The sequence below is a fragment of the Georgenia sunbinii genome (assembly GCF_036421875.1).
GTDB lineage: Bacteria > Actinomycetota > Actinomycetes > Actinomycetales > Actinomycetaceae > Georgenia_B > Georgenia_B sunbinii.
In genome coordinates, this window is sequence record NZ_JAZGOL010000001.1 from 339,729 (window position 1) to 797,064 (window position 457,336).

Annotated in this window: 421 protein-coding genes, 7 tRNA genes, 1 other RNA gene, 3 pseudogenes and 2 riboswitches (2 of these 434 only partly in view); of the genes and pseudogenes, 180 read left to right on the plus strand and 252 right to left on the minus strand. The window is 72.3% G+C overall.

The window, feature by feature from the left end; translation table 11 throughout:
- Window positions 1–1,145, plus strand: partial view of a zinc metallochaperone AztD gene (gene aztD, locus V2J52_RS01635; RefSeq protein ID WP_331225913.1) — the 3' portion only. The gene continues 259 nt to the left of window position 1, outside the view; 1,145 of the gene's 1,404 nt are visible here — the last part of the coding sequence; its start codon lies beyond the left edge, outside the window; it ends in the stop codon at window positions 1,143–1,145.
- On the plus strand, window positions 1,135–2,025 hold the full coding sequence (locus V2J52_RS01640) for a metal ABC transporter substrate-binding protein (RefSeq protein ID WP_331225914.1): 891 nt from the start codon (window positions 1,135–1,137) through the stop codon (window positions 2,023–2,025). The genes aztD and V2J52_RS01640 overlap by 11 nt, the downstream gene beginning before the upstream one ends.
- A gap of 70 nt (window positions 2,026–2,095) precedes the next feature.
- On the opposite strand, the gene V2J52_RS01645 is transcribed toward V2J52_RS01640, so the two are convergent.
- The 3 genes from V2J52_RS01645 to V2J52_RS01655 are packed head-to-tail and all read right to left on the minus strand — an operon-like array spanning window position 2,096 to window position 4,306.
- Window positions 2,096–2,773, minus strand: coding sequence for a GntR family transcriptional regulator (locus tag V2J52_RS01645; protein WP_331225915.1), 678 nt, complete (start codon window positions 2,771–2,773; stop codon window positions 2,096–2,098).
- Entirely contained in the window at window positions 2,760–3,500 is a 741-nt protein-coding gene (locus V2J52_RS01650) for a maleate cis-trans isomerase family protein (protein WP_331225916.1), read from the minus strand. The genes V2J52_RS01645 and V2J52_RS01650 overlap by 14 nt, the downstream gene beginning before the upstream one ends.
- Complete coding sequence (locus tag V2J52_RS01655; RefSeq protein WP_331225917.1) at window positions 3,497–4,306, minus strand: maleate cis-trans isomerase family protein; 810 nt, start codon at window positions 4,304–4,306, stop codon at window positions 3,497–3,499. Before V2J52_RS01655 ends, V2J52_RS01650 begins: the two co-directional genes overlap by 4 nt.
- Before the next feature lie 139 nt (window positions 4,307–4,445).
- Between V2J52_RS01655 and V2J52_RS01660 the strand changes: the two genes are divergently transcribed.
- Entirely contained in the window at window positions 4,446–5,366 is a 921-nt protein-coding gene (locus V2J52_RS01660; protein ID WP_491062159.1) for a D-2-hydroxyacid dehydrogenase, read from the plus strand.
- Between the two features lie 2 nt (window positions 5,367–5,368).
- On the plus strand, window positions 5,369–6,736 hold the full coding sequence (locus V2J52_RS01665; RefSeq protein ID WP_331225919.1) for an amidase: 1,368 nt from the start codon (window positions 5,369–5,371) through the stop codon (window positions 6,734–6,736).
- A gap of 47 nt (window positions 6,737–6,783) precedes the next feature.
- On the opposite strand, the gene V2J52_RS01670 is transcribed toward V2J52_RS01665, so the two are convergent.
- Window positions 6,784–7,278, minus strand: a complete 495-nt coding sequence (locus V2J52_RS01670; protein WP_331225920.1) for a DUF3830 family protein — start codon at window positions 7,276–7,278, stop codon at window positions 6,784–6,786.
- Window positions 7,279–7,296: 18 nt separating this feature from the next.
- A complete protein-coding gene (locus tag V2J52_RS01675; protein ID WP_331225921.1) occupies window positions 7,297–8,538 on the minus strand; it encodes an aspartate aminotransferase family protein in 1,242 nt (413 codons plus the stop codon).
- A gap of 73 nt (window positions 8,539–8,611) precedes the next feature.
- Between V2J52_RS01675 and V2J52_RS01680 the strand changes: the two genes are divergently transcribed.
- On the plus strand, window positions 8,612–10,060 hold the full coding sequence (locus V2J52_RS01680) for an NAD-dependent succinate-semialdehyde dehydrogenase (protein WP_331225922.1): 1,449 nt from the start codon (window positions 8,612–8,614) through the stop codon (window positions 10,058–10,060).
- A gap of 119 nt (window positions 10,061–10,179) precedes the next feature.
- On the opposite strand, the gene V2J52_RS01685 is transcribed toward V2J52_RS01680, so the two are convergent.
- The gene (locus V2J52_RS01685; RefSeq protein WP_331225923.1) at window positions 10,180–11,013 is read right to left on the minus strand and encodes a LysR family transcriptional regulator; all 834 of its coding nucleotides are present in this window, start codon (window positions 11,011–11,013) and stop codon (window positions 10,180–10,182) included.
- A gap of 70 nt (window positions 11,014–11,083) precedes the next feature.
- Between V2J52_RS01685 and V2J52_RS01690 the strand changes: the two genes are divergently transcribed.
- On the plus strand, window positions 11,084–12,409 hold the full coding sequence (locus V2J52_RS01690; RefSeq protein WP_331225924.1) for an FAD-binding oxidoreductase: 1,326 nt from the start codon (window positions 11,084–11,086) through the stop codon (window positions 12,407–12,409).
- Window positions 12,410–12,483: 74 nt separating this feature from the next.
- On the opposite strand, the gene V2J52_RS01695 is transcribed toward V2J52_RS01690, so the two are convergent.
- On the minus strand, window positions 12,484–13,485 hold the full coding sequence (locus V2J52_RS01695) for a helix-turn-helix transcriptional regulator (protein WP_331225925.1): 1,002 nt from the start codon (window positions 13,483–13,485) through the stop codon (window positions 12,484–12,486).
- A gap of 92 nt (window positions 13,486–13,577) precedes the next feature.
- On the opposite strand from V2J52_RS01695, the gene V2J52_RS01700 reads away from it, so the two are divergent.
- The 9 genes from V2J52_RS01700 to V2J52_RS01740 all read left to right on the plus strand — a co-directional run bounded on the left by V2J52_RS01700 (window position 13,578) and on the right by V2J52_RS01740 (window position 20,866).
- A complete protein-coding gene (locus V2J52_RS01700; protein ID WP_331225926.1) occupies window positions 13,578–14,318 on the plus strand; it encodes an alpha/beta fold hydrolase in 741 nt (246 codons plus the stop codon).
- A 356-nt stretch (window positions 14,319–14,674) separates the two neighbouring features.
- Window positions 14,675–14,962: a type II toxin-antitoxin system ParD family antitoxin gene (locus V2J52_RS01705; RefSeq protein WP_331225927.1), complete on the plus strand. Its 288-nt coding sequence runs from the start codon at window positions 14,675–14,677 to the stop codon at window positions 14,960–14,962.
- A gap of 719 nt (window positions 14,963–15,681) precedes the next feature.
- Window positions 15,682–16,008 (plus strand): thiamine-binding protein, encoded by a 327-nt coding sequence (locus V2J52_RS01710; RefSeq protein ID WP_331225928.1) that lies wholly within the window; start codon window positions 15,682–15,684, stop codon window positions 16,006–16,008.
- A gap of 64 nt (window positions 16,009–16,072) precedes the next feature.
- Window positions 16,073–16,591 (plus strand): nucleoside deaminase, encoded by a 519-nt coding sequence (locus V2J52_RS01715; RefSeq protein WP_331225929.1) that lies wholly within the window; start codon window positions 16,073–16,075, stop codon window positions 16,589–16,591.
- 76 nt (window positions 16,592–16,667) lie between these two features.
- Window positions 16,668–18,239, plus strand: coding sequence for a sodium-dependent transporter (locus V2J52_RS01720; protein WP_331225930.1), 1,572 nt, complete (start codon window positions 16,668–16,670; stop codon window positions 18,237–18,239).
- Complete coding sequence (locus tag V2J52_RS01725; protein WP_331225931.1) at window positions 18,236–18,397, plus strand: methionine/alanine import family NSS transporter small subunit; 162 nt, start codon at window positions 18,236–18,238, stop codon at window positions 18,395–18,397. Before V2J52_RS01720 ends, V2J52_RS01725 begins: the two co-directional genes overlap by 4 nt.
- A gap of 21 nt (window positions 18,398–18,418) precedes the next feature.
- Complete coding sequence (locus V2J52_RS01730) at window positions 18,419–19,156, plus strand: alpha/beta fold hydrolase (RefSeq protein ID WP_331225932.1); 738 nt, start codon at window positions 18,419–18,421, stop codon at window positions 19,154–19,156.
- Entirely contained in the window at window positions 19,153–19,854 is a 702-nt protein-coding gene (locus V2J52_RS01735) for an esterase/lipase family protein (RefSeq protein WP_331225933.1), read from the plus strand. The genes V2J52_RS01730 and V2J52_RS01735 overlap by 4 nt, the downstream gene beginning before the upstream one ends.
- 88 nt (window positions 19,855–19,942) lie before the next feature.
- The gene (locus V2J52_RS01740) at window positions 19,943–20,866 is read left to right on the plus strand and encodes a DUF368 domain-containing protein (RefSeq protein WP_331225934.1); all 924 of its coding nucleotides are present in this window, start codon (window positions 19,943–19,945) and stop codon (window positions 20,864–20,866) included.
- 11 nt (window positions 20,867–20,877) lie between these two features.
- Here the strand turns inward: V2J52_RS01740 and V2J52_RS01745 are convergent, their stop codons facing one another.
- Both V2J52_RS01745 and V2J52_RS01750 read right to left on the minus strand, forming a co-directional pair.
- Window positions 20,878–21,609 (minus strand): ABC transporter permease, encoded by a 732-nt coding sequence (locus V2J52_RS01745; RefSeq protein WP_331225935.1) that lies wholly within the window; start codon window positions 21,607–21,609, stop codon window positions 20,878–20,880.
- Window positions 21,606–22,373, minus strand: a complete 768-nt coding sequence (locus V2J52_RS01750; protein ID WP_331225936.1) for an ABC transporter ATP-binding protein — start codon at window positions 22,371–22,373, stop codon at window positions 21,606–21,608. Before V2J52_RS01750 ends, V2J52_RS01745 begins: the two co-directional genes overlap by 4 nt.
- A gap of 309 nt (window positions 22,374–22,682) precedes the next feature.
- Between V2J52_RS01750 and mgtE the strand changes: the two genes are divergently transcribed.
- Both mgtE and V2J52_RS01760 read left to right on the plus strand, forming a co-directional pair.
- Window positions 22,683–24,020: a magnesium transporter gene (mgtE, locus tag V2J52_RS01755; RefSeq protein ID WP_331225937.1), complete on the plus strand. Its 1,338-nt coding sequence runs from the start codon at window positions 22,683–22,685 to the stop codon at window positions 24,018–24,020.
- A gap of 135 nt (window positions 24,021–24,155) precedes the next feature.
- Complete coding sequence (locus V2J52_RS01760) at window positions 24,156–24,995, plus strand: aldo/keto reductase (RefSeq protein ID WP_491062160.1); 840 nt, start codon at window positions 24,156–24,158, stop codon at window positions 24,993–24,995.
- 49 nt (window positions 24,996–25,044) lie between these two features.
- Here V2J52_RS01760 and V2J52_RS01765 read toward each other — a convergent pair whose 3' ends face one another.
- The 4 genes from V2J52_RS01765 to V2J52_RS01780 all read right to left on the minus strand — a co-directional run bounded on the left by V2J52_RS01765 (window position 25,045) and on the right by V2J52_RS01780 (window position 29,697).
- On the minus strand, window positions 25,045–25,329 hold the full coding sequence (locus V2J52_RS01765) for a zinc-ribbon domain-containing protein (RefSeq protein ID WP_331225938.1): 285 nt from the start codon (window positions 25,327–25,329) through the stop codon (window positions 25,045–25,047).
- Window positions 25,326–26,972 (minus strand): glucose-6-phosphate isomerase, encoded by a 1,647-nt coding sequence (pgi, locus tag V2J52_RS01770; RefSeq protein WP_491062161.1) that lies wholly within the window; start codon window positions 26,970–26,972, stop codon window positions 25,326–25,328. The genes V2J52_RS01765 and pgi overlap by 4 nt, the downstream gene beginning before the upstream one ends.
- Before the next feature lie 74 nt (window positions 26,973–27,046).
- Window positions 27,047–28,165 (minus strand): aromatic acid exporter family protein, encoded by a 1,119-nt coding sequence (locus tag V2J52_RS01775; RefSeq protein WP_331225940.1) that lies wholly within the window; start codon window positions 28,163–28,165, stop codon window positions 27,047–27,049.
- Window positions 28,162–29,697 (minus strand): FAD-dependent oxidoreductase, encoded by a 1,536-nt coding sequence (locus V2J52_RS01780; protein ID WP_331225941.1) that lies wholly within the window; start codon window positions 29,695–29,697, stop codon window positions 28,162–28,164. The genes V2J52_RS01775 and V2J52_RS01780 overlap by 4 nt, the downstream gene beginning before the upstream one ends.
- A gap of 169 nt (window positions 29,698–29,866) precedes the next feature.
- Here V2J52_RS01780 and V2J52_RS01785 point away from each other — a divergent pair, with 169 nt between their 5' ends.
- Both V2J52_RS01785 and V2J52_RS01790 read left to right on the plus strand, forming a co-directional pair.
- Window positions 29,867–30,856 (plus strand): TIGR03557 family F420-dependent LLM class oxidoreductase, encoded by a 990-nt coding sequence (locus V2J52_RS01785; protein WP_331225942.1) that lies wholly within the window; start codon window positions 29,867–29,869, stop codon window positions 30,854–30,856.
- Between the two features lie 31 nt (window positions 30,857–30,887).
- Window positions 30,888–31,370 carry a nucleoside deaminase gene (locus tag V2J52_RS01790; RefSeq protein WP_331225943.1) on the plus strand — a complete coding sequence of 161 codons (483 nt, stop codon included), beginning with the start codon at window positions 30,888–30,890 and terminating at the stop codon, window positions 31,368–31,370.
- A 142-nt stretch (window positions 31,371–31,512) separates the two neighbouring features.
- Here V2J52_RS01790 and V2J52_RS01795 read toward each other — a convergent pair whose 3' ends face one another.
- Window positions 31,513–32,712 carry a glutamate--cysteine ligase gene (locus tag V2J52_RS01795; RefSeq protein WP_331225944.1) on the minus strand — a complete coding sequence of 400 codons (1,200 nt, stop codon included), beginning with the start codon at window positions 32,710–32,712 and terminating at the stop codon, window positions 31,513–31,515.
- Between the two features lie 161 nt (window positions 32,713–32,873).
- On the opposite strand from V2J52_RS01795, the gene V2J52_RS01800 reads away from it, so the two are divergent.
- Window positions 32,874–33,524, plus strand: a complete 651-nt coding sequence (locus V2J52_RS01800; RefSeq protein ID WP_331225945.1) for an SGNH/GDSL hydrolase family protein — start codon at window positions 32,874–32,876, stop codon at window positions 33,522–33,524.
- A gap of 89 nt (window positions 33,525–33,613) precedes the next feature.
- The gene (gene hrpB, locus V2J52_RS01805; RefSeq protein WP_331225946.1) at window positions 33,614–36,163 is read left to right on the plus strand and encodes an ATP-dependent helicase HrpB; all 2,550 of its coding nucleotides are present in this window, start codon (window positions 33,614–33,616) and stop codon (window positions 36,161–36,163) included.
- Between the two features lie 62 nt (window positions 36,164–36,225).
- Here hrpB and V2J52_RS01810 read toward each other — a convergent pair whose 3' ends face one another.
- From V2J52_RS01810 to V2J52_RS01820, 3 genes are all read right to left on the minus strand, one after another.
- Window positions 36,226–36,573: a DUF488 domain-containing protein gene (locus V2J52_RS01810; RefSeq protein WP_331225947.1), complete on the minus strand. Its 348-nt coding sequence runs from the start codon at window positions 36,571–36,573 to the stop codon at window positions 36,226–36,228.
- Window positions 36,574–36,638: 65 nt separating this feature from the next.
- On the minus strand, window positions 36,639–37,724 hold the full coding sequence (locus tag V2J52_RS01815) for a mechanosensitive ion channel family protein (RefSeq protein ID WP_331225948.1): 1,086 nt from the start codon (window positions 37,722–37,724) through the stop codon (window positions 36,639–36,641).
- A 21-nt stretch (window positions 37,725–37,745) separates the two neighbouring features.
- Window positions 37,746–38,048, minus strand: coding sequence for a YciI family protein (locus V2J52_RS01820; protein ID WP_331225949.1), 303 nt, complete (start codon window positions 38,046–38,048; stop codon window positions 37,746–37,748).
- 91 nt (window positions 38,049–38,139) lie between these two features.
- On the opposite strand from V2J52_RS01820, the gene V2J52_RS01825 reads away from it, so the two are divergent.
- From V2J52_RS01825 to V2J52_RS01850, 6 genes are all read left to right on the plus strand, one after another.
- Complete coding sequence (locus V2J52_RS01825; RefSeq protein ID WP_331225950.1) at window positions 38,140–39,300, plus strand: ROK family transcriptional regulator; 1,161 nt, start codon at window positions 38,140–38,142, stop codon at window positions 39,298–39,300.
- 37 nt (window positions 39,301–39,337) lie between these two features.
- The gene (locus V2J52_RS01830; protein ID WP_331225951.1) at window positions 39,338–40,657 is read left to right on the plus strand and encodes an extracellular solute-binding protein; all 1,320 of its coding nucleotides are present in this window, start codon (window positions 39,338–39,340) and stop codon (window positions 40,655–40,657) included.
- Window positions 40,658–40,748: 91 nt separating this feature from the next.
- Entirely contained in the window at window positions 40,749–41,669 is a 921-nt protein-coding gene (locus tag V2J52_RS01835) for a carbohydrate ABC transporter permease (protein WP_331225952.1), read from the plus strand.
- Entirely contained in the window at window positions 41,666–42,580 is a 915-nt protein-coding gene (locus V2J52_RS01840) for a carbohydrate ABC transporter permease (RefSeq protein ID WP_434056363.1), read from the plus strand. The genes V2J52_RS01835 and V2J52_RS01840 overlap by 4 nt, the downstream gene beginning before the upstream one ends.
- Complete coding sequence (locus tag V2J52_RS01845; protein WP_331225953.1) at window positions 42,577–44,058, plus strand: glycoside hydrolase family 3 protein; 1,482 nt, start codon at window positions 42,577–42,579, stop codon at window positions 44,056–44,058. Before V2J52_RS01840 ends, V2J52_RS01845 begins: the two co-directional genes overlap by 4 nt.
- Window positions 44,055–44,984 carry an ROK family protein gene (locus V2J52_RS01850; RefSeq protein WP_331225954.1) on the plus strand — a complete coding sequence of 310 codons (930 nt, stop codon included), beginning with the start codon at window positions 44,055–44,057 and terminating at the stop codon, window positions 44,982–44,984. Before V2J52_RS01845 ends, V2J52_RS01850 begins: the two co-directional genes overlap by 4 nt.
- An 88-nt stretch (window positions 44,985–45,072) precedes the next feature.
- Here V2J52_RS01850 and V2J52_RS01855 read toward each other — a convergent pair whose 3' ends face one another.
- Together V2J52_RS01855 and exaC are read right to left on the minus strand one after the other, a co-directional pair.
- On the minus strand, window positions 45,073–45,633 hold the full coding sequence (locus V2J52_RS01855) for a DUF779 domain-containing protein (RefSeq protein WP_331225955.1): 561 nt from the start codon (window positions 45,631–45,633) through the stop codon (window positions 45,073–45,075).
- Window positions 45,634–45,753: 120 nt separating this feature from the next.
- The gene (exaC, locus tag V2J52_RS01860) at window positions 45,754–47,319 is read right to left on the minus strand and encodes an acetaldehyde dehydrogenase ExaC (protein ID WP_331225956.1); all 1,566 of its coding nucleotides are present in this window, start codon (window positions 47,317–47,319) and stop codon (window positions 45,754–45,756) included.
- 198 nt (window positions 47,320–47,517) lie between these two features.
- Here exaC and V2J52_RS01865 point away from each other — a divergent pair, with 198 nt between their 5' ends.
- Window positions 47,518–48,237, plus strand: coding sequence for a DUF5701 family protein (locus V2J52_RS01865; protein WP_331225957.1), 720 nt, complete (start codon window positions 47,518–47,520; stop codon window positions 48,235–48,237).
- Window positions 48,238–48,349: 112 nt separating this feature from the next.
- Window positions 48,350–49,648 carry a TrpB-like pyridoxal phosphate-dependent enzyme gene (locus V2J52_RS01870; protein ID WP_331225958.1) on the plus strand — a complete coding sequence of 433 codons (1,299 nt, stop codon included), beginning with the start codon at window positions 48,350–48,352 and terminating at the stop codon, window positions 49,646–49,648.
- 99 nt (window positions 49,649–49,747) lie between these two features.
- On the opposite strand, the gene arfB is transcribed toward V2J52_RS01870, so the two are convergent.
- Window positions 49,748–50,176: an alternative ribosome rescue aminoacyl-tRNA hydrolase ArfB gene (arfB, locus tag V2J52_RS01875; protein WP_331225959.1), complete on the minus strand. Its 429-nt coding sequence runs from the start codon at window positions 50,174–50,176 to the stop codon at window positions 49,748–49,750.
- 204 nt (window positions 50,177–50,380) lie between these two features.
- On the opposite strand from arfB, the gene pepN reads away from it, so the two are divergent.
- Both pepN and V2J52_RS01885 read left to right on the plus strand, forming a co-directional pair.
- Window positions 50,381–53,035, plus strand: a complete 2,655-nt coding sequence (pepN, locus tag V2J52_RS01880; protein ID WP_331225960.1) for an aminopeptidase N — start codon at window positions 50,381–50,383, stop codon at window positions 53,033–53,035.
- A 237-nt stretch (window positions 53,036–53,272) separates the two neighbouring features.
- Window positions 53,273–53,731: a GNAT family N-acetyltransferase gene (locus V2J52_RS01885; protein WP_331225961.1), complete on the plus strand. Its 459-nt coding sequence runs from the start codon at window positions 53,273–53,275 to the stop codon at window positions 53,729–53,731.
- A 222-nt stretch (window positions 53,732–53,953) separates the two neighbouring features.
- Here the strand turns inward: V2J52_RS01885 and V2J52_RS01890 are convergent, their stop codons facing one another.
- From V2J52_RS01890 to V2J52_RS01930, 9 genes are all read right to left on the minus strand, one after another.
- Complete coding sequence (locus V2J52_RS01890; protein WP_331226476.1) at window positions 53,954–54,691, minus strand: SCO1664 family protein; 738 nt, start codon at window positions 54,689–54,691, stop codon at window positions 53,954–53,956.
- Between the two features lie 23 nt (window positions 54,692–54,714).
- Window positions 54,715–55,266: a DUF3090 domain-containing protein gene (locus tag V2J52_RS01895; RefSeq protein WP_331225962.1), complete on the minus strand. Its 552-nt coding sequence runs from the start codon at window positions 55,264–55,266 to the stop codon at window positions 54,715–54,717.
- 10 nt (window positions 55,267–55,276) lie between these two features.
- Window positions 55,277–55,978 (minus strand): histidine phosphatase family protein, encoded by a 702-nt coding sequence (locus V2J52_RS01900; RefSeq protein ID WP_331225963.1) that lies wholly within the window; start codon window positions 55,976–55,978, stop codon window positions 55,277–55,279.
- A gap of 80 nt (window positions 55,979–56,058) precedes the next feature.
- The gene (locus V2J52_RS01905) at window positions 56,059–62,910 is read right to left on the minus strand and encodes a PKD domain-containing protein (protein WP_331225964.1); all 6,852 of its coding nucleotides are present in this window, start codon (window positions 62,908–62,910) and stop codon (window positions 56,059–56,061) included.
- A gap of 147 nt (window positions 62,911–63,057) precedes the next feature.
- Window positions 63,058–63,837 (minus strand): ectoine/hydroxyectoine ABC transporter ATP-binding protein EhuA, encoded by a 780-nt coding sequence (gene ehuA, locus V2J52_RS01910; protein WP_331225965.1) that lies wholly within the window; start codon window positions 63,835–63,837, stop codon window positions 63,058–63,060.
- A complete protein-coding gene (ehuD, locus tag V2J52_RS01915; RefSeq protein ID WP_331225966.1) occupies window positions 63,824–64,474 on the minus strand; it encodes an ectoine/hydroxyectoine ABC transporter permease subunit EhuD in 651 nt (216 codons plus the stop codon). Before ehuD ends, ehuA begins: the two co-directional genes overlap by 14 nt.
- A gap of 1 nt (window position 64,475) precedes the next feature.
- On the minus strand, window positions 64,476–65,213 hold the full coding sequence (locus tag V2J52_RS01920) for an amino acid ABC transporter permease (RefSeq protein WP_331225967.1): 738 nt from the start codon (window positions 65,211–65,213) through the stop codon (window positions 64,476–64,478).
- A gap of 12 nt (window positions 65,214–65,225) precedes the next feature.
- Window positions 65,226–66,149, minus strand: coding sequence for an ectoine/hydroxyectoine ABC transporter substrate-binding protein EhuB (gene ehuB / locus V2J52_RS01925; RefSeq protein WP_331225968.1), 924 nt, complete (start codon window positions 66,147–66,149; stop codon window positions 65,226–65,228).
- Window positions 66,150–66,513: 364 nt separating this feature from the next.
- Window positions 66,514–67,506: an LLM class F420-dependent oxidoreductase gene (locus V2J52_RS01930; protein ID WP_331226477.1), complete on the minus strand. Its 993-nt coding sequence runs from the start codon at window positions 67,504–67,506 to the stop codon at window positions 66,514–66,516.
- 88 nt (window positions 67,507–67,594) lie between these two features.
- Between V2J52_RS01930 and clsA the strand changes: the two genes are divergently transcribed.
- The 10 genes from clsA (at window position 67,595) to V2J52_RS01980 (ending at window position 75,294) form a co-directional block, all read left to right on the plus strand.
- On the plus strand, window positions 67,595–68,197 hold the full coding sequence (gene clsA / locus V2J52_RS01935; protein ID WP_331225969.1) for a cardiolipin synthase ClsA: 603 nt from the start codon (window positions 67,595–67,597) through the stop codon (window positions 68,195–68,197).
- Complete coding sequence (locus V2J52_RS01940) at window positions 68,194–69,045, plus strand: DUF881 domain-containing protein (RefSeq protein WP_331225970.1); 852 nt, start codon at window positions 68,194–68,196, stop codon at window positions 69,043–69,045. Before clsA ends, V2J52_RS01940 begins: the two co-directional genes overlap by 4 nt.
- A gap of 59 nt (window positions 69,046–69,104) precedes the next feature.
- Complete coding sequence (locus V2J52_RS01945; RefSeq protein WP_331225971.1) at window positions 69,105–69,437, plus strand: small basic family protein; 333 nt, start codon at window positions 69,105–69,107, stop codon at window positions 69,435–69,437.
- Window positions 69,434–70,243: a DUF881 domain-containing protein gene (locus V2J52_RS01950; protein WP_331225972.1), complete on the plus strand. Its 810-nt coding sequence runs from the start codon at window positions 69,434–69,436 to the stop codon at window positions 70,241–70,243. Before V2J52_RS01945 ends, V2J52_RS01950 begins: the two co-directional genes overlap by 4 nt.
- A 72-nt stretch (window positions 70,244–70,315) precedes the next feature.
- Window positions 70,316–70,780 (plus strand): FHA domain-containing protein, encoded by a 465-nt coding sequence (locus V2J52_RS01955; protein ID WP_491062095.1) that lies wholly within the window; start codon window positions 70,316–70,318, stop codon window positions 70,778–70,780.
- 104 nt (window positions 70,781–70,884) lie between these two features.
- A complete protein-coding gene (gene ftsR / locus V2J52_RS01960; protein ID WP_331225974.1) occupies window positions 70,885–71,553 on the plus strand; it encodes a transcriptional regulator FtsR in 669 nt (222 codons plus the stop codon).
- A gap of 104 nt (window positions 71,554–71,657) precedes the next feature.
- Window positions 71,658–72,143 (plus strand): bifunctional nuclease family protein, encoded by a 486-nt coding sequence (locus V2J52_RS01965; RefSeq protein WP_331225975.1) that lies wholly within the window; start codon window positions 71,658–71,660, stop codon window positions 72,141–72,143.
- A 234-nt stretch (window positions 72,144–72,377) separates the two neighbouring features.
- Entirely contained in the window at window positions 72,378–72,896 is a 519-nt protein-coding gene (locus V2J52_RS01970; protein ID WP_331226478.1) for a MerR family transcriptional regulator, read from the plus strand.
- 172 nt (window positions 72,897–73,068) lie between these two features.
- Complete coding sequence (locus V2J52_RS01975; RefSeq protein WP_331225976.1) at window positions 73,069–74,607, plus strand: DUF2510 domain-containing protein; 1,539 nt, start codon at window positions 73,069–73,071, stop codon at window positions 74,605–74,607.
- A gap of 96 nt (window positions 74,608–74,703) precedes the next feature.
- Window positions 74,704–75,294 (plus strand): GNAT family N-acetyltransferase, encoded by a 591-nt coding sequence (locus V2J52_RS01980; RefSeq protein WP_331225977.1) that lies wholly within the window; start codon window positions 74,704–74,706, stop codon window positions 75,292–75,294.
- Between the two features lie 16 nt (window positions 75,295–75,310).
- Here V2J52_RS01980 and V2J52_RS01985 read toward each other — a convergent pair whose 3' ends face one another.
- Together V2J52_RS01985 and V2J52_RS01990 are read right to left on the minus strand one after the other, a co-directional pair.
- Window positions 75,311–75,910, minus strand: coding sequence for a class I SAM-dependent methyltransferase (locus tag V2J52_RS01985; protein WP_331225978.1), 600 nt, complete (start codon window positions 75,908–75,910; stop codon window positions 75,311–75,313).
- Window positions 75,911–75,957: 47 nt separating this feature from the next.
- The gene (locus tag V2J52_RS01990; RefSeq protein WP_331225979.1) at window positions 75,958–76,482 is read right to left on the minus strand and encodes a GNAT family N-acetyltransferase; all 525 of its coding nucleotides are present in this window, start codon (window positions 76,480–76,482) and stop codon (window positions 75,958–75,960) included.
- Window positions 76,483–77,375: 893 nt separating this feature from the next.
- On the opposite strand from V2J52_RS01990, the gene V2J52_RS01995 reads away from it, so the two are divergent.
- Together V2J52_RS01995 and V2J52_RS02000 are read left to right on the plus strand one after the other, a co-directional pair.
- On the plus strand, window positions 77,376–77,918 hold the full coding sequence (locus V2J52_RS01995; RefSeq protein WP_331225980.1) for a hypothetical protein: 543 nt from the start codon (window positions 77,376–77,378) through the stop codon (window positions 77,916–77,918).
- 545 nt (window positions 77,919–78,463) lie between these two features.
- Entirely contained in the window at window positions 78,464–79,027 is a 564-nt protein-coding gene (locus tag V2J52_RS02000; RefSeq protein WP_331225981.1) for a dihydrofolate reductase family protein, read from the plus strand.
- Between the two features lie 62 nt (window positions 79,028–79,089).
- Here V2J52_RS02000 and V2J52_RS02005 read toward each other — a convergent pair whose 3' ends face one another.
- The 13 genes from V2J52_RS02005 to V2J52_RS02065 all read right to left on the minus strand — a co-directional run bounded on the left by V2J52_RS02005 (window position 79,090) and on the right by V2J52_RS02065 (window position 88,380).
- A complete protein-coding gene (locus V2J52_RS02005; RefSeq protein ID WP_331225982.1) occupies window positions 79,090–79,419 on the minus strand; it encodes a type II toxin-antitoxin system PemK/MazF family toxin in 330 nt (109 codons plus the stop codon).
- A complete protein-coding gene (locus V2J52_RS02010; protein WP_331225983.1) occupies window positions 79,416–79,640 on the minus strand; it encodes an antitoxin MazE family protein in 225 nt (74 codons plus the stop codon). The genes V2J52_RS02005 and V2J52_RS02010 overlap by 4 nt, the downstream gene beginning before the upstream one ends.
- Window positions 79,641–79,820: 180 nt before the next feature.
- Window positions 79,821–80,687 (minus strand): GNAT family N-acetyltransferase, encoded by an 867-nt coding sequence (locus V2J52_RS02015; protein WP_491062162.1) that lies wholly within the window; start codon window positions 80,685–80,687, stop codon window positions 79,821–79,823.
- Between the two features lie 123 nt (window positions 80,688–80,810).
- Window positions 80,811–81,824, minus strand: coding sequence for a ferric reductase-like transmembrane domain-containing protein (locus tag V2J52_RS02020; RefSeq protein WP_331225985.1), 1,014 nt, complete (start codon window positions 81,822–81,824; stop codon window positions 80,811–80,813).
- Between the two features lie 191 nt (window positions 81,825–82,015).
- Window positions 82,016–82,414 carry a GntR family transcriptional regulator gene (locus V2J52_RS02025; RefSeq protein WP_331225986.1) on the minus strand — a complete coding sequence of 133 codons (399 nt, stop codon included), beginning with the start codon at window positions 82,412–82,414 and terminating at the stop codon, window positions 82,016–82,018.
- Window positions 82,393–83,316, minus strand: a complete 924-nt coding sequence (locus V2J52_RS02030) for a hypothetical protein (RefSeq protein WP_331225987.1) — start codon at window positions 83,314–83,316, stop codon at window positions 82,393–82,395. Before V2J52_RS02030 ends, V2J52_RS02025 begins: the two co-directional genes overlap by 22 nt.
- Window positions 83,317–83,548: 232 nt before the next feature.
- Window positions 83,549–83,818, minus strand: a complete 270-nt coding sequence (locus V2J52_RS02035; protein ID WP_331225988.1) for an SHOCT domain-containing protein — start codon at window positions 83,816–83,818, stop codon at window positions 83,549–83,551.
- 23 nt (window positions 83,819–83,841) lie between these two features.
- Window positions 83,842–84,267, minus strand: a complete 426-nt coding sequence (locus V2J52_RS02040; RefSeq protein WP_331225989.1) for a type II toxin-antitoxin system VapC family toxin — start codon at window positions 84,265–84,267, stop codon at window positions 83,842–83,844.
- Complete coding sequence (locus tag V2J52_RS02045; RefSeq protein WP_331225990.1) at window positions 84,264–84,533, minus strand: type II toxin-antitoxin system Phd/YefM family antitoxin; 270 nt, start codon at window positions 84,531–84,533, stop codon at window positions 84,264–84,266. The genes V2J52_RS02040 and V2J52_RS02045 overlap by 4 nt, the downstream gene beginning before the upstream one ends.
- Window positions 84,534–84,639: 106 nt before the next feature.
- On the minus strand, window positions 84,640–87,021 hold the full coding sequence (locus V2J52_RS02050) for an excinuclease ABC subunit UvrA (protein WP_331225991.1): 2,382 nt from the start codon (window positions 87,019–87,021) through the stop codon (window positions 84,640–84,642).
- 71 nt (window positions 87,022–87,092) lie between these two features.
- Window positions 87,093–87,509, minus strand: coding sequence for a VOC family protein (locus tag V2J52_RS02055; protein WP_331225992.1), 417 nt, complete (start codon window positions 87,507–87,509; stop codon window positions 87,093–87,095).
- 5 nt (window positions 87,510–87,514) lie between these two features.
- Window positions 87,515–87,961 (minus strand): helix-turn-helix transcriptional regulator, encoded by a 447-nt coding sequence (locus tag V2J52_RS02060; protein ID WP_331225993.1) that lies wholly within the window; start codon window positions 87,959–87,961, stop codon window positions 87,515–87,517.
- 80 nt (window positions 87,962–88,041) lie between these two features.
- On the minus strand, window positions 88,042–88,380 hold the full coding sequence (locus tag V2J52_RS02065) for a single-stranded DNA-binding protein (RefSeq protein WP_331225994.1): 339 nt from the start codon (window positions 88,378–88,380) through the stop codon (window positions 88,042–88,044).
- A 217-nt stretch (window positions 88,381–88,597) separates the two neighbouring features.
- Between V2J52_RS02065 and V2J52_RS02070 the strand changes: the two genes are divergently transcribed.
- Complete coding sequence (locus V2J52_RS02070; protein ID WP_331225995.1) at window positions 88,598–89,188, plus strand: hypothetical protein; 591 nt, start codon at window positions 88,598–88,600, stop codon at window positions 89,186–89,188.
- A gap of 78 nt (window positions 89,189–89,266) precedes the next feature.
- Here the strand turns inward: V2J52_RS02070 and V2J52_RS02075 are convergent, their stop codons facing one another.
- Window positions 89,267–90,226 carry an aldo/keto reductase gene (locus V2J52_RS02075; protein ID WP_491062153.1) on the minus strand — a complete coding sequence of 320 codons (960 nt, stop codon included), beginning with the start codon at window positions 90,224–90,226 and terminating at the stop codon, window positions 89,267–89,269.
- 144 nt (window positions 90,227–90,370) lie between these two features.
- Between V2J52_RS02075 and V2J52_RS02080 the strand changes: the two genes are divergently transcribed.
- Window positions 90,371–90,721, plus strand: a complete 351-nt coding sequence (locus V2J52_RS02080; RefSeq protein WP_331225996.1) for an RNA polymerase-binding protein RbpA — start codon at window positions 90,371–90,373, stop codon at window positions 90,719–90,721.
- A gap of 54 nt (window positions 90,722–90,775) precedes the next feature.
- On the opposite strand, the gene V2J52_RS02085 is transcribed toward V2J52_RS02080, so the two are convergent.
- From V2J52_RS02085 to V2J52_RS02125, 9 genes are all read right to left on the minus strand, one after another.
- Window positions 90,776–91,522: a polyprenol monophosphomannose synthase gene (locus tag V2J52_RS02085; protein ID WP_331225997.1), complete on the minus strand. Its 747-nt coding sequence runs from the start codon at window positions 91,520–91,522 to the stop codon at window positions 90,776–90,778.
- Window positions 91,519–93,078, minus strand: a complete 1,560-nt coding sequence (gene lnt, locus V2J52_RS02090; RefSeq protein WP_331225998.1) for an apolipoprotein N-acyltransferase — start codon at window positions 93,076–93,078, stop codon at window positions 91,519–91,521. The genes V2J52_RS02085 and lnt overlap by 4 nt, the downstream gene beginning before the upstream one ends.
- Before the next feature lie 343 nt (window positions 93,079–93,421).
- Window positions 93,422–96,286 carry a DEAD/DEAH box helicase gene (locus V2J52_RS02095; protein WP_331225999.1) on the minus strand — a complete coding sequence of 955 codons (2,865 nt, stop codon included), beginning with the start codon at window positions 96,284–96,286 and terminating at the stop codon, window positions 93,422–93,424.
- A 9-nt stretch (window positions 96,287–96,295) separates the two neighbouring features.
- Window positions 96,296–97,216, minus strand: a complete 921-nt coding sequence (locus tag V2J52_RS02100) for a diacylglycerol/lipid kinase family protein (protein WP_331226000.1) — start codon at window positions 97,214–97,216, stop codon at window positions 96,296–96,298.
- Window positions 97,213–98,025, minus strand: coding sequence for a twin-arginine translocase subunit TatC (gene tatC / locus V2J52_RS02105; protein ID WP_331226001.1), 813 nt, complete (start codon window positions 98,023–98,025; stop codon window positions 97,213–97,215). Before tatC ends, V2J52_RS02100 begins: the two co-directional genes overlap by 4 nt.
- A 28-nt stretch (window positions 98,026–98,053) precedes the next feature.
- Window positions 98,054–98,335: a Sec-independent protein translocase subunit TatA gene (gene tatA / locus V2J52_RS02110; protein WP_331226002.1), complete on the minus strand. Its 282-nt coding sequence runs from the start codon at window positions 98,333–98,335 to the stop codon at window positions 98,054–98,056.
- A 41-nt stretch (window positions 98,336–98,376) separates the two neighbouring features.
- Window positions 98,377–98,691: a hypothetical protein gene (locus tag V2J52_RS02115; protein ID WP_331226003.1), complete on the minus strand. Its 315-nt coding sequence runs from the start codon at window positions 98,689–98,691 to the stop codon at window positions 98,377–98,379.
- The gene (locus V2J52_RS02120) at window positions 98,688–99,659 is read right to left on the minus strand and encodes a helix-turn-helix transcriptional regulator (RefSeq protein WP_331226004.1); all 972 of its coding nucleotides are present in this window, start codon (window positions 99,657–99,659) and stop codon (window positions 98,688–98,690) included. Before V2J52_RS02120 ends, V2J52_RS02115 begins: the two co-directional genes overlap by 4 nt.
- Window positions 99,652–100,638: a helix-turn-helix transcriptional regulator gene (locus V2J52_RS02125; protein ID WP_331226005.1), complete on the minus strand. Its 987-nt coding sequence runs from the start codon at window positions 100,636–100,638 to the stop codon at window positions 99,652–99,654. Before V2J52_RS02125 ends, V2J52_RS02120 begins: the two co-directional genes overlap by 8 nt.
- Window positions 100,639–100,706: 68 nt before the next feature.
- Between V2J52_RS02125 and V2J52_RS02130 the strand changes: the two genes are divergently transcribed.
- Complete coding sequence (locus tag V2J52_RS02130; protein WP_331226006.1) at window positions 100,707–101,864, plus strand: DUF3866 family protein; 1,158 nt, start codon at window positions 100,707–100,709, stop codon at window positions 101,862–101,864.
- Window positions 101,865–101,886: 22 nt separating this feature from the next.
- Here V2J52_RS02130 and V2J52_RS02135 read toward each other — a convergent pair whose 3' ends face one another.
- The 10 genes from V2J52_RS02135 to V2J52_RS02180 form a co-directional block, all read right to left on the minus strand.
- Window positions 101,887–102,339, minus strand: coding sequence for a PH domain-containing protein (locus tag V2J52_RS02135; protein ID WP_331226007.1), 453 nt, complete (start codon window positions 102,337–102,339; stop codon window positions 101,887–101,889).
- A complete protein-coding gene (gene hisG / locus V2J52_RS02140; RefSeq protein WP_331226008.1) occupies window positions 102,336–103,178 on the minus strand; it encodes an ATP phosphoribosyltransferase in 843 nt (280 codons plus the stop codon). Before hisG ends, V2J52_RS02135 begins: the two co-directional genes overlap by 4 nt.
- 32 nt (window positions 103,179–103,210) lie before the next feature.
- Window positions 103,211–103,474 (minus strand): phosphoribosyl-ATP diphosphatase, encoded by a 264-nt coding sequence (locus V2J52_RS02145; RefSeq protein ID WP_331226009.1) that lies wholly within the window; start codon window positions 103,472–103,474, stop codon window positions 103,211–103,213.
- 60 nt (window positions 103,475–103,534) lie between these two features.
- Window positions 103,535–104,554, minus strand: a complete 1,020-nt coding sequence (locus tag V2J52_RS02150; protein WP_331226010.1) for an ABC transporter substrate-binding protein — start codon at window positions 104,552–104,554, stop codon at window positions 103,535–103,537.
- Window positions 104,551–105,468, minus strand: coding sequence for an ABC transporter permease (locus tag V2J52_RS02155; RefSeq protein ID WP_331226011.1), 918 nt, complete (start codon window positions 105,466–105,468; stop codon window positions 104,551–104,553). Before V2J52_RS02155 ends, V2J52_RS02150 begins: the two co-directional genes overlap by 4 nt.
- A gap of 92 nt (window positions 105,469–105,560) precedes the next feature.
- A riboswitch (FMN riboswitch) is annotated at window positions 105,561–105,690 on the minus strand.
- A 169-nt stretch (window positions 105,691–105,859) separates the two neighbouring features.
- Window positions 105,860–106,516, minus strand: coding sequence for a ribulose-phosphate 3-epimerase (rpe, locus tag V2J52_RS02160; RefSeq protein WP_331226012.1), 657 nt, complete (start codon window positions 106,514–106,516; stop codon window positions 105,860–105,862).
- A 42-nt stretch (window positions 106,517–106,558) separates the two neighbouring features.
- Window positions 106,559–108,154, minus strand: a complete 1,596-nt coding sequence (locus V2J52_RS02165; protein WP_331226013.1) for an RsmB/NOP family class I SAM-dependent RNA methyltransferase — start codon at window positions 108,152–108,154, stop codon at window positions 106,559–106,561.
- Window positions 108,151–109,092 carry a methionyl-tRNA formyltransferase gene (gene fmt, locus V2J52_RS02170; protein ID WP_331226014.1) on the minus strand — a complete coding sequence of 314 codons (942 nt, stop codon included), beginning with the start codon at window positions 109,090–109,092 and terminating at the stop codon, window positions 108,151–108,153. Before fmt ends, V2J52_RS02165 begins: the two co-directional genes overlap by 4 nt.
- Window positions 109,093–109,136: 44 nt before the next feature.
- Window positions 109,137–109,565, minus strand: coding sequence for a hypothetical protein (locus V2J52_RS02175; protein WP_331226015.1), 429 nt, complete (start codon window positions 109,563–109,565; stop codon window positions 109,137–109,139).
- An 88-nt stretch (window positions 109,566–109,653) separates the two neighbouring features.
- Window positions 109,654–110,298, minus strand: coding sequence for an HAD family hydrolase (locus V2J52_RS02180; RefSeq protein WP_331226016.1), 645 nt, complete (start codon window positions 110,296–110,298; stop codon window positions 109,654–109,656).
- Window positions 110,299–110,395: 97 nt separating this feature from the next.
- Here V2J52_RS02180 and V2J52_RS02185 point away from each other — a divergent pair, with 97 nt between their 5' ends.
- Entirely contained in the window at window positions 110,396–111,469 is a 1,074-nt protein-coding gene (locus V2J52_RS02185) for a YeiH family protein (protein ID WP_331226017.1), read from the plus strand.
- A 37-nt stretch (window positions 111,470–111,506) separates the two neighbouring features.
- On the opposite strand, the gene V2J52_RS02190 is transcribed toward V2J52_RS02185, so the two are convergent.
- A complete protein-coding gene (locus V2J52_RS02190) occupies window positions 111,507–113,543 on the minus strand; it encodes a primosomal protein N' (protein WP_331226018.1) in 2,037 nt (678 codons plus the stop codon).
- Window positions 113,544–113,772: 229 nt separating this feature from the next.
- On the minus strand, window positions 113,773–114,975 hold the full coding sequence (gene metK / locus V2J52_RS02195; RefSeq protein WP_331226019.1) for a methionine adenosyltransferase: 1,203 nt from the start codon (window positions 114,973–114,975) through the stop codon (window positions 113,773–113,775).
- 96 nt (window positions 114,976–115,071) lie between these two features.
- Between metK and V2J52_RS17005 the strand changes: the two are divergent.
- A pseudogene (locus tag V2J52_RS17005) lies at window positions 115,072–115,704 on the plus strand (aminoglycoside phosphotransferase family protein); the annotation flags it as partial.
- Window positions 115,705–115,722: 18 nt separating this feature from the next.
- Here the strand turns inward: V2J52_RS17005 and coaBC are convergent.
- From coaBC to pyrR, 10 genes are all read right to left on the minus strand, one after another.
- The gene (gene coaBC, locus V2J52_RS02200) at window positions 115,723–116,937 is read right to left on the minus strand and encodes a bifunctional phosphopantothenoylcysteine decarboxylase/phosphopantothenate--cysteine ligase CoaBC (RefSeq protein ID WP_331226020.1); all 1,215 of its coding nucleotides are present in this window, start codon (window positions 116,935–116,937) and stop codon (window positions 115,723–115,725) included.
- 7 nt (window positions 116,938–116,944) lie between these two features.
- Complete coding sequence (gene rpoZ, locus V2J52_RS02205) at window positions 116,945–117,208, minus strand: DNA-directed RNA polymerase subunit omega (RefSeq protein WP_331226021.1); 264 nt, start codon at window positions 117,206–117,208, stop codon at window positions 116,945–116,947.
- Window positions 117,209–117,281: 73 nt separating this feature from the next.
- Entirely contained in the window at window positions 117,282–117,863 is a 582-nt protein-coding gene (gmk, locus tag V2J52_RS02210) for a guanylate kinase (RefSeq protein WP_331226481.1), read from the minus strand.
- A gap of 5 nt (window positions 117,864–117,868) precedes the next feature.
- Entirely contained in the window at window positions 117,869–118,180 is a 312-nt protein-coding gene (mihF, locus tag V2J52_RS02215) for an integration host factor, actinobacterial type (RefSeq protein ID WP_331226022.1), read from the minus strand.
- 144 nt (window positions 118,181–118,324) lie between these two features.
- Window positions 118,325–119,206 (minus strand): orotidine-5'-phosphate decarboxylase, encoded by an 882-nt coding sequence (gene pyrF, locus V2J52_RS02220; RefSeq protein ID WP_331226023.1) that lies wholly within the window; start codon window positions 119,204–119,206, stop codon window positions 118,325–118,327.
- Entirely contained in the window at window positions 119,203–122,499 is a 3,297-nt protein-coding gene (gene carB, locus V2J52_RS02225; RefSeq protein ID WP_331226024.1) for a carbamoyl-phosphate synthase large subunit, read from the minus strand. The genes pyrF and carB overlap by 4 nt, the downstream gene beginning before the upstream one ends.
- Window positions 122,499–123,698 (minus strand): glutamine-hydrolyzing carbamoyl-phosphate synthase small subunit, encoded by a 1,200-nt coding sequence (gene carA / locus V2J52_RS02230; RefSeq protein WP_331226025.1) that lies wholly within the window; start codon window positions 123,696–123,698, stop codon window positions 122,499–122,501. The genes carB and carA overlap by 1 nt, the downstream gene beginning before the upstream one ends.
- Window positions 123,695–125,014 carry a dihydroorotase gene (locus tag V2J52_RS02235; protein WP_331226027.1) on the minus strand — a complete coding sequence of 440 codons (1,320 nt, stop codon included), beginning with the start codon at window positions 125,012–125,014 and terminating at the stop codon, window positions 123,695–123,697. Before V2J52_RS02235 ends, carA begins: the two co-directional genes overlap by 4 nt.
- Window positions 125,011–126,006, minus strand: coding sequence for an aspartate carbamoyltransferase catalytic subunit (locus V2J52_RS02240; RefSeq protein WP_331226028.1), 996 nt, complete (start codon window positions 126,004–126,006; stop codon window positions 125,011–125,013). The genes V2J52_RS02235 and V2J52_RS02240 overlap by 4 nt, the downstream gene beginning before the upstream one ends.
- On the minus strand, window positions 126,003–126,584 hold the full coding sequence (gene pyrR, locus V2J52_RS02245; protein ID WP_331226029.1) for a bifunctional pyr operon transcriptional regulator/uracil phosphoribosyltransferase PyrR: 582 nt from the start codon (window positions 126,582–126,584) through the stop codon (window positions 126,003–126,005). Before pyrR ends, V2J52_RS02240 begins: the two co-directional genes overlap by 4 nt.
- A gap of 220 nt (window positions 126,585–126,804) precedes the next feature.
- Between pyrR and V2J52_RS02250 the strand changes: the two genes are divergently transcribed.
- A complete protein-coding gene (locus tag V2J52_RS02250; protein ID WP_331226030.1) occupies window positions 126,805–127,671 on the plus strand; it encodes a universal stress protein in 867 nt (288 codons plus the stop codon).
- Between the two features lie 15 nt (window positions 127,672–127,686).
- Here the strand turns inward: V2J52_RS02250 and V2J52_RS02255 are convergent, their stop codons facing one another.
- The 18 genes from V2J52_RS02255 to V2J52_RS02340 all read right to left on the minus strand — a co-directional run bounded on the left by V2J52_RS02255 (window position 127,687) and on the right by V2J52_RS02340 (window position 144,533).
- Window positions 127,687–128,439, minus strand: a complete 753-nt coding sequence (locus V2J52_RS02255; protein ID WP_331226031.1) for an MBL fold metallo-hydrolase — start codon at window positions 128,437–128,439, stop codon at window positions 127,687–127,689.
- A 131-nt stretch (window positions 128,440–128,570) separates the two neighbouring features.
- Window positions 128,571–129,002 carry a transcription antitermination factor NusB gene (gene nusB / locus V2J52_RS02260; RefSeq protein ID WP_331226032.1) on the minus strand — a complete coding sequence of 144 codons (432 nt, stop codon included), beginning with the start codon at window positions 129,000–129,002 and terminating at the stop codon, window positions 128,571–128,573.
- Between the two features lies 1 nt (window position 129,003).
- Entirely contained in the window at window positions 129,004–129,567 is a 564-nt protein-coding gene (efp, locus tag V2J52_RS02265; protein ID WP_331226033.1) for an elongation factor P, read from the minus strand.
- 33 nt (window positions 129,568–129,600) lie between these two features.
- Complete coding sequence (locus tag V2J52_RS02270; protein ID WP_331226034.1) at window positions 129,601–129,972, minus strand: hypothetical protein; 372 nt, start codon at window positions 129,970–129,972, stop codon at window positions 129,601–129,603.
- Window positions 129,969–130,601 (minus strand): hypothetical protein, encoded by a 633-nt coding sequence (locus V2J52_RS02275; protein ID WP_331226035.1) that lies wholly within the window; start codon window positions 130,599–130,601, stop codon window positions 129,969–129,971. Before V2J52_RS02275 ends, V2J52_RS02270 begins: the two co-directional genes overlap by 4 nt.
- Window positions 130,602–130,878: 277 nt before the next feature.
- Entirely contained in the window at window positions 130,879–131,958 is a 1,080-nt protein-coding gene (aroB, locus tag V2J52_RS02280) for a 3-dehydroquinate synthase (protein ID WP_331226036.1), read from the minus strand.
- On the minus strand, window positions 131,955–132,494 hold the full coding sequence (locus V2J52_RS02285) for a shikimate kinase (RefSeq protein WP_331226037.1): 540 nt from the start codon (window positions 132,492–132,494) through the stop codon (window positions 131,955–131,957). The genes aroB and V2J52_RS02285 overlap by 4 nt, the downstream gene beginning before the upstream one ends.
- Entirely contained in the window at window positions 132,491–133,702 is a 1,212-nt protein-coding gene (gene aroC / locus V2J52_RS02290; RefSeq protein WP_331226038.1) for a chorismate synthase, read from the minus strand. Before aroC ends, V2J52_RS02285 begins: the two co-directional genes overlap by 4 nt.
- A 111-nt stretch (window positions 133,703–133,813) precedes the next feature.
- Window positions 133,814–134,395 (minus strand): prepilin peptidase, encoded by a 582-nt coding sequence (locus V2J52_RS02295; protein WP_331226039.1) that lies wholly within the window; start codon window positions 134,393–134,395, stop codon window positions 133,814–133,816.
- A complete protein-coding gene (locus tag V2J52_RS02300) occupies window positions 134,385–135,323 on the minus strand; it encodes a shikimate dehydrogenase (RefSeq protein WP_331226040.1) in 939 nt (312 codons plus the stop codon). The genes V2J52_RS02295 and V2J52_RS02300 overlap by 11 nt, the downstream gene beginning before the upstream one ends.
- A 4-nt stretch (window positions 135,324–135,327) precedes the next feature.
- Complete coding sequence (gene mltG, locus V2J52_RS02305; RefSeq protein WP_331226041.1) at window positions 135,328–136,497, minus strand: endolytic transglycosylase MltG; 1,170 nt, start codon at window positions 136,495–136,497, stop codon at window positions 135,328–135,330.
- Complete coding sequence (ruvX, locus tag V2J52_RS02310; RefSeq protein ID WP_331226042.1) at window positions 136,494–137,000, minus strand: Holliday junction resolvase RuvX; 507 nt, start codon at window positions 136,998–137,000, stop codon at window positions 136,494–136,496. The genes mltG and ruvX overlap by 4 nt, the downstream gene beginning before the upstream one ends.
- Window positions 136,997–139,693, minus strand: a complete 2,697-nt coding sequence (alaS, locus tag V2J52_RS02315; RefSeq protein ID WP_331226043.1) for an alanine--tRNA ligase — start codon at window positions 139,691–139,693, stop codon at window positions 136,997–136,999. The genes ruvX and alaS overlap by 4 nt, the downstream gene beginning before the upstream one ends.
- Window positions 139,694–139,737: 44 nt before the next feature.
- A complete protein-coding gene (locus V2J52_RS02320; protein ID WP_331226044.1) occupies window positions 139,738–139,992 on the minus strand; it encodes a hypothetical protein in 255 nt (84 codons plus the stop codon).
- Window positions 139,992–140,339 (minus strand): DUF948 domain-containing protein, encoded by a 348-nt coding sequence (locus V2J52_RS02325; RefSeq protein ID WP_331226045.1) that lies wholly within the window; start codon window positions 140,337–140,339, stop codon window positions 139,992–139,994. Before V2J52_RS02325 ends, V2J52_RS02320 begins: the two co-directional genes overlap by 1 nt.
- Window positions 140,340–140,450: 111 nt before the next feature.
- Window positions 140,451–141,083 carry a 30S ribosomal protein S4 gene (rpsD, locus tag V2J52_RS02330; RefSeq protein WP_331226046.1) on the minus strand — a complete coding sequence of 211 codons (633 nt, stop codon included), beginning with the start codon at window positions 141,081–141,083 and terminating at the stop codon, window positions 140,451–140,453.
- A gap of 568 nt (window positions 141,084–141,651) precedes the next feature.
- Window positions 141,652–142,992 (minus strand): replication-associated recombination protein A, encoded by a 1,341-nt coding sequence (locus tag V2J52_RS02335; RefSeq protein WP_331226047.1) that lies wholly within the window; start codon window positions 142,990–142,992, stop codon window positions 141,652–141,654.
- Between the two features lie 62 nt (window positions 142,993–143,054).
- Window positions 143,055–144,533 carry a threonine/serine exporter family protein gene (locus V2J52_RS02340; RefSeq protein ID WP_331226048.1) on the minus strand — a complete coding sequence of 493 codons (1,479 nt, stop codon included), beginning with the start codon at window positions 144,531–144,533 and terminating at the stop codon, window positions 143,055–143,057.
- Between the two features lie 88 nt (window positions 144,534–144,621).
- On the opposite strand from V2J52_RS02340, the gene V2J52_RS02345 reads away from it, so the two are divergent.
- Window positions 144,622–146,886, plus strand: a complete 2,265-nt coding sequence (locus tag V2J52_RS02345) for an MMPL family transporter (protein WP_331226049.1) — start codon at window positions 144,622–144,624, stop codon at window positions 146,884–146,886.
- A 47-nt stretch (window positions 146,887–146,933) separates the two neighbouring features.
- On the opposite strand, the gene V2J52_RS02350 is transcribed toward V2J52_RS02345, so the two are convergent.
- A complete protein-coding gene (locus V2J52_RS02350) occupies window positions 146,934–147,326 on the minus strand; it encodes a GNAT family N-acetyltransferase (RefSeq protein ID WP_331226050.1) in 393 nt (130 codons plus the stop codon).
- Complete coding sequence (gene aspS, locus V2J52_RS02355; RefSeq protein ID WP_331226051.1) at window positions 147,327–149,123, minus strand: aspartate--tRNA ligase; 1,797 nt, start codon at window positions 149,121–149,123, stop codon at window positions 147,327–147,329.
- 166 nt (window positions 149,124–149,289) lie between these two features.
- Between aspS and V2J52_RS02360 the strand changes: the two genes are divergently transcribed.
- The 3 genes from V2J52_RS02360 to V2J52_RS02370 all read left to right on the plus strand — a co-directional run bounded on the left by V2J52_RS02360 (window position 149,290) and on the right by V2J52_RS02370 (window position 152,767).
- Window positions 149,290–150,522, plus strand: coding sequence for an MFS transporter (locus V2J52_RS02360; RefSeq protein ID WP_331226052.1), 1,233 nt, complete (start codon window positions 149,290–149,292; stop codon window positions 150,520–150,522).
- 208 nt (window positions 150,523–150,730) lie between these two features.
- On the plus strand, window positions 150,731–152,506 hold the full coding sequence (locus V2J52_RS02365) for a DEAD/DEAH box helicase (RefSeq protein ID WP_434056364.1): 1,776 nt from the start codon (window positions 150,731–150,733) through the stop codon (window positions 152,504–152,506).
- A gap of 72 nt (window positions 152,507–152,578) precedes the next feature.
- Window positions 152,579–152,767, plus strand: coding sequence for a hypothetical protein (locus V2J52_RS02370; RefSeq protein ID WP_331226053.1), 189 nt, complete (start codon window positions 152,579–152,581; stop codon window positions 152,765–152,767).
- Here V2J52_RS02370 and V2J52_RS02375 read toward each other — a convergent pair.
- The 4 genes from V2J52_RS02375 to V2J52_RS02390 are packed head-to-tail and all read right to left on the minus strand — an operon-like array spanning window position 152,731 to window position 158,218.
- The gene (locus V2J52_RS02375) at window positions 152,731–154,317 is read right to left on the minus strand and encodes a GTPase (RefSeq protein WP_331226054.1); all 1,587 of its coding nucleotides are present in this window, start codon (window positions 154,315–154,317) and stop codon (window positions 152,731–152,733) included. The two genes, V2J52_RS02370 and V2J52_RS02375, sit on opposite strands and share 37 nt — an antisense overlap.
- Complete coding sequence (locus V2J52_RS02380) at window positions 154,314–156,104, minus strand: dynamin family protein (protein WP_331226055.1); 1,791 nt, start codon at window positions 156,102–156,104, stop codon at window positions 154,314–154,316. The genes V2J52_RS02375 and V2J52_RS02380 overlap by 4 nt, the downstream gene beginning before the upstream one ends.
- Window positions 156,105–156,107: 3 nt before the next feature.
- Window positions 156,108–157,457 (minus strand): histidine--tRNA ligase, encoded by a 1,350-nt coding sequence (gene hisS, locus V2J52_RS02385; protein WP_331226056.1) that lies wholly within the window; start codon window positions 157,455–157,457, stop codon window positions 156,108–156,110.
- 53 nt (window positions 157,458–157,510) lie between these two features.
- Window positions 157,511–158,218, minus strand: coding sequence for an MBL fold metallo-hydrolase (locus V2J52_RS02390; RefSeq protein ID WP_331226057.1), 708 nt, complete (start codon window positions 158,216–158,218; stop codon window positions 157,511–157,513).
- A gap of 137 nt (window positions 158,219–158,355) precedes the next feature.
- On the opposite strand from V2J52_RS02390, the gene V2J52_RS02395 reads away from it, so the two are divergent.
- From V2J52_RS02395 to V2J52_RS02405, 3 genes are all read left to right on the plus strand, one after another.
- Window positions 158,356–159,144, plus strand: a complete 789-nt coding sequence (locus V2J52_RS02395; protein ID WP_331226058.1) for a peptidylprolyl isomerase — start codon at window positions 158,356–158,358, stop codon at window positions 159,142–159,144.
- Window positions 159,141–161,225, plus strand: a complete 2,085-nt coding sequence (locus V2J52_RS02400) for a DUF349 domain-containing protein (RefSeq protein WP_331226059.1) — start codon at window positions 159,141–159,143, stop codon at window positions 161,223–161,225. The genes V2J52_RS02395 and V2J52_RS02400 overlap by 4 nt, the downstream gene beginning before the upstream one ends.
- Window positions 161,226–161,372: 147 nt before the next feature.
- Complete coding sequence (locus tag V2J52_RS02405; RefSeq protein ID WP_331226060.1) at window positions 161,373–161,924, plus strand: hypothetical protein; 552 nt, start codon at window positions 161,373–161,375, stop codon at window positions 161,922–161,924.
- On the opposite strand, the gene V2J52_RS02410 is transcribed toward V2J52_RS02405, so the two are convergent.
- From V2J52_RS02410 to V2J52_RS02520, 23 genes and pseudogenes are all read right to left on the minus strand, one after another.
- Window positions 161,921–164,239 carry a RelA/SpoT family protein gene (locus tag V2J52_RS02410; RefSeq protein WP_434056365.1) on the minus strand — a complete coding sequence of 773 codons (2,319 nt, stop codon included), beginning with the start codon at window positions 164,237–164,239 and terminating at the stop codon, window positions 161,921–161,923. The two genes, V2J52_RS02405 and V2J52_RS02410, sit on opposite strands and share 4 nt — an antisense overlap.
- Window positions 164,240–164,310: 71 nt before the next feature.
- Window positions 164,311–164,850, minus strand: a complete 540-nt coding sequence (locus tag V2J52_RS02415) for an adenine phosphoribosyltransferase (protein ID WP_331226061.1) — start codon at window positions 164,848–164,850, stop codon at window positions 164,311–164,313.
- Window positions 164,847–165,929 (minus strand): protein translocase subunit SecF, encoded by a 1,083-nt coding sequence (gene secF / locus V2J52_RS02420; RefSeq protein ID WP_331226062.1) that lies wholly within the window; start codon window positions 165,927–165,929, stop codon window positions 164,847–164,849. Before secF ends, V2J52_RS02415 begins: the two co-directional genes overlap by 4 nt.
- A complete protein-coding gene (gene secD, locus V2J52_RS02425) occupies window positions 165,926–167,791 on the minus strand; it encodes a protein translocase subunit SecD (RefSeq protein ID WP_331226063.1) in 1,866 nt (621 codons plus the stop codon). The genes secF and secD overlap by 4 nt, the downstream gene beginning before the upstream one ends.
- Window positions 167,792–167,834: 43 nt before the next feature.
- Window positions 167,835–168,251 (minus strand): preprotein translocase subunit YajC, encoded by a 417-nt coding sequence (gene yajC / locus V2J52_RS02430; RefSeq protein WP_331226064.1) that lies wholly within the window; start codon window positions 168,249–168,251, stop codon window positions 167,835–167,837.
- A gap of 77 nt (window positions 168,252–168,328) precedes the next feature.
- The gene (ruvB, locus tag V2J52_RS02435) at window positions 168,329–169,348 is read right to left on the minus strand and encodes a Holliday junction branch migration DNA helicase RuvB (RefSeq protein WP_331226065.1); all 1,020 of its coding nucleotides are present in this window, start codon (window positions 169,346–169,348) and stop codon (window positions 168,329–168,331) included.
- The gene (ruvA, locus tag V2J52_RS02440; protein ID WP_331226066.1) at window positions 169,341–169,940 is read right to left on the minus strand and encodes a Holliday junction branch migration protein RuvA; all 600 of its coding nucleotides are present in this window, start codon (window positions 169,938–169,940) and stop codon (window positions 169,341–169,343) included. Before ruvA ends, ruvB begins: the two co-directional genes overlap by 8 nt.
- A 52-nt stretch (window positions 169,941–169,992) precedes the next feature.
- Window positions 169,993–170,577, minus strand: coding sequence for a crossover junction endodeoxyribonuclease RuvC (gene ruvC / locus V2J52_RS02445; RefSeq protein ID WP_331226067.1), 585 nt, complete (start codon window positions 170,575–170,577; stop codon window positions 169,993–169,995).
- A gap of 53 nt (window positions 170,578–170,630) precedes the next feature.
- Window positions 170,631–171,332, minus strand: a pseudogene (locus tag V2J52_RS02450) (YebC/PmpR family DNA-binding transcriptional regulator); the annotation flags it as partial.
- Window positions 171,333–171,382: 50 nt separating this feature from the next.
- Window positions 171,383–171,994: a pyridoxal 5'-phosphate synthase glutaminase subunit PdxT gene (gene pdxT / locus V2J52_RS02455; RefSeq protein WP_331226068.1), complete on the minus strand. Its 612-nt coding sequence runs from the start codon at window positions 171,992–171,994 to the stop codon at window positions 171,383–171,385.
- A gap of 40 nt (window positions 171,995–172,034) precedes the next feature.
- Window positions 172,035–172,607, minus strand: a complete 573-nt coding sequence (locus V2J52_RS02460) for an NUDIX hydrolase (protein ID WP_331226069.1) — start codon at window positions 172,605–172,607, stop codon at window positions 172,035–172,037.
- Entirely contained in the window at window positions 172,597–173,523 is a 927-nt protein-coding gene (gene pdxS, locus V2J52_RS02465; protein WP_331226070.1) for a pyridoxal 5'-phosphate synthase lyase subunit PdxS, read from the minus strand. The genes V2J52_RS02460 and pdxS overlap by 11 nt, the downstream gene beginning before the upstream one ends.
- Window positions 173,524–173,616: 93 nt before the next feature.
- Window positions 173,617–174,885, minus strand: coding sequence for a PrsW family intramembrane metalloprotease (locus V2J52_RS02470; RefSeq protein WP_331226071.1), 1,269 nt, complete (start codon window positions 174,883–174,885; stop codon window positions 173,617–173,619).
- A gap of 97 nt (window positions 174,886–174,982) precedes the next feature.
- Window positions 174,983–175,570, minus strand: a complete 588-nt coding sequence (locus tag V2J52_RS02475; RefSeq protein WP_331226072.1) for a hypothetical protein — start codon at window positions 175,568–175,570, stop codon at window positions 174,983–174,985.
- Window positions 175,567–176,766: a glycosyltransferase family 4 protein gene (locus V2J52_RS02480; RefSeq protein ID WP_331226073.1), complete on the minus strand. Its 1,200-nt coding sequence runs from the start codon at window positions 176,764–176,766 to the stop codon at window positions 175,567–175,569. The genes V2J52_RS02475 and V2J52_RS02480 overlap by 4 nt, the downstream gene beginning before the upstream one ends.
- The gene (locus V2J52_RS02485) at window positions 176,766–177,719 is read right to left on the minus strand and encodes a phosphatidylinositol mannoside acyltransferase (RefSeq protein ID WP_331226074.1); all 954 of its coding nucleotides are present in this window, start codon (window positions 177,717–177,719) and stop codon (window positions 176,766–176,768) included. Before V2J52_RS02485 ends, V2J52_RS02480 begins: the two co-directional genes overlap by 1 nt.
- Complete coding sequence (gene pgsA / locus V2J52_RS02490) at window positions 177,716–178,336, minus strand: phosphatidylinositol phosphate synthase (RefSeq protein ID WP_434056366.1); 621 nt, start codon at window positions 178,334–178,336, stop codon at window positions 177,716–177,718. Before pgsA ends, V2J52_RS02485 begins: the two co-directional genes overlap by 4 nt.
- Window positions 178,330–178,917, minus strand: a complete 588-nt coding sequence (locus V2J52_RS02495) for an HIT family protein (RefSeq protein WP_331226075.1) — start codon at window positions 178,915–178,917, stop codon at window positions 178,330–178,332. Before V2J52_RS02495 ends, pgsA begins: the two co-directional genes overlap by 7 nt.
- On the minus strand, window positions 178,914–180,935 hold the full coding sequence (thrS, locus tag V2J52_RS02500; RefSeq protein WP_331226076.1) for a threonine--tRNA ligase: 2,022 nt from the start codon (window positions 180,933–180,935) through the stop codon (window positions 178,914–178,916). The genes V2J52_RS02495 and thrS overlap by 4 nt, the downstream gene beginning before the upstream one ends.
- 125 nt (window positions 180,936–181,060) lie before the next feature.
- Window positions 181,061–181,690, minus strand: coding sequence for a class I SAM-dependent methyltransferase (locus tag V2J52_RS02505; protein WP_491062154.1), 630 nt, complete (start codon window positions 181,688–181,690; stop codon window positions 181,061–181,063).
- 282 nt (window positions 181,691–181,972) lie between these two features.
- Window positions 181,973–182,047, minus strand: a tRNA-Val gene (locus tag V2J52_RS02510).
- Window positions 182,048–182,064: 17 nt separating this feature from the next.
- Window positions 182,065–182,135, minus strand: a tRNA-Cys gene (locus V2J52_RS02515).
- Between the two features lie 37 nt (window positions 182,136–182,172).
- Window positions 182,173–182,245 (minus strand) — tRNA-Gly (locus tag V2J52_RS02520).
- 210 nt (window positions 182,246–182,455) lie between these two features.
- On the opposite strand from V2J52_RS02520, the gene V2J52_RS02525 reads away from it, so the two are divergent.
- From V2J52_RS02525 to V2J52_RS02555, 7 genes are all read left to right on the plus strand, one after another.
- Window positions 182,456–183,496 carry an anthranilate synthase component I family protein gene (locus V2J52_RS02525; protein WP_331226078.1) on the plus strand — a complete coding sequence of 347 codons (1,041 nt, stop codon included), beginning with the start codon at window positions 182,456–182,458 and terminating at the stop codon, window positions 183,494–183,496.
- Entirely contained in the window at window positions 183,493–184,344 is an 852-nt protein-coding gene (locus tag V2J52_RS02530; RefSeq protein ID WP_331226079.1) for an aminotransferase class IV, read from the plus strand. Before V2J52_RS02525 ends, V2J52_RS02530 begins: the two co-directional genes overlap by 4 nt.
- An 85-nt stretch (window positions 184,345–184,429) precedes the next feature.
- A tRNA-Val gene (locus V2J52_RS02535) sits at window positions 184,430–184,501 on the plus strand.
- Window positions 184,502–184,601: 100 nt separating this feature from the next.
- Window positions 184,602–186,731 (plus strand): glycogen debranching protein GlgX, encoded by a 2,130-nt coding sequence (gene glgX, locus V2J52_RS02540; protein ID WP_331226080.1) that lies wholly within the window; start codon window positions 184,602–184,604, stop codon window positions 186,729–186,731.
- Window positions 186,728–189,262 (plus strand): malto-oligosyltrehalose synthase, encoded by a 2,535-nt coding sequence (treY, locus tag V2J52_RS02545; protein WP_331226081.1) that lies wholly within the window; start codon window positions 186,728–186,730, stop codon window positions 189,260–189,262. Before glgX ends, treY begins: the two co-directional genes overlap by 4 nt.
- Window positions 189,259–191,013 carry a malto-oligosyltrehalose trehalohydrolase gene (gene treZ, locus V2J52_RS02550; RefSeq protein ID WP_331226082.1) on the plus strand — a complete coding sequence of 585 codons (1,755 nt, stop codon included), beginning with the start codon at window positions 189,259–189,261 and terminating at the stop codon, window positions 191,011–191,013. The genes treY and treZ overlap by 4 nt, the downstream gene beginning before the upstream one ends.
- A gap of 54 nt (window positions 191,014–191,067) precedes the next feature.
- A complete protein-coding gene (locus V2J52_RS02555; protein ID WP_331226083.1) occupies window positions 191,068–191,550 on the plus strand; it encodes a hypothetical protein in 483 nt (160 codons plus the stop codon).
- 75 nt (window positions 191,551–191,625) lie between these two features.
- On the opposite strand, the gene V2J52_RS02560 is transcribed toward V2J52_RS02555, so the two are convergent.
- The 4 genes from V2J52_RS02560 to V2J52_RS02575 all read right to left on the minus strand — a co-directional run bounded on the left by V2J52_RS02560 (window position 191,626) and on the right by V2J52_RS02575 (window position 195,667).
- Window positions 191,626–192,669 (minus strand): lipid II:glycine glycyltransferase FemX, encoded by a 1,044-nt coding sequence (locus tag V2J52_RS02560; RefSeq protein WP_331226084.1) that lies wholly within the window; start codon window positions 192,667–192,669, stop codon window positions 191,626–191,628.
- The gene (locus V2J52_RS02565) at window positions 192,666–193,715 is read right to left on the minus strand and encodes a lipid II:glycine glycyltransferase FemX (RefSeq protein ID WP_331226085.1); all 1,050 of its coding nucleotides are present in this window, start codon (window positions 193,713–193,715) and stop codon (window positions 192,666–192,668) included. Before V2J52_RS02565 ends, V2J52_RS02560 begins: the two co-directional genes overlap by 4 nt.
- A 115-nt stretch (window positions 193,716–193,830) precedes the next feature.
- Entirely contained in the window at window positions 193,831–194,811 is a 981-nt protein-coding gene (locus tag V2J52_RS02570; protein ID WP_331226086.1) for an LLM class flavin-dependent oxidoreductase, read from the minus strand.
- A 79-nt stretch (window positions 194,812–194,890) separates the two neighbouring features.
- Window positions 194,891–195,667: a YaaA family protein gene (locus tag V2J52_RS02575; RefSeq protein ID WP_331226087.1), complete on the minus strand. Its 777-nt coding sequence runs from the start codon at window positions 195,665–195,667 to the stop codon at window positions 194,891–194,893.
- 51 nt (window positions 195,668–195,718) lie between these two features.
- On the opposite strand from V2J52_RS02575, the gene V2J52_RS02580 reads away from it, so the two are divergent.
- A complete protein-coding gene (locus V2J52_RS02580; RefSeq protein WP_331226088.1) occupies window positions 195,719–196,576 on the plus strand; it encodes a putative RNA methyltransferase in 858 nt (285 codons plus the stop codon).
- Window positions 196,577–196,579: 3 nt separating this feature from the next.
- Here the strand turns inward: V2J52_RS02580 and V2J52_RS02585 are convergent, their stop codons facing one another.
- Window positions 196,580–197,836 carry a carboxylate--amine ligase gene (locus V2J52_RS02585; protein ID WP_331226089.1) on the minus strand — a complete coding sequence of 419 codons (1,257 nt, stop codon included), beginning with the start codon at window positions 197,834–197,836 and terminating at the stop codon, window positions 196,580–196,582.
- Window positions 197,837–197,933: 97 nt separating this feature from the next.
- On the opposite strand from V2J52_RS02585, the gene V2J52_RS02590 reads away from it, so the two are divergent.
- From V2J52_RS02590 to V2J52_RS02600, 3 genes are all read left to right on the plus strand, one after another.
- Window positions 197,934–198,509, plus strand: coding sequence for a DUF3000 domain-containing protein (locus V2J52_RS02590; RefSeq protein WP_331226090.1), 576 nt, complete (start codon window positions 197,934–197,936; stop codon window positions 198,507–198,509).
- A 72-nt stretch (window positions 198,510–198,581) separates the two neighbouring features.
- A complete protein-coding gene (locus V2J52_RS02595) occupies window positions 198,582–199,814 on the plus strand; it encodes an HRDC domain-containing protein (protein WP_331226091.1) in 1,233 nt (410 codons plus the stop codon).
- Between the two features lie 85 nt (window positions 199,815–199,899).
- Window positions 199,900–201,984, plus strand: a complete 2,085-nt coding sequence (locus tag V2J52_RS02600; RefSeq protein ID WP_331226092.1) for a 3-hydroxyacyl-CoA dehydrogenase NAD-binding domain-containing protein — start codon at window positions 199,900–199,902, stop codon at window positions 201,982–201,984.
- Between the two features lie 54 nt (window positions 201,985–202,038).
- On the opposite strand, the gene pflA is transcribed toward V2J52_RS02600, so the two are convergent.
- From pflA to V2J52_RS02635, 7 genes are all read right to left on the minus strand, one after another.
- Entirely contained in the window at window positions 202,039–202,875 is an 837-nt protein-coding gene (gene pflA / locus V2J52_RS02605) for a pyruvate formate-lyase-activating protein (protein ID WP_331226093.1), read from the minus strand.
- 3 nt (window positions 202,876–202,878) lie between these two features.
- Window positions 202,879–205,149, minus strand: a complete 2,271-nt coding sequence (gene pflB / locus V2J52_RS02610; RefSeq protein WP_331226094.1) for a formate C-acetyltransferase — start codon at window positions 205,147–205,149, stop codon at window positions 202,879–202,881.
- A gap of 142 nt (window positions 205,150–205,291) precedes the next feature.
- A complete protein-coding gene (gene dxs, locus V2J52_RS02615) occupies window positions 205,292–207,217 on the minus strand; it encodes a 1-deoxy-D-xylulose-5-phosphate synthase (RefSeq protein WP_331226095.1) in 1,926 nt (641 codons plus the stop codon).
- Window positions 207,218–207,286: 69 nt separating this feature from the next.
- A complete protein-coding gene (locus V2J52_RS02620; RefSeq protein WP_331226096.1) occupies window positions 207,287–207,898 on the minus strand; it encodes a DinB family protein in 612 nt (203 codons plus the stop codon).
- 193 nt (window positions 207,899–208,091) lie between these two features.
- Window positions 208,092–210,908, minus strand: coding sequence for an aconitate hydratase AcnA (acnA, locus tag V2J52_RS02625; protein ID WP_331226097.1), 2,817 nt, complete (start codon window positions 210,906–210,908; stop codon window positions 208,092–208,094).
- A gap of 408 nt (window positions 210,909–211,316) precedes the next feature.
- A complete protein-coding gene (locus tag V2J52_RS02630; protein WP_331226098.1) occupies window positions 211,317–212,699 on the minus strand; it encodes a class I SAM-dependent RNA methyltransferase in 1,383 nt (460 codons plus the stop codon).
- Window positions 212,692–214,599 (minus strand): hypothetical protein, encoded by a 1,908-nt coding sequence (locus tag V2J52_RS02635; RefSeq protein WP_331226099.1) that lies wholly within the window; start codon window positions 214,597–214,599, stop codon window positions 212,692–212,694. Before V2J52_RS02635 ends, V2J52_RS02630 begins: the two co-directional genes overlap by 8 nt.
- Before the next feature lie 74 nt (window positions 214,600–214,673).
- Between V2J52_RS02635 and V2J52_RS02640 the strand changes: the two genes are divergently transcribed.
- Window positions 214,674–215,321, plus strand: coding sequence for a potassium channel family protein (locus tag V2J52_RS02640; protein WP_331226485.1), 648 nt, complete (start codon window positions 214,674–214,676; stop codon window positions 215,319–215,321).
- Complete coding sequence (locus V2J52_RS02645) at window positions 215,321–216,031, plus strand: potassium channel family protein (protein WP_331226100.1); 711 nt, start codon at window positions 215,321–215,323, stop codon at window positions 216,029–216,031. The genes V2J52_RS02640 and V2J52_RS02645 overlap by 1 nt, the downstream gene beginning before the upstream one ends.
- On the opposite strand, the gene V2J52_RS02650 is transcribed toward V2J52_RS02645, so the two are convergent.
- From V2J52_RS02650 to dut, 4 genes are read right to left on the minus strand one after another with little or no spacing between them, the layout of a single operon-like run.
- On the minus strand, window positions 215,931–216,683 hold the full coding sequence (locus V2J52_RS02650) for a DUF3159 domain-containing protein (protein ID WP_331226101.1): 753 nt from the start codon (window positions 216,681–216,683) through the stop codon (window positions 215,931–215,933). The two genes, V2J52_RS02645 and V2J52_RS02650, sit on opposite strands and share 101 nt — an antisense overlap.
- On the minus strand, window positions 216,680–216,964 hold the full coding sequence (locus V2J52_RS02655; protein WP_331226102.1) for an OB-fold nucleic acid binding domain-containing protein: 285 nt from the start codon (window positions 216,962–216,964) through the stop codon (window positions 216,680–216,682). The genes V2J52_RS02650 and V2J52_RS02655 overlap by 4 nt, the downstream gene beginning before the upstream one ends.
- 6 nt (window positions 216,965–216,970) lie before the next feature.
- Window positions 216,971–217,696, minus strand: coding sequence for a DUF3710 domain-containing protein (locus V2J52_RS02660; RefSeq protein ID WP_331226103.1), 726 nt, complete (start codon window positions 217,694–217,696; stop codon window positions 216,971–216,973).
- Window positions 217,696–218,211 carry a dUTP diphosphatase gene (gene dut / locus V2J52_RS02665; protein ID WP_491062155.1) on the minus strand — a complete coding sequence of 172 codons (516 nt, stop codon included), beginning with the start codon at window positions 218,209–218,211 and terminating at the stop codon, window positions 217,696–217,698. Before dut ends, V2J52_RS02660 begins: the two co-directional genes overlap by 1 nt.
- Window positions 218,212–218,260: 49 nt before the next feature.
- On the opposite strand from dut, the gene V2J52_RS02670 reads away from it, so the two are divergent.
- Window positions 218,261–218,791, plus strand: a complete 531-nt coding sequence (locus V2J52_RS02670; protein ID WP_331226105.1) for a DUF3093 domain-containing protein — start codon at window positions 218,261–218,263, stop codon at window positions 218,789–218,791.
- Here V2J52_RS02670 and V2J52_RS02675 read toward each other — a convergent pair.
- On the minus strand, window positions 218,746–219,045 hold the full coding sequence (locus V2J52_RS02675; RefSeq protein WP_331226486.1) for a DUF4193 domain-containing protein: 300 nt from the start codon (window positions 219,043–219,045) through the stop codon (window positions 218,746–218,748). The two genes, V2J52_RS02670 and V2J52_RS02675, sit on opposite strands and share 46 nt — an antisense overlap.
- A gap of 214 nt (window positions 219,046–219,259) precedes the next feature.
- A complete protein-coding gene (locus V2J52_RS02680) occupies window positions 219,260–220,099 on the minus strand; it encodes an inositol monophosphatase family protein (protein WP_331226106.1) in 840 nt (279 codons plus the stop codon).
- A gap of 130 nt (window positions 220,100–220,229) precedes the next feature.
- Here V2J52_RS02680 and sepH point away from each other — a divergent pair, with 130 nt between their 5' ends.
- Window positions 220,230–221,327 carry a septation protein SepH gene (gene sepH, locus V2J52_RS02685; protein WP_331226107.1) on the plus strand — a complete coding sequence of 366 codons (1,098 nt, stop codon included), beginning with the start codon at window positions 220,230–220,232 and terminating at the stop codon, window positions 221,325–221,327.
- Window positions 221,328–221,342: 15 nt separating this feature from the next.
- Here the strand turns inward: sepH and V2J52_RS02690 are convergent, their stop codons facing one another.
- From V2J52_RS02690 to V2J52_RS02705, 4 genes are read right to left on the minus strand one after another with little or no spacing between them, the layout of a single operon-like run.
- Window positions 221,343–221,999 carry a thymidine kinase gene (locus V2J52_RS02690; RefSeq protein ID WP_331226108.1) on the minus strand — a complete coding sequence of 219 codons (657 nt, stop codon included), beginning with the start codon at window positions 221,997–221,999 and terminating at the stop codon, window positions 221,343–221,345.
- A gap of 1 nt (window position 222,000) precedes the next feature.
- Window positions 222,001–223,173: an alkaline phosphatase family protein gene (locus V2J52_RS02695; protein ID WP_331226109.1), complete on the minus strand. Its 1,173-nt coding sequence runs from the start codon at window positions 223,171–223,173 to the stop codon at window positions 222,001–222,003.
- The gene (locus V2J52_RS02700) at window positions 223,170–223,739 is read right to left on the minus strand and encodes a DUF5998 family protein (RefSeq protein ID WP_331226488.1); all 570 of its coding nucleotides are present in this window, start codon (window positions 223,737–223,739) and stop codon (window positions 223,170–223,172) included. The genes V2J52_RS02695 and V2J52_RS02700 overlap by 4 nt, the downstream gene beginning before the upstream one ends.
- Window positions 223,736–226,450, minus strand: a complete 2,715-nt coding sequence (locus V2J52_RS02705; protein WP_331226110.1) for a bifunctional acetate--CoA ligase family protein/GNAT family N-acetyltransferase — start codon at window positions 226,448–226,450, stop codon at window positions 223,736–223,738. Before V2J52_RS02705 ends, V2J52_RS02700 begins: the two co-directional genes overlap by 4 nt.
- A gap of 132 nt (window positions 226,451–226,582) precedes the next feature.
- Here V2J52_RS02705 and V2J52_RS02710 point away from each other — a divergent pair, with 132 nt between their 5' ends.
- Complete coding sequence (locus tag V2J52_RS02710) at window positions 226,583–228,949, plus strand: DNA gyrase/topoisomerase IV subunit A (RefSeq protein ID WP_331226111.1); 2,367 nt, start codon at window positions 226,583–226,585, stop codon at window positions 228,947–228,949.
- A 228-nt stretch (window positions 228,950–229,177) separates the two neighbouring features.
- Here the strand turns inward: V2J52_RS02710 and V2J52_RS02715 are convergent, their stop codons facing one another.
- The 3 genes from V2J52_RS02715 to V2J52_RS02725 are packed head-to-tail and all read right to left on the minus strand — an operon-like array spanning window position 229,178 to window position 233,404.
- Window positions 229,178–230,167 (minus strand): GNAT family N-acetyltransferase, encoded by a 990-nt coding sequence (locus V2J52_RS02715; protein ID WP_331226112.1) that lies wholly within the window; start codon window positions 230,165–230,167, stop codon window positions 229,178–229,180.
- Between the two features lie 54 nt (window positions 230,168–230,221).
- Window positions 230,222–231,241, minus strand: a complete 1,020-nt coding sequence (locus V2J52_RS02720; RefSeq protein ID WP_331226113.1) for a GNAT family N-acetyltransferase — start codon at window positions 231,239–231,241, stop codon at window positions 230,222–230,224.
- A gap of 27 nt (window positions 231,242–231,268) precedes the next feature.
- Window positions 231,269–233,404 carry a DNA gyrase/topoisomerase IV subunit B gene (locus V2J52_RS02725; protein ID WP_331226114.1) on the minus strand — a complete coding sequence of 712 codons (2,136 nt, stop codon included), beginning with the start codon at window positions 233,402–233,404 and terminating at the stop codon, window positions 231,269–231,271.
- 185 nt (window positions 233,405–233,589) lie between these two features.
- Here V2J52_RS02725 and V2J52_RS02730 point away from each other — a divergent pair, with 185 nt between their 5' ends.
- Together V2J52_RS02730 and V2J52_RS02735 are read left to right on the plus strand one after the other, a co-directional pair.
- The gene (locus V2J52_RS02730) at window positions 233,590–233,784 is read left to right on the plus strand and encodes a DUF7455 domain-containing protein (RefSeq protein WP_331226116.1); all 195 of its coding nucleotides are present in this window, start codon (window positions 233,590–233,592) and stop codon (window positions 233,782–233,784) included.
- Between the two features lie 236 nt (window positions 233,785–234,020).
- Entirely contained in the window at window positions 234,021–235,013 is a 993-nt protein-coding gene (locus V2J52_RS02735; RefSeq protein WP_331226117.1) for a GNAT family N-acetyltransferase, read from the plus strand.
- A 7-nt stretch (window positions 235,014–235,020) separates the two neighbouring features.
- Here V2J52_RS02735 and V2J52_RS02740 read toward each other — a convergent pair whose 3' ends face one another.
- The gene (locus tag V2J52_RS02740; RefSeq protein WP_331226118.1) at window positions 235,021–235,905 is read right to left on the minus strand and encodes a hypothetical protein; all 885 of its coding nucleotides are present in this window, start codon (window positions 235,903–235,905) and stop codon (window positions 235,021–235,023) included.
- A 337-nt stretch (window positions 235,906–236,242) separates the two neighbouring features.
- On the opposite strand from V2J52_RS02740, the gene V2J52_RS02745 reads away from it, so the two are divergent.
- The 17 genes from V2J52_RS02745 to V2J52_RS02825 all read left to right on the plus strand — a co-directional run bounded on the left by V2J52_RS02745 (window position 236,243) and on the right by V2J52_RS02825 (window position 248,388).
- The gene (locus V2J52_RS02745) at window positions 236,243–236,428 is read left to right on the plus strand and encodes a hypothetical protein (RefSeq protein WP_331226119.1); all 186 of its coding nucleotides are present in this window, start codon (window positions 236,243–236,245) and stop codon (window positions 236,426–236,428) included.
- Complete coding sequence (locus V2J52_RS02750; protein ID WP_331226120.1) at window positions 236,425–236,709, plus strand: hypothetical protein; 285 nt, start codon at window positions 236,425–236,427, stop codon at window positions 236,707–236,709. Before V2J52_RS02745 ends, V2J52_RS02750 begins: the two co-directional genes overlap by 4 nt.
- Window positions 236,706–236,942, plus strand: coding sequence for a hypothetical protein (locus V2J52_RS02755; RefSeq protein WP_331226122.1), 237 nt, complete (start codon window positions 236,706–236,708; stop codon window positions 236,940–236,942). The genes V2J52_RS02750 and V2J52_RS02755 overlap by 4 nt, the downstream gene beginning before the upstream one ends.
- The gene (locus V2J52_RS02760) at window positions 236,939–239,095 is read left to right on the plus strand and encodes a DNA translocase FtsK (protein WP_331226123.1); all 2,157 of its coding nucleotides are present in this window, start codon (window positions 236,939–236,941) and stop codon (window positions 239,093–239,095) included. Before V2J52_RS02755 ends, V2J52_RS02760 begins: the two co-directional genes overlap by 4 nt.
- On the plus strand, window positions 239,092–240,003 hold the full coding sequence (locus V2J52_RS02765; protein WP_331226124.1) for a tyrosine-type recombinase/integrase: 912 nt from the start codon (window positions 239,092–239,094) through the stop codon (window positions 240,001–240,003). Before V2J52_RS02760 ends, V2J52_RS02765 begins: the two co-directional genes overlap by 4 nt.
- Window positions 240,003–240,455 carry a hypothetical protein gene (locus tag V2J52_RS02770; RefSeq protein WP_331226125.1) on the plus strand — a complete coding sequence of 151 codons (453 nt, stop codon included), beginning with the start codon at window positions 240,003–240,005 and terminating at the stop codon, window positions 240,453–240,455. Before V2J52_RS02765 ends, V2J52_RS02770 begins: the two co-directional genes overlap by 1 nt.
- A 118-nt stretch (window positions 240,456–240,573) precedes the next feature.
- Window positions 240,574–240,807 (plus strand): hypothetical protein, encoded by a 234-nt coding sequence (locus V2J52_RS02775; RefSeq protein WP_331226126.1) that lies wholly within the window; start codon window positions 240,574–240,576, stop codon window positions 240,805–240,807.
- On the plus strand, window positions 240,804–241,115 hold the full coding sequence (locus tag V2J52_RS02780; RefSeq protein WP_331226127.1) for a hypothetical protein: 312 nt from the start codon (window positions 240,804–240,806) through the stop codon (window positions 241,113–241,115). Before V2J52_RS02775 ends, V2J52_RS02780 begins: the two co-directional genes overlap by 4 nt.
- On the plus strand, window positions 241,112–243,856 hold the full coding sequence (locus V2J52_RS02785) for a DNA primase family protein (RefSeq protein WP_331226128.1): 2,745 nt from the start codon (window positions 241,112–241,114) through the stop codon (window positions 243,854–243,856). Before V2J52_RS02780 ends, V2J52_RS02785 begins: the two co-directional genes overlap by 4 nt.
- Window positions 243,857–243,999: 143 nt before the next feature.
- On the plus strand, window positions 244,000–244,251 hold the full coding sequence (locus V2J52_RS02790) for a hypothetical protein (RefSeq protein WP_331226129.1): 252 nt from the start codon (window positions 244,000–244,002) through the stop codon (window positions 244,249–244,251).
- A complete protein-coding gene (locus tag V2J52_RS02795; RefSeq protein WP_331226130.1) occupies window positions 244,248–244,664 on the plus strand; it encodes a hypothetical protein in 417 nt (138 codons plus the stop codon). Before V2J52_RS02790 ends, V2J52_RS02795 begins: the two co-directional genes overlap by 4 nt.
- Before the next feature lie 10 nt (window positions 244,665–244,674).
- A complete protein-coding gene (locus tag V2J52_RS02800) occupies window positions 244,675–245,466 on the plus strand; it encodes a hypothetical protein (RefSeq protein ID WP_331226131.1) in 792 nt (263 codons plus the stop codon).
- 58 nt (window positions 245,467–245,524) lie between these two features.
- Window positions 245,525–245,707, plus strand: coding sequence for a hypothetical protein (locus V2J52_RS02805; protein WP_331226132.1), 183 nt, complete (start codon window positions 245,525–245,527; stop codon window positions 245,705–245,707).
- Between the two features lie 69 nt (window positions 245,708–245,776).
- The gene (locus V2J52_RS02810; RefSeq protein WP_331226133.1) at window positions 245,777–246,136 is read left to right on the plus strand and encodes a terminase; all 360 of its coding nucleotides are present in this window, start codon (window positions 245,777–245,779) and stop codon (window positions 246,134–246,136) included.
- A 34-nt stretch (window positions 246,137–246,170) separates the two neighbouring features.
- Window positions 246,171–246,374 carry a hypothetical protein gene (locus V2J52_RS02815; RefSeq protein ID WP_331226134.1) on the plus strand — a complete coding sequence of 68 codons (204 nt, stop codon included), beginning with the start codon at window positions 246,171–246,173 and terminating at the stop codon, window positions 246,372–246,374.
- 405 nt (window positions 246,375–246,779) lie between these two features.
- Window positions 246,780–247,646: a hypothetical protein gene (locus tag V2J52_RS02820; protein ID WP_331226135.1), complete on the plus strand. Its 867-nt coding sequence runs from the start codon at window positions 246,780–246,782 to the stop codon at window positions 247,644–247,646.
- Window positions 247,647–247,755: 109 nt separating this feature from the next.
- Entirely contained in the window at window positions 247,756–248,388 is a 633-nt protein-coding gene (locus V2J52_RS02825) for a hypothetical protein (RefSeq protein WP_331226136.1), read from the plus strand.
- A 51-nt stretch (window positions 248,389–248,439) separates the two neighbouring features.
- On the opposite strand, the gene V2J52_RS02830 is transcribed toward V2J52_RS02825, so the two are convergent.
- From V2J52_RS02830 to V2J52_RS02845, 4 genes are all read right to left on the minus strand, one after another.
- Window positions 248,440–248,733, minus strand: coding sequence for a hypothetical protein (locus V2J52_RS02830; RefSeq protein ID WP_331226137.1), 294 nt, complete (start codon window positions 248,731–248,733; stop codon window positions 248,440–248,442).
- Window positions 248,734–249,009: 276 nt separating this feature from the next.
- Window positions 249,010–250,455 carry an RNA polymerase sigma factor gene (locus V2J52_RS02835; RefSeq protein WP_331226138.1) on the minus strand — a complete coding sequence of 482 codons (1,446 nt, stop codon included), beginning with the start codon at window positions 250,453–250,455 and terminating at the stop codon, window positions 249,010–249,012.
- A 206-nt stretch (window positions 250,456–250,661) separates the two neighbouring features.
- A complete protein-coding gene (locus V2J52_RS02840; protein WP_331226139.1) occupies window positions 250,662–251,078 on the minus strand; it encodes a universal stress protein in 417 nt (138 codons plus the stop codon).
- Between the two features lie 86 nt (window positions 251,079–251,164).
- On the minus strand, window positions 251,165–252,298 hold the full coding sequence (locus tag V2J52_RS02845; RefSeq protein WP_331226140.1) for a DUF4192 domain-containing protein: 1,134 nt from the start codon (window positions 252,296–252,298) through the stop codon (window positions 251,165–251,167).
- Between the two features lie 105 nt (window positions 252,299–252,403).
- Between V2J52_RS02845 and V2J52_RS02850 the strand changes: the two genes are divergently transcribed.
- Window positions 252,404–253,483 carry a polyprenyl synthetase family protein gene (locus tag V2J52_RS02850; protein WP_331226141.1) on the plus strand — a complete coding sequence of 360 codons (1,080 nt, stop codon included), beginning with the start codon at window positions 252,404–252,406 and terminating at the stop codon, window positions 253,481–253,483.
- Window positions 253,484–253,614: 131 nt separating this feature from the next.
- On the opposite strand, the gene V2J52_RS02855 is transcribed toward V2J52_RS02850, so the two are convergent.
- Window positions 253,615–253,989, minus strand: a complete 375-nt coding sequence (locus V2J52_RS02855; protein WP_331226142.1) for an Rv2175c family DNA-binding protein — start codon at window positions 253,987–253,989, stop codon at window positions 253,615–253,617.
- 153 nt (window positions 253,990–254,142) lie between these two features.
- Between V2J52_RS02855 and V2J52_RS02860 the strand changes: the two genes are divergently transcribed.
- From V2J52_RS02860 to V2J52_RS02895, 8 genes are all read left to right on the plus strand, one after another.
- Window positions 254,143–255,690, plus strand: a complete 1,548-nt coding sequence (locus V2J52_RS02860) for a LysM peptidoglycan-binding domain-containing protein (protein WP_331226143.1) — start codon at window positions 254,143–254,145, stop codon at window positions 255,688–255,690.
- 57 nt (window positions 255,691–255,747) lie between these two features.
- Complete coding sequence (gene pknB / locus V2J52_RS02865; RefSeq protein WP_331226144.1) at window positions 255,748–257,664, plus strand: Stk1 family PASTA domain-containing Ser/Thr kinase; 1,917 nt, start codon at window positions 255,748–255,750, stop codon at window positions 257,662–257,664.
- A 181-nt stretch (window positions 257,665–257,845) separates the two neighbouring features.
- Entirely contained in the window at window positions 257,846–259,708 is a 1,863-nt protein-coding gene (locus tag V2J52_RS02870; protein ID WP_331226145.1) for a ribonucleoside triphosphate reductase, read from the plus strand.
- Window positions 259,705–260,481 carry an anaerobic ribonucleoside-triphosphate reductase activating protein gene (locus V2J52_RS02875; protein WP_331226146.1) on the plus strand — a complete coding sequence of 259 codons (777 nt, stop codon included), beginning with the start codon at window positions 259,705–259,707 and terminating at the stop codon, window positions 260,479–260,481. Before V2J52_RS02870 ends, V2J52_RS02875 begins: the two co-directional genes overlap by 4 nt.
- A 74-nt stretch (window positions 260,482–260,555) precedes the next feature.
- Window positions 260,556–262,823: an HAD-IB family hydrolase gene (locus V2J52_RS02880; RefSeq protein WP_331226147.1), complete on the plus strand. Its 2,268-nt coding sequence runs from the start codon at window positions 260,556–260,558 to the stop codon at window positions 262,821–262,823.
- A complete protein-coding gene (locus tag V2J52_RS02885; protein ID WP_331226148.1) occupies window positions 262,820–263,599 on the plus strand; it encodes an SDR family NAD(P)-dependent oxidoreductase in 780 nt (259 codons plus the stop codon). Before V2J52_RS02880 ends, V2J52_RS02885 begins: the two co-directional genes overlap by 4 nt.
- Window positions 263,596–264,378: a lysophospholipid acyltransferase family protein gene (locus V2J52_RS02890; RefSeq protein WP_331226149.1), complete on the plus strand. Its 783-nt coding sequence runs from the start codon at window positions 263,596–263,598 to the stop codon at window positions 264,376–264,378. Before V2J52_RS02885 ends, V2J52_RS02890 begins: the two co-directional genes overlap by 4 nt.
- The gene (locus V2J52_RS02895) at window positions 264,375–266,063 is read left to right on the plus strand and encodes an FAD-binding oxidoreductase (RefSeq protein WP_331226150.1); all 1,689 of its coding nucleotides are present in this window, start codon (window positions 264,375–264,377) and stop codon (window positions 266,061–266,063) included. The genes V2J52_RS02890 and V2J52_RS02895 overlap by 4 nt, the downstream gene beginning before the upstream one ends.
- Before the next feature lie 54 nt (window positions 266,064–266,117).
- Here V2J52_RS02895 and V2J52_RS02900 read toward each other — a convergent pair whose 3' ends face one another.
- A complete protein-coding gene (locus V2J52_RS02900) occupies window positions 266,118–267,386 on the minus strand; it encodes an MFS transporter (RefSeq protein ID WP_331226151.1) in 1,269 nt (422 codons plus the stop codon).
- Between the two features lie 58 nt (window positions 267,387–267,444).
- Here V2J52_RS02900 and V2J52_RS02905 point away from each other — a divergent pair, with 58 nt between their 5' ends.
- On the plus strand, window positions 267,445–267,825 hold the full coding sequence (locus tag V2J52_RS02905; RefSeq protein WP_331226152.1) for a MerR family transcriptional regulator: 381 nt from the start codon (window positions 267,445–267,447) through the stop codon (window positions 267,823–267,825).
- Between the two features lie 7 nt (window positions 267,826–267,832).
- Here V2J52_RS02905 and V2J52_RS02910 read toward each other — a convergent pair whose 3' ends face one another.
- The 5 genes from V2J52_RS02910 to V2J52_RS02930 all read right to left on the minus strand — a co-directional run bounded on the left by V2J52_RS02910 (window position 267,833) and on the right by V2J52_RS02930 (window position 273,032).
- On the minus strand, window positions 267,833–268,744 hold the full coding sequence (locus tag V2J52_RS02910) for a GNAT family N-acetyltransferase (protein ID WP_331226153.1): 912 nt from the start codon (window positions 268,742–268,744) through the stop codon (window positions 267,833–267,835).
- 77 nt (window positions 268,745–268,821) lie between these two features.
- Window positions 268,822–269,430, minus strand: a complete 609-nt coding sequence (locus V2J52_RS02915; protein WP_331226154.1) for a molybdopterin-dependent oxidoreductase — start codon at window positions 269,428–269,430, stop codon at window positions 268,822–268,824.
- Complete coding sequence (locus V2J52_RS02920; RefSeq protein WP_331226155.1) at window positions 269,430–270,782, minus strand: class II 3-deoxy-7-phosphoheptulonate synthase; 1,353 nt, start codon at window positions 270,780–270,782, stop codon at window positions 269,430–269,432. The genes V2J52_RS02915 and V2J52_RS02920 overlap by 1 nt, the downstream gene beginning before the upstream one ends.
- A gap of 111 nt (window positions 270,783–270,893) precedes the next feature.
- Window positions 270,894–272,123 (minus strand): pyrophosphate--fructose-6-phosphate 1-phosphotransferase, encoded by a 1,230-nt coding sequence (locus V2J52_RS02925; RefSeq protein WP_331226156.1) that lies wholly within the window; start codon window positions 272,121–272,123, stop codon window positions 270,894–270,896.
- Between the two features lie 75 nt (window positions 272,124–272,198).
- On the minus strand, window positions 272,199–273,032 hold the full coding sequence (locus tag V2J52_RS02930) for a lysophospholipid acyltransferase family protein (RefSeq protein ID WP_491062163.1): 834 nt from the start codon (window positions 273,030–273,032) through the stop codon (window positions 272,199–272,201).
- An 81-nt stretch (window positions 273,033–273,113) separates the two neighbouring features.
- Between V2J52_RS02930 and V2J52_RS02935 the strand changes: the two genes are divergently transcribed.
- Complete coding sequence (locus V2J52_RS02935) at window positions 273,114–273,590, plus strand: hypothetical protein (RefSeq protein ID WP_331226157.1); 477 nt, start codon at window positions 273,114–273,116, stop codon at window positions 273,588–273,590.
- A gap of 16 nt (window positions 273,591–273,606) precedes the next feature.
- Here V2J52_RS02935 and V2J52_RS02940 read toward each other — a convergent pair whose 3' ends face one another.
- The gene (locus V2J52_RS02940) at window positions 273,607–274,542 is read right to left on the minus strand and encodes an ROK family glucokinase (protein ID WP_331226158.1); all 936 of its coding nucleotides are present in this window, start codon (window positions 274,540–274,542) and stop codon (window positions 273,607–273,609) included.
- 122 nt (window positions 274,543–274,664) lie between these two features.
- On the opposite strand from V2J52_RS02940, the gene V2J52_RS02945 reads away from it, so the two are divergent.
- The gene (locus V2J52_RS02945; RefSeq protein WP_331226159.1) at window positions 274,665–276,503 is read left to right on the plus strand and encodes an AMP-dependent synthetase/ligase; all 1,839 of its coding nucleotides are present in this window, start codon (window positions 274,665–274,667) and stop codon (window positions 276,501–276,503) included.
- Window positions 276,504–276,688: 185 nt separating this feature from the next.
- Window positions 276,689–278,470 carry a DEDD exonuclease domain-containing protein gene (locus V2J52_RS02950; RefSeq protein ID WP_331226160.1) on the plus strand — a complete coding sequence of 594 codons (1,782 nt, stop codon included), beginning with the start codon at window positions 276,689–276,691 and terminating at the stop codon, window positions 278,468–278,470.
- A 190-nt stretch (window positions 278,471–278,660) separates the two neighbouring features.
- On the opposite strand, the gene V2J52_RS02955 is transcribed toward V2J52_RS02950, so the two are convergent.
- The 3 genes from V2J52_RS02955 to V2J52_RS02965 are packed head-to-tail and all read right to left on the minus strand — an operon-like array spanning window position 278,661 to window position 280,492.
- Complete coding sequence (locus V2J52_RS02955) at window positions 278,661–278,942, minus strand: Lrp/AsnC family transcriptional regulator (protein WP_331226161.1); 282 nt, start codon at window positions 278,940–278,942, stop codon at window positions 278,661–278,663.
- Window positions 278,943–278,989: 47 nt separating this feature from the next.
- Window positions 278,990–280,063, minus strand: a complete 1,074-nt coding sequence (gene trpD, locus V2J52_RS02960; RefSeq protein WP_331226162.1) for an anthranilate phosphoribosyltransferase — start codon at window positions 280,061–280,063, stop codon at window positions 278,990–278,992.
- Window positions 280,064–280,492 carry a response regulator gene (locus tag V2J52_RS02965; protein ID WP_331226163.1) on the minus strand — a complete coding sequence of 143 codons (429 nt, stop codon included), beginning with the start codon at window positions 280,490–280,492 and terminating at the stop codon, window positions 280,064–280,066.
- Window positions 280,493–280,729: 237 nt separating this feature from the next.
- On the opposite strand from V2J52_RS02965, the gene ctaE reads away from it, so the two are divergent.
- The 5 genes from ctaE (at window position 280,730) to V2J52_RS02990 (ending at window position 285,681) form a co-directional block, all read left to right on the plus strand.
- Complete coding sequence (gene ctaE / locus V2J52_RS02970; protein WP_331226164.1) at window positions 280,730–281,374, plus strand: aa3-type cytochrome oxidase subunit III; 645 nt, start codon at window positions 280,730–280,732, stop codon at window positions 281,372–281,374.
- Window positions 281,375–281,424: 50 nt separating this feature from the next.
- The gene (gene qcrC / locus V2J52_RS02975; protein WP_331226165.1) at window positions 281,425–282,204 is read left to right on the plus strand and encodes a cytochrome bc1 complex diheme cytochrome c subunit; all 780 of its coding nucleotides are present in this window, start codon (window positions 281,425–281,427) and stop codon (window positions 282,202–282,204) included.
- Window positions 282,201–283,253 (plus strand): cytochrome bc1 complex Rieske iron-sulfur subunit, encoded by a 1,053-nt coding sequence (gene qcrA, locus V2J52_RS02980; protein WP_331226166.1) that lies wholly within the window; start codon window positions 282,201–282,203, stop codon window positions 283,251–283,253. Before qcrC ends, qcrA begins: the two co-directional genes overlap by 4 nt.
- The gene (gene qcrB, locus V2J52_RS02985) at window positions 283,250–284,995 is read left to right on the plus strand and encodes a cytochrome bc1 complex cytochrome b subunit (protein WP_331226167.1); all 1,746 of its coding nucleotides are present in this window, start codon (window positions 283,250–283,252) and stop codon (window positions 284,993–284,995) included. The genes qcrA and qcrB overlap by 4 nt, the downstream gene beginning before the upstream one ends.
- 62 nt (window positions 284,996–285,057) lie before the next feature.
- Window positions 285,058–285,681, plus strand: a complete 624-nt coding sequence (locus V2J52_RS02990) for a superoxide dismutase (protein WP_331226168.1) — start codon at window positions 285,058–285,060, stop codon at window positions 285,679–285,681.
- Window positions 285,682–285,746: 65 nt separating this feature from the next.
- On the opposite strand, the gene V2J52_RS02995 is transcribed toward V2J52_RS02990, so the two are convergent.
- The 7 genes from V2J52_RS02995 to V2J52_RS03025 all read right to left on the minus strand — a co-directional run bounded on the left by V2J52_RS02995 (window position 285,747) and on the right by V2J52_RS03025 (window position 293,565).
- Window positions 285,747–287,180 (minus strand): RNB domain-containing ribonuclease, encoded by a 1,434-nt coding sequence (locus V2J52_RS02995; protein WP_331226169.1) that lies wholly within the window; start codon window positions 287,178–287,180, stop codon window positions 285,747–285,749.
- 83 nt (window positions 287,181–287,263) lie between these two features.
- Window positions 287,264–287,716: a cytochrome c oxidase subunit 4 gene (locus tag V2J52_RS03000; protein WP_331226170.1), complete on the minus strand. Its 453-nt coding sequence runs from the start codon at window positions 287,714–287,716 to the stop codon at window positions 287,264–287,266.
- On the minus strand, window positions 287,713–289,542 hold the full coding sequence (gene ctaD, locus V2J52_RS03005) for an aa3-type cytochrome oxidase subunit I (protein ID WP_331226171.1): 1,830 nt from the start codon (window positions 289,540–289,542) through the stop codon (window positions 287,713–287,715). Before ctaD ends, V2J52_RS03000 begins: the two co-directional genes overlap by 4 nt.
- The gene (gene ctaC, locus V2J52_RS03010) at window positions 289,542–290,420 is read right to left on the minus strand and encodes an aa3-type cytochrome oxidase subunit II (protein WP_331226172.1); all 879 of its coding nucleotides are present in this window, start codon (window positions 290,418–290,420) and stop codon (window positions 289,542–289,544) included. The genes ctaD and ctaC overlap by 1 nt, the downstream gene beginning before the upstream one ends.
- 164 nt (window positions 290,421–290,584) lie before the next feature.
- Window positions 290,585–290,950, minus strand: coding sequence for an iron-sulfur cluster insertion protein ErpA (gene erpA, locus V2J52_RS03015; protein WP_331226173.1), 366 nt, complete (start codon window positions 290,948–290,950; stop codon window positions 290,585–290,587).
- Window positions 290,951–291,029: 79 nt separating this feature from the next.
- On the minus strand, window positions 291,030–292,178 hold the full coding sequence (locus tag V2J52_RS03020) for a glycerate kinase (RefSeq protein WP_331226174.1): 1,149 nt from the start codon (window positions 292,176–292,178) through the stop codon (window positions 291,030–291,032).
- 4 nt (window positions 292,179–292,182) lie between these two features.
- Entirely contained in the window at window positions 292,183–293,565 is a 1,383-nt protein-coding gene (locus V2J52_RS03025) for a dipeptidase (RefSeq protein WP_434056369.1), read from the minus strand.
- Window positions 293,566–293,620: 55 nt separating this feature from the next.
- Here V2J52_RS03025 and V2J52_RS03030 point away from each other — a divergent pair, with 55 nt between their 5' ends.
- Both V2J52_RS03030 and V2J52_RS03035 read left to right on the plus strand, forming a co-directional pair.
- The gene (locus V2J52_RS03030) at window positions 293,621–294,211 is read left to right on the plus strand and encodes a DUF3043 domain-containing protein (RefSeq protein ID WP_331226176.1); all 591 of its coding nucleotides are present in this window, start codon (window positions 293,621–293,623) and stop codon (window positions 294,209–294,211) included.
- Entirely contained in the window at window positions 294,211–295,227 is a 1,017-nt protein-coding gene (locus V2J52_RS03035; RefSeq protein WP_331226177.1) for a quinone-dependent dihydroorotate dehydrogenase, read from the plus strand. Before V2J52_RS03030 ends, V2J52_RS03035 begins: the two co-directional genes overlap by 1 nt.
- Window positions 295,228–295,234: 7 nt before the next feature.
- On the opposite strand, the gene V2J52_RS03040 is transcribed toward V2J52_RS03035, so the two are convergent.
- Both V2J52_RS03040 and V2J52_RS03045 read right to left on the minus strand, forming a co-directional pair.
- The gene (locus tag V2J52_RS03040) at window positions 295,235–295,696 is read right to left on the minus strand and encodes a hypothetical protein (RefSeq protein ID WP_331226178.1); all 462 of its coding nucleotides are present in this window, start codon (window positions 295,694–295,696) and stop codon (window positions 295,235–295,237) included.
- Complete coding sequence (locus V2J52_RS03045; RefSeq protein WP_331226179.1) at window positions 295,693–296,046, minus strand: hypothetical protein; 354 nt, start codon at window positions 296,044–296,046, stop codon at window positions 295,693–295,695. The genes V2J52_RS03040 and V2J52_RS03045 overlap by 4 nt, the downstream gene beginning before the upstream one ends.
- Before the next feature lie 57 nt (window positions 296,047–296,103).
- Here V2J52_RS03045 and V2J52_RS03050 point away from each other — a divergent pair, with 57 nt between their 5' ends.
- On the plus strand, window positions 296,104–297,579 hold the full coding sequence (locus V2J52_RS03050) for a leucyl aminopeptidase (protein ID WP_331226180.1): 1,476 nt from the start codon (window positions 296,104–296,106) through the stop codon (window positions 297,577–297,579).
- A gap of 83 nt (window positions 297,580–297,662) precedes the next feature.
- On the opposite strand, the gene V2J52_RS03055 is transcribed toward V2J52_RS03050, so the two are convergent.
- Window positions 297,663–297,983, minus strand: a complete 321-nt coding sequence (locus V2J52_RS03055; RefSeq protein WP_331226181.1) for an oxidoreductase — start codon at window positions 297,981–297,983, stop codon at window positions 297,663–297,665.
- Window positions 297,984–298,124: 141 nt separating this feature from the next.
- Here V2J52_RS03055 and lpdA point away from each other — a divergent pair, with 141 nt between their 5' ends.
- Together lpdA and sucB are read left to right on the plus strand one after the other, a co-directional pair.
- Entirely contained in the window at window positions 298,125–299,513 is a 1,389-nt protein-coding gene (gene lpdA / locus V2J52_RS03060; RefSeq protein ID WP_331226182.1) for a dihydrolipoyl dehydrogenase, read from the plus strand.
- 27 nt (window positions 299,514–299,540) lie between these two features.
- A complete protein-coding gene (sucB, locus tag V2J52_RS03065; RefSeq protein ID WP_331226183.1) occupies window positions 299,541–301,346 on the plus strand; it encodes a 2-oxoglutarate dehydrogenase, E2 component, dihydrolipoamide succinyltransferase in 1,806 nt (601 codons plus the stop codon).
- Window positions 301,347–301,413: 67 nt separating this feature from the next.
- On the opposite strand, the gene V2J52_RS03070 is transcribed toward sucB, so the two are convergent.
- Window positions 301,414–302,943 (minus strand): protein kinase domain-containing protein, encoded by a 1,530-nt coding sequence (locus V2J52_RS03070; protein ID WP_331226184.1) that lies wholly within the window; start codon window positions 302,941–302,943, stop codon window positions 301,414–301,416.
- Between the two features lie 121 nt (window positions 302,944–303,064).
- Here V2J52_RS03070 and lipB point away from each other — a divergent pair, with 121 nt between their 5' ends.
- The 7 genes from lipB to V2J52_RS03105 all read left to right on the plus strand — a co-directional run bounded on the left by lipB (window position 303,065) and on the right by V2J52_RS03105 (window position 309,720).
- Entirely contained in the window at window positions 303,065–303,799 is a 735-nt protein-coding gene (gene lipB, locus V2J52_RS03075; RefSeq protein ID WP_331226185.1) for a lipoyl(octanoyl) transferase LipB, read from the plus strand.
- The gene (lipA, locus tag V2J52_RS03080; protein ID WP_331226186.1) at window positions 303,796–304,794 is read left to right on the plus strand and encodes a lipoyl synthase; all 999 of its coding nucleotides are present in this window, start codon (window positions 303,796–303,798) and stop codon (window positions 304,792–304,794) included. The genes lipB and lipA overlap by 4 nt, the downstream gene beginning before the upstream one ends.
- A 71-nt stretch (window positions 304,795–304,865) precedes the next feature.
- Complete coding sequence (locus V2J52_RS03085; protein ID WP_331226187.1) at window positions 304,866–305,588, plus strand: DUF4191 domain-containing protein; 723 nt, start codon at window positions 304,866–304,868, stop codon at window positions 305,586–305,588.
- Window positions 305,589–305,652: 64 nt separating this feature from the next.
- Window positions 305,653–306,003 (plus strand): RDD family protein, encoded by a 351-nt coding sequence (locus tag V2J52_RS03090; RefSeq protein WP_331226188.1) that lies wholly within the window; start codon window positions 305,653–305,655, stop codon window positions 306,001–306,003.
- A gap of 118 nt (window positions 306,004–306,121) precedes the next feature.
- Window positions 306,122–307,546 (plus strand): type I glutamate--ammonia ligase, encoded by a 1,425-nt coding sequence (gene glnA / locus V2J52_RS03095; RefSeq protein WP_331226189.1) that lies wholly within the window; start codon window positions 306,122–306,124, stop codon window positions 307,544–307,546.
- A gap of 218 nt (window positions 307,547–307,764) precedes the next feature.
- Window positions 307,765–309,216: a mycothione reductase gene (gene mtr / locus V2J52_RS03100; protein WP_331226190.1), complete on the plus strand. Its 1,452-nt coding sequence runs from the start codon at window positions 307,765–307,767 to the stop codon at window positions 309,214–309,216.
- Window positions 309,217–309,279: 63 nt separating this feature from the next.
- Complete coding sequence (locus V2J52_RS03105) at window positions 309,280–309,720, plus strand: hypothetical protein (RefSeq protein ID WP_331226191.1); 441 nt, start codon at window positions 309,280–309,282, stop codon at window positions 309,718–309,720.
- On the opposite strand, the gene V2J52_RS03110 is transcribed toward V2J52_RS03105, so the two are convergent.
- The 7 genes from V2J52_RS03110 to V2J52_RS03140 form a co-directional block, all read right to left on the minus strand.
- Window positions 309,704–310,378, minus strand: coding sequence for a histidine phosphatase family protein (locus tag V2J52_RS03110; RefSeq protein WP_331226192.1), 675 nt, complete (start codon window positions 310,376–310,378; stop codon window positions 309,704–309,706). The two genes, V2J52_RS03105 and V2J52_RS03110, sit on opposite strands and share 17 nt — an antisense overlap.
- A gap of 225 nt (window positions 310,379–310,603) precedes the next feature.
- Window positions 310,604–313,648 carry a bifunctional [glutamine synthetase] adenylyltransferase/[glutamine synthetase]-adenylyl-L-tyrosine phosphorylase gene (locus tag V2J52_RS03115; protein ID WP_331226193.1) on the minus strand — a complete coding sequence of 1,015 codons (3,045 nt, stop codon included), beginning with the start codon at window positions 313,646–313,648 and terminating at the stop codon, window positions 310,604–310,606.
- Between the two features lie 9 nt (window positions 313,649–313,657).
- A complete protein-coding gene (gene glnA / locus V2J52_RS03120; RefSeq protein WP_331226194.1) occupies window positions 313,658–314,995 on the minus strand; it encodes a type I glutamate--ammonia ligase in 1,338 nt (445 codons plus the stop codon).
- 88 nt (window positions 314,996–315,083) lie between these two features.
- The gene (locus V2J52_RS03125) at window positions 315,084–316,028 is read right to left on the minus strand and encodes a 5'-3' exonuclease (RefSeq protein WP_491062156.1); all 945 of its coding nucleotides are present in this window, start codon (window positions 316,026–316,028) and stop codon (window positions 315,084–315,086) included.
- 45 nt (window positions 316,029–316,073) lie between these two features.
- Window positions 316,074–317,087, minus strand: a complete 1,014-nt coding sequence (locus tag V2J52_RS03130; RefSeq protein WP_331226196.1) for a PHP domain-containing protein — start codon at window positions 317,085–317,087, stop codon at window positions 316,074–316,076.
- A gap of 29 nt (window positions 317,088–317,116) precedes the next feature.
- Window positions 317,117–318,097, minus strand: coding sequence for a PPK2 family polyphosphate kinase (locus tag V2J52_RS03135; RefSeq protein WP_331226197.1), 981 nt, complete (start codon window positions 318,095–318,097; stop codon window positions 317,117–317,119).
- Window positions 318,098–318,236: 139 nt separating this feature from the next.
- Window positions 318,237–318,821 (minus strand): CueP family metal-binding protein, encoded by a 585-nt coding sequence (locus V2J52_RS03140; RefSeq protein WP_331226198.1) that lies wholly within the window; start codon window positions 318,819–318,821, stop codon window positions 318,237–318,239.
- A 70-nt stretch (window positions 318,822–318,891) separates the two neighbouring features.
- Here V2J52_RS03140 and V2J52_RS03145 point away from each other — a divergent pair, with 70 nt between their 5' ends.
- The gene (locus tag V2J52_RS03145; RefSeq protein ID WP_331226199.1) at window positions 318,892–319,776 is read left to right on the plus strand and encodes an oxygenase MpaB family protein; all 885 of its coding nucleotides are present in this window, start codon (window positions 318,892–318,894) and stop codon (window positions 319,774–319,776) included.
- A gap of 15 nt (window positions 319,777–319,791) precedes the next feature.
- On the opposite strand, the gene V2J52_RS03150 is transcribed toward V2J52_RS03145, so the two are convergent.
- Both V2J52_RS03150 and V2J52_RS03155 read right to left on the minus strand, forming a co-directional pair.
- Window positions 319,792–320,787 (minus strand): asparaginase domain-containing protein, encoded by a 996-nt coding sequence (locus tag V2J52_RS03150; protein WP_331226200.1) that lies wholly within the window; start codon window positions 320,785–320,787, stop codon window positions 319,792–319,794.
- A gap of 23 nt (window positions 320,788–320,810) precedes the next feature.
- Window positions 320,811–321,872, minus strand: a complete 1,062-nt coding sequence (locus tag V2J52_RS03155) for a DUF932 domain-containing protein (RefSeq protein ID WP_331226201.1) — start codon at window positions 321,870–321,872, stop codon at window positions 320,811–320,813.
- 85 nt (window positions 321,873–321,957) lie between these two features.
- On the opposite strand from V2J52_RS03155, the gene V2J52_RS03160 reads away from it, so the two are divergent.
- The 3 genes from V2J52_RS03160 (at window position 321,958) to V2J52_RS03170 (ending at window position 323,917) form a co-directional block, all read left to right on the plus strand.
- Window positions 321,958–322,647: an alpha/beta fold hydrolase gene (locus tag V2J52_RS03160; protein ID WP_331226202.1), complete on the plus strand. Its 690-nt coding sequence runs from the start codon at window positions 321,958–321,960 to the stop codon at window positions 322,645–322,647.
- A 102-nt stretch (window positions 322,648–322,749) separates the two neighbouring features.
- Entirely contained in the window at window positions 322,750–323,508 is a 759-nt protein-coding gene (locus V2J52_RS03165) for a DUF6308 family protein (RefSeq protein WP_331226203.1), read from the plus strand.
- Between the two features lie 169 nt (window positions 323,509–323,677).
- A complete protein-coding gene (locus tag V2J52_RS03170; protein WP_331226204.1) occupies window positions 323,678–323,917 on the plus strand; it encodes a PspC domain-containing protein in 240 nt (79 codons plus the stop codon).
- Here the strand turns inward: V2J52_RS03170 and V2J52_RS03175 are convergent.
- On the minus strand, window positions 323,907–324,230 hold the full coding sequence (locus V2J52_RS03175; RefSeq protein ID WP_331226205.1) for a hypothetical protein: 324 nt from the start codon (window positions 324,228–324,230) through the stop codon (window positions 323,907–323,909). The two genes, V2J52_RS03170 and V2J52_RS03175, sit on opposite strands and share 11 nt — an antisense overlap.
- A 271-nt stretch (window positions 324,231–324,501) precedes the next feature.
- Here V2J52_RS03175 and V2J52_RS03180 point away from each other — a divergent pair, with 271 nt between their 5' ends.
- From V2J52_RS03180 to V2J52_RS03245, 14 genes are all read left to right on the plus strand, one after another.
- Complete coding sequence (locus V2J52_RS03180) at window positions 324,502–325,473, plus strand: FHA domain-containing protein (protein WP_331226206.1); 972 nt, start codon at window positions 324,502–324,504, stop codon at window positions 325,471–325,473.
- Complete coding sequence (locus tag V2J52_RS03185) at window positions 325,470–326,537, plus strand: DUF6177 family protein (RefSeq protein ID WP_331226207.1); 1,068 nt, start codon at window positions 325,470–325,472, stop codon at window positions 326,535–326,537. Before V2J52_RS03180 ends, V2J52_RS03185 begins: the two co-directional genes overlap by 4 nt.
- Window positions 326,527–326,772: a hypothetical protein gene (locus tag V2J52_RS03190; RefSeq protein WP_331226208.1), complete on the plus strand. Its 246-nt coding sequence runs from the start codon at window positions 326,527–326,529 to the stop codon at window positions 326,770–326,772. Before V2J52_RS03185 ends, V2J52_RS03190 begins: the two co-directional genes overlap by 11 nt.
- The gene (locus tag V2J52_RS03195; protein WP_331226209.1) at window positions 326,769–328,082 is read left to right on the plus strand and encodes an EsaB/YukD family protein; all 1,314 of its coding nucleotides are present in this window, start codon (window positions 326,769–326,771) and stop codon (window positions 328,080–328,082) included. The genes V2J52_RS03190 and V2J52_RS03195 overlap by 4 nt, the downstream gene beginning before the upstream one ends.
- 8 nt (window positions 328,083–328,090) lie before the next feature.
- A complete protein-coding gene (locus V2J52_RS03200) occupies window positions 328,091–328,891 on the plus strand; it encodes a hypothetical protein (protein ID WP_331226210.1) in 801 nt (266 codons plus the stop codon).
- Entirely contained in the window at window positions 328,888–332,889 is a 4,002-nt protein-coding gene (eccCa, locus tag V2J52_RS03205; RefSeq protein ID WP_331226211.1) for a type VII secretion protein EccCa, read from the plus strand. Before V2J52_RS03200 ends, eccCa begins: the two co-directional genes overlap by 4 nt.
- Window positions 332,879–333,238 carry a hypothetical protein gene (locus V2J52_RS03210; RefSeq protein WP_331226212.1) on the plus strand — a complete coding sequence of 120 codons (360 nt, stop codon included), beginning with the start codon at window positions 332,879–332,881 and terminating at the stop codon, window positions 333,236–333,238. Before eccCa ends, V2J52_RS03210 begins: the two co-directional genes overlap by 11 nt.
- Window positions 333,235–333,876 (plus strand): hypothetical protein, encoded by a 642-nt coding sequence (locus tag V2J52_RS03215; RefSeq protein WP_331226213.1) that lies wholly within the window; start codon window positions 333,235–333,237, stop codon window positions 333,874–333,876. Before V2J52_RS03210 ends, V2J52_RS03215 begins: the two co-directional genes overlap by 4 nt.
- Window positions 333,877–333,964: 88 nt before the next feature.
- Window positions 333,965–334,303, plus strand: coding sequence for a hypothetical protein (locus V2J52_RS03220; protein ID WP_331226214.1), 339 nt, complete (start codon window positions 333,965–333,967; stop codon window positions 334,301–334,303).
- An 11-nt stretch (window positions 334,304–334,314) separates the two neighbouring features.
- Complete coding sequence (locus V2J52_RS03225) at window positions 334,315–334,635, plus strand: pore-forming ESAT-6 family protein (protein WP_331226215.1); 321 nt, start codon at window positions 334,315–334,317, stop codon at window positions 334,633–334,635.
- Window positions 334,636–334,639: 4 nt separating this feature from the next.
- On the plus strand, window positions 334,640–334,984 hold the full coding sequence (locus V2J52_RS03230; protein WP_331226216.1) for a DUF6507 family protein: 345 nt from the start codon (window positions 334,640–334,642) through the stop codon (window positions 334,982–334,984).
- Window positions 334,981–338,340, plus strand: coding sequence for an autotransporter outer membrane beta-barrel domain-containing protein (locus V2J52_RS03235; protein WP_331226217.1), 3,360 nt, complete (start codon window positions 334,981–334,983; stop codon window positions 338,338–338,340). The genes V2J52_RS03230 and V2J52_RS03235 overlap by 4 nt, the downstream gene beginning before the upstream one ends.
- Complete coding sequence (locus V2J52_RS03240; RefSeq protein ID WP_331226218.1) at window positions 338,337–338,717, plus strand: hypothetical protein; 381 nt, start codon at window positions 338,337–338,339, stop codon at window positions 338,715–338,717. The genes V2J52_RS03235 and V2J52_RS03240 overlap by 4 nt, the downstream gene beginning before the upstream one ends.
- A gap of 40 nt (window positions 338,718–338,757) precedes the next feature.
- A complete protein-coding gene (locus tag V2J52_RS03245) occupies window positions 338,758–339,681 on the plus strand; it encodes a hypothetical protein (RefSeq protein ID WP_331226219.1) in 924 nt (307 codons plus the stop codon).
- A 47-nt stretch (window positions 339,682–339,728) separates the two neighbouring features.
- On the opposite strand, the gene V2J52_RS03250 is transcribed toward V2J52_RS03245, so the two are convergent.
- The 3 genes from V2J52_RS03250 to V2J52_RS03260 form a co-directional block, all read right to left on the minus strand.
- Window positions 339,729–340,178: an RDD family protein gene (locus V2J52_RS03250; protein WP_331226220.1), complete on the minus strand. Its 450-nt coding sequence runs from the start codon at window positions 340,176–340,178 to the stop codon at window positions 339,729–339,731.
- Complete coding sequence (locus V2J52_RS03255; protein ID WP_331226221.1) at window positions 340,175–341,122, minus strand: cytochrome b/b6 domain-containing protein; 948 nt, start codon at window positions 341,120–341,122, stop codon at window positions 340,175–340,177. Before V2J52_RS03255 ends, V2J52_RS03250 begins: the two co-directional genes overlap by 4 nt.
- A 275-nt stretch (window positions 341,123–341,397) precedes the next feature.
- Window positions 341,398–342,417, minus strand: a complete 1,020-nt coding sequence (locus V2J52_RS03260) for a sigma-70 family RNA polymerase sigma factor (RefSeq protein WP_331226222.1) — start codon at window positions 342,415–342,417, stop codon at window positions 341,398–341,400.
- Between the two features lie 228 nt (window positions 342,418–342,645).
- Here V2J52_RS03260 and V2J52_RS03265 point away from each other — a divergent pair, with 228 nt between their 5' ends.
- The gene (locus V2J52_RS03265) at window positions 342,646–343,071 is read left to right on the plus strand and encodes a VOC family protein (RefSeq protein WP_331226223.1); all 426 of its coding nucleotides are present in this window, start codon (window positions 342,646–342,648) and stop codon (window positions 343,069–343,071) included.
- A 7-nt stretch (window positions 343,072–343,078) separates the two neighbouring features.
- Here the strand turns inward: V2J52_RS03265 and V2J52_RS03270 are convergent, their stop codons facing one another.
- From V2J52_RS03270 to V2J52_RS03280, 3 genes are all read right to left on the minus strand, one after another.
- Window positions 343,079–344,266, minus strand: a complete 1,188-nt coding sequence (locus V2J52_RS03270) for an amidohydrolase (RefSeq protein ID WP_331226490.1) — start codon at window positions 344,264–344,266, stop codon at window positions 343,079–343,081.
- 63 nt (window positions 344,267–344,329) lie between these two features.
- Window positions 344,330–347,830, minus strand: coding sequence for a TM0106 family RecB-like putative nuclease (locus tag V2J52_RS03275; protein ID WP_331226224.1), 3,501 nt, complete (start codon window positions 347,828–347,830; stop codon window positions 344,330–344,332).
- A gap of 34 nt (window positions 347,831–347,864) precedes the next feature.
- Window positions 347,865–348,416: a dihydrofolate reductase family protein gene (locus tag V2J52_RS03280; protein ID WP_331226225.1), complete on the minus strand. Its 552-nt coding sequence runs from the start codon at window positions 348,414–348,416 to the stop codon at window positions 347,865–347,867.
- A 61-nt stretch (window positions 348,417–348,477) separates the two neighbouring features.
- Between V2J52_RS03280 and V2J52_RS03285 the strand changes: the two genes are divergently transcribed.
- The 4 genes from V2J52_RS03285 (at window position 348,478) to V2J52_RS03300 (ending at window position 351,439) form a co-directional block, all read left to right on the plus strand.
- A complete protein-coding gene (locus V2J52_RS03285) occupies window positions 348,478–348,909 on the plus strand; it encodes a DUF1801 domain-containing protein (protein ID WP_331226226.1) in 432 nt (143 codons plus the stop codon).
- A 35-nt stretch (window positions 348,910–348,944) separates the two neighbouring features.
- Window positions 348,945–349,622, plus strand: a complete 678-nt coding sequence (locus V2J52_RS03290; RefSeq protein ID WP_491062099.1) for an NADPH-dependent F420 reductase — start codon at window positions 348,945–348,947, stop codon at window positions 349,620–349,622.
- 50 nt (window positions 349,623–349,672) lie between these two features.
- Window positions 349,673–350,710: an Rv2578c family radical SAM protein gene (locus V2J52_RS03295; RefSeq protein ID WP_331226227.1), complete on the plus strand. Its 1,038-nt coding sequence runs from the start codon at window positions 349,673–349,675 to the stop codon at window positions 350,708–350,710.
- Window positions 350,711–350,917: 207 nt separating this feature from the next.
- Window positions 350,918–351,439, plus strand: coding sequence for a flavin reductase family protein (locus tag V2J52_RS03300; protein WP_331226228.1), 522 nt, complete (start codon window positions 350,918–350,920; stop codon window positions 351,437–351,439).
- Between the two features lie 3 nt (window positions 351,440–351,442).
- Here V2J52_RS03300 and V2J52_RS03305 read toward each other — a convergent pair whose 3' ends face one another.
- Entirely contained in the window at window positions 351,443–353,080 is a 1,638-nt protein-coding gene (locus tag V2J52_RS03305; RefSeq protein WP_331226229.1) for a thiamine pyrophosphate-binding protein, read from the minus strand.
- Window positions 353,081–353,082: 2 nt separating this feature from the next.
- Window positions 353,083–353,853, minus strand: coding sequence for a cyclase family protein (locus tag V2J52_RS03310; RefSeq protein WP_331226230.1), 771 nt, complete (start codon window positions 353,851–353,853; stop codon window positions 353,083–353,085).
- A gap of 131 nt (window positions 353,854–353,984) precedes the next feature.
- Between V2J52_RS03310 and V2J52_RS03315 the strand changes: the two genes are divergently transcribed.
- From V2J52_RS03315 to map, 3 genes are read left to right on the plus strand one after another with little or no spacing between them, the layout of a single operon-like run.
- Window positions 353,985–355,631 (plus strand): NAD+ synthase, encoded by a 1,647-nt coding sequence (locus V2J52_RS03315; RefSeq protein ID WP_331226231.1) that lies wholly within the window; start codon window positions 353,985–353,987, stop codon window positions 355,629–355,631.
- 30 nt (window positions 355,632–355,661) lie between these two features.
- Window positions 355,662–356,507, plus strand: a complete 846-nt coding sequence (panB, locus tag V2J52_RS03320) for a 3-methyl-2-oxobutanoate hydroxymethyltransferase (protein WP_331226232.1) — start codon at window positions 355,662–355,664, stop codon at window positions 356,505–356,507.
- Between the two features lie 57 nt (window positions 356,508–356,564).
- A complete protein-coding gene (gene map, locus V2J52_RS03325) occupies window positions 356,565–357,437 on the plus strand; it encodes a type I methionyl aminopeptidase (protein WP_331226233.1) in 873 nt (290 codons plus the stop codon).
- 12 nt (window positions 357,438–357,449) lie between these two features.
- On the opposite strand, the gene V2J52_RS03330 is transcribed toward map, so the two are convergent.
- Window positions 357,450–357,689, minus strand: a complete 240-nt coding sequence (locus tag V2J52_RS03330; protein WP_331226234.1) for an SPOR domain-containing protein — start codon at window positions 357,687–357,689, stop codon at window positions 357,450–357,452.
- 107 nt (window positions 357,690–357,796) lie between these two features.
- Window positions 357,797–358,681 (minus strand): AraC family transcriptional regulator, encoded by an 885-nt coding sequence (locus V2J52_RS03335; RefSeq protein WP_331226235.1) that lies wholly within the window; start codon window positions 358,679–358,681, stop codon window positions 357,797–357,799.
- 28 nt (window positions 358,682–358,709) lie between these two features.
- Between V2J52_RS03335 and V2J52_RS03340 the strand changes: the two genes are divergently transcribed.
- Both V2J52_RS03340 and ppgK read left to right on the plus strand, forming a co-directional pair.
- Window positions 358,710–359,189 (plus strand): VOC family protein, encoded by a 480-nt coding sequence (locus V2J52_RS03340; RefSeq protein WP_331226236.1) that lies wholly within the window; start codon window positions 358,710–358,712, stop codon window positions 359,187–359,189.
- A 67-nt stretch (window positions 359,190–359,256) separates the two neighbouring features.
- Window positions 359,257–360,036, plus strand: coding sequence for a polyphosphate--glucose phosphotransferase (gene ppgK / locus V2J52_RS03345; protein WP_331226237.1), 780 nt, complete (start codon window positions 359,257–359,259; stop codon window positions 360,034–360,036).
- 1 nt (window position 360,037) lies between these two features.
- On the opposite strand, the gene V2J52_RS03350 is transcribed toward ppgK, so the two are convergent.
- Genes V2J52_RS03350 through V2J52_RS03365 form a run of 4 tightly spaced genes read right to left on the minus strand, consistent with a single transcriptional unit; the run spans window position 360,038 to window position 363,712 of the window.
- Window positions 360,038–360,403 carry an RNA-binding S4 domain-containing protein gene (locus V2J52_RS03350; protein ID WP_331226238.1) on the minus strand — a complete coding sequence of 122 codons (366 nt, stop codon included), beginning with the start codon at window positions 360,401–360,403 and terminating at the stop codon, window positions 360,038–360,040.
- Window positions 360,404–360,418: 15 nt separating this feature from the next.
- On the minus strand, window positions 360,419–361,582 hold the full coding sequence (locus V2J52_RS03355) for an ABC transporter permease (protein ID WP_331226239.1): 1,164 nt from the start codon (window positions 361,580–361,582) through the stop codon (window positions 360,419–360,421).
- Complete coding sequence (locus tag V2J52_RS03360; RefSeq protein WP_331226240.1) at window positions 361,579–362,745, minus strand: ABC transporter permease; 1,167 nt, start codon at window positions 362,743–362,745, stop codon at window positions 361,579–361,581. Before V2J52_RS03360 ends, V2J52_RS03355 begins: the two co-directional genes overlap by 4 nt.
- Window position 362,746: 1 nt before the next feature.
- Window positions 362,747–363,712, minus strand: a complete 966-nt coding sequence (locus V2J52_RS03365; protein ID WP_331226241.1) for an ABC transporter ATP-binding protein — start codon at window positions 363,710–363,712, stop codon at window positions 362,747–362,749.
- A 75-nt stretch (window positions 363,713–363,787) separates the two neighbouring features.
- Between V2J52_RS03365 and V2J52_RS03370 the strand changes: the two genes are divergently transcribed.
- Both V2J52_RS03370 and V2J52_RS03375 read left to right on the plus strand, forming a co-directional pair.
- Window positions 363,788–364,576 carry an MBL fold metallo-hydrolase gene (locus V2J52_RS03370; protein WP_331226242.1) on the plus strand — a complete coding sequence of 263 codons (789 nt, stop codon included), beginning with the start codon at window positions 363,788–363,790 and terminating at the stop codon, window positions 364,574–364,576.
- A gap of 32 nt (window positions 364,577–364,608) precedes the next feature.
- On the plus strand, window positions 364,609–365,160 hold the full coding sequence (locus V2J52_RS03375; protein WP_331226243.1) for a Uma2 family endonuclease: 552 nt from the start codon (window positions 364,609–364,611) through the stop codon (window positions 365,158–365,160).
- Between the two features lie 13 nt (window positions 365,161–365,173).
- On the opposite strand, the gene V2J52_RS03380 is transcribed toward V2J52_RS03375, so the two are convergent.
- The 9 genes from V2J52_RS03380 to V2J52_RS03420 form a co-directional block, all read right to left on the minus strand.
- Window positions 365,174–365,704, minus strand: a complete 531-nt coding sequence (locus V2J52_RS03380; RefSeq protein ID WP_331226244.1) for an acyl-CoA thioesterase — start codon at window positions 365,702–365,704, stop codon at window positions 365,174–365,176.
- Window positions 365,705–365,782: 78 nt separating this feature from the next.
- Window positions 365,783–366,448, minus strand: a complete 666-nt coding sequence (locus V2J52_RS03385) for a hypothetical protein (protein WP_331226245.1) — start codon at window positions 366,446–366,448, stop codon at window positions 365,783–365,785.
- A 200-nt stretch (window positions 366,449–366,648) separates the two neighbouring features.
- Window positions 366,649–369,189: an alpha/beta hydrolase-fold protein gene (locus V2J52_RS03390; RefSeq protein ID WP_331226246.1), complete on the minus strand. Its 2,541-nt coding sequence runs from the start codon at window positions 369,187–369,189 to the stop codon at window positions 366,649–366,651.
- 438 nt (window positions 369,190–369,627) lie between these two features.
- An RNA gene (rnpB, locus tag V2J52_RS03395) (RNase P RNA component class A) lies at window positions 369,628–370,010 on the minus strand.
- Window positions 370,011–370,024: 14 nt separating this feature from the next.
- Window positions 370,025–371,176: a reverse transcriptase-like protein gene (locus V2J52_RS03400; RefSeq protein ID WP_331226247.1), complete on the minus strand. Its 1,152-nt coding sequence runs from the start codon at window positions 371,174–371,176 to the stop codon at window positions 370,025–370,027.
- A complete protein-coding gene (locus V2J52_RS03405; RefSeq protein ID WP_331226248.1) occupies window positions 371,173–371,910 on the minus strand; it encodes a zinc ribbon domain-containing protein in 738 nt (245 codons plus the stop codon). The genes V2J52_RS03400 and V2J52_RS03405 overlap by 4 nt, the downstream gene beginning before the upstream one ends.
- Window positions 371,907–373,106, minus strand: coding sequence for a Nif3-like dinuclear metal center hexameric protein (locus V2J52_RS03410; RefSeq protein WP_331226249.1), 1,200 nt, complete (start codon window positions 373,104–373,106; stop codon window positions 371,907–371,909). Before V2J52_RS03410 ends, V2J52_RS03405 begins: the two co-directional genes overlap by 4 nt.
- 79 nt (window positions 373,107–373,185) lie before the next feature.
- Entirely contained in the window at window positions 373,186–373,623 is a 438-nt protein-coding gene (locus tag V2J52_RS03415; RefSeq protein ID WP_331226250.1) for an OsmC family peroxiredoxin, read from the minus strand.
- A gap of 120 nt (window positions 373,624–373,743) precedes the next feature.
- Window positions 373,744–374,907, minus strand: a complete 1,164-nt coding sequence (locus tag V2J52_RS03420; protein WP_331226251.1) for a glycerate kinase — start codon at window positions 374,905–374,907, stop codon at window positions 373,744–373,746.
- Window positions 374,908–374,983: 76 nt separating this feature from the next.
- Window positions 374,984–375,050: riboswitch (guanidine-III (ykkC-III) riboswitch) on the plus strand.
- Between the two features lie 15 nt (window positions 375,051–375,065).
- Between V2J52_RS03420 and V2J52_RS03425 the strand changes: the two genes are divergently transcribed.
- The 3 genes from V2J52_RS03425 to V2J52_RS03435 are packed head-to-tail and all read left to right on the plus strand — an operon-like array spanning window position 375,066 to window position 377,072.
- Window positions 375,066–375,380: a DMT family transporter gene (locus tag V2J52_RS03425; protein ID WP_331226252.1), complete on the plus strand. Its 315-nt coding sequence runs from the start codon at window positions 375,066–375,068 to the stop codon at window positions 375,378–375,380.
- A 1-nt stretch (window position 375,381) separates the two neighbouring features.
- Window positions 375,382–375,750: a DMT family transporter gene (locus V2J52_RS03430; RefSeq protein WP_331226253.1), complete on the plus strand. Its 369-nt coding sequence runs from the start codon at window positions 375,382–375,384 to the stop codon at window positions 375,748–375,750.
- A gap of 44 nt (window positions 375,751–375,794) precedes the next feature.
- Window positions 375,795–377,072: an MFS transporter gene (locus V2J52_RS03435; protein WP_331226254.1), complete on the plus strand. Its 1,278-nt coding sequence runs from the start codon at window positions 375,795–375,797 to the stop codon at window positions 377,070–377,072.
- An 80-nt stretch (window positions 377,073–377,152) separates the two neighbouring features.
- Here V2J52_RS03435 and V2J52_RS03440 read toward each other — a convergent pair.
- The 3 genes from V2J52_RS03440 to V2J52_RS03450 form a co-directional block, all read right to left on the minus strand.
- Window positions 377,153–377,226 (minus strand) — tRNA-Val (locus V2J52_RS03440).
- 69 nt (window positions 377,227–377,295) lie between these two features.
- Window positions 377,296–377,772 (minus strand): redoxin domain-containing protein, encoded by a 477-nt coding sequence (locus tag V2J52_RS03445; RefSeq protein ID WP_331226255.1) that lies wholly within the window; start codon window positions 377,770–377,772, stop codon window positions 377,296–377,298.
- A 3-nt stretch (window positions 377,773–377,775) separates the two neighbouring features.
- Window positions 377,776–378,198 carry a DUF3052 domain-containing protein gene (locus V2J52_RS03450; RefSeq protein WP_331226256.1) on the minus strand — a complete coding sequence of 141 codons (423 nt, stop codon included), beginning with the start codon at window positions 378,196–378,198 and terminating at the stop codon, window positions 377,776–377,778.
- A gap of 297 nt (window positions 378,199–378,495) precedes the next feature.
- Between V2J52_RS03450 and aceE the strand changes: the two genes are divergently transcribed.
- Window positions 378,496–381,237: a pyruvate dehydrogenase (acetyl-transferring), homodimeric type gene (gene aceE / locus V2J52_RS03455; protein WP_331226257.1), complete on the plus strand. Its 2,742-nt coding sequence runs from the start codon at window positions 378,496–378,498 to the stop codon at window positions 381,235–381,237.
- 103 nt (window positions 381,238–381,340) lie between these two features.
- Here aceE and V2J52_RS03460 read toward each other — a convergent pair whose 3' ends face one another.
- A complete protein-coding gene (locus V2J52_RS03460; RefSeq protein WP_331226258.1) occupies window positions 381,341–382,018 on the minus strand; it encodes a hypothetical protein in 678 nt (225 codons plus the stop codon).
- A 111-nt stretch (window positions 382,019–382,129) separates the two neighbouring features.
- Here V2J52_RS03460 and V2J52_RS03465 point away from each other — a divergent pair, with 111 nt between their 5' ends.
- The 5 genes from V2J52_RS03465 to V2J52_RS03485 all read left to right on the plus strand — a co-directional run bounded on the left by V2J52_RS03465 (window position 382,130) and on the right by V2J52_RS03485 (window position 387,066).
- Entirely contained in the window at window positions 382,130–383,326 is a 1,197-nt protein-coding gene (locus V2J52_RS03465) for a PucR family transcriptional regulator (protein ID WP_331226259.1), read from the plus strand.
- 138 nt (window positions 383,327–383,464) lie between these two features.
- Window positions 383,465–384,391, plus strand: coding sequence for an ACP S-malonyltransferase (locus V2J52_RS03470; RefSeq protein ID WP_331226260.1), 927 nt, complete (start codon window positions 383,465–383,467; stop codon window positions 384,389–384,391).
- Entirely contained in the window at window positions 384,388–385,395 is a 1,008-nt protein-coding gene (locus V2J52_RS03475; protein ID WP_331226261.1) for a beta-ketoacyl-ACP synthase III, read from the plus strand. The genes V2J52_RS03470 and V2J52_RS03475 overlap by 4 nt, the downstream gene beginning before the upstream one ends.
- An 81-nt stretch (window positions 385,396–385,476) precedes the next feature.
- A complete protein-coding gene (locus V2J52_RS03480) occupies window positions 385,477–385,728 on the plus strand; it encodes an acyl carrier protein (RefSeq protein WP_331226262.1) in 252 nt (83 codons plus the stop codon).
- Between the two features lie 96 nt (window positions 385,729–385,824).
- Window positions 385,825–387,066 (plus strand): beta-ketoacyl-[acyl-carrier-protein] synthase family protein, encoded by a 1,242-nt coding sequence (locus V2J52_RS03485; RefSeq protein ID WP_331226263.1) that lies wholly within the window; start codon window positions 385,825–385,827, stop codon window positions 387,064–387,066.
- 114 nt (window positions 387,067–387,180) lie between these two features.
- On the opposite strand, the gene V2J52_RS03490 is transcribed toward V2J52_RS03485, so the two are convergent.
- The 3 genes from V2J52_RS03490 to V2J52_RS03500 all read right to left on the minus strand — a co-directional run bounded on the left by V2J52_RS03490 (window position 387,181) and on the right by V2J52_RS03500 (window position 389,780).
- Window positions 387,181–387,681 carry a DUF3145 domain-containing protein gene (locus V2J52_RS03490; RefSeq protein WP_331226264.1) on the minus strand — a complete coding sequence of 167 codons (501 nt, stop codon included), beginning with the start codon at window positions 387,679–387,681 and terminating at the stop codon, window positions 387,181–387,183.
- A 150-nt stretch (window positions 387,682–387,831) separates the two neighbouring features.
- Window positions 387,832–388,500, minus strand: a complete 669-nt coding sequence (locus tag V2J52_RS03495; RefSeq protein WP_331226265.1) for a response regulator transcription factor — start codon at window positions 388,498–388,500, stop codon at window positions 387,832–387,834.
- Window positions 388,497–389,780, minus strand: coding sequence for a sensor histidine kinase (locus tag V2J52_RS03500; protein ID WP_331226266.1), 1,284 nt, complete (start codon window positions 389,778–389,780; stop codon window positions 388,497–388,499). Before V2J52_RS03500 ends, V2J52_RS03495 begins: the two co-directional genes overlap by 4 nt.
- Before the next feature lie 129 nt (window positions 389,781–389,909).
- On the opposite strand from V2J52_RS03500, the pseudogene V2J52_RS03505 reads away from it, so the two are divergent.
- Window positions 389,910–390,563: pseudogene (locus V2J52_RS03505) on the plus strand (ABC transporter ATP-binding protein); the annotation flags it as partial.
- 62 nt (window positions 390,564–390,625) lie between these two features.
- Window positions 390,626–391,429, plus strand: a complete 804-nt coding sequence (locus V2J52_RS03510) for an ABC transporter permease (protein WP_331226268.1) — start codon at window positions 390,626–390,628, stop codon at window positions 391,427–391,429.
- Between the two features lie 20 nt (window positions 391,430–391,449).
- Here V2J52_RS03510 and def read toward each other — a convergent pair whose 3' ends face one another.
- From def to V2J52_RS03530, 4 genes are all read right to left on the minus strand, one after another.
- The gene (gene def / locus V2J52_RS03515) at window positions 391,450–391,941 is read right to left on the minus strand and encodes a peptide deformylase (RefSeq protein ID WP_331226269.1); all 492 of its coding nucleotides are present in this window, start codon (window positions 391,939–391,941) and stop codon (window positions 391,450–391,452) included.
- Between the two features lie 55 nt (window positions 391,942–391,996).
- Window positions 391,997–392,620: a pyridoxine/pyridoxamine 5'-phosphate oxidase gene (locus tag V2J52_RS03520; RefSeq protein ID WP_331226270.1), complete on the minus strand. Its 624-nt coding sequence runs from the start codon at window positions 392,618–392,620 to the stop codon at window positions 391,997–391,999.
- Window positions 392,621–392,876: 256 nt separating this feature from the next.
- A complete protein-coding gene (locus V2J52_RS03525) occupies window positions 392,877–393,422 on the minus strand; it encodes a DUF1697 domain-containing protein (protein WP_331226271.1) in 546 nt (181 codons plus the stop codon).
- 56 nt (window positions 393,423–393,478) lie between these two features.
- Window positions 393,479–393,552 (minus strand) — tRNA-Ile (locus V2J52_RS03530).
- Between the two features lie 71 nt (window positions 393,553–393,623).
- Between V2J52_RS03530 and V2J52_RS03535 the strand changes: the two genes are divergently transcribed.
- The 3 genes from V2J52_RS03535 (at window position 393,624) to V2J52_RS03545 (ending at window position 394,666) form a co-directional block, all read left to right on the plus strand.
- Window positions 393,624–394,130 (plus strand): hypothetical protein, encoded by a 507-nt coding sequence (locus V2J52_RS03535; protein WP_331226272.1) that lies wholly within the window; start codon window positions 393,624–393,626, stop codon window positions 394,128–394,130.
- 85 nt (window positions 394,131–394,215) lie between these two features.
- Window positions 394,216–394,290 (plus strand) — tRNA-Asn (locus V2J52_RS03540).
- 211 nt (window positions 394,291–394,501) lie between these two features.
- Complete coding sequence (locus V2J52_RS03545; protein ID WP_331226273.1) at window positions 394,502–394,666, plus strand: hypothetical protein; 165 nt, start codon at window positions 394,502–394,504, stop codon at window positions 394,664–394,666.
- Window positions 394,667–394,722: 56 nt separating this feature from the next.
- Here V2J52_RS03545 and dnaG read toward each other — a convergent pair whose 3' ends face one another.
- A complete protein-coding gene (gene dnaG, locus V2J52_RS03550) occupies window positions 394,723–396,726 on the minus strand; it encodes a DNA primase (RefSeq protein WP_331226274.1) in 2,004 nt (667 codons plus the stop codon).
- Between the two features lie 9 nt (window positions 396,727–396,735).
- Window positions 396,736–398,028 (minus strand): deoxyguanosinetriphosphate triphosphohydrolase, encoded by a 1,293-nt coding sequence (locus V2J52_RS03555; RefSeq protein WP_491062131.1) that lies wholly within the window; start codon window positions 398,026–398,028, stop codon window positions 396,736–396,738.
- A 104-nt stretch (window positions 398,029–398,132) separates the two neighbouring features.
- Here V2J52_RS03555 and V2J52_RS03560 point away from each other — a divergent pair, with 104 nt between their 5' ends.
- From V2J52_RS03560 to V2J52_RS03580, 5 genes are all read left to right on the plus strand, one after another.
- On the plus strand, window positions 398,133–399,311 hold the full coding sequence (locus tag V2J52_RS03560; RefSeq protein ID WP_331226276.1) for an alpha-amylase family protein: 1,179 nt from the start codon (window positions 398,133–398,135) through the stop codon (window positions 399,309–399,311).
- A 192-nt stretch (window positions 399,312–399,503) separates the two neighbouring features.
- Window positions 399,504–400,520 (plus strand): LacI family DNA-binding transcriptional regulator, encoded by a 1,017-nt coding sequence (locus V2J52_RS03565; RefSeq protein ID WP_331226277.1) that lies wholly within the window; start codon window positions 399,504–399,506, stop codon window positions 400,518–400,520.
- 144 nt (window positions 400,521–400,664) lie between these two features.
- Entirely contained in the window at window positions 400,665–402,548 is a 1,884-nt protein-coding gene (locus V2J52_RS03570; protein WP_434056370.1) for a glycoside hydrolase family 13 protein, read from the plus strand.
- A 212-nt stretch (window positions 402,549–402,760) separates the two neighbouring features.
- A complete protein-coding gene (locus tag V2J52_RS03575) occupies window positions 402,761–403,756 on the plus strand; it encodes an ATP-binding cassette domain-containing protein (protein ID WP_331226278.1) in 996 nt (331 codons plus the stop codon).
- Entirely contained in the window at window positions 403,753–404,580 is an 828-nt protein-coding gene (locus tag V2J52_RS03580; protein ID WP_331226279.1) for an ABC transporter permease, read from the plus strand. Before V2J52_RS03575 ends, V2J52_RS03580 begins: the two co-directional genes overlap by 4 nt.
- A gap of 42 nt (window positions 404,581–404,622) precedes the next feature.
- On the opposite strand, the gene dusB is transcribed toward V2J52_RS03580, so the two are convergent.
- From dusB to V2J52_RS03610, 6 genes are all read right to left on the minus strand, one after another.
- Window positions 404,623–405,837 carry a tRNA dihydrouridine synthase DusB gene (gene dusB / locus V2J52_RS03585; RefSeq protein WP_331226280.1) on the minus strand — a complete coding sequence of 405 codons (1,215 nt, stop codon included), beginning with the start codon at window positions 405,835–405,837 and terminating at the stop codon, window positions 404,623–404,625.
- A gap of 179 nt (window positions 405,838–406,016) precedes the next feature.
- The gene (locus tag V2J52_RS03590; RefSeq protein ID WP_331226281.1) at window positions 406,017–407,216 is read right to left on the minus strand and encodes a YibE/F family protein; all 1,200 of its coding nucleotides are present in this window, start codon (window positions 407,214–407,216) and stop codon (window positions 406,017–406,019) included.
- Window positions 407,217–407,227: 11 nt separating this feature from the next.
- Window positions 407,228–408,616 carry a glycine--tRNA ligase gene (locus V2J52_RS03595; protein WP_331226493.1) on the minus strand — a complete coding sequence of 463 codons (1,389 nt, stop codon included), beginning with the start codon at window positions 408,614–408,616 and terminating at the stop codon, window positions 407,228–407,230.
- A 107-nt stretch (window positions 408,617–408,723) separates the two neighbouring features.
- Window positions 408,724–409,068 (minus strand): GNAT family N-acetyltransferase, encoded by a 345-nt coding sequence (locus tag V2J52_RS03600; protein WP_331226282.1) that lies wholly within the window; start codon window positions 409,066–409,068, stop codon window positions 408,724–408,726.
- Complete coding sequence (locus tag V2J52_RS03605) at window positions 408,969–409,343, minus strand: GNAT family N-acetyltransferase (RefSeq protein ID WP_331226283.1); 375 nt, start codon at window positions 409,341–409,343, stop codon at window positions 408,969–408,971. Before V2J52_RS03605 ends, V2J52_RS03600 begins: the two co-directional genes overlap by 100 nt.
- A 26-nt stretch (window positions 409,344–409,369) precedes the next feature.
- Window positions 409,370–409,978, minus strand: coding sequence for a TetR/AcrR family transcriptional regulator (locus V2J52_RS03610; protein ID WP_331226284.1), 609 nt, complete (start codon window positions 409,976–409,978; stop codon window positions 409,370–409,372).
- 66 nt (window positions 409,979–410,044) lie between these two features.
- On the opposite strand from V2J52_RS03610, the gene V2J52_RS03615 reads away from it, so the two are divergent.
- From V2J52_RS03615 to V2J52_RS03645, 7 genes are read left to right on the plus strand one after another with little or no spacing between them, the layout of a single operon-like run.
- Entirely contained in the window at window positions 410,045–410,602 is a 558-nt protein-coding gene (locus tag V2J52_RS03615; RefSeq protein WP_331226285.1) for an HXXEE domain-containing protein, read from the plus strand.
- Window positions 410,603–410,650: 48 nt separating this feature from the next.
- Window positions 410,651–411,454, plus strand: a complete 804-nt coding sequence (locus tag V2J52_RS03620; RefSeq protein ID WP_331226286.1) for a hypothetical protein — start codon at window positions 410,651–410,653, stop codon at window positions 411,452–411,454.
- Between the two features lie 57 nt (window positions 411,455–411,511).
- A complete protein-coding gene (locus V2J52_RS03625; RefSeq protein ID WP_331226287.1) occupies window positions 411,512–412,447 on the plus strand; it encodes a metal ABC transporter substrate-binding protein in 936 nt (311 codons plus the stop codon).
- The gene (locus V2J52_RS03630) at window positions 412,444–413,250 is read left to right on the plus strand and encodes a metal ABC transporter ATP-binding protein (protein ID WP_331226288.1); all 807 of its coding nucleotides are present in this window, start codon (window positions 412,444–412,446) and stop codon (window positions 413,248–413,250) included. Before V2J52_RS03625 ends, V2J52_RS03630 begins: the two co-directional genes overlap by 4 nt.
- A gap of 23 nt (window positions 413,251–413,273) precedes the next feature.
- On the plus strand, window positions 413,274–414,161 hold the full coding sequence (locus V2J52_RS03635; RefSeq protein ID WP_331226494.1) for a metal ABC transporter permease: 888 nt from the start codon (window positions 413,274–413,276) through the stop codon (window positions 414,159–414,161).
- Window positions 414,158–414,574 (plus strand): Fur family transcriptional regulator, encoded by a 417-nt coding sequence (locus V2J52_RS03640; protein ID WP_331226289.1) that lies wholly within the window; start codon window positions 414,158–414,160, stop codon window positions 414,572–414,574. The genes V2J52_RS03635 and V2J52_RS03640 overlap by 4 nt, the downstream gene beginning before the upstream one ends.
- Entirely contained in the window at window positions 414,567–415,070 is a 504-nt protein-coding gene (locus V2J52_RS03645; RefSeq protein WP_331226290.1) for a DedA family protein, read from the plus strand. The genes V2J52_RS03640 and V2J52_RS03645 overlap by 8 nt, the downstream gene beginning before the upstream one ends.
- Window positions 415,071–415,130: 60 nt before the next feature.
- Here V2J52_RS03645 and V2J52_RS03650 read toward each other — a convergent pair whose 3' ends face one another.
- The 23 genes from V2J52_RS03650 to hrcA all read right to left on the minus strand — a co-directional run bounded on the left by V2J52_RS03650 (window position 415,131) and on the right by hrcA (window position 451,502).
- Complete coding sequence (locus tag V2J52_RS03650; RefSeq protein WP_331226291.1) at window positions 415,131–415,913, minus strand: isoprenyl transferase; 783 nt, start codon at window positions 415,911–415,913, stop codon at window positions 415,131–415,133.
- Window positions 415,910–416,641 carry a DNA repair protein RecO gene (recO, locus tag V2J52_RS03655; protein WP_331226292.1) on the minus strand — a complete coding sequence of 244 codons (732 nt, stop codon included), beginning with the start codon at window positions 416,639–416,641 and terminating at the stop codon, window positions 415,910–415,912. Before recO ends, V2J52_RS03650 begins: the two co-directional genes overlap by 4 nt.
- A 152-nt stretch (window positions 416,642–416,793) precedes the next feature.
- Entirely contained in the window at window positions 416,794–417,465 is a 672-nt protein-coding gene (locus V2J52_RS03660) for a hypothetical protein (protein ID WP_331226293.1), read from the minus strand.
- A 12-nt stretch (window positions 417,466–417,477) separates the two neighbouring features.
- Window positions 417,478–419,235 carry a 2-isopropylmalate synthase gene (leuA, locus tag V2J52_RS03665; RefSeq protein ID WP_331226294.1) on the minus strand — a complete coding sequence of 586 codons (1,758 nt, stop codon included), beginning with the start codon at window positions 419,233–419,235 and terminating at the stop codon, window positions 417,478–417,480.
- Window positions 419,236–419,455: 220 nt separating this feature from the next.
- Complete coding sequence (locus V2J52_RS03670; RefSeq protein WP_331226295.1) at window positions 419,456–420,910, minus strand: FHA domain-containing protein; 1,455 nt, start codon at window positions 420,908–420,910, stop codon at window positions 419,456–419,458.
- Window positions 420,910–422,151, minus strand: a complete 1,242-nt coding sequence (locus tag V2J52_RS03675; protein WP_331226296.1) for an FHA domain-containing protein — start codon at window positions 422,149–422,151, stop codon at window positions 420,910–420,912. Before V2J52_RS03675 ends, V2J52_RS03670 begins: the two co-directional genes overlap by 1 nt.
- Window positions 422,152–422,252: 101 nt before the next feature.
- Complete coding sequence (locus V2J52_RS03680) at window positions 422,253–426,680, minus strand: type VII secretion EssC family protein (protein ID WP_331226297.1); 4,428 nt, start codon at window positions 426,678–426,680, stop codon at window positions 422,253–422,255.
- A gap of 3 nt (window positions 426,681–426,683) precedes the next feature.
- Window positions 426,684–428,951 carry a transglutaminaseTgpA domain-containing protein gene (locus V2J52_RS03685; RefSeq protein WP_331226298.1) on the minus strand — a complete coding sequence of 756 codons (2,268 nt, stop codon included), beginning with the start codon at window positions 428,949–428,951 and terminating at the stop codon, window positions 426,684–426,686.
- Complete coding sequence (locus V2J52_RS03690; RefSeq protein ID WP_331226299.1) at window positions 428,948–430,219, minus strand: DUF58 domain-containing protein; 1,272 nt, start codon at window positions 430,217–430,219, stop codon at window positions 428,948–428,950. Before V2J52_RS03690 ends, V2J52_RS03685 begins: the two co-directional genes overlap by 4 nt.
- A 3-nt stretch (window positions 430,220–430,222) precedes the next feature.
- The gene (locus V2J52_RS03695) at window positions 430,223–431,218 is read right to left on the minus strand and encodes an AAA family ATPase (RefSeq protein WP_331226300.1); all 996 of its coding nucleotides are present in this window, start codon (window positions 431,216–431,218) and stop codon (window positions 430,223–430,225) included.
- A gap of 58 nt (window positions 431,219–431,276) precedes the next feature.
- Window positions 431,277–437,462, minus strand: a complete 6,186-nt coding sequence (locus V2J52_RS03700) for an Ig-like domain-containing protein (RefSeq protein ID WP_331226301.1) — start codon at window positions 437,460–437,462, stop codon at window positions 431,277–431,279.
- A gap of 210 nt (window positions 437,463–437,672) precedes the next feature.
- On the minus strand, window positions 437,673–438,383 hold the full coding sequence (locus V2J52_RS03705) for a hypothetical protein (RefSeq protein WP_331226302.1): 711 nt from the start codon (window positions 438,381–438,383) through the stop codon (window positions 437,673–437,675).
- 20 nt (window positions 438,384–438,403) lie between these two features.
- Window positions 438,404–439,951, minus strand: a complete 1,548-nt coding sequence (locus tag V2J52_RS03710; RefSeq protein ID WP_331226303.1) for a serine/threonine-protein kinase — start codon at window positions 439,949–439,951, stop codon at window positions 438,404–438,406.
- Window positions 439,948–441,852: an FHA domain-containing protein gene (locus V2J52_RS03715; protein WP_331226304.1), complete on the minus strand. Its 1,905-nt coding sequence runs from the start codon at window positions 441,850–441,852 to the stop codon at window positions 439,948–439,950. The genes V2J52_RS03710 and V2J52_RS03715 overlap by 4 nt, the downstream gene beginning before the upstream one ends.
- Window positions 441,849–442,691 (minus strand): PP2C family protein-serine/threonine phosphatase, encoded by an 843-nt coding sequence (locus tag V2J52_RS03720; RefSeq protein WP_331226305.1) that lies wholly within the window; start codon window positions 442,689–442,691, stop codon window positions 441,849–441,851. Before V2J52_RS03720 ends, V2J52_RS03715 begins: the two co-directional genes overlap by 4 nt.
- Before the next feature lie 54 nt (window positions 442,692–442,745).
- Window positions 442,746–443,882: an alpha/beta hydrolase family protein gene (locus tag V2J52_RS03725; RefSeq protein ID WP_331226306.1), complete on the minus strand. Its 1,137-nt coding sequence runs from the start codon at window positions 443,880–443,882 to the stop codon at window positions 442,746–442,748.
- A gap of 438 nt (window positions 443,883–444,320) precedes the next feature.
- The gene (era, locus tag V2J52_RS03730) at window positions 444,321–445,241 is read right to left on the minus strand and encodes a GTPase Era (protein ID WP_331226307.1); all 921 of its coding nucleotides are present in this window, start codon (window positions 445,239–445,241) and stop codon (window positions 444,321–444,323) included.
- Window positions 445,238–446,536 carry a hemolysin family protein gene (locus tag V2J52_RS03735; RefSeq protein ID WP_331226308.1) on the minus strand — a complete coding sequence of 433 codons (1,299 nt, stop codon included), beginning with the start codon at window positions 446,534–446,536 and terminating at the stop codon, window positions 445,238–445,240. Before V2J52_RS03735 ends, era begins: the two co-directional genes overlap by 4 nt.
- A gap of 2 nt (window positions 446,537–446,538) precedes the next feature.
- Window positions 446,539–446,991 carry an rRNA maturation RNase YbeY gene (gene ybeY, locus V2J52_RS03740; RefSeq protein ID WP_331226309.1) on the minus strand — a complete coding sequence of 151 codons (453 nt, stop codon included), beginning with the start codon at window positions 446,989–446,991 and terminating at the stop codon, window positions 446,539–446,541.
- Entirely contained in the window at window positions 446,988–448,049 is a 1,062-nt protein-coding gene (locus tag V2J52_RS03745) for a PhoH family protein (protein ID WP_331226495.1), read from the minus strand. Before V2J52_RS03745 ends, ybeY begins: the two co-directional genes overlap by 4 nt.
- A 401-nt stretch (window positions 448,050–448,450) precedes the next feature.
- Complete coding sequence (locus V2J52_RS03750) at window positions 448,451–449,221, minus strand: 16S rRNA (uracil(1498)-N(3))-methyltransferase (protein WP_331226310.1); 771 nt, start codon at window positions 449,219–449,221, stop codon at window positions 448,451–448,453.
- Window positions 449,222–449,287: 66 nt separating this feature from the next.
- Window positions 449,288–450,418 (minus strand): molecular chaperone DnaJ, encoded by a 1,131-nt coding sequence (dnaJ, locus tag V2J52_RS03755; RefSeq protein WP_331226311.1) that lies wholly within the window; start codon window positions 450,416–450,418, stop codon window positions 449,288–449,290.
- Between the two features lie 61 nt (window positions 450,419–450,479).
- Window positions 450,480–451,502, minus strand: a complete 1,023-nt coding sequence (gene hrcA, locus V2J52_RS03760) for a heat-inducible transcriptional repressor HrcA (RefSeq protein WP_331226312.1) — start codon at window positions 451,500–451,502, stop codon at window positions 450,480–450,482.
- Between the two features lie 134 nt (window positions 451,503–451,636).
- Here hrcA and V2J52_RS03765 point away from each other — a divergent pair, with 134 nt between their 5' ends.
- The 3 genes from V2J52_RS03765 to V2J52_RS03775 all read left to right on the plus strand — a co-directional run bounded on the left by V2J52_RS03765 (window position 451,637) and on the right by V2J52_RS03775 (window position 456,186).
- Window positions 451,637–452,542 (plus strand): DUF3097 domain-containing protein, encoded by a 906-nt coding sequence (locus V2J52_RS03765; protein WP_331226313.1) that lies wholly within the window; start codon window positions 451,637–451,639, stop codon window positions 452,540–452,542.
- A gap of 279 nt (window positions 452,543–452,821) precedes the next feature.
- On the plus strand, window positions 452,822–454,993 hold the full coding sequence (locus tag V2J52_RS03770; RefSeq protein ID WP_331226314.1) for a DEAD/DEAH box helicase: 2,172 nt from the start codon (window positions 452,822–452,824) through the stop codon (window positions 454,991–454,993).
- Between the two features lie 83 nt (window positions 454,994–455,076).
- On the plus strand, window positions 455,077–456,186 hold the full coding sequence (locus V2J52_RS03775; protein WP_331226315.1) for a hypothetical protein: 1,110 nt from the start codon (window positions 455,077–455,079) through the stop codon (window positions 456,184–456,186).
- A gap of 49 nt (window positions 456,187–456,235) precedes the next feature.
- Here the strand turns inward: V2J52_RS03775 and V2J52_RS03780 are convergent, their stop codons facing one another.
- Entirely contained in the window at window positions 456,236–457,219 is a 984-nt protein-coding gene (locus V2J52_RS03780) for a hypothetical protein (protein WP_331226316.1), read from the minus strand.
- A 58-nt stretch (window positions 457,220–457,277) separates the two neighbouring features.
- Window positions 457,278–457,336, minus strand: the 3' portion of a protein-coding gene (locus tag V2J52_RS03785; RefSeq protein WP_331226317.1) for a hypothetical protein. Its footprint extends 163 nt past the window's final position; 59 of the gene's 222 nt are visible here — the last part of the coding sequence; its start codon lies off the right edge, out of view; its stop codon occupies window positions 457,278–457,280.

Genomic DNA, 457,336 nt, shown 5'->3' on the forward strand with positions numbered 1-457,336 from the left:
CCGGCTTCAACCGGCTCAGCGCCGCCGGCGACGGACGCCACCTCATGGTCTCGACGGCCGGCGGCTTCCAGGTGCTCGACGCCGGCGCCTGGGCCGAGCCGCACGGCGACCACTCGCACTACTACACCTCCGTCCCGGCCCTCACCGACACGGTGTTCGCCGCCGAGGCCCCCGGGCACGTTGTCGTCCACGAGGGGCGTACCGCACTGTTCGACGACGGGACCGGCGAGGTTGTCGTCCTCGACGCCGCGGACGTGGCCACCGCGGACGTGGCCACCGCGGGCGTGCCGGTTCGCGAGCACACCACGCCCTCGCCGCACCACGGGGTCGCCGTGGAGCTCACCGACGGCACGCTCGTCGTCTCCGAGGGGGACGAGGACGGCCGGACCGGTGTCCGTGCCATCGCCGAGTCCGGTGAGGAGACCGCCAGCAGCGACGAGTGCCCCGGGCTGCACGGCGAGGCAGTCGCCGCGGGGGAGTCGGTGCTCTTCGGCTGCGAGGACGGCGCGCTGCTCTACCAGGACGGCGTCATCACCAAGGTGAGCAGCCCGGACGACTACGGCCGGATCGGCAACCAGTCGGGTACCGAGGGCTCCACGGTGGTGCTTGGTGACTACAAAACGGACCCGGACGCCGAGCTCGAGCGGCCCACCCGCGTCTCGCTGGTCGACACCGCGACCGCCGAGCTCACGCTCGTCGACCTGCCGGCGAGCTACTCGTTCCGCTCCCTCGCCCGCGGTGAGTCCGGCGAAGCCCTCGTGCTCGGCACCGACGGCCAGGTCCACGTCATCGATCCGGCGACCGGCGAGCTGACGACCTCCATCCCGGTCATCGACGCGTGGGAGGAGCCGCTGGAGTGGCAGCGCCCCCGGCCGACGATCAGCATGCTCGCCGGCTCGGCGTACGTCACCGACCCGGCGACCCGGTCGATCCACGCGGTGGACATCGAGACCGGACAGGTCTGGAACTCCGCGCAGCTCGACGTCGAGCCGAACGAGCTCGCCGGGGTGACCGGCGACGTCCCGGCCGCCGGCCACGCCGCGGGGCAGGACGAGCACGCGCACGACGGCGAGCACGGGCATGACCACGACGACGCGCACGACGGCGAGCACGGGCATGACCACGAGGACGGCCATGGCCACTGAGACCACGAGGTCCGTGCGGTTCCTCGCACTGCTCGCACTGCCGGCGTTGGTCGCCTGCAGCGCCGGCGCCGTCGAGGAGTCCGGTGACACCGAGGTGCTCGCCTCGTTCTACCCGCTGCAGTACGTCGTCGAGCAGGTCGGTGGCGACCGGGTCAGCGTCACCAACCTGACGCCGCCCGGGGCGGACCCGCACTCCCTCGAGCTCTCGCCGCGGCAGGTCGACGACATCGGATCGGCCGATCTCGTCGTCTATCTCGCCGGCCTCCAGGCGGCGACCGACGACGCGGTGGCCACCGCCCCGCCCGAGTATCTCGTCGACACCGCGGCGGCCGCGGGTCTCACCGGCGACCCGGACGAGGCGCGGACCCTCGACCCGCACTTCTGGCTGGACCCGACGCGGTTGGCCGACGTCGGGCAGCAGGTCGCCGAGGCGCTCTCGGCGGCCGACGCCGAGCACGCACAGACCTACCGGCAGAACGCCGCCACGCTGGAGGCCGAGCTCGACGCGCTCGACCGGGAGTACGCCGACGGGCTGGCCCACTGCGCCGGTGCGACGCTCGTGGTGTCCCACGAGGCGTTCGGCTACCTGGCCGATCGGTACGACCTCGTCCAGGTGGGGATCTCCGGGCTCAACCCCGAGGCGGAGCCCTCGCCCGCCCGGCTGCGGGAAGTGGCGGAAGTCGTGGCGGCGGCAGACGTCCGGACACTGTTCTTCGAGGTCCTGACCAGCCCGAAGGTCACCCAGACGCTGGCCGACGACCTCGGCGTCGCCACCGCCGTCCTCGACCCCGTCGAGGGCCAGACCGACCCGGACGCCGACTACGTCGACGTCATGCGCGCCAACCTGGCAGCGCTCGGCGAGGGGCTCGTCTGCGGGTGACCGGCCGGTAGCCGGCGGCGTGCTGGATCCGCGGTGAGCCGGGGGTCCAGCGCGCCGCCGGGGTGCCGTGTCAGCCGGCCGCCACTGCCGAGCGCTTCGCGACGAGCCGCTCGACGGCGTCGTCGAGGTGGTCCTGCAGCAGCTTCTTCGCGCGGCCGGGCGGCTCGCGGCGGATCGCGTCGCGCAGCTCGTCGTGCTCCCGGACCTGGGCACCCAGGTCCGGGTAGGTGGTCTCCAGCTCGCCGAGGCACATCCGGGTCTCTACCAGCAGCGTGCGCATCGCGCGGATCAGCCGCGGGCTCTGCGAGCACTCGACGAGCACCTCGTGGAACTCCTGGTCGGCGTCGGAGACCGCCGGCCCGTCCCCTCGCTCGGCCGCCGCGCGCATCGCCCGCACGCTCGGCCCGAGGGCGTCGTAAGCATCCTCGCGGCCGTCGGCGACGACGATCTCCAGCGCGCCACGCTCGATCACCGACCGGGTGCGGTAGACATCGATCATGTCGCTGAGCGTCAGCTCGCTGACGAACACCCCGCGGTTGGCGATGGCGTGGAGGATCCCCTCGGAGACGAGCCGCTGCATCGCCTCGCGCAGCGGGCCGCGGGAGACCTCGAAACGCTCGGCGAGGTCCGCCTCGCCGAGCTGGGTCCCCGGCGCGAGGTGCCCGGCAAGGATCGCGGCACGCAGCTCGTCGGCGATGTGCTCGACCGTGGACTTGCGCTGGGTCGGCCTGAGGTCACTGGTGGGCATGGTTCGGCCTCCGCGAGAAGAGAGCCCCGAGCCGGGGCTCGGCGGGCTGCGCGCCGGCGAGGCGCAGGCCCTGCCAGACGGTCACCTGGTTGGCGGTGAGCACCGGCTTGCCGAGCCGGGCCTCGAGCCCGGGGATGACGTCCAAGGTCCGCATCGCGGTGTCCGGCACCAGCAGCGCCTCCGCGTCGCGGTGGTCGTGAGCGGAGGCGAGGTCGGTCACCTCGTCCGCGGTGAGCGTGCCGACCTCGGCGGCGGTGTCGATCCCGGCGCTGGCCATCGCGACCACCTCGACGCCGGCGGCAGCGAGGTAGTCGACGAACAGCGCGGCGACGTCGTCGGGGTAGCTCGCCGCGACGGCCACCCGGCGTGACCCGAGCTCGGCGAGCGCGGCGACGAACGCGAGGCTGGTGCTCGACGCCGGCACGCCGGCGACCGCCGACAGCTGGTCCACCTGGCGCTGCGCCCCCGCCGGGCCGTAGACGAAGCTGCCCGACGTGCACGCCCACATGACCGACTGCGGCCGGTGGGCGGCAAGCTCCGCGGCGCCGCCGGCGAGCCGCTCCGGGCTGCCGAGGTCGAGCAGCTCGGGCACCGCGTGCAGGTCGGTGCCGTAGACGTGGACGACCGGCAGCCGGACGCCGAGCAGCTCGGCGGCGGCCAGGTACTCGTCCTCGGCGGCGTGGTCGGGGTAGATCATCCCGGCCGTCACGGTGGGTGGGGTGGTCATGCGGTACGTGTCTCCTCGGAGCCGTTGTTGGGGATCTCGGGTATCGCCGGCGGGGTGACATCCTCCTGGAACACGCCCCGCAGCCAACGGCCGGGGCCGACCATCGGCAACCCCATCCGGCCCAGGCACGCCCAGACCGTCAGCTGGTTGGCGGTGAGCACCGGCTTGCCGAGCTGACGCTCCAGCGGGGCGATGATGTCGTACGTCGGCAGGTTGGTGCACGAGACGAAGATCGCCTCGGACCGGGGGTCGTCCGCGGCGACGATGAGCTCGGCGACCGTGCGGTAGTTGACCCGCCAGATGCCGCCGCCGAGACCGAGGTAGTGAGACCGCAGCACGGAGACGCCAAGCTCGTCGAGGAAGGCGACGAGCCGCTCGGTCAGCGGCGCGTCGTACGGGGTGATGACCGAGATCCGGCTCAGCCCCAGCTCGCGGACCGCCTCCACCAGCGCGCCCGAGGTGGTCACCGCGGCCGGCGCCCCGGCCCGCAGGATCTCGTCGCGCAGCTGCGCCTCGTAGGCCAGCCCGTGGATGAAGCTGCCCGAGGTGCACAGGTAGGCGACCACCTCCGGCTCGACGCCGAGCACGTCACGGGTCGCGGACCGCAGGTGCCGGGCCTCGGACACCAGCTCGGCCATCGCCAGGCTCACCGGCACCGGCTCGTACGGGGTGCGGGCGAGGTGGAAGCTCACCTCCAGCGGCGCCCAGCGCCACAGCTCACGCTCAAGGGCCAGGTCGAACGGCGCGATGATACCGATACCTCGCTGGGCGAGCGGGCCCTCGAACTCCACGCCAGTCAGCTCCACTCGCGGGCCTCACCTTCGCGCTGCCAGGCGGATTGCCAGATTGTTGACAATCTAAGGTTCTCGCTTCTACGTTGTCAACGTGCCCAACCAGCCGGTCGTCGTCGTGCTCCACGACGGACGTCTGCCGCCGGCCGGGCCGATGGCGCCGGTGGTCGCGCGCGCCGAGGTCCGGCCCACCGAGGCGGCCGGACTGGCAGCCGCGCTCGACGGCGCCGACGTGGTGTTCGCCTACGACTTCCTCAGCACCGCCGTCGCCGACAGCTGGCACGCCGCCGGCTCGGTGCGGTGGGTCCACGTCGCGGCGGCCGGGGTCGACGCGCTCCTGTCACCGGAGGTCCGGGGGAGCGACGTCGTCGTCACGAACTCCCGCGGGGTGTTCGACGGGGCGATCGCGGAGTACGTGCTCGCGCAGGTGCTGTCCTTCGCCAATGACCTGCCCGGCTCGCTGCGCCTGCAGCAGGAGCACCGGTGGGTGCACCGCGAGTCGCTGCGGGTGGCCGGCAGCCGGGCGCTGGTGGTCGGCACCGGACCGATCGGCCGCGCCGTCGCCCGGCTGCTGCGGGCGGTCGGCGTCGAGGTGCACGGCGCCGGGCGGCGGGCACGCACGGACGATCCGGACTTCGCCAGCGTCACCGACACCGCGGGGCTGCCCGCCGCGCTCGGCCTGGCGGACTGGGTGGTGTCCGTGCCGCCGCTCACCGACACCACTCGTGGCATGTTCGACGCCGCCGCGTTCGCCGCGATGGCACCGGGCGCCTACTTCGTCAACGTCGGCCGCGGCGAGCTCGTGCGCACCGACGACCTCGTCGCCGCGCTGCGCGGCGGGCAGATCGCCGGCGCCGCGGTGGACGTCGTCGACCCGGAGCCGCTGCCCGCCGGCCACCCGCTGTGGGACCTGCCGAACGCCGTGGTTACCCCGCACAGCTCGGGCGACTTCATCGGCTGGCGCGACGCGCTCGTCACGCTGTTCGCGGAGAACTTCCAGCGCTGGTGCGACGGCCAGGAGCTGCGCAACGTCGTCGACAAGTCCCTGGGATACGTGCCGAGCAACCGGAGCTGACCATGAACCCCACCGAGATGACCGCCGTCGAGCTGGTGTCCGCCTACCGCGCCGGGCAGCTGTCACCGGTCGAGGCGACCACCGCGGTTCTCGACCGCATCGAGGAGGCCGACGGCGAGCTCAACGCGTTCTGCCTCGTCGACCGGGAGAGCGCGCTGGCCCAGGCGGCGGAGTCCGAGGAGCGGTGGCGCAACGACCACCCCAAGGGGCTGCTCGACGGCGTGCCGGTGTCGATCAAGGACATCTTCCTCACACGGGGCTGGCCGACCCGGCGCGGGTCCCAAGCGGTCGACCCCGACCAGCCGTGGGAGGTCGACTCCCCGGTCGCCGCCCGGCTGCGCGCCGACGGGATGGTGTTCGTCGGCAAGACCACCACCCCGGAGCTCGCCTGGAAGGCGGTCACCGACAGCCCGCTCACCGGCGTCACCCGCAACCCAGTGGATCCGCGGAAGACCGCCGGTGGCTCGTCCGGGGGAGCCGCGGCGGCGGTGGCGGCAGGCATGGGTCCGTGCGCGGTCGGCACCGACGGTGGCGGCAGCGTGCGGATCCCCGCCTCGTTCTGCGGCATCGTCGGCTTCAAGCCCACCCACGGCCGGATCCCGATGTTCCCAGCGAGCCCGTTCGGGCCGCTCGCGCACGCCGGGCCGATGACCCGCACGGTCGAGGACGCCGCGCTGCTGATGGACATCCTCTCGCTGCCCGACCACCGCGACCCGACCCAGCTCGCCCCGCCGCGGCTGACCTTCCGCGGTGAGTTCAACCGGGAGGTCGCCGGGATGCCGGTGGCCTACTCCCGCGACCTCGGCTACGTCACGGTCGACGAGGAGGTCGGGCGGATCGTCGACGACGTCGTGGCGAAGATCGACGCCGCCGGGCTGCCGGTCACCGCGGTCGACCCCGGGTTCCACGACCCACGGGAGGCCTTCGAGCAGCTGTGGGCCGCCGGCGCGGCGACCCTGCTGCGGACCATGCCCGGCGCCCGGGAGACCATCGACCCCGGCCTGGGCCGGGTGTGGGACCACGGCGAGTCGCTCAGCGCGGTCGACTACCTCCAGGCCCGGGCGGTGGCCGCCGAGCTTGGCATCACCATGGGTGCCTTCCACGAGGTCCACAACGTGCTCATCACACCGGCGGTCCCGATCCCGGCGTTCGAGGCCGGTCACGACGTGCCACCGGGCAGCGGGATGGACAGCTGGGCGCAGTGGGCGTCCTTCTCCTACCCGTTCAACATGACCCAGCAGCCGGCGATCAGCGTGCCGGTCGGCACCACCGCCGCCGGGCTGCCGGTCGGCCTGCAGATCGTGGGCCCGCGCCACTCCGACGACCTCGTGCTCGCCGTGGCACGGTTCGTCGAGTGGCTGCTGGCGTGAGGCGGCAGCCCGATCGGCGCTGCTGACGCGGCGGCGTCGGTGGCCGGTCAGGCCCGGGCGAAGGCCAGCCGCTCGCCGGCGAAGCCGCGGCGCCACACGTCATTGCAGGCCTCGGCGATCTCCGCCAGCCCTTCCTCGATGGTGGCGAACACGCTGCCCGGCACCCAGCCGACGTCGCCGTTGATGAGCAGGTTGTTGCGGTCATAGAAGATCGCCAGGTCGGTAGCGCCGTGCTCGGCGTAGGCGGCGGAGCCGGGCTCGTAGCCGAAGGCCGGGTTGCCGATCTCCCACGCCTCGAAGTCGAACAGGCACACGTCGCCGGGGATCGGGGTCACCGTGGGGTTCTCCCGGCGGGGAGCGGCGGTGATCCGGGGCAGCAGCGTATACACCTCGTTGCGCGCGAACTTGGCGTGGAACGCGTCGCCGGCCAGCGGCAGCGCGTCCCACACCGCCTGGCTGGTCGCCGGCGCCTCCTGGTCGAGCAGCCGCGCGCGGCAGGACACCCCGCGGCTCTCGAGGGTGATGGTCAGGTAGCGGGCCACAGCGGTTCCCTTCGGGGTTCAGACCTCGGCGAGGACATCGGCCCAGATCGCCAGGCCCTCGTCGATCTCCTCGGCGGTGATGACCAGCGGCGGGATCATCCGCACGACGTTCATGTAGGCGCCGCAGGTGAGCATGAGCATCCCGCGGCGGGCAGCGGCTTGCTGGGCGGCCTGTGCGCGCGCGGTGTCCGGTGCGCCGTCGGCGGTGACGAACTCGCTGCCCACCATCAGCCCGAGCCCGCGGACGTCCCCGACGGCGTCGGTGGCCAGCTCGCGGGCGCCGGCGAGCAGCTGGGCACCCCGGTCGGCCGCGTTGTCCACGAGCCCCTCCTCGGCGATGACGTCGAGGGTGGCGACGGCGGCCGCGCAGGCCACCGCGTTGGCGCCGTAGGTGCCGCCCTGCGAGCCCGGCCAGGCCCGGCCCATGAGCTCAGCGGATGCCGCCAGGCCGGAGATCGGGAAGCCCGAGGCGATCCCCTTGGCGAAGGTGATGACGTCCGGCCGGACGTCGAAGTGCTCGTGGCCGAACCAGCGCCCGGTGCGGCCGAAGCCGGTCTGGATCTCGTCCATCACCAGCAGGATGCCGTGGGCGTCGGCCCGTTCGCGCAGGCCCCGGAAGAACTCGGCGTTGCCGGGGATGTAGCCGCCCTCGCCCAGCACCGGCTCGACGATGAACGCGGCGGTCTCCTGGGGCGACGTGACGGTGGCGAAGAGGTAGTCCAGCTCGCGCAGCGCGAAGGTCGTGGCCTCCTCCTCGCTCCAGCCGTAGCGATAGGCGGTGGGGAACGGCGCGATGTGGACGCCGCCCATGAGCGGGCTGAAGCCGGCCGAGAAGCGGGTGCCTGAGGTGGTCATCGACGCGGCCGCCACGGTCCGGCCGTGGAACCCGCCGTGGAATACGACGACGTTGGGCCGGCCGGTGGCCTGCCGGGTCAGTCGCAGCGCCGCCTCGACCGCCTCGCTGCCGGAGTTGGCGAAGAACAGCGAGTCCAGTCCCGGTGGCAGCACGGTGCCGAGCCGCTCGACGAGCTCGAGAAGGGGCCGGTGCATGACGGTCGTGTACTGGCCGTGGATGAGGGAGGCGACCTGCTCCTGCGCGGCGGCGACCACCCGCGGGTGGCAGTGGCCCGTGCTGGTGACGCCGATCCCGGCGGTGAAGTCGAGGTAGCTGCGGCCATCGGCGTCGAACAGGCGGCTTCCCCGGCCATGGTCGACGATGACCGGGGTGGCCTGGAGGAGTCTGGGGGACAGGGCGACCATGAGGACCTCCCACATTGGTTGTCGGATTGTTGACAATACTTCTACGATGGCGGAAACGGCAAGGAGGCACACCATGCAGGAGACCGACGCGATCAAGTCCGTCCCGAGCGGGCTGTTCATCGGTGGGCAGTGGCGCGCCACCCGGCGCACCATGCCGGTGGAGGACCCGTCGACCGGACAGGCGCTGTGCGAGGTGGCCGACGCCGACCCCGACGAGGCGGCCGCCGCGCTGGACGCCGCGGTGGCGGCGCAGCCGGCGTGGGCCGCGACCGCGCCGCGGGAGCGCAGCGAGATCCTCTCGCGGGCCTACGACCTCATACTTGAGCACGCCGACCGGCTCGCGCTCATCATGACCCTGGAGATGGGCAAGCCGCTGGCCGAGGCGCGCGGCGAGGTCACCTATGCGGCGGAGTTCTTCCGCTGGTTCGCCGAGGAGGCGGTGCGCATCGACGGCGGCTTCATGAGGGCGCCCGCTGGCAATGCCCGCTTCCTCGTCACCCGGCAGCCGGTGGGGCCGTGCATCCTCATCACGCCGTGGAACTTCCCGATGGCGATGGGCACCCGCAAGATCGGCCCGGCGCTGGCCGCCGGGTGCACCTCCGTCATCAAGCCGGCGTCGCAGACACCGCTGTCCACGCTGGCGCTGGTCGACATCCTCGTGCAGGCCGGCCTGCCCGACGGCGTCGTCAACGTCGTGACGACGAGCCGCACCGACGACGTCATGACCCCGCTCATCCTCGACCCCCGCTCACGCAAGCTGTCGTTCACCGGGTCCACGCCGGTGGGCAAGCACCTGCTCGAGCTGGCCGCGAAGACCGTCATGCGCACCTCGATGGAGCTCGGCGGCAACGCGCCGTTCCTCGTCTTCGACGACGCCGACCTCGACGCCGCGGTCGACGGCGCGATGCAGGCCAAGATGCGCAACATCGGGCAGGCGTGCACCGCCGCCAACCGCATCCTCGTCCACCGCTCCGTCGCGCGGGAGTTCGCCGAGCGGCTGACCCGGAGGATGGCGGAGCTGCCGATGGGTCGAGGGGTGGACGACGGCGTCGTCGTCGGCCCGCTCATCAACCAGGCCGCGGTGGACAAGGTCCGTGAGCTCGTCGGCGACGCCGTCGAGCGTGGGGCCTCGGTGCAGCTCGGAGGTCGGCCGGTTGACCGGCCCGGATACTTCTACCCAGCGACGGTGCTCACCGGGGTCTCGCCGGAGGCGGAGATGGGTAGCACGGAGATCTTCGGCCCCGTCGCGGCGATCACCGAGTTCGACACCGAGGAGGAGGCCGTGGCGCTGGCCAACGACACCCCGTTCGGGCTGGTCTCCTACGTGTTCACCCGTGATCTCGCGCGCGGGGTCCGGGTGTGCGAGGGGCTGGAGGCCGGCATGGTCGGCCTCAACCAGGGCGTGGTCTCCAACCCGGCGGCCCCCTTCGGCGGCATCAAGGAGTCCGGGCTCGGCCGGGAGGGCGGTTTCACCGGCATCGACGAGTTCCTCGAGGTCAAGTACGTGGGGATCAGCGTCTGAGCTGGCCGGGTCCGGTGAGGCGGGGGAGTCGTGAGTCCCGGTTGGCCCCCTTATGTCGGCGCAGACGCAGAGCGTCTCCCAACAGTCGTTGTACGCAGTTGGCTGAGCAACCCTGTATGTCAGCGTGCTGCCGCGGCGAGCGCGGCGACCCGCGCGGTGCGGTGACCGCGTCGCCAGCAGAGTACCCAGCGGACCGGCGGTGAGCCTGCGTCGAAGGGCACCATGGTCAAGGATGGGCGGGCGAAGTAGTCGGTGGCGTGCGCCGCCAGCGGACATACGCCATCGCCCGCAGCAATCAGCGCCAAGAGTTCGAGCAGCGTCGCGGCGGTGCGGTCGGGCTCACGGCGGTACGGAGCCGCCCGGCGCCCGGCCCGGTACACGGTTTCGCCGTCGAGATCAGCGAGGCTGACCGCGTCCGTCTTGGCCAAGCGGTGTTGGCGGCTCATCGCGAGCACCATCGGTTCGGTGTGCACGGTCGGGCCTTCCTCAAGACCCTCCTCATCGACCGGGGCGTTGGTGACTGTCACATCGACTTCGCCCGATCGGAGCAGGTCGAGAGGATCGGTGAAGCCGGTCTCGCGGAACGCCAGTTCCACGCCGGGAGTGCTTGCCCGAAAGCGCGCGAAGACCGTCGCTGCTAGCTCGGCTACTGCCGGCGCCTCAAGCCCGACGGTCAGTGTGCCCTCGATGCCGCGGCCCGCAGCAGTCGCGGTAGCAACCCCACGCTCAATCTGATCGTGGCCGGCGCGGACGTCCGCGTGCAACGCCGCGCCTACCGCGGAGAGTGTGACCCGGCGGCTGGTGCGGTCGAACAAGGTCACGCCGAAGCGGCGCTCGAGCTTGGCGATCGTCTGGCTCACGCGCGCCTGCGAGACGAGCAGACGCTCGGCGGTGCGGCCGAAGTGGAGCTCCTCGGCGAGCGTCAAGAAGATCTCGATCTCCCGTCTTTCCATAACCCTGAGGTTATCAGTCGATGCTCACATCGTCGTTGTTCCCTCGGGCTCTCCGGGGGAGGCTGGATACATGACTGATTACCTCTCCGCCACGGATGCCAGCTACGACATCGAGCGCTGGGGCTACAACCTCGCGGTCGAGCACAAGCCCGAGGTGGTCGTCCCGGCGGTGACCGTCGAGGATGTCGTCGCCGCGGTCCGCTACGCCCCCGGACGTGGCCTAGGCGTTGCTGTGATGGCTACCGGGCACGGGCCGTCCCGTCCCGCGGACGGCCAGCTGTTAGTCACTACTTCGCGGATGGACGGCATCACCATTGACCCTGCTACGCGCACCGCGCGAGTTGAGGCCGGCGTGCGCGGCTGGGCGCTGGTGCGAGCCGCCGCTGCGCACGGCCTGGCCCCGCTGACCGGTTCCTCACCCGAGGTGGGTGTGGTCTCCTACCACCTCGGGGGCGGCCTGGGCATCCTCGGCCGCAGCCTCGGCTGGGCCGTCGACCACGTGCACGCCATCGAGGTCGTCACCGCCGACGGTGTCGTGCGCCGCGCCACCACGACCGCGGAACCCGACCTGTTCTGGGCGCTGCGCGGTGGCGGCCGGGGCGCGCTGGGCGTGGTCGTCGCCCTTGAGATCGGACTGCACCCGATCACCCGGCTCTACGGCGGGGGCATGTACTTCGCGACCGACACCGTCAGTCGGGTGCTCAAGACCTGGGCGAAGTGGACCCGCACGGTTCCTGAGGAGATGGCCTCCTCGGTCCTGCTGATAAGGATGCCCGACCTCCCGGCACTGCCCGACGCGCTGCGTGGCCGGTACGTCGCGCACATCCGATTCGCGTTCACAGGATCGACTGCCGACGGCGAGCGACTAGTCGAACCCTTCCGGACACTGAGCCCCGTCACCGACACCGTCGCTGAGATGTCCTACGCCGAGGTCGGAACGATCCACGCCGAACCCACCACACCTGTGCCATTCCACGCCCGCAACCGCGTGCTGCACACGCTCGACGAGGCGGCCGTCCACGAGCTGCTCCGCCACGCCGGCCCAGACGCGGACGCGCCGTATCTGGTGGAGCTGCGACACACCGGCGGGGCGCTCGGTAGGCCCGGCGCAGAACCCAGCGCGCTCGGCCGACGCGACGGCGAGTTCGTGCTGTACGCCGGAGCGGCCGCCGAGCCCACTGAGCTGCCCGCCCTGCACGCCGCCTACGACCGGCTGTTCGACGCGATGGTTCCCTGGGCGACCGGTGGTGTCTGCGTCAGCTTCCTGTCCGGCCCCGACGTGACTGTCGACGAGCTAGCCAGCGGGTACCGGCGAAGCGATGTGAACAGGCTCGCCGAGATCAAGCGTGCTGTCGACCCAAACAACCTGTTCTGCGTCCACCACGGACAACCCTGAATCCCACATTGCCTCGTTCTGCATCGCATCTCCGCGACCGTCCCGTAGAGATCCCTTCTCGGGATGACCCACGGTCACCGCGGCGAGGGCGGATGGAACGGCGTGGTGCCGGCGACGGTGCCGCGCACTGCGCTGACCCGGAGGCGGTCGGACAGGGCGAGGACCTCGTCGCGCAGGGCGTCCGGGGTGATCACCTCGAAGTCCCAGCCGAGCCCGGCCAGCATGCAGGCCATGCCGTCGAGGCGCTCGGCGCGCGTCTCGAGGAGCACACCATCGACGTGCTCGCTCAGCCGTCCCGCGCTCCGGGGGAGGCGCTCGTCCGCTTGCGCAAGGGTGGTCCGCAGCACGACGGAGACCTCGTGCGACCACCCGACCGCTGCGATGCCGGACACGACCTGCGTCCTGGCGTCGAAGTCAGCGGGCACGACGTAGGAGCTGTCGCGCTGATCGACTGAGGCGATCCGGTCCAAGCGGAAGGTCCGCACGTCGTCACGGCCGTGGTCGTGTCCGGTGACGTACCACCGGCCGGAGTGGAAGACCAAGCCGTAGATGTCGAGCCCACGCTGCGACTCCCGGCCGTCCCAGGCGGTGTACGCGAACACGACGGTGCGCCGCGCTTGCGCGGCCGAGGCGAGACCGAGCAGCGTGTCGGCGCCGGCGGGAGCGGTGGCACGCACCGAGGTCGTGAACTGTGCGCTCGACAGCAGGCTGTCGAGCCGCTGGCCCAGGGTCTGCGGCAGTACACGCGACACCTTGGCCAGCGCGCTCGCCGTCGCTGCGTGGGCGGTGGTGGCGAGCCCCGCGCGTTCCGCGGCCTTGAGGCCCAGGACGACGGCGACGGCCTCGTCGTCGGTGAGCATGAGCGGCGGCAGCTTGTAGCCCGGAGAGAGCCGGTATCCGCCGTACCTGCCCCGCTGCGCCTGGACGGGGATACCGAGGTCGGCGAGGTGCTCGGCATAGCGCCGGACGGTGCGTTCGTCGACCCCAAGCCGATCAGCGAGGTCGCCAACCGTGCGCTGCCCGCCCGTCTGGAGCAGCTCCAGCATGGCTAGCACGCGAGCGGTCGGGCGGGTCACGACGCTCCTCGGCGCTGCTTGGAAAGAGAACTGGGATGCAGACTCGATATACCGGGCGGAGCCTGTCCGCAATCCAGTCTAGCGTCGTCGCCATGAACACCACCACCTACGTCCTCGTCCCCGGCTTCTGGCTCGGCGCCTGGGTCTGGCGCCCCGTCGCAGACGCGCTGAGAGAGCGCGGCCACATCGTGCACGCCGTCGATCTCTCAGGCATGGGCGAGCGCGCCCACCTCGCCTCGCCCGAAACCGACCTGACGACCCACATCGACGACGTCGTGCATCTGCTCGAGCAGCAGGACCTGCACGACGTCGTCCTCGTCGGCCACAGCTACGGCGCCCTCGTGACGACCGGTGCGGCGGACCGCGTGCCTGAGCGCGTGGCGCGCCTGGTCTACATCGACACCGGACCCCTGCCGGACGGCATGGCACAGGCCGACTTCGAGGGACCCGACGCGCGTGCGGCCAACGACAATCTGGTCATGACACACGGCCAGGGCTGGAAGCTCCCGCCGCCGGCCTGGGCCGCACTCGCCGCCGAGGTGCCCGACGTCGACGACACCGCCGTCGCCGCGCTGGTCGAAGGCTCGCAGCCGCAGCCCTGGCTTACCGCCACCCAGCCGGTCGCGCTCACCGGCGCCTGGGAGCGGCTGCCACGGACGGGCGTGCTGTGCAGCTTCAGCCGTGAACAACTGCGGCAGATGGCACCACACGCACCGGTGTTCGCGCACATGGTCGACGGCGACTGGACGTACGTCGAGCTTCCGACGTGGCACTGGCCGATGATTAGCCGACCGGCGGAACTCGCCACGGTGATGGAGTCGGTCAGCCGCTAGGCGCTCGCGCCCAGACGCGCGCTCATGCCGATCCGGGTCGCGGCAGGCGTGGCGATCGCCCCCATTCGCCGGCGCGGTCCGCGCTATTCCCGTCAGGGATCCGCTATCGGATGAGCCGTACACCATCCCGTTGCGGGCCGGACTGGCTGTTGCGGACCTGCTGGAGGAGCGTCTTGCTAGGTGACCCCGAGTCATTGACAGCAGTTCCCGTCGCCGGCTGTCCGCGCCGACGTCCCGGCGGGACGCTGGCGTCTCACCGCTTCTGCATGACTCTCAGCGGTCGCTTGAGGTTCGGCTGGCGACGATCCGCGCGAGTGACCAAGCGATGGCATAAACTGCCAACGGAGGTGGTCGCCATGGCGACGAGAAACGTTGTTCTGAGTCAGCATCAGCACGAGCTCGTTGAGTCGCTGGTCAAGTCTGGCCGCTATCAGAATGCCAGTGAGGTGCTGCGCGAGGGGCTCCGCCTCTTGGAGCGCGAGCAAGCCGAAGAGGCAGCCAAGGTTGCCGTCCTGCGCCAAGCCGCCGAGCAGGGCTGGTTGGATCTCGCGTCGGGGCGGTTCGATGACGTCGATGGCGAGTCCCTCGACGACTTCGTCGGGCAGCTTGGCCGCCGCGCGGCGGAGACTCAGTCAGCGGGCTGATGTGCGGTATCGCCTGACCCATTCCGCCCAGGCCGACATCGTCTCGATTCTCGCATGGTCGCACGACAGGTTCGGGGAGGAAGCGCGCAGGCGCTACGAGGCACTGATCGCCGCAGCCATTCGAGACGTGGCCACGTGCGGTGACAAGGTGGGGCGGGTGCTACGCCCTGAGCTGGGTGACGGAGTGTTCTCCTGGCATCTGGCGCAGAGTCGCACTCGCTCGCCCGGTGGAAACGTCCACCGTCCGCGGCACTTCCTGATCTGCCGATGTGACGGTGACGTCCTGGTCGTCGGTCGGGTCCTCCACGACGCAATCGAGCTACGACGGCACCTCGATCCCCAGCAGCCCTGGGAGTAGTCGCCGCACGCCGATCTCGCTACGGCGAACTCTGGAGGTTCGGGCCACGTAGATGCGAATAGGCGGTCGGTGCCCTTCGAGCGTACTCCAGTCCGCGAGCCGGTGGTTCACCGCTCGCCAGACGACCCGGTCGTTCAGCGTGATAGCGGGCCCCCGTCGGCAACGACGTCTACGCCGCGCACCATGCCGACGTGGCCGGCGATGGCACCGGCGTGCGGACTGATCCATGCGGCCGGGGCCGGTGGCCACCACGTGGGGCAGCGGTCGGCAGCTTGCACGGCGGACAAGGCCTGCACGCGAAGGCGCGGGGAGCGTCAACAGCCCCCGCCACATAACTGCTCAGCAGCCGTAGGCTGGCGGCATGCTCTTCGCGTTCTCCGTCGCCCCGACCACCTCCGACGCGCCCGACGGCTCGGTGTCCCGCGCGGTCGCCGACGCCGTGCGCGTCGTCCGCGACTCCGGCCTGTCCTACGAGACGACCTCGATGTTCACCACCGTGGAGGGGGAGTGGGACGAGGTCATGCCGGTGATCAAGGCCGCCTGCGACGCGGTGGCCGCCACCTCGCCGCGGGTGAGCCTCGTGCTCAAGGCCGACCTACGGCCGGGCTGGCAGCACCAGCTCGAGGCGAAGGCCGCCCGGGTGGCCGAACACCTCGACGTGCCACCAGGGTCGCTGCGCGGCGAGTAGCCCGCCCGCCCCCGGATCGGGCAAACCCATTGCCAGCGCTCCGGCAGCCAGCGACACTCGGACGATGACCCACCCGTCACCGCAACCAGCCGGCGCCGCCGGGCCGCCGCCGGCGGAGGAGGACATCCGCTGGCTCGAGATCGCCGTCGAGCGCGCCAGGCGCAACGTCGCCGAGGGCGGCGGGCCGTTCGCGGCCGTCGTCGTCGAGGACGGCCGGGTGCTGGGTGAGGGGACCAACCGCGTCACCCGGGACAACGACCCCACGGCGCACGGAGAGGTCTGTGCGATCCGCGCGGCCGCGACCGCCCGCGGTGACTTCCGGCTGCACGGCACGGTGCTGTACACCTCCTGCGAGCCGTGCCCGCTGTGCCTGGCCGCAGCGCTGTGGGCGCGGGTCGACCGGGTGGTGTTCGCCGCCGACCGGCACGCCGCGGCACGCGCCGGCTTCGACGACCGCGCCTTCCACGACCTGTTCGTCCCACGCGAGAGCGGCTGGCCGATGGCGGTCACCCGGCGTGAGGTGCCGGGGATGGACGCCCCGTTCGACGACTGGCTGGCACACGACAGCCGCGTGTCGTACTGAATCTGCCCTGGTGCTGCCGCGCGGTGTGAGTACAGTGTCCCAACTGTGACGTGCACCACGTGCGATTGGGGACAGCATGGCAACGGCGGCAGCGCAGCAGGTCCAGCCTCGTGAGCAGTGGACGGGGCAGCTCGGGTTCCTGCTCTCGGCGATCGGCTCGGCCATCGGGCTGGGCAACATCTGGCGGTTTCCTGCGGTGGCCTACGAGAACGGCGGTGGTGCCTTTCTCATCCCGTACCTGGTCGCGCTGCTGACCGCAGGGATCCCGATCCTGCTGCTCGACTACTCCCTCGGCCACCGGATGCGGGGATCCGCGCCTGCGGTGTTCCGCCGGCTGGGGAAGAAGTTCGAGCCGCTCGGCTGGTTCCAGGTCGCCATCGCGTTCGTCATCGCGACGTACTACACGGTCATCATCGTGTGGGCGGTCCGCTACGTCGGCTTCTCCATCACGCTGGCGTGGGGCGACGACCCCGGCGGATTCTTCACCGGCGACTTCCTGCAGGACGCCGGCCCCACGCTGACCACCGACATCGTCGGCGGCATCTTCTGGCCGATGCTCATCCTGTGGATCATCACGCTGGTGATCCTCGCCCTCGGCGTCGCCCGCGGCATCGAGCGGGCCAACAAGATCTTCCTGCCGCTGCTGGTCGTGCTGTTCATCATCCTCGTGGTCCGGGCGCTGTTCCTGCCCGGCGCGATGGACGGGCTCAACGAGTTCTTCACGCCGAACTGGGAGGCGCTGGGCGACCCCGGGGTGTGGATCGCGGCCTACAGCCAGATCTTCTTCTCGCTGTCCATCGCGTTCGGCATCATGCTCACCTACTCGAGCTACCTGCGCCGCCGCTCCAACCTCGTGCCGGTGTCCTACGTGGCCGCGTTCGCGAACTCCTCCTTCGAGATGCTCGCCGGTATTGGCGTGTTCGCCACCCTCGGCTTCATGGCCTTCCAGCAGGGGATCGGCGTCGGCGAGCTCGAGGGGATCTCCGGGGTGGTGCTGAGCTTCATCACGTTCCCGCAGATCATCTCGATGATGCCCGGCGGCGCGATCTTCGGGGTGCTGTTCTTCGGCTCGCTCACGCTGGCCGGGTTCACCTCGCTGCTGTCGATCCTGCAGGTGGTCTCCGCGGCGTTCCAGGAGAAGTTCGGCCTCACCCGGGTCCAGGTGTCGGTCCTCATCGGCGGGCTGTGTGCGGTCATCTCGCTGGCGCTGTTCTCCACCACCTCGTCACTGGCGATGCTCGACACCGTCGACAAGTACACCAACGAGGTCGGCGTCGTGACCTCGGCGATCCTCATGTGCCTCATCGTCGGCCTCGGGCTGCGCAAGCTGCCCGAGTTGCAGGCCCACCTCAACTCCGTCTCCACCGCCCACGTCGGCACCTGGTGGCGGGTGCTTGTCGGCGCCGTCGTCCCGATCGCGCTGATCTACATGCTCATCACCTCCGTGATGGGGCTGTTCGAGGAGCCCTACAGCGGCTACCCGTGGAACTTCGTCAACACCGTCGGCTGGGGGGTGGTCGGTGCGATGATCCTCGCCGCGCTGGTGTACACCGTCGTCCCGTGGCGCCGGCCGGTCGACGACTTCACCCCCGACCCCATCCCCGGCTTCGTCACCCGGTCACGACGTGAGAAGGCAGGCCCCCGATGACCCCCGTCGCCATCACCATGATGATCATCGCCATCGTCGTCGTCTGGGGCGGCCTGGCCGTCGCCGTCGTCTTCCTCATGAAGCACCAGGTCGACGACGACCCCGACGCCCAGACGCTCGGTGGCGGCAAGCCCGTCCGGGGTGCGCCCAAGCAGTGAGTCGCCCAGTACGCTCGCCGGGTGCAGCAGACCGGCGAGCTCCGTCTCGGTGACCACGTCCTCATCGTCACCGACCTCGCCACCGCGCCGCAGCCGGTGTTCCTTCTCGTTCACGGGATCGGGATGGGCCGCGAGGCCTACTCCGAGTTCGTCGAGGAGCTGGGCGGCCGCGGCCGAGTGCTTGCCGTCGACCTGCCCGGCTTCGGTGACTCGCCGACGCCCGACCGCTCGCTGTCCATCACCGGGATGGCGGACCTCGTCGCGGAGCTGCTCCAGCACCGCGGCACCGGGCCGGTCGTCGCCGTCGGGCACTCGATGGGCACCCAGGTGGTCGCCGAGCTCGCGGTGCGCCACCCTGACCTGGTCTCCCACCTCGTGCTCATCGGCCCGACGGTCAACGCCGGCGAGCGCACCGCCGGCTGGCAGGTACTCCGGTTGCTGCAGGACATGCTCGGCGAGCACCCGCGGGTCATCGGCCGGGGGCTGTGGCTCTACGCGAAGACCGGGCCGGCGTGGTTCGTGCGCAAGTTCCGCACCATGATGGACCACCGGATCGAGGACATCCTGCCCGACGTCGCGGTGCCCACCCTCGTCATGCGCGGCGCGCACGACCGGGTGTGCCCCGAGCCGTGGGTGCGCAGCGTGACCGACGCCGTCCCGGGCGCGCGAATGGTGCAGATCCCGGGCAAGACCCACGAGACGATGATCCGCTCGGCCGAGCCGGTGGCCGAGGTGGTCGCCCGGTTCGCGCACCCGTGACGGCGGCCGCGACGGCCTGGTGGTGGCTGCTCGACTACGCCTGGGCGGTCATCGGCCTGCTCCGCGGCGTCCTGCGCCGCACCCCGCCCGCGCGCTACGACGACGGCGACGACGCACTGCCGACCGCGGTACTCATCCCCGGCGTGTACGAGCGCTGGGCCTTCCTCGCGCCGCTGGCGGACGCGCTGAACGACCGCGGCCACCGGATCCTCACCGTGCCGGCGCTCGGTGCCAACCGGCTGCCGGTGCTCGGCGGCGCACGTCACGTCCGCGAGGCCGTCGACGCCGACCGCGCGCACCGGTACGTCCTCGTGGGGCACAGCAAGGGCGGACTCATCGGCAAGGCGGTGCTGACCGAGGACGACGACGGCGGTGAGGTCCTCGGCCTGGTGGCGCTGGCCACGCCGTTCTCCGGCTCCCGGTACGCGCGTTTCCTGCCCGGCCGGACGCTGCGGGGACTGTCCCCGCGCGACGCGACGATCCGGGCGCTCACCGACCGGGCCGACGTCAACGGCCGCGTGGTCTCGCTGCTACCGGACTTCGACCCGCACGTCCCGGGGGAGCGGGCGCTCGAGGGGGCCACGATCGTGCGGCTGCCCGACGCCGGACACTTCCGCACCGTCGGCCGGCCAGCGACCGCAGACGCGGTGGCCCGGGCGATCGCCGCGCTCAGCGCGCCGCCGTCGGCGTCCGGCTGAGCCGACCCGCGGCTGGGTCGTGTCCGCCGAGCCGCACGGCATGTAGCACGATGGGATCTCACGTCCCCGCCGAGAGGTCCCGCCCGTCGTGCTGCCTGCCCTGTTCAACGCCCTGCGGGGCGCCCTCATCGGTGTCGTCGAGGTCATCCCGGGGGTGAGCGGCGGGACGGTGGCACTCATCATCGGTATCTATGAGGACCTCATCGACTCCGCCGGTCACCTGGCTCGCGGCGTGGTGCGAGCGGTTCTCGACGTTCCGCGCGGCCGTGGTGCGGGCGCCGCGCTGGGCCACCTGCGGCAGGTGAAGTGGCGGGTGGTGCTCCCCGCCGGGATCGGCATGCTCGGCGCCGTCGTCGCCGCGGCGGCGGTGCTCAGCCCGCTCCTCGAGGAGCACCCGGTGGCGACCCGGGCGCTGTTCACCGGGCTCATCGCCGCCTCCATCGCGGTGCCGGTCCGGATGGTCGGACGCCGGTGGCGCGGCTCGGAGGTGGTGCTCGCGGTGGTCGCCGCGGTGGTGGCGTTCGTCCTCACCGGGCTGCCGCGGCTGGAGTCCGCGGATCCGGCACTGCCGCTCGTCGCGCTGGCGGCCGCCGTCGCGGTCTGCGCGCTCGTCGTCCCGGGCCTCTCCGGCTCGTTCCTGCTGCTCGTGCTCGGTCTCTACGCCCCGACGCTGGCGGCGGTCAACGACCGTGACCTCGTCTACCTCGGCGTGTTCGTCCTGGGCGCCGTCCTCGGCCTCGGCGCCTTCGTCTCCGCGCTGCAGTGGCTGCTCGCCGAGCGTCGCGGCCCGACCCTCGCGGTGATGACCGGCCTGATGGCCGGCTCGCTGCGGGCGCTGTGGCCGTGGCAGACCGAGGACGGCACCGCGCTGGCGCCGACGGGTGACCTGACGGTGCCCATCACCATGGTCGTCGTCGGGCTCGTCGTTGTCGTGGCGATGCTCGTCGCGGAGTCCGCCGTGGCGAGCCGGGCGACCCGGACGGCTGCCGAGCCGGACACCATCGGCGTCTGACGTGCCGGCAGTCAGGGCGTGCGCCGCCGCAGCGTCGCCGCGCCGAGGACCAGGGCGGCCACGATGAACGCGACGATCACCCCGACCGCCCCGCGGACCTCGGCCAGGCCGGCACCGGCCGCCAGGTCTTGCAGCGCCGACATGCCGTAGGTCAGCGGCAGCACCCGGGAGATGGCCTCGAGGACCGCCGGCATGTCCTCCCGCGGCATGATCAGGCCGCAGGTGATCAGCTGCGGGAAGATCACCAGCGGCATCATCTGCACCGCCTGGAACTCGCTGCGGGCGACGGCGGAGGCGGCCAGGCCCAGCGCCGCGCCGAGGATGGCGTCGAGCACTGCCACCAGCCCGACCACCCACAGCTCGCCGGCGACGTCCATCCCGAGCACGACGACGGCGAAGCCCACGAGCACGAGCGCCTGCAGGGTGGCGAGCACCCCGAAGGCCAGCGCGTACCCGATGACGAAGTCGCCCTTGCCGATCGGCGTGGTCATCAGCCGTTCGAGGGTGCCGGACTGCCGCTCGCGCAGCGTGGTCACGCTGGTGACGAGGAACATCACGATGAGCGGGAAGAGCCCGACGAGGAGCGGCCCGAACCGGTTGAGCACGGTGGTCCCGTCGAACATCCAGGCGATGAGCCACAGCAGCAGGCAGGGCAGGATCACGAGGATCGCGATCGTGCGCGGGTCGTGGCGCACCTGGCGCATCACCCGCCGGGTGGTGGCGAGGGTCAGCCCGGGGCTCATCGTGGCTCCCGACGTGCGTGGCGACCGGCCGGCCGGTCGTGGTCCTCGACGAGGACGAGGAAGGCCTGCTCGACGTCGCGGGTCCCGGTCCGTTCTAGCAGTTCGGCGGTGGTGGCATCGGCCAGCAGCCGGCCGCGGCGCATGAGCAGCAGCCGGTCGCACTGGACGGCTTCGTCCATGACGTGGCTGGAGACCAGCAGCGTGGTGCCGGTCGCCGCGATCGACCGGAACAGCCGCCACAGGTCCCGGCGCAGCACCGGGTCGAGGCCGACGGTCGGCTCGTCCAGGACGAGCAGCCGCGGCGAGCCGAGCAGCGCGACGGCCAGCGATGCCCGGGAGCGCTCCCCGCCGGAGAGCACCGCGACCCGCCGGCCGGCGATCGCGGTGAGGTCGACCGCGTCGAGCATCCGTTCGACGTCGCTGGCCGGGGCACCGAGCAGGCGTGCGAAGTACTCGAGGTTCTGCGCGACGGTGAGGTCGGCGTAGACGCTGGGTGCCTGGGTGACGTAACCGACCTCCCGACGCAGCGTCGGGTGCCCGGCCGGTCTTCCCAGCACCTCCACCGTGCCGCTCACCCGGTCCTGGACGCCGACGACGGCGCGCATCACGGTGGTCTTGCCGCTCCCGCTGGGGCCGAGCAGCCCGACGAGCTGGCCCGCCGGGACCTCGACGTCGAGCCCGTCGACGACGACGACGCCGCGCCGCCCGCCCCGCACGACCCGTAGGTCGCGGAGGCGCAGGGCCGGATCCGCCGTTGCCACCATGGCTGGATTGTCCTCCTGGTTGCCCTCGATGTCGCGAGGGCCACGTGCCGGCCCTACCGACGGGCCGATCGGGTGCGGGTACGATGGGCGTCGGCGCAGCTCGTCGGGGGCCGCCCGGATCCGGGGAGGTGGTTGTCGTGGACGAGTCCGCGAGTCGATCCCCCCACGTCCTTGGTGCTGCCCCTCGCGCCGGAGCTCACTGACACGGACGTCTCACAGGTGTGGCCCGCGTCCGGGCGGTCGGCCGGACGATCTTTTGAGCGGTGACGGTCCGGTGGACCGCGGTCGCGTGTTGTCCCGGAGCGTGTCATGAGCGAGTCAGTCCTCGAGGCCCTGCGCCTGTCCCTCGACGCCGATGATCTCGGCGCCGCCGCCGAGCTGCTTGCCGATGTGGCCCCGCAGGAGGTCGCGGCGATGCTCAACCACCTGCCGCACGAGCAACCGGCGGTCGCCTTCCGGCTGCTCGCCAAGAGCCAGGCGCTCGAGGCGTTCGAGAGTCTTGACAGGGCCGCGAAGCGCGAGCTCGTCACCCGGCTCGGCGAGCGCGAGGTGCGGGACGTGTTCGCCGCGCTCGACCCTGACGACCGCGTCGAGCTGCTGGACGAGCTGCCCGCCTCGGTCGCCTCCACCCTCCTGCGGGCAGTGCCCGAGAAAGCCCGCGGTGCGATGAACGTCGTCCTGGGCTACCCACGAGGCTCCATCGGACGCCGGATGAGCCCCGAGTTCGTCCACGTCCGCCCCGAGGACACCCTCGAAACCGCGCTCGCCCGCGTCAGGGCACGCGGCGAGGAGTCGGAGACGATCTACACGGTGCCGGTCGCCGACGAGTCGCGCCGCCTCGCGGGGGTCGTCAGCCTGCGCGACCTGTTCCTGCCGCCGGGGACCGACATCGTCGCCGACCACATGGTGCGCCCGATGTTCGCCTACGCCGACGACGACGCCGAGGAGGTCGCGCGGCGCTGCGTCGAGCGCGGGGTGCTCGCCTTCCCGATCCTCGACCGGGAGGACCGCCTCGTCGGTCTGCTGACCATCGACGACGCGAGCCGGATCGTCGCCGAGGCCCGCGACGAGGACGCCGCCCGGGCCGGCGCGGCCGAGCCGTTGCGCCGCCCCTACCTGCTGACGCCGGTGCGGACCATCACCCGGTCGCGGGTCGTCTGGCTGCTCGTCCTCGGGGTCTCCGCGATCCTCACCGTCAACGTGCTCGAGCTGTTCGAGGCGACCCTGGAGCAACGGGTCGCGCTGGCGCTGTTCATCCCGCTGCTCACCGGGATCGGCGGGAACACCGGCTCGCAGGCAGCGACCACGGTGACCCGGGCGCTGGCGATGGGCGAGACCCGGCCGCGCGACGTCGGCAAGGTGGCGTTCAAGGAGCTGCGCACCGGTCTGCTGCTCGGCGCGATCCTCGGCACGGTGGGCTGGGTGGTGGCGAGCCTGGTGTACGACCCGGGGATCGGCGTCGTCATCGGGGCCACCCTGGTGAGCGTGTGCACGCTCTCCGCGACGGTCGGCGGGACCATGCCGCTGCTCGCCAAGGCGGTACGGGTGGACCCGGCGGTGTTCTCCACCCCGTTCATCTCGACGTTCTGCGACGCGACCGGCCTCATCATCTACTTCTCGATCGCCCGCGCGGTGCTCGGTCTGTGAGCCGGCTCGGCGATGGACGCGACTGGAGCCACGCGACGGAACCGGAGACGATGTGAGGACCGACCGCACTACCGAAGGAGCCTCGTGACCCAGGTGAACGGCGTCCCGCTCGTGACGCTCAACAACGGCGTGACCATGCCGCAGCTCGGCCTGGGGGTGTTCCAGGTACCGCCTGAGGAGACCACCCGGGTGGTGAGCGACGCGCTCGCCGCCGGCTACCGGCACGTGGACACCGCCGCCCGGTACGACAACGAGGCCGCCGTCGGAGTCGCGGTGGCCGCCGCGACCGCCCCGGACGAGGTGTTCGTCGCCACCAAGCTCGCCAACCCCGACCAGGGCTACGAGTCCACGCTGGCGGCGTTCGACGCCTCGGCGGGCCGGCTCGGCCGCGACGTCGTCGACCTCTACCTCATCCACTGGCCGTGCCCCAAGCGCGGCGAGGCAGTCAACTCCTGGCGTGCGATGACCGAGCTGGTGGCGGCCGGCCGGATCCGCGCGATCGGCGTCTCGAACTTCCTGCCCCACCACCTCCAGCAGCTCCTCGACGCCAGCGACGTCGTCCCCGCGGTCAACCAGGTCGAGCTGCACCCTTACCTGCAGCAGCGCGAGCTGCGCGCCTTCCATGCCGAGCACGGCATCGTCACCGAGGCGTGGAGCCCCCTCGCCCAGGGCGCGGTGCTCGACGACCCGGTCATCACCGCGATCGCGCAGCGGCTCGGTCGTACCCCCGCCCAGGTGGTGCTGCGCTGGCACCTCCAGCTCGGCACCGTCGTCATCCCCAAGTCGGTCCAGCCGGCCCGGATGGCGCAGAACATCGACGTCTTCGACTTTGAGCTCACCGCGGCGGACATGGCCGCGATCGAGGGTCTCGACCGCGACGGCCGCACCGGGTTCCACCCCGACTCCTTCAACGGGTTCCCGGAGGACTTCGCCACCGCCACCCCGGCGAGCTGGACGCTGCCCGACCAGAAGTGACGCCTGCTGGCCCCACACCGGCGAGGGCGTGGGGCCGCAGGGCCGAGCCTCAGCCCGGGCCGGGCTGCGGCTCGACCGGCTGCCCGGGGAGAGCCGTGAGGTAGAGCCGCTCGACGCGGGCGCGCTGGGACTTGGGGAAGGTGTACTGCTGGGCGCAGGAGGTGCAGTCGAGGACGTAGCGCCGCGAGACCACGAACAACGGGATGAAGAACACCGTCAGCCGCCGCAGGTGGCGGTACAGGCGCTGGGCGGTCTCCTGCCGGCAGTGCGGGCAGACCCCGTGGGCCGTCGCCGCCAGCGTCCGGTAGTCCTTGAGCCCGAAGAGAACGATCACGCGCCGGTCCGGCCGCTCTCCCGGCGCTGCGCGCGGTAGCGGCGGATGAGGGCGTTGGTCGAGGAGTCGTGGGACAGCGCGGGCTCGTCGTCGGCGCTGAGCTCGGGCGCGATCTGGTTGGCGAGCACCTTGCCCAGCTCCACGCCCCACTGGTCGAAGGAGTTGATGCCCCACACCACGCCCTGGGTGAACACCTTGTGCTCGTACAGCGCGACCAGCTGACCGAGCACCGACGGCGTGAGCCGGGGCGCGAGGACGAGGTTGGTCGGGTGGTTGCCCGCGAAGGTCTTGTGGGGGACGAGCTCCTCGGCCACGCCCTCGGCGCGGACCTCGTCGGCGGACTTGCCGAACGCCAGCGCCTGCGTCTGAGCAAGCAGGTTGGCGGTGAGCAGGTCGTGGTGCCCCGGGATCTCGTCGGCGGGGTGGATGAAGCCGATGAAGTCCGCCGGCACCCGCTGGGTACCCTGGTGGATGAGCTGGTAGAACGCGTGCTGCCCGTTGGTGCCCGGCTCACCCCACACCACGGGCCCGGTCTGGCAGGACACCGGGTCGCCCGCCGCGGTCACCGACTTGCCGTTGGACTCCATGTCCAGCTGCTGCAGGTAGGCGGGGAAGCGCGACAGGTACTGGTTGTAGGGCAGTACCGCGTGCGTCGCGGCGCCGCGGAAGTTGCGCTGCCACACCCCGAGCAGCCCCAGCAGCACCGGCACGTTGCGCTCGAGAGGGGTGCGACGGACGTGCTCGTCGACGGCGTGGAAGCCGGCGAGCATGTCGCGGTAGTGGTCGGCGCCGATCGCGATCATCACCGACAGCCCCACCGCCGAGGTCATCGAGTAACGGCCACCCACCCAGTCCCAGAAGCCGAACATGTTCTGGGTGTCGATGCCGAACTCCGCGACCTTCTCGTCGTTGGTGGAGACCGCCACGAAGTGCTTGGCGACGGCGGCCGGGTCGCCGAGCGCGTCGACCAACCAGCCGCGCGCCGTCGTCGCGTTGGTGATCGTCTCGATCGTCGTGAACGTCTTGGAGGCGATGATGAACAGCGTCTCCTCGGGGTCCGCGGCGGCCAGCGCGGGCGCGATGTCGTCGCCGTCGATGTTCGAGACGAACACCGTGGTGATGCCGGGGTCGGCGTAGGGCGCCAGCGCGAGGGTGGCCATCTTCGGACCAAGGTCGGAGCCGCCGATGCCGATGTTGACGACCCGCCGGATGCGCTTGCCGGTGTGCCCGCGCCACTGCCCGCTGCGGACCTGATCGCTGAACGCCGCCATCCGGTCGAGCACCTCGTGCACGTCGGCGACGACGTCCTGGCCGTCGACGACGAGCGCGGTTCCGCGGGGGGCGCGCAGCGCGGTGTGCAGCACCGCGCGGTCCTCGGTGGTGTTGATGTGCTCGCCACCGAACATCGCCTCGATGCGTTCCGGCAGCCCGGCGGCGCGGGCGAGCGAGACGAGCAGCTCGAGCGTCTCGGCGGTGACGTCGTTCTTCGAGTAGTCGAGGTAGAGGTCGGCCACCTCGGCCACCAGCACCTCGCCGCGGCGAGGGTCGTTGTCGAACAGGTCGCGCAGCGCGAGCGACGAGGTCGCCTCCGCGTGGGCCGCCAGCGCCTGCCACTGCTCTGTGGTGGTGATGTCCTGCGGAATGGTCACGGTCGTTGCTCTCCTGTGTCGAGACGGGTCAGCGGTGCATCAGCCCATGATGGCCCACGGCCGCGAACTCAGCGCAGGGCGTCTGCGGCGCGGCGCAGCGAGAGGAGCAGGCCGTCGACGAAGATCTGGTCGTCTTCCCGGTTGCTGAACTGCCGGGCAGCGTGGACCGCGTCTCGCGCGTCGTCGGTTCCTGGCGCCCCGTCCGCGGCGCCTTCGGCCGGCGCCGGTCTGTCGTTGCGTAGCGTGTCCGCGATGGTCCGGATTGCCTGGATGACCGCCGGTGCCATCTCTTCGCCGAGCGTGACCACGCGTGACGCATCTTCGCCACGGACGCCGTCGTGCAGGAGCAAGTCGCTGAGGTCGCGGGTGGTCAGCACCAGGCGGTCGAGCACATGCGCCTCCCGGCGGATCTCGGCGATGGCGGTCTCGTAGTGGCGGGCGCGGCGGTTGCGACGGGTGGCGAGCTCCACCTCGCCCACCGCGGCGTTCAGCTGAGCGCGCTCCTGTGGCACGCGATGGTGCTGACGATCCCACTCGGCCATCGACGGGCGCTCCGGCGAGCCGACGACCTCGGCCAGGTCATCGAGCTCGTCGGCCAGCGACCGCCGCAGCAGCTGGCTGGCCCGCTCCGCCGGAGCCAGCGGCAGCGGCGGCAGCAGCGCGTTGACACCAATCCCGACGACGGCGCCCAGCAGGGTGAGGCCGGCGTAGGCACCGGCGTACCAGGCCTCGCCGCGACCGATGATGAGGGTGAAGATCGCCGCGGTGGGCGCCCACCCGCCCATCGGGCCTAGCCAGCGCCAACCGGCCACCACCACTCCCGCGGTGACCGCGAGGGCGACCGCGAGCGGGCTGTCGTCGGCGGGGATGAGCCCGACCAGCGCGCCAACGAGGCCGCCGGCGCCGATGCTCGCCACCGCTTGCACCGACTCTTTGACCGAGCCCGCCAGCGAGAACGTGGTCGCGACCACGGCGCCGAACGGCGCGTAGTACGGGTAGTCGGCCGCTGGCCCGGGCAGCACCCGGGCCAGCGCCCACGCGGCACTGGCGGCCAGGCCGGCGCGCAGGGCGAGCGCGAGCCGCGGATGGGCGTTCCACTGCGACCACCACCAGTCTCTCCCCGCCCGGAGGCGCCCCGAGCGGCGGGTGACAGGGCCGTCGGCCGGTGCGGCGGCGGCTCGGGTCACGCCGGATCCAGCCTGGTGGTGGCGGGGCCCTCGAGCACGGCGCCGTCGGCGGCGAAGCGCGATCCGTGGAGCGGGCAGTCCCAGGAGCGTTCCTCGTCATTCCACCGCACCACGCCACCGAGGTGGGTGCACATCGCCGAGACCGCGCAGGTGACGCCGTCGACGGTGGACACCGCGACCGGCCGGACGCCGTCGCGACGCACGTAGCCGCGGCCCTCCTGGGGGCGCCGCTCGACCGGCGCGGGGGCGTCGTCGCCGTCGGGCGCGCCGGTGGTCGCGGGCGTGCGGGAGGGAGAGGTGAGCGCACCGGCGTAGCCCAGGGCCAGGTGCCCGGCCACCTCGGCGTTGACCCGCACCCCACGGCCGAGGCCGCGCAGCTCGTGGCGGCTCCAGCTGTCGTAGGCCGGCGCCCAGTCCGGCAGCTGCCCGCCCAGCGTGCCGGCGACGACGTGCGCGGCGGCGACCGCGTTGGCCATGCCCCACTTCGCGAAACCGGTCGCCACCAGCGCCCGGGAGGCGTGCGGCAGCAGCCGGCCGGCGTAGGGCAGCTCGTCGATCGGGTGGTAGTCCTGCGCCGACCACCGGGCGACGATCTCGCCGTCGGGGAACGACGCATGCGCCCAGGACACCAGCTCCTCGACGATGGCCCGCGGCGACTTCGCCCGTCCGACGACGTGGGAACCGCCGCCGACGAGCAGCACCTCGCTGCCCCGCCACGGCGTGGTGCGCACCGACCGGCCGGCGCTGCCGGCGCCGAGGTACATGTCCAGCGGGCCGGTCCCGGCTCCCTCGAGGGCGAGGGCGTAGGAGCGCTCCGGCGTCATCCGGGCGAAGAACCCGCCCCGGTCGGCGAACGGCATGCCGGTGGCGATGACGACGTGCTCGGCGCGCACCGTGCCCCGCGAGGTGACCACCGCGCCGTCGGGCCCGTGCGCGTCGGTCACCCGTGCCCCGGTGCGTACGGTGACGTCAGCGCGGCGGGCTGCCTCGGTGAGGGCGTCGAGCACCGCGACCGGGTCCACCTGGGCCTGGTCGGCGAGCCGGACGCCACCGGCCTGTGGGAACGGCACGTCCAGGTCCTCGACCCACTCGACGTCGAGGCCGGCCCGTCGTGCGGCGTCGTGCTCCGCCCGAGCGGCCGGTACCTCGTCGGTGTTCGCGGCGTAGGTCACCGCCGCGCGACGCTGCACGGGCACGCCCTCGCGGTCGCACAGCTCGAGCAGCCACTGCTGTCCCGCGCGGTTGCCGGCGACGTACTGCCGCAGCAGCGCGTCGTCGTGCCGGCCGGCGATGGCCGAGAGCCGGGTGCCCTGCAGGAGGGACACCTTGGCGGTCGAGTGCCCCGTGGTGCCGGCGCCGACGTACCGCGCCTCGAGCACCACGACGCGCCGCCCCGCCTTGGCCAGCAGGACGGCGGTGGTGAGGCCGGTGAGGCCGGCGCCGACGACGGCGACGTCGAAGGTCCCGCTCACCGGCTCGTCGTCGGCGTCGTTGCCCTGCTCCCGGGCTCCGGACAGCCACAGTGACGTCATCTCGACCTTGCCCCTCCTCGGCGAACCACGGCCGGGCGGTTGCTTGCCGGCACGTGCGGACGTCTCAGTCTGGCCCGGCCGCCGGTGCTCGGCACGGCGAGGCGGCGGCTGCCCGCCAGGCGCGGCTGCTGCGGATGCCGCGGCCGGTCGACGGTGCCAGGCTCGTGGCATGACTCGACTCGGCTACACCCTGATGACCGAGCAGGCCGGCCCCAAGGACCTGGTCCGCTACGCCGTCGCCGCGGAGGAGCGCGGCTTCGACTTCGAGGTCGCCTCGGACCACTACTTCCCGTGGCTGGACTCGATGGGCCACGCGCCGTACGTCTGGTCGGTGCTGGGCGCGGTGGCCCACGCGACCCAGCGGGTGGAGCTGATGACCTACGTGACCTGCCCGACGATGCGCTACCACCCCGCCGTCGTCGCCCAGAAGGCCGCGACGCTCGGCCTGCTGAGCGACGACCGGTTCGTCCTCGGTCTCGGCTCGGGGGAGAACCTCAACGAGCACGTCGTCGGCGAGGGCTGGCCGGCAGTGGGGGAGCGGCACAGCATGCTTCAGGAGGCGATCGAGATCATCACCCGGCTCCTCGACGGCGAGCGGCTCACCTACGACGGCGAGTACTACCGGGTGGACCAGGCCGTCCTCTTCGACCGGCCGGCCGACGGCGTGCCGACCGGCGTGGCCGTCTCCGGCCCGGAGTCGGTCGCCCGGTTCGCGCCGCTGGCCGACCACCTCATCACCACCGAGCCCAGCGCTGACGTGCTCGACCGGTGGCGGGCGGCACGGAGCGACGCGGGGCTACCGGCAGGTCGTGCCATCGGCCAGGTGCCGATCTCGTGGGACCCCGACGCCGACGCCGCCCGGCGGCGCGCGCACGAGACCTTCCGCTGGTCCGGCCTGGGCTGGGCGGTCAACGCGGACCTGCCGACCACCGAGGCGTTCGACGCGGCGACGTCGTTCGTGCGCCCCGAGGACGTCGCCGAGCTCATTCCCTGCGGGCCGGACCTCGATGCCGTCGTCGCGGCCGTCGCCCCCTACTGGGAGGCCGGCTTCACCGACATCGCCGTCGTCCAGGTCGGCGGTGACACCCAGGACCGGTTCCTCGAGGAGGCCGCCGAGCCGCTGCTCGCCCGGTTGCGGGAAGCTGCGCCGGCGGCGTGACCCGATGCTCGCGCCTTGCCATACTGGCGCCATGGCCCTGACCGAGACCGACCTTCACCACCTGCGCCGCTGCGTCGAGCTCGCCCGGGAGGCGCTCGAGGACGGGGACGAGCCGTTCGGCTCGGTGCTCGTCGCCGCCTCCGGCGAGGTGCTCCTCGAGGACCGCAACCGGGTGAAGGACGGCGATCACACCCGGCACCCGGAGCTCGAGATCGCCCGCTGGGCCGCGCGCCACCTCGCGCCGGCCGAGCGGCGGACGGCGACCGTCTACACCTCCGGCGAGCACTGCCCGATGTGCGCCGCCGCGCACAGCTGGGCAGGGCTGGGCCGGATCGTCTACGCCGCCTCCACGGAGCAGCTCGTCGGCTGGCACACCGCGTGGGGGATCAGCCCCGGACCGGTCGCCCCGCTGCCGGTGACCGCGGTGGTGCCGGGCGCAGTCGTCGCCGGACCCGCACCGGAGCTGACCGACGAGATCCGCGAGCTGCACCGCAGGCTCCACGCGGTCGACTGACCGCTGGGCGGCGGGCGGGCCCGGGCGGGCCCGGGGGGTGCCGCCTGCCGGGTAGCTTTCGTCAGCCCCACGCTGACGGCTCCTCCCCGATCTGCGAGGGGGTGGAGGGCCCCCGCGCCGGTGGACAGCCGACGTCGGCTCATCAGCCGGCCACCCGCGCCTCGCTCTCCTGGCTGTGCGTCGTGCGCACGACCGCGGCGACGACGTCGCCCAGGCTGCCGGTGCGGGCCATCACCCGGCGCTGGTGGTCCGCCCCGTTGCCGACGTCGAGCACCCGGGCGACGCCAGCTGCCACGAGGTCGAGGTCGCCGTACTCCGTCAGCGCGGGCGTCACGTGCGCCAGCAGCGCCGCCAGCACGTCGGCGGCCGGCCGCGGCCGAGAGGTGATCGGATCGAGCAGGTTCTCGCCGACGCCGTGGCGGCTGGCCTGCCACATCGCCAGACGCAGCAGCGGGGTGGGGACGGCCGGCGCGGGGACGCCCTCCTGCCACTCCCGGGCGGCGGTCTCCACCAGCCCTCGGCACAGTGCCGCGAGGAGGACGGCGTCGGCGGGGTCCTGGCAGACGTCGGCCACCCGGATCTCGAGCGTCGGGTACCGGTGCGAGGGCCGGGCGTCGAAGTAGATCATCCCGTGGTCGAGGAGGACGCCGGACTCGACCATGTCGTCGACCAGCCGGTGGTACGCGGCAGCGGAGCCGAGCACGTCCGTCGGGCCCGCCGAGGGCCAGCGGTCCATCACCTGCGAGCGGAAGCTCGCGTACGAGGAGTCCGTGCCCTGCCAGTACGGTGAGTTCGCGCTGAGCGCGAGGAGCGCCGGCAGCCACACCCGGATCCGGTCGAGCACCGCGACGGCCTCCTCGTCCGAATCGACCTGCACGTGCACGTGGCAGCCGCAGCTCAGCTGCTCCCGCGCGGTGAGGCCGAAGCGCTCGATGAGCTGCTGGTAGCGGTCCGCGCGGTCGGCACGCGGCTCCACCGAGACCGGTGAGGTGCCGATCGCGGCGATACGCGCGCCGGCCCGCCGGGCGGCCACGTCGGCCCGGGCACGCCACAGCAGGATCTCCTCGTGGAGGTCGGCCATCGACTCGTGCGGGGCGGTGTCGGTCTCCACCTGCTGGCGCTGCAGCTCGCCGCCGAGGGTGGATCCCGGGTGCTCTGCCGGGGCCGGGTCGCCGGCGGCCGGCGGCTCCGGCGCGATCGGGGACCCGGACTTCGGGTCCTTCTCGGCGGCCTCCTGCGCGGCCAGGTCGGCCCGCCGCAGCACCTGGGGCGCCACCGACAGGGCCTGGCCCGAGCCGCTCCGGACGAGCAGCAGCTCTTCTTCCACTCCAACAGTTCGCATGGAGCCAGTCTCTCCGGGGCGCGCGCTTCCGTCGCGCGGGGAGGACCACCGCCCCGACGACAGCCGTCTCGGCCGGTGACAGATCGTTGCGCAGGCACCGGTGGGGATCCCTGCGCAACGAGTCACGAGATCGACGGCCCGACGTCGCTATCGTGGCGTGGGTGAGGGGTGTCCGCGCGTCGTTGCCGTTGGTGCTGGTGCTGGTGCTGGTGCTGGCCGGGCTTGCCGGCTGCTCGGCCGACGACGAGACCCGGTTGCCCGGCACCGGGCCCGAAGCAGTGCGGCTCGCTGTCGTGGGGGACTCGATCACCGCGGCGGACAGTCCGGACCTCGCGGGCGGTGAGCTCGGCCGGGGATCATGGGTGTGGCACGCGGTGGGCGAGGAGATCACGTTCGCGGGCGGCTGGGCGCAGTGGGGCGCGACCACCGAGCAGATGGCCGTCGCCGTCCCCGAGCTGGACGCCGATGTCCTCGTCATTCTTGCCGGCACCAACGACGCCGGTGCGGGTGTGCCGTTCGCGCAGACGGCGAGGAACATCGAGGCGATCGTCGCGAACGCCGGCGTCGACGAGGTCGCGCTCAGTGCGGTGCCGCCGATCGATGCCGCCCCGCAGAACGCCGTCGAGCTCAACGCGGACATCGAGGAGCTGGCCGCCGCGCATGACTGGACGTGGGTGCCGCACCCGTCGGCGCTCGCCGAGGACGGCGAGTTCGCACCGGGCATGGCGAACGACGGGCTCCACCCCACCGAGGCGGGAGCGCGCCTCATCGGCGAGGCGATCGCGACGGCGGTGCTCACCGCCGCGCGGTGACGGGGCCGTGGCCGGCGTCGTCGGCGCCGGAAGCATCGACGGAGCAACCGCCGATCGGTGCCCGTCCCCGGGTACGGCACACTGGCGGGGTGGTCCCCGATCCGTTCGCCGCGCTGCTGGCCGCGCCGCCAGACCTGCCGGTGCGGCACGGGCTGGCCGAGCTGCTCGCCGCCGTCACGGACCACGGCGCCGCGGTGCTGCAGTCCCCGCCGGGCAGCGGCAAGACCACGCTGGTGCCACCGGCGCTCGCGACGGGCGGCGGCGGCCGCGTGATTGTCACCCAGCCCCGTCGCATCGCCGCCCGCGCCGCCGCGCGCCGGCTCGCCCAGCTGCTCGGCGAGCCGGTGGGGGAGCACGTCGGGTTCGCGGTCCGGGGCGAGCGGCGCAGCGGGCCGCGGACCGTCGTCGAGGTGGTCACGGCGGGCATCCTGCTGCGCCGGCTGCAGCACGACCCGGAGCTGCCCGGCGTCGCCGCCGTCGTGCTCGACGAGGTCCACGAGCGTCAGCTGGACTCCGACCTCCTGCTCGCGATGCTCGTCGACGTACGTGCCAACCTGCGCGACGACCTGCGGATGGTCGCGATGTCGGCCACCGTGGAGGCTGACCGGGTGGCGGCCGTGCTCGGCGCCGGCACCCCGGTGGTGACCGTCCCGGGCGCGCTGCACCCGATCGAGACCGCCTGGTGCCCGCCGCCGGCCACCGCCCCGCGGCTCTCCCCGCGGGGCACCACCCCGGCGTTCCTCGACCACGTCGCCGCCACCGCACGCCGGGCGCTGGCAGAGCGGGACGGTGACGCCCTCGTCTTCCTGCCCGGCGCCCGCGAGGTCGACGACGTCGTGCGACGGCTGCACGGGGGCGCGCCGCTGCCCGGCGGCGCGGACGTCATGGCGCTGCACGGCCGGCTGCCGTCCCGGGAGCAGGACCGGGCGCTGAGCCCGGGGGAGCGGCGGCGGGTGGTCGTCGCCACCGCCGTCGCGGAGTCCTCGCTCACCGTGCCCGGCGTGCGGATCGTCGTCGACGCCGGTCTCTCCCGGGCGCCGCAGACCGACCACCACCGCGGCCTCGCCGGGCTGGTGACCCGCAGCGTGAGTCAGGCGGCCGCCGAGCAGCGCGCCGGCCGGTCCGGGCGGGAGGCGCCAGGGACGGTCTACCGGTGCTGGACACAGGCTGAGCACGCCCGCCTCGAGCGCCACCCCTTGCCGGAGATCCGTACCGCCGACCTCACCGGGACGATGCTCGAGCTCGCCCGGTGGGGTGCGCCGCGCGGCGAGGGGCTGGCGCTGCTCGACCCGCCACCGGCCACCGCCGCTGACGCCGCCGAGGCCGCCCTGACGGCGCTGGGCGCGATCGGCCCTGACGGCGCGATCACCGACCGGGGCCGTGCCATCGCGGACGTCGGGCTCGACCCTCGGCTGGCACGAGCGCTGCTCGACGGCGCCCGGCAGCTCGGGGCCGAGACCGCAGCCGACGTCGTCGCGATGCTGGGGGAGGACCTGCCCGCCCCGGGCGGCGACCTCACAGCGCTGCTGCGACAGCTCCGGCGAGGCGGGGCCGGCGCCGGTGGCGCGGGTGCGGCCTGGCAGCGGCAACGGCGCCGGCTGCGCGAGGATCTCGCCGGCCGCGGCGGGCGCGGGGGCAGTCAGCTGGGCACCGACCTTGCGGTCGGCCTCGTCACCGCACTCGCCCACCCGACCCGGGTAGCGCGACTACGGCCCGGCGGCGCGACCTACCTGATGGCCGGTGGTGCCGGTGGCCGGCTGGGGCCCGGCAGCGCCCTCGTCGGCAGCGAGTGGTTGGCCATCGCCGACGCCAGCAGGTCACCCGGGCAGGTGGACGCGACCATCAGGTCGGCGGCACCGATCGACGAGGCCACCGCGCTCGAGGCAGCCGGCAGTCTGCTGCGCGAGGAGGACGTCGTCGCCTGGCGCGACGGCCGGATCGTCGCCCGCCGGATCACCGCGCTCGGCGCGATCGAGCTGAGCAGCGACCGGATCACCCGCCCGGACGGCGCGCTGGTGGCGCGCGCCGTACGTGCCGGTCTGGCCGAGCAGGGGCTGGACCTCGTGCCGTGGCCCGCGGGCGCCGTCGGGCTCCGCCAGCGGCTCGCCTTCCTCCACGGCGCGGTCGGCGGTCCGTGGCCGGACGTCTCCGACGCTGCGCTGCTGGCGGACGTGTCCTCCTGGCTGGGACCGGACCTCGCCCGGGTCCGGGGCGCCGGTGACCTACGCCGGCTGGACACCACGGCGGCGCTGCGCCGGCTGCTGCCGTGGCCCGCCGCATCGGAGCTCGACCGGCTGGCACCGCCGCGGGTGACGGTGCCGAGCGGCTCCGCCGTGGCGGTCGACTACGGCGACCCGGGCCGCCCGGTGCTCGCGGTGCGGATCCAGGAGGTGTTCGGGTGGAAGGCCGCGCCCCGGCTCGCGGGCGGCCGGGTACCACTCGTTCTCGAGCTGCTCTCGCCGGCGCGGCGACCGGCGGCGGTCACCGCGGACCTCGCGACGTTCTGGCAGACCGGTTACCCGCAGGTCCGGGCCGAGCTGCGCGGCCGGTACGCCAAGCACCCGTGGCCCGAGGACCCGACGACGGCGCCGGCCACCACCCGCACCAAGCAGGCCGACCAGCGCCGCGCCGGCGGCTAGCGTCGCGACACCGGACGGAAAATTCTCACGCAACGACGAGGAGGATGGCGCGGCCTCCGCCCTCAGCCGTCGCCGAGCAGCTCGGCGAGCACGACCGCCTGGTTGTGCTCGGTGTCCTTCGCGCCGTACAGCAGGGTGACGTCGTCGTGCTCCGCGACGATGCGACGCAGCTCGTCGAAGGCCTCGTTCGACGCCAGCTCGGTGCGGTAGCGGCGGCGGAACTCGGCGTAGCGCTCGGGGTCGTGGCCGAACCAGGTGCGCAGCTCGCTGCTCGGCCCGACCTCCTTGAGCCAGTGGTCGAGGTGGGCGGCGTCCTTGGAGATACCGCGCGGCCAGACGCGGTCGACGAGGACGCGGACGCCGCGACTCTTCGCGTCGTCGTCGTAGATGCGGGCGATGGTCACGGCCATGACGCCATCGTCCGCCAGACCAGCGCGGCCCGCGACAGCAGACCGCCGGCGACTGGCCGCCGAGCTCAGCGCCCGGCGGGCGGCGCGGTCGGCTGGTCGGCGCTCTCGGCCGCCTGGTCGGGGTAGGGCGGCATGGTGACCCGGTGGATGGGCAGCGCCTCCGGGTTGTTCTCCCGCAGCCACACGATGAGCCGCTCGCGGACCTCGCAGCGCAGCACCCAGTCGTCGTCGGTGTCCGCGGTGGTCACCAGCGCGCGCACGGTGACACGGTCGCCGGTGGAGTCGGTGACCACGAGCGACCCGGAACGGCGGTCCCACAGCGGGTGCTCGTCGAGCATTGTCAGCAGCTCGGCGCGCATTCCCGCGAAGTCGGTGCGCCAGTCGAGCTCGAAGTACACCAGGCCGGTGACCGAGTCCCCGGTCCGGCTCCAGTTGATGAACGGGATGGTGGTGAAGTGCGTGGAGGGCAGCACCTTGTGCCGCTCGTCCCAGATGCTCACGACGACGTAGGACAGCGTGATGTCCTCGATCGTTCCCCAGGTGTCGTCGACCTCGACGATGTCGCCGATCCGGATCGCGTCGGTGAACGCCAGCTGCAGGCCGGCGAAGACGTTGCCGAGCGAGGACTGCGCCGCGATGCCGACGACGACGCTGATGAGCCCGGCCGAGGCCAGGATCGTGGCGCCCACCTGCTCCACGCCGGGGAAGGTGAGCAGCACGAGCGCCAGCCCGATGACGATGAACGCCGCGTTCACCAGCCGCCGGATGAGCTGCATCTGGGTCCGGGCGCGGCGCCGGTCGCGGTCGTCCTGCTTACGGGTGACGACCCGTTGCTGGGTGTGGGTCAGCCATGCGAGCACGATCGTCGCCGCCAGCCAGACGGCACAGATGAGAACGGCGATGAGCAGCACGTGCAGGCCGACGTCGCGGAAGGTCGACGGGTCGGCCGTGGCGGCGAAGGCGATCCGCAACGCGACGGCGAGCACCAGGCCCAGCAGCGGTCGTCGGACCAGCAGCCAGGCCGGCCACAACAGTGGGACACGGGCGCCGGTGCGCTTGACCACCGTGTTGATCGCCAGCATGACGATGAGGACGGCTGCCGCGGCGGCCGCGACCGCGATGATCCATTCCAGGACGGGCCACAGTTCCATGGCTGAGTCACCTGCTCCTGACTACGTGGTGGCGTGCTCGGACAGCTCGCCGATCACCGGGTTCCACGGCCGCAGGGTGCGGTGGGTGATGAGGTGCGCGCGGTGAAACGGGTCGTCGTCGAGCAGCCGCTGCGCGGCGTCGAGGTCCTCGGCGACGACGATCAGCAGCGCACCCGGCGCGGCGTTGTCCAGCCAGGGGCCCGACGCCAGCAACGAACCGGCCGCGACCAGACCGGCGAGGAACTCGCGGTGCTCGGGCCGGACGGTGGCCAGATCGTCGGTGCGGGCAGGGTCGTACACGTACTCGACTGCGAAAGCTGTCATGGCCCGAGCCTACGTCCCGAGCCCCGACCGTGACTCAACTGTGATCTGCGACACCTTGCCAGGCGATAGTACGTAGAGTTAACTAACAAACATGTCGAAGACGACACCACCGTTGCTGGTCCCCACCTGGGGGCGCGTGCTCGATCCCACCGTCAAGGTGCTGCCGAGCCACGCTCGCGGCCACAACCGGGCGCTCGTGCTGCAGACGCTCGCCAGCCATCGCGTGCTCAGCCGGGCGGACATCGCCCGGGAGACCGGCCTCACCCGGGTGACGGTCTCTGACCTCGTCGCGGACCTCATCGCGTCGTCGCTCGTCGTCGAGCTGGGGCAGCGTGCCGAGTCGCGCCCCGGCAAGCCGGCCACGCTGCTGCAGATCGACAAGGATGCCCGGCACACGGTCGGGGTCGACCTCTCCGACCTCACCACCTTCCGATCTGCGGTGATGGACCTCGACGGGACCGTGCTGGCCATCCACGAGCTCGCCACCGGCGGTGCGACCGGAGCCGCCGCCGCGGACGTCGCCGTCCAGGTCGCGGCGTCCGCCGTCGCCGGTGCGACTGCGCCGGTGCTCGGCGTCGGCGTCGGGACCCCCGGGATCGTGGACTCGTCGGGCGTCGTGCTGACCGCGCCGAACCTCGGCTGGTCCGACCTGCCTCTCCAGCGGCTGCTCAGCGACGAGCTCCGGCTGCCGGTCCACGTCGCGAACGACGCGAACGCCGCCGTCATGGCGGAGAGCCGGTTCGGCGGGGGCGGCGACGACCTCCTGCTCATCACGGTGGGCAGCGGCGTCGGAGCCGGGATCCTGGTCAACGGGGTGCCCAGGCTGGGCGCGCGGTCGGCCGCCGGTGAGATCGGCCACGTCGTCGTGGGGACCGACGGCGGCCCGCCGTGCGCCTGCGGCAAGGTCGGCTGCCTCGAGGCGTGGCTCTCGGTCCGCAGCCTGCGCCGTGCCCTCGCCGCCACCGCCGCCGCCGACGCCGCCCGCCGCGACGTGCTCGAGGAGGCCGGCCGGCGGCTGGGCATCGCGATGGCACCGGTCGTCGGCACCCTCGACATCACCGAGATCGCGCTCAGCGGCCCCGCCGACCTGCTCGCGGGCGCGCTGGTCGAGGCCGCGGACCGGACGCTGCGCGAACGGATGCTCGCCTCGGTCCACAACGACCTCGAGATTCGGCTGTCGAGCCTCTCGACAGACATCGTCCTGCGCGGCGCCGGCGCGATCGTGCTCGCGGCCGAGCTGGGCCTCTCCTGACCTCTCCACCCGCTCACCCACCACGAAAGGCAAGATGATGAAGAGAAGGTTCATCGGGACGGCGGCGATGCTCACCGCCGGTGCCCTCGTGCTCGTCGGCTGCGGCGGTAGCGCCGACGGTGACGCGACCAGCCCGGACGACGACGGCGACGGCGCCACGACCGGCGAGGACCAGACCCTCACCCTGTGGCTCATGGGCGGCGACACGCCCGACGAGCTGCGCGACTACCTCCGGGACACCTTCGCGACGGAGACGGGCGCCGAGCTCGTCATCGAGGAGCAGGACTGGGGCGACGCCGTCACCAAGCTCACCACCGCGCTGCCGGACGCCGGCGCGACGCCCGACGTCACCGAGATCGGCAACACCTGGGCCTCGACCTTCACCGGCGTCGGAGCGTTCAGCGACCTCAGCGACGTCTATGACGAGCTCGGCGGCGACGACCTGCTCCAGTCCTTCGTCGAGGCCGGCGACGTCGACGGCGCACACTTCGCGCTGCCCTACTACTTCGGCTCCCGCCTCATCTGGTTCCGCAAGGACGTGTGGCAGGAGGCCGGCCACGAGGTGCCGACCACCCTCGCCGAGTTCAACGAGACGGTCACCGAGCTGCGGACCGAGGACATGTCGGGCTTCTACCTCGGCGGCGAGGACTGGCGCAACGGCGTGTCGTGGATCTTCGCCAACGGCGGTGAGCTCGCCGTCCATGACGGCGACACCTGGGTCTCGGCGCTGTCCGACCCGGCCACCCAGGAAGGTCTCCAGCAGTTCCAGGACCTGTTCACCGACGCCTCCAACGCCCCTGCGACCGAGTCCGACTCCACCCCCTGGGTGAACATCAACGACAACGACGCCGGCGTGCCCGAGGCTGCCACGATCATCGCCCCCGGCTGGGCCTACTGGTCCATCGGCCTGCCGACCGAGGCCGACCCCGACGTGCTCGAGTGGGACGACGACACCTTCGGCGTCTTCGCGCTGCCGGGCGTCGAGGAGGGCAGTGTGGCGCCGGTGTTCGCCGGCGGCTCCAACATCGCGATCTCGGCGGCGAGCGAGAAGCAGGAGCTGGCGCGGGACCTGCTGCGGATCATCTTCTCCGACGAGTACCAGACCATGCTCGCGGCCAACGGGCTGGGTCCGGCCAACACCCAGTTCCTCGACGCCTTCGAGGAGCTCAACCCGACCGTCAACCCCGCGGCTGCGGCCGCTGCGGTGAGCTCCAAGCTCACGCCGGCCGCCCCCGGCTGGGCCGCCGTCGAGGGGTCGGCGCTGCTCGAGGAGTTCTTCGGCAAGGTCGCCCAGGGCGGCGACATCGCCGAGCTGGCCGCCGAGTACGACGAGCAGATCAACGCCCTGCTCAACTGACGCCGAGCCGTTGCGGGCGGGCGATCGTGCCCGCCCGCAACGGGGCGCGCCGCAACCCCACCCGCCGAGCGACGTCGCAAGGAGCGCCACGATGGTCGACACCAGCACCGTGCGCCCGCGGGCACGTCGGCGCCGCAGCCTGCCGTACGTCCTGCTCGTGCCCGCCGTCCTGCTCCTGCTCGTCGCCACCGGCTACCCGATCGGGTGGCAGATCGTCACGTCGTTCCGGGAGTACGGGATGGCGCAGCAGTTCGGCCAGCCGGCGCCGTTCATCGGGCTGGCGAACTACCTCGCGATCGTCAGCGACCCGGGCCTGTGGGGCGTCGTCGTCCGCTCGGTCGGGTTCGCGGTCGCCACCGCGTTCCTCACGCTCGTCGTCGGCGTGCTCGTCGCGCTGCTCATGCGGGTCACGTGGACGTGGGTGCGCCTCACGTTGCAGGTGTCGCTGCTGCTGGCGTGGGCGATGCCCGTGGTCGCCGCGATGACCGTCTGGATCTGGCTGTTCGACCGGCGGCGCGGCGTCGTCAACTGGCTCCTCGAACGGGTCGGCCTCGAGCAGTTCCACCGGTTCGACTGGCTGGCGCAGCCGGTGACGTTCTTCCTGGTGGCGAGCATCGTTGTCATCTGGATGTCGGTGCCCTTCGTCGCACTCTCGGTCTACGCCGGGCTCACCCAGATCTCCGAGGAGGTCATCGAGGCGAGCGAGCTCGACGGCGCGAGCGGCGTGCAGCGGCTGCGCTACATCCTGCTGCCGATGATCCGGCCCGTCGTGGCCATCGTGCTCCTGCTCCAGCTGGTGTGGGACCTGCGGGTCTTCACCCAGATCAAGCTGCTGCAGGACGCCGGTTCCGCCGCCGGCCGGTTCGACCTCATCGGCACCGCGATCTACAAGCTCGGGACCGGGTCGGGCGACTTCGGGATGGCCGCCGCGATGTCCGTCTTCGTCCTCCTCATCACCGTGGCGCTCAGTGCCTACTACGTCCGGATCCTGCTCATGGAGGAGGCGTCGTGACCGTGACCACCCGGCCGGCAGCCCGGCGCGGCACCCGGCCGGCGGGCCGCAACCGGGCCCGCACCCGCCCGCGGACCCGCACTCGCCGCGGCCGCACCGTCGCCAGCGTGGTCGGGCTGGTGGTGGCGGCGCTGTGGGCGTTCCCGGTCTACTGGATGTGGAGCTCGGCGCTGCTGCCCAACCGCCGGCTGCAGAGCTTCACCCCGAACTTCTTGCCCACCGGCGGCAGCCTCGACAACTTCCGGAGCGTGCTCGCGCAGGGGAGCTTCTTCCCGGCGCTGTGGATGAGCCTGTCGATCACCCTCATCGCGGTGACGGCGTGCCTGCTCTTCGCGTTCCTCGCGGCGCTGGCCATCTCCCGCTACCGGTTCCGCGGCCGGCGGAGCTTCGTGCTGGCGGTGCTGCTCATCCAGATGCTCCCGGCCGAGGGGCTGTTCATCGCCCAGTACAAGCTCATGCAGGGGCTGGGCGGCCTGGAGAGCGTGTGGGGCATGAGCCTGCTGTACGCCGCGCTCGTCGTGCCGTTCACGGTGTGGATGCTCCGCGGCTTCGTCGCCGGCATCCCGGTCGACCTCGAGGAGGCCGCGATGGTCGACGGCCTCAGCCGCACGAAGGCGTTCTTCCGGATCACCTTCCCGCTGCTCGCCCCCGGCCTGGTGGCCTCCGGCGTCTACGCCTTCCTGCAGTGCTGGAACGAGTTCACCATCGCGCTCGTCATCCTCCAGCGCGAGGAGAACAAGACGCTGCCGCTGTGGCTGCGCAGCTTCGTCCAGTCCAGCGCCACCCGCGAGATCGACTGGGGACAGGTGATGGCCGCGTCCTCGCTGGTCGCGGTCCCGGTGATCGTGTTCTTCCTCCTCGTCCAGGGCCGGATGACCTCCGGCCTCGTCAGCGGGGCGGTCAAGGGATGACGCTGAGCGCGACGGGGCTGCGTCAGGCGGCGCTGGCCACCCTCATGCCCGGGTTCACCGGCGGCATCCTCCCGGACTGGCTGGCCGCACTGCTGCGCGAGGGACTCGGTGCACTGTGCCTGTTCTCCACCAACATCACCTCACCGGGCGGGCTGCGCCGCCTCACCGACGAGGCGCGGCGCGCGAACCCCGGCGTGGTCATCGCGGTCGACGAGGAGGGTGGGGACGTCACCCGGCTGTGGCACCACGCCGGCGGCTCGCAGCAACCGGGCAACGCCGTCCTCGGCCGGCTCGACGACGACGCGGTCACCGCGCACGCGGCCGGCACCCTCGCCGCGGAGCTGCACGCCGCCGGCGTGACGATGACCCTCGGCCCGGTCGCGGACATCAACTCCGACCCCCGGAACCCGGTCATCGGCACCCGCAGCTTCGGCGCCGAGCCCGACCTCGTCGCCCGGCACGTGCGGACGTGGGTGCGGGAGCTGCAGGCCGGGCACGTCGCCGCCTGCGCGAAGCACTTCCCGGGGCACGGTGACACCGCCACGGACTCCCACCTCGCGCTGCCGGTGGTGGACCGCTCACCCGCGCAGCTGACGGCACGCGAGCTGGTGCCGTTCGTCGGCGCCGTCGCGGCCGGCACGCAGGCGGTGATGATCGCCCACCTCCTGCTGCCGCAGCTGGACCCGGCAGCGCCCGCGACGACGTCGGCCCCGGTGATCCAGGGGCTGCTGCGCGACCGGCTCGGCTTTGACGGCGTCGTCGTCACCGATGCGCTGGACATGGCCGGCGCCGGCGGCGTGCGCGGCATGGCGGCCAGTGCCGTGGCCTCGCTGCGGGCCGGCGCCGACCTGCTGTGCCTCGGGACCGGCACGACACCGCAGCAGGTGGCGCAGATCGTCGACGCGGTCGGCGCCGCCGTCGCCCGGGGACAGCTCGGCGAGGACCGCCTCCTCGAGGCGGGATCCCGTGCCCGTCGCCTCGCCGGGCGGTACCCGGCTCCGGCGTCGTCACTGCGGCCCCCGGCCCGTTCGGCAGCGGTCGTGCCCGCCGAGCGGATCGCGGCGTCCTTCGACGTCTCCGCGCGGGCACGGGCTCTGCTGGCCGAGCACCGGCGCGTCGTGCTGCTGCGCCTGGAGACGGCGGCGAACATCGCCGTCGGGCCGGGGGAGTGGGGCCCGTTCGGGCTGCTCGGCGGGCCGGGGAGCCCACGGCTCGTCGGCGTCGAGGACGTGCTGGACCGCCTCGACGGCGACGACACGCTCGGGGTCGACGACCTGCTCGTCGTCGTCGGCCGCGACAACCACCGGCACGTCACCTCGCGAGAGGTGATCGGCGCGCTGCGCGAGAGCCACCGGGCGACCCTCGTTGTGGACATGGGCTGGGCAGACCCCGCCGCCGGCGTTGCTGACATCGCGACCTACGGCGGCTCACCCGCCGTCGGGCGCGCGCTGCTGGACCTGCTCGAGGACGTCCGATGAGGGTCGGGATCGACATCGGCGGCACGACCACCGCCGCCGTCCTGCTGGCCGACGACGGCAGCACGGCGGCGAGCACCGTGCTGCCCTCCGGCCACGGGCCGGCAGCGGTGACCGACGTCGCCGTCGCGGCCGTTGCCGAGCTGTGCGCGGCGGCCGGGTGCGCGGCTGCCGCGGTGACGGCGGTGGGGGTCGGGATCCCCGGCACGGTCGACGTCGCCCGCGGCCGGGTGCGCAACGCGGTCAACCTCGGCATCGGCACGCTCGATCTGGCAGCGGTGCTGGCGGAGCGGCTCGGGGCGCCGGTCCACGTGGAGAACGACGTCAACGCCGCCGCGGTGGGCGCCTTCCACATCCTCAGCGCCGACGGGCGCTCGCCCGGCTCGGTGGTCTACCTCAATCTCGGTACCGGGCTGGCCTGCGGCGTGGTGCTCGAGGGTCGCCTCTGGCGGGGCACGGCCGGCGCCGCCGGCGAGATCGGCCATGTCCCGGTGGACCCGCAGGGGGTGCGGTGCACGTGCGGCCAGCGGGGCTGCCTGGAGACGTTGTGCTCCGGCTCGGCCGTCGCCAGGTTGTGGCCGACCACCGGCGGACCGGCCCCCGCGGCGCTGTTCTCAGCGGCAGCGGGCGGCGACCGTGCGGCGCAGGCGATCAAGGGCAGCGTCGTCGGGGGCGTCGCCTCGGCGGTGCGGGTCGCCGCGTTGTCGTGGGACGCGGAGGTCATCGTGCTCGGTGGCGGGATGAGCGAGCTCGGCGCCCCGCTGCTCACCGGCGTGCGCGAGGCGCTCGTCGCGATGGCGGCGGCCTCACCCTTCCTTCGCTCGCTCGACCTGCCCGGCCGCGTCGTCCTGCCCGAGGGGCGCAGGAACGTCGCCACGCTCGGCGCCGCGCTGCTCGCGGACCGGGAGCCGGTGCGGACGGCCGGCTGACCGGGGCAGCCGGTGCGGCCGCCAGGCCGGGGCAGCCGGTGCAGACGGGCGGCCGTGGCAGCCGGTGCGGCCGGCCGGCCGCCACGGTTCAGGAACGCTGCGGGAAGGCGCAGGCGTCGTCGACCTGGGCCACGACCTGTGGTTGGGTCGCCGGTGCCGGGCGCCGGCCGACGTCCCAGTCCGCGCCGGTGAGCGGGCGCTGAGCGGCGAGTGCCGCTGTCTCCTCCTCGTTGAAGACCCGGGACCGGGTGAGGAACCGCACTCCCTCGGGCCCCTCGACGCTGAACCCGGCACCGCGACCCGGGACGACGTCGAGCACCAGCTGGGTGTGCTCCCACGCAGCGAACTGCTGCGGGGAGATCCACACCGGTACGCCGTCGGCGTCCGACGGCGCGTCATCGCGGATCTGGCCGAGGAACAGCCGCAGGTCGAGGACACCGAGCAGCACCTCGCGGTCACCGACCATGAACTCGCCCTGCGGGTAGCACATCGGGGAGGAGCCGTCGCAGCAGCCGCCCGACTGGTGCATCATCAGCGGGCCGTGCTTGTCGCGGAGCTTGTCGAGCAGCTCGGCGGCGGCCGGCAGCGCGACGACGCGAGGCACGAGGACCCCCGCCGTCTCCTGCCGGCTGGGTGTGGTGGCGGTCATCGGTCCTCCATCTCGTCGGTCGGTGACCCGGTCGAGAACTCTGCTCTCGCGGACAAGTCTGCTGTGGCGGACAAGTCTGCTCTCGGCGAGAGCAGAGTTCTCGGCGACCGGGGCCGGTGTCTAGAAGAAGCCCTGCGCCCCGGGGGCGTAGGACACCAGCAGGCTCTTGGTCTGCTGGTAGTGGTCGAGCATCATCAGGTGGTTCTCCCGGCCGATGCCGGACTGCTTGTACCCGCCGAACGCCGCGTGCGCGGGGTACTGGTGGAAGGTGTTGGTCCACACCCGCCCCGCCTGGATCGCCCGCCCCGCGCGATACATGGTGTCCGCGCTGCGGCTCCACACGCCCGCGCCGAGGCCGTACAGCGTGTCGTTGGCGATCGCGATGGCGTCGTCGAAGTCCTTGAACGTCGTCACCGAGACCACCGGGCCGAAGATCTCCTCCTGGAAGACCCGCATCTTGTTGTGGCCCTTGAACACGGTCGGCTGGATGTAGAACCCGCCGTCGAGCCCGTCGACCTTGTCGACATCGCCGCCGATGAGGACCTCGGCGCCCTCCTGGCGGCCGATCTCCAGATAGCTCTTGATCTTCTCGAACTGGTCGGAGGACGCCTGGGCGCCGACCATCGTCGTCGGGTCGAGGGGGTGGCCGCGCTTGACGGCGGCGACGCGCGGCAGCGCCCGGGCCATGAACTCGTCGTAGATCGACTCGTGGATCAGCGCCCGCGACGGGCAGGTGCAGACCTCGCCCTGGTTGAGGGCGAACATCGTGAAGCCCTCGATCGCCTTGTCGAGGTAGCTGTCGTCGGCGTCCATGACGTCGGGGAAGAAGACGTTGGGGGACTTGCCGCCGAGCTCGAGGGTGACCGGGATGATGTTCTGCGTCGCGTACTGCATGATCAGCCGGCCGGTCGTGGTCTCCCCGGTGAACGCGATCTTGGCGATCCGCGGGTTGGACGCCAGCGGCTTGCCCGCCTCGAGGCCGAAGCCGTTGACGATGTTGATGACGCCGTCGGGCACGATGTCGGCGATGAGGGACATCAGGTAGAGGAGCGAGGCGGGAGTTTGCTCGGCCGGCTTGAGGACGACGGCGTTACCGGCCGCCAGCGCGGGCGCGAGCTTCCACGTGGCCATGAGGATGGGGAAGTTCCACGGGATGATCTGGCCGACCACGCCCAGCGACTCCTGGAAGTGGTAGGCCACGGTGTCGTCGTCGATCTGGGAGATCCCGCCCTGCTGGGCGCGGATCACCCCGGCGAAGTAGCGGAAGTGGTCGATCGCCAGCGGGATGTCGGCGGCGAGGGTCTCGCGGACCGGCTTGCCGTTCTCCCAGGTCTCGGCGACGGCGAGCTTCTCGAGGTTCTCCTCCATCCGGTCGGCGATGCGCAGGAGGACGAGGGACCGCTCGGCCAGCGAGGCCTTGCCCCAGGCCGGCGCGGCGGCGTGCGCGGCGTCCAGCGCCAGCTCGATGTCCTCGGCGGTGCTCCGCGCCACCGAGGTGAAGGTCTGGCCGGTCACCGGGCTGGGGTTCTCGAAGTAGTCACCCTTGACGGGCGGTACCCACTTCCCGCCGATGAAGTTGTCGTAGCGCTTCTCGTAGCTCATCACCGCACCATCGGTACCGGGTGCGGCGTAGGTGCCTGCGGACGTCTCGGCGGTGCCCGTGCTGACGTCGGTCTCGGTGGTCATGGAGGACTCTCCCTCGTGTCACGACGACCGGCTCGTCGGGGAGCCGGACACGGCTCGTCATCGTGCCGTGCTCTTCGACGATAAGCCGGATCGAGCCGCGATGGAAGGGCTTCGGGACGGGCTGCGGCCAACCAGGAATGCCGGCGCTCGGCGCGGCGTTGTACCGGTCCTCCGTCGTCGCCCGCGAGAGGACCCCGCATGCCCCAGGCAGTTGTCCAGCACCGCTCCGATCTGCCAACCCTGGCGGCGCCGTCGTCCGCCGCTGCGACCGCGTTCGACCCGGCGGCGAGCCTGTCCGCCGAGCTCGACCGGCAGGTCCAGGTGTACCTCGACCTCGGCCTCGCCGAGCTCACCGGGGCCACGCCCGAAGGGCTGCGCGAGCTCGCCGAACCGCTGCGCGCCTCGCTGCCGGTGCCCGACGCCGCAGCGGCGGATGCCGTCCCCGCGGAGGACCGGGTGCCGTTTGTCCTCGTGCTCGACGTGCTGCGCGAGCGACCCAACGACGCGGTGCCCGCGATGCGGCTCGGCGCCCGCACCGGGATGAGCGTCATCGACGACGACGAGATCGCCACCTACCGACCGGTCGCGAGACTCGACCTGCCGACTGGTGCCTACCTGCTCACCGGCATCGACACCGGCGGCCGCTTCCTCAACGTCGCCCCGGCCGACGCCCTGGCCGCGATCGACGCCGAGGGGCGCACGCCGCTGACCGTCGCCGAGGGCCTGGCGCTGGTGACCGTGCGGCCCGACATGCTCCGGCCCGGCCGCTGCTTCTCGCTGGCCGGCTCGCGCACCGGGACCAACCAGCGGGTGCCCGCGGTGTGGATCTCCCAGCGGCAGCCCAAGCTCGGCTGGTGCTGGGACCGCAACCCGCACACCTGGCTCGGCACCGCGTCGGCACAGGGACGTACGGCATGACCAGTGGTTCGCGGCGCCCGTGGCGGCCGGTGCCGCGAAGGCGGCTCGCCCGGCGCTAGGCTCGCCGCCAGACCCACCGTCGGGTCCCACTCACCGTCGAGAGAAGGACACCATGGCCGAAGCCGCTGCCCTGCCCCAGACCGAGCCGCTCGGCGTCGCGATCCCCGCGACGATCCCCACCCACTGGTACAACCTGCAGGCCGACCTGCCCCTGCCGGTGCCGCCCCACCTGCACCCGGCGACCCGCGAGCCGCTCGTCCCGGCCGACCTCGAGCCGCTGTTCCCGATGGCGCTCATCGAGCAGGAGGTGACCACCGAGCGGTTCGTCGAGATTCCGCAGACGGTCCGGGAGATCTACGCGATGTGGCGGCCGGCCCCGCTCATCCGGGCGTCGCGGCTCGAGCGGGTGCTGGGAACTCGGGCACGGATCTACTACAAGTACGAGGGCGTGAGCCCGGTCGGCTCGCACAAGCCGAACACCGCGATCGCGCAGGCGTACTACAACGCTGTCGAGGGCATCACGCGGCTGACCACCGAGACCGGCGCCGGCCAGTGGGGCGCCTCGCTGGCGATGGCCTGCTCGCTGCTCGGCCTCACCAGCGAGGTCTGGCAGGTGCGGACGTCCTACGACTCCAAGCCCTACCGCCGGTTCCAGATGGAGGCCTACGGCAGCATCTGCCACTCCTCGCCGTCGGAGCTGACCGAGGCCGGCCGGGCGATCCTCGCCACCGACCCGGACACGACCGGCTCGCTCGGGATGGCGATCAGCGAGGCGGTCGAGGCGGCCGTCAAGGATCCGCAGGCGCACTACGCGCTGGGCTCGGTGCTCAACCACGTCATGCTGCACCAGACCGTCATCGGGCTCGAGGCGCTGGGGCAGCTCGCGGAGCTCGGTGAGCAGGCCGACATCATCTTCGGCTGCGCCGGGGGCGGCTCGAACCTCGCCGGCCTCACCTTTCCGTTCATCGGCCGCAACCTCACCCAGGGCACCGAGACGCGGGTCGTCGCTTGCGAGCCGGCGGCCTGCCCGTCGCTCACGCAGGGGGAGTACCGCTACGACAACGGCGACGTCGCCGGCCTCACGCCGCTGCTGAAGATGCACACCCTCGGCCGGGAGTTCGTGCCGCCCGCGATCCACTCCGGCGGGCTGCGGTACCACGGCATGGCGCCGATGGTCTCCCACGCCTACGAGCTCGGGCTGCTCGAGGCGATCGCCGTCGAGCAGGACGACGCGTTCGCGGCCGGCCTGGTGTTCGCCCGGGCCGAAGGGATCGTCCCGGCCCCGGAGTCCACGCACGCGATCGCCGGTGCTCTCGACCACGCCCGCACCGCCGCCGACGGCGAGGTCATTCTCATCGGCCTCTCCGGCAACGGCGTGCTCGACCTGCCCGCGTACGAAAACTACGTCTGAGCGGGGGCTTCTTCTCGCCGAGATACCCGATCTCGGCGATACGGGGCGCCGAGACATCCGGTCTGGGGACCGGATGTCCGGTCTCGGGGAGTAGCCGGCTCAGTCGGTAGGTGGTCGGCGGCGCAGCGACTTCGTCTGGCTGCGCCGCTGCTTGGCCTCCGCGCTGCGCCGCTGGGCGCCGCGCGACGGCTTGGTCGGGCGGCGCGGCGGCGGTGGGGGAGCGAGCGCGTCGCGCAGCAGCGTGGTGAGCTGCTCGACGGCGAGGTCGCGGTTGCGCAGCTGGGAGCGGTGACGGCTGGCCGCGATCGTCAGGCGCCCGTCGACGAGCCGCCCGGCGAGAGCCTCCAGCACCCGGGCGCGCTGGGTCTCGGTGAAGGCAGGGGAGGCAGCGGCGTCGAAGGTCAGCTCGACGCGGGAGTCGGTGGTGTTGACGCTCTGCCCGCCCGGGCCCGAAGAGCGGGAGAACCGCCAGCCGAGCTCGTCGGCGCGTAGCACGACGCTCGACGTCACCCGCAGATCCCCGACCATGGCTCCTACCCTCTCATCGCGGCGCGTGCCAGCGGCCCCGCGGCCCGCCCGCTCGCCCCGCGCCACGGTGAACCGGGGGTTTCGATCAAGGACCGGGGTCACCAGCCGCGGCTGATGAGCCGAACCCCCGGTTCATCCGGGGCGGGCAGAGCAGGAACGCGCGGGTGGTTGGCCGGGGCCCGGCACATCTGGTGTGATCAGGCGGTGAGCAACCTGACCCGGACCGAGACCCGTGAGCGCCGAGCACAGCTGGCCGTGCACTCCTACCGGGTCGAGCTCGACCTGCGCGACGCGCCCGACCCGGCCGCCACCACCTTCGCCACGACGACGACGCTCCGGCTCACCAGCACCCGCCCGGAGACCTGGCTCGACTTTCTCGGCCCGGCCGTCCACCGGGTCGCCGTCGACGGCGTCGACCAGCCGGTGCGGCACACCGACGGGCGAGTGGCCATCACCGGGCTGCGGACCGACGGCGAGGAGTGCGTCGTCGTCGTCCACGGTGAGGGCGAGTACTCGCGTACAGGGGAGGGGCTGCACCGGTTCGTCGACCCGGTCGACGGCGAGACCTACCTGTACACGCAGTACGAGCCCGCCGACGCGCGCCGGGTGTTCGCCTGCTTCGAGCAGCCCGACCTCAAGGCGCCCTACACCTTCGTCGTCACCGCGCCGGCGCAGTGGCACGTGCTGTCCAACTCCGTCGTCAAGCAGGTGGCCGACGTCGACGGCGGTGCCTGCCGCTGGACCTTCGCCCCCACACCGCCGGTCTCCACCTACATCACCGCCGTCGTCGCAGGCCCGTACCACCGGGTCGAGGGCCACTGGAGCGGCGAGGCCTCCGACGGCCGGCCGATCGAGGTCCCGCTCGGGGTGTGGTGCCGAGCGTCGCTGGCCGAGCACCTGGACGCCGAGGAGGTCCTCACCGTCACCGGCCAGGGTCTCCAGCTGTTCCACGAGGCGTTCGACTACCCGTACCCGTGGGGCAAGTACGACCAGGTCTTCGTGCCGGAGTACAACCTCGGCGCGATGGAGAACCCAGGGCTGGTGACCTTCACCGAGCGCTACGTGTTCCGCTCGCGAGCCTCGGTCGCTCAGCACGAGGCCCGCGCCACGACGATCCTCCACGAGATGGCGCACATGTGGTTCGGCGACCTCACCACCATGCGGTGGTGGGACGACCTGTGGCTCAAGGAGTCCTTCGCCGACTTCATGGGCACCCATGCGACCGCGACCGCCACCCGCTTCACCGACGCGTGGACGAGCTTCGCGCTACGCCGCAAGGCGTGGGCCTACCGGCAGGACCAGCTACCCACGACCCACCCGATCGTCGCCGAGATCCCTGACCTCGAGGCCGCCAAGCAGAACTTCGACGGCATCACCTACGCCAAGGGTGCGGCCGTGCTCAAGCAGCTCGTCGCGTTCGTCGGGCAGGAGGCGTTCTTCGCCGGCGCCCGGGAGTACTTCCGCCGTCACGCCTACGGCAGCACGACCCTGCCGGACCTGCTCTCGGCGCTCGAGGAGGCCAGCGGCCGCGACCTCACCGAGTGGGCCGAGCAGTGGTTGCAGACCTCCGGGCCGTCGACCATCGCCGCCGAGGTCGCGGCGGACGACGCGGCTGGACCCGTGCTGCACCTCGAGCAGACCGGCGACGACGCACCGTCCGGCAACCAGGGCCCGGCCGACGGCGCACCGGACGCGTCCGTGCTGCGCGACCACCGGCTCGTCGTCGGGCTCTACCGCCTTGACGACGACGGCGTGCTCCGCCGCACCGACCGCCTCGACGTCGAGGTGAGCGGCGCGCTCACCACGGTCGCGCTGCCGGCAGGGGGCGAGGTTGACCTCGTGCTCCCCAACGACGACGACCTCACCTACGCCAAGGTGCGTCTCGACCCGCAGAGCACCGAGACCGCGCTGGCGGCGACGAGCACGATCGCGTCCTCGCTGTCCCGGGCGGTGACCTGGTCGGCGCTGTGGAACGCCACCCGCGACGCTGTGCTGCCCGCCGAGCGGTTCCTCGACGCGGTGTTGATCCAGGCGCCAGCCGAGCCGCACGTCGCGATCGTGCGCGACCTACTGTCGTACGCGACGACAGCCGTCGAGCACTACATCCCGATCGAGCGTCGCGACGTCGCTCGTGAGCGGCTCGCCACCGGCAGCTGGCTGGCGCTGGGTCGCGCGGAGCCGGGCTCGGACCTGCAGCTCCAGTGGGCGCGAGCGTTCGCCGCGGCTGCAGCCCACTGGCCTGCTGCGGCCGAGCAGGTGCGCGAGGCCCTCGACGGCGCGGTCCCCGGCCTGGTGCTCGACCCGGAGATGCGGTGGCTGCTGTGGCAGGCACTGGCCGCGACGGACGCGGCGGAGGTGCCGGAGCTCGACGCCGAGCTCGCCCGCGAGGACACCGCGACGACCCGCCTCGCTCACCGCGCCGCGGTGATCGGCCGTCCCGACGCACAGGTCAAGGCACAAGCCTGGGAGTCGTTGGGACTGCCGCTGCCAGGGAGCGCGCCAATGCTGGCGGCGAGCGACCTGTCCAACGACGAGGTCGACGCCGTCATCGCGGGCTACACCCGGCCGCTGCACGCGCACTTGGTCGCGGAGCATGCCGAGCAGTACTTCGCGCTGCTGCCGACCGTGTGGGCGCAGCGGTCGATCGAGATCGCCGAGCGGCTTGTCCGGGGTCTGTTCCCACGGTCGCTGGAATCTCTCGACGAGGACGGCAGCCCAACAGTGCTCCGCCTTGCCCGCGGCTGGCTCGCGGCGAACGCCGACGAGCCACCCGCGCTGCTGCGCTGCCTGCGCGAGGAGCTCGATGACGTCGAGCGTGCCACCCGAGCCCGCGCCCTCACCCCGCCCGCCACCGTCTGACCCGCGAGCCGTACCCCTTACTCGCGAGAGCGGGATTGTCCGCACGGTCCTCACTCGCGAGAGCGGGATTGTCCGCACGGTCCTCACTCGCGAGAGCGGGATTGTCCGCACGCTCTCCACTCGCGAGAGCGGGATTGTCCGCACCCGTCGGTACATTGCGGCAGTCGTGCTCTACCGGCCGTAGCGTCGACCGATAACGGCGTGCTCCTGTCTGGCGGCGTTCGCTACGGTGCCAGGATGGCCTCAGAGGAGTTCGTACCGGCCGGCTTCGAGCCGCCGACATCGCTGGTTGCGGATCGGTTCCGGCTCGAGCCGCTGGGACCGGAGCACAACGACGCCGACCTCGCGGCGTGGTCGTCGAGCATCGACCACATCCGAGCGACTCCTGGCTACCCGGACGGCCGCTGGCCGCCGCGCGCCGGGATGCGGCCCGAGGCCAATCTTGCCGACCTGCGCCGTCATGCCGCCGACTTTGCCGCCGGCACCGGATTCACCTTCACGGTTCTTGATCCGGCCGACGACGACGTCATCGGTTGCGTCTATCTGTACCCGACGCCGTCCCCAGATTCGGATGTCACGGTCCAGTCATGGGTGCGGGCCGATCACGCGGACCTGGACACACCGCTGGCCGACGCCGTCGACGCTTGGCTCGCCGCCGAGTGGCCATGGGAGCGTATCGACCGCTGTGGCCGCTGAGTACAGCATCTCGCGCATCGTCCACCCTCAACGCGATCGGCTAGCCACGGCAACGTCACCAGCGGCGCTCACGACCGACTGGACGCCGGGCCTGCTCGCCGCTATCGAGCTCGGTGCCTTCCGCGACGCTGATGTGGACAATCCCGCTGTCGATGACAAGTCGGCTGTGGGTGACAAGTGGGCTGTGGGTGACAAGTGGGCTGTGGGTGACAAGTGGGCTGGTCAGAACGGCGGCCAGGGGATGGCCGGGTGGCCGGGCAGCGGGGCGGGAAGGCGTCCGGCGGCGAGGAGCCCGTCGCACCGCGCAACCAGGGCCGCTAACTCCGACCCGGTGAGGAGCTCACCGAGTGCCGCCCCGAGGTCGCCGTCCAGACCGTCGCGGACCCGTTCGACGCCGACTACCTCGTCGGCGTCGAGCTCGCGGTCCACCCAGCCCCACAGCACGGTGCGCAGCTTGTGCTCCACGTGGAAGGTGAGCCCATGGTCCACGCCGTACCGGTGGCCGTCCGCCATCGCCAGGACGTGCCCGCCCTTGCGGTCTGCGTTGTTGGTGACGACGTCGAACACCGCCATGCGACGCAGCGCGGGAGAGTCCTCGTGGAGCAGCGCGACCTCGCGGTCGTGCGCGTCGACACCGTCGAGGACGTGGCACCAGCCCTCGGCGGGTACGTCGCCGGCGGGCACCAGCGTGACGGCTTCCTGCGCCGGGTCGGGCTGACGCCAGAGCTGGGCCATCCCGCGGCCGTGGGGCCCGTCGCGCAGCCAGGTTCGGGGCACGATGTCCCAGCCGAGCGCCTCGGAGACGAGGAACGCCGCCACCTCACGGTGCGCCAGCGTGCCGTCGGGAAAGTCCCACAGCGGACGCTCGCCGGCGACCGGCTTGTAGACGACCTTCGCCGATCCAATCTGCCCGATGAAGGTGGCGTTCGAGGCCGGCAAGATCCGAGCCTCCAGGACCATCTCGGCGCCGGTGAGCTCAGGGCTCACCGCAGCCCGTCGGTGAGGTCGCAGACGTGCCCGTCCGGGTCGACCGGCTCGCCGCACATGGGGCACGACGGCCGTCCGGCGCCCACGACCTCTCGGGTGCGCTGGGCGAAGGCGCGCGCCGCGCCCACCGGGATCCGCACGACGAGCGACTCGTCCTGCTCCGGCCCGACTGGCTCCAGCGTCTCGGGGTCGACCAGCTGGGCGGGCAGGGCCTCGATGACGAGCTGCGCGGTCGACCGGTCCCACGCCAGGCTCATGCCGCCGACGCGGAACTGCTCCTCGACGGGCTGGTCGAGGGCGTCGTTGTCGACCAGCCCCTCGGGTGCCTGGGCGGGGACACTGACGGGGTTGCCCTCGGTGGCCATGAGCTGGTCGAGGACGACGTCGACCTGCTCGGCGAGCGCGGCAGACTGCTCCTTCTCCAGCGCCACGCTCAAGACCCGCGCGCCGGTGCGGGCCTGGAGGTAGAAGGTGCGGGACCCGGGCTGCCCCACCGTCCCGACCACGAGGCGGTCGGGCCAGTCGAAGGTGTGGATGGTAGAAGGCACGGGGCCCATGCTACGAGGCTGCGGGCGCGGGGGCCGAGGGGCGCACCCCACCACCCACCTGCGGCGCATCAGGATTGGCTCGCAGCCACGACAGATCCCCGGCGTCGGTGTTCATCGCGAGCACCTGGGGATGGCTGGGCGCGTAGCGCACGATGGAGGCGGAGGCGGGATAGACGTGGAGGCGCTGGAAGAGGTCCAGGTGCAGTCCGAGCGCATCCGCCAGGATCGCCTTGATGAGGTCACCGTGGCTGACCGCCGCCCACACCGCGCCGGGGCCGTGCTCGGCCTCGACCAACGCGTCATGCCGGCGGATCGCGGAGACCGCCCGGGCGTGCATCGCCACGAGCGACTCGCCACCCGGGAACACCGCGGCCGACGGTTGCCGCTGCACTACCGGCCACAGCTCCTCGCGGGAAAGGTCGGAGAGCGCACGGCCCTGCCAGTCGCCGTAGTCACACTCGGTGAGCCCCTCGTCGACGCTGGGTGTCAGGCGGCCACCCTGCTGGTCGACGAGTGCCTGCGCGGTCTGCCGGCATCGCTCCAGCGGGCTGGAGACGATATCGACCAGGGGTACCTTCCCCAGCCGCGCACCGGTCCGCGCCGCCTGCTCCCGTCCGGTCTCATCGAGCTCGACGCCGGGGGTCCGCCCAGCGAGCACGCCGGCGGTGTTTGCGGTGCTCCGGGCATGCCGGACCAGGATGACGGTGGCCATGATGATCGATCCTAGAGGTCACGCCGCGCCCGGCTGCCGGGCGGACCGCTGCGGTCGCTGAGCACAGCGGTCCGCCCGGATCAGGCGAGCTGCCGACGGCGGACGAGGAGCCCGCCGACCAGGCTCAGCCCGGCGAGCGCCAGTAGGGCGGCCAGGCCGCCGGTGCCGGTCGTCGGTAGCGGCTGCCCGGTCCCGGGACCGGGGGTGCCACCGGGCACCGGCGTGGTCGGACCAGGGGAGCTCGGCGGGGTTGTCGTCGGTGGCTCGGTGGGATCCACCGTCGTCGGCTCCTCCGTCGGCTCGTCGGTCGGTTCCTCGGTGGGTTCCTCCGTGGGCTCCTCGGTGGGCTCCTCGGTGGGATCCACCGTCGTCGGCTCCTCCGTCGGCTCCTCCGTCGGTTCCTCGGTGGGTTCCTCGGTGGGTTCCTCGATCTCGGTGGCAACGGCCTCGCAGGTGAGGTGCTGGTCGAGGGCCAGCGTGACGGTGCCGTCGGTCGCACACGCCGGGCCGATGACGAGGGTGTACTCCGACGGCCCAGTGACCTCGACGGTGTGCGTGCCCGCGGGCAGCACGGTCGGCTCGCCGAAGGTCGCCGCAACCCCGTTGACCCGCAGCGTGAAGTCGGCCGGGGCGGCAGCCGCACGAAGCTGTTCGGCGGCCTCCTCGATGGTCAGCGTGACGCTGAGCGTGCCGGGGATGTCGTCGTGAGTGATGGTGCAGGCCAGCTCGTCGCCGTCGGCCAGCGTCACCGCGCCGTCACCCGGGGCGCAGTCCCCACCGATCGCCGTCGAGTATCCGGGCAGTGCCCCGCCGTCGACCAGGTAGGAACCGACCGGCAGCGTGTGCACAGTGCCGGCCGTGTTGCCCGGGGTGCTCGCGACCGTGCCGGTGCTGTCACCGATCGTGACGGTGGCATCGCCGGCGACCGCAGTCCCGCCGTCGTCGGTGATGACGACCGTCGTGACGGTCAGCGTCGCGACCGGGCCCGCGATGTCGTCGTGGGTGATGGTGCAGCTGCTGTCGGCGCCGGGCACGAGGGTGACTCGGCCGTCAACGGCACAGTCCCCGGTGATCGTCGTGGTGTAGCCGGCGAGGGTGCCGCCGTCGACCGTGTACGCCCCTGCGGCCAGCGTGTGCGACGTTCCGGCGGTGTCGCCCGGGTCGGTGGCGACGATGTCGGTGCCGGAGCGGATCTCGACGGCGAAGTCGCCGGCCTCGGCGCTGCCGCCGTCGTCGTTCATCACCTCGGTGATGACCGTCAGCTGTGCGGGGAGCTCGGCGACGTCGTTGTGGATGACGGTGCAGCTGAGGTCGTCACCGGCACCGAGCGTGATGGTGCCGTCGGCGGCGCAGTTGCCGGTGATCGTCGTCGTGTAGCCGGCCAAGGTCCCGCCGTCGACCACGTAGTCTCCCGGCTCGAGCGCGTGCTCGGTGCCGAGGGTGGAACCCGGGAAGGTTGCGACCGCCGAGCCACCACTGCTGATCGAGACGGTGAACTGGTCGGCGGTGGCCACCCCGCCGTCGTTGTTGCTCACCTGCGTGACCACGGTGAGCGTGGTGCTCACCGCAGCGACATCGTCGTGGGTGACGGTGCAGGTGAGGTCGTCGCCGGCGCCGAGCGTGATGGTGCCGTCGGGGCCGCAGTCGCCGGTGATCGTCGTGGTGTACTCGGCGAGAGTGCCGCCGTCGACGCCGTAGGCGCCGGCGGTGAGCGTGTGGGACGTTCCGGCGGTGCTGCCCGAGTCGGTGGCGACGACGTCGGTGCCGGAGCGGATCTCGACGGTGAAGTCGCCGGCCTCGGCGCTGCCGCCGTCGTCGTTGATCACCTGGGTGACGACGGTGAGGGTCGGCACCGCGACGATGGAGTCGGTGTCGGAGCTGACGTTGTTGGCTGGGGTGAGGTCGGTGCCGTGGGTGCCGTCGTCGAAGGCCTCGGCCGTAGCCGTGAGCTCCTGCCCGACGACGACGTCGGCGTCGATTGTCACGGTCACCGTGCGGGTCCCCTCCCCGGCGGAGTCGACGCCGAACAGCGGCCAGGTCACCGTGCCGGCGTCGTGCGTGCCGCCGTCGCCGGCGGAGACGAAGGTGACACCGTCAGGCAGCTCGACGCTCAGCTCGACGCCGGTGCCGTCGACCGCCCCGACGTTGTCGACCTCGACGGTGTAGGTGAGGCTCTCCCCAGCGCTGACGTCGGTGCGGCCGTCGTCGATCGAGACGGTGAGGTCCGGGCGCTGGACCAGCGCCGTTGCGCAGGAGTCGAGCAGTGCCGCGAGGACCGGCTCCGGGTCGTTGGCGAAGTCGTTGATCGGGAAGAACGCACCGCCGCTGCCCGTCGCGAGCTCCTGATAGGCGAGGGTGTTGTTGGCGACGGTGATGATCGAGAACAGGATGGCACCGTGGTCCTCGAGCGCCTGGGCCGCGTCGGCCGGGGTCGCCTGGTACTGCTGGGTCGGCTCGTCGCCGACGAGGACGACGCACTTGCCGGCCCCGGGCCGCAGCCCCACGTCCGGGCCCAGCGCGTCGATGACGGCGTTGATCCCGGGCTCGGTGCCGCCACCGGTGGTCAGCTGCGCGGCGGCCGCCGCGACGTCGTCGAGGTCGTCGGTGGCGGGCACGATGATCCGCGGCAGGTAGCCGGGGCGGCCCGGTTGGGCCGGGAAGCCGCCGCCGAAGCCCATGACGCTGATCTGGTAGTCGAGCTCTTCGGCGAGCTGATTGGCGATCCGGACGACGTTCTCCCGGATGCGGGCCTGCACGCCGCCCATGGAGCCGGACTCGTCGACGGTGAACACGATGTCGCCGGGCGGCAGCTGCGCCGTCGGGATCTCGACGGCGTCCGAGGACCCCAGGTAGTACGCGGTCTCCGCGAAGCTCGCGGTCAGCGCGCGGTCGGTGCCGAGCGGCAGGTTGAGCGCGACCTCACCGGCGGCGTCGGTGGTCACCGTGCGGGTCTCGCCGCCGAGGCTCACGGTCAGCTCGGCGCCGGCGATCGGCACGAAGCCGGCCGCGGAGTTCCACAGCTTGGCTCGCACGCTCACGCTGCCGTCCCCGGCCGTACCGGGAACCGGATAGACGTTGAGGTACGTCGGGGACTTCTCGACGACGATCTCGGCGGTGTCGACCAGCTCGCCGCCGTCCTTGTCGGTGATCGTCAGGGTCGCGGTGTACTCACCGACGGCGTAGGTGTGCGGGGCGCGCACGGTGGTGTTGTTGCACGGCTGGATCTCCACGACGTCGCTGCCGTCGCCGTAGTCCCAGGCGCAGTGCAGCGTGGCCCGGTCGACGGCGCTCGGGTCGCTCGCCGAGGCGTTGGGGGCCCAGACGGTTCCGACGACGCCGGGGGAGATCTCCGCGACGAACGCGCGGAAGTCCGAGCCCGCGTTGCCGGTGGGCGGCCGGTTGTCGACGGTGACGGTCTGCGTGGCGGAGGACGTCATGCCGTAGGAGTCGACGAGCGTGAGGGTGACCTCGAACTCGCCGTTGTCGGGGAAGCTCCGGCTCGGCGCCAGGGTGCCGTTCGTGGGCGAGCCCTCGCCCCACGTCCAGGTGCGCTGGACGACGGCGCGGTCGGCCAGCCCCTCGGGCGTGGTGTCGGTGAACCGGGCGCCCGTCGCCTCGTTGATGGTGTCAGGGAAGGTGAACGTCGGCTCGACCAGCTCGGGGACCACTCGCTGCAGCAGGCTGCGGGTGGACGTGTTGTCGTCGCCGTCGGTGACCGTGAGCGTCACGGTGTAGTCGCCGGGCGCTGCGTAGGTGTGGGTAGGGCTCTGCTCGGTGGAGGTCTCGCCGTCGCCGAAGTCCCACGCCCACGAGGCGATGTCGCCGTCGGCGTCGGTGGACCGGTCGGTGAAGGTCACTGTCGCGCCGCCGAGCTGGCCGGTAAGGGCCTGGAGCCGGTCGGTCCTGACCGACGAGGTGTTGCCGCGGTTGTTGAGGGCGTCATAGCGCAGCCAGCGGCCGTCCATCGGCGACGACAGCTCGAGCACCTGGAGCGTCGCGTCGTTGGCGAGCTCCTGCTCGACGACGGTGGTGTAGCCGCCCGGCCCCTGGCCCGTGCTCGACAGGCCGAGCCGGACGTCGCGGGGCCGTTGGCTCGTCGAGCTCGCCGGCTGCACCGCGACCGCCTCGACCTGCCAGTTCGCGCCGAGGTCGATGATCGCCCACTGGTTGGTCACCAGCCCGCTGCCGGTCTGCCAGCCGGCCTCGCTGCTGGGGTAGTCCGTGTCGATCATCTCCTGGGCGGAGGTGCTGGCGTTGGCCTGGCTGCTCCACAGCACCGCCTGCCCGCCGTGCTCGAGGCGTGCGACGTCCCCGAGCCCGGTGTCAGGCAGCGGGCTGAAGGCAGCGACGGGCGGCCCGGAGACCAGCACCTGCTGCGTGCTGACCTCCGAGACGACTCCCAGGGCGTCGGTCACCCGAAGCGCGACGGTCGACGTCGCGGCGAAGGCGTGCTGGGGGTGCTGCTCGGTGGAGTCGACGGTGAACGAGGCACCGTCGTGGTCGAAGTCCCACTCCCACCTACCGACGCCGTCGTCGTCGCTCGAGGTGTCGGTGAAGGTCACCGGGTTCCCGACGACGGCGGGGGACGGGGCATAGGTGAAGCTGGCGACCGGGCGGTCGGTGACCGTCACGGTGCGGGTGACGTCGTCCTCGAGCCCGTCGGAGTCGGTCACCGTGAGCCGGACGACGTGGTCACCGGCCGTGGCGAAGGTGTGCGTGGCCTCGGCGGTGGTGGCGTCGACGACGCCGTCCGCATCGACGTCCCACGCCCAGGCCAGGATGGGACCGTCGGGGTCGGTGGCGGTGCTGGTGAAGGTGACCTCCTCCCCGATGACGGCGGGGGAGGGGGAAGCGTCGAAGCTCGCCTCCGGCGGCCCGGTGTCCAGCGTGGCCGGGTTGCAGTCGTCGTCGACGCCGTTGCCGGGGATCTCCGGCTGGCCCGGGTGGACGGCGGAGTTCTCATCGGCGCAGTCGACGTTGGCGTGCCACCCGTCGCCGTCGGCGTCGGGGTGGACGGGGATCGCGGTCCACCGGGTGGTCGCGGCGCGCCCGCGGCCGTCGGTGGTGCGGGCGACGACGGCGTGCGCCTGGCCGGCATTGGCGGCGGTGGCGGCGAAGTCGTAGGCAGCGCCGGTGCCGACGACGTCGGTGCCGACTGTCCATTGCGTGGTGAGCTCGTCGCCGTCGGGGTCGGTCGGGGTGACGGTGAGCTCCTGCGTGCCGCCGATGGGTACCTCGAGGAGCGAGTCGAACGGTGGCGTGGGGGTCCCGTGCGTCGGCGGGCGGTTGGTCGTGGTGACGTTGGATCGGACGAAGCCGGCGGTCTGACGGCCGTCGGCGTCGGTCAGGCGCGCCCCGACGACGACGCGGCCGGGGCGGGTGAAAGCGTGGGTGATCGCGGCGCCGGTGGCGTCGTCGAACGCGCCGTCGTCGTCCAGGTCCCACTCGACGGTCAGATCACCGCAGCCACCGGCACAGTTGACCGAGAGGTTGCGGGGCTGGTCGACCGGCAGGCTCTGCACCGAGATGCTCGTGATGCGCGGGTAAGGTGTCGCGCCGCTGCCGGCGACGACGGCCTCGAGCTCGGAGATGATGGCGTTCATCGAGTTGCCGAGGTCGGTGTAGGCGGCGGACATCTGGTTGTTGACGCTGGCCAGCTGGTTGTACTGCGCGCTGAAGCTGGCGGGGACGTCCTCGCTGCCGAGCTCGTCGAGCAGGGCGTCGACGACGGCGTCGATCTCCGCCGGGCTCGCGCCGAGGTTGCGCAGCTCGCGCTCGTCCGCGTCGCTCGCCCCGTTCGTCTCGAGCTCGGTCAAGGCGTTGCCGAGGCGGGTGTAGGCGGTGTTGAGGTTGATCCCGCTGCTGCTGGCGGCGCTGCTAACCGAGCTGAGGGCGCTGGTCTCGTTGCCCAGTGCGGTGTTGAGCAGGCGGGCGTAGCTCTGGATGTCGCGGGCGTGCATGAGGGCGGCTGCGGCGTCGTCGACCAGGGCGGCGCCCTGGTACTTCTCCAGCGAGCCGAGGAAGGCGGCCGAGAGCTCGTTGATCTCGCTGGTGTGGTCGGCCCAGGTGCTCACCGCCGTCCACAGGGCGTTGTCCGACGGCGGGGTGAACCGTTCGCGAGGGCCGGGCAGGCTCGGCCCGGCGAAGTTCGGGTCCGGCGGGTCGGCGGCGATCCCGTTGTAGTAGGAGGCACGGTCGACGATCACCTTGACGACGTCGAGCTGCAGCCGGATCGTGTCCGCCGGGCTCACCGTGGGGCACCAGGGGTCCGGGACCGGCCCGCCGCTCGACGGGAGGACGCTGCACACGTAGGTGAGGTAGAAGCCCTGGAGGTTCGTCGCGTCGCTGATGAGGGAGTAGGCCATCGTCGCGGCGAAGAAGGCTGCGTAGGCCTGGGCGGCCTCGGTCCAGTGCTCGGCCTGGGCGGTGGCCCCGGACTTCATCTGCGCGATGCGCGGGTCGGGCAGGACCGGGACGTCGGTAGGGATGACCACCTCGAAGGCGTTCTCCAGGATGGAGTCCTCGCCGGCGTCGAAGGTGCCGTCCTGGCAGGTGTCCTCGACGATGTCGTAGGTGCCCGGCCCGACGGTGCCGCCGGGGGCGGTGATCGCTACGACCTCGCCGAAGACCCCGCTGCCGAGACTCGTGCCCTGGAGGGTGTTGGGGGTGCCCGAGACGTCGCTCAGCGCGCCGCCCGCGCCGACCGATCCGCTGGGGACCACGTAGATGTCTGAGGCGGTCCAGAAGACGTCACAGTTGCGGGTGAGGGTGCCGAAGTCGATGACGACGTAGGCGTTCGGCCCGAAGGTGTAGCCGTTGAGGCTGAAGCTCGACGCGTCGGCCCTCGCGGGCGCGGCGAGGATCGCCCCGGTCCCGAGCACCAGCACCGTGCTGAGCACTGCTGCCAGCCACACCCGAAACCGCCGTGTCATCCCAGCTCCTCAGTCCGCCCCACAGGAACATTGATCCTGGCGGAGCAGCACCAGATGTGGCGGAAGACGGAGGATGACTACCGGGTGATCAGCAGCCGGTCAGAGGATGATCTCTGCGCGCCGGGCGGTGGCCGGGATGGCGGAGGGTCAGAGCACCGCCTGGAGGAACGCCTTGGTGCGCTCCTGCTTCGGGTCGCTGAACATCACGGCGGGCTCGGCGTCCTCGATGATGTGGCCCTCGTCGAACATGAGCACGCGGTGGGAGACCTCCTGGGCGAACTGCATCTCGTGGGTGACGATGAGCATCGTGATGTCCGTGGTGTTGGCGATGTTCCGCAGCACGGTGAGCACCTCCCCGACGAGCTCCGGGTCGAGCGCCGAGGTGACCTCGTCCAGGAGGAGGATCTCCGGGTCCATCGCCAGGGCGCGGGCGATCGCTACCCGCTGCTGCTGACCACCGGAGAGCCGGGTGGGGTGGGCGTCGGCCTTGTCGGCCAGGCCGACGAGGTCGAGCAGCTCGTGCGCTCGTGCGGTGGCTTCGGCTTTCGACTTCCCGAGCACGTGGATGGGCGCCTCGATGATGTTTTCCAGCACCGTCATGTTCGGGAACAGGTTGAACTGCTGGAACACCATGCCGATCCGGGTGGCGATCTTGGCGACCTCCTTGGGCTTGCGTGCCACCCGCTTGCCGCCGCGCTCAAGGTAGGTGAACGGCTCGCCGTCGATGTAGATGTAGCCGCCGGTGAGGTCCTCGAGCGTCATGACCAGGCGCAGGATGGTGGTCTTCCCGGAGCCGCTCGGGCCGATGAGCGTCACGCGCTCGCCCTTGGCGACCGAGAAGTTGAGGTCGGACAGGACCGTGTTGTCACCGAACTTCTTGACGACGTTCTCGAAGCGGATGACCGGGTTGGTGTCAGTAGCGGGCAAGGCGCGCCTCCAGTTTTCGGACGAGGATCGAGGTGGGGTAGCTGGCAGCGAGGAAGATGAGGCCAGCCAGGGTGAAGGCCTCGACATATGTGAAGGTGCGCGAGCCGTAGTTCTCGGCGGCGCGGATCATCTCCGGGACCGTGATGACGAAGAGGAACGGCGTGTCCTTGAACATCGAGATCACCCACGTCCCCAGCGCCGGGACCGTGGTCCGAAGCGCCTGCGGGATGATGACCTTGGTCCAGGTCCGGCCCGCGGGCAAGGACAGCGCGGTGGCCGCCTCCCACTGCCCGGGCGGGACGTTGTCGATCCCCGAGCGGTACACCTCGGCCATGTACGTGGCGTAGTGGATTCCCAGCACACCGATCCCGATCCACAGCGGATCCCAGCTGGTGAAGGTGTAGTACACGAACAGCAGCTGAATGACGAGCGGCGTCATCCGGATGAACTCCATCACCCAGTGCACTGGCTTGGCGATGATCGCCGGTGCGGTGCGGCGGACGAAGGCGACCACGAGCCCGAGCAGCGCGGCGATGATCGAGCCGATCACGGTCGCGAGGAGCGTGACCCGAAAGAATGCCTCCAGCAGCTGGGGCAGGACCTCCGCGGCGCGTTCCCAGTTCCACAGGTCTGACATGTCAGCTCACCGCCGAGGGCTTGGCGGCGCGGGGGCGGAAGATGGTCTTGAGCGGCGGTCCGGCGCCCAGCCGGTTCTTGGCGTGGACCTCGGCGAAGTTGGCGATCAGGACCAGCACGTAGGCGATGAGGAAGTACATGAGCATGCCGACGCCGTAGGAGAAGAAGGTGTCATTGGTGCGTTGGCGCAGCACGCCGCTGACGAAGGTGATGTCGTGCATGAAGATAACGAAGGCCACCGCGCTGCCCTTGAGGAGCATGATCCCCAGGTTGCTCAGCGAGGGGATCATGATCGCCCATGCCTGCGGCCACACGATCCGGAACATACGCCGCCTGGGGGAGAGGCTCAGCGCGACGCTCGCTTCCCACTGCCCCGTGGGCACGGCGTTGATCGCGCCGCGAACCACCTCGGCGCCGTACGCGCCGTAGTTGAGGCCGAGGGCCGCGATGCCGCACACGAGTGACGCCACCTGACGGTTGTCGAACAGGCCGGGGAAGACGAGGGGCAGCACGTAGAACAGCCAGAAGAGCTGGACGAGTAGCGAGGTCCCGCGGAAGAACTCGATGAACATGCGGGCACCACCGCGCATCACGATGTTCTGGTGGCGCGCGGTGATGCCGAGTGTCGCCGCGAGGATGAACGCGAGGACCGATCCACCGATGGTGAGCTGCAGCGTCACGAGGATGCCGTCGACGAACTGCGGCCAGAGGTTGACCAGGGCGTCGAAGTTGTCAGCCATGAGACGAGGGCGTCAGCCGATTTCCCCGGAGCACAGCTGCTCGGTGGTGAAGTCACCAGTGGGGCGTTCCTCGGCGGTGAAACCCCAGTCGCCGACCACGGAGAGGTACTCGGCCTCGTCCTCGACGATCGGCGCGAGCTGCTCGTTGTACGCGTCGCGCATGTCGGTGTCCTCCGGACGGAACACGGTGCCACCCGCGCCGTACTGCATCACGCCGTTGATCTCGGCCACGAAGCTCTCGGTGACCTCGATGCCGGCATCCGGAGCGTTGTCAACCATCCAGTTGAGCGAGATCCCGGTAAGCGCGAACACGTCCGCGCGACCGCCGGTGACGAGGTCCATGCCATCCTGCGGGTTGCCGACCTCAGTGGCGTCGATGCCGAGGTCGGCGGCGTAGGTGGCCTCGATGGCGCCCGTCATGGCGGCCATCTGCACGTCGTCCGCGTCGGCGATGTCCTGCATCCCGTGCAGGTCGTGGGGGTTGCCTTCCTCGACCATGAGGGCGGTCGTGTACTGGAACTCCGGGTCGGAGAAGAGCGCCTGCTCGCAGCGCTCGGGCAGGATGGACATCCCGGCTGCGACGGCGTCGAAGTGGCCGGCGTTGAGGCCCTGGATGAGCTGGCCGAACTCCGCCTGGACACCCTCGACGTTCTCGATGCCGAGCTCGCCCCAGATGCGCTCCTGCAGGGCGACGGACGCACCGGCAAGCTCGCCGTTCTCGTCCATGAAGCTGTAGGGCGCCTCACCGGCGAAGCCGACCGTGATGGTGCCGGCCTCCTGCAGTTCGGCGAGCTTGCCGCTGGCGCCGGTGTCGCCGCCATCGGTGGTGGCGCCGGTGGCGTCGCCGGCCGGTGTCTCGTCGCCGTTGTCGCCGCTATCGCCACCGCACGCGGCGAGGCCGAGCGCCAGGACGGCGGCTGCGGCGGGAATGGTCATTCGCTTCTGGGTAGAACCCATGATGTTCATGGTCCCTTCGGTTTGCACGAGGCAGTGCTTCTCGGCCTGAACAGCGCTGTTGTGGAGGCGGCTACCAGGCCTGATGGCCCCGAGTGGTCATGGTGGAGCCACGGTAGGGGGAATGGGCAGGTGTCACAACCTTGTGACTCCGGCCGTGTCGCGCCGGGAACTGCGAGCCGCCGCGGAGAGGATCGGCGCGCATTGGCGACATGGCCACGTCTTGCGGCTCGACGCCGGATGCCACAGCGGGCGGCAGGTCGCCAAGATCATCGTTACGGGATTGAGATAAAGCGGACCTGAATGATGTCAAACATTGACGAGCGCTTGACCGTGAGGTGGGGCATCAGCCAGCGAGGTGGGGGAGGACCTCGGTCTCGAACAGCTCGATCCCGCTGGTGTCGTAGGCCGCCTCTGGGAAGTAGCAGATGGCGTAGCCCAGGCCGAGGTCGCCGAGCGCGGAGAGCTTCTCCGTCACCTGCTCCGGCGTCCCGCAGCCGGGCATGCCTCGCACCGAGCGGAGCTCGCGCTCGACGGCGTCGTCGTCGACCCCGGCGCGCCGTAGCCGGTCGGCGAGCTGTGCCAGCCGGTCCTCGACCTCGGCCTCGTCCCGGCCGATCGCGACGTTGTAGTTGGCCGAGCGGACGATCCGGTCGAAGCTGGTGCCGAGCGCGCGGCAGTGCTCGGCCAGCAGCTCGGACTTGCGGGCGAAGCCCTCAGGGGTGCCGTCGAAGTTCGTGTAGTCGGCGTGCTCGGCGGCGATCCGCAACGTCACCCGCTCGCCACCACCGGCGATCCACAGCGGCGGGCCGTCAGGTTGGCGCGGCAGCGGCCGGTTGAGGGCACCGTCGACCCGGTAGTGCGCGCCGTCGAGCGTGGCCGTCCCGGTGCGCCAGGACTGCTGCAGGATCTGGACGGTCTCCTCGAGCATCCCCAGCCGCTCACCGGCTCGCGGGAAGCCGTAGCCGTAGGCGCGCCACTCGTGCTCGTACCAGCCGGCGCCGATCCCCATCTCCAGCCGCCCGCCGCTGACGTGGTCGACGGTCGTTGCCACCTTGGCCAGGTAGGCGGGGGAACGGTAGGCCGCGCAGGTGCACATCTGGCCGAGCCGGACACGCTCGGTGCTCGCCGCCAGTGCCGCCATGAGGGTCCACGCCTCGTGGGTCGCCTCGTCGCTGGGCACCGGGGAGGTGTGGAAGTGGTCGTACACCCAGGCCGACTCCCAGGGGCCGCCATCCGCGCGCCGCGCGAGGTCGCGCATGAGAGGCCACTGCTCGGCGTCCTCGATCCCGAGGAGGTCGAATCGCCAGCCCTGCGGGATGAACATGCCGAACCGCATCTGCGTCATGGCAGGAGGGTAGGTCACGTCGTGGTCACAGACCGTTCGGCGCGCACGATAAAGCGGACATCCTGCGTAGGCTGCGACCATGAGGAGCGAGGAAGAAGTGCGGACGGCCGCCGCCGAGCGTGTCTGGACCGTGCCGAACGTCATCAGCCTGGTCCGGCTGATCCTCATCCCGGTCTTCGCGTGGCTGATCGTCGCCGAGCACGACGTCCTCGCGCTGGTCGTCCTCGCCGTCGCCGGGCTGACCGACTGGGCGGACGGCTTCATCGCCCGGCGGTTCAACCAGGCCAGCCGCCTCGGCCGGGTGCTCGACCCGGCCGCCGACCGCCTCTACATCTTTGCCGCGCTCATCGGGCTCGCCTACCGCGACCTCATCCCGTGGTGGCTGGTGATCATCATCGTCGCCCGGGAGCTCGTGCTCGCCGGCACCATCCCGTTCCTGCTCCGCTACGGCTACGGCACGCTGCCCGTTCACATGGCCGGCAAGACCGGCACGTTCTGCCTGATGTACGCCTTCCCGCTCCTGCTGCTCGGCGCCATGCCGGGCGCCGTCGGTGCGACCGCCTTCGTCATCGGCTGGGCGGTCGCGCTCTGGGGCGTCGGTCTCTACTGGTTCGCCTGCCTGCTCTACGTCGAGCAGGTCGCCCGGATCGTGCGTACCGAACGAGGTCGGGTGGCGAGGTGACGCGCCCGCACACCGATCCGGCCGCGTCGATGACCCTGCTGCGGGAGGTGCTCGACCGCCCGCTCGACCCTGGCTACGCCGCCGCGGCGCGTCGCCGGGACACCGCGCGGCCGCTGCCGTGGTGGCGTCGCATGACTGTTCTGCTGCTCGCAGCGGTGCTCGGGCTGGGCACGGTGTGGGCCGCGCGGGAGCTGCGTGCCCCGACCCCGGGCGCCAGTGCCGCTCGAGTCCTCCTCGTCGAGCAGATCGAGGACGGCACCGGCCGTGCGGAGCGGACCGCGGCGCGCAACGAGGAGGTCGTGGGTCGCATCCACGCGCTGGAGGCGCAGTCACTCACCGGCGCCAGCAGCGCGTACCTCGACCACGTACGGATGCTCGGGGTCAACGCGGGCTCCGTCCGGGTCGCCGGGCCCGGGATCGTCATCACCCTCGATGACTCCCGAGACGCGCAGGAAGGGGAGCCAGGGGCTGAGCTCGGCCTGGTCCAGGACCTCGACCTGCAGATCTTGGTCAACGCGCTGTGGGGCGCCGGCGCCGAGGCGATTGCCATCAACGGTCACCGGCTCACCAGCGTCAGCGCGATCCGCTCCGCCGGCCGGGCGATCCTCGTCGACCTGGCGCCGCTCACCCGGCCCTACGTGGTCGAGGCGGTCGGGCCCGCCCAGGACCTGCAGGCCCGGCTGGCACGGACCACCGGCGGGGAGCACCTCGCCACGCTCAGCGACGTCTTCGGGATCTCCGTCTCGATGTCCAGCGCGGACGAGCTCGAGCTGCCCGGCAGCTCGTTGCGTACCCTGCGGTACGCCGAGCCGCTGGCAGAACCGCCGTCCGTCGAGGGGGAGCTGTGAGCAATGATCGGCGGGCTGCGCGGTACCGTCGGGACCACGTCGTGCGGGAGGTGCGCTAGGTGTTCGCGATCATCGGGCTGGTGGTCGGCGTCGTCGTCGGGCTCGTGCTGGAGCCGACCGTGCCGGCCGCGCTCCAGCCGTACCTACCGATCGCCGTCGTCGCTGCGCTGGACGCGCTGTTCGGCGGGGTCCGGGCGTACCTCGAGGGACTCTTCGACGACCGTGTCTTCGTCACGTCCTTCCTCTTCAACGTCCTCATCGCGGCGTTCCTCGTCTTCCTCGGGGACCAGCTGGGAGTGGGCAGCCAGATGACGACGGCGATCGTCGTCGTGCTCGGTATCCGGATCTTCTCCAACGTGGCCTCCATCCGGCGGCAGATCTTCAAGGCATGACACCGGACCCGCAGGGCAGCCGGCCCGAGGACGCCTCGCGCCCACCGGCACCACCGGCCGGGACCGCTGGTGCCGGTGGGCAGTCACCGCTGGCCCGGCTGCGCCACCTCATCCTCGGCACCCGGCTCACCGGGATCCACGTCCTCATCGTGCTGCTCTGCGTCGGGTTCGGCTTCGCCGTCGTCGTCCAGGTGCGGCAGGGTGAGGAGGACGCCTACGCATCGATGCGGCAGGACGACCTCATCCGGCTGCTCGACGAGCTCACCCAGCGCAACGACGAGCTCGACGAGGAGGGTGCCCAGCTTCGGCAGGAGCTCGCGGAGCTGGAGTCCGGCTCCAGCACACGCGCGGCGGCACAGGAGGCCGCTGAGCAGCAGGCCCAGGTGCAGGGGATCCTCGCCGGCACCCTCGCCGTCGAGGGCCCTGGCATCGAGCTGGTCGTCATCGACCCGGACGCCGCGATCTCGGCGCCCACCTTCGTCAACGTGCTCGAGGAGCTGCGCGCCGCCGGCGCCGAGGCGATCGAGCTCGACGGGCAGCGGATCACCATGTCGAGCTGGATCACCACCGGCGCCGACGGGATCGTGGTCAGCGGGACCGAGCTCACCTCGCCCTACGTGTGGCGTGCCATCGGCGACCCTCACACACTCGCCGGCGCGCTAGGCATCCCCGGCGGTGCGCTGGCGTCGATCCGGGGGGCCGGAGGAGAGGCGGAGGTCACTCAGCACGAGGACCTGCGGATCACCGCGGTGCGGGAGCTGGAGTCGCCGGAGTCGGCGACGCCTGTCCCTGCTGACGAGTCCTGAAGACCACCGCGCCGCCGGGGAACTATGCTGGTAGCCAGGACGGGCGACAACCCTGGCCGAGACATGGGAGCGATGACTATGACGACCGAACCGGAACCGCAGGACAGCGCGAGCACGACCGCTCGGTTCGGGGCGATCACCGAGGGCGACGACGCCGCCACCCGCCTCGACAAGTCCCAGGAGGACCTCGCCGCGGTCAGCGGGCTGCCGCCCGGGCACGCGCTGCTCATCGTGCAGCGAGGCCCGACCGCGGGTGCCCGGTTCCTGCTCGACGCCGAGCGGACGCTCGCCGGCCGGCACCCGACCGCTGACATCTTCCTCGACGACGTCACCGTCTCGCGCAAGCACGCCGAGTTCATCGCCCACGAGGGCGGGTACATCGTGCGCGACGTCGGGTCGCTCAACGGCACCTACATCAACCGGGAACGGATCGACTCCGCGGTGCTCACCGCCGGCGACGAGGTGCAGATCGGCAAGTACCGGCTGACCTACCACCCGAGCCCCAACCAGGCGACGAACGGCGACGCCGCACTGTGAGTCCCCGCGCCCTACCCGCGTCGTCGGGCCCCGGCGACGACCCCTGGGACGACGGCGCCACGGCCCCTGGACCCTGGCCGCCAGGAGCGTCGCGGCGCGCCACGATGACCATCGGGGCGGTGCTCGGCGTCCTGCAGGCCGAGTTTCCCGCGGTACGGATCTCCAAGCTGCGCTTCCTCGAGGAGCAGGGGCTGGTGACTCCGTCACGCAGCGGGTCCGGGTACCGGATGTACAGCCAGGCCGACGTCGAGCGGCTGCGGTTCGCGCTCACCGCGCAGCGCGACTCGTTCCTGCCGCTGCGCGTCATCCGCGACCAGCTCGCCGACCTCGACGCCGGTCACCCGGTGGAGACCGCCCCCGGGACACGGGTCGTCACCCGTGACGGCGAGCTCGTCGCCCCGCGGCCCTCGGCGCGGGTACGCGCGCAGGAGATCGCCGACCTCACCGGCGCCAGCCTGAGCCAGGTGCAGGACGTGGCCGACGCCGGCCTCATCGTCGCCGACCCCCGGGGCCGGTACCCGGGACGCGCCGTCGCCGTGGTCCAGCACGCGCTGGCCCTCGCCCGCCAGGGGATCAGCCCGCGCAACCTGCGCACCGTCCGTAGCTCCGCCGAGCGTCAGGCCGACACCATCGACCAGGTTGTGGCACCGATGCGCGCCCAACGGTCGGGGGCCGGGCGGGAGCGGGGCGCGGCTCGCGCCCAGGAGCTCGGCGAGCTCTACTCCCAGCTGCACGCCGAGCTGCTGCGACAGGCGGTCGACGACCTCGCCTGAGGTCCGGTGCAGCGCTGGCGGTCCGCCGGTGTTATCGACACCCGCCGCAGGAGTCGGCTCCGATATGCCTCGCGAGCCCGACCCGTTGGCCGTACCGTGGTGCCATGCGTGAGATGGACGTGCTCGGCGTCCGCGTGAGCATCCCGGAGAACGAGGTCGTTGTCGTGCTCGCGGCACGAGGCGGCTCGGTCGTCCTGCCGATCGTCATCGGCCCTCGGGAGGGTGCGTCGATCGCGACGGCGCAGGCGGGGATCGTGCCGGAGCGTCCGCAGACCCACGACCTCATGATCACCCTGTTCACGGCCACCGGCCTCACTCTCACCGAGGTGAGGGTCACGCGGCTCGAAGCGGGCACGTTCCACGCCGAGCTCGTGCTCTCCTCCGGTCAGCGGCTGGACGCACGGCCGTCCGACGCGATTGCGCTCGCACTGCGTGCGCACTGCCCGGTGCTGTGCGAGGACACCGTGCTCAACGTTGCGGGCGTGATCATGGAGAAGGAGCACGAGGAGCACGAGGAGGACAGCGGCGAGGTCGTCCAGGAGTTCCGGGAGTTCCTCGAGACGGTCGAGCCCGAGGACTTCGAGCGCTGAAGTGTCATGGCCAGGCAAAGTCTCAACGTGAACTGAAGGGTCAGACTCGCCGCTCAGAACTGCGCTCGGCGCGCCGTTGCGGGTGTCGTTGACTGGGCCTGCCGAGCAACCTAGCGTGAGATCATCAAGGCCAGCGCACGGCAGGTGCGGGGCACGAACCGAACGGGAGCTCATGTGAGCGGCAGCGATGCAACGGCCGGGGCGACGCCCGGGGTGCCGCAGCGGGCGCAGGGGATGCTCTTCGGCGACGAGCTGCCCGACCTCGACACCGAGACCGGTTACCGCGGCCCGACGGCGTGCCGTGCGGCCGGCATCACCTACCGGCAGCTGGACTACTGGGCCCGTACCGGCCTCGTGGAGCCCACCGTCCGTAATGCCAGCGGCTCCGGCTCGCAGCGGCTCTACAGCTTCCGGGACATTCTCGTCCTCAAGGTCGTCAAGCGGCTGCTGGACACCGGGGTCTCCCTCCAGCAGATCCGCACCGCCGTGCATCACCTGCACGAGCGCGGCGTCGAGGACCTCGCGCAGATCACCCTCATGAGTGATGGTGCGAGCGTGTATGAGTGCACCAGCACCGACGAGGTGATTGACCTCGTCCAGGGAGGCCAGGGCGTCTTCGGCATCGCCGTCGGGCGGGTGTGGCGTGAGGTCGAGGGTGACCTTGCCGAGCTGCCCACCGAGCGGGCCACTGGTACTGACAGCTCCGTCGAGGATGAGCTCGCCAAGCGGCGCCGCGCCCGCGACGTCGGCTGAGCCGCCGGGCTGAGCAGTGCGGCGGGCCGGGTGAGGCTCGTCACCGGTGGGGGCGGATCCGGGCAGTATCGCGCGCTCGTGACGACGCGAGCAATCTGGCGGGGGAGTAGTCCCCACCGGCGAACCGTGGATGGCGTGGGGTGTTTGTCCAGGTGTCTCCTAGGATCGGAGCATGAGTAACCCCATCGCGGGCTGGTATCCAGACCCCTCAGGCGACACCACGAAACTCCGATACTGGGACGGCTCGAGCTGGACGGAGCATTTTGCTCCCACCCAGCCAGTAGCAGCACCGGACCAGGGCGTTGGCGGGCCGGGCGGCCAGCAGGCTCATGCCGGCAGCGCCGATCAGGCCGCTCCGACCGAAGCCTTCTCCGCCGGGGCGCTCGGCGGCGGGGTGCCGGCCGACCCGGCCGACCCGGCCGCCGAGCCGACGCAGGCGTTCGGCGGCGGCGACGCCACAGCTGCGGCAGCCGGGCAGGCATACGGGCAGGCTCCCGCTGAGCAGGGTTACGGGCAGCAGCCCGACTATGGCCAGCAGCCCGGTTACGGGCAGCAGCCCGGCTATGGGCAGCAGCCCGGTTACGGGCAGCAGGCTGGCTATGGCCAGCAGCCTGGCTATGGGCAGCAGCCTGGCTATGGGCAGCAGCCCGGCCAACCGGCTGGCTACGGCCAGCAGCCTGGGCAGCAGGCTGGCTACGGCCAGCAGCCCGGTTATGGACAGCAGCCTGGCTACGGCCAGCAGCCCGGTTACGGCCAGCAACCTGACCAGGGCGCGCAGTCCTACGGTGTGCCGGGTGCCGGGGCGCAGGACCTCTACGGCGCGCCGACCGGTTCAGGCCAGGACGGCGGTGGTTCCGGCAAGGGGCTCATCGTCGGAATCATCATTGCTGCGGTCGTGCTCATCGGCGCCGCGGTGACGGCCGTCATCCTGCTGCTCGGCGGCGATGACGACGCGCCGGCGCCGACGCCCACGTCACAACCGACGGCGGAGCAGACGACCGAGGCGGCGACTGAGGAAGAGACCGAGGACGAGACGGACACGACTGGCCCGGAGCCGACCACCGACGCACCAGCGGCGCAGTCCGGTGGTCCGATCGAGCTGGGTACCGAGGTTGCCGGCAGCGTCGACGCCGACGCCCCGTGGGTCGGCACGCTCACGATCACCGAGCCGACCGCCGTCGTGCTGGATGCGCGCAGCGAGGCCGTCGATCTGACGATCGCTGTCACCGGTGACGGCGTCGACGCCGAGAACGACGACCGCGGCCAGTTCGGACGTTTCGCCGACGCCCGCTCGCTCGACCCGGCGCTCGGCATCTTCCTCGAGGCCGGTGACTACGACGTGTCGGTCGCCGGCTGGAGCTCCAGCGCCTCCGGCGACTTCACGCTGACCGCTTCAGCGGTCGAGATGGTGGATCCGGGATCGGCCGTCCAGATCGAGCTTGAGGGGGACGAGGCATGGTACGGCGCCATCGAGGTTCCGGCGGACGCCAGTCAGCTCACGCTGGACACCGTGTCGTCCGAGGGGGACCCCCGGATGGGCATCATGAGCCCGAGCGGCGCCAACGACGGCAACGACGACAGCTCCGACAGCTCTGGCAGCTGGTCCGACCCGTACCTCAGCGTCACCGCTGAGCCGGGGGTGTACCTCGTGGTGATCAGCGAGTACTACGGCGACGCGACCGCGGTCGAGCTGACGGTCTCGCTCGACTGACGCCCGCAGCTCCTGGTGCCCCCGTGGTGAATCACGGGGGCACCAGCATCCCTGCCGGCGATGCGCCGGTCGGACCACTGGACCGAGAGAAGCTCGATGGACCAGCATCCCTACGCCACTCCGGTCCGCCTCGTCGGCGAGATCGTCACAGTCGAGCCTCTCGCGACCGAGCACCACGATGACCTCGTCGATGCCGTGCGCGACGGGGAGCTGTGGCGCCTCTGGTACACCCGCATCCCCGCGCCGGAGATGATGGCTGACGAGATCGCGGCTCGGCTGGCCAAGCAGGACGCCGGGCAGATCGCCGCCTTCACCCTGCGCGCCACGGCCACCGGCGAGGCGTTGGGCATGACCACCTATCTGCACCTCGACCCGGCGAACCGGCGCCTGGAGATCGGGTCGACCTGGCTGCGGCGCAGCGCCCAGGGCACCGGTGCGAACGCGGAGGCAAAGCTCCTGCTGCTGCGCCACGCCTTCGAGACCCTCGGCTGCGAGGGCGTCGAGCTCCGGACCCACCACCGGAACGCCCAGTCGCGCGCGGCGATCGAACGGCTCGGGGCTCACCTTGACGGGGTGCTGCGCCGGCACATGCTCCTGCCCGACGGGACCTGGCGCGACACCTGCGTCTACTCGGTGCTGGCCGCTGAGTGGCCGAGCGTGCGCGCCGGGCTCGAAGCGCGACTCTGACCCCGACCCGGGTCCGTCACGGCTGACTGACCCGCCGCGCAACGATCGCGCCGTGCGGCCGGTGGTCAGGCCCGGTCCGAGTGTGGGTCTCGAGGACCTGAAAGCCGGCCTCGTGGAGCTGGCGGGTCATCTCGTGCACCGGCCAGGTGTAGGCGGCGACGACGGCATGGTCGAACCTCGCGATCGTCGGCCCGTCGAAGAACCCGAGCAGCAGTCCTCCGCCTGGACGGATCACTCGCGCGAACTCGGTGAGCGTTGCTTGAACGGCTGCTGGCTCGTGGTGGATGAGTGAGTACCAGGCGAGGATGCCGCCGAGGGTGCCGGCATCGGCCTCGAGCGCGTCGATGCTACCGATCCGGTAGGAGACGCCGGGGTACCGCGAACGGGCCGAGGCGATGAACTCGCTCACCAGGTCGATGCCCGCGGCGGCAACGCCCTGCTCGACGAGGTAGTTCGTCCAGTGGCCCGGGCCGCACCCCGCGTCGAGCACCGGCCCTCCAACGCCCGTCGCCCAGGTGCGTATGAGCTCGTTGTCGGCGGGGTGCATGGCCGCCATCGAGCCCAGGCGCTCGGCGTACTCGGCTGCGCGACGTGCGTAGGAGCGCTGAACATCCACAGCCACCACCTTGGCCATCGCCACCCGATTTTCCTCGACGACCGGCGTCACGCCATGGGAAGGGTTGCCGTGGCGGGCCGCGGGTCGGAGCGGAGCCGGCCGTAGGTGAGGACGTCGACGCGGTCGTCGTCGATGAGAAACTTCTCGCGCTCCAGGCCTTCCCGGACGAATCCGGCGGCTCGCGCGACGGTGCCCGATGCCGGGTTGTCCACGCGGTGGCCGAGCTCGAGGCGATGCAGACCGGCGTCGGACAGCGACCAGTTCGCCACGGTCGCCGCCGCACGACTCGCACGGCCGCGGCCTCGGTGCGCGGCATGCAGCCAGTACCAGAACCAGCCGCTGAGGTTCCTGGCATCGACCGACACCGCCACCAGCCCGACGACGATGTCGGACTCGGTCACCGCCCACGCGCGATGGGGGCCATCTGGTGCCACGAGCCGGCGGACGTATGCGCCGGCATCGTCGAGTGTCTCGACGTCGCCCTGGCGCGCCATGTCTGCCGCGGACTGGAAGGCGGCCAGCACGTCCGGGGCATCGGCCGAGCGCAGCGGTCGTAACGTGGTGGTGGTCACCCCGTCATGTTCCCAGCCTGAGCTGCAGGCACCAAGCACGGGGGAGGGGCGCGGCGCACGTCGTATGGGGGAGTGGCCCCGGATCAGGGAGCTGCCTGGTGCCAGCGTTGCAGGCCGCTGAGATGCTCCTCGGTTACCGGTAGGTCGATGGTTTCTCCGTCGCGCTGGATGAGCACAAGATACCTTCTCCTCCCTTTGAGGATGCTCGGACGGATCTCGGAGATGTCCTCCCATCGGTACGTGGTCCTCCTGGGGGAATCACCAGATGAAGGCCGTCCAGGTCAGCCTCGAGTCGAGTTTTGCTCTGGCTCCAGGCAGCCAACGCAGCGACGACGGAGAAGCCGGCGTAGAGCACCGGGAGCGCAATTCGCATGACCACTTCCATTTCGTCAACGTTTAACCAAGCGATTCTGCGTCGCCTCGTTGAAGTAGGTGTGGCGCTACCAGTATGCCGCGCTGCCGGATGAGTCGGTGTAGCGCGTGTCGACCTGGTCCGGGTCGATCGAGCGGGTCGCCAGCACGGTGGAGGCGTCGAGTCGGGGCTCGGTGTCGTCCTCAGCAGGTGCATGGTAGACACGGATGCGATCACCAAGCACAGCTGTGACAGGCTCCGAGGCGTTGTGTGGTCGTTCAAGCGCATGAACCAGTACAGGGTCGTCTCGTCGAGAACCGCGCTCACAGCGGCTCTCTCGTAGCCGTCCTGGGTGAGCCGTCCGACGTAGAAGATGGTGCCGGTTTTGAAGCCCTGCGTGCTGCGGACGGTTAGGCTGGTGCCGCTTTCGTAAGCAGCCGCCAGTTCGGTCCTCTCCCGAACGTTGCTGTCTGCGAATGATCTGCATGAAAGCGTCGTTCCCATACACCCCTAACTAATCACGTTTGCGAGGAAGAATAAAGTGGACTTGAGTGGGCTGGCTGAGTTCCTGACGTCAGCCACTGCGCCGTGGTGGTCTGGGCTCCTGGGAATATTACTTGGTGGAGTCGGCACCTACCTCACCACTAAGAGGAGCGACGAACGAAGGCAGGCCGCCGAGCGACAAACTCGCCTTGATCAACAACAGTTTGATCAGCAAGCTCTGTCCGACCAACGGACCTATGACGTAGAGCAGCAACGCAGAGCGGACGTCCGTAAGGCCATCGCTGGCCTTGTGGCAGCTTCAGCGAAGTGCGAGCAAACCGCCTTCAGCCTGGCAGCCCACAGCACGCTCGAAAACCGTCGAGAGTCACTCGTCGCCATAGGTGACGCGACATACCACTTCTCGCAGGTGCAACTGCTCGCGGGCGGGCCGGTCTTAATGGCTGCACTCGAACTTCACAACGCCTCCCGGGTACTCAACCTCAAGCCCGGAGTCGACAACCTGGTCAACAACGTCGGGGATGTGACTCAGAAGCGGCTAGCGCTAATCTATACCGCAAAAGCGAATCCAGCCTTCACCTGAGCCAAAGCAAAGAGCGATTCAGCAGAAGGTCGTCGGGGCGGGTGGCCGCGCGGTCAGGTCGGGGCAGCGAGCTGTCGTAGTTGGGTGATGGCGTCGGCGGCGAGGTGGGCGCAGGGCGCTTTGTCGTTGAGGTGGAGCATGACGCGTCGGGCGCTGCGGGTGATGATGGCGGGATCGCGAACAGGCGCAATCGTAGTCGTTCGGGTTCCCAGCGGCGGGCGGCGTGGTCGCCGGAGGCAAGCATCTGCATCCAGGCGGTCGCCGTCGCCGACTCGGTGGAGGACTGGTCGAGGGGAGGGGCGCCTGTCCGGCCGGTGATGCGTCAGACGCGATACGGCGTGTGTTCTGACATAATGTACATTATCGGCGTTGCGACAGAAGTGCGATCGACCGCCGTCGGCGAGGCTGCCGGACTCACGTCGGAGCGCGACAACGCTGCAACGACCCGACGCTTGATCTGTCGGTCCTCAGTGTGGCCCGACCGATGACATTTCCGCGCCGTGCTGGTCTGTACAGCAAAGACCGTCTCACGGGAGGCTGACGCCATGCGCAAACTCACCTACGGCATGAACCTGAGCCTGGACGGCTACATCGCCGCCCCCGGCGACGACATCGGCTGGAGCGTACCGAGCGACGAGCTGTTCCAGTGGTGGTCCGACCGGGTGGGTATGACGGGCCTGACGCTGTACGGGCGCAAGCTGTGGGAGACGATGAGCTCCCACTGGCCCACTGCCGACCGGCAGCCTGGCGTCACACCGGCGGAGATCGAGTTCGCCCACCGCTGGCTGGACATGCCGAAGGTGGTGTTCTCCTCGACGACCAGCACGGTCGACTGGAACACCCGTCTGGTCACCGGCGACCCGGTCGCCGAGATCGCCCGGCTCAAGGCCGAGGACGGCGGCCCCATGGACATCGGCGGCGCCACGCTCGCGGCGGCCGCGATGCGGGCCGGGCTGATCGACGAGTATGTGCTGGCCACCGCGCCGGTCTTGGTGGGCAGCGGCACGCCGTTCTTCACGGCCCTGGACAGCTGGGTGAACCTGAACTTGGTGGAGACCCGGACGTTTCCCGACGGCGTGGTCCTCACCAGGTACGAGACCAGGCGCTGAGGTTCGGCGGGCGGCAGGCGAACCATCCGGCATGGTGCTGCGTTCCGTGAGGCCGAGCGGGTTCAGTCGGCGAGTCCGAGAAAGACGAGAAGCGCACGGTCAAGTCGGACAAGATCGGCATCGGAGACTCGGCCGAGGTGGTCGCGCACGTTCGCTCGCGGCATCGTCGCGACCTTGTCGACCATGATCTGACTCGACTTCTCGATGCCCGTGGTGCTGGTCGGCTCTACCGTGATCCGGACGAGGGGCGCCTGGATCGGGTTGGTCGTCAGTGGGCACACGGTCACCGATGCGGTCGAGTCGAACCGATCATCCTGGACGATGACGACGGGTCTCGGCTTGCCGGTGTAGTTGCCGCGTGCGGCAGCGATGTAGATGTCGCCCCGCCTCACCCGTCGGTCTCCCCCTCGGTGTCCCACTCGACCGAGATGGCATCAACGAACGCCTGGTCGTCGGCCTCATGCTCGCTGGCAGCGATGGCAGCAGACTGGCGGTGAGCTTCGGCGACGAACTCTGGAGCCCGCACGTCGGGCACCCAGATCTGAACAGGCCTCAGTCCTTGCTCTCGCAAGCGTCGACGGTGCTCGCGTACTCGCTCTTGTGTGCTCGCCATACCACCATGTTACATGTAACGATGTGGCTCGACAACGGGTCTGCTGCCCGATGAGTCCTTGGTGCAGGCGTCGCGCGCATCGCTCGCCCTCTCCCCCGGCGGGACCGCGGTATCCCCTGCTCCAACCGGATCCGATCGCCGGCCAGCGCAGTGCGCGGATCGGCAGCTCGATCACCGCGGCTACCCGTCCCGGCGCCGGTCGTACCGTTCCGGCAACGGACCGAAGCCGGCCGCCACGTAGGTGGCCACGGCTCCGACGTTCGAGGTCGGCGTGCACACGAGCACGCTGGACGCGCCGAGCTCCCGGAGTGTGGCCGCCGCGGCGACGGTGATCGCCGTGCCGAAGCCACGCCCGCGGTGCTCCGGGTGCACGCCCAAAGGCTCGATCAGACCGGGCCGTCCCGGGCCGGCCGACCAGACCGTGATGGCCGCGGCCGCCGCGGCGTCGTCGTCGCGGGCAACCAGGCACCGGCCATCGGCATACAGCGGGCCGGCGGCCATTGCGTGCCACCGCTCGTCGGTGAACGACGACGCGCCGAACGAGGCGCGCTGCACCATCGTGCGGTCGCGCACCTGGGCGTGCCCGACGACCTCGACGTGGGCCCCGGGGACCGGGAACGGCGCGGTGAGGTCGTGACGCAGCGGCGTCCAGGGTTCGTCGGCGGTCCAGCCGCGCTCGGTGAGCACGTCCTTGACCAACGCCCCGGTGGGGGCTTCGACGGTGACGGCTCCCCCGGGCAGGACGCCACGCTCGGGACGCGTCACGTCCTCGGCCAGGTGCCGAGCAAGCTCCTCGTCATCCTGCGCGACCGGCGCGATCCCGAGCCGCAGGAGCGTCGGCCCGTCCAGCAGCCCGACGGCGACGACCTCTCCCCCGCGACGCCAGGTCCGGACGGCGGCCGCTGTCGCCGCCGCGCCCCATCGCCAGTACCAGCCGACGTCCCCGGGATGGAGCTGAAGCGGTGCGGCGTCGTCCTGCCACGCCTGCAGCGCGTCCAGCGCCTCCCCCAGCCCGTCGACGGTCGGCGCGCCCAGCTCGATCACCATGGGCGCCATCAGACACCAGCATGCCGCGGGCCCGCGCCCTCATTTCCCGGCTCAGCTGTTTGCGGCGCAGACGGTGGCTACCGGTCCGTGCCCGCGTCACCGACGATCGGGCCTGCCGCGTCCTCAGACCCGGTCGGAGGCTCGGCGGCGGGTGGTGCGATGGGCGCGGATCACCAGCGTGGCCACCACAGCCGCGAACACCGCGAACCCGACCCAGATCATCGCTTGGCTGACGTTCAGGGGTACCCCGTCGACATCTGGGGTGCGTCCGCCGTCACGGCCGGTCGCCGCGACCAGCAGAAGCAGCAGGATCGTCGCGGTGGCGGCTGCGCGTCCCACGAGGCGGCCGACGCGGTCGGTCATTGTCGCCCCTGGCCGGTACGCCGGCCGCAGCAGCCGGACGAGGAGAAGTCCGGCGATCGGTAGCTGCAGCAGCCAGATGGTGGTTCGGAACGCGCCGTCGTACCAGACGTTCGTGCCGTACAGCAGGGTGTGCCACACGCTCAGGACGTACACGATGATGATCGAGGCGTGCAGGACCCGCCACACTCGCGGCCCCATCGCCCGGCGGGCGTAGAACGCCAGCCCGAGCGGGATGGCCAGGTACAGCGCGATGAGTCCGATGAGGATCGCGATAACGCCAGTGCCGCTGTCGTACCCGCCGGGGACGAAGGTGTCGGCGAACGCGCGCCACAGGCGACCGACCCATCCCGCCTCCGCACGGTTCTGCCGAGCCATCTCGACGAAGAACCAGAAGGCATGGACGAACATCAGGCCGATGGTGGTCAGGCTCGTCGTGCGGTGCCACTTCTCGATTCGGGCGACCGAGACCGGCACCCAGCTCGGGAGGCGGCTGGAGCGCATCAGGCCAAGCATGACGGTGATCCACGCCCAGAGGAGGCCCGACCAGCCGAAGGCCTGGCACATCCAGTACATCCAGTACATGGGCTCGGACAGGTGCGGCATGATCACGGTCGTCGCGGACGTGCCTGCTTCGATGCGCCAGTAGAGCAGCGCGAAGATCGCCAGCGTGACCACCAGTGCCACGGTCGCGTCAAGAACGACAGCCCGCAGGTCCTCCTTCAGCGCGCGGACATCGAACCATGCCCGCCGGCGCGTCGTAGTCGTGTCAGTCACCGTTGACCACCTATCCCCTGCCCCTGGGCAAGCTGCTCGACGTCGAACATTTCCGTGCTGTCGACGAGGAGCCTACGGTGACCTCCAGCTGGCGAGACGCGAGGTCCGCCATGCGGGCCGCGCAAGGCCGCTCCCCCACTGGTTCCTCGGCTTCGGCGGGTGGTCGGTCCGTTCCCGCGGGATGGCCACCGCTACGTCAGCAGCTCGTCCGAGGCGGACGTTGCGGGGGCGCTCGGAGCAGGCCAGACGGCCCGCAGGATCCGGATCGCATCGTCGAGGTCGACTCCGGCGCTGGCCCCCGCTCGAGCGAGGGCGCGGGCATGCTCGATGACGTCGGGTGGTGTGGTGCTGGCCTGGGGATGCACCCGGGTGCCGCCACCAACTCGCGTCTGGAGCAGTCCTTCTCCTTCGAGTAGCCGGTAGGCCTTGGCCACGGTCCCGGGCGCCACGCCGAGGTCCTTGGCCAGCTGTCGCACGGAGGGAAGCCGTTCTCCGGCAGGGAGCTGGTCGGTGGCGACCAGGCCTCGGATCTGGCCGCGAATCTGCTCGGCGGGCGATCCGTTGGCGGTCAGCGAGATACGGATTGCCATGGCGCCTTGGACTTCATGTGCGTGGCGGGAAGCACTGCTACGAGGAGGATGGCGAACCAGAGGAACCAGCCGCCCAGCTCGGCAACCGTCGCGGTGAGGCGCATAGGGGTCTCGAGGATGATGAGCGGTGGCCGGGCGGAGATCCACCCCTGGTCGGTGGGGAGTCCAGCGGTGAGGCGCGCAGTCCCCACCAGGTGCTGGAGGATCGAGGCGAGGTGGACCAGCATCGCACCGAGGCTCATGGCCAGGATGTTGCGGGTGCGCCACCGGCGGGTGGCGACGTCGGCCAGCTGCTCGTTCAGCGCGGGCCTCGCGACAGCCTTGACGGCTATGAGCGTGGCGACCAGGAGGAGCGCGAGGAGGACCATGCTCGGCAGTGAGTAGTACCAGCCGTAGATGTCTGCCCCCGCGACGACGCCGTTGCCGATCTCAATCTCGTAGCTCCGATAGCGACCCTGGTCGTCGGGAATCGAGGCTTGCCCGGCAAGCACGCTCACCACGAGCACGGTGATCGCCAACGCGGGCAGGGCGACCAGCAATCCGGGCGCTGTGAAGCTGGTCAGGGTCCGTGGCGACAGGTCCGCGGAGCCGGTTGCGTCGTGGCGAACCGCCGGCAGCACCAAGAGTACGACGGCGACGATTCCGGCGCCCAAGGGTGCCGCAAGACTCACGAGCGTCTGTGTCGTGGAATCCGCGAAAGGGGTCGGCAAGACCCACGAGAGCCGCTCGATCACGACGGCGACGACCGCGAGTAGGGCGGCGGTCAGCGTCCAGCCCCGCACCGAGCGACCGACCTCGGGTCGGCTTCGGTGGCGGACGAGGGCACCGAACAGCAGCACGGCGAGCAGGCTGATCAGCGGACCGTCGAACATGACCCGTAGTTGCAGCAGCGTCAGCGTCATCGTGAGTTCCCGGGGAAGTGTGTCAGGTGGTTAATACACTTTGTACCACGAGAGTGATGCAGTCTCCAGGCATGCTTCGTCGCGGCGCGCGCTACACCTCGCCTCGTCGTCCCACCCGTGCTCGTAGTGAAAATGTTCGTGGAAGCTCTCCGCCCATTCCTTGAGCCGCGTCGTCAGCTCCGACGAGAGTGACCACTCACTCGCGCTGGTCTCTCCGTCGCTCCACGTGCCACTAGACCGGCCCGAGAATCCGGTTCTTTCGCGCCTCGTACTCGTCCGCTGTGATGGCCCCAGCCTCACGGAGGTGGGCCAGCCGGCGCACGTGCTCGACGGCGTCGGCTGCGATGGGTGCCTCGTGATGTCGTTGCGAGCGACGGGTGAACCGCACGAGGAGGACGACGGCGGTGACGACGAGACCGACGATGATGACCGATACCACGCTCCACGCCATGTCGTAGGTCGCCGGCAGGAGCGGGCCCTGCGATGCCGCGCTTCGGATCATGTCGGCACGGTATCAGCGCGCCATCATGCGTTCGTGTCGCGAACGGCAAGACCCTCGGAGCGCCATGCCGCCAGGAGGCGGCCGTCGCCCGAGCTGGCGAGAAGCTCAGGATCCTCCACGGCAACCGCTGCAGCGCAATGGGTAGCGTCGTATCCCCGGAGGCCGTAGACCTTGGCGAGCCGCGCGGCTTCGGCCATGAGCCCCTGATCGAGCTCGATCACGTGCACGACCAGCCACAGGGCATCGAGGATGGCGGTGCCCTCGTGGGACTCGTGGCTCGAGACCCTGCCCAGCCGTTCGGCAAGGGCGAGTGCTGCTGCCGCTTCGATATAGGCGAGGGGTGTGGCCGTGATGGTGTCGGCGGCGTCCCACAGCTCGCCGCACGCGGCTGAGGTCGGCTCGTCGACTAACAACGGCACCAACGCCGAGGTGTCGACATAGAGGATCACCGGCGCTGCTGATCAACGAGGTCGCTCACCGTGCCGGAAGTCTTGATCGGCGCCGGCCGGCGGTCCTTCGGTCGGCTGGCGGGTGTGACCTTGCCCGCTGCGATCAGCTGCTCCAGCTTCGTCGGCGCGCCGACCGGGATGATCCGGGCAACTGGCCGGCCGTGGTCGGTGACGGTGATCGTGTGTCCGTCGCGCACCCGTGCGAGGTGGCGACTAAGTCCGTCTCGCAGTTCTCGAACACCGACGTCCATGACGGATTCTCCCATGGCCATAATTGGATTAATCTATATGGCTATATAGTCACCCAACTCAGTTCGGTTCAATACCCGAGACCTCGTCCCGGCAGGACGCGGTGCCGTCACCGGGACGGCGTTAGAGGTCAGCCCCCACGTACTCCGCGAGGTGCTCCCCCGTCAGCGTCGCCTGGCCGGCGACGAGATCGGCCGGCGTGCCCTCGAACACCACGCGACCGCCGTCGTGCCCGGCGCCGGGGCCGAGGTCGATGATCCAGTCGGCGTGCGCCATCACCGCCTGGTGGTGCTCGATGACGATGACTGACGTCCCGCCGTCGACCAGCCGGTCGAGCAGGCCGAGCAGCTGCTCGACGTCGGCGAGGTGCAGCCCGGTGGTCGGCTCGTCGAGGATGTAGACGTCGCCCTTCTCCCCCATCTGGGTGGCGAGCTTGAGCCGCTGCCGCTCGCCGCCGGAGAGGGTGGTCAGCGGCTGGCCGAGGGTGAGGTATCCGAGTCCGACGTCGACCAGCCGGGTGAGGATCTTGTGCGCCGCGGGGACCCGCGCCTCTCCCCCGGCGAAGAACTCCTGGGCCTGCTCGGCAGGCAGCGCGAGCACCTCGCTGATGTCCTTGCCGCCGAGGGTGTACTCCAGCACGTCGGCGCTGAACCGCTTACCGCCGCACTCCTCACAGCTGGTGGAGACGGTCTCCATGAACCCCAGCTCGGTGAAGATGACGCCGGCGCCCTTGCACACCGGGCAGGCGCCCTCGGAGTTCGCGCTGAACAGCGCCGGCTTGACGCCGTTGGCCTTGGCGAACGCCTTGCGGATCGGCTCGAGCAGCCCGGTGTAGGTCGCCGGGTTGCTGCGCCGCGAGCCGCGGATCGCCGTCTGGTCGATCTCGACGATGCCGTCGCGACCGGCCACCGACCCGTGGATCAGCGAGCTCTTGCCCGAGCCAGCCACCCCGGTGACGACGACGAGCACGCCGAGCGGGATGTCGACGTCGACGGACCGCAGGTTGTGCGTGCCGGCACCGCGCACCTCCAGCGCACCCGACGGCTCGCGCACAGCCTTCTTGACGGTCGCCCGGTCGTCGAGGTGCCGGCCGGTGAGCGTGCCGCTCGCCCGCAGCCCCGTGAGGCTCCCCTCGAAGACGATCTCGCCCCCGGCGGTGCCTGCGCGCGGACCCAGGTCGACGACGTGGTCGGCGATGGCGATGACCTCCGGCTTGTGCTCGACGACGAGCACCGTGTTGCCCTTGTCCCGCAACGCCAGCAGCAGCCGGTTCATCCGCTGGATGTCGTGCGGGTGCAGCCCGATGGTCGGCTCGTCGAAGACGTAGGTGATGTCGGTGAGCGACGACCCGAGGTGCCGGATCATCTTGGTGCGCTGGGCCTCACCGCCGGAGAGCGTGCCCGAGGGCCGGTCGAGCGACAGATACCCCAGCCCGATCTCCACGAAGGAGTCGAGGCTGTCCCCCAGGTTCTTCAGCAGCGGCGCCACCTCGGGTGCGTCCAGTCCGCGGACCCACGCGGCGAGGTCGCTGATCTGCATCCGGCAGGCGTCGGCGATGCTGACGCCGTCGATCCGGGACTCGCGGGCGTGCTCGGCGAGCCGGGTCCCGTCGCAGTCCGGGCAGGTCATGAAGACCACCGCGCGGTCGACGAACGCGCGGATGTGGGGCTGCATGGCGTCGCGGTCCTTGGCCAGCATCGACTTCTTGATCTTCGGGACCAGGCCCTCGTAGGTCATGTTCGCGCCGCCGACCGGTACCTTCGTCGCCTCCTTGTAGAGGAACGCCTCGCGCTCGCGCTTGGTGTAGTCGCGGATCGGCTTGTTCGGGTCGAGGAAGCCAGACTCGCTGAACAGCTTGACGTACCAGCCGTCGGCCACGTAGCCGGGCACCGTGATGGCACCCTCGGCGAGCGACTTCGAGTCGTCGAACAGCTGACCGAGGTCGATGTCGGTGACCGACCCGCGACCCTCGCAGCGAGGACACATGCCGCCGAGCTGGTTGAAGGTCGCCTTGACCGCCTTCTTGCCGCCGACCGAGATGGCGCCGGACGACGTCACCGACGGCACGTTGAACGAGTAGGCGTTGGGCGAGCCCACGTGGGGCTGCCCGAGCCGGCTGAACAGGATCCGCAGGAAGGCGTTGGCGTCGGTGACGGTCCCCAGCGTGGAGCGCGGGTTGGCACCGAGCTGCTCCTGGTCGACGATGATCGCCGTCGTCAGCCCGTCGAGGACGTCGACGTCGGGGCGGGCCAGCGTCGGCATGAACCCCTGGAGGAACGCGCTGTAGGTCTCGTTGATCATTCGCTGCGACTCGGAGGCGATGGTGCCGAACACCAACGAGCTCTTGCCCGAGCCGGAGACTCCGGTGAACACCGTCAGACGTCGTTTGGGGATCGCCAGCGAGATGTCCTTGAGGTTGTTCTCCCGGGCGCCCTCAACCCTGATGAGGTCGTGGCGGTCGGCCGCGTGCGCGGCGTCGTGACGGGTGTCCGGCTGCGTGGTCATCGGTGCCTCCATCGGTCGCGGGTACGTCGTCGCAGGCCCGCGGTGCGGGGCGATCGTCTCACGGCCGTTGGTCACGGTCGCGGCTGCTCCTGGATCCGGATGAGGTTGCCTGCGGGGTCCCGCACGGCACAGTCGCGGAGGCCGTAGGGCTGGTCCATCGGCTCCTGGACGACGTCGGCTCCGCTCGCCGTGAGCCGCTCGAAGGTGGCGTCGAGGTTCGGCGTCGCGAGGTTGACACCGGCGAAGGTGCCCTTGGCCATCATCTCGGCGATGGTGCGCCGTTCCTCGTCGGTGATGCCGGGGTCGCCGGCGGGCGGCTGCAGCACGATCGCGGTGTCGGGCTGTCCGACGGGCCCGACCGTGATCCACCGCATGCCTTCGTACCCGACGTCGAGGCGAACCTCGAAGCCGAGCGCGTCCCGGTAGAAGGCCAGCGAGGCCTCCGGGTCGTCGTGGGGCAGGAAGCTGGAGTGAATGGTGAGGTCCATGGCCGTCACGCTAGCTGCGCGGCCACCGCCGCTGCTTCTCGATTCCTGACCGGTCTGGTCACCTGCTTGACGACGCACGGCGGGATGCCGGCAGCGTCCTCCGCGGCCCGCTGCCGGTACTCGCTCGGCGGCATCCCGACGAGCTCGGAGAAGCGGCTGCTGAAGGTGCCGAGCGACGAGCAGCCGACCGCGAAGCACACCTCGGTGACGCTGAGGTCGCCGCGCCGCAGCAGTGCCATCGCCCGCTCGATCCGGCGCGTCATGAGGTAGGAGTACGGCGGCTCGCCGTAGGCGAGGCGGAACTGGCGGCTCAGGTGACCGGCCGAGACGTGCACGCCACGGGCCAACGACTCGACGTCGAGCGGTTGGGCGTACTCCCGGTCGATCCGGTCGCGCACCCGCCGCAGCAGCGCAAGGTCGCGTAGCCGCTGAGCCGTCGCGGTGTCATCCACGACGAGAATGATTTCACGTCGCGCGCCTGTTGCCCAGGCCCGTGGGCTCGTGGAGCCCGAGGTGCGAGCCTGCCGACATCTCAGCGGCGCGACCGCCGCAGCCGGACCGCCTCCACCTCGTACCGCGACGCCCGGCCGGCGGAGGTCGCGAAGAACCGGCGGCGCAGGCTGCCGTCGACGGCCACCACGGTCCCCTCGGTGAGCCGGGCGGCGGTGCGCCGGGTGCGGGCGCTCCAGCAGGCGACGTCGATGGTGTCCACCGTCGCGCGGCCGGCGGGCGAGCTCTCCGGCCGCGGCACGACGAGCCGGAAGTTCGCGACGTGGTCGCCGCTGGGCAGCTCGTGCTCGGTGACCTCCCCGCTCACCCGTCCAACCAGGCTCACCGTGTTGTGCCCGAGCTCGGGCGGGTGATCGGTCATGGTGCCTCCCATCGTGTGGGCCGAGCCTGCCCTCGCCGCGTCCGATCTCGCCAAGCCGGGCGCGTCTCCTGGGGACGACGGCGGCGGGTGGCGCAGCTGTGGGGCAGTGCGCTGCCACCTCCTCACCGCTGTCCACAGCTGTGCCGGGGTACCCGGTTGTCCACAGCGGGCCCGGTGCGGCCGACGCCGGTGCCGCCGCGGCTGGGACCGTGCCGCCATGGATGCCACCCCCGACCGCACCGTCGATGATGACGACGACCCCGCTGGCCACTGGGTCGACGACGACGACGATGACGATGACGACGACGACATCTGGCCTGACGACGACGGCTGGCCGTGGGAGCCGATCGACGCCGACGACGCGTTGGCGGCGGAAGCGCTGTGGCCCCGCTGCCCGATGCTCGTTCTACGGGACGAGGACCTCGTCTTCTGCGCGGCCGCGATGGTGCGGGGCGTTGTGGCGCCGGTGCCGACGCTCTGGCTGGTCGTGCTCGCCGGCGACGGGTGGACCCTGTCGGCACCGATCGAGCAGGCCGGTGTGCCGCTCGCTCCGGATCCGGAGCGCGCCACCGCGGCCCTCACGACGTTCCTCACCACCGTCACCCTCCCAGCCCGGCGCGTTGATCCCGACATCTCTCTGATCGCGGTGATCTACCGACCGGACGGGGGTGCCTGCGGTGCCCCGGAGCGGGTGTGGACCGAGTCCTTGCTCACCGCCGCGACCGCTGCCGGACTGCCGGTTCGAGCGGTGGTGGCCGCCGGTGACGACCGGGTGCGTGTGCTCACCGCCCGAGCGGTGACGCGGTGAGTGCCGGCCGGCCGGTTCCGTCGGGCCCGTCCAACGGCGGCAGCGCGGCCACCGCGCCGACCGATCTCTGGGGCGAGCTCAGGCCGCCGGGCCGGGCGCCGCCTCGTCGATCGCCACCAGCGCCGCGGCGTCCGGCTCCCAGGTCCCGGCGGCGACGTTCGCCCGCACCTGCTCTGGGGTCCGGCCGCCGGCGATCACCGACGCCACGGCTGGCTGGGCGGCGAGCCCGCCGAGCGCCAGCGTCAGCAGGGACACCCCGTGCTCGTCAGCGACGGCCTGCAACGCCTCGACCCGGTCGAAGTCCGCCGCGGCGAGCCGCTCCGGCCGGTTCACCAGCCGGCTGTCGGCGGGTGCCGGCTCGCCCCGGCGGTACTTGCCGGTGAGCAGCCCCGAGGCGAGCGGGAAGTACGGCAGGATCCCGGCGCCGACGTGCTCGGCGGCCGGCACCACCTCGGCCTCGATGGACCGTGACAGCAGCGAGTACTCGTTCTGTACCGAGATGAACGGGCTGAGACCCGCGGCACGGGCGGTCCAGTCGGCGTCGACCAGCTGCCAGCCGGTCACGTGCGAGCACCCGACGTAGAGCACCTTGCCCTCGCGGACCAGCTCGTCCAGCGCGCCGAGGGTCTCCTCCAACGGGGTGACCGGGTCGAGGCGGTGGAGCTGGTAGAGGTCGATCCGGTCGGTGCCGAGGCGCCGCAGCGAGCCTTCGACCGCCCGACGGATGTACCGCCGAGAACCGCGGACCCCGAAGTCGGGGCCGTTGAGCCCGCGGGTGTCCATCCCGAACTTGGTGGCCACGATGACGTCGTCGCGCCGCCCGCGCAGCGCCTCGCCCAGCAGCTCCTCCCCCTGGCCCGGCCGGCTGCCGTAGGTATCGGCGGTGTCGAAGAGGGTGATTCCGGCCTCAAACGCCGTCTTCACCACGCCAGCGACGTCGTCGGGCGGTAACGTAACTCCGAAGCTGTTGCATCCCAGACCAACGGTAGACACGACGAGGCCACTCGAACCGAGCTGGCGGTAGGTCATCTCGTTCATGGCCACAGGTTATCGGCCGATGTCTGCACCACCTTCACAGGACCATCACCTGGCGGACGGAACAAGCCGCCACAGTGATGCGTTGGTACTGGTAGAGCACTGAGGACTGGCGCGCCACTGCGCGCCCACGAAGGGAGACGCGTCATGGCAGATCGTTCACTGCGAGGGGTCGGAATCGGCGCCAAGAGCCTCGAGACCGACAGCGGGGTGGAGTTCGCCGAGCGAGCTGAGGCCCACTACGAGTGCCCCAACGGTCACACCGTGGTGCTGCCGTTCTCGGCCGAGGCGGACGTGCCGGCGGTGTGGGAGTGCCGCTGCGGCGCCGAGGCGCTGCTGCGCAACGCCACCAAGCCGGAGCCCACCAAGCCCGTGAAGAAGCCCCGTACCCACTGGGACATGCTGCTCGAGCGACGCACCATCGCCGACCTCGAGGTGCTGCTCGCTGAGCGCCTCGAGCTGCTTCGCAGCGGCCAGCTGCGCCGCCGCAGCGCCTGACCCTGACTTCAGGCCCGCGAGACCCCGGTCTCGCGGGCCTTTGTCATGCCCTCGTCAGCGGCGGCGGGTGACCAGCGCGGCCAGCTGGCCGGCGCGGTGGCGGAGCCCCCAGGCCGTGGTGCGGGTGAGAGCCTCCACAATGATGTGCCGACTCATCTTCGAGACCCCTTCAGCACGCTCGACGAAGCTGATCGGCACTTCGGCGATCACGCCGCCGGCCCGGTGCACCCGCAGCGTCATATCGACCTGGAAGCAGTACCCCTGGGACTCGATGTCGTCCAGCCGGAGCTGGCGCAGCGCGTCGGCGCGGAATACCCGAAAGCCTGCCGTGGCGTCCTTGACCGCCAGGCCGAGCATGACCCGCACGTAGGTGTTGGCGCCCCGGGACAGCACCTCACGGTGCCACGGCCAGTTGACGACCTCTCCCCCGGGAACCCACCGCGACCCGATGACCAGGTCTGGTGCGTCGTCCTCGCCGGCCCGAGCGAGGAGGGCGGGCAGCTGCTCCGGCCGGTGCGAGCCGTCGGCGTCCATCTCGATGATGCGGTCGTAGTCGCGATCGAGCGCCCACTGGAACCCCGCGAGGTAGGCCTGCCCCAGTCCCTGCTTGCCCGGTCTGTGCATGACGTGGATCCGGCTGTCAGCGGCGGCTGCCTGGTCGGCGATGGCGCCGGTGCCGTCGGGACTGTTGTCGTCCGCGACGAGGATGTCGGCGTCGGGCATCGCGGCACGGGTCCGGGCGAGCGCGGTCGGCAGCGACTCGCGTTCGTTGTAGGTCGGGATGATGACGAGAGTGTTCACGACTTGCTCCTGCTCACGCGCGCGCGTCGGCGCTGACTGATCGAGGTGGCCCCGCCGGCCACGACCGCGGCGGCTGCGATGACCACAGCCACGACCACCGGCAGCACCCCGAGCCGGTCGGCGACCGTCAACGAGGTGCGCAGCGGCAGGTCGGCGACGAACTGCTCGGCGGTGAAGTGGCCACCGGAGTCCATCACCACCCCGTTGGGGGCGATGACCGCGCTCACCCCCACGGTCGAGATGTGCACGGTGGCGCGGCTGTGCTCCACGGCGCGGAACACCGACATCGCCAGCTGCTGGCTGGACTCCTGGGTGAACCCGAACGACGAGTTGTTCGTCGGGATGACCAGCAGCTCACCGCCCTCGACGATCGCCTCCCGGATGAGCCCGTCGTAGGCGACCTCGAAGCAGATCCCCACCGCGAGGTCGACCACCCGGCCCAGCCGTGGGCTGTCGAGCTCGATGATGCCGACCTCGGTCCCCGGCAGCATGTCCACCGACACCAGGTCGACGGCGTCGGTCACCTTCCGGGCCAACGAGCGCAACGGGATGTACTCGGCGAACGGCGCCGGGTGCCGCTTGGCGTACACGTCGACCTGCCCCTCCCCCGCTTCCCAGAGGATCGCCTCGTTGTAGCGGTGGTCGTCCACGTAGCGCTGCCCGCCGACGAGGATGGGCGCGGGGACCGCGGTCGACGCCCGGTTGATGAGGTCGGCAGCCGGCTGGTCTCGTCGAGGGTCGATGTCGGTGGAGTTCTCCGGCCACAGCACGACGTCGAGCTCGCCGGGCTCCACCTGGTCGAGGAGCATCTCGGTGCCGACGACGTGGCGGTCGAGCACGTCGCGGCGTACCGCGAAGGCGTCGAGGCCAGGGCCGGGCACGTTGCCCTGCACCGCGCCGACGCGCAGCGTGCCGCTCTCCGCGCGGGTGTGAGTGGGGACGAACATGCCGACGACGACGATCCCGGCCGCGACGACGACGGCGGTGCTCGCGTGCCCGATGCGCGCCCGACGTAGCGAGGTGAGCACTAGCGCGAGCAACGCGCCGAGCACGACGACGGCGCCGCTGACCAGCGGGGTGCCGCCCCACGCGGCGAGCCGCAGCAGCGGGCCGGTGGTCTGCGAGAACGCCAACGTCCCCCACGGCATGCCGCCGAACGGGGCGACGCCACGCAGTGACTCGAGGGCCACCCACAGCGCGGCCACCACGACGGTCGCCAGCGCCTGCCGGCGGGCGACCGGCCCCCACCGGCCCACGAGCACCCACAGCGCCGCGAACAGACCGATGGCAAGGGCCTCGGCCAGCGCGAGGAGCACCCACGGCGCCCACCCGGCGGCCTCCTGGGCCCACCACAGGTGGACGAGGAAGAAGGCGGCGCCCCACACGTAGCCGTAGCCGAACGCCCTCGGCATGGTCGTGCCGCGCAGTGCCAGCAGCAGCAGGGCGATACCGACCGGTGCCATCGGCCACCAGGAGCGACCGGGGAACGCCGACTCCGTGGCCAGACCTCCGAGGAGGGCAAGCAGGATCGCGACGGCGGGAGCACGGGGAAGCACCCTGCCAGGATATGTCCCGTGGGGACCGGCGGTGACCGACCCGCGTGCCCTTCGGACCGTGACTGCGGAGCAGCCCCGTTATCTAGTGAGCACGCGGGTTCGATCACTGACCGCGCCGATTCGCGACCGCGAGGGCCGCTACCTCGACTGAGGTGATCGGCGGTAGGTGAACGAACCTACCGACCCGAGCCGAATCAGACAACCCACCAAAACCCCAGGTCAGAGGCATGGTCGCTGGTCAACGGCGTAGGCGCGGCCGCGATCGCACGCATCTCTCCGGCGTGTCGGCGCGGCGTGTCACGGCCGCCGTCCGCCAGTCGGGACAGTCGGGCGCGAGCACCGCTCAGACGCTGGACCAGGCGACGACGCCGCGACGCAGCAGCTGGATCGCGTCCCGCGCCTGGCGTCGTTCGGCCGGTCGGGGCGCAGCGGTCGCCAGCTGGTCGAGAACGTCCAGCACCTGCTTGCACCAGCGCACGAAGTCCCCGGCGCCGAGGTCGCTGCCGGCGAGCACCTCGTCCAGCGGCGCGCCCCCCGCCCAGCGGTGGATCGCCGCGACGATACCGATGTCGACCGGCTCGGTCGGCGGCACCCCGTGGGCCGACTCTCGCTCGGTGAGCTCGTCGGAGATCTCGACCGTGTCGGCGACCGCCGCGGCCAGCCCGGCGGTCAGCCGGCCGCCGGCACCCTGGGCGTTGTCGGTGCGCGCCGAGTACACGATGGTGGAGACCACGGCGGCAAGCTCGCCGGCGTCCAGGTGCTGCCAGACCCCGCGGCGCAGGCATTCGGCGAGCACGAGGTCCTTCTCGGCGTAGAGGCGCGCGAGCCAGTGGCCGTCGTCGGTGACGTCGATCCCCCGGGAGCCGTCCTCGGCCTCGGACGTCGTGAGGTAGCCGAGCTCGACGAGCAGCTCGCAGACCTTGTCGAAGTCACGGGCGATGGAGGACGTCCGCTGCGCGATCCGGCGCAGCAGCGCCTCGTGCTCGGCGTCGAGGGTGTTCCAACGGTTGGCCCAACGGGCGTGGTCCTCGCGCTCGCTGCAGCCGTGACAGGGGTGTGACCGCAGCTCGTTGCGCAGCGCGTCGACGTCCTCGACGACGTGCGGCTGGGCGGTGGTCGGCCGCTCCGGGCGGGCTCCGGCGCCACGGACCGCATTGCGCAGCGACGCGGCCAGGTCGGCCCGCTGGCGGGCGTCGCGCAGGTTGAGCTGACGTGGGATCCGCATCTGGGCGACCCGCGCGGCGCCGTGCGGCAGCTCGGTGAGGGTGAGCGTGCGCAGCTTCGGCTCCGGGGTGAGGACCTGGAGGCGTGGGCTGTCCAGCCGGTGCGCGTCGACCTCGAGCACGACGGCCCACAGCGTGCGGCGTCCCCTGCGGTACTCCAGGACGTCGCCGGGCGATGCGGCGCCGATCGACGACGCCGCCGCTCGCCGGGTCGCGTGGGACCGCTCCCGCGACAGGTCCTTCTCCGCCTCGGACAGCCGGCGCCGCAGCCGCGCGTACTCGGTGAAGTCGCCCAGGTGGCAGGACATCGCCTCGGCGTAGCCCGCCAGCGCCTCCTCGTTCCGGCGGGCCTGACGTGCCAGCCCGACGACGCCGCGGTCGGCCTGGAACTGGGCGAAGGACCGCTCGAGCGTCTCGCGGGCCTGTGCGAACGGGGTGGCGGCGAGCAGGTTGACCGCCATGTTGTACGTCGGCTGGAACCGTGACCGCAACGGGTAGGTGCGGCGCGACGCGAGGCCGGCGAGGGCGCCGGGGTCGACGTCGTCGCGGTAGAGCACGACGGCGTGGCCCTCGACATCGATCCCGCGCCGGCCCGCCCGGCCGGTGAGCTGGGTGTACTCCCCCGGGGTGAGCGGGGCGTGGGAGGTGCCGTTCCACTTGTCGAGCTGCTCGAGGACGACCGACCGGGCCGGCATGTTGATGCCCAGTGCGAGCGTCTCGGTGGCGTAGACGACCTTGACGAGCCCGGCGGCGAACAGCACCTCGACGGTCTCCTTGAACACCGGCAGCATCCCGGCGTGGTGCGACGCGATGCCCCGCTGCAGCGCGTGTGACCAGGCGTGGTAGCCGACCACCGCGAGATCCTCCGGCGGCAGCGACGCGCAGCGCTCCTCGATGACCGAGGCGATCGCCCGTGACTCGGCCTGGTCGGTCAGCCGCAGACCGGAGCGCACCGTCTGCTCGACGGCGGCCTCGCAGCCGGCCCGGGAGAAGATGAACACGATGGCGGGCAGCAGCCCGGCCTGATCGAGGTGCTCGACGACCACCGGCCGGGAGGGCGGTCGTACCGCGGCGCCGACCCGGTGCGGCGGTCGCCCGCCGCGGCCGCGAGGCGCGTCGCGCCGCCGACCGACGGCGGACGGCGCGGAACCGGTGCGCTGCGCGCGACGGATCGACTCGAGCAGGTCCGGGTTGATCGGCGGGTTGCTGCCAGGGGCGGTGGGGTCCACGCGTGCGCTGTACAGGTCGAGCAGCCGGTTGCGGACCATGACGTGCTGCCACAGCGGCACCGGCCGGTGCTCCGAGACGATGACGGCGGTATCGCCGCGCACCATGGTCAGCCAGTCGCCGAACTCCTCGGCGTTGGAGACCGTCGCGGACAGCGACACGAGCCGGACGTCCTCCGCGAGGTGGAGGATGACCTCCTCCCACACCGGACCGCGGAACCGGTCGGCGAGGTAGTGGACCTCGTCCATGACGACGTAGCCGAGATCGTCGAGCGTCGGCGAGCCGGCATAGAGCATGTTGCGCAGCACCTCGGTGGTCATGACCACGACCGGTGCCTCGCCGTTGACCGTGGTGTCGCCGGTGAGCAGGCCGACCGAGCCCTCGCCGTGGACGGCGACGAGGTCGAGGTACTTCTGGTTGCTCAGCGCCTTGATCGGCGTGGTGTAGAAGGTCTTGCGGTCGCGGCGCAGCCCGAGGTGGACGGCGAACTCCCCGACCACGGTCTTGCCGGCGCCGGTGGGGGCCGCCACGAGCACGCTGCGGCCCTCCTCGAGCTCGGCGCAGGCACGCTGCTGGAAGTCGTCGAGCGCGAAGCCGAGCCCTGCGGTGAAGGCGGCCAGCTCGGTGCGCTGCGCCGCGGCACGGCGCCGGTAGTCGGCGTAGCGCTCCGCCGGGCTGGGCTCGGCGTCGTGCGCCGGGGCGGCGGGACCGGCCGCCGGGGCGTCGGTGGGGCGGTGACGGCGTCGGCGGGGGCTCACCTGACGAGCCTAGGCCAGCACGCGCAGGGCGGCCGGGTGGACGTCGCACTGCAGCGGCAGCGCGGTGACCCGCTCGCCGTCGGCGATCGCTACCGGCGGGTTCGCGCCACGGCTCGTCAGCGCCTCGAGCCGGACGCTTCGGACCTGCTGGATGCTCACCGCCGGGTGTGCCACGTGCTGCCCGGAGTAGATCTTCGGGAACACCCGCAGCAACGTCGAGCGGCTGATGCCGTCGGCGACGACGAGGTCAAGGAGGCCGTCGTCGGGCCTGGCGTCGGGCGCGATCCGCATGCCACCGCCGAACATCGAGGTGTTAGCGACCGTCACCAGCGTGGCGGACTGCTCCCAGGTGCGGCCGTCGGCGGTGATGCGGTAGCCGTAGGGCGTGAAGGCGAACAGCTCGGCGAGTACCGCGCGCACGTACCTGCCCCCGCCCGGGGGCCAGCTGAGCCGGGTGGCGTGGTCGGCGACCGCGGCGTCGATGCCGGTGCACAGTGCGCTGACGTACCACCGGTGGGGCGCCTGGCCGGGCGTGCTCACCGCCACCGCGTCGATCGGCTGGGACCGGCCCACTCGCAGCGACTCCCCGATGACGGCGAGCGAGGCCGCGACGTCGTGCGTCGGTAGGTCGAGCGCCGCGGCGACGTCGTTGCCTGAGCCGACGGCGACGATCCCCATCGGCACCCCGGTCCCGGCAAGCACGTTGGCACCCAGGTGCACCATGCCGTCACCGCCGACGACGACGACGGCGTCCAGCCCGGCGGCGAGGCCCGCCCGCGACCGGGCCAGCGCCTCGTCGTAGCCGCCGCCGGAGAGATCGACGACGTCGCGGCCGGCAGCGGCCAGGCCGCGGCGGACGTCACCGATGAGCCGCTGCGCCCGGCCGTGCCCCGCGGTGGGGTTGCCGACGACGCCGACCCGCTGGGTCACGTGGTGGGGTCCGGCGGTGACTCACCGAGCAGCTCGGCCTCGTGCGCGGCACGCTTGGCGTCGACGCGCTTGTCGCGCCGGATGGCGATCGCCACCGCGCCGAAGTACAGCGCGCACATCGGCACCGCCAGCGCGATCATCGTCCACGGGTCCGGCGTGGGGCTGGCGAAGCCGGCGAAGATGAACACGATGAGGACGGCCCACCGCCAGCCGGCGAGCATCGACCGGCCGCGCACCAGCCCCATCGAGTTGATCATCACCATGACGAGCGGCATGAGGAAGGCGAGGGCGAACGCCATGATCACCCGCATGACGAACCGGAGGTAGTCCACCGCCGGCATGTAGTTCAGCGCACCCTCGGGGGTGAACTGGTTGAGGAGCCGGATCGCGTTGGGCAGCACCAGCCAGGCCAGCGTGCCGCCGAGGAGGAACAACGGCACGCCCGCGAGGGCGAACAGGAAGCTCTTGCGGCGCTCCGGCTTGGTCAGGCCGGGTGAGATGAAGTTCCACAGCTGGTAGATCCACCACGGGCTGGCGATGAACACCGCGAGCCACAGGGACACCTTGATCTTCATGTCGAAGGCGGCGGCAGGCGAGGTGAAGGTCAGCGCGGCGTCGAGCCCGGAGTCGCCGAGCGCGGTCACCGGCGCCTGGATGGCGTCGAACACCGGCAAGTAGATGAACCAGGCACCGATCGCGGCGACACCGATGCCGAGCACCGCGAGGAGGATGCGCTTGCGCAGCTCCCGCAGGTGGTCGATGAGCCGCATCCGGCCCTCGGGGTCGCTCTTGCGCCGGAACTTCCTCACCCGCGGCTTCTCAGTGCTGCGCGCCGGCTCAGTTGCTGCTGCCACTGCCGCCGGCGGGAGGGGTCGTGCCGGTGCGCGGCGCCTGCTGCGTGCCATCGACGGGCGTTGCGGAGGTGGGCGGCGGCACGTGGCCGGCGGTCGTCCCGCCCGGCGCGTAGGTGTCGTCGTCCTCGCGCAGCTCGTTGATCTCCTTCTTGAAGATCTTCAGCGACTTCCCGACGCTGCTGGCGACATCAGGCAGCCGGCGTGCGCCGAACAGGATGACGATGACGAGCACGATGATCAAGATGTGCCAGAACTGCAGTCTCATGGAGGCGCCTTCGATTCGGGGACCGTACTGGGATCTTACTCTCAACCAAGGCCGATGTGGCTCCAGCGGGCGTGCGCATTCTCAGCACGCCGGACCCTGCGGGCGCGACGTGCGGTGATGTTGTCGCGGCGCTGCTCGCGGATCGCGTCGAGGGCATCCTCGCCGGCGAGGTAGCCCGGTGTGAAGGCCAGCGGCTCGGTGCCGCCCGCACCGGCGGCGGCGAGCGGTGCGGTGAGCTGCTCGAGGTTGCGCAGCTCCGCCAGCAGGGTGCGGCCCCGGCGCCACAGGCTCACGCCGATGAGCGCGTACAGGAGGAGCGCGCCGAGCACGAGGACGAGCCACAGCCACCAGGTCATAGTGACGAGGATAGGCGCTCGTAGGCGGTGAGGGCGTCGCGGGCGCGCTCGGCCACCGCCCGGGACAGCTCGGCGGGGGCGATGGCGCGCACGTCCTCCCCCAGCCCCAGGACGAGGTTCATCAGCCACGCGGGGTCGGCGACCCGCAGCCGTACCCGTAGCCCGCCGTCGTCGAGGTCGGTGGTCCCCAGCACCGGGAAGCGCTCGGCCACCCAGCGCGCACGTGAGGCGATGTCGAGGTCGACGACGAGATCGTCCTCGGTGAGGTCGGGGGTGCTGTCGGCTCCGCCGGCGTCCGGCAGGTGCGCTGCCGGGACGTCGAGGATGTCGACGGCGAGGATCCGGTCGGTGCGGAAGTGGCGTTCGTCGGTCACCCGGTGGCACCACGCACGCAGGTACCAGGTGGCGCCGTCCCACACCAGCTCGAGCGGGTCGACGTCGCGCTCGGTGACGACGTCGGCGGCCGAGACGTACCGCAGCCGCAACCGGCGGCCGTCGGCCATCGCGGCCCGGACCGGGACGAGGGTCGCGGCCGCGTCGGGCGCCTCGACCTCGACGGCCTGCGCCCCGACGGCGGCCTGCCCGGCGGCGGCGGTGAGCTTGGCGGTGGTGCTGCGCAGCACCTCGTCGTCGATCGAGCCGTGGTCGGCCAGCGAGGTGAGCGTGCGCAGCGCCACGAGCAGCGCGAGGGCCTCCGCGGTCGCCAGCCGCAGCGGCCGGTCCATCCCCCGGGGGTTGGTGAGGGTGAGGACGTCGTTGTCGAGCTCGTCGGCGGCGAAGTCGATGAGGTCGTCGGGCAGGTAGCCCGGGGTGCCAGCCACCCACAGCAGGTTGACGTCGGAGAGCACCTGCGCCGGGCTGACCGCGAAGTGCGCGGCAACGTCCGAGACCGCCACCCCGGGGTTCTCCCCCAGGTACGTGATGAGTGCGAGCAGCCGGGTGAGCCGCTGGTCGGTCGGGTCAGCCACGGTCGGCCTCCGGGGCGAGGGCCGCCACCGCACGCAGCCGGCGCAGCACGCCGTCGCGCAGGGACTGCGGCTCGAGGACGAGGACGGCGTCGCCGTAGGTGGCGAGCTCGGCGGCGAGCGACTCGTCGTCGTCGGTCTCGAGGACGAGGACGTCGCGCCCGTCGGTTCGCGCCGGTGGCGGTCCCGGCCGTGCCACGGCGCGCGAGCGCAGCGCGGCGGCCCGCTCGGGCAGCACCGCCAGCACCGCCTGGACCTGACGCCCGCCGGCACCGGCGAGGATGGCGGCGGCGTCGTGCTCGGGCACGGTGAACGCTGCGGCCGGCCCGTTGGGTCGGACCCGCCCGCGGATCCGGGAGAGCCGGAACACCCGGGGCGCGTCACGGTCGACGTCGTGGCCCACGAGGTACCAGCCGCGGTCGCGGCCGCGCAGCCGCCACGGCTGGACGTGACGGGTGGCGACCTCCCCGGTGGAGGCGGCGCGGTAGGTGAAGCGCACCGCCTGCCGGTCACCGATCGCGGTGACGAGCGGGGAGAACGCGCTCTCCGGGCCCTGCACCCGCAGCGCCAGCCCCAGGTGCGCGTCCGGCTCCGCGCTCGAGCCGAGGGCGCGCAGCTTGGTGAGCCCGCGGTGCGCCGAGCCCTGCAGGTGCGCGTCCTGCCAGACCTCGGCGGCCAGCGACAGTACACCGATCTCGGCGGCGGTGAAGCGGACCTCGGGCATCGTGTAGCCCGCGGTGTCGAGCCGGTAGCCGACCGCGTCCTCGTGGACCGGGTCGACGTCGGTGACGATCGGCACGCCCATCTCGCGCAGCAGGTCCTTGTCCCGCTCGAACATCCGCTCGAAGGCGATCTCGGAGCCGCTGTCGGCATAGCCGTTGACCGAGGCCCGGACCTGCGCCTTGGTCAGCCGGCCCTCGGCGTGGGTGAGGGCGATGAGGAGGTCGAGCAGCCGCTCCGCCGGTTCCACTCGTGAGGCCACCCGTCCACCGTAGCGCGCCGCGGCACCGGCGCGGTGCCAGCGCGTCGGGTGGCGGTAGCGTGCTGCGGGTGATCATCTGGCGCGAGGGCATGGTGCGGTCCGTCGGCAGGACCTGGGACGGGGCACGTGAGGTCGAGGTCGAGCTGCGGGCACCCGCGGGAGACGACGACGCCCCGCCGGCGGGGCTCGTCGCCGGCGACGTCGTCCGGGCGCTCGCGTACACCGCCACCGTGGGCAGCCCCGAGCCCGGCGACCGGGTCCTCCTCAGCGCCGCCGCGCTGGCCCGTGGTCTCGGTACCGGCGGGTACGCGATGGTGGTGGCGCTGCCTGACCGGCTGCCGGGCGACCCGCCGGCAGGGCCCGGGCACGTGGTCAAGGCGCGCTACTCCCCCGCGCAGACGATGGTGCTCGGCGTCGACGAGCAGGAGTCGCCCTGGCACGAGGTGCTGCGCGACGCCGACGACCTCGCCGGCATGCCGGTCGTCGTCGCCGACCTCCACTCCGCGCTGCCCGCCGTCGTCGCCGGGGCTCGCGCGGAGGCCGCCCGTCGTGGCGCCGCCGTCCCGACGGTGGCGTACGTGATGACCGACGGCGGGGCGCTGCCGGCGGCGTTCTCGCGCAGCCTGGCGGCGCTGCGCGCCAGCGGCTGGGTGGCGGCCACGATCACCGCAGGCCAGTCCTACGGCGGGGACCTCGAGGCGGTCAACGTCCACACCGCCCTGCTCGCCGCGCGCCTGGTGCTCGGTGCGGACATCACCGTCGTGACCCAAGGGCCGGGCAACCTCGGCACCGGCACCCGGTGGGGGTTCTCCGGCGTGTCGGCAGGTGAGGCGGTCAATGCTGCCGGCGTGCTCGGTGGCCGACCGGTCGCGGCGCTGCGGGTGTCCGGCGCCGATCCCCGCGACCGGCACCGCGGCGTCTCCCACCACTCGCTCACCGCCTACGGGCGCGTCGCGCTCCGGCCCGCCGACGTCCCTGTCCCGACCGGACCGTCGGGCGAGGGGCCGCTGTGGCAGCGGGTACGGGAGCAGAGCGAGACCCTTGCCGCGCCGGTCGGCATCCACCGGCTGGTCGAGGTCGATGCCGTGGTGCCGGCCGAGGCGCTGGCGGCGACGCCGGTGAGGCTCTCGACGATGGGCCGGGGCCTGGCCGAGGACCCGGCGGCGTTCCTCGCCTCGGCGGTCGCCGGGGCCCACGCTGCGGCGCTGGTGCTCGACCGCGGGTAGCGGTGCTGACCAGCGAGCCCGTTCAGTTCGGGTTGCGGGCCTCGTGGATGGCGACCAGCGTCGCCAGGCGGCGTGCCTCTCGCTCGGCGAGGTCGCCGTCGGCGCGCTGGATCCCCATCACCGCGATGGTGTCGCCGTCGGCGAGGTCGAGCTGTGCCCACGACCGGCCGTCCCCGTACCGCACGGTGACGACCTCGGCCCAGCCGAGGCGCCGCACGACGATGAGGTTGCGCACCGTGACGCCGGCGGTGTCCGGCAGCGCTGCGACGGTCGCCTGCCGGTAGCAGAACCAGGCGATCAGCGCCCCGATGGCCACCGTGCCCATGCTGTCCGCCAGGGACATGCCGAGGTCGCTGACATTCATCACGACGACGAGCGCCACCGTGCCGATCGCCGTGGCGACCAGCAGCGCCAGGCTCACCCATCGTGCCGCCCGGGGGCGGAACGGTGCGTAGAGCTCGGCGGGGGTCGTCACAGTCGCGAGGCGTGGATCGAGGTCACGATGATGGCCCGGGCACCGACGCCGTAGAGCTCGTCCATCACCCGGTTGGTGTCCACCCGGCGCACCATGGCGCGTACCGCGACCCAGTCCCGGTCGTGCAGCGGCGACACGGTCGGCGACTCGAGGCCAGGAGTGACCGCGACCGCCTGCTCGACGTACTCCTTGGGAACGTCGTAGTCCATGAGGACGTAGCTGCGCGCCACGAGCACGCCCTGCAGCCGCCGGTCGAGCACGTCGATGCCGGCCTTCGCCGGGCGTGACGCCGGCCGGATGAGCACCGCCTCGGACTCCAGCAGCGGCTCGCCGAACACCTCGAGGCCGGCCGCCCGCAGCGTGGAGCCGGTCTCGACGACGTCGGCGACGACGTCGGCGATCCCGAGCTGGACCGAGGACTCGACCGCGCCGTCGAGGTGGACGACGCTCGCCTCGATGCCGCGCTCGCTGAGGTAGTCCGAGACGAGGACGTCATAGCTGGTGGCCACCCGCTTGCCGGCGAGCTGCTCGACCGAGCCCACCGAGCCGACCGGCGCCGCGAAGTGGAACGTCGACCGGGCGAAGCCCAGGGGCCGGTGCTCGACGGCGTCGACCCCGGAGTCCAGCAGCAGGTCACGGCCGGTGATGCCGGCGTCGACGGTGCCGGCACCGACGTAGACCGCGATGTCGCGGGGACGCAGGAAGAAGAACTCGACGTCGTTGTCCGGGTCCGGCAGCACGAGCTCCCGGTCCCGGCGACGCCGGTAGCCCGCCTCGCTGAGCATCGCGATGGCGGGTTCGGACAGCGATCCCTTGTTCGGGACGGCAATGCGCAGCACAGGCTTCTCCGGGACTCGATGGTGCTGGGGGCTCACAGGTTGCGGTAGACGTCCTCGAGGCTGATGCCGCGGGCGACCATGAGGACCTGGAGGTGGTACAGCAGCTGGGAGATTTCCAGCGCGGTCGCCTCCTCGCCCTCGTACTCGGCGGCCATCCATACCTCGGCGGCCTCCTCGACGATCTTCTTGCCGATGGCATGGACCCCGGCGTCGAGCTGGGCGACCGTCCCGGAGCCCTCCGGGCGGGTCGCTGCCTTGTGCCGAAGCTCGGCGAAGAGGTCCTCGAATGTCTTCACGCCCCCAGGATAAGGCCAGTGGCGGGGACGCCGTGCCGAGCGCCCGGGTGCTGGGCGGGCTCAGCGCACCGGCAGGTGGCGGGTGGTCATCGCATCGGTGATGTCGACGTCGCCGGCCAGCAGTCCCTGGGACGTCATGAAGTCGGCCATCGCCTGCCACTGCGCCTCGCTGCTGGCACCGACCTCCCCGGCCGGGCCGTAGAGCGGCACGGTGGCCTCGAGAGTCGCCAGCGCAGCCTCCTGCTGGGCCGTCCCGGAGAGGCCGGGGATGTAGTCCGCGGCGATGTCGACCGCGCCCGCGGGGTCGGCGATGACGTCGCGCACCCCGAGCAGCGTCGCCTCGACGACGGCGTCCAGCACGGCGTCGTCGGCGGCGGTCTCGCTGGCGCCGAGGCCGATGCCGAGCAGCGGGACGCCGCCGGCGGCGAGCTCGATGGTGCGCACCGGGAGCCCGGCGGCCTCGAACTGGACGGCGTCGTTGTTGGAGAAGCCGACGACGGCGTCGACGTGGCCGGCCGTCAGCGCCGCCTGCTGGGTGAAGCCGATGTGCTCGACCGTGACGTCGTCCTCGGTCAGGTCCGCGCCGGACAGCAGCGCGAGCAGGCCGAAGTATGTCTCACCGAACGGGCCGGGGATGCCGACGGTGCGCCCGGCAAGGTCGGCCGGCGCGGTGATGTCGGAGTCGGCGGGCACGATGAGCACCACCGGGTACTCCTGGTAGAGCGTCGCGACGCTGGTGACCCCCACGCCCTCGGAGCGCGCCTGGAGCATCTCGTCGCCGCCGGCGACGACGAGGTCCTCCTCCCCCGCGTCCAGCGCCCCGAACAGCGACTCGGACTGCCCGTGGTGGCGCAGCGTGACGTCGACGCCGGTGGCCGCGTAGTGGCCGTTCGCCTCGGCGACGTAGAACGGCGCGAACTGGATGTCCGGGGTGTACGTCAGACCGATCGTCAGCTCCCCGGCCGCCCCGGTGGTGGCGTCGCCGGACGGCGCCGGCTCCGGCGTGCTGGCGCAGGCGGCGGTGAGGAGGACGGCGGCGGACGCGAGCACTGCTGCGCAGCGGCGGACGGGCATGGTCATCGGTGGCTCCAGGGACTCGGGGCGGGTGTTGCTGCGGCGCCGGACGGGCGCGGCGTGAGGGGGGTCGTGGCCGGCGGTGCGGTGGTGGCGAATCGCCGGCGACGCACCGTGGGGCCGTCGTGGAGGACGAGCCGCTCCACCTCGCGCAGCAGGGCGTACATGAGCACCGCGAGCACGGCGAGGACCACGAGGGTGGCGAACAGGCCGGTGGTGTCGGCGGAGTTGGACTGCACGGCGAGCACCATGCCGAGGCCCTCCCCACCCATGACGAACTCACCGACGACCGCGCCGGTGACCGACAGTGTGAAGCCGTTGCGGAGCCCGGTGAGCAGGCTCGGCAGCGACATCGGCAGCTCGATGTACCGGAGCATCGACCAGCCGTGGGCACCGTCGAGCCGGGCGGCGTCGACGATCTCCGGGTCGAGGGTCCGCAGGCCGAGGACGGTCGCCAGCAGGATCGGGAAGAACACGAGGAGCGCGCAGAGCAGCACGATGGGCAGCAGCCCGTAGCCGATCCAGATGACCAGCAGCGGGGCGAGGGCAACGGCCGGCAGAGCCTGCGAGGCCGCGATGTAGGGCTGCAGCCCGGCGGCGGCCCAGCGGTTGCGGGCGACGAGGTAGCCCAGCGGCATCGCCACCGACGCGCCGAGCAGGCTGCCGAGCAGTGCCTCGAGGAGGGTGACCCAGGTGTAGCCGAGCAGGTTGCCGGTCGTCAGGTCGGCCCACAGCCGGGTGGCGACGGCGCTGGGTGCCGGCAGGAAGAACGCCGGCACCAGGCCGCTGCGCGAGGCGATCTCCCACAGCACGAGGACGACGGCCGCGATGACCAGTGGCGCGAGCACGACAGCACGGCGCGACCGACGGTGGCGTGACAACGTCTGCGCCAGCGCAGGCACCGGCTGCGAGGTGGTCATGCGTTGCCCTCCGGTCCGTCCTTGGACGTGACCCCGGGGCACGCAGACGCGGGTAGCGCTGCGCGGGTGCGTGCCGAGGGGACGGCGCGCACCCCGTGCATCCTCCCATCCGGACTTTCACCGTCGGTCCTGGAGTTTCACCAGATCAACCGCCCGCCTTGCGGCGTGCGGGTCGCGGACTATCACCGCCGGTTCGGAATCTCACCGACCCCGGAGCACGTTGTTGCGACAACCATGATGCCACACATCCACGGCGGACCGTCGGCGGGCGGCAGACGCACCCGCCGCCCCTCCCACAGCCCTCCCGCGGCCCTCGCGCGGCCCTCCCGATTGGGAAGGTTCCGTCAGTGCATGGCCGACGGAAGCTCCCCGCTGCGGCGGGGGGCGAGCGTCAGGCGGTGGCGGCGAGGTCGCGCAGCGCGACGATCTCGGCGTCGGGGTCCGGCGCGCCGTAGACGGCTGAGCCGGCGACGAAGGTGTCGGCGCCGGCCGCGGCGGCGCGCGCGATGGTGTCCCGGGAGATGCCGCCGTCGACCTGGAGCCAGACGTCCAGGCCGGCGGCGTCGATCGCGGCACGCGCGGTGCGGATCTTCGGCAGCGCGCCGTCGAGGAAGCTCTGCCCGCCGAAGCCCGGCTCCACGGTCATCACGAGGATCATGTCAAGGTCCTCGAGGTAGTCGAGGAACGGGGTCACGTCGGTGGCCGGCCGCAGCGCGATCGAGGCACGGGTGCCGAGCTTGCGCAGCTCGCGGGCCAGCCGGACGGGCGCGGCGCTGGCCTCGGCGTGGAACGTCACCGACGCGCACCCGGCCTCGGCGTACAACGGTGCCCAGCGGTCGACGTCGGCGATCATCAGGTGCGCGTCGACCGGCACCGGGCTCACCTGGACGATCCGCTCGACCACCGGCAGCCCGACGGTGAGGTTGGGCACGAAGTGGTTGTCCATGACATCGACGTGCACGAGGTCGGCGGAGCGGATGCGCCCCAGCTCAGCCTCGAGGTTGGCGAAGTCGGCGTTGAGGATGCTGGGAGTGATTCGTACGGGCACGCCCCGAGCCTACCGGGCGGGGCCGCGCACGACGCCCACCGGTCAGCTGCGGCGCCGGAGCAGCGCGAGGAACATCGCGTCGGTGCCGTGCACGTGCGGCCACAGCTGCACGAGCGGACCGTCGCCCAGCGCGGGCACCTGCTGCCCGGCCACCGCGGTCAGCGCGTCGCGGGCGTCGAGCAGCTCCACGTCGTGGCGCTTGAGCGCGTCGTCGACGACCGCCCGGGTCTCGGCCACGTGCGGGGAGCAGGTGACGTACCCCACCACTCCCCCGGGCCGGACGGCCGCCAGCGCGGCGTCCAGCAGCCCGCGCTGCAGCGCGGTGAGGTCGGGGACGTCGGCTGGCACCCGGCGCCAGCGCGACTCGGGACGACGCCGCAGCGCGCCGAGCCCGGTGCACGGCGCGTCGACGAGGACACGGTCGAAGGTGCCCGCCTCCGCCTCCGGCAGGTCCCGTCCGTCGCCGGTGCGGACGTCGACGACGCCGTCGGGCAGCGCGGAGACGCTCTGGCGCACGAGCCGCGCCCGGTGCGGCGCGACCTCGTTGGCGACCAGGTGCGCGTCACGGTCGGCGGCGAGGGCGCCCAGCAGCGCTGCCTTGCCGCCCGGCCCGGCGCACAGGTCCAGCCAGCGGGAGTCGGTGGGGGCACCGCCCGCCGGGAGTGACGGGTCCGCGCCGAGCGGCGCGGCGGCCAGCGCGAGCGCGACCAGCTGGCTGCCCTCGTCCTGGACGCCGGCGCGGTGCTCGCGCACCGCGGTGAGCGCGGCGGGGTCTCCCACGGGCAGCCGCAGCGCCGTCGGCGCCCACCGCCCGGGCTCCGGATGCTGCCCGGTGGCCTCCTCGACGTCCTCGGCGAGGTCCTCGGCCGAGACCAGACCCGGCCGGGCAACGAGCGTGACGGCGGGGGCCGCGTTGTGTGCCGCCAGCAGCTCCGGCAGCTCCGAGGCCGGACGGCCCGCCGCCGCCAGCGAGGCACGTAGCGCCCGGACGATCCAGGTCGGGTGCGACTCGGCGGCGGCCAGCCGCCCGACGTCGTCGGTGGCGCCCGCAGTGATCTCGGCGAGCCAGGCGTCCTGATCCCTGCGGCCCACGGCCCGCAGCACGGCGTTGGCAAAGCCGGCCGCCCCCTGCCCCAGCCGGGTGCGGACGAGGTCGACGGTCTGCGAGACGGCGGCGTGCGGGGGCACCCGGGTGGCGAGCAGCTGGTGGCAGCCCAGCCGCAGCAGGTCCAGCAGCGGCGGGTCGACCTCCGCGAGCGAACGGCCGCGGGTGCAGCGCTCGATGATGGCGTCGTAGCGCCCCCGCATCCGCAGCGTGCCGTAGGTCAGCTCGGTGGCGAACGCGGCGTCGCGCCCGACGAGGCCGCGTTCGCGCAGCAGACCGGGCAGCACGAGGTTGGCGTAGGCATCGGACTCGGTGACGGCCTGCAGCGTGTCCGCCGCGGCAAGCCGCGCCGGATCGATGCCGGCGCCACCGCGGTCGCTGCCGCCGCGCCGAGCGCCGCCACGACGCACGCCGGCATCCGGCTGGCCGCTGCGCGGTGCGCTGCTGCCGCCCCGCCCGCCGCTGCTGCGTGGTGCGCCGCCGCGGCTCGGACCGCCCGCGCCGGAGCGGTCGGGGCGCTGTTCCTGGTTCATCGGGTCACCTCGCCGAGGCTCGTACCGTCGGTGAGCCGGGCGCCGCGCGCCCAGTCCGGCGCGGGCATCCACGAGCGTCCCTCGGGCGCCACCTGACCGAGCTGCACGGCGACCGATCCGGTGCCGACGAGGACCTCCTGCTTGCCGACGAGCACGGCGCCCGGCGCGAGCGTAGTCACGTCGGGGCGCGGGGTGAGGGCACCGAGCTTGAGACGCTTCCCGTCATGTGCGGTGGTCCACGGGCCCGGGGCCGGGGTGGTGCCGCGCACCAGCCGGTCGATGGCAACGGCTGGCGCGTGCCAGTCGACGCGGGCGTCGGTGACCTCGAGCCGCGGCGCGAGACTGACGCCGTCGGCCGGCTGCGCGACCGGTGCGGCGCTGCCGTCGGCGAGCCGGTCCATGCTTGCGACGAGGAGCGGGGCACCGATGGCGGCGAGCCGCTCGAGCAGGTCACCGGCGGTGTCGGTCGGCCGGATCCGTTCGGTGACGGTGCCGAGCACCGGGCCGGTGTCGAGGCCCTCCTCGATGATGAAGGTAGTGGCACCGCCGAGGTCGTCACCGGCGATGAGCGCGTGCTGCACCGGCGCGGCCCCGCGCCAGGCCGGCAGCAGCGAGAAGTGCAGGTTGACCCAGCCGTGCCGGGGCACGCCGAGGAGGTCCGGCGGGACGAGGTTGCCGTAGGCGACGACGGCGACGGCGTCGACCTCGAGCGCGGCGATCTCGGCGGCCGCCTCGGGGTCACGCAGCGTCCGCGGCGTGAGCACCGGCAGGCCGGCGTCGCGGGCGGCGGCGGCGACCGGGCTCGGCTGCAGCGTCCGGCCGCGGCCCCGGCGGGCGTCGGGCCGGGTGAGGACGGCGACGACGTCGTGCGAGGACTCACGCAGCGCGTGAAGGGACGGCAGGGCGACCTCGGGGGTGCCGGCGAAGAGCAGACGCATGATGGTGCAGTCTAGGTGCCACCTGCGGGGCAGGTGGCCCGCCGCTACCTGTCGGTGCCCCCGGTCCGTAGCCACGGGCGGACTCGACTCCCGGTGGCGAGCAGGATCACAGCGACACCGGTGATCACTCCCTGGCCGACCCGGCCGGCCGTGACACCGGAGGCCGGGTCGAGCACATAGCTGGCATAGCCGTTGGCGAGCGCGTCCCCGCCCAGCACCGCGCACGCCAGCGTGTGCCCCACCCGGCGGCGCCGGACGAGCAGGACGACGACGAGCGGGTCCAGCACCGTCAGTGAGACGAAGAACGCAACCAGCCACCCCGGTGCGCCCGGATAGGGCTCGGCGGGGGCACGGACGAGCTGCACGAGGTGGACGACGGTCCCGTAGCCGAACACCAGGACCGTGCCCGCGACGATCCGCCTGACGTCGGTCGGCACGCCCGCCCAGCGAGCGGCCAGGTCGCCTCGTGCCACGGCGGCTCCTTCGTGTCGTCCGGTGCCGTGGAGCAGCCCGGTGCGCACGCGTGGTGCGGTGCGCTCGCGGCCGGGCACTCCCGGATGGTCACCCGGCCAGTGGCAGTCCCAGTGCCGTGAGGTCTGCCCGGAGGCCGGCCGCGCCGGTGAAGTGGAGGGCGACGATGCCCGTCTCAGCCGCGGCATCGACGTTGACGGTGGTGTCGTCGATGAAGACGGTCCGGGCGGGCTCAAGCCCGTACCGCTCGAGCAGCAGCCGGTAGATCGCCGGGTCAGGCTTGGCCAACCCGGCCTCGCCCGAGACGAGGATCGACTCCAGCCGGTCGATGACCGGGGCGGACCGCGCAGCCTCGTGGAAGGTCTCTGCGGACCAGTTCGTCAGCCCCAGCACCCGCACGCCGGCGTCGCGCAGCTCGTCGACGATCTCGGCGGTCCCGGGCACCGGCCCGGTGAGCGTGTCGGCGAACCGGGCGATGTACTGGTCGAAGTGCGCCACCCGGTGCGGATGGGTCCGGCCGAGGGCGTCGCGGGCGTCGGCGATCAGGCGGCCGGCGTCCTGCTCGTGGTTGAAGGCCGGGAAGTCGATCTCGGTGACGAACGCCTCGTAGTCGTGCCGCGACCAGGCCGGTGCGAACGCCAGGTAGGGGTCCCAGCCGACGAGGACCTGGCCGAGGTCGAACACGACCGTGGTGACCTGGGACGTCGGCCGGCTGACCGTGGTCGGGGACTGCATCTGAGCTCCTGCCTCTCGGTTGACTGCCGGCCCGACCATAGACGACGCCGGTGCCCGGATTGGCTCCGAGCGCCGCGACGGGCAGATCATGGGCGCCATGACTTTCCCGCCCGATACTCCGGCGCCGCGGCCCGCGACGACCGGCCCGGTGGCCGGCCAGGGGCGGCTGCCGGGGCTGGCGCTCGCCGTGGCGGTCGCGCTGGTGGCGACCGCCGTCGGGACCGCGCTGCCGGTGATCGGCAGCCCGGTGAGCGGCGTCGTCCTCGGTGTCGTCGTCGGGGTCGTGGTCCGCCGGCGCGCGCCGGCCACCGTCGCCTCGCTCGGCCCCGGCCTCAAGGTGGCGAGCAAGCTCGTGCTCCAGCTCGCCGTCGTCCTTCTCGGCGCCCGACTCTCGCTCGCCGAGGTCGCCCGCGTGGGCGTCGACTCGTTGCCGGTGATGCTCGGCACGGTGGCGGTCTGTCTCGTCGCTGCGGCAGAGATCGGGCGCCTGCTGGGGGTGGACGGCGAGCTGCGGGTGCTCATCGGTGCCGGCACCGCGATCTGTGGCGCCTCGGCGATCGCCGCCGTCACCCCGGTGGTCCGCGCCACCGGCAGCAACGTCGCGTACGCGATGTCGACGGTGTTCGCCTTCAACATCGCCGCGGTGCTCGTCTTCCCGCCCCTGGGCCAGCTCCTCGGGATGAGCCAGGAGGCGTTCGGGCTGTTCGCCGGGACCGCCGTCAACGACACGTCCTCGGTGGTGGCGGCGGCCGCGACCTTCGGCCCGGTGGCCGCCGACCAGGCGGTGGTCGTCAAGCTCGTCCGCACCCTGATGATCATCCCGATCGTCGTCGGCCTCGCGATGCTCGTCGCGCGCCGCGACCGCCGCGCCGCCGGTGCTGCTGCGGATGCCACGCGCCCCGGCGTCCTGCGGCTGGTGCCCTGGTTCCTCGTCGGGTTCCTCCTGCTGGCCGCGCTCAACAGCGTCGGACTGGTGCCCGAGGCCTGGCACAGCGCCCTCGCGACGGCGGCGACGTTCCTCATCACCGTCGCGCTCGCTGCCATCGGGCTGTCCACCGACGTGCCGGCGCTGCGCGCCGCCGGGCTGCGCCCGCTGCTGTTCGGCGGCATCCTCTGGCTGCTGGTCACCGGCAGCGCGCTGGGCCTGCAGGCGCTCACCGGCACCCTCTGAGCCGCGGCGCCTGCCCGGTCGGTTCGCTCCTGACTCGTCAGAGCTCGGTCGGGTCCAGCTGGATCCGTGGCGCGTCGGCATCCTTGTGCGCGCTGCGGACGGCCGACGCCTGGGCCAGCGCCCGGGCGAGCCGGGCGCCGTCCGCGCGCGGCGCGCGCACCAGGGCCTGGACCTCGTCCGCCGACCACGGCACCGGGCCGAGCACCTCGGCGCCGGCCGGCAGCTCGAGGTGGCGCAGCAGCGCGGCCACCGCCGAGGTGGCGCCCCGGACCGAGGCCATCCGGCTCGCCGGCGGCAGGTCGAGCTCGCTGCGCTCGGCGAGCTCACGTTCCGCGTAGCCGACCGGGTCCCACCGCACGAGCGCCTGCGCGGGCGCCGGGGCGGGGTCGCCCAGCAGCATCACACGGCCGCCGTCGGGGGCGGCCCGTACCAGCGCCGCGGCCGCCAGCCACCGGCGCAGCGCCTCGACGCCGGAGCCGAGCTCCTGGCGGCCGGTGAGCACCGCGCCGTCGAGCAGCAGCGCGCCGGCGTAGCCGTGCCGCGCGACCGGCTCGGCCCCCGGGGTGGCGACGACGACCCGCGGCCGCTCGTCGACCTCCCGGATGATGCCGTGGTCCGCCCGGGCACCGGAGAGCAGCACCGGGACCATCGGGAAGGCCCGGCCGAGCTCCTCGGCGGTGCGGCCCGAGCCGACCCGGACGGCGCGCAGCTCGGTGCCGTGGCAGGTGGGGCAGGACCAGGTGCGGTCCACCCGGCCGCACCAGCGGCAGGTGGGCACTGCCGCCCGGCCGGCCAGCTGGAGGGTGCCGTGGCAGCTGACGCAGCGAGCCATCTCCCGGCAGCGCTGGCAGGAGACGGTGGGCAGGTAGCCGGCGCGCGGCACCTGGACGAGCACCGGCCCGGCGGTCAGCGAGTCGTTGACCAGGCGCCACGCCGGGTGCGGGATCCGGGCGGCGGCGGCCGGTCCCTCCCGGGCGAGGTCGACATCACCTGGGGCCTCGATGCGCGCGGTGCGCTCGCGCACGGTGCGCCGGGCCGCGACCACGCTGTGCGCCCAGCCGGACGCGACGAGCACGTTCGACTCCACGGTGCGCGACCAGCCGCCGACGAGCAGCGCGGCACCGTCCTGCCCGGCACGGAGCGCGAGGACCTCTCGGGTGTGCGGGTAGGGCGCGCGCGGCTCGGCCAGCGTGTCGGCGCCGTCGTCCCAGCACACCGCCAGCCCGAGCCGCGGCACCGGTGCGAAGGCCGCGGCGCGGGTGCCGACCACCACCCGGGCCCGGCCGGTGAGCGCGAGCAGGAAGCTGCGGTAGCGGCGCGATACGCCGTCGTCGGCCTGCAGCCGGACGACCGGCTCGCCGGGCAGCGCGGCGGCGAGCGACTCGGCGACCGCCTCCACCTCCGCCGCCGCCGGCACGACGACGAGCACGCCGCGCCCCGAGGCCAGTGTCGCTCGGGTGGCCTCGGCGATGGCGTCCAGCCAGCCGTGGCCGGTGGCATCGGGCAGCGCGCTCCACACCGCCCGCGGCGACTGCCCCGCGGCCAGCCGGCGGACGTACGCCGGGCCACCGACGTAGTCGTCCCAGGCCTCCCCCGCGAGCCAGGCCGCGGTCTGCCCGGTGCGGTCCTCGGCGGTGCCCTGGAGCACGGACTTCTCGGTGGTCGCGTGGCGCGGCGGCACCGCGAGCCGGACGACGTCCATGAAGGTGCCGGCGTAGCGGTCAGCCACCGCCCGGCACAGCTCGCGGACCTCCGGGCTGAGCACCGGCAGCGCGGAGACCACCCGCCGGACCGGCGTCAGCGCGCCCTGGTGGTCGGTGGTGGCGGCTCGGTCGAGGACGTACCCGCTGCGCTCCTTGCCGGCGAACCGTACCGACACCCGCGCGCCCGGCTGGGCGGTGGCGTCCATCGCCGGCGGCACCAGGTAGTCGAACGGCCGGTCGAGGTGCGGCAGCGAGACGTCGACCGCGACCCGGGCCACCGGTAGCTCGACGCCGCCCGCCTCGGCACCAGCGACGGTGCGCTCGGCAGCGGGCGTGTGCGCGATCAGCTCGAGCTGTCGACCCTCGGCCACCTGTCACCTCCGTCCCAGGACCATCCCATCACGTCGCTGCGACGCGCCGCACCCACCCACCGGCACCTGTGGACGTCCCGGTCCCTCCGCGCTCCCGGCCCACTCGATGGCTCGCCCTTCTCGCTCAACACTCGTCTGCCCGCAGGGGCGAGCGATGATCGAATGGGACGAGCCGAGCGGGTGCGCGGCGGCGCAGGCGCGGGTGCGCAGGGGCGCGGGGGCGGGTGGGTCAGCCGATGGCGGTCTGCAGCGCGGTCACCTGGTCGGTGCGCTCCCAGGTGAAGCTCGGCAGCTCGCGGCCGAAGTGGCCGTAGGCGCTGGTCTCCCGGTAGATCGGGCGCAGCAGGTCGAGCGCCGCGACGATGGCCCCGGGTCGCAGGTCGAACACCTCGTGGATGGCGGCGACGATCCGGTCGCGCGGGACCGTCTCGGTGCCGAAGGTCTCGACGAACAGCCCCACCGGGTTGGCCTTGCCGATCGCGTAACCGATCTGCACCTCGCAGCGCCGCGCCAGGTCCGCGGCGACGACGTTCTTCGCCACCCACCGCATCGCGTAGGACGCCGAGCGGTCCACCTTGGACGGGTCCTTGCCGGAGAACGCACCGCCACCGTGGCGGGCCATCCCGCCGTAGGTGTCGACAATGATCTTGCGGCCGGTGAGGCCCGCGTCGCCCATCGGACCGCCGACGACGAACTGGCCGGTCGGGTTGACGTACAGGTCATGGCCCTCGGCCGACAGCTGCGGCGCGTGCTCGGCAAGCACCGGCGCGACCACCTCGGCGGCGATGGCGCTGCGCAGCCAGGCCTGGGTGACGTCGGCGTCGTGCTGGCTGGAGACCACTACCGAGTCGAGGCTGACCGCGCGGTCGCCGTCGTACCCGATGGTCACCTGGGTCTTGCCGTCGGGGCGCAGGCTGGGCACGATCCCGTTGCGGCGGACGAACGCCAGCCGCTCGGCGAGGCGGTGCGCGAGCCAGATCGGCAGCGGCATCAGCTGCGGGGTGTCGTCGTCGGCGTAGCCGAACATGAAGCCCTGGTCGCCGGCGCCCTGCAGCGCGAACGGGTCCTGCTCGCCGGTGCCGGTGCGGTTCTCCCAGGACTTGTCGACACCGCTGGCGATGTCCGGGGACTGCTGACCGATCGAGACCTGCACGCCGCAGGAGTCGCCGTCGAAGCCGATGGAGGACGATGTGTAGCCGATGGCGTTGACCTCCGCGCGGACGATCTGCGGGATCTCCACGTACGCGCTGGTGGTCACCTCGCCCACGACGGTCACCAGCCCGGTCGTGACGACGGTCTCCACCGCGACCCGGGCGTCGGGGTCCTCACGGAGGATGGCGTCGAGGATCGCGTCGGAGATCCGGTCACAGACCTTGTCGGGGTGCCCTTCGGTCACCGACTCGGAGGTGAACAGACGCAGCTTGGAAGTCACCGGACGATCCTAGGCCACCGTGCGCCTAGGCTAGGAAACGTGTGGCACGAAGCGGTGGCGTGGGCGGAGCTCCTCCTCGAGACCTCGGTCACACAGGTGGCCCGGTTGGAGGGCGGCCTCACGTCCACGATGCTCGAGCTGACCGGCAGCGACGGTCGTGGTTGTGTGCTGCGTCTCATGACCGAGGAGCCGTGGCGTACCCACGGTGCGGCGCTGACCGCGCGGGAAGCTGCCGCCCAGCGCGTCCTCGCACGCACGCCGGTCCCCGCCCCGCTGAGCATCGGCCTTGACGCCGATGGGCATCACACGGGGGTCGCGGCGCACCTGATGACTCGCCTGCCGGGCCGTTCCCTCCCCCGCGTCGACGGCGATGGGCTCGGCGCGATGGCCCGGATGCTGGCGACGATCCACGAGGTGTCCCCCGCCGAGCCGTTCCGCACTTATCAGTCGTGGGCGCCGTGGGCGAAGTGGACGGTCCCCGTCTGGTCTCGCTACCCGGCTTCCTGGCGGCGCGCCTTCGAGGTGCTCGAGGGCGGCCCGCCCCCGTACGAACCGACCTTCCTTCACCGTGACTACAGTCACCGCAACCTGCTGTGGGACGGGAGCGAGATCGTCGGCGTCGTCGACTGGGTGGAGACCTCGACCGGACCGGCGTGGCTCGACGCGGCCCACGCGGCGACCAACCTTGCGGTTGTCTCACGGGCAGCCGGAGCCGGACGAGGTCGGCTCAGGCGAGCCGCAGGGCGATCAGACCAGCCGCAGGGCGATGACGTCCCACAGCCCGCGGGCGACGTCGCGCTTCGAGCCCGCCACCTCGCCCACGGACTGCCCGCCGGCGTCGAGGACGGTCACTGCGTTCGCGACATCACCGAAACCGCGGCCCTCCCCGACCGCGTTGACCGCGAGCAGGTCGGCGCCCTTGCGGCGAGCCTTGGCACGGCCGAGCTCGAGCACCTCGGCGTCGGTGCCGGTCTCCGCGGCGAAGCCGACGACGACGAGACCCGGGTGGGGGCGGTCGGCGGCGACGGTCGCGAGAATGTCGGGGTTCTCGACCAGCTCGACGGCGGGCGGACCGTCGTCCTTCTTGAGCTTGCCGGCCGCGACGTCGGCGGGCCGGTAGTCGGCGACGGCGGCGGCCATGACGAGCACGTCGGCGGTGGCCGTCTCCCGCACGACCGCGTCGAGCAGCTCAGCGGTGGTCTCGACCTCGGCCACCGTGATCGCCGGATGCTTGATCAGGGCGCGGGCGGCCGGGTCCATCGCGGCGGCCAGCAGCGTGACGTCGGCGCCGCGGTGGGCGGCCTCGACGGCGAGCTGGGCGCCCTGGCGGCCCGATGAGCGGTTGCCGAGGAACCGCACCGGGTCCAGCGGCTCGCGGGTGCCGCCGGCGGAGACGACGACGCGGCGCCCGGAAAGGTCCTGCGTGATGAGCAGCGCCAGGGCCGCCTCGGCGATCCGGGCAGGGTCGGGCAGCCGCCCAGGACCGGTGTCGGAGCCGGTCAGCCGGCCGGAGCCCGGGTCGAGCACCCGGATGCCTCGCTCGCGCAGCGTGGCGACGTTGGCGACGGTGGCCGGGTGCTGCCACATCTCGGTGTGCATCGCCGGCGCCAGCAGCACCGGAGCAGTCACGGTGAGCAGCGTCGTCGTCAGCAGGTCGTCCGCGCGGCCGGTGGCGGCACGCGAGAGCAGGTCGGCCGTCGCGGGGGCGACGATGACGAGGTCCGCGCTGCGACCGAGCGCGACGTGGTCGACGTCGGTGGTGCCGGCGAAGACGCTCGTCGTCACCGGCTCACCCGAGAGCGCCTCCCAGGTGGCACGGCCGACGAACTCCAGCGCGCTCTCGGTGGGGATCACCCGCACCTGGTGGCCGTCCTCCCGCAGCAGACGCAGGAGGAGGACGGCCTTGTAGGCGGCGATCCCGCCACTGACCCCGAGCAGGATCCGTAGGCCTGGCGCCGCCACGAGTGCCTCAGCCCTCGGTCCTGGTGACCGTCAGGAGCCCCTCGTTGATCTCGCGCAGCGCGATCGAGAGCGGCTTGTCGTTCTGGGCGGCGGGCACGAGCGGCCCGACGAACTCGAGCAGCCCCTCCTGCAGCTGGGAGTTGTAGGCATTGATCTGCCGGGCGCGCTTGGCGCCGTAGATGACCAGCGCGTACTTGGAGTCGGCGGCCTCGAGGAGCTCGTCGATCGGCGGGTCGGTGATGCCCTCGGGCTGGGCGACGGTTCCGGACATGTCGGTAACCTCTCATGACGGTGACGTGGCGGAGGTCCACGGCGCGGGGCGCCGCAGACGCAGACAGTCCAGTCTACTCGGTCTGCAGTCCCATGAGGGCGACGAGCTCGTCGGTGGCGCGCGTCACGACGTCGTTGACGACGACGTCGTCGAACTCGTCGACGGCGGCCAGCTCCCGGCGTGCCGACGCCAGCCGGCGCTCACGCTCCTCCGGGCCCTCGGTCCCCCGGCCGACGAGGCGCCGCTCGAGCTCCTCCCAGGACGGCGGGGCGAGGAAGACGAAGTGCGCGCCTGGCATGGTCTGGCGTACCTGCCGGGCGCCCTGCAGGTCGATCTCCAGAAGTGCCGGCTCGCCGCGGCGCAGCCGCTCCTCGACCTGGGCCCGCGGCGTGCCGTACCAGTTACGGCCGTGGACCTGCGCCCACTCGAGCAGCTCGCCGTCGGCAATCATCCGGTCGAACTCCGCCGGGCCGACGAAGTGGTAGTGGACGCCGTCGATCTCCCCGGGCCGGGGGCTGCGGGTGGTGGCGGACACCGAGAGCCACACCTGCGGGTAGCGCCGGCGCAGGTCGGTGGAGACGGTGCCCTTGCCGACGGCGGTGGGGCCGGCGAGGACGAACAGCTGGGCCTCGGCCGCGGGGGACGTGTCAGCGATGAGGCTCACCCGAACATCTCGAGGAGGGCGTCGACCTGCTTGCGGCCCAGGCCCTGCACGCGCCGAGCCTCGGAGATGCCGACGTCGGCCATGATCGCGCGGCTCTTGACCTTGCCGACCCCGGGCATCGACTCCAGCAGCTCCACGACGCGCAGCTTGGCCAGCGCCTCGTCGTCCCTGGCGCCGGCGAGCACCTCCGACAGCCGGACCTGGTGGTGCTTGAGCTGGTGCTTCACCTCGGCGCGCCGGCTGCGGGCGGCGGCGGCCTTGGCGAGGGCGGCGGCTCGTTGTTCTGGGCTCAGCGGCGGAAGTGCCACGGGATCACCTCGGGGTCGGGGGCAGGGACGGGTGGGCGGGCCGGCGTCATGGGTCGGGCGACGCGACCTCGCCATGATGCCAGCAGCAGCAGGTTACCGAGCCGGCGCGGCGGGGACCATGGTCCCCGCCGCGCGGGATTCGCCTCAGCCGGCCAGCGCGGTGCGGACCTCGTCGGTGGCCGCGTCGGCTGCGGCCCGCAGCCCGGCCGCCGTCGGTCCCGCGGACAGGACGCCGCGGGAGGTGCTGGCGAGCACCGCCCGCCCGGCCCCGGCGAACACGCGTGACACCTCGGCCGCGCCGGCCCCCTGCGCGCCCACCCCGGGCGCGAGCAGCGGGGCCCGCGAGGCGGCGAGGTCGATGCCGAGGGCCTCGACCGCGTCCCCGATGGTGGCGCCGACGACGAGCCCCACCGAACCCAGTGGCTCGCCGCCGCCCGGTCCGGCCGCGTTGAGCGCGCCGACGCCGTCGACGATCGCCGCGGCCACTGCTCGGCCGTCGGCACCCGTGGCGTGCTGGACGCCGGCGCCCTCCGGGTTCGAGGTGAGCGCGAGCACGAACAGCCCCCGCCCGGTGCGGTGCGCCAGCTCGACGGCCGGCGCGAGCGAGCCGAGCCCGAGGTACGGCGAGAGCGTGATCGCGTCGGCCGCCAGCGGCGCGTCGTCGGTGAGGTAGGCCTGCGCGTAGCCGGCCATGGTCGAGCCGATGTCGCCGCGCTTGACGTCGAGCACGGTGAGCGTGCCGGCCGCCCGCGCGGCGGCCAGCACCTCCTCCAGGGCGGCGACGCCGGCCGAGCCGTGCCGCTCGAAGAACGCCGACTGCGGCTTGAGCGCCGCCACCCGGCCACCGAGGGCCTCGACCACCCGCAGCCCGAACTCCCGCACCCCCGCCGCGGTGTCCGCCAGCCCCCAGGCGGACAGTAGCGGCGGGTGCGGGTCGATGCCCACGCACAGCGGACCGTGCTCGGCCATCGCGTCGGCGAGCCGCCAGCCGAACGGCACCGGCGCGGCGCCGGCCGCCGCCGTCACCGGCGCGCCCGAGCGGCGTCGTACTCCTGCAGCGAGGTCACCGTCGGTGCGCCGTTGCGCGCGGCCTCGATCGCCTGGACCGCGGCGGCGAGCTCCTGCACGGTGGTGATGATCGGCTTGTCCGCCGTCGTCGTCGCGGTGCGGATCTCGTAGCCGTCGGCGCGGGCGCCCTGGCCGGAGGGGGTGTTGACGACCATGTCGACCTGGCCGGTGTCGATGAGGTCGATGATGGTCGGCTCCCCCTCGGGGCCGCGGCCGTCGCTCGCCTTGCGCACCACGGTGGCGGGGATGCCGCTGCGGCGCAGGACGCCGGCGGTGCCCTCGGTGGCGAGCAGCTCGAAGCCGAGGCTGACGAGCCGCGCCATCGGGATGGCCAGCGCCCGCTTGTCACGGTCCGCGACCGACACGAACACCCGGCCGCTGTCCGGCAGCCCGCCGTAGGCGGCCATCTGGGACTTGGCGAAGGCGCGCGGGAAGTCGACGTCGAAGCCCATGACCTCGCCGGTGGACCGCATCTCCGGGCCGAGCACCGCGTCGACGACCGAGCCCTCGCGGGTGGCGAACCGCTTGAACGGCAGCACCGCCTCCTTGACCGCGATCGGCGCGTGGCGGTCGGTCACCCGGGCGTCGTCCTGCGGCAGCATGCCGCGCTCCCGCAGCTCGGCGACGGTGGCGCCGGCCATCACCAGCGCCGCGGCCTTGGCCAGCGGCACACCGGTGGCCTTGGCGACGAACGGCACGGTCCGCGAGGCACGCGGGTTGGCCTCGATGACGTAGAGGATGTCCGACACCAGCGCGAACTGGATGTTGATCAGGCCCCGCACGCCGACCCCGTCGGCGATCGCCCGGGTGGAGGCGGCGATCCGCTCGAGCTCACGGTCGGAGATCGTCACCGGCGGCAGCACGCAGGCGGAGTCGCCGGAGTGGATGCCGGCCTCCTCGATGTGCTCCATGACGCCACCGAGGTACAGGTCGGTGCCGTCGAAGATCGCGTCGACGTCGATCTCGATCGCGTCGTCGAGGAACCGGTCGATGAGCAGCGGCCCGTCGGAGGTGTCCAGGCCGGTGCGCTCGGCGTAGTCCCGCAGCTGCTCGACGCCGTAGACGATCTCCATGCCTCGGCCGCCCAGCACGTACGACGGCCGGGCGAGCACCGGGTAGCCCACCTCCTCGGCGACCGCCTCGGCCTGCACGAGAGTGGTGGCGATGCCGAAGGCGGGGGCGGGCAGGCCGGCGCGCTCGAGCACGGCGCCGAACCGGCCACGGTCCTCCGCGGCGTCGATGGCGTCGGGCGGGGTGCCGAGGATCGGCACGCCCGCGTCCGCCAGCCGGCGCGCCAGCCCCAGCGGGGTCTGGCCACCGAGCTGGACGACGACGCCGGCGACCGGCCCGGCCGCCAGCTCCGCGTGGTAGATCTCGAGGACGTCCTCGAAGGTCAGCGGCTCGAAGTACAGCCGGTCGGAGATGTCGTAGTCGGTGGAGACCGTCTCCGGGTTGCAGTTGACCATGACGGTCTCGTACTTCTCCGCCAGCGCCATCGTCGCGTGCACGCAGGAGTAGTCGAACTCGATGCCCTGCCCGATCCGGTTGGGCCCGGAGCCGAGGATGATCACGGCCTCGCGCTCACGGGGCGCGACCTCGGTCTCCAGGTCGTAGCTGGAGTAGTGGTAGGGCGTGGACGCGGCGAACTCGGCGGCGCAGGTGTCGACCGTCTTGTAGACCGGCCGCAGCCCGTAGGCGTGACGCACCTCGCGGACGGTGTCCTCCCCCAGCCCACGCAGCTCGGCGACCTGCCGGTCGGCGAAGCCGTGGCGCTTGGCCAGTGCGAGGACCTCGACGGTCAGTGCCGGGGCCTGCGCCACGGTGGTGGCGACCTCGTCGATGAGCAGCATCTGGTCGAGGAACCACGGGTCGATCTTGGTGGCCTCGAAGAGCTGCTCGACCGTCGCGCCGCCGCGGATCGCCTGCTGGACCTCGACCAGCCGGTGGGCGGTCGGCACCTTGATGGTCTCCAGCAGCGCCGCGGTCTCCTCGGTGCCCGGGGCGGCGCCGCGCCAGTGGAACTGTGCGTCGGGGGTGTCGATGGAACGCAGCGCCTTCTGCAGCGCCTCGGTGTAGTTGCGGCCCAGCGCCATCGCCTCCCCCACCGACTTCATCGTGGTGGTGAGCACCGGGTCGGCCGCCGGGAACTTCTCGAAGGCGAACCGCGGCACCTTGACCGCGACGTAGTCGAGCGTCGGCTCGAAGGCCGCGGTGACGGTCCGGGTCGAGGACACGATGTCGCTGGGGATCTCGTCGAGCGTGTAGCCGATGGCCAGTCGCGCGGCGATCTTGGCGATCGGGAACCCGGTGGCCTTGGAGGCGAGCGCGGAGGACCGCGACACCCGCGGGTTCATCTCGATGACGATGACCCGGCCGGTGCTGGGCTCGATGGCGAACTGGACGTTGCAGCCACCGGTGTCGACACCGACCTCGCGGATGACCGCGATGCCGATGTCACGCATGTTCTGGAACTCGCGGTCGGTGAGGGTCAGGGCCGGCGCCACCGTGATCGCGTCGCCGGTGTGGACGCCGACCGGGTCGACGTTCTCGATCGAGCAGACGACGACGACGTTGTCCGCGTGGTCGCGCATGAGCTCGAGCTCGAACTCCTTCCAGCCGAGGATGGACTCCTCGAGGAGCACCTCGGTGGTCGGCGAGTAGTGCAGCCCGGCGCCGGCGATCCGCTCGAGGTCCTCCGGGTTGTAGGCCAGCCCGGACCCGAGGCCGCCCATGGTGAACGACGGCCGGACGACGAGCGGGTAGCCGAGCTCCTCGGCGGCGGCCTGGCACTCCGCCATGGTGTGGGCGATGACCGACTTGGCCACCTCGGCCCCGCAGCGCTCGACGACTCCCTTGAAGGCCTGGCGGTCCTCGGCCAGGTGGATCGCGGCGATCGACGCACCGATGAGCTCGACGCCGTACTCGGCGAGCACGCCCGCCTCGTCGAGCGCGATCGCGGTGTTGAGGGCGGTCTGCCCACCGAGGGTGGGCAGCAGCGCGTCGGGCCGCTCCTTGGCGATGATCGAGGCGACGATCTCCGGGGTGATCGGCTCGACGTAGGTGGCGTCGGCGATCTCCGGGTCGGTCATGATCGTGGCCGGGTTGGAGTTGACGAGGATGACCCGCAGGCCCTCCTCGCGCAGCACCCGGCAGGCCTGGGTGCCCGAGTAGTCGAACTCGGCGGCCTGGCCGATGACGATCGGCCCGGATCCGATGACGAGTACGGAACGCAGGTCCTCGCGACGCGGCATCAGGCGTCCTCTCCGGTGGTCTGGTGGGTGACGATGAGATCGACGAAGCGGTCGAACAGGTAGGAGGCGTCGTGCGGGCCGGCCGCCGCCTCCGGGTGGTACTGGACGGAGAACGCCGGCACGTCCAGGGCGCGCAGCCCCTCGACGACGCCGTCGTTGAGCGAGACGTGGGAGACCTCGACCCGCCCGTAGCGGCCGCCGTCGAACGGTGCGACGGCCGGCTCGCCGACCGGCGCGTCGACCGCGAACCCGTGGTTGTGCGCGGTGATCGCCACCTTGCCGGTGGCCCGGTCGATGACCGGCTGGTTGACGCCGCGGTGGCCGTAGTCGAGCTTGTAGGTGCCGAAGCCCAGTGCCCGGCCGAGCAGCTGGTTGCCCAGGCAGATCCCGAAGAACGGCACACCGGCTCCGAGCACGCCGCGCAGCAGCTCCACCTCGGCGTCGGCGGTGGCCGGGTCGCCCGGGCCGTTGGAGAAGAACACGCCGTCGGGCGCGAGCTCGAGCACCCCGGCGAGGCTGGTGTGCTGCGGCACGACGTGCACGCGCAGCCCGCGCTGGGCCAGCTCCTCGGGGGTGCGGGACTTGATGCCTAGGTCGACGGCGACGACGGTCGCCACCGGCTCCTTGCCGGTGTAGGCGCCCGAGGGCTCGACGACGTAGCTCTCCTGGGTGGACACCTCGGCCGCCAGCGCGGCACCGTTCATCCGCGGTGCCTGCCGGACCAGCTCGAGCAGCACGTCGAGCGCCGGCTGGCCCGGGTCGGTGCCGCCGGCCGGCAGTGCCGAGCCGGAGAAGATCCCGGCCCGCATGACGCCGCGGTCACGCAGGTGGCGGGTGAGCGCGCGGGTGTCGACCTCGCAGATCCCGACGACGTCGCGGGAGGCGAGGTCGGCCTCGAGCGCACCGGTCGACCGCCAGCTCGAGGCACGGCGGGCAGCGTCCCGGATGACGACGCCGGCTGCCCACACCTTGGGCGACTCCTGGTCCTCCTCGTTGACACCGGTGTTGCCGATGTGCGGCGCGGTGAAGGTGACGATCTGCCGGTGGTAGGACGGGTCGGTGAGGGTCTCCTGGTAGCCGGTCATCCCGGTGGCGAACACGATCTCACCGACGGTACGGCCGCTCGCGGCGTAGGCGCGGCCTCGCAGCACGTAGCCGTCCTCGAGGATGAGCAGGGCGTCGTCTCGACTGGTACTCACCGGTCTCCTTCTGGTTGCTGGGTCACGGGGCGGCCGTCGCGCACAGTGGCGCGACCGCGCAGGAAGGTGGCCACGACCCGCCCGGGCAGGGTACGGCCCTGGAACGGGGTGTTGCTGCTGGCGGTCACCTGCTGGGCGCCGTCGACGGTCAGCCGGGCGGCGGGGTCCACGAGGGTGAGGTTGGCCGGCTCGCCGACCGCGATCGGCCGGCCGTGGCCCTCGACCCGGCCGATCTGCGCCGGCCGCGCGGAGAGCACTCGGGCGACGTCGGCGTAGGTCATCAGGCCGGGCTCGACCATGGTCTCGAGCACGACCGGCAGCGCGGTCTCCAGCCCGGTCATCCCGAAGGCGGCCTGCGGCCACTCGCAGTCCTTGTCCTCCATCGGGTGGGGCGCGTGGTCGGTGGCGACGATGTCGATGGTGCCGTCGGCCAGCGCCGCCCGCAGCGCGCGGACGTCCTCGTCGGTGCGCAGCGGCGGGTTCACCTTGAAGGTGGGGTCGTAGCTGCGCGCCAGGTCGTCGGTGAGCAGCAGGTGGTGGGGAGTCACCTCGGCGGTGACATCGATCCCGCGGGCCTTGGCCCAGCGCACGATCTCCACCGAGCCGGCGGTCGACAAGTGGCAGATGTGCACCCGGGAGCCCACGTGCTCGGCGAGCAGGACGTCGCGGGCGATGATCGCCTCTTCGGCGACCGCCGGCCAGCCGGTGAGGCCGAGCTCGGCCGACACGACACCCTCGTTCATCTGGGCGTCCTCGGTGAGCCGCGGCTCCTGGGCGTGCTGGGCGATGACGCCGTCGAAGGCCTTGACGTACTCCAGCGCCCGGCGCATGAGGACCGGGTCCCACACGCACTTGCCGTCATCGGAGAACACCCGGACGCGGGCCTGGGAGGCGGCCATCGCGCCGAGCTCGGCGAGCTGTTCTCCCGCCAGGCCGACGGTCACCGCGCCGACCGGGAACACGTCGGTCCAGCCGGCCGCCCGGCCCAGGTGCCAGACCTGCTCGACGACGCCGGCGGTGTCGGCCACCGGGGAGGTGTTGGCCATCGCGTGCACAGCGGTGAAGCCGCCGGCCGCCGCTGCGCGGGTGCCGGACCACACGGTCTCGGCGTCCTCCCGGCCGGGCTCGCGCAGGTGGGTGTGGAGGTCGACGAGCCCGGGCAGCGCGACGAGACCCTCGGCGTCGATGGTCTGGGCGTCGGGCCCGGCCTGCCGGGCGGCGTCGGGGCCGATGGCGGCGATGACGCCGTCGGCGAGGAGAAGGTCCGTGGTGGGCCCGCCGAGCGGCGCGGCACCCCGCAGGAGATAGCTGGTCACGAGGCGGCTCCGAGGTCGCTGGAGGACGTCGCCGGGGCTCCGGCGAGCAGGTGGTAGAGGACGGCCATCCGCACCGAGACACCGTTGGCGACCTGCTCGACGACCGTCGAGCGGGGGCTGTCGGCGGCCTCGGCGGAGATCTCCAGGCCACGGTTCATCGGCCCGGGGTGCATGACGATGGCGTGGTCGGGCAGCGCGGCGAGCCGGCTGCGGGTGAGCCCGTACTGGCGGTGGTACTCCTGCGGCGAGGGGAAGAAGCCGCCCCCGGCGCTGGACATCCGCTCGCGCTGGACGCGCAGCATCATCACCGCGTCGGGGCCCTGCGCCAGGGTCCGGTCGAGGTCGTAGGAGACCGTGCAGGGCCACGCCTGCACCCCGACCGGCACGAGGGTGGGCGGCGCGACCAGGGTGACGTCGGCACCGAGCGTGGTCAGCAGCTCGACGTTGGAGCGCGCCACCCGGGAGTGCAGTACGTCCCCGACGACGACGACGGACAGGCCGCGCAGGTCCCCGCCGCGCGTGTCGCCGTCCGGGCCACCACCGGTGAGGCGGCGCCGGATGGTGTAGGCGTCCAGCAGGGCCTGCGTCGGGTGCTGGTGCGTGCCGTCCCCGGCGTTGACCACCGGGACGTCGATCCAGCCGGAGTACGCCAGCCGGTGCGGGGCCCCGGACGAGTGGTGCCGCACGACGACGGCGTCGGCGCCCATCGCCTGGAGCGTCTGGGCGGTGTCCTTGAGCGACTCCCCCTTGGAGACGCTGGAGCCCTTGGCAGCGAAGTTGATGACGTCGGCCGACAGCCGCTTAGCGGCGGCCTCGAAGGAGATCCGGGTCCGGGTGGAGTCCTCGAAGAACAGGTTGACGACCGTCAGCCCGCGCAGCGTCGGCAGCTTGCGCATCTGCCGGGACTGGGTGGCGGCCATCTCCTCGGCGGTGTCGAGCAGGGCGACGGCGGCGTCCCGGTCGAGGTCGCGGGCCGAGAGCAGGTGCCTCATCGGGCGTCCTCCCCCGCCGGCCGCGGCTTGACGATGCTCACGGCGTCCTCGCCGTCGATCTCGGCGAGCCGCACGCTCACGCGTTCGTGCCGTGACGTCGGCAGGTTCTTGCCGACGTAGTCGGCCCGGATCGGCAGCTCCCGGTGGCCGCGGTCGACGAGCACCGCGAGCTGCACCCGGGCCGGGCGGCCGAGGTCGGCCAGCGCGTCCAGCGCCGCGCGGATGGTGCGGCCGGAGAACAGCACGTCATCGACGAGGACGACGAGCTTGCCGTCGACGCCGCCGCTGGGCATCTCGGTGCGCAGCAGCGTGCGTGTGGGCTGGGAGCGCAGGTCGTCGCGGTACATCGTGACGTCGAGCGCGCCGAGCGAGGCGCGGCCACCGGCGTCGACGAGACGGCTGTGCAGCCGCTGCGCGAGCGGGACGCCGCGGGTGGGGATCCCGAGGAGGACGACGTCATCGGCGTCGGAACGTTCGAGGATCTCGTGGCTGATGCGGGTCAGTGACCGGGCGATCTCGGGCGGGCCGAGGACGGTCACCTCCGGCAACGCCGAGGGCACAGGTGTGTCGTAGTCCATCTGGCATGCTCCTTCCCCGCCTCACGGGACGGGTCTTAAAGGACGGGCAGATCGCCCTGATGCTACCCGGTGACCGGTGCGCTCCCGGTCCGCCGCACGGGCCGCAGCCACCGCTGTCGGCAATACCAGCGCGGCGCCCGACAGTTGGTGGGATGCTGGAAAGAGGTGGCCGGACGCCGGTATCCGCCGCATCTCCGGCCCCGAGGAGACGAGGTGTGAGATGAGTGACATTCCTGCGGGAGCCGTCGTCGTCGGGCACGACGGATCAGCGCTGGCGGACCAGGCCCTGCGATGGGCGGCGGCCGAGGCCGCGCTCCTCGGTACCGGCCTGCACGTGCTCCACGCGACCAAGCTCGCCGGGGGCAGCCAGGCCTGGGCCGCGTACCTCGAGGAGGACCTCAGCCGCTATGGCGACGCCGTCCTCGAGGACGCCGCGGAGACGTTGGCCGACGACGACCTCACGGTGACGACCGGGTCGATCTCGACGACCGCCGGTGAGGCGCTGGTGGAGGCGTCGCGGACGGCCGCCGTCGTCGTCATGGGCGCTCGCGGCCTGGGGCGGCTGTCCGGTCCGCTGCTGGGTTCCACCACGCAGCGGGTGTCGGCCCACGCGCACGGCCCGGTCGTCGTCGTGAGGGACGAGCCGACCGCGCCGCACGGTCCGGTCGTCGTCGGGCTGGACCCCACCGGCAACGCCGACGACGCCGTGCGGTTTGCCTTCGACCACGCCGCCCGGCGCGGCCTCGGCGTACTCCTCGTGCAGGCGATCCCGCCCGCACCACCGGTGCGTGACGCCTTCCGCGACAGCCGCACGATCGAGATCGTCGAGCGTGCCGCCCGTGCCGCGGCGGCCGATGCCCAACAGCAGGCGAACCGGTGGCGCGAGGAGTTCCCGGACGTGCCCGCCGACGTCGATATCGTCCATGACCACCCGGTGGAGGCGATCACCGACGCGTCGCGTCGTGGCAGCCTCACCGTGGTCGGCTCCCGCGGGCGAGGCGGTCTGGCCAGCACCCTGCTCGGCTCGGTGAGTCGAGGGGTGCTGCAGCACGCCGCCGTCGTCGCGGTGGTCCGGCCGCGGCAGTAGACCCGGGACGCTCCGTCAGGCAGGGCCGGCTTCCCGTGCCAGCGCGACCGCCGCGGCGGCGCCCTGCCGCCACGGCGCGCCGTGACCGGGCAGCACGGTGCCGGCACCGGTGCCCGCGACCGCGTCGAGGGTGCGCAGGTTGAGCGCGGAGTCCGCCGTCGCGGCGCCGGCGACGATCCGCGGGCCGGTCCGGCCGGTGTACGGGTCGAGCGTCACCAGCGCGTCACCGCTGAGCACGACGTCACGGTCGGGCAGGTGGAGCGCCACATGCCCATAGGTGTGGCCCGGCGTCGCCAGGACCTGTGGCCGCCCCGGCACCGGCAGCTCGCGGCCGGGCACGAGCGACCGCACCCGGTCGAGCTCGACCCCACGGACGCACAGCGCACCCGCGGCCGCCACCCGCAGGAGGATGGGCACCGCGGCCGGGTGCTTGACGGGGTAGGCGGCCCGCGGGTTCTCGTGGGCGTAGCGGTACGGGTGTGCCGCGAGGCGGTGGTCCTCCGGGTGGGCCCAGACCGGCAGGTCCAGCCGTTCCTGGAGGCGTCGGGCGAGCCCCACGTGGTCGAAGTGGGCGTGGGTGAGGGCCGGTGCTCGCAGGTCGCGGGGCCGGTGCCCGAGCGATCTGATCGCCTCGCCGAGCTGGCGCCACATCGCGGGCACGCCGGCATCGATGAGGGCGAGGCCGTCGTCGTCCTCGATGAGGTAGCAGTTGACGGCGGCCCGGCTGACGAGGTGGACCCCCGGAGCTACCTCGGTGACGGTCGTCATGCTCACTCCCCGCTTCGGCTCGTCCGGCACGCCGCGACCACAGTCGGCCGTGACGCGAGTCACGTGCCACTATCGCCGGGCGGGCGGGCGCGCGCACCCCGGGAGGCGGTTGCGCCCGCCGCGCACCGTGCTCAATCGCGGGGCGCGGCCTCGAGCGTGAGGATCCGGCCGAGAAGGCCGTTGACGAACCGCGGCGAGTCGTCGGTGGACAGCTTGGCGGCCAGCGCCACCGCCTCGTCGACGACGACGGCGCCCGGCACGTCGACGTTGTACAGCAGCTCCCAGGTGCCCAGGCGCAGGATCGCGCGGTCCACCGCCGGCATCCGCTCCAGGGTCCACTCCTGGGAGTAGGTGGTCAGCAGCTCGTCGATCTCTTCGCTGTGGGTCGCTACCCCCTCGACGATGTCGACGGCGTACTGCGGCAGGGCCGTCTGCGCAGTGGTGTGCTGCAGACGCTCGGCGAGGAGGTCGAGCAGCCCGATGGGCCGGCCGGACACTTCCCGCTGGTCGGCCTCGTAGAGGACGTCGATCGCGCGGGTACGGGCTTTGCTGCGTGCTCCCATGTCAGTCGTTCACGCGACCGAGGTAGTCCCCCGAGCGCGTGTCGACCTTGATCTTGGTGCCGGTCTCGAGGAACAGCGGGACCTGGACCTCGTAACCGGTCTGCACGGTCGCGGGCTTGGTGCCGGCCGAGGAACGGTCACCCTGCAGGCCGGGCTCGGTGTAGGTGATCTCCATGACCACCGAGGTCGGCATCTCGACGTAGAGGACCTGGCCGTCGTGCATCGCGACGGTGGCGACCTGCTCCTCGAGGAGGAAGTTCGCGACGTCGCCGATGGTGTCGGCCATCACCGTCAGCTGCTCGTAGGTGCTGCTGTCCATGAAGACGTAGTCGGCGCCGTCCTGGTACAGGTACTGCATGTCGCGACGGTCGACCGTGGCGGTCTCGACCTTCACGCCGGCATTGAAGGTCTTGTCGACCGACTTGCCCGACAGCACGTTCTTCAGCTTGGTGCGCACGAAGGCCGGGCCCTTGCCCGGCTTGACGTGCTGGAACTCCACGACGGACCACAGGTGCCCATCGATGACGAGCACCATGCCGTTCTTGAGGTCGTTGGTCGAAGCCACAGAAATATCCTTGCGTCGGGGGATGTGCGGCGCTCAGCCTAACGCGTGGCGCGCCCAGAGTCCCAGCACGGCACAGGCGCCGGCCCAGGTGTAGGAGACCAGCGTGCCGATGATGAACAGCTCGGCCGACGGCCCGCGTCGGTCCGGGTGCGGCTCGCGCAGCTCCGGGTAGCGGCCCAGGCCCTTGACCGCCAGGACGACGGCGACGGCCTCCGGGAAGCCGGCGAGCACCGCGCCGGTGATCGCCAGCCGCTCGAGCATCCCGATCCACGCGCCACCGCGGGCGATGCCGCCGTCGGGCGGGTCGGGCTGCCAGCGGCGCAGCACCCGGCCAGTCGCCAAGCGCCCGCCGAGGACGGAAAGCAGCAGCACCCCGGCGAAGGCCCCCGCGATCGCCCAGCTCATCGGTCCGCCTCGGCGTCTCGGTCCGCACCGGCGTCGTCCAGCAGGCGGGCGGCGAGCGGGTGGAGCCGCTGCTCCTCCTGCCACATCGCGGTGGCGAGCCGCTGGCTCACCGCCTGGGCGCTGATGTCCAGCTCCTCCGCAGCGCGTCGCTGAGTGGGCACGGTGTCCATGAGGTCGATGATCTCCCACCCCTCGGGGCTGCGCCGACGCACCACCAGGCCGAGCATCTGGAGCAGCGCCTCGGCGTCGTCGGCGGCCTGCGGGTCCTCCCCCTCGACGGCGAGCGGGATGCTCACCGCACGACCGCGGGCGCGCTCCACCGCCGCCCTCGCGTGCACGAACGCCGGCCCGGCACTGGCGGCGGCGGTGTCGGCGAGCGGCTCGCTCACCGGGCCGGCCCCGATCCCGACGCTCCAGCCGCCCAGCCGCTGCAGCCGCAGCGCGAGGTCGACGACGTCTGCGGCGGCGTCGAGCACCCCCTGCACCTCGTCCCCAACGGTGCGGACCATCGGCAGCACGAACGGGTCGCGGCCGAGGACCGCCTGCCAGCGGGCCACGTGGTCGAGCAGCGCGGGGACATCGTCCCCACGGGTCTGGCTCGACTTTTGGTCGATCGTCAGCACGAACATTCCTCAAGCCTAGCCCCTTGATCCCCCAAGATCAAGGCCCCACCCTTCAGGCATACCCCCTCCCCCCAAAAAATGCTGCCGAGAGCGGGATTGTCCACGCGACCGCGTTGCCGAGACGCCCCCGAATGTTGCCGAGAGCGGGATTGTCCACGCGACCCCCATGTTGCCGAGAGCGGTGGAGCTCGCTGACAATCCCGCTGTCGGTGACAAGTCGGCTGTCGCGGACAATCCCGCTGTCGGCGACAATCCCGCTGTCGGCGGCAGGGGGGGTAGGGGGTTAGGGGGCGATGGCGGCGTAGGCGTGCTCGAGCAGGTGTGGGTCGGGGTCCTCGAGACGGCTCGGGGTGCCGATCGCGTCGAGCACGACGAACCGCAGCCGGGAGCCGCGCGTCTTCTTGTCCCGTCCCATCGCCTCGAGCAGGCGGGGCCAGCGGTCCTGCCGGTAGGTCAGCGGCAGCCCGAGCGCGCCGAGGATCGTCCGGTGCCGGGCGACGTCGTCGGCGGTGAGCCGGCCCGCGGCCCGCGCCAGCTCGGCGGCGAACACCATCCCGACGGCCACGGCGTCGCCGTGGCGCCACCGGAAGTCCTCGCTGAGCTCGATGGCGTGCGCGAGGGTGTGCCCGTAGTTGAGGAACTCGCGGCGCCCGGCCTCACGCAGGTCGGCCGAGACCACCTCGGCCTTGACCGCGATGCTCCGGCGGACGAGCTCGTCGAGCACGTCCGAGCGGGGATCGCGTGCGGCGGCGCCGTCGTCGGCGGCAACGAGGTCGAGGATCACCGGGTCGGCGATGAAGCCGGCCTTGACCACCTCGGCCAAGCCGGCGGCGTGGTCTTCGGCGGGCAGCGTGGCGAGGGTGTCGAGGTCGCACACCACGCCGCGCGGGGAGTGGAAGGCACCGACGAGGTTCTTGCCCTCGGCGGTGTTGATGCCAGTCTTGCCGCCCACCGCGGCGTCGACCATGGCGAGCACCGTCGTCGGGACCTGGATGACGGCGACGCCGCGCAGCCAGGACGCGGCGACGAAGCCGGCGAGGTCGGTGGCGGCTCCCCCACCGAGACCGATGACGAGGTCCTGGCGCCCGAAGCCGGCACGGCCGAGCCGGCCCCAGAGGTCACCGAGCACGGCCTGGGTCTTGGCGGCCTCGCCGTCGGGCACCACCGCCGGCTCGACGGTGTGGCCGACGGCCCGCAGCCGCTCGGCCAGAGCAGCTGCGCGCTGCTGCTGCGGGGGCTGGTGGACGAGCAGGACCCGACGCGGCTCGCTACCCACGAGCACGGCGACCTCGTCGTCGAGCCCACGCCCGACGACGACCTCGTAGTCGTGCTCCGCGTGGACCGGGATCCGAGCAGCGGTCATACCGTCCTCCCGGCGGAGGCGACGAGCTCACCGTGCTCCAGCGCCGAGGCGATCACGGTGGCGAGCCGGTCCGGTGCCTCTTTGTCGGTGTCGAGCACGAGCCCGGCGACCTCCTCGTACAGCGGCCGGCGGGCGTCCGCGAGGATCTTCCACTGCGCCCGGGGGCTGCCGACGAGCAGCGGACGGGCGCCGGTCATACCGACGCGCGGCATCGCCTTGGCCATCGAGACGTCGAGGAAGACGACGGGCACGACGTCGAGGGACCGGCGGGTGCGCTCGTCGAGGATCGCGCCGCCGCCGAGCGCGAGGACGCCGTCGTGCCGGCCGAGGGTGTCGATCACGGCCTGGTGCTCCAGCGCCCGGAAGTGCTCCTCGCCGTCGTCGAGGAAGATCTCCGAGATGGTGCGGCCGGTGGTCCGCTCGACCTCGGCGTCGGTGTCGAGGAACGCGACGCCCAGCCGGACCGCGAGCTCGGAGCCGACGGTGGTCTTTCCGGCGCCGGGAGGACCGACGAGGACAACCTTTACCCGGCTCATCGCATGGTCCCGGGGATCGACTCGAGGTAGGCGCTGAGGTTGCGGGTGGCCTCGGCGACCGAGTCGCCGCCGGTCTTCTCCAGCAGCGCCTGCGCGAGCACGAGGGCGGTCATCGCCTCGACGATGACGGCGGCCGGTGCGGCGGCGCACACGTCGGACCGCTGGTGGATCGCCGTGGCGGCCTCGCCGGTGACGATGTCGATGGTGCGCAGCGCACGCGGGACGGTGGAGATCGGCTTGAGCGCGGCACGCACCCGCAGCACCTCGCCGTTGCTCATGCCGCCCTCGATGCCGCCGGCACGGTTGGTCACGCGCTGCAGCGTGCCGTCCTCCCGGACGATCTCGTCGTGGGCGGCCGAGCCGCGGCGTCGCGCGGTGCGGAAGCCGTCGCCGATCTCCACGCCCTTGATCGCCTGGATGCCCATGACGGCGCCGGCGAGGCGGCTGTCGAGCTTGCGGTCGCCGTGGACGAAGGAACCGAGGCCCGGCGGCAGGCCGTAGACGAGGACCTCGACGACGCCGCCGAGGGTGTCGCCGTCCTTGCGGCACGCATCGATCTCCTCGACCATCGCCGCGGACGTCTCGGGGTGGAAGCAGCGGATCGGGTCGGCGTCGAGCGCCGCGGCGTCGTCGGGGGTGGGCAGCGCCGCGTCGTCGGGCACCTCGATCTCGCCGACGGAGACCACGTGGGACACCAGCCGCGCCCCGGCGACCTGCTCGAGGAGGGCGGCGGCGACCGTGCCGAGCGCCACGCGGGTGGCGGTCTCCCGGGCGCTGGCGCGCTCGAGGACCGGGCGGGCGTCCTCGAGGTGGTACTTCGCCATCCCGACGAGGTCGGCGTGGCCGGGGCGGGGGCGGGTGAGCGGCTTGTTGCGTGCCTGCTCGCGGTGGTCACCGATGCCGGCGTCGACGTCGAGCGCCTCGGTGGGCACCTCGTCGGGTGACATCACGGTCTCCCACTTGGGCCACTCCGAGTTGCCGATCTCGATGGCGACCGGGCCACCCATCGTCTCGCCGTGACGGACGCCGCCGAGCAGCCGGACGGCGTCCTTCTCGAACTTCATCCGGGCGCCGCGGCCGTAGCCGAGGCGCCGTCGGGCGAGCACCTCCTGCACCTGCGACGTCGAGATCCTCACCCCGGCCGGCAGGCCTTCGATGATGCCGACGAGGGCTTGGCCGTGCGACTCTCCAGCTGTCAACCAACGCATGGTGGCCATCTTCCCACGACGACGACGTGAGTCCGGCAGCCGTCCACGCGGCGGCGGACGCCGTGGCGCGCCAGTGCGGACCAGGTGCGGCGCCAGGGACCGGGCGCGATGTCAGAGCGGCAGCACGGTGCCGGTCGGCACGGCGGTCGCGATGGCGGCGCCCAGCAGCATCCAGGGGCCGAAGGCGATGGCGCTGCGGCGATCGGCCCGCCGGACCGCGATGAGGGCCAGGCCCACGACGCCACCGACGACGAACCCCGCGAGGACGCCGACGACGACCGCCTGCCAGCCGAGCCAGCCGAGCCACAGCCCGAGCAGCGCGCCGAGCTTGACGTCCCCGAGGCCGAGGCCGGTGGGTCGGGCGAGAGCGAGCAGCAGGTAGAGCCCGCCGCACACCACCGCGGCGAGGATCCCGCGGAGCAGGCCGGACCATGCGCCGTCGAGCAGCGCGGCGACCGCGAGCAGCAGCACCAGCGCCACTGCCGTTGGCTGCATGACGGCGTTCGGCAGCCGGTGCCGCGCAAAGTCCTCGACGGCGAGCAGCACGCCGGCCACCGCGAGCACCACCGCTGCGAGGACGTCGGGCTGCGCGCCGCGTGCCCAGACGGCGAGAGCGGCAGCGAGGACGCACCACGCCGTCACCACCGCGGGACGACGCCACCAGCTCACGCCGGTGCCGGTCTCAGCCGGCACGGGCAGCGACGGCAGCGTCCAGCGCCGAACGCATCGCCGCCACCGGCGCCACCCGCCCGGTCATCAGGCGGACCTGCTCGGCGGCCTGGTGGAGGAGCATCGCCCAGCCCGGCGCGATCGCTCCCCCGCCGGTCGCGTAGCCTCGGGCGATCTCGCTCGGCCCCGAGGCATAGCTGACGTCGAGCAGGACGCCACCGGCGGTCTGGCCCGGGACGAGCGTCTCGGCCAGCGACCGACCCAGCTCGTCCGCCGCGCCGGCGGGCACGGAGGACACCACCACCTGGGCGCCGGCGACGAGGTCACGGGCCTGCTCGGTGCTGGTCCAGCGGCGGACGTTGATCGTCACGCCCATCCGGTGCGCCGCGAGCTGGGTGGCGGCTGCCCGCGCCGGGTTGCGCGCGAGGACGACCGAGGAGGTGATGCCAAGCTCTGCCAGCGCGGCGAGGCTCGAGGCGGCCGTGGCGCCGGCGCCGAGGATGACGGCGTTGCGCGGCTGCCAGCCCGCGTCGTCGGCGGCCTCGCGCAGCGCGGCCACGACGCCGTGAACGTCGGTGTTGGCGCCGACGAGCATGCCTGGCTGGACGATCACCGTGTTGACGGCGCCGACCACCTCGGCGAGGGGCTCGATGACGTCGAGGTGGGCGATGGCCGCGTGCTTGAGCGGCATGGTGAGCGACAGCCCGCCCCACTCCTCGTCGAGGGCCGCCACCGCGCTCCCGATCCCTGCCTCGTCGACCTCCGCGAGGCCGTACACCCAGTCGATCCCCAGTGCCTCGTAGGCGGCCCCGTGGAGCACCGGTGACAGCGAGTGAGCGATCGGCGACCCGAGGACGGCGGCGCGCTTGGCGCCGGCGGGCAGCGAGCCGCGGGCCGCGACGTCGTAGGTGGGCAGGGTGGTCGCCGGTGCGCCGGCGGGCGGGGTGGTCATCGGCTCAGCCCTCGTCGGTGCCCAGCGGGTTCTCCTCGAGCCACTGGTTGAGCTCGACGATGTTGCGCTGGTGCTCGGCGTAGTCGCCGCTGAAGCGGGTCTCACCGGTCTCGAGGTTGATGGTGACGAAGTACAGCCAGTCACCCTCGGGCGGGTTGAGCACCGCTTCGACAGCCGCGGCGCCGGGGGCACCGATCGGCGTCGGCGGCAGGCCCGGGTGCACGTAGGTGTTGTACGGGTTGTCGTCCTCGAGCTCGGCACGGGTGGGGATGCCCCCGACCCGCCCGGCGCCGTAGAGGACCGTGGAGTCCATCTGCAGCCGGCCGTTGACGTCGTCGACGTCGGTCAGCCGGTTCTCGATCACCCGGGCGACGCGGCCGTAGTCCTCGGCCACGAACACCTCGCGCTCGACGATCGACGCCTTGGTGAGCACCGCCTGCTGGTCCTCGGCCGGTACGCCCAGCCGGTCCAGGGTGCTCACCGTCTGCGCGACCATGGTGCTGAGGATCTCGGTGGCGTCGGCCTCGGGCTGGAAGGTGAAGGTCGCCGCGGCGAGCCAGCCCTCGGGGTTCCCGCCGGCCTGCTCGGGCAGGCCGATGGCATCGGTGTCGGCGGCAACCGCCTCGACCTCCTCCAACGGGATCTGCGCGATGCTCGCCACGCGTTCGTAGATCTGCGAGGCGCGCCACCCCTCGGGGACGGTCACCCGCAGCTCGGACTTGTTCGCCGGGTCGAGCAGTGCGGTGACGGCGTCGACGGCCCGCATCTCGAGCATCAGCTCGTAGGTCCCGGGCTGGATCTGCGGTGCCTGCGGGTTGGCGTTGAACGCCTGCACAAAAGCCTGGCGCGAGGCGACGACACCGCCCTCGGAGAGGATGTCCCCGATCTCGCCGCCGGAGGCTCCTTCATGCACGACGACGGTCGCGCTGCCAGAGCCCGGTCCGGCGAAGTCATCCGCCGCGGGGGACTCACGGTCGGTGAAGAGCGGGCGAAGCACGAGGATGGCGGTGGCGCCGAGGCCGACGACGAGGACGATGCTGAGCACGACCGCGATCGCGGTGCGCCGCCGTCGCTGGCGTCGGCGCTGGACGCGGTCGCGCCGGGCGGCGCGCCGCTCGGTCGCGGAGTCGTGCGGTTCGGTGACGACGAGACTCTCGTCGAACAGATCGCTCACGGTCGGGCCTCCTCGGTGTCGCCGCGGGTGACGATCTCCCCCGCCGGCTCCCCCGTGCTGCGTTCCTGGTCCAACGCCGACTGCAGGATCATCACTGCCGCCACCTGGTCCACGACGGCGCGGTGGCGCCGTCCCGGTCGCCCCGAGCTGTGCAGGGCCTGGTGCGCGGTGACAGTCGTCAGGCGCTCGTCGACAAGTCTGACCGGTACGTCCGGGCAGGCGGTGACGACGGCACCAGCGTACTCGCGCACGACAGCCGCCGCGGCCCCCTCCCCGCCCGACAGGTGCCTGGGCAGCCCGATGACGATCTCGATCGGCTCGTACTCGTCGACGATGCGACGCAGGTCGATGAGCTGCTGGGCGCGGTCGGTCGCGTTGAGCGTTGCCACCGGGGTGGCAAGGATCCCGTCACGATCGGAGCGCGCGACGCCGACGCGGACCGAGCCGACGTCGATCCCCAACCGGATCCCGCGGCGCATGCCGCCCGTGGCGGGTGCTGTCATGGGGCGAGCACCTCGGCGATCGACTCGCGGATAGCAGCCAGCGCGGCGGGCACCGCGGCAGGGTCGGTCCCGCCGCCCTGGGCGACGTCGTCCTTTCCACCGCCACCGCCACCGAGGGCGGTCGCGGCGGTGCGGACGAGCTGGCCGGCGCGCAGACCGGCCTCGCGGCCCGAGGCGTTGGTGGCCACGACGACGATGGGCCGCCCGCCGGCCACTCCGGCGATCGCGACGGCGGCGGGCCGGGAGTCCCCCAACCGGGCGCGGATGTCGAGGGCGAGCGTGCGCAGCCCGTCACCGCCGGCGACCTCCCCGGCGTCGTGCGTGACGACGGTGGAACCGGCGACGTCCTCGGCCGCTGCGGCGATCTCGCCGGCGGCGGCGAGGAGCTGCTGCTGGCGCAGGCCCGCGAGCTCCTTCTCCACCGACTTCAGCCGGGACATGAGGCCGGAGATTCGCTCGGGCAGCTCCTCGGGGCGGCCGCCCAGCAGGGTGGTGACCTGCCCGACGAGTGCGTGCTCCTTCGCCTGGAAGCCGTACGCCCGGTCCCCGACGAGAGCGTCGACGCGGCGGACGCCGGAGCCGATCGAGGACTCGCCCAGCAGCGCGACGCGTCCGATGCTGCCGGTGCGCGGCACGTGCGTGCCGGCGCACAGCTCGCGTGACCAGTCGCCACCGATGGACACGACCCGCACCCGCGAGCCGTACTTCTCGCCGAACAGCGCCATCGCGCCCGAGGCACGGGCGGCGTCGATGTCCATGATCTCGTCGGTGACCTCGAGGTCCTCGGCGAGCTGGGCGTTGACGCGCTCCTCGATCTCGCCGATCACGCCGCCCGGGATCTGGGCGCCGTGGCGGAAGTCGAGGCGCAGCCGGGACGGGGCGTTCTCCGAGCCTGCCTGGGTGGCCTGCTCACCGAGCGACTCGTGCAGCACCTTGTGGACCATGTGGGTGGCGCTGTGGGCGCGCGCGATGGCCTTGCGTCGGGCGGTGTCGATCGCCGCGACGCCGGTCTCGTCGAGGGTGACGGTGCCCTCGACGAGCCGGCCGCGGTGCACCGACATGCCCTTGACCGGGGACTGGACGTCCTCGACGTCGATCAGCCCGCCGCCCTGCAGGCTGATGGTGCCGTGGTCGGCGAGCTGGCCGCCGGCCTCGGCGTAGAACGGTGTGCGGTCGAGCACAACCTCGACCTCGGCGGGCGCCGTCGCGGCGGGGACGGGCTCGCCGTCGACGAGCAGGCCGACGAGACGGACGTCGGCGGTGGGGTCGGTGTAGCCGACGAACTCGGTACTGCCCCCGAGCTGGGTGTGCAGCTCGTGGTAGTGGGCCGGGTCGACATGCCCGGACTTCTTCGCCAGCGCGTCGGCGCGGGCACGCTCGCGCTGCTGCGCCATGAGGTCGCGGAAACCCTGCTCGTCGACGCTGACGCCGTGCTCGGCCGCCATCTCCAGGGTGAGGTCGATCGGGAAGCCGTAGGTGTCGTGCAGGGCGAAGGCGTCGGCGCCGCCGAGCCGCGGCTGGTCGCCGTCGGCGGTGGCGGTCCGGACGCGGCTCACCGCGGTGTCGAGGATGGTGGTGCCGGCCGCCAGGGTTCGGCGGAACGCGTCCTCCTCGCCGTAGGCGACCTCGGAGATCACCGGGAACTGCGTCGCCAGCTCCGGGTAGGACGCCACCATGGCGTCCTTGGCCACCGGCAGCAGCGCGGGCAGCACCGGCTCGTCCACGCCGAGCAGGCGCACCGAGCGCACCGCACGGCGCAGCAGCCGGCGCAGCACGTAGCCGCGCCCGTCGTTACCCGGGCGGACGCCGTCGCCGATGAGCATGAGGGAGGAACGGACGTGGTCGGCGACGATCCGCATCCGGACGTCGTCCTCCTCGTCGGCGCCGTACCGGCGGCCGGTCACCTGCTCGGTGGTCTGGATGAGCGGGAAGACCTCGTCGATCTCGTACATGTTGTTCTTGCCCTGGAGCAGGTAGGCGATGCGCTCCAGGCCCGCGCCGGTGTCGATGCTCTTCTGGTCGAGCTCGCGCAGCAGCGGGTAATCCTTGCCGGTGCCCTCGCCGCGGAGGAACTGGTCGAAGACCAGGTTCCACACCTCGAGGTACCGGTCGCCCCCGGGGTCCACGGTGCCGCCGACGGCGTCGGGGCCGAACTCCGGCCCGCGGTCGTAGTGGAACTCCGCGCAGGGGCCCGCCGGGCCCGGGCGTCCGGTGTCCCAGAAGTTCTCCTCGCGCGGCAGCCGCACGATCTGGCGCGGGTCCACGCCCACGCGGGTGAGCGCGTCGAGCGCCTCGGCGTCCTGGTCCCAGATGGTCACCCACATCCGGTCCCCCGCCAGGCCGTACCCGCCGTCGGCCTGGGCGCTGGTGAGCAGCTCCCAGGCGTAGTTGATCGCCCCCTCCTTGAAGTAGTCACCGAAGGAGAAGTTGCCGTTCATCTGGAAGAACGTGCCGTGGCGCGTCGTGCGCCCGACGTTCTCGATGTCGTTGGTGCGCAAGCACTTCTGCACCGAGGCGACCCGCGGCCACGGCGCCTGCTGGGTCCCGACGATGTACGGGATGAAGGGCACCATCCCCGCGATCGTGAAGAGGATCGACGGATCTGGCGACACCAGCGGCACGGACTCGGCGATGTGGTGGTCGTGCTTGGCGAAGTAGTCGATCCAGCGGGATCGGATCTCAGCGGTGCGCATGGGTCCTCGGGTCGGGGATGGAAGGCCGTCGGCGGCGGCCGCGGTCAGTACGGCTCGACGTCGTCGCGGGTGACGGCGGCACGCCGCCGCTCCGCGCTCTTGACGTCCTCTGGGCTGGGGAGCAGCTGGGCGCGCAGCTCTGCCTCACGGGTGTCGAAGTCCAGCCGGAAGTCTGCCACCCGGGTCCGGACACCGGCACCCAGGGCCGCCACCCGGCCGGCGATGCCGCGGCGGACCGCGGGCACGGCGAGCACTGCCATCGCGACCACGACGCCGACGACGATGACGGGGCGACGCATCAGTCGGCCCGCCGGAACAGCCGCCGCACCGCGAAGGAGAAGGCGGAGATCTTGATGAGCGGCCCACCGACGGTGGCCGAGACCAGCGTCGTCACGGCCGAGACGTTCTGCGAGACCTCGGCCGCCGACGTCGTGATGGTGTCGACCTTCGCCAGCTGTGCGTTGCCGGCGGTGATGGTGGCCGCGGCCTCGTCGATGATCGGCAGCGCGTGGCTGGTGACTTCACGGACCGAGTCGGTCGCGGCGTCGAGCACCTTGCCGACCTTGAGGAGCGGCACGGCAAGGAAGGCGACCAGCGCGACGAACGCGATGGCGGCCACGATGCCGGCGATGTCGCCGAGGTTCATGAAGGGCTCCTTGAGGCTGGGGCTGGCTCTGGGAAGGCTACCTGGACACGCACGCCCCGGGTACCGGTGGTGCCGGTACCCGGGGCGTGCGTGACGGTTGGCGCGGGTGCGTCAGCGCGAGTAGTACTCGACGACGAGCTGCACGTCGCAGGTGATCGGGACCTCGTCACGCTTGGGGCGGCGGGTCAGCTCGACCCGGAGCTTCTCGAGCTCGACGTCGAGGTAGCCCGGGACGTTCGGCAGCACGTCGCGGTGGGCGCCGGCAGCGGCGATCTGGAACGGGGTCATCGCCTGGCTCTTCGGCTTGACCTGGATGACCTGGCCGGGGGTGACCCGGAAGGACGGGCGGTCGACGAGCTTGCCGTCGACGAGGATGTGGCGGTGCACCACGGCCTGACGCGCCTGGGCGATGGTCCGGGCGAAGCCCGAGCGCAGCACGAGGGCGTCGAGACGCATCTCGAGCAGCTCGACCAGCGACTCACCGGTCATGCCGGGCTCGCGACGAGCCTCCTCGAACACCCGCGAGATCTGCACCTCGCGCAGGCCGTACTGGGCGCGCAGCCGCTGCTTCTCCTTGAGACGCACGGCGTAGTCGGACTCGGTACGACGGCGGGCACGGCCGTGCTCCCCGGGCGGGTAGGGACGCTTCTCGAAGTGCTTGACGGCCTTGGGCGTCAGGGCGAGGCCCAGCGCGCGCGAGAGGCGCACCTGGCGGCGCGAGCGCGCCTGGTTGTTCTTGCTCACGTGTATGAACTTCCTGTCTCTGATGTCACGCGGTCGGGTGATCTCCCGTCGCGCGGGGCCAACCATGTCGGCGAGGACCCCAGGGGTGCCCGAAGGCAACCGCATCACTCTACCAGCCCCCACCCACCCCTCACCGCCGAGAGCAGACTTGTCCCCGAGAGCAGACTTGTCCCCGAGAGCAGACTTGTCCCCGAGAGCAGACTTGTCGCCGACAGCAGCCTCGTCGCCGACAGCAGACTTGTCGCCGAGAGCAGGGTTGTCGCCGAGAGCAGGGTTGTCTGCAGGAGCAGGCGTCCAGCAAAGCAGTCCGGTGCGCGAACCTTGCCCGCCGGGCCAACGCAACTGTGGGCGAGACCTCTGCCACGTGGACAATCCCGCTGTCGGCGAGGGGAGGTTGCTGGGACGGAGCCTCGGCCACGTGGACAATCCCGCTGTCGGCGAAGGGGGTCTGGGACGGGAGCTCGACCGCGTGGACAATCCCGCTGTCGGCGATAATCCCGCTGTCGGGGACAAGTCTGCTGTCGGCGAGGATCCTGCTGTCGGCGGGGGCAGGGGCGGGGGCGGTGGGTCAGGTGTCGGTGAGGAGCTGGCGGATCCGGTCGAGGCGGGTGGTGATGTCGCGCTCGAAGCCGCGGGGGCGTGGCTCGTAGTAGGTGGTGCCGACGAGCTCGTCCGGGAGGTACTGCTGCGCGGCGACGCCGTGCGGCTCGTCGTGGGCGTACACGTACTCCTTGCCGTGCCCGAGGTCCTTGGCGCCGGAGTAGTGGGCGTCACGCAGGTGGAGCGGGACCGCACCAGCCTTGCCGGCCCGGACGTCCGCCATCGCCGCGCCGATCGCCTTGTAGGAGGCGTTGGACTTGGGCGCGGTGGCGACGTGCACGACCGCCTCGGAGAGGATGAGGCTCGCCTCCGGCATCCCGATCAGCTGCACCGCCTGCGCGGCGGCGACCGCGGTCTGCAGCGCGGACGGGTCCGCCATGCCCACCTCCTCGGCGGCCGCGATGACGACCCGCCGGGCGATGAACCGCGGGTCCTCGCCGGCGACGATCATCCGGGCCAGGTAGTGCAGCGCGGCGTCGACGTCGGAACCTCGCATCGACTTGATGAAGGCGCTCGTGACGTCGTAGTGCTGGTCACCGGTGCGGTCGTACCGCACCGCGGCGACGTCGATCGCCCGCTCGACGGTCTCGAGGTCGATGACGCCGGCCGTCGCCGAGCCGGCGGCGGCCTCGAGGATGGTCAGCGCCTTGCGTGCGTCGGCGCCGGCGAGCCGCACGAGGTGGTCGACGGCGTCGTCGTGCATCTCGTACCGGTCCGCCAGGCCGCGCTCGTCGGTGAGGGCGCGGTCGACGAGCTCGCGGATGTCGTCAGGCTCCAGCGGCTGCAGGGTGAGCAGCAGCGAACGCGAGAGCAGCGGCGAGATCACCGAGAAGCTGGGGTTCTCGGTGGTGGCCGCGACGAGCGTCACCCAGCCGTTCTCCACCGAGGGCAGCAGCGCGTCCTGCTGGGTCTTGGAGAAGCGGTGGACCTCGTCGATGAACAGCACGGTCTCGTCGCCGCTGGTGACCAGGCGCCGCCGGGCGTCCTCCACGACCACCCGGACGTCCTTGACTCCGGCGGTCACCGCGGAGAGCTCGACGAAGCGACGCTTAGAACCGTGGGCCACGAGGTAGGCGAGCGTGGTCTTGCCGGTACCGGGAGGCCCCCAGAGCACGACGGACGACGCCCCCACGCGCCGGTCGTCGCCGGGCTCCACCAGACGCCGCAGCGGTGATCCCGCGCGAAGCAGGTGCTGCTGACCGAGCACCTCCTCGAGGCTGGCCGGCCGCATCCGGACCGCGAGCGGTGCGTCGGCGCGCACGGTCGGCACGCCGGCGTTGTCCGCTCCAGCGGCGTCGAAGAGGTCCACTCCCCGAGCCTACGACGCCGTACCGACGTCCTCCCCTTCCCGCGGGGTCGGCCCCACGGCCGTCAGATGCGGGTGCCGCGGGCGCGCATGCTGACCCGCCGCTCCCACTTGTCCATCTCCGAGCGCAACGGGGAGGCGCAGAACTCCCCCAGGGTCACCCCGGCGGCCAGCGCCAGCCCGACCGACAGCGCGCGGATCGCCAGCTGCGACCCGCCGATGACGTCACCGGACTCGACGAACGCGAACATCGCGGCGTAGATCGACAGCCCGGGGAGCAGTGGCGTGACACCGCAGACCGACACGACGAGCGACGGCAGGTTCCCCCGGTCGCCGATCACCCCGGCGAGCAGGCCGACGACGAGGGCGGCGAAGAAGGCCGCGCCGGCGGGGCCGAGCCAGTAGGAGTCGACGACGAAGGCGACCCCGGCGGACGCCGCACCGACGCCAGAGACGAGCCACACCTTCTTCGCCCGGGTGTAGGACGCCACCGCCCACGAACCGGCGATGACGGCACCGCACACGAGCTGGATTCCCACCGACGGAGCGGTGCCGAACACGTCCCCGATCCGAAGTGGGATGCCCAGGCGCTGCCCGACGTCCAGCACGAACCCGATCCCGACCACCAGTCCGATGGTGTAGAGCGCCACCTCGAAGGCCTTGGCCGCGGCGGTGAGCGGGTAGCCGGAGATGGCGTCCTCGGCGGCGCTCACCAACGACATCCCGGCGAGGAGGACGACGATCCCGGAAGCCACGACGAGCGACGGCGGCAGCAGGGCGCGGTCCCAGCCGAACTGCTCCTGCCCCCACAGCAGCACGAGCGCCACGGTCGTGGCGATCCCGGCGCCCGCCGCCTGCTGGAAGATGTAGGGCAGGCCGATGCGCCGCAGCCCGCGCAGCACCCGGTCGATGACGGCGGTAGTGAGCGCGGCGAGCAGGGCCGCCTGCCAGCCGGCACCGAGCAGTCCGGCGATCGCGGCCGCCATGACCCCCAGCGCCACCGTGACCACCCACCGGCGGTAGGGGTGCGGCGCGGCGAGGATCCGCTCCAGGCGCCGGTGCGCGTCGTCGAGCGCCAGCGTGCCCTCGCCGATCGCGTTGACCATGTCGAACAGCGCAGCGAGCCGGCTGTAGTCGGACGTGCGGACGCTGATCACCCGGATCTTGGTCACCGGGTCGTCGTCGCGGTCGATCGACGCGGCGATCGAGATGAAGGTGATGTCCACGTGGCAGTTGCGAACGCCGTAGCCGTCCGCGAGCCGCAGCAGGGCGGCGGTGACGTCGGCAACCGGGGCGCCGGTGGCGATCATCGCCTCGCCGGTGCGCAGCACGAGGTCGAGCACCGAGCGCTCGACCGCGGCGGTGAGCTCGGTCTGCCGCCGCGCGGGGGCGAACGCCAACGTCGGCGGGCCGTACCCGGCGACCACCCGGCGGGCACGTTCTCGCAGCAGCGACTCACGCCGCACGTGCGCCTCGGCGCGCGGACTCTCGGACCCCGGCACGGCGGTCGGGTCCTCGTTCGGCGGTGGGTCAGCGCGGGCCACGGAGACGACGGTACGGGACCCGAGCGCGGACGACGACGCGGGACCGCCGGCCGCCGCGAGCCCGCGCAATGATGAGAGGATCCCCCCTGTGCTCGATGCCCTCGCCCGCGGCGTGATCCGCCGCCCGGTTGTCACCGTGATGAGCTGGCTGCTCATCGTCCTCGCCTGTCTCTCACTGGCGTTCGGGGTGGTCGGCGAGGGCCTCTTCGGTCAGCTGCACTCCGGGGAGCCGCGCGTCCCGGGAGCAGAGAGCCAGGAGGGACGCGAGCTGCTGTCGGACGACGACGTGAGCGGCGAGCAGGTGACGCTGCTCGTCCGCGGTACCGACCTCGCCGACGAGGCGGAGGTCGCCAGCCTCGCCGCGGCGATGTTCTCAGTCCGTGAGGACCTGCTCGAGCGCGACGGCGTCCAGGACGTGCTCGACCCGTTCCAGGCGCCGGAGGGCCCGGCCGACCCGCGCGTTGCGTCGCTGGTGTCCCAGCACCGCGACGGCTTCCTGCTCATCGTGGAGATGGCACCCGAGCTCGAGGACGACGCCGCGCGCGTCGCCGTGGAGGAGCAGCTGCGGACGGTGCCGGGCGTCCTCGCCGACGCCGCCCCCGCCGCTACCGGCATCGTGTCCAGCAACGCTCTCGTCACCGGCTCGGTCACCGAGCAGCTGGAAGCCGACCTCGTGCGCGGCGAGGCGATCGCGCTGCCGCTGTCGCTGCTCGTCATGGTCGTGGTGTTCGGTGGCTTCCTCGCGGCGGGCATCCCGCTCCTCGGCGCCCTCGCGTCGATCGCCGGCGGGATGGGCGTGCTGCTGGTCTTCTCCCGGATGATCGAGCTGGACTCCGTCGTCGTCAACGTGGTGACGGTCCTCGGGCTGGGGCTGTCGATCGACTACGGCCTGCTCATCGTGTCCCGCTTCCGCGAGGAGGTGCGGGCCATCACCGAGGCCGACGAGGCGCTTGCCACCGCGACCGCCGGCATCCCGGTGCGCCGCCGGCGCCGGCGCGTGTCCGTCGCCGACCGGGCGGTCCGTCGCACGATGACGACGGCGGGCCGCACCGTGGCCTTCTCCGCGGTGACCATCGCGATCGCCGTCAGCTCCCTCATGCTGCTCTCCCCGGACATCCTGCAGTCGCTCGGTGCCGCGGGCGTCGCCGTCGTCGTCATCGCGCTGGCCACCGCGCTCACCCTCGTGCCGGCGCTGCTCGTGCTCCTCGGTGACCGGATGGTACGACCGTCGGTCCTGCGCCGGGTGCCGGTGCTGCGCGGGCTCATCTCGCGGCTGGGCGACGTCCCGCCGGAGGACGGTGCGTTCTCCCGGCTGGCCCGCGGGGTGCACCGCCGGCCCTGGCTGGTGCTGACGGCGGTGCTCGTCGTCCTCGGCGTGCTCGCTTCGCCGGTGCTCGGCATGCAGCTGCGCAACTCCACCACAGACCTCATCCCGGCGGGCTCGGACCAGCGCGAGTTCATCACCCAGCTCAGCTCGGACTATCCCGGTGCGGCCTCGCCGACCGTGGTCGTCGTCGCGGACGGCGACCAGGCCGCGGTGACCGCCTGGGCCGCCGAGGTCGCCGCGCTCGACGGCGTCACCGGCACCACCGAGATCGGGCTGACGCCTGACGGCAACCACGCCGTGCTCGGCGTGGACGTCGACTCGGCCGACCCTGGCGGCGAGGTGGCCACCGACGTCGTCCGCGCGATCCGCGACCTCGAGCCCGGCTTCAGCACCTGGGTCGTCGGTCAGGCCGCCAACCAGCAGGACTTCGTGGCGGCGATCCTCGAGGGTCTGCCGCTCGCGGGGACGCTCGTGGTGCTGGCGACCTTCGCGCTGCTCTTCCTCATGACCGGCTCGCTCCTCATCCCGCTCAAGGCGCTGCTGGTCAACGCGCTGGGGATCGCCGCGGCGCTGGGGGTGACGGTGTGGATCTTCCAGGAGGGGCACCTGTCGGGCCTGCTCGGCTTCGAGCCGGTCGGCGGTCTGGAGTCCTACGTCGTCGCGGTCGTCGTCGCCTTCGGCTTCGGGCTGGCGATGGACTACGAGGTGTTCCTGCTCGCGCGGATCAAGGAGTACTGGGACGCCGGGCACGACAACGACGCCGCCGTCGAGCACGGCCTGCAGCACTCCGGCCGGATCATCACGTCTGCGGCGCTGATCATCGCGCTGGTGTTCCTTGGCTTCGTCGCCGGTGAGCTCATGATGATCAAGCAGGTCGGGGTCGCCCTGGCAGTGACCGTGCTGGTCGACGCCACGCTGGTCCGGATGCTGCTCGTGCCCGCGACGATGACTCTGCTCGGCCGGTGGAACTGGTGGGCACCCGCGCCGCTACGGGCGCTCCATGCCCGTGTCGGCATCTCTCACTGAAACAAGCCAGATCCCTTGACCAGCGCTGATCAAGGCGCGCATCTTGATCAGGCTGGTCGGCGGGTCTCCACCGGCTGGTGCAGCCGGAAGCCGAGCCGACGGTAGACCCGGTAGGCGACGGCGTTGTCGGCATAGAGGGCGAGGCTCGCTCGACCGGTGGCGGTGGTCCCTGCCCGGGCTGCGGCCGCCGTGACGGCGCTACCCAGCCCTCGGCCGCGACACCCCGGCGCGGTGGCGATGCCGCCGAGCTGGACCCCCACCCCGACGAGGGCGTGCCGCCCGCTGCCCGCGCGGACCGCGAAGAGCAGTGCATCCGCGCCGCCCCACACAACCGGCCCGAGCCACCGGTGGAAGTCGCCGACGACGAACGGGTCGGTCGGCCACCGGCCCGGCAGCTCGTCGAGAGCGGCCACCGGGCGCCCGGGCGGGGCGGCGCCCACTCAGCCGGCGGTCGGCGGCGCGGCCTCGTCGGCCGGCGCCTTGGGCTTGGCGTCGACACCGGCCTCGCGGCGCTGCTCCGGGGTGATCGGCGCGGGCGCCTGGGTCAGCGGGTCGTAGCCGCCACCGGACTTCGGGAACGCGATGACGTCGCGGATCGAGTCCGACGCCGTCAGCAGCGCGACGATCCGGTCCCAGCCGAACGCGATGCCACCGTGGGGCGGCGCGCCGTAGGCGAAGGCGTCGAGCAGGAAGCCGAACTTCTCCTGCGCCTCGGCCTCGTCGATGCCCATGACGGAGAACACTCGCTGCTGCACGTCGCGGCGGTGGATACGGATCGACCCGCCGCCGATCTCGTTGCCGTTGCACACGATGTCGTAGGCGTAGGCCAGCGCCTCGCCGGGGCTCTCCTCGAAGCGGTCGATCCAGTCCGGGGTGGGCGAGGTGAAGGCGTGGTGGACGGCCGTCCAGGCGCCGGTGCCGACCGCGACGTCGTCGTCCTCGCCGGTGGGCTTGAACAACGGTGCGTCGACGACCCACACGAACGACCAGGCGTCCTCGTCGATGAGGTCGGTGCGCTTGCCGATCTCCAGCCGGGCGGCGCCGAGCAGCGCGCGGGCCTCGGTCTGCTTGCCGGCGGCGAAGAAGATCGCGTCGCCCGGCTGGGCGCCGGTGGCCGCGGCCAGGCCGGCGCGCTCCTCGTCGGTGATGTTCTTGGCGACCGGGCCGCCGAGCGTGCCGTCCTCGCCGACGGTCACGTAGGCAAGCCCCTTGGCGCCGCGCTGCTTGGCCCAGTCCTGCCAGGCGTCGAACTGCCGGCGCGGCTGCGACGCCCCGCCCGGCATGACGACGGCGCCCACGTAGGGGGCCTGGAACACCCGGAACGGCGTGTCGGCGAAGTAGGTAGTGAGCTCGGTCAGCTCGAGGCCGAAGCGCAGGTCCGGCTTGTCGGTGCCGTACCGGGCCATGGCGTCGGCGAACGTGATGCGCTCGATCGGCCGCGGGATCTGGTGGTCGATGAGCCGCCACAGCTCGGCCAGGACGTCCTCCGCGACCGAGATGACGTCCTCCTGGTCGACGAAGCTCATCTCGACGTCGAGCTGGGTGAACTCCGGCTGGCGGTCGGCGCGGAAGTCCTCGTCGCGGTAGCAGCGGGCGATCTGGTAGTACCGCTCCATGCCGCCGACCATGAGTAGCTGCTTGAACAGCTGCGGGGACTGCGGCAGCGCGTACCAGGAGCCCGGGGCGAGCCGCGCCGGCACCAGGAAGTCACGGGCGCCCTCGGGCGTGGAACGGGTGAGCGTGGGGGTCTCGATCTCCACGAAGCCCTCGCCGTCGAGCACCCGGCGGGCAGCCTGGCTGACCTTGGCGCGCAGCCGGATCGCGTGCGCCGGGCCCTCGCGGCGCAGGTCGAGGTAGCGGTGCTTGAGCCGGATCTCCTCGCCGACCTGGCCGGCGTCCTCCGCGTGGGAGGAGACCTGGAAGGGCAGCGGTGCGGAAGTGTTGAGGACGACGACGTCGCTCGCGATGACCTCGATCTCGCCGGTGCCCAGCTGGGGGTTGGCGTTGCCCTCCGGGCGCTGGGCGACCTCGCCGGTCACCTGGATCACGTACTCGCTGCGCAGCTCGTGCGCCACGTCCTCGTCCCGGATGACGACCTGGGCGATCCCTGAGGCGTCGCGCAGGTCGATGAAGGCGACACCACCGTGGTCACGGCGGCGGTCGACCCAGCCGGCGACGGTGAAGGTGGTGCCGATGTCGGCGGGGCGCAGCGATCCTGCGTCGCGAGTGCGGAGCACGGGAGTCCTTCCATAGGTCGGGCGCACCGCGAGACGGGCGGGCGCAGCCGCCATCGTAAGGGTTCTGGTCACATCACCCGGACTGCTATCCGGTCGGCGGCTACGATGGACGCCGTCCAGGCTTCCAACGTCGGCGCCGCTCCACCCCGACCCGACCGGGAGACCCATGGTTCACGTGCCGCCTGCTGCGCCCGCCCCACCGACGAGCTCCACCACCCCGGTGCCGGCGCTGCGCCGGGCAGTGTTCGCGATGGCGCTGGGCGGCTTCGCGATCGGCACCACGGAGTTCGCCACGATGGGGCTGCTCCCCCAGATCGCCGACGACCTCGCGGTCACCGTGCCGGCAGCGGGCCACCTCATCTCCGCCTACGCCCTCGGCGTCGTCGTCGGCGCCCCACTGATCGTCGTCGTCGGCGCGCGGCTCGAGCGCAAGCGGCTGCTCGTGCTGCTCGTGGTGGCGATCGCGCTCGGCAACCTGCTGTCCGCCGTTGCGCCCGGGTACGGCTCGATGGTCGGCGCGAGGTTCATCGCCGGGCTGCCGCACGGCGCCTACTTCGGGATCGCCTCGCTCATCGCCGCCCGGCTCGCCCCGGCCGGCCAACGGGCAAGGGCGGTCTCGCAGGTGATGCTCGGCCTGACGATCGCGACGACGGTCGGCGTGCCGCTCTCGACGGCGCTGGGCCAGCTCGTCGGCTGGCGCTCGGCGTACGTCCTCGTCGTCCTCGTGGCGGCGGCCACCGTGGTGGCGACCTGGCGCTGGGTGCCGTCGCTGCCGCACCCCGGGACGGGGCGGGCCTCGGCGCGCCGCGAGCTGCGGGCGCTGCGCCACGGGCAGGTGTGGTTCGCGCTCGGCATCGGCTCGGTCGGCTTCGGCGGGATGTTCGCGGTCTACAGCTATGTCGGTGAGATCGTCCCGGAGGTCCTGGGGATGCCCACCGCCACCGTGCCGGTGGTGCTCGCCATCTTCGGTGTCGGCATGACCGTCGGTACCATCGTCGGCGGCCGGCTGGCGGACCGCAGCGTCATGGGCACCGTGATGGCGGGCATGGCCGGGATGGCCGTCATGCTCGCGGTCTTCGCGCTCACCGCGACCGTGCACCCCGTCGTCGGGCTGGTCGGCCTGCTGCTCGTCGCGACGGTCTCGCAGTTCCTCGGTCCGTCGCTGCAGATCCGGCTGCTCAACTCCTCACCGGACGCGCCGTCGCTGGCCGCCGCGCTGCACCACTCCGCGCTCAACATCGGCAACGCCACCGGCGCCTGGGTGGGCGGCCTGGTCATCGCCGCCGGGTACGGCTACCTGGCGCCGGCGTGGGCGGGCGTGGCACTGGCGGTCGCCGGGCTGGTCATCGCGATCGCATCGGTCGCGGTCGAACGCCGCACCGCCGCCGTCCAGGACTAGCAGCACCGGTGTGCGGGAGGTCACCGGCCCCCGCACTGCCGCGCGACGACCGGCCGCGATAGCCTGAGATCTCCTGGAGTGCGTTACGTGCCGCCCAGGTCCCGTGCGGAGTCTTCGCGTCATCGGGGCCCATCGTGCGGAGGGCGCGCCACCTACCTGGTGGCACCGGCCACACTCCGTTATCGATGGGTTTCTCATCTTGACCACCATGACCGCTGACCTTTCCATGCCTACGTACGAGGACGACCAGCCCGAGGAGCAGGAGCAGCTGTCGGGCTTCGCGGGCCTCGGCCTGCCGGCCGACCTGCTCGACGCCGTCGTCCAGCTCGGCTTCACGACGCCGACCGACATCCAGACCGAGGCGATCCCGCTGCTGCTGGCCGGCCGCGACGTCGTCGGCGTCGCCCAGACCGGTACCGGCAAGACCGCCGCCTTCGGGCTGCCGCTGCTGGCCGCCGTCGACGAGCACCAGAAGGGCGTCCAGGCCCTCGTGCTGGCCCCCACCCGCGAGCTCGCCATGCAGGTGAGCGACGCGATCGCCACCTTCGGCTCCAAGATGCCGCGCCTGCGCGTGCTGCCGATCTACGGCGGCGCGAGCTTCACCACCCAGCTGCGCGGCCTGCGTGACGGCGCCCAGGTCGTCGTCGGCACCCCCGGCCGGGTCATCGACCTCATGGAGCGCGGCGCCCTCGACCTCAGCAACCTGCGCTTCCTCGTCCTCGACGAGGCCGACGAGATGCTCCGGATGGGCTTCGCCGAAGAGGTGGAGAAGATCGCCCGGAACGTCCCGGCCAGCCGCCGCACGGCGCTGTTCTCCGCGACGATGCCCGCCGCGATCAAGCGGGTCGCCGCCACCCACCTCAACGACCCGGTGCGGGTCTCGGTCACCCGCGCCGCCTCCACCGTCGACACGGTCACGCAGAGCTACGCCATCGTGCCGTTCCGCCACAAGGCAGGTGCGCTGGCCCGCGTCATCCAGGTGAGCGACGCCGACGCCGCCATCGTCTTCGTGCGGACCAAGTCCGCCGCTGACGAGGTCGCCATCGAGCTCGCCGGTCGTGGGATCCAGGCCGCCGCCATCTCCGGCGACGTCGCGCAGCGCGACCGCGAGAAGCTCATCGAGCGGCTGCGCAACGGCACGCTCGACGTCCTCGTCGCGACCGACGTCGCGGCCCGTGGGCTGGACGTCGAGCGCATCGGCCTGGTCGTCAACTTCGACGTCCCCCGTGAGCCGGAGATCTACGTCCACCGCATCGGCCGTACCGGCCGCGCCGGTCGTAGCGGCGTCGCGCTGACCTTCCTCACGCCGCGGGAGCGCGGCAAGCTCGGCCAGATCGAGCGGATGACCGGCAGCCGGATGACCGAGATGGTCATCCCCTCCCCCGCCGATGTGTCCGCCCACCGGGCCGGCAGCGTGCTGGGCCAGGTCCCCGAGCGCTTCGAGGCGGGCCGCCTCCACCTGTACCTGGACGCCGTCGACGCGCACGTCGCCGAGCACGGCGCGGACCTGCGCGAGCTGGCCGCCACGTTGCTGGCGCTGACCGTCGGTGACTCCGGCCCGGCGCCCCGCGACGACGACGACGGCTCACGGCCGCGGCGCGAGGAGCAGTACGACTCCTCCGGCGACTTCGTCGGCGCGGTGTTCGAGGAGGGGCGCGACAACGTCCGCTCCGGGGGGCGCTCGCACACCGGCAGCCGGCCCCGCAACACCCGCAGCGGCGGGTCCGGCACCCGCTACCGGGTCGAGGTCGGCCACAAGGACGGCGTCCAGCCCGGCGCGATCGTCGGTGCCATCACCGGTGAGGGCGGGCTGCGCGGCTCCGACCTCGGCAAGATCGACATCTTCCCGAGCTTCTCGCTCGTGGAGATCAACAACGAGCTCAGCCCTGACGTCGCACGACGCATCGGCGCCGCGCGGGTCGCGGGCCGACCGCTGAAGATCCGGCCGGACTCGGGACCGAAGAACTCCCGCCCCCGCCGCTGACCCCAGCGCCACCAAAGCCACTAACGCCGAGAGCCGACTTGTCCACGGACAGGTCGGCTCTCGGCGTCTACGGTGCCGCTGTTCCCGCGGACAAGTCGGCTGTCGGGGACAAGTCGGCTGTCGGTGACCATCCCGCTGTCGGCGACAAGTCTGCTGTCGGGGACAAGTCGGCTGTCGGGGACAGGTCTGCTGTCGGGTGAGGGGGGCTCGGGGCTCGGGGGCGCTCAGGTGGCGGCGGCGCGGGCGGCGTCGGTGAAGTAGCGGTAGCGGGTGAGCTCGCTGTCCAGCGGGGCGACCGCGGACTGCCGCACGGTGGACCGGATCGCCGCCTCGAGCCGGTGCCGGGCACGGCGTGAGGCGCGCCTCGCCCCCACCCGGGCCAGCACACGGCCGAGCAGCGCGAGGACCAGCCCGAGGACGAGCCCGCCGATGAGCAGCGCGGTCGGCCACGGCAGCGCACCGAGCATCGGTGTCTCGGGTGCCGGCAGCTGCAGGTAGCCGAGCCCGGCGAGAACGCCGAGCCAGCCGGCACCGGCGACCGCGGTGAGGAAGATCAGCAGGCCCGTCACCTGCCAGGCTCGCCACCAGGCCGGCCGTCGCTGCGCCCCGAGATCGGTCCCGGCGACCGCGCCGTCGAGCGTGGCCACCAGCTCGGGCACGCGTTCCTGCGTCCCAGTGACGACCGCGCCGCGCCACGGCTCGGCGAAGCCGGTGGTCACCGTCCGGGCGAGGTCGTCGACGGCGGTGCGGACCGCTGCCGCCTGCGCCGGCGTCGGTCCGGGCAGGGAGGTGACTGCGTTCGTGGGCGCGTCGAGGTGCAGCCGGTGGAGCGGGTCGGGCCGCAGCCGGGACAACCACCGCAACGGCGGCCAGCCGACGTGACGGGCAGCGCGCTGCCGGTAGGAGCGGGCGACCGCGTCGACCACCGTGCCGGCGCCGGCGGCCGCGGCGCACGCGGTGACCAGGTCACCCTCGTCACCCGCCGGTACTTCTGCCGGTACCTCGCCGGTAGCGCTCCACGGGACGAGCTCGGCGGCTGCCGCGCGTGCGTCGGCCGCGAGCCGCCGCTCGGCGCTGACCCCGGCGGCGGCGAGGGCGGCCAGCCGCTGGCGGAGCTCGGTGACGCCCTGCCCGCTGGCCGCGGACGTGGTGAGCAGCTCGACGCCGGCCATGCCGTCCTGCTCGAGCAGCGTGCGCAGGTGGTCCGTGACGCCGGTGAGCTCGTCGGTGCTGAGCCGGTCCACCTGGTTGAGGACGATGAGACTGACGGCGGCGTGCTCGTGCATCGCCCGGAGGTAGTCCTCGTGGACCACGCCGTCGGCGTACTTCTGCGGGTCGAGCACCCACACAAGAGCATCGACGCGCTCCGCGAGCCGCGTCGCGACCTGCCGGTTGGCGGCGGTCGTCGAGTCGATGTCCGGCAGGTCGAGCAGCACCAGACCTGCGAGGCCGTCCGCGACCGCTTCCCGGCGCTCGCCCACCTGCAGCCAGTCGAGCAGCGGCCCGCTCCCGGGGGCGTCCCAGCTGACGGCGAGCGGCACCGTCGTCGTGGGGCGGCGCACGTGGACGGCTGCCAGTGGCGTGCCGGCCACCGCGTTGAACAGGCTGGACTTGCCTGATCCCGTCGCACCCAGGAGGGCGGCGACGGTGACCCCGGGCCCAAGGCCGCGCCGCTCACCCGCTCGGGCGAGGGTATCTCGCGCTGGGGCGAGCGCGGTCGCCCCGACCCTGCCCTCCCCGTGGCGCACCGCGGCGGCCAGCTGCTCAAGGCGGGCATCGAGGGTGGGCGCTGCGGCCCCGCGGCGCCTCACCGGGCCATCCCGGCGGCGTCGAGGACGGTCCGGACGTCGGCGACGGCGAGCTCGAGCTGAGCGTCGTCGGCCTCGTCGACGTCGAGCTCCGCCAGCCGGTCGAGCCACGGTCGGCGTCGTTCGTCGAGGAGCGCGGTGGCCCGCGCGGCGAGGTCCTCACGTGCGTGCCGGGCGAGGTCGCGCACCGCCTGGTCGCCGAACACCATCTCGAGCACCTTCTGGCCGACGACGGCGGTGCCGCCGGCGACGCCGACCTCGAGACCGGTGAGCCCGCCGGAGAACGCGAAGACGACGAGCATGAGCGTGATGCCGGACGCGTTGACACCGAGCGACAGCATCCGTGCCTTGGTGCGACGGTCCTCCCCCTCGGCACGCACCCGTGCGAGCAGGGCGTGCTGCCACTCGCGCACGAGACTGCTGACCGCCGCCGCCAGCTCGGGACGCTGCGCCGCCGGTGCGGCGTCCGGCATGCCCGCCAGCACGGTGGCGCCTCCGGGCAGCGTCTGCCAGCGTCGTCGCGTCAGCTCCCCGGCAGCCTCGACCTCGGCGACGACCAGCGTCACCAGGCTGCTCTCCAGCGCGGCCTCGGCGCGCGCCTGGGGTGCGGGCCTGCCCCGGAAGTAGCCGGCGACCCGGTCGCGGACCCGGCCGATGGCGGCCTCCATGCCGCGGAACCACTCCCCGGTGCCGACGAACTCCTGCCAGCGGGCCAGCACCTCGCCGCGCAGGAGGGTGCCGTCCTCGGTGGCGGCCATCACTGCGGCGTGGGCGCCGGCGTGGGCCTCGACGGCCGCGTCGTGCAGCGCTTGCACCGCGGTTGTCTGCTCGCGGGCGGCCGCGGCGACCAGCTCGCTGTGGCGGAGCACGCCCTCGACCGCGCCGAGCAGCGTCTGCCGGGCGACCGCGGCCCGGGAGGGAGCGTCGGCGGCGAGCCCGTGCAACCAGGCCCGCACCGGTGCGACGTCGGGCTCGGGCAGCAGGCCGCGCTCGTCGACGGGGCGTTCGGAGACGACGAACAGCGGAGCCCGCGCCAGCCCGTGGGTGTGGAGCTGGTCGGCAAGGTCGGCCCGCACCTCTCCGGCAGCGCCGGGCGGCACCCGGTCGAGCACGATGCCCACGACCACCCGGCGGGCGGCGGCCTCGTGGAGCAGCTCCCAGGGCACGGCGTCGGCGTACCGGGCGGCGGTGGTGACGAACAACCACAGGTCCGCTGCGGCGAGCAGCTGACCCGCGAGACGACGATTGGCGACGACGACGGAGTCGACGTCGGGGGCGTCGATGAGGGCGAGCCCGCGGGGCATCCGGGCGGAGGCCAGCACCGCCAGCTCGGCGACCGGCTCGCCACCGGCGGACGCGTGATCTGCGGGCGGACGGGGCGCGGTGGCCGGCGCCGCGGCCCGTACCCGGGCCAGCTCGGGCAGGATCCGGTCACCGTCGAACCAGCCGGCGTCGTCGGGGTGGTGGACGAGGACCGGGCGCCGGGTCGTCGGCCGGATCGCCGAGGACGGCGACACCTGCTCGCCGACGAGGGAGTTGACCAGCGTGGACTTGCCCGCGCCGGTGGAACCGCCGACGACGGCGAGCAGCGGGGCGTGCAGCGCCGCCATCCGAGGTACGACGTAGTCGTCGAGCTGTGCGACGGCGGTGCGCCGCAGCTCACGGGACGCCTCGACGCCCAGCAGGTCGAGCGGCAGCGGGGCTGCCCGCAGCCGCTCGCCGAGCCCACGCAGCCGTGCAGCCACCTCCGCGAGGGAGGCGCCGTCGGTCTCCGGGCCCGGTTGCGTCATGCCCTAGGCCCGCTCCGCCGGCGCCGCCGCGACGACGACCGGATGACGGTCGTCGTCGGGCGGCGTCCAGCTGGCCGGGTCGGCGGTGGTCTGGTCGCCGGAGCGGATGTCCTTGACCTCGCCGGTCCCGTCCGCACCAGGGAACCAGACGAACGGGATGCCGAGCCGGTCGGCATGGCGGATCTGACGGCCGAACTTCGCGGCGGTCGGCGCGACGTCGCACGGGATGCCGCGTGCGCGCAGCGCGGTGGCCACGGCGTCGCTCGCGGGCCGGTGCTCCTCGTCGGTCACCGCGACGAGGACGGCGGTGGGGACCGCGCGGGAGGCGGTCGCGAGGCCGGCGCCGAGCATCCGGGCGACGAGCCGGGAGACGCCGATCGACAGCCCGACCCCGGGGTAGGTGGTCGCGCCGTCGGAGGCAAGATCGTCGTAACGCCCGCCCGAGCAGATGGAGCCGAGGTCCTCGTGGCCTTCGACGGTGGTCTCGTAGACCGAACCGGTGTAGTAGTCCAGGCCACGGGCGATGGACAGGTCAGCCACGACCACTCCCGGGACGCGGCCGGCGGCCGCCTCGACGAGCGCGACGAGCTCGGTCAGCCCCTCCTCGAGGAGCGGGGTGCTCACGCCGAGGGCGCGCACGCGCTCGGCGACGGCGGCGTCGTCGCCGGTGATGGCAGCCAGCGCCAGCGCCTGGCGGGCCTGCTCCGGGGTGGCGCTGGCCTCGCGCTCCAACAGCTCGGCGACCGCGTCGGCACCGACCTTGGCCAGCTTGTCGATGCACCGCAGCGTGGCCTCGACGTCGGTCAGGCCGATGCCGGTGTAGAAGCCCTCGGCGATCTTGCGGTTGTTGACGGCGATGCGCACCGGCGGGATGGGCAGCGCGGCGAGGGCCTCCGCCATCACCAGCGGCAGCTCGACCTCGTAGTGGAAGGGCAGCGTCTCGCGCCCGATCACGTCGATGTCCGCCTGGTAGAACTCGCGGAACCGGCCGTCCTGGGGTCGTTCGCCGCGCCAGACCTTCTGGATCTGGTAGCGCTTGAACGGGAAGACGAGCTTGCCCTGGTTCTCCAGCACGTACCGGGCGAGCGGCACGGTGAGGTCGAAGTGCAGCCCGAGGCGGCGGTCGGAGCTGTCGGCGGCGTCGTCGTCCTGCAGCCGGCTGACGAGGTAGACCTCCTTGGAGGTCTCCCCCTTGCGCAGCAGCTCCTCGACCGGCTCGACGGCCCGTGTCTCGATCCCCGCGAAGCCATGGAGCTCGAAGGTGCGACGCAGGACGTCGATCACGTGTGCTTCGATCGCGCGGTCGGCAGGGAGCCACTCGGGGAATCCGGACAGGGGGGTAGGTCGGGCCATGGGCCAGATCCTGCCACGCCCCCGCGCTTCAGCGCTCCTGGCGCGGCCGTAGGTCAGCGCATCTGGGCGAGGAACGGGTTGGTGGCGAGCTCGCGCGCCATGGTCGTCGCCGGGCCGTGCCCCGGCACGAGCACCGCGTCTGTCGGAATGGTCGAGCTCAGCCGCCGGAGCGTGGCGGCCATCCGTTGCTCGTCGCCGCCCGGCAGGTCGCAGCGGCCGATCGACCCGGCGAACAGCACGTCGCCGGTGAGGACGAGCGGCCCCTGGTGGGCGGCGAGGCCGACCTCGGCGAACGCCGCCCCTACCAGCTCCAGGTCACCGTCGAGGCGCCACACCGTGCTGCCGGGCGTGTGGCCGGGCGCAGCCGTGGCGGTCAGTCGAAGGCTTCCGACCTCGAGCTCGTAGCCCTCCCCCACGGCGACGACGTTGCTCGGCTGCTGCCACGGCCCGACGTCGTCGGCGAAGGCGGCGATCAGTGCCGGTCCGAGGTGCCGGGCGGGGTCGGCGAGCCGGTCGGCGTCATCCGCGCCGATGTGGACGGGCGCCGGCCCGGCCAGCTCGGCGCAGTCCCAGAGATGGTCGGCGTGCCCGTGGGTGAGGACGACGGCCCCGATCGTCAGGTCGTGCTGCGCCAGCGTCTGCCGAACGGCGTCGGCGACGCCCGCTCCGGGGTCCACCAGCACGGCCGGCGCGCCGGGACCGGCTGCGAGGAGCAGGGTGTTGGTGGCGAAAACCGGCGCGCGGTGAGCGATGATCATCATGACCAGAGCCTACGAGCCGCTGCCCGTCCGAGGGTTTCGGTGGTCGAAGGCACACCTCGGCGCCCGATCCCTCTAGACTGTCCGCGATCGTCCGTCGCCGTGGCCGACGTCACGCCACCACCGACCCGGAGGGCTTGTTGACCCGCAGTAGCAGCCAGGAGCGCGAGTACCAGCGCCGGCGCCAAGAGAAATGGGATGAGCGGCAGCACCGGCGGCAGGCGCGACGCCGCCAGGTCGTGGTCGTTGTCGGGATACTTCTCGTCATCGCCGCGGTGGTCCTCGTCCTCGTCCTCAACCAGCCCGACGACGGTCCTGCCGAGCCCGCCGCGACGCCGACGCCCGACGTCGTCGCACCGACGGCCGAGCCTGACGAGGTCGCGCCGCTACCGACCACCGATCCCGAGCTCTACGACACCGTGCCCGACCCGGCCGGTGCCGAGGGCCGCACGTGGCAGCTGACCCTGGAGACCAACCAGGGCCCCATCGGTGTCGAGCTCGACGGCGTCAACGCGCCGCAGGCCACTGCCAGCTTCCTGCACCTGGCGCGCGAGGGCTTCTACGACGGCACCGGGTGCCACCGGCTGCTGCCGGACGCGCTGCTGCAGTGCGGCGACCCGACGGCGACCGGCACCGGCGGGCCTGGCTACAGCTACGGACCCGTAGAGAACGCCCCGGAGGACGACGTCTACCCCCCGGGCACCCTGGCGATGGCTCGCCAGGGCAATAACGGCGAGTCGATGGGGAGCCAGTTCTTCCTCGTCTTCGCCAGCGTCCCACTGCCGGCCGACCAGGCCGGCGGATACACCGTCTTCGGTCAAGTCACCGAAGGGCTGGACATCCTCCAGCAGGTCGGCAGCGCGGGCACCGTCCCGGGCAGCGAGCAGCCGACCCTCCCTGTCACCATCGAAGGAGTGACCATCTCGTGAGCGAGCACCCCACCCCCCGTCCCGAGGACCCCGAGCCGACGGACGGCGCCGATACGGCAGCCGGGGCTCCGCCGGCAGCGCCGGAGGCGACGTTGCCCCCGCCCGAGGAGGTCACCGCTCCGATGCCGGAGGACACCGCAGCGACACCGCCCGCTGAGCCGACCCCGGTGCCGGCCGAGGTTGCCGCGACCACCGAGCCGGCTGCTGACGCTGCACCAGCCGCCGCGGCTGAGCCAGCCGCTGCGGCTGAGCCGGCGACGGAGGCTGCGCCGGTGACCGAGCCGGCCGCTGAGGCAGCACCTGCTGGCGAGCCGGCCGCCGATGCCGCACCGGTCACCGAGCCCGCACCCGCTGTCGACGCTGCATCGGTGACCGAGCCGGCCACCGAGCCCGCACCCGCTGTCGATGCCGCACCGGTGACCGAACCCGTCGCCGAGGCCGCACCGGTGACCGAGCTGGCCGCTGAGGCAGCACCTGCTGGCGAGCCCGCACCGGTGACCGAGGCGGCCGCCGAGCCTGCACCCGCTGCCGAGCCCGCACCGGTCACCGAGCCGGCCGCCGAGCCCGCACCGGTCACCGAGCCGGCCGCCGAGCCTGCACCGGCCGCTGAGCTCGCACCGGTCACCGAGGCGGCCGCCGAACCCGCACCGGCCACCGAGCCGGCCGCAGAGCCCGCACCCGCTGTCGATGCCGAGCCGGCACCCGCACCTGCGCCGCGCCCGGTCCCCAAGCCGAGCGCGCTGCCCAAGCCGAGCGCCGTGCCGCAGCCGCCGGCCGCCGGGCCCACTGCCGTCGCGGCGCCGGCCGCGACCGTTGTCGCTCCGGTCGACGACGCCAAGGAGGCAGCCGAGGCTGCCGCCTGGGGCCGGGTCGACCCCGATGGCACCGTCTGGGTGCGTGAGGCCGCCGGCGAGCGGAGCGTCGGGCAGTACACCGGCGCCGACAGCGCCGAGGCGCTGGGCTTCTACGTCCGACGGTTCCTGGAGCTGCAGGCCCAGGTCGCCCTGCTCGAGGCACGGCTGCCTCAGCTGGCCGGCAAGGAGATCGACCAGACGCTCCAGACGCTCACGGAGAGCCTCGCCGAGCCGGCCGCCGTCGGCGACATCGACGGACTCCGGGCGCGCCTGGACACCGTTCGCGAGCAGGCGGCGCAGCGCAAGGCCGAGCTCACCGCGGAGCGGGAGGCGGCGCGCGCGGAGGCCCTGGCGCAGCGGACCGTGATCGTCGAGCGTGCCGAGGCCATCTCGGCGCTCGACCCGGCCAAGGTCCACTGGCGCTCGAGCGGGGAGGAGCTTCGTACCCTCCTCGAGCAGTGGAAGGCGGCGCAGCGCTCCGGGCCACGCCTGACCCGATCCACCGAGGACGCGCTGTGGAAGCGGTTCTCCCGCGCTCGCACCACCTTCGACCGCAACCGCGGGCACTACTTCTCCGAGCTGGACGCCCAGCAGGGCGAGGCCAAGCGGATCAAGGAAAAGCTGGTCGTGCGGGCCGAGGCGCTCTCGAGCTCCACCGAATGGGGACCGACGTCGGCCGCCTACCGCGGCCTCATGGACGAGTGGAAGGCCAGCCCGCGGGCCAGCCGCAAGGACGACGACGCTCTCTGGGCGCGGTTCCGCGCCGCGCAGCAGGTGTTCTTCGACGCCCGCAACGAGCAGAACGCTCGCACCGACGCCGAGTTCGCGGCCAACCTCGAGGTCAAGCTTGCCATCCTCGAGCAGGCGGAGCGACTGCTCCCGGTCAGCAACCCGGAGGCCGCCAAGGCCGCACTGCGCCCCCTGCAGGAGCAGTGGGAGGAGGCCGGCAAGGTCCCGCGCGCCGATGTGCAGCGCGTCGAGGGCCGGATGCGCGCCGTCGAGCAGGCGGTCCGTGACGCGGACGAGGAGCGCTGGCGCCGCTCCGACCCGGAGAAGCAGGCCCGAGCCGAGGGGATGGCAGCCCAGCTCCACGACTCGATCGCCGAGCTCGAGAGGGAGCTGGCGACCGCCGAGTCCAACGGCGACGCCCGCGCGATCAAGCGGGCCGGTGAGGCGCTGGACGCTCGCAAGGCGTGGCTCGCCCAGGTGCTGCGCGCCACCGACTGACCGGTACACCGAACGGGTGAGGCCCTCGCCGGGTGCGGGGGCCTCACCCGTTCGCGCTGGTCCACCCCTCGCCGGGCACGACGACGTGTCCACAGCAGACCGGTACCTGACCCCGGTCACCACCGGCGTTGTAGCAGACTCCTCGGCATGCCCGCCGCGTTGACCTGGTTGCGTCCCTCCCCCGTCAGCCCGCTCGCGGTGCACGCCACGGACGGGCCGTGGTTCGCGGGAGCGCGGTTCGACGGATTGCTGCAGCCCACGACGGACGGCGGCCTCGCCGCGGCAGACCTGCTCGCGTCCCCGGACGGCAGGGCCACGGCACTCTCCGGATCGATGCCACCGGGCACCGTCGTGGCGCGGCTGTCCGCGGTGTGGATCCACACCGGGCGCCACCGCCCGGAACGGCTCGCGCTCCTCGTCGCTCCGACCGAGCCCCGGGGCCGCCACCACGGCAGCATTCACCGGCAACGCTACGACCCGGCAGACGTCACGCACATCGGTACGGTGCCGGTGACGACCCCGCTGCGCACCGCCGTCGACCTGCTCTGCTTCGACTCGGCACCGCGCGCCGGGCCGGCGGTAGGGGCGCTCATCCGTGGCGGGCTCGACCCGGCAGCCATTCTTGCCCAGCTGGCAGACCCGCGCCGCCGGCTCCCGGTGGCACGTGCGCGCCGCCGGCTTGCCGCGGTGCGGGTCTAGCGGGCCTGCTCAGCGTCGCGTGCTGCGCGGGCACCGGTCGTGCGGTAGACGTCGAACACGCCGTCGATCCGGCGCACCGCGGACAGCACGTGGCCCAGGTGGGAGGGCTCGGCCATCTCGAAGACGAACTTCGACAGTGCCACCCGGTCGCGGCTGGTCTGCACCGTCGCCGAGAGAATGTTGACGTGGTTGTCCGACAGCACCCGGGTGACGTCGGACAGCAGCCCGGCCCGGTCCAGCGCCTCGACCTGGATCTGCACGAGGAACGAGCTCTGGGAGTGCGAGGCCCACGCGACGTCGACGATCCGCTCGGGCTCGTGGCGCAGGCTCTCGAGGTTGGCGCAGTCCGACCGGTGCACCGAGACTCCCGAGCCGCGGGTGATGAAGCCGACGATGTCGTCGCCGGGCACCGGCGTGCAGCACCGGGCGAGCTTGACCCACAGGTCGCCGGGCGCCATGCCGTTGACGGTGACGCCCGGGTCGCCGCCACGCGCGCGGGGTCGCTGCTCGCCGGGCATGGTCGCCTCGGCGAGGTCTTCCTCGGTGGCCGACTCGCCGCCCATCGACTGGACGAGCCGCTGGACGACCGTCGTCGCCGCCACGTTGCTCTCACCGACCGCCGCGTAGAGCGCGGAGACATCGGCGTAACGCATCTCGTGAGCGAGTGCGGTGAGCGTGCCGTGGGACATCAGCCGCTGGATGGGCAGGTTCTGCTTGCGCATCGCCTTGGCGATGAGCCCCTTGCCGGCCTCGACCGCCTCCTCGCGGCGCTCCTTGGTGAACCACGCCCGGATCTTGTTCCGTGCCCGGGGGCTGGTGACGAAGTCCAGCCAGTCCCGGCTCGGGCCGGCGCTCTCGGACTTGGAGGTGAAGACCTCCACCGTGTCGCCGTTCTCCAGCGGCGAGGACAACGGCACCAGTCGCCCGTTGACCCTGGCTCCCACGGTCCGGTGCCCGACCTCGGTATGGACGGCGTAGGCGAAGTCGACGGGCGTCGCGCCCGGCGCCAGCGCCATGACGTCGCCCTTCGGCGTGAACACGTAGACCTGCGAGCCGGAGATCTCGAACCTCAGCGAGTCGAGGAACTCGCCCGGGTCGGACGTCTCGCGCTGCCAGTCGACCAGCTGGCGCAGCCAGCTCATGTCCGAGCTGTCGATCGACTCGGTGTCCCGGCCGCTCCGGCTCTCGCGGGCAACCTCCTTGTACTTCCAGTGCGCCGCGACGCCGTACTCCGCCCGGCGGTGCATCTCGTGGGTGCGGATCTGGATCTCGACCGGCTTGCCACCCGGGCCGATGACAGTGGTGTGCAACGACTGGTAGAGGTTGAACTTCGGCATCGCGATGTAGTCCTTGAACCGCCCGGTGAGCGGGTTCCACCTCGCGTGCATGGTGCCGAGCACGGCGTAGCAGTCCTTGACCGAGTCAACGAGGATCCGTACCCCGACGAGGTCGAAGATGTCGTCGAAGTCGCGCCCTCGCACGATCATCTTCTGGTAGATCGAGTAGTAGTGCTTGGGCCGGCCGGTGACCCTCGCCCTGATCTTGCTCGTCCGCAGGTCGGTCTCGATCTGGCCGCGCACAGTGGCGAGGTACTCGTCGCGCAACGGCGCACGCTCGGTGACGAGGTGGACGATCTCGTCGTACACCTTGGGATAGAGCGTGGCGAAGGAGAGGTCCTCCAGCTCCCACTTGATGGTGTTCATCCCGAGGCGGTGCGCGAGCGGCGCGTAGATCTCCAGCGTCTCGCGGGCCTTGCGCTCGGCGGACTTCGCCGGCACATACTTCCAGGTGCGGGCGTTGTGCAGCCGGTCGGCGAGCTTGATCACCAGCACCCGGATGTCCCGTGCCATCGCGACGACCATCTTGCGGACCGTCTCGGCCTCGGCCGCCTCGCCGTAAGTCACCTTGTCGAGCTTGGTCACGCCGTCGACGAGCAGCGCGATCTCTTCGCCGAACTCCGACCGCAGCGTCTCCAGCGGGTAGCCGGTGTCCTCGACGACGTCGTGCAGGAGCGCGGCGGCCAGGGTCGACGGCGTCATCCCCAGCTCGGCGAGGATGGTCGTCACGGCCACGGGGTGGGTGATGTACGGGTCGCCGCTCTTGCGCAGCTGGCCGCGGTGGGCCTTCTCGGCCACCGTGAAGGCGCGCTCGATCAGCGCGGTGTCGGCGCGCGGGTGGTTGGAGCGCACCGCGTGCAGCACCGGCTCGATCGCGGGTGAGACCGCCGGTGTGCGGCTGGCGAGCAGCGAGAAGCGCGACCGCATCCGCGGTGCCCGGGCATCCGCCGCCGCGCCGGTCGTCGTCTCCTCAGCCATCCTGTGAGTCTAGGCCCATGCGGACCGCCACGCGGCCCGCTGGCTCTGCCCCACCCGGCAGCGGGCGGGCCTCAGTAGTGCAGCACGCTGTCGAGCCGGTAACCGGAGATCCGCTCCCGACCACCGAGCGCGTCGAGCTCGAGGAGCATCGTCAGTCCGGCCACCGTGGCGCCGGCCGCCTCGACCAGCTCGATCGCCGCGGCCGCCGTCCCGCCGGTGGCGAGGACGTCGTCGATGATGAGGACCCGCGCACCGGGCGCTACCGTCTGCGGCTGGACCTCGAGGCGCGCGGTGCCGTACTCGAGGGAGTAGTCGACGCTGAGGACCGGCCCAGGCAGCCGACCAGCCTTGCGCATGGTGATCATGCCGATCCCCAGGGCGTTCGCCAGCGGCGCCGCGAGGATGAAGCCTCGTGACTCCAGCCCGGCGACCGCATCGATGGCACCGCGGTAGCGGTCCGCCAGCGCGGTGGTCAGGGCGGCGAACGCCGGGCCGTCGGCCAGCAACGGGGTGATGTCGCGGAACTGGACACCGGGCTCGGGGAAGTCCGGCACCACCCGCATGTGGGAGTCGAGCAGGTCGACGAGCTCGGGCGTCGGGAAGGCCGTCATCGCCGGCCCTTCTTGCGCCGCGGCTGGGCGCCCTGACCGCGGTGCTGGCCCGCGACGACGTCGTGCGGGGCAGCGACGGTCACCTGGAGGTCCTCGCTGCCCGAGGCCTTGCGGCGTCGCGCGAGGACGTCCTCGGTGTGCTCCTTGATCTGCGCACCCCGTTCGCGCAGCACGACCTGGAGCGGGGCGGCGAGGAAGACCGAGGAGACCGTGGAGACGAACATCCCGACGAACAGCGCCAGCGCGATGTCACGCAACGTGCCGGCGCCGAGCAGCAGCGCACCGACGAACAGGATGGATCCCACCGGCAGCAGCGACGTCAGCGAGGTGTTGATGGAGCGGATGAGAGTCTGGTTGATCGCGAGGTTCGAGCCCTCGGCATACGTCCGGTCGTGCTGCTCGAGCAGGTCGAGGTTGTTCTCCCGCACCTTGTCGAACACCACGACGGTGTCGTAGAGCGAGTAGCCGAGGATGGTCAACAACCCGATGACGGTTGCCGGGGTGACCTCCCAGCCGATGAGCGCGTAGATACCGACAGTGAGCAAGAGGTCGTTGACCAGCGCCACGAGCGCCGCGGTCGCCATCTGCCAGGACCGGAAGTAGGCCGACAGCACGATCGCGACGAGCACGATGAAGATCACCAGACCCTGCAGCGCCTGCCGGGTGATGTCCTGCCCCCACGACGGACCGATGAAGGTCGAGGTGACATCGGTGACGGGGACCTCGTAGGCCTCGGCGAGTCCCTCGCGGATCTCGGTGGTCTGCTCGGTGGTGAGCTCCTGGGTCTGCACCCGGATCGCCCGCGAGCCGACGGTCGCCACCCGGGCCACCTCGCCGTTACCGAGGTCGGCGACGACGTCGTGGGCGGGCTGCTCCTCGACGTTCTCGGAACCGGTGATGGTGAACTGCGAGCCACCCCGGAACTCGATGCCGGCGTTGAGTCCCTTGACGAGCACGAGGAGCACCGAGATCACGCAGAGCACCAGCGCAATGGTGATCCAGGTCCGGCGACGCGAGACGAATGGGAAGGACCGTTGACCGGTGTGGAGGTCGTTGCCCAGCCCGGAGAGCTTGCTCATCGGCTTTCCTTCCGGTCGGTGCCTGCACTCGCGCCGGCGTCTGCGACGCCGTCGTCGGTGTCGTGCTGCTCATTCTCACGTCGTTCCGCGGCACGCCGCTCGGCGATGCTGCCGCGGCGCGGCTCGTCGGCCGGCGCAGGGTCCGGCACGGACTTCTTGCTCTTCTTCTTCGGACGGTCCGGCGTGGGGCGGCGCTCCACCCGGCCGCGGCCGAGGTACACGGTGCGCGACACCCCGAGGCTCTCGGGGTTGAGCCCGGAGAGCTTGTGCCCCTCACCGAAGAACTTGGTGCGGATGAGCAGCTGGAGCAGCGGGTGGGTGAAGAAGAAGACGACGAGGAGGTCGATGAGCGTGGTGAGCCCGAGCGTGAAGGCGAAGCCACGGACCCCGCCGACGGCCAGGAAGTACAGCACGACGGCCGCCAGCAGCGTCACGAGGTCGGAGATGACGATCGTGCGCTTGGCCCGGTCCCAGCCGTGCTTGACGGCATTCTCCAGGGTGCGCCCCTCCCGGACCTCGTCGCGGACGCGTTCGAAGTAGAGGATGAAGGAGTCGGCGGTGATGCCGACGGCGATGATCAGGCCCGCCACCCCGGCCAGCGAGAGCCGGTAGCCCTGCAACCACGACAGCACGAGGATCGCGCCGTAGACGATGACGGCGGCGAGCACCAGGCTGCTGACCGCGATGAACGCCAGCCCCCGGTACTGCCACACGAGGTAGCCGGCGACGAGCACCAGGCCGATGAGGCCGGCGATGAGCCCGTTGCGGAGCTGCTCCGAGCCGAGCGTGGCGGAGATCTGCTCCTCGCTCTGCACCTCGAAGTTCAGCGGCAGCGAGCCGAAGTTCAGCTGGTTGGCCAGCGTGTTGGCCGACTCACGGTTGAAGCTCCCGGAGATCTGTGCCTCACCGTTGGGGATCACCTGGTTCATCCGCGGCGCGGAGATGACGAGGCCGTCGAGCACGATCCCGAACTGGTTCTGCGGCGGCTGCTGCGCCACGAGACGCCGGCTGGTCTCGGCGAACTCCGTGGTGCCCTCGCTGCCGAACGCAATGCTGACGAGCCACTCGCTCGTGTTGGGATCGATGCCGGAGGTCGCGGACGAGACCTGGGTGCCCTCGACGTCTACCGGGCCGAGCACGAACTTGCCCTGCCCGTCGGAGGAGCAGGAGACGAGCGGCAGGTCCGCGTCGTCGTCCATGCCGCCGACAAGGTTGGCCGGGTCCGTGCAATCGAGGGTGTACATGTCGTAAGCCACCTGCTCGGTGACCCAGTTGATGTCGCTGTTGCTCGTCGGCTCGGTCGCCGGGGTGGTGGCGAGCTCTCCGTCCCCGTCCTCGTCGGCCGCCGCGAACGCCGGGTCGTCCGGCGCTGCGTCGGCGCCCTCGGACTCCTCGCCGGGCGCTGGCTGGGAGGTGTCGATCGGCTCGGGGCCGACCGCCATGAGCACCGGCCGGAACCGGAGCTGGGCGGACTGACGGACGAGGTCGAGGGTTGCCTCGTCGGGGCTACCGGGCAGGCCCACGACGATGTTCGCCGCGCCCTGCCGGGTGATCTCCGCCTCAGCGACACCGGAGGCGTCCACCCGCTGGCGGATGATCCCGATCGCCTGCGAGATGTCCTCGCTGGTGATCTCGAGGTCCTCGGTGGTCGCGTCCTCGTCGATCCGCGGGGTGAGGATGAGCTGGACACCGCCCTCGAGGTCCAGCGCCAGGCCGGGCGAGAAGCCGGGCTGGTCCTCCGGGTCGTCGATGAGCTGCTGGCCCAGGACGATGGAGCCGAACATGGCTACGAGGAGCACGACGAGCAGGACGATCCTGCGCGCGGGTCGGGCGGTGGTCGCCAACGCGGTCTTCTCTCTCATCGGTGGTCGCGACTGCGGTGGCGGTCGGGCCGTGCGGGGTAGGTCAGGCCTGGCGGCCGGCGTCGTCCGGGGTGTCGGTGCGCTCGACCGTGTCAGGGCGCTCGACGGGCTCCTCGGTGCTGGCGATCAGCGAGGACGCGTCGTCCGGCACCTCGATCTGGTCGGCGTCGTCCTCGACGTCGTCGTCCTCGGCCACGACCGCGAAAGGCGGCTCGGTGACCGCGTGGATCGCCTCGCGCTTCCACATCGTCTCGATACCCGGGCTGGACTCGAGGGTGATGACGTCCCCGTCGATGTCGACGACGGTGCCGAAGAAGCCGGAGGCGGTCATCACCTGCTGGCCGAGCTCGAGGTTCGATCGGAGATCAGCGGCGGCCTGCCGCTGCTTCTTTGCCCCACGGGACATCAGCCACATCATGAGTGCGAAGACTGCGATGAGGATGAGGAACTCTGGTCCCACGGTGAAACTCCCTTAACGACGGAACGGCAAGTAGCGAGTCTAGGTGACCCACGCCCCAGATCGAAACCGTGGGTCGGTCAGCCGAACAACGTGCCGTCGGCCGGGCGCGACAGCCCGAGGTGGTCATAGGCGGCCGGGGTGGCGACCCTGCCTCGGGGGGTCCGGCCCATGAGGCCCTCACGCACGAGGAACGGTTCGGCGACCGTCTCGACCGTCTCCGGCTCCTCCCCGACGGCGACCGCGAGGGTGGACAGCCCCACCGGTCCCCCACCGAACCGTTCGCACAGCGCCCGCAGCACAGACCGGTCGAGCCGGTCGAGGCCGAGCTCGTCGACCTCGAACAGGTCGAGGGCGGCGTGGGTGGCAGCGAGGTCGAGCACGCCGGTCCCCCTCACCTGGGCCCAGTCCTGCACCCGGCGCAGCAGCCGGTTGGTGATCCGTGGCGTGCCGCGCGAGCGGGTGGCCAGCTCGCGAGCGGCGTCGGCGTGGAGCTGGGCGCCGAGCAGCCGGGCGCTGCGGTGCAGCACCTGCTCGAGCTCGGCCGGTGAGTAGAACTCCAGGTGGCCGGTGAAGCCGAAGCGGTCGCGCAGCGGCGCGGGCAGCAGGCCGGCGCGGGTGGTGGCGCCGACGACGGTGAACCGGGGCAGCGTCAACGGGATCGCGGTGGCGCCCGGACCCTTGCCGACGATGACGTCCACCCGGAAGTCCTCCATCGCGAGGTAGAGCATCTCCTCCACCGGCCGCGCCAACCGGTGGATCTCGTCGATGAACAGGACGTCGTGCTCCTGCATCGAGGACAGGATCGCGGCGAGATCGCCGGCGTGCTGGACGGCCGGCCCGGACGTCAGCCGCAGGGCGCCGGAGACCTCCGCTGCGATGATCATCGCCAGCGTGGTCTTCCCGAGGCCGGGCGGTCCCGAGAGGAGCACGTGGTCCGGCGCCGAGCCGCGGGCCTGGGCCGCGTCGATGACCAGCGAGAGCTGGCTGCGCACCACTTCCTGCCCGACGAAGTCCGTCAGCCGCTTGGGACGCAGCGCGGCCTCGGCCGCCCGCTCGAGCTCGTCGGCCTCCGCGCTGAGGACGTCATCCTCAGCCACGGCGCGTGCCACCCAGCGTCTGCAGCGCGGCACGCAGGACGTCGGCGACGACCGGGGCGCCGTCGGTGTGGTCGTCGAGCACGGTGGCCACGGCGTCGTCGGCGGCCTTGGCCGACCAGCCGAGCTGGACGAGGGCGTCGACGACGGCGGGCATGGTGCCGGCGGGCTGCGGCGGTGCGGTGGTCCCGTGCGGCGGTCCGAGCCGGTCGCCGAGCTCGAGGAGGATCCGCTGGGCACCCTTGGTGCCGATGCCGGGCACCTGGGTCAGTGTCCTGACGTCCTCAGCGACCAGTGCGCGCCGCAGCGCGTCCGGCTCGTGCACCGCGAGCATCGCCAGCGCCAGGCGAGGGCCCACGCCGGAGACGGTCTGCAGGATCTCGAAGACGTCGCGCTCGTCGTCGTCGGCGAAGCCGAAGAGGGTGAGCGAGTCCTCCCGCACGACGAGCGACGTCGCGAGCCGGGCCGGTTGCCCGACCCGCAGCCTGGCGAGGGTGCCGGGGGTGGCACGCACGAGCATGCCGACGCCGCCGATCTCGACGACGGCGGAGTCGAGGCTCACCGAGGTCACGGTGCCGTGGACGGTGGCGATCACGCAGCTTCCTCTCTGCCGGTCCCGGACCGGGGTGTACAGGTGTACGAACAGCCTAACCGCGACGGCGAGGCGTGGCGGTACGACGCGCCGCCTGCTCCGCCGCCGCCCAGGCGCGCTGGGCGGCCGTAGCGGTCCCGGTGCCGCCGGCGGCGACGGCCGCCAGCCCGGCGCCCCGCCACAGCTGGCAGATGGCCAGCGCGAGGGCGTCCGCGGCATCGGCGGGCTGCGGTCGCTCGGCGAGCCCGAGGATGCGCCGGACCATCTCTTGCACCTGCGCCTTCTCCGCGCGCCCGGACCCGGTGACGGCGGCCTTGACCTCGCTCGGGGTGTGCAGCGCCAGCGGCAGCCCGGCACGGGCGGCGGCGACCATCGCGAGCCCGGCGACCTGGGCGGTGCCCATCACCGAGCTCACGTTGTGCTGGGCGAACACCCGCTCGACCGCGACGACCTCGACGCCGTGATCGGCGACCCACTCGTCGATGCCGGTGGCGATGGCCAGCAGCCGCTCCTCGGGGGGCTGGTCGGGTGCGGTGCGCAGCACCCCGACGGCGACGAGGCGGAGCTCACGGCCCGGCCCGCGCTCGACGACGCCGACGCCGCACCTGGTGAGGCCGGGGTCGACCCCGAGGACGCGCATGGCCACACTCTCTCAGCGACCTCGGACACCGCGCGGACGCCACACCGGCGTCCGTTCTGGACGTCGTCGCAGTCCTCGAGCGCGTCGATGAGCGTGATGACCTTGCGGGCGACGTCGACGTCGACCTCGACCACCATCGAGGGCACGAACTGTGCCTCGGCCGAGTCGTACTCCAGGCCGGCGTCCTGCAGCGCGGTGCGGACCGCGACGACGTCGGTGGCCTCGCTCAGCACCTCGAAGCTCTCCCCGAGGTCGGAGATCTCCTCAGCGCCGGCGTCCAGCACGGCGCCGAGGACGTCGTCCTCGGTGAGCCCCTCGGCCTTCGGCACGAGGACCACACCCCGCCGGTGGAACAGGTAGGACACCGAGCCCGGGTCGGCGAGGTTGCCGCCGTTACGGGTGAAGGCGACCCGGACGTCCGACGCGGCACGGTTACGGTTGTCGGTGAGGCACTCGACCAGAAGGGCGACCCCGCCGGGGCCGTAACCCTCGTACATGATCGTCTCGTAGTCGGCGCCGCCGGCCTCGTCCCCCGACCCGCGCTTGACCGCGCGGTCGATGTTGTCGGCCGGCACCGAGTTCCGCTTCGCCTTCTGCACGGCGTCGAACAGCGTCGGGTTGCCAGCGAGGTCACCACCACCCATGCGGGCCGCGACCTCGATGTTCTTCACGAGGTTGGCGAACAGCTTCCCCCGCTTCGCATCGATCGCGGCCTTCTTGTGCTTGGTCGTGGCCCACTTGGAGTGGCCGGCCATGGATGCTCCTTGCTCTGCGTTGCGCCCCGGAGGGCGACGGTGGACAGGTACTAGCGCGACCCACGCACAAGATCGACGAAACGTCCGTGCACGCGGTGGTCGCCGCCGACCTCTGGATGAAAGGCGGTGGCGAGCAGCGAGCCCTGCTGAACCGCCACGATCCTACCGGTGGCGCCGGCCGTGCTCACCCTCGCAAGCACGTCGACCTGAGGTCCGGCCTCCTCGACCCACGGCGCACGGATGAACACCGCGTGCAGCGGGCCCCCGTCGCCGGTGAGCGCCGGCGCGTCGAGGGCCGCCTCGAAGGAGTCGACCTGGCGGCCGAACGCGTTGCGCCGCACGGTGATGTCCAGACCGCCGAGGGTGCGCTGCTCCGGCCGGTCGGCGATCCGGTCGGCTAGCAGGATCATGCCGGCGCAGGAGCCGTAGACCGGCAGCCCGGCGGCGATCCGGTCCCGGACGGGCTCGTAGAGGTCGAAGGCGTCGAGCAGCCGGATGATGGTGGTCGACTCGCCGCCGGGCAGCACGAGGCCGTCGACCCGGGCCAGCTCGGCAGCGCGGCGCACCGTCACGCCGTGGGCGCCGGCGTGCTCGAGCGCGGCGAGGTGCTCGGGGACGTCACCCTGGAGGGCGAGGACACCGATCGTGGGTCGGCCGGTCACTGGCGGTCTCCCTCGTGGTGGGTGGCTGGGAGAGGCGCGGTCACTGGACGAGGTGCGGGACGGTGCCGTCCCAGCCGTCGAGCAGCCCGCGCACCACCGAGGGCAGCTCGGGCGGGTAGACGACCGTGCCAGCGGCGAGCTCGGTCTCGAGGTCGTCGAGCTGCCACCAGCGCAGCTCGTCGAGGACGTCCTTCTCGAGGCTCGTCCAGCCCGAGGTATCGAGCGCGGTGGAGGCGGTCCGGGCCACGAAGAACTCCTCGTCCTGGCGGCAGGTGACTGCCGCGAAGTCGAAGACCGCGCTGCGGGTGAGGACCGGGCCGACGAGCGCGTCGTCGGCCAGCTGCAGCCCGGTCTCCTCCCGCAGCTCGCGCAGCGCCCCGGCGCGGGCCGGCTCGTCGGGACCGATGCCGCCGCCGACCGTGAACCACCAGCTGCGGGAGGTCTCCCCCGCGTCGTGGCCCCGGACCAGGAGCAGCCGGTCGGCGTCGTCGAGCACGATGACGCGCGCCGCCCGGCGGAACGGCAGGCCGTCGGGGCCTGGGACCCACTCCGGGTCCAGGCCGTACGTCAGCGGCGGCGCCGGCTGGCGGGGAGCCGGCGGACTACCAGCCACGCTCCGCCAGCCGGTGCGGCACCGGGATGTCGTCGACGTTGATGCCGACCATCGCCTCGCCGAGGCCACGGGAGACATCGGCGATGACGCCGGGGTCGTCGTGGAAGGTGGTGGCCTTGACGATTGCGGCGGCGCGCTGCGCCGGGTTGCCGGCCTTGAAGATGCCCGAACCGACGAAGACTCCCTGGGCCCCCAGCTGCATCATCATCGCGGCGTCCGCCGGGGTCGCGATGCCGCCCGCGGTGAAGAGCACGACGGGCAGCTCACCGGTCTCGGCGACCTCCTTGACGAGGTCGTAAGGCGCCTGCAGCTCCTTGGCCGCGACGTAGAGCTCGTCCTCCGGCAGGTTGGCCAGGCGGCGGATCTCCTGACGGATCTGGCGCATGTGGGTGGTGGCGTTGGAGACGTCACCGGTCCCGGCCTCGCCCTTGGAGCGGATCATCGCCGCGCCCTCGGTGATCCGGCGCAGCGCCTCGCCGAGGTTGGTCGCGCCGCAGACGAAGGGCACGGTGAAGTTCCACTTGTCGATGTGGTTGGCGTAGTCCGCAGGCGTGAGGACCTCGGACTCGTCGACGTAGTCGACGCCGAGGCTCTCGAGCACCTGGGCCTCGACGAAGTGGCCGATGCGAGCCTTGGCCATCACCGGGATGGAGACGGTGGCGATGATGCTGTCGATCATGTCCGGGTCGCTCATCCGGGAGACGCCACCCTGGGCGCGGATGTCGGCCGGGACCCGCTCGAGCGCCATGACGGCGACGGCGCCGGCGTCCTCCGCGATCTTGGCCTGCTCGGCGGTGACAACGTCCATGATGACGCCGCCCTTGAGCATCTCGGCCATCCCGCGCTTGACCCGTGCCGTTCCGGCCTCAGGGGTGGCGGCCGATGCGGTGGCGGGGGCGGTGGGCTGCTGTGACACGTTGACCTCGGAGCGTAGGTGGATGAGTACCCCACAATCCTACCCGTCGCGGCGGCGCAGCCCACCGACCTCCCGACGGCCGGCCCGCCCGGGTTAGGCGCGCGCCCCGGCCACGGTCCGGAGGAACGCGGCACGGCTGCCGGTCACCCGCTCGAGCAGCGCGCGCTCCTCGTGCGGGAAGTCGTGCTGGGCGCGGCCGGTGGCGGCCCGCTGCCGGAGGAAGGCGAGATCGGTGGCGGCACGCTGGAAGACCTTCATGTCACGGACGGCTCCCGGCCCGCCGCGCCCGGCCCACCGGCGCGCGGTGCGCCGTGCCGGGAACGAGCTGAGCATTGCGACCTCGTGGGGCGCGAACCAGCCGGCCCGGGCGTAGTCCACCAGGCGGTGCTCGATGATCCGCCGTTCGCTGCGCCGCAACCACAGGATGATGACGATGCCGCAGGCGAACAGCGGCAGCTGGACGAGCAGGTACATTCCGAAGAAGGCGTCGGTGAAAGTGCTGCCGTTCCACAGCGCGTGCAGCGCGACCGCGACCAGCCAGCCGACCGGCAGCGCCAGCAACCAGGCGTTGCGGGACCGGCTGCGTGCGGCGATCCCCAGTGCGATCCCGATGGCCGCGGTGAACAGCACGTGGGCGAACGGCGACATGAGGCCGCGCATGATGAAGATCTGCGGCAGGACCTCGATGGAGCGGCCGAAGTAGAGGATGTTCTCCACGAACGCGAAGCCTGCCGCGACGGTAGCCGCGTAGACGAGGCCGTCGACCGGACCGTCGAAGTACCGGCGCCGGGCGAGGAACAGCACGAGGACGCCGACGCCCTTCGCGGTCTCCTCGACGAGCGGCGCGATGACCGAGGCGCCGACGAGCTCGGCGGTCTCCACGCTTCCCGTGCTGATGAAGACGGCTTCGGTGAACATGGTGTTGACGAGGAGCGAGACGAGCGTGGAGACGCCCGCTCCCCAGAGGAAGGCGAAGATCAGCGCGCCGCGCGGCTCCGGTTCCCAGCGGTCGATCCAGCGGATCCCGAGGAGCACACCGACGAGCGGCACGAGCGCGACGACGGCGCCGACGAACGCAGCACCGGGGCCGGTCATCACCGCGATGAGCGTGACGGAGACCAGCAGCGCGACGGCGGCGACGAGGATCCCGAGCACGGCCCACACCGTGCTCCCCCGGCGCTGCGGGCGAACCTGCCACGGCGCTGACGGCGCGCCGGGTGGCCCTCCGGCGCCCCACGGAGCGGTGTGCGGCGGCTGCTGGGTAGGCGGCACGTGGGTAGGCGGGTGCTGGGTAGGCGGCACGACGCCGGTCCCTGCCAGCGGGCGGCCGGCAGGCGGGTAGGGCTCGGGTGGAAAGGCCATGAGAACCAGCGTACGGCCGTCGTCGTGCGCTCAGCGCACCCCGGCGACCGCCCCGATGGGGAGTTCTCCCCTCGTGGGGGAGAACTTCCTGTCGGTGTCAGGCCGGGCGGGTGTCGTCCATGTCGAAGCCGCGGGGCATCGGGGCGCGCCCGGCGAGGCGGAGCAGCCGCACGACCGGGTTGGCGCGCAGCCGGCGGACCTCGACGACGTGCGCGTTGTGGAAGCGGCGCGCGAGCTCCAGGCGGTACCAAGCGGCGTCGAGCCGGTGCAGCGGATCGGCCGCGATGGCGTCGTCGGCGAGCGTCTGCTCACCACCACGGGCATCGATGACAGCCCGGAGCACGCGTGACAGCTCGCTCTCCACGAGGCCACGGTCGACGTCGCTGATCTCCTCGTCGACCTCAGTACTGCCGCCGAGCCCGTCCCGGACGACCGCCACCGGCGCGCTGGCCGTGGCACGCTGCGCGACGTCGGCGACGAGCACCGCCTCGACGGGATCGAGGGCGCCGCAGAGCGCGAGCTCGTGCGCGGCGACCGCGCGGAGCGCGAGCTGCAGGTCGAGCGTGCTGCGTGACCGCAGCACCTTGCGGTGCAGGCGGTCGACGCGCGAGGCGAGCAGCCACAGCACCCAGCCGAGGACGAGGAGCAGCAGCACGACCACCAGTGCCCAGGCTTCCCAGGTCATGACCTGCCCTCCGCTCGGTCGTCGCCGTCGATCGCGGCACGGAGCCGGCCGACGACCGTCCGGGAGCCGGCGTCCTCACGGACGTGCCCGGCGTCGGCGGTGACCATCTCGTAGACGGCGAGCACCTCGCGGGTGACGCGCGACCAGTCGTACCGCCGCACCGCCACGCGCGCGGCACGGTCGAGCGCCGCGGTCTCCTCGCGGTCGCGGACCGCGCGCAGCAGGACCGCGGCGAGGTCGGCGCTGTCGCCGTTACGGAACAGCCGACCGTAGCGACCGCCGTCGAGCACGGCCCGGAAGGCCGCGATGTCGCTGGCAATGACGTGGGCGCCGCCGCTCATCGCCTCCACGAGGACGATCCCGAAGCTCTCCCCGCCGGTCTGCGGTGCGACGTAGACGTCCACCGAGGCGAGCAACGACTCCTTCTCGGCCTCGGTGAGGGGGCCGAGGAACGTCACCGCGTCGCCGAAGCGTGCCAGCGCGGCCCGTTCCTCGACGGCGTCACCACGTCCGGCAATGAGGAAGCGGGCGCCGGGGACCTCTGCGAGCACCTGCGGGATGGCGGCCGCGAGAACCGGCAGGCCCTTGCGCGGCTCGTCGAGCCGGCCGAGAAAGGCGATCGTCGGCCGCTCCGGGGTGCCGCGCCAGGCCTCGGCGGCGGTCGCCTCGGTGAAGTGGTCGACGAACACCCCGTTCGGCACGACGACGGCATCACCGGCGAGGTGCTCGACGAGCGTGCGCCGCGCCTCCTCGGAGACGGCGATGCGCCCGCTGATCTTCTCCAGGAGCGGCCGCACCATCGGTGAGGCGACCTGCAGCGCGCGGGAGCGGTCCATCGCGGTGTGGAAGGTGCCGACGATCGGGCCGCGGGCGATCCACAGCGCGAGCATCGACAGGCTCGGGGTGATCGGCTCGTGCAGGTGGAGGACGTCGAAGTCGCCCTCGGCGAGCCAGCGCCGGGTGCGGGCCGCCGACACCGGCCCGAAGTTCAGCCGGGCGACCGAGCCGTTGTACGGGAGCGCTACTGTCCGGCCGGCGGGAACGACGTACGGCGGCACCGGGGTGGCGTCCTCCGCCGGCGCGAGCACGCTGACGTCGTGGCCGGAGGCGATGAGCTCCTCGGCGAGGTCACGGACGTGGAACTGGACCCCGCCGGGGACGTCGAAGGAGTAGGGGCAGACGATCCCGACGCGCATCAGGCCACCGCCTTGCGGACCGACGCCAGCCGGTCCGGGTCGGCGTCCGCGACGAAGACCGGCTGCAGCATGTGCCAGTCCTCCGGGTGCTCGGCGATCGCGGCGGCGAGCTCGTCGACCCACAGCTGGGTGAGGTGCACCACCGCGTCGGCGCGGTCCATCCCGGCCGGTGCCCGAAGCGGCCGGCCGAAGGCGATGTGGATGCCCCACGGGGTGCCGGCGGCTCGGCGGCGGACGCCGCGCAGCCGCTCGTAGGAGATCATCGTGGCGACGAGCGGGGCACCGGTGGCCGCCGCGAGGGCCGCCGGTCCGGGCGCGACCCGTGCTGGCTCACCGAACATCTGCACCTCGATGCCGCCCCGGGAGAGGTCACGGTCGGCGAGCAGGGGGGTGATCACCGGCTTGCCGAGGGTGGCGCGCAGGACCTCGCGGAACGTCGAGCCGCCCTTCTCCAGCGGGATGATCGTCATGCCGAGCGACCGGCGGAAGGAGAGGAATCCCTGGAACAGCTCCTCCGGCTCGAGGTGCTCGGCGACGGTGACGACCGGCGCGAGGAACTGGGTGGCCCAGGCGCCGGCGAGGTCCCAGTTGCCGTTGTGCCCGAGCGCGGCGACTACCGGGCGGCCGGCGGCGAACTCCTCGCGGAGCGGGCCGTCGTTGCTGCACCTCACCCGCTGCGCGAGCTGTGCGGGGGTCACGCCGGAGAGCCGGAGCGACTCCTCGTAGTACCGCAGGTAGGAGCGCATGCCGGCCCGGGTGAGCCGGCGCAGCCGCGCCGGTCCGGCGTCCGGCACCACCCGGGCGAGGTTCGCCCGGAGCTGGTGGACGCCGCCGATCCCGGCGAGCGTCGCGATGTCCGCGGCCGCCGCGAAGATCGCGCCGGTGAGGGCGCGGGGCAGCCGGGGAACCACACGTGCCGCCAGCAGGAGGAGGGCGGCGCCGTCGACCTTCATCGCGTGCCCGTCCCGTCCTCGAGGGTCTGCCGGCGCACCGCGGCGATCCGCTGGCCGACGGTGAACAGGCTGGCCGCGGCGAGCAGCCCGAGCGCGACCACGAGCACCCAGACCGGTGCACCGAGGCCAACGACCAGCACCGCGACGAGGACGACGACAAGCCGGTCGGCCCGCTCGGCGATGCCGCCCGAGGCGGTGAGGCCGAGCCCCTCGGCCCTTGCTCGCGCGTAGGACACCAGGTTGCCGAGCACGAGGCAGGCGAGCGCGCCGGCGACGATCCACGGCTGGTCCTCGCGCACGCCCCACACCAGCAGGCCGGCGAAGATCGCGGCGTCGGAGAGCCGGTCGAGGGTGGAGTCGAGGAACGCGCCCCACCGTGAAGAGCGGCCCAGCGCCCGCGCCATGAGGCCGTCGACGCTGTCGGCGAGCACGACGGCCGCGATCGCGAACGGGGCGATGATGAAGTGCCCCAGCGGCAGCAGCCACATGGCCAGGCCGACGGTGAGCACGGTGCCGACCACGGTGACGGCGTCGGGGCTGACCCCGGCACGCACCAGTGCCCGGGCGACCGGCCCGAAGACGGCGTCGGTGAACCGACGGCCGGAGGTGCTCAGCACGATGCCTCCTCGCGCCACGCGGCCGCGACGGCCTCGCGGGTGTCCCCCAGGACCTGCGGCAGCGCCTTGGTCTGCGCCACGATCGCCAGGAAGTTCGCGTCCCCGGCCCAGCGCGGCACGACGTGCTGGTGCACGTGGGCGGCGATCCCCGCACCGCCGACCTCGCCCTGGTTCATCCCGAGGTTGAACCCGGCGGGCGCGCTGACCCGGCGCAGCACCCGCATCGCGGTCGCGCTGAGGTCGGTGACCTCGTGACGCTCCGCGTCGGTGAGGTCGGTGAGGTCCGCGACGTGACGGTAGGGGCACACCAGAAGGTGTCCTGGGTTGTAGGGGTAGAGGTTGAGCACGACGTAGGCGTCGCGCCCCCGGTGGACGATGAGCGCTGTGGCGTCGTCCTGCTCCGGCGCCCGGCAGAACGGGCACTGCGCCGCGCCGTCGCCGGTGGGCTTGTTCTCCCCACCGATGTACGCCATCCGGTGCGGCGTCCAGAGCCGGCCGAACGCGTCGGGCGCGCCGGCCAGGGCGGCGGCGTCCTCCGCGCCCCCGGGCGCCCCCACGCCCGGCTGGTCAGGTCCCGTCACGCCGAGGACACCTGCTGGCGGCTGGCGATCGCCGAGACGATGAGGTCGACGGCCTCCGCGACGGGCACCGCGTTGCGCTGCGAGCCGTCCCGGAACCGGAACGACACCGCCCCGGCCTCGACGTCCTCACCGCCGGCGATGAGGACGAACGGCACCTTCTCCTTGGTGGCGTTGCGGATCTTCTTGTTGAAGCGGTCGTCACTGGTGTCGAGCTCGGCCCGCACGCCGTGGGCGCGCAGCTGGGCGACGACGTCGGCGAGGTAGTCGTCGAAGACGTCGGCCACCGGCACCGCGATGACCTGCACCGGAGCCAGCCACGCCGGGAAGGCTCCCGCGTAGTGCTCGAGGAGCACCGCGAAGAAGCGCTCGATCGAGCCGAAGAGCGCACGGTGGATCATCACCGGGCGCTGCCGGCTGCCGTCGGCGGCGGTGTACTCGAGCTCGAACAGCTCGGGCAGCGAGAAGTCCAGCTGGATGGTCGACATCTGCCAGGTGCGACCGATGGCGTCGCGTGCCTGCACGGAGATCTTCGGGCCGTAGAACGCGGCGCCGCCCGGGTCGGGGACGAGCTCCAGGCCGGAGGCCTCGGCGACCTCGCGCAGCGTGTTCGTGGCCACGTCCCACTCGACGTCGCTGCCGACCGACTTCTCCGGGTCCCGGGTGGACAGCTCGAGGTAGAAGTCGTCCAGGCCGTAGTCCTTGAGCAGGTCGAGCACGAAGGTGAGCGTCGTCGTCAGCTCGGTGTGCATGTCCTCGCGCGAGCAGTAGATGTGCGCGTCGTCCTGGGTGAAGCCACGTGCCCGGGTGAGGCCGTGGACCACGCCGGACTTCTCGTGCCGGTAGACGGTGCCGAACTCGAACAGCCGCAGCGGCAGCTCGCGGTAGGAGCGGCCGCGCGAGGCGAAGATGAGGTTGTGCATCGGGCAGTTCATCGGCTTGAGGTAGTAGTCCTGCCCCTGCCGGCGGATGTTGCCCTCCGCGTCGCGCTCCTCGTCCAGGTGCATCGGCGGGTACATGCCCTCGCGGTACCAGTCCAGGTGCTGGGAGGTCTCGAAGAGCTGTGCCTTGGTGATGTGCGGGGTGTTGACGAAGGAGTACCCCGCGGCGAGGTGCTGCTGGCGCGAGTAGTTCTCCATCTCCATCCGGATGATTCCGCCCCGGGGGTGGAACACCGGCAGGCCGGAGCCGATCTCCTCGGGGAAGGAGAACAGGTCCATCTCGTTGCCGAGGCGGCGGTGGTCGCGGCGCTCGGCCTCGGCGAGGCGCTCGGTGTAGGCACGCAGCTCGTCCTTGGTGGGCCACGCGGTGCCGTAGATCCGCTGCAGCTGCGGGTTCTTCTCGCTCCCCCGCCAGTAGGCGGCCGCCGAGCGCAGCAGCGAGAAGCCGTTGCCGATGAGCCGGGTCGAGGGCAGGTGCGGGCCGCGGCACAGGTCGGTCCAGACCACCTCTCCGCCGCGGCGGACGTTGTCGTACATGGTCAGATCGCCGGCGCCGACCTCGACGGAGGCGCCCTCGGCGTCGTCCTGCGCGCTGGTGCCCTTGAGCTCGATGAGCTCGAGCTTGTAGGGCTCGTGGGACAGCTCGGCGCTGGCCTCGTCGTCCGACACCACCCGGCGCACGAAGGTCTGGCCCTCCTTGACGATGCGGGCCATCGCCTTCTCGAGCGCCTTGAGGTCCTCGGGGGTGAACGGCGTCTCGACGTCGAAGTCGTAGTAGAAGCCGTCGGTGATGGGCGGGCCGATCCCGAGCCGGGCGTCGCCGTGGACGTCCTGCACCGCCTGGGCGAGCACGTGCGCGGTGGAGTGGCGCAGGATCGACAGGCCGTCGTCGCTCGCGATGTCGACCGGCTCGACGGTGGCGCCCGCCGGCAGCGTGCCGAGGTCGGTGGCCAGGTCCTTGAGCTCGCCGTCCACGCGGATCGCCACGATGCTGCGGTCGGTACCGAACACGTCGGTGCCGGTCGTGCCCTCGGTGACCGTGCGCTCAGCGCCGTCGATGACAAGGACTCGTTCTGGCACGGATGACACTCGAGGCTCCCGCCGTCGATCGGACATGACCGCTCGATGGTACTCAGTCGGTCCTTGCCTATTCGCTCCGGTACGCGTGGCGGACGCAATCGTCACCGATCTGTTGCCGGTGTTGCCTAGGTCACGTTCGAGACTTCCGGGGCGGTATGGGGCCCGGCCAGGCGCAGGCGGTACCAGTGCGGCGAGGTGCGGTTCATCGGGAACCCGAGACCCGTGGTCGGCGCCGGCTCGACCGCGACCAGGTCCCACCCCGGGAACGCCGCCTCGACCTGACGCTGGGAGACCCCGCCGATGAGGGAGCGCAACCGGGTCGGGCCGAAGGCGAGCATGAGGAGGGTGGCGCCCGGCTCGGCCAGTGCCGTCACTCCCCTGCCCTCGGCCCGCCGCTGGTCGGCGTCGAAGCCCTGGAAGCACCCGACGTCGAGGAAGAGGTCGAAGCGGCCGAGGCCGATCGGCTCCAGCTTCGTCGCGTCGCCGACGACGTAGGTGACGTCTGCTGGTCCGCGCCGCCGGGCAGCGTCGATCGCCAGCGGCACGTAGTCCAGGCCGACCGCCTGCCAGCCACGCTGGGCCAGCTCGGGCGTGTACTGGCCCCGCCCGCAGCCGATGTCCAGCGCACGGCCGAGCGGCGGCGTGCGCCCGGCCACCTCACGGTCGAGCAGCGCGTCGATGCTCGACCCCGCCGCGCTGCGGTACCCCTCCCACGGCGTCATGCCGAAGCGGTACATGCGGTGGTAGTTCATCATCTGGTCCCCCGACCGGTGCGCGTGGCTGCTGCTCGGGTGAGCGTAGCCAGGCGCGGCAAGCGATTTCTCCCGCGACGGATGGCGCGCCACGCGCCTTCTCGCGCGATGGTTCGGGGGGTTTCGCTCAGATCCGAGTGCTGGGACCCCCGAGCGATGATCGAAACCCCCGAACCATGCGCGGGGATCTCGCGGGGGCGGCGTGGGCCGCGCGGGAGCGGCGGGTGGCCCGGGGAACGCAAATGGCCCTCGCCGGCGTTTCCGCCGGCAAGGGCCATTCCGTGGTGGTGGGCGATACTGGGATCGAACCAGTGACCTCTTCCGTGTCAGGGAAGCGCGCTACCGCTGCGCCAATCGCCCATGTTGCACCCAAACCGAGGTGGCGACGGGATTCGAACCCGTGTATACGGCTTTGCAGGCCGCTGCCTCGCCTCTCGGCCACGCCACCCTGAGGCTTATGCGCCCACCGGGTGGTGGTGCCTCCGAGCGGATGACGGGATTCGAACCCGCGACCCTCACCTTGGCAAGGTGATGCTCTACCAGCTGAGCCACATCCGCACGCACCCTGCTTGGCTTGCGCCTCGCTTGGTGCGATCCAAACTCTAACCGAGGATGAACGCGGTCGTCCAACTCGCCACCCCGGGCAGTAGCGTGACAGGCGTGATTGCAGCCCCTTCAACGCCTCCGCCGTGCGTGGCCCAGGCCACATTCCCCGGCGTCACGGCCCGCCGTCCGGTGGCCTCGGTCGACCTCCGCAAGCACCCGGAAGTGTTGGAATCCGGCTGGTGGGCGGTCGTTGCGACCTTCGAGGGAGCGATCACGGGATGGCGGTTCGCCGAGGTTGAGAGTGATGCCCAGAACTACACCAGTGTGACGCTCGACACGACTGCCGAACCCGAGCGTGTCGCCCCCTGGCAGGGGCCCTCGGCCGGCAGCTGGCAGTCCTCGCTGGACGAGGACGCGTACGTCGCGGCCGTCGAGGCCACCCGGCGGGCGATCCGGGACGGGGACGTCTACCAGGCGAACATCTGCCGCATCCTCTCGGCGCCGCTGGACACCGGCGGCGACGAGCCCGATGCCGCTGCGCTCGCGTGCCTGCTGGCGGCCGGCAACCCGGCCCCGCACGCTGGCGCGATCCACGTGCCCGCCTCGACCGGGCTGACCCCGGCCTGGGTGGTGAGCGCCTCGCCCGAGCTGTTCCTCTCGGTCGCCGGGGACCGGGTACTCACCGGCCCGATCAAGGGCACCGGGGCGACGGCGGCGGACCTCCGGGAGAAGGACCGCGCGGAGAACGTGATGATCACCGACCTCATGCGCAACGACCTGCAGCGGGTCTCGCTGCCGGGGACCGTCGAGGTGATCGACCTCTGCGTCGTCGAGCACCATCCCGGGCTGGTCCACCTCGTCTCACGGGTGGGCGCGACGTTGCGAGAGTCGGGAACCGCCGCGGCCTGGCAGTCACTGCTGGCCGCGACCTTGCCCCCCGGCTCGGTCAGCGGTGCGCCGAAGTCCAGCGCGCTCCAGCTCATCGCGGAGCTCGAGACCGCGCCGCGCGGCCCGTACTGCGGGGCGGTCGGGTGGATCGACGCCGACGCCGGGCGCGCCGAGCTGGCCGTCGGCATCCGCACCTTCTGGTGGACACGTGACGCTCCGGGCACCGGCACGCTGCGCTTCGGCACCGGGGCCGGCATCACCTGGGGCAGCGAGCCGGCCGCGGAGTGGCGCGAGACCGAGCTCAAGGCCGCCCGCCTCGTCGCGCTCGCCTCGGGCGCCGCTCCCGTCCACCGCCGTGGCAGGCTCGTGCCATGAGCACCCTCGTGTGGTTCGACGGCGCCGTCGTCCCGGCCGGTCGCCACCTCCTGTCTCCCCTCGACCGCGGCTTCACCGTGGGGGACGGTGTGTTCGAGACCTGCGCCGTTGTCGACCGGCAGCCGTTCGCGCTCACCCGGCACCTGTCTCGGCTGCTGCGCTCGGCAGCGGCCGTCGGGCTGCCGGAGCCGTCGCTCGGCACGATCCGGGCCGCGGTGGACGACCTCATCCAGCACGCGGACGACGGTCCGGGCCGGCTGCGGGTCACCTGGACCGCCGGCACCGGCGCCGTCGGGTCAGCCCGGGCCGACGGCGAGCCGACGCTCGTCGTTACCCTCGTCCCCGAGGGTGGGGCCCGGCCCTCGGGCAGCCCGGCGGGCGCGGACGTCGTCGTCGTGCCGTGGGTGCGTAACGAGCGGTCCCCGCTCGTCGGGGTGAAGTCGACGTCCTACGCGGAGAACGTCCTCGCGCTCGAGCACGCACGCCGGCACGGCGGCACCGAGGCTGTGCTGGCCAACACCCGCGGCGAGCTGTGCGAGGGGGCGGCGACCAACGTCTTCGTCGAGAGCGACGGGGTGCTCCTCACTCCCCCGTTGAGCTCGGGCTGCCTTCCGGGGGTCACCCGTGAGCTGGTGCTCGAGTGGGGGCGCAACGCCGGCGTGCCGATCGAGGAGGTGCCGATCCCGCTCCGCGACTTCCAGACTGCCGGCCACGCCGCGGTCACGTCGAGCATGCGCGGGATCGTCGCGGTGCGCTCCATCGACGGTCGGCCGCTAGCCACCGGAGGGGCGACGCGGCAGATGGCGGACGTCTTCGCCGGCCGGTTCGCGCAGGACATGGATCCGTAGCGGATGTGGCCCTCGCCACAAACCGGCCGCGACGGCCGGTCGAGGTTCCTGCCGCCGGTCGCGGTGGGCTACGATCGGTCACTGCGGGCGATTGGCTCAGTGGTAGAGCGCCTCGTTCACACCGAGGAGGTCACTGGTTCGAACCCAGTATCGCCCACCGCGCAGCAAGGCCCCTGACCAAGCGTCGGGGGCCTTGCTCGTTGCCGCTCCGGGCGATGGAGCGGCAAAACCGGCGAAGCAATGAGAACCTAGCGCTCATGCAGATCTGGCCAGGAAAGCCCTACCCGCTCGGCGCCACCTTCGACGGCACCGGTACCAACTTCGCCCTCTACTCGAGCGTCGCGGACAAGGTTGAGCTGTGCCTGCTCGACGACGACGGCACCGAGAACCGCATCTCGCTCACCGAGGTCGACGGGCACGTGTGGCACGGCTACCTGCGCGAGGTGCAGCCCGGGCAGCGGTACGGCTACCGGGTGCACGGCCCCTACGAGCCGGCGGCCGGACACCGGTGCGACCCGAGCAAGCTGCTGCTGGACCCCTACGCCAAGGCCATCGACGGGAGCATCGACGCGGACCCGTCGCTGTACTCCTACAGCTTCGAGAACGCCGACGAGCGCAACGAGGACGACTCCGCCGCGCACACGATGACCTCGGTGGTCATCAACCCGTTCTTCGACTGGGGGCACGACCACCCGCCGCGGCACGAGTACCACCAGTCGGTGATCTACGAGGCGCACGTCAAGGGCCTCACGCAGCTGCACCCGGACGTCCCCGACGAGATCCGTGGCACGTACGCGGGGCTGGCGCACCCGGCGATCATCGAGCACCTCATCGCGCTGGGGATCACCGCCATCGAGCTGATGCCGGTGCACCAGTTCGTCAACGACCCCCACCTGCAGGAGCAGGGGCTGAACAACTACTGGGGCTACAACACCATCGGGTTCTTCTCCCCGCACAACGCCTACAGCTCCCTCACCGGCGCCGGTCAGCAGGTGCAGGAGTTCAAGACCATGGTCAAGGCGCTGCACGAGGCGAACATCGAGGTCATCCTCGACGTCGTCTACAACCACACCGCCGAGGGCAACCACCTGGGGCCCACGTTGTCCTTCCGGGGCATCGACAACGCGTCCTACTACCGCCTGGTCGAGGGCGACGAGGCGCACTACTTCGACACCACCGGCACCGGGAACTCGCTGCTCATGCGTTCCCCGCACACGCTGCAGATGATCATGGACTCGCTGCGGTACTGGATCACCGACATGCGGGTCGACGGCTTCCGCTTCGACCTCGCCTCCACGCTCGCCCGCGAGCTGCACGAGGTGGATCGGCTGTCCTCGTTCTTCGACATCATCCAGCAGGACCCGGTCATCTCCCAGGTCAAGCTCATCGCCGAGCCGTGGGACCTCGGCGAGGGCGGGTACCAGGTCGGTGGCTTCCCGCCGCTGTGGACCGAGTGGAACGGGCAGTACCGGGACACCGTGCGTGACTTCGGCCGTGGCGAACCCTCCACCCTCGCCGAGTTCGCCACCCGGATCACCGGCTCGGCAGACCTGTACGCGCACTCGGGGCGCCGCCCGGTGGCGTCGATCAACTTCGTCACGGCACACGACGGTTTCACCATGCGCGACCTTGTTTCCTACAACGAGAAGCGCAACGAGGCCAACGGCGAGGACAACAACGACGGCGAGAGCCACAACCGGTCCTGGAACAGCGGCGCCGAAGGCGAGACCGACGACCCGGAGATCAACGCGCTGCGGCTCCGCCGGCATCGCAACTTCCTCGCCACGCTGCTGTTCTCCCAGGGCGTGCCGATGATCTCCCACGGTGACGAGCTCGGTCGCACGCAGCGGGGCAACAACAACGTCTACTGCCAGGACAACGAGCTGTCCTGGGTGGATTGGGAGCTGACCGAGGACCAGGAGCACCTGCTGGACTTCACCCAGCGGATGGTCGCCCTCAGGGCTGCGCACCCGGTGCTGCGCCGCCGCCGGTTCTTCGCCGGTGACCCGTCGCACGGCGGGCAGTCGGAGAAGGGTGAGATCGCCTGGCTCACGCCGACGGCCACGGCCATGCAGGACGACGACTGGAACCTCTCGTTCGCCCGCTCGATCATGATCTTCTACAACGGGCAGGCGATCACCGAGCCGGACAGCCGCGGCGAGCGCATCACCGACGACTCCCTGCTGTTCCTGCTCAATGTCGACAGCGAGCCGGTCGACTTCACCATCCCCGACGCCAGCTTCGCGAGCGTCTGGCGGACCGCGATCGACACCGACCCGACCCGGGACGAGGACGACGACGAGAACGAGTACGTCCCCGGCGACACCGTCCAGGTGATGTCGCACCACATGATCATCCTGGTCTCCCCCTTCGAGGAGGACGCATGAGCACCGGCCACGACGCCGCTACCGACACCGCCGCCACCAGCCACCTGCCGGCCGCCGGCCGCCGGCTGCCGGTGAGCACCTACCGCCTGCAGCTCGGGCCGGACCTCGGCTTCGACGCCGCCGCGGCGCTGCTGCCCTACCTTGCCGACCTCGGCGTGACCGACCTCTACCTCTCCCCCGTCCTGCAGGCGGCGCCGGGGTCCACCCACGGCTACGACGTCGTCGACCACTCCCGCATCTCCGACGTCATGGGCGGCCGAGGGGCCCTCGAGCGGCTGTGCCGGCAGGCGCACGACGCCGGGCTCGGCGTCGTCGTCGACGTCGTGCCCAACCACATGGCGGTGCCGACCCCGGCGTGGCACAACCAGGCGCTGTGGTCGGTCCTCAAGGAGGGGCCGCAGTCCCCCTACGCGTCCTGGTTCGACGTCGGGCAGCTCGACGAGAGCGCCGGGATCCTCATGCCGGTGCTCGGCCGCCGGATCGGCGCCGTCCTCGCGTCGGGCGAGCTCACCGTCGACACCATGGTCGTGCCCACCGAGCCCGAGCTGGGCGAGCAGCACGTGCTGCGGTACTACGAGCACGTCTTCCCGGTCCGGCCGCAGACCGAGAACCTGCCGCTCACCGAGCTGCTCGACCGGCAGTTCTACCGGCTCTCGTACTGGCGGGTCGCCGACGAGGAGCTCAACTACCGGCGGTTCTTCGACGTCGACACGCTCGCCGCGCTGCGGGTCGAGGACCCCGAGGTGTTCGACGCGACGCACCGGGTCCTCCTCGAGCTGATGGCCGACGGTCACGTCGACGGCCTGCGGATCGACCACCCGGACGGCCTCGCCGATCCCCGTGGCTACTTCCAGCGGCTCCACGCCGTCACCGGGGGCGCGTGGGTGGTGGCCGAGAAGATCCTCGAGGGCGAGGAGACACTGCCGGCGGACTGGCAGGTTGCCGGCACCACCGGTTACGACGCCGCGTGGCGCATCCACGCGCTGCTGACCGATCCCAACGGCTCCGGGCCGTTGGGATCGGTGATGACCGAGGTCGCCGGGGACAGCCGTGGCGAGCTCACCGCGATGATCGACGAGGCCAAGCGCCAGATCATCGGTACGTCGCTGTACGCCGAGGTGCACCGGGTGGCGACCATCCTGCGCGAGCTGTGCGAGGAGGACGTCCGGCTGCGCGACCACACGCTGCGCTCCCTCGAGGACTGCGTCGTCGAGCTGCTCGTCGCCTTCGACCGCTACCGGGCCTACATCGTTCCCGGTGAGCCGGCGCCCGGCGCCAGCGAGCGGGCGCTGCGCGACGCGGCCGAGCTGGCCCGCGCCCGGCTCGACGCCGAGCGCCACGAGACCCTCGACGTCGTCATCGAGCTGCTGCTCGGCCACGAGGTCGGCACCGCCGGACGCATCCGCGAGGCCCGCCGCGAGGAGCTGATGGTCCGCTTCCAGCAGACCAGCGGCGCCGTCATGGCCAAGGGGGTGGAAGACACCGCCTACTACCGGTGGACCCACCTGGTGAGCCTGTGCGAGGTCGGCGGAGCGCCCAAGCGCTTCGGGATCAGCGAGGACGAGCTGCACGCCTGGGTGCGCGACACCATGCTCACCCACCCGGCCACGATGACGGCCGGCACCACCCACGACACCAAGCGCGGCGAGGACGTCCGCGCCCGCCTCGGGGTGCTGTCCCAGCTCGGCGAGGACTGGGAGACGCTGGTGCGTGAGCTGCGCGAGGCCACCGCCGAGCTGCGCCCCGCGGACATCGACGGCCGCGCCGAGAACCTGCTGTGGCAGACCCTCGCCGGGACATGGACCGACGACGGCCCGATCACCGCCCAGCGGCTGCGCGACTACCTCACCAAGGCGGTGCGCGAGCAGAAGTCGTGGACCACCTGGACCGACCCGGACGAACCGCGCGAGCAGGCACTGCTCGACTACGCCGAGGCGCTACTCGAGCACCCCGACGTCGTCGCCGGCTTCACCGACTGGGTGAGCCGCACGGCCTCGCCGGTCCGGGCCGCCGTCCTCGGCGCCAAGCTGCTGCAGCTGACGCTCATCGGGGTCGCCGACGTCTACCAGGGCAGCGAGATCACCCAGACCTCGCTCGTGGACCCCGACAACCGGCGCCCGGTCGACTTCACCGAGCTCGCCACCCGGCTCGCCCGGCTGGACTCCGGCGCCTCCCCCACCGACCTCGACGAGACCAAGCTCGCGCTCACCGCGGCCGCACTTCGGCTCCGGCGGCGCGAGCCGGCGGCGTTCGTCGGTGCCGAGGCCGGCTACCTGCCGCTGCCGACGAGCAGCGGGCACGTCGTGGCGTTCGCGCGGACCGACGCCACCGGCCCCCGTGCCGTCACCGTCGCCACCCGCCTCAGCGTCAGCCTCGAGGTGCACGGCGGCTTCGCCGAGCACACCCTCGTGCTGCCGGAGGGTGCCTGGCGCAACGTGCTCACCGGCAACACCTTCGACGCCGGCTCCTGCCGCCTCGCCGACGTCCTCGACCAGCTGCCGGTCGCCCTCCTCGAGCGGGTGGACCGATGACCGGCCACCGGCCCACGGTGTGGGTACCGGTCGCCGCGCAGGTCGAGCTCAGCCGCCGCGGCGAGGACGCGCGGACCGCGCTCGTCGCCGGTGGCGACGGCTGGTGGACCGCGCCCGAGGAGCTGGCCGGCGGCACCGACTACCTGCTCCACCTCGACGGCGGACCCGGCCGGCCCGACCCCCGCAGCGGCTGGCAGCCGCACGGCGTCCACGACGCCACCCGGGTCTACGACCCCACCGGGTTCCGCTGGACCGACGGCGACTGGCGCGGCCGCTCGAGCCTCGGCGCGGTCATCTACGAGCTGCACGTCGCCACCTTCACCGGTGCCGGCACCTTCGACGCCGCGATCGAGCGGCTCGACCATCTCGTCGACCTCGGCGTGGACATGGTCGAGCTCATGCCGGTGGCACCGTTCCCCGGCGAGCACGGCTGGGGCTACGACGGCGTCTCGCTCTACGCGGTCCACGACCCGTACGGCGGGCCTGCCGGGCTGCAGCGCTTCGTCGACGCCGCCCACGCCCGCGACCTGGCGGTCTGCCTCGACGTCGTCTACAACCACCTCGGGCCGGCCGGGAACTACCTCGCGGAGTTCGGGCCGTACTTCACCGACCGCCACCACACGCCGTGGGGCTGGGCGGTCAACCTCGACGGCCCCGACGCCGGACCGGTGCGCGACTACCTCATCGGCAACGCGCTGCGCTGGCTGCGGGACTTCCACATCGACGCGCTGCGGCTCGACGCCGTGCACGCGCTCATCGACGACTCGCCCCGCCATCTGCTGGCCGAGCTGTCGGACGCCGTCGCAGAGCTGTCCGAGCAGGTGGGGCGGCCGCTGTCGCTCATCGCCGAGTCCGACCTCAACGACGCCCGGATGGTCACCCCCACCGCCGACGGCGGCCTGGGCATGACCGCCCAGTGGGACGACGACGTCCACCACGCGCTGCATGCCCGGCTCACCGGGGAGCGGCACGGCTACTACGTGAGCTTCGGTCCCACCGAGGTGCTGCGCCAGGCGATCGACGAGGTGTTCGTCCACGCCGGCAGCTACTCCGAGTTCCGCGGGAAGGTGTGGGGCGCGCCGGTGCCGGCGGACGTCGACGCCCGCCGGTTCGTCGTCTTCGCGCAGAACCACGACCAGGTCGGCAACCGCGCCGTCGGGGACCGGCCCAGCCGGGTGCTCGACGACGGTCAGCTGGCGGTCTCTGCCGCGCTTGTCATCCTCGGCCCGTTCACCCCGATGCTCTTCATGGGCGAGGAGTGGGGGGCGCGCACCCCGTTCCAGTACTTCACCGACCACGACGCCGAGCTCGGCGAGGCGATCCGCCGGGGACGGACCGCGGAGTTCAGCTCCCACGGCTGGACCGAGATCTACGGCGGCGACGTCGAGGTGCCCGACCCACAGTCACCGGCCACCGTCGAGGCGAGCCGGCTGGACTGGTCGGAGCCGAGCCGCCCGCGCCACGCCCGGATGCTGCGCTTCTACCGCGACCTCATCGGGCTGCGCCGCGCCGAGCCGGAGGTCGCCTCCGGTGAGCGCTCCGCCACCCGGGTCGACACCGACCCGGCAGGTCGGTGGCTGGTGCTGCGGCGCGGGAGCGTCGCCGTCGTCGTCAATCTCGACGCCGCCACGGTCGAGGTGGACCTCGGCGCACCGGTGGGCGAGACGCTCCTCGGCTGGTCCGGCGACGCCGTGGTCAACGGCTCGACGGTCGGTCTGCCGGGGCACGACGTGCTCGTCGTGCGGTGCTGAGGGCAGCGCCGAGTTCACTAGGCTGGACGCGCACACCTACTCCGGAGGTTTTTTGTGACCGAGACCGTCGTCGTCCTCACCGAGGACGCCCTGCGTCCCAGTGACGCCCGCCAGATCGTGGAGTACTTCGGGGACCGGGACGTGACGTTCCAGGTGCTCGTACCGGCGGACACCGAGCGCAACGTCTTCGTCGACGTCATCGACGCCCTCGGGATGCTCGACCTGCGCGAGGCGTGGGAGGACCTCACCGAGGAGCCCGACGCCCCCGCCGCCCGGCTGGAGGCCAGCGAGTCGGTGTCGACCTCGCTGTCCCGGTTCGACGACGTCGGCGCGAACGCCGAGGGCGTCGTCGTCCAGGACGACCCGCTGCCCGCTCTGGTGCAGGCGGTGAACAACCACCGTGCGGCGGAGGTCGTCGTCGTCACGACGCCCAAGCTGCTGAGCGACACGCTGCGCCGGGACTGGGCCTCCCGGGCCCGGCGCGAGCTCGGTGTCCCGGTGCTCCACCTCTACACCGGGTCCAGCATCGTCGGCTGAGGCCGGCGGCCGCGGGCTGTGGTCAGCCCGCGGCGCTGTGGTCAGCCGGCGGGCAACGTCAGCCCGCGGGCAACGTCAGCCGGCGGCGCCCCGCAGCCGGGACCGGAGCTCGCCCGCCTTCACCGCGGCCCACCGCTTGGCGGCCAGCGCCCGCACGAGGGCGTCGTAGACCCGCGGCCGCACCGGCAGGTCCCACGCGGGGGCGACCTCGGTGATCTCCTTCTCGAACTTCGTCTTGAACTGGGTGAGCCCGTTGAGCCCGGGGAACCGTTCGGAGCCGGCGCCGGCGAGGTCGTAGCTCGTCACGCCCTCGTCGCGCAGGGTGCGGATGATGGTCCAGTGGAGCAAGTCGGCGGCGTAGGCCTGCCGTGCCTCGGCGCTGGACGCCCCCACCGAGTACAGCGCGGCGCGGTCGCTGACGACGACCAGTGCCCAGGCCAGCACCCGGCCCTCGCGGCGCACGACGAACACCCGCGCGTGCTCCGGCCCGAGGGTCTCGAGCATGTCCAGGTAGCGCTGCGCCGGGTGCGGCCCGAAGCCCTCACGCTCGCCGGTCTCGACGAAGACGTCGTAGAGCTCGGCGAACTCCGCCGGGCCCAGTCCGGTCTCCTCGGTCGCGACGAGGGACTCGTCCTTCATCGCCTTGCGGATCGCGCGGCGGCCCTGCTGCTTCATCGCGGCGAAGACGTCGTCCTCGCTGCGGTCGAGGTCGACGACGACGGTGCGGTCGTAGGTGATGCCCTGGAGGACGGGGCGCAGGTCGGTGGCCTCCGCCCGGGCGTGCAGCCGGACGTAGACGAGCCGCGGGTCGATCTCCTTGAGCGACGCGACGAGCCGGCGGCGCAGGTCCGCCTCACGCGCGGCGGTGGGCTCGACGAGCCACACCGGCCCGTTCTTCGCCCACAGGTAGTTCAGCCCACCCGGGCCGTGGACCTTGGTGAGGGAGACGACGGCGGCGGGACCGGCGTCGTCGGAGTAGGCCAGCCGTCCCCAGTGCTCCCGGCCGGCGACCCGGTCGTCGAACCGCGACCAGACCGGTGCCTGCTCGATCGGTAGCGGGGTTCCGCTGGCCAGCTGCCGGTAGGTGGCGTCGTCCACCGGACGCAGCCCGGCCGTCATGCCGACACCTCGCCGCGCACCGAGCTCAGCGCCCGGCGGGCGGTGTCCAGCGTGCGGCGCTTGGTACGCAGGGCGGTCTGCAGGGCCGCGTAGGTCCGGGGCCGCACGGCCACGTCCCACGCGGCGGGGACCTCGGTGATCTCCTCGGCGAACTTGGTCTTCATGGTGGTCAGTGCCTCCAGCGACGGGGCCAGCTCGGAGCCGATCCCCATGAGGTCGAAGGTCCGTACGCCCTCGTCGCGCAGCGTACGGATGATGTGCCAGTAGAGCTGGGTGGGCGCGTCGTGGGCGCGCCCAGCCGCCGTGCTGGCGGCGTAGTAGGCGGTCGCGGCGCCGTCGTGCACGGTGACGATCGTCCAGGCCTGCACGACGCCGTCGTGGCGGCCGACGAACAGCCGGGCGACGTCGGGGCCCAGCGCGTCGAGCATGGTGGTGTAGACCGAGGCCGGGTGCAGGCCGAAGCCGTCGCGCTCCGCGGTCTCCTGGAGGACGTCGTACATCTCGGCGAAGTCCGCCGCCGGCAGCCCGGTCTCCTCGGTGCACTCGACCGGCTGCTCGCGCAGCCCCTTGCGAAGGTCGCGCCGGCCGCGCTTCTTCATCGCGGCGAGGATCTCGTCGTCGTCGCGGCCGTCGATGTCGACGACGACGGTCCGGTCGTAGGTGACCGACTGCAGCAGCCGGTGGTGGTGCTCGGTCGGGTGCGCGGCGTGGAGGCGGACGAAGACCAGGCGCGGGTCGACCGCCCGCACCCCGGCGACGAGCCGGTCCTCGAGCAGTCGCTCGAGCTCCGGCGTCGGCTCGACGAACCAGACCGGTCCATTCTTGGCCCACAGGAAGCGGAAGCCGCGGGCGACGTACTCCGCCAGTGCGACGACCGCGGTGAGGTCCTGGTCGACGTAGAACGCGAACCGCTTCCACGGCCGCCGGCCGGGGACCGCGCGGTCGTAGTCGTCCCAGACGAGCGACTGCTCGACCGGTAGGTCGACGGTCGCCGTCAGCGCCTCGAACTCCTCGTTGCTCAGCGGTACGAGCCGGTTGCGCTCCACCACATCACCGTCCTTTCGGCCCCCAGCCTAGGTCGACCCTCCGCCTGGGGGCGCGAGGTGGCCCGGGCGCGGTGCCCGGAACCGCCGCCGCGCTGCGTGAGGTGCGTCTCCCGGCTCAGCCGAGGTAGGCGTCGGCGAGCAGCTCGACCGACCGCACCCGCTGCTCCACGGTGCCGCCCTGGTGGGCCACCATGAGCTCGTCGGCTCCCGAGCTCTGGACGAAGGCCTCGACCTGCTCGAGCACCCGGTCCGGGGTACCGACGGCGCTGTGCGTCATCATCTGGTGCAGGTGCTGCGCCTGGGGCGACCGGAGGAGCGAGTCGGCCTGCTCGTCGGTGTAGCTGGTCCCGGGCCGCAGCAGCAGTGCGACGCGGCTGCGCATGAGGTCCTCGACCTGGCGCTCGGCGTCGTCCTGGTTGTCGCTGGCGACGACGTTCATCGCGGCGATGACGTACGGCTCGGCGAGCTGCTCGGAGGGCTCGAAGTCGCGCCGGTAGCGCGCGATCGCGTCGTGCATCGCCGCCGGCGCAAAGTGCGAGGCGAACGAGTAGGGCAGCCCGAGGGCAGCGGCGAGCGAGGCGCCGAACAGCGACGATCCGAGGATGTAGATCGGCACGTCGGTGCCCGCGCCGGGGTAGGCGCTCACCCCGGGGATGAGGCTGTTGCCGGTGAGGTAGCCCTGCAGCTCCTGGACGTCCTGCGGGAAGGTCTCGGCCGAGTTCGCGTCGCGTCGCAGTGCTCGCAGGGTGTTCTGGTCGGTGCCCGGCGCGCGGCCCAGCCCCAGGTCGATCCGCCCCGGGTGCAGGCTGGCCAGCGTGCCGAACTGCTCGGCGATGAGGAGAGGTGCGTGGTTGGGCAGCATGATGCCGCCCGAGCCGAGCCGGATGGTCGAGGTGTGGGCCGCGACGTGGGCAATGAGCACCGACGTCGCCGAGGACGCGATGGTGGCCATGTTGTGGTGCTCGGCGTACCAGACCCGGCGATAACCGTGCTTCTCGGCGGCCTGGGCGAGCGCCACCGTGGCGGCGAGCCCGTCGGCGATGGACTCGGTCTTGCCGACCGACGCGAGATCGAGCATGGAGAGCGGAAGAGCCACGGCAGGAGCACCTTTCATCGGGACAGTCGTGTCGCCGGTCGGGCGACACCTGCCGACTGAACGTCCGGCGGCCCGGATTTCATCCCGTCGTGGCGGCCACGGCCGACGGCGGGACGGGCGTGACGGCCAGCTGCCAGGGTGCGCCGGCTCGGGCCGGCGCGCTGAGCCGGACGTCGAAGGCGGCGGCGAGGGTGGCTGCCAGCTGCTCGACGCTGCTCACCCGCGCGTCGGTGCGGCACAGGAAACCGGCGACGAGGCCCCGGGTGTACTTGGCGTGGTGGCTGGCGCCGGGCACCTGGACCTGGACCCAGCGCTCGGCGGCGGGTCCGGTGGGCCGGCCGGCAGCCGCGTAGCCCGACGAGCGGCAGTCGACGACGACGCCGCTGCCGGCCTCGCGGGTGAGCACCGGACCGAGGTGAGGGCGCCAGAACGCTGCCAGCGGTCCGACCTCGGGCAGCCGGGCACCGATCGACATCCGGTAGGGCGCGACGGCGTCGCCCAGGCGCAGCGCACCGTGCAGCGCGGACACCACGACGATCCGGCGGGTCGCCCGGCGTCGGGCACCGGTGTCCATACCGGCGAGGTCCATCGCGTCGAACAGCACACCGGTGTAGAGCCGGCGGACAGGGACGGCCGGCGCGGTCGACAGCCGGGTGTTGCGGGCGATCTCGGCCACGAGGTTCGGGCTCACCCCGAGCAGCTCGGCGGCGTCGGGCCGGGCACTGACCGCGGCCAGCGCCTCGCTCAGCTCCCGGCGCTGCGCAGCGAGCTCGGGGAAGCTCAACGACCCCGGGTCGGTCGCCGTGCCACGGGATCGGGCGGTCTTGGACTCCGACGGGGGTAGCAGGATGAGCACCACGGCAGCCTAGATGACCGGCGCCGTGAGGCTGCGCCGTAGGCTGGCGCGATGACCTCCTCCTCCCCCGCGTTCGCCGCCCTGCACGACGTCCTCGGCTGCCCGGTGTGCGCCCGCGAGCTGCCGTTGGTCGACGGCGTCCTGCGGTGCGGGGCCGGGCACGCCTTCGACATCGCCCGTCAGGGCTACGTCTCGCTGCTCGCCGGCAGCCGGCCCGCCGGCGCCGGGGACACCGCCGACATGGTCTCCGCCCGCGCGGCCCTGCTCGAGCGCGGCCACTTCGAGAAGGTCGCCTCGGCCCTCGCGGACGCCGTGCTCGCCCTCGACATGCCCGACGGCGCGGCCGTCGTCGACCTCGGCGGCGGCACCGGCTACTACCTCGCCACCGTGCTCGACCACGCGACGGCGCTGCGCGGCGTGAGCGTGGACATCTCGCCGTTCGCCGCCCGGCGGGCCGCCCGCTGCCACCCGCGCGCGGTCGCGGTGCGGGCCGACGTCTGGCAGCCGCTGCCGCTGCGGGCACGCAGCGTGGGCGCAGTGCTCAGCGTCTTCGGGCCGCGCAACCCCGAGGAGATCGCCCGGGTGCTGGACCCCGAGCACGGCCGGCTCGTGGTCGTCTCCCCCGGGCAGGACCACCTGCGCGAGCTCGTCGGTCCGCTCGGCCTGCTCACCGTGGACCCGGACAAGGAGGGCCGCCTCGCCCGGCAGCTCGAGGAGTTCGACGTCGTCGACCGCCGCGAGCTGAGCTACGAGGTGGAGATGACCCACGAGGACGTCGCCCACGAGGCCCTCATGGGCCCCACCGCGCACCACGTTGCCCCGACGGACCTCACCGCCCGGGTGGCCGAGCTGCCGGAGCCGGTCGTCGTCACGGTGTCGGTGACCGTCGGCACCTACCGCGTGCGCTGACGCCTACAGGCCCGTCGCCGTCGGCCGCGGGTAGTGCCGACGGAAGTCACGCACGAGGTTGATGGTCGAGGCGGCGCGGTACCACCAGCGCCGCGGGTCGCGGTCGAGCGGGTAGGCCAGCGGGTGGCTGAACCGCCGGGTCAGCTGCACCCGCCCCACCTGGCGGCGCAGCGCGCGGTCGGTCAGGTAGCGCTTGACGAGGAACCACGGGAGGTAGGAGTACACCCCGACCTCCTGGGCCGGCGGGTACAGCGGGCCGTCGGGCCGCGGCGGCAGACCGAGCTCGGTGCGGAAGTCGTCGACGACGGCGCGGGCCGGGTTCCGGCCGGCGACGTTGAGGTAGTAGTTCGGCCGCCCGATACGCGGGTTGAGGTCGAGGAACCTGGCAGTCCCGTCGCGCGGGTCGACCTTGAGGTCGAAGTTCGCGAAACCGGTGAAGCCCAGCTCGCGCAGGATCGCCGCGGCCTGCTCCTCCAGCTCCGGGTAGGGCTCGGTGAGGATCGTCGCGGAGTTGCCGATCATCGTGGGGGCGTGCAGGCCGAGCAGCAGCCGGCCGGAGGCCATCATGGTGACCTCGCCGGAGCGGTCGACGTAGCAGGTGACCGTGCGGCCCTGGGTGTCGTCACCCGGGACCAGCTCCTGCACCAGCACGGTGCCGCCCAGGCCGGCGCCCGCCAGCCGCCGCAGCACCGCCTCCGCCTCGGCCGGCGTGCCGGCCGCGTAGACCTTGCGCTTGCCCGGGAACGAGGCGAGCAGGTGCTCGGCGCTCACCGCGGGCTTGAGCACGACGGGGAAGGTCACCGTGAACGACGGCGGCTGCCAGCCGGCGTCGTCGTTGCCGGGCAGCTCGACCCGCTGGGTCACCGGCACCGGCAGGTCGAGCCGCGCGCAGACCTCCTCGAGGACGTTCTTGTCCGCGGCGGCGGCGAGCACCCCGCCGTCGGCGAACGGGACCACGAAGTGCTCGTCGAGCACCGCGCGGTGCCTGACGACGAACTCGACCTCGTGCTCCGCGTTGACGATGAGCAGCAGCGGCGTCCCCGGGTGCGCGGCGGCCACCCCGAGCAGCGCGTCGAGGGTCTGCTGGTCGCTCGCACCCGAACCGACGAGCACGTTGTCGATGATCCGGGAGTGGTCGACCGGTCCGCGCAGCTGGTTGGAGACGACGATCGAGCGCACGCCGTGGGCCTCGTGGAACGACCGGGCGATGGAGTAGACCCCCAGGTCGGTGCCCATGAGCACGGGACGGAACTCGGGCACTCGGCACACTCCTGTCGGTCGGGACGCCGGCGAGTCTAGCCGCGGGGCGTCGGCGCGCCCCCACCGGCAACGAGGGCCGCAGACCTAACCTGAGGTCGTGAACAGCGATGGTGCAGCGATCCCGCCGGACTTCGAAGAGGCGCTGCTCAGCCTGCGCGGCCACCGCCAGCGGCCCGAGATCCGCCTCGAGGAGGTCCCGGCACCGACCCGCATCTCACCGTTCGCGCTGGCGCTCACCGGCGAGGTCAACCCCAGCCCGGAGCCGGAGACCATGCTCGGCAACGGGCGGTTCGTCGTGCTCCACGACCCGGACGGCCAGCCGGCGTGGAAGGGCACCTTCCGCGTCGTCGTCATGGCCCGCGCCCAGCTCGAGGACGAGCTCGGCGGGGACCCGATGCTCGGCGAGGTCGGCTGGACCTGGCTCGTCGACGCGCTGCGGGACTGCGGCGTCGGCTACCACTCGCTGTCCGGGACGGTCACCCGGGTGCTGTCGGAGAGCTTCGGTGGCATCGCCCTGGAGGACCGCGACGTCGAGCTGGAGGTCCGCGCCTCCTGGTCGCCCAACACCACCGACCTCGGCCCGCACCTGGCCGCGTGGGTCGCGCTGCTCGGCTCCACGACGGGCCTCGAGCCGCTGCCGCAAGGTGTGACGGCGCTGGCCCCCCGCCGGTGAGGCAGCACACGATGGTGCCGGTACCCGCGCGCCGCCGCGATCCCCGCGGCGTGGCGGGCATAGCGTGATCCCATGACCGACTCACCCACGGGCGACGAGCCGACCCTCGTCCCGATCGTCGCGCCCCGGGAGGGGACGCCGCCGGTCATCAGCACTGCCGCCGATCTCGACGCCGCGGTCGCCGCGCTCGCCGCCGGCACCGGACCGGTGGCCGCCGACGCCGAGCGGGCCTCCGGCTACCGCTACGGCCAGCGCACCTACCTCGTCCAGCTGCGCCGCGAGGGCGCCGGGACGCTGCTCATCGACCCGATCGCGGTCGGCCAGCTGGACGCCGTCGCCGCCGCGACCGGCGACGCCGAGTGGGTGCTGCACGCGGCCGACCAGGACCTGCCCGGCTTCCACGACCTCGGGATGTTCCCCGCGGCACTGTTCGACACCGAGCTGGCCGGCCGGCTGCTCGGCCGGCCCAAGGTCGGCCTCGGCGCGCTGCTCGCCGGCGAGCTGGGCTACCAGCTGGCCAAGGAGCACTCGGCGGCGGACTGGTCCACCCGGCCGCTGCCCGAGGACTGGCTGCGCTACGCGGCGCTCGACGTGGAGTTCCTGCTCGACCTGCGCGACGTGCTCGCCGCGGACCTGGCCCGGGACGGCAAGCTCGAGTGGGCCCAGCAGGAGTTCGACGCCGTCCGCATCGCTCCCCCGTCACCGCCGCGGGAGGACCCGTGGCGGCGCACCTCCGGCCTGCACACCCTGCGCGACGCTCGCGGCATCGGTCTCGTGCGGGAGATGTGGCAGGCGCGCGACGAGCTCGCGCAGCGCCGGGACCGTGCCCCGGGGCGGGTGCTGCCGGACCGTGCCATCGTCGCTGCCGCGCACGCGCTGCCGCGCACGATGGCCGACCTCGGCGCGCTGCCGGAGTTCTCCGGCCGGGGCACCCACCGCAACCTCGCCTACTGGTGGCAGGCCGTGGAACGCGCGCTCGCGCTGCCGGCGGCCGACCTGCCGCCGCGCCGCCAGCTGGTCTCGCGCACGACACCACCGCCGCCGCGGGTGTGGGCCGAGAAGGACCCGGACGCGGCCCGCCGGCTCGAAGCGGTGCGCGGCTCGGTCCGCGAGCTCGCCGAGTCCCTCACCGTCCCGCAGGAGAACCTGCTGGCCCCCGCGATCCAGCGGCAGCTCGCCTGGGCACCGCCCGAGGGAACCGTCGACGCCACCGCGGTGCGGGAGGCACTGGAGGCGCAGGGCGCGCGGCCCTGGCAGGTCGAGCTGACCGCCCCGGTGCTGGCGGCGGCGCTGCGCGTCGACTGACGCCGGGCACCGCGCCGTACGCGCGCCAGGTGTGAACCGTCGTCGGCAACCGGTAACGTCCGGACCAGTCGACGAAGGAGTGACCATGCCCACCAGCGACCACACGACGATCTCGGTCGAGGACGTCTCCCTGGCCACCGGTACGATGACCGTCATCACCCTGCAGGGTCCCGGTGAGCGGCCCGCGACGCTAGGCCCGGCCTCTCTGCCCGCCCTCGCGGCGGCGGTGTCCGCGGTCAGCGAGCGGGCCGCCGCAGGTGAGATCACCGCCGTCGGGCTCACCGGGGTGCCCGGGTGCTTCGCCGCCGGCGCCGACCTGCGGGCGCTGGGCGGCATCGCGGACACCGACGACGCCCGGGCGGTCGCGCACGCCGGTCACCGCATCGTCGCGCTCCTGCAGGACCTGCCGGTGCCGAGCTTCGCGCTGCTCACCGGCCTCGCGCTCGGTGGCGGGCTCGAGCTCGCGCTCGCCTGCCGGTACCGGGTGGCCGCCGCGGACGCCGCGCCGTTGGGGCTGCCGGAGACGTCCCTCGGGCTGGTGCCCGGCTGGGGCGGCTGCTACCTGCTCCCCCGGCTCGTGGGGCCCGAGGCGGCGCTGGACGTCATCATCGACCGGCCGGCGCGGCGGCGGACCCTCGACGCGCAGAATGCGCTCGACCTCGGGCTGGTGGACAGCGTGCAGCGGGCCGGTGGTGACGCCGCCTTCCGTGACGGCGCCTACGCATGGATCACCGAGGTGGTCGCCGGGGCGATCACCCCCTCGCGTCCGGACCACACCGCCGACGCCGCCGCCTGGGCAGAGGCCGTCGAGGCGCGTCGCGACGCCGTCGAGCACCGGCACGCCGGTGGTGCCCCGGCCCCGCGGCGGGCGCTGGAGCTGGTAGCGGCCCGTACCGCGAGCCGCGACGAGGGCTTCGCGGCGGAGGACGAGGCACTCGTCGACCTCGTCATGTCCGACCAGCTGCGTGCCTCGCTGTACGCCTTCGACCTCACCATCCGGCGCGCCCGGCGCCCGGTGGGTGCGCCCGACCCATCGCTGGCCCGACCGGTGCGACGGGTGGGGATCCTCGGAGCCGGGCTGATGGCCGGCCAGCTCGCGCTGCTGCTCGCCCGCACGCTCCAGGTCCCGGTGACGATGCGCGACCTCGACGCCGACCGGGCGGCCGCCGGCCTGGCAGTGGTCCACGAGCAAATCAACTCCCAGCTCGCCGGCGGACGTCTCGACGAGGACGCCGCCGACCGGCTGCGTCACCTCATCACCGCCACCGGCACGCTGGCCGACCTCGCGGACGCCGACCTCGTCGTCGAGGCGGTGTTCGAGGAGCTGTCCGTCAAGCAGCGGGCGTTCGCCGAGCTCGAGGACGTCGTCGGCCCGGAGTGCGTGCTCGCGACCAACACCTCGGCGTTGTCCATCACCGAGATGGCCGCCGGCCTGCGCGACCCTGGCCGCGTCGTCGGCCTCCACTTCTTCAACCCGGTGGCACAGATGCCGCTCGTCGAGGTCAGCCGCACCCCGCACACTTCCGACGCCGCCTACGCGACCGCGTTCGCCGTCGCCGCCGGGGCCCGCAAGACCGCCATCGCCTGCGCCGACGCGCCGGGCTTCGTCGTCAACCGGCTGCTCGTGCGGATGCTGGGCGAGGTGCTCGGAAGCCTGGAGGACGGCACCCCGGTGGTCGAGGCCGACGCCGCACTGGTGCCGATGGGGCTGCCGATGGGGCCGTTCCAGCTGCTCCAGCTGGTGGGGCCGGCCGTCGCGCTGCACGTGCTGGACGAGCTGCGCGCAGGACTGGGCGAGCGCTACCCCGACTCACCCGGGCTGCGCCGGATGGTCGAGGAGGGCGCCCGGTTCACCGCCGACGCCCGGCCGAACGCCGCGTCCCGGCTGGTGCCGGGGCTGGACGAGTACTTCGGCTCCCGGCCGCTGGCGCTGCCGCTCGACGCCGACGGCGTCCTTGCGCGGGTGCAGCGGGCACTGGCCCAGGAGACCCATGCCCTGCTCGACGCCGGCGTCGTCAGTGACGTCCGCGACGTCGACCTCGCGATGATCCTCGGCGCCGGCTGGCCACTCCACAACGGCGGGCTGGCGCCCTACCTCGACCGGATGGGTGCCTCGGTGGCCGTCACCGGTGTCCGATTCCTCGACCCCGGCATCGCCGACCTCCCCTGACCGCCCGCCCCTGCTCTCGAGGACGAGCCTGCTCTCGGCGAGAGAGGGGGGCGGTCAGAAGGTGGTCAGGCCGCGGGCACGGAACTGGCTGCGGACCCGCTCGACCATCGCCGGGTCCGGCGGTTCGGTGTCGCCCAGCTGGTAGGGGATGGCGAGTCGCTCCCACTTGTCGCGCCCCATCTGGTGGAAGGGCAGGACCTCGACCCGGGTGACGGTGGACAAGGTCGCGACGTAGTCCGCGACGGCGGCAACGTTCTCGTGGGCGTCGGTGAGGCCGGGCACGAGAACGAACCGCGCCCAGATCTCCGCGCCGCGGTCGGCGAGGCGCCGGCCGAAGTTCAGGGTCGGCCCGAGCTCGCGGCCGGTCGTGCGCTGGTAGGTCTCCGGGATGCCGGACTTGACGTCGAGCAGCACGAGGTCGACGGCGTCGAGCAGCCGGTCCGAGGCGTGGGAGCCGAGGAAGCCGGAGGTGTCGATGGTGGTGTGCACCCCCAGCTGTCTCGCGCCCTCGAGCAGCCGGGTGAGGAAGGCCGGCTGCATGAGCGGCTCGCCGCCCGAGACGGTCAGGCCGCCGCCGGTGGCGCGGAACACCGGGACGTAGCGCCGGACCCGCGCGAGCAGCTCGTCGACGTGCACCGCCTGCCCGTCACGCATCCGCAGCGTGTCGGGGTTGTGGCAGTACAGGCAGCGCAGCGGGCAGCCGGCGAGGAAGACGGTCAGCCGGGTACCAGGACCGTCGACGGCGGTGACCAGCTCCCAGGAGTGCAGCGAGCCGATGTCCCCGGCGCGGACCGCGGCAAGGTGCTCGCCGTGGTCCATCGCCTCGACGGTCGCCAGACCCGACGTCCCCGCGGCCTGCCGCAGCCGTGGCACGACGTCGACGCCGGCCATCGCTCAGACGCTCCCGTGGAAGGTGCGGGAGATGACGTCCAGCTGCTGCTCGCGGGTGAGCCGCACGAAGTTCACCGCGTAGCCCGAGACCCGGATGGTCAGCTGCGGGTAGTTCTCCGGGTGCGCCATGGCGTCGTGAAGGGTGTCGCGGTTGAGCACGTTGACGTTCATGTGGAACCCGTCGGAGCCCATGTAGGCGTCGAGCAGGCCGACGAGGTTGGTGGTCTGCTCCGACGGCGTGCGCCCCAGGCCCGACGGCACCACGGTGTTGGTCAGCGAGATGCCGTCCTGCGCGTCGGCGTAGGGCAGCTTGGCCACCGACAGCGCCGAGGCGAGCATGCCGTGGCTGTCGCGGCCGTTCATCGGGTTGGCGCCCGGAGCGAACGGCTCGCCGGCCCGCCGGCCGTCCGGGGTGCTGCCGGTGTGCTTGCCGTAGACCACGTTGGAGGTGATTGTCAGCACCGACTGGGTGTGCCGGGCGTCGCGGTAGGTCGGCAGCCGACGGATCTTGGCCATGAACCGCTCGACGAGCATGATGGCGATGTCATCGACGCGGTCGTCGTCGTTGCCGAACATCGGGAAGTCGCCCTCGACGTCGTAGTCCACGACCAGACCGTCCTCGCCCCGCACCGGTCGCACCGTGGCGTACCTGATCGCGGACAGCGAGTCGGCCGCCACCGAGAGGCCGGCGACGCCGCAGGCCATGGTCCGCTGCACGTCGCCGTCGTGCAGCGCCATCTCCAGGCGCTCGTAGGCGTACTTGTCGTGCATGTAGTGGATGCAGTTGAGCGCGTCGACGTAGGTCGCGGCGAGCCAGTCCAGCAGGAGGTCGTACCGGGCGAGCACGTCGTCGTAGTCGAGGACGTCGCCGGTCACCGGCTCCGAGACCGGGGCGACCTGCCGGCCGGTGATCTCGTCCCTGCCGCCGTTGACGGCGTAGAGCATCGCCTTGGCGAGGTTCACCCGGGCGCCGAAGAACTGCATCTGCTTGCCGATCGCCATCGCCGAGACGCAGCAGGCGATGCCGCCGTCGTCGCCGCACTGGGAGTGGATGAGGGCGTCGGACTCGTACTGGATGGCCGAGGTGTCGATCGAGGCTTTCGCGCAGAACCGCTTGAAGCCGTCGGGCAGGTCGTCGCTCCACAGCACGGTGAGGTTCGGCTCGGGCGCCGGGCCCAGGTTGTACAGCGTCTGGAGGAACCGGAAGGAGCTCTTGGTCACCAGGTGGCGCCCATCGTCGCCGACGCCGCCGATGGACTCGGTCACCCAGGTGGGGTCGCCGGAGAACAGGTCGTCATACTCCGGGGTGCGCAGGAACCGGACGATCCGCAGCTTGATGACGAAGTCGTCGACGATCTCCTGGACCTGCGACTCCGTCAGCCGGCCCTCGTCGAGGTCACGCTGGAGGAAGATGTCGAGGAAGGTCGAGGTCCGGCCGAGCGACATCGCCGCACCGTTCTGCTCCTTCACCGCGGCGAGGTAGGCGAAATAGAGCCACTGCACCGCCTCACGGCCGGTCGTCGCCGGCCCGGAGATGTCGAAGCCGTAGCTCGCGGCCATCTCCTTGAGCTCGGCCAGCGCCCTCACCTGCTCGGCGTTCTCCTCACGGTCGCGGATGACGTCCTCGACCGACCGCTGCTGGTCGAGCGCTGCCCGCTCCCGCTGCTTGGCGGCGATGAGGGCGTCGACGCCGTAGAGCGCCACCCGGCGGTAGTCACCGATGATCCGGCCGCGGCCGTATGCATCGGGCAGCCCGGTGACGATGTGGGCGCTGCGGGCCCGTCGGACGTCGGGCGGGTAGACGTCGAAGACGCCGTCGTTGTGGGTCTTGCGGTAGGTGGTGAAGATGTGCTCGAGGGTCGGGTCGACCTCGTAGCCGTAGGTCGCCAGCGAGGTCGCCACCATCCGCCAGCCGCCGTAGGGCATGATCGCCCGCTTGAGGGGCGCGTCGGTCTGCAGCCCGACGATGATCTCCGACGCCTCGTCGATGTAGCCGGGGCGGTGGGCGGTGATGGTCGACGGCGTCGTCGCGTCGACGTCGTACACCCCCTTGGCCCGCTCTTCGGGGAACATTGCGCTGAGGATCTGCCACACCCGGGTGGTGCGGTCGGTGGGGCCGGTGAGGAACGCGTCGTCGCCGTCGTAGCCGGTGAAGTTGCGCTGGATGAAGTCACGGACGTCGATGGAGTGCTGCCACGGTCCGGGGGCGAAGCCGCGCCACGGCCCCTCGGCGGTGACGGTCCGCGGTGCCTCGTGCGTGGTGCTCGTCGTCATGGCTGCCTCCTTGATCGACGGGGATCTCCCCGGTCACCCCACCGTATGGAGGCCGCCGGCGGCAACCGTGGGACCTAGGACCGGATACCCACGTAACACCGCTCACAGCGCACTAGTGACCTGCGCCACCGACGACGGCGCGTCAGGCGTCGTCGTCGGCCAGCTGAGCGGGGGCGGAGGTGGTGGCGCTCGCGAGAGCGGCAACCGCGCCGGCCACCTGCCGCGCGATGTCCTGGGACCGCAGCTGGTGCTCCGCCACGATCTCGGCGCGGCTGGCGTGCCCGAGGAACTGCAGCGGCAGGCCGTGGCTCTGCACCGGAACCGTGAGCGTGACGGCGGCGAGGCTGTCGCGCACGGCGCTGCCGATGCCGCCGGTGGCCAGGCCGTCCTCGATGGTGACGACGAGGTCGTGCTTGGCGGCCGGCCCCAGGAGGTCCGGGCCCACCGGCAGCACCCATCGGGGGTCCACGACGGTCGAGCCGATCCCCTGCGCCCCCAGTGCCGTCCCCACCTCGACCGCGGTGGTGGCCATCGCGCCGACACCGACGACGAGCACCCGCGGGCCGCCGTCGCCGATGCTCCGGGCGAGCACGTCCACGGTGCCCTCGCGGCCGATCGCCGGCAGCGGCTGCGGCAGCGCGCCCTTGGGGTAGCGCACCACGGTGGGGGCGTCGGCGACGTCGACCGCCTCGCGCAGCTCGGCACGCAGCGTCGGCTCGTCCCGCGGGGCCGCCAGCCGCAGGCCCGGTACCGACCGCAGCAGCGCGAGGTCCCACATGCCGTTGTGGCTCGCGCCGTCGTCGCCGGTGATACCCGCCCGGTCGAGCACGATGGTCACGCCCGCGCGGTGCAGCGCAACATCCATGAGCAGCTGGTCGTAGCCGCGGTTGAGGAAGGTGGCGTAGAGCGCGACGACCGGGTGGAGCCCGGCGAAGGCCATGCCGGCGGCCGAGGTGATGGCGTGCTGCTCGGCGATGCCGACGTCGATGACACGGTCGGGGAACTCCTCGGCCAGCGGCACCAGACCGACCGGCGCGAGCATCGCCGCCGTCACGGCGACGACGTCGCTGCGCTGCCGGGCGATCGCGACGATCTCCTCGGCGAACACCGAGGTCCAGCCGAACCGGGACGGGGAGACCGGCAGGCCGGTCTCGGGATGGATGACCCCGACGGCGTGGAACCGGTCGGTGGCATCGGACTCGGCCGGGACGTAGCCGCGGCCCTTCTCGGTGATGGCGTGCACGATGACCGGGCCGCCGAATGCCTTGGCCCGGGCCAGCGCGAACTCCATCGCCGCCACGTCGTGGCCGTCGACCGGGCCGATGTACTTGATCCCGAGGTCCTCGAACAGGCCCTGCGGCGCGATGACGTCCTTGACGCCCTTCTTCAGCCCGTGGAGCGCGTCGTAGGTCATCCGGCCGGGCGGACCGCTGCGCTGCAGGGTGCGCTTGCCCCAGCCGAGCACCTTCTCGTAGCTGCGGGTGGTGCGCAGCGCGTCGAGGTGGTGGGCGAGCCCGCCGATCGTGGGGGCGTACGAGCGCCCATTGTCGTTGACGACGACGACCAGCCGGTGGTCCTGACCGTCAGCGATGTTGTTCAGCGCCTCCCAGGCCATCCCGCCGGTGAGGGCGCCGTCGCCGATGACGGCGACGACGTGGCGGTCGTGGTGCCCGGCGAGCCGGTTGGCCCGCGCGATCCCGTCCGCCCAGGACAGTGCGGTGGAGGCGTGAGAGTTCTCCACGACGTCGTGGTCGGACTCCGCCCGGCTCGGGTAGCCGGAGACGCCGCCGCGCTTGCGCAGCTGGGCGAAGTCCTGCCGGCCGGTGAGCAGCTTGTGGACGTAGGCCTGGTGGCCGGTGTCGAAGACGAGGCGGTCGCGCGGGGAATCGAACACCCGGTGGATCGCCATGGTCATCTCCACCACCCCGAGGTTCGGGCCGAGGTGCCCACCGGTGCGCGAGACGGAGTCGACGAGGTAGCTGCGCAGCTCCTTGGCGAGGACCTCGAGCTCTGCCACGGTCAGCCGCCGCAGGTCTGCCGGCTGGCGTATGCGTCCGAGCTGGCTCATCGGGTCACCTTCCGTCCTGCGCGACAGTGGCCCACTGTACGACGACGTCGTGCCGCGCGCGAGGGCCCGTCATCGGCGCGCGAGGTCGGTGAGGGTGAAGATCTCGGCACCGTGGTGGATCAGCTCACGGTTGAGGTGGAGCACGAGGTGGCCGAACGGCGCCGCGGCGTCGACCGGGGTCGCCTGGCTGAGCCCGACGGTGAAGAACTGGTCATCATCCAGGGCGGTGACGTCGCGCCGCCAGGCCTCGACCCAGTGCGCCAGCTCGGCCCGGGCGGCGGCAGCGTCACCGTGGAGCACGATGTCCTCGCGCCGCCGGTGCCGCTCGCCGAACGTCCACTCCCACCGCTCGAAGAACGTCTCGGTCAGGTGGGCGACGAGCCAGCCGATGGTCCGCGGACCGGGGTCGTCGGGGCCGTCGGGCCACTCCGCGACCCAGTCCCCGGTGCCGACCGTGCGCGCCGTGCGCTCGGTGCCTCGTCGTACCACCCGTAGCGCGCCCGGTGCAGGCAGCCACTCGAGCTCGGCCTGCGTCACCGTCGCCAGCCGGGCCTGCAGCTCGAGCCACGAGAAGCCCAGCTGGCCGATCCCCATCGCCCGCGCGGTCGGGATCTCGAGGATCGACCAGTCGAATGTGGGGTCGCCGTACTCCCCCACGATGTCGGCGTCGGGCTCGGTCATCGCTGACTCCTCTCGCGACGGTGCGTGAGGGACCACGGTACGCCGCGGACAACTCGGCTGTCGCGGACAAGTCGGCTGTCGCGGGCAAGTCCGCTGTCACGAGGGGGTGGGGAGGGGGTGGGGACGGGGGTGGGACGGGCAAGGCCCCGCCCGGGCGTGCCGGGCGGGGCCTTGGGGACCTGATGTGGTGAGGTCAGGCAGCGGGGATCAGCGACCGCAGCACGTACTGCAGGATGCCGCCGTGGCGGAAGTACTCCGCCTCCCCGGGGGTGTCGATCCGCACGGTGCCGTCGAACTCCACCGTGGAGCCGTCGGTCCGGGTGGCGACGACGGAGACGGTCCGCGGCGTCGGCCCGTCGTTGAGGGCGCTGATGCCGGAGATGTCGAAGGTCTCGGTGCCGTCGAGGCCCAGCGACTCGGCGTTCTGGCCGGCCGGGTACTCCAGCGGCAGCACACCCATACCGATGAGGTTGGAGCGGTGGATCCGCTCGAAGCTCTCGGTGATGACGGCGCGCACCCCGAGCAGCGAGGTGCCCTTGGCCGCCCAGTCACGCGACGAGCCGGAGCCGTACTCCGTGCCACCGAGCACCACCAGCGGCACGCCGGCCTCGGCGTAGGCCTGCGCAGCGTCGAAGATGGTGGTCTGCTCGCCGGTGAGGAGGTTCTTGGTGAACCCACCCTCGACGCCGTCGAGCAGCTGGTTGCGCAGCCGGATGTTGGCGAAGGTGCCGCGGATCATCACCTCGTGGTTCCCGCGGCGCGAGCCGTAGGAGTTGAAGTCACGGCGCGCGACGCCGTGCTCGGCCAGGTACTTGCCGGCCGGGCTGTCGTGCTTGATGGAGCCCGCCGGAGAGATGTGGTCGGTGGTGACGGAGTCGCCGAGCTTGGCAAGCACGCGGGCGCCGCTGATGTCGGTGACCGCCTCCGGCTCCAGGCCCATGCCCTCGAAGTACGGGGGCTTGCGCACGTAGGTGGAGTCCTCGACCCACTCGAAGGTGTCACCCTCGGGGGTGTCCAGCGAGGTCCACCGCTCGTCGCCGGCAAACACGTCGGCGTAGTCGTCGACGAACATCTCCTGGTTGATGGAGTTGTCCATCGTCGTCTGGACGTCGGCCGGGGTGGGCCAGATGTCGGTGAGGAACACGTCCGTGCCGTCCTGGTCCTGGCCCAGCGGCTGGCTGACGAAGTCGAAGTCCATCGTGCCGGCGAGGCCGTAGGCGATGACCAGCGGCGGCGACGCCAGGTAGTTCATCTTGATGTCCGGGTTGATCCGGCCCTCGAAGTTCCGGTTGCCCGACAGCACCGAGACGACGGCGAGGTCGTTGTGGTTGATGACCTCGGAGACCTCCTCGGGCAGCGGCCCGGAGTTACCGATGCAGGTGGTGCAGCCGTACCCGACGAGGTGGTAGCCCAGCGCCTCGAGGTAGGGCCACAGGCCCGCCTTCTCGTAGTAGTTGGTCACGACCTTGGACCCCGGCGCCATCGAGGTCTTCACCCAGGGCTTGACCTGCAGTCCCCGCTCGACGGCGTTCTTGGCCAGCAGCGCGGCGGCAAGCATCACCGAGGGGTTGGAGGTGTTGGTGCACGAGGTGATCGAGGAGATCACCACGGCGCCGTGGTCGAGCTCGGTGACGGTGCCATCGGCCATCGTCAGCGGGACCCGGTTGCTGGGCCGGTGGGAGATCTCCTCGGCGGTGGCGACCGTGGCGTGCTCGGGCTGGAGCTCGTCCTCGAGGCCGTCGAAGTTCACCGGGTCGGAGGCCGGGAAGGAGTCGGCGATGGCGTCGTCGAGCTGGTCACCCACGCCGTTGCCGTTGCTGACGTAGTCCGGCAGCGTCGAGGCGAACGAGCCCTTGGCGTCGCTCAGCGCGACCCGGTCCTGCGGCCGCTTCGGGCCGGCGATCGAGGGGACCACGGTGGACAGGTCGAGCTCGAGGTACTCCGAGAACACCGGCTCGGTGCTCGGGTCGTGCCACAGGCTCTGCTCCTTGGCGTAGGCCTCGACCAGGGCGAGCGACTCGTCGTCACGGCCGGTGAGGCGCAGGTAGCCCATGGTGACGTCGTCGATCGGGAAGATCGCGGCGGTGGAGCCGAACTCCGGGCTCATGTTGCCGATGGTGGCGCGGTTGGCCAGCGGCACCTGCGCGACGCCGTCGCCGTAGAACTCGACGAACTTGCCGACGACGCCGTGCTCGCGCAGCAGCTGGGTGATGGTGAGGACGACGTCGGTGGCGGTGGCGCCCGACGGGATCGCTCCGGAGAGCTTGAAGCCGACGACCTTGGGGATGAGCATCGACACCGGCTGGCCGAGCATCGCGGCCTCGGCCTCGATGCCGCCGACGCCCCAGCCCAGGACACCCAGGCCGTTGATCATCGTGGTGTGGGAGTCGGTGCCCACGCAGGTGTCGGGGTAGGCCTGCAGGGTGCCGTCGACCTCGCGGGTCATCACGGTGCGGGCGAGGTACTCGAGGTTGACCTGGTGGACGATCCCGGTGCCGGGGGGCACCACCTTGAAGTCGTCGAAGGCGGTCTGGCCCCAGCGCAGGAACTGGTAGCGCTCGTGGTTGCGCTCGTACTCGATCTCGACGTTGCGCTCGAAGGCGTCGGCGCGGCCGAACACGTCGATGACGACGGAGTGGTCGATGACCAGCTCGGCCGGGGCGAGCGGGTTGATCTTCGTCGGGTCGCCACCGAGGTCGGCCATCGCCTCACGCATGGTGGCAAGGTCGACGACGCAGGGCACGCCGGTGAAGTCCTGCATCACCACCCGGCCGGGGGTGAACTGGATCTCGGTCGCCGGCGCGGCGGCCGGGTCCCACGACGCGAAGGCACGGACGTGGTCGGCGGTGACGTTCTTGCCGTCCTCGGTGCGCAGCAGGTTCTCCGCGAGCACCTTGAGGCTGTAGGGCAGGCGGTCGAGACCCTCGACGGCGTCGAGCCGGAAGATCTCGTACTCCTTCTCCCCCACCGTCAACGTCGACCTCGCGCCGAAACTGTCGATACTGCTCATCATCTGCTCCTTGCTGCTGCGGTCCCTGGTGCCGGCGTCATCGTTCCATGCCGGCACCGCGGCGGCCCCGCGTCGCGATCTCGTGAACCAAAAGTATCTTGATGTCAAGATACTTTGTTCTCGGGCCGATGTCACGCGCTGCCGGGCGTGTCGTGGCTGGCCAGCGCCCCCCCTTCGCCGAGAGCAGGATTGTCCACGCCCTGCGCCCCCACCCCCCCCTCGCCGAGAGCGGGATTATCCACGCCCTCCGCGCCACCCCCTTCGCTGAGAGCGGGATTGTCCACGTGCGGCCTCGTGCGCCAGTCGCGCGCACCGCGGACAATCCCGCTCTCGGTGACAATCCCGCTCTCGGCGAGAATCCCGCTCTCGGCGAGAATCCTGCTCTCGGCGATGATCCCGCGGGGGTGGTCAGCCGGCGGTGCGCTCGAGGACGGCGACGCACTCGACGTGGTGGGTGTGCGGGAAGAGGTCGTACCCCTGCAGGGACGTGGCGCGGTAGCCGTGCGAGCCGAGCGCCCGCAGGTCGCGGGCGAGCGCGGCCGGGTCGCAGGCGACGTAGACGATCCGGGCCGGACGCAGCGCGGCCACCGCGGCCGCCACCGCCTCCCCGGCGCCCGAGCGCGGCGGGTCGAGCACGACGACGTCGACCGCCCGGCCGTCGGCGCCGAGCTCGCCGACGACGGCGGGCGTCACCGGTGCCACGTGCACCTCGGCCTGCGGCACGTCGCGCAGGTTGCGACGGGCGTGGCGCACCGCGCCGGGGTCGACCTCGATGGCGTCCACCTGGCCGCCGGTGCCCACGGCGACGGCGAGCGGGAGGGTGAACAGCCCCGCCCCGGAGTACATGTCGACGACCCGGCCACCGTCGACCGGCCCGACGGCGTCGAGCACCGCGCCGACGAGCGTCGCCGGCGCGTCGCGGTGCACCTGCCAGAAGCCCTGGGCCCCGACCTCGTAGCGCAGCTCACCGAAGGGCCCGGTCACCATCTCGCGCACCGTGAGGCCGGCGTCCGGCACCGGCGCCGGGCGGCGCTGGTCGCGGCGCCCGCCACGCCCGCGGGTGTCGCGTCGCGCGCCGCGGCGGCCGGGGCGCGGGCCCGCCGGGCGGTGCTCGGTCACCGGTCGCGGCGGGCTGCCGTCGGGCAGCAGCAGCTGGCCGGCGGCGATGACGAGCGGGGCGCCGTCCGCGGGGGCGACGACGTCGATCCGGGTGCCGGGCGGCAGGCCTGCCCAGCGGCCGTCGGCGAAGAGGTCGAGGTCGCCGATCGCCGAGACGGCCAGCGGCATCTCCTCCAGCGCGACCACGTCGTGGCTGCGGTGGCGGAACATCCCGGCGCGCCCGTGGGTGTCGAGCACGAGGTCGATCCGGCTGCGGGTGCCGAGACCGCCGGTCTCGTCGTCGGCGCCGAGCGCGGCCACCGTCAGGTCGCCGAAGGCGTCCGGGGCGAACCGCCCGATCCGGGTGAGCGCGTCACGCAGCACCTCGGCCTTCCACCGACGCTGGGCCGGCAGCGACAGGTGCGCGAGCTCCCCGCCACCGACGCCGCCGGGACCCGCCTCGGGCCACACGCTCGGCACCCGGTCGGGCGAGGCCTCGTGGACGGTCACCGCCTCGCCCCGCCAGAACCGGCGGCCGTCACCGGCGTCGGTCAGCCGGACGTCGACGACCTCACCCGGTGCCGTGTGGCGGACGAACACGACCCGGCCGTCGACGCGGGCGACGCAGTGGCCGCCGTGCGCCGGCGCACCGACACTGACCCCGGTGAGGATCTCGGGGGTGTGGTCACTCATCGCTGGTTGCTCCTTGGGTGGGGTGGCGGGGCCCGGGGCCGATCTGCCAGGGCACGGTGGTCACGGTGGTGCGCGGCAGCTGGAGGAGCCGGTGGCGCAGCCGTCGCTCGGCGCCGCCGAGCAGCAGGCGTCGCAGCCCGCCGCCGGCGAGGACCTCCGGTGCGTAGACGGCCACCAGGCAGGTGGGGTCGGCGGCATGGATCTCGCGGACGTACTCCGCCACCGCGGAGCCGCGGTCACCGAGAGGGGCGGCCAGCTCCACGAGGGGGACGTCGAGGTCGGCGGCCAGCCACTGGCGGCGCAGCTCGGCGGCCTCCGCCTCACCGAGCGGCACCGTCACGGCCTCGAGGGAGGTGCTGCGCGCCGATCGGGCGTAGGCGACCGCGCGCATCGTCGCCCGGTCGAACCGGGTGACGACGACGATCGAGCGGACCAGCGCGGGCAGCGGGCGGTCCTCGGGCAGGTGCGCGACGGCCAGCTCGGCCTCGATCCTGCGACGGTGTCGGCTCACGTGCCACATCATCGCGAACATCGCGCCGATCACCACCACCGCCACCCAGCTCCCCTCCCCCAGGCCGCTCAGCAGCGCGAGCAGCAGCACGACGACGGTCACCGCTGCGCCGGCGGCGGTGACGAGCCGCGCGCGGCGGGCTGCGGCGCGCGGCCGCGGCTCGTAGTGCCGCTCCATCGCCCGCCGCCAGCGCCGCGACCCGGCGACCTGGCCGAGGGTCAGCAGCGTGAACACCGCGACGACGTAGCCGGGCACGAGCACCGCGACCGAGGCATCTGCGGCGGTGACGACGACCGCGGCGCCGAGGACGGAGGCAAGGACGACGGGGCGGGGGGCGACGGCGTCGCCGGGCACGGCGTCGCGGCCGAGCAGCGCGGCCCGCACGTCGGGGACCCGCCGCAGCGCCACGGCGCCGGCGAGCAGCAGCGACAGCGCGATCACCGTGACCGCCACCGTGGCGACGACGTCCCCGAGGGCGGCGACCGCGACCTGGTGGACGACCGGCGGGTTGCCGTCCTGGCCCGAGACGTCCGGCGGCACGGCGCCGACCTCCCGGGCGAGCGCGAGGAGGCCGAGCAGGGTCGCGGCGGCCCCCACCGCCAGCAGCAGGAAGTTGCGTCCGACGTTCCCCGGTCGGCGCCGCCCGGTCCGTGGCCCGGCACCGGTGGTCGTGACCCCGGCCAGCACGACGCTGCCGGCGGTCACCGCGCGGGCGAGCACGAGGGCGACGGCGAGCCCGCCGGCAGCCCGCCCGGCCGAGCCGTCGGCGAGCAGCTCCGGGGCCGCCGGCGCGGCGGGCAGGCTGCCGGACGCCAGCCGGACGAGCCCGACGACGACGACGGCCAGCAGCGCGGCGACGAAGCACCACAGCGCCCGCCACGAGATCCGGTCGACGGTGTCCCGGGGCAGCCGCGGGCCGAGCTGGGCGGCCCCGAGCAGCACGAGGAGGCCGATGACCAGGAGAGTCTCGGCCCCGCGCAGCTGGGGCACGAGCCCGGTGAGGAGATGGCCGGCGGCGGTGACCGACAGGCTCAGCAGCAGGACGTGGTCGACGAGCAGCGCGGCGGCGGCCACCATCGCGGGCAGGGGCCCGAGCTCGGCGCGCACGAGGGCGACGTCCCCGCCCGGCCCGGCCACCCGGCGCACCTGCCGCAGCGCGACGAGCACGACGGCGAGCACCAGCGCGACCGGCAGCGCGACCCACACCGCGACGTCGTGCGCGGCGGCGGTGCCGGTCGCGAGCACCGCGAGAACCGCCTCCGGAGCGTAGGCGACCGGCGACGCCGCGTGCAGGGCGGCGCCACCCGGCGGCACCGGCCGCGTGGCGTCCCGCTCCCAGGGGTCGGGGCCACCGAGCAGGGCGCGCCGGTACCCCGTCGATTCACTCACCGCGCCATGCTAGGCCGCAGACCCGCCGCCGCGGCGCCCGGTACCGGTACGGTTCTGCTGTGCACTTCGTCATCATGGGCTGCGGCCGGGTCGGCGCCTCGCTGGCCACCCAGCTCGACGCCGCCGGTCACTCCGTCGCGGTCCTCGACCAGAACCCGGACGCGTTCCGCCGGCTGCCCGAGCAGTTCGACGGCCAGCGGGTCACCGGGCTGGGTTTCGACCGCGACGCGCTCTCGCAGACCGGGATCGAGGACGCCTACGGCTTCGCGGCCGTCTCCAGCGGTGACAACTCCAACATCCTCGCTGCCCGGGTGGTGCGCGAGACCTTCGGCGTCGAGAACGTCGTCGCCCGCATCTACGACCCGCGGCGCGCCGAGGTGTACCAGCGGCTGGGGATCACGACGGTCGCCACCGTGCGGTGGACGTCGGACCAGGTGCTGCGCCAGCTGCTGCCGATGGGGGCGGTCGCCGAGTTCCGCGACGCCTCCGGCCGGGTGGCGCTCGTGCGCGTCGACGTGCACCACGACTGGGTCGGGCGCCCGACGGCCGACCTCGAGCGGGCCTCCGGCGCCCGGCTGGCCTACCTCACCCGCCTCGGCGTGGGCACCGTCCCTGACGGCGCCACCGTCCTGCAGGAGAACGACGACGTCCACGTGCTCGTCCCGGTCGACCGGGTGGACGCCGTGCAGCGCGTCCTGGCCGACCCGCCGGGGGTGGACTGATGCAGGTCGTCATCGCCGGTGCCGGCAGCGTCGGGCGCTCCATCGCGCGCGAGCTGCTCGGGCACGGCCACACCGTGACCCTCATCGACCGGCAGCCGGCCGCGATGCGGATCGCCAGCGTCGCCGACGCCGAGTGGCAGCTCGCCGACGCCTGCGAGATCTCCAGCCTCGCCGAGGCCCGGGTGGACCAGGCCGACGTCGTCGTCGCAGCCACCGGGGACGACAAGGCGAACCTGGTGATCTCGTTGCTCGCCAAGACCGAGTTCGCGGTGCCGCGGGTCGTTGCGCGGGTGAACAACCCGAAGAACGAGTGGATGTTCGACGAGGCCTGGGGGGTCGACGTCCAGGTCTCCACACCGCGGATCATGGCGGCGCTGGTCGAGGAGGCCGTCTCGGTCGGCGACGTCGTCCCTATCTTCACCTTCCAGGGCTCGGGCACGAGCATGCACGAGGTGACGCTGGCGCTCGAGAGCCCCGGCGTCGGCAGCCTCGTCCGTGACCTGACGTGGCCGGCCGGCACCTTCCTCGCCGCGATCATCCGCGGCGAGGAGCCCATCGACCCGGTCGGTGACGACCAGCTCGTCGCCGGCGACCGGCTGCTCTTCGTGCTCAGCCGGTCGGCTGATCCCGCGGCGCTGCAACGGCAGCTGGTTCCCGCACCAGGACCCACGTCGCCCACAGCGCCAGGGCCCACAGCGGCACACCCATGACCAGCCGGGCGGTGCCCAGCCAGCCGACCGACGCGTCGAGGTAGAGCGGCAGCTGCACGGCCAGCCGCGCGCCGAACAGCCCCACCCACAGCCAGGTGCCCCAGTAGTAGCGCCGCCGCCGGACCTGCAGCGCCGGGTCGGTGCGCCAGCCGAAGCCCTCCTGGCGCAGCAGCGAGACGATGATGCCGATGACCGGCCACCGCACCGCGATCGAGACGAGCAGGACCACGGCGTAGGCGGCGTTGGTCAGCAGGCCGAAGACGTAGAAGTCCTGCGCCTCCCCCGACCGCCATGCCCAGAACACGCCGATCCCGACCCCGAGGATCCCGCCGAGGGCCTGGGTCACCGGCGTGCCGCCGACGAGGCGGACGACGACGAGCACGAGCGCCACCGCCAGCGACGCGACGAGCGGCGGCGCCAGCTCACGGGTGATGATGTAGACGACGACGAAGACGAGACCGGGCAGCACCGACTCGATGAGCCCGCGCACCCCGCCGATCGACTCGGCGAGCGAGAAGTCCTCACCGACGACCTGCCGGAGCCCACCGCCACCCGGCGCGGCGCCGGCGGTTGTCGGCTCAGCACCGGCGGCTGCCGGCTCGGCGCCCGCCACCACGCCGTCGTCCTGGGACGGTCCGGACGGTGCACTCATGGGGAGTCCTCACTGAAGAGCTGGTAGACGGGGTTGAAGATGACCGGGCGGTGCCGGCCGGCGGAGACCATGCCCTCGGCCCGCAGCCGCCGGCCCGGCGCGACGCCGGGAACCGTGCGCCGACCGAGCCAGACGAGGTCGATGCTGCCGGTGGCGTCGTACAGCCGGGCCACCAGCGACGGCGGACTACCGGCTGCCGGGTAGGTCACCGCGGCGACCGCGCCGCTGACCGTCACCCGGTGACGGGGCCGCGCGGTGGCGGCGGTCGTCAGGTCGGGCACGGCCGGTCAGCGGATCTCGGTGATCTCCGGGCCTCGACGCGTCGGGTCGAAGTCCGGCTCGTCCGTAGCTGCGGTCTCCTCGGTCGCCGCGTCGGACGTGGTCGGCAGCGTCAGGTGGAGGACGTCACGGGGCGCCCGCGGCTCGGTGCCGCGCACGACGACGACGTCGGCGAACAGCTCCTCGAGCCGGGCGGCGGCGTCCGGGTCGATCGCTGCGCGGCCGCTGATGACACCACGGAGGAACCACCTCGGCCCGTCGACGCCAAGGAACCGCGCCGGGCGGTGCCCGCTGCGCCCCTCGGGAGTGGTGACCGGCAGCCGGGCGAGGAGCTCGCGGCCGAACGGTCCGTCGACCTCGTCGGCGGTGCCGCCCTGCTTCTCCACGGAGGCAGCGATCTCCGGGCGGAGCTCGTCCCAGAGCCCCTGCGTGCGGGGTGCGGCGAAGGCCTGCACCTGGAGGGCGGAGCCGGCCACCGAGATGCTCGTGGCGACGACCTTGCCGGTCTTCTTCTCCACCTCCATCCGCAGCTTGAGGCCCGGGCGGGCGGGCACGCGCAGTGCACCGAGGTCGATCCGGGTGCCGAGCTCGGGGACGTGGGTGACGTCCCACGGCCCACGGTCGGGCGCCGGCTCGGCCGCCGGCTGCTCGTCAGCGGTGGTGCCGGGCGCATCGACCGCCGCGGGGGTGTCCGCGGGCTCGTCGCGCTTGCGCCGACGGGAGAACAGTGCCATCAGTTGCCTCCTGCATGGGCGGCTTCCCAGCCGCCGGTGGATCCGAGACCGCCAGCGCCGCGGGCGGAGTCCGGTAGCTCGTCGACCACCGTGAAGCGCGCCGTCGCGACCCGCTGGAAGACCAGCTGGGCGATGCGGTCGCCCCGCGCCAGCCGGACGGTGTGCTGCCGGTCGGTGTTGAGCAGGATCACCGCGATCTCGCCGCGGAACCCTGCGTCCACCGTACCCGGCGCGTTGACCACCGTCAGGCCGTGCCGGGCGGCGAGCCCGGACCGCGGGTGGACCAGCGCCACCCAGCCGGGGGGCAGCGCCAGCGCGACGCCGGTCGCCACCGCGGCCCGCTCGCCCGGTTCGAGGACGACGTCGTGGCGTGCGTAGAGGTCGGCGCCGGCGTCACCGGCGTGCGCGTAGTGCGGTACCGGCAGGTCCGGGTCGAGCAGCTGCAGGGGGATGTCAACGAGGCTGTGGTCGGTCACGGGTGCGACTGTAGTGATGTTCGGCGCGCCTGACCGCATCGGTCCGTCCGGATCGACCACGCCGCGTCGGGTGGGGCACAGTAGGCCGGTGACCAGGAACTCCGCGCCGTCGTCGGCGCCACTCTACCGTGAACGGCTGCTGCCCCGCGTGACCACCCTCGCGCTGGCGGTGCTCGGCGGCGCTGCCGTCGGTGCCATCCCGTGGGTCTTCAGCACGACGGCGGGCTACGTCGTCGGGGCGTTCGCCGCGGTCGTCTTCGTCGGCCTGCTCCTGGCGAGCTCGCCGCTGGTGGTGGTCGACGTCGGTGACGTCGCCGCTGGCCAGCCACCGAGCCTGCAAGCCGGCCCCGCCCACATCGAGCTCGAGCACCTCGGGGAGCCCGAGGTGCTCGATGCCGACGGCATGCGTCTGGCCATGGGCCCGCAGGCGCACCTGCGGGCGTACGTGTGCCAACGTCCCTGGATCAGTCGCGGCGTGAAGGTCGCCGTGACCGACCGGAGGGACCCGGCCCCGTACTGGTTGGTCGCCAGTCGGCGCCCGGCCGCGCTGGCGCAGGCGTTGCGGCAGGCTGGTCAGGCAGCGCACTCCGAGCAGACCAGCTGGCCGCCGTCCTCGTAGGCGAGCTGGCTGCGGTGGTGGACGAGGAAGCAGCGCGAGCAGGTGAACTCGTCAGCCTGTCGCGGCAGCACCCGCACGGAGAGCTCCTCGTTGCTGAGGTCGGCGCCGGGAAGCTCGAAGTCCTCTGCGGCGTCGCCCTCGTCCTCGTCCACGGCCGGAGAGTTCTTCTCGGCCCGACGGGCCTTGAGCTCCTCGATCGAGTCCTCGGAGAGGTCCTCTTCGTTCTTACGCGGTGCGTCGTAGTCGGTCGCCATGTAGACGTCACGCTCCACTGGTTGTGTGTCGATAGGGGGGTACGGCTCGTGCCGTACCTAGGAAACGTCCGGCCGCTGCCGATGTTCCCGAGGCACCCGGATTGTGCCTCATGGAACCTCTCGGCGTAACCCGTTGGGCTCGATCAGACGATGAGGTTCCGCGTACTTCCGCGACAAACCTCCACCACCCCCGTCAGTGCGTGTGACTGACCTCTCAGCCGGCGTCGCCGATGCCGTGGGAGTCGAGCAGGGCGAGGAACGCCTCGACCGTGACCGACGGACCACCGACGGTCAGCGCGGACTCCCCGTGGCCCCGGCGCCGGACGACGCCACCGGCCTCGGCGAGCACCAACGCGCCCCCGGCCATGTCCCACGGGTTGAGGTGCTGCTCGTAGAAGAAGTCGAGCCGACCCTCCGCCACGAGGCACAGGTCGATCGCCGCCGACCCCAGCCGGCGGATGTCACGGACCTCGGGCAGCACCACGGTGAGCAGCTGCGCCTGCGCGGCGCGCCGGTCGGCGGTGTACGCGAAACCGGTGCCGGCGAGCGACCGCCCGAGGGGCGCCGCCTCCCCCAGCCGCAGCGCCACGCCGTCGGCGAACGCTCCCCCGCCGCGCGCCGCGGTCCAGGTGCGGCCGGTGGCCGGGGCGTGGACGGCCGACGCGAGCAGCGTCCAGGTGTCCGGGTCCGGCTCACCGGAGACGACGGCGATGCTCACCGAGTAGTCGGCGAGGCCGTAGACGAAGTTCGTCGTGCCGTCGATCGGGTCGACCACCCAGGTGAGACCGGAGGTTCCCAGCTTCGCCTCCTCCTCCTCACCGAGCACGGCGTCGGCCGGTCGGGCCTCGGCGAGCCGGCGGCGGATGAGCGCCTCGGCGGCGCGGTCGACCTCGGTCACGAGGTCGACGCCGCTGCTCTTCGTGGCGGCCACCGAGACGGTGCCGTGGGTAGCCTCGCGGACGAGCTGCCCGGCCTCGCGGGCGATACGCTCCGCCAGGTCCATGAGGTCGGCGGGCGTGGCGTCCGCGCTGGCGGGGATCGGATCGTGGGACATCGGTTGCGGCCTCCTGGCGACGTGAGCGACCCACCATCCTTGCAGGGGTTGGCGAACACACCGAGTCCAATCCGGCATCTGACCCCGCGGCGGTGGCACCCTCGTGGGGACACCTCGAAGGGGGACGACCATGCTCGAGCTCGAACTCGTCGGGCTGCACGGCGACGGCGAGAGCCTCACGCTCGCCGGGCCCGACGGCCAGCGGTACCAGCTCCGCCTCGACGACGCCCTGCGGGCCGCGGTCCGCCGCGACCGTCCGCAGATGGAGCAGATCCGCGCCGGCCAGGCACCGCTGCGCCCCAAGGACATCCAGGCCCGCATCCGGGCCGGCGCCACCGCCGCGGAGGTGGCCCACGAGGCCGGCCTGCCGATCGAGCACGTCCAGCGCTACGAGGGCCCGGTCGTGGCCGAGCGGCAGTGGGTCACCGAGCAGGCACGCCGCTTCACCATCGGCCACGGCGGGGACGCCCCGCTGCTCGGGGACCTCGTCGTCGACCGGCTCGCCACCAGGGAGGTCGACCACCAGCGGATCGAGTGGGACGCCGTGCGTGGCAGCGACCGCACCTGGGTGCTCGTGCTGCGGTTCACCGCCGGCGATCGTGACCGCACCGCCCGGTGGCAGGTCGACCTCGGCTCGCGCAGCAGCGTCGCGCTCGACGACGAGAGCCGCTGGCTCTCCGAGACCGAGGTGGCCCCCGCCCGGCCGGCGGCCCGCCGCCACCTGTCCCCGGTCCGGCCCTACGACGTCGAGGCCGACGGTGACGTCGGCCCGGCCATCGCGGCGGTCGACGCCGACCTCGCCCACGACTCCGGCGACGACGACCACGCCTTCGGGGACCTGCCCGCGGCAAGCACCGACGACCTGCTCGCCGAGCTGCGCGCCAACCGCGGCACCCGCCACGACGTCGAGGATGCCCTGCCCGAGGACGACCCGCTGACGCTGTGGGACATGCCCCCCGCGGCGCACCCCCCGGCGTCGCGGAGCCACGAGGCCACCGATGCCCACGTCTTCCCGCTGCCCCGCGGGGCGCGTCCCATCACCGCGGAGACTCCCGCCGCCGAGCCGGCGAAGCCCACCGAGCCCGCAGCGCCGGCCGAACCGACGCCCCCGGCGGCCGAGCGCTCCGGGGCCGGTGAGGAGCCCAGCAAGCGCCGCCGCACCTCACGCTCGCGCCGCGCGAGCGTGCCGAGCTGGGACGAGATCGTCTTCGGGGCCAAGCCGGACTGACCGGCGCCGGGCCGTTCAGCCCAGCAGGGTCGGCGGGCTGAGGGCGGGAGCTGCGGTGCTGGCCGCCGTCATCTCACGACGGTGGTGGCGCCGGCACAGCACCTCGTACCCGGAAACGCCTGGGTCGGCGTCGGCGTCGGCGCCGACCGTGTCGCCGATGACGATCTGCTCACCGGTGGTCACCATCCGGCCGTCCTGCGTCCGCGCGTTGTGGGTCGCGCGCTGCCCGCACCAGCACAGCGCCTCCACCTGCAGCCGCTCGATCCGGTCAGCGAGCTCGACCAGCCGGGCGGAGCCGGGGAACAGCTGGGTGCGGAAGTCGGTGGCGATACCGAAGGCGTAGACGTCGATCGCCATGTCGTCGACGATCCGGGCGAGCTGCTCGACCTGTGCCGCCGAGTAGAACTGCGCCTCGTCGCACACGAGGTAGTCGACCCGTTCGCCGTGGGTGCGGCGCCGGACGACCTCCTGCCAGAAGTCGGTCTCCGCGGTCGCCTCGACCGCCGGCACCGCGAGCCCCAGCCGGGAGGACAGCCGGCCGCTGCCGGCACGGTCGTCGCGGCTGAAGATGATGCCGGCGAGGCTTCGACGGCGGTGGTTGTAGTCGGTCTGCAGCGCGAGCGTCGACTTCCCGGAGTCCATCGTGCCGAAGAAGAAGACGAGCTCGGCCACCTCAGACCACCAGCCGCAGCAGCGGGATCTCGAGCTCCTGCGGCGTCAGCGAGCCGTGCACCCCGACGAGTGCGATCGACGCCGCCGTCTGCGTCCGTGAGTCCACGACGGCACGGGAGCCGCGAGCCGCGACGACGACGTCGCCCACGGTGGCGCGGTGGCGCTCGTTCAGCGGGCCGAAGAGACCAAAGGCCTCGGCCTCCTCGCGCAGCAGCACCCAGGCGCTGTCCTCGAGGACGTCACGCCACCGGGCGGCGACCGCCTCGGCGCGCCCTGGCAGCGTGTGGACGTGAGACGCCCTGGGCTCGCCGGCGACGAGCGTGACGTCGCGGGCGAGCTCGGGCACCTCGGCAACGTCGACGCGCGAGTCGGCGGCGAGGTCGATCATGCCGTGGTCGGCGGTCACGAGCAGCAGCGTGCCGCGCGGCAGCCGGCTCGCCAGCCGGGAGAGCTCGGCGTCGACCAGCTCGACGGCCTCGCCCCACGCGGACGAGCCCCAGCCCTGCTGGTGGCCGACCTTGTCGACGTCGCCCCAGTACAGGTAGACGAGGTCGGTGTCGGCGCCGCGCAGCAGCTCGCAGGTCGCGTCGACGCGGTCGGCGAGCGAGTCCCCCGCGACGAACCGTGGGCCGCGCAGCGCCGCCTCGGTCAGGCCCGAGCCGATGAACCGGCTGGGCCCGACGCTGGTGACCCGCCGGCCCCACGACTCCACACCGAGCTGCTCGACGAGGGTGTCGGCCGGCTGCCAGTCCCGTGGCGCGACGGTGGCGTCCTCCCAGCTGACCAGGTTGAGCAGCCGGCCGTCGGCGGGGTTGCGCACGCTGTAGCCGAGCATCCCGGTCTGCCCGGGGACGCAGCCGGTGCCGAACATGGTGAGGCTGGCGGCCGTGGTCGACGGGTAGCCGCTGGTGAGGGTGAGCGAGTCGGGCCGCAGGCCGCGCAGGAACGGCGCGTGCCCACCGCGCTGGGCGAGCAGCTGGGCGCCGAGGCCGTCGATGAGCACCACGCAGGCCTTGCGGGCGCGCGGCAGCCCGAGCAGCTCACGGTCCGCGGCCGAGGACCGCCCGTGGCTGGTGGTCGGGGCACCGACGGCGTCGAGTGCGGCCGGCATGACGGCCCGCAGCGAGGCGCCGTCGTAGTCGGGCAGCCGAAAGTCGGCCGGCAGCTCGGTCACTGAGCCGACACCGTGGCGGCTGACAGCTCCCGGGCGAAGGCCAGCGCCTTGTCGAGGGCGTCGGCGCCCTCGGCCTGGGCACTGATCCGCATGACGACGTCCTCGGGGGTGAGGAAGCCGGTGTAGCCGTGGTCGGCGTCGCAGTCGGGGTCGCCGCAGCTGGCCGGCGCGATCTCGACCTGCTGGGCGCCGCCCCAGGTGACCGCGATGGTCAGCTCCTCGACCTGGATCCCGCCGTGCGTCTCGGCTGGGTCGCTGACGCCGTGGGTGAGCGCGACGGACGCGATGCGGTGCAGCGGCACCGCCTCGGTGGTCGCCGCCGCGGTGGGGATGTCGTCGGTCGGCACGTCGTCGACGTGCGCCATCACCAGCCGGGTGGGGGTGAGTGCGAGCGCGGTCAGGTGCCGGCGGACCTCGCGTGAGTCGAAGGTGGTCTCCGGGTGCACGAGGTAGGCGCGGACCTCCTCGCCGGCGAGTGCGACGTCGAGCACCCCGGAGACGAGCGTCGGGTAGTACCCGGCGCGATCGAGGTCGGCACGCAGCCGCTGTTGCAGGTCGGAGCTCATGTTGCGGTTCGCCACGGCTCCATCTTGGCACCACCGGCGACCATTCCCGGCAGCACGCGTCGGCCGGAGTCGGTCCGGCCCGGTGACGCGACGTCGACGGTGGCCGCGAGAACGGCGGCACCGCGCCGCCCGACGAGCACCGGGTTGAGCACGACCCGGCTCACCTCCGGCAGGTCGTCGGTGAGCACCGACACTCGCGCGACGACGTTCTCCAGCGCCCGGGTGTCGAGCACCGGCAGGCCGCGGTGGCCGAACAACCGTGGGGCGGCGCGCGGTGCGCGGATCATCTCGGCCACGTCGACGTCGGTCAGCGGCGGGATCCGGTAGGAGACGTCACCGAGCAGCTCGACGGCGTCTCCCCCGAGCCCGAAGGACACCACCGGGCCGTAGAGCTCGTCCTCGTTGCCGCGGACGACGCATGCGACGCCCGCTGGTGCCATCCGCTGCACCTCGAAGCCGGCCCCGGTCCGCGCGACCTGCTCGAGGTCGTGGGTCATGCCGGCGACCGCGGCCCGCACCTCGGCAGCGGTCCGCAGGTCGAGCCGCACCCCGCCGAGGTCCGCGCGGTGGCGCAGCACCTCGTCGCGGGTCTTGAGCGCGACCGGCCAGCCGAGCTGCTCGGCGGCAGCGACGGCCTCGTCGGCGTCGGCGACCGGGACAGCCGGCAGCACGCTGAGGCCGTAGCAGCCGAGGAGCTGCTCGGTGAGCTCGGCCGGCAGCCGGGTGTGCTCGCCGGCCGCGAGGCCACGGACGTACGGTGCCAGCAGCTCGCGGGCGCGCGCCGGCGCGATGCCGCTGGGATCGACGAGCGTGCCGCGGTCCGCCTCGCGCCACCGGACGTGACCGACCGCACCGGCGAGCGAGGCGACGGCGTCGGCCGGGGTCGCGTAGGCGGGCACCGTGCGCCCGTCGGCAGTGAGCTCGGCGGTGAGGCCGAGCAGGTCATCGACGGCGGCGAGCACCGGGCGGTCCAGGCCGGCAGCCTCCCCTGCCACGGTGTGCCACACGTCCGGTGCAGGGTCACCGAGCGGCGGGTGGTGCAGCACGATGAGCGCGTCCCACGCGTCGTCGCGCGCCAGCGACTGCAGCGCCCGGCGGTAGTCGTCGCCGGACGCGGTCGGTGCCAGCGCCGTCAGCCCGTCGACCGGCTGCAGCCCACGCGCGCGTGCCTCACCGCCGACGATCGCCACCAGCGCGGCAGAGTTCCCGGTGATCGCCACGCGCGGGCCGCGGGGCAGCGGCTGGGAGGCGAACAGCTGGGCGAGGTCGAGCATCTCCTGGCGGCCGGTCGCCCGGATGACGCCGGCCTGGTCGAACATCTGGGCCAGCGCGCGGTGCGGCTCGCGGGTCCGGCGCACCGAGTGCCCGGGGGGCGCGAGCTGGCCGGTCTGGCCGCTGACGACGGCGATGAGCGGGACCCTGGCGCTCAGCCGGCGCGCGATTCGGGAGAACTTGCGGGGGTTGCCGATCGACTCGAGATTGACGGCGGCGACCTTGACCTCCGGGTCGTCGCGCCAGGCCTGCATGGCGTCGTTGCCCGAGACGTCGGCGCGGTTGCCGGCGGAGATGAAGTTACGCAGCCCGATGCCGCGAGCCTGCACAGCGGCGAGCAGTCCGCTGCCCATGGCGGCGGACTGGCAGAACAGCCCGAGGCCGCCGTCGGCGACGCCGGGCCGCAGCGTCGCGTCGAGCCGGCCCTGGCTACCGTGCGCGATGAGCCCGTAGGACGCCGGACCGAGCAGCCGCATGCCGGCGGCCCGGGTGCGACGCACCAGCTCCTGCTGCCGTGCGAGGCCGTCGTCGCCGGCCTCGGCGAACCCGCCGGAGAGCACGATGACGGCGTGGACGTCGAGCCGCTCGAGGCGCCCGACGGCGTCGATGACGGCGTCAGGGTCACCGCCGAGCACGGCGAGGTCGGCGCTGCCCGGGACGATGTCCTCGAGCGAGTCGTGGACCTGGGCGCCCGGCAGCGTCGCGGGTGCCAGGCCCACCGCATGGACCTGCCCGTGGAACGTGCCGGCGGTGATCGTCTCGGCGGCGCGCTGCGCGTACACCTGCCAGTCACCGCCCAGGCCGACGACCACCACCGAGCCGGCGGCGAGCAGCGCCCGCATGCTCGAGGACTCGGCGTGCTGCTCGCGCTCGGCCATCACCGCCCAGGACCGGCCGGTCTCCTCGATGTCGAACTCGACCCGGAGCACGCCGTCGTCCATCTGCTGGGCCACGTCGTAGCCGGCGTCGCGGAACACGTTGATCATCCGGGCGTTCGCGGGCAGCACGTCGGCCGCGAAGCGCACCACGCCACGTTCCCGGCCGGCCGCGGCGAGGTGCTCGAGGAGCACCGAGCCCACGCCGCGCCCGTGCTCGGAGTCGGCGACGTAGAACGCCACCTCGGCGGTCTCCGGCTCGTACCGGTCGTAGCGGCCGACGGCGACGATGTCCTCGCCGTCGGTGAGCACCAGGCCCACCCGGTCGTCATGGTCGACGTGGGTGAAGCGGTGCAGGTCGCGCTCGCTCAACCGTGCCATCGGGGCGAAGAACCGGTAGTACTGCGACGTGGTGGACTGCCGCTGGTGCATCGCCTGCAGCGCGTCGGCGTCCGAGGGGAGGATGGGACGGATGTGCATGGTGAGCCCGTCGCGCAGCACGACGTCGGCCTCCCAGTGCCCTGGGTAGGCCGGTCCGGTCGAGCCCTCGCCCTCCACGCTCACTCCCCCAGCCTAGTTGCCCGTCGCTCCCGTGCTCCGGCGCGGCCCGCTCCACCGCGGCGTCCCGGACCGTGATGTCCGCCCGCATGGCGGGTTGGGCACGGCGACGGCGGCTCGCCGGGTGACAATGGCGCCATGGCCAGAGGCACCACCCCCGCACCGCAGACCGAGCACATCGTCGACATCGACGTCTCCACCGAGATGGAGGGCTCGTTCCTCGAGTACGCCTACTCGGTCATCTACTCCCGAGCGCTGCCCGACGCGCGTGACGGCCTCAAGCCGGTCCAGCGCCGGATCCTGTTCCAGATGGACCAGATGGGCCTGCGCCCCGACCGCGGCCACGTGAAGTCCGCGCGCGTCGTCGGCGACGTCATGGGCAAGCTCCACCCGCACGGCGACACCGCCATCTACGACGCGCTCGTGCGGATGGCACAGGACTTCTCGCTGCGGGTGCCGCTCGTCGACGGCCACGGCAACTTCGGCTCGCTCGACGACGGCCCCGCCGCGCCGCGGTACACCGAGGCCCGGCTGGCCGCGCCGGCGCTGCTGATGACGGCCGGGCTCGACGAGGACGTCGTCGACTTCGTGCCGAACTACGACAACCAGCTGCAGCAGCCCGACGTACTGCCGGCGGCGATGCCCAACCTGCTGGTCAACGGTGCCTCCGGGATCGCCGTCGGGATGGCCACGAACATGGCGCCGCACAACCTCGTCGAGGTCATCGCGGCGGCCCGCCACCTCATCGCCAACCCCGAGGCGGACCTCGCCGAGCTCATGCGGTTCGTGCCCGGCCCGGACCTGCCCACCGGCGGCAAGATCGTCGGCCTCGACGGCATCCGCGACGCCTACGCCACCGGCCGCGGCTCGTTCCGCACCCGGGCGACGACACACCTGGAGAACGTCACCGCGCGCCGCCGCGCGATCGTCGTCACCGAGCTGCCCTACCTCGTCGGCCCGGAGAAGGTCATCGAGAAGATCAAGGAGGCGGTCCAGGCCAAGAAGGTCCAGGGGATCACCCGGGTCGACGACTTCACCGACCGGTCGCACGGCCTGCGGCTCGTCATCGAGGTGAAGAACGCGTTCAACCCCGAGGCGGTGCTCGAGCAGCTCTTCCGGTACACCCCGATGGAGGACTCCTTCGGGATCAACAACGTCGCGCTCGTCGACGGCCAGCCCCGCACCCTCGGGCTGCGCGAGCTGCTCGTCGTCTACGTCGAGCACCGGATCAGCGTGGTGGGGGGGGGGGTCGCCGTCATCCGCAGCTCCGACGACGCCGACGCCGCCCGTGAGCGGCTCCGGGTGATCTTCGAGCTGTCCCAGCTGCAGGCGGACTACATCCTCGAGCTCCGGCTGCGCCGGCTGACGAAGTTCTCCCGGATCGAGCTCGAGGGCGAGCGCGACGAGCTGGCCCGTGAGATCGAGGCCCTCGCGGCGATGCTCGCCGACGAGACGCTGCTGCGCACCGCGGTCTCCGACGAGCTCGCCGCGGTGGCGGCCGAGCACGGCACCCCGCGCCGCACCGTGCTGCTCGAGCACGCCGGCGGACCGGCGACCAGCGCGGCCACCGGCCGCGCGGCGTCCACCGCGATGCCGCTCGAGGTACCGGACGAGCCGTGCTGGGTGCTGCTCTCGGGCACCGGGCTCGTCGCCCGCGCCGCCGACGAGCCCTCCCGGCACGGGCCGCGCACCGCCCACGACGCGATCGTCTCCGCCATCCCGGCGACCACCCGCAGCGCCGTCGGCGTGGTGCTCAGCAGCGGCCGCTGCGTGCGGCTCGACGTGCTCGACGTCCCTTCCCTGCCGCCCACCGACAGCGCACCCGGGCTCGCCGGCGGCGCCCCGCTCGCCGAGCTGGTGCCCCCGGAGCGCGGTGAGCGGGTCGTCGCCCTGGTCCGGCTCGACGACGACGCCCCGCCGGTGGCGCTGGCCACCGCCCGCGGCACGGTCAAGCGGGTCGGCCCGGGTGACCGCCCCGGCAACCGGGACAGCTGGGAACTCATCTCCCTCAAGGACGGCGACGCCGTCGTCGGTGCGGCCCACGCCACCGATGACCACCGTCTCGTGCTGGTGAGCAACGACACCTCGCTGCTGCACTTCGCCGCCGGGACCGTCCGGCCGCAGGGCCGCACCGCCGGCGGGATGGCCGGCATCAAGCTGTCGGCGGACGCCCAGGTGGTGGCCTTCAACGTCATCCACCCCGACGACGTCTCCCGCAGCTTCGTCGTCACCGTCGCCGGCTCCGCCGCGGCGCTGCCCGGCACCGTCCCCGGCAGCGCGAAGGTCACCCCCTTCGACCGCTACCCCGGCAAGGGACGCGCCACCGGCGGCGTGCGCTCCCACCGCCTGCTGCGCGGCGAGGACACGCTCACCTCCGCTTGGGTCGGTCTCGCCCCGATCCGGGCGACCGGTTCCGGCGGCCAGCCGGTCGACCTGCCGGAGGTCGACGAGCGCCGCGACGGCTCCGGCCGGCCCCTCGCCGCCCCCGTCGTAGCCATCGGCTGACCCCCAAACTCGTCTCCCCACACCGCCCTCCATCACCGACAGCGGGATTGTCCGCGACAGCCGACTTGTCACCGACAGCGGGATTGTCCCCGACAGCCGACTTGTCACCGACAGCCGACTTGTCACCGACGGCGGGATTGTCCGCAGCGGTGGACAATCCCGCTCTCGGCGCTGAGGGCTGGGCGGGGCAGGCGAGAGGGCTGGACAGGCGGGAGGGCTGGGCGGGGGTTAGAGCGTCAGGGTGTAGACGGCGGAGCCGCGGGTGGGCTCGTAGCCGAGGTGGCCGAAGAGCCCGAGGTCGGCGTGCGGGGAGGCCATCTCGACGCCCAGGCCGGCGTAGCCCATGCCGTCCGCGGCGTAGGCGCGCATCGCGGTGGCGAGCAGCCCGGTGGCGACCCGCATCCCGCGCCACTCGCGGCGGACGCCGAGGATCTCGGTGTAGCCCTCGGTCCAGCCCTGCGCCTCCCAGTCGCCCTCGTAGCGCCCGGAGATGAGATAGCCCGCCACTCGCGCCCGGTCGCTGGAGCGGTCGAGTGCGACGAAGCTCCACGTCGGTGCGAAGAACGTCCGGCCCTGGGACCACGTCTCGGTGGTGTGCTGCTCCCCGGCGCGGGCGTCGGCGAAGGCGTCGTTGTGGGCACGCCGGACGGCGTCGTCAAGCTCAGGGGTCCACGGCTCCACGGTGACCCTGCCGTGCGGGACGACGTCCGGGATCGGCACTGCCAGGTCGCGGCGCATCTCGGTGTACCAGCGCGTCTGGTGGAAGCCGGCCCGCACGAGCATGTCGTGGACGTCGTCGAGGCCTTCCTCGACGTGGATCACCGCTTCGGCGGCGTCGTGGCCGGCGGCCGCGACGATCTGCCGGGCGGCGCGCACCTCCCACTCGAGGAGTGCGGTGCCGATGCCGCGGCTGCGCCACGCCGGGTGCACGCCGCCGTCGCACTGCGCGCGGTCCTGCGGGCCGCCGGCGCGTACCCGCACGATGCCGTAGGCGCGAGGCACGCCGTCGGCGTCGACGCCGATCGTCATCGCCGACCCGATACCGCCGGAGACCGGGTCGAAGGTCTCGGCCGACTCCTCGGCGGTGGTCCGGTACGGCGGGTCGTCGTGCGCCTCGATCGCTGCGAGCAGCTCGACGAGGGCATCGTTGTCCGCGGGCAGCAGGGGGCGCCAGGACAGGCCGTCGCCGGCCGTGGGCGTCACCGTCTCCTCGAGCATGGCACGACGATACGGCCTCGACCCGCTACCACCCATATCGCCGCCGCAGCCACGCTAGATCTCGATCGTGTAGAGGATCCGGGCGCCGCCCGCCTCATAGCCCATCCGCTCGTAGAAGCGGTGCGCGCCGGACGGGTTGGCGTCGTCGACGTCGAGACCGGCGACGTCGACGCCGTCACGGTGCAGCGCGACAAGCACGGTGCCGAGCAGCGCCCTCGCGAGGCCGCCGCCCCGGTAGGGACGGCGCACACCGATGAGCTCGGTGAAACCCTCGCTGTGGCCCAGCGCCGGCCACTGGTAGTCGTGACGGGCGGTGAGCGCGTAGCCGGCGACCTCGCCGGACGAGGTGTCCACCGCCACCATGCTCCACCCCGGCTCGATGTCAGACAGCGAGGAGGACCAGGACTCCTCGCTCACCGGCTGCGAGCCCCAGTGGTCCTGGAACGCCTCGTTGTGGGCGACGCGGACGGCGTCGTCGATCTCCGGGTCCCAACCGCGGATCTCGATGCCCTCGGGCACCGGCGCGGGGACTGGCTCGGGGCCGCCGGACAGCGGCCGGCGCATCTGCCGGAAGGTCCGCTTGGGACTGAAGCCGGCGGCCGCGTAGAGGCGACGGCGGTCGTGCAGGTGTTCGTCGATGTAGGCGCCGATCCGGCCAGGCAGTGCCTGGTCGAGCGTGGCGAGGATCTGCCGCGCTCGGCCGTCCTGCCACTCGAGCAGCGCGCGACCGACGCCGCGCCCGCGCCAGGTCGGGTCGATCGACGCGCTGATGAACACCCGTGCGGTGGTCTCGTCACCGAGCGGCGAGTGGACGAAGGCGGCTGCCCGCAGCTGCCCGGCACCGTCGAAGCCACCGAGGCTGTCAGCGGTGGCCGCCGGCCTGGTCAGGATCTTCTCGGCGTCCAGCGGGCTGGTGCGCATGAGTGGCTCGTCAACGGCCTCGCAGCGCTGCGCGAGCGCGTGAAGGGCCGCGGCGTCGTCGGCGGCGAGCGGGCGCCAGGTGAGGCCGAGGTGCGGCCCCGGCACGGCGGCGGTGGTCGGGGGCGCAGCGCGCGTGGCGAGTGGCTCGGGCATGGCTTGGATCCTAGAGGTCGGCGCCGGTCAGGCGTCGATCCGCTCCCGGTCGACGTGCTCCGCGCCGGCGACGATGAACTCCTTGCGCGGGGCGACGTCGTTGCCCATGAGCAGCTCGAAGACCCGCTCCGCCTCGACGACCGCGGCGGCGTCGTCCATCGTCACCCGCCGCAACGTGCGGTGGGCGGGGTCCATCGTCGTCTCGGCGAGCTGATGGGCGTCCATCTCCCCCAGGCCCTTGTAGCGCTGGATCGGCTCCTTGTAGCGCTTGCCCTGCCGCTCGAGCTTGCGCAGCAGGGTGGTGAGCTCGGCCTCGGAGTAGGTGTAGAGCTTCTCGCCCTTCTTGCCGCCGGAACCGGCGAGCTCCACCCGGTGCAGCGGCGGGACCGCGGCGAACACCCGGCCGGCCTCCACCAGCGGGCGCATGTACCGGAAGAACAGCGTGAGCAGCAGGGTGCGGATGTGGGCGCCGTCGACGTCGGCGTCGGTCATGAGCACGACCTTGCCGTACCTGGCGGCGTCGAGGTCGAAGGTGCGACCCGAACCGGCGCCGATGACCTGGATGATCGAGGCGACCTCGGCGTTGCGCAGGATGTCCCCCGGGGACGCCTTCTGGACGTTGAGGATCTTGCCCCGGATGGGCAGCAGCGCCTGGAAGTCGCTGGACCGGGCGAGCTTGGCCGTGCCCAGCGCGCTGTCCCCCTCGACGATGAACAGCTCGGAACGCTCGACGTCGTCGGTGCGGCAGTCGGCGAGCTTGGCCGGCAGCGTGGATGTCTCGAGGGCGTTCTTGCGGCGCGAGATCTCCTTGGACAACCGGGCCTGTACCCGGGCGCGCATCTCGCCGACGACTTTCTCGAGGACGTCGGAGGACTGCTGCTTGACGCCACGCTTGGTCGAGGTGAGCAGCGCGCCGAGCTCCTTGTCGATGACCCGCCCGACGATGGCCCGGACCGGTGCGGTGCCGAGCACCTCCTTGGTCTGGCCCTCGAACTGCGGCTCCGGCAGCCGTACCGTGACGACGGAGGTCAGCCCGGCGAGGACGTCGTCCTTCTCGATCTTCGGGTCCTTGGCGGTCACCTTCAGCCGCCGGGCGTTCGCCTCGATCTGCTTGCGCACGGTGCGCAGCAGGCCCTGCTCGAAGCCGGCGAGGTGGCTGCCGCCCTTGGGGGTGGCGATGATGTTGACGAAGGTGCGCACCGTGGTCTCGTAGCCGGTCCCCCAGCGCAGCGCGATGTCGACGTCGCAGGTGCGCTCGACGTCCTTGGGCGCGAGGTGACCGTTGTCGTCGAGCTGCTGCACGGTCTCGGTGAAGGTGCCGCTGCCGGTGAGGTGCCACACGTCGGTCACCGGCGGGTCGATCGCGAGGAAGTCGGCGAAGTCGATGACGCCGCCGTCGTGCTGGAAGACCTCCTCGACCGGGCCGTCGGCTCCCGGGGTACCTGGCAGCCGCCGTTCGTCGCGCACCGTGATCCGCAGGCCCGGCACGAGGAAGGTGGTCTGCCGCGCGCGGATGACGAGCTCCTCGTAGGAGAACGCCGCCGAGGACGGGAAGATCTGCGGGTCGGCCCAGTACCGCACGCGGGTGCCGGTGCGGGTCTTGGGCACCTTGCCGGCGATGGACAGCTCGCTCTGCTCGATGAACGGCGTGAACGGCGAGTCGGGCCCGACGCCGGCGCGGTCGTCGAAGGTGCCCGGCTCACCCCGGTGGAAGGTCATCCGGTGGGTCTTGCTGCCACGGTCGACCTCGACGTCCAGGCGCGCGGACAGCGCGTTGACGACGGACGCGCCGACGCCGTGCAGCCCGCCGGAGGCGGCGTAGGAACCGCCGCCGAACTTCCCGCCGGCGTGCAGCTTGGTGAAGACCACCTCGACGCCGGACAGGCCGACTGAGGCCACGGTGTCGACCGGGATGCCACGACCGTTGTCCCGGACCTCCACGGAGGAGTCCTCGTGGAGGACGATCTCGATGGCGTCGCCGTGGCCCTCGAGCGACTCGTCGACGGCGTTGTCGATGACCTCCCACAGGCAGTGCATGAGGCCGCGGGAGTCGGTCGAGCCGATGTACATCCCGGGTCGCTTGCGGACCGCCTCGAGCCCTTCGAGGACGGACAGGTGGCGGGCGGTGTACTGCGCGGGGGACGCGGTTGACTTGGGTGGCACCCACAGATCATACGAACTCGCCGGCGCCAGCCCGGGAGGCTCCCCGCCGGCGGTGGACAAATCCGGCGGCGGGCGGGCCGGTGCGGAGACCTGGCGCACAGCGACAGTCCGCTGGCAGCGAACTGCTGCGCCCCCGGGGCATGCACCGAGCCCGACCGTGGTTACATGATGATGTGAACGCAACGATGACTGCCCCACTGACCGCCCTGGACCGCTGCGACCGTTGTGGCGCCCAGGCCTATGTGCGTGTGGCGCTGCCCGTCGGCGAGCTCCTCTTCTGCGCACACCACGCCCGCAAGCACGCCGACGCCCTCGAAGGTGTCGCCACCAGCATCCAGGACGAGACCCACAAGCTCACCGAGAGCCAGCCCGAGGACTGATCCTCCGCGATTGACGACGGCGCTGGTGACCTCTGAGGTCACCGGCGCCGTCGCTGTTCTGCGCCGTGGCCGCCGGACCGGTTCCCGCGCCCCGCCCCGGGCGCCGGGCCCCGGCCGCCGGGCCCCGGTGGAACGGTGGTTCCGATCATCGGCCGGGGTCTCCAGCAGCGGCTCGTGAGGCGAAGCCCCGAACAATCGGCGCGACGCCGACGGCGCCCGTTCTCTAGTCTCCTGCCATGACCACCGTCACTGCCCCGGCCCACGAGGCGCTGCGCTGGCGTCCGATCACCGCTGAGGACGTTCCGGCCTGGCACCGGCTCGTCGAGGCGATCGAGCTCGCCGACGACCCTGGCGAGCGGTACACCCCCGACGACCTGCGCGAGGAGCTGCTCGAGGGCTCGTGGAAGGACCCGGCCCGCGACAGCATCCTCGGCGTCGACGCCGACGGCGAGGCGCGGGCGTTCGGACAGGTCGAGGTGCTGCCTGGGGACGTCCGTACCGTCCGGGCGTTCTGCTGGGGCGGCGTCCACCCGCAGTGGCGGGAGCGCGGTATCGGGCGCGCGCTGCTGGCGTGGCAGGAGGAGCTCGGCCGGGCCAAGATCGCCGCCGCCGACCGAGAAGGTGCGCCGGGACGGTTGCTGGTGTCCGCCGAGGACCGGATGGTGTCGGTGTGCCGGCTGCTCGACCGGGCCGGTTTTCGCGAGATGAGGTACTTCGTCGAGCTCAGCCGGCCGCTCGACGAGCAGGTGGCACCCGCCCCGCTGCGCGACGGCCTGCGGCTGGTGCCGTTCGACCCGGCACTGAGCGAGCAGGTCAGGCTCGCCCACAACGAGGCCTTCGCGGGCCACTGGGGCAGCGAGCCGCGCACCAAGGAGAGCTGGGACCGAGGCGTCACCGGCAGCCGTCGCTTCCGCGCCGCGTGGAGCTTCGTCGTGCTCGACGGCGAGGAGGTGGCTGGCTACAGCCTGACGTCCGCCTACGAGCAGGACTGGGAGGCGCAGGGGTACACCTCGGGGTGGACCGACGTGCTGGGGGTGCGCAGTGCCTGGCGCCGGCAGGGCGTGGCGTCCGCGCTGCTCGCCGCCACGATGGCCGCGCTGCGGGCGGACGGTATCGAGCGGGCCGACCTGGACGTCGACACCGACAACTCGAGCCGGGCGCTGGACCTGTACACCGCGCTCGGCTACCGACCGACGCGCCGGACGGTCACCTACGGCAAGGACGTCTGAGCGGGCCTCACGGCCGGCCGGCGGTCTCCTGGACGAAGCGCAGCTCCTGGTGGGCGGGCCAGCCGTCGATGTCGCCGAGCGGGTCCGGGTCGCCACCGGCGTCGTCCCAATCGTCCGCGATCGCGTCCCACTCGTCCGAGGCGACGTCGATGACGACAGCGCTGAGCCGGCCACCGTCGACGAGCAGCTGGACGGCGCACGGCACGCCGCGCGAGGAGAGGAAGCGGCCGCTCACCGGGAAGGTGAAGGTGTGCGGCACGGCGAGCGGGACGTCGTCGGGCACCGCGAGCTCGAGCATCCGTCCGAACCCGTCGTCGTCGCCCCAGACCTCCTCGCCGGCGACGGCGAGCTGAGCGCGCAACCGCAGGGAGTCATGGTCCTCGGTCTGCTCGAGGATCGCGGCGACGATGTCCCGAACCTGCTGCGGCAGCTCGCGGACGATCGCCTCATCGGCGTCACCATCGTCGTCAGCGGCGGCGGTCCGGGCGTCGGCCCGGCGCTCGAGCAGCGACATCGTGAGCGCGAGTCCGACACCGGCGACGGCCATCGCCACCCGCGGACGGCGCACACCGCGGCGCCGCAGCTGGCGCACCACCGCCGCGTCGAACACCTCAGACAGCTCGGCGAACGCATAGGTGACCGCGACTACACCCGAGGTGACGGCGACCCGCAGCTCCGGCTGCCACTCCAGGTCCTTCGACTGCTTGAGGCCGAACCACGTCATCCCACCGACGACGGCGGCCTCGGAGCTGCGGAACGCGAACCGGCCCAGCGGTCCCAGCCGCGCCGGGTCGACGAGCGTCAGCGCACCGGTCGCGGCGGCGACACCGAGGTCGACGGTGAGCCGGTCGGGTGCGGGGCTGGGCGGGAAGGCGGTGTCGAGGTCGGTCACCGCACGATCGTACGGGCGCAGCCGCGACGATGCGTCCCGGGCAACGAACGACGTGTGCCCTCCGGCGGCCGAGGCTGCCGGAGGGCACACGTGCGTGGTGGGTCGGACCTATCAGTCCAGGTAGTCCCGCACTGTCGGCGACTATGCGCTGTGCATCACCGCAGATCAGCAGGTACGCGGCGAGCGCTGTGGGTGTGAATATCCCGGAATGAGGAGACGTCACCATGCGAGCACTGGACACCGTCGCGCAGATGACCAAGCGCGACCCAAAGAACACCGGCGGCGGGTGCATGGTTATCACGTACCCTCGCCGACCCGCGCGGGATACGTCGTCGACGTGAGCGAGTACGACGAGGAGCACGTCACCGTGGCGGCCCGCCACCTGGACGAGCACGGCGACATCTGGTGCGACGACGGCGCCGGGCTGTGGGTGTGGGAGCGCACCCGTCCCGAGCACGTCGAGCGCGCGCTCTTCGACGCGCAGATGTTCATCGTCAGCCACGTCTGCGAGGTGGCCCGATGAGCGCCACGCTGGCAGATGTCCGCGCCACCTTTGCCCACGCGAAGCGCACCGCCGAGTCGATAGGCGTCGACGGCGCCGATCGCTGGGTCCTCCAAGAGGGCAGCAAGACCTACGGCCGCGCGTGGCGGATCTACTGCCGCGACCCCGAGACCGGCGGCCTCTACGGCGCGAGCGACTACCTCGGCACCACGCGCACCGAAGCCGAGCGCACGCTACGCGGGATCGCGCACGGCATGATCGTTGCCGCCGAGACCGTCCGGGCGCGGGAGGCGGCCCAATGAGCGACGTCGACTCTCCCGCGATCCTCGCAGCCCGGTTGACGGGCACGCGCCGCGCGTTCCTCGCGTCCCTGTCCGACGGCGACGGCGCGGCCACCTTGACTTACCGGCGCGCCGACCGTGGCGGGGTGTTCCTCACGCCCGCTGGTCTCGTCGACTGGTCCACGTCTCCGCTGCCCGGTGACGCGACCGCGTGGCGCGGCGCCGAGCCCGCTGTGGGAGGTGCGGCCCGGTGACGGCGAAGATGAGCGGCCGTCGCGGCGGCCGAATCGAACTGTCGCAGCGCGCCTGGACGCTGCCCGACGGCTCCCCCGCGGGCTGGTGGTCGCTCGCCCCGGGCCGCGACCCTGGCGGCGACCGTGCTGCCCGCGAGGCGGCGCGCGAGATCCCCGTCGAGCACCGCGAGCACGCCTGGCTCCGAGATGAGCGCGGCCGGACGTGGTGGGCAGTGCTGGACACCCGCACCGGCCGCGCCGCCTACGCAAGCACCCGCGACGACCTACCCGCCGAGGACGTCGCCGCCGCCGAGCCGCTCGAGGACGCCCCGGCCGCCGAGGAGCCGACCACGGAGCCGCGCGCCAAGGGCGTCGAGCCCGCCGTCGCAGAGTCGACCACTGCGCCGCCCGTCAAGGACGTCGTCGACACACCGCCCGCCGCCACCGAGCCTCCCGACGACGACGCCGAGGAGCCCGCCGCCGGCACGCCACCCGCCGCCACCGAGCCCCCCAACGACGCTCCCAAGCAGCCCGAGCCTGTCGAGGACGTCACCGTGCCCGACGACGCCCCGGCCGCCGAGGACGTCGCCACACACACCACCACTACCGAGGAGCCACCCGTGCCCACCACCGACCATTCGCGCGCTCTCGTCTCCGCGCTGGCCAACTTCGATATCTCTGCGACCGTCGCCAGCGTCATCCGCGGGGCGACCGTCGATCGCTACATGCTCAGGCCCGGCCCCGGCGTGCGCGTGGCGCAGGTCGCCAAGCTCTACGACGATCTCGCGCTCGCGCTCGACGTGCCGCACGTCCGCGTGCTGGGAGCCAGTGGGCACGTCGCCGTCGAGGTGCCGGCCACCGAGCGGCGCACCGTGCCTCTCTCCGAGATCTCCGACCCCCTCGAGCAGGACCACCCGCTACGTGTCCCGGTCGGTCTCGACGTCGAGGGCCACGGCATCTCCGCTCGCCTCGACCGCCTGCCGCACCTGCTCGTGGCCGGCACGACGGGCTCGGGCAAGTCGACCTGGACGACGGCGATCCTCGCTCATCTCGTCACCCGCGCAGAGCCGGCCCGCGTCCAGCTCGCTCTGGTCGATCCCAAGCGCGTCGAGCTGGCGCCGTTCGCTGGCCTCGCTCATCTCTGGCGCCCCGTCGCTACCGACGTCGAGGCGGCCGTGACCGTGCTCGAGGAGATCGTCGTCGAGGTCGACGCTCGCTATGAGCGCTTGGAGAGCGCGGGAAAGCGCAGCGTCGAGGATCTCGACGACGCCCCGCCCTATCTCCTCCTCGTCGTCGACGAGCTGGCCGACCTCATGATGCAAGGCGGCAAGCGCGCCGAGCGGTCTCTGGTGCGGATCCTGCAGATCGGTCGCGCCGCAGGTGTCCACGCGATCCTTGCCACCCAGCGGCCCAGCGCCGACGTCGTCAACAGCTTGATCAAGACCAACGCGCCGTCGAGGCTCACGTTCGCCGTGCAGTCGCACGTCGACTCCGGCGTCGCGCTCGGGCAGTCCGGCGCCGAGGCTCTCCTGGGCCGCGGCGATGGCTTGTGGTGGCCCAGCGGCGCCAGCCAGCCCGAGCGCATCCAGTCGCCCTACCTGTCCACCGACGATCTCGACGAGATGCTCGCACCTCTCAAGCGCGCCCAGCCGGCCGAGCCCGAGGACCACCCCTTCAACAACATCGAGCGCCTCAAGGCAGCCAGCAGGGCCCGGATGGAAGCCAACCGCGAGGCCCGCGAGGCTGGCATCGCCGCGGCTACCGCGCCGACCGCCGAGCCGGCACCGACGGCAGAGACACCCGAGGAGCCGGCCACGTACCGGCCCGTGGTGCCGACGGCGGTTGCCGAGGAGCCGACGACGGAGCTGGCCGCGCTCGGCCACACCGCCCGCGAGTTAGCGATGCTGCGCGCGCACGCACGAGAGCTCGACGAGGGTATGGAACTGGCCTACGAGAAGGGCCGCCGCCACGGCGCGCTGGCGATGGAGCTTCCCAGCCACCGCGTGATGCTCGCCCGCGACTGGTGGGTCGCCGTGGCGGTGTTCCTCTCCGTCGCCCTCGCATCCGTCCTCGTACTCCCCGTGCTTGTGCCGGCTGCCGGCGCCTGGGCCGCCTGGACCGTCGCCCGCCGGCGGACGAGCATGGCGAAGTACCGTGGGACGATGTCCCGATGACCAGGAGCACACCGCAGGCGCCGGATCTCGGCGTTCTCCTGCCCTCCTGGGAGATCGCTCTACGGGCCGAGCGCAAGTCACCACAGACGATCAAGTCATACGGCGACGGCGTGCGGGCGTTCCTCACCTACTGCGAGGCGAGCGGCAAGCCGGCCGTGCTGGATCGGGCGACCGCCAACGCGTTCACTGCCCACCTCTTCGACGACCTCGGCCGCGAGGCTTCGACCGTGCGCGCCCGCCAGCTCGCCCTACGGCGGTTCTCCTCGTGGCTCGCTGACGAGGGCGAGCTGGACGTCGACCCACTGCTCGGGCTCAAGTCGCCCAAGCTGGATCAGAAGGTCATCGAGCCGCTGTCCGAGGACCAGATCAAGGCCCTCCTCAAGGCGTGCGCGGGCCGAGACCTACGTGACCGCCGGGACGAGGCTCTCGTGCGGCTCATGATCGAGACGGGCGCCCGCGCCGGTGAGGTGGTCTCCCTGGGAGTCGAGGACGTCGACCTCACTAAGGGGCTCGCTGTCGTGCGACGAGGCAAGGGCGGCAAGGGGCGCGTGATCCCCTTCGGGCCGCAGACCTCACGTGCGGTCGACCGCTATAAGCGTTTGCGGGCCGGCCACCGCCTCGCGGGCACCCCGGGCCTCTGGCTCGGGGACCGTGGAAAGGCGTTCTCCTACGATGCTCTGCACAAGTCGCTGGGCGAGCGCGCCCGAGCCGCGGGGATCACCGGCTTCCATCCCCACCTACTCCGACACACCGCCGCTCACCGGTGGCTGGCCGCAGGTGGCTCTGAGGGCGGGCTCATGGCTGTGGCCGGCTGGTCGAAGCCCGACATGCTCATGCGCTACACCCGCGCCCGCGCCTCCGAGCGCGCAGCCGCCGAGGCCCGCGCCCTGAATCTAGGAGACCTGTGATGGACGATCGACCCGTGTGGTGGTTCGACTGCGATGGCGGCCCAAGCCGCCCACATGATCCGACGCCGCTTGGCGGACTCATGAGCGCGCACAACGACCCCTGGCCGGCTCGGCAGGAGGCCCACCAGGAGCTCGCCGCCCGGGTGCTCGGGCACCGCTTCGAGGCCGAGGAGCCGATTGCGCCGTCTGGCGGACTGTGGGCCGTCAAGGTCTACGAGAACCGCCGCGCGTCCGATCCGAAGGCGCCCGCGGAAGACTGGCAAGCCCGAGACCACGTTAAGCGCGACGGAGGCCAGTTCGTCCTGCGGTGCCCCACGTGTAGGCGCCGCCAGCAGGTGCCCATCGCGGACCTACAGGTGAGCGAGCACGACGGCGTCGCCCACCTGCGGGTGCGCGACGGCTCCTCGATTCCCAGCGGCTCGACGCTAACCATTGGCCGTTTGGATCGCTAATCACACCCATGTAGTCTCAACGTGACACGGCCAGCCCGTCCGGGCGGTTGCTGTCAGGGTCGCGGATGCGATCAGACGCCCTATCGCAGGGTGTGGAACGACGAACAAGGCGATCACCGTGGCAACGGTGACCCGCGGCGCTCCCGGCGCCGAGACCTTCAAGACCCTTCGCGGTCGCCTGGCGTCCCTCTCCCACTGGCACCCTGAGCGCACCGAGGAGATTTGCGCGCTCAAGGCCGAGCTGGCCACGCTGGCAATCGAGCACGAGATCCGTCAAGCCCTCGACGCTCATGACCTCAATGCCAGCCAGCTTCACCGGATCGCCTCGACCGCTCTCGGCGGTGTGCGATGACTGCGACACCATCCGAGCGGCGCCTCGTCGCGCAGATCGCAGCCAACGAGTCATGGGCCAACACGCCCGACCGCGCAGCACGGACCGCACCTGCCCGGGCCGCCATGCTCGCTCGCTTCGAGCGTGAGGTCGATCCCGAGGGCGCCCTGACCATCGAGGAGCGCACCCGCCGTGCCGGGCACGCCCGCAAGGCGTACTTCCAGCGCCTCGCGCTCAAGTCCGCCAAGGCTCGCCGCAAGTCCCGCGAGTACACCGAGCAGGCCGAGACCGCCGAGGCCGAGCTCCAGGCCGCCGGAGGCGCATCATGAACGCGGCGACGCCCCAGCCGCTTGAAGCTGGGGCGCCGGAGAGGACCCTTCCCGAGGTCGAGATCACCGTAGCGCGGTCGACCGACAAGCCCAAGGACGTCCTCGATCCTGCCGAGGTGTTCGCCGCGCTCCTCAAGCCCGGTGAGCGGTCGGCGGTCGCTTGGCAGGGCTCCGGCCCGTTGATGGCGAAGGTCGGCCCCGCCGAGAAGCTCCACCTCGCCGTGCGCGATGACCTCGACATGTGGTTCACGCCGAACGCGACGGTGCTGCCCGTCGATGAGCGCCGCAAGGGCACCGCGGAGGAGATCTCGCGCCTGTCGGTCCTCCCCAGCGACATCGACCACCGCACGGAGCGCAAGGCGAGCGCGATCCCGGACCTCCCCGCCTGCTACCGGATCATCGGGGAGTTCGAACGGCGCACCGGCCTGTACGCGCCGATCTCCGTCGAGACCGGCGGCGGCCTGCAGTACATGGTCCAGATCGACCCCGAGGACGACGAGGCCACCCTGGACAACCCGGGCAAGCGTGAGCGTGCGCAGCGGCTGGCACGGCGCCACCTGGACGTCATGCGAGCGATTGCCGCCGAGCTCCACCCTGGCGCCGAGCTCGACAGCGTGGCGAACCTCGACCGTCTGCACCGGATGCCCGGCACGCGGAACCACAAGTACGCTCACCGCCCGCTCGTGCTCGCTCGCCGGCGCCCCGGGCGCCCCTACACGATGTCGGAGGTCGAGGAGGGGCTCGCCCGCGTGCCCGTCGTCGAGCGCCCAATGGCCCCGACGCCGGCCACCGCGCCGTCCTCCACTGTCACCGAGACCGACCTGGACGCCGGCGACCGCTACGTCGCATCGGTGCTCGACGGCGTCGCCGCCCGTCTGCGGGACATGCAAGCTCGCGCCAAGGCCGACCCGCGCGACTATGACGGCCCGCCGTGGGACGCCACGGTGTTCCGCGAGTGCTGCACCGTGCTTGAGCTGGCGAACTCGCCCTGGAACCGTCTGGACGGCGAGACGGCGCTGAACCTCATCCTCGACAACGCTCCGCGCGACGTCGGTTTTGGCGAGCAGCAGATCACCGACAAGTGGCGCTCTGCGGTGGGAAAGGTTGGCACGAAGGGCAGGCCCAAGCCGCAGTTCCACGACGGCTTCGGCATCTTCGACACCGAGCCGCAGGAGAATGCCGCGCCGGCCTCCGTCGGCGTCCCCACGGACGACGAACAGCGCGGCAGGGAGTTCGCGGAAGACATTCTCAGCGAGGCCGACGTGTTCCTGCGGGACACGGTCGTCGAGCACGTCCTGCGTAGCAGGTTCGTCTACTCCCCTGGTCTCGATTGGCAGAAGTGGACGAGCAAGCGCTGGGAGAACGCGGCGGCTGACGAAGTTATCGCGGCCGTGAGTGACTTCCTCCGCGAGTACGCCACCCAGCGGGCGGCCACGCTCATGCGGAAGATGGGGGAGTCGACGAGCGACAAGGTCCGTGAGGAGATCGGCGGCCAGATCAAGGCGCTCAAGACGCTCTTCTCTGCGCGGAAGATCGGCGCCGTCGTCGGCCTGACCCGCGGCAAGGTGCTGAAGCCTGCCGCCGAGTTCGACACCCACACTCACCTCGTCAACACCCAGAACGGCGTCGTTGACCTGCGCACGGGCGAGATAATGCCCCACGACCCCGAGCTGTACATGCGCCGGATCGCTGGCGCTGAGTACCGGCCCGGCTACGCCCATCCTGCGTGGACCGCCGCAATGGGCGCCCTGCCGTCCAGTGACCACGCCTGGATGCAGGAGCGGTTGGGGCAGGCCGCCACGGGCGAGATCCCGGACGATGACACGCTCGTGATCTTGCGCGGGGGCGGCTCGAACGGGAAGACCACCCTGCTGACGGGCGCGCAGGCGGCGCTCGGCGAGTACGCCACGCTGCTGTCCCGCCGGGCTCTGCTCACCAACCCCAACCAGCACCCGACCGAGCTCATGGACCTCATGGGAGCCCGTCTCGCGGTGATGGAGGAGCTCCCCGAGGATCACCGCCTCGACGTCACCCGGATCAAGGACACTGTCGGCGCACCGTCCATCAAGGCGCGGCGGATGCACAAGGACCCCGTCGAGTTCACCTCCACGCACACCCTCTTCGTCACCTCCAACTACCTCCCCCAGATCGACGAGGTCGACCTGGGGACGTGGCGGCGACTGGTGCTCGTCGAGTTCCCCTACACCTTCCGTCGGCCGGATGAAGTGACCGAGCCGAACGACCGCCCCGGCGACCCGCGGTTGCGCTCCAGGGTGAAGCACGACCCCGACGTTCACGCCGCCGCGCTGGCGTGGATCGTCGACGGGGCCCGCCGCTGGTACGCAGGCGGTCGGATCATGTCCCCCTTGCCGGCAAGGGTCCAGAAGGACACCGGAGCGTGGCGCCGGTCCAGCGACCTGCTGCTCGGCTTCCTCGATGACACCACGGTGCCGGACCCCGGCGCGCGGGTGCTGAGTGCCGAGTTGCTCGACGCCTTCAACCGCTGGCTCGCCCAGCACAATCTGCGCGCGTGGGGTGACAGGACCTTCGCCAGCCGGTTGAAGAACCACGACGAGATCGGCAAGCGCCTCACGAAGGCACGCAAGCGCGGCACCGACGGCCTCTCACGCGACCCGATCACCGGGGGCCAGCCACTGAACCAGGTCTACCCCGATGTGTGGGTCGGACTCCGCTTTCTTCGCATCGACGAGGAAGGAGAGGGGGCGTGGACGACGCTCTGACCTGCGCGAACGCGATGTGAACGCGGTGAACGGGGTCGCTACTAAATCTCTCTATGTAGATACGTCCTACAGCAATTTATAAACAAGCACGTTCACCGCGTTCAAGCCCTGCACAGCCCGAGATCCAACGAAGGGACAGATCGATGAGCACGACCACCGGACCGACCACGGACCAGCTGCGCGCCCGCCTGCTCAGCCACCTCGACGACATGGACGCCGCGCTTCGCGGGCACGGCAAGCACGACCTCGCCCGCACCTACGCAGCCGCCGCCCAGGCGATCGCAGCAGCACTCGCTGTCCTTCCTGCCGGGGAGAGCGGTGACGTGTGGACGGCCCCCGACAGCCGGCCGCCCTACTGGAACATGAGCGCCGAGGACGGGGAGGCAACCTCGTGAGCCAGCCACCGCTCGTCCCCGCTCACCTCCACGGCAAGGTCGCCATCGTCGCCCGCTGCCCGTACTGCGGCCTGTCCCACGAGCACGCCCGTCGCCCCTGCGACGACGCCTGCCAGTCGGTGGCCGGTAGCACGGTGTGTTCCTGCATCGCCGGCAGCCCCTCCGACGGCTTCTACCGGCCACCGTGCGACCCCTCGGCGCCGGGCTACAGCCTGGTCATCCTCCAGCCGACGACGCCGGAGACGTTCTTCCGCGCCGCGGCGGACCTGCTCAAGCTCGATTGGCTCCCTGAGTCCTACGAGGACGTCTACCGGGCCATCGACAACGTACCCACCGCAGACCGCGACGCGATCACCGAGCGCGCGCTGTCCAACACCTGTGCGGCCCTCCGTCGCGCAACCACCCAGAAGTAGGAGATCCACCATGAAGAAGATTCAGATCATCGCGCCCGACGAGGTCAGCTTCTATAGCCTGCACAGCGCCGCCTTCCGCGCGTTGCTGTTCACCGTGGCCATCCCCGAGACCGAGGAGTGCGCCGCCCTCGTCACGGCCCTTGAGGCTGCCGCCGACGCGCACGCCGAGGCCGCCGGCAAGGTCAAGGAGATCGACGCCGCCGAGGCCGAGTACAAGCGCCAGGTAGACCGCGAGGCCCAGGCTTCCGTCGATGAGGGTAGGGCGCCCAAGGCTCTCAAGAAGCCCGACTTCGACGAAGCTCGGGAAAAGGCTGAGGCAATGGTCAAGGCTCGGCTCGGCGCTGTCCTCGCGGCACGGCGCAGCCTGGACACCCAGGCTGCCGCCGACAGCGAGCTGCAGGCCGCCAAGGACGCCGCCCGGGTGCCTGAGCTGTACTCCGAGACGCTCGGAGCCGTCCAGGCCGCTCGGGCGAGCTTCGCGCGGTTGCTGGAGGCTCGGGACGCCTGGATCAGCCAGCTGGGCGGCAACCCCGACTACGTCGTTCGCTCCCTGCCGTGGCACGGACCGGTCAACGAGGCTCTCGACGCCGTCGAGAAGTGGCTGACCGCAGCGGCCGACCCGATCAACGAGCCGACGATTGACGTTCGCGATGTTGAGCCGTCGATGCAGATCCGCAAGCAGATGGCCCAGGCCGGCGACCTCGACGCGCTCTACAACGTCGAGTTCGCCGAGGGCTTCGCCGTCAGCGAGTTTACGCGCGGCCACCAGCCCGCGCTGATCGCTTCCTACGACCGCCACTGACCACAACGCCGGCGGCGAAACCTCGTCCGCCGGTCTCACTCCTAGAAAGGCCACGACCATGACCAACGCACTCACCACCGCACTCGTCGACGCATTCGCCAAGCACAGCTCGAGGTTGACCGGGGAGCAGAAGGCCGCGCTGATCGCCACGATCACCGCTCAGACCCGCGACGACGACGAGGACGACGGCATCCTCGACACCGCCGAGACCGACGACGACCTCGCCGGCATCTTCGACTGATCGCGACCCCCGCCGGGCGGGCGGGGTAGACCCCTCGCCCGCCCGGCACCACCCGAAGGAAGCAGGACGATGACCACCACCACCAGGACGCCGAAGGGTTTGGGCACCGCCGGGCGCAGGCTCTGGCGGTCGATCCTCGACGACTACGAGCTCGAGACCCACGAGCAGCTCACGCTGCTCGAGGCGTGCCGGATCGCCGACCGGCTCCAAGACCTCACCGATGCGCAGGCCGGCGCCGAGCTGACCACCACCAACTCCCGCGGCGACACCGTGGCGTCGCCGTACCTCGTCGAGGCCCGCCAGCAACAGGTCGTGTTCCTCCGAACGCTCGCCTCGCTCCGGTTGCCGCAGGGCGACGAGGGCGACGAGAAGCGCCCGCAGCGGCGCGGGGCAGCGCGCGGCGCCTACGGCCCTCGGGCGGTGAGCTGACATGCGCCGCCGCCGGCCACGCGGTGAGGTCGTCGTGCCCCTTCCGCGCCTCGCACCCGGCCTCACCCGCACCGAATGGTTGGCAGCGATGCGGGACTGGGCCGATGCCCACGTGGACGGCAGCGAGCGGTGGGCCGTGGCCCACGCGGCTATCAGCGAGATCGAGGCGTTCGAGCTGCCAGCTGACCGGGCAACCGAGATCATCCGGGCTGCAGCCTCGTGGGAGCCAGCCACGTGAGCCAGCGAGACGAGGAGGCGCTGGTCGCCGCGCGGGCCACCCACGCCACGGTGCCGGCCACCCGGGCACTCCTGCGGGGCGTGGGCGCCGAGCGGCCAGCGTGGGGCCCAGGCAAGGCCGACAGCCAGCTCACCGACGCCGTCCACCGCGGTGCGCGGTGCCACGGCGAGGACGAGCTCACCGAGGCTCGCTACCAGGACGATGCGCTGCCGTGGCGGGCCATGTGCATGCTCTGCCCCGTACGCGCCGCCTGCCTGGTCCTCGGGCGCAAGACTTGGGGCTGGGGCGTCCACGGCGGCGTCGCCCTCGTCAACGGGTACGTGGCCGCGGAGGCGGTCGAGGCCGTCAAAATCGCTGGATGGGGTTCAGCCACGGACATCAACATCCGATGCCATGCTTGGCCCCATGTCCTTCCAGCCCATCTCAGAGCGACTCGTGCGCGCCCTCTCCTACGTGAACATCGCGAACCGAGGTGGAAGCGGCCCTACCCCTGACGAGCTCATCGCGTTCGTGGACAATCCTCGATCATCACTCAGCCAGACGCTCCGTGGCTCCATGCAGAGAATGATCGCCGAACTCGCTGGAGAGGCTCCGGTCGACGATGTCCCGACGCGTATGTCCGGACTCGGCTGGGCACGTCAGGACGCTGGACAACGGCTCACTCTCACCGATCTCGGCCGAGCGGTCCTGCGCGGTCTGCGGCTCGAGGAGACCGAGCAAGTTGAGAGCGAGGCCGTCATCATTGGGCCGGATAACCCGCTCCAGTACGCAATGCTGACCCGGGTAGTCGCCGAGGCCGGTGCCGGCCTGTTGTGTGACCCCTACTTCAAGCCAGACATGCTCCAATGGCTCAGCTCTTCGACCTCGATCAGTCGAGTCCTCGTCACGAGGCCTCGCCCGAAGAAGGAGCGCGAGGAGCAGGATCAACTTTTCCCCATCTTCCTCGGCGCGTATTCCCAGGCAGGGCGTATCGAAATCCGCATCACCGAAGACAAATCCTTCCACGACCGCGGCTTGGTTCACGAGAATGGTGACGTTTCGCTCTTGGGCACCTCCTTGACCGGCATCGGCACTCACCTGACGGCGGTCGTCCCACTGCCCGACGTCGCTGGCCGGCCATGGCGCGAGCACGCCGAACGGGTCTGGGGCGAGGCAACGCCTGTTGTGCCGACCGTCAACCTACGGGCAGAGTTGCCGGCGACTCCTGGGGAGCCTGAGACGTCAGCGGAGGAGCCGGCGGACGAGCCAGCGGGGCCTGTTATCCCGGCGTAGGCCCTAGGGACGTTCTACGTCACCTGCATCACGAGCATTGCTACTTGCAACCGCCCTGGCACTCGACCATTTTGGCCCAACTGTGCGCAGCCCTCGATACGCTCCAAACATGGCAAAGACCACTGGGACGACATGGCGGACGCGCGAGTTCTGGGTGGGGCTCATCCTGCTGCTCGCACTGGTCGGAGCCTCTATCGCGTTCCTCTACTTCGTGATCCGCACGGTCGTAGGCTGGTTCACGGCTGCCGAGGGCCCGATCGCACAAGCTTCGATCGGTGCAGCGGCGACCATCGCGGCGGCATCCATCACAGTGATCGTCACCAGGACGCTCGAGGCCAGGCGCGAGGTGCGTCAGGAGCTGCGCTTGCTGTACCGGGAGTCGTACGAGCAGTTCACCGTGATGCTTTTCGGGATGTTAGTGAAGGTCAAGACCAGGCCCGGCCGCCAGGTTGACGGTGATGACCTCGCCCTCATGAACGAGTTCGGCCGTTCCGTCGTACTCAACGGCTCGGACAGAGTGGTTCGAGATTGGGCACGATGGCGCTCCAAAGACTGGATGGCGATCGAAGATCCCAAGGTGAGGGCCGCCGACCAAATGGCGTCGCTGATCTCCCTCATGCTGACGATGCGCGAGGACTTCGGGCACAAGAACAAGACCCTCGGACCGGAAGACATCGGCGCGATCTTCCTCCAGCAGGATGCCCTAGCGATGATCGAGGGGAACAGGTCGGATCACCGGTAGGTGGGCGCAGTCGGGCCGCCCCCCTAGGGACGTTTCAGCCCACCCGCATTCTCAGATGCTATGCGGAACGGTGAGTGGGGGGCCGCCGTGGGGGTCACCCCCGTGGGGGTCGACGACAACAGCGACAGCCACGACAACGACGGCGGCGACGAGCGCCGCGACACCGAGGGCAGCCACGACGACGAGCACGAAAGCCGAGCACGGCCACGACACCGACGACGAGCCACCACGACGGGCCGGCCACGACACCGAGAGCGGCGACAATGACGCGCGGGACGATGGCAGCACGGTGAGCGGGCGCACGACGTAGAGGTCGGCGGCGGCCAGGTGCGCGACGGCCAGCAAGGCCCGTGACGGCGACCCACGACAGCGGCGCGTCGAGGCGGCGAGCTGGTGCCCGCGATGGGTGGTCGGCGCAAAGCCGTGGCCGTCACGACGAGGCCGCCGGCCCCCGCGTCGAGGTGTGGCAGGCACCGACGACAACGGCGGCGACCCCCGATTGCTCGAGAATCGCCGCCGTTGATATCTGGACTAAGAGCGCTGTGCTCTGCTACGTTGACTAGGTCAGACACCCACAATCCGCGTAGTTGCAACGGAAGCGGGATGTCAGCCCCGGACTTCTCAGTCCAGGTAGTCCCGCAGCACCTGCGAGCGGCTCGGGTGGCGGAGCTTGGACATCGTCTTGCTCTCGATCTGCCGGATCCGCTCCCGGGTGACGCCGTAGACCTTCCCGATCTCGTCGAGGGTCTTGGGCTGGCCGTCGCTGAGGCCGAAGCGCATCGAGACGACGCCGGCCTCGCGCTCGGAGAGCGTGTCGAGGACCTGGTGGAGCTGCTCCTGGAGCAGCGTGAAGCTGACGGCGTCCGCGGGGACGACGGCCTCGGAGTCCTCGATGAGGTCACCGAACTCGCTGTCGCCGTCCTCACCGAGGGGGGTGTGCAGCGAGATGGGCTCGCGGCCGTACTTCTGGACCTCGACGACCTTCTCGGGCGTCATGTCCAGCTCCTTGGCGAGCTCCTCCGGCGTGGGCTCGCGGCCCAGGTCCTGGAGCATCTGGCGCTGCACGCGGGCGAGCTTGTTGATGACCTCGACCATGTGGACCGGGATCCGGATGGTGCGGGCCTGGTCGGCCATCGCCCGGGTGATCGCCTGGCGGATCCACCAGGTGGCGTACGTGGAGAACTTGTAGCCCTTGGTGTAGTCGAACTTCTCCACGGCCCGGATGAGGCCGAGGTTGCCCTCCTGGATGAGGTCGAGGAACAGCATCCCGCGACCGGTGTACCGCTTGGCGAGGGACACCACCAGGCGCAGGTTCGCCTCGAGCAGGTGGTTCTTGGCCAGCCGGCCGTCGTGCGCGATCCACTCGAGCTCGCGGCGCAGCTTGGCGGCGATCTTCTCCTCGCCGGCGAGGGTCTCCTCGGCGAACAGACCGGCCTCGATCCGCTTGGCGAGCTCGACCTCCTGCTCGGCGTTGAGGAGGGCGACCTTGCCGATCTGCTTGAGGTAGTCCTTGACCGGGTCCGCGGTGGCCCCGGCGGTGACGACCTGCTGGACCGGCGAGTCGTCGTCGTCGGCGTCCGAGACGATGAAGCCGGTGTCGGCCGCCGTGGGCGATGCCGCGGTCGTCTCCGGGGTCTCCTCGGCAGCTTCTTCGACGTCAGGGACCGCGGTGAGCGACGCGTTGCCGGTGGTGCGACGAGCAGCCGCCTTGGTGGCGGGCTTCTCGTCAGCAGCCTTGGCCGAAACGCTCTTGGCCGGCGCCTTGGCGGCAGCGGTCTTGGTGGCAGCAGGCTTGGCGGCGCTCTTCGCGGGGGCCTTGGTCGCGCTCTTCGCGGGGGCCTTCGCGGGCGCCTTGGCAGTGCTCTTCGCGGGGGTCTTGGCGGCGCTCTTCACCGGTGCCTTCACGGTCTTCGCGCCGGTGGCCTTGGTGGCGGCCGAGGTCGTCGTCTTCGCCGATCCCTGCTTCGCCGGGGACTCGTCGATGGCGACGGTGCTCTCGGTCCGTGCCGCAGCCGCGGCCTGGGTGCCGGGGGCACGACGAGGTGTGTTCTGGGCGTGCGAGGACACAGAGAACCTTTCGGAGGGGGATGGTGGACCAGGCCGCAGGGCCGGTGACGCTCCTACAATTGTACCCGTTAGGAGTCACACTGCCCTGCCAACCGCACCGGGACCGACGTGACAAGCGACGCGTTGTCCGGTACGCCTGTGATAACAGCACCCGGTCCCCTGGAATTCCGACCCGCCGTCCCTCGCCGGCGGGACCGAGCGCCGTCCTAGCCGAAGAACCGCCGGGCCTCAGGCTCGTTCGGCGGCTTGACGGCCAGCACCGGGCACGATGAGTCGAGCAGGATCCGCTGCGCGTTCGAGCCGAGGATGAGCTTGCCCACCGGGGACCGCCGCCGCAGCCCGATGACGATGAGCTCGGCGTCGAACTCCTCAGCAGCCTCGATGAGGTTCGACGCGACGTCGTTGCCGCGCCCGAGGAGCCGCACCTCGTACGGGACCTCGGCGTCGTCGAGGCGGTCGCGCAACGCGTCGAGCTCGGCGTCGACGTCGGCGTGCTCCTCCTGCCGGGACCGGCGCGAGATGACGACGACGACGCGCGCGTCGCGCCGTCGTGCCTCGGCAATACCTGCCTCGAGCGCGGCCTCTCCCTCAGGTGTGGCGACGAAACCGACGACGATCGCCATCCGATGCTCCATCCCGCGCGGCCGGTGCCGTGCCCTCGCTGCCTGTCCGAGTGACGCTACCGGATGGAACCGCGAGTGGTGTGACGTCAGGCACTCGCCGCGTCGTCGACCACCCACCCCGGTGGCAGGTGGTTGGCCACGGCCTGCTGGACCAGCCGGGCGAGCCGGTGGTCCGGGGCGACGGCGAGGCACTGGTCGCTGAGCACGTCCGCCCGGGCGCTGTCGCCGGACCACCACGCCAGCCAGCCGAGCATCCCGAGTGCCGGCGCGGCCGCGACGCCGCCGACTGACGCCGCGGCGTGACGCAGCACAGCGGCCACCGGATCGACCCGCTGCGCGTCCGGCGGACTGCCGCCCGGGCCCATGGCGCCGGCGAACGCGTGGTCGATCTCGCGCATCGTCGGCAGCCAGGCCGGCCCGGGCGCGAGCGCGACGCACATCGCCGCATCGCGCAGCTGGACGTCCTCGAGGCCGGCGAGCAGGCGGCCCAGCTCCCCGGCGCTGACCCCCTTGCCCTCACTGGTCCGGGCCACCATCCGCCGCCACAGGTGGTGCTGGCTGCGCCGCCACGCAGCCAGCTCGGCGACGGCCTCGATGACTGCCGCGGCGTCGTGCCCCGGGTCCCCCGCCACCCTCCCTTGCAGCATGAGCCGTTGACGACGGCCCTTGCGGTAGGCCCGGCCGGCGGCATCGCGGTGGACCGGGTCCGCCGCAGGCGCGACCCGCAGGCCGTCGCGGCCGGCCACCACGGTCAGCCCCTCGAGGACGAGCGTGGCCGCCATCGAGCCGTACTCCAGGTCACTCAGCGGCGAGACCAGCGGCTCGCACGACGGTCCGGAACCCCACACCCCGTACGCCTCTGCGCCCACCACCCAGGGCCCCGGGGCCTCGCACCAGGTGGTCTCCTCCCGGAGCCTGGCGACCGCGCGGCCGGGCGTCGAAGCGGCGCCGAGCTGGTGCCGCGGCAGGTCGGTGTAGATCACGACCAGGGCATCGGTGGAGCCGTCCACCCCCATCAGCTCCGCCGACTCCGCCAGCGCGGACCCGCCGTGCGTCTCGTCGCCCACGTGCGCGAGGTCCAGCCGCATGACAAGTCCGACCGCGGACCGTGGCGGTCGCATCCCCAGCAGCACGACCGACTCACGGGGCCGGAAGCCGAGCCGGTAGGGCGCGTAGGCGAGGAGATCGACGGGGTTCTTGGTCCGGATGACGGTGTTCATGGCGCCATGGCACACCCCGACCCGCTGGGTCCGCTGCGCCCGAGCAACAGATTGTGGATACGGACAGTGCGGCTGACCGATGTGGAGCACCCGTAGGCTGCCGTCATGCCCGTAGCCATCGACGTCGTCAGCGCTGTCTCCTCCCGCCTGGCGACCGCCTTCGTCACCCACACCGCCCCCTTCACCCACCTCGAGGGCATCACCGAGCTCTTTGGCGCCGGTGAGGCGCTGCTCTCCGGAGGCAAGCGGCTGCGAGCGCAGTTCTGCGTCGCCGGCTGGCGTGCGTTCGGTGGCGCTGCGGTCTCGGCGCAGAGCCCCGCGGTACTCGCCGGCAGCGCGCTCGAGCTCTTCCAGGGCGCCGCGCTCGCGCACGACGACCTCATGGACGGTTCACTCACCCGGCGCGGCCTGCCCGCGGCCCACCGCCGGTTCGCGGCCGAGCACGCCGAGCGGGGCTGGCTCGGCAGCTCGGAGAGCCACGGCGCCGCCGGCGCCATCCTCCTCGGCGACCTGCTGCTGTCGATCTCCTCCACCGAGATGGACGTCGCGCGCGCGGAGCTGCCCGCCGAGGCGTCGCACCGGGCGCGGACGGAGTGGGACCTCATGACGGCGGAGGTCGCCGTCGGTCAGTTCCTCGACGTGCGCTCCCAGGTCCTGCCGTGGCAGCACGACGACGAAGCGGTCGAGCGGGCACTCACCGTCGTACGCCACAAGTCCGCCCGGTACAGCGTCGAGCACCCGCTCGTCCTGGGGGCGGCCCTCGCCGGTGCCGACGACGCCGCCCTGGAGCGGCTGCGCGGCGTCGGGCTGCCGCTCGGGGTGGCATTCCAGCTGCGCGACGACGTGCTGGGCGTGTTCGGTGACCCGGCGGTCACCGGCAAGCCGGCCGGCGACGACCTCCGCGAGGGCAAGCGCACCGTGCTGCTCGCGCTCGCGCTGCGCCACGCCGACGACGCGCAGCGCACCGCCCTCGAGGGCGCCGTCGGCCGCGATGACCTCGGCGACGACGAGGTCGAGGAGATCCGGGCGATCCTGCACGAGACCGGTGCGGTGGACGCGCACGAGGACCTCATCGCCGCTCAGCGCGACGCCGGGCTCGCCGCGCTGGCGGCCATGGATCTCGCGGCCGAGAGCCGGGACGTGCTCACCGAGCTGGCCGTGGCACTGACGAGCCGCCAGGCCTGAGCGACGGCGGCACCGCCGCCGATGCGGGTCGGTTCCCGCGGCAGCGCAGGCAGGCCGGCACGGTGTCGGGCTCCTTTGCCCGCCGCGCGACAGCAGTCGGGCTACCTGGCCGTCGCGCGACAGCCGCCGGGCTACAGCGTCTGAGCGACCCGGCGCACCTCGTGGATCCGCTTGTCGCGCAGCGCCTGGATCGGCGTCGTCCCCAGCGCGGGTTCCTCCGACAGCAGCCAGTGCACGGCCTCGTCCACGGTGAAGCCGGAGTCCTGCAGCTGGATGACGGTGCCGCGCAACGACGCCAGCGCGCGCTTGTGGACCGACAGCGGATCGTCGCCGTCGACGAGGAAGGACGCCGGCACGAGGAACGGCCCGTCCGGCGGGGGCTGCCGCATCCCGGCGAGCACGTTGTCACGCAGGAGGTTGCGGACATCGCGGAGCTTGATGCCCATCGCCTCGGCGACCTCGGGGAGAGAGAGCCAGCCGGTCGAGGAGGTGTCGTCAGAAGTCACCCGAGCACCCTAGTCGTCCTGACCGCCGCTCCGCTTTACGCCACGCAAAGATAACGCTAGTGTCACAGCGATCACATCAGTCACATGCACACCAACTACCCCATTGACCTCAGGCGTCTCTACGCGTCTGCGGCTTGCGGGCGGAGGACAACGATGAAGGCACGCTCCTGGACCGCTGGCCGTACCGGCGTCGGCTTCGCACTGGCCGCCACCACCGTCGCCGCGATGACAGTCCCCGCCGCTGCCGCGCCGGTCACCGGCCACCAGCCCGCGACGCTCGGAGCGACGGCGCTCGCTATGCCGCGGGTGACCGCGCCGACCGCCCTCCCCCAAGCGCCCACCGCGATGAGCTACCGGGTCCAGGCTGGTGACACGGTCAGCCACATCTCCGCTCGCACCGGCACCTCGGTCAGTGCGATCGTGCGCGCCAACAACCTCAACTCCCGCGCGCTCATCAAGGCCGGCCAGCTGCTGCGCATCCCGGTACCGGGCGCCACCGCCGCCGCGCCGTCGAGCTCGCCGTCGAGATCCACCGCGGCCACGTCCCGCAGCCACACCGTGGCCGCCGGGGACACCGTCTCCGCGCTCGCCAAGCGCTACGGCGCCAGCATCTCGAGCATCGTCTCGGCCAACGAGCTCGACTCCCGCGCGCTCATTATCGTCGGGCAGCAGCTGACCATCCCGGGACGCTCGTCGGGCGGCGGCTCCGCCTCGGCGGTCTCGTCCGCAGGCTCCTCGTCGAGCGGCTCGTCGTCGAGCGGCTCGTCGTCGGCCGGCCGCAGCCACACCGTGGCCGCCGGGGACACCGTCTCCGCCCTCGCCAAGCGCTACGGCTCGAGCGTCTCGGCGATCACGTCCGCCAACGACCTCGGCCGCAGCGCCATGATCCGGGTCGGGCAGCGGCTGACCATCCCGAGCAGCTCGTCGGTCGTCCCCGTCTCGTCGATCGTCTCCACGGCGGGCGGCGGTTCGTCGAGCGGGTCCTCGTCGAGCGGCTCGTCGTCGGCCGCCCGCAGCCACACCGTGGCCGCCGGAGACACCGTCTCCGCGCTCGCTCAGCGCTACGGCTCGAGCGTCTCGGCGATCACGTCCGCCAACCGGCTCAGCTCTGGCGCAGTCATCTTCGTCGGCCAGCGGCTGACCATCCCCGCCGGCTCCTCCGGCGGCGGCTCGTCCAGCAGCAGCTCCTCCGCGAGCAGCTCGTCGAGCGGCGAGCAGCTCGTCGGCGACACCTTCCTCGGCCGGACCTACGCCAGCGCCGTCGTCGGCGCCGCGAACACCAACAAGGCCACCCTCAACTCGATGACGGTGCCGTCGCGCGACAGCATGCGCCAGATCGTGCGCGAGACCGCGGTCCAGATGGGCGTCGACCCGGCGCTGGCGCTGGCGGTCGCCCAGCAGGAGTCGGGCTTCGACGCACGGGCCGTCTCCCCGGCCAACGCGGTCGGCACCATGCAGGTCATCCCCAGCTCCGGCGTGTGGGCTTCCGACCTCGTCGGTCGCGAGCTCAACCTGCTCGACCCGCGCGACAACGTCGTGGCCGGCGTGGCCATCCTGCGTCAGCTGCGCCGCGCGGCACCCAGCCTCGACGTCGCGATCGCCGGCTACTACCAGGGCCTCGCAGGCGTCACCCGCAACGGGATGTACCCCGACACCCGCAACTACGTCGCCGGCATCCGCAACCTCATGGGGCAGTACTGAGGCTCGTCAGGGGTGTCCTGACCTCGGTTCGGCCTCCCTCGCCGTAGAATCCGGCACGTGCAGCGCACCGCGAGCGATCCGATGATCGGCCGTCACGTCGACGGCCGGTACGAGGTGACCGCCCGCATCGCGCGGGGCGGGATGGCCACCGTCTACCGCGCCCAGGACCGACGGCTCGACCGCACCGTCGCGCTCAAGGTGATGCACCCGCACCTGGCCGACAGTGCGGACTTCGTCGCCCGCTTCCGGCGGGAGGCACGCTCGGCCGCCCGGCTGACCCACCCGGGGATCGTGGCGATCTACGACCAGGGCTACGCCGACGACGCCAGCTACCTCACGATGCAGTACGTCGCCGGGCCGAACCTGCGCACCGTGCTGCGCGAGGCCGGTGCGCTTCCGCTGGGCAAGGCGCTCGAGCTCATCGCCGGCGTGCTCGACGCGCTCGGCTGCGCCCACCGCGCCGGGCTCGTCCACCGCGACGTCAAGCCGGAGAACGTGCTGCTCGGCCCCGGCGGCAAGCCGATGGTCACCGACTTCGGGCTCGCCCGCGCGGTCACCGAGGCGACCGCCGCCGCGACCGGCCAGGTGCTCGGCACGGTGGCGTACCTCGCCCCGGAGATCGTCACCTCCGGTGTTGCTGACATGCGCGCCGATGTCTACGCCACCGGGATCATGCTGTTCGAGCTCATCACCGGCTCGCAGCCGTTCGTCGGCGACGTGCCGATCCGGGTGGCCTTCCAGCACGTCAACGAGAGCGTGCCGCGCCCGTCAGCGCGCGAGCCGTGGCTGCCCGCCGAGGTCGACGAACTCGTCACCGCGATGACCCAGACCGACCCGGTCGACCGCCCGGCCGACGCCGACCACGCCCTCGAGCTGCTCCGCCGGGTCGAGGCCGCACTGGACCCGGCGACCCTCGCCCGGCGCGCGGACGTCGCACCGGCGCCGCCGCCCGTCGACCACGACGACGGCGATGTCACCACCGCCACACCGGTGAGCGGTACCGTCGCGCTGCCGATCGGTGCGATCCCGGTGCCCGACCCCGGGGCTGCGGAGCTCGCGACCGCTCGCACCCGCCGTCGACGACGACGCCGGATCTTTTCGATGACCGCGCTGCTGCTCATCATCGGTATCGGGGCCGGCGGGACGTGGTGGTGGTTCAACGAGGGGCCCGGCGCCTACACCCAGGTCCCGCAGCTGCTCGGGCTGCCCGAGGACCAGGCCGTCCAGCTGCTCGCTGCTGCCGGACTAGCGCCGGAGCTCGAGCGCGACCACCACGACACCGCGCCGCAGGGCGAGGTCTTCGCGTCCCGGCCGGCCCCCGGCGAGCCGGTGCGCACCGACGGCACCGTCGTCGTCCAGGTCTCACGCGGCATCCTCATGGTCGAGGTGCCGCCGCTGGCCGAGCTCACCGAGGACGAGGCACTGGCGGCACTGGAGGACGCCGGGCTCACCGTCGGCGAGATCTCACGGCCATGGGCCGACGACGTCGCCGAGGGTACCGTCATGTCCTCCGCGCCGGCCGCCGCCGAGACGGTTCCGCACAACGAGCCGGTCGACCTGGAGATCTCCGCCGGCCGCGAGCCCGTCGAGCTGGTCTCCGTCGTCGGCGCCGAGCAGGCCACCGCCGAGTCGGACCTCGAGGACGCCGGCCTCACGGCTGCGGTCAGCGAGGAGTACAGCGACTCGGTGGTCGCCGGCCGGGTCGTCCGGCAGGACCCTGCCCCCGGGGAGGACGTCCAGCTCTACCGCGGGGACAACGTCGACGTCGTCGTGTCCCTCGGCCCCGAGCCGATCGCGCTGCCCGACGTCGTCGGCGAGCAGATCGGCTCCGCACGCGAAGAGCTCGAGGCAGCCGGTTTCGTCGTCGACGACCAGCGCCTGCTCGGCGGCATCTTCGGCACCGTGCACAGCATGTCCCCCAGCGCCGGAGAGCTGGCGGTCCCCGGCTCGACCGTCACGCTGCGGTACGTCTGAGCCCCGGGCACCACCGCACCCCGGGCTGGGACCTAGGTCTCGCCCGCGGATTTCTTCCGGCTATTGCAACCCCACATCTTGTGGTCGACGCCGCGACACACCCCTACGGATAGTGGTTCGTCGAGGTCCCGGCGAGAAGGCTCGAAGTCGTCAGCTTCAGCCGATCGACCGAAGGACCACCATGACCAGTACCGAGGACACCCGCATCGCCGTCGACGTCGTCCCCACCATCGAGGAGTACCTCGACCGCTCCGACTGGCGGGTCAACGCCAACGCCAACCAGGGCTACTCGCTGGGCGGCATGATGCTCAACACGTCCGGCAAGGTGATCGCGAACTACTGGCTGAGCCGGGTCTACGCGCCCGCGGCCGGCACCGCCCACCGCGAGGGCGACATCCACATCCACGACCTCGACATGTTCGCCGGCTACTGCGCCGGATGGTCGCTGCGGCGCCTGCTCGAGGAGGGCTTCAACGGCGTGCCCGGCGCGCTCTCCGCCGGCCCGGCCAAACACTTCTCCTCCGCCGTCGGGCAGGTGGTCAACTTCCTCGGCACGCTGCAGAACGAGTGGGCCGGCGCCCAGGCGTTCAGCTCCTTCGACACCTACATGGCGCCGTTCGTGCGGCTCGACGCGATGTCCTACGAGGAGATCCACCAGTGCATGCAGGAGCTCATCTACAACCTCAATGTGCCCTCGCGGTGGGGCACCCAGACCCCGTTCACCAACCTCACCTTCGACTGGACCTGCCCGGAGGACCTGCGCGACCATGTGCCGCTCATCGGCGGTGAGCCGTGCGACTTCAGCTACGGCGAGCTCCAGCCCGAGATGGACCTCATCAACCGGGCCTACATGGAGGTGATGACCGCTGGCGACGCCAACGGCCAGGTGTTCACCTTCCCCATCCCCACCTACAACATCACCAAGGACTTCGACTGGGACGCGCCGAACACCGAGCGGCTGTTCGCGATGACGGCCAAGTACGGCCTGCCGTACTTCCAGAACTTCATCAGCTCCGACCTCGACCCGGGCATGATCCGCTCGATGTGCTGCCGGCTGCAGCTGGACCTGCGCGAGCTGCTCAAGCGCGGCAACGGCCTGTTCGGCTCGGCGGAGCAGACCGGCTCGCTCGGCGTGGTCACCGTGAACATGGCACGCCTGGGCTACCTGCACGCTGCAGACGAGGCCGGCCTCATCGCCCGGTTCGACGAGCTCATCGACATCGCCTCGGCGACCCTCGAGGTCAAGCGGGTCGTCATCCAGCAGCACATCGACGGCGGGCTGTTCCCGTGGACCAAGCGGTACCTGGGCAACCTCGACAACCACTTCGCCACCATCGGGGTCAACGGCCTCAACGAGATGGTCCGCAACTTCACCCTCGGCGAGCTCGACATCACCGCCCCCCGCGGGCACGACATGGCGGTGCGGGTGCTCGACCACGTGCGGGACCGGATGGTCGAGCTGCAGGAAGCCACCGGGCACATGTACAACCTCGAGGCCACCCCGGCAGAGGGGGCGACCTACCGCTTCGCCAAGGAGGACCGCCGCCGCTACCCCGGGATCCTCCAGGCCGGCACCGAGACCAACCCGTACTACACCAACTCCTCCCAGCTGCCGGTCGGCTTCACCGACGACCCGTTCGAGGCGCTCGAGCAGCAGGAGGAGCTGCAGTCGAAGTACACCGGTGGGACGGTGCTGCACCTGTACGTGAACGAGCGGATCTCCTCGGCGGCCGCCTGCAAGGAGATCGTGCGCCGCTCGCTGGAGAACTTCCGGCTGCCGTACATCACCATCACGCCGACGTTCTCGGTGTGCCCGAACCACGGCTACCTCACCGGTGAGCACCACGGCTGCCCGCGGTGCGCCGCCGAGAACCCCGGCGCCGAGCCGGTCGGCTGCGAGGTGTGGACCCGGGTGATGGGGTACTTCCGGCCGGTGAGCTCGTTCAACATCGGCAAGAAGGGCGAGTACGCGGAGCGCACGATGTTCACCGAGGACGCCGCGGCCGGCTCCGGCCACGCCCTACCGGTGGGCAGCGCGCGATGAGCGCCGTCGCGGCAGGCGCCGGGCCGCGCACCGGCAGCTCACCCCGCCGGCACCGGGCGGCCGAGCTGCAGATCGCGGGCCTCACCCCGATGTCCACGGTGGACTGGCCCGGGCGCCTCGCCGCGACGGTGTTCTGCCAGGGCTGCCCGTGGGACTGCTCCTACTGCCACAACCCCACGCTCATCCCGGCCCGCACCCCGGGCAGGGTGCCGTGGCAGCAGGTGCTCGACCTGCTGGGCCGACGACGGCGGCTGCTCGACGCCGTCGTCTTCTCCGGCGGCGAGGCCACCCGGCAGCTCTCGCTGGGCCCGGCGATGCGCCAGGTCCGCGCGCTCGGCTTCCAGGTGGGGCTGCACTCGGCCGGCCCGTACCCGCGCCGGCTGGCGGCGGTGCTCGACGACGTCGACTGGGTGGGCCTGGACCTCAAGGCGCTGCCGGCCGACTACGACGACGTCGTGCGCCGGCCGGGCGCCGAGAAGCTCGCCTGGGAGTCGCTGACCGCCGTCGTCGCCGCCGAGGTGGCCCACGAGGTACGCACGACCATCGCGCCCGGCTCCCCCGCCGCGCGCGACGCCGTCGCGATCGCCCGCCGGGCGCGCGACGCCGGGGCGCGGTCCTTCGTGCTGCAGGTGGTGCGGACCGCCGGCACCCGCGAGGAGTTTGTCGCCGACTACGAGCGCGCCGACCACCGCGCGTGGCGAGCCACCGTCGCACGCCTGGACGAGGAGATCCGCGCGCTCGGCCTCCCCCACTACACCCTCCGCGACGCCTGACCGGGCGCCAGTCCGGTGGCATCACCCGGGGCGAGCGTTCGGTCCGGGGCGCGGGCGACGCTAGAGTTCACCAAATGTCGTCACCGTTGGAGCACGCCCACGTCCTCATCACCGGGGCCACCGGATTCGTGGGGCAGGCCGTGCTGGAGCAGCTGCTGGCCGAGTACCCCACGACCCGGGTGAGCCTGCTCATCCGTCCTCGCAAGGAGCTCACCGCCGAGCGTCGTGCGCAGAAGCTGCTGCGCAAGCCGGTGTTCAAGAACTGGCGCCGGCACGTCGGTGAGGACGTCGCGGCTGCCCGGTTCGCCGAGCGCGTCAACGTCATCTCCGGCGACCTCGAGGACGTGCCGGAGCTGCCCACGGACCTCGACGTCGTCATCCACTCCGCCTCGACGGTCTCCTTCGACCCGCCGGTCGACGAGGCGTTCCAGGCCAACGTCGGCGGCGCCCTGTCGCTCTACGGTGCGCTGGCGCGGACCGGCTCCTCACCGCACGTCGTCCACGTCTCCACCAGCTACGTCGCCGGGCTGCGCAAGGGCGTGGCCGAGGAGCGTGCGCTGAGCCACACCGTGGACCGGGAAGCAGAGATGCGCTCCGCACTCGCGGCCCGCGCCCAGGCGGAGAAGGCCTCCCGCCGGCCTGACGTCCTCGGCCCGCTGCTGCGAGAGGCGCAGCGTGAGCACCGGCGCGCCGGGGCGAACGCCGTCGCCGCTGCCACCGAGGACGCCCGCAGCGGCTGGGTGCACGACCAGCTCGTCGAGCACGGCCTCACCCGTGCGCAGTCGCTCGGCTGGACCGACATCTACACCTTCACCAAGGCGATGGGCGAGCGGGTCGCCGAGGACCTCTGGCGGGGCGCCGGGCACCGGCTCTCGGTGGTCCGGCCGACCATCATCGAGTCCTCGCTGCGCACGCCGTACCCGGGCTGGATCGACGGGTTCAAGGTCGCCGACCCGCTCATCGCCGCCTATGGCCGCGGCCTGCTGCCGGAGTTCCCGGCACTCGCGGACAGCATCCTCGACGTCATCCCGGTCGACTTCGTCGTCAACGCGATCCTCGCGGCTGCAGCAGCACCGCCGGCCGCCGGGGAGGCGAGCTACTACCAGGTGTCCTCGGGCATCACGAACCCGCTGCGCTTCGGCCAGCTCTACCAGCTCGTCCGCGAGTACTTCTCCGCGCACCCGCTGCGCGACGCCACCGGCTCGCTGGTCTCCGTGCCGTCCTGGTCGTTCCCGCACCGCGGTGCGGTCGAGCGCGCCCTCGGCCGTCGCGAGCAGCTGGTGGACATCGCCGACCGCGCCGTCGGGCGGCTGCCGGCCAACCCGCGCACCCGGGAGTGGATCTCCTCGCTGTACAAGGCCCGGCGTGACCTGGGCACGCTGCGCAAGTTCACCTCGCTCTACCAGCCGTACACCCAGACCGAGGTGATCTTCGACGACGCCCGCACCCGGGAGCTGCACGCCTCGCTGCCGGCCGACCGGCAGGCAAAGTTCGGTTTCGACGTCAACGACATCGACTGGTCGCACTACCTGCAGCAGGTCCACATCCCGAACGTGCCCGGCCTCATGCGTGAGTCGCGCGGCAGCGCCACCACCGCGGCCCAGCAGCCGCTGCCGCAGCGCGACGACGTCGTGGCGGTCTTCGACCTGCAACGCACCGTTCTCGCCGCCACCCTCGTCGAGCAGTACCTCTGGGTGGAGCTCGCGACGCAGCCGCCCGCGTCCTGGCCGAAGTCGCTGGCCAACCTCGTGGCGCTGGGCCCGCGATACCTGCAGGCCGAGCAGCGCGACCGCGGTGACTTCATCCGCACCTTCATGCGCCGGTACGCGGGCATCGACGAGGCCGAGCTGCGTGCCGCGATCGCCGAGCACGTGCAGGACTCGTTGCGCCGTGACGTGCTCACCGAGGCCGTCGAGCGGATCCGTGCCCACCGTGCCGCCGGGCACCGCACCGTGCTGGTCACCGGGGAGATCGGCGTCTTCGTCGAGCCTCTCGCGGGACTGTTCGACGTCGTCGTCGCCGGCACGATGGAGACTGGGGACGACGGCCGCTGGACCGGTCACCTGGAGACCTCACCGCTCGTCGGGGAGGCCCGGGCCGCGTGGCTCACCCGGTACGGCCGCGACGAGGGGCTCGACCTCTCGGCGTCCTACGCCTACGGCGACGCCTACGCCGACCGGCCGTGGCTCGAGGTCGTCGGCCGGCCGAACGTGGTCAACCCCGATGCCCAGCTCTACCGCTACGCGCGCGCCCAGCGGTGGCCGGTCCACACCTGGACCACCACCCTCGAGGGCCGCCTCACCCCGGTGGTGCGCAGCCTGAGCCGGGCCCGGCAGTCATGACGGTGCTCACCGGGCGTGCGCTGGTCACCGGCGGCACGTCGGGCCTCGGCCTGGAGTTCGCTCGTGCGCTGGCGGCGCGGGGCTGCTCGCTGGTGATCGTCGCCCGAGACGCCGAGCGGCTCGCGAAGACGGCCGACCAGCTGCGGTGGCGCTACGGTGTCGAGGTGGAGACGCTGGTGGCGGACCTGGCCGCTCGCGACGACGTCGACGTGGTCGCGGCGCGGCTGACCGACGCCGGCTCCCCGGTGGACATCCTCGTCAACAACGCCGGCCACGGCCTGCACGTCCCGCTGCTCGCCGAGGACACCAGCCCCATCGAGCAGGCGCACGACGTCATGATCCGGGCGGTGCTCGTCCTCGGCGGCGCCGCCGGCCGGGCGATGGTCGCGCGTGGCCGCGGCGTCATCATCAACGTCGGATCGGTCGCCGGCCTCATCCCGATGGGTGCCTACTCCGCGCTCAAGGCCTGGGTGCGCACCTACTCCGAGTCGCTCTCGGTCGAGCTCGCCGGCACCGGGGTGCAGGCCACCGCGCTGCTGCCCGGCTGGGTCCGCACCGAGTTCCACGGCCGGGCCGGCATCCGCACCGGGTCCATCCCGAACGTCCTCTGGCTCGAGGCCGACCGGGTGGTAGCCGACGCGCTCACCGCCGTCGAGAAGGGCAAGATCCGCACGGTCCCCTCGACCCGCTTCGCCGTGCTCGCGTTCCTCGCCGAGCACGCCCCGCGGCCGCTCGTGCGCCGCGCGACGCAGCTGATCAAGGGAGGACGGGCGTGAGCAACGACGACGCCACCGACCCTCGGCGCGAGGACCCCAGCCCCGGGGAGACGCTGCGCCGCTACCACGCCGGGTGGCACCGGTCGCTGCGCTTCGTCGCGCAGCGGATGGTGCTGCGCCCGGTCGTCTCGGCCGTCACGAGCACCAAGGTGGAGGGCACCGACAACGTCGACGGCGTCGACGGACCGTTCGTGCTGGTCGCCAACCACAACAGCCACCTCGACACCGCCGTCATCGTCGCCCACCTGCCCTACCGGCTGGTCAAGCACCTCGCGGTGGGCGCCGCGGCGGACTATTTCTACGCGCGCTGGTGGATCAAGGCGACCACCTCGCTGTTCTTCAACACCTACCCCATCGCGCGCAGCGGCGGAGCGAAGCGGCGCGGCAAGGGCATGTCCTGGCGCCTGGTGAGCGAGGGGGTGCCGGTCATGCTGTTCCCGGAGGGCACCCGCTCCCGGGACGGGTCGATGCGGCCGTTCAAGCCTGGTGCTGCGGCGCTGGCGATCACGGCGACGATCCCCTGCGTGCCGGTCGCGCTGCTGGGCACGCACGAGGCGATGCCGGTGGGCAGGGCCTGGCCCGCACCGGGACGCCCCGACGTCCGGGTACTCGTCGGCCGACCGATGCGCCCCCGCCCCGGGGAGCGGCCACGGGAGTTCAGCGACCGGGTAGCTGCCCGGATCTCGACGATGATGACGATGCAGACGCCGTACGTCCTCGACGACGGTTCAACACCGCGGCCCGGGGAGACCGGGACCGCCCAGGAGGAGGCCTCGTGAAGGGTGTCGCGCACCAGAAGTGGTGGGGATGGGGAGTCGAGGGCGTTGCCTTCAACTACCGGGACAAGCCGAAGATGGCGCCGTTCGTCCTGGAGAAGATCGGCCTGGACCTCGGCAAGCCGGCCACCCCGCCACCGTCCTTCGAGGACCTGCAGGTGCCGGCCTCCCGACTTCCCGAGGACCTCGGTGCGGCGCTGGCCGACGCCGTGGGCGCCGACCGCGTCGTGGTGGACGACCTCGACCGGGTGGTGCACACCTACGGCAAGGGCCTGGCTGACCTCGTGAAGATCCGGGCCGGCGTGCTGCCCCGCGTGCCCGACGTCATCGTCTACCCCGCCGACGAGGACGAGGTCCGCGCGGTGGTGGACACGGTGGTCGCCGCCGGTGCGGTGCTCATCCCGTTCGGCGGTGGCTCGAACATCTCCGGGTCGCTCACGCCCCCGGTCGACGAGGAGCGCCCCGTCGTGTCCCTCGACCTCGGGCGCCTCAACCGGGTGCTGGAGATCGACGAGGACGCCGGGCTGGCCCGGATCCAGGCCGGTGCGCTCGGCCCCGACCTCGAGGAGCAGCTCAACAACCGCGGCTGGACGATGGGTCACCAGCCCGACAGCTTCCGCCACTCCACCCTCGGCGGCTGGATCGCGACGCGGTCCTCGGGCATGCAGTCCGACAAGTACGGCGACATCGCCGACATCACCCGCGGCCTGCGCGCGGTGCTGCCCGGCAAGGTCGTCGTGCTGCGGCCGCTGCCCAGCTACTCCTCCGGACCCAGCGTCCGCGAGATGATCCTCGGCTCCGAGGGGCGCCTGGGCGTCATCACCGAGGCATGGGTCAACGTGCACCGGATGCCGGAGAACCGCGACATCATCGCCTACCTCTTCCCCAACTGGGGCAACGCGATCAAGGCGATGCACGCGATCTCGGTCTCCGACGCGGCGCCCACCGTCACCCGGGTCTCGGACTCCAACGAGACGTCGTTCTCCCTCGCCACCCAGAAGGCGTCCAAGGGCGTCAAGGGCAAGGTGCAGGGCGCGCTGTTCGACGTCCTCGAGCGCCGTGGCTGGGACCTGACCAAGGCGTGCCTGTCCTACGTCGGCTACGAGGGCGGCACCGCGAAGACCAAGGCCGAGAAGGCGATCATCGGCAAGATCATCCGGCAGCACGGCGGCATCAAGCTCGGCCGCGGCCCCGGCGCGCTGTACGACCAGAAGAAGTTCGACACCCCGTACCTGCGTGACTTCCTGCTCGACATCGGCGCTCTCGGTGACGTGTCCGAGACCGCCATGCCGTGGTCTCGGATCATGAACCTCTACAGCCAGACCGTCCGGGCGGCGAAGGAGGCCTACGCGTCGCTGGGGGTGCAGGGGTACGTCATGTGCCACCTGTCGCACAGCTATCACTCCGGGGCCTGCCTCTACTTCACCTTCGCGTTCGCGCCGGGCCACGAGGGCGCCGAGGAGCAGCTCGAGCAGTACTGGGTGGTCAAGCGGGCGATCCAGCAGTCGTTCGTCGACCACGGCGGCACCATCTCCCACCACCACGGGGTCGGGACCGACCACGCGCCGTGGCTCGAGGAAGACATCTCCCCCGCCGGCGTCGACCTCCAGGTGGCGCTGATGCGCGGCGTCGACCCGGACCGTCAGCTCAACCCCGGAACGATCCTCCCGCCGCACCGCGAGTGGTGAGGCGGCCGTCGTCCGGCGCGGGCCGCGTGCCCGCGCCGGACGACGGCTGGGGAGTCACGCCGTCGACCGTGCGAGATCGGCGCGGTGACCCGCCTTGTGGCGCGACGGGACACCTCGGCCGAGCAGCACGGAGCCGATGACCGCGAGCAGCGCCGGAGCCAGAGCCAGCAGCGGGAGCGCAGCGGTCGACCACAGGGCGACCGCACCGCTGCCGGCGGCCGCCCCGAGGGCCAGTCCGAGGTTCATCGCGACCGGCATGAGCGTGCCCGCGGTCGCGCGGTGCTCGCTACCCGCCAGTGCCATCACCCTTGCCTGCACCGCCGGACCGACCGCGCCGACCGCAAGCCCCCATACCGCGATGACGAGCACGTCAACAGCGCCGTGGTGCCCGAGCGCCGGCAGCCCCGAGAGGCTGATGGCCATCGCCAGCGCGACCACGACCAGGACGCCAGTGGGGTACCGGTCACTGGTGACGCCGACGAACCCAACCCCACCGGCCCCGACCAGCCCGAAGAGCAGCAGTAGGACAGGCGTGGGTACGGCACTCGGCTCGAGCAGCTCCGCGACGAAGGTGAACGGCGCGAAGTGCGCGACGAGGAGCAGCCCACCCACTCCTGCGGTGGCGAGGACGGGCCACAGCGCTCGGCGCGACGACGTTGCCGCGACCTTGTCGTCGTCGTCACCCACCACGACCGGGTACCGCTGCAGCACCACGACGACGGCCACCGCGGCGATCAGGCCCAGCACACCGATCCCGGCGAACGGGGCCCGCCAGCCGGCGAGCTCGGCGACGGCGTTCCCAGCCGGGATGGCGGCGACGGTGCCGAGCATCCCGCCGAAGAGGACGATGGCCGTGGCGCGGGCGATCCGCTGCTCCGGCACGATCGAGGCGGCGTGGGCGTTGATCGTCGACCACAGCAGGCCGGTGGCCCCTGCTGCGACGAGGCGCGAGGCCATGGCCGAGCCGTATGTGTCCGCCGTCGCGGTCACCAGGGTGGCCACCCCGAAGACCGTGAGCGCACCGGCGATCACGGTGGGTCGGTCCAGCCGCGCCGTGAGCCGGGTCAGCGGGAAGCTCGCCACCACCACCGTCGCGGCCCAGGCCGAGACGAGGAGCCCGGCCCGAGCCAGCGACACGTCCAGGTCGGTGGCCATCGCCGGGAGCACGGCGGTCGGCATCATCTCGCCGCTGACCACGACGAGCACGGTCAGCGCCATGGTCACCAACGCTGCCCACGGCAGTCGCTCCACGGCGTCGACCGCGGGCCGGGTATCGGCGGCGGGCTGCGTGTAGCGCCGTCCGTCCTGCTGCTGTGCGTCCATGACCCAGATGCTAAAGTCTGACATTAATGTCAATGTCAAGCCCCGAGGACGTGCGGCGATGAAGATCGGCGAGCTGGCCCACCGGACCGGGGTAGCGCCCCGGCTGCTGCGCTACTACGAGCAGCAGTGCCTCATCACCGCGGCGCGTTCGGACAACGGCTACCGCGCCTATGCGGAGTCGGATGTCGAGCGGGTCGTGCGGGTCGCTGGCCTCGTCCGCTCCGGTGTTCCCACCAGGCTGGTCCGGGCGATCCTCGACCTCGAGAACGTCGGCTCCGCGGAGCTGGCCGCGACCTGCTCCCGCAACGTCGCAGAACAGCTCGCCGCGGAGCTGGCGGAGATCGAGAGCCGGATCGCCTGCCTGACCCAGAGCCGCGACACGATCCGCGGCTTCCTCGAACAGACCGAGCACAGCGCCGTGCTCAGCCCCACGCCCTGACCCGAGCCTAGCCAGCGACCTGGAGCACGAAGTCGGTCCGCGGTGAGCGGAGCGTGAACCCCACTCGCTCGAGAGTGACGCGGATCGGGTCGTTCGCCACCGCGACGCTCGCGGTCGCCTCGCCCACTCCGGCCGCCGACGTCGCCGCGAGCATCGCCCTGCTCAGGGCCACGCCCACGCCCCGGCGGCGGGCCACCGGCGCCACCCCGAGGTATCCGAGGCACCAGTCGTCGGGGTACGGCTGGATCGCGGCGATGCCGTCGAGCCCCTCGGGTCCGAGGTGGGCGAGCCACGGTACCGACAACGCGCCACCCGACATCATGTCGCGGTACGCGACGGCGGCGTCCCGGGCGCCCAGCGCGGCAACCTGGTCCCGGTCGTAGTCGTCGAGGCTCTCAGCCATCGCGGCGGCGATCACCGTCACCACCCGCGGGTCGGAAGGATCCACCTCGACGACGTCGTCCGGCCGGGCCGTGACGACCGGCTGCGCCGTCAGCTCGAGGCGGTCACCGTCCGGTGACCAGCCAGCAGCGACGAGCGCCGCACGCTTCTGCCGCGGTGCGGGCTCGTCGGCGTCGACCACCGTCGTCTCCACGGTCGCAAGGCCTGCCGACCGGGCTGCCTCTGCGACGCCGTCGAGCAGCACGCGGTAAACGCCTTCGATGTCGGATCGGTCGGGCGGGACCTGGAAGGCGTGGGCGAGGTTGGTACCGCCCGGCAGGCTGATGATCGTGACCCGGGCGACGTCTGTGCCGTCGATGTCGGCGACCATCAGATGCGCAGGACGGACCGAACCGCGGGCGAGGTGTCCCTGCAGCCGCGCCAGGTCCGCCGCCGGATCGGGCGCGAGCTCGCTGAAGCGCTCGGGTGTCGCCGTGGAGAGGTGGACCATGGAGAACTGCTCCTCGTCAGGTGTCACGGTGTGACGGTGCCACAGTGTGACGGCCCACGTTAACGAGCGGCAGTGCCTTCGACCAGCTGATATCTCGCCGCCGGCTACTCCTGGTGGGAGTACCGCTCCTCACGCCACGCGTCACCCCGCAGGTGGTAGCCGCGCGACTCCCAGAAGCCACGCTCCGCCTCCGGCTCGGTGACGTAGTTCCAGCCCCGGACCCACTTGGGTCCCTTCCAGCTGAACAGGTGCGGCAGGATCAGCCGGAGCGGCCCGCCGCGTTCGTCACTCAGCGGCGTGCCGTCGTGATGGGTGGCGAGCACCGCCCGCGCCGATGCGAGGTCCTCGATCCGGATGTTGGCGCTGTACCCGAACTCGGCGAACACGACGACGTCACCAGCACCGTCCGCCGGCGGCACCGCCGCGAGGACGTCGCGGGCCGCCACGCCCGACCACCGCTCGTCCAACGTGCTCCACCGGGTGGAGCAGTGCAGGTCGGCCACCACGTCGAGCGGCGACAGCGCCAGCAGCTCCGGCATCGTCAGGGTGTGCTCGACGCCGTCGTGGGTCGCACCACCGATGGTGAAGCGCCACCTCTCCGGCCGTGGTCGCGGCACCGGGCCGTAGTGCATGACCGGCGCCTGCGGCAGCAGGTGTTGTCCCGGCGGCAAGCTCCGTTCCGGTGGCAGCTCGATCGCACCGGGACCTGTCATCACGCGCCCCGGAGCATCTCCGACACGGCGAAGGCCATCTCCAGCGACTGCTGGTGGTTGAGCCGCGGGTCGACAAGAGTCTCGTACCGCCTGCTCAGCGCGCCCTCGTCGATCTCCTCGCTACCACCGAGCACCTCGGTCACGTCGTCGCCGGTGAGCTCGACGTGCAGGCCGCCGGGGACCGTCCCGGCCTCGTCGTGGGCCTCGAAGAAGCCCTTGACCTCGTCGAAGATGGTCGCGAACCTGCGGGTCTTGTACCCGCTGGGTGAGGCGAAGGTGTTGCCGTGCATCGGGTCGCACACCCAGGTGACCGGGCTGCCCTCCGCGTTGACCTTGGCCAGCAGCGGCGGCAGCTTCTCGCGGATCTTCTCCGCGCCCATCCGGGTGATGAAGGTGAGCCGGCCCGGCTCCCCCTCGGGGTTGAGCTTCTCCTGCAGCGCCAGCGCGACCTCCGGGGTGGTGGTCGGACCCAGCTTGACCCCGATCGGGTTGCGCACGCGGGACAGCAGGTCGACGTGGGCGCCGTCGAGGTCGCGGGTACGCTCGCCGATCCACAGGAAGTGCGCCGAGGTGTTGTACGGCAGCCCGGTGCGCGAGTCGATCCGCGTCATGGCGCGCTCGTAGTCGAGCAGCAGTGCCTCGTGGCTGGAGTAGAAGTCCACCGTGCGCAGTGCGTCGAAGTCGGCGCCGGCGGCGGCCATGAACCGCACTGCCCGGTCGATCTCCGCGGCGAGCTGCTCGTAGCGCTTGTAGGCCGGGTTGGACGTGAAGCCGCGGTTCCACTCATGCACCCGGCGCAGGTCGGCGAAGCCGCCGCCGGAGAACGCCCGGATGAGGTTGAGGGTGGTCGCGGAGCGGTGGTAGGCACCGAGCAGCCGGTTCGGGTCCGGCGTGCGGGACTCCGGGGTGAACGCGTGGCCGTTGACCGCGTCGCCGCGGTAGGCGGGCAGCTCGACGCCGTCGCGCAGCTCGTTGTCGCTGCTGCGCGGCTTGGCGTACTGCCCGGCCATCCGGCCCATCTTGATCACCGGCATGCTCGCGCCGTAGGTCAGCACGATCGCCATCTGCAGGATCGTCTGGATCTTGTTGCGGATGTTGTCGGCTGTGGACTCGGCGAAGGTCTCGGCGCAGTCACCTCCCTGCAGGAGGAACGCCTCGCCGCGAGAGGCGGCCGCGAGCTCTCCGCGCAGGCTGTCCGCCTCGCCGGCGAACACCAGCGGCGGAGACGCGGCGAGCTCATCGGTGACGGCGCGCAGCTCCTCGGTGCTGCGCCACGCCGGCTGCTGCTTGGCGTTCAGCTCACGCCAGTGGTCCAAACCGCTGAGAACAGCGGGATCTGCTTCTACGCTCACGCCGTCAGGATACGCGAGTCCCGAGACGTGGGACGCCCGCGGTCCGCAGGCTGAGCAGTTCGCCCGTGCCCGGGGTGCCGACGTGGCGTTCCCGGGCACGGGCGACGACGATCAGTGCTCGACCGGAGCGCCCGCAACGACGTCCTGGCCGATGCTCGCCATGAGCTCGCCGAACCACGGCTGGCTGATGTCGAAGGCCTTGCCACCGGCGATGCGCGGGAAGGCGATCGTCGTCAGCTCGTCGTTGTTCTCCTCGTCGTGGCCGATGACGCCGGAGACGTCGCCCAGCGCGCTGTCGACGGCGAGGTCGACCATCGAGCGGATGAGCTCGAGGTCCTGCGCGTTGGCCGGGGCCGACCGGGAGAAGTAGCCCGACTTCTGCACCATGACCTTCTCGGCCCCGATGAGCTCGGCGAACTGCTTGGCGAACCACTGCCCGGGGTTGATGGTGTCGAGCTTGACGTGACCGAACGGGTCGCGCTGCACCTCTTCGCCCTTGGCCTCGAGCTCGGCGATGATCTCCGGCACGCCGGCACCCTCGGAGAGGAAGATGTTGACGTTGCCGATCTCGTCCATGATGCCGCGGAGCCGGGTGGCCTCCGCCTCGAGGTCGAGCTTGAGCTCGGGCAGGAACACCGCGTGGACGTCCCAGCGCTGCTTGCTCAGCCCGGAGCTGGGGTTCCACTGGGGGCGCTGTGCGACCCAGTCGTGGTAGTCCTCGGCGGCCGCGGCGGTGAGCCAGCCGCAGTGGCGGCCCATGACCTCGTGGACGATGAGCATCCGCGGGTTGGAGCGGTGCTCGCCGATGATGTTCTGCGCGAAGCGGCTCGCCTGCTCGGCGGCGGTGAGCGCGCCGAGCGACTGCTTGATCGGGACGATGTCGTTGTCGATGGTCTTCGGCAGGCCCACGACCGTCATGTGGTAGCCGTTGTCCTCGAGGTACGCGGCGAGGTCTGCCGCGGTGATGTTGGTGTCGTCACCACCGATGGTGTGCAGGACGTCGACGCCGTCGGCGCGGAGCTGCTCGGCCGCCACCTGCAGCGGGTCCTGGCCCTCTTGGACCAGGCCGCGCTCGACGAGGTTCTTGGCGTTGGTCAGCTTGACCCGGCTGTTGCCGATCGGGCTGCCACCGAAGTCGTGGAGGACGCCGGCGTTGGCCCGGGCCTCGTCGTCGATGACGATCTTCGTACCCGTGAGCAGGCCGTGGTAGCCGTACTGGTAGGCGATGATCTCCACGTCAGGGGCGACCGCGGTGTAGCGCTCGATCAGGCCGCCGACGGCGGAGGACAGACAGGGGGCGAAGCCGCCTGCGGTGAGCAGTGCGACACGACGGACCGACATCAAGATCCCTTCTTGGTTCGATGGCCGCCGCTGGGCGGCCCGGCGAACGGGGATCCCGTTCGCGTCCCCGCCATCCTAGTTCGCGTCGGAGGGGCGGTCGGGGTCGGAGCCGTCGTCGGCGGCGTCGAGCAGCTCCTTGCCGCGGGCGATCTCCGCCTCGGTGGGCTCGGGCACCGTGGTGGCCGGCGCAGCACGTCCCCCGGGGGCGACCGGCCGGGGCGCGACCGGGCGGGTGGCGGCCCGCTCGGCAGCGCCCATCTTCGCCTTGACGGTCGCCGCGTAGCCGTCGACGTACTCCTGGCCGGAGATCCGCATGATCTCGTACATGATCTCGTCGGTGACCGAGCGCAGCACGAAGCGGTCGTTGCTGAGCCCCGCGTACCGGCTGAAGTCCAGCGGCTCACCGATGACGATGCCCACCGGCCGCAGCCGTGGGATGCGGGTGCCGATGGGTTGGGCGATGTTGGTGCCGATCATGGCGACCGGCAGCACCGGTGCCCCGGACTCCAGCGCCAGCCGGGCGACGCCGGTCTTTCCCCGGTAGAGCCGGCCGTCGGGGCTGCGGGTCCCCTCGGGGTAGATGCCGAACAGGTCGCCGCGCTGGAGCCGCGCCAGGCCGGTGCGCAGCGCCGCCTCGCCGGCCTTGCCGCCACTGCGGTCCACCGGGATGGTGCCCACGCCGCGCATGAACGTCGCGACGGCCTTGCCCTTGACGCCGCGGCCGGTGAAGTAGTCCTGCTTGCCGAGGAAGACCACCGGCCGGCGCATCATCAACGGCAGGAAGAAGGAGTCGATGACCGCGAGGTGGTTGCTCGCGAGGATCGCCGCCCCCTGCTCGGGCACGTTCTCCGCACCGCGGATCCACGGCTGGTAGAAGGCACGCAACGCCGTCCCGAGCGTCGCCTTCATCAAGCCGTAGAACACCTGCCACACCTCCGGTCGGGCCGCGATGCCCGGTCGGGCCGCTGCGAGCACTCTAGAGTGCTGACCATGGCTGGACCTATCCGCGACTCCGACGGCGACGAGTCGTCGCACGACGACTTCGAGGCGCGGTGGGCCGAGCTCACCGAACGTCTCGGCGAGCTCCGGCTGCCGCCGGAGGCCGACGTCCCCCCGGGCCCGCCGCCCGCGGAGCAGGCGCCTCGCGGGCCTGCTCCGGTCGGTCCCCGGGACTTCTCCCCGGCGCCGGAGTCCGAGGACGACGATCCCGACCGCGACGTCGTCGACGGCTTCGTGGCGCCCGAGCCAGAACCGCTGCGCGACGCCCAGCCGATCGTCGTCGTCGGCTGGCTGGCGGTGCTCGCCGGCCTGGCGGCCATGATGCTGTGCGTACTGGCGTGGCGCACCGCACCCGGGCTGGTCTGGCTGACCGCCGCCGGCTCGCTCGCCGTCGGGATCGGGATCCTGCTGTGGCGGCTGCCCAGCCACCGCGAGCCCGACGACTACGACGACGGCGCTGTCGTCTGAGCCGCTCACCTCGCGGTCAGTGGTCGACGAGGTCCGCCACGCCGACGATGCCGGCGTCGTTGCCCAGCTTGGCCAGCTCGATGCGCAGCTCGGGCCGGTAGCCGCGGGCGGACAGCTGCGCCCGGAACTCCGCGCGGGCCGACTCGAGCACGAGGTCCCCGGTGTCCGCGACGCCGCCGCCGATGACCACCATCTCGGGGTCCAGCACCGCGGCGAGGTCGGCGATGCCGGCGCCGAGCCAGCGTCCGAGGTCGGCGACGAGGTCGCGTGCCAGCGGGTCGCCGTCGGCCGCCGCCGCAGTCACGTGCTGGCCGCGGACCTTCCCACCGTCGGCTGCCGCCCGGGAGCGCAGCTCGTCCGCCCGGTCCTCGTCGGTGATGAGCGACTTCCGGGCGGCACGGGTCAGCGCCCCGCCGGACGCGTACATCTCCCAGCACCCCTCGTGGCCGCAGCCGCAGTAGTGGCCGTCGGGCACCACCCGCATGTGGCCGAGCTCCGCGGCGGCCCCGAACGACCCGCGCAGGAGGGCGCCGTCGATGACGATCGCACCGCCGAGACCGGTGCCGAGGGTGAGGCACACCATCGAGCGGACCTCCCGGGCGGCGCCGAACCGGAACTCCGCCCAGCCGGCCGCGTTGGCGTCGTTCTCGACGACGATCGGCAGGTCGATCCCACGGCTCAGCCGCTCCCGCAGCGGGTAGTCCCGCCAGGCGATGTTGGGGGCGAACACCATGCCGTCGCGCTCCGGGCTGACGAAGCCGGCCGCCGCGACGCCGACGCCGGTGGCGTCGTGCTGCTGCCGGAGCTCGACCACCGCGTCGATGACTGCGGCCTCGATCGCCTCCGGGTTCTGCGGATCGGTGGGTCGTCGGGTCTGTGCCAGCACCCGTCCGTCCTCGACCACCCCGGCGGCGATCTTGGTGCCGCCGATGTCGATGCCGATCGTCGTCATGCTCGGTTCCGCCTATTCGCTGAGTTCTGTCCGAAAAGCCTCCCGCCCGGCCTCATGATTCCCCGGGCGGGTGTGCCGTAGTGTGAGGGAGCAGCCCCCCGATCACTGCCACTGGAGTCAGTATGGACGAGTTCCGTGTCCCCCTCGCCGTCACCAGCGACGCCACGATGAGCATCAGCGACCTCCTCCTCGCCCAAGCCACCGAGGCTCCGAACCGGATCCTGCTCGAGAAGCAGGAGGACGGCGTGTGGCACCAGCACACCGCCGCGCAGGTGCTCGCCCTCGTCGAGGCCACCGCGAAGGGGCTGATGGCCTCCGGCGTCAAGACCGGTGACCACGTCGGCATCATGTCGCGCACCCGCTTCGAGTGGACCATTCTCGACTTCGCGCTCTGGCACGCCGGCGCCGTCCCGGTCCCGGTGTACGAGACGTCGTCGCCCGACCAGACGCAGTGGATCCTCTCCGACTCCGGCTGCGTCGCCGTGGCGGTGGAGACCGTTGAGCACGAGAAGGTCGTGGCGCAGGCGCGCACCGAGGGTGAAGGCCTCCCCCACCTGGGCGACGTCTTCGTCATCGACTCCGGGCTGCTCGACGAGCTCGCCGCCCGTGGCAAGGACGTCTCCGACGACGAGCTCAAGGCGCGCCATGACGGCGTCGGGCTCACCGACACCGCCACGGTCATCTACACCTCCGGGACCACCGGCAGGCCGAAGGGCGCCGAGCTCACCCACGGCAATTTCGTCGAGCTGTGCCGCAACGCGGTCGCCGACCTCTCCGAGGTGCTCGACTACCCCGGCGCCCGCACCCTGCTGTTCATGCCGCTGGCGCACATCTTCGCCCGCTTCATCGAGGTGCTCGTCATCACCGCCGGGGTGAGCCTGGGGCACACGCCGGACACCAAGGACCTCGTGGCCGACATGGGGACCTTCCAGCCGACCTTCATCCTCTCGGTCCCGCGGGTCTTCGAGAAGGTGTACAACGCCGCGGAGCAGAAGGCGGCCGCCGGCGGGAAGGTGAAGATCTTCCGCTGGGCGGCGAAGGTCAACATCGCCTACTCCCGGGCGCTGGACGAGCCGGGCGGCCCGGGACTGCGGCTCAAGACCTTCCACAAGGTCGCCGACGCTCTCGTGCTCAAGAAGATCCGCGCCGTGCTCGGCGGCCGTGCCGTCTACGCCATCTCCGGCGGCGCCCCGCTGGGCGAGCGGCTGGGGCACTTCTTCCGCGGTCTGGGGCTCGTCGTGCTCGAGGGCTACGGGCTGACCGAGACGACCGCGCCGGTCACCGTCAGCCGCCCCGCCAACGCCAAGATCGGTACCGTCGGGACGCCAATGCCCGGCACTGCGATCAAGATCGCCGACGACGGCGAGATCCTCACCGCCGGCATCCCGGTGTTCCGTGGCTACCACAACAATCCCGAGGCCACTGCCGAGGCGTTCAGCGGTGAGTGGTTCCACACCGGGGACCTCGGCTCGCTCGACGACGAGGGCTTCTTGTCGATCACCGGCCGCAAGAAGGAGATCCTCGTGACGGCGGCAGGCAAGAACGTCGCCCCCAGCCAGCTCGAGGACCCGACCCGGGCCCACGCACTCATCTCGCAGTGCCTGGCGCTCGGCGACCGCCGCCACTTCATCGCGATGCTCATCACGCTCGACGAGGAGATGCTGCCGAGCTGGCTGAAGAACCACGAGCTGCCGCCGATGACCGTGGCCGAGGCACGCGAGAACGAGGTCGTGCGCAAGCACATCCAGATGGCGATCGACCGGACGAACCAGAAGGTCTCGCGCGCGGAGTCGATCCGCAAGTTCCACATCCTCGATACCGACTTCACCGTCGACAACGGCTACCTCACGCCGTCGATGAAGGTCCGGCGCAACGCCGTGCAGCACGACTTCGCCGACGCCATCGAGCAGCTCTACGCCGACTCCGCCCCCCGCCCCGCCGACACCTCCCCCTCCCACTAGCCCTCTCCCCCGCGCGACAGCAGACTTGTCACCGACAGCAGGATTGTCACCGACAGCGGACTTGTCACCGACAGCAGGATTGTCACCGACAGCAGACTTGTTACCGACAGCAGGATTGTCCACGGAGGCGGGAGGGGACGGCGCGGCGCGACTGGATGTCAGTACCTCGACGTACCGTCGGAGCGATGACTGCCGAGCTCACCAGGACCCGACCGGGCGGCCGCCTGCCGCTCGTCGACCGCGCCCGGGCAGCCACCGGGACCCCGGTGCAGCTGGGGCTGGACGACGTCGGCACGCCGTTGTCGGAGGTGACGTTCGTCGTCGTCGACCTCGAGACCACCGGCGGTTCGCCCACGGGCAGCGAGATTACCGAGGTCGGCGCGGTCAAGGTCCGTGGCGGTGCGGTCCTCGGGGAGTTCCAGACGCTCGTTGACCCGGGTACATCTGTGCCGCCGATGATCACCGTGCTCACCGGGATCACCGACGCCATGCTTGTCGGCGCACCCCGCATCGGAGAGGTGCTGCCGAGCTTTCTCGAGTTCGCCGGCCTAGGTCCTGGCACGGTGCTGGTCGCGCACAACGCTCGGTTCGACGTCGGGTTCCTGCGCGCCGCCGCCGACCGCCTCGCCATCCCGTGGCCCGCGCCGCAAGTCCTCGACACCGTGGCACTGGCCCGCAGCGTCGTCACCCGGGACGAAGCTCCCAACCACAAGCTCGGCACGCTGGCAGCACTCTTCGGCGCGGTCACCAGCCCGGACCACCGCGCACTGCACGACGCTCGCGCCACTGTGGACGTCCTGCACGCGCTGCTCGCCAGGATCGCCCCGCTGGGTGCCACCCACCTGGAGGACCTCGCCACCGTCACTGACCCGGTGCCCCACCACCGCCGCCGCAAGTCCACCCTCGCGGACGGACTGCCACAGGTGCCGGGCGTGTACCAGTTCCTCGGCCCGGCGCGTGAGGTGCTCTACGTCGGCAAGGCAGTCAACCTGCGACGCCGGGTGCGCTCCTACTTCACCGCGGCCGAGAAGCGCCGCCGGATCGGGGAGATGCTCGACCTTAGCAGCGACGTCACCGTTGTCCCGTGCCCCACCGAGATCGAGGCCGGCGTCCGAGAGCTGCGGCTCATCGCCGAGCTCGCCCCGCCGTACAACCGGAGGTCACGCAGCCCCGAGCGCCGGCCGTGGTTGCGGCTCACCGAGGAGCCATACCCACGGCTGTCGATCGTTCGCACTCCCCCGGCGCCGGACGACACTGCCGTGCTCGGCCCCTTCGCCTCACGTGGGCAGGCACAGGCAAGCCTCGAGGCCATCGAGGAGGCGTACGCCCTGCGGCGATGCACGCCACGGCTCCCGCTGGTACCGAAGCCCGGTGCCGTCGCATGCGCACTCGCTGAGATGGGCCGCTGCGGAGCTCCGTGCACCGGCCGCCAGTCGGAGCCGGACTACGCCGAGATCACCGCAGCGGTACGGCACGGCCTGAGCACCGACGTCGGCCCCGTCGTGCGGCACATGCACGGCCGGATCACCGCGCTGGCCGCCGACGAGCGGTACGAGGACGCCGCCACCGAGCGTGACCGGCTTCGGGCCTTCCTTGTCGGCGCACGGCGCGCCCAGCGGCTACGGCCGCTGTGGCGCAGCCCCGAGCTGGTCGCCGCCCGACGGGGCGAGGCCGGGGGTTGGGAGGTGGTCGTCGTGCGCTTCGGCCGGCTGGCCGCGAGCGGGTCGGTGGCGCCGGGCACCGATCCGATGCCGCTGATCGACGCCCTCGTCGCCGCCGCCGAGGAGATCCCCGAGCCGACCGTCGCGATGGGAGCGGCATCTCCCGAGGAGACCGAGCTGCTCGCCGACTGGATCGAGCACCCGGCCACCCGGCTCGTGCAGCACCGGGCTGGTGTGGAGACGCTCAGTTGTCCTGTCCAGGGCGCGGCGAGCCACCCCCTGCCTCCCACCGGACACGACTCCTGACACAGCCGCCCTGCGGCAGACCGACGCGCTGGCCCGGCTCCGTCGGCGGCGACAATCCCGCTGTCGAGGACAAGTCTGCTGTCGAGGACAAGTCTGCTGTCGGCGACAAGTCTGCTGTCGGTGACAATCCCGCTGTCGGGGACAAGTCTGCTGTCGGGGACAAGTCTGCTGTCGGGGAGAGGGGTGGGGGTTAGTCGCCTAGGCCGATGGCGAAGGCGGACTCGAGGTCGTGCTTGGAGAATGCCTGGAACGCGATGTAGGTCTGCGTGCCGCGGATCCCCTCGACCTTGCCGAGCCGGTCGGCAACGACCCCGGCGAGGTCCTCGTGGCGGCGGACGCGGGCGATCGCGATGAGGTCGACGTCGCCGGTCACCGAGAACACCTCGGAGATCCCGTCGATCTCGGCGACCTCCCGGGCAGCCTCCGGGATGCGGTCGACGTCGGCCTCGATGAGCACGATGGCGGTGAGCATGTGATCTCCTTCGTCGCGGCGGTGGTCACCGGTCGGTGCCACGTCCATCATCCCTCAGCCCCTGCCGCGGCTGGCGTGGCATCGACCCACCGGTGCAGCAGCGCCGTGGCACGCCCGTCATCGATCGACGACGCCGCGGCAGCGAGGCCGGCACGCAGCCGGGTGACGAGGTCCCCGTCCTCCGGGCCGGTGCCCGGCAGGCGGCCGTAGGCGACCAGCCCGGCGGCGGCGTTGAGCAGCACGGCGTCGCGCACCGGTCCGCCGCTGCCGGCCAGCACCTCGCGGGCGACGCCGGCGTTGAAGGTCGCGTCCGCGCCGCGGAGGTCCTCGATGGTGCTCGGTGCCAGGCCGAACGCCTCGCGAGCGTCGACGACGAGCTCGGCGACCTCGCCCCCCTCGACGTGCCACACCCGTGCGGGCGCGGTCGTCGTGATCTCGTCGAGGCCGTCCTCGCTGCGGAAGACGAGCGCGCGGACCCCTCGTGCCGCGAGCACCCCCGCGACCAGCGGCGCGATCCGGCGGTCGGCGACGCCGATCGCCGAGGAGCTCGGTCGCGCCGGGTTGGTCAGCGGGCCGAGAACGTTGAACGCGGTGGCGACGGCGAGCTCGCGCCGGGCGATGGCCGCGTGGCGCATCGAGGGGTGGAAGGAGTTGGCGAAGCAGAACGTGATGCCCACCCGCTGGAACGTCTCCTCGACCTGCGCGACCGGCATGTCCAGCCGGACCCCGAGCGCCTCGAGGACGTCGGCTGAGCCGCTGGCCGAGCTGGACGCCCGGTTGCCGTGCTTGACGACCGGCACGCCGGCCCCGGCCACCACCAGCGACGCCATCGTCGAGATGTTCACCGTGCGGGCGCGGTCGCCGCCGGTGCCGACGATGTCGAGCACCCCGTGCGGCAGGTCGATCGGCACCGCGTGCTCGAGCATCGCGTCGGCGAGCCCGGTGAGCTCGGCCACCGTCTCGCCCTTGGCGCGCAGCGCGACGAGGAAGCCGGCGAGCTCGACCGGCGTGGCGACCCCCGACATCACCTGGTCCATCGCCCAGCCGGTCTGCGCCGAGGTCAGGTCCCGGCCGCCGATGAGGTCGGTGATGAGGTCAGGCCACGTGTCCTGCTCCGACACTCAGCTCGCCTGCCCGCGAAGGAGGGCGGCCACCGTGCGCTGCACCTCCACGGGTGACAACGGCGCCTGGATCGCGCCGTCGGCCTGCGACCACGTGGCCAGCCAGGCGTCCTGCGGTCGCGCGGTGATGATGAGGATGGGCGGGCACTGGTACATCTCGTTCTTCAGCTGGCGGCTCACCGCCATGCCGCCGACCTTGGCGGCCTCGCCGTCGAGGATGAGCAGGGCGAACGAGCCGGACATCGCCTTGTCGACGACACCGGCGTGGGTGGCCGCCTCCGTCCAGCGGATCTTCGGCAGATCGGCGGCCGCGCGCCGGCCGATCGCGCGCCGCACCTGCGTGCGCGTCTCGACGTCGTCGCTGTAGACGAGGACGTCCACCACGTCGGTGCCAGTGGTGGTCGCTGCGTCGATCTGCGCGGGCGTCATCGTCGTCCTCCAGGAGTATCGCGGTGTGGGGCCTGTCACGTACTGCCGTGGCGGCCTGCAGTCATCGTAGTCACGCCCGGCCTCGCCGGGGCCCACCCGTGCCGCGACGCGCCCTGGATCAACGTTTCGCGACCGTCGCCCCAGTCGCGCCATTCCGCCGAAGACGCGGCCTCGACATCCAGGTCCGACGAAACGCGCTGCCCCCGGTTGGCCCCCGCCACCGGTTTTCGGGCCATAATGGCCAACGTGTCGTCTACTACGGCTGCCCCGAGCGCCCCCCACGTGAGTGTCAACCGGCCCAACCCAACGTCGGTGGGCACCATCGTCTGGCTCGCCTCCGAGCTGATGTTCTTCGCCGGCCTGTTCGCGATGTACTTCACGCATCGCTCGGTCTCGGCGGACATCTGGCCGGAGAACACCAGCCTGCTCAACGTGCCCTGGGCGCTGACGATCACGATCATCCTCGTGGCCAGCTCGGTCACCGCACAGATGGGAGTGTTCGCCGCCGAGCGCTTCCAGCAGCGGCGCACCGGATCGCTCCTCGACATCCGCAAGTGGGGCATGGAGGAGTGGTTCATCCTCACCTTCATCATGGGCGCCCTGTTCGTCGCCGGGCAGACCTTCGAGTACGCCGAGCTAGTCGCGCACGGCATCACGGTCGGCTCGAGCCCGTACGGCTCGGCGTTCTACATCACCACCGGGTTCCACGCGCTGCACGTCATCGGCGGCCTCATCGCGTTCCTCTTCATCCTCGGCCGATCCTTCGGGGCGCACCGCTTCGGTCACCTCGAGGCCACCGGCGCGGTCGTCGTGTCCTACTACTGGCACTTCGTCGACGTCGTCTGGATCGCCCTCTTCTTCATCATCTACTTCATCCAGTAACCGCCCCGAGGCGTAAACTTCCCCACGATCGCGAGACGAGGAATCAACCCGTGAAGGCACTCGCCGCCCGCAGACGGCACCGGTCAGCCCCGGTGGTCCTGCTGCTCCTAGCCCTCCTCCTCACGGGGGTGGGATACGCCGTCGTCACTTCCGACGACGCGACGGCGCAGACGGCCACGGCCGAGGAGATCGAGATCGGCGAGCAGCTGTTCCGGGCGAACTGCTCGACCTGCCACGGCCTCGATGCTCAGGGCAACGACGTCGGTCCGTCGCTCGTCGGGGTCGGCGCCGCGTCGGTGCACTTCCAGGTGTCCACCGGTCGGATGCCGATGGCCAGCAACTCCCCGCAGGCGGAGCGCAAGCCCCCGGTGATGGACGAGGAGCAGACCGCGTATCTCGCTGCCTACGTCGCCTCGCTCGGCCCCGGCCCGGCGATCCCCTCCGAGGCACAGGTCGACCCCGAGGACGGCAATCCCGCTAACGGGATGGAGCTGTTCCGCACCAACTGCTCGATGTGCCACAACGCCGTCGGCGCCGGTGGTGCGTTGAGCGAGGGCAAGGTCGCCCCGCCGCTCGACGACGCCACCGCCACCCAGATCTGGGAGGCCATGCGCACCGGGCCGCAGTCCATGCCGGTGTTCAACGAGGCAATGGTCGACGACGAGGGCACCCGCGACGTCATCGCCTACATCATGGCGCAGCGCGACGTCAGCCCTGGCGGGATCACCCTGGGCAACCTCGGACCGGTGTCCGAGGGCCTGTGGGTGTGGATCATCGGTATCGGCGGGCTCATCGCAGCCGCAGTGTGGATCGGAGCAAGGTCGTCGTGAGCATCAACCGTCACTCGGAGGAGCTGGTCGTGCCGGACGACCGCTTCGAGAACCCGGGCCTGCCGCCGCACCACGTGCGGATGTCGGACCGCGACCCCAAGGCCGCCAAGCGCGCCGAGCGGCAGGTCACCGGCATCCTCCTCGTCTCGATCCTCGCCTCCATCGGCGGCATCGTCGGCTTCGCGATCATCCCGGTCGGCACCAACTTCATGGACGTGCGCCTCTCCACGCTCGCACTCGGGCTGGGACTGGGGATCGGCATGCTCGGCATCGGTGTCGCGGCCGTCCACTGGGCCAAGGCCCTGATGTCCGTCGAGGAGTCCATCGAGCAGCGCAAGCCGGTCGCCTCCCCGCCGGAGGTTCGCGAGGACGCCGTCACCATGCTCGAAGACGGTGCCGCGGAGGCGAACGTCGCCCGCCGCCCGGTCCTCAAGGGCGCCCTTGCCGGCGCCGTCGCGCTGGCACCGCTGCCGTTCGTCGTGCCGCTCGTCGGCGGGCTGTCCGACACCTGGGACGTCGGCCGGTTCAGGCAGACCGCGTGGGGCGACATCCCCACCGGCACCGGCGGCGCCATCGACGGTGGCGGCACCGGTCGCCGGCTGGCGACCGACCCGGACGACCGCCCGATCCGCGCCGCGGACGTCACGCTCGGCTCGGCGTTCCAGGTCATCCCCCACGGGCTGCCCGACCAGGAGCACTACCTCGAGGAGAAGGCCAAGGCCGTGGTCTTCATGACGCGGATCGACCCCGCCGTCCTCAACATCTCCCCCGAGCGCCGTGAGTGGTCCTACGACGGGATCGTGGCGTTCTCCAAGATCTGCACGCACGTCGGCTGCCCGGTGGCGCTCTACGAGCAGCAGACCCACCACCTGCTGTGCCCGTGCCACCAGTCGACCTTCGACCTCGCCGACGAGGCCAAGGTCGTCTTCGGCCCCGCCAAGCGGGCACTGCCGCAGCTGCCGATCACCGTCGACACCGAGGGTTACCTGGTCGCTCGTGAGGACTTCCACGAGCCGATCGGTGCGAGTTTCTGGGAGCGGGCACGATGAGCACCACGTCACTGAGCAAGAGCAAGGCGGCCCCGGTCGCCGACTACCTGGACCGCCGCACCGGGGTCGGTCGGGCCGTCAAGGAGTTCGCCCGCAAGGTGTTCCCGGACCACTGGTCCTTCCTGCTGGGTGAGATCGCGCTGTACAGCTTCATCGTTCTCATCCTCAGCGGGATCTTCCTCACGATGTACTTCGTGCCGAGCATGGGTCACATCACCTACCCGATGGACCAGCTGCCGGTCACCATGCAGGGCGTGGGGATGTCCGAGGCGTTCGCCTCGACCCTCTACACCTCCTTCGAGGTGCGCGGTGGCCTGCTCATGCGCCAGATCCACCACTGGGCGGCGCTGCTGTTCATGGCGGCGATCGTCGCGCACATGCTGCGGGTGTTCTTCACCGGCGCGTTCCGCAAGCCCCGTGAGCTCAACTACGTCATCGGTTTCACGCTGCTCATCCTTGGTCTGCTCGCCGGCTTCTCCGGCTACTCGCTGCCGGACGACGTGCTCTCCGGCAACGGGCTGCGGATCGCCGACGGCGTCGCGCGCTCGATCCCCATCATCGGCTCGTACCTCTCGCTGGGGCTGTTCGGCGGAGAGTTCCCCGGGATGGACATCGTGCCGCGGCTGTTCACCGTGCACATCCTCATCGTGCCGGCGCTCATCCTCGCGCTGGTGACCGTGCACCTCATCCTCGTGGTCGTGCACAAGCACACCCAGTACCCCGGCCCGGGCAAGACCGAGAAGAACGTCGTCGGCTACCCGGTGCTGCCGGTGTACGCGGCCAAGGCCGGTGGGTTCTTCTTCATCGTCTTCGGATTCCTCGCCCTCATGGGCGCGCTGATCTCGATCAACCCGGTATGGGCGCACGGCCCCTACGACCCGACCCCGGTCGGCGCCGGTGCCCAGCCCGACTGGTACATGCTCTTCCTCGAAGGCTCGCTGCGACTGATGCCCGGCTGGCCGGAGTTCGTCATCGGTGGCTTCACGCTGTCGCTGAACATCCTCATCCCGGGCGTGGTCATCCCCGGCATCCTCTTCGGGCTGCTCGCGACCTGGCCGTTCATCGAGAGCGCGGTGACCAAGGACCGCGGCGAGCACCACCTGCTCGACCGGCCGCGCAACGCCCCCACCCGTACCGGTGTCGGCGTCGCGATCATCACCGCGTTCATGATCCTCAACATCGCCGGGTCCAACGACATCGTCGCCACCCACTTCGAGCTGTCGATCAACGGCATCACGTGGGCGCTGCGGATCCTATTCCTCGTCGGGCCGTTCCTCGCCTTCATGCTCACCAAACGGATCTGCCTCAACCTGCAGCGCCGCGACCGTGAGCTGGCCCTGCACGGCCACGAGACCGGGCGGATCGTCCGGATGCCCACCGGTGAGTTCCTCGAGATCCACCAGCCGCTCACCGACGAGGAGCGCTGGATCCTCGTCCAGCACGACGCCGACCGTCTCCTGGAGATCGACGCGCCCGAGGACGAGAACGGTGTCCGTCGCCCCGGCTACGGTCTCGACCGCGCTCTGCAGCGGGTGTCGCGGTTCTTCTACGAGGACCGCGTCGAGCCGGCGAACCCGTCCGAGCTGGCGGCCGCCCAGGCGGCCCACCACGCGCACGACGGCGAGCTGGCAGCGGGCCCCGCCGATGACCCGGCCCTCAACCCCGCCGCGGGTGAGCCCGCGGCGCTCGGGGTCGGAGCCCACACCGCCGCCGAAGAGCGGAACAACCCCGACGCGTCGTAGGTTGGACTGGTTGCTGAACAATCCTTGGCGCACTACCGCGCCGAGCGGACAGAGGAGGCCCCATGGCTCAGTACACCCTTCCGGATCTTCCCTACGAGTACAGCGCCCTTGAGCCGCACATCAGCGGCAAGATCATGGAGCTGCACCACAGCAAGCACCACAAGGCCTACGTCGACGGCGCCAACACCGCCCTGGCGAAGCTCGCCGAGGCCCGCGAGTCCGGCGAGCACGGCAGCATCAACCTGCTCGAGAAGAACCTCGCGTTCAACCTCGGCGGCCACGTCAACCACTCGGTCTTCTGGAACAACCTCTCCCCCGACGGCGGTGGCGAGCCCGAGGGCGAGCTGGCCGAGGCGATCAAGGACCAGCTGGGTTCCTTCGACGGCTTCAAGGCTCAGTTCACCGCCAACGCCACGAGCATCCAGGGCTCGGGCTGGTCGGTGCTCGGCTGGGACTCGATCGGCCAGAAGCTCTCGGTCTTCCAGCTCTTCGACCAGCAGGGCAACGTGCCGCTGGGCCTGACCCCGGTCCTCATGCTCGACATGTGGGAGCACGCGTTCTACCTCGACTACCTCAACGTCAAGGCGGACTACGTCAAGGCGTTCTGGAACATCGTCAACTGGCAGGACGTGGCGGCGCGCCTCGACCGCGCACGTACCCAGACCTCGGGCCTCATCGTCCCGTGACCCGGTGATGCCGTGGCGAAGGGCCGCCACCCGTTCGGGTGGCGGCCCTCCGTCATGGCCGGTGGTCAGCGGACGAGACTGAAGCGGACGGACCGGGTGGTGACGTCGGCCGCGAGCAGCTTGACCCGTACCTGGGTGCCGGGCTCGGCGGACCCCTCGGCGATCGCGTTGATCGCCGGGTCGGTGATCTGGATGTCTACGCCGCGCTCCCCCGCGCCATCGACGACGACGGCGTCGAACACCTCGCCGACCCGGTGGCGCAGGACGGCCGCCTCGGTGGCATCGGTGCAGGCTCGTTCCACCGTGCCGGCGAGCCGCCCGGTGGTCGCAGCCACCGCCGGCAGGTCCGGGAGAGCCTCCCTCGCCCAGCGCGGCACCTCACGGCCCTGGCTCAGCGCCTCGCAGACGACGAGCGCGTACCGGTCGACCAGGCGCCGCAGCGGCGCCGTCACGTGGGCGTACGGCGCGCCGATCGCCGCCTGCACCGGTTGCTCCGGCACCGCGCCGTCGAACGCCTCGTAGCCCGCGCCACGGAACAACGCCGTCGCGGCGTGGATGATCGCCAGGTGCTGCGGGTCGGTCCGGTCCAAGGTCCGCAAGAAGTCGCCGTAGGGCAGGTCGGTGGGCCAGCTGGCGCCAAGCGCTCGCGCCTGGCGCCGGAACCGGTCGATGTCGCGGTCCTGCGCCGGGGGCATCGTGCGGAGCAGGCCGACGCCGCCGTCGAGCATCATCTGGGCAGCGACGATGCCGGTGAGCAGGGACACCTGCGCGTTCCACTCCTCCACCGCGAGGACCGGGCGGAACCGCAGTGAGTAGTGTCCGTCGGCGTCGACGTGGACCTCCTGCTCGGGCATCGGTAGGCTCGCGCCGCCCCGTTCGGACTCTCGTGCGATGCGCAGCGGACCGAGCTCGGCGAGCAGCTGGAGCGTCGCAGCCGCCCCGTCGCCGTCGATTGTCTGCTGCGCCTCGGTGTAGGTGTACCGGCGGATGGAGCGTACCCGCGCCCGGTACAGCTCAGCGCGGTCGCGGGCACCGTCGGGACCGAGCCCGATGTCCCAGACGAAGGCCGGACGGACGACGTCCGGCAGCAGGCTGGCGGCGTCCTCGCTCAGCTGTGTCGGGTGCAGCGGCACCCGGGTGTCGGGGCAGTACACGGTGGCACCGCGCAGCAGGGCCTCGGCGTCGAGGGCGCTGCCCGGAACGACGAAGGCGGGGACGTCCGCGATCGCGTAGCGCAGCCGGTACCCGTCGCCGTCACGCTCGATGTGCATCGCCTGGTCCAGGTCCATCGCACCGGGCGGGTCGATGGTGAGGAACGGCACCCCCGTCTCGTCCCGGTCGGGCAGCTCGGCTGCGGCGATCGCGGCGGCCGTCTCGGCGAGTACCGCTGGCGGGAACTCCTGCCGGACCTCGAGCTCGTCGCGGATGGCCTGGTACGCCTTGTCGAGCACGGCGCCGTTGCCGGGCTGGTGGCGGAAGCTGGTCGCTCGTTTCGGCATGGGGCCAACCCTAGACACCGCCGGTGCGCCGAGCACAGCGGGGCCGCACCGTCACCGGTGCGGCCCCGCTCATCCCTCAACCGTCAGTGCGCGTGCTGACCGCGGGAGAACTCGTAGGTGTGCCCGACCAGACCGATGATCGCGACGACGAACCCGATCCCGGTGAGCCACCAGCCGATGGCGACACCGGCGAACACCAGGGTGACGGCCACGCCGAGGACGAGCGGCCACCACGAGTGCGGGGAAAAGCTGCCCACCTCGCCGGCGTGCTCGTCGACGTCGGCCAGCGGGTCGTCCTCCGGCCGGCGGTCGATGCGCCGTCCGACGAGCATCAGGTAGAAGCCGACCATGGCGTAGAGGCCGACGAGCAGCAGCAGCCCCCACGTGCCGACCGGCTCGCCCCCGGTGACACTCGCGTAGGCGATCCCTACGACCAGGAAGAACAGCCCGAGCACGAGAAAGACCCACATCTCGACCCGCATCGGCTTGCCGGTGGCCGTCGTCTCCGCCGGGGTGTCCTCGCGCTGCGCGCTCATCGCTTGTCGTCCTTCTTCTCGTCGTCCTCGTCGTCCTCACGGTCGAGGACGACGTTCGCACTCCTGCTCGGCCGCTGGCCGGGCTGCGGCTGGTCGGTCTGCGTCCCGGCACCGGTGTGGTCCGCCCCGCCGAGCACCTGCTCCAGCACCGACTCGTCCGGCACCGCCTGGTCGAGCGCCGCGACCTCCGGGTAGTGCAGGTCGAAGGCAGGACGCTCGGAGCGCACCCGGGGCAGCGTGATGAAGTTGTGCCGCGGCGGCGGGGAGCTGGTGGCCCACTCGAGAGAGTTGGCGAAGCCCCACGGGTCGTCCGCCAGCTGCGTGCGCGGACCGCGGTGGGTGATGTAGATGTTCCACAGGAACGGCAGTGTCGACAGTGTCAGCAGCACGGCGCCGACGGTCGAGAACTGGTTCATGAACTGGAAGCCGTCCTCGACCATGTAGTCGGCGAACCGCCGGGGCATGCCCTGCGCGCCCAGCCAGTGCTGGATGAGGAAGGTGCCGTGGAAGCCGAAGAACAGCATCCAGAAGTGCACCTTGCCGAGCCGCTCGTTGAGCATCCGGCCGGTGAACTTGGGCCACCAGAAGTAGAAGCCGGCGAACATCGCGAACACCACGGTGCCGAACACCGTGTAGTGGAAGTGGGCAACGATGAAGTAGGTGTCGTGCACCTGGAAGTCCATCGCCGGGCTGGCGATGATGATCCCGGTGAGCCCGCCGAAGAGGAAAGTGACGAGGAAGCCGAGCGACCACAGCATCGGCGTCTCGAAGGTGAGCTTCCCTCGCCACAGGGTGCCGATCCAGTTGAAGAACTTCACCCCGGTGGGCACCGCGATGAGCATCGTCATCAACGCGAAGAAGTTGAGCATCACGCCACCGGTGGTGAACATGTGGTGCGCCCACACCGTCACCGACAGTGCGGCGATCGCGATGGTGGCGAACACCAGGCCCTTGTAGCCGAAGATCGGCTTGCGGGCGAACACCGGGAAGATCTCGGAGACGATGCCGAAGAACGGCAGCGCGATGACGTAGACCTCAGGGTGCCCGAAGAACCAGAACAGGTGCTGCCACAGCAGCGCTCCGCCGCTCTCCGGGTTGAATATCTGGCCACCGAGCACCCGGTCGAAGGCCAGCCCGAAGAGCGCCGACGCGAGGACCGGGAACGCCATGAGGACGAGGATCCCGGTGATGAGGATGTTCCAGGTGAAGATCGGCATCCGGAACATCGTCATGCCGGGCATACGCATGGTGATGACCGTCGCGATGAAGTTCACCGAGCCGAAGATCGTACCGAAGCCGGTCATCGCCAGACCCATCACCCACAGGTCACCGCCGAGCCCGGGCGAGAACGCCTCGAGGGACAGTGGCGTGTACGCGGTCCAGCCGAAGCTCGGCGCGCCCTTGGGGGTGAGGAAAGAGGAGAGCACGACGAGCCCACCGAAGGTGAACAGCCAGTAGCTGAGCATGTTCAGCCGCGGGAAGGCCACGTCCGGGGCGCCGATCTGCAGCGGCATGATGACGTTGGCGAAACCCGCGAACAGCGGTGTCGCGAACAGCAGCAGCATGATCGTGCCGTGCATCGTGAAGAGCTGGTTGTACTGCTCCTTCGACTGCATGAGCATCCCGGGCTCCCACAGCTCGATGCGCATGAGCATCGCGAGGACCCCGCCGATGAGGAAGAACGCGAAGGAGGTGACGAGGTACATGTAACCGATCGTCTTGTGATCGGTCGAGGTGATCCAGCCGACCACCTTGCGGCCCAGGCTCTGACGGTGGGGTGGCAGCCCTGGGACGATCTCGACCCGTGCCTCTTCGGTGGTCGCCATCAGTTACCCGTTCCTTCCTCGACCGCGATCTGGTCCTGGGCGTACACCCGGTTGTAGTCCTCACCGAGGACGCCGGTGTTGCCCGCCTCGCGGAGCTCACCCATCTCGGCGTCATAGGTGGCGCGGTCCACGACCTCGACGTTGAACAGCATCTCGGAGTGGAACTCCCCGCAGAGCTCGGCGCACTTGCCCTGGTAGGTCCCCTCCTCCATCGGAGTCACCTGGAAGCTGTTGGTGTGTCCGGGCAGCATGTCGATCTTGAACAAGAACGCCGGGATCCAGAAGGAGTGGTTGACGTCGCGGGAGTTGACGATGAACTCGACCGTCTCGCCGACCGGCAGGTAGAGGGTCGGCAGCGTCTCCTCGACACCCACCTCACCGGTGAGCTGGACGCGGTCGCCCTGAAAGTAGACGTCGTCGTCGATGTAGTTGAAGTCCCAGCTCCACTGCTTGCCGTAGGCCTCGATCGTGAGGTCCGGCTCGGGGCTGGTGTCAACGATCTCACCGGTGACCCGGGTGGTGTAGAAGAACAGCACGCCCACCATGAGGATCGGCACCACGGTGTACATGAGCTCGAGCGGCACGTGGTAGCGCAGCTGGACCGGGAGCGCGTTGTCGTTCTTGCGCTTGCGGTAGACCACGATGCACCAGATCGTCAGTGCCCAGACGATGACGCCGACCAGCAGAGCGGCGACCCAGGCGCCGTTCCAGTGATCGATGATCATCCCGGTCTTGTCGGTGACGCCCGGGCGAGACGGCAGGAAGCCGTTCTCGGGGGTACCGAGTGAGCAGCCCGAGAGGACGAGGCCGAGCACGAGTGCCAGCAGTACCAACCGGCTGGGGCGGCGTGACCTGTGACCGGTCGACGGTGATCGCAACGTTCTAGACCTTCCGACACAACGCTGAATGGGGCAAATCAGACGGGACCTATGTCCCTCGGCCAACACTACCGCTCTTATGGCACCAGGACCGCGAACGGGCCGGGCGAGGCGCCGGTGTCCGACGTCTCACCCGGCCCGTTCGGCCGGTCGTACTGGTGCACTTAGTTGAAGGAGTCACCGCAGGCGCAGGATCCGCCTGCGTTGGGGTTGTCGATCGTGAAGCCCTGCTTCTCGATGGTGTCCGCGAAGTCGATCGTCGCACCGGCGAGGTAGGGCACGCTCATCTTGTCCACGATCACCTCGACGCCGCTGAAGTCCCGCACGACGTCGCCGTCGAGGAGGCGCTCGTCGAAGTAGAGCTGGTAGATGAGGCCGGAGCAGCCGCCGGGCTGGACGGCGACCCGCAGCCGGAGGTCGTCACGGCCCTCCTGCTCCAGCAGGGTCCTGACCTTCGTGGCGGCGACGTCGGTGAGTTCGATCTCGTGGGTGCCGATGTCGGTCTGGCTCGCTGCCGTCGTCTCGCTCATGTTCATCTCCAGCTGGTCCTGGTGGTGGTCTTCTTCGGGGCCAACCGCGGCGGGCGCCGGGTTGTTCCCGATCGTCAGCCTACGCCGTCCGCGCCCATGTGCGAGCGACTCGCGCCGACCACGACTCCAGCGCCGCGAGGGCGCCGTCGGCGGGCCGGCCGATCTCGTAGGTCGAGCTCACCCCGACCCGGGCGACCTCGCGCCGGGAGGTGTGGACCTCCTCGGCGAGGACGACGACCGGCAGCCCCAGGCTCATGGCGGCCTCGCTGACGGCGGCGAGCACACCGCCGTCGAGCGCCGGCGCGTCCAGCACCGAGCGACCGGTGAGGACGAGGTCGACGTCCTCGACGGCGCCGGCAAGACCGATGCTGCCGGCGACGACCGGCGCACCCGGCAGCACCCGGGCGCCGAGGAGCGCGAGCAGGTAGCCGACACCGCCGCCGGCGCCCGAGCCCTCCGCCCCGCCCGGGCGGACCCGCCCCGCCGGCCGGTGGCTGTGCGCCGGGGACGCGGCGGTGCTGGCCATCGCCAGTGGCGGGCGGGTGACGGCGAGTGCCGCGGCGGACCGGTCGAGCTCGGCGACGTAGCCGGCGATCGCGGTGTCGAGCCGTTGCGCCTCCGCGGGGCCGATGCCGGGGCGCTCGGCGAGCATCGCGCCGGCACCGTGCAGCCCGAGCAGCGGGGCGGTGCTCCCAGCGGCGACGACGACATCGGTCCGGGCGAGTCGATCGCGCGCGGCGGCGAGGGCTGACCCGCTGGTGTCCCCGGTGAGCGCCTCGAGCACTCCCCTGCCGGCATCGTGACTTGCGGCGTCCCCCAGACCGACGACGATGCGGCTCGCCCCGAGCTCGAGCGCAGCGAGGAGCAGCTCACCCAGCCCCCGGCTGGTCCCGCGCTCCGCGGCGGGCAGGGCGTTCTCCGCAGCTGTCAGCTGCCGGCCGAGCACCTGTCCGGCATCGACGTAGACGGTCCCACCGGCAGCCCCGGCGACGTGGAGCAGGCTCGCCGGTACCGGCGAGCCCAGCGGACCGTGCCCGGTGAGGGAGACGAGCCGTCCTCCCCGCGCGGCGTGGACGACGTCGAGCAGCTCGGTGCCGCCGTCGCTCATCGCCCGCTCGACGACGGTCGTGGCCGGCGCCTGCGCCAACCAGCCCCGACGGATCGCGGCGGCTGCCTCGACGGCGCTCAGCGCGCCGGAGAACGGCCCGGGTGCGACGAGGACGCGCACCGGTTCAGAGCCGCCCGGCGAGGCGGGCGAGGAGCAGCGCCTCGGCGTGCACGACCTTGACCAGCTCCCCGAGGTGGACCGACTCGTCGACGCCGTGGGCGCGTGAGTCCGGGTCCTCGACGCCGGTGACGAGGATCGCCGCTTCCGGGTAGACCTCCGCGAGGTCGGCGATGAACGGGATCGAGCCACCGATGCCGAGGTCGACCGGCTCGACGCCCCAGGCCGTCGCGAACGCCCACCGCGCCGCGCGCATCGCGGCGGAGTCCTCGGGGGCGGCGAAGGACTGGCCGCGCTCCCCCGGCTCGACGGTGACCCGGGCACCGAACGGGGCATGGTCCCGCAGGTGACGGTGCAGCGCCTCCTCGGCGGCGGCGGGGTACTGCCCGGGCGCGATGCGCATCGACAGCTTCGCTCGGGCGGACGGGATGAGGGTGTTGGACGAGTGTGCGACGTCGGTGGCGTCGATGCCGATGACCGAGATCGCCGGCCGGGTCCAGAGCCGGGAGGTCAGCGCACCGGTCCCGGCGAGGCGGACGCCGTCGAGCACGCTGGCGTCAGAACGGAACTGATCCTCGGGGTAGTCGAGGTCGGCTGCCTCGGTCGCGACGAGGCCGGCGACCGCGACGTCGCCGGCGTCGTCGTGCAGGGTCGCGACCAGCCGGGAGAGCAGCGTGACGGCGTCGAGCACCGGCCCGCCGAACATGCCGGAGTGGACGCCGTGCTCGAGCGCCGCGACCTCGACGGTGCAGTCGACCAGGCCGCGCAGCGAGGTGGTCAGCCCGGGGACGCCGACCTGCCAGTTGGCCGAGTCGGCGACGACGATGACGTCGGCGGCGAGCCGGTCACGGTAGGTCTCGAGGAAGCGGCGGAAGGTCGGCGAGCCGATCTCCTCCTCCCCCTCGCTGAACACCGTGATGCCGACGCCGAGCTCGTCACCGAGCACGCGCAGGGCGCCGACGTGAGCCATGATGCCGGCCTTGTCGTCGGCGGCGCCGCGGCCGTACAGGCGGCCGTCACGCTCGGTCGGATCGAACGCCGGTGATGTCCACGCGGCAGGGTCCCCGGGGGGCTGGACGTCGTGGTGGGCGTAGAGCAGCACGGTGGGCGCGCCGGCCGGGGCGGGCCGGTGCGCGAGCACCGCCGGTGCGCCGGGGACGCCGTCGGGGCCCTCGACACGGACGATCTCCACCTCCGGCAGCCCCGCGCCGCGCAACAGCCCGGCGACGGCCTGCGCACTGGTCTCCAGGTGCGCGGCGTCGAACGCGGCGGCGGAGACGCTGGGGATGCGCACCAGCGCCTCGAGGTCGGTGCGGATCTGCGGGAACTCCGCGGCGGTCCGAGCGGCGAGCAGGTCGGGGGTCAACGGTTGTGCAGTCACGTGGCCCAGCCTAGGTGCTGGTCACGGTGCCGGGCCGCCCGCCCCCGTCGACTACCCTGGCAGGGTGATCGGTCGCAGCAAGAAGGACATTCCCACGCCCCCGGAGACCGCCCCCGAGCCGGTAGCCGCGGGCAAGGGTCGCCCCACGCCCAAGCGGAAGGTGGCCGAGGCGCGCAACCAGCGCCCCCTCGTGCCCGATGACCGCAAGCTCGCCAAGAAGCAGAACCGCGAGCAGCGCAACCAGGCCTACGCCCGGCAGCAGGAGGCGATGCGTACCGGTGACGAGCGGTACCTGCCGGTGCGTGACAAGGGCCAGCCGCGCCGCTGGGTGCGCAACTACGTCGACTCGCACTTCAGCCCGAGCGAGTACTTCCTCATCCTCGCGATGATCTCCATCGTGCTGCTGTTCTTCGCCGAGCAGTTCCCGCAGGCCGCCGTCTCCGCGATGCTCGTCATGTACGGCGCCTTCGCGATCTCGCTGGTGTTCGCGCTCGTCTACTCCTTCCTCATCGTCCGCAAGCTCAAGGTCCGCTTCGAGGAGACCGAGATCCCCCGGTGGACCGGGCTGTACGCCTTCACCCGGCTGTTCCAGCCGCGCTTCCTGCGCGCCCCCAAGCCGCAGGTGAAGCGCGGCGAGAAGTTCGACCAGCGCTGATGGGGCTCTACCGGCCACTGTTCGACACCGTCCTCACCCGGGTCGACCCGGAGGTCGCGCACCATCTCGCGATGCGCACGATCCGCGCTGCCGCGTCGGTGCCGGGCCTGTCCCACGTCGTTCGCGCCACCATCGGCCGGCGTCCCCCGACCACCCGGCCGACGCGGCTGGGCCGCGATGTCCCGGGGGCGCTCGGCCTCGCGGCCGGGATGGACAAGGACGCCACCACGATCCTGGGCATGGACATGCTCGGTTTCGGGCACGTCGAGGTCGGTACCGTCACCGCCCACCCGCAGCCGGGCAACGACCGGCCACGGTTGTGGCGCCACCCGCGGGACCGTGCGCTGGTCAACCGGATGGGCTTCAACAACGCCGGGGCGCAGGCCGCCGCTGACGCGCTGCGCCGGCTGCGCCGCAGTCGCCGCGGCCGGTCGATCGTCGTCGGCGCGAACATCGGCAAGTCCCGGGTGACCGAGCTCGAGGACGCCGTCGCCGACTACCAGACCAGTGCCCGGCTGCTCGCGCGGTGGAGCGACTACATCACGGTCAACGTCTCCTCGCCCAACACGCCCGGGCTGCGCGACCTCCAGGCGGTGGAGTCGCTGCGCCCGATCCTCGCCGCGGTGCAGGCCGCCGCGGACACCGCCGCCGGCCGCCAGGTGCCGGTGCTCGTCAAGGTCGCACCCGACCTCGACGACGCCGACGTCACCGCCGTCGCCGATCTCGTGCTCGAGCTGGGGCTGGCCGGCGTGGTCGCGACGAACACCACCATCCGCCACGACCACGGCCCCGGCGGGCTGTCAGGTCAGCCGGTGCACGCCCGTGCGCTCGAGGTGGTCGCCGGGCTGCGAGACCGGCTGGGGCCTGAGCCGGTGATCATCGGCGTCGGCGGGATCGGTGAGCCGGCCCAGGCGCGCGCCATGCTCGCCGCCGGCGCGGACCTGCTGCAGGCGTACACCGCCTTCATCTACGAGGGTCCCGGCTGGCCCGGCGCGATGAACCGGGCGCTGGCCTAGCTGAAGCTCAGCGGTCCTCGCTGGCCCGTGCCACCCGGCCCGGGCTCGACCGCCACAGCCAGATCATCCCGAGCACCGGCAGCACCAGCGGGACGAAGCCGTAGCCCTGACCGAAGTGCGACCACACCGTCGGCTGCGGGAAGAGCTCGGGCTCGACGAGGCTGAGGGCACCGACCGCCAGCACGCCGACCAGCTCGACGACGACGGCGGTCCACCCCAGACGCCGCATCCGCCGGCCGTTGTGCGCCAGTGCCACCGTCGCGACGACGTAGACCACCGCGGCGAACGCCGACAGCGTGTAGGCGAGCGGTGCCTCGGCGGCGTCGCGGATGAGCTGCACGCCCGCCCGGGCCATGGACGAGATGGCGAAGATGCCGTAGACGGCGATGATCACCCGTCCCCAGCCGCGCGCCGGCGGCCGGGTGTCGGTGGCGTCCGTCGTGCGGACCTGTCCCTCGGGGGCCGTCATAGAGACCACACCTGCCATATCCTCAGCTCCATCGCGATGATCGCCACCGCCGCCACCACGAGCACCACCGAGCTCCAGCGGGTGCGGTCCGCGAAGGCCCACACCGCCGCGATCGGCAGCAGCAGGATCGAGACGACCAGGTAGCCCCACAGGGTCAGCGGGTCGCTGACGCTGGTCCCGCCGGCCTGCAGCACTCCGGCGACGACCGCCTGGACCACCAGCGCCGCCACGACCACGCCGCCCCCGATGAGCTGGCGCAGCACCACGGCACGGTCGGCGATCGCGAACGCCAGCGCCCAGACCGCCAGGAGGCCGGCGAGGGCGCAGACGAGGATGACGGTGAACAGCACCGGCCGATCCTAACCGCCCCGGGCCGCCGCCCAGCGACGCGGGATAGCATCGACGACGTGACTGAACTGACACTGACCACCAAGAACGTTGCCCGCCTGCAGACCGAGGCGGTCGTCCTCGCCGTCGGTGACCGGGACGGCACCCCCGAGATCCTCGCCGGGGCCGAGCTGCCCGCCGCGCTGCTGTCCGCGCTGCAGCCGCTGCTGCCGGCGCTGGGCGTGAGCGGCAAGGCCGACGAGGTGGTGCGGGCCGCCGCCGGCAAGGAGCTGGCCGCGACCGTCGTCGTCCTCACCGGCGTGGGGCGGCTCACCACCGACGCCCCCAGCGCGGAGGCGCTGCGCCGCGCCGCCGGTGCCGCGGTGCGCTCGCTCGCCGGCACCGGCGACGTCGCGCTGGCGCTGCCGGCCGAGTCGCCCGAGCAGGTCGCCGCGGTCGCCGAGGGCGCGCTGCTCGGTGCCTACCGCTTCGACCGCTACCGCAGCGCCGACCCGGCGCCGGTGACCCGCCTCGAGCTGATCACCTCGCTCGCCCGGACCAAGGAGGCCAAGGCCGCGCTCGCTCGGGCGCAGGTCGTCGCCGACGGCGTCAACGCCACCCGCGACCTCGTCAACACCGCGCCCGCAGACCTCTACCCCGAGACCTTCGCGGACGACGCCAAGGCCGCTGCCAAGGGCACCAAGGTCAAGGTCACCGTCCTGGACGAGAAGGCGCTGCGCGCCGGCGGCTACGGCGGGCTCATCGGCGTCGGGCAGGGCTCGCAGCGCCCGCCGCGGCTGGTCAAGCTCTCCTACGCGCCCGCTCGCGCCAAGGCCCACTACGCGCTCGTCGGCAAGGGCATCACCTTCGACTCCGGCGGCCTGTCCCTCAAGCCCGCCAAGGGCATGGAGACGATGAAGATGGACATGGCCGGCGCCGCCACCGTGCTCCACACCGTGCTCGCCGCGGCCGCCCTCGAGCTGCCGGTGCAGGTGACCGGGTGGCTTGCCCTCGCGGAGAACATGCCGTCCGGGACCGCGCAGCGGCCTTCGGACGTCATTACCATCCGCGGCGGCAAGACCGTCGAGGTCCTCAACACCGACGCCGAGGGCCGCCTCGTGATGGCCGACGCCATCGTCGCCGCCCGTGAGGAGTCGCCCGACGCCGTCATCGACATCGCCACGCTCACCGGCGCCCAGCTGGTCGCGCTCGGCTCGCAGATCGGTGCCGTCATGGGCACCGAGGACATCCGCGACGCAGTCCTCGCCGCCGCCGACGTCGCCGGTGAGGAGTTCTGGCCGATGCCGCTGCCGACGGAGCTGGCCGCCTCGCTGAAGTCGCAGGTCGCCGACCTCTCCAACATGGGCGACCGCTTCGGCGGGATGCTCGTCGCCGGGCTCTTCCTCAAGGAGTTCGTCGAGGACACGCCGTGGGCGCACCTGGACATCGCCGGCCCCGCCTTCAACGAGGGCAAGGCCCGTGGCTACACCCTCGAAGGCGGCACCGGCACCGGCCTGCGCACCCTGCTAACGCTCCTAGAAAACGCCCCCCGGTAGCCCACCGCGGCACTGTGCGCCGAGATACGACATCTCGGCGGGGATGGGCGGGCGGGTGGCGGGTGGGGGCGCCGTGACGCTGGCTACTTGCGGCGCTGGGCGGCGCTCCAGCGCCGCATGCTCGACGGGTAGCCGGTGAGGTTGACCTCGTAGATCGGGATCGACAGCTCGCGCGCCAGCTGGCGGGCAGCCTTCTCGTCCGGCACCCGGCGGCGCGTCCACTCGCCCGTCTTGGCGACGAGCACGAGCGTCGTCGGGTCGTTCGGCGTCGCCGGCTCGATGTACGCCTCGACACCGGCGCGGGTGGCCACGAAGTCCCGGAAGTGGTCGGCGACCTCCGCCCGTCGCTGCCCGGTGGAGGGTGCGTCGGCGGGGGCCTTCTGACGTCGGGAGAACAACCGCATAACCCCCAACCCTAAGCGTCCTCGGCTGTGTGGTGTGACACGGCGGACACAACCAGCCGGTGGTGCCCATCGATGAGACGATGACAAGATGGTCCCTGAGCCGGCCTGGCCGGGGAGAACCGCGTGCTCGAGGAGAGGTTTGTGACCGACAGCCCTGAAGACAACGTGTATGACCTGGTCATCCTGGGAGCAGGGAGCGGCGGTTACGCGGCGGCACTGCGCGCCGTACAGCTGGGCCTGTCGGTCGCACTGATCGAGGCCGACAAGGTCGGTGGCACCTGCCTGCACCGCGGCTGCATCCCGACCAAGGCCCTCCTCCACAGCGCCGCCGTCGCCGACGAGATCCGCGAGAGCTCCGCCGTCGGCGTCAGCGCCACGCTCGAGGGCATCGACATGCCCACGGTCAACAAGTACAAGGACGGCGTCGTCGGCCGCCTGTACAAGGGCCTGCAGGGCCTGATCAAGGCCGGCAAGATCGACTACATCACCGGCTGGGGCCGGCTCGTGGCCAAGGACACCGTCGAGGTCGACGGCGTGCCCTACCGCGGCCGCAACGTCATCCTCGCCTCCGGCTCCTACCCGCGGTCGCTGCCCGGCCTGGACATCGGTGGCCGGGTCATCACCAGCGAGCAGGCCCTCGAGATGGACTACGTGCCCAAGAGCGCGATCGTGCTCGGCGGCGGCGTCATCGGCGTCGAGTTCGCCTCGGTGTGGAAGTCCTTCGGGGCCGACGTCACCATCATCGAAGCACTGCCGAACCTCGTCCCGAACGAGGACGTCTCGCTGTCCAAGGCGCTGGAGCGGGCATTCCGCAAGCGGAAGATCACCTTCGCCACCGGCACCCGGTTCTCCGGCGTCGAGCAGAACGAGAACGGCGTCGTCGTCAGCACCGAGGACGGCAAGACCTACGAGGCAGACCTCCTGCTCGTCGCTGTCGGGCGTGGCCCGGCGACCGACGGCCTCGGCTACGAGGAGCAGGGCGTCCCCATGGAGCGCGGCTTCGTGCTCACCAATGAGCGCCTCCACACCGGTGTCGGCAACATCTACGCCGTCGGCGACATCGTCCCGGGCCTCCAGCTCGCCCACCGTGGTTTCCAGCAGGGAATCTTCGTGGCCGAGGAGATCGCCGGCCTCGCACCGGCGGCGATCGAGGAGTCCGGCATCCCGCGGGTCACGTACTGCGAGCCCGAGGTCGCGTCCGTCGGCCTCACCGAGGCGCAGGCGAAGGCCGCGCACGGTGACGACGGCGTCGAGACGGTCGACTTCAACCTCGCCGGCAACGGCAAGAGCCAGATCCTGCAGACCACCGGCTTCGTCAAGCTGGTCCGGCAGAAGGACGGCCCGATCATCGGCGTCCACATGATCGGCTCTCGCGTCGGCGAGCTCATCGGCGAGGGGCAGCTCATCGTCAACTGGGAGGCCTACCCCGACGACGTCGCCTCCTTGGTCCACGCTCACCCGACGCAGAACGAGTCCCTGGGTGAGGCCGCTCTCGCCCTCGCGGGCAAGCCGCTGCACTCCCACAACTGACCCCTCGATCCAAGGAGACATTTGGTCATGTCCGACTCTGTGCAGATGCCCGCGCTGGGCGAGTCCGTCACCGAGGGCACCGTCACCCGATGGCTGAAGGCCGAGGGGGACCGCGTCGAGGTCGACGAGCCGTTGCTCGAGGTGTCGACCGACAAGGTCGACACCGAGGTGCCCTCGCCGTTCGCCGGTGTGCTCGAGAAGATCCTCGTCCAGGAGGACGACACCGTCGACGTCGGCACCGACCTCGCGGTCATCGGTTCCGGTGAGGGCGGCGGCGAGCCCGCCTCCGAGCCCGCCCAGGAGGAGGCACCGGCCGAGGAGGCTCCCGCTGAGGAGCCGGCGGCCGAGGAGCCGGCGGCTCCGGAGCCCGAGGAGGTCCAGCAGGAAGCCCAGCAGCAGGCAGCCGGCGGCTCCGGTGGTGGCGGCCAGGCCGTGACCATGCCCGCGCTCGGCGAGTCGGTCACCGAGGGCACCGTCACCCGCTGGCTCAAGGCCGAGGGCGACGACGTCGCCGTCGACGAGCCGCTGCTGGAGGTCTCGACCGACAAGGTCGACACCGAGGTCCCCTCACCGTTCGCCGGCAAGCTGACGACCATCCTCGTCCAGGAGGACGAGACGGTCGACGTCGGCGCCGAGCTTGCCTACATCGGTGGCGAGAGCGGCGGCGAGCAGGCCGCCGAGGCGGCACCGGCCCAGGATGCTCCCAAGGAGGCCCCGGCCGAGGAGACTCGCCAGGACACCCAGGAGGAGGCCAAGGAGGCCGAGCAGCCCTCCGAGGAGCGCGCTGAGCAGCACCACAGCGCTGCCACGGCCCCGGCCGAGGTCGCGGCGCCCAGCCCCGCCGAGACCAGCCAGGCCACGCCGGCCGCCGAGCCTGCGCCGTCGGGCAGCAACGCCACGACGACGAGCTATGTCACGCCGATCGTCCGGAAGCTCGCCAAGGAGCACGGCGTCGACCTCGGCGCCGTGCAGGGCACCGGCGTCGGCGGACGCATCCGCAAGGAGGACGTCCTCGCCGCAGCCAAGGCTGCCGAGGAGGCCGCCTCGACGGCTGCGAAGCCCGCGGCGGCCGCTTCACCGGCGACGCGCCAGCCGACCATCCCGGACGTCTCCCCGCTGCGGGGCACCACCGAGAAGATGTCGCGGCTGCGCAAGGTCATCGCCGCGCGGATGAAGGAGTCGCTCGACACCTCCGCGCAGCTGACCACGGTGATCGAGGTCGACGTCACCCGCATCGCCGCACTGCGGGCGCGGGCGAAGAACAGCTTCCTGGAGCGCGAGGGCGTCAAGCTCTCGTACCTGCCGTTCTTCATCAAGGCAGCGACCGATGCGCTCAAGGCGCACCCGGGCCTCAACGCGTCGATCGACGGTGACCAGATCGTCTACCACGCCGAGGAGAACATCGGCATCGCGGTGGACACCGAGCGGGGTCTCATGGTCCCGGTGATCAAGGAGGCCGGCGACCTCACCATCGCCGGCATCGCCAAGCGCGTGGCGGACCTCGCCGCCCGGACCCGTGACAGCAAGGTCAAGCCGGACGACCTGGCCGGCTCGACCTTCACCATCACCAACCTCGGCTCCAACGGCGCGCTGTTCGACACCCCGATTATCAACCAGCCGGAGGTCGCGATCCTCGGGCTGGGGGCGATCGTCAAGCGGCCTGTCGTCGTGGCCGACGCCGACGGCAACGAGACCATCGGGATCCGCTCGATGGTGTACCTGCCGCTCACCTACGACCACCGCTTGGTCGACGGCGCGGACGCCGGCCGCTTCATGCAGACGGTGAAGAAGCGTCTCGAAGAGGGCGCGTTCGAGGCCGAGCTCGGCCTGTAGCAAGAGCGTTCCCGCGGGGCCCGTGCCACTCGGCACGGGCCCCGCGGCCGTTCTCGTGCGGCGCGCGTCAGTCGCACGGTCCGCTGCTGAGGATCCGCGCGTCGGCTGCGGGAGCCGCCGTGGGCATCGGTGCATCGGCGGCAGCGGTGAGGACTATCCGTGCACAGCCGGGCGCCGGTGCCGCCACCGTCCGCGAGGCACCGCCGACCTCGCGCTCGTGCGCCGCCTGCGCGAGAACCGCGTCCACCACGATCCCGTCCGGCGTGACGGCGACGTGCCGGACCTCGATCACGTCGGTGTCCAGGCCGGTCAGCCGTGTGCCGCTGGCGCGCAACGCCGCGACCAGCGACGCGTCTGCCTGAGCGACCGGCCCGCCCGGCACGCTGAGCGCTGCCAGCGCTCCGCTGTCACGCGCCATGAGAGCGCCGTCTCGTCGTTCCAGCAGGCCTGCGAGGATGCCGGCCAGCCGAGCGTCGTCCAGCGCTGCCACCGATGGAGCCCGCGGCGGCGGCTCGGCCGCCCCGTCCGACGTCCGTGCCCCAGATCCCTCCGGCGCTGCTCGGGGCGCCGCGACCTCAGCGGGCGCGGTGGGCACGGGCGGTACCGGCGCAGGGCCGCTGGGCCACAGCCGCGGCCCGACGACGAGCCCGCCCACCGCCAGCCCGGCAGCAGCCACCACAGCGGCGGCGATGACGGTGCGCCTGGCCGTTCGCGTCCGGGTACCGGCCGCCCGTGCCCGCGCGCCGGTACGCGGTGCCAGCGCGCGGACCTCGCGCCGGCCCGACGGTCGACGCCGGGTGACGGCGTCCGGCGCGCGCATCCGCGCCTGGGCGAGCACGGCCGCCGGCGGCAGCGTGATCGGCCGGTACTCCCCCAGCGCGGCGGCGGCCCGCGCCAGCTCCGCGGCAGCTGGTCGCCGCTGAGGGGCCGCTCGCAGCGCCTCGCCGAGGGCGTCGATGAGGCGACGGGGTGGCGCCGGGCCGGCCGCCCACTGCACGAGCCTGGCCAGCGCCCACACGTCTCCGGCCGGCGTCGCCGGTTGCCCGTGGTGGCGCTCGGGTGCCACGAAGCCCTCGGTACCGGCCTCGTGGGTCAGCTGACCGGCGAGGTCGACGAGCACCGGGTCCCCGGCGCCGCTGAGGACGACGTTGCTCGGCGAGACGTCGCCGTGGATGACGCCTCGCGCGTGCAGGTGGGCGAGCGCGCCGGCCCCCGACTGCAGCAGCGCGTACAGCTCCGCCTCCGTCAGCTCCCCACGGGCGCGGACCACGGTGTCGAGGGCCGGTCCCGTGACCCGGTCGGTGATCACTGCGCACCGGCTAGCGTCGATCGCCTGCACCTCCCGGACCTGCGCGAGGTGCGGGTGCGAACCGTCGCGCAGTGCCGCGAGGCGACGAAGCCGGCTCCGGCCGGATGCTCCCGCCGATAACGGGAGCACGCTGACGACGACGTCGTCGCCGGTCTCGCTCCGTGCCGCCCACGCCGGGCCGTTCGCCCCGAAGCCGAGCGGCCCGACGACGCGGTGACCGGTGAGCTCCGGCGGCGCCGGGCGCCGTCGTGCCCGGGTCCGTGAACGCCCCGCGCCGCCGCGTGCCATACCGCTCAGCCAACCGCACCCGTGCAGTTCTCGCTGACGCTGTCCACAGGCTCAGGTTGGCGAGAATCGTGGTGGCCGGGTGATGTCCGGAACGACCGCCAACCATTGTTAGACTGCGTCTATGTATGTGCAGCGAGTGGGGCTGGGCGAGACCCACGTGGCATACGAGGACGCGTGGGCGCTGCAGCGCGAGGTCCATGCCGACGTCATCGCGGGCGACCGGCCGGACACGCTCCTGCTGCTCGAGCACCAGTCGGTCTACACCGCCGGCCGGCGCACCTCGCGCCACGAACGCCCGACCGATGGTCAGCAGGTCATTGACGTCGACCGTGGTGGCCGCCTCACCTGGCACGGCCCGGGGCAGCTCGTCGTCTACCCCATCGTCCGGCTGCGGACGCCGGTCGACGTCGTCGCCTACGTCCGCGCGCTGGAGCGGGCGGTCATCGCCGTCGCCGCCGAGTGGGACGTTGCGGCGGTGCAGGTCCCGGGCAGGTCGGGGGTCTGGGTCCACGGGGATCCTCGCTCGCCGGCCCGGAAGCTCGCGGCGATCGGGGTCCGAGTCGCGCAGGGGGTGACGATGCACGGCACCGCGATCAACGTCTGCCCGGACCTGTCGCAGTTCGACGCGATCGTGCCGTGCGGCATCGAGGACGCCGGCGTGACCTCGTTGAGCGTTGAGACCGGCACCGCGCTCACCCCGCTCGACGTGGCCGCGACGACGACTCGCCACATCCTCACCGAGCTGAGCGCGCTCACCGCGACCGCTCCCCCACCTCCGGCCGACGCACCCGCGCCGACCGCCCGCCGGACGACCAACGCCCCGGCACAGCTGACGACAGATGGAGTGCGCACGTGACGATCGCCCCCGAGGGACGAAGGATGCTCCGGGTCGAGGCCCGCAACGCCGAGACGCCCATCGAGCGCAAGCCGTCCTGGATCAAGACGAAGGCCACGATGGGGCCCGAGTACCAGGACCTCAAGCAGCTCGTGCGCGGCAACGGGCTGAACACCGTCTGCGAGGAGGCCGGTTGCCCCAACATCTTCGAGTGCTGGGAGGACCGCGAGGCCACCTTCCTCATCGGTGGCTCGCAGTGCACCCGGCGCTGTGACTTCTGCCAGATCGACACCGGCAAGCCCGCCGCCTTCGACCGGCTCGAGCCGGTCAAGGTCGCGCGCTCGGTCGCGACGATGGGGCTGAAGTACGCCACGGTCACCGGCGTCGCACGCGACGACCTCGACGACGGCGGCGCGTGGCTCTACGCCGAGACCGTGCGTCAGATCCACCAGCAGAACCCCGGCACCGGCGTCGAGCTGCTCATCCCCGACTTCGACGCGAAGCCCGACCAGCTGGCCGAGGTCTTCTCCTCCCGACCCGAGGTGCTGGCGCACAACCTCGAGACGGTGCCGCGGATCTTCCGGCGGATCCGTCCCGGCTTCCGCTACGAACGTTCCCTCAGCGTCATCCGGGCGGCCCGCGACGAGGGTTTCGTCACGAAGTCGAACTTCATGCTCGGCATGGGCGAGACCATCGACGAGGTGCTCGAGGCGATGGAGATGCTCCGCGAGGCCGGCTGCGACCTGCTCACCATCAACCAGTACCTACGTCCCTCGGTGCGCCACCACCCGATCGAGCGCTGGGTGCGGCCCGAGGAGTTCGTCGACCTGTCGGACGCCGCGGAGGAGATGGGCTTCCTCGGCGTGCTCGCCGGACCGCTCGTGCGCTCCTCCTACCGGGCGGGCAGGCTCTGGGGGCGGGCGATGGTCAAGCGGGGCGAGCAGGTGCCCGCAGCGCTCGCGCACCTGACCGAGCCGACGACGGCCCGCCAGGAGGCGATCTCGCTGGTGCGCTGAGCCCCGGCCGGCCGGCCTGGGTCGGGTCGGGTCGCCGAGGCATGGCGGTGCGGCCGGTAGGATGACTCATCATGGCCAGGATGAAGAAGAACGCCGACGTCGACGCGGGTGCCAAGAAGCCGAAGAAGAAGCGCTGGTACCACCAGCTGTGGGAAGTCTTCCAGATGACCCGCGAGGTGCAGCCCTCGATCACCTGGGTGCTCCTCGGGGTGTTCGTCGGCGTCATCGCCCTCGGGCTGCTCATCGGGCTGTTCATCGGGCATCCCGTCTACGTCCCGCTCCTCAGCCTGCCGGTGGCGCTCATCGGCGTCATGCTCATCCTCACCAGACGGGCAGAGCGTGCCGCCTACTCCCGCATCGAGGGCACGCCCGGCGCAGCCGGCTCGGCGCTGGGCACCATCCGGCGGGGCTGGAACATCGAGGAGCAGCCGGTCGCCATCGACCCGCGGCACCAGGACGTCGTCTTCCGTGCGATCGGTCGTCCCGGCGTCGTGCTCATCAGCGAAGGCCCGCCCCACCGCGCCAAGCGGATGCTCGAGGCGGAGCGTCGCCGCGTCTCCCGTGTCGCGCCGAACGTCAAGATCCACCTCGTCCAGGTCGGCAACGACGAGAACCAGGTCCCGCTGCCCAAGCTGGTCAAGGCCATCCAGAAGCTCAAGCCGTCGCTGACCAAGGCCGAGGTGGCCGCCGTCGCCAAGCGCCTGCGCGCGCTGGGGCACTCACGCCCGGCCGTGCCCAAGGGCATCGACCCGATGCGTGCCCGGCCCGACCGCAAGGGCATCCGCGGCCGCTGAGGCGACGTCGTCCAGCACCCGGCCGTCGGCGTGGCCCCGTCGACGATGGCCCTAAACTGACCGGGTGCCTCAGCAGACCTCCGTCTCGGCCGGCTTCGGACGCCGGGTGCTGGCCCTCGCCGTCGACTGGGTGCTGGCGATGGCCATCTCGGCCGGGTTCTTCGACTCCCACCCGATGGCGACGCTCGGCGTCTTCGCGGTCATGACATGGCTGCTGCTCGCTACCCGCGGCTCGACGATCGGGCACACCCTCACGTCACTGACGGTCCGGTCGGTCCACGGCGGCGCCGCCCGGCCCTCCCAGGTACTCATCCGCACGGTGAGCCTGTGCCTGGTCATCCCCGCGGTCGTGTGGGGGCTCGACGGGCGTGGCCTGCACGACGCGTGGGCCGGCACCACCATCGAGCGGCGGTAAGCGCGTAACACTCGCGAAACATTCGGGTGACACCTGCGAAGCATCGCCCGGCTAACGTCCCACACGCACCACCCCACCGACCCAGCAAGACGCCGCCACCGCCCCGAAGGAGCAGGTCATGTTCACCACTGCCGAGGAGGCCATCGCCTTCACCCAGGAGCAGGACGTCAAGTTCATCGACGTCCGCTTCTGCGACCTGCCGGGGGTGATGCAGCACTTCAACATCCCGATCGAGACCTTCGCCGCCGAGGCCTTCACCGAGGGCTTGATGTTCGACGGGTCCTCGATCCGCGGTTTCCAGGCGATCCACGAGTCGGACATGAAGCTCATCCCCGACGTGACGACGGCGTACATCGACCCGTTCCGCAAGGAGAAGACGCTCGTCGTCAACTTCTCCATCGTCGACCCCTTCACCGACGAGAGCTACTCCCGCGACCCTCGCAACGTCGCCGCCAAGGCAGAGGCATACCTCAAGAGCACCGGGATCGCCGACACGGTGTACTTCGGCGCCGAGGCCGAGTTCTACGTCTTCGACGACGTCCGCTTCGCCACCACCCAGCACTCGAGCTTCTACTACCTCGACTCCAACGAGGCGGCCTGGAACACCGGGCGTCAGGAGGAAGGCGGAAACCTCGGGTACAAGACGCGCTACAAGGGCGGCTACTTCCCCGTTGCGCCGAACGACCAGATGTCCGACCTGCGCGACGAGATGGTCACCGTGCTGCAGCAGTCCGGGCTCCTCGTGGAGCGGGCCCACCACGAGGTGGGCACCGCCGGCCAGCAGGAGATCAACTACCGCTTCGACACGCTGCTCGGCGCCGCCGACGACGTCATGAAGTTCAAGTACATCATCAAGAACACCGCGTGGGCCGCCGGCAAGACCGCCACCTTCATGCCCAAGCCGCTGTTCGGCGACAACGGCTCGGGCATGCACTCCCACCAGAGCCTGTGGAAGGACGGCAAGCCGCTGTTCTACGACGAGCACGGCTACGGCGGGCTCTCCGACCTCGCCCGCTGGTACGTCGGCGGGCTGCTCGCGCACGCCCCGGCGCTGCTCGCCTTCACCAACCCGACGATCAACTCCTTCCGCCGGCTGGTCCCCGGGTACGAGGCGCCGGTCAACCTCGTCTACTCGGCGCGCAACCGTTCCGCGTGCATCCGGATCCCGGTCACCGGCACGTCGCCCAAGGCCAAGCGGGTGGAGTTCCGGGTGCCCGACCCGTCGTCGAACCCGTACCTCGCGTTCGCCGCGATGCTCATGGCGGGCCTCGACGGGATCCGGAACCGGATCGAGCCGCCGGCGCCGATCGACAAGGACCTCTACGAGCTGCCGCCCGAGGAGCACGCGCAGATCGCGCAGCTGCCGGTGTCCCTCGACGACGCGCTCGTCGCGCTCGAGAACGACCACGACTTCCTCACCGAGGGTGACGTGTTCACCCCGGACCTCATCGCGACCTGGATCGACTACAAGCGCACCAACGAGATCGCGCCGATGCGGCTGCGGCCCCACCCGCACGAGTTCGAGCTGTACTTCGACCTGTAGGGCGGCGTCACGGAACGGCCCCTGATCTGCGCCACGGCGCAAGGTCAGGGGCCGTCCCGTTTGATCCTGCGGTGACCCCGGGGCAGGGACCGGTTTGCTGACTCGTCCACACGTCGCCGGCTCAGCCCACCGCCGACGGTCTCGTGCTAGACAATATGTAGGCCACGCCCACATACGCCCGGCCCCATCTCGTTGTGCCCAAGGAGACAGAAGCTGCCATGAAGACCCCTGCGAGCGACGTCGCGGTGGACGAGCACTCCCCCGCCGCTGACATCGCGGTCGACGCACACTACGACCTGATCATCATCGGTACCGGGTCGGGGAACTCGATCCCCGGACCGGAGCTCGACGACAGGTCGATCGCGATCATCGAGAAGGGGGAGTTCGGTGGCACCTGCCTCAACGTCGGCTGCATCCCCACGAAGATGTACGTCTACGCCGCTGACGTCGCGCTGGAGACGGCGCAGGCGGGCCGGCTGAGCCTGGACGCGCAGGTCAGCTCCGTGGACTGGCCAGGGCTCGTCAGCCGAGTCTTCGACGACCGGATCGACCCCATCGCGAGCGGCGGCGAGGCCTACCGCCGCGGCCCCGAGACCCCGAACATCGACGTCTACGACCAGCACGCCGTGTTCGTCGGGGAGCGCACGCTGCGCACCGGCCAGGGCACCGCGCAGAAGATCATCTCCGCAGACCAGGTCGTCATCGCCGCCGGCTCGCGGCCGTTCATCCCCGAGTCCATCGCCACCTCGGGCGTGCACTTCCACACCAACGAGGACATCATGCGGCTGCCGGAGCGGCCGGAGTCGCTCGTGATCGTCGGCGGCGGCTACATCGCTATGGAGTTCGCCCACGTCTTCGACGCGCTCGGCACCAAGGTCACGATCGTCTCGCGCTCTCCGCTGCTGCGTCACCTCGACGACGACCTGCGCGAGCGGTTCAACGCCCTCGCCACCGAGCGGTACGACGTCGTCGGCGGCACCGTCATCGGTGCCGAGCAGTCCGCGGACGGCGTGAGCGTCCGGCTGGACGACGGCTCCGAGGTCACCGGGCAGGTGCTGCTGGTGGCCACCGGCCGCGTCCCCAACGGCGACCAGCTGGACCTGGCTTCCGGCGGCGTCGAGATGACGCCTGCGGGCCAGGTCGCGGTGGACGAGTACGGCCGGTCGACCACCGCCGCGGGAGTCTGGGCGCTGGGAGACGTCTCCTCGCCGTACCTGCTCAAGCACGTCGCCAACGCGGAGATGCGAGCGGTGCGCCACAACCTGCTTCACCCCGACAACCTGCGCGCCATGCCGCACGACCACGTGCCGGCCGCCACGTTCACCCACCCTCAGATCGCCACGGTCGGGCTGACCGAGGAGCAGGCCCGGGCACGCGGCCACAACGTGACCGTCAAGGTGCAGAGCTACGGCGACGTCGCCTACGGCTGGGCCATGGCGGACACCACGAGCATCGCCAAGCTCGTCGCCGACCGGTCCACCGGCAAGCTCCTGGGCGCCCACTACATGGGCCCGCAGGCCGCCACCCTTATCCAGCAGATGATCACCGTCCTGGCCTTCGACCTCGATGTCCGCGACGTGGCCACCACGCAGTACTGGATCCACCCGGCACTGCCGGAGGTCACCGAGAACGCGCTGCTGGGCCTGGAGTTCGACCCACCGACCACCTGACACCGGGCCCGGAGCCGGAGCCGGAGCCGGACGACGAGGCGGACGTCGGCGTAGGTTGTGGCCATGGCTGACTCCACCGCGATGCGCCCGACCACCATGTCGGTCGACGAGTTCATTGCCGGAAACGATCCTGACGGCTCGCTCGCGGTGCTCGACGGCGTGATCACCGCCGCGCTGCCCGGCGCCACCCGTGTGCTGTGGCAGGGGGTGTTCTGGGGCGGCACCGAGCAGTCCATCATCGGCTACGGCGCCACGGTGCAGCCGCGGCCCAAGGGCGAGCGCGTCGAGTGGTTCCTCGTCGGACTGACGCGGCAGCAGAACTACCTCAGCCTGTACGTCAACGCCGCCGAGGACGGCGCCTACCTCTCGCGGGTCTACGGCAAGCGGCTGGGGAAGACCAAGGTGGGATCGGCCAGCATCTCGTTCGCCTCGGCGGAGGTCATCGACCTCAGCGTGCTCGACGAGATGGTCCGCCACGCCGGGCGCATCACGGAGTGGACGTAGCCGGCGGCGCCTTCTCCCCCGCGGGACCGTCGGAGCCGACGGCGTCGAGGCGGTCGCCGCCCAGCGGCTTGCCCTCCCACAGGTGGGCCCACCAGCCGTCGCGCGGACTGCCCTCGAGGACGACCGCACCGGTGTTGGTGATCGGGTTGTACGCAGCGTGCTCGCCGGTGACGTTCTCCACCCGCGCCGCGCACCAGGACCGGATGACGGCCCCGTGGCTGAACATCACCGCCGTCGACACTCCCGCGGCGTGTGCCTCGGCGACGACGTCGTCGTAGCGCCGCCACACCTCGGCACCGCTCTCGGCGCCGGGCACCCGAACCGCGGGGTCCTTGGCCCAGCCGAAGATCGCGCCGAGGTAAGCGCGGTGCGAGACCTCGTCACCGCGCATCTCCAGGTCGCCGGCGCTGACCTCGCGCAGGCCGGGCCGGACGCGCAGCTCGAGGCCGCGCTGCTCGATCAGCGGCGCCGCCGTCTGCTGCGTCCGGACGAGGTTCGAGGCGTAGATCAGGTCGATGTCCTCATCCCCCAGGCTGCGCGGCACGGCGGCCGCCTGCTCGCGCCCCAGGGCGGTGAGATCGGCGCCGGGCGCGCCGGTGTCGAGAAGATCGTGCACGTTCGAGCTGGTCTGTCCGTGTCGGATGAGGATCAATCGCATGTCCCCATCATCGCCCAGACCACCCCGAGAAGGCCCGTCCGACCCTCGGGCGTGCGCCTTGCACCCCGCACCCGCCGGTTGGCCCGTCGGGTGGCCCGCCCGCAACCGATCAGCGGGTGACTTCCGTCAGGCCCAGCCTGACGAAAGCTCCCCAGCAGTCACTGGAGCGTCGCGCAGCAGCGCAACGCGAGCGTCACTGCAGTCTTCACGGCAGCGCCGCGGCAGTCAGCCGAAGAACACCCGCTCGACGACGCCTCTGGCGCGGCGGGAGGTGCGCAGGTAGTCCTCCTCGAGGTCCTGCGCCTCCCCGGGGCCGTAGCCGAGCAGCCGCGATATGCCGGCGAGGTCGCGCGCGGCGCTGGGCAGCACGTCGAGCCGCCCCCCGGTGGTGCGCCCGGTCGACAGCGTGATGGCCGCCCGCAACCGTGACGCCAGCCGCCAGGCGTCGGCCAGCAGCTCGGTGTCCTCGGCCGTCAGCAGCCCGGCGTGCTCGGCTGCGGCCAGCGCCCCGAGGGTCTCGGTCGTGCGCAGCTCGGGGAGCTCCCCGGCGTGGCACAGCTGGAGCAGCTGGACCGTCCACTCGACATCGGTCAGCCCGCCGCGCCCAAGCTTGAGGTGACGGTTGGCCGGCACGCCGCGCGGCAGCCGCTCCGCCTCCATCCGGGCCTTGATCCGCCGGATCTCGCGCACCGCCCGCTCGTCGATGCCCGCCGAGGGATAGCGCAGGGGGTCGATGAGCGCGACGAACCGCTCCGCGAGCCCGTCGTCCCCGGCCACCGGCCGTGCCCGCAGCAGCGCCTGGTACTCCCACGGCTCCGCCCACCGCTCGTAGTACTGGGCGTACGACGCCAGCGACCGCACCAGCGGGCCGTTGCGACCCTCGGGCCGCAGCGCCGCGTCGACGAGCAGCGGCGGCTCGGACGAGGACTCCCCCAGCAGCGCCCGCAGCTTCCCGGCGACGGCGACGGCGAACTGCTGCGCGAGGTCCTCGCGCTGCCCGGGCAGCGGGTCGTGGACAAACACGACGTCCGCGTCGGAGCCGTAGGTCAGCTCCGACCCGCCCAGCCGGCCCATCGCGACGACGAGGAACCGGCTCGGTGCCGTGTCCAGCCCGAGCTCGGCGCCTGCCGCGCCGATCGCGATGTCGAGCCCGACGCGCAGCGCCTGGTCGGCGACCGCGCTGATCATCGTCCGGTCCCGCCGTGAGGTGACGCCGTCGAGCACGTCCCCGACGGCGGAGCGGACCAGCTCGCGCCGTCGCAGGTACCGCATCGCTTGCGCGGCCGCGTGCGGCTCGGGCCGCCGCTGGACCAGCGACCGTGCCTCCCGGTCGAGCTGCTCCGGTGTCCGGGCGCGCAGGTGGTCGTCGTCGCCGAGCCAGCGGGCCGCCTCGGGCAGCATCTCGAGCCCCTCGGCGACGTACCTGCTCGTCGCCAGCAGATAGGTGAGGCGCGGCGCGGCCGCGCCGGAGTCACGGAGCATGGTCAGGTACCACGGGGTGCTGCCGAGGGACTCCGACAACTTACGGAAGGCCAGCAGCCCGGCGTCGGGATCGGCGCCCTCCGCGAACAGCCCGAGCATCGCCGGCAGCAGCTGGCGCTGGATCGCGGCGGTCCGGCTCACGCCGGCGGTCAGCGACTCGAGGTGGCGCACCGCGCCGGCCGGGTCGACGTAGCCGATCGCAGCGAGCCGCGCGCGGACCGCCTCCGGGCTCAGCGTGGCATCCGCCGGGCCGAGGCTGGCGAGCAGCGGCAGCAGCGGTCGGTAGAAGATCTCCTCGTGCAGCCGGCGGACGTCGCGGCGTACCTCGCGCAACCGCTTCTCGAGGGTCTGCGCGCCCCGCACGCCGTCGACGCCGAGAGAGCGCCCCAGCCGGCGCAGGTCGCTCTCGCCGGCCGGGATGACGTGCGTGCGCCGCAGCCGGAACAGCTGCATCCGGTGCTCCAGCACCCGCAGCAGCCGGTAGCAGTGGTCGAGCTGGCCGGCGGGGTCGCGCCCGATGTAGCCGCTGTCGGCAAGCGCCTCGAGCGCGTCGAGGGTGCCGGGCGCCTTGATCGCGTCCTCGGTCCGGCCGTGGACGAGCTGGAGGAGCTGGACCGTGAACTCGACGTCGCGCAGGCCGCCGCGGCCGAGCTTGAGCTGCCGGTCGGCCTCGGCCGGTGGGATGTTCGCCTCGACGCGGCGGCGCATCGCCTGGGAGTCCTCGACGAAGTTCGCCCGTTCCACGGCCCGCCACACGAAGGGCTCGACGACCTCGACGTACTCCTGCCCCAGGGCGACGTCCCCGGCGATCGGCCGCGCCTTGAGGAGCGCCTGGAACTCCCAGGTGGCGGCCCACCGCTCGTAGTAGGCGCGGTGGGAGGCGACGGTGCGTACGAGCGGCCCGTCCTTGCCCTCGGGGCGCAGGTTGGCGTCGATCGGCCACAGCGGCAGCTCCTCGCCCTGGGGCGCGTCGATGAGCCGTGCCGCGGCGGTGGCGAGCCGGGTGGCAGCGTCGGTCACCGACTCCTCGGGCAGACCGTTCGCGCCGTCGGCGACGTAGATGACGTCGACGTCGGACACGTAGTTGAGCTCACGGCCACCGGTCTTGCCCATCCCGACGACCGCCAGCCGGACGCCGGCGCCGTGGTCGGGCAGCTCGGCCCGCGCGACCGCCAGCGCGGCGTCGATCGCCGCACCGGCAAGGTCGGACAGCGCGGCGGCGACCGGCGGGAACGCGTCCAGCGCATCGTCGCTGGTGAGGTCGATGGCAGTCACCTGGAGCAGCCGGCGGCGGTACCACCGGCGCAGCGCGTCGCTGCCCGCGACCCCGGTGACGGCAGCGGCCGGGGTGATCGCCGCGGGATCCGCGCCGACCGCCCGCAGCGCCGTCGCCCGCTCGTCGGCCGGTGTCGCTGACAGCACGCCGGCGGCGAGCACGTCGCTCAGCAGCTCCACCTCGCCGGGGTGCGCGACGAGCCGGTCGCCCAGCGCCCGCGACGCCCCGAGCACGGCGAGCAGCCGGCGCCGGTGCCCGCCGGCGGTGGCGAGCACCGCCGGCAGGTCGACGTCGTCGGGTGCCTGCTGCCAGGCCTCGACCAGGCGCAGCAGGGCGAGGAGAGCGAGGTCGGGGTCCGCCGTCGCGCCGATCGCCGGGGTCAGCGGGGCGCCGGCGTCCTCTGCGCGGCCGAGGACGCCGGCGAGCGTGGCGTCACCGAGTAGCTGAGCGGACCGCCGAACGTCACTGAAGCCGTGGCGCAGCAGCTCCTGGCTCGAGGTCGGGGCGCGCACGTCGGCGACTCAGACGCCCGGCAGGAGGCGCCGCAGCTCGTACGGCGTCACCTGCGAGCGGTACTCCGTCCACTCCTGCTGCTTGTTGCGCAGGACGAACTCGAAGACGTCCTCCCCGAGGGTCTCGGCGACGAGCTCCGATCCGCGCATGACGTCCACCGCCTGCTCGAGGCTGCCGGGCAGCGCCGAGATGCCCAGCGCACGCCGCTCGGCGTCGCTCAGCGCCCAGACGTCGTCCTCGGCGCCCTCGGGCAGCTCGTAGTCCTCCTCGATGCCCTTGAGCCCGGCCGCGATGAGCACCGCGAACGCGAGGTACGGGTTGGCGGCCGAGTCCAGCGCCCGGTACTCCACGCGGGTGGAGGGCCCCTTGTCCGGCTTGTGCATCGGCACCCGGACGAGCGCGGAACGGTTGTTGTGGCCCCAGCTGACGTAGCTGGGCGCCTCTCCCCCGCCCCACAGCCGCTTGTAGGAGTTGACGTACTGGTTGGTGACGGCGGAGATCTCCGCCGCGTGGTGCAGCAGGCCGGCGATGAACGACCGGCCGACCTTGGAGAGCTGGTACTGCCCGGACGGGTCGTAGAAGGCGTTGACGTCGCCCTCGAACAGCGAGAAATGGGTGTGCATCCCGGAGCCGGGCAACGAGATGAGCGGCTTGGGCATGAAGGTCGCCATGATGCCCTGCTGCAGCGCGACCTCCTTGACGACGGTGCGGAACGTCATGATGTTGTCCGCGGTGGACAGCGCGTCGGCGTAGCGCAGGTCGATCTCGTTCTGGCCCGGGCCGGCCTCATGGTGGGAGTACTCCACCGAGATGCCCATCGACTCCAGCAGCGTGATGGCCTCGCGGCGGAAGTCGTGGGCGGTGCCGCGGGCGACGTGGTCGAAGTACCCGGCGGTGTCGATCGGCACCAGCGGGTCGTCGGCCTTCTGCTGCTGCTCGAAGAGGTAGAACTCGATCTCCGGGTGCGTGTAGCAGGTGAAACCGGCCTCACCGGCCTTCTCCAGGGTGCGCTTGAGGACGTTGCGCGGGTCGGACCGGGCGGGCAGGCCGTCAGGGGTGCGGATGTCGCAGAACATCCGGGCGACGCCGTGCTCGTCGCCCCGCCAGGGCAGCACCTGGAAGGTCGCCGGGTCGGGGACGGCGAGCATGTCCGCCTCGTAGACACGGGCCAGGCCCTCGATGGCGCTGCCGTCGAACCCCATGCCTTCGGCGAAGGCGCTCTCCAGCTCGGCGGGCGCGATCGCCACGGACTTGAGCACGCCGAGCACGTCGGTGAACCACAGCCGGATGAACCGGATGTCCCGCTCCGCGACGGCCCGAAGGACGTACTCCTGCTGCCTGTCCATGTGCGGCTCCCTGGTGTCGTGCCTGCGTGGCGCGTGCTGCCCCCGTAGCCAATCATGGTGCAGCGTGCGCCGGTAGCGCGCCGCGCGCTCAGTCTCGGCTGACGGCGGCGCAGGCGTCGACGAGTCGCCGCAGCGGCGACTCCAGGCCCCAGCGCTCGGCCAGCTGCAGGACGGCGTCGCCGTCTGCGGGCACGTCGGCGAGCGTGGCGGTGAACTGGGGCAGCGGCACGTCGCGGGCGACCTGCACGACGCCGGGGGCGGCGGCGAGGTACTCGTCGGCCTCGGCCAGCCGCTTGCGCTGGGTGGCGGTCAGTCCGCCGCCGACGTGCGACGCCGCGTCGAGGATGCCGGCGAGGTCGCCGTGGCTGGCGAGCAACGCCGCAGCCGTCTTCTCACCGATGCCGGCCACGCCCGGCAGCCCGTCCGACGGGTCCCCCCGGAGGATCGCCATGTCGGCGTAGGTGCCGCCGGAGGTGACGCCGTACTTCTCCCGCAGCCAGGCCTGGTCGATCAGCGGCATCTCCTTCTCGCCGCGCACCGGGTACAGGACGCCGATCCCGGCGTCGTCGTCCACCAGCTGGAACAGGTCGCGGTCCCCGGTGACGACGAGCACCTGCGAGGCCCGCTGCTCACGCGGCCGCGCCACCTCGCGGGTGGCGAGCGTGCCGATGACGTCGTCGGCCTCGTAGCCGGCAGCGCCGGCGCGCGGGATGCCGAGCGCGGCGAGGACATCGACGATGATCGGCACCTGGGCCGCCAGCGACGCCGGGACCTCCTCTCCGCCGTCGGCCGCCACGCGGTGCGCCTTGTAGGACGGGATCGCCGCGACCCGGAACTCCGGGCGCCAGTCCTCGTCCCAGCAGGCGACGACGCGCGACGGCTCCCAGCGGGCGACCAGGCGGGAGATGGTGTCGACGAAGCCGCGCACGGCGTTGATCGGGGTGCCGTCCGGGGCGGTCATCTTCTCCGGCAGCGCGAAGAACGCCCGGAAATACATCGCGGCGGAGTCGAGGAGCAGCAGGGGACCGGTCACCCGCACAGCATGCCCGTCGCGCGCCGTCAGCTCAACGCGGCGGCGTCAGCGGTGAGTCCAGGCGAGCAGCTCGTCGAGCGGCAGCTCGTTGACGATCCGCTCGCGTGGGATGCCGAGGTGCTGAGCGCGGGCACAGCCGTGGTCGAGGAACTCCAGCTGGCCCGGCGCGTGGGCGTCGGTGTCGATCGCGACGCGGCACCCCGTCTCGATCGCCTGCACCAGGAGCCGGGTGGGCGGGTCGCGCCGCTCGGGCCGGGAGTTGATCTCGACGGCGACGTCGTTGTCCCGGCAGGCGCGGAAGACGACGTCGGCGTCGAACTGCGACTCCGGTCGCGTGCCCCGCCCGCCGGTCACCAGCCGCCCGGTGCAGTGGCCGAGGACGTCGACCCTCGGGTCGGCCACCGCAGCCACCATCCGCCGGGTCATCGCGCGCCGCTCCATCCGCAGCTTGGAGTGGACGCTGGCGACGACGACGTCGAGCTCCGTCAGCAGGTCCGGGTCCTGGTCAAGCGAGCCGTCCTCGAGGATGTCGACCTCTATCCCGGTGAGGATCCGGAACGGCGCGAGTTCCTCGTTGAGACCGGCGACGACGTCCAGCTGCTCCCGCAGCCGCTCGGCGCTCAGCCCGCGGGCGACGGTGAGCCGCGGCGAGTGGTCGGTCAGTGCCAGGTAGTCGTGCCCGAGGGCGACGGCGGCGTCGGCCATGTCCCGGATCGGCGTCCCGCCGTCGGACCACTCCGAGTGCGCGTGGAGGTCGCCGCGCAGCCAGCTGCGTACCTGCTGCCCGCCGTCGGCCAGCGGACCGGTCGCCCGCTCCTCGATGGTCGCCAGGTAGGCCGGGACGGTGCCGCCGGCGGCCTCGGTCGCGACCTGCGCCGTCCGGGGCCCGACGTCGCGCAACGACCCGAGAGTCCCTGCCGCGAGACGCGCGTCGAGCTCGCCCGGCGGCAGCTCCTCGAGCCGCCGCGCCGCGCGGCGGAAGGCGGTCGGGCGCCGCGGCTCGGCCTGCTCACGCTCGAGCAGGTAGGCCACCCGCTTGAGTGCGTCGATCGGGTTCATGGTCCGGTCACCGAGCCGAGGTCCCGACCTCAAGCCACCGGGCCAGGGACGTTGCCGGCCGCGGCAACCGCCTTGGCGAAGCGTTCCTCGCTCTGCCGGACCTTCTTCCTGATGCCCTTGGCAGCACCGGTGGCCTCGGCGAGGGTGGCGGCGTCCATGGTCTCCGCCAGCCGGCGCTGCTGGGTCGCCACCTTCCAGCGAGGCTTGGGCCACGGGAGGTCGAGGTCGATGAGCGCCTGGGTGAGCAGCTCGGTGACGGCGAGGCGCGGGTACCACTTGCGGTCGGCGGGGATGACGTACCACGGCGCGGCGTCGCTGCTCGTGCGCTCGAAGACGTCCGCGTAGGCCTGCTGGTAGTCGTCCCACTGCAGGCGGGTGTCGACGTCACCCGGGTTGAACTTCCAGTGCTTGTCGGTCCGTTGGAGCCGCTCCATGAGGCGCAGGCCCTGCTCCTCCCGGGACACCATGAGAGCGACCTTGATGATCGTGGTGCCGGCGTCGACGATCTCCTGCTCGAAGCGGTTGATCTCGTCGTACCGCTTCTGCCAGACCTTCGGCTCCACAAGGTTCTCGACGCGTGCGACGAGCACGTCCTCGTAGTGCGAGCGGTCGAAGACCCCGATCATGCCGCCCGCGGGAAGCGAGTTCCGTACTCGCCACAGGTAGTGGTGGCTCAGCTCCTCCTCGGTCGGCCGGCCGAAGGACCGCAGCGCGACACCCTGCGGGTCGACCATCCCGATGACGTGCCGCACGATGCCGCCCTTACCTGCGGTGTCGATGCCCTGAACGACCAGCAATACGGACTTGTTCCCACCGCTGCGGCCATGGGCGAACAGCCGCTCCTGCAGCTCGGAGAGCAACGTCCCCCGTCCCGAGCCGAACGCCTTGCCCTGCTCCTTGTCGCCCGACCATCCGGGCGTGGCGCGCCGGTCGAGGTCTGCGAGGGAGAAGTCGGCACCGGGGCGCAGCAGTGCGGCGGGATCACCGCGCCAGCGGTTCTTCGGCGACATGACGGTCCTCTCGTCGGGTGGATGACAGCGACGCTAGCGCGGTCAGGACCAGCCCGCTCCTCGGTCGACCGCCCGTGGTTGGCTGCGGTACCAGGCGGGGGGACGGTCAGGGTGAGGTGACGGTCGAGGAACGCGCCCGCTACGCCAGCTGCAGCGTCGTCAGGCAGGTGGGGCTGTCGGCGTCGGTGGCGATGTCCAGCTCGCCGGTGAGGCCCTCGTAGCCGACCTCGACGGTGGCGTCGATGTCTCGCGGCAGCCAGTAGCCGACGAAGCCGTTGTCGAACGTGGTGGCTACCTCGTGGACCAGCACCTCGCCGTCGTCCGCGACGATCCGGACCTCGATGTCCTGCCTGGTGAGCTCGCCCTGGCAGGTGGTGAGGCTGTGGAAGTAGCACTCGTGGGTGCTGTCCACGTACGGCGAGAACGACAGGTAGAACTCGTCGTCGGGCAGCGGGACGCCGACCTCGTCGACGCCGTCGGAGACGACGAGCTCGCCGACGCGGACCGACGCCATGAGATCGGTCGGGCGGTCGGGTCCGGCGAGCCGGTCGAGGTGGTCGACGATCTCCTTGCCGCTCAGATCGGACAGGCCGTGGTCTGCGAAGGCGGCCTCGATGCCGGCGGGCAGCTGATCGGCCGCCGGCGCAGCGGGTGCGGTGCCGGCGCCCCCGCAGCCGGCGAGGGCGAGCATCATGAGCGGAACGGCAGCGAAGATTCTCCTCATGGGGACAATTCTGCGGGTGATTCTCGTCCTCCTGTGAGCCGAAGGTCCCCGCACGACGTTTACTGGAGGTATGGAACCGGTTCTTACTGCCCGACGGCGCCTCGCCGACCTGCTGCTCGCCCGGGTGGCGGGACCCGATGCTCACACCGCGCGGGCGCGCATCCATGACACGCCCGGCGAGCGGTGGTTCGACGCCGACGACCCGATCCAACGCGTCCATGGCGATGCGTCGATGTACGTCGGCGGCCTGCGCGCCCTACTGCTGCAGTCGCTGCACCCGCTGGCGATGGCGGCGGTGGCCGACTTCTCCGACTACCGCAACGACCCGTGGGGCCGGTTGGCGCGAACCAGCACGTTCATCGCCGAGACCACGTTCGCAACGGTCGACGACGCCGAGCAGGCCGTCGCCGTCGTCCGGGCGGTCCACCGGCACATCGCCGGCACGACGCCGGACGGCCGCCCCTACCGGGCCGACGACCCGCACCTGCTCAGCTGGGTGCACGTCGCTGAGATCGACAGCTTCCTCACCGCCCATGAGCGGTTCGGCCGGCGGCCGCTGACCGCGGCGGAGGCGGACCGCTACGTCGCGCAGGCCGCCGGGGTCGCCCACCGGCTCGGCGCGGAGGTCGTGCCCACGACCCGGGGCGAGCTCACGGCGATGCTCGAGGACTACCGGTCCGAGCTGGCCGCCACGCCGGCAGCGCTCGAGGCGGCCGACTTCGTCCTGCACCGCCCGCCGGTGAAGGGCGCCGCACGTGCCGGCTACGCCCTCATCGGGCGCGGCGCGGTCGCCACGCTGCCGTCGTGGGCACGTGAGCCGCTGGGGCTGCCGAACCACCCGCGCCGGGACGCCACCGTCGGTCGGCTGGCCGGTGAGGTGGCCACTCGCGGGCTTCGCTGGGTGATGGGCGGGGCCAAGGCGACCGAGGCGCAGGACTCACCCACCGCCGCGTGACGAGGGTCCGGCGGGTCAGATCCGGCCGCGCTCGGCGAACACTCCGGACAGGCGCGAGCCGCGCAGGCCCACCTGGAGGAGCACGTGGAGCAGCAGCCGGGCCTTGCGCCCGGACAGCTCCCCCGCCATCACCGCACCGCGCGCGATGAGGTCCATCTCGGAGCCGGCGTAGCCGTAGGTCACCCGGCCCGTCCCGCCGCGCAGCGTGCGCGAGGCCACCACCACCGCGACGCCGTCGGCGATGGCCGACTCCAGGGCGTCGGCGGTGGCCGCGGACACGTGCCCCATGCCCGAGGCGTCGACCACCAGCCCGGCGAAACCGGCCGCTGCCAGCGCCCGCACGGCGGCCCCGTCGTCCGCGAGGGGCGCCTCGATGAGAGCCACGTCCACCGGTCCCCCGCCCGGTACCGGCAGCGCCTCCGCTCGGCGCGGAGCCGGCGCGCTATACCTCACCTCCCCCTCGACCACCCGGCCGGCGACGCCGAATCCGGGCGACTCGAACGCCTCCGGCCCGGTGGAGCTCGCCTTGGTCACCCGGGGCGCGAGGTGGATCTCCTCGTTGAGGACGACGAGCGCGCCGCGCTGCTGCGAGCCGGCGCTGAGGGCGACGCGGGCAGCGGCGAGCAGGTTCGCGGCGGCGTCGGTGCCGGGCTGGTCGAACGCGCGCATCGCTCCGGTGACGACGATCGGCGGGTCGCGGTCCCAGAGCATGTCGAGCAGGTAGGCGGTCTCCTCCAGGGTGTCGGTGCCGTGGGTGAGGACCAGACCGGTCACGCCGCGGTCCGCCTCGTCGCGTGCCCAGGTGAGGGCGGCGAGAACGTCGGCGACGTCGATGGACGCTGACGGCTTGTTGCGGATGCTGGTGGCGCGGACGGTGGCGAACGAGGCGAGCGCCGGAACCGCGGCCACGAGCGCGGCGGCGTCGTGCGACGGTGCCGCCCCGGCGCCCGGTGCGGCGTCGGACATGGCGATGGTGCCTCCGAGGGCACCGATGGCGAGCACCGGCAGCATCGGTCCAGCATGCCAGCCGGTCGCTACACCTGCCGCACCCGCGTCAGGACCTCCCACGCCCGGCGGTCGAGGCTCTCGAACTCCCCGGTGACCGCGCGGCGCATGTTGCGCTGCGGGCGGGAGTCACGGGTCGGTGGGCTCCAGTGGTGCTCGTAGGTGTTGACCGCCTGCAGCACCGCGTGCGCCGTGCCGGCCCACGGCGCGACCCGTCGATCATCGACGTAGGCCTGGGCGAGGGCGGCGCGCTTCGCCTCCGCGTTGCGCATCGCCTGCGGCCGCAGCCGGTCGCCGTCGTCGCCGGTGAGCGGCACCCAGGAGTCGAGGAACCGGTCCCAGGTCCGAGCGTCGATGTCGATCCGGCACAGTGCGGCCACCTCGGCGGCGAAGTCCTCGGCCGCGGTGTGGACGATGCTCAGCGCCGAGCGGGCCGAGGCGAGCTTGACCTGCGAGTGGCGCGAGTGCCTGATCCGCAGCTGCTGGCCGTCCTCCCGCAGCGCCGCCGCGCGAGTGTTGTCACACACCACGTCGGTGACCGTGCGCTTGTAGGTGGTCGACAGCGATCCGTCCAGCGTGGTGGTCGCCAGCAGGTTCGGCCGGAACTCGACGCCTTCGGGCGTGGTGATCGACTCCGGAACGCTCACCTCCACCCACGCGGCGGCGCCGTCGCGCAGCACGCCGGCCGAGCTGATCGAGAGCGAGTCGTCGAGGATGTTCTCGACGGTCGCCAGCAGGTAGTCGGTGTACTGGTGCGGCTCGTAGCGGTCGGTGAACACACCGAGGACGTGCCCGTTGTCGCTGCGGGTGATCGCCTGACGGCCGGCGACGCCCTCCCACCGCATCGGCATGCCGTCGGCGCCCCGATGAGTCATGGTGAGGATGTCGGCCGGTCGCTCCACGGCGATCGGCACAGACACCGCCCGCCAGGCGAAGAGCCGCCGCTCGACGTCGCCGGGTGGGATCGGGCCCGGGTAGTGGTTCGGCTCGGTGCCCTGGTGCTCGGCCCGATAGTGCCAGGCGGTGCCGCGGTACCGCGTGTTGCCGATGAGGATGTTGGTGTTGAGGGACTGCATCGTCTCGGTCGTCATGGGGATCGGCCTCCTTGACCACACCCCACCACCGACCACTGACATCGCCCGATGAGTTCACGGCGCCGGGCCGGTCCACCCCTGCATGTGCACCTTCGTCCTCATCCCTGGCGCCGGTGGATCGGCCTGGTTCTGGCACCTCGTCGCTGCCCACCTCGAGGCGCGCGGTCACCGTGCCGTCGCGGTCGAGCTGCCTGCCGACGACGACTCCGCCGGGCTGGCCGAGTACGTCCAGGTGGTCCGCGCTGCTGTGCCGGCGGACGACGACGTCGCGCTGGTGGCCCAGTCGATGGGGGGCCTCGTCGCACCCATCGTCTGCACGGAGGTTGCCGTCCGCCTGCTCGTCATGCTCAACGCGATGATCCCGGTCCCCGGCGAGACCGGGGGCGAGTGGTGGACGGCGACCGGACAGGCGGCAGCGATGGCCGACAACGCCAGGAACCTGGGGCTCGACCTCGCCGATCTTGAGGATCCCGAGGTGCTCTTCGGGCACGACGTCCCGTCGGAGCTGTTCATCGAGGCCGGGCGACGGACGAGGGACCAGTCCGGGACCCCGTTCACCGAGCCGTGGCCGTTGCGTGCCTGGCCGGACGTGCCGACCCGGGTGCTGGCAGGCCGCGAGGACCGGCTCTTCCCGGTCGGCCTGCAGCGACGGGCGGCCCAGCAGCGCCTCGGCCTACCGGTCGACGTGATCGGTGGCGGGCACCTGGTGGCCCTCAGCCGCCCCGCCGAGGTCGCCGCTCAGCTCGACTCCTACTGGCGCACGGTGGGCTGACCGAGGCCCGGAGCGCCATGGCTGCCTCGGCGCAGACCCGCGCCGGTGCAGCCAGCTGCCGGTCCACTACCGGCTCCCGCACAGGCATGGCATGGTCAAGACATGGATGTCGAGAGCACTCACCGAGCGGTCGAGCACGACGCCGTGCCGCCGTGGCTGGCGCTCCCCGCGGACTGGCCGTCGGTCGACGACGCGCTGCTGGACGCGGCGGTCGACCTGAGCCTCGCCGCGCTGAGCACGACGACGGCGAACCCGGCGCACCGGCGCCTCGCCCGCTACTACGACCGAGCCGGCGCCAACGCCGCTTCCACTTTCCTCGACCTGGAGCCGAAGGAGTGGCGAAACGTCACGGCGACCGATCTCGTCGCGACCTCGCTGCTGGACGTCACGTTCACTCCGCACGACGTGCGTCGGCTTCTTGAACCCGGCCCTTCACGCGACCGGGTCACCACCGCGCTCTGTGAGCTTCCGGACGCGCTGCTCGCGACCGCCGACACTGACGCACTGGCAGCGATGGGCGAGTTCTACCTGGCGGTGCTCGACGCCGTCAGCCCGCCCGAGAGGGAGCGACCGGACCGCTGGGTCGTCGCGAGCAAGCTGTGCGCTCGCAAGCGTCCCGACCTTTACCCGATCCGCGACGCCGGGGTCCGAGAGCTGTTCGGCACCACCGAGTACGACGACCACCGCGCCGACTGGCAGGTGTTCCGGCACGTCATCGCTCACCAGGACGTCATCCACGCGATTGACGCGGCGCACCAGGCCGCGGTGAGCGAGTCCGGGGGCAACCCGCTCGACGTCAGTCGGCTGCGTCTGCTCGACGTCGCATTGTTCACCTACCGCTCCAGCCCGACCGAGGGCTGAGTCCCGCGGACAAGGCTGCTGTCGCGGGTAAGGCTGCTCTCGCGGACAAGGCTGCTCTCGCGGACAACTCTGCTCTCGGGGACAACTCGGCTGTCGCGGCGGGGGTCAGGGGCGGGTCAGGGGGATACCTGATAGCCGTGCGGGCGGCCAGGCCCCTAGCGTGGTGAGCATGTCCTCATTCTTCGAGTCCATCCGCCGCCTCGGCTTCCGACGCGGGCCCCAGCGCATCCTCGGCGGCATCTGCGGCGCCATCGCCGATCGCCTCGGAGCCAGCCTGACCGTTGTCCGGGTGCTGACGCTCGTCCTGTTCCTACTGCCCGGCATCGGGTTCGGCCTCTACCTCGTGGTCTGGCTGCTGCTGCCGTGGCAGGACGGCACGATCCCGCTGGAGCGTCTGTTCAAGGGTTGAAGAACAGCGCCGCGGTGGTGAGCACCGCGAGCGCACCGAGCACCCAGGTCTCACGGGCGCGGGCACGGCCCGGCCGCGCGCCGGCGAACCCCGCCGCCAGCGCCAGGCTCAGCGGGATGAGCCACCAGCCAAGGACGCCGTACTCCTCCCACGGCCAGTGAGACACCTCGCCGATCCGCTGCAGCTGAGGCAGCAGCGCCAGCACGATGCCGATCGGGACCGGCACCGCGAACACCACCATCAGCAAGGTCAGGGTCCGTGGCCGGCGACCGACGCCGACAACCAACGACACGTCTCCACCGGGTGCAGCCACGAGCAAGCCCTTCGTGCTTCGCGCAACGTCCGTCGTTGCCGCGCACCCCCCGCGTCCCCGGACCATACCGCGGCCGGCGGCCAGCTGTGGAGCGCCGGCCGTGTCACCGCTGTCCGATTTCCGCCGGAGCACCACTCGTGTGCAACTATCGTCCCGACATGGGCGCGGGGGTTGTCACCTCGGTGCGCCCACGGCCAAGTCGTCGAGGGAAGGTCAGGACAAGTCCATGACGGTCGCTCCCGCGATCTCGTGCGGGGTTTGCGCGACGCCAGTGAGCCCATCCGCCGAGCGTTGCCCCTCGTGCGGTGCGGCCACCTCGACGGCCCCGGCCGCGGCGCCCAGCCCGCTGCCCACCCTCCTCGCCGGCTGCCGCAGAGCCGGCGCGCTGCCGCGTGCGCTGGCGGTCGGCGTCGACGTCGCGCTCGCGCTCGCGCTGGCAGTGACAGCACTTCTCGGGCCGGAGCGGCTGACCACGGCCGCCTGGGCGGCAACGGTGCTGTACGTCCTGCTCACGCTCACCGCGGTCGCACTCACCGGCCGCACGCTCGGCGGGCTGCTCGCCGGGGCCCGCACCGTCGACCTCTTCACCGGCCTGCCCCTCGGCCTCGGCCGCGTGATCGCCGCGTGGCGGGCCGACGGCATCACCCTCGACGTCCGCCGCGGGCGCGACCCTGTCCGCACCGTGGGCCACGCCCGTCCGGTGCCGCCGCGCAGGCCTGCCGCGACCGGCGGCGGGAGCTGGGGACCAGCGCCGGTTGCGCCCGCGCCGGCCCCACCCACGTCCTACGCCCCCCACCCGCCGGCCCCGGGCTCCCCGGGCTCCCGGGCACCCCGCGTCGAGCAGACCATGCTCCACGAGCCGCCCGTCCGAGAGCCGGCACGTCCGGCTCAGCCCATCGCCATGGTGGTCACCACGGCCGACGGCGGGCGCTTCACCACCACCGGCACCGCCCTGCTCGGCCGCAACCCCCAGCCGCGCGACGACGAGCACGTCGATGCCCTCGTTCCGGTCAACGACCTCCAGCGCACCGTCTCCAAGACGCACGCCACGCTGCGGTGGGACGGCCGCACGCTGTGGGTCACCGACCGAGGATCGACCAACGGCACCGCCGTCACGGACCTGGCCGGCACCTGGCGGCGCCTCGCGCCGCGGGTCGAGTCGCCGCTCGAGCCCGGCTCGACCGTCCACCTCGGCGACCAGCCGGTGACCGTGACCACCACCGCAGAAGGAGACCCCCGATGAGCGTTCGTCACCCGGCGCTGGACGGCCGCGCGGGTGGCGCGCTCGTCACCGAGACACGCGCCGAGATCGCCTACCTCAGCGAGTCGCGCGCCGGCCTGCTGGTGCAGGCAGCGGCCGAGGGGCGCCGGGTCGTCCTCGTCAGCGACGAGGTCACCAGGCTCACTTACCCGCTGCAGCAGCTGCTCCAGGACGTCCACGGCGGTTGGGTGGTGCGAGCGACCGACGGCACGCTGCGCAACGGCCTTAACGGCCGGCGGCTCGCCACGATCGCCGAGGTCCTCGACGCGACACCGCTGCAGACCAAGGACGACGTCGCGGTCAGGTATTTGCGGCCCGGCCAGGGCTCGGCCGAGGCGGTCCAGCTGGTGATCTCCCAGTCCGTGCGTCACAAGGCAACCGACACCACCCTGCTCGGCGGCACCGTGGAGATCCTCGCCGAGGAGCTCGCCGGCGCCGTCCCGACCGGCTGGGGCCCGTTCGAGCCCGCGCTGCGCCGCTGGGACCGCACCGCCCTCACCGGGGTGGCACGCTCACGGATGCCGCGCGAGACCACGCTGGTCGTCGCCGGCGCGGCCGACCGGCCGCTGAGCGGCACCATCCAGGTCATCCGCACCTCCGACGGCCTGGAGGAGACCACCCAGCTCATGCTTCCGATCGGTGCCCCCGGCAGCGACTCCGCCCGCCGCGCGCTGGAGGCGCTGCCCGGGGCGTTCGCCTCGTTGGCCGCCCACCACATGCCGCAGTTCGGGCTGGTGATGGCGCGCACCGGTCGCCACGACCTCACCCTGGACTCGACGCTCGCCGCGCCGCCGACGGTGGCCGGCATGCTCATCGGCCCGCCCGGGGTGCGCCAGCTCGGCCTGTACGTGCCGGCGCTGGCCGAACGGTTCGACGCCCGCGTCGTCGGACGTCCCCGCATCCCTGGGCTGTACTTCCCGCTCGGCGGGTTCAGCGACCCGGGCTGGGGCCGGCTGGATGCCATCATCGAGCACCTCGGCAGGGACCGCGTCCAGAGCATCGTCGACCTCGCGGGCACCTGGCTGGAGAGCAGCCGTGCCCGCTGACTCCGATGCCCTCATCCTCGAGTCCGCCAAGGTCCACCGGCAGCGGCTGCGCGGCGCCTTCCTCCACGGCGAGCTGGTCGACCGGCGGCCGACCAAGGACAACGTCCGCCGGTTCATCGGCAGCGTCGTGTTCGCCGCGCTCGCCTGCGCCGGCTGCGCCGGGTGGTCGTTCGTGCAGGCCAACACCGGCGACCAGGCAGCGACCGCGCACCAGACCGAGACGGATGCCCGATGAGTGACTACACCCGCCTGACGCTCGTGGGGACCAGCACCCGGGCCGACGTCGTCGTCCCCTCGACCGAGGCGCTGGGCGCGATGGTTCCAGACCTCCTCGCCCTGCTGCGCGAGGAGCCGCACGAGGTGCCGCAGTCGGTGTCCCTGGTGCGGGTGACCGGGGAGCAGGTCGACCTCGGCACCGACTGCCTCACCCAGAACCTGCCCGACGGCGAGGTGCTGCGGCTGGTCCGGACCTCCGACGCTCCCCCGCCGCCGCAGGTCGCCGACGTCACCGACTCCGCCGCCGACCACCTCGCGGAGCGCGACGACCGCTGGACGCTGCGGACCCGGCAGGCGGTGGCGACGATGGCCGTCGGGATCGCCACCGCGGTGGCCTCCCTCATCTTCGTGCTGACCGCGGCCGCCGACACCGACGGGCTGCCGCTGCTCGCCGGTGGCGTGCTGGTCGCTGCGGTCGTCGCTGCCGCGCTGGGCCGCGCCGGTCGCCACTACGCCGGCGGAGTCCTCACCGCGGTGGGCGTGGGCCTGGTTCCCGCCCTCGTGCTCGCCGGCCTGGCGACCCTCGACGGGGCCGACATGCTCCGGCTCGGGCTCGTGGCGATCTGGGCCGTGCTGGGCGCCGGGATCGGCATCGGCCGGGCGTCACGCGGCGCGCTCACCGGCGCGATCGCCGGCATCGCACTCACCCTGCTGGCGCTCGCGCTGGGCCACCTGTTGCCCACGGTCGAGGCGGACGCCATCGTCGCGGCGATCACCGCGATCGCCGCCGGGCTGCTGCCCTGGTACGCGATGACGTCCTCCGGGCTCACCGGCCTCGACGACCAGGCGCTCGACGGCGACCCGCCCGCCACCGCCGAGGTGCGCACCTCCATCGACGACGCCTACCGCGTCCTCACCTGGTCGACCGTCGCGGTAGCCATCACCGCCGCGTGGGCGACGGCGGGCCTGCTCACCTCGGACACCGGCGCCGCCGTCGTCCTCGGCCTGCTCACCGTCGTCGTGCTAGCACTGCGGACCCGGAGCCTGCCGTTGCGCGCCCAGGTCGTGGCGCTGTGGGCCGCGGTGCTCGTCCCGGTCACCGTGCTGCTGCTCGGCCCGGTCGCGGCGCAGAGCCCGACGCTCGCCACCGCCGTGGCAGCCGGCCTCGGCGTGGTCATCGCCATCGCTGCCGCGCTGACCCCGTCGGGCCGGCAGCGCGCCCGCTTCCGGCGCCTGGGCGACCTCGTCGAGACCATCGGCGTGCTCGGCATCTTGCCGGTGCTGCTCGGCGTGCTCGGTGTCTACGGCCGGCTCCTGGAGACGTTCTGATGGGGGCCGTGGCCGACCTGCTCCGTGTCACCACCGGCGCCCCGGGCCTGGTGCGGCAGCTGTCGGAGGCGGACGCCGGCCTCCGCCGCGCCGTTCCCACCAGCCGGCGCATCGCCTTCCTGCAGGCCGACGGCGGTGCCGGCGCGACGGTGACCGCCTCGCGCCTCGGCAGCGCGCTCGCCGGCCGCCGCACCGGCGAGGTCCTCGCCGTCGACGCGGCGCGCGGGCACGGCGCGCTGGCGGCCGCCGCGGGCGTCGACGCCCCGCCCGCCCTCGGGCACGTCGCGCTCAGCGCTGCCGGGATCACCCGCGCCTCGCAGGCGCGCGAGCTCGCCCCACGGTCTCGGACCGGGCTGATCGTCGTCGGTGACGGCGGGCCCGTGCCTGCCACCCCCGAGGAGTGGCACGCCGCGCTCGACCGGGTGGGTCGCTTCTTCGACGTCGTGCTCACCGACTGGGGGGTCCGCGGCGAGGATGACCTGCGCCGGGTCGCGGCCGCGTCGCACGTCGTCGCCGTCGTGGCCCGCGCCGACCGTGGTCCCGCCGAGCGAGCGGCCGCCCTCGCGGCGTCGGTGGCGGCCGAGGGCACCGTGCCCGTCGCGCTCGTGCTCGTCGACGTCGCAGGCAGCGCCGGGCCCACCGGGCCGATGCTCGCGCGGGCCACCGACCTGCCGGTGCTCACCGTGCCCCACGCACCCGGGCTCCGCGACGGCCGCCCAGTGACCGCGCGCCTCGGGCTGCGGTCGCGGGCTGCCTACGCCGCCGTCGCAGCGGAGCTCGTCCGCGTGACCGTGGGGGTGGCGGCATGACCGTCGAGCGGGTGCACCGCCCCGCCCGGGTCGTCACGCCGGTCCAGCCGGCGACCGCCGTCGACGTCGCCGCTCCCCCGCAGCTCGGTGAGGCCGCCGGCGGCCTGCCGCTCCAGTCGCTGCTGCCGGTCGCCGGTGCGCTTGCGTCGATGACCATGATGATGGTGCTGCGCAACAACCCACTGTTCGTGCTGCTCGGGATCGTCATCCTCGTCGTCGCGATCGTCGGCGGCGTGGGGATGGCCGTGAGCCAGCGCGGCCAGGCCGCCCGCAACCGGCGCACCCAGCGTGAGCGTTACCTCGACTACCTCGAGAAGCTGCGCAGCGAGCTGCGTGGCGGTGAGGACGAGGCCCGCGAGCGGGCCCGCAGCGTCCATCCCGACCCGGCCGCGCTGCCTGACGTCATCCGCAACCCGGCCCGCCGGTGGGAGCGACGCCGCGGCGACAGCGACTTCCTCGAGCTGCGGGTGGGCACCGGCGACCGGCCGTGGTTCCCGATCCAGGTCCCGGTCGACCAGAACCCCACCCAGCCGTTCGACCCGACCATGCAGGCCGAGGCCGAGGCCGTCGTCCGCCGTTACGCCACCGTCCGGCAGATGCCGGTGACCGTCCCGCTCGACCTCGCCGGAGAGGTCGCCGTCATCGGACCCCGCGACCAGACGCTCGCGGTGGCCCGGGCACTGATCGCCCAGGCGGTCGCCCTCCACGCCCCCGACGACCTCATGCTGGCGCTGACCTTCGCGCCGGACCGGGCGCCGGACTGGGCCGCGGTCGGCGCCGTGCCCCACCTGGTCGACGAGGAGATGTTCGACGGCCCGCTGCCGGTGCGGCGGGTCGCCCGCGACCTGCCCTCGCTGGTACGCGTCGTCGGCCCGCAGCTCACCGAGCGGGCGATGGCCACCGCCTCTGCCCAGCGCAGCGCCGGTGGCGCGATCGCCCGGTTCGGCCCGCGGCTGCTCGTCATCGCCGACGAGCACGGCGAGGTCGCCGGCACGCTGCCGCAGGTCGACGAGTCGCTCACCCCCGAGGCCCTCGGCGTCACCATCGTCCACCTGCTCGCCGACCGGCTGCACGAGCCCTCCGACGTCAAGATCCGGCTCACCGTCGACGACGCGGGGCAGGTCGAGGTCGAGGACCTCCGTGACCCGGACCTCGACGCCCGGCTGGCCCGCCAGACGACGGAGCCCGTCCGGGCCACCGTCGACGACGTCGCGCCCGCGCTGCTCACCGGGGTGTGCCGCGCCCTCATGCCGCTGCGGCTGAGCATCACCGACTCCGCCGACGCCGCCAGTCAAGCCGCCATCGGGGTCGGTGAGCTGCTGGGGATCGGGGACCCCACCACGCTGGAGGCCGCGACCCACTGGCGGCCGCGGTCCTCACGCGACTTCCTGCGTGTCCCGCTGGGGCTGGACGACAGCGGCCGGCCGGTGCTCCTCGACCTCAAGGAGTCCGCCCAGCTCGGCATGGGGCCGCACGGCCTGTGCGTCGGGGCGACCGGCTCCGGCAAGAGCGAGATGCTCCGCACCCTGGTGGCGGCGCTGGCGATCTCCCACCCGCCCGAGGACCTGTCGATGATCCTCGTCGACTACAAGGGCGGGGCCGCCTTCGCGCCCTTCGCGTCGCTGCCGCACGTCGCGGGCATCATCGACAACCTTGCCGACGACGCCGGCCTCACCGAGCGTGCCCGGTCCTCGATCGCCGGCGAGGTGGTGCGCCGCCAGCAGGTGCTGCGCGACGCCGGCAGCTCGCCGTCCATCACCCACTACCGCGAACTGCGCCAGACCCGCCCGGACCTGCCGCCGCTGCCCCACCTGTTCGTCGTCATCGACGAGTTCGGCGAGCTGCTCACCGCCGACCCGGACTTCGTCGACCTGCTGCTGACCATCGGCCGGATCGGGCGCTCCATCGGTATCCACCTGCTGCTGTCCAGCCAGCGGATCGAGGCCGGCAAGCTCCGCGGCCTGGAGACCTACCTGTCCTACCGGCTCGGGCTGCGGACCTTCTCCGAGGGCGAGAGCCAGGTGGTGCTCGACACCCCTGACGCGTTCCACCTGCCCGCGGTGCCCGGCTTCGGCTACCTCAAGGTCGACACCACGGTCTACCAGCGCTTCCGCGCCGCCTACGTCTCGGGCCCGGTGCACGTCTCGGCCGAGCCCACCTCCGACATCACCCCGCGCCCGCTGCTGCTGCCGATCTACCAGGGCGTGGCACAGGTGAACGAGATCGACGACGGCAGCCCCTCGGGCGAGCCCGAGCTGGTCCGGCCGACGACCGGCCTCACGCTCGTCGACGTCATCGTCGACCGCCTCGCCGGCGCCGCCGACCTGACCCGGCCGGTCTGGCTGCCGCCGCTGCCCACCTCCCTCGCGCTCGGTGACGTCCTGGGGCCGGTCGTCCGCCGGCCCGAGCGCGGCCTGCAGGCCCGGTCCGCCCGGGGCGGACTGCGTGCCGCGCTCGGCACCCTCGACGACCCGGCCCGCCAACGCCAGCAGCCGTGGGTGCTCGACCTCACCCGGGCCGGCGGCCACGTCGCGATCACCGGTGCCCCGCAGTCCGGGCGCACCACGCTGCTGTGGACGCTGGCGGCGTCGCTGTCCCTGAGCCACACCCCGCGGGAGGTGGCCATCTACGGCATGGACCTCAGCGGTGGCGGGCTCGGCCGCATCCAGAGCTTCCCGCACGTCGGTGGGGTGGCCACCCGCGCCAGCCGGGACCGGCTGCGCCGGCTGCTCGAGGAGCTGCACGGGATGCTCGCGCAGCGCGAACGGGTGTTCGCCGCCCACGACATCGACTCCCTCGCCATGCTGCGCTCCGAGCACGCCGCCGGCCGGATCCCCGAGCTCGCCGCGGCGGACGTCGTCCTGCTCGTCGACGGCCTCGGCGCCACCCGCACCGAGTTCGAGGAGCTCGACGAGTCGTTCACCGACCTCCTCCAGCGCGGGGGCAGCTACGGCATCCACGTGGTCGCGACGATGACGAGGTTCAACGAGCTGCGAATGGCTTCACAGTCCCTCGTCGGCACCCGGGTCGAGCTGCGCCTCAACGACCCCGCCGAGTCGACCATCGGCCGCAAGCTGTCCGCCACGCTGCGCTCGGACCAGCCCGGCCGGGTCCTCACCGAGGAGCACCGCTTCGCCCAGGTCGCCCTGCCGGTACTGACAACCGCCGCGACGGACTCCGACGCGCAACCGGTCGGCGCGCAGGTTGAAGAGCTCGCCCGGTCCGTCGCCGAGGCGTGGGGCGGGCCGGCCGCGCCCCCCATCCGGCTGCTGCCCCTCGAGCTGTCCCCGGACGAGCTGCCGGACCCGCTCGACGAGCCGGACGCCGTGCCGCTGGGGCTGCGCCAGGACACCATGGGTGTCGAGCTGCTGGACCTGGGAAACCGCGACCAGCACCTCATCGTCTTCGGCGACACCGCGAGCGGCAAGACCACGCTGCTGCGCGGCGTCATCAGCGGGCTGGTGGACCGCGCGACGCCGGACGAGCTCGTGCTGGCCATCTGCGACGTCCGCGGCGGGCTCGCGGATAGCTGCCCGGAGGAGTACCTCGGTGGCCTGGCGAACAGTGCCCAGCTGGCCGGCTCGCTGGCGACGTCCATCGCGACCGAGCTGGAGAGCCGCACCGGCGGCGCACGTGGCAGCGGGCCACGGATCGTCGTCGTCGTCGACGACTACGACATCCTCGCCTCGGGCGGCACCGACCCGCTGGCGCCGCTGCGGCCCTTCCTGCCGGCGGCGCGCGACCTACGGCTGCACGTCCTGCTCACCCGGCCGGTGGCCGGCGCCTCGCGGGCGTTGTACGACCCGATCCTGCAGACGTTGCGCGACACCGGGGGTACCGGTGTACTCATGTCGGGCGAGCGGAGCGAGGGGCAGATCTATCCCCGCACCTACGCCGAGGCGCTGCCACCCGGCCGCGCCAAGATCCTGCGCCGCGGTGACCGCACGCACCTCGCGCAATTCGCCCTGTTCCCCGGAGGTGGGTCCCGTGCCACGTGAGATCGTCATCCTGTCCCCCAGCCCACCCGACGCGCAGGCGCTGCTGCGTGCCGGGGTCGCGGTCGACGACACGCTGCGGGTCCGTACCCTCTACAACGGCTCGGTGCACGAGCTCTGCCGCGGAGACGGCGACGGCGACACCGCGGTGCTGAGCGTCTACCAGCCGCAGGACGTCTCCAACCCCGCCGAGCTCCAACGGCTGCTGCCGGACGCACCGCCGATGCCGGACCCGCTGTGGTGGATCGAGGCGCTGGCGCCCTGGGGCGCGAAGGGGGACATCGGGGTGAGGCTCGCCTACGAGCTCTCCGCCCAGCTCGGGGGCGCCTGCCTGGTCCAGGACGGCGAGTGAGCGTCCTCGCACCGGAGGCCCGGCGCTGGCTGGACTCCCGCCTGCCACCCGGGGCCCGGGTCACCGTGGCGGGGGTGGCCGGCGGCGTCGGCGTCACGACCGTCACCGGGCTGCTGTGGTGGGCGCTGACGACCTACGGCGACCATGCGGTCAAGCTCGTCGATCACGGCGGCGGATCGCTGCACGCGCGCCTTCCGGTGGCCGCGCCGACTCGCACGCCGGACCTCACCCTGCACGATGCCGGGGCGGTCGCGCTGACCGCGCTGCGCGACCACGCCCCCCTCGTGCTCGTCTGCGGCGCGCACGAGGCCGGGTTGCGCGACGTCGCGACGTCGCTGAAGCAGTACGCCACCGGCCCGGACGACGCGTGGCACCGGTGCGTCGTCGTCCCCGTCGCCACCACCGGAACAGGACTCACCGGCACCGAGCTCCGGCGGCGGGCCGACGCGCTCGGCATCCCCGCGGCCCTGGTACCGGTGCGCCGCAGCGCACCGCTCGCGGCCGGCGGTGACATCCCCGCACCGGGCGCCTCACGCACTCTCGCCGACGCCCACCGGTCCGGCGTCGCGATCGCGGCGGAAGCGTTGCGCTGCCTCACCACGGGCATGGGGACTACTACCCATCCGAAACGGCCCTGAGCGCTTGGGGTCGTCCCCGGCAGTGTGCAAGCATCGGACACCGTAGCGGCCTGCCGGCCGCACGCTTCTGATCGGGAGGAGACAGATCGTGAAGTTCGCGATGGGTTCGGACGTCCTGGGGACGCTGACCAAGAAGACCTCCAGCTCCAGCGAGGACCTCGGTACCCTCGTCCGTGAGCTGGCCGCAGCCGCTGAGCCGCTGCAGGGCAAGTTCAACGGTGCGGGCCGTGGCGCCTTCGACCGGTTCCACGCCGAGACCGACCGGATCGCCATCGACCTCAACGGCGCGCTCCACGCGGTGCTCACCGGGATCTCCGGCATGGACCGCACCTTCGGCGAGGGCGACGAGCAGCTCCGCGAGGAGATCACCGCCTCGACCAACGCCAGCAACTTCGACGCCGCGCGCTTCGGCGCCACCCGAGCCTGAGGAGGATCACCATGGCAACACCAGGTAATGCAGCCGACCGTCGGGACTACGACGAGGCGGCTTCCGCCTCCGCGCAGGAGAACTTCAACCGGGTCGCCAACCGTCTGGAGACGCTCATCTCGGCGCGCGACAGCGACGTCAAGTCCGCCATGGCCGACTACGAGGCCACTGGCGTGTCCGAGGAGTACCACGCCAAGGAGATGCGGTGGAACACCGTCGCAACTGAGGTCCGCACGATCATCGCGGCGATGCGCACGTCCCTCGAGCAGACCGACGCGACGGCGAAGTCCACCGTCACCCGCGCCAAGGGCATCGTCGAGGGGATTGCCTGACCCGATGACGAAGTGGAAGATCTCCCCGTCCGGGGTGACGACGGTGATTACGAACGTCGACGGGCACGCGGTGCTGTTGTCGGACGACATCGACGCCCTGCCGTTGGCTGCTCAGGAAGCCGCTGCCGCCACCGGTGACAGCCCCGTCGTCGCAGACGCCCTCCTCGGATTTTTCGACCACTACGGAACCACCCTCGAGTCGATCTCCAACCGGATCCAGAACTCGATCAACGGCGTCAGCGGCGCCACCCAGGCATACATCGACGGGGACATTGAGATCGCCGCAGGCATTCAGGCTGAAGCGGCCGCCGCCGGCGGCGACGAGCTCTGGGACCCGGAGGAATCATGACCGCGCAGTGCTACGACTCAGGGATCAACCCCTCGGCGATCCCCGGGCAGAACCTCGACCCCGATGCCGTCGAGACCGCAGCCAGCACGTTGTCCACCAAGGGCGGCAACATCCGCGACCACGGTGCTGACATCGTCACCGCCTGGCGCGTGCTGTCGGAGCACTACGAGGCCCCGGAGTCAGCAGACCTGCTCACCGTCATGGACCCCGTCGAGACCGACACGCTCGCCTTCGGCGACGCGCTCGAGTCCGTGGCCACGGCACTGAACACCTTCGCCGACGACATCCGCCCGATCAAGACAGCGCTGGACGCAGTTCGGCTGGACGCCGTGACCTTCCGTGAGGACATCGCCGGCGATCCCGAGTGGGAATACGACCAGGGCCACGTCGACCGGAACACCGAGCTCGTCGGTAAGGTCAACGCCCAGCAGGTACTGCTTTGGGAGGCCGAGCGCACCTGCGCGAACACCATCCGCGCGCTGTACGGCGCCGAGCCCTGGCACGCGATGACCGGCGAGGACGACCCGCTGGGCTACGGCGTCGACGAGCTGGGCACCGATGCCGCGATGCCGTGGGGCTCGGAGGTCGAGCGGCGGGACAAGTGCCCGAAGTCGGCCGCCGTCCAGACCAAGCGGTTCGTCTGGGACGGCATCATCGTCGACGGTATCTGGGGCACCGTCGAGGGCTTGGGGATGCTCGTCGGGATCGACGGCGACTGGCCCAAGTGGGACGTCTTCAGCAGCACCTGGAACTCGATCGGCAGCCTCGTCGGGCTCGGCGACACCCCACCCGGGGAGGCCTGGGCCGGCCTCGGCAAGGGCATGATCATGTGGGACGAGTGGGCCGACGGCAACTACGCCCAGGCCGCCGGTGGCACGATTTTCAACGTCGCGACCTTCTTCATCCCCGGCGGCGCAGCAGTCTCCGGCATCAAGGGCGGCGCGGCAGCCGGCAAGGGTGGCAAGGTGGCGACGGCCCTTACCCGGGCTGCGAACATCCTCGACTTCGTCGACCCGATCGGGCTCACCCTCAAGGGCGGCAAGCTCGCCGCTCCGACCGTCCGGACCCTCTTCAACAGCACCCTCGACGGCCTTCGCGGCATCGAGCTGCCGGACTTCCGGCCGCGGACCAACTTGCCCGACGCGGACCTCCCGAACTACGACGCACCGGGCGCGAACAACCCGCCGGTGCGCGACCCCGACACCCAGCCGGTGCGCGAGCAGCCGCCGGTCGAGGCACCGGAGCCGGCCCGCGTCGGGTCGAACACCCCCGCCAACGAGATTCCTTCCGGCAGCGGCACGCAGCCGAGCGGCAGCCAGCCGGCCTCGCAGGTCGGCGGTACCGGAAGCGGGCCCGACGGGTTCACCGAGGGGCCCGGCTCCCCCGGACAGAGCACCGGTGGCCAGACCACCGGCGGCGGCACCGACGCGCCGACCGGCGGGTCGTCCTCCGGCAACGGCGGCGGGACCAGCTCCGGCGGCGACGGCACGCCCACCGGCAACGGTGGCAGCGGCGCCGGCAACGGCAACACCGGCGGCTCTAGCACCGGTGGCTCTGGCACCGGTGGCACCAACCCCGGCACCAGCATCGTCGACGAGATCGCCGACGGCGGCCCCAACCCCGGCGGCAACAACACCCCCGGCGAGACCGGCGGCTCCAACTCCGGCGACACCGGCGGCACGAACTCCGGCGACACCGGCGGGTCCAACGCAGGCGAGACCGGCGGGTCCAACGCTGGCGAGACTGGCGGCTCCAACTCCGGCGACACCGGCGGGTCAGGCTCCGGCGAGACCGGCGGGTCCAACGGCTCTGGCACCGGTGGCACCAACCCCGGCACCAGCATCGTCGACGAGATCGCCGACGGCGGCCCCAACCCCGGCGGCAACAACACCCCCGGCGAGACCGGCGGCGCCAACTCCGGCGAGACCGGCGGGTCCAACGGCTCTGGCACCGGTGGCACCAACCCCGGCACCAGCATCGTCGACGAGATCGCCGACGGCGGCCCCAACCCCGGCGGCAACAACACCCCCGGCGAGACCGGCGGCTCCAACTCCGGCGAGACCGGCGGCTCCAACTCCGGCGAGACCGGCGGCTCCAACTCCGGCGAGACCGGCGGGTCCAACTCCGGCGAGACCGGCGGGTCCAACGCAGGCGAGACCGGCGGATCCGGCTCCGGCACCGGCGGCACCAACCCCGGCACCAGCATCGTCGACGAGATCGCCGACGGCGGCCCCAACCCCGGCGGCAACAACACCCCCGGCGAGACCGGCGGCACGAACTCCGGCGACACCGGCGGGTCCAACGCAGGCGAGACCGGCGGATCCGGCTCCGGCAACACCGGTGGGTCGAACCCCGGTGGCAACCTCGTCGACGATGCCGCGCAGGGTGGCACCAACCCGCGCCCGGACGGCGATGGCCCGGCGGGCACGCCGGTCGACCCGCCTGGGCCCGGCCGCGTGGTCATCGACGACGCCGGTCAGCCGCACGTCGTCAACACCCGCGACGACCTGCTAGGCGGCCAACCTCGCTACCAGGACGCACTGGCGGCCGAGCTCGCGGCTCGCGGGATGACCGAGACCCAGCTGACGAGGCTCGTCGACACGCCGCTGGAGAACCTCACCCGGCAGGAGGTCACCACCCTCGTCCAGATCCGGGACGCACTGCCGCCGATCGGCGCCGGCGACGTCCTGCAGAAGATCGTCACGCCCGACGACGCTCGGCTCATCCTCGGCGACGACATGGTCAACTTCGCCGAGCAGGGACTGTTCAACCGCACCAACGTGAACCCGGCAGGGTCCTTCGACAGCATCGGTGGCTTCGTCGCCCGCGCCGCGGACGTCCTGGACCTGTCGCCGTCGGAGATCTTCGACCAGCTCGGCCTCAACTACAAGGACTCGCCGTTCATCCAGAACGGGGAGTCGATGTTCGCGGTCCGCTACCAGGCCGGCGACGGCCTCACCATGTCGGACACCGGCCTTCCCGGTCCGCGGCTGGACCCGTCGGTGCCCGCCGGTCCGCTCGAGGCGATGCAGCACATGCCGCAGAGCATCTACGACATCGCCGACCCGGCCGCCCGCCGGGTCGCGATGCAGGACTGGGTGAAGACGAACTACCCGGATGCCGCGTACGCGGCCGGGCGTGCCTTCGACCCTGCGAACCCGTTCCGGGGCAACGGCTTCGGCGGCTCCGGCGCGCACTACGCCCCGGAGTTCACCTACGGCCCGAGCAGGGTGGCGGTCCCGGAGGGAGCCGAGCTGCTGCGGCTCGCACCGGACGGCACGCAGGAGGTCGCCGCGGTGTTCCGTGACGGCGAGTGGCACACCGTCGTCGAGCAGCCGGGACCGGCGCCCCGATGAGGGCCGGTCACTACGCCGTCGTCGATGGCGTGACGTACCGGTGCGAGAGGCCGCAAGGCCCGGCGATCCTGCTGCTGGCCCCGGTCGACGAGCCCCAGCCGGACGGGTTCGCCCGTGACAACCGCGGCCGGTGGCGGCGCCGGGTGACTGTGGCTGACGTGTCCCGGGTGTTCTTCGTGCGCACGACCGCCATCTGGAAGGGCAAGCGGGTCAAGGTCGACGCCGTCCTGGGCGACGACGCGGCCATCGAGTACACCGGCACCGACATCGACGGCCGGCCCGAGCTGTCCCAGCGCGAGTACGGCGTCTGGGCCGGGGGTGTGACGGTCGGCTCGCTGTCGGACGCCGACGAGGAAGTGCTGGAGTTCCAGCTGTAGAGTCCGGCACGAGGATGGGCAACCGAGGAGCAAGTCAGGCATGACACTCATGCAGAAGGCCGTCACCCCGCAGATGTCCGCGGCGTACCTCGAGCGCGGCTTCGACCGGGTCGGCGGGTTCGTCGTCCGGACCCCCGACGTCGAGCACGCCACGACGCCGGCCGCGGTGTTCGAGGCGCACGGGCTCGGGTTCCCGGGCAGCCCCCACCGGCCCGACGCCAACCACGTCGACGTCCTCCGGTTCCCGGCGACGCCGCAGCTGCGGTTCGAGAACGCCGTCGGCGGGATCGACGAGGAGAGCCGGGCACGAACCGGCGGGACCTTCATCGACCGCCCGCCGTTCACCGGGACCGGCTTCGTCGCCACCGCGGAGGCAGTGGTCCCGCTGTACTGGCTCGCCCACTCCCGGGTGCCGGCCGGCTCACAGCTGGTCCGGCTAGGAGCGGACGGTACTTCCCGCGTGCTCGCCGAGCACGTCGACGTCGGACACGGCTGGTACTCCCAGACCGAGCAGATCGGTCACGCCGCCAGCCCGCGGATCTCGCGCCACGTCGGCCCGATGGCGATGTGGTCGGGCACCGCGCTGAACGCGGACGTCTTCGCCGACCGTGTCGTCGTCGCCGCCGAGGTCGAGCCGCCGGCGCAGTACGGCTTCCAGCCCACCGGCGCCGGGCGGTGGCGCCGTGAGGTGCCGCGCGACGAGGTGGCCGAGCTGTTCGAGATGTACGTGGCAGCCAAGTGGAACGGGCTCGCGGTGCGGGTCGTGGACCAGTGGACCGCGCAGGACGGCGAGTCGATCTCCCACGTGAGCTACACCGGCCACAACGCCGACCTCGCCGAGGGGCTCCAGCTGCCGAAGGTCGATGCCGGGGTGTACGAGGTGACCGTGCCGACCGCCTCGCTCGTGGCGGTCGAGCACACCCAGCTCGTCCCGGAGCAGTGGGCGGCCCCCGCCCGAGCCTGACTCAGGCGGGCACGAAGGCCTGACTCAGGCGGGCACGAAGGCCTGACTCAGGCGGGCACGACGACGGTGCCGGTGAGCTTGTCGGCGAAGGTCTGCCCCCGCCGGTCACCGATCGGCCACAGCAGCCCTAGGCACAGCGGGAGCACGTCGAGCACGTGCGCAACGTCGCGCGCGAGGAGCCGGCGCCCGCTCGGGACATCGCCGGTGCCGGCATCGACGACCCTGGTCCCGAGCCTGCGCTTGCCGACCGTCTGCCCCTCCCGGGCCTGGCGCGCGTAGCGGTTCCAGGACCACAGCGCGAGGTAGACCACCACGGCCAGCCACGCCGCCGCGACACCCGCCGGAGTGAGGTGGCTGGCGTCGTCGCCGTAGATGTCGCTGGGCTCGGCCGTCACCATCGCGAAGGCCACCGGCACCAGTGCCGGGAGGCCGACGACGAACAGGTCGATCCAGGTCCCGAACACCCGTGCCGCCCAGGGCGCGGGGACGTCGTTCACCGGGTGACCTTGCCGGTGAGCGCCGCGACCGGCTGGGTGAAGGCGGGTTTGGCGACCACCCAGGCACCGACCATGAGGACGACCGCACCAGCGAAGAAGATCAGCCCCAGCCAGCTGTCGTCGTTGCGGGCGGCGAACATGTGGTTGAGGTTCGCCTGCGCACCGGTGCTGAGCACGAGCGTCACGTGCATGACCGTGAACGCCACGAAGTAGATCATGATCGGGAAGTGCATCGCGCGGGCCGCGGTCACCGGCAAGACCCGGTTGACCGCGCCTGCGACGCCGCTCTGGCCCTTGGGCCAGCCCGGGGACATCCGCAGCCCACTGAGGAGAGCCAGCGGAGCGGCGACGAACGTGGTGACGAAGTAGGCGAGCAGCTGCAGCGCGTTGTAGCTGACCCAGCTGGCGTGCGCCGGCCAGTCGAGCGACAGGTACTGGATCGCGACCGAGGCGGCGTGGGGGAAGACCTCCCAGCTGATCGGTACGATCCGCAACCACTGCCCGGTGATGAAGATCAGCACCATAAACACCAGGCCGTTGAGCGTCCAGAGGATGTCGACGGCGAGGTGGAGCCACAGGTTGAGGCTGATCCGTGCTGGCTTGCCCGCCGTCCGCAACCGGCCGGTGTTGCGACGCTGCCAGTGCCCCTTGGGGCGCTGGGTGCTGCGCACGAGCAGACCGCTGCGGATGATGAAGACCAGGAAGAAGGCGTTGAGGAAGTGCTGCCAGGCGAGCCACGCCGGGAATCCGACGGGCGCCGCCTCGGGCAGGTCCGTCTCACCGGGGTACGCCAGCAGGAAGTCAGCGACCGCCGGCACCGTGCGCAGCCACCTCGCGAGCAGGACGACCACGACGAGCGCCACCAGCGCCGTCGGCAGCAGCCAGCCGAGCGTCCGCCAGCGACTGCCCGCGCCAGGTCGTCCCGTGGGCCTCGTCCGGGCCATGCCGTACTCATTTCGTCCGATGGGTGTGAGGGGCCGCGCACGGGTGTGCCGTCACAGCCCCGCCATAGCCTACGGCCCAGGCACCCACGACTCAGCGCCCGCCTCGCCCCGGGCGCTCACCTCGTCCGCCTCGCCCCCTGCGCTCGCCTCGCCCCGATGGCTCAACGGTCGCCAGTCCTGGCACTCCCCCGTGAGCGATACTGGCGAGCCATCTGCCCACGCCGGGCTGCCGGGCGCGCGAGGGGCCGCGCGGACCGCGCCGGTACCGCGGCGGGCTACGTCGCCAGGACCTCCGGGAGGCCGAAGCTGGTGAACAGGCCGGGTGTGAACCACGCCGTCACGTGCGCCACGCCGTCGGGCCTGGCACTGATCTGCTGGATGTGGAACGCACGGTGCACGCCGTCCTGCCCGCGCATGTACAGCGCCATCGCCGGCAGCCCGTTCGCGGCGGTCGGGACCATCCGCATGTCGCCCGGGGCGCGGGCCGGGCACCAGGTCGCGATGAGGGTGCGCACCTGCTGCGGCCCCTGGTACCAGCCGGGGAACGGCGGCATCTCCCAGACGACGTCGGCGGCGAGGAGGTCGACGATCGCCCCGATGTCGTACGCCTCGAAGGCCGCGACGTAGGCATCGAGCAGCCGGCGACGGCGGTCGTCCGCGGGCAGCACCGGGGGCGCCTCGGTGTCGATGGCGTCGAGCCGGGCTCGGGCCCGCTGCAGCGTCGAGTTCACCCCGGCGACGGTCATGTCGAGGGACTCCGCCACCTCCCGCGCGCGCCACGCGAGCACGTCGCGCAGCAGCAGCACGGCCCGCTGCTGGGCGGTGAGGTGCTGCAGCGCCGCGACGAACGCAAGCCGGATGCTGTCGTGCGCCACCGCCTGGGTGGCCGGGTCGGCCGGCGTCGTCGCCCACAGGAGCGCGTCGGGCATGGGCTCCAGCCAGCTGGTCGACGGGTCCTCCCGCGGCTCGTGCCGGGCGTCGGTGGCGGGTGCTCCCAGCCCGGTCGGCAGCGGCCGCCGGCGCCGCCCCTCGAGGTGCGTCAAGCAGGTGTTGGTGGCGATCCGGAACAGCCAGGTGCGCAGCGAGGAGCGGTTCTCGAAGCCGTGGAAGGCCCGCCACGCCCGCAGGTAGGTCTCCTGCACGAGGTCTTCGGCGTCGTGCACCGACCCGGTCATCCGGTAGCAGTGCGCGAGGATCTCGCGGCGCATCGGCTCCAGGAGCGCGGCGACCTCGTCCTCGGTGGTGGGCGCGGAGCTCGGCGCAGTCGTCGTCCGGGTCGCTGTCGAGCGTGGCATGGGTCGACGGTACTGCGGCCTGCCAGGGAGTACCAGGGTCATCGGCCATCCCCCACGTCGGTGCTGGGCACAGGTCGTCTCCTCTCGTCGGGGCCACCACGGCCCTCTCCTGCTACCGACCTCCGGCGGTGGCGGAACTCATCGCCGCCCGCCGCGATGAGTTCGACGCCTGCCCCGGGTCGGTCATGAGTACACCGGCCCAGCTGGGCCGAGACGAGAGGAAGCCCGATGGACCGCATGATCTTCGTCAACCTGCCGGTCGGCGACCTCCTGGCCACCCGCACGTTCTACCGCGCGCTCGGCTTCGAGATCAACGAGATGTTCTCCGACGAGCACTGCGCCTGCGTGGTCATCTCGCCGACCATCTACGTCATGGCGCTCGACCACTCCCGGTTCGCCGACTTCGTCACCACCCCGATCGCCGACGCCCACGAGGTGAGCCAGGTGATCAACTGCTTGTCGGCGGCCACGCGGGACGAGGTGGACGCGTTCGTGGCGGCGGCGGTGGCCAACGGCGGCGCGGAGCACCGCGCCACCGGGATGGTCTCCGAGGGCGAGGCGCCCGACGGCGCGGTGATGTACGGCCGGGCAGTGACCGATCCCGACGGGCACGTCTGGGAGATCCTCTACATGTCCCAGCCCTCGGCGGGCTGAGGGGCGGTCAGCTGGCCAGCTCGGCGCGCCTGGCCCGCAGCAGCGTGACGGCCTCGGCCGACGTCGCCGCTCCGGCGACGGTCAGCGCCAACGCAGTGCCGGCGTCGAGCATGACCTCGAGCGCCGCCGGCTCGATCGCCGCGGCGGCGAACTCGGCGGTGTGGATCGAGGCGGTGGTCGTCGGGATGCTCACCCAGGGGTGGATCGAGGGGATGACGCGGGAGACGTTGCCCATGTCGGTCGATCCGCCCTTGGGGCCGGCCCCCGGCGTCGTGTCGTAGCCAAGGCTCTCCAGCGCCGCCGCCCAGTGGTCGCACAGCACGTCGTCGTGCTCGAGCGGCTCGTACACCGGCTCGGTGGCCACGATCTCGAGGCCGGCGCCGGTGGCCAGCGCACCGGCCTCGAAGCAGCGACGGACCCGCTCGAGGAGGGACTCGAACTCCGGCATCGAGTAGGCCCGGCACTCGAAGTCGACGACGGCGCGCTCCGGGATGATGTTCGTCGCGTCCCCGCCGTGCGCGACGACGGCCGAGACCCGGTGATCCCCGGGAATCTGCTGACGCAGCAGCCCGATCGCCACCTGGGCGACGACGGCGGCGTCCGCGGCGTTGACACCGCGGTGGGGCGACGCCGCCGCGTGGGCGCCGCGGCCGTGGAAGGTCGCCCGGTAGCGACCCACCGCCTGCGAGGTGGTGCCTCGCGGGTTGAAGCCGTGGTCGGCCGGCAGCGGGTGGACCATCACGGCGAGGTCGACGTCGTCGAACACCCCTCGCTCGAGCAGCAGCACCTTGCCGCCGCCGTGCTCCTCCGCCGGGGTGCCGATCACCTTGACCCGCAGCCCGAGCTCGCCGGCCACCGGCTGCAGCCCCAGGGCAGCCGCCACGCCGGCGCCGGCGATGAGGTGGTGGCCGCAGGCGTGGCCGATGCCGGGCAGCGCGTCGTACTCGACGCAGATCGCCACGGTCAGCGGACCGGTGCCGACGGTGGCGGTGAAGGCGGTCGGCAGCCCGGCGACGCCGAGCTCGACGGCGAAGCCCTCGCGGGCGAGCAGGTCGGTGATCGCGTCGGCGGCGTGGTGCTCGGCGAACGCCAGCTCGGGCTCGAGGTGGATGGCGCGGCTCAGCGCCACGACGAGCTCGGCGCGGGCCGCGACCGCGTGCGGGACGGCTGCGCGCCACCTGCCGGCTGCTGCCATGTCCACGGGTCCTCCTACCGGCCGGGTGTCATCGGTCAGCACGATGCTCCCACGCCGACCTCGTCAGCCGAGCCCGAGGAATGCCCCGAGCTCGACCAGCTGGCCCGGGCCGGCGGGCAGGTAGTCGGTCAGTGCGTTCCCCCGGACGATGACGGCGCACCACTGGCCGCGGGAGACGGCGACGTTGACCCGGTTGCGGTTGAGCAGGAAGTCCATCCCGCGAGGCACGTCCTGGGCCGAGGACGCGGCCATCGACACGATGACCACCGGCGCCTGCTGGCCCTGGAACTTGTCGACCGTCCCGACCGGTACCGCGTCGAGGCCGGCGGCACTCAGCTCGGCCCTGATGGCACCGACCTGGGCGTTGTACGCCGCGACGACGAGCACGTCGGCCGCGGTGAGCGATCGGTCGACGTCGGCCGACGGGTCGCGCCACCGCCGCCCGACGACGTCGCGCACCTGCGTCACGACCTCGCGGGCTTCCTCGACCGAGGCCACCGCGTTGCCCTCGTGCGCGACGAGCACGGTGCGCACCCCGGGGGTGACGCCGTCGAGCGAGCGGTCGGCGGTGTGGGGCATGCTCGTCAGCCGCCGCTCGTAGGACAGCCGGGACACCGCGGCGCACAGCTCGGGGTGCATCCGCCAGCTGCGCTCGAGGAAGTAGCCGAGCTCGGGCGGCAGCGTGTCGTGGCCGTCGGTGAGCCAGCCGAGGGCCGACCGGTCGACCGGTTCCGGGTGACGTCCCTGGCTCACCTGGGGCAGCTGCTGCGGGTCTCCCAGCAGCAGGAGGTTGCGGGCGGCGGTGGAGACCGCCAGCGTGTTGGCCAGGCTGAACTGGCCGGCCTCGTCGATGACGAGCAGGTCGAGCGGCTCGGCCGGCAGCCGGTTGGCGTTGACGAAGTCCCAGGCAGTACCGCCGAGCACGTAGCCGCCGGGGTTGGTGGCGAAGAAGCCGGCGAACCGGTTCTCCGGCAGCCACGTCCACGGCGCGTCCGGGTCGGCCGCCGTGCCGGCCGAGGGCTTCTTGCCGACGGCGGTGCGCGCTACCCCCGCCGCGGCGGTCGCGCCGAGCATGTTCTCCACGACGGCGTGGGACTGCGCGACCACCCCGATGCGCCAGCCGCGCTCGACGCGCGCCGCGATGACGTGGGCACCGACGTAGGTCTTGCCGGTGCCCGGTGGCCCCTGCACGGCGATGTACGAACCGTCGAGCTCGAGGATCGCGGCCGTGATCGCCTCGGCGTACCCGGTCGGGGACGTGGGCTGCGGCAGCACGCCGCCGTCGCGCAGCCGGGGCGGGCGCCGGCGCAGGAGGTCGAGCGCCGGCTGCTGCGGCAGTTGTGGCAGCCCCGCCTGGAGGTGGCTCGCGAGGCCGGTGATCGCTGCCTTGAGGCCGCGGGTGTCGGGTCCGGCGGCGGGGATCAGCGCCGTCGGCAAGGATGTCTGCCCCGCCTCTCCCACCGGTGCCGACTCCGCCACCAGTGCGGCGACGCGTCCGTCGGGCAGCCGGTCGACGCCACCGATCGCGGCCCGGGTGGACCAGCCACGGTGGCCGTTGACCGAGCTCTTCGCCCCTGCCGGCAGCGGTGGCTCGTACAGCAGCCACCGGGCGCTGCCCGGGGTGAGGTCGCTGCCGGGGTCCAGCCGGCCGACGACACGCACCGAGCGGTAGGCCGCCCGCTTGCCCGGGGGCACCGCCCAGTCGACGACCACCTCGGCCTCCTCGACGAGGAGCGTGTCGCGGGCGTCGGCCCACTCCGCCGGGTCGGTGGCGAGCCGGTCGAAGTGGGCCCACCAGAACGGCTTGGCCTCGCGCCAGTGGTAGTCGAGCGCGGCGGCGACCATCGCCACCGCCTGGCGGTCGGCGTCCCGTCCTGCCGGCGACGCATGGGAGTCGGCGAAGCCGAGCAACGAGGCGGCGAGCTCGTCGCCGTCGGGAGCGTCGTCGTCGACGGGGGTGGCCGACGGCAGCACGGCCGGGCCGGGCGGGAAGCCGAGCGCGGTCGCCTGCGTCACCAGCCAGTCCCGCAGCCGCAGGGTGGAGACGCAGTCCTCCCGGTTGTAGTCCGTGATCGCGTCGATGCGGCGCTGCCACTCCTCGAGCCGGCCGGCGTCGCGCTCCGCGCACGCCTCGGCGTACTCGACGATCGACTCCCCGGCGGTGACGACCTCGCCCTCGCGGGCCTGCGGCATGTACAGCGGCTCGAGCTTCTTCAGCGAGGCGGAGTCCTGGCCGATGCGCAGGCTCTGCCGGACGGTCGCGTAGAGGTCCACGAGCACCCCCTCGCGCAGCAGCCGGTCCACCGCCGACTCCCCCACGCCGTGGCGGCCCGCGAGCCGGAGCAGGGCCGACCGCTCGTAGGGCGCGTAGTGGTAGACGTGCATGTCGGGGTACCGCGCGCGGCGCTCGTCGACGTAGACCAGGAAGTCGACCAGGGCCTGCTTCTCCGCGACGCGGTCGTGCGCCCAGAACGCCCGGAAACGTGGCTCGGCGCCGTCGACCGGTGCTTCGACCAGGCCGAAGAGGTACTCCAGGCCCCAGTCATCGTCGCCCGGTCTCTCGGTCCACAGCGGGTCGCCCTCGAAGTCGAAGAAGACGTCCCCCGCGCTCGCCGGTGGCAGCGCGGCGATGGCCTGCGGCGTGTGGACCTCGAAGCGGACCTGGTCGCCTTGCTGGGCGACCTGCAGCCGCGCCTGGGCGCGCAGCTTGGTGAGCGTCGCGGAGCCGATGCCGTCGACGGGCTCGCTGCCGGTCGCGAGCGCGTCGACGGTGGTGACCCCGGCGCGCTGCAGCCGGGCGCGCTGGGTGGTGCGCAGCCCGGCGACGAGCAGCACGTCGCGCCGCGCCAGCAGCTCCGGCTCGCACAGCTCGCAGCGCAGGCAGGCACTGTAGCGGGGGTCGCCCCAGTCCACGGTCGCGCCGCCGGCCTGGTGGGTGTCGAGGACCTCCTCGAGCCGCGCGCGGCGCACCCGGTAGACCGGCAGCACGTCGTCGAGGCGGTGCGAGGTGAGGCTGGCGTCTCCCAACCACAGGTGCACCTCGGCGGACAGGGCGACGCCGGAGGCCTGCAGCTGGTCGGCGTACCCGGCGAGCTGCAGGAGAGCGGTGACCTTCACCCGGCGAGCGAGCTTGGTGTCGTAGACCCCGTACCGCCCGTCAGGCTCCCGGATGACGAAGTCCGCCCAGCCGGCGAACCGGCCGTCGAAGAAGCCCGCCTGGAACACGACGTCGGCGCCGGTGCGCAGCACCTCGAGGGTCTCCTCGCGCTTGGCCTCGAGGAGAGCGCGGTCGGCTCGACCCGCCGGCCGCTCGATCCGGGCGACGCCGCGACCTGACGCGGGGTCCCACGGGCCGTGCTGCGCCTCGAGCCCGGCGAGCACACGTGCCTCGTGCTGGTCGCCGAGCCGGGCGGCGCGCTCGAGCATGGCGTCACCGGCGAGCGCGACCGGCTCCGCGCGGCCGAGCTTGCCGTCGAGCACCCGCAGCAGCGCGAACTCGCAGGCGGCCGCGGCGGCGAGGTCGCTCGCGCTGTAGACGATGACGCCGTCGTCGAGGAGGAACATGCCCTGACCTTAGGGCCGGGGTACGACATCGCCGCTACCGCAGCACCCGGTACCAGGCCGTCATCGCGTCGGGCGGGGCCACCGTGGCGATCCGCTCGAGCCTCGTGCGCGTGCCGCCGGGCTGTGAGTACAGCCGGACACCGTCGCCGAGGAGCACCGGGACGGTGAACACGAGGACCTCGTCGAGCAGCCCGGCTGCCAGGCACTGCCGGGCGACGTCGGCGCCGAGCACGTTGACATACTTCCCGCCGGCGGCGTCGGCCGCGGCCGACGCCAGCGCGACGGCCGCTCGGAGGTCGTCGTTGAAGGTGACGCCCGGGACGTCGGTCCCCGGCAGCCGGTGGGTGAGGACCACCTGGCGGCCGTCCCACTGACCGGCGAAGGCGCCCTCCTTCTCCGGGTCGCCGCGGTTGGGGTCGTCGCCGTCGTAGGTCCGCCGCCCCACGAGGAGCGCCCCGACCTCGGTGACGAGCGCGTCGGCCACCGGGGCCGGTCCGGCGTGCTCGGCGAGCCACGACATGTCGCTACCGGGGCCGGCGATGAAGCCGTCCACCGACATCGTGGCCGAGTAGAGCAGTGTCGCCATGCCCGGACCTCCTCCGCGGGTTGGTGGACCACGGTAGCGACGTCGCGCCATGCTGTGACGCATGAGCGAGAACAAGATGCAGCCGACCGACGTCGACCCCCGCGAGTTCGTCGCCGGTGTCGAGCACCCTACCCGTCGCCACGACGCCGAGGAGCTGCTCGAGCTCATGACACGGCTCACCGGTGAGCAGCCGATGATGTGGGGGCCGTCGATCATCGGCTTCGGGAACTACCGCTACCGGTACGAGAGCGGCCGCGAGGGTGACGCCTTTCTCGTCGGGTTCGCCCCGCAGAAGGCGCGACTGAGCCTGTACGGGCTCACCGACGCACCGGAATCAGCCGAGCTGCTCGGCAGGCTCGGCAAGCACCGCACCGGGGTGTCGTGCCTCTACGTCAACAAGCTCGACGACGTCGACCGGGAGGTCCTCGCCGAGATGGTCGCCGCCGGCTACCGGCACGGGTCGACGACGGACTACGTGCACCGCGACGACTGAGGAACAACGCCGCCGCTCCACCCGTTGCCCTGGGCATGACAACTATCGGACTCATCGGCAGTGGCCACATCGGCTCGACGCTCGCGCGCCTCGCCATCGCGGCCGGCTACGACGTCGTGCTCAGCAACTCACGGGGGCCGGAGACCCTGGCCGACCTCGTGGCCCAGCTGGGCGACCGGGCCCGGGCGGGGACGTCGACGGAGGCGGCCGAGGCGGGCGACGTCGTCGTCGTCACCGTGCCGCTCAACGCCTACCGCGAGGTCCCGGTCGGCCCGCTGGCCGGGAAGGTCGTGCTGGACACGAACAACTACTACCCCGACCGAGACGGCCGCGTCGCCGAGCTCGACGACGAGAGCACGACGACGAGCGAACTGCTCCAGGCGCACCTGCCGGACTCGCTGGTGGTGAAGGCGTTCAACAACATCTACTTCGAGGACCTCGCCGAGCTCCCCCGGCCGGCCGACGCACCCGACCGCACCACGCTGCCCATCGCCGGTAACGACGACGCCGCGAAGCAGACCGCGGCCGACGTGATCGACAGGCTCGGCTACGACGTCCTCGACGCCGGCGCGCTCGCCGAGGGCTGGCGCGCCCAGCGTGACACCCCCGTCTACGTCGCGCCCTACCGCGGCGCGGACGGCGGCTCGACACCGGCTGGTGCCGACCGCATCGCGGCGCTGCTGGCGGAGGCCAGGCGGTACGGCGAGGGCTGATCCCAGCCCGGCGCCTTGACGCCGGCTCGTACGCCTGTTCGACTGTAGCCATGCGGTGGGACGGGCAGCAGATCACGACGGCCGACGACGGTGCGCTGCCCGGCCTCGCCCGGATGGCCGGACTGCTGCGCACGGTGCGCACGCCGGAGTTTGCGGGCATGACGTTCTACGAGGTGGCCGCCAAGTCGGTGCTCAACCGGGTGCCGGCCGCTTCGCAGATGCCGTTCCGGTGGACGGTCAACCCCTTCCGGGGCTGCAGCCACGCGTGCACCTACTGCTACGCGCGCAGCACCCACCGCTACCTCGACATGGATGCCGGGGCCGACTTCGACTCCCGGATCATCGTCAAGGTCAACACCCCCGAGGTGCTGCGGCGCGAGCTCACCAAGCCGTCCTGGGGCCGCGAGCAGGTCGCCCTCGGCACCAACACCGACCCCTACCAGCGCGCCGAGGGTCGCTACCGGCTGATGCCCGGGATCATCTCGGCACTTGCCGACGCCGGCACGCCGATCTCGTTGCTGACCAAGGGCACCCTGCTGCGCCGGGACCTGCCGCTGCTCGGTGCCGCGGCGTCGCAGGTGCCGGTCTCGGTCGGGGTGTCGCTGGCGATCATCGACGAGGAGCTCCAGCAGCTGGTCGAGCCCGGGACACCGACGCCGCGCGCCCGGCTCGACCTCATCCGCGCCGTCCGCGACACCGGCCTGGACTGCCACGTGATGGTCGCGCCGGTGCTGCCGTGGCTCACCGACTCCGTCGAGCACCTCGACGCCCTCCTCGGGGCGGTCGCCGCGGCGGGTGCGACCTCCGCCATGGTCATCCCCGCCCACCTGCGTCCGGGGGTCCGCGAGTGGTACCTCGGGTGGTTGGCCGAGCACCGCCCGGCGCTGGTGCGCCGGTACCAGGAGCTCTACGGCCGGGGCTCCTACGTCACGGCCAAGTACCGCGACTGGCTGCGCGACCGAGCCCGCCCGCTGCTGCGACGCCACGGGCTGACGGGGTCGCCGCGGCTGCGTGAGGTGGCAGGCAGCGCCGCGCCGATCGCGCCGGTGACCGCGCCGGAGTCGGTCATGCAGCAGTCGCTCTTCTGACGGTCTGGCCGGCCGGCCGCGAGGATCCGGCCACATCCGCCTCCGCGCTGCCCGCTTTCGCCATCCCGCCCCGGCGTGTCCCGTAGGACTCGCCGGGGGTGTGGCCGGATCTGCCGCCGCCACCGGTCCGCCCGGCCGGATCCGCCGCCACCATGAGCGCCATCACGATCCGGGTAGCGCGGATCGGTGCGTGGGATGATCGGGGGCATGCACACCGACCCCACCCCGCTCACCGGCGGGCCGCTGCCGGCCGCCGGGGGCGTGACCGTCGAGGAGTTCAAGGCGGTGTTCCGGCACCACCCCGCCGGGGTCGCCGTCATCACGCTGCGCACGCCCACCGGGCCGGTCGGCCTCACCGCGACCTCGGTCATCTCGGTCTCCGCGGACCCGCCGCTGCTGGCGTTCTCGCTGGCGTCGACCTCCTCGTCGCGCCCCGCCCTCGAGGCCGCCCAGTCCCTGGTCGTCAACTTCCTGGCCGCCGACCAGAGCGACGTCGCCGCCCGGTTCGCCCGCCGCGGCGTCGACCGGTTCGAGGGCGTCGACTGGTGCCCGCTGCCCACCGGGGAGCCGGTGCTGCGAGGCACGACGGCGTGGGTCCGGGGCCGGATCGCCCACCGCTTCCCGGTCGGCGACAGCCTGCTCATCACCGTGCACGCGGACCTCGCCCACCGCGCTGACGATCCCGAACCGCTCGTCTACGTCGACCGGACCTACCACCGGCTCGGCTGAGAGTCAGTGCCCGAAGGCCTCCGCGAGCCACCATGACGGCTCGTCGGCCACGATCTTGGCGTCGATGAGCAGCGGGCGCACCCGCGGGCCGGCGAGCCAGTCGGCCACCGGGCCGAGGTCGTCGAGGGAGCGCACCGTCACCGCCTCGAAGCCGTAGCCGCGGCCGACCGCCGCGATGTCGGTCGGCGGGAACTCCACGGTCGCCAGCTGCTCGCCGGCGAAGTGGTGCACCTCGGCGCCGTAGGCGTCGTCGTTGTACACGACGACGACCATCGCCAGCCCGAGCCGGCGCACGGTGTCCAGCTCCGCGGCGCCCATGAGCGCGCCGCCGTCGCCGAGGGCCGCGACGGCCAGCCGGTCCGGGCGGGCCAGGCCGGCGCCGATCGCGGTCGCCAGGCCGAGGCCGATCGACTGGAACGCCTGGGTGAAGCAGAAGCCCTGCTCGTCCGGCACGTCGAGGAACATGCTCGGGTAGCCCATGAAGTTGCCCGAGTCCACCGACACCACGCGCTCGCGCGGCAGCAGGTCGTCGAGCGCGATGGTCAGCGCCCGCGGGTCGATCCGGGTCTCGTCCGAGCAGTCCTCGAAGGGCACGTCGCGCCACCGCAGCTCGGTGCTCAGCCGGGCTCGCAGCTCCTCGCTGCGGTACCCCACGGCCGCTCCCCCGGTCCCCGGTGCCAGCTGCGCGGACACCGCCGCCGCGGTGGCGGCCACGTCCCCGACCACCCCGAAGCTCAGGTCACGATGCGCGCCGAGCGCCTCCGGGGTGTCGTCGACCTGGACGACAGTCGCTGACTCGGCCAGGAGGCGGCCGTGCCGCATGGTCCACATGTTCAGCGCGCAGCCCCAGCCGACGACGAGGTCGGCGCCGGCGATGAGCTCGGCGGCCAGCGGTGAGGAGAACCCGCCGGAGACGTCCAACGACCACGGCTCGCCGGTGAAGAGCCCCTTGGCGACGGCGGAGGTCGCCAGCAGCGCACCGCACTGGTCGGCGAGCGCGACCAGCGCGTCCCCCGCCTCGGGCGCGCGGGCACCTCGGCCGGCGACGAACACCGGGCGGCGCGCCGCCCGGATCGCCTCGGCCAGGCGCTCGTTGTCTGCGGCCGCAGCACCGGCCGGCGGCGAAGGTGCCGGCAACGGCGGGAAGGCCGGATCCCCGGCGTCGAGGTCCTGGACGTCCAGCGGCAGGCCGAGGACGACGGTCCGCCGCTGGTCACGGGCGATCGCCACGGCCGACAGCGCCGCCGCGACGGCGGTGGCCGGGTCGGTGACCCGCAGCGGGACGGCGCCGACGGCACGCGCGAGGGCGTCCTGGTCGACGTAGAAGTTCGACGTCGGCGTGGTGGCCTCCGGGGCGAGCACGACGAGGGCGGTGCGGGACTTGGCGGCCTCGGCGATCCCGGTCATCGCGTTGGTGAGGCCGCAACCCTGGTGCACCGTCAGCGCGGCCACCGTGCCCGAGGTACGGGCGTAGGCGTCGGCCATCGTCGCGGCGCCGCCCTCGTGACGGGCGGCGACGAAGGTGGCTCCGGCGTCGACCATCGCGTTGGTGACGTGGAAGTTGCCCGAGCCGACGACGCCGAACACATGGTCGACCCCGGCGCCGGCAAGCGCCCGGCCGACTGCCTCCGCGACGCGCACGGTCAGCGCTCGACGAGCGCCAGCACGCGGGCCGGCGAGCCGGAGCCGCCGACGATCTTCAGCGGCGTCGCGATGACGACGGCACCGGTGACCGGCAGCCGGTCGAGGTTCTGCAGCTGCGCCAGGCCGTACTTGTCGGCGCCCATGAGGTAGGCGTGGCACGGGAACAGCGGGTCGAAGCCGGCGGCCGCCCCGGCGTCGGTACCGACCGTCTCCACGCCGATGCCCTGCAGCGGGCTGTCCTCGGCGACCCACCGGGCGGCCTCGGCGGACAGCCCGGGGCTGTGCGGGCCGTGCTCGTCCTTGTTGATCATGTCCTGCTGGGTGGTGCGGGCCGACCAGCCGGTGCGGCACAGCAGCCAGCCGCCCTCGGGCAGCGGGCCGTGCTCGGCCTCGAAGGCGCGGATGTGCTCGACCTCGATGAGGAAGTCCGGGTTCGCGGCGACCTCGGCGGTGACGTCCAGGACGACGGCCGGTGCCACGAACGCGGCCGGCGGCACCGAGGCGATATCCGCGAGGTCCTTGCCGGTGACCCAGTGGTTGGGCGCGTCGAAGTGGGTGCCGGTGTGCTCGCCGGTGCGGAAGTTGTTCCAGTACCAGGCGGGCCCGCGGTCGTCGTAGCGCGAGATCTCCTCCAGCTCGAAGCGGGCGGTCTGGCCGAACTGCTCGGGCAGCTCGAGGAGCGGGGTCTCGTCGCTCAGCGGCGCAGTGAGGTCGACGACCTCGATGGCGCGCGAACGAAGGGCGGTGATGAGATCGGCGAGCACGGGCATGGAGTCTCCTTCGACGGTCGTTGCTGGGCCGATCCTGGCACACCCGACACCGGCTGACCGGCCCCGGTTCGGGTGCTGGGACCACGCCGGACCGAGCCGCACGCCACCGGGGTCCGCACTACGCTGCCTCCATGGCCCCACTCCGCCTCGCCCTCGCCCAGGTCAACAGCTCCGTCGGCGACCTCGACGGCAACGCCACCCGCATCCGGCGGGCCGTCACCGACGCCGCGAGCGCCGGCGCGGAGGTGGTCGTGCTGCCGGAGATGGCGCTGCCCGGCTACCCGGTCGAGGACCTCGCGCTGCGCGGGTCCTTCCAGCGCGCCGTCGCCGATCGGCTCGACGAGCTCGCCGGTGAGCTGGCATCGGCCGGCCACGGTGACATCGCCGTCGTCGTCGGCTCGCTCGGCACCACGAGCCACAACCACCCGACGAACACCGCCGCGGTGCTTCGGGGTGGGGAGGTCACCCAGGTCTACGTCAAGCACCACCTGCCCTCCTACGGCGTCTTCGACGAGTACCGCATCTTCCGCGCCGGGGACCAGCCGGTCGTCCTCGAGGTGCGCGGCCGGCGGCTGGGGCTGGCGATCTGCGAGGACATCTGGCAGACCGGCGGGCCGGTGTCGCACTACAGCGGGGAGCGCCTCGACGCGCTGCTGGTCATCAACGGCTCCCCCTTCGAGCACGTCAAGCGAGGGACTCGGCAGGAGGTCGCCGCGCAGCGGGCACGGGAGGTGGCCGCGCCGGTCGCCTACGTCAACCTCGTCGGTTCGCAGGACGACCTCGTGTTCGACGGCGCGTCGTTCGTCACCGACGCGACCGGCGCCGTCGTCGCCACCGCGCCGTCCTTCACCGAGCACCTGCTGCTCGTCGACCTCGCCGACGCCGGCGTGCCGTCGGCCGTCCACGACGCCGATCGCGGCGCCAAGGACCTCGACCCGACCGGCGAGATGTACGACGCCGTCACCCTGGGGCTGGCGGACTACGTGCGCAAGAACGGTTTCCAGAAGGTGGTGCTCGGCCTCTCCGGCGGGATCGACTCCGCGCTCGTCGCCACCATCGCGTGCGACGCGATCGGCGCGGCGAACGTCATCGCGGTGTCGATGCCCTCGGGCTACTCCTCCCAGCACTCCCGCGACGACGCCGAGGCCCTCGCCGAGGCCACCGGGCTGGACTACCGGGTGCAGCCCATCGCGCCGATGGTCGACGCCTTCCAGGGCGAGCTCGAGCTCACCGGGATCGCCGAGGAGAACCTCCAGGCGCGGGTGCGTGGGGTCATCCTCATGGCCATCTCCAACGCCGAGGGGCCGCTGGTGCTCGCGCCGGGCAACAAGTCCGAGCTGTCCGTGGGGTACTCGACGATCTACGGCGACGCCGTCGGCGGCTACGCACCGCTCAAGGACGTCTCCAAGACCCACGTGTGGGAGCTGGCACGGTGGCGCAACGCGCAGGCGGAGTCCCTCGGCCTGCCGGCGCCGATCCCGTCGAACACCATCACCAAGGCCCCGTCGGCCGAGCTGCGACCCGGCCAGCAGGACTCCGACTCGCTGCCCGAGTACGAGGTGCTCGACCGGTTGCTGGATGCCCACATCGCGGCGTCCAAGGGTCGCGGCGAGCTCATCGCGGAAGGGTTCGAGCCCGACATCGTCGACCAGGTGCTGCAGCTCGTCGGCCGGGCGGAGTGGAAGCGGCGCCAGTTCGCCCCCGGACCGAAGGTGACCCCGCTCGCGTTCGGGCGCGACCGGCGGCTGCCGATCACCAGCGCCTGGCAGGAGTCGTAAGGTCATGGCACCACCGCGCATTGGAGAACGATGACCGACCAGTCCCCCCAGCCGCAGCCGGCCGCCGGTGTCCCGGTGCCCAAGCGGGTCCGGGTCCACCACCTCCTGCAGTCCAAGGAGCGTGGTGAGCCGCTGACCATGCTCACCGCCTACGACGCCGTCACGGCCCGGATCTTCGACGAGGCCGGCATCGACATGCTGCTGGTGGGCGACTCCATCGGCGACAACATGCTCGGTCACGACAACACCATCCCGGTGACCATGGACGAGCTCATCCCCGCGGTGCGGGCGGTGTCCCGCGCCAGCAAGCGAGCGATGGTCGTGGCGGACCTCCCGTTCGGCTCCTACGAGGACTCCCCCCAGCGGGCCTTCGAGTCCTCGGTGCGGATGCTCAAGGAGGGTGGCGCCCACGCCGTGAAGTTCGAGGGCGGCGAGCGGGTGGCGCCGCACGTCGAGCTCATCACCGGTGCCGGCATCCCGGTCGTCGGGCACCTGGGGTTCACCCCGCAGTCGGAGAACATGCTCGGCGGCAAGCGCATCCAGGGCCGGGGCGAGAACGCCGAGCAGCTCGTCGCCGACGCCGTCGCGCTGCAGGAGGCCGGGGCGGTGGCGGTCGTCCTCGAGATGGTGCCGGCGCCCGTCGCCGAGCGGGTCACCGAGATCCTGCGCATCCCGACGATCGGCATCGGCGCCGGGCCGAGCTGCGACGGCCAGGTGCTCGTGTGGACCGACATGGCCGGGATGGGAGCGTGGTCGCCGCGGTTCGCCAAGCAGTTCGGCGAGGTCGGAGCGGCGCTGTACGCCGCGGCCCGCAGCTACGCCAGCGAGGTCCACGAGGGCACCTTCCCCGGCCCGGAGCACTCCTACCGGGAGTAGCCGGGCTCACCCGGGCACCGTCCGGTGCCCGGCTGCTGCCCGCCTAGACTCGTGGTCATGCTCGCCGAACGCGCCCCGCTGGGGACCCTCATTCCCGGGACGGTCTCGCCCCGGCTCTCCGTCCCCGCCACGATCGCCTCCCCGGAGTACGTCGACCGGCCGGCCCCGCAGCCGTTCACCGGCAGCGAGGTCAACGACGCCGAGACGATCAGCCGCATCCGGCGCACCGCGCGGCTCGCCGCCCAGGCGCTGGAGACGGTCGGCGCCGCGGTCCGGCCCGGCGTCACCACCGACGAGCTCGACCGGATCGGCCACGAGTTCGCCGTCGCCAACGGCGCCTACCCGTCCTCGCTGGGCTACCGGGGCTTCCCCAAGGGGCTGTGCACCTCGGTCAACGAGGTGGTCTGCCACGGCATCCCGGACAGCACCGTGCTGCAGGACGGCGACATCGTCAACGTCGACATCACGCTGTTCCGCGAGGGCGTGCACGGCGACAACAGCGCGATGTTCCTCGTCGGTGACGTCGACGAGGAGTCACGGCTGCTCGTCGAACGCACCCGCACCGCGATGGAGCGCGGCATCCGGGCGGTCAAGCCCGGTCGGGAGGTCAACGTCATCGGCCGCGTCATCGAGGCCTACGCGCGGCGCTTCGACTACGGCGTGGTCCGCGAGTTTACCGGCCACGGCGTGGGGCTCGCCTTCCACTCCGGGCTGATCATCCCGCACTACGACGCCGCCCCGGACTACGACGACGTCATGGCGCCGGGGATGGTCTTCACCATCGAGCCGATGCTCACACTGGGCACCCCCGAGTGGCAGCTGTGGGACGACGAGTGGACCGCGGTCACCGCCGACCGGGGCCGAACCGCCCAGTGGGAGCACATGGTGCTCGTCACCGAGGACGGCCCGGAGATCCTCACGCTGCCCTGACGCGGCACCCGGTCACTCCTCCGCGTTCCACTCCCGGTCCTCGGCCTCCCAGCTCTCGTTGCGCTCCTCGGCGTGGCTGTAGGCCTGCTGCGCGGCCTCCCGGGAGGGATAGGGGCCCAGCCGGTGCCGGGCGGCGGCGACCTTGCCCTCGTGGATCTCGCCGGTCTTCGCGTCGAGGTAGAAGTTGCCGATGTCGGTCGGCGTGGTGACCTGGTCGGTCTGGTCGTCAGCGGGGTCGTTGAGCTCGGGCACGGTGCGTCCTTTCGTAGGTCTCACCTCGACCTTGCACCATCGCGGCGGATCGTGCGCGCCGCCGCCCGGTGGCGCCGCCGATCGTCGCCCGCCCGGCAGCGCCGCGGTCACCGCCCGTCCCGGTAGTGCGACGGCGGAACGCCGACGACGGCGGCGAAGTGGCGGCTGAAGTGGGCGTGGTCGGCGAAGCCGAGCGACGCCGCCAGCTCGCTGAGGTCGTGCCCCTCACCGGCGTCGAGCGCCGCGACGGCGTCCTGCAGCCGGTACCTGCGCAGCACCCACAACGGCGACGCGCCGACGTACCGGGCGAAGCGTCGCTGCAGGGTCCGTGGCGCCACGTGCAGCCGCTCCGCGACAGGAGCGAGGGTGACGACCTCCCGGGCCCGCATGAGCGTCACCGCCTCACGCACCGTGCGGTAGGCGTCGTCGTCGCGCACCCGCTCGAGCCGGGGGGCGAGCACCTCGGCGAGGTAGCCGGCCAGCAGGTCGCGCCGGCGCTCCTCCGCGGGCTCGGCCAGCACCGCGGCGGCGACGGCGTCGACGTCGGGGCCGAAGACCTGGTGCGCGGCGACCACGCTGTCGGTCAGGGTGCGGACGTCGATGTCCAGCAGCGCCGCCAGCCCGCCAGGCCGGAAGGCGACGGCCGAGACCCGGCCGGCGGCCGGTAGCTGCACCTCGAACACCCGGGTGACGAGGCCGTGGACGAGGGCCGCGGGCATCGCGAAGCCGTGCATCGTGGCCCCCTCGGCCATCTCGGCCGCCTCCACGGTCAGGTGGGTCACCGGGTGAGTGAGCACCTGCTGCCGGAACGGGGTCGGCGCCCGGCGCCGCCAGCGCACCGTCCAGCAGTACGCCGCCACGAGGTCGAGCGGCCCGGGCAGCGACAGCCGATCCGTGGTGAACACGTCATCACCCGCGGCCGGCCACAGCACCGCACCCTCGGTGCCGCGCTGCTCCTCGGGCCGGGGTTGTCGCGAATGTCCAAGCGCCACGCCCCCGACTCTAGAGACGCTGGCAGACATGAGCACCGACTACCGGCCCGCCGGATTCACCACACTGACCCCGCTGGTCGTCGTCTCCCCGGCCAGCGAGGCGATCGACTTCTACTCCGCCGTCTTCGGCGCCCGGCTGACGTCCCGGATGGACGGACCAGACGGCTCCGTCTGGCACGCCGAGCTGGACCTCGGCACCGGCCGGCTGCAGCTGATGGACCCCCAGTCGCAGTTCGCCGCGGTCGCCGGCGATCCGGCGCGCGACGAGGTGACGTTCAGCCTCGCGGTGTACGTCCCGGACGTCGACGCCGTCGTCGCCCGCGCCCGAGAGCTCGGCGCCCGCGTCCGCGAGGACGTGGCGGACTTCGAGGTCACCGGCGACAGGTTCGGCTCCGTGCAGGACCCGTTCGGCGTGCGATGGACGGTGATGACCCGCACCCGACCGCGGACCGACGCGCAGGTCCAGCGCGGCCTGGACGACTGGCGCGAGAGCATGACCGCGGGTTGAGCCGGTCGCCCGGTAGGCTCCTGCCTGGTCTCACGAGGAGGCCCTCGTCTATCCCAGGAGCACATCGATGTCCACCGCCACGCCCTCGCCCCTTGCCTTCGGAATCGACATCGGTGGGTCCGGCATCAAGGGCGCACCGGTGGACCTGGGCACCGGTGAGCTGACCAAGAAGCGCGTGCGGATCCCCACCCCGGAGGTCTCGACGCCCGCAGCGGTCGCCGCCGTCGTTGCCGAGCTCGTCGACGGCTTCGAGCTCGACCCGGCGCTGCCCATCGGGCTGACCTTCCCGGCACCGATCAAGCACGGGGTGGTGCCGTTCATCGCGAACCTCGACAAGACCTGGAAGGGCGTCGACGTCCCGGCGCTGATGTCCGACGCCATCGACCGGCGCGTCATCGCGGTCAACGACGCGGACGCCGCAGGCTACGCGGAGGTCCAGTACGGCGCTGCCAAGGGCGTCGAGGGCGTCGTGCTCGTCCTCACGCTGGGGACCGGGATCGGCTCCGCGCTCATCGTCGACGGCACCCTGGTGCCCAACACCGAGCTCGGGCACCTGGAGATCGACGGCTACGACGCCGAGAGCCGCGCGGCGTCCTCGGTGATGGACCGGGAGAACCTCGGCTACCAGGTGTGGTCGGAGCGGCTGCAGCGCTACCTGGAGACGGTCGAGATGCTGTTCTCCCCCGACCTCATCGTCCTCGGTGGCGGGGTGAGCAAGGACTCCGACCAGTTCCTGCACCTGCTCGACGTCGCGACGCCGATCGTGCCGGCAGCGCTGCGCAACCGCGCGGGGATCGTCGGCGCCGCCTCGCTGGCCGCCGGCACCGCCAGCCCCACCGGCCGGTAGCTCAGTAGCCGCGCAGCCGGGTGATCTCGCGCCGCTCCCGCTTGGTGGGCCGGCCGCTGCCCGGCAGCCGATGCGGCACGAACGGCATCTCGGCCCGCGGCGGCGGCGGGGGTGACTCGTCGATCATCGCGGTCGCCGCGACCGGTGCGCCGACCCGCTTGGCGATCGCGCGCTGCACCACCAGCCGGCGCTCGCGGGGGCCGACCATGACGATGACGCGGCTCCCGGGGCCGACGAGCGTCGACGGCTTGGCGCGCTCACCCTCGACCCGCACGTGCCCGCCACGGCAGGCGACCGAGGCCTGGGTGCGGCTCTTGAAGATCCGCACCGCCCACAACCAGCTGTCCACACGTACCGAGTCGGCCATCCCTCGATGCTACGGCTACATCGCGCGGGCCATGCTGCGCCGCAGCGCCCACGAGCCGAGCAGCACCAGCACGGCGGCCATCGCCACCAGCACACCGAGCTGCGGCGCGATGTCCACCAGGCCGCCGGCGTGCCGCTGGACCTCCGCGAACGCCTCGTAGCCCCACGCGTGCGGGGTGATGTGGGCGATGGTGCGCAGCGTCGGCGGGAAGAGCTCGAGCGGGAACATGCAGCCGCCGAGTGCGGCGAGCACCAGACCGATGCCGACCGCCATCCCTGACGCCGCACCCTCGTGGTCCACCAGCGCGCCGAGCAGCATCGCGGCGCCGGTGGCGACCGCGCCGAAGACGAGCATGATGAGCAGCGCGAGCCACAGCGTGCCGAAGTCGACGTCGAACAGCAGCATGCTCACCACCATGATGTACGCGCCCTGCGCGCCGGCGATGACCCACCGGCCGAGCAGCTGGCCACCGAGCGCGGCGCTGCTGGAGACGGGCGCGGCGAGCACCCGGCGCTGGATGCCGAGGCGGCGCGACTGGATGAGGGTGACCGCGCTCGACAGCGTGGAGAGGAACACGAAGAGCAGCACCATGGTCGCCGCTCCCAGGTCGAACTGCCCCAGCCCGGAGAGCTGCTGCGCGATCTCGTCGACGTCGACGACGCGCAGCTCGACGGGCGCCACCGCCTCACCGGCCGCTGCCAGCGCCGCCGTCGCGTCCGGCTCGGTCACCCCCTGGCCGGTGAGCGCCGTCAGCTGGCTGCGCTCGAGCGAGAGCGCCTGCAGCGCGGTGCGCACCGCCTGCTCGACGGCGGGCGCAGTCCCGCCGGACGCCGAGATCATCTCCACCGTGGCCGGCTCGCCGGCGGCGAAGGCGGCCTCGGCGGACTCCGGGACGAGCAGCCCGACGGTCGCCCGACCCCGTGACACCAGGGTGCGCATGGCGTCCGGCTCGACCGGCGTGACGCTGACCCCGGCGTCGGACAGCTGCTCGGTGATGCCGTCGCGCAGCGGACCGCCTGAGCCGCTGAGCGCGGCGCTGCCGGCGCCGCCCCCGCCACCGAACTGCAGCCCGATGACGACGACGAGCAGCAGCGGGAAGATGAGGACGAAGAAGATGTTCGACCGGTCGCGCATGAAGCGGCGCAGCTCGGTACCGGCGATCGCGACGACGGCCCTCACAGCTCTGCTCCCCTGTCCGGCACGATCCGGGAGAGCGCGGTGCACACCACGGCGAAGCCGAGCATGGTGGCGACCGGCGGCCCCAGGTCGCCCAGCCCGCCACCGCCGGCGGTGATGCCTAGCCCCCGGGTGAAGGCGGCCACCGGGTTGAGGTCGAGGATCGTGGCCGCCAGCCCGGTCGCCGCGAGCGGGAAGAAGGCACCGCCGGACATGCCGAGCACGACGGCGAGGATCGCCTGGGAGACACCCGCCTGCTCGGCGGTCCGGGCCACCCGGGCGACGACGAAGGTCAGCGAAGTAGCGGCGGCCACGACGCAGAGCACGAGCAGGAGGACGAGCGCCGGCGAGCCGAAGTCGACGCCGAACAGCACCGAGCCGGCGATGAGGAGCACTGTCGTCGACGCCGCACCCAGCAGGTAGGCGGACAGTGCCTTGGCCGCGACGATGAGCCCGGGCCGCATCGGCATCGAGCGGAGCCGGGCCAAGGTGCCCTGCTCGCGCTCGTTGATGAGCGCGATGACCCCGAAGCCCACCGTGAAGAGGAGGAACAAGCCAGCCTGGCCAGCAACCATGGTGCCCGAGGCGTCGAGCTGCTCGGTGGCTGTCTGGCCGGCGACGGCGGTGACGGCCACGTCGGCCTCGCCCACCTGCCGCCCGACCTCGGCGAGCTGCTGCGGCGACAGCCCCAGCTCGGCCCCCGCGGCACCGGCGGTCGCAGCGGCGGCGAACCGGTCGGTGACGCCGCTGACGACGGAGACGAGGATGTCCGTCTCCAGCCCGGCGCCGTCGCCCTCGGTGATGTCGACGGTAGCGGGCTGCCCCTGGGTGACCGCCGCGCCGAAGCCCTCGGGGACGATGATGCCGAGCTGGGCGCGCCCGTCCTCGGCCCAGGCCCGGACGTCGTCGGCGGGGACCTGCTCGACGGCGACGTCCAGGCCGGGGACCTCGGTGAGCGTGGCGAGGAGCACCTGGCCGAGCTCGTCGTCGCTGGCGACGGCGGCGGCCACGGTGACCGAGTCGAGCTCGACCTCCTCGGCGTTGCCGAAGACGAGGTTGAGCACGAGCATCAGCGCCACCGGGACGAGGACGCCGAAGATGAGCACGGACTTGTCGCGAACCCGCTGGCGCAGGTCCGCCGCGGTCATCGTGGCGAGCTGGCGCATGTCAGTCCCGCAGCGCCTTGCCGGTGAGGTGGAGGAACACCGACTCGAGGTCGGGCCTGGTGATCTCGACGTCGGACAGCTCCAGCCCGACGCTGCCGGCCGTCGTCACGACCGCCACCACCGCCGTCGGGGCGTCACGGACGTGCAGCGTGAGCGTGCGGCCGTCGACGGCCACCTGGTCCACCGCGTCCAGCGACCGCAGCGCCTCGGCCGCCGCGCTCACGTCCCCCGACCCGATGAGCCGGATCTCGTCGAGCTCGCCGACGATCCGGATCAGCTCGCCCCGGGTGCCCTCGGCCTGGATGGTGCCGGCATCGATGATCGCGATGCGGTCGCACAGCCGCTCGGCCTCCTCCATGTAGTGCGTCGTGTAGAGCACCGCCATCCCCTCGGTGGCCAGTGCCTCCACCGACTCGAGGATCGCGTTGCGCGACTGCGGGTCCACGCCCACCGTGGGCTCGTCGAGGATGAGCAGCTCCGGCCGGTGCAGCAGGCCGATGCCGATGTTCAGCCGGCGCTTCATCCCTCCGGAGAACTCCTTGGTGGGGCCCTTGGCGCGGTCGGTGAGGCCGATGAGGTCGAGGACCTCGTCGGTGCGGCGGCGCAGCTGCTGGCCGGTCATGCCGTGCAGCCGGCCGAAGAACTGCAGGTTCTCCCGGGCGCTGAGCTCGGGGTAGATCGCGAGGTCCTGCGGCACCAGGCCGAGGTGGCGCTTGGGGCCGACCTGCGAGGGGCCCATCCGCTGCCCCCGCACCTTGATCTCGCCGTCATCGGCGGCGATGAGGCCGGCGACCATCGAGATCGTCGTCGTCTTGCCCGCGCCGTTGGGGCCGAGCAGGCCGTAGGTCTCGCCGGGCGCGATGTGGAAGGACACGCCGTCGACGGCGCGCAGCTCACCGAAGGTCCGGACGAGGTCCGAGACCTGCAGCACGGCGTCGTCGGACCGTTGCATCGTCTGCGCTGCCATCGCTCTCCTCGTCGTGCGCCGGGCCATCGCGGGCCATCGTGGCACACCGGGCGGGGCGGCCGATACCCTGCCGGGGTGCGCGATCTCACGCAGGTGTCGGGCGCCGTGTGGGTCGCGTCGTCACCCACCTGGCTGACGACGACGACCATCGTGGTGGCAGGCGACGGCGGCTGCCTCCTCGTCGACCCGGGTCTGCTGCCCGCGGAGCTTACCGGTCTGGCCGCCGAGCTGACGGCGCGCGGTTGGCACATCCGCGCGGTGTTCAGCACGCACCCCCACTGGGACCACGTGCTGTTCTGCCACGCGTTCCCGCCGGTGGCGAGGTGGGCGACGGCGACCGCGGCGAGGTGGGCCCGGCAGCACGCCGACGAGCTGCTTGCCGAGGCGGCGCGCGATCTGCCCGGCCACACCTGGGACATCGTCGGCGGGACCACGCCGCTGCCCGGGGCCGGCTCAGCGGTGCCGTGGGACGGGCCGGCGGCGACCGTCGTGGACACCGCTGCGCACGCGCCGGGCCACGCCAGCCTGCTGCTGCCCGGCGAACGGGTGCTCGTCGCCGGGGACCTGCTCTCCGACATCGAGGTCCCGCTGCTCGACCCGGGTGCCGCCGATCCGGTCGGCGACTACCGGCGGGTGCTGCGGGACCTGACCGCGGTGGTCGAGGGTTGCGACGTCGTCGTCCCGGGGCACGGCCGGGTCACCGACGGCTCCGGTGCCGCCCGGCGGATCGCCGCCGACCTGCGCTACCTCGACGACCTCGAGGCCGGGAGCGCGCCAGCAGACCCGCGGCTGGTCGACCCGCGGGTGCGCGCCGACCACGAGAGCCAGGCTCGAGGGCTACGACGCTTCTCGCATGGCAGGTGACAGGCGGGAGTGGGAGGAGCACCATGGGGGTCATGACGGTCATGCCGCGCGCGGGCGAGGAGTGGACGGTCGATGATCTCGACCGGCTGCCCGACGACGGCCTGCAGTACGAGCTGCTCGATGGGCTGCTGCTCGTGACGCCGGCACCGGTGCTGGCGCACCAACGGGCGATCGGCAACCTCCATCTCCTCCTTCGTGCGACGTGCCCGCCGGGCTACGAGGTCTTCCTCTCGCCGGTGGACTGGCGACCGGACCTTCGCACCTCGCTCCAGCCTGACCTTCTCGTGGTTCGCAACGAGGACGTCGAGGTCGCGAACATCACCGCTCCGCTCGTTCTCGCGGTGGAGGTGCTCTCCCCGTCCACCCGCCGCAAAGACCTCATTCTCAAGCGCTCGAAGTACGAGGACTGCGGAGTGCAGTCGTACTGGATCGTCGACCCGAAGGTGCCGTCCCTGCTCGCGCTCGACCTCGTGGCCGGTCACTACGTGACCGCTGCGGACGTGGAGCTGGGCGAGCGGGTCACGCTCCTCCATCCGTTCCCGGTCGACGCCGTTCCCGCCGACCTCGTCCGGCCGGCACCCTGAGCGCGACCGGCGGTCAGTGCCGGGACGCGACGTCCACCGCGCGCGCCCAGCCCGCGACGTCGTCGGGCAGCGGCGGCGAGGGCACGACATCACCCAGCAGCGCCACCACCCGCGGCGCGGCGATACGCTCCGCCGAGCCGCGGACGAGGAACCGGCCCGCGACGAGGCCGCGGGCACAGAGCTCACCACCACGGCTGAAGACCTGCTCCAGGTAGACCACGCGCTCGTCCCAGCCGACCACCCGGGTAATGATCTCGAACCGCTGGCCCAGCGTGAGGGAACGCCGGTACTTGACCGTCTGCGCGGCGACGACCGGGTACCAGCCTTTGTCCTTGAGGAGCGGGAACCCGCCGAGGTCGGCGATGAAGTTGCTGCGCGCGACGTCCATCATCTGCAGGTAGACGCCGTTGTTCACGTGGAGGTAGATATCCAGGTCCCCCGGGCGCACCCGCAACCCCGTCACGGACGCCTCGAGGATGCCGCGCCCCGCGACAGGTGGGCGCGGCCGGATGCTGGCGCGGAGGAGCTGGAGCTGACGGGCCACGCGGACACGTTACCCGGGGTGCGCGAGATGGCGTGGCCTGGTGTGGCGGCTCAGTCGCCCGTCCCGCTGCTCACGGAGTCACGGCTTGGGTACGCCGTCGCAGTCGTAGCCGTAGTCGCGCTGTGACCAGACCACCCACCTGCTGTCTTGGGTCGTCATCCGCACCGTGAGGGCCAGCTCGTCAGACGCTCCCTCATCCTCCGGCGCGGGTCCGCCCATCAACCGGACGCAGGCCTCGAAGGTGACCTCTGGTGCATCGAGCGCGGAGGCCGGGAAGTGCAGCCACGCCGCCTCGATATCCAGCACCTCCGACGAACCGTCGACCGCAAGGCCTTCGCTGGTGAAATGCTCCACGCCCTCCTGAATCGCCTCCCGCAGGTCGCCGCTCGTCGTCGCGAGGAGCTCGTCCACCACCTCCTCGTCGGCGAATCCGGCCTGGGCGGCGGCGTCGTAGAGCGCCCGGTGCGCAAGATAGGCGTCGAGGGCGTCTCCCACCGCCCGGTCGAGCTCGACGCCGCTGGGCAACGGGCCGCTGAGCAACTCCAGCGCGGGCTCCTGCGTGGCTGCGAGGTCGGTAGCCGGGGCCGGTGCGGTGGTCGCGGCTGCCCCGCTCACTGGCGCCTCGCTCACTGGTGCCTCGTTGGTCGTGGCGTCCGCCGCCGGTGGTCCGTCGCTGCAACCGGTGACGAACAGTGCCACGCCGAGCACGAGCGCGGCGGTCATTCGGTGGGTGGTGGTGCGCATCGGTCCCCCTCGTACCGGCCGGACACGTCGTCCTCGGCGCTGTGCGACCACCATCACGGCCAGGGCCGGTCGCCGTCCACCCGCTGGGGGCGCACCTGTGGACGGCCGCAGCGGCGGCGCGTCCTGTGGACGAGTCCCGCAGCCGCCAGCGGCGCGGTCGGCCGGCCGTGAGCCGACCGACCGCGCCGGACTGGGGTGCGTCAGTCGACGGGGAACAGCGAGACGTGCAGGCTTCCGGTGTAGGTGCCCGCCTCGGTGTCCACCGGGACGTCCAGGACCAGAGCGCCACCGAGAGTGGTGGAACCGGATCGGCCATCGGTACCGGCCGAGGCCAAGGTGGCCGGAGTCGCCAACCCGGATCCGCCGTCGAGCGCGCCGGCCACCTCGCTACCGGCCGCGAGGCCGGGCCGCGGTGTGAGCACGGTGGGGATCCAGCCCAGGTGGTCGGCCGTGACGTAACGACCGGCTGAGCTGAAGGAGTCAGCCTGCCCGGTCACCGCCCAGCCACCGGCGCCGGCCTGCTGCGCGGTGCGGGAGTCACTCACCGTGACCTCCGGCAGCGTGCCGCTCAGGCGGAGCCGGTCACCCCGGTTGTCCGGAGCCGACAGCGCGACTCCACCGCCGGCGTCGGCCACGGTCAGTGCCAGTACACCGTTCGTCGCCTCCGGGATGGTCGCGTCGATCGGGATGCCGTCACTGGTGCCAGCCGTGAACAGCCGCGGCAGGAAGTCGATCAACGACTTCTGCCACACGTCCCAGCTGTGCGGCCCCGGAATCACCGTGGCGAACTCATGCTCGATGCCGAGGTCGGTCAGGACGCTCAGCAGGTTGAGGGTCCCCTCGTAGGTGAAGTCCTGGACATCGCCGGTGTAGATGCGCAGCAGCTCCGTGCCGGCGTTGATCGCCTCGATATCGACGTCGCCCTCCGGCGTGGTGCGCGACGAGAAGGCGCCGATGTAGGCGAACTCGCCCGGGTGGGCGTACAACGTCTCGAGCGTGTGGCCCGATCCCATCGAGAGGCCCGCCAGGGCGCGCTCGCCCGGGTCGGAGCTCACGTGGTACTCGGCCTCCGCCGTCGGGACGATCCGCTGGCGCAGCTCAGCGGGGAAGTCGACGCCGTTGCCGTTACCCATGACCACGACCATCGGGACGATGGTGCCCCTCAGGTGGTGGTTGTCCAAGATCTGGGCGGCGAACCCGACGTCGATCCAATCCGCCCAGCTCTGCCCACCGCCGTGCTGGAGGTACAGCACCGGGTAGGGCTCCTCACGGTTGGGGTCGTAGTCCGGCGGCGTCCACACGTAGGCCGACCGTTCCTCCTCGTCGGCGATGCTGGTGTAGCTCATCACCTCGACCGCACCACGCGACTCGGCCGGGACGTCAGCGGTGTACTCACCGCGGATTCCCTCGCCAGCGACGTGGAACGTGCTCCACGTGGGCTCGGAGACCACGCTGGTGGGATTCGCCGCGTCCTTGTGATCCACCCGGTCGACGACGAACTTGTAGTAGTAGGACCCGCCCTCGAGCGGCCCGAGAGTCAGCCGCCACCGGTCCCCGTGCTTCTCCATGGGGATCCGCAGCCAGTTGCCCGTCGGCGCCCAGTTGGCCCAGATGGTGACGTTGGTGGCGTCGGCGAACTCGGTACCGGTCTCGAAGGTGACGATGCCGTTCTCGTCGATCCACGGCGTGGGGGTCGTGCCCGTCGGTGGCAGGGAGTGCAGCCCGTCCTGCGCCAGGTGCCCCTCGCTCGGGCCGTCGTCCTGGACCTCCTGGAACAACCGCGGAGCGAAGTCGAGCAGGCCCTTGCGCCAGGTCTCCCAGGTGCCGCCCGTCTCGGGGGTCACGCCGTCGAACTGGTAGGCGACGCCGGCGCCGTCGAGCTTGTTCACCAGGCTGACGTTCTGGTTGTAGGACGGGTCGGTGGTGTTGCCGACGTACAGCCGGACCAGGTCGGTCGCCGCGTTGATCTCGACCGCCTTGGTCTCGCTGATGCTGCTGGCGAGGCTGCCCGACAACGAGCCGACGTGGGAGAACTCCCCGGTGTCGGTCAACAGCAGGTTCAGCGCTTGCGACCCACCATCACCGATCCCGGCGATCGCCCGGTCAGCGGGGTCGTCGGAGACGTTGAACCGGTCCTGTGCCGCGGGGACGATGTTGTCGAGGATCTCGACCCTGGCGTCGGCCGAGCTCGCGTCGGCCATGACCACGACCATCGGCTCCACCTCGCCCTCGATAGCAAGGTTGTCCAGGATCTGCGCGGCCCGGCCCAGCTCGGCCCACTCCCGGTGGCTCTGCCCCTCATCGTGCAGGAGGTAGAGCACCGGGTATGGGTCAGCCCGGTCCGCGTCGTAGCCCGGCGGTGTCCACACCAGCGCAGACTGCTCCGCCTCCGCGACCGTGCTGTCGTAGGAGATGTCCTGCAGGTCGCCGCCGGCCGGCACGTCCGTCATCCACTGGACCTCCGCGCCGGGCACGAAGAACGTGTTCCAGCTCGGCTTCGACGTCACCGCCTGAGGACTGTCCTCGTTGCGGAACCCGATCACCTCCTCGGTGCCGGCGACGGTCGCCTCGTACTGGTAGTAGTACAGACCAGGCTCCAGCGGGCCGATCGTCGCGTTCCAGGACCCGCCATCCAGCCCGGTGTTCAGCTGCGCCCAGCTCTTGCCCGGGCCGAAGTTCCCGGCCACGGCCACCATCGCCGGCGTCGTCCCCGTAGCAGCCTCGGCAGCCTCGTCGGGCACCGAGAACCTGTGCAGATCCTCTCCCGGTGCCCAGATCCACGAATCGGGCCAGTCCGTCGCAGCAGCAGCGGACTGCGCGGCAACGAGCGACCCCGCTCCCAGCATGGCGGCCGCCGCCAACAGGCCGACCCCCCTGCGTGCAGCGGTACGGCGACGATGGCACACATGTGCTTCTCTCACGAATACTCCTCTCGATCGACGCGTGCCACAACGCACGCGATGACGACTCGGAGCCAAGCGCCGGTACGGCGCCGAGCGCCAAGGTGGAAGAGGACCACGTACCGCACGACAGCCGTGGTAACGACTGATCTACAACGTAGTAAATCCCCCGCGGAAAGCATGTCTGCAACGTTGGAAACTGTCAATGGACCAACCCAGGACTCACCGGATGGGTCCGCTTTGCAACCCGGCACCAACCGGCGGCACGGTGAGGAGAGGAGGATGAGTCGGCCGATACGCCGGGTTCTGTCCCGCGGCGCCGCTACCGGCACCGCGGTGGCGGCCATCCATCTACGACGTACGTTGCCGCACGCCTCCAGCGACCTACCCGCAGGCTCGGGCGAGCCGCCCTCAAGCACCTGCTGTCTGGTCTTGCTCCGGGTGGGGTTTGCCTAGCCGCACCGGTCACCCGGCACGCTGGTGGTCTCTTACACCACCGTTTCACCCTTACCGCCAGCGGCCCGGAGGCTGCCGACGGCGGTCTGCTTTCTGTGGCACTGTCCCGCAGGTCACCCCGGGTGGGTGTTACCCACCACCCTGCTCTGTGGAGCCCGGACGTTCCTCGTCACCCCGAGGGGTGCCGCGACCGCCTGGCCGACTCATCCTGGTACCGATCCTAGCCGGTCGCGTCACCCAGCTGCGCCGGGCAGCCGAGAACGTGGACCTCGCCGCCGCCGTCCCAGCAACGCACGACGCTGACCGTGCCGGGGGCGATCCGCAGCGCGTGCCACGACGACCTCGGCAGCTCGGCGGCGATACCGGCGACGGCAGCGATGATGTCGGCGTGCGCGGCGACCACCACCGTCTGTCCCCGGTACCGGCCCACCAGCCGGTTGATGGCGCGCTCGACGCGCCGGGCGACGTGGGGCGCGGTCTCCCCGGGTGCGGACCGCACGAAGTCCTTGTCCACCAGCGGCGCGCCGAGCCCGGTGCTCTCGCTGATGAGCTGGGCGGTCTGCTGGGCGCGGACCGCCGGCGAGGACAGCAGCACGGCCGGCGCCGGCAGGTGGGGCCACAGCTCGTCACCGATGAGGTCGACCAGTCCCGCGGCCCCCGCCGCCAGGTCGATCCCGTCCTGGGTGAGCTCCGCGTCGAGCTCAGACACCGCCGCCACCTCGGCCGCCGTCCGCGGCGTCATGCCAGGGCTGACCAGCACGACGGTGACGACGTCAGGCTGGGACATCGACGGCGCGTCGGTGTCGACGTCCGGCACCGCGAACGGCCTCTCCAGGGCGTCGCCGTCGTCGTCGGCCGGGTGGTTGCGACGGATCTGCCCGGTGGAGTCCATCACCTGGTTGGCCAGGGCGTCGGCCGCGGCGTTCTCGGCGCGCGGGATCCAGCTGTAGGTCACCTGCTCGGCGCGGAACGCGTCGCGGGCGTGCCGGGCGAGCCGCTGCATGTCCTCGTGCTTGATCTTCCAGCGTCCCGACATCTGCTCGACGACGAGCTTGGAGTCCATCCGCACCTCCACGAGGGCGGTGGGGTCGATCTGTCGCGCGGCGGTGAGGCCGGCGATGAGGCCGCTGTACTCCGCGACGTTGTTCGACACCACGCCCAGGTACTCGGCGCGCTCGGCGAGCACCCGGTCCCCCTCGCGCACGAGCGCGCCGTACCCGGCTGGTCCCGGGTTGCCCCGTGAACCGCCGTCGGCCTCGATGACGAGGAGCCGGCGCGAGCCTGTCGACGGCGGCGGCACCGCAGCCAGCCCGGGCGACGCGTCGACGACGTCGTGCTCGGGCTCGGGGTCGAACAGGCTCGCCTGGTTCACTTCTCGTCCATCCTCACGATGATGTAACCGTAGTCCTCGTGCTGCACAACCTGCTCGGGCGGCGCGGAGTGGATCGCGTCGAGCTCGCTGAGCGAGAAGTCCAGCTGGGTCCCTTCGGTGCGGCTGCCGTAGAGCGCGATCGCGGCGAGGCCGCCGGTGCGCTCCCGGACCCGGTCGTACAGCTTGACCAGGCCGGCGTCGAGCGCGTCGACGGCGGTAGCTCGCTGCGCCGCGAGCGCTGCCAGCTCGTCGTCGATGACCGCCCACTGCGCATCGCGGGCCGCGGTGTGCTTGGCGATGTCGACCTCGATGGCCGCCTGCTGCGCGGCGAGCTCGGCGACCCGCTTCTCGGCTTCCTCGAGCCGCTCCATCACCTCGAGCTCGATCTCCTCAAGGTCGCCCTGCCGCCGGGCGAGCTGGGCGAGCTCGCCCTGGAGCGCCTGGGCGTCCTTGGCGTTCACCGCACCGGAGTCCAGCCGCGCCTGGTGGCGCTGGGCGCGCTGGCGGACCTGCTCGACGTCGACCTCGGCCTTGGTCACCTCGCGGCGGATGTCCGAGACCGTCGTGCGCGCCTCGACCTGCGCACGCTCCAGGTCGGCGACGCGGCCGTCGAGCTCGCTGAGGGTGCCGATCTCCGGCAGGCTGCGGCGCTGGTGGCCGAGCTTGGAGGCGCGGGTGTCGAGCGTCTGGATGTCGAGCAGGCGGCGCTGGTCGGCCACCGGTGCGTTGGTCACGAAGTGACTCCCTTGGTGTCGTGCGATGGTCCTGGTTCCTGGCTGACATTGTCCCGCCCGCCGAGCCGCAGCGTCCACGGGTCGGTGACGATGGTGCTGACCCGGGTGGCGACGGTGAGCTGCTGCGCGCGGGCGTCGGCCTCGAGCCGGGCGGCCGCGACCGGCAGCCACGGCCACTCGCTGGCCCAGTGGGTGGCGTCGATGAGGTAGGGCGGGCCCTCCTCGATCGCCTCCGACGCCGGGTGGTGGCGCAGGTCGGCGGTGAGGTAGACGTCGGCACCGAGGCGCCGGACGGTGGCGAGCAGCGAGTCGCCCGAGCCGCCGCAGACGGCGACCCGGCTCACCGTCGCCTCGAGGTCGCCGGCGACCCGGATCCCCTGGGCGGTGGCCGGCAGCGCGTCGGCGACGAGCTGCGCGAGCGCGCGCAGCGTCGTCGGTGCCGGCAGCGTGCCGATCCGGCCGATGCCCGTGCCGGCCGGCTGGCGGGCGTGCTCGACGACGGCGAACGCCGGTTCCTCGTACGGGTGGGCCGCCCGCAGCGCGTCGAGGATGGCGCCGCGACGGCCGCGCGGGGCAACCATCTCCAGCCGGTCCTCCGTCACCTCGGCGATCTCGCCGTGGGTACCGAGCGTCGGGTTCGCCGCCGCGCCGGGGCGGAAGGTGCCCTCACCGGTGACGGTGAACGCGCAGCGGTCGTACTCCCCCAGGTCGCCGGCGCCGGCGGTGGCGAGCGCGTCGAGCACGGCGGTGGTGTGCGCCGTGGGGACGAACGTGGTCCAGGTGTCCAGCGCGGTGGCGTCGTGCGGCGTCAGCGGGGCGCGGTCGCGCAGGTCGAGGAGGTCGGCGAGCGCGTCCGCGACGCCACCGGGAGCGGAGTCCGCGTTGGTGTGCGCGGTGTAGAGCGCCACCCCGGCGCGCACCAGCTCGTGGACGACCCGCCCCTTGGCGGTGGTCGCTGCCACGCTGGTGGTGCCGCGCAGGTAGAGCGGGTGGTGGGTGACGAGCAGGTCGGCCCCGGCCTCGATCGCCTCACGGGCGACGTCGAGCACCGGGTCGACGGCGAACATCACCGACCGCACCGGCGCGGCCGGGTCCCCGGCGACGAGGCCGACGGCGTCCCAGCTCTCGGCGGTGCCGGGCGGGTAGCGGGTCTCGAGGAGGCCGACGACGTCGGCCACGGACGGGGTCTGCGGCATCTGCTCAGGCTAGCTGGCAAGGGCGGCGCGGCCGTGGTGCCGAGCCGGGCCGGTACGCGCCGGCCCGGTCCGGCAGCTGTCAGCCGAGCTGGACGTCGCCGAGGGTGATCTCGGTGCCCGCCAGCGCCTGGCTCACCGGGCAGGTCTCCTTGGCCTTCGTCGCGATCTCCTCGAAGGTGCCCGCCTCGATGCCGTCGACCTGGCCACGCACCGTCAGCTCGATGCCGGTGATGCCGGTGCCGGCGACGAACGTGACGGCCGCCGAGGTGTTGAGCTGGGTGGGCGGGGTGCCGTTCTCCTTGAGCATGTTGGAGAACTGCATGGCGTAGCAGGTGGCGTGGGCGGCGGCGATGAGCTCCTCGGGGGTCGTCGTGCCGGCCCCTGCCTCCTCGCCGCGGGACTTCCACGCGACGTCGAAGCTGGCCTTGCCGGATGTCTCGAGGGTGGTCGAGCCGGAACCGGTGAACAGGTCACCGTTCCACTGGGTGCTCGCCTTGTTGACCACTGGGTTGGGCATGACTTCTCCTTCACGGGACGGACACGGCCCGGAGGCCGGCGGCGCGCACAGCCGCGCCGCCCTGCCATCACATCACAGCGTGACGTCGGCCACACCGGGGAGCGGGGCTTGCCGGCGCGATCAGTGCGGGTCGCCGGCCAGGTCGTGCCGGAGCAACCCGCACACCTGGGCGGTGGCGTCCTCGATGAGCCAGGCGGCGTCGCCTCGCAGCTCGGCGAGGTCCGCCGGGCCACGGGCGATCGACAACGCAGCCGTCAGACCAGCCGCACGAACGTCGGCGGCGTCCAGCTCCACCCGCCCGGCGATGACGACCACTGCCGCTCCCGGGCGGGCCAGCGAGCGCACCGCGTCCACCACCTTCCCGTCGAGTGATTGAGAGTCGAGACTGCCCTCCCCGGTGAGGACAACGTCGGCGGTCGCGAGCGCGGCGTCGAGCCCAGTCGCCTCCGCCACGAGACGCGCACCGGGGACCAGCTCGGCGCCGAGCAGGGTGATCAACGCCAGCGGCAGGCCGCCGGCGGCCCCGGCGCCCGGACGGCTCAGCAGGTACTCGGCGCCGGTCCCCGCCGCCCGGCCGAGCACGGTCGCGAGATGGTCGAGGCCGCGATCCAGGACCTCGACCTCGGCAGGGCCGGCGCCCTTCTGCGGCCCGAACACCGCCGCCGCGCCCCGTGGCCCGACGAGCGGGTTGTCGACGTCGACGGCGAGACGCCACCGGGCGGCCCGTGCACCCGGATGGAGGTGGTCGAGGTCCACCGCCGCGATGTTCGCCAGCCCTCCCCCGCCGGGCGCGACCGGGGCGCCGTCGGCGTCGAGGAACCGGGCGCCGAGCGCGGTGAGCAGACCGGTGCCGCCGTCGGTGCTGGCGGAGCCGCCGAGGCACAGCAGCAGCTCGGTGGCGCCGGCGTCGAGGGCGGCGCGCGCGATCTCGCCGACGCCGCGGCTGTCGGCCCGCAGCGGCTGCAGCGGGAGGTCGGCGACGGCGGGCAGCCCGTTGCCCTCGGCGGCCTCGATCACCGCCAGGGTCCCGGCCAGTCCGTACCGGGCCAGACGGGGCCGGCCGAGCGCGTCGTGCGCGTCGACCTGCCTCTCCTCACCGCCGAGCGCGCCGAGCACCGCGTCGAGGGTGCCCTCGCCGCCGTCGGCCATCGGCAGCACGGTCACCCGCGCACCGGGGCCGAAGGCGCTGCGCGCTCCGCGGGCCATCGCACCGGCCGCTTGCTGCGCCGTGACGCTGCCCTTGAACGAGTCGGGCGCGACGACGACGGTCGGTCCGGTGCTCATGCCCGCCAGCGTAGGGGCCGGCGGGTGGTGACGCGTCTGACCAGCCACGCCGTGGCCGGCACCGGTAGGATCGACGACGGAGCCCCGCGATCGGGCTCGCGGACGAGGGAGCAGTACCCGCATCACGACAAGACTGACTCACTAGGGAGTCATTCGTCATGGCCTGGTTGATCCTCGTCCTCTCCGGCATGCTGGAGGCCGTCTGGGCGGCGGCGCTGTCCGCCTCCGAGGGCTTCAAGAAGCGCCGCCCCACCCTGCTGTTCTTCGTCGCGATGATCGTGAGCATGGCCGGTCTCGCATGGGCGATGCGCACGTTGCCCACCGGCACCGCCTACGCGGTGTGGGTCGGGATCGGTGCCAGCCTCGCGGTGCTGTGGGGGTTCGTCACCAAGCAGGAGCGCCCCACGCTGCTACGGGTGCTGCTGCTGCTCCTGCTCGTCGGGTCGGTCGTCGGCCTCAAGGTGGTGAGCTGACATGGCATGGCTCGTTCTTCTCGCCAGCGCCGTCTTCGAGGCTGTCTGGGCTACCGCGCTCGGCCAGTCCGACGGCTTCAGCAACCTGACACCGACGATCGTCTTCCTCGTCGCGCTGACGATCAGCATGCTCGGGCTCGGCTGGACGCTCAAGTACATCCCGATCGGCACCGCGTACGCGGTGTGGACCGGGGTGGGCGCCGCGCTGACGGTCGTCTACGCGATGGCGACCGGCGCGGAGGCCGTCTCGGTGGGCAAGGTGATCTTCATCAGCGGCATCATCGCCGCCGTCGTCGGCCTCAAGTTCGCGCCGGACCCCCGGCCGAGCGATCAGGAGACCTCGACCAGCGTTCCGTCAGAGACGGAGTAGACGAAGCCGCGGACCAGGTCCGGCGCACCTGCCACACTTGGCCGGTGACTCCGGCGAGCACTCCACTCCCCGACGTCGACCGGGTGCAGCACCGCACCCTGCTCACCCTCATGGGCAGCCAGACGCTCGGTGGCATCGGCGTGGCCAGCGGGATCGCGGTCGCGGCCATCGTCGCGGCCGAGGTCAGCGGCAACGAGGCTCTCTCCGGACTGGCGACGACGACGCAGGTGCTCGGCGGCGCGCTCGCCACCATCCCGGTGGCCGCGATCATGGCGACCCGCGGGCGCCGGGTCGGTCTGGTGACGGCGTACCTCGTCGGCGCCGTGGGCGCGGTGACCGCGGTCGTCGCCACCACCACCGGCCAATTCTGGCTGCTGCTCGTCGGCACCACGCTGTTCGGTGCCGCGACCACCGCCAACAGCCAGGCCAGGTACGCCGCCACCGACCTCGCGCCGCCCGAGCGCCGCGGCCGGCAGCTGAGCTGGGTGGTGTGGGCGACGACGATCGGGTCGGTGCTCGGGCCGAACATGATCGGGCCCGGGAAACGGCTGGCCGACGTGCTCGGCGTGCCGCCGCTCGCCGGGGCGTGGGTGCTCTCGCTCGGCGGCTTCGCACTGGCGGCGCTCGTGCTGCAGGTCCTGCTGCGGCCCGACCCGCTGCACGTGGCGCGCCAGGTACACACCACCGACCCGGCCGAGCGCGCGGCACCGGCCACCGCCCGCCGGGGCAACATCCTCGAGGGCCTGCGCCTCATCCGGGCGACACCGGCCGCGCTGTGGGGCACCACCGCGGTGACGGTCGGGCACGTCGTCATGGTCTCGATCATGGTGATGACACCGCTGCACATGCGCCACGGCCACGCGGAGATCGAGCTCATCGGCCTGGTGATCAGCCTGCACATCCTCGGCATGTACGGCCTGTCCCCCGTCGCCGGCCAGCTCACCGACCGGCTCGGCGCGCCGCGGGTGGTGTTGCTCGCGGTGGCGCTGCTGCTGCTCGCCTGCCTGCTTGCCGGCATCTCCAGTGACGGCCACTCGGTGACGCTCACCGCCGCGCTCATCCTGCTCGGACTGGGCTGGTCCGGCACCATGGTCGCCGGGTCCGGCACGGTCGCCGGGGCGGTGCCGGTGGCCGAGCGCGCAGCCGTCCAGGGCGCCGCCGACCTCGTCATGGGACTCTCCGCCGCGGCCGGCGGTGCGCTCGCCGGGCTAGTGATGGACGTGTGGGGCTACGACGTGCTGGCAACGATCGCGGCGGCAGCGGCACTGGCCCTCGGTGCCGTCACGCTCCAGCGGCTGCGGGCGTTGCCGAACGACGCCTGAGGTGACGGCGGTGGTCCCTACCGGACGGTTTGTACGCACCGCAGCGACGAGCACCGTGGCTCGACCAGGACGTCGAGAGGTGGGCCCGGCCGGGCTCGAACCGGCGACCTCCGCGGTGTAAACGCGGCGCTCTGACCAACTGAGCTACAGGCCCTGATGCAGCGACCAGCGTACTGGTCACCGAGCGGTGCCACGGACGCACCCTGGGCGCCGCCCCCGAGCATCACCCGGTGAGCGCTGTCAGCGCCGCCCGGTAGTCCGCGACCGACCTCGCCAGCCCGGCGGGGCTGTGGGTCGACCACGCGACCCGGCCCTCGCCGTCGAGCAGGAAGGAGCCGCGGGTCGCGAAGCCGCCGTCGTCGTCGAGCACCCCGAAGGCGGCCGCGGCCCTGCCGTGCGGCCAGAAGTCCGACAGCAGCGGCACGTCCACCCCCTCGTGCGCGGCCCACGCACGCAACGCGGGCGCCGGGTCGCAGCTGATCGCCACCACGCCCGCTGACGGGACGGACCCGCGCAGCGCGTGGAGGTCGCGCAGCTCGCCCGCGCACGTCGCGGTGAACGCGAAGGGCAGGAACACGACGAGCTGGGGGGCCGCGCGCACACCCCCGACACGCACCGGCGTGCCGTGGGTGTCGGGCAGCTCCAGCTCCGGAGCGAGCTCACCGCGGCCGAGAGGACTCCCGGCCCGGGTCGTCGGCACCGCTCAGCGGCCTCGTTCCCTGGCGAGCAGGCGCACGCCGTTCCAGTCGCCCTCGACCGAGATCACACCGGTGGGCTGAAGGCCGGCGGTGCGCGCCGAGTCCTCGAGCTCCGCGGGCGACACGTGGCCGTCACGGCCGGCCTTGGGGGTGAGCAGCGCGATGACGCCACCGTTGTCGAGGTTGTCCTGGGCGTCGACGAGGAGATCGGTGAGATCGCCGTCCGTCGAGTCGCTCGAGCGCCACCAGATCAGCGACCCGTCGACGACGTCGCCGTAGTCCTCACCGACGAGCTCGGTGCCGGTCAAGGTCTCGACGGCGGAACGGACGTCCTGGTCGACGTCGTCGTCATAGCCGAATTCCTGGACCTCCTGTCCAGGGGTGAAGCCGAACCGGCTGCCGGCATCGGGGCCAGCGGTCACTGCCACGTGTCTTCCTGCCTCTCATCTGGCGCGGACCTTTTCCGCGCGTTTCACCTTCGGCTGGGCCGACGGATGGTCATACCGTAGTGCGAGGGCCCACGTCCTGCCCAGAGCGACGTCGCGAGTCGCGGGACGTCCGTCGGTGCCGGCGCCACTGTGCCATGTGTAGCCAAGGTCATAACAAAGGGATGACCGGGGACATGGCATCCGTTCACCCGGGGGACGACAATGGATCTAACCTGAGTGGCACCGAGCCACCCACCACGCGCGTCGGGGCGCCGACGCTTGAGGGAAAGAGGACGTGTGAGTCCAGAGGATCGACGAGGACCGCTCATCGATGGCCTGCTGAGCCAGGTCAAGGACATCGACAGCGCGGAGACCGACGAGTGGCTGGAGTCGCTCGACGGACTCATCGACGAACGCGGTGGACCCCGCGCGCGTTACGTGCTTCTCAACCTGCTGCGTCGCGCCCGTCAGCGTGACGTCAGCGTGCCGGCGCCGCTGACCACGCCGTACGTCAACACCATCGGCGTCGAGGATGAGCCGTACTTCCCCGGCGACGAGGCGGTCGAGCGCAAGTACCGCGGCTGGATCCGCTGGAACGCCGCGGTGATGGTCACCCGTGCGCAGCGTCCCGACGTGTCCGTCGGTGGCCACATCTCCTCCTACGCCTCCATCGCCACCCTCTACGAGGTGGGGATGAACCACTTCTTCCGGGGCAAGGACCACCCCGGCGGCGGCGACCAGGTGTTCTTCCAGGGCCACTCCTCGCCGGGCAACTACGCCCGCGCGTACCTCGAGGGACGCCTCTCCGAGGACGACCTCGACGGCTTCCGCCAGGAGTACTCCCACCCCGGCGGCGGGCTGCCCTCCTACCCGCACCCCCGCCTCATGCCTGACTTCTGGGAGTTCCCCACGGTCTCCATGGGACTGGGCCCGGCCTCGGCGATCCACCAGGCCTACACCAACCGCTACGTGCACGAGCGCGGCATCAAGGACACCTCAGAGCAGCACGTGTGGGCGTTCCTCGGTGACGGCGAGATGGACGAGCCGGAGTCTCGCGGCATGCTGCAGCTCGCTGCGCAGCAGAACCTCGACAACCTCACCTTCGTGGTCAACTGCAACCTGCAGCGCCTCGACGGGCCGGTACGAGGCAACGGCAAGATCATCCAGGAGCTCGAGTCGTTCTTCCGCGGCGCCGGCTGGAACGTCATCAAGGTCATGTGGGGCCGCGAGTGGGACCCGCTGCTGCAGGCCGACAAGGACCGTGCGCTCGTCAACCTCATGAACGAGACGCTCGACGGCGACTACCAGACGTACAAGGCCAACGACGGCGCCTACGTGCGGGAGAACTTCTTCGGTCGCGACCCGCGCACCAAGGAGCTCGTCAAGGACATGTCCGACGACGACATCTGGTCGCTCAAGCGTGGCGGGCACGACTACCGCAAGATCTACGCGGCCTACAAGGCGGCGGCGGCCCACACCGGTCAGCCGACCGTCATCCTCGCCCAGAGCGTCAAGGGCTACGGGCTGGGGCCGAGCTTCGCGGGGCGTAACTCCACGCACCAGATGAAGAAGATGAAGACCACGGACCTCAAGATGCTCCGTGACGCCCTTCGCATCGACATCCCCGACGAGCAGCTCGAGGATCCGTACAACGCGCCGTACTACAAGCCGTCGGCGGACGACCCGACGCTGCAGTACATGATCGAGCGCCGCCGTGCGCTCGGCGGGTTCCTCCCCGAGCGTCGCGGTGACAAGGGCGGCCTGCCGCTGCCCGACGAGAAGCCGTACGAGGTCATCAAGGCCGGCTCCGGCAAGCAGGAGGTCGCCACGACGATGGCCCTCGTGCGCCTCATCAAGGAGCTGATGAAGGACAAGGACATCGGCCAGCGGATCGTGCCGATCATCCCCGACGAGGCCCGGACCTTCGGCCTGGACTCGATCTTCCCGACGGCGAAGATCTTCAACACCCACGGCCAGAACTACACCGCGGTGGACTCGGAGATGATGCTCTCCTACAAGGAGTCCGAGACCGGCCAGATCATGCACCTGGGCATCAACGAGGCCGGGTCGGCGGCCGCCTTCCAGACGGTCGGCACGTCCTACGCCACCCTCGGCGAGCCGCTCATCCCGATGTACATCTTCTACTCGATGTTCGGCTTCCAGCGCACCGGTGACCAGTTCTGGGCCGCCGGCGACCAGCTGGCGCGCGGCTTCGTCATCGGTGCCACCGCCGGGCGCACCACGCTCGCCGGTGAGGGCCTGCAGCACATGGACGGGCACTCGCTCGTGCTGGCGCAGACCAACCCGGCGTTCGTCAACTACGACCCGGCCTACGCCTACGAGATCCGCCACATCATCCGTGACGGCCTCTCGCGGATGTACGGCGCCGACGACCCGCGCGACCCGAACGTCATGTACTACATGACGGTCTACAACGAGCCGATGCACCAGCCGGCCGAGCCGGAGGGCGTCGACGTCGAGGGCATCCTGCGCGGCATCCACCGCATCGCCCCGGTCGAGGGCGACGGCCCGCCCGTCCAGCTGATGGCCTCGGGGGTCGGGGTGCCGTGGGCGATGCACGCCCGCGAGATCCTTGCCGAGGACTGGGGGGTCCGGGCCGGTGTCTGGTCGGTGACCAGCTGGGGCGAGCTGCGCCGGGAGGCGCTGGAGATCGAGCGCAAGCGGCTGCTCGAGCCGGCCGGCGACCACGGCGAGGCCTACGTGACCGCCAAGCTGCGCGACGCCGGTGGCCCGTACGTCGCCACCAGCGACTGGGACCACCTGGTCCCCGACCTCATCCGGCAGTGGGTCCCCGGGGACTACTACACGCTCGGCGCGGACGGCTTCGGCTACTCCGACACCCGCCCGGCGGCGCGTCGGCAGTTCCTCATCGATTCCCACTCGATGGTCGTCAAGGCGCTGCAGGCCCTCGCGGCCCGTGGCGAGGTCGACGCGGACGCACCCCGCCAGGCGGCGGAGCGCTACCGGCTGAGCGACGTCAACGCCGGCGAGTCCGGCACCGCCGGAGGCGACTCCTGACGGTCTGACGACCGACGACACAACGGCGGGTGGCCCCTGGAGACAGGGTGCCACCCGGCGTTCGTCGTACCGGCGTCAGGTCCGGCGACCCGGGCCGCCGGTGTCAGGCGCGGTGAGTCTGCTCCGCGGCCGCGACCTGCGGCTCGAGCTCGGCGACGAGGCGGGCCGACACGGCGTCGGGCCGTTCGGCGAGCAGCCCGAGATGGCGGCGCGCGTCCAACGGGCGCTCCGCGTCCAGCGCGGCGAGCACGATCTGCTGGCCCGCCTCCGGGATGTTGTCGCGCGGTGACCAGTGCCCCACGCCGAGTCCGAGGGCGTCGGCGGGCAGGTCAGCGGCGCGCAGCGCCCGCACGCCCTCGACGAGCGCCAGGCCGGTGGTCTCGCGTTCGCAGGCGGCGGCGAACCGACGCATCGCGCCCTCGTGGTCGTCGGGCAGCGAGAGCCGGCCGAGCTCGACGAGGGGGAACCAGGCCCGCGGGTTGCCGGCGAGCTCCTCGGCCAACGCCCAGATCGCCACATCGGCGGAGACGTGCCGGTCCACCGGCTCGTGCTCGGCGATGAGCGGGTCGACGGGCTCGTCGCCGTCGGCGCGCCGGCGCACCAGCTCGGCCAGCTCCCGGAAGGCGTCGACGTTGTTGGGATCCTGCACGAGCACGGTCCGCAGCACGTGCTCCCGTGGCTTGTCCTCGCTGCGCGCCGCGGAGGTCGCCTGGCGCGTGCCAACCCGCCGCTCCGGTAGCGAGCGGGTGAACAGCGACCTCAGCCGAGCGAGTAGAGCCATGGCGCCGAGCCTATCTGCTCGGCTTGCGACGCTCACCTGCACCGGTGGCACCGCTGACGACATCGTGAGATTTGTCGTCATTCGACAATTGCGCCACCTATGCTCACTGTCATGCCAGCTCCGGCCGCGATGCCTCCCCCGACCCAGGGCAGCTCCGACGTGCTTCGCCGACTCCGCGGCGGCACCGACCTGCTCACCTCCGCCGCGCTCAAGCGGCTCGACGCCGAGATCCGGTGGTACCGCGAGCTTGCCGCCGAGGACCGGTCGTGGATCGGGCTGGTCGCCCAGTCCGGCATCGCGGCGTTCATCGCCTGGTACGAGCAGCCCTCGGCGGCCACCTACAACGCCGCCGAGATCTTCCGCGCCGCGCCGCCCGAGCTCACCCGCTCCATCTCCCTGCAGCACACGCTGCAGCTGGTCCGGCTCGTCGTCGAGGTCGTCGAGGAGAACGCCGTCCAGCTTGCGGACCCAGGCCAGCAGCGCGACCTGCGCGACGCCGTGCTGCGCTACTCCCGCGAGGTCGCCTTCTCCGCCGCCGAGGTCTACGCCCGCGCCGCCGAGGCGCGTGGCGCGTGGGACGCCCGCCTGGAGGCGCTCGTCGTCGACTCCCTCGTCCGCGGCGACAGCGACAACTCGCTGCGCTCACGCGCGTCTGCGCTCGGCTGGTCCGGGGTGGGCTCGACCGTCGTCCTCGTCGGCACCACGGACGGCGCCCTCGACGAACGACGGACCGCGGAGCTGCGGCGCGCGTGCCGGCGAGCGGCCAAGGATGCGCTCGTCGGTATCCAGGGCGACCGGCTGGTGATCGTCCTCGGTGGCGAGAACCTCCGGGAGGCCGCCGAGGGCCTCATGGCGCGCCTGCGGCCCGGCACCGTCGTCCTGGGGCCCGAGGTCCACGACATCGCCGACGCCGGCCGGTCCGCCCGGGCCGCGCTCGCGGGGCTGCTCGCGGCACCGGCCTGGCCTGACGCCCCCGAGCTGGTCGAGGCTGACGAGCTGCTGCCCGAACGGCTCCTCAACGGTGACCCGCTGGCCCGCCGCACGCTGCTGACCGACCTCTACCGCCCGCTCGCCGCCACCAGCGGGCCGCTCCTCGAGACCCTCGGGGAGTACCTCAGCCAGGGACGTTCGCTCGAGGCGGCCGCCCGCGCGCTGTACGTCCACCCGAACACCGTGCGTTACCGGTTGCGGCGCATCACGCAGATCATCGGCTGGGACCCCACCTCACCCCGCGAGGGCTTCGTCCTGCAGATCGCAGTGGGCGTCGGTCGGCTCTCCGCGGCCTCCGGGGAGCACTCCGGGGTCTGAGCCGGCGCCAGATGTGACAGGTGTCCTAGCGATGGAGGTAGCGCACCGACGTTCTTGTCGAACTCCCACAACCCGACCGCGGCTACTTCGTACGCGTCCGATGCCAGGGACGCGCCCGGGTGTTGGCAGAGTGGACGGGTGCTTGCCATCGTCTGCCCCGGTCAGGGTGCCCAGTCCCCCGGCATGCTCAGCCCATGGCTCGAGCTGCCCAGTCTCGCCGACTCCGTCGCCACCATGGGTGACGCCGCCGAGGTCGACCTGCGGTACCTCGGTACCGAGGCGGACGCCGCGGCGATCAAGGACACCGCCAACGCTCAGCCGCTCATCGTCGCGGCGTCGCTGCTCAGCTTCGGCGCGGTGTTCGGCGAGGACTCCTCAGCAGTCGGCGTCGCCGCCGGCCACTCGGTCGGCGAGCTCGCCGCCGCGGCGGTCGCCGGCACGCTCGACGCCACCGACGCGCTGCGGCTCGTCGGGGCGCGCGGCCGAGCCATGGCCGCCGCCGCGGCCGTCACGCCCACCGGGATGAGCGCCGTCGTCGGGGGTGACCCCGAGGAGGTCCTCGAGACGCTGCGCGAGCACGGCCTCACGCCGGCGAACGTCAACGGTGGCGGCCAGGTCGTCGCCGCCGGCACGCTCCCCCAGCTTGAGGCGCTGATGGCCAACCCGCCGGCCCGCGCCCGGGTGATCGCGCTCCAGGTGGCCGGCGCCTTCCACACCGTCCACATGGAGCCGGCCGTCGAGCAGGTCCAGCAGGCCGCGGCCACCATCACCCCCAGCGACCCCACGCCGGTGCTGCTGTCGAACGCCGACGGCGCTGCCGTCACCTCCGGCACCGACGCCCTGGCGCGCATCGTCGCGCAGGTCGCCCGGCCGGTGCGGTGGGACCTCACCTGCCAGACGATGCTCGAGCTCGGCGTCACCGGGCTCATCGAGCTCGCTCCCGCCGGGGTCCTCACCGGCCTGGCGCGTCGTACGCTGGCAGGTGTGCAGACCCTCGCCCTGAAGTCCCCCGACCAGCTCGACGACGCGCGGGCCATGGCCCGCGAGCACGGAGCCGCCCGATGAGTCGTCCCACGCTGCGAGAGACCAAGACCAACGCCCACTCCCGGATCCTTGGCTTCGGCGGGGTGCGGGGCGACCTCGTCGTCCCCAACGACGACATCGTCGGCCCGATCGACAGCTCCGACGAGTGGATCCGGCAGCGCACCGGCATCGCCGAGCGCCGTCGCGCCACCCCGGAGCAGACCGTGACCACGATGTCGGTCGACGCGGCGCGAGAGGCGCTCGCGGTCGCCGGGATCGACGGCGCCCAGCTGGGTGCGGTCATCGTCGCCACCGTCACCCACATGCAGCAGACGCCCGCGCTGGCAACGGTGGTCGCCGACCAGCTCGGCGCCACCCCGGCGGCGGCGTACGACATCTCCGCCGCCTGCGCGGGCTACTGCTACGGCATCGCGCAGGCCGACGCCCTGGTGCGGTCGGGCACCGCGGACTACGTGCTCGTCGTCGGCGTCGAGAAGATGTCGGACTTCCTCGACCCGACCGACCGCACCATCTCCTTCCTCCTCGGCGACGGCGCCGGTGCCGCGGTCGTCGGCCCCTCAGACACCCCGGGCATCGGCCCGACGGTGTGGGGCTCGGACGGTGCGCAGGCCGACGTCATCAACCAGACCCACTCGTGGCTCACCTTCCGTGACGGCACCGACACCTCGTGGCCCACGCTGCGCCAGAAGGGCCCCACCGTTTTCAAGTGGGCGAGCTTCGAGATGGCCAAGGTCGCCAAGCAGACCATCGAGGCCGCCGGGCTGCAGCCCGAGGACATCGACGTGTTCCTGCCCCACCAGGCGAACATGCGGATCATCGACCAGCTGGCCAAGCAGCTCGGGCTGCGCGAGGACGTCGTCATCGCGCGTGACATCGCCGACACCGGCAACACCTCGGCGGCGTCGATCCCGCTGGCGGCCGAGCGGCTCTACCGCGAGGGCATGGTGCCCTCGGGCGCGTTGGCGCTGCAGATCGGCTTCGGCGCCGGCCTCGCCTACGCCGCACAGGTCGTCGTCCTGCCCTGACCCGGGGCGTCGCCGCCGCCACCACGGCCCGCATGGGCCACACTTGACCCCGTTATATCCCAACCGAATTGGAGAGCCCCCATGGCACACAGCGAGCAGGACATCCTGGCTGGACTGGCAGAGATCGTCAACGAGGAGACCGGTCTGCCGACCGACTCCGTCCTCCCTGAGAAGTCCTTCACCGACGACCTCGACATCGACTCGCTGTCGATGATGACGATCGTCACGCTGGCCGAGGAGAAGTTCGAGGTCCGCATCCCCGACGAGGAGGTCGCCAACCTGGCGACCGTGCAGGACGCGGTCACCTTCATCGCCGGGGCCCAGCAGGCCTGACCCTCTCGGCCGGGGCGCGCCGCCACACGTGGCCGCCCCGGCCGCAGCAGTACCCACGAGCAGGCCCGCGCCACACCCATTCCCAAGGAGCAACTGATGGCTGACAAGACCGTTGTCGTGACCGGACTGGGTGCGACCACGCCGCTCGGCGGTGACGTCCCCACGACCTGGGCGGCCGCCCTCGCCGGCAAGTCCGGCGTCCGCACCCTGGAGAACGACTGGGCCGAGCGTTACGAGATCCCCGTCGACTTCGCCGGCCAGCTCGCGGTGCCCGCCTCCGACGTCCTCGAGCGCCCCAAGATGCGCCGGATGGACCCCAGCGCGCAGTACGCCATCATCGCGACCCGCGAGGCGTGGGCGGACGCCGGCGCCCCGGAGGTCGACGGCGAACGCCTCGGTGCCGTGGTTGCCTCCGGCATCGGCGGCGTCTGGACCCTGCTCGACGCGTGGGACGTGGTCAAGGAGAAGGGCGCCCGGCGCGTCATGCCACTGACCGTGCCCATGCTCATGCCCAACTCGCCGGTCGCCTACGTCTCCCTCGAGGTCGGGGCCAAGGCCGGTGCTCACTCCCCCGTCTCGGCCTGCGCCTCGGGAGCGGAGGCCATCGCCTACGGCGTCGAGATGATTCGCACCGGCCGCGCCGACGTCGTCGTCGCCGGCGGCACCGAGGCCGCTATCCACCCGCTGCCCATCGCGGCCTTCGCCAAGATGCAGGCGCTGTCCACCCGTACCGACGACCCTGCTGGCGCCTCACGGCCCTACGACGTCAGCCGGGACGGCTTCGTCATGGGTGAGGGCGCCGGGATCGTCGTCCTCGAGAGCGCCGAGCACGCTGCCGCGCGCGGCGCCCGCGTCTACGCGGAGATCGCCGGCGTCGGCATGAGCTCTGACGCCTACGACATCGCGCCGCCCGACCCCTCCGGCGCCGGCCAGGAGCGCGCGATGCGCCTGGCACTGGCCGACGCCGACGTCAGCGCCCGCGACGTCGTCCACGTCAATGCCCACGCGACCTCCACCCCGGCCGGCGACGGCGTCGAGGCGGCCGCGATCCGCCGCGGCCTCGGGGACGACGCCGACCACGTGACGGTCTCGGCGACCAAGTCGATGACCGGTCACCTGCTCGGGGGCGCCGGCGCGCTGGAGACGATCTTCACCGTGCTTGCGATCCAGGAGCGCACTGCGCCGCCGACGATCAACGTCACCGAGATCCAGCCCGGCATCGAGATCGACCTCGTCCGCGACACGCCGCGCGAGCTGCCCGCAGGCCAGATCGCCGGCGTCAACAACGCCTTCGGCTTCGGCGGCCACAACGTCGCCGTCGTGGTCCGCAGCGCCTGACGGCTACGGACCCCCGGTCGACCGGGGGTCCGGCTCACCGCGGCGCGCTCGAACGCCCGGCCTATGACTCATACCCCCGGTCCACCGGGGATGGTGAGGCGCGCCCCGCGACGCTCAGCCGACGCGGTGGAGCCAGCGGACGGGGGCGCCGGCGCCGGCGTAGCGGAACGGCTCGAGCTCGTCGTCCCAGGCCTGGCCCAGCGCGAGGTTCATCTCGTGGCGCATCCGGGCCGGGTCGCCTGCCTGCTCGAGGGCAGCCCGCACCCGGTCCTCCGGCACGACGACGTTGCCGTGCGCGTCGGTCTGGGCGTGGAAGATGCCCAGCTCGGGGGTGTGGGACCAGCGTCCGCCGTCGATGCCGGGGGACGGGTCCTCGGTGATCTCGTAGCGCAGGTGGGTCCAGCCGCGCAGCGCGGACGCCAGCCGGGCACCGGTGCCGACCGGCCCCACCCAGGAGTACTCGGCGCGCGAGAGTCCGGGCGCAGCAGGCTGCGGGGTCCACTCGAGGGACACCCTGCCGTCGAGCACCGTACCGGCCGCCCACTCGACGTGGGGGCACAGCGCCTTGGGCGCAGAGTGCACGAAAATGACGCCGCGGGTTGTGGCACCACTCATGTCGACCCTCCTGGTTCCTGGTTGAGGTACGTCTTCCCCTACGACCTCAGGTGAACCAGTCAGCGACACGAACACGACGGAACCGCCTCATCATGTCATTGATCCGCGAGATTCCGCCAGCCCACCGCGGACCGGGGTTCGGCTGAGGCCTCAGCCGAGGCCGGCGTCGTGCACGCAGCGGGCGATCTGCACCCGGTTGGTGGCGTCGAGCTTGGTGAACAGCCGAGCCACGTGGGTCTTGACCGTCGCCACCCCCAGGTACAGCTCGGCGGCGATCTCGGCGTTCGACAGGCCGCGGGCGACGGCGACCGCCACCTCCCGCTCCCGCTCGGTCAGCCGCGACAGCCTCGTCTCGGCGTGCTGCCGGCGTCCGTCGTCGCGGGAGGTCACCGCGGCGATGAGCTGCGCGGTGACCGACGGCGAGAGGATCGGCTGACCCGCGGCCACCCGACGCACGGCGTCGACGAGATCGGCGGGCGGGGTGTCCTTGAGGAGGAAGCCGACCGCCCCGTGCTGGAGCGCGGTGAGGACCATGTCGTCGGTGTCGAAGGTGGTGAGCACGATGATGCGCGCCGCCGTGCCGCCGTCGACCAGCCGGCGGGTGGCCACGAGCCCGTCCATCACCGGCATCCGGATGTCCATGAGCACGACGTCGGGGCGGGTGCGGGCGACGGCGTCCAGCGCCTGCCGCCCGTCGGCGGCCTCGGCGACGACGTCGATGTCGCGGTCGCCGCCGACGATCAGCTTCAGGCTGGTGCGGACCAGGGCGTCGTCGTCGACCACGACCACGGTGATCGGCCGGGTCGGCGGGATGGTCATCGCTCCCCCTCCTCGACGGTCGGCCACGGCAGCGACGCGGTCAGCACGAACTCGTCGTCCCGCCAACCGTGCCACAGCCGTCCGCCGGCGAGCGCCACCCGCTCGGCCATGCCGGTCAGTCCCAGCGCCGACGACGGTGAGTCGCCCCGCGAGGAGCCAGCGCCGTTGCGGATCGTCAGGTCGAGGGAGCCGCCCCGCTCCCCGGTGAGCACGACGTGCACCGGGGCGCCCCAGGCGTGCTTGCGGGCGTTGGTCAGCCCCTCCTGGACCAGCCGGTAGACGGTGCGGCCGACGACGTCGCTGACCGCCTCGCGCGACGGCAGCGAGCCACCGGGCAGCGCGGTGACGTCGAGGTCGACCGTCATCCCCGCCTCGCGCTCCTCGGCGAGCATCGCGGGCACCTCGGCCAGCGTCGGCTGCGGCGGCTCCGCGTGGCCGGGCGTGGGCGCGTCCGCCCGCAGCACGCCCAGCACGTCGCGCAGCTCGCCGAGCGCGCGGTGGGCGTTGGCCCGGATCGTCTCCGCGGACTCGCGAACCTCGGCCGGCGGCAGGTCCTCGCGGTAGGCGAGGGCGCCGGCCTGCATGGCGACCAGCGAGATCCGGTGGGCGAGGACGTCGTGCATCTCGCGGGCGATCCGGGTGCGTTCGGCGTCCCGCGCAGCGTCGGCCTCGAGCCGCTGCTCCCGCTCGGCGGTCTCGGCGCGCTCGCGCAGCGTGACGATGAGCTCGCGGCGGGCGCCCACGTAGAAGCCGGTCGCCACGCACACCGCATACGCGAGGACGGCCATCCCCGCGCTGAGCAGCACCATCGTGCTGGTCAGCGCCTCGACCGGCAGCGACGGCCGGTAGGCACCCTCGTAGACCCCGGTGCCGGCGACCCAGATGACGCCGACCAACGCGACCCAGCGCCAGCGTCGATGCGTCGCCATCGACACCGTCGCCACGGCCGCGGCGCCGAGGGCGGCGACCGAGACACCCGCCAGCGCGGCGGTCATGACCGCCGTCAGCACCGGGTAGCGGCGACGCAGCACCAGCAGCGCGAGCCCGACGATGCCGAGGAAGCCGTCGAGCAGCGCGACTCCCCCGAGGGTCGCTTCCTCGGCAGCGGACAGGGGTCCGGAGGCCTCCATGAGGTCGACGGTGACCGCCAGCCACAGGGCGAACGCGATCCCGGCAGCGGCGAGGTAGCGCCACGTCCGTGACCACCACCCGAGGCGTTCCGCGTCACCACGTCTGACGCCCGGAGCGTGGCTGGCATGGGGTGGGCGGGCGGCAGGCATGTGCCGAGCCTATGGCGGCCACCTCGGCGTCGAGTCCACCCGGGGGCCGCGCCCCGTCCACCCAAAGGTTGACCCGTGCGAGCCCCGCGGGGGTCGGCCCAACGGGTGGCCGGCCGAGATCGTGGAGCCATGATCATCACGGAGAACCTGACCAAACGCTACGGCGCTCACACCGCCGTCGACGACGTGTCCTTCACCTGCGAGCCCGGGCAGATCACCGGGTTCCTCGGCCCCAACGGCGCCGGCAAGTCCACCACGCTGCGGATGATCTGCGGGCTCACCCGGCCCACCGCCGGCAGCGCCACCATCAGCGGCCGGGCGTTGGCCGACATCCCCAACCCTGGGCGCCACGTCGGGGTGCTGCTCGACGCCTCCGCGCAGCACGCCGGGCGCAGCGGGCGCGAGATGCTGCTGCTCGCGGCTCTGCTCATGGGGCTGCCCGAGAGCCGGGTCGACAAGGTGATCGAGCTCGTGGGCCTCACCGCCCGCGAGTCGCGGACCCGCACCCGGACGTACTCGCTGGGCATGCGCCAACGCCTGGGTATCGGGATGGCACTGCTCGGCAAGCCGTCGGTGCTCATCCTCGACGAGCCGGCCAACGGCCTCGACCCGGCAGGCATCCGCTGGATGCGCGACCTCCTGCGGTCCTTCGCCGCCGGCGGCGGCACGGTGCTGCTGTCCTCGCACCTGCTGCGCGAGATGGAGGCGGTGTGCACCCGGCTGGTCATCGTCGGGCGCGGCCGCGTGCTCGCCCAGGGAGCCGCCGACGACCTGCTCGCCGAGCAGGACCTGGAAGATCTCTTCTTCGACACCACCGCCGCCCACGCCCGAGAGGAGATGTCGGCATGACCGCCGTCGTCCCGCCCACCACCTCCCGCTACGCCGGCGACAGCCGGCCCGTCGCCGACGTCCCGGCCATCCCGTTCCGGCGGCTGACCGCCGTCGAGCTGCGCAAACAGGTCGACACCCGTGCCGGGCGCTGGCTGCTGGTGTCGATCGTCGCCGTCAACGTCATCCTCGCCGTGCTCGTGCTGCTCACCAGCCCGCCGGAGCTCCTCACCTGGCGGGCGCTGACCGAGACCACGACCATCGGTCAGCTGCTGCTGCTCCCGCTCATCGGGATCCTGGCAGCCACCAGCGAGTGGACCCAACGGACCACGCTGACCACCTTCACACTGGAGCCACGGCGCACCCGGGTGAACCTCGCCAAGCTCACCGGCGCCGTCGCCCTCGGCGCGGTGACACTCGTCCTCACGCTGGCGGCGGCCGCGGCCCTCAACGGGCTTGGCGCGCTGCTGCGCGGCGGGGACGGGTCGTGGCAGATGGACTGGGCGATGCTCGGCGGGCTGTCGCTGGCCCTCCTCGTGCTCGTCACCCAGGGGGTGGCCTTCGGGCTGCTGTTCCTCAGCACCCCGATCGCCATCGTCAGCTACCTGCTCATCCCGACGGCGTGGACGGCGGTCGTCATGCTGGTCTCGGCGCTGGACGGCGTGGCGCCGTGGCTCGACCTCAGTATCGGCCTCGAAGTGCTCATGGCCGGCGAGATGACACCGCAGACGTGGCTGCACCTGGCCAGCTCGACGGCGGTGTGGGTGGCGCTGCCGCTCGTCCTGGGGCTGGTGCGGACCGCCCGGCGCGAGGTCGCCTGAGCGGGTGCGCGCCGTCCGTGTCAGCCGATCTGCTCGCGGATGGCGCGCATCGCCTTCTTGCGCTCGGTGCGCTCCAGCCGGTCGATGTAGAGCATGCCGTCGAGGTGATCGCACTCGTGCTGCAGGCAGCGCGCCATGAGCTCCTCGCCCTCGACGACGACGGGGTTGCCGTCGAGGTCGATGCCCTCGACCCGGGCGTACCAGGCGCGCTTGGTCGGGTACCACAGCTCGGGCACCGAGAGGCAGCCCTCGTCGCCGTCCTGGTACTCGTCCTCGGAGACCTCGACGAGCCGCGGGTTGAGGACGTAGCCGATCTCGTCCTCGATGTTCCACGAGAACGCGCGCAGGCTCACGCCGATCTGGTTGGCGGCAAGACCCGCCCGGCCGTCAGTGTCGACCGTCTCGAGGAGGTCGGCGACCAACGTCCTCACCCGGTCGTCGATCGTGGTGATCTCCTCGCAGACCGTTCGCAGCACGGGGTCCCCCACGATCCGGATGTCTCGCATAGCCATGAGCGCTAGTTTCCCATGCCAGGGCCGATGGTCGGGACGCTGGCGCGCCGGTCGGTCAGGGCTGGAGCGCGCGTGCCGTCCAGCCCGCGCCCGTCCTCGTGTACGCCAGGCGACGATGGACACAGGTGGGACTGCCCGACCAGAACTGCATGACGGTCGGCGTGACCAGCCAGCTGCGCCAGTGGGCGGGCCGCTCGATCTCCCGACCGCTGTCGTCGAGGTCCTGGGCAGCCTGGTCGAGCTCGGCCCACGACTGGACGGGCGCGCTCTGACGGGCCACGACCGCTGCTGCCCGGGCTGCCCGCGGCAGGGCCGCGAAGTCCCGGTCCGACGCGGCGTCCTCGAGCACGGATACCACGCCCTTGATGCGGTACTGCTGCTCGGTCGCGGCCCAGTAGGCCGCCAGGGCGACGTGCCGGTCGGCCGCCAGCTCGCGGCCCTTCGGTCCCTTCGCGCTCGTGGCGAAGACGACGCCGACGTCGGTGATGTCGGTCAGCGCCACGAACCGTGAGGACGGTGTGCCGTCGGCGCCCAGCGTCGACAGGCTCACCACCATGGGGTCGCTCACCTCGAGCGCGGGTGCGCGCAGCAGCCAGGACCGCAGGAGCGTCATCGGGTCGGGCGGCGGGTGCTCGACCAGGGCGTCGACGCCGCCGCCGGGCGCGAGGGGATCGGTCATGACGCTCCTCGGGGTCGGTGGGCGAGGGAGTCGAAGCGTCGCGCGTTTCGGGCGCCCTCGCACCCCCGGGCGAGCCGGCCGTGACTGCTCAGAAGGTGCGGCGTACGCACCTGGCGAACGGTCGGCCGTCGGGATCGAAGGCGGCCTTGTAGAACGCCGCTGGTGCCGACGTCAGCCATCGGGCGCTCCTCGGGGAGGGTCGTCGGGTCCCCAATCTGCGGAGGGTCCACCCGGGTCGCATCCGGGACCGGACCACTCAGCCGTCGAGCTTCTTGACGATGCGCTGGACGGTGAGCCAGGTGCGGGTGGTGATGTCCTTGCCGTAGGTCTTGTCCAGCCAGGCCATGAAGCTGGGCGTCTTCCCAGGCTCGGAGTTGTCGATGACGGTGAGGAACACCCGGGCGCCCTGGTCGTAACCGACGACCCGGGTCAGCGGGTCAGGCTGCTCCGGCAACCGCTCCGGGGCCGGTGCCCCGTCCTTGAGGAACGTCGCCGTCAGGTAGGTGCCCCGGCCGTGGGTCAACCCGGGGAACGGGTCACTGTCCAGGAGCGCGCGCAGCTCGGCGTGCGACCGGATGATGGTCCCGCCTGGGATGCCGAGCTCGGCACTGAGCGCCTCCTGCACGCGTCGCTCAAGCACGGGGGCGGCCGTCGCGGCGGTCCGGAACACGATGTTCCCGCTCGCCAGCACCGAGCCCACGTCGTCGAACCCGAGGCCTTCGAACACCCCGCGCAGCTTGTCGTTGGTCATGCTCGGGTTGCTGGGGGCGATACCGCGCAGCAGCGCCGCGTACCTGGTCATGAGCAGACCCTAGACCTCGGCCCGGCGGCGGTGCGTTCTTGCGCTGACGGCAACAGTGCCCCAGGTGGGGCTTGAACCCACGACCGACGGATTATGAGTCCGCTGCTCTGACCGGCTGAGCTACTGGGGCGAGGCCGGCCGGGACGCCGGGCACGGTGTGCGATCTTACCGGGCCGCGACGGCGCCGGGTTACCGTGGGGCATGGCTCTCATCCGCCGCGCACCGCGGGTTCCCCAGGACATCGCCGCCCATCTGCCGAGCCGGGAGCGGGCGCTGCTCGCCGCGCCGCTCACCGACGGGCAGTGGGCGGTCATCACCCGGCCGGCGCTCGTCGTCGCCGGCCCGGACGGCCTGACCGAGCGCAGCACGTGGGACGAGATCGAGACCGGTGCGTGGGACGGGGAATCGCGAACCTTCACCATCACCTGGTCCGACCGGACCCGCGCCCCCCACGACCTGCGCTTCACCGACGACGTTCTCCCCGACTTCACCGCGGCGCTGCGCGAACGCGTGCAGTCCTCGGTGATCCACGCCGAGATCGACGAGGTGGGCGGCACCCGGGTGCGGGCCACCGTCCGACGCCGGGAGGACGGGTCGCTCTACTCACGCCTCACTGCCTTCGGGCCGCTCACCGGCAGCCCCGAGGAGACCGCGCAGCTCGACGACCTTGAGCGCCGCGTGCGGGAGGCCGCCGGCCTGGCGCCGTGAGCCGCTGGGTGCCGCAACTCACACCGGTGGCCAGCAGGTCCGATTCTCAACCCGCTGCTCCATCCTGCTAGAGTCGTCACCGCCATCCCGCGTAGCTCAACGGCAGAGCATCCGACTGTTAATCGGACGGTTACTGGTTCGAATCCAGTCGCGGGAGCCACACGAAAGGGCCCCTGACCAGCGCAGATGCGCCGGCGGGGGCCTTCGTCGTCCGTCGTGCGCCAGCTGCCGCCTCCTGCCCGCGGAGCCAATTCCGGGTACCTGCGGACGAGGGCTTCCCGTTCCTTTGCAGGATGCTCGCGCCGCTCATGCCCGGGATGGTTCTCCTAAGGGCCATGAGCCACGCCGGAGCGAGCGACGGGACAGGGATGATGACCACCACTGAGACCCACGCCAGGCACCTCGAGTGGTGGCAGCGCGTGCGCACCCTGCAAGAGACCCAGCGCAGCCCCTGGCCCACCCGCTCAGCCTCGTCGCCGCAGCCGTACGAAGACGCCGAGCTGTCGGACGAGGCCCTCGAGGTCGAGTACCTCTAGCAAGCCGAGTGACGGCGGCACCTGGGTAATCCCACGGCGTCCACCAGGTGTCGCCGTCACTCACTCTGCAGCGCGCGGCGCCGGTTCTCCAGGGCGACGAGGTCACCGAAGATCGCCGCGGCGGCCGGGTCGCTCGGGTCGGTACGCTGCATCCGCCCGCGCAGGTCGGCGATCTGCCGGGTGAGACCCATCTGGATGAGAGAGAGCAGCACACCGCGGGCGTAGTTGCCCAGCGCGTCGGGCCGGTCCTCCGGCAGCGGTGAGACCGCCAGCTCGGTCACCACCCCGTGCACGGGTCCCACCGCGTTCTCCCGCACCGCCTCCGCCCACCAGCTCGCCGCCTGCCGGGGTCCGTCGGTGCGGCCAAGCTCCTGCGTCGCCCGCTGCAGCTCCGCGCCGTAGGCCTGGGTGCCGCCCGCCGCACGGATTGCGTCGTGGACGCCGCGGTAGGCCGGCACCGTGAACGTGTCCGGGGCAAGCTCGTCGAAGCCGGCGCCGAGGGCGTGCTCCGGCAGCTGCATGACCACCTCGAGCACCTGCCGCTCGAGCCTGGCGACCGGATCCTCACGGTCGGGCCGTCCGCTCGAGCCTCGAGGCCCCGCGCCGCTCGCCTGGCCGCCGGACGGCCCGGCGGCGCCGCGCTGACCGTCACGGGACGGCTGGGCACCGGCGACCCCGCCGCGCCCGCCACCGCCGCTGCGTGCGGCGCCAGAGACCGCCTGGCGCACTGCTAGCTCGTCCATGCCGAGCCAGCCGGCGAGCTCCCGGGCGTACTCCGAGCGCAGCGCCCGGTCCCTGATCCCGGCGACCACCGGCGCCCCGACCCGCAGGCCGGCGACACGCCCCTCGGCGGTGTCGAGATCCACCCGGCTCAGCACCGACCGGATCGCGAAGGCGAACAGCGGCTGGCGGGTCGCGACGAGCTCGCGCACCGCGAGGTCACCGCGCTGCAAGCGCAGGTCGCACGGGTCCATGCCGTTCGGCTCGACCGCGACGAAGGTCTGCGAGGCGAACTTCTGGTCCTCCTCGAAGGCGCGCAGCGCGGCCTTCTGGCCGGCCTCGTCGCCGTCGAAGGTGAAGATGACCTCCCCGCCGCGGGTCGCACCCGACGCGAGCATCAGCCCGGAGGAGGCGTCGCCCGACTCCCCCAGCATCCGCCGGACGATCCGCACGTGGTCGGGCCCGAAGGCGGTGCCGCAGGTGGCGATCGCCGTCCCCTCGCCGGCGAGGTGGACGGCCATGACGTCGGTGTACCCCTCGACGACGACGACCCGCTTCTCCTTGGCGATGGCCCGCTTGGCCAGGTCGATGCCGTAGAGCACCGAGGACTTCTTGTAGATCGAGGTCTCGGGGGTGTTGAGGTACTTCGGGCCGTTGTCGTCCTCGTGGAGCTTGCGGGCCCCGAAGCCGATCGTCGCCCCGGTGACGTCGCGGATCGGCCACAGCAGCCGGCCCCGGAACCGGTCGTACACGCCGCGGCTGCCCTGGCTCACCAGGCCCGAGGCGATGAGCTCGGGCTCGGTGAACCCCCGGCCGCGCAAGTGGCGCATGAGGTGGTCCCAGCCCTTGGGGGCGTAGCCGACGCCGAAGGTCGCCGCGACGTCCTCGTCGAAGTTGCGCTCCATGAGGAACCGGCGCCCGACCTCCGCCTCCGGACCGGCGAGCTGCTCGCGGAAGTACTCCTCGGCCACCCGGTGGGCGTCGATGAGCCGCTGGCGCCGGCCGTGGTCGCCGCCCGGCCGGGCCTGGCCGCCGTCCTCGTACCGCAGCTGGACGCCGATCCGGCCGGCGAGGTACTCCACGGCCTCGGAGAAGCCAAGGTGGTCGATCTTCTGCACGAAGGAGATGATGTCGCCGCCCTCGTCGCAGCCGAAGCAGTGCCACAGGCCCAGCTGGGGACGCACGTGGAAGCTCGGGGTGCGCTCGTCGTGGAACGGGCACAGGCCCTTCATCGAACCGACCCCGGCCTGCCGCAGCGTTACGTGGGCGCCGACGATCTCCTCGATGCGAGCGCGCTCGCGGACGGTCGAGATGTCCTCACGCTTGATCAGGCCCGCCACACCACGAGTCTAGGTGGTCGCCACCAGTCGCTGGTGCCAGCTGTGGGCGCTGGTGTCGGTGAGGGAGGCAACCTGGTCGACGACGGCGCGCAGCCGGGCGCCGTCGTCGTCCGCCTGGTGCCAGTCGGTGACGAAGGTCGGTTCCAGCTCGGCCGGCGCGGTCGCCAGCAAGGCCTCGGTGAGCTCGATGAGCATCACCCGCTGGCTGAGGTACACCGGCTCGTGCTCACGGGGGGCCATGACGTAGTGCGCGGTGACCCCCTTGAGCACGACGATCTCGGCCATCGTCTCGTCGGGGACGACGAGGTCGGCGCCGTACCGGGTGAGCGGGCCGCTGCCGAACCGGTCCCGGGTGGCGTCGTGGGCGGCGTTGCAGAACCGGCCGATGAGCTGGCTCGTCATGTCCTTGAGCGCGGCCCGGTCGCGGTGGCTCTCGTGCCACGAGCCCAGCCACTCCGGCAGCGCGAGCAGCCGCTCGAGGGCGGCGCCGAGCGCGTCGTCGGAGACCGCCGGGTTGTACCACTCACGGGTCTGGGCGACGACGGCGTCGTGCTCGTCGGGGCGCCGCAGCAGGGTGAGGTCGAGCCGGTTGCCGACGACGGCGTCCTCGACGTCGTGCACCGAGTAGGAGATGTCATCGGCGAGGTCCATCACCTGGCCCTCGATCGACAGCCGCCGCTGCGGTGCGCCCTCACGCATCCAGCGGAAGACGGGCAGGTCGTCGGCGTAGACGCCGAACTTGCGCGACGGCCGCCCGCCCGGCTTCTTCGGCGCCTCCTCGACCGTCCACGGGTACTTGGTGGCGGCGTCGAGGCTGGCGCGGGTGAGGTTGAGGCCCACCGGCGTGCCGTCGGCGGTGAACGCCTTGGGCTCGAGCCGGGTGAGGAGCCGCAGCGTCTGGGCGTTGCCCTCGAAGCCGCCGATGTCCGAGGCGGCCTCGTCCAGCGCACGCTCGCCGTTGTGGCCGAAGGGCGGGTGGCCGAGGTCGTGCGCCAGGCAGGCGGTGTCGACGACGTCGGGGTCGCAGCCCAGCGCTTTGCCCAGCTCCCGTCCCACCTGCGCAACCTCGAGGGAGTGGGTGAGACGGGTGCGGATGAAGTCGTCGCTCGACGGCCCGAGCACCTGGGTCTTGGCGCCCAGCCGCCGGAGCGCCGCGGAGTGGACCACGCGGGCACGGTCGCGTTCGAACGCCGTGCGGCCCGGGTTCTTCGCCTCTTCCTGCCACCAGCGTTCACGGTCGGCGGCGCCGTACGGGGTGCGCTCGTGTTCTGCCACGCCTCCGAGCCTACTGGGGAGGGGCAGGTTGCCGGGGATCCTGCCCCGGGGCTGCGCCCTGGCCGTCACGCCGACCGCCGCGCCCGGTGCGTGATGGGCGGCGACGGAGAGTCGTGGGTCACAATGAGGAGATGACGGAATCGATGTCACCGACCGCGCTGCCGGTGGGGACGGTCACCACCCGGCTCGTTCATCGCCCCGCGCAGCGCGCCACGGAGTGGTGGCACTCCGCGGTCGTCTACGTCAACGCCCCGCCGCTGCTGGACCAGCACGCCACCCTCGAGTCGGCCACCGGCAAGCTGGAGAGCCTGCGCACGGCGTCGCGCCTCGGGGTGCAGGCCGTGCGCATCGGCGCGCCACCGTTGCCGACCGAGGCCGGCGCGGATGTCATCGACGCGGTCCACGAACTGCTTACCCGGGCCCATCGCACCGGTCTGCGGGTGACGATGCGGATCGACCCGATGGACCCGCGCGACGAGGCCGCCGCGAGGTACTGGCTGGCCCGCGGCGCCGACGGGCTGGACCTCGGCCCGGTCTCGGCGGAGTCACCGGTGTCCCACGCCAGGTACCGCGAGCTCCACGCCCTGCTCGCCGAGCACGCGCGCAGCAACGACCCCATCCTGTCGACCCGGCTGACCGCGGACGCCCACGGCCGCGCCGGCGAGATGCTCCACGAGGACTGGCTCCACCACCTGGTGGGCACCGAGCTCGTCCACCTCGACGACGCCGCACTGATCACCGAGTCGATCACCGCGAGCTACCGGGTCCGCGACGCGTTGGGCACCCCCGGCGCCTGGCTGGTGCCAGACGTCGTCGAGGCCGGCTCAGCGCAGGCGGTGCGGTCGCGCGCACTGGTGGCGCTCGCGCTGCCCGGGGCGGTGTACCTGCGAGAGGGCATCACGATCGACTTGCCGGCCAAGACGTCGCCCGAGCCCGACCCACCGAGGCTCGAGGCGGTCGCAGCCGCCGGCCGCGCGCAGCCCGCCACGGCCGGCTCGACACTCAAGCTGATCCGGGCTGCGCTGCGGCTGCGGGCCGACCACCGCCTCGGAACCGCTCCGCTCGCCTGGGTCGAGGAGATGGCAGGACCGGTGGCACCGTCGGTGGTCGCGTTCCTCAGCGGTGAGGTGCTCGTGGTCTCCAACCTCGGCGCCGAGGAGGTGCCGCTGGTGCCCGGCCGGCGGGTGCTGCTCAGCTCTGCTCCGCTGCGGTCCAGGTCCGGTGGCGTGCCCATGCTGCCCGCCGGCGAGACCTCCTGGCAGTGGCTCGAGCCGGCGCCCCCACTGCGCGACCCCCGCGCCCGCCGCTGACCACCCCTCCTGGCCCAAGCGCCGCCGGCCCGCCGCCCCGCCGCTGAGATAGATCTTCTGGGGCTGAGATCGACCATCTGCACAGGTCAGCCACGACCATAAGAGCGACCTAAGCGGCGGGCTGTAAGTTTATGTAACGATTACGGCTCCCTGCCTGGGGCGGAGCACCACCGAGCGAAGATGGAGTCGGCGATGCACGGACGCACCAGACTGGCGGACGTCGCCGACGCGGCCGGCGTCAGCACCGCCACGGTCTCACGCGTCCTCAACGGCAAGCCCGAGGTGGCAGCCGATACCCGCGCGGCCGTCCTCGCCGCGCTCGACCAGCTCGGCTACGAGCGACCCGAGCGGCTGCGCTCCCGCTCGGCCGGGCTCATCGGGCTCATCGTCCCCGAGCTGACCAACCCGGTGTTCCCGGCGTTCGCGCAGTCGATCGAGTCGGTGCTCGCCACCCTCGGGTACACCCCGTTGCTCTGCACCCAGTCGCCCGGAGGCACCACCGAGGACCAGTACATCGAGCTGCTCCTCGACCACGACGTCGACGGCATCGTCTTCGTGTCCGGCATGCACGCCGACACGCGCGCCGACGTCACCCGGTACAAGCGGCTGCAGAGCAGCCAGGTGCCGTTCGTGCTCATCAACGGGTACACCGGTGCCGTCGAGGCACCGGCGTTCTCCACCGACGACGTCGGCAGCATGGATCTCGCGGTGCGCCACCTCGTCTCGCAGGGCCACCGGACCCTCGGCCTGGCGCTCGGCCCTGAGCGGTTCGTCCCGGTCGCACGCAAGCACAGCGGCTTCGAGGCCGCCGTCGCCGCCCACCTGCCCGACGGCGTCGGCCACGTCGTCTCGACGCTCTTCACCGCGGAGGGCGGGCAGAGTGCGGCGACGGTGCTCATCGACCAGGGGTGCACCGCGATCATCTGCGGCTCGGACCTCATGGCGCTCGGCGCGATGCGAGCCGCCCGCTCGCTGGGGATGGTGGTGCCCCGCGACCTGTCCGTCATCGGCTTCGACGACTCACCGCTCATCGCCTTCACCGAGCCGCCGCTGACGACGCTGCGCCAGCCGGTCGACGCGATGAGCCGCGCCGCTGTCACGTCTCTCGTCGCAGCGGTCCACGGCGAGTCGGTGCCGGCGCGTGAGCTGCTGTTCGGCACCGAGCTCATCGTCCGCGACTCGACCGCGGCGGCTCCGGGGCGCGGCTGAGCCGTGCCCGCCACCAGCTCGGCCGGCTCGCGCCGTCCTGCCGAGCAGCACTGGACGGCAGCGCCCGAACCGGTGAGACTGTCACGATTCGGTCACGCTGCTTCGAGCACGTAGCGTGCAGACCCAGCCCGCCCATCCGAGAGACTGACTGCCGTGACTCCCAACCCGTCTGCCGAGACCACTGCCAGCGACCGTCACGACGTTGTTCCCCGCGCACGGTTCGAGCTGCACGAGGCGGGGTCGCAGACGAGCTGGTGGCGCGACGCCGTCATCTACCAGGTGTACCCGCGCTCCTTCGCGGACTCCGACGGCGACGGCATCGGGGACCTGCCCGGCATCACCGCCCGGCTGCCCCACCTGGTCGAGCTCGGCGTCGACGCGGTGTGGCTCTCGCCGTTCTACCGCTCACCGCAGAAGGACGCCGGGTACGACGTCGCCGACTACCGCGAGGTCGATCCGCTGTTCGGCGTGCTCGAGGACGCCGACGCCCTCATCGCCCGTGCCCACGAGCTGGGGCTGCGCGTCATCGTCGACCTCGTCCCCAACCACACCTCGGACCAGCACGCCTGGTTCCGGCTGGCGCTCGACGGCGGGCCGGGTGCGGCGGCGCGCGCCCGGTACATCTTCCGGGAGGGCAACGGCGAGTACGGCGAGGAGCCGCCGAACAACTGGCAGTCGGTCTTCGGCGGGCCGGCGTGGACGCGGGTGCGCTCCCGTGACGACGCCGGCGGCCGGGCCTGGGAGCACGACGGCCAGTGGTACCTGCACCTGTTCGACGCCAGCCAGCCCGACCTCAACTGGAACTCCCGGGCGGTCCGGGAAGAGTTCCGCAGCGTGCTGCGGTTCTGGCTGGATCGCGGCGTCGACGGCTTCCGGGTGGACGTCGCCCACGGCTTGGTCAAGGCCGCCGGGCTGCCCGACTGGTCCGGGCAGGTGCGGATGGTCGAGGGTGACTCCACCGTCGACGACGTGCCGACCGACCCCACCGAGCCGCTGCCCGCGCTCGACACCGACGATGCTGGCGACGGCCGCAACCCGATGTTCGACCAGGACGGCGTCCACGAGATCTACCGCGAGTGGCGCAGCGTCCTCGAGGAGTACGACGGCGACCGCGTCCTCGTCGCCGAGGCCTGGGTGGAGCCGGCCGACCGGCTCGCGCGCTACGTGCGCCCCGACGAGATGCACCAGGCCTTCAACTTCGAGTACCTCGTGACCACGTGGGACGCCCCTGCGCTGCGGGCCATCATTCGGCGCTCCTTCGCCGCCAACGACGCCGTGCGCGCCCCCACCACCTGGGTGCTGTCCAACCACGACGTCGTGCGCCACGCCTCGCGACTCGGTCTCGCCGCCACGGGCAAGGGACCCAACGGGATCGGCGCCGAGGACCCGCAGCCCGACGCCGAGCTCGGCCTGCGCCGCGCCCGCGCAGCCACGCTCCTCATGCTCGGCCTGCCCGGCAGCGCCTACCTGTACCAGGGTGAGGAGCTCGGGCTGCCCGAGCACACCACGCTGGACGACTCCCTCCGGCAGGACCCCGCCTGGTGGCGCACCGGCCATGCCGAGAAGGGCCGCGACGGCTGCCGCGTCCCACTCCCCTGGGAGGCCGGCAAGCCCGCGCTGGGCTTCTCCCCCACCGGCCGCACGTGGCTGCCGCAACCGGCGTCCTGGGCCTCGCTCGCCGCCGACGTCCAGCGCGGCCAGGACGACTCGACCCTCGAGCTCTACCGCGAGGCGCTGCGGCTTAGGCGTGAGCTGCAGCTGGGGCACGGCGGCCTCGCGCTGCTGCCGCAGCTGGCCGACAACCCGCACGTCATCGGGCTGCGCAATGCGGCCGCGCCGTCGTCCAACGGCACCGCACGACGACCCGACGTCATCGTTCTCGCGAACCTCGGCCCGGAGCCGGTCACCGTGCCGGTGACACGGTCGCAGGTGCTGCTCACCAGCGTGCCAGTGGTGCTGCCACGACCCGGCGGCAGCCACCTCCTGCTGCCGCCAGACACCGCCGTGTGGGCTCGCGCCTCGCACTGACCCGCCCGGCGCAGCAGCTGCGCCGTCGGAAAATTCCCTGGTGCCACGACCTCGGCGGAGAGTACTTTCGTGCCGCCCCCACGGGCATCGGCCGGCCGCCGAGCCCGCCGCCCGCAGGCCGATGAGTCGCGAGCCCGGCGACGGTCCATACCTGACGGACCGTCCCGCGCGGCCAACCTCACGACCAGTCCGCACCACCTAGGGAGCCAGACATGTCGACAGACCCCGCCATCCACGCCGAGGGGCTCGTCAAACGATTCGGCGAGACCACCGCCGTCGACGGCGTCGACCTCGCGGTCCCCGCCGGCACCGTCTTCGGACTGCTCGGCCCCAACGGCGCCGGTAAGACGACCGTCGTCCGGATGCTCGCCACACTGCTGCGACCCGACGGCGGCACCGCCCGGGTGCTCGGCCACGACATCCTCACCGACGCCGACGCCGTCCGCACCAACGTCGGCCTCACCGGCCAGTACGCGTCGGTGGACGAGGACCTCACCGGCGCCGAGAACCTCGTCATCCTCGCCCGTCTCTACGGCTTCTCGCCGGCGCGCGCCCGGCGCCGCGCCGCCGACCTGCTCGCCGCCTTCGACCTCAGCGACGCCGCCGGCAAGCAGGTGAAGACCTACTCCGGCGGCATGCGCCGCCGGGCGGACCTTGCCGCTTCGCTGGTGATGAGTCCCCGGGTGCTGTTCCTCGACGAGCCGACCACCGGCCTCGACCCGCGCAGCCGCAACCAGGTGTGGGACATCGTCCGGCTGCTCGTCTCCCAGGGCACGACCGTGCTGCTGACCACCCAGTACCTCGACGAGGCCGACCAGCTCGCCGACCGCATCGCGGTCATCGACCACGGCCAGATCATCGCCGAGGGCACGGCGCCGCAGCTCAAGGCCTCCGTCGGGACCGGCACCGTCACCCTGCGGGTGGCCGAGCCCGGCCAGCGGGACGCAGCAGCGACGATCCTGCGCGACACCCTCGGCCCCGAGGTGACCACGCTGTCGGACGCCATGGGGCTCACCGCCCGGGTGCCCGAGCACGCCGCGGACGCCCCGGCCCGGGCGCTCACCGCGCTGCACGCCGCCGGGATCGACGTCCCGGAGTTCAGCCTCGGCCAGCCCAGCCTCGACGAGGTCTTCCTCGCCCTCACGGGCAACCCGCCCGAGAGCGACGACGCCAGCACCACCGAACCGATCGAGGAGGCCGCCCGATGAGAACTCTCGACATCGGCGCCAACACCGCCCTGCGCGATGCCATCGCCGTCCCCGACCGCCCGTCGCGGGTCTCGGCCGTCGCCGCCACGCTCACCTTCGCCCACCGTGCGCTGCTGAAGATCAAGCACGTCCCCGAGCAGCTGTTCGACGTGACGCTCTCGCCCATCATCTTCACCCTGATGTTCACCTACCTGTTCGGCGGCGCGCTGGCCGGCGACACCCGCAGCTACCTGCAGTTCCTGCTGCCCGGGATCATCGTGCAGACGGTGCTGATCGTCACCGTCTACACCGGCTTCACGCTCAACACCGACATCACCAAGGGCGTCTTCGACCGGTTCCGGGCGCTGCCCATCTGGCGGCCCGCGCCGATCGTCGGCGCACTGCTCGGTGACACCGTGCGCTACACCATCGCCTGCTGCGTGGCGCTGGCGCTCGGCCTGGTGCTGGGCTTCCGGCCGGCCGGCGGCGTCGTCGGCGTCGTCCTCGCGGTGGCGCTGCTGCTGGTGTTCGCGTTCGCGCTCAGCTGGATCTTCACCATCCTCGGCCTGCTGATGCGCAGCCCGAACGCGGTCATGGGCGTCTCGATGCTCATCCTCATGCCGCTGACCTTCGCGTCGAACATCTTCGTCGACCCCTCGACGATGCCCTCCGGGCTGCAGGCCTGGGTGGAGATCAACCCGGTCTCCCACCTGGTCACCGCGGTGCGCGGGCTCATGGGTGGCACCGCGACCTTCTCCGACGTCGCCTGGGTGCTCATTGCCGCCGCGGCGCTCACCGCGGTCTTCGCGCCGATCACCATGCGCGTCTACCGCACCCGCAACTGAGCGGGGCGGAACCCGGGGCCCGGGCGGCCCCGGGCGCCCGGGTCAGCCTCCGGAGATCGACAGCTCGGCCTGCGTGAGCAGCTCGCGCAGGCGGTCATCGATATCCTGGGTCTCCAGCCAGGCGTCGGGCAGCCGGGGGGTCTTCGGGGTGCCGGCCCGGCCGCGGGGCCCCTCGGCTCCCGGCCCGGGGTAGGGCTGGGCCAGGTCGAGGGCGCCGAGCCGCTCGTCCAGCTCGGCCAGCGAGCTCACCAGGCCGAGCGCGGCGCGTGCCTCACCGCCGACGACGTAGCCCTTGAGGTACCAGGCCATGTGCTTGCGCAGCTCGCGCAGCGCCTTGGTCTCGTTCTCGAAGTGCTCGATCATCAGCTCGGCGTGCCGGCGGACAGCAGCGGCGACGTCGGTCAGCCCGGGGCGCACCCGCAGCTCGGAGCCGGCAAACCCGGAGACGAGGTCGGTGAACAGCCACGGCCGTCCCTGGCAGCCGCGTCCGACGACGACGCCGTCGCAGCCGGTCTCCTCGACCATCGCCAGTGCGTCCTCGGCCGACCAGATGTCGCCGTTGCCCAGCACCGGGATCGTCGTCACGGCGTCCTTGAGCCGGGCGATCGACTCCCAGCGCGCGCTGCCCGAGTAGTGCTGCGAGGCGGTGCGGGCGTGCAGCGCGACGGCGGCGATGCCGGCCCGCTCGGCGGTGCGACCGGCGTCGAGGTAGGTGAGGTGGTCGTCGTCGATGCCCATCCGCATCTTCACCGTCACCGGCACCTCGTGGTCGCGGTGCCGGGAGGCCTCCCTCGCGGCATCGACCGCGCCGGTGACGATCGCGTCGAACAGGTCCCGCTTCCACGGCAGCGCCGCACCGCCGCCCTTGCGGGTGACCTTGGGGACGGGGCAGCCAAAGTTGAGGTCGATGTGGTCGGCGCGGTCCTCGGCGACGAGGATGCGGACGGCGGCGGCGATCGTGGCCGGGTCGACGCCGTAGAGCTGGACGCTGCGGACCGGCTCGTCGGGGTCAGCGGTCACCATCCGCATCGTCTCCGGGGCACGCTCGACCAGCGCCCGGGAGGTGACCATCTCGGTGACGTACAGGCCGGCCGGCGCATGGCGCCCGGGCCGTGCGGTGGCGCGGGCGTCGTCGTCGAGCGCATCCAGGCCGGCCTCGCGGCAGAGCTTGCGGAACGGCGGGTTGGTGACGCCCGCCATCGGTGCCAGCACCACCGGGCTGCCCACCGTGACCGGGCCGATCCGCAACTCGTCCATGAGGTCATTGTCCCCCGGCGGGTCGCCGCCGGTCGACCCGCTGCGACGGAGGTGTGCGCCACAGCACTGGGCTGTGGCCCCGCCCCGGCCCTCCGCCCGGCTCGCCCCTTCCGCTCAGATACCCCCTGACCGGATGGGCGAGCACTGATCGAGATGTACGAGTCGAGCGAGTCAGAGCGTCAGGCGGCCGGGGCCGGATCCCGGTGGCGGCCCTCGGGCAGCTCGGCGCGGCCGGCGGAGGTGCGCACGAGCGCGGCGGCGATCGCGGTGGTCACCGGGATCGCCGTCACCAGCCCGATGGAGGAGACCAGGGTGCGCACGATCTCCTCGGCGATCTCGCCGGACATCAGCGTGTCGATGAACGCGCGGTCCATCGCGGCGGCCATGAGGAGCAGGGGCAGCGCGGTCCCCACGTAGGCGAAGGTGAGGGTGTAGACGGTCGAGGCGATGTGGTCGCGCCCGATCCGCATCCCCCGCAGCCACAGCCGACGGCGCGGCATCGCGTGGTCCGCCGCGTGCAGCTCCCACACCGCCGACGCCTGGGTGATCGTCACGTCGTTGAGCGCGCCGAGCCCGGCGATGACGATCCCGCACAGCAGCAGGTCCTGCAGCCGCAGCCCAGGGAAGGTGCCGCCCAGCAGCAGCGCGGTGTCCGACGTCGTCCCGGTGAGGTTCGCCGCCCGCGTCCCCCACGTGGCCAGGCCGGTCGTCACGGCCAGCCCGGCGAAGGTGCCGAGCAGCGCCGTCGTCGTGCGGATCGAGATGCCGTGCGCGAGGTAGACCGCGAAGAACATCATCGCGCTCGACCCCACCAGCGCCACCGCGAGGGGCGGTGCGCCGAGCATGAGCGCGGGGAGCATGAAGGTCACGACGACGGCGAGCGAGGCCCCCAGCCCCGCGATGGCCCCCAGCCCGCGCCAGCGGGCGACGAGGAGTACGACGACGACGTACAGCACCGCGAGCCAGGCGATCGGCACGGTGCGCTGGAAGTCCCAGAACACGTAGGGGCTTCCGGACGCCAACGCCTGCGGGGTGAACAGCAGGCGCACGGTGTCGCCCACGCTCGCGCCGTTCGCCAGGATCTCCGGCGGCACGTGGATCGGGACGACCTGCCCTTCGCCGGTGCCGGTGAGCAGCTCGGCGCGGACCTCCTCCCCGGTGACGTCGGTGATCTCGACGATCCGGGCGGACTCGATGCTCATGCCCTCGCCGATCAGCGGCAGCGAGCCCACGGGGCTCTCGCCCCGCGGCCACAGCGCGACGAGGCCGGCGAGGGTCGCCAGCAGCAGAGGCACGACAATCGCGGTGAGGATGATCCGCGCTCGTCGTGCCTCTGCCGGGCGAAGCTCGGCGCCGCCGTCGACGTGAGTGTGCGCCATGCCCTCGGTGCTCAGGCGCCCAGGAGCCGCTGCGCCAGGTAGCCGCTCACCTGGGTGAGACCGATCCGCTCCTGGTTCATGGTGTCGCGGTCGCGCACCGTGACGGCCTGGTCGTCGAGGGTGTCGAAGTCGACCGTGATGCAGTACGGCGTGCCGATCTCGTCCTGGCGACGGTAGCGACGGCCGACCGCACCGGCGTCGTCGAAGTCGACGTTCCAGTTCTTGCGCAGCTCCGCGGCGAGGTCACGGGCCACCGGGGAGAGCTTCTCGTTGCGCGACAGTGGCAGCACCGCTGCCTTGACCGGCGCGAGTCGCGGGTCGAGCTTGAGCACGGTGCGCTTGTCCACCCCGCCCTTGGTGTTGGGGGCCTCGTCCTCGGTGTAGGCCTCGACGAGGAACGCCATCAGCGAACGCGTCAGCCCCGCCGACGGCTCGATGACGTAGGGCACCCAGCGCTCGTTCTTGGCCTGGTCGAAGTAGGACAGGTCCTGGCCGGAGTGCTCGCTGTGCGCCTTGAGGTCGAAGTCGGTGCGGTTGGCGATGCCCTCGAGCTCGCCCCACTCGCTGCCGGCGAACTGGAAGCGGTACTCGATGTCCACCGTGCGGGTGGAGTAGTGCGAGCGCTTCTCAGCCGGGTGCTCGTAGTGCCGCAGGTTGTCCCGGGCGATGCCGAGGTCGGTGTACCAGGCGGTTCGCTGGTCGATCCAGTACTGGTGCCACTCCTCATCGGTGCCGGGCTCGACGAAGAACTCCATCTCCATCTGCTCGAACTCCCGGGTGCGGAAGATGAAGTTGCCCGGGGTGATCTCGTTGCGGAAGGACTTGCCGACCTGGCCGATGCCGAACGGCGGCTTCTTGCGTGCCGAGCTCATGACGTTGGCGAAGTTGACGAAGATGCCCTGCGCGGTCTCCGGGCGCAGGTAGGCCATACCGGACTCGTCCTCGACGGGACCGAGGTAGGTCTTGAGCATCATGTTGAAGTCACGCGGCTCGGTCCACTCGCCGCGGGTGCCGCACGAGGGGCAGGGGATCTCCGCCAGACCACCTTCTGGGGCGCGGCCCTTCTTCTCCTCGAACTCCTCCATCATCTGGTCGGCGCGGTAGCGCTTGTGGCAGGAGAGGCACTCCGTCAGCGGGTCGGAGAACACCCCGACGTGCCCGGAGGCGACCCATACCTGGCGGGGCAGCACGATCGAGGAGTCCAGTCCGACGACGTCGTCGCGGGAGGTCACCATGTGGCGCCACCACTGGCGCTTGATGTTCTCCTTGAGCTCGACACCCAGCGGACCGTAGTCCCAGGCGGAGCGGGTACCGCCGTAGATCTCCCCGGCGGGGAACACGAAACCGCGCCGCTTGGCGAGGTTGATGACAGAGTCCAGGCGAGTAGGCGCAGCGGCCATGAACATCACTCCAGTCTTGACAGATCCGCACCTGGCTGGTGCGGACGACTCCCGGGACCGGTCCGGTCCGGGCTGCACCGTGCCGGTGGTTCCGGACGGGCAACGGCCTACGGTACCGCCGGGCGGCCGAACTGCCACGTCCGGCCCACCGCGTCGCCGGGCTCGCTGCGGACCGCCGCGTACAGCAACACGTCCCGGCGCTGCCCGTCAATCGTCTGGTGGCTGCGCAGCAGTCCTTCACGGACGTAGCCGGCACGCTCGGCGGTCCGTGTGGACGCGGTGTTCCACGGCTCGATGTACAGCGAGATCCGGAACAGTCCCGGCACCGTCCAGCCGAACCGGGTCAGCGCCGTCAAGGCGTCGGCGGCGACCCCGCGCCCGCGGGCCGACGGGCCGACGGTGCCACCGAGTAGCCGGCAGTACCTCGACCGTCCGCCAGCTCCCAGAGCCACAGCCCGCAGTGACCGATCGCCGTGCCGGCTGCGAGGTCGGCGATCGCGAAGGAGAAGCCGGCACCCGCACGATGCCGACCCTCCTGCCGATGCACCCATGCCAGTGCCTGGTCACCGGTGGCGTTCGCCGGAAGCGAGGCGACCGTGGGCACGTACGGATCCGTCGAGAGCTCCTGAGCCATGGCCACGTCCGACGCGCTCACCCGACGGAGCACGACGCCGCCGTGCGCGGGCGCCGTGACCGGCCACGGTGGCAGGGACGGTGAGTAGGCCATCGGGCCAGTATCTGCGCTGACCCGCATCAGCGCTGACTCGCGGCGTCGGCGTCGGCGTCGACCGGACGGGCGAGGTAGTGGTCGAGGAGTGCGGGGCCGAGCACGGCCGCGTCGTCCGGACTCACGTCCGCGAGCTGAAGGGCGATGCCGTCGATGACGGCGTGGAGGATCGCTGCTTCATAGTCCTCGGCAGGTTCGGCGCCCGACCCCTCGCCCCCGGCCGCGAGCCGTCTCACACCGACGATGCGCTGGTACAGCTCGCGAAGTCGCGCCGAGGTGCGCGCCCGGAGCTCGGCCAGGTCGGGATCGGTCTCGGCATGGACGGAGAACGCGAGCCAGACGCTGAACTCCCGGCGCCGCACCGCATCCAGCGGGAGCAGCTCGAGCAGGATCGCCCGTGTCCACTTGTGCGGCGGCCCCGAGCGCGGCATGGCGGCGATGCGCTGCTCGACCTGGCCGGCCATCTCCTCCATGGCGTACCGCACCATCTCGGCGCGGGTGGGGAAGTGGTGCTGGACGGTCCCGCCGCTCAGCCCCGCCTCGGCGGCCACCGCCCGGACACTGACCCCGGCCATGCCGTCGCGGGCCACCGTGCGCCACAGCGCCTCGACCACCCGGCGTCGACCATTTCCCATTGCGCGCTCCACAGCACCTACCTTACAGTCGTACGAGACGCCCATACAACTGCAAGGGAGCGACCGATGGAGCCCGTCACCGTGCCCGAGACCAGCCCGCGCACCACAGCCACCCGACCCACCACGCCCACCAGGCCCCACCAGCGCCGCCTCGCGGCACTGTGGTCGGCGGCGGTGGGTGCGCTGGCGCTCCACAACACCGAGGAGTGGCTGCTCGACATGACCGGCTGGATCGCCGACCACCCCTGGCTGCCGGGCCGCTCCCTCCACGGGGACCAGGCCCAGTACGCCGTGGCGCTCATCATCATCACGGTGGCCGCGCTCGTGACCGCGGTCGTCGCGGTCACGGCCCGGGCGGACTGGAGCGCCGAGGTACTGGTCTGCGTCGCCTACGCGCTGATGATCAACGCTGCCAGCCATCTCGTGGTGAGCGTGGCGTCGTGGAGCCTGATGCCCGGTGCGATCAGCGGAACCCTCGTCCTGCTCCCGCTCGGGCTGGCCATCGTGCGGGCGCTGCCACCGGTGCCCTGGACGGTCTCGGCGGTGGTGACGACGGCGATCGCCGCACTGGCGATCATGGTCGGCTCGCTCGCGCTCGCGGCTGCCCTCGTAGCGATCACCTGAGCCGGCCGGCCGGCCACGCACCACAGACATCCCACGGAAGGCAGTCCGATGACCGACGCGAAGACACCGGCGCCCCTCGCCCGGCAGCAACGACCGCCCTCACTCATCGGTCCCGAGCTCTTCCCGGAGTATGTGCGGCTCCTCAAGGCCCTCGGCGCCGTCGCACTCCCCCTGACGGTCGTCCTGCTGCTCGTGGACCGGGCGTCCGAGCCGGCCGGCGAACCCGTCGGGACCATCGTGCTGGACATCGCTCTCGTCCTGTTCACGGTCGGGGTGCAGCTCGCGTTCTGGACCACGCTCGTGTTCGCGGTCGTCGACCGCTCACGGCCGGCGGCCGGACGGGGGCGCCCATCGGTGGTCGCACCGACCGACCGGGCATCCTCCGTGGCGCCGGCGGCACCGATCGGGCTCCCGGGCACCGTCGCGTCCGTCGCCTGCCACCTGGCGCTGATCGCCGTCGTCGTCTGGCAGCTCGGTGGCGTCGCGGTCGGCGGGGCGCAGATCCAGGTGCTCAACCCCGAGCTGGCACCAGCCTGGCAGGCGACCCTCGTGGGCCTCCTCATCGTCGACGTCGTCCGAACGCTGGCCGTCTGGCGGGTCGGACGGTGGACACCGTCCCTCGCCGCGGCCAACGTCCTCGTCAACGTCGCCGGGACGACGGCGATCCTGTGGCTGCTGCTGCCCGGCGACCTTCTCGTGAGCGACCTGCCCCAGCAGCTGGCGGGCATCCTCGACGGGAACACCGACTGGACGGTGCCCACGGGCCTCCTCGCGGCCGCCGTCGTCGTCCTCGCGACCTGGGACAGCACCACGGGGGTGCGCCAGGCACGGCGGATGTGGCGAACGACATAGGCGCTGGCCACCCAAGCCAGTTGACAACAGTTCTCATCAGTCCTGAGAATGCCTCTCATGACACTCTCTCCGCGCGCTCGCCTGGGCGCTGCCCTTGCCGGCCTCGCACTCCTGCTGGCGGGCTGCGGCACTGCCGACGGTGAGAGCGGCGGCGACGAGTCCGGCCTCGAGGTGCTCGCCAGCTTCTACCCGCTGCAGTACCTCGCTGACCGGGTCGGCGGCGACCGCGTGTCGGTGACGACGCTGACGCCGCCGAACGTCGACCCGCACAACCTCGAGGTCTCCCCGCGGACGGTCAGCACCCTGGAGAGCGCCGAGCTCGTCGTCTACCTGTCGGGCTTCCAGCCCGCCGTCGACGAGGCCGTCGAGCTCACCGGCGTCACCGCCTTCGACGCCGCCGAGCACGCGAACCTCCTCACCCCGGACGCGCACGACCACGCGGACGACGACCACGGGCACGACGACCACGCCCACGGCCCGCAGGACCCTCACTTCTGGCTCGACCCCATCCGGATGGCCGAGGTCACCGACGCGCTGGCCGCCACCCTGGCCGAGACCGACCCGGACGGCGCCGAGACCTACCGCGCCAACGCCGCCGAGCTGACCGCGGAGCTCGCCACGCTGGACGAGGAGTACCGCAGCGCGGTCGGGCAGTGCGAGCAGGACACGATCGTCGTCGCCCATGAGGCCTACGGCTACCTGGGGGCTGCCTACGGCCTTCACCAGGAGGGGCTGTCCGGCATCGACCCCGACGCCGAGCCCTCGCCGGCGCGGCTGGCCGAGATCAGCGCGGTCCTCGAGGAGACCGGCGGCACCACCATCTTCACCGAGGCGCTCATCAGCTCCACGGTCTCCGAGGCACTGGCCGCGGACCTCGGCGTCACCACCGCCGTCCTCGACCCGCTGGAGAACCAGCAGGGCGCGGGCGCGGACTACCTCGACGTCATGCGCGCCAACCTCGCCGCCCTCCAGGACGCGCTGGGCTGCCGATGAGCGCGCCGCACCGCAGTGCGGCCGTCGGGCCCCCGGTCCAGGTCCGCGGCCTGAGCGTCAGCTACGGCCAGTCCCGCATCCTCCAGAGCGTGGACCTCGAGGTCGGTCCCGGCGAGATGGTGGCGATCCTCGGGGCCAACGGCTCGGGGAAGTCGACGCTCGTCAAGGCCCTGGTGACGGTCGCCCCCGCGACCGCCGGCAGCGTGGAGCTGTTCGGCGTCGACGTCCACCGCCACCACCACCGGGTGCCGTGGCGGCGCGTCGGCTACGCCCCGCAGCGGGTCGGAGCGACGTCCGGCACACCGGCGACCGCGCTCGAGGTCGTCAGCTCCGGGCTGCTCGACAACCGCCGGCTGCGCCCGCCCCGCGGCTGGCGGGACCTGGCAATACAGGCGCTGGACGAGGTCGGCCTGGCCGACCGCGCGGGCGAGGCCGTCCACGTGTTCTCCGGCGGGCAGCAGCAGCGAGTCCTCATCGCCCGCGCCATCGTCCGCCGCCCCGACCTCCTCATCCTCGACGAGCCGCTCGCCGGGATCGACCAGCACTCCAAGGAGGCGCTCGCGGCCACCCTCACCGGGCTGCGCGAGCGCGGCACCACGGTGCTCGTCGTGCTCCACGAGCTCGGCACCCTCGACCGTCTGCTGCACCGCGCGATCGTCCTCCGCCACGGGCGCGTCGTCCACGACGGCGCCCCGCCGCCACCGGCCCCCGGGCACGACCACCCCGACCACGAGCACATCCACGCGCACAGCGACGACGGCCCGATCGACCCGCGCGACCCCGAGCTGAGGGTGGAGCTGTGATCGGCGCACTGGACCTGGGCGCGATGCTCAGCAGCCCCCTCATGCAGCGGGCCCTCATCGCCGCCGTCCTCGTCGGGCTGGCGGCGCCCGTGATGGGTACCTACCTCGTGCAGCGCCGGCTGGCCCTGCTCGGTGACGGCATCGGCCACATGGCGCTCACCGGGGTGGCCGTCGGCTGGCTGGTCGGCGGCGCGATGAGCCTCACGCCGCACGACGCGCTCGCCGTGCCGGGCGCCGTCGTCGCGTCGGTCATCGGCGCCGTCCTCATCGAGGTGGTGCGCGAACGTGGCAAGACCAGCGGCGACGTCGCGCTGGCGCTGCTGTTCTACGGCGGGATCGCCGGCGGCGTGCTGCTCATCGGGCTCGCCGGCGGCACCACCGCCAACCTCACCGGCTACCTGTTCGGCTCCATCGCCACCGTGACGACGACCGACCTCTGGCTGACGGCGGGGCTCGCCGTCGTCGTCCTCGGGGTGGGGCTCGGGCTCCGTCCGGCGCTCTTCGTGCTCTCCCACGACGAGGAGTTCGCCCGTGCCAGCGGGTTGCCGGTCCGGCTGCTCAACATCACGGTCGCGGTGATGGCGGCGCTGACCGTCTCGGTCGCGATGCGGGTGGTCGGCGTGCTGCTCGTGTCGGCGGTGATGATCGTGCCGGTCGCCGCCTCCCAGCTCATCACCCGGTCGTTCCGCGCGACGATGACGCTGGCGATGGTCATCGGGGTCACCGTCTCGGTCAGCGGCCTGACGATCACCTATGCCTACCCGCTCTCCCCCGGCGCGACCATCGTCGTCCTGGCCATCGCGGTGTACGTCGTAGTATCGATCGTCAGCCCGCTGTTCGCGCGGTCGCGACCCGTCGCCGACCCGCACCCGGACATGCAGGACGACGTCAACCTTCGCGAGGAGTCATGAGGCAGCAACGCATGACGCGCCAGCGCACCGCCGTCAGCGACCTGCTCGCACGCACCGACGACTTCCGCAGCGCCCAGCAGATCCACCACATGCTCCGCGACGACGGCGACTCGGTGGCGCTGGCCACCGTCTACCGGACGCTGCAGACCATGGTGGACTCCGGCGAGATCGACATGCTGCGCGCCGACGACGGCGAGTCGCTCTACCGCCGCTGCGAGACCACCAAGCACCACCACCACCTCGTGTGCCGGGTGTGCGGCACCGCGGTGGAGATCAGCGGCGTGGCCGTCGAGGCGTGGGCCGAGGACATGGCCTTGCGGCACGGGTTCACCGCCGTCGAGCACGTGCTCGACCTGTTCGGCCTGTGCCCGGCGTGCTCGGCCGACGCCCCCGACCGCGACCCCAGTGCCTGACTTCCTCACCGGTCTGCCGTTCTGGGTGGTCTTCGGCTTCCTGTTCCTCGGGGCGATGCTGCGCGGCCAGGGCACCTACTGGATCGGGCGGATCGCCACCGAGCAGACGCTGCGCCGCACCCACCCGACGGGTGGTTGGCAGCTGCGCGCGCACCGCGCCCTCAGCAGCCAGGGCACCCAGGCCGGCGTCGCGGCGATCCGCCGGTGGGGGCTGGCGATCGTGCCGATCGCCTACCTCACGGTCGGCTTCCAGACCATGGTGATGGCCGGTGCGGGGGTGCTGCGGATCGCCTGGCCGCTGTTCACGCTGGCCCAGCTGCCCGGGGCGATCGCCTGGGCGGCGATCTACTCCACGGTCGGCTTCGCCATCTGGAACGCCGCGCTCGCCGCCGCCGCCGGCTCCCCCGCCGGCATCATCGCGCTGGTGGTACTGGCCGCGGTCGTCGCCGCCGTCATCATCCGCCACCGCCGACACCGCCGCAGGCCCCGCGCCTAGCGCTTCCCTCCCTCCCCAGGCCCGCCCGCCCTGGACGCCACCAGGCGGCTGACGGCGGGCTTAGGTGGTGCCGGGGATGTCCACCGCGCCGCCGTAGCGGCGGTCGCGGGAGGCGTAGATCTCGACCGCGCGCCACAGGCTGCGGCGGTCGACGTCGGGCCAGTGCTCCTCGAGGAACACCATCTCGGCGTAGGCGGACTGCCACAGCAGGAAGTTCGACGTGCGCTGCTCCCCCGAGGTCCGCAGGAAGAGGTCGACGTCGGGCATGTCCGGCTCGTCGAGGTAGCGGGCGACCGTCCGCTCGGTGACTCGCTCCGGATCGAGCCGGCCGGCGGCGACCTCACGGGCGATCTGCCGCGCGGCGTCGGCGATCTCGGCCCGCCCGCCGTAGTTGACGCACATCGTCAGCGTGCAGACGTCGTTGTCGAAGGTGAGCCGCTCGGCCTCCTCGAGCTCGTTGACCACCGAGCGCCACAGCCGTGGTCGGCGCCCCGCCCACCGCACCCGCACGCCCCACTCGTTCATGACGTCACGGCGGCGGCGCAGCACGTCGCGGTTGAACCCCATGAGGAAGCGGACCTCCTCGGGCGACCGCTTCCAGTTCTCGGTGGAGAAGGCGTACGCCGACACGTGCGTGACACCGATCTCGATCGCGCCGGCGACGACGTCGAGCAGGCTCGCCTCGCCGGCCCGGTGCCCCTCGACACGCGCCAGCCCCCGGGCGTTGGCCCACCGGCCGTTGCCGTCCATGACGATCGCGACATGCTTGGGGACGAACCGCGCGTCGATCTGCGGCACCTGGGCGCCGGAGGGGTGCGGCGGCGGCGGGACCGGGCGACTCACACCCGCTCCACGTGCCGCAGCGACCGCAGCTGGCGCTCGAGGTGGTACTGCAGGTGGGCGGCGACGAGGCCGGACGCCTCCTGCCGGCTGCGCTCCGGGGCTGCCTCGGCCGCGGGCCAGTCGCCCGACAGCAGCGCGCCGAGCAGCTCGAGGGTCTCCCAGGCGGGGGCGGAGGACCCGGGCGGCCGGCAGCGCTGGCACATCGCGCCGCCCTGGGCGACGTGGAACGCGGTGTGCGGGCCGGGCCGCCCGCACTGCGCGCAGCTGTCGAAGCTCGGCGCCCAGCCGGCGACCGCCAGCGACCGCAGCAGGTAGGAGTCGAGCACCAGCGTCGCGGGGTGACGGCGGGTGGCCAACGAGTGCAGCGCGCCGACGAGGAGCAGGAACTGCTGCGGCGCGGGCTCGCCCTCGATCTCGGTGAGCCGCTCCGCGGTCTCCACCATGACCGTGCCTGTCGTGTACAGCGAGTAGTCGAGCCCGAGCTTGCGCCCGTAGGACGCCTGGCTCTCCACCTGGGTGATGATGTCCAGGCTGCGCCCGATGTGCAGCTGGACGTCGATCAGCGAGAACGGCTCGAGCCGCGCCCCGAACTTCGAGGACGTACGGCGCACGCCCTTGGCCACCGCGCGCACCTGACCGTGGGCGCGCGTGAGCAGCGTGATGATGCGGTCTGCCTCACCGAGCTTGTGGGTGCGCAGCACCACGGCCTCGTCCCGGTAGAGCTTCACCCCGGTATTGTCCCCCAGCGCGCCGCCGATGGCCGCCTCGACACGGTTCGTCCCGACGTCGACAATCCTGCTGTCGCTGACAAGTCTGCTGTCGGCGCCAATCCTGCTGTCGCTGACAAGTCTGCTGTCGGCGCGGAGGAGAGGGGCGGGCGCTAGGGGCGGGTGCGGAAGCTGTGGGTCATGAGGCTGAGCTCGGCCATCAGCTCGGGCTGCAGCTCCATGTACTTCGAGGTCATCGTCACCTCGAAGATCGAGCTGGTGCCGTTCGGGAAGAGCGTCGTCACCAGCTGGACGGTGGTGCCCACCCGCCGCTTGAGCCGCGAGATCTCGTTGCGTAGCACGAGCTGCCCCGCGGGCACCTTGACGATCGACTGCTCGCGGTGCTGGAAGACCCGGTCGGTGTCCGGGTCCGCCGACTCGAGGTCGTCGAGGTGCCGGCGGGCGTTGAGCGCCTTGCCGCCGGACAGCGGGCGCAGCCAGTGAGTCATCCGCATGCTCGCCGAGACCGTGCCGGTGGCGGGTTCTGCCGCGCGCAGCCCCACCTGCCGCACGTCGCCATGAACGAGCGCGACCTCCTTCTCGACGACGGCGATCCGCCGGGCCAGGCTGCGCGCAGCACGCGCCGTCGTGGTCGCTGTGTCGGCCAGCTCAGCGGCAGTGACCTCCCCCGGCTCCCAGAAGACCCAACCCTCCGGGACGTCCATCTGCCAGTCGGCGGCGGCGTCCTCCGCCGGCGCCTTGCCATCGGCGTTGACAATCCCGCTCTCGGCGACGATCCCGCTCTCGGCAGTGTCGCGGTGGGGAGGCTTACGGCGTCGTGGCATCAATTCCTCCTCCTACCTCAGCGCGCGGTTGACCGCGGAGATGATCGCCTGGAAGGACGCCGTCGTGATCGACGGGTCGATCCCCACGCCCCACAGCACCTGGCCGTCGACCTCGCACTCGACGTAGGCGGCGGCGCTCGCGTCGCCACCGGTCGACAGCGCGTGCTCGGCGTAGTCGAGCACGTCGACCGACACGCCCAGCTGCCGCAGCGCGGCGGTGAACGCGTCGACGGGACCGTTGCCGGTGGACTCGAGCAGGTGCTCGGTGCCGTTCTCGGCGAGCGTGACGCTCAGCGAGGACACCTCGTCGCCACCGCCGGAGGTCAGCGTCGTGCCCCGCAGCGCGTAGCGGCCCCACCGCTCGAGGTCGGAGCCCTCGGCGACGGGCAGGTACTCGTCGTTGAAGATGTTCCACAGCCGCTCGGCGCTGATCTCCCCGCCGTAGGCGTCGGTGTAGCGCTGGACGATCCCGGAGAACTCGATCTGCAGCCGGCGCGGCAGGTCCAGCGCCCGCGTGCTCGACAGCAGGTAGGCCACCCCGCCCTTGCCGGACTGGGAGTTGACCCGCACGACCGCCTCGTAGTTGCGGCCGACGTCGAACGGGTCCACCGGCAGGTACGGCACGTCCCACGGCACCGCGGTGGCGTCGCCGCCGGCTGCCGCCACCCGCTCCTCGCGCGACGTCAGGCCCTTCTTGATGGCGTCCTGGTGGGAGCCGGAGAAGGCGGTGTAGACGAGGTCACCGCCGTAGGGGTGGCGGGGGTGGACGTCCATCTGGGTGCACTGCTCGACGGTGCGCCGGATGTGGTCGATGTCGGAGAAGTCGATCTGCGGGTCGATGCCCTGGCTGAACAGGTTGAGGCCCAGCGTGACGAGGTCGACGTTCCCGGTGCGCTCGCCGTGGCCGAACAGGCAGCCCTCCACCCGGTCGGCGCCGGCGAGCACCGCCAGCTCGGCGGAGGCGACCCCGGTGCCGCGGTCGTTGTGCGGGTGCACCGACAGCGCGATGAACTCCCGCCGCGACAGGTTGCGGCTCATCCACTCGATCTGGTCGGCGTAGACGTTAGGGGTGATCCGCTCGACGGTCGCGGGCAGGTTGAGGACGATCTCGCGAGACGCGTCGGGCTGCCACACGTCCATCACCGCCTCGCACACCTCGAGGGCGTACTCGATCTCGGTGTCGATGAAGATCTCCGGCGAGTACTCGTAGGAGAACACCGTGTCCGGGTCGAGAATCTTCTCCGCGAAGGCCACGACGTCCCGGGTGCCGGCGACGGCGAGCCCGGTGGTGGCCTCGCGGTCGTTGCGGAACACGATCTCGCGGAACACCGGCGCGGTGGCGTTGTACAGGTGGACGGTGGCGCGCGGCGCGCCGACGAGCGACGTCATGGTGCGCTCGATGAGCTCGGTCCGTGCCTGGGTCAGCACCGAGATGGTGACGTCCTCGGGCACCGCGCCCTCGTCGATGATCGAGCGTACGAAGTCGAAGTCTGTCTGGCTGGCCGCCGGGAAGCCGACCTCGATCTCCTTGTAGCCCATCGCCACGAGGAGGTCGAACATCCGGCGCTTGCGGACCGGGTCCATCGGCTCGATGAGCGACTGGTTGCCGTCGCGCAGGTCGGTCGACAGCCACCGCGGCGCGGCGGTCATCCGGCGGCCGGGCCACTGCCGGTCCGGCAGCTCGATGCCGTTGACGTCGTGGAACGACCGGTACTTGCCGACGGGCATCGCCGAGGGCTGCTGCTGGTTGCTGGGGGTGCGGGTCTTCATCTCTACCTCATCGCTGTGTCGGTGCGCCGGGCACGATCAACTCCGCGACGAGGGGCCGGCTGCTAGTGGACCCCGCCGCGGCAGCGAAGGAGGAGAAGGCTCCGGGTGTGCACGGTCACGACTCTAGCGCACCGCCGCCCGCGGTCGGCAACCGGCGTGTCGCCCGTCGCGCGCCGCGGCCCGGGCTGCAGGGACCGGGGTCCATGGCCCGGCGCCACCCTCAGTGGCCCGGCCCGCCGCCGGGCTTGCCGGCGGGTGCGCGCAGCACGGTGTGCTCGACGTCCTCGGCCGGCTCCCCCACCACGAGGGTCGTCACGCCGAGCACGACGACGTCGCCGTCGGCCAGCGTGGCCGGCTCGCCCGGGGCCAGCGGCCACGGACCGTCGGGGCCGTGGACGACGCTGCCGTTGGTCGAGCCGCGGTCGGTGACCACTACCTCCCCCGGGCCGAGCTGCACGGTCAGGTGGTTCTTGGAGACCTGGGCGTCGTCGACCGCGAGCGTTGCGTCGACCCGTTCGCCGTCCCGCGGCTGCGGCGCGCGGCCGACGATGGTGGTGCCCGGTGCCAGGCGCCGGCCGTCGGCGAGCATCACCGTCGGTACCGGCGCCGCGCCGTCCGCCGGCACAACCGGAACCGGCCGTGCCGCGCCGGGCGCGACGGGCGGAGCCGCGGGCTCCGGGGCCGGGCGCGTCGCCGGCGCGGTCTGCGCCACCGGGTCGGCGCCGGCGAGGGCCGGCGGCGCGGTGTCGGTCGTGGCCGGCGGTGCAGTGTCCGTCGTGGCCGGCGGCGGGGCGGCCAGCGGCGGGGCTGCCAGCGGTGCGGCCGGCGGCGGATCAACCAGCGGTGCGGTGGCCAGCGGCGGGCCGGCCGGCGATGGGCCGTCGGCGGCGGGTCGGGCGGCGTCCCGGCCGCCGACGACGATCGCGCCGGTGGGCATCTGCCCGGTCGCGGCGGATCGGGCCGCGGCGTAGGCGAAGTCCTCGGGCTGGGCGACCCGGTGCATCCGGGCGCGGTGGACCCGACGCAGCCCGCTGGCAGTGAGCGCCGCAGCCACCAGGCTGACGACGGCGATCGTCACGGTGGTCAGCCAGTCGCCGCGGCTCTCGGCGCTGGCGTAGGCGACGGTCACCTCGCCAAGGTCGAGCAGCGCGCGGACAACGGCGGCAACGCCGAGACCCCCGGTGAGGAGTGCGGCGAGGGTCCGGGGCAGCAGGGGTGGCCGCCACAGCTCACCGGCGCCGTCACGGCGGTCGGCGCTGCGGACCTGCTCGTGCAGCTGCTCGGTCTGCGGCGAGACACCGGCGGCGTGGACGAGGCCGCCGTCGTCGCGGATGACCGTGGCCAACCCCCACCAGCTGGCGATCGCCCGGGCCACGGCGGAGCCGGTGGCGGTCACGACCAGGCCCAGCCCGCTCGCCAGCAGCAGCAGAGCGACCGCGACGAGGGACGCCGGGTTGCCGTCCGCGGCGAGCGCACGGCCGGCGACGACGCCGGCGCCGATCCCGGCCGCCCATGCCAGCACGCCGATGCCCAGTCGCAGCCAGGAGGCGTACACCGGGACGAGCACGCCGAGCGCCTCGCGCCGGCGCAGCATCATGGCGCCGTGGGTGAGCCAGTCCTGGTACCTCACCCCCGGCGGGAGCCAGCGTTTTGCCTCGGCGGGGAGCAGGTTCATCAGGCCACCTCGTAGGACCCGCGAGAGGGGTCCGCGGGAGTCGCGACCGATCGTACCTGCAGCCGGGCACCCCCCAGGTGCAGGGTTGCTGGTGCCGCCACCGGCGTCTCCAGCCAGGGCCGGCAGCGCACGAGGGTGCCGGCAGCGTCCTCGACGAGGGTGCCGTTGGTCGATGCCCGGTCCACGACCAGCAGACCGTCCTCGCCGAGCACGAGCGCCGCATGGGTCTTGCTCACCGTGCGCTCGCTGAGGACGGCGTAGTCGTCGATGGCCACGTCCTGCGGGCGGCGGGCGGGCTGCCGGCCGACGAGCGTGACGCCGGGCCGGAGCCCGGTCCCGTCCGGCAGGACGACGGCGGTGGTGACCGCTGGCGCACCTTGCACCGGTACACCTGCCTCGGTGAGCACCGGCGGTCCGGTGGGCAGCGTGGGGCGGCGGCGCAGGTCGATCTCGACGGTCGGCGGCGCGCGGCGCTCAGCCGGCGCGGCCTCGGGTGCCGGTGCACCGCCGGAGACTGCCGGTGGTAGCCAGAGCGCCGGCCCGGAGGGCCGGCTGAACGTCACCGTCGGTCGCTGCCACGCGGCGTCGGCGAGTCGCCCGATACCGCCGAGCAGCGCGATCGCGGCCACCGCGGTCGCCATGGTCACCAGGCCGAGGAACGCGACCGCGCCCGGGGCGGAACCGCCGGCGAGGGCGAGCGAGGCCCGCTCCGACCGTGGCACCCCCCCTACTGCCGCCGGCAGCACCAGCAGCATCACGGCAGCGGGGGCCGCGACGGCGAGCAGCGTGAGGCCGCCGAGCACCGCCCGGCGAACCACGGCCCGGCGCAGCCGGTGGGCGTCCACCGCGGCGGGCGTCGGCGCGGGGACGCGCAGCCAGCGGGCGGCCGCCCGTGCGACGGTTCGCCCCGCACGCAGCACCGACCAGCCGAGCCAGCCGCCGAGCGCGAGCACGAGGACTCCGGCGGCGAGCACCACCCCGGAGGTGACGCTTCCCCAGGAGGCGCGGGCGGTGACCGCGAGGACGGCGACCGCGCCGCCCGCGGCGACCGCCAGCCAGGCGAGTGCACCGACGGCCAGCCGGACCGGCGAGCGATACTCGTCAGCGAGCACGTCGAGGGCCTCGTGCCGCAGCGAGACCAGCCCGCTGTGCGGTGCCTGCCCGCCGCCCGGCGGCTCGCCGGTCACCTCCGGCCCCAGGTATGGCCACACCGCGCGCGAGATCAACCTGCTGCCGCGCACCCGGTGCCCTCCTCCTGCTCGACGGCTCTCTGCCGATCTCCATTCCTACCCTGCGGCCTCCGCCGGTGTCGCCTCGCACCCATGGGGAGAACTCCCCTGCCTCAGCCGACGAGGGGGAGCTGGACACGGCGCACCCGCGCCCGGTCGACGACGATCCCCCGGCCCACCGGGAACTCGGCTCGAGACAGCCGTGGGAACGGCGTCCGGAACAGCAGGTCGCCCTCGACCTGGTCAGGCTGCAGCGCCAGCCCCCGCCGACCGCCGCGCAGCTCGGCGACGAGCGGCCACGACGAGCTCCAGGTGGCGGTCTCGCTCTCCCCGATGACCAGGTGCTCGTTGCGCCTGGCCGCCCTCACCAGCTCGACCAGCGGCAGGTCGGCCGCCGAGCCGAGGAAGTCCGTGAGCGACTCGATGACGACGACGGTGCCGACCTCCCCCTCGGCCGGGGGCACCGCCAGCTCGGCGCCGATGGTGGCGGCCAGCGCAGCGACGTCGGTCACGCCGGTCGCGGCCGCGTGCCAGAGGTCGAGCCGGGGCAGCACCGAACGACGCGCTCCCAGGTAGACCAGACGCGCGTCGGGGTGGGCACGGCGGACGGCGGTGGCCAGCCAGCGCAGTGCCGCGGTGCGCCCGGACTGCGCCGGGCCGGCGAGCAGGAAGGTGCCCACCGGGTCGAAGCCGATCGGCTCCAGGGTGTCGTCGGCGACGCCGAGCACCGGCCGCGACGCCACCAGCGGTGGCACCTCGTCGGCCGCCACCAGCTCGGGCAGCCGCCGCACCGCGGGCGCCGCTGGTACGCCGTCGCGGCGCAACCCGTCGGCGAGCTCCTCGATCGCCCGCACCTGCCTGACGAGGTTGGCGGCGCCGCCCGGCACCGCGACCTGCATCTCGAGCCCGTCGGCGGTCAGCGCGCGGCCGGGCGGCGACGACTCGTCGAGCACGTCCCGCGGGACGCCGAGGAGGGCGTAGCCGTCCGGGTCGGCCTGCCGCAGCACGATCCGGCGGGGCAGGCTGCCGGCGACGGCAGCCGGCACCGTCCCCGCGCGGTCGGCGCTGATCGCGACGTGCACACCCACGCCGCGGCCGTCGACGAGCAGGCGGCGGAACGTCTGGAACCAGGCCAGCCGGGCGGCGGTGCCTTCCCACTCCGCCCGGAAGGCCCCGAAGCCGTCGAGGAGGACGAGGATCCGGGCCTCGTCAGGCTGCTCGGCGTTGGTCCGGTACTCGGTGATGGTGCCGGCGCGGGCCCGTGCGTAGCGGCCGGACCGTTCCTCGACGGTGTCGCGCAGCCGGCGCAGCAGCCGCTGCACCCGCTCGACGTCCTCGCCGTCGATGACCGCCCCCACGTGGGGCAGCGCGTCCAGCGCGGCGAGCCCGCCGGCGGCGAAGTCCAGGCCGTAGACCTGTACCGGTCCGCCGTCCGGGGTGGTGCCGGCAGCGGCCGCCAGCGTGCGCAGCGCCGTCGACTTCCCCGAGCCGCCGGCACCGTAGAGCACGATGTTGCCGTCGACGTCGGGGCGGTAGTGGGTGGTCAGCTGACGCTGCCGGGCGGGGTCGTCGACCACGCCCAGCACGAGCGCGGAGTCGGTGGCCGGCCCGAGGGTGGCGAGGTCGATCACCGGCGGCAGCGTGGGGAGCCACGGCCGGCGCGGCGCAGGCACACGCGCGGTGCGGGCGGCGGCGCTGACCGAGTCGACGATCCGGCGCACGTCGGTGGGCCCGACGTCGTACGGCGGTGCGGCGGCCACCGGCCCGCGTGCCTCCCAGCGGGTGCCGGCGCCCATCACGAGCGTCTCGACGTCGACCCGGGGCCGCGGCGCCGCCGTCGTCGTGCGCCCGCCGGCGTAGCCGGTCTGGAACATCGTCACCCGGCCCGGGCCGGTGCGGACCGCGCCACGGCCCGGGACTGCCGGGTCGAAGGCTGCGGCGAGCGGCAGCCCGAGGACATCGAGCGAGTCGGCCTCGTCGTTCATCCGTAACGCGACCCGGAGGTTGGTGTTGGCGCGCAGGTTGTCCCGGATGACGCCGGCGGGCCGCTGGGTGGCGAGCACGAGGTGCAGCCCGAGCGAGCGGCCGCGCTGGGCCACGTCGACGACGCCGTCGACGAACTCCGGCACCTCGGTGGCCAGCGCCGCGAACTCGTCGACGACGACGACGAGGCTCGGCGGGCACTGCGGGTCACCGGTGCGCTCGAGGGCGAGAAGGTCCTTGGCCCCCTTGCGGTCGAGCAGCCGCTCGCGATGCTGGAGCTCGGCGCGCAGGGAGGTCAGTGCCCGGCGCACGAGGTGCGGGGACAGGTCGGTGACCAGCCCGACGGTGTGCGGCAGGTCGAGGCAGTCGGCGAACGCGGCGCCGCCCTTGTAGTCGACGAACAAGAACGTCACTCGGTCGGGACTGTGCGCCACCGCCATGCCGAGCACCCAGGACTGGAGGAACTCGCTCTTGCCGGCACCGGTGGTGCCGCCGACCAGCGCGTGCGGGCCTTGGGTGCGCAGGTCGAGGGTGACCGTCCCGCCGGCACCACGGCCGACGACGGCGCGCAGGTGGGCGTCATGGCGGCGCGCCGGCGCGCTGCCGCCGCGGGGCATGAGGGAGCCCGTCTCCTGCCAGCTCGCCAGCACCCGCGCCGGTCCCTCGGCACACTCCGGGCCCACGAGCGCGAGGAACGACTCCCGGCCGGGCAGGTCGGCGGCGTCGTCGACGGGCGCCCCGGCGTCGCCGACGGCGGCGAGGTGCCGGGCGAGCGCAGCGACCGCGGTGGCGTCCAACGCGTCGCAGACCAGCGGCTGCACGGTCTCGCCCCGCTGCACGTAGCCGGCGCGGGCCGCGTCCGCGCCGGTAGCGTCCGCGCCGGTGGCGACCGCGACGAAGGTCCGGCACACCGCGGGCAGCCGCGCGACCGACGGCGCGCACCACACGGCGTGGACCCCGACCGCCGGGCCGTCCTCGGCGATCCGCACGAGCCGGCCACGCTCCACCGGGGCATCGTCCTCGACGACCAGCACGACGGCCGGCAGCGTGGCCGGCCCCCGGCCCAGCGCCACGCCCCGGCGGGCGTCGAGCAGCCCCTCGACCCGGGAGACCAGCTGCGCCACCCCGGCCCGGTCGGAGCCGAGGTGGGCGCCGTTCAGCGGTGACTGGGGCGAGGCGGTGTGCGGCAGCCACCTCGCCCACGCCCACCGCGGCGCGCTGGCCGCGGACGTCACGACAGCAAGCACCACCTCGGCCGGCGAGTGCAGCACGACGAGCTGGGCCACGACCGCCCGGGCGACGTCGTCGGTCACCGGCCGCGGGCCGGCGACGCCGAGCGCGCCGCTGCTGCGCAGCCTCGCGGTGGCGGGCACCGCGTCCACCGTGCCGAACTCCTCGCGCAGCGCGAGGACGAGGTCCCACTGCGCGGGCAGGGCGCTGCCACGGCGCGGCAGGACGACGGTGTCCCGCGAGGGCAGCGTCGCGAGCCCGAGGCGCAGCTCGAGGAACTCCTCGTGCTCGGGGCGGCGCGTCCACAGCAGCGGCCCGAGCGCGAAGGCGGCGTCGTGCAGCTCGGTGACCGACGGCGACCCCGCCAGCCGGGCGCGACGCTCCTGCTCCCGGGCGACGGCACGTTCCGCGCGCATCTGGTCGACCGCCGCAGCGAACTGCGCGACGGCGGCACGGTGCTCGCGGCGGCCCGTCACCCGCCGGTCGACATAGCTGCCGAGGACCATCAGCGGCATCATCGCCAGCAGGACGAGCCCGAGCCAGCCGCGGCCCGCCGCGTACATCACCGGCGCCATCAGCGCGGGGACGAGCAGCATGACGACGGGGAACCGGCTCGGCGGTGGTGGCTCCGGCGGCTCTGGCGCCTCGTGCTCCTGCCCCGCGTAACCGGCCGTCACCCGCGGGGACCGGTTGAACTCCACCTGGGCAGCCTCCCCCGCCGCATGGCGGCCCGTGGCCGTGCGCGTCACCCGGAGGGTGGTGTCACCCAGCGTGACGGTGTCCTGCGGCGCCAGCACCGCGCGCTGCACCGGGCCGTCACCGAGCAGCAGCCCGTTCGAGCTGCGCAGGTCGACGATCTCCACGGCGTCGCCGACGGCGAGCCGGGCGTGCTCCTGGGAGACCGTCGGGTCGGTCAGCCGCACCTGGCAGTCGCGGCCGCGGCCGATGACCGCGGTGCCCTGCGGCAGCAGCAGCGACGTCCCGGCGTCCGGCCCCTCGAGGACGGTGAGGCGGGCAGCCGCCGGTACCGGCCCTTGGGCTGGCTCCTCTCCGCCCGGCAGCGCCACCGAGACGACCGACCCGGACCGGACGCTCTGCCCGGCCAGCGCTCCCGCGGGGAGCAGCCGACCGGTGGCAGCCGGGCCGCCGGGACGGTCGTGCACCCGCAGCGTCAGCTCCGCCGCCCCGGCCAGCGCCGGCGCCGTGCCCCGCGGGTCGTCGTGCGCCAGTGCGCCGGCGAGGTCGGCGACCGTCGCCGCGGCGTCGGCGGTGATGGCGAGGTCGATCGGATCGGCGTCGCTGCATACCAGCGTGAGCCTGACCCGCATCCGTCACCGTCCCTTGCGCAACGACCTCACCGAGATTCGCGAGCGTAGCCACCGGCGCCGACCGACCGCCTGCTTGAGGCGACCGACTGTGGATTCCACGTGCTGCCAGTAGCCCTGGGCGGCAGCGTCGTCGGGGACGACCGGCCCGAACACCCCGGCGTCGGCGTGCGCGGCGAGCGAGCCGGTGTCCACCGCGCTGACGTCCACCGCGGGTCGCTGCCGCGGCCGCTGCCGGCGGCCGACGGCGCGGCCCCCGGCCAGCGCCGCCTCCAGCTCCCGGGCCTCCTCGTGCCGCGTGGTCGCCGCGGACAGCGGCAGCCCGAGGTCCCGGGCGTGGTCGACGACCTCGTCCCAGCCGCCCGCCACCCGGACCGACGTCGTGCCGCGGCGCCGTCGCCGGCGCCGGCGCAGCACCTTGACGAGCAGGATGATGGCGATCGGGATGAGGATGAGCAGGAGCGGTACTGCCACGGCCGCGGCGATGATGAGCCGGTAGTCGGCCGCCGGGTCCTCCTCGATCTCCTCCTCCTCGGCCTCGACGTCGTCACGGTCCATCGGCGGCGCGTCGGGCGGCTCCTGGGCCGGCGGCGGTGGCTGGAGTACCTGCGGCTGGGGCCGGTCCTGCGGGGTGGGGTCCTCGTACTGCGGGATGCGGTCCTCGTCCGGCGTCGGGTAGAACGCCACCCAGCCGTGGTCCTCGAAGGCGATCTCCACCCAGCTGGTGACGTCGTCGCCGGTGACCTGCGTGGGGCCGGTGGCGGCGGCGTCCTGCGGGACGAAACCCATGACCACCCGGGTCGGCAGGCCGACGGCCCGGCCGAGCAGGCCCATGACGGCGGCGTACTGCTCCTCGTCGCCGATCATCAGCTCGTCGGTGAACATCGTCGCGAGCCGGGCGGCGCCGTGCCCGGCGAGCGACGGGGCATCCCCCTCGAGCCCGTGGGAGTAGAAGCCGGAGCGCAGCTCGCCGACGATCGCCTCGACCCGCGCCAGCGGCGAGCTCGCCGAGGCCACCATCGCGGAGGACTCGCCGACGACCAGCTCGGGGACCCCGGTGGGCTCGGGCAGCGCGACGCTGGCCAGCGGGGCGCCCTCGAGCGCGCTGGCCGGCGGCTCGGGCTCGGCGGTGGCGGTGAGCGTGTAGCGGTCGCCCTCGCGCAGGCCGGTGGTGAGGATGCCGGTCGCCGACGCCCGGTTGAAGTAGAGGTTGCGGCGCTGCTCGAGTGCGTCGTCGCCGTGGAAGGCGATGTCGTAGGTTCGGCCGACCGTGGGCAGCCACACGCCCTGGTACTCCCCCACCTCGATCTCGACCTCGACGGCGGTCGCCGGGACGGTGGCCTCGACGCGCTCGCCCAGGCGGGCGAAGGTGCCCGAGCCGGCGGCGCCGCCCTTGTCGCTGCTGGCCACCGCCCAGGTGGTGCCGTCGTAGGCGTCCATGCTCGCCAGCCGCACCGGGGTGCCGGCGGGCAGGTCGTGCACGGTGAGGACGGTGTCCTCGCGGTGGTCCTTGAGGTAGGCGCGGAAGCCGGCGAGCGGGCTGGGGTAGTCGTGCGGGTCCAGCGGCGGCTCGATGATCTCGCGAAGCACGGTCCGGGGCGTGTCGCCGGGGGCGAGCAGGCCGACGCCGGTGCCGCCGAGCGCGGCGACGGCGACGAGGATCGCGACGGCGACCGGACGGCCGCGCTGCAGCCGGCCGGTGCGCCAGGCCGCCCACAGCAGCCCGCCGAGACCGGCGACGAGCGCGAGCGGCAGCGCGAGGACCGGGCGGACCGTGCCGAGCAGGATGGCCGCGGCCAGGACGACAGCGGGCAGCAGCAGCGCCCACGCGGCGCGGCGGGTCCGCACCGAGATCGTCACCGAGACGAGGGAGGCGACCAGTGCGAGCAGGTACGGCGCGGCCAGCGTGTTCCCGGTGGCGCCGAGCGGCGGGGCGATCGTCACGACCTGCTTCCACACCGTCACCGCGCCGCTCCCCACAGCGCCGATCGTCGCCGGGGTGGGGACCACGCCGGCCAGCGCCGTGGAGGGCGCGGCGAGCGAGGAGCCGACCACCACGGCGCCGAGCATCGCGGCCAGCACGGTGAGCGTGGACCACCGGCGCCAGGCGCCGAGGGTGGCGACCGCGGTGCCGAGCAGCACGCCGCCGACGGCCGCGGCCACCAGGCGTCCGGAGGCGTACACCGGCAGCAGCGGCACGAGGGCGAGGAGCACGAGCACGGCTGGCACGACGACGTCGAGCCAGCGGCTGCGCAGCAGCTGGAGGTAGCTCATCGGCGCTCCGCCCGCCGGAAGCCGCGGCGCAGCTCGTCGAGCGAGCCGATGGTCACCACGGTGACGACACCGACGGTGTGGACCGCGGTCTCGGCGCCGGGCACGATCTGCACCGCGAACGCTCGGGTGTCCACCGCCAGCACCGCGCCGGCGGCCCGCAGGTCCGCCGGGCTCACCGTGGAGCCGCAGACGAGCACGACCATCGAGGCCCGCTCGACCTCGGCGGTGACCTGCCGGGCCATGGTCAGCAGCGTCCCGGGGCCCTTGGCGAGGTCGAGCCGGGTGAGGACGTCGAGGTACTGGCCGGCCGAGGTCGACCGCAGCGTCTCGTGGCTGGTGAGGGTGGTGAGGTCCTGGTCCTCGCGCATCGCGGCGAGGGCCAGCGAGCCGAGGGTGGAGACCGCGACCTCGAACTCGTCGCCGTCACCGTAGTCGTGGATGCTGCTCGACAGCCCGACGACGAGGTGGGAGCGCCGTGACTCCTCGAACTGCCGGATCATCAGCTTCCCGGTGCGCGCGGACGTGCGCCAGTGCACGTAGCGCCGGTCGTCCCCGGGGACGTACTCACGCAGCGCGTGGAAGGACAGGTCGGCGTTGGTGATCTCGCGGGTGGCCTTGCCCTCGAGGTCGTGCACGAAGCCGGCGGCGGTGGAGGTCAGCCGCACCGTGCGGGGGTGGACGTAGAGCTCCTGCGACTCCCCCCAGGACACCCCGCGCCGCATCAGCCCGAGCGGGTCGCCGCGCACCGTGCGGACCGGGCCGACATCGATGACGCTGCGGCGCGAGGTGGGGATCGCGAAGATCTCCTCGTGCGACCCGCCGCCGGCCATCGCGGGCAGCTGGAAGCCGACCTCGGTGCGCCCGACGGTCAGCTCGACCCGCGCCGGCAGGACGGGGTGGGCGGCGGTGTTGCTCACCGTGACCCCGGCCATCGCCCGGTCCCCGACGACCACGCGCCGGTCGCTCAGCGCCAGCGCCACCTCGTAGGGGTGGCGTCCGAGGGTGAACACCGCCGCCGCCACGAACGTCGTCACCAGCGAGGCGCCGAGGACGACGAGCTCGAGCCAGCCGAGCCGGCTGCCCAGCACCCAGGCGACGACGCCGACGACGAGCACCGCCCACCCGGCGACGCTCACCGCGCGCAGCGTCCGGGTGATGCCGGCGCGGGGCCCGCGGGTACGGTCGATGAGGGTCTGCAGCGCGCTGGTCTCGACCAGGTGCTCCTGGATCGCGCTACGGGCCCTGGCGGTGGTGGTCGGGGCGGTCATGTCCTACTGGTCGCCGCCGCGTCGCGTCGGCGGATCGATCTCGGCGAGCACCGCCCGCAGCGCGCCCGCGGCGGTCGCGCCCTCGTACTCCGCCTCGGCGTCGAGCACGAGCCGGTGGGCCAGCACCGGCTCGGCGAGGTCCTTGATGTCGTCGGGGACGACGTAGTTGCGGGCGTGGGCGGCGGCCCACGTCTTCGCGGCCCGGATGAGGGAGATCGCGCCACGGACGCTGGCACCGATGGTCACGCCGGGCGCGCGACGGGTCTCGGCGACGATCCGCGAGACATAGTCGAGGACGGCGGGGTCGACGTGGACGGTACCGGCGAGCTCGATCATCTCCACGACGGCATCGCCGGTGATGATCGGGGTGACCGCAGCGGCGCGGTCACGCACCGCTGCGGCGGCGAGGATGCTCACCGTGGCGTCGTGGTCGGGGTAGCCGACCGAGGTCTTCATGAGGAACCGGTCGAGCTGTGCCTCGGGCAGCCGGTAGGTGCCGGCCTGCTCGATGGGGTTCTGGGTGGCGAGCACGATGAACGGCCGGCCGACGCTGTGGGTGACGCCGTCGAAGGTCACCCGTCCCTCCTCCATCACCTCGAGGAGCGCCGACTGCGTCTTGGGCGAGGCCCGGTTGATCTCGTCGGCGAGCACCACCGAGGCGAAGATCGGGCCCTGGTGGAACTCGAAGCGCTGGGTCTTGGGGTCGAGGATCGACACGCCGGTGACGTCCGAGGGCAGCAGGTCCGGGGTGAACTGGATCCGCGAGCTCTTGGCGTGCACCGCGGCGGCCAGCGACCGGGCGAGCTGGGTCTTGCCGGTGCCCGGGAAGTCCTCGAGCAGCAGGTGCCCGCCGCTGAGCATGGTGGTCACCACGAGCCGGATGACCCCGGCCTTGCCGACCACGGCCTGGCCGACCGCGGCGACGAGCTTCTCGAAGGTGTCGGAGAACCACACCGCCTGCTCGGGCGTCATCGTGGTCTGCTGCTCGGTGGTGGTCATGCGTTCTCCGTGGTTGTGGGGCGAGCGGTCGGGTGGGTCGGCGGGCAGGGGCGGTCCGTCAGCTGGGCCAACGCTGCGTGTGCTCCACGCGCACGGGGCCGTCGAGGACGACCTTGATGTCGCGGTTCGGGTGGCCGTAGTACATCCGGGTCTGCTGGGTGCCCGATCCCGAGAGTCGGTACGTGCGGCCATTGGTCTGCGCGCCGAACCACACGTTGTCCTCGTACACCGAGAGCGTGTAGTCGCCCGCCGGCAGGTTCTCGTACGTCGCGTCGATGAAGCTGCACGACGAGTGGATGCACTTACCGGCCTCGTAGAAGGTGCGGTCGCGGTTCACCCGTACGCTCGCCGGCGGCGGGTCCGGCGGGCGTTGTGGTGGTGCCGCGTCGGTGCTCACCGACGCGGCGGCCGTGCGGACCTCGCCGTCGGAGCGCTCGGCGCGGATCTCGGCCTGGTACGTGGTCGCCCAGTCCCCCTCCACCCGCCGGCTGCCCGACGCCGAGACGTTCTGCCAGCTGCTCCAGCCACTGCCGTCGTGGATCCGCAGCTGGGTGCTGGTGACGTCGCGGCCGTTGCCGGCGGGCGTGGTCCAGCTGAAGTCCGCGCCCGGCTGCTGGGTGATCGAGTCGCTGAACTCGGTGTAAGCACCGCGCTTGGTCCCGGACATCGTGGCGTCCCCGAACGGCCCGTAGGGCACCGCCGCGCTGCTGGCCGCGCTGGCGTCACCGCAGTAGGTGTTGCAGGCGCGCACCCTGAAGGTATAGCTCGAGCCGTTGTTGAGCCCGGTGATGAGCTTGTTCGAGGCGAGCTGGCTCCAGCCCCCGCCACTGGTGCTCACCTCGTAGCGCCGGATGGGGTCGCCGTTGTCCGCCGGGGCGGAGAACGCGAGCTCGACCTGCCCGTTGTTCGCCGTCGCGGTGGCGGTCACGCTGGCGATCCGGTCGGGCTGGAGGAAGGACCGCACCGGTGCCGACTGCGGGCTGCTCGCCGAGGTGCCCGCCTTGTTCGTCGCCGACACGCTCACCGTGTAGTCGCTGCCGGCCGGGGCGTCCTCGGTGATCGAGGTCTGCCCACCGGGCACCGTGAAGGACCGAAAGGCCGACCCGTCACGCGAGATGACGACGTCGTAGGCGGAGATGGTGTCCCCGTTGTTCGGCGGCGCGGTCCACGAGGCGGTGATCTGCGCCTCGACCGGCGAGTCGATGCGCTGGGCGACCGGGGCCACCGGCTGCTCTGGCACACCGGCCGGCACCTCGGGCGCCGACCACTCCGACCACTCGCTAGGGTCGGGGGCATCGTTGTGGGCCCGCACCCGCACCGTGTAGGACTGCCCGTTGGCCAGCCCGGACCAGGTGTGCGAGGTGCCGGACACCGAGATCTGCCCACCGCCGCCCGGCGACGGCGCGATCTGCAGGTCGTAGGAACTGACCGGGGAGCCGTTGGTCGCCGGCGGGGTCCACTCGACGTCGAGCTCGCCGTCACCGAAGTCCAGCACCGGTGCCGCCGGCCGCTCGGGCTTGACGTCCGGCCGGGCCACCCCGGACGGGCCTGACGCCTCGGACTCGCCGACCTTGTTGATCGCGGTCACCGTGAAGGTGTACTCGACGTTGTTCGTCAGCCCGCCGATGGTGCACGTCGTCGTCGGGCACTCCTGGTTCACGCCGTCGGCCTGGACCCGGTAGCCGGTGATCGGCGCGCCGTTGTCGGCCGGCGCGGTCCAGGTGAGCACGACGGTCTCGTCCCGCACGTCCTCGACGCGCGGCGGCACCGGCCGTTCCGGCACCCCGATGACAGCGAAGGTGATCCGGCCGTCGACGTCGCGCAGCATGTCGCCCGTGACATCACTGACGGTGTAGCGCACCGTCACGCGGCCCACCTGGTCGGGCTCGGCGGTGACCGTGACGGAGCCGTCGTCGTACGCGGTGGTCGCGGTGCCCGCCTCGACGGCCGCCCCCATGACCGTCAGCGGTTCTCCCGGGAACGGGTTGAAGGCACCCTGGAGGACGTCGACCGTCTGCGAGTCGCCCTGCTCGATCTCCCCGAGGTCGACGTCGTTGACCCTCGCCAAGCGACGGGTGGAGGCGGTGACCGTCACCTCGACGACACCGGGCACCGGCTCGGCCTTGCTGTCGGAGACCGTCAGCTGGATGTCCCCGGTCGTGCCGCGCGCGGTGTCCGCCGGAGCGGAGATCGTGAGGTTGGGACCGTCGAGCGTCGCGTCGATGCCCTCGGGGACGTCGCGCAGCTCGTAGCGCAGCTCCGCGAAGTCGCCGGTGTCCGGGTCCTGCGACAGCTGCCGCAGGTTGACCACCTGCGGGCCCTCGGCCGGGACCACGTCGATGGCCGCGCCGTCGAAGGTCGGCGGCTGGTTCTCGGTGGACTCCACGAGGATGTCGAGCGTCAGCACCGACGTCAGGCCCTCGGGATCCTCTGCCGACTCGCCGTCGGTGACCTCGAAGGTCAGCGAGGCCGGTCCGGCGTAGGTCGGCGCCGAGGTGAAGGTCAGTGTCGTGGGGCCGACGACAGGTGAGGCGCCGTCGGAGTTGGTCGCCTTGACCGTCGCGGCGTCGGTGAGCCGGACGTCCTTGCCGCTGAGCGCGACGACGTAGTCGGACAGCTCGATCTCGCGGGTCTCACCGGTGGCGACGACGATCGGATCGACGTCGGTGCGCAGCACCGGGCCGGAGTCCGCCAGGCCGGGGACGTCGACGAAGGCGTATGACGTCAGGCCGTCCGGATCCGTCACCGAGTAGGTCAGCACCTGACGGGTGGGCTGGACGTCCACCTGCACCTGGTCCCCCACCACCCGGGCGTTGTCCGGCGCACCGACGAGCTCGACGGTCAGCGCATCGCGCGAGCCGTCAGGGTCGAGGTCGTTGTCCAGCACCGGGACGTTGACCCGCTCCTGGTCGAGGATCGACACCGCCTGCACGATGTCGTCGACAGCGACCGGGGCCTCGAGCTTCGCGTCTGCCGTCACCTGGACGGCGACGATGCCGGTCGACATGCCGCCACGCTGATCGGTGACGTGGTACGGCAGGGCGTACTCGCCCTCCTCGTCCGGTGTGGTGATCTCCAGCCGGCCACCGTCGATCCGGCGGACCTCGAGGCCCTCCACCTCGTCGACGGCGGGGTCGGCGAGGAACAGCGGGTCGCCGTCGGGATCGGTGTCGTTGACCAGCGGGTCGAACTCCACGACGCGGCCGGGACGAGCCCGCAGCTCGTCGTCGACCGCCTGCGGGGCACGGTTGAGGTCCGGCGGCGGGGTGATCCCGACCCGCACGGTACCGCTGGCGTAGGCGCCGAGCCGGTCGCGCACCGCGTAGGTGAACTCGTCGGTGCCGCTCTCACGGGAGTACGCCTCGTAGTCGAAGTAGGTGGGCCCGACCTCGACGACGCGGCCCTTCGTCGGCGCCTGGTCGGCACCGAGCAGCTGGACGGAGTCGCCGTCCGGGTCGATCCCGAACATCGGGATCTGGATCCGGACGCGCTCACCGGCGAATGCCCGCGCCTCCACCGGCAGCGGCAGCGGGGCGGCGTTGCGCTCACCGTCGTCGGCCTGGACGTAGATGGTCACCTGGGCGGAAGCCACCTGGCCGGTGTCGTCGACGATCTCGTAGACGGCGTTGACGGTCTGCGGCTGCGTCGGCGCCCGGAAGCGCAGCGTGTCGCCGGAGGCGAACAGGTGCCCGGCGGTCGGCTCCTCGACCAGCTCGGTAGCGAGCTCGAACTCGCCGCCGCCAGGGTGGGAGTCGTTGGACAGCACCGGGATGGTGACGAAGTCGCCCGCCCGGACGTTGGCGGTGTCCGCCCGCGCCACCGGCGGCTGTGTCAGCGAGTCCGGCGGGATCGGCATGACGACGACTTCGCCGGTCGCGCTCGCCTCACCGTTGGAGACCTCGTAGCTGATCCGCTGCGGGCCGACCACCTCGCGTGCGGCGCTGATCTTGAGGATCCGGTGCTCGAGCACCGCGACGTCGAGGTGGACGCCGTCGGGCACGGTGATGCTCCGCACGGCGAGCACCTCGCCACTGGGGTCCTCGTCGTTGGCGAGCACGTCGACCAGCACCTGGCCACCGGCCGGCAACAGGGCGACGTCCTGGACGGCGACCGGCGGGGTTTGCGCGGGGTCACGGACGTCGATCCGGATGAGCCCGGTCGCGCTCGCGCCGGCGTCGTTGACGACGATGTAGGTGAGGTAATAGCTCTGGGCGGTCTCCGCCTGGAAGCGGAAGCTGCCGGCGTCGTAGTCGGTCGTCACCTGCGCGCCGGCGACCTCCTCGACGTTGGCCAGCCGCAGCTGCTCGCCGCTCGGGTCGACGTCGTTGTCGGTCGGGCGGACGACGACCTCCTCGCCGGCGATCGCGGTGACGAAGTCGTAGACCGGCACCGGCGGCAGTGCGCCGGCCGGGCGGACGTCCACGGTGAGCTCGATGTCGGCGAGCTCCTGGCCGTCGCTGACGGTGACGGTGACGGGCTTGTTGCCGGGGCTCACGCCGGAGTCGACGAAGGTGACCGCGCCGTCGGGGGTGAAACGGACGGTGTCGTCGGTGGTGGCCTGCGCATCGACGACGACGACCTCGTCGCCGTCGGGGTCGCGCACGTTGTCCAGCACGTTGACGCTCTGCGTGGCACCGCTGGTGATGGTCATCGTGACCGGCCGCAGCAGCTCGGGGGGCCGGTTCTGCTCGTCGGGCGTCGCGGTCAGCCGAGCCACCGCCTCGGCCTCACCGCCGCGGCCGTCGCTGATCGAATAGCTCATCGCGACAGCACCAGTGGCGTCCGGCGCGACCTCGATCTGCAGCGCCCGGCCGCCCATGATCGGTCGCACCTCGCCGAACGACGCAGGCGGGGCGTCGAACTGGCTGACGGTGAGCAGGTCGCCGTCAGGGTCGGTGTCGTTGCTGAGCACCTCGAGGACGGTGGTGCTGCCGGCGCGGACACCGAGCTCGTCGTCCTGCGCGATCGGGTCGCGGTTCTCCTGGTCACGGTCGAGCGGGAGCTGCTCCTGGATCTCCTGCTGCGACTCCTCCTCCTCCTCGTCCGGGTTCTGCGGAGGGGTGACGTCCTCCCAGTTCTCGACGATCTCCATCGCGTCCTGGATGAGCCACACCGTGCCGGCGACGAGGTCGTTGAGCACGACGACGTCGCGGTTGGTCCGGAACACCAGCTCCGGCTCCGCGATGCGCTTCTCGAGCTCGTGCTCGGTCACCTCGCCGTCACCGCACCGCACCTGGTAGGTGACGGCGGCACCGGCCCACGCCGCGTGGGTGCAGCCGGCAACGACGACCGGGCGCGTCGGGGCGCCGGGCACGGAGGTGGGCTGCAGGGTGGTCTCGCCGCGGCCGAGCGGTACCCGCAGGAGCCCGTCAGCGGTGGCGACCACGACCTCGCTGCCGGCGTCCGACGGCTCCTGCAGTGCGACGGTCGAGGTGTCGGCGAGCTCGGTGAGGTCGAGCGGGTCGTGGTCGGGACGCAGCAGCGTGACCGCGTCCTCCTCGTCCCGGACGACGGCGACCGGCTCGTCGCCGACGGCGGTGAGCTGGATCTCGACGTCCTCGAGCGCGCCCCCCTCGGCGACGAGCTCGGTGGTGCTCAGCTCGTCCGACTCGGGGTCGAAGCCCTTCGGGACGGTGACGAGCGTGCCCTCGCGCGGCGAGACGCCGTAGGTGGCGCCGTCGGTACCGACGGCGATCGCCGCGTCGGCACCGAGGCTCGCGGTCGGCTCGAGCTCCTCGTCGGCGAGGGCGCCGACGCCGTTGCTCGCGGTGGCGTACAGCTCGCCGCTGCCGCCGTCGAGCACCGCGACGGTGCCGCCGCCGAGCTCGACCTGCCGGCTGCCGGGCAGCGTGACGGTGGTGGTCGTGGTGACGGTGGCGGGGTCGACCTGCTGGAGCACCCCGGCGCCCTCGTCGACGAGGAAGACGTCCGACTCTTCCTGGAGCACGTCGAAGCTGGCGCTGCTGGACGTCAGTCCGGCGTCGAGCAGCTGGATCTGGCTGTTGAGCCGTCCGAGCCGCAGGTCGCTCTGGTTGGTGACCCACACGCCGCCGTCGTTGAGGTCGACGTCGGCGGTGGCGACGCCGTCGTAGAGCATCCCGGCGACGACGAGCCCGGTTCCCAGCGCGACGACGGTGGCGGTGCCGACGAGGCGCTGCCGGCGACGGGGGCGTTCGGTGCGTCGACGGGGCCGGAAGGGCCCGGCGCTCGGTGTCGACTCCGGACGTGGACGCGCGCTGCGCACTGTCGATGTCCCCCGACGTGTTCGATGGAAGTTGCCGTCGTCGCGTCACGACCTGCGACGCGGCCTCGTGCAGACTAACAACTCCGGGACCTTCGTCCTACCCGAGGGCGGAGACCTCGGTCACGACGTGGTCGCGTCGGCCTGCAGCGATCGGGGAGGTTTCGTCCGGCACGGGCTGACGGAAGTCACCCGCCATTTCGGATGCCATCACTACTCGGCCGCGTTGCGGGCATGCTCCTCGTCGAGGGCAGGGAGCTGGTCCTGGCTGACCATCCGGGCGGCGACGGCGTGCTCCACCAGCCGCGCCCGCCGGTTGACGGCGAGCTGCTTGGGGCCGCCCCGCAGTCCGCGGACACCGTTGCGGTGGAGCTTGTCACAGACGTTGTCGAGCTTGCGGTTGAACTTCGTCAGTGCCCAGCCCAGCCGGGCCGCGGCCGCCGCGGACGCCGGGATCGAGGCGGTCCCCCGGCCACCCAGCACCGGCTCGGCCAGCGCCAGCACCAGCAGGTGCTGGGACTCGGTCAGCGAGACCGGGCCGATCGTGGTGTCGCCGACGTGGGTGGGCTCGGGCCGCGAGGGCGCGAACGCCGGCGTCGGGTTGACGAGGTTGATCTCGTACGTCGTCGGGCCGGCGGTGAACAGCACCGACATGTGGGCGTAGACGAGCGGCAGCCGGGCACCGGGCGCGAGCCAGGCCTGCGTGTTGCCCTCGCCGTCCGCCAGCGTCGCGGAGAGCCGGGAGCCGACGTTCTCCACCCACCACAGGTCCTCGAGGAAGGCGATCCGCAGGAACCTGCGGTGCAGGTAGGGGTTGTCGTCGATCTCCAGCGCGCCCTCGCGGCCGATCCAGAACTCCCCGGTCCGTTCGATCGGGAACCACTCGCCGCAGAACTCCAGCTGCAGCGCATCGTCCTCGCTCACGTCGCTCCCCCGTTCCCTGCTCACTGGTCGACACATGCCGTCGCTGACTCCGCCGAGACCTGGCCGGCGTCGGAGATCGTCCGCAGCTCGACGCACACCCGGGCCGGGCTGTCGACGAGGAGCGGTGGTTCACTGACCGCCTGGCTCTCGTGCATCTTGTCACCGTCGACGCGTTGCCACGCGTAGCTGACGTCCTCGTCCTCGGGCACCGTCCAGGTGAACTCGACCGCGCCGTCCGCCGTGCGCTCGCCGGTCAGCCCGGTCGGTGGCGGCACGGCGTCGGGGATAACCACGGTGCCGATGGTCGGGTCGGGGCCGGGGTCCTCCTCGATCTCGCCGCGCAGCATGCCCGCGACGACGATGCCGGCCGCCAGCACGACGACGCCGGCGACCGAGGCGATCAGGGTCCGCGTGCGTCGGCGGGGCGGTTCCCCGTCCGGTCTGGACACCCCGCCCAGGACGGTGTCGTCCTCGTCCCAGCCCTGCTCAGCGGCCCGCGCCGGCGACCCGGCGCCGGGGGCGGGCGAGCCGGTCGCGACCTCGGTGACCGGCCGCAGCACGGTCCGCCCGTCGTCGCTCACCGGCTGCCGGTCGGCCGGGCGCGCGCCGGTCGGGTCCACCTCGGTGACGGCGCGCACGACGGTGCGGCCCTCCCCCGCCGTCGGGTCCTCGGCGGGAACCGCGCCGCCGAGCCACGAGGCGTCGGGCACCTCGATGTCGGTCATCGCCAGCCGCAGCTCCTGCTCCACGACCTGCAACGCCCGGGCGAACGCCAGGGCGGTGCTCGGCCGGGCCGCCGGCGACTTCGCCATCGCCCGTCCGAGCAGCTGCTCCAGCGAGGCGGGCACGTCGGAGCGACCGATCGGCGGCACGGGGTCGCGCTTGATGCGCATCGTGTAGTCGAGGCGGGAGTTGGGGCTCCCGGGCATGGCGAACGGCGACCGACCGGCGAGCAGCGTGTAGAGGGTCGCGGCCAGCGAGTAGACGTCGCCGCCGACCCCGGCCGGGTGCCCCTCGACCGCCTCCGGCGGCGCCCACGGGATGGAGACCCCGCCGGCCTCGTCCGGCCCGGCGTTGACCAGGCCGGCGATGCCGAAGTCGCTCAGCGCGGGGCGGCCGTACTCGGTGGTGAGGATGTTCGCCGGCTTGATGTCCCGGTGCACGATGCCCGCACGGTGCGCGGTCTCGACCGCACCGGCCAGCCGCACCCCGATGCCGAGCACCTCCGGCACGCCCAGCGGCCGGGCACGCACCCGCTCAGCCAGGTTCGGCAGCGGACAGTACTGCATGACGAAGTACGGGCGCCCGTCGGCAGCGGTGGCCGCGTGGTAGATCGTGACGATCGAGGAGTGCGTCGACAGCTGCGCCATGACGTTCGCCTCGGCGGCGAAGTGCTCGCGCGACTGCCCCTCGGCGGCGTCCTGGGTGAGCACCTTGATCGCCACCTGCCGCTGCGGCAGGTGCTGGGTGTAGAGGTAGACGTCGGCGAAGCCGCCCGAGCCGAGCAGCTTGTCGTAGGTGTAGCCCGGCAGCGCCGGGGGCTGCGCCGGCTGGCGCCGCGAGCTCACGAGTCCTCACCGGCGGGCGCCACGCGAACGCTCACCCCTGCTCCGATCTCGATGACCGCACCCGCCGGCACCGGGACACCGGTGCCGGGCTGCAACCGGAACGCCGGCTGGTCCAGGAGCGCGACCACCGTGCCGTTGGTCGAGTTCATGTCGGTGACGACGACGTGGCTGCCCGCCGGCCGGACCTCCACGTGCGTGGCGGACACGTCCTTCTCCGGGTTCGGCACGCTCACCAGCCGCGGCGCCTCACCGCCGACGAACCGGGACGCCTCCGGGGCGCGGCCGAGCAGCACCGGGCGGGACAGCTCGACCCGCTGACCGGTGGACAGCACCAGCTCGAGGTCCGGTGCGGCGGTGACGACCGGGTCCTCGGCGATCGGGACGTCGCTCACCGGCAGGTCGCTGGCGAGGATGGTCTCACCGTCGTGGTCTCCCTCGTCCTCGCCGTCGACGAGGTCGAGGTCGGGCGGCTCGGCCGGGCCGGTGCCCTCGGGCGCCGGCAGGTCGACCGGACGGCCGACGGGCACCGACAGGTCCGGCGCCGGCGGGCGGGGGCGCCCGGGGACGGAGTCGATGAGCGCCGGGTGATCGGGCGTCGCCGGGCCGGGCACCGCCGGGGCCGGCACCGGCAGCGCCGGGGACGCCGGCGTGGGTGCCCCGAGGCTGGCGGCCGCCACGGTGGCGTCGGACTCCCAGTCGGGTGCCAGCCACGGGTCGGCCGGCTCCGGGTCGGCCGGCTCCGGGTCGGGCGCCCGAGTCGCCTCGAGGTCCGGTGCCGGCTGGGTCAGCCACGGCGCGCCGTCATCGAGCTGGTCGGTGTCGGCAGCCGTCTCGTCGAACGCCCCCTCACCAGCGTCGGCACCATCCCCCGCGACAGCAGACCCCTCACCGACAGCAGGATCCTCCACCACACCAGACCCCTCACCGACAGCAGGATCCTCCACCACACCAGACCCCTCACCGACAGCAGGATCCTCCGCCACACCAGACCCCTCACCGACAGCAGGAGCCTCCACCACACCAGACCCCGCACCGACAGCAGGATCCTCCACCACACCAGCCCCCTCCCCGACAGCAGTATCCTCCACCACACCAGACCCCCCACCGACAGCAGGATCCTCCACCACACCAGACCCCTCACCGACAGCAGGATCCTCCACCACACCAGACCCCTCACCGACAGCAGGATCCTCCACCACACCAGACCCCTCACCGACAGCAGGATCCTCAGCGACAGCAGGATCCTCCACCACAGCAGGATCCTCCGGCGCCAGGGCGACCGGGGGCGCTGCGACGGGCGCCGGCTGGGCCGGAGGTTCCACCGGTGCAGCAGGCGCAACCGGCGCGCCCGACGGATGCGGCGCGCCCGCCGGAGGTCGTCCGGCCAGCGCCGCGAGCGCGGGCAGCCGGGCGACGGTGAGCTCGAGGTCCTCCTCCTCATCGGCAGCGGCGGCCGTGGCGGCCGACGATCCGCCGTCGGGCTCGGTGGCAGCGACCCGGATCGCGTCCGCGCCGACGATCCCGCCGGTGAGCGGCAGCCAGGGACCGGTACCCGGCCGCGCGGTGAGCGTGACCTCGGTGGTTGCGGTGAGCAGCTCCTCGCGCCACGTCGTGTAACCGCGGCCCGAGACCACGTGCCCACCGGCCGCCACCTCGATCTCGCCACGGACGAGTACCCGCAGCCCGCCGTCGTGCGTCTCGACCATCGCGAAGGAGGGCAGCGTGGCTATCCCGGTCCCGGCGAGGTACTCCACCCACGCCCCCAGCCGCCGTCCGGCGCTGGCCAGCTGCCACAGCTCACGCGCCACCTCCGGCGCGACGGCGGGGTCGAGCAGGGCGACGCCGCCGCCGGTGACGATGGCGGTCCACCCGCCGGGGAGGTACTCGTGGTGCCCGGTCATGCCTGCGCTCCTGCCTCGGTGCGCGGCAGCGTCGCACCGCTGCTGCGCTCGTCGCACTGCTCGTTGTCGTGGGCCACCGGCTGCGCCTCGACGACGATGACCGAGACGTTGTCGTTCGCCCCGCCGCCCACCAGCGCTCGCTCGAGCAGGCTGACCGCGGCTTCGTGGGGGTGGGGTGCCTCGCGCAGCACCTCGGCGATCACCTCGTCCTCCAGCTCGCCGAGCAGGCCGTCGCTGCACAGCAGCAGCCGCTCGCCGTCGGCCACCCGCAGCATCCAGAAGTCGACCTGCGGGTCGGGGCCGGTGCCGACCGCCCGGGTGATGACGTTGCGGCGCGGGTGGTGGCGCGCCTCACTCCGGCTGATGGTGCCGGCGTCGACCATCTCCTGCACGAGCGAGTGGTCGACGCTGATCTGCTCCATCCCCTGCGGTGTGCTGCGGTAGACCCGCGAGTCACCGACGTTGAACACCAGCCAGAACGGTTCGCCGTCCTGCTCGGTGAGGATCGCGCCGGTCACCGTGGAGCCGGCCACCGACCCGCGCGGGTCGCCGTCGTCGTCGGACGACATCGTCGCGCGGATGGCGGCGCCCGCCCGGCGGACGGCTGCGGCGACGTCGTCAGGAACGAGCGCTCGCTGCGCTGCCTGGGCCTCGCGGGCGAGTGCCCGTAGCTCGGCGACGACGGCGCTGCTGGCCATGTCACCGCGGGCGTGCCCGCCCATGCCGTCAGCGACGACGAACACCGGCGACTCGGCCAGCACGGCGTCCTCGTTCACCTGCCGTCGGCCACCGGTGTCGCTTGCTACGCCCCAGCGGGTCTCCATCCAGCTACCTCTCACGCCTTGATCGTCGGATCCTACGTTGCCGTCGTGGTGCCGGCGCAGACCGCCCAGTCACACGATCGTGGGGAAGATGCCCCAGTAGCCGGCGCTGAGCAGCAGGACGAGCGACCCCAGATGGATGGTCACCAGAGTAATGGTGCCGACGGTGCCGGTGCGACGACCGCTGCGACGCACCCGCAACCAGTGGGCCGCCGACCACACGCCGATCCCGGTCGCCGCGATGCCGACGATCTGCAGCCCGAGCCAGCCGCCCTGCACCACGAGCGGGCTCTGCTCGTAGTTGATCGCAAGGCTCGCGGCCATCAGCAGGTAGGACAGGAAGAGCACCCACAGCGCGGACGTCGCAAGTCCGAGCGCCGCCGAGGTCCGCGCCAGCGGCGAGGGCAGCGGCTCGCTCGGGCGTCGCACTACCCGGGTGGTCAGCCACGTCGCCGGGCCGAGGAGGACGAGCACGAAACCACCAACGAGCGTGAAGACGATCATGTCCCCCGACGCGTACCAGCGCGGGCTGGCGACCGGGTCGGCCCGGAACCGCTGCTCCGGCTGGGCGCCGGCGATCCGGGGCGCAGCGTCCGCGGTCTCCGGCAGGCCGAGGATCCACCGTGCTGTCGCTTCCGGGAAGCCGGGGGCGAGCCGGCCGTCTATCCGGATGCCGTGGTTGGCTCCCTCGAAGTAGCGGACGGTCAGGCTGTCGTTGCCGGCCTCGGCCATGTCGGCGGCGAGGATCGCCGGCCCCTGCACGGTCGGCATCGAGTCGTCCTGGGTCCCGTAGACCATGAGGACCGGTTGCGCCAGCTGCTGCTGGTAGACCTGCGGGTCGAAGTCGGCGTAGACGAAGCCGCCCCCGGGGATCTCGCTGCCGAGCAGCCGCGGCACCGCGCGCAGCAGCTGCTCCGGCGCGCCCATGTTGCGCAGATAGGCGTCGGTGGCGAAGGCGGCCTGCTCGCGCGGGGTGACGACCGGCGCGGAGACGAGGACGAGGAACGCGACGGCGGGCTGCTCGACAGCCGCGACCGGCGCGATGAACGCGCCCTCGCTCTCGGCGTAGATGCCCACCCGGTCCGGGTCGACGTCGGGCTGCGCGGCCAGCAGCTGCCACGACTGCAGGTAGTCCTGCGCCATCGCCACATAGTCCCGTGAGCGCGTGGTGTAGGTGTCCATCCGCTTGTCCGGGACGAGGGCGACCACGCCGGGGGGGGTCAGGGNTCCGGGACGAGGGCGACCACGCCGGCGCTGGCCAGCGCCTCGGTGATGTTGTGGAACCCGTCGTGCGTCGCGGTGCCGGCGCCGTGCATGAAGATCACCCCGGGCCGCAGCCCCGGAGCACCCACCGGGCGGCGGATGGTCGCTCGGACGGTGGCGCCGTCGAGAGCCACCTCGACCACCTCCGCCGTCGTGGCGTAGGTGCCGACAGGCTCGGTGACGACGCCGCCGCCGATCGCGGTGTCCTCGACCTCGACCACGAGGTCCTGGTCGACAGGGTGGGGGTTCCACCCCGGCCCGGCCACCGAACCGATGAACCCGAACAGCAGGATGGCGAGGATGGACACCGCGACTCGCCAAGATCTCACCGGGTCAGGCTAGTCGCTGCGCCATCGCGCTCCGGCCCGCCTGGCCGAAACGCGCTCAGAACCCGAGCCGCTGCAGCAGCTTCGGGTCACGCTGCCAGTCCTTGGCGACTTTCACGTGGATGTCGAGGTAGACCCGGGCACCGAGCAGCGCCTCGATGCCCTTGCGGGCCTCGGTCCCCACGTGCCGCAGCCGCGACCCGCCCTTGCCGATGACGATCGCCTTCTGCGAGTCCCGCTCGACGTACAGCAGCACGTGGACGTTGAGCAGCGGCGGGCGGGTGTCGCCCTCGCGCGGCTCACGCTCGATGATCTCCTCGACGACGGCGGCCAGCGAGTGCGGCAGCTCGTCGCGCACCCCCTCGAGCGCGGCCTCCCGGACCAGTTCGGCGATCATCACCGACTCGGGCTCGTCGGTCAGCTCACCGGCCGGGTAGAGCGGCGGGGACTCCGGCATCTCGCCGAGCAGCAGGTCGGCAAGGAGGTCGACCTGGTCGCCCTTGACGGCCGACACCGGCACCACGTGCGCCCAGTCGCCGAGGGCGGAGATCGCGAGCAGGTGCTCGGCGAGCCGCTGCTTGTCGACCTTGTCGGCCTTGGTGGCCACCGCGATGACCGGGGTGCGCAGGTCGGCGATCCGGCTGGCGATGTAGCGGTCCCCGGGGCCGACCTTCTCGTCGGCCGGCAGGCAGAAGACGACGACGTCGACCTCCGACATCGTCTCGTGGACGAGGTCGTTGAGCCGCTCCCCCAGCAGGGTGCGGGGACGGTGCAGGCCGGGGGTGTCAACGAGGACGAGCTGGCCGTCCTCCCGGTGGACGATGCCGCGCACCGTGTGCCGGGTGGTCTGCGGCCGTCCCGAGGTGATGGCGATCTTCTGCCCGACCAGCGCGTTGGTCAGCGTCGACTTGCCGGCGTTCGGCCGGCCGACGAGCGAGGCGAAGCCCGCCCGGAAGCCTTCGGGCCAGGTGAAGGTCATGCGGTCTCCTCGTCGTGTGCCGGCGGCGTGACCGCTCGGGCGATGATCGTGGCGATCTGTCGGCGGCGCCCGCGAGAGCGCTCGGCGCGCATGTGCAGGCCGTCGACCTCGATCTCGGCGCCGGGGATCGGCACCTTGCCCAGGGCCTTGGCGAGCAGCCCGCCAGCGGAGTCGACGTCGTCGTCGTCGAGCTCCAGGCCGAAGATCTCGCCGAGCTCGTCGATCGGCAGCCGCGCGGGCACCCGGACGAGACCATCGGCGAGGTACTCGACCTCGGGCTCGGCGCGGTCGTGCTCGTCGGTCAGCTCACCGACGAGCTCCTCGATGAGATCCTCAATGGTCACCAGGCCGGCGATACCGCCGTACTCGTCGACGACGAGGGCGATGTGCACGTTGTCGGTCTGCATCTGGCGCAGGAGGTCGTCGACGAGCTGCGTCTCGGGCACGAAGGCCACCTCCCGGGCAGAGGACTCCACGGTGTCCGAGCCGGCCTCCGGCTGCATGTGCAACCGGCGCGTGACGTCCTTGAGGAACAGCACGCCGCGGACGTCGTCGACCGACTCGCCGATGACCGGGACCCGGGAGAACCCTGAGCGCACGAACAGCGCCAGCGCCTTGTTCAGCGGCTTGTCAGCGTCCATCGTCACCATGTCGGGACGTGGCACCATCACCTCACGCACCAGGGTGCTGCCGAGCTCGAAGATCGACCGGATCATCGTCCGTTCCTCGGCGTCGAGGTGGTCGGAGCGGCTCACCCGGTCGACCATGTCGCGCAGGTCCTCGGCGGCCTCCTCGCGGGCCTCGGCCTCGGTGCGCCCGTTTCGCGGCGAGAGGTAGTGCCCGACGGCGACGGCCGGTCGGGTGAGGACCAGCACCGCCCGGATCCCGGGCAGCAGCGCGTGCAGCACCCGGCCGGGATGCTTGGCCCCGACCCGGCGCGGCCCGCTGCCGGCGATCGCGGCGAGCAGCACGACCGCCACCGCGGTCGCCACCAGCAGCACCTGCCACCAGGTGCCCAGCAGGTCGGCGACGACGAGGGTGAGGGCGACCGCCGCGGTCATCTCGGTGAGGGTGCGTGCCAGCGTGAGGCCGGGCTCGGCGACGTCGTTCTCCTCAGCGAGCCGGGCGACGGCGTCGGCGCGCGGCCGCTCCGCCTCCTGCAGCTCGGCGAGCGCGGAGTGACCGATCTTGCCCAGCGCGCTCTCCGCAGCGACGAGCACCCCGGTCGCGATCACCGCGACGACGGCGAGGACCAGCAGCCACCACTCGGGGATGTTGGGAAGAAGTCCGTCCATGGTCAGCGGCCCGCGAGGAAGGTGAGCAGGAGCCGCCGCTGCAGCGCGAACATCTCCTTCTCCTCCGCCGGCTCGGCGTGGTCGTACCCGAGGAGGTGCAGGATGCCGTGCGTGGTGAGCAGCAGCAGCTCCTCAGCGGTGGAGTGGCCGGCGGCCTTCGCCTGCGCGACGGCCACCTCCGGGCACAGCACGATGTCGCCGAGCATCCCCTCGACCGGCTCCTCGCCGGGCTGGCCGGGTCGCATCTCGTCCATCGGGAAGGAGAGGACGTCGGTGGGGCCGGGCTCGTCCATCCACCGCACGTGGAGCTCGGTCATCGTCTCGACGGTGACGAACAGGATGGACAGCTCAGCTTGCGGGTGCACGTGCATCTCGTCGAGGACGTAGCGGGCCAGCGCCGCGAACTCCTCCTCATCGACGGCGTGGCCGGACTCGTTGGCGACCTCGGTGCTCATCGTCCGGCTCCTCGTCGGTGATCGGTGGCGGCGCGCTGCTGCCCCCGGCGTTGTTCGCGGTTGGCGCCGTCGACGTCCCAGCGCTCGTAGGCGTCGATGATGTCCGAGACCAGCCGGTGACGGACGACGTCGGCGGAGGTGAGCCGGCAGAAGCGCACGTCCTCGATGCCGTCGAGGATGCTCTCGACCACCTTGAGGCCCGAGAGGTTCCCGCTGGGCAGGTCCACCTGCGTGACGTCGCCGGTGACGACCACCTGCGAGCCGAAGCCCAGCCGGGTGAGGAACATCTTCATCTGCTCCGGCGTGGTGTTCTGCGCCTCGTCGAGGATGATGAATGCGTCGTTGAGGGTGCGGCCGCGCATGTAGGCCAGCGGCGCCACCTCGATGGTCCCGGCGGCCATGAGCTTGGGGATCGACTCGGGCTCGAGCATGTCGTGCAGGGCGTCGTACAGCGGGCGAAGGTACGGGTCGATCTTGTCGTTGAGGGTGCCGGGCAGGTAGCCCAGCCGCTCCCCCGCCTCGACCGCGGGGCGGGTGAGCACGATCCGGCTCACCGCCTTGGACTGCAGCGCGTGCACCGCCTTGGCCATCGCCAGGTAGGTCTTGCCGGTGCCGGCCGGCCCGATCCCGAAGGTGATGGTGTGCTGCTCGATCGCGTCGACGTAGTGCTTCTGGCCCAGCGTCTTGGGCCGGATCGTGCGGCCGCGGCTGGAGAGGATGTCGAAGGTGAGGATGTCCGCCGGACGCTCGGCGGTGGAGGTGGTGAGCATCCGGATCGCGCTGCCGACCGCGGACGCGGTCAGCGGCTGGCCGGCGCGGGCCACCTGGCCCAGCTCGTCCACGAGCCGCTCGGCGAGCGCCACGTCTCCCGGCGGGCCGTCGAAGGACACGACGTTGCCGCGGACGTGGAAGCTCACCGTGGGGAAGCCCGCCTCGACGGCGCGCAGAACCTCGTCGCGCTGGCCGAGCAGGGAGACCATGGGGACGTCGTCGGGCACCGTGATGCGGTGCTGGACCTGGGTCGCGTCCGGTGCGGACGCGTCGTCGCTGTGTGACATGGGCATGGGCGCGGGGGCCCGGACTCCTCTGGGACCGGTGATGGTGCATCAAGTCTAGCCGCGCGGCCGCCTCCGCCACTGCCGAGGCGGTGCCGGCGCCGGCGGGGGGCTAGCGTGCGCCGGCGCGGGCCGCGGCGCGTGGCGCCGGCGCGGGCCGACAGGCGCGGGCGCGGGCGCCAGTGCGGGCCGACAATGGGTGCCTTCCGTCAGTGCGGGGCTGACGAAAGCTCCCCGGCGTCGAGAGGCGGCACTGGGCATCGGGCACGGCGCGACAACGGGTGACTTCCGTCAGCGCAGGGCTGACGAAAGTTCCCCGATGTGCGGGCACAGCGGGTGCGCACATCGGGCATCGGGCATCGGGCATCGGGCATCGGGCACAGCGGCGTGGGCCAGCGCGCGGGTCAGCCCCAGCGGCCGAGGCGCTGGGCGAGCGAGGCAATGGCGACCGGTCCGGCGGTCGAGGTGCGCAGCACGTGGGGGCCGAGGAGCACGACGGCGGCGCCCACCTCCTCGAGCGCGGCCACCTCCTCCGGGGCGAGCCCACCCTCCGGGCCGACGACGACAAGCACCTGCGCGGCGTCGCCGCTGCCCGCCGGGAGCGTCGCGGCCGCGAGGGGCACGGTGGCCTCTTCGTGGAGGACGACGACGGCGCCACCGGCGGCCACCACCGATCGTGCCCGGTCGACCAGGTCCGCGCCGATGACGAGCGGCTCCACCTCGGGCAGCCACGCGCGGCGCGACTGCTTGGCGGCCGACCGTGCCACCGCCTGCCACCGGGCGCGACCCTTGGCAGCCTTGGCGCCCTGCCACACCGACACGCACCGCCGGCTCTGCCACGGGATGACGGCGTCGGCGCCGAGCTCGGTGGCCATCTCCACCGCCTGCTCGTCGCGACCGCCCTTGGCCAGCGCCTGGACGAGTACCAGCCGCACGGTGGGGGCCGGCTCGTCGTGGACATCGTCGACGGTCACCCGCAGCTCGCCGGCCGCCGCGGCCGCCACCTGGCCGCGGACCCGGCGGCCCGCGCCGTCGGCGAGGTCGACGGTCTCGCCGGGACGGATCCGCCGGACGTTGACGGCGTGGCGGCCCTCGTCCCCGCCGAGCACCACGTCGGTGCCGGTGCGGGCGTCGCGCAGCTCAGCGGGCTCGGCGAGGAACACCGGTGCGCTCACCGGGTGCCACCGCCTCGCGCGCTCACCCTCACCGCGTGCGGCCCGGGGTGCGGGGCTGTCACCTGCTCAGCGTCCCGCGAACTTGTCGCGCAGCCGGGAGAACATGCCGGGGTGCGTCGCGGTGAGGCGCGGCTCGAGACGCTCCTCGCCGCGCAGCCCGGCCAGCTCGGTGAGCAGCTCGCGCTGGCGGTCGTCCATCGCGGTGGGGACCTGGACGTCGACGTGGACGTTGAGGTCGCCGCGCCCGGAGCCGTTGAGGTGCCCGACCCCGAGGCCGCGCAGCGTGAGGATCTCCTCCGGCTGGGTGCCGGGCTGGATGTCGACCTCGCGGTCGCCGTCGAAGGTCTCGAGGTGCAGCACGGTGCCGAGCGCGGCCGCGGTCATCGGCACCTCGACCCTCGCGTGCAGGTCGTCGCCGCGGCGGGCGAACACCTCGTGCTGGCGCACCCGGATCTCGACGTAGAGGTCGCCGGCCGGTCCGCCGCCCGGGCCGACCTCGCCGCTGCCGGTGAGCTTGATCCGGTTGCCGGTCTCCACGCCCGCGGGGACCGCGATCGGCAGCGAGCGCCCGCTGCGGACCCGGCCCTGGCCCGAGCACTCGGGGCAGGGGTCGGGGATCGTGGTGCCGTGCCCGGCGCAGTTCGTGCACGGCGAGGTGGTCATGACGTTGCCGAGGAAGGACCGCGCGACGCGCTGCACCGAGCCGCGGCCGGAGCACACGACGCAGGTCTCCACCGAGGTGCCCGGGCGGGTACAGCTGCCCTGGCAGGTGCCGCACAGCACCGCGGTCTCCACCTGGACCTCGCGGTCGACGCCGAACACGGCGTCACGCAGCTCGATGTCCAGCCGGACGAGGGCGTCCTGCCCGCGGCGGCCGCGGGGCACCGGCCCACGGCTCGCGCCGCCGGCAGCCGCGCCGAAGAAGGTCTCGAAGATGTCGGAGAACCCGAAGCCGGCGCCTGCCCCGCCACCGCCACCACCCCCGCCGAGGGCGGACTCGCCGCCGACGTCGTAGAGCTGGCGCTTCTCCGGGGTGGAGAGCACGTCGTAGGCGCGAGAGAGGTCCTTGAACGCCTCCTCGCCCTCCGGGCCGGCGACGTCCGGGTGGAGCTGGCGGGCCCGCTTGCGGTAGGCGAGCTTGATCTCCTGCTGGCTCGCGGTCCGGGAGACTCCGAGAATCTCGTAGTAGTCGTTCACAGGTCACTCTCTGTCGGGTTCGGGCTCGCTGCGCGGGCAGCGGTGGTGGTCAGCGCTGGCGCTAGCTGGTGAGGATTCTCGAGAGGTAGCGGGCAACGGCGCGCACCGACGCCATCGCGGCGGGGTAGTCCATCCGGGTGGGGCCGAGGATCCCGAGGTGGGCGACGGCGTCGGAACCGGACGTCCCACCATAGGACGTCGCGACGATCGATGCCTCGGACAGCGACTCGTGCCGGTTCTCCTCACCGATCCGGACGGCGACGGCGTCCTCCCCGGCCATCTCGCTCAGCAGCTTGAGCAGCACGACCTGCTCCTCCAGCGCCTCCAGCACGGGGCCGATGGTGCGGGAGAAGTCGACGTCGGAGCGGGCGAGGTTGGCGGTGCCTGCCATGACGATGCGTTCCTCGGCGTCCATCCGCAGCGTGTCGGTCAGCTCTTCCACGACGGCGACGACGAGCGGCCGGTGCTCGGGCGCGAACAGCTCGACGATGCCGGCCATGCCGGAGCCGATCTCGGTGAGCCGGCGTCCGATGCCGCCGGCGTTGATCCGGGCCCGCAGCTCGGCGACGACCACCGCGTCCAGCGGCTGCTCGACCTCGATCGAGCGCTGCTCGACCCGGCCGGCGTCGGTGATGATGACCGCCAGCAGCCGGCGCTCGGACAGCGGGACCAGCTCGAGGTGGCGCAGCGCCGAGCGGCGCAGCGACGGGTACTGGACCACCGCGACCTGGTGGGTCAGCTGCGACAGCAGCCGGACGGTGCGTTCGACGACGTCGTCGAGGTCGATGGCGTCGTCGAGCAGGTGTTGGATGGCACGCCGCTCCGGGGCGGACAACGGCTTGACCGTGGCGATCTGGTCGACGAACAGGCGGTAGCCCTTGTCGGTGGGCACCCGGCCGGCCGAGGTGTGCGGCTGCGCGATGAACCCGCTGTCCTCCAGCGCGGCCATGTCGTTGCGGATGGTCGCCGGGGAGACACCGAGCGCGTGGCGCTCGACGAGCATCCGGGAACCGACCGGTTCCCGGGTGTGGACGTAGTCCTCGACGATGGCGCGAAGCACCTCGAGACGACGCTCCTCGCTCATGGGTCCCCCCCTTTCAGCACTCGACGGGTTCGAGTGCTAACCCTACGCGTCGTGGCGAGGCGATGTCGCGTGACCTCTCCCACGCCGTGTCGCCGGTCCACGGTGCGCGCCGTACCGCTGGTTAGGCTGCCGCCGTGACCGATCGATACGGCAACGACGTCCTCTCCTCCGACCCCCACCGCGCCGGCGCGTACGCCCACCGGCCGACTACCCGCGACGAGGTCGCCGAGCGTGGGCTCGTCGTGGAGGAGGTGGAGACCGGGTGGGTGGGCGCGGTCACCACGGTCGAGAAGTCAGGCGGCATGGGCGTCGTCGTGCTGGAGGACCGCCGCGGCCGTACCCGTACCTTCCCGCTCGGCGCCGGCTTCTGGGTCGACGGCGCACCGGTGCGGCTCGTCGCGCCGACGCGCGCAGCCGTCTCGGCCGCGCCACGGACCGCCGGGGGGCGTCGGCTGACCGCCTCCGGCTCGCTCGCCGTCGAGCAGTCGCGGGCACGGGTGGCGCGCGCGTCGCGGATCTGGGTAGAGGGCAGGCACGACGCCGAGCTGGTCGAGCGGGTGTGGGGCGACGACCTGCGGGTCGAGGGCGTGGTCGTGGAGATGCTCGACGGCGTCGACAACCTCGAGGCGGCGCTGCGCGACTTCGCGCCCGGGCCGACCCGCCGCGCCGGGGTCCTGGTCGACCACCTCGTCGACCGTTCCAAGGAGTCGCGGCTCGTCGCCGAGACCCTCGGGCGGCTCGGCCCGCGCAGCAGCGCGCACGTGCTCGTGCTCGGCCATCCGTACATCGACGTCTGGCAGGCGGTGCGGCCCGAGCGGGTCGGGCTCCGGGCGTGGCCCGACGTGCCGCGCGGCACCGACATCAAGGTCGGCACCCTTGCCGCTCTCGGCTGGCCGCACGCCGACCAGGCCGACATCGCTCGCGGCTGGAAGCGCATCCTCGGCCAGGTGCGCGACTACAAGGACCTCTCCCCCGCGCTGCTGGGACGGATGGAGGAGCTCATCGACTTCGTCACCGGGATCCCGGAGGAGCCCGCGTAGCGGGTGCCGTCAGGCGTTCCCCGGCCCCGACGGCCGCAACGGGGCCCCGGCCTTTGGGCAGGGTCAGTGGCCTGTCCTTTCCCCGTGCCAGCGGGTCGCCCAGGGCCCCGGAGCCGTCGGCCGCACGTATCCTGACCGAGTGCCGGACCACACCGATCAGCTCGACGTCGCTCCGCACGTCGCAGCTCGCCGGCGCGGTGCTCCGCGGCTCCGTCGCCGTCATCTTCGCGGGGCAGCGTCCTGACCGCCGTCGTCCCCGGTACGTCCGCACGGGAGCTGGTGACCAGACGCGTGACGGCGGCCGACACTGCCGCCCGGATCCTCGCCGACGTCGACTCGCTGCGGCGGCACGTGGTCGCGATGGTCGAGGGTGCCCGCGACGAGCGCGTCCGGGGCGAGCTCGCGGGTATCGACGTGCTGCGGCTGCGGGAGACCACCGAGCGCAACCTGCGGCTGCAGGCCCTGGTCGACGCCGGCATCGCGACCGTGCTCGACGCTCTCGACGCCGGTACCGCCCGCCTCGACGCGCTGCCCGGGGTCGGCCCGCACACCGCGCGGACGGCCGTCGCCGCGGCGGAACGGCTGGCGCAGACCCTCCGGGCCGGCGCCCGGCTACGCATCGAGCCGGGCACCCGTGGGCCGCTCGGGCTGGACCTGGTCACGGCGCTGCACCGGCTGGCCCGGGTCGAGCCGCTCCTCGCGCCCGAGGCGCAGCACCTCGCCGACTTCAGCTCCTCGGTAGCCGCCCTCGCACCGGTGGCAGCCCCGGCGACCAGTCGCCTCGGTTTCGCCCTGCGTCTCCCGTCGACCAAGGCCCGAGCACGCCAGTCGCTGGCGAGACTCGCCGACTGGGAGGCATGGCTGGCTGGCACCGGCCTGCCGGCCACCCTCGAGCGCCTCACCGGCGTGCTCGCGGAGCCCGCGCCGGGCCCGCTCGCGCTGTGGCAGGACTTCGAGCGGCGGGCGGCGGACTACTACGCGCTGCTCGACACCCTCGTGCCGGGCCTCGGCGACCACACCACCCGGTACGGCGCCCTGCCGGCCGAGCTCGTCGAGCGGATCACCGCCTACCCGCTCGACGAGTCGCTGCTCCACGCGAACCTGCGCGGCTACCAGGCGTTCGGGGCGCGCTTCGCGCTCAACCAGGGCCGCGCGCTCATCGGTGACGAGATGGGGCTGGGCAAGACGGTGCAGGCGATCGCGGCGATGGCGCACCTGGCCGCCGCCGGCGAGACGCACTTCCTCGTCGTCTGCCCGGCCAGCGTGCTCGTCAACTGGACGCGGGAGGTCTCGACCCACGCCCGGCTCGTCGCGCACCGGGTCCACGGCGCCGACCGGGACACCGCGCTGCGCAGCTGGCAGCGCAGCGGTGGAGTAGCGGTCACCACCTTCCAGGGGCTGCAGCACGTCCCGTCGTCGGCCACCCACGCCCCGCCGGCGCTGCTCGTCGTCGACGAGGCGCACTACGTGAAGAACCCGCAGGCCGGCCGCACCCAGGCGGTGGCGGCGTGGGCGGCTCGCACGCCGCGGGTCTTGTTCCTCACCGGTACCCCGCTGCTCAACGACGTCACCGAGATGACGGCGCTGGCCACCATGCTGCAGCCCGAGCTCGTCGCGGCGCTGCCCGGGCACCTGCGGCTGCTCGGTGCGGAGGACTTCCGCCACGCGCTCGCCCCGGTGTACCTGCGGCGCAACCTCGAGGACGTGCTCGTCGAGCTGCCGCCACGGCTGACGGTGGACGACTGGGAGGAGCTGACCCCGGCCGGGGAGCGCGCCTACCGTGACGCCGTCGCCGCCGGCAACCTCATGGCGATGCGCCGCGCCGACCTCACCGTGCCCGACCCGCGCGACTCCGCCAAGCTCGACCGGCTGCTGGAGATCGTCGCGGAGGCGCGCGACGGCGGTCAGCGGGTAGTGGTGTTCTCCTTCTTCCGTGACGTGATCGCCCGCGTGGTCGACGAGCTCGGCGCGCTGCCCGGGATCGAGGCGCACGGCCCGATCACCGGCGACGTCCCCGCCGCGCGGCGCCAGGACATCGTCGACCGTTTCTCCGCCGCCGGGCCCGGCGCGGTGCTCGTCTCCCAGGTGCAGGCCGGCGGGGTGGGGCTGAACGTGCAGGCGGCCAGCGTGGTGGTGCTCACCGAGCCGCAGCTGGTGCCGGCGGTCGAGGAGCAGGCGATCGGCCGGGTCCACCGGATGGGGCAGGTGCGCCCGGTGCAGGTGCACCGGCTGCTCACCGAGGACAGCGTCGACGAACGTCTCGAGGAGCTGCTCGCCGGCAAGCGCGCGGTGTTCGACGCCTACGCCCGGGAGTCGAGCCTGGCCCAGCAGGCCGAGTCCGCCGTCGACGTCTCCGAGGCCGAGCTGGCCCGTCACGTGGTCGCCGCCGAGCAGGCCCGGCTCGGCTACGGCCCGGTGTGGGACGAGCTGATGGCCGACGACGGGACGTGACGCGCCACGTCCGGGGTGCGCGCTAGCTGCGCGGTAGCCCACCTAGGGTGCCCGCTGACCATCTCAGTGCTTCCGGAGGACCGATGACCCTGCCCGCCCCTGCCCGGACCCGCCGGGTCGCCACCGCAACCGCCGTGCTCGCCGTCGCGCTCACGCTCGCCGCCTGCGGTGCGGACGACGCCGCCGACGACGTCGCGGCAAGTACCGGGAACCAGCCGGCGGCTGACCCGTCGCTGCCCGCGGCCGACGCCGAGCTGCGCGGCGTGACGACGATCCTGCGCGACGCCGAGATGCACCCGGTGGCCGAGAGCAGCGAGACCGGCGTGCACGCCCCCGGACTGGCGCTCGCGGTGACCGCGACCGGCAAGGTCGCCACCCTCAGCGCCGAGGTGTACGAGGACCTCACCGGCGACCGGCTGCAGCCCGACGAGGACGGCGAGGTACCCGCCGAGGTGCGACCGGCCGACGGTCACGTCTTCCTCGTCGCCGAGTTCGAGACGAGCGACCCGCAGTGGGAACCGCGCGGCAACGAGCCCCGCACCGAGGGCCTCCTGCGCGTCGACGGGGACTCGGGCACGGAGGTCATCGACACCCGTGACGACTCCCGCACCACCGGGACCGTCGTCCTCAGCCTGCCGGCCGACGCCGATCCCGACCACGCGATCATCGAGCTGGAGACCGCCGGCGCGTTCCAGTCGGTGAGCCTCGTCGACGGCACCCGCGTCGCCACCGACGTCCCGCACGCCTACCCGGGGCCTGCCGAGGTGACGATCGAGTCCGCCGAGCGTCTCGACGACAGCTTCGAGCACTGGATCAGCGACCACGCGACCGTCCAGGGGGAGGTCGTCGGCGCCTTCGCCACGCCGTTCCTCGACGAGGGGTACGGCCGGGGCGGCGGCTGGGCGGCGCCCGACCAGCAGTACCTCGCCGTCGCCGTCGACTGGCACGTGAGCGAGTCGACGACCTACGACGAGACGGTGATCCGGGCGCAGACCGCTGACGGCGACGTCTTCCAGCCGATCAACGACCCCAAGGGCCTGACCGACGTCTTCGAGCGGGACGCGGTGTTCCAGGTCCCGACGGACCTGGACGCCGTGACGATCATCATCGAGTCCGCCTACCGCAACGGGGTGGGATCGGGAGCTCGGCTCATCGAGTTCGAGCCGATCCAGGCTGAGATCAGCATCGGCTGAGCTCGCCGCAGGTGGCCGGCGCCGAGACCCAGGCGCCGACCGCCGCGGGTCAGCCGACCGCCAGTGGCGCGTCCCAGTGCCACTCGAAGCCGCCCAGGCCACTGTCGACCTCCTGCTGGGTCCAGCTCGCCCGGTGCGACCCGGTCAGCTGGACCTCCCGCTCGAACACGACGTCCTCCTCGGCGAGGTCCAGGCTGCTCCAGGTGCGCCAGAGCACGCGGGAGGGCAGCTGCGGCGGGGTGAAGCCGACCTGGACGCTCATCACCGCCGTCGGTGTCACCACGCCCGCGACGTAGCGGTCGACCTCACCGGTGCGGGCGGTGTACGCGAGGTCGTAGGCGTAGACGTGCACCTCCCCGGCGTGCAGGGGTCGCGGGAACCGGATGTACAGCATGCGCAGTCCGTCCGCGCCGGGGGCCGGCCCGGGCTCGATCCGGCATCCGCTCCGAGCCGTAGGTACCACCCCGTCGTTGGCGAACCTCAGCGGGAACTCCGCGACGTCGTCCACCAGCGCCTGGACCGTCAACGTCGACCGGATGACCCAGCTGGTCCGGTCCGGGCCCACCCGGATGTCGATCGCTCGGCTGAGCGTTCGCACCTGGGCCTCCCCGCCGTACCCGGCAGCGGCCTGCCCGACCCGGTCGGTGCGACGGCTCCGCGGCCGGTGGCTGAGCAGTGCCCAGAGCCGCTCCTGCTCCGCCGCGGTAAAGGCGAAGCCCTCGATGAACAGGCGCAGCGTGGGCGGGGCCAGCACCTCGCCACGCACCGCGCGCCGCACCCGGTCGCGCAGGGCGTCGAGCGACGTCGATGTCTCGCCGGCCTCAACCCCGCGCAGCACACGGGCGACGGCGGTGTGGCTGAGCTCGGTGTCCCGGCGCCGGCGCACCTGCTGGCTCCACCGCTGCCGGTACTCCGCGACGTTGAGCAGCAGCCGGCGCAGCTCGGCCGCCGTGGCCAGCTCGGGACTGCGACGGACGACGTCCACGCTCGGGTCGCCGCCAGACGGAGACCCGATGGCCTCACGCCGTGCCATGCCGCCTCGCCTTCCGTTCCGCCCTGGTCCGGCCACTGGGCGAACCACCGCTGCCACCCTAGCCGTCGCCGACAGCCGACTTGTCACCGACAGCAGGATTGCCACCGACAGCAGGAT

Bases quoted from the DNA above. Each gene is read 5' to 3' on its own strand.
- glgX (WP_331226080.1), top strand. From the start codon at position 184,602: ATGCAGATCTGGCCAGGAAAGCCCTACCCGCTCGGCGCCACCTTCGAC.
- V2J52_RS03280 (WP_331226225.1), bottom strand. From the start codon at position 348,416: ATGGCGACACTGCTCTACTCGGCCACGATGTCGGTGGACGGCTTCATC.
- V2J52_RS03165 (WP_331226203.1), top strand. From the start codon at position 322,750: ATGGATGTCGAGAGCACTCACCGAGCGGTCGAGCACGACGCCGTGCCG.
- V2J52_RS03745 (WP_331226495.1), bottom strand. From the start codon at position 448,049: ATGTCACACAGCGACGACGCGTCCGCACCGGACGCGACCCAGGTCCAG.
- V2J52_RS01685 (WP_331225923.1), bottom strand. From the start codon at position 11,013: ATGGAAAGACGGGAGATCGAGATCTTCTTGACGCTCGCCGAGGAGCTC.
- V2J52_RS01870 (WP_331225958.1), top strand. From the start codon at position 48,350: ATGGCCGAAGCCGCTGCCCTGCCCCAGACCGAGCCGCTCGGCGTCGCG.
- V2J52_RS03035 (WP_331226177.1), top strand. From the start codon at position 294,211: ATGGGGCTCTACCGGCCACTGTTCGACACCGTCCTCACCCGGGTCGAC.
- mgtE (WP_331225937.1), top strand. From the start codon at position 22,683: ATGAGCGAGTCAGTCCTCGAGGCCCTGCGCCTGTCCCTCGACGCCGAT.
- V2J52_RS01810 (WP_331225947.1), bottom strand. From the start codon at position 36,573: ATGGCCGTGACCATCGCCCGCATCTACGACGACGACGCGAAGAGTCGC.
- nusB (WP_331226032.1), bottom strand. From the start codon at position 129,002: ATGGGAGCACGCAGCAAAGCCCGTACCCGCGCGATCGACGTCCTCTAC.
- V2J52_RS03150 (WP_331226200.1), bottom strand. From the start codon at position 320,787: ATGCTGCCGGTGCTCGCCATCGGTGCCCTCGGAGGCACCATCGCCATG.
- V2J52_RS01825 (WP_331225950.1), top strand. From the start codon at position 38,140: ATGTCGAAGACGACACCACCGTTGCTGGTCCCCACCTGGGGGCGCGTG.
- ehuB (WP_331225968.1), bottom strand. From the start codon at position 66,149: ATGACCATTCCCGCCGCAGCCGCCGTCCTGGCGCTCGGCCTCGCCGCG.
- V2J52_RS03105 (WP_331226191.1), top strand. From the start codon at position 309,280: ATGGCTGACTCCACCGCGATGCGCCCGACCACCATGTCGGTCGACGAG.
- V2J52_RS03255 (WP_331226221.1), bottom strand. From the start codon at position 341,122: ATGGCCCGGACGAGGCCCACGGGACGACCTGGCGCGGGCAGTCGCTGG.
- carB (WP_331226024.1), bottom strand. From the start codon at position 122,499: ATGCCGCGTCGCGAGGACCTGCGTTCCGTACTCGTCATCGGATCCGGG.
- V2J52_RS02945 (WP_331226159.1), top strand. From the start codon at position 274,665: ATGGACGAGTTCCGTGTCCCCCTCGCCGTCACCAGCGACGCCACGATG.
- V2J52_RS02935 (WP_331226157.1), top strand. From the start codon at position 273,114: ATGGCTGGACCTATCCGCGACTCCGACGGCGACGAGTCGTCGCACGAC.
- pflA (WP_331226093.1), bottom strand. From the start codon at position 202,875: ATGGCCGGCGTCGACGTCGTGCCACGGCTGCGGCAGGCCGCGGGGACG.
- V2J52_RS02990 (WP_331226168.1), top strand. From the start codon at position 285,058: ATGGCTCAGTACACCCTTCCGGATCTTCCCTACGAGTACAGCGCCCTT.
- V2J52_RS02480 (WP_331226073.1), bottom strand. From the start codon at position 176,766: ATGCGCGTCGGGATCGTCTGCCCCTACTCCTTCGACGTCCCCGGCGGG.
- V2J52_RS01885 (WP_331225961.1), top strand. From the start codon at position 53,273: ATGGCCTCAGAGGAGTTCGTACCGGCCGGCTTCGAGCCGCCGACATCG.
- V2J52_RS03680 (WP_331226297.1), bottom strand. From the start codon at position 426,680: ATGCGGGTCAGGCTCACGCTGGTATGCAGCGACGCCGATCCGATCGAC.
- treZ (WP_331226082.1), top strand. From the start codon at position 189,259: ATGACCGGCCACCGGCCCACGGTGTGGGTACCGGTCGCCGCGCAGGTC.
- V2J52_RS03350 (WP_331226238.1), bottom strand. From the start codon at position 360,403: ATGGCCGACTCGGTACGTGTGGACAGCTGGTTGTGGGCGGTGCGGATC.
- V2J52_RS02650 (WP_331226101.1), bottom strand. From the start codon at position 216,683: ATGAGTGCACCGTCCGGACCGTCCCAGGACGACGGCGTGGTGGCGGGC.
- V2J52_RS03245 (WP_331226219.1), top strand. From the start codon at position 338,758: ATGACACTCATGCAGAAGGCCGTCACCCCGCAGATGTCCGCGGCGTAC.
- V2J52_RS03775 (WP_331226315.1), top strand. From the start codon at position 455,077: ATGACCCTGCCCGCCCCTGCCCGGACCCGCCGGGTCGCCACCGCAACC.
- hrcA (WP_331226312.1), bottom strand. From the start codon at position 451,502: ATGAGCGAGGAGCGTCGTCTCGAGGTGCTTCGCGCCATCGTCGAGGAC.
- V2J52_RS01760 (WP_491062160.1), top strand. From the start codon at position 24,156: ATGCCGCAGCTCGGCCTGGGGGTGTTCCAGGTACCGCCTGAGGAGACC.
- V2J52_RS03275 (WP_331226224.1), bottom strand. From the start codon at position 347,830: ATGTTCCTCCTCGACGACGGCGTCATCGTCTACAGCGCGAGCGACCTC.
- V2J52_RS03230 (WP_331226216.1), top strand. From the start codon at position 334,640: ATGACGAAGTGGAAGATCTCCCCGTCCGGGGTGACGACGGTGATTACG.
- V2J52_RS02750 (WP_331226120.1), top strand. From the start codon at position 236,425: ATGAGCGCCACGCTGGCAGATGTCCGCGCCACCTTTGCCCACGCGAAG.
- V2J52_RS02900 (WP_331226151.1), bottom strand. From the start codon at position 267,386: ATGGACGCACAGCAGCAGGACGGACGGCGCTACACGCAGCCCGCCGCC.
- V2J52_RS01930 (WP_331226477.1), bottom strand. From the start codon at position 67,506: ATGCGGTTCGGCATGTTCATCCCGCAGGGCTGGCGATTCGACCTCCTC.
- V2J52_RS02035 (WP_331225988.1), bottom strand. From the start codon at position 83,818: ATGATCCGAAGCGCGGCATCGCAGGGCCCGCTCCTGCCGGCGACCTAC.
- V2J52_RS03085 (WP_331226187.1), top strand. From the start codon at position 304,866: ATGGCCAGGATGAAGAAGAACGCCGACGTCGACGCGGGTGCCAAGAAG.
- V2J52_RS03545 (WP_331226273.1), top strand. From the start codon at position 394,502: ATGACCACCACTGAGACCCACGCCAGGCACCTCGAGTGGTGGCAGCGC.
- era (WP_331226307.1), bottom strand. From the start codon at position 445,241: ATGACCTTCACCTGGCCCGAAGGCTTCCGGGCGGGCTTCGCCTCGCTC.
- secD (WP_331226063.1), bottom strand. From the start codon at position 167,791: ATGAGAGAGAAGACCGCGTTGGCGACCACCGCCCGACCCGCGCGCAGG.
- V2J52_RS03185 (WP_331226207.1), top strand. From the start codon at position 325,470: ATGAGCGTTCGTCACCCGGCGCTGGACGGCCGCGCGGGTGGCGCGCTC.
- V2J52_RS02640 (WP_331226485.1), top strand. From the start codon at position 214,674: ATGGGCTGCGGCCGGGTCGGCGCCTCGCTGGCCACCCAGCTCGACGCC.
- V2J52_RS02000 (WP_331225981.1), top strand. From the start codon at position 78,464: ATGCGCAAACTCACCTACGGCATGAACCTGAGCCTGGACGGCTACATC.
- V2J52_RS03660 (WP_331226293.1), bottom strand. From the start codon at position 417,465: ATGCCACGACGCCGTAAGCCTCCCCACCGCGACACTGCCGAGAGCGGG.
- V2J52_RS02645 (WP_331226100.1), top strand. From the start codon at position 215,321: ATGCAGGTCGTCATCGCCGGTGCCGGCAGCGTCGGGCGCTCCATCGCG.
- V2J52_RS03520 (WP_331226270.1), bottom strand. From the start codon at position 392,620: ATGACCGATCCCCTCGCGCCCGGCGGCGGCGTCGACGCCCTGGTCGAG.
- V2J52_RS03070 (WP_331226184.1), bottom strand. From the start codon at position 302,943: ATGGCACGCGGCGGCGCGGGGCGTTCACGGACCCGGGCACGACGGCGC.
- V2J52_RS01900 (WP_331225963.1), bottom strand. From the start codon at position 55,978: ATGGCCACCGTCATCCTGGTCCGGCATGCCCGGAGCACCGCAAACACC.
- V2J52_RS03110 (WP_331226192.1), bottom strand. From the start codon at position 310,378: ATGCGATTGATCCTCATCCGACACGGACAGACCAGCTCGAACGTGCAC.
- V2J52_RS01950 (WP_331225972.1), top strand. From the start codon at position 69,434: ATGACACCGGACCCGCAGGGCAGCCGGCCCGAGGACGCCTCGCGCCCA.
- V2J52_RS03630 (WP_331226288.1), top strand. From the start codon at position 412,444: ATGAGCGCGCCGCACCGCAGTGCGGCCGTCGGGCCCCCGGTCCAGGTC.
- V2J52_RS03475 (WP_331226261.1), top strand. From the start codon at position 384,388: ATGAGTCGTCCCACGCTGCGAGAGACCAAGACCAACGCCCACTCCCGG.
- V2J52_RS03565 (WP_331226277.1), top strand. From the start codon at position 399,504: ATGCACGGACGCACCAGACTGGCGGACGTCGCCGACGCGGCCGGCGTC.
- V2J52_RS03575 (WP_331226278.1), top strand. From the start codon at position 402,761: ATGTCGACAGACCCCGCCATCCACGCCGAGGGGCTCGTCAAACGATTC.
- erpA (WP_331226173.1), bottom strand. From the start codon at position 290,950: ATGAGCGAGACGACGGCAGCGAGCCAGACCGACATCGGCACCCACGAG.
- V2J52_RS01750 (WP_331225936.1), bottom strand. From the start codon at position 22,373: ATGGTGGCAACGGCGGATCCGGCCCTGCGCCTCCGCGACCTACGGGTC.
- V2J52_RS01720 (WP_331225930.1), top strand. From the start codon at position 16,668: ATGGCAACGGCGGCAGCGCAGCAGGTCCAGCCTCGTGAGCAGTGGACG.
- V2J52_RS01650 (WP_331225916.1), bottom strand. From the start codon at position 3,500: ATGACCACCCCACCCACCGTGACGGCCGGGATGATCTACCCCGACCAC.
- V2J52_RS03690 (WP_331226299.1), bottom strand. From the start codon at position 430,219: ATGACCGCCCCGACCACCACCGCCAGGGCCCGTAGCGCGATCCAGGAG.
- V2J52_RS03310 (WP_331226230.1), bottom strand. From the start codon at position 353,853: ATGCCCGTGCTCGCCGATCTCATCACCGCCCTTCGTTCGCGCGCCATC.
- V2J52_RS02880 (WP_331226147.1), top strand. From the start codon at position 260,556: ATGTCGTCACCGTTGGAGCACGCCCACGTCCTCATCACCGGGGCCACC.
- lipB (WP_331226185.1), top strand. From the start codon at position 303,065: ATGTATGTGCAGCGAGTGGGGCTGGGCGAGACCCACGTGGCATACGAG.
- V2J52_RS02030 (WP_331225987.1), bottom strand. From the start codon at position 83,316: ATGACGCTGACGCTGCTGCAACTACGGGTCATGTTCGACGGTCCGCTG.
- V2J52_RS02155 (WP_331226011.1), bottom strand. From the start codon at position 105,468: ATGACCACCTCGCAGCCGGTGCCTGCGCTGGCGCAGACGTTGTCACGC.
- V2J52_RS03525 (WP_331226271.1), bottom strand. From the start codon at position 393,422: ATGACCAGGTACGCGGCGCTGCTGCGCGGTATCGCCCCCAGCAACCCG.
- V2J52_RS03580 (WP_331226279.1), top strand. From the start codon at position 403,753: ATGAGAACTCTCGACATCGGCGCCAACACCGCCCTGCGCGATGCCATC.
- V2J52_RS02700 (WP_331226488.1), bottom strand. From the start codon at position 223,739: ATGAGCTCCGACCTGCAACAGCGGCTGCGTGCCGACCTCGATCGCGCC.
- V2J52_RS02045 (WP_331225990.1), bottom strand. From the start codon at position 84,533: ATGGGAGAATCCGTCATGGACGTCGGTGTTCGAGAACTGCGAGACGGA.
- V2J52_RS02925 (WP_331226156.1), bottom strand. From the start codon at position 272,123: ATGTCGGTCCGTCGTGTCGCACTGCTCACCGCAGGCGGCTTCGCCCCC.
- aroC (WP_331226038.1), bottom strand. From the start codon at position 133,702: ATGCGTTGGTTGACAGCTGGAGAGTCGCACGGCCAAGCCCTCGTCGGC.
- V2J52_RS03040 (WP_331226178.1), bottom strand. From the start codon at position 295,696: ATGACGGCCCCCGAGGGACAGGTCCGCACGACGGACGCCACCGACACC.
- ruvX (WP_331226042.1), bottom strand. From the start codon at position 137,000: ATGACAGCACCCGCCACGGGCGGCATGCGCCGCGGGATCCGGTTGGGG.
- V2J52_RS02320 (WP_331226044.1), bottom strand. From the start codon at position 139,992: ATGCGTCGCCCCGTCATCGTCGTCGGCGTCGTGGTCGCGATGGCAGTG.
- V2J52_RS01790 (WP_331225943.1), top strand. From the start codon at position 30,888: ATGGCCCTGACCGAGACCGACCTTCACCACCTGCGCCGCTGCGTCGAG.
- V2J52_RS03055 (WP_331226181.1), bottom strand. From the start codon at position 297,983: ATGCGGTTGTTCTCCCGACGTCAGAAGGCCCCCGCCGACGCACCCTCC.
- V2J52_RS03495 (WP_331226265.1), bottom strand. From the start codon at position 388,500: ATGACCATCCCGCCGACCCGGCCGATCACCGTGGTCGTGGTCGACGAC.
- V2J52_RS01785 (WP_331225942.1), top strand. From the start codon at position 29,867: ATGACTCGACTCGGCTACACCCTGATGACCGAGCAGGCCGGCCCCAAG.
- V2J52_RS03000 (WP_331226170.1), bottom strand. From the start codon at position 287,716: ATGAGCGCGCAGCGCGAGGACACCCCGGCGGAGACGACGGCCACCGGC.
- ppgK (WP_331226237.1), top strand. From the start codon at position 359,257: ATGTCCACCGCCACGCCCTCGCCCCTTGCCTTCGGAATCGACATCGGT.
- map (WP_331226233.1), top strand. From the start codon at position 356,565: ATGCTCGCCGAACGCGCCCCGCTGGGGACCCTCATTCCCGGGACGGTC.
- V2J52_RS03635 (WP_331226494.1), top strand. From the start codon at position 413,274: ATGCTCAGCAGCCCCCTCATGCAGCGGGCCCTCATCGCCGCCGTCCTC.
- V2J52_RS02025 (WP_331225986.1), bottom strand. From the start codon at position 82,414: ATGGCAATCCGTATCTCGCTGACCGCCAACGGATCGCCCGCCGAGCAG.
- V2J52_RS03385 (WP_331226245.1), bottom strand. From the start codon at position 366,448: ATGCGCACCACCACCCACCGAATGACCGCCGCGCTCGTGCTCGGCGTG.
- V2J52_RS03610 (WP_331226284.1), bottom strand. From the start codon at position 409,978: ATGGGAAATGGTCGACGCCGGGTGGTCGAGGCGCTGTGGCGCACGGTG.
- V2J52_RS03670 (WP_331226295.1), bottom strand. From the start codon at position 420,910: ATGAACCTGCTCCCCGCCGAGGCAAAACGCTGGCTCCCGCCGGGGGTG.
- V2J52_RS01830 (WP_331225951.1), top strand. From the start codon at position 39,338: ATGAAGAGAAGGTTCATCGGGACGGCGGCGATGCTCACCGCCGGTGCC.
- V2J52_RS01660 (WP_491062159.1), top strand. From the start codon at position 4,446: ATGGCGCCGGTGGTCGCGCGCGCCGAGGTCCGGCCCACCGAGGCGGCC.
- V2J52_RS03240 (WP_331226218.1), top strand. From the start codon at position 338,337: ATGAGGGCCGGTCACTACGCCGTCGTCGATGGCGTGACGTACCGGTGC.
- V2J52_RS03500 (WP_331226266.1), bottom strand. From the start codon at position 389,780: ATGCCTGCCGCCCGCCCACCCCATGCCAGCCACGCTCCGGGCGTCAGA.
- V2J52_RS02820 (WP_331226135.1), top strand. From the start codon at position 246,780: ATGTCCTTCCAGCCCATCTCAGAGCGACTCGTGCGCGCCCTCTCCTAC.
- V2J52_RS03490 (WP_331226264.1), bottom strand. From the start codon at position 387,681: ATGAGTGGTGCCACAACCCGCGGCGTCATTTTCGTGCACTCTGCGCCC.
- V2J52_RS01835 (WP_331225952.1), top strand. From the start codon at position 40,749: ATGGTCGACACCAGCACCGTGCGCCCGCGGGCACGTCGGCGCCGCAGC.
- V2J52_RS03140 (WP_331226198.1), bottom strand. From the start codon at position 318,821: ATGAGGAGAATCTTCGCTGCCGTTCCGCTCATGATGCTCGCCCTCGCC.
- V2J52_RS03430 (WP_331226253.1), top strand. From the start codon at position 375,382: ATGGCATGGCTCGTTCTTCTCGCCAGCGCCGTCTTCGAGGCTGTCTGG.
- V2J52_RS02800 (WP_331226131.1), top strand. From the start codon at position 244,675: ATGAAGAAGATTCAGATCATCGCGCCCGACGAGGTCAGCTTCTATAGC.
- qcrB (WP_331226167.1), top strand. From the start codon at position 283,250: ATGAGCACCACGTCACTGAGCAAGAGCAAGGCGGCCCCGGTCGCCGAC.
- V2J52_RS02825 (WP_331226136.1), top strand. From the start codon at position 247,756: ATGGCAAAGACCACTGGGACGACATGGCGGACGCGCGAGTTCTGGGTG.
- rpoZ (WP_331226021.1), bottom strand. From the start codon at position 117,208: ATGTCCGGAACCGTCGCCCAGCCCGAGGGCATCACCGACCCGCCGATC.
- V2J52_RS02530 (WP_331226079.1), top strand. From the start codon at position 183,493: ATGAGCACCCTCGTGTGGTTCGACGGCGCCGTCGTCCCGGCCGGTCGC.
- V2J52_RS02560 (WP_331226084.1), bottom strand. From the start codon at position 192,669: ATGACGGCCGGGCTGCGTCCGGTGGACGACGCCACCTACCGGCAGCTG.
- V2J52_RS02485 (WP_331226074.1), bottom strand. From the start codon at position 177,719: ATGAAGGTCGACGGCGCCGCCCTCCTCCTGCTGGCGGCACGTGTGGTT.
- V2J52_RS02995 (WP_331226169.1), bottom strand. From the start codon at position 287,180: ATGCCGAAACGAGCGACCAGCTTCCGCCACCAGCCCGGCAACGGCGCC.
- V2J52_RS03170 (WP_331226204.1), top strand. From the start codon at position 323,678: ATGTCCTCATTCTTCGAGTCCATCCGCCGCCTCGGCTTCCGACGCGGG.
- V2J52_RS03465 (WP_331226259.1), top strand. From the start codon at position 382,130: ATGCCAGCTCCGGCCGCGATGCCTCCCCCGACCCAGGGCAGCTCCGAC.
- V2J52_RS02470 (WP_331226071.1), bottom strand. From the start codon at position 174,885: ATGGCCTTTCCACCCGAGCCCTACCCGCCTGCCGGCCGCCCGCTGGCA.
- mtr (WP_331226190.1), top strand. From the start codon at position 307,765: ATGAAGACCCCTGCGAGCGACGTCGCGGTGGACGAGCACTCCCCCGCC.
- V2J52_RS02715 (WP_331226112.1), bottom strand. From the start codon at position 230,167: ATGCTCGAGGAGACGGTGACGCCCACGGCCGGCGACGGCCTGTCCTGG.
- pyrR (WP_331226029.1), bottom strand. From the start codon at position 126,584: ATGGACTACGACACACCTGTGCCCTCGGCGTTGCCGGAGGTGACCGTC.
- V2J52_RS02860 (WP_331226143.1), top strand. From the start codon at position 254,143: ATGAAGGCACGCTCCTGGACCGCTGGCCGTACCGGCGTCGGCTTCGCA.
- V2J52_RS03145 (WP_331226199.1), top strand. From the start codon at position 318,892: ATGGAACCGGTTCTTACTGCCCGACGGCGCCTCGCCGACCTGCTGCTC.
- V2J52_RS02965 (WP_331226163.1), bottom strand. From the start codon at position 280,492: ATGACGCCCGCGCAGATCGACGCAGCGACCACCACTGGCACCGACGTG.
- V2J52_RS01645 (WP_331225915.1), bottom strand. From the start codon at position 2,773: ATGCCCACCAGTGACCTCAGGCCGACCCAGCGCAAGTCCACGGTCGAG.
- sucB (WP_331226183.1), top strand. From the start codon at position 299,541: ATGTCCGACTCTGTGCAGATGCCCGCGCTGGGCGAGTCCGTCACCGAG.
- V2J52_RS03130 (WP_331226196.1), bottom strand. From the start codon at position 317,087: ATGAACCCGATCGACGCACTCAAGCGGGTGGCCTACCTGCTCGAGCGT.
- V2J52_RS03375 (WP_331226243.1), top strand. From the start codon at position 364,609: ATGACGGTCATGCCGCGCGCGGGCGAGGAGTGGACGGTCGATGATCTC.
- V2J52_RS02080 (WP_331225996.1), top strand. From the start codon at position 90,371: ATGGCAGATCGTTCACTGCGAGGGGTCGGAATCGGCGCCAAGAGCCTC.
- V2J52_RS01920 (WP_331225967.1), bottom strand. From the start codon at position 65,213: ATGGCTGACAACTTCGACGCCCTGGTCAACCTCTGGCCGCAGTTCGTC.
- V2J52_RS03260 (WP_331226222.1), bottom strand. From the start codon at position 342,417: ATGCCACGCTCGACAGCGACCCGGACGACGACTGCGCCGAGCTCCGCG.
- V2J52_RS01850 (WP_331225954.1), top strand. From the start codon at position 44,055: ATGAGGGTCGGGATCGACATCGGCGGCACGACCACCGCCGCCGTCCTG.
- V2J52_RS01845 (WP_331225953.1), top strand. From the start codon at position 42,577: ATGACGCTGAGCGCGACGGGGCTGCGTCAGGCGGCGCTGGCCACCCTC.
- V2J52_RS03780 (WP_331226316.1), bottom strand. From the start codon at position 457,219: ATGGCACGGCGTGAGGCCATCGGGTCTCCGTCTGGCGGCGACCCGAGC.
- V2J52_RS02755 (WP_331226122.1), top strand. From the start codon at position 236,706: ATGAGCGACGTCGACTCTCCCGCGATCCTCGCAGCCCGGTTGACGGGC.
- V2J52_RS02680 (WP_331226106.1), bottom strand. From the start codon at position 220,099: ATGTCCCACGATCCGATCCCCGCCAGCGCGGACGCCACGCCCGCCGAC.
- eccCa (WP_331226211.1), top strand. From the start codon at position 328,888: ATGACCGTCGAGCGGGTGCACCGCCCCGCCCGGGTCGTCACGCCGGTC.
- V2J52_RS01905 (WP_331225964.1), bottom strand. From the start codon at position 62,910: ATGACACGGCGGTTTCGGGTGTGGCTGGCAGCAGTGCTCAGCACGGTG.
- V2J52_RS01970 (WP_331226478.1), top strand. From the start codon at position 72,378: ATGCTCTTCGGCGACGAGCTGCCCGACCTCGACACCGAGACCGGTTAC.
- V2J52_RS02720 (WP_331226113.1), bottom strand. From the start codon at position 231,241: ATGCCCGAGCCACTCGCCACGCGCGCTGCGCCCCCGACCACCGCCGCC.
- ctaE (WP_331226164.1), top strand. From the start codon at position 280,730: ATGGCCAACGTGTCGTCTACTACGGCTGCCCCGAGCGCCCCCCACGTG.
- V2J52_RS03235 (WP_331226217.1), top strand. From the start codon at position 334,981: ATGACCGCGCAGTGCTACGACTCAGGGATCAACCCCTCGGCGATCCCC.
- V2J52_RS02940 (WP_331226158.1), bottom strand. From the start codon at position 274,542: ATGACGACGATCGGCATCGACATCGGCGGCACCAAGATCGCCGCCGGG.
- V2J52_RS03735 (WP_331226308.1), bottom strand. From the start codon at position 446,536: ATGGACGGACTTCTTCCCAACATCCCCGAGTGGTGGCTGCTGGTCCTC.
- V2J52_RS03605 (WP_331226283.1), bottom strand. From the start codon at position 409,343: ATGGCCTACTCACCGTCCCTGCCACCGTGGCCGGTCACGGCGCCCGCG.
- V2J52_RS03195 (WP_331226209.1), top strand. From the start codon at position 326,769: ATGAGTGACTACACCCGCCTGACGCTCGTGGGGACCAGCACCCGGGCC.
- V2J52_RS03410 (WP_331226249.1), bottom strand. From the start codon at position 373,106: ATGCCGCAGACCCCGTCCGTGGCCGACGTCGTCGGCCTCCTCGAGACC.
- V2J52_RS03340 (WP_331226236.1), top strand. From the start codon at position 358,710: ATGAGCACCGACTACCGGCCCGCCGGATTCACCACACTGACCCCGCTG.
- V2J52_RS01980 (WP_331225977.1), top strand. From the start codon at position 74,704: ATGGACCAGCATCCCTACGCCACTCCGGTCCGCCTCGTCGGCGAGATC.
- V2J52_RS03315 (WP_331226231.1), top strand. From the start codon at position 353,985: ATGGCCCCACTCCGCCTCGCCCTCGCCCAGGTCAACAGCTCCGTCGGC.
- ruvC (WP_331226067.1), bottom strand. From the start codon at position 170,577: ATGCGCGTCCTCGGGGTCGACCCCGGCCTCACCAGGTGCGGCGTCGGC.
- def (WP_331226269.1), bottom strand. From the start codon at position 391,941: ATGGCTATGCGAGACATCCGGATCGTGGGGGACCCCGTGCTGCGAACG.
- V2J52_RS02735 (WP_331226117.1), top strand. From the start codon at position 234,021: ATGACCACCGTCACTGCCCCGGCCCACGAGGCGCTGCGCTGGCGTCCG.
- V2J52_RS03160 (WP_331226202.1), top strand. From the start codon at position 321,958: ATGTGCACCTTCGTCCTCATCCCTGGCGCCGGTGGATCGGCCTGGTTC.
- ctaD (WP_331226171.1), bottom strand. From the start codon at position 289,542: ATGGCGACCACCGAAGAGGCACGGGTCGAGATCGTCCCAGGGCTGCCA.
- V2J52_RS02710 (WP_331226111.1), top strand. From the start codon at position 226,583: ATGGCCAGAGGCACCACCCCCGCACCGCAGACCGAGCACATCGTCGAC.
- V2J52_RS01855 (WP_331225955.1), bottom strand. From the start codon at position 45,633: ATGACCGCCACCACACCCAGCCGGCAGGAGACGGCGGGGGTCCTCGTG.
- dut (WP_491062155.1), bottom strand. From the start codon at position 218,211: ATGCGGTCAGGCGCGCCGAACATCACTACAGTCGCACCCGTGACCGAC.
- V2J52_RS03225 (WP_331226215.1), top strand. From the start codon at position 334,315: ATGGCAACACCAGGTAATGCAGCCGACCGTCGGGACTACGACGAGGCG.
- V2J52_RS03595 (WP_331226493.1), bottom strand. From the start codon at position 408,616: ATGGCCGCTGCGCCTACTCGCCTGGACTCTGTCATCAACCTCGCCAAG.
- V2J52_RS02620 (WP_331226096.1), bottom strand. From the start codon at position 207,898: ATGACCGAGCCCGACGCCGACATCGTGGGGGAGTACGGCGACCCCACA.
- V2J52_RS02580 (WP_331226088.1), top strand. From the start codon at position 195,719: ATGACCTCCTCCTCCCCCGCGTTCGCCGCCCTGCACGACGTCCTCGGC.
- V2J52_RS03510 (WP_331226268.1), top strand. From the start codon at position 390,626: ATGACCGCCGTCGTCCCGCCCACCACCTCCCGCTACGCCGGCGACAGC.
- pflB (WP_331226094.1), bottom strand. From the start codon at position 205,149: ATGACGACGAGCACCACGCACGAGGCACCGCGGACCGTCACCGCCGAG.
- V2J52_RS02850 (WP_331226141.1), top strand. From the start codon at position 252,404: ATGCCCGTAGCCATCGACGTCGTCAGCGCTGTCTCCTCCCGCCTGGCG.
- V2J52_RS02730 (WP_331226116.1), top strand. From the start codon at position 233,590: ATGACTGCCCCACTGACCGCCCTGGACCGCTGCGACCGTTGTGGCGCC.
- secF (WP_331226062.1), bottom strand. From the start codon at position 165,929: ATGAGCAAGCTCTCCGGGCTGGGCAACGACCTCCACACCGGTCAACGG.
- V2J52_RS02050 (WP_331225991.1), bottom strand. From the start codon at position 87,021: ATGACCACGCAGCCGGACACCCGTCACGACGCCGCGCACGCGGCCGAC.
- V2J52_RS03295 (WP_331226227.1), top strand. From the start codon at position 349,673: ATGCGGTGGGACGGGCAGCAGATCACGACGGCCGACGACGGTGCGCTG.
- glnA (WP_331226189.1), top strand. From the start codon at position 306,122: ATGTTCACCACTGCCGAGGAGGCCATCGCCTTCACCCAGGAGCAGGAC.
- V2J52_RS02885 (WP_331226148.1), top strand. From the start codon at position 262,820: ATGACGGTGCTCACCGGGCGTGCGCTGGTCACCGGCGGCACGTCGGGC.
- V2J52_RS02255 (WP_331226031.1), bottom strand. From the start codon at position 128,439: ATGACGACCGTCACCGAGGTAGCTCCGGGGGTCCACCTCGTCAGCCGG.
- V2J52_RS02300 (WP_331226040.1), bottom strand. From the start codon at position 135,323: ATGACCACCCCGCCCGCCGGCGCACCGGCGACCACCCTGCCCACCTAC.
- V2J52_RS02600 (WP_331226092.1), top strand. From the start codon at position 199,900: ATGCCCACCAGCGACCACACGACGATCTCGGTCGAGGACGTCTCCCTG.
- V2J52_RS03480 (WP_331226262.1), top strand. From the start codon at position 385,477: ATGGCACACAGCGAGCAGGACATCCTGGCTGGACTGGCAGAGATCGTC.
- V2J52_RS03485 (WP_331226263.1), top strand. From the start codon at position 385,825: ATGGCTGACAAGACCGTTGTCGTGACCGGACTGGGTGCGACCACGCCG.
- V2J52_RS02250 (WP_331226030.1), top strand. From the start codon at position 126,805: ATGAGTGACATTCCTGCGGGAGCCGTCGTCGTCGGGCACGACGGATCA.
- V2J52_RS01690 (WP_331225924.1), top strand. From the start codon at position 11,084: ATGACTGATTACCTCTCCGCCACGGATGCCAGCTACGACATCGAGCGC.
- V2J52_RS03695 (WP_331226300.1), bottom strand. From the start codon at position 431,218: ATGACCACCACCGAGCAGCAGACCACGATGACGCCCGAGCAGGCGGTG.
- V2J52_RS02845 (WP_331226140.1), bottom strand. From the start codon at position 252,298: ATGAACACCGTCATCCGGACCAAGAACCCCGTCGATCTCCTCGCCTAC.
- V2J52_RS02070 (WP_331225995.1), top strand. From the start codon at position 88,598: ATGGATGCCACCCCCGACCGCACCGTCGATGATGACGACGACCCCGCT.
- V2J52_RS03590 (WP_331226281.1), bottom strand. From the start codon at position 407,216: ATGGCGCACACTCACGTCGACGGCGGCGCCGAGCTTCGCCCGGCAGAG.
- V2J52_RS03265 (WP_331226223.1), top strand. From the start codon at position 342,646: ATGGACCGCATGATCTTCGTCAACCTGCCGGTCGGCGACCTCCTGGCC.
- V2J52_RS03270 (WP_331226490.1), bottom strand. From the start codon at position 344,266: ATGGCAGCAGCCGGCAGGTGGCGCGCAGCCGTCCCGCACGCGGTCGCG.
- V2J52_RS01675 (WP_331225921.1), bottom strand. From the start codon at position 8,538: ATGGTCGCCCTGTCCCCCAGACTCCTCCAGGCCACCCCGGTCATCGTC.
- V2J52_RS03135 (WP_331226197.1), bottom strand. From the start codon at position 318,097: ATGTCGCCGAAGAACCGCTGGCGCGGTGATCCCGCCGCACTGCTGCGC.
- V2J52_RS03300 (WP_331226228.1), top strand. From the start codon at position 350,918: ATGCACACCGACCCCACCCCGCTCACCGGCGGGCCGCTGCCGGCCGCC.
- V2J52_RS03560 (WP_331226276.1), top strand. From the start codon at position 398,133: ATGACGGAATCGATGTCACCGACCGCGCTGCCGGTGGGGACGGTCACC.
- V2J52_RS02765 (WP_331226124.1), top strand. From the start codon at position 239,092: ATGACCAGGAGCACACCGCAGGCGCCGGATCTCGGCGTTCTCCTGCCC.
- ftsR (WP_331225974.1), top strand. From the start codon at position 70,885: ATGACCATCGGGGCGGTGCTCGGCGTCCTGCAGGCCGAGTTTCCCGCG.
- V2J52_RS01710 (WP_331225928.1), top strand. From the start codon at position 15,682: ATGCTCTTCGCGTTCTCCGTCGCCCCGACCACCTCCGACGCGCCCGAC.
- V2J52_RS02915 (WP_331226154.1), bottom strand. From the start codon at position 269,430: ATGACAGGTCCCGGTGCGATCGAGCTGCCACCGGAACGGAGCTTGCCG.
- dusB (WP_331226280.1), bottom strand. From the start codon at position 405,837: ATGGACGAGTTGCGGATCGGCCCGGTCACGGTGGGCAGCCCGGTGGTG.
- V2J52_RS02505 (WP_491062154.1), bottom strand. From the start codon at position 181,690: ATGATGAACTACCACCGCATGTACCGCTTCGGCATGACGCCGTGGGAG.
- ehuD (WP_331225966.1), bottom strand. From the start codon at position 64,474: ATGTCAGACCTGTGGAACTGGGAACGCGCCGCGGAGGTCCTGCCCCAG.
- V2J52_RS03290 (WP_491062099.1), top strand. From the start codon at position 348,945: ATGACAACTATCGGACTCATCGGCAGTGGCCACATCGGCTCGACGCTC.
- V2J52_RS02415 (WP_331226061.1), bottom strand. From the start codon at position 164,850: ATGACGGCCTTCCCGACGCCCGAGCTCGTCGACCTGCTCGACTCCCAC.
- V2J52_RS01780 (WP_331225941.1), bottom strand. From the start codon at position 29,697: ATGACGTCACTGTGGCTGTCCGGAGCCCGGGAGCAGGGCAACGACGCC.
- V2J52_RS02365 (WP_434056364.1), top strand. From the start codon at position 150,731: ATGACCGCTGACCTTTCCATGCCTACGTACGAGGACGACCAGCCCGAG.
- V2J52_RS02270 (WP_331226034.1), bottom strand. From the start codon at position 129,972: ATGAGCTGGGCGATCGCGGGGGCCTTCGCCGGGGTGCTGCTGCTTTCC.
- V2J52_RS02180 (WP_331226016.1), bottom strand. From the start codon at position 110,298: ATGCAGTCCCCGACCACGGTCAGCCGGCCGACGTCCCAGGTCACCACG.
- V2J52_RS02390 (WP_331226057.1), bottom strand. From the start codon at position 158,218: ATGATGATCATCGCTCACCGCGCGCCGGTTTTCGCCACCAACACCCTG.
- V2J52_RS03155 (WP_331226201.1), bottom strand. From the start codon at position 321,872: ATGACGACCGAGACGATGCAGTCCCTCAACACCAACATCCTCATCGGC.
- V2J52_RS03685 (WP_331226298.1), bottom strand. From the start codon at position 428,951: ATGAGCTACCTCCAGCTGCTGCGCAGCCGCTGGCTCGACGTCGTCGTG.
- V2J52_RS03460 (WP_331226258.1), bottom strand. From the start codon at position 382,018: ATGGCTCTACTCGCTCGGCTGAGGTCGCTGTTCACCCGCTCGCTACCG.
- V2J52_RS01890 (WP_331226476.1), bottom strand. From the start codon at position 54,691: ATGGTCCTGGAGGCTCGGATCTTGCCGGCCTCGAACGCCACCTTCATC.
- V2J52_RS02770 (WP_331226125.1), top strand. From the start codon at position 240,003: ATGGACGATCGACCCGTGTGGTGGTTCGACTGCGATGGCGGCCCAAGC.
- V2J52_RS02595 (WP_331226091.1), top strand. From the start codon at position 198,582: ATGACCGACTCACCCACGGGCGACGAGCCGACCCTCGTCCCGATCGTC.
- sepH (WP_331226107.1), top strand. From the start codon at position 220,230: ATGCTCGAGCTCGAACTCGTCGGGCTGCACGGCGACGGCGAGAGCCTC.
- V2J52_RS03615 (WP_331226285.1), top strand. From the start codon at position 410,045: ATGGAGCCCGTCACCGTGCCCGAGACCAGCCCGCGCACCACAGCCACC.
- V2J52_RS02285 (WP_331226037.1), bottom strand. From the start codon at position 132,494: ATGAGCCGGGTAAAGGTTGTCCTCGTCGGTCCTCCCGGCGCCGGAAAG.
- arfB (WP_331225959.1), bottom strand. From the start codon at position 50,176: ATGGTCGGGGATCTGCGGGTGACGTCGAGCGTCGTGCTACGCGCCGAC.
- V2J52_RS03620 (WP_331226286.1), top strand. From the start codon at position 410,651: ATGACCGACGCGAAGACACCGGCGCCCCTCGCCCGGCAGCAACGACCG.
- V2J52_RS02630 (WP_331226098.1), bottom strand. From the start codon at position 212,699: ATGAGTGACCACACCCCCGAGATCCTCACCGGGGTCAGTGTCGGTGCG.
- V2J52_RS03625 (WP_331226287.1), top strand. From the start codon at position 411,512: ATGACACTCTCTCCGCGCGCTCGCCTGGGCGCTGCCCTTGCCGGCCTC.
- V2J52_RS01700 (WP_331225926.1), top strand. From the start codon at position 13,578: ATGAACACCACCACCTACGTCCTCGTCCCCGGCTTCTGGCTCGGCGCC.
- V2J52_RS01975 (WP_331225976.1), top strand. From the start codon at position 73,069: ATGAGTAACCCCATCGCGGGCTGGTATCCAGACCCCTCAGGCGACACC.
- V2J52_RS02875 (WP_331226146.1), top strand. From the start codon at position 259,705: ATGAGCGCCGTCGCGGCAGGCGCCGGGCCGCGCACCGGCAGCTCACCC.
- aroB (WP_331226036.1), bottom strand. From the start codon at position 131,958: ATGACCGCTGCTCGGATCCCGGTCCACGCGGAGCACGACTACGAGGTC.
- V2J52_RS02165 (WP_331226013.1), bottom strand. From the start codon at position 108,154: ATGAACCAGGAACAGCGCCCCGACCGCTCCGGCGCGGGCGGTCCGAGC.
- dxs (WP_331226095.1), bottom strand. From the start codon at position 207,217: ATGAGCCAGCTCGGACGCATACGCCAGCCGGCAGACCTGCGGCGGCTG.
- V2J52_RS02240 (WP_331226028.1), bottom strand. From the start codon at position 126,006: ATGAGGCACCTGCTCTCGGCCCGCGACCTCGACCGGGACGCCGCCGTC.
- ybeY (WP_331226309.1), bottom strand. From the start codon at position 446,991: ATGAGCACCGAGGTCGCCAACGAGTCCGGCCACGCCGTCGATGAGGAG.
- V2J52_RS02930 (WP_491062163.1), bottom strand. From the start codon at position 273,032: ATGAAGGCGACGCTCGGGACGGCGTTGCGTGCCTTCTACCAGCCGTGG.
- V2J52_RS01865 (WP_331225957.1), top strand. From the start codon at position 47,518: ATGCCCCAGGCAGTTGTCCAGCACCGCTCCGATCTGCCAACCCTGGCG.
- V2J52_RS03285 (WP_331226226.1), top strand. From the start codon at position 348,478: ATGAGCGAGAACAAGATGCAGCCGACCGACGTCGACCCCCGCGAGTTC.
- exaC (WP_331225956.1), bottom strand. From the start codon at position 47,319: ATGACCACCGAGACCGACGTCAGCACGGGCACCGCCGAGACGTCCGCA.
- V2J52_RS02075 (WP_491062153.1), bottom strand. From the start codon at position 90,226: ATGAACGAGATGACCTACCGCCAGCTCGGTTCGAGTGGCCTCGTCGTG.
- V2J52_RS01955 (WP_491062095.1), top strand. From the start codon at position 70,316: ATGACTATGACGACCGAACCGGAACCGCAGGACAGCGCGAGCACGACC.
- V2J52_RS01665 (WP_331225919.1), top strand. From the start codon at position 5,369: ATGAACCCCACCGAGATGACCGCCGTCGAGCTGGTGTCCGCCTACCGC.
- acnA (WP_331226097.1), bottom strand. From the start codon at position 210,908: ATGAGCAGTATCGACAGTTTCGGCGCGAGGTCGACGTTGACGGTGGGG.
- V2J52_RS02380 (WP_331226055.1), bottom strand. From the start codon at position 156,104: ATGACGCAACCGGGCCCGGAGACCGACGGCGCCTCCCTCGCGGAGGTG.
- V2J52_RS02475 (WP_331226072.1), bottom strand. From the start codon at position 175,570: ATGACCTGGGAAGCCTGGGCACTGGTGGTCGTGCTGCTGCTCCTCGTC.
- V2J52_RS03360 (WP_331226240.1), bottom strand. From the start codon at position 362,745: ATGCGCCAGCTCGCCACGATGACCGCGGCGGACCTGCGCCAGCGGGTT.
- V2J52_RS03365 (WP_331226241.1), bottom strand. From the start codon at position 363,712: ATGGCAGCGCAGACGATGCAACGGTCCGACGACGCCGTGCTGCAGGTC.
- V2J52_RS02950 (WP_331226160.1), top strand. From the start codon at position 276,689: ATGACTGCCGAGCTCACCAGGACCCGACCGGGCGGCCGCCTGCCGCTC.
- V2J52_RS02325 (WP_331226045.1), bottom strand. From the start codon at position 140,339: ATGAACCTCGGCGACATCGCCGGCATCGTGGCCGCCATCGCGTTCGTC.
- V2J52_RS02905 (WP_331226152.1), top strand. From the start codon at position 267,445: ATGAAGATCGGCGAGCTGGCCCACCGGACCGGGGTAGCGCCCCGGCTG.
- V2J52_RS02275 (WP_331226035.1), bottom strand. From the start codon at position 130,601: ATGTTCGTGCTGACGATCGACCAAAAGTCGAGCCAGACCCGTGGGGAC.
- V2J52_RS02840 (WP_331226139.1), bottom strand. From the start codon at position 251,078: ATGGCGATCGTCGTCGGTTTCGTCGCCACACCTGAGGGAGAGGCCGCG.
- V2J52_RS02410 (WP_434056365.1), bottom strand. From the start codon at position 164,239: ATGGCTGAGGAGACGACGACCGGCGCGGCGGCGGATGCCCGGGCACCG.
- alaS (WP_331226043.1), bottom strand. From the start codon at position 139,693: ATGCGCACCGCTGAGATCCGATCCCGCTGGATCGACTACTTCGCCAAG.
- V2J52_RS02780 (WP_331226127.1), top strand. From the start codon at position 240,804: ATGACTGCGACACCATCCGAGCGGCGCCTCGTCGCGCAGATCGCAGCC.
- V2J52_RS02115 (WP_331226003.1), bottom strand. From the start codon at position 98,691: ATGACCTGGTGGCTGTGGCTCGTCCTCGTGCTCGGCGCGCTCCTCCTG.
- V2J52_RS01640 (WP_331225914.1), top strand. From the start codon at position 1,135: ATGGCCACTGAGACCACGAGGTCCGTGCGGTTCCTCGCACTGCTCGCA.
- V2J52_RS01965 (WP_331225975.1), top strand. From the start codon at position 71,658: ATGCGTGAGATGGACGTGCTCGGCGTCCGCGTGAGCATCCCGGAGAAC.
- clsA (WP_331225969.1), top strand. From the start codon at position 67,595: ATGAGGAGCGAGGAAGAAGTGCGGACGGCCGCCGCCGAGCGTGTCTGG.
- V2J52_RS01820 (WP_331225949.1), bottom strand. From the start codon at position 38,048: ATGACAGCTTTCGCAGTCGAGTACGTGTACGACCCTGCCCGCACCGAC.
- V2J52_RS01725 (WP_331225931.1), top strand. From the start codon at position 18,236: ATGACCCCCGTCGCCATCACCATGATGATCATCGCCATCGTCGTCGTC.
- V2J52_RS03535 (WP_331226272.1), top strand. From the start codon at position 393,624: ATGGCTCTCATCCGCCGCGCACCGCGGGTTCCCCAGGACATCGCCGCC.
- V2J52_RS03425 (WP_331226252.1), top strand. From the start codon at position 375,066: ATGGCCTGGTTGATCCTCGTCCTCTCCGGCATGCTGGAGGCCGTCTGG.
- glnA (WP_331226194.1), bottom strand. From the start codon at position 314,995: ATGGACAGGCAGCAGGAGTACGTCCTTCGGGCCGTCGCGGAGCGGGAC.
- fmt (WP_331226014.1), bottom strand. From the start codon at position 109,092: ATGCGTCTGCTCTTCGCCGGCACCCCCGAGGTCGCCCTGCCGTCCCTT.
- V2J52_RS02785 (WP_331226128.1), top strand. From the start codon at position 241,112: ATGAACGCGGCGACGCCCCAGCCGCTTGAAGCTGGGGCGCCGGAGAGG.
- V2J52_RS02015 (WP_491062162.1), bottom strand. From the start codon at position 80,687: ATGGTGATCGAGCTGGGCGCGCCGACCGTCGACGGGCTGGGGGAGGCG.
- V2J52_RS02055 (WP_331225992.1), bottom strand. From the start codon at position 87,509: ATGGACCTCACCATTCACTCCAGCTTCCTGCCCCACGACGACCCGGAG.
- V2J52_RS02955 (WP_331226161.1), bottom strand. From the start codon at position 278,942: ATGCTCACCGCCATCGTGCTCATCGAGGCCGACGTCGACCGCATCCCG.
- V2J52_RS02790 (WP_331226129.1), top strand. From the start codon at position 244,000: ATGAGCACGACCACCGGACCGACCACGGACCAGCTGCGCGCCCGCCTG.
- V2J52_RS01715 (WP_331225929.1), top strand. From the start codon at position 16,073: ATGACCCACCCGTCACCGCAACCAGCCGGCGCCGCCGGGCCGCCGCCG.
- hisS (WP_331226056.1), bottom strand. From the start codon at position 157,457: ATGGCCCGACCTACCCCCCTGTCCGGATTCCCCGAGTGGCTCCCTGCC.
- V2J52_RS03640 (WP_331226289.1), top strand. From the start codon at position 414,158: ATGAGGCAGCAACGCATGACGCGCCAGCGCACCGCCGTCAGCGACCTG.
- tatA (WP_331226002.1), bottom strand. From the start codon at position 98,335: ATGAGACTGCAGTTCTGGCACATCTTGATCATCGTGCTCGTCATCGTC.
- V2J52_RS02805 (WP_331226132.1), top strand. From the start codon at position 245,525: ATGACCAACGCACTCACCACCGCACTCGTCGACGCATTCGCCAAGCAC.
- panB (WP_331226232.1), top strand. From the start codon at position 355,662: ATGACCGACCAGTCCCCCCAGCCGCAGCCGGCCGCCGGTGTCCCGGTG.
- V2J52_RS02810 (WP_331226133.1), top strand. From the start codon at position 245,777: ATGACCACCACCACCAGGACGCCGAAGGGTTTGGGCACCGCCGGGCGC.
- V2J52_RS02150 (WP_331226010.1), bottom strand. From the start codon at position 104,554: ATGACCATGCCCGTCCGCCGCTGCGCAGCAGTGCTCGCGTCCGCCGCC.
- V2J52_RS02185 (WP_331226017.1), top strand. From the start codon at position 110,396: ATGACTTTCCCGCCCGATACTCCGGCGCCGCGGCCCGCGACGACCGGC.
- V2J52_RS02660 (WP_331226103.1), bottom strand. From the start codon at position 217,696: ATGGCACTGTTCTCCCGTCGGCGCAAGCGCGACGAGCCCGCGGACACC.
- V2J52_RS03715 (WP_331226304.1), bottom strand. From the start codon at position 441,852: ATGACCGGGCACCACGAGTACCTCCCCGGCGGGTGGACCGCCATCGTC.
- V2J52_RS01795 (WP_331225944.1), bottom strand. From the start codon at position 32,712: ATGCGAACTGTTGGAGTGGAAGAAGAGCTGCTGCTCGTCCGGAGCGGC.
- V2J52_RS03420 (WP_331226251.1), bottom strand. From the start codon at position 374,907: ATGAGCACCGGACCGACCGTCGTCGTCGCGCCCGACTCGTTCAAGGGC.
- V2J52_RS01745 (WP_331225935.1), bottom strand. From the start codon at position 21,609: ATGAGCCCCGGGCTGACCCTCGCCACCACCCGGCGGGTGATGCGCCAG.
- V2J52_RS02870 (WP_331226145.1), top strand. From the start codon at position 257,846: ATGACCAGTACCGAGGACACCCGCATCGCCGTCGACGTCGTCCCCACC.
- leuA (WP_331226294.1), bottom strand. From the start codon at position 419,235: ATGAAGACCCGCACCCCCAGCAACCAGCAGCAGCCCTCGGCGATGCCC.
- V2J52_RS01680 (WP_331225922.1), top strand. From the start codon at position 8,612: ATGCAGGAGACCGACGCGATCAAGTCCGTCCCGAGCGGGCTGTTCATC.
- V2J52_RS02010 (WP_331225983.1), bottom strand. From the start codon at position 79,640: ATGGCGAGCACACAAGAGCGAGTACGCGAGCACCGTCGACGCTTGCGA.
- V2J52_RS03415 (WP_331226250.1), bottom strand. From the start codon at position 373,623: ATGCCCAACCCAGTGGTCAACAAGGCGAGCACCCAGTGGAACGGTGAC.
- V2J52_RS02065 (WP_331225994.1), bottom strand. From the start codon at position 88,380: ATGACCGATCACCCGCCCGAGCTCGGGCACAACACGGTGAGCCTGGTT.
- V2J52_RS01705 (WP_331225927.1), top strand. From the start codon at position 14,675: ATGGCGACGAGAAACGTTGTTCTGAGTCAGCATCAGCACGAGCTCGTT.
- treY (WP_331226081.1), top strand. From the start codon at position 186,728: ATGAGCACCGGCCACGACGCCGCTACCGACACCGCCGCCACCAGCCAC.
- V2J52_RS01815 (WP_331225948.1), bottom strand. From the start codon at position 37,724: ATGGAACTGTGGCCCGTCCTGGAATGGATCATCGCGGTCGCGGCCGCC.
- V2J52_RS02360 (WP_331226052.1), top strand. From the start codon at position 149,290: ATGGTTCACGTGCCGCCTGCTGCGCCCGCCCCACCGACGAGCTCCACC.
- V2J52_RS02405 (WP_331226060.1), top strand. From the start codon at position 161,373: ATGCCCGCCGCGTTGACCTGGTTGCGTCCCTCCCCCGTCAGCCCGCTC.
- V2J52_RS02675 (WP_331226486.1), bottom strand. From the start codon at position 219,045: ATGGCGACCGACTACGACGCACCGCGTAAGAACGAAGAGGACCTCTCC.